Origin of the sequence: Streptomyces sp. S07_1.15 (assembly GCF_020739505.1) — a bacterium.
Classification (GTDB): Bacteria; Actinomycetota; Actinomycetes; order Streptomycetales; family Streptomycetaceae; genus Streptomyces; species Streptomyces xinghaiensis.
Window position 1 is genome coordinate 1897672 of record NZ_JAJBZK010000001.1, and the last position, 461373, is coordinate 2359044.

Consider the following 461373-nt stretch of genomic DNA (forward strand, 5'->3'; position numbering starts at 1 on the left):
GCGGCCGGGTCCGGATCCGGCACTCCTCCGGGGCGGTTCCGCAACTCCGTTCTCCGGCCTGCGGATTCGTGGCGCCGCCGCGTCCGGGGCCACGGAACGGATCTTTCTGCACACGGTTCGTGCAGCCGTATTCCTTCCCCTTGCGGTCACAACTAGCATCGGCCCCACCACGCGCCGCCCCCCACCTGCGGCGATACCTGTTGTGATTTCTGGCTGGGGTGACATGGCACTGCGCACGCGTACGCCTGAGGGACCGGGGCGGGGGGCGGACCGCGTACGCCGTCCGGGCTCACTGCGCATGGTTCTGCTCGTGCTGGCCCTCATACCCAGCCTGGCGCTGGCCGCCCTCTGGGGGGTCAGCACCACTCAACTCGCCCTGGACTGGCGGCTGCAGGCCCGTCACGCCGCCCTGGCCGAACGCGGCATCACCCTGACCGGGGAGCTGGCCGCCGCGCTCCGGGAGGAACGGCGGCTGACCGCCGAGATCCTGGCCGATCCCGAGACCTCCCCCACCGCCCTGAGGCAGCAGCGCGAGCGGACCGACAAGGCGGTGCGGGCCTTCCGCTCCGGAACCGGCAGCGGCACCACCGGCCTGCACGGGGAGCTCCGCGACGCCCTGGCCCGGGCCCGGGACGAGCTCCGGGTGCTCCCGGAGGTCCGGGAGGACGTGGACGACCGGGTCAGCACCCAGCCCGTGGTCTTCGGGTCCTTCACCCTGATGATCGACAGCGCTCTGAAGTTCACCGACGCCCTGGGCAACACCGACAACGGCGCGGTCAGCGTCAGGGCTCAGCCGCTGACCGACCTCATGTGGGCCGGTGAGACGCTCGCCCGCGAGGACGCGGTGCTCACCCGCGGCTGGGCCGCGGGCCACCTCGACAAGACGGAGCGTTCCGACCTCGTCGAGTGGATCGGCGCCCAGCAGTACCTCTTCGAGGACCGCATCGCGTCGCGGCTGCCCGAGGCCGAGGCCGCGTTCCACCACGACACGACGCTCATGGACGCCTGGCACACCAAGACCGTGGTGGAGCAGACCCTGCTGCAGGTTCCCCTCACCGAGCCCGAGGACCTGCCCCGCGAGGCCGGCCGCTGGCGGGAGGCCATGGAGGAGCTCCAGCCCCGGCTCCAGGAGCTGACCGGCAGACTGGCCGCCGACTTCAACCGGGCCAACGCCGATTCGGTGCGGGACCTGATGGTGCGCATGGTGGCCGCCAGCGCCATCGGGCTGGGCGCGGTCGTCGTCGTCATCGCGCTCACCCTCTGGCTCACCGGCTCCCTGCGGCAGCGGATCCTCGGGCTGCGCGACGAGGCGGCCCGGCTGGAGACGGAGCTGCCGGCCGTCGTGGAGCGGCTCCAGCGCGGCGAGGACATCGACGTCGACGCGGAGGTGCGGGAGGTCCCGCACGGCGACGACGAGCTGGGCCGGCTCGGCCAGGCCCTCAACCTCGCCCGCCGCAGCGCCGTCGAGACCGCCGTTCGGGAGACCGAGCAGCACCGCGGCTTCGAACGGCTGCTCCAGCGCATCGCCCGCCGCACCCAGCTGCTCATCGGCCTCCAGCTGAAGAAGCTCGACGAGATGGAGCGCCGCCACGAGGACCCGGAGGTGCTGGAAGGGCTGTTCGACCTCGACCACCTGGCGGCCCGGCTGCGCCGCTACGAGGAGAACCTCGTCATCCTCGGCGGCGGCCAGCCGCAGCGGCGCTGGCGCAGGCCCGTCCCGGTGCTGGACGTGCTGCGGTCCGCGCTGGGCGAGGTGCAGGACTACCGCCGCATCCAGATCGAGGTGCAGGGCAGGCCGTGGCTGTCCGAACGCGCGGTCGGCCCGGTGGCGCACATCCTGGCCGAGCTGATGGAGAACGCCACCGCCTTCTCCAAGCCGCCGAACCCCGTGGAGGCGCGGGCCGGCCTGGTGGGCCGGGGCCTGGTCGTGGAGATCGAGGACCGCGGGCTCGGCATGGAGCCGGAGGAGTACGACCGGCTCAACGCGATGATGGCCGAGCCGCCGCGGATGGACATGATGTCCCGGGCCGACGACGCCCGGCTGGGGCTGTACGTGGTGGCGCGGCTGGCGGCCGGGCTCGCGCTGACGCTGGAGTTCCGGCCGTCCGTGTTCGGCGGCACCCGGGTGATCGTCATGATCCCGGCCGAACTGGTCGCCGACGCGCCGGAACCCAACGCCGGCGCGGACGCGGGCGCGAGCGGGAGCGGTGACGCGGCTGCGGGCCCGGACGGCGGCGGGGCCCCCGCCGCCGCGGCCGGGAAGCCCCTGCCCGCGGCCCGCGGGACCGCGGAGCGCGGGGAGCCCGCCGGGCCGCCCGCCGCGCCGGCCGGGCCGTCCGCGGACCTGCCGCGCCGCTCCCGCGGACAGGCCGCGGCGGCCGTCGCCGGGGGCGGGAGCGGCACACAGGACGGCGGGAGCCGCACACCGGACGGCCGGACCGGCGCGGACGGCGCCGCCGTGAACGGTGCCGGCGGCGGCACAAGGCCGCTGCCCCGCCGGGTCCGCCAGGCCAGCCTCACCCCCGAACTCCGGAATCCGCCGCGGCGGCCCGGCACCGACGAGGACGCGTCCCCCCACGCGCATCCGGCACCCGAGCGCTCCGGCGCGACGGTGGGCGCGTTCCAGCGCCAGTCCCGTATCACCCGCGGGCCGGCCTCCGAGCAGGACATCCCCCCGGCCGACGTCAGCACGCCCCAACCCGGCGGAACAGCAAGGGAAGACCGAGAATGACACAGCGCACCACGGCAACCGACCGGGATCTCGACTGGCTGCTCGACGGTCTGGTGGAACAGGTGGCGGGGACCCTGCACGCCGTCATCCTGTCCGACGACGGCATGGTCGTCAGCCAGTCCGGGACCATCGAACGGACGGACGCCGAACGGCTGGCCGCCGTGGCCACCGGCCAGCAGAGCCTGGCCCGGGGCATCGACGAGCTCTTCAGCGGCGGGGCGGTGCGCCAGATCATCGTGGAGCTGGCGGACCTGTGGCTCTTCATCATCTCCGCGGGCAAGGGCACCCATCTCGCGGTGGTGGCCTCCCAGGAGGTCGACGCCGAGGTCATGTCGGTCGCGATGTACACCCTGGTCCAGCAGGTCGGCAGGAAACTCGGCACCGAGCCCCGCGGCGACTCCTCCTCCGCCGACGGAGGTAGGTCTGGTTGAGCCACTGGACGGACGGGCTGGAACCGGACGACGCCGACGGGGCCCTGGTCCGGCCGTACACGATCACCCGCGGCCGCACCGTTCCGGAGCGGGACGACCTCACGCTGATCACCATGGTCGTCACCAGGGACCCGGACCAGCCCCCCGCCCGCGGCCTGGAGCCCGAGCACCGCGCCATTCTGGAGCAGTGCCGGGTGCCGGCCGCGGTGGCGGAGATCGCGGCGGCGCTCGATCTGCCGGTCTCCGTGACCAAGATCCTCATCGGGGATCTGATCGCGCAGGACAGGGTGACGACACGGCCGCCGATGCCGGCCGCGCAAGCCGGACTGAACACGACTCTTCTGCAGGCGGTGAGGGATGGGCTCGAACAACTCTGACCACGGAGCCGGACCGGGGCGTGACCGGCCGGCTCCGGCGGCCGTCAAGTTCCTCGTCGCCGGCGGCTTCGGGGTGGGCAAGACGACACTGGTCGGAGCGGTCAGCGAGGTGGCCCCGGTGCGGACCGAGGAGTACCTGACGCAGGCCAGCGCCGGGGTCGACGTGATCGAGGGGCTGGCGGACAAGAACACCACCACGGTGGCGCTGGACTTCGGCCGGATCACCATCAGCGCCGAACTGGTGGTCTATCTGTTCGGCACGCCGGGCCAGGAGCGCTTCTGGTTCATGTGGAACGACCTCGTCAACGGCGCGCTGGGGGCGATCGTCCTGGTCGACACCCGGCGGCTGGAGGTGAGTTTCGCCTCGATCGACTTCTTCGAGAACCGGGGCGTCCCGTTCGTGGTGGGCGTCAACTGCTTCCACGGGCACTGCGACCGGACGGAGGAGGAGGTCCGGCACGCCCTCGACCTGGACCCGGCGGTCCCGCTGCTGCTGGGCGACGTGCGGCGGCCGGAGGTGGGACGGGACCTGATGCTCGCCCTGGTCGATCTGCTGATGTCGCTGGCCCCGCCGGACGGTGCTCCGGCGGGCCGGGGCGCCGGCGTGGGCTGACGCCCCGGCGGGGAACGGGTGTTCAGCGGATGGTGCGGTGGACGTTCTCCCGGCGTGAGGGGCCCGGATCCGCGCCGGCGATCCAGGGCCCGTCGCCGCTGGGATCGAGCACGCCCTCCTCCAGCCAGGTGTACACCCCGCCCAGGACACCCGCGGTGACCTTGCGGTCCGGGTCGTCGGTGTTGGTCCACAGCCGGCGGAAGAGTTCCTCGGTACGGAGGCGCGCCTGCCGGCAGAAGGCGTCGGCCAGCTGGTACGCCTCCCGGCCGTGGCCGTCCTCGCGGCGCAGCTGCTCCGCCCGGGCGCAGGCCGCGCTCACGGCGAACAGTTCCGCGCCGATGTCCACGATCCGGCCGAGGAAGCACTGCCGGCTCTCCAGCCGCCCCTGCCACCGGGACATGGCGTAGAAGGTGGCGCGGGCGAGCCGGCGGGAGGAACGTTCGGCCCAGCGCAGGTGGCGGGCGAGATCCGGGTGCCCCGCCGGGTGGAACTCCTGGTAGGAGCGGGGCAGCTGGCCCGGGCCGGTGAGAAGTCCGGGCAGCCAGCGGGCGTAGAAGCCGCCGGCCCGGGCACCGGCGCGGGCCTTGCCCGGCAGGGGGACGTCCGGGTCGATGAGGTCGCCGGCCACCGACAGATGCGCGTCCACGGCCTCGCGGGCGATCAGCAGATGCATGATCTCCGTCGAGCCCTCGAAGATCCGGTTGATGCGCAGATCGCGCAGCATCTGCTCGGCGGGGACGGCGCGTTCGCCGCGGGCGGCGAGGGAGGCGGCGGTCTCGTAGCCGCGGCCGCCGCGGATCTGGACGAGTTCGTCGGCGATGCGCCAGGCCATCTCGCTGCCGTAGAGCTTGGCGAGCGCGGCCTCGATCCGGATGTCCGTGCGGCCCTCGTCGGCCATCCGCCCGGCGAGTTCGACCATCGCCTCCAGGGCGAAGGTGGTGGCCGCGATGAAGGAGATCTTGGCTCCGACGGCCTCGTGCCGCCCGACCGGCCGGCCCCACTGCTCGCGGACGGCCGACCACTCGCGGGCGATCTTGAGGCTCCATTTCCCGGCACCGGCGCAGATGGCGGGGAGGGAGAGCCGGCCGGTGTTGAGGGTGGTGAGGGCGATCCGCAGGCCGGAGCCCTCCGCGCCGATGCGGTGGGCCGCGGGGACGCGGACCCGGTGGAAGCGGGTGACGCCGTTCTCCAGCCCGCGGAGTCCCATGAAGGCGTTGCGCTGTTCGACGGTGATGCCCTCCGAGGCGGCCTCCACGACGAAGGCGGTGATGCCGCCCCGGTGGCCGTCCCCGGCCGGTACGCGGGCCATGACGACGAGCAGATCGGCGATGACGCCGTTGGTGGTCCAGAGCTTCACCCCGTCGAGAAGGTAGTCGTCGCCGTCGGGCACGGCGGTGGTCGCCAGGCGGGCCGGGTCGGAGCCGACGTCGGGTTCGGTGAGCAGGAAGGCGGAGAGGTCGGTGCGGGCGCAGCGCGGCAGGAAGGCGTCCTTCTGTTCCTCGGTGCCGAAGATCTTCAGCGGCTGCGGTACGCCGATCGACTGGTGCGCGGAGAGCAGGGCGGCGATCGCGGGGCTGACGGAGCCGGTGAGGGCGAGGGCCCGGTGGTAGTACACGTGGCTGAGCCCGAGGCCGCCGTACCGGGTGTCGATCTTCATGCCGAGCGCGCCGAGCTCCTTGAGGCCGCGGATGACGTCGTCGGGGATGCGCGCCTCGCGTTCGATCAGGGCGCTGTCGACCCGGGTGGTGAGGAACGCGCGGAGCCGGGCGAGGAACGCCTCCCCGCGCCGTTCGTCTCCGGCGCCGGGGGCGGGGCCCGGGTGGAGCAGGTCCAGCCGGAACCGGCCGAGGAAGAGCTCCTTGGCGAAGCTCGGGCTGCGCCACTCCTGTTCGCGGGCGGCCTCGGCCACCTCGCGCGCTTCGCGTTCGGAGACGGAGGGACGGGCGGACGGTGCGGACATGGGGGCTCACCTCGCCGCGAGTAGGGGGTGCGGGGCCGGCGCCGGCCGGGGCGGGGACGGCGGTCCTCCGGCCGGGCGGTGGGGCTGATGACGGTGTACCCGGCCGGGGGCGGCGCGTACCGGGCGCGGACCGCGCCGATGGGCCGGACGGCGGCGGGCGGCACCACGGACGGCGGGCGGGCGGGGACGTCAGCGGGGCGGGAGGGGCGGGAGGGGCAGGAGGGAGCAGGAGGGAGCAGAAGAGAGGAGGGCAGGACGGCAGGGAGCGCACGCCGGGCCCGCGCTCCGTTGAAGCGCTTCGACACTCCTCTGGACAGCTTCCGGGCACCGGTCTACTGTCATTCCACGGCATCGGCCGGGGGGCGGGGCCGACCGCGCAGTCGAAGCGCTTCACCCGCTCGGGGCCGGCCGCCCGTCACCGTCGCGCCGCTGGGGGACTGCATGGTCACACTCGCCGAGGTCGCCCGGCATGCCGGGGTCTCCGCCAGCACGGTGAGTTACGTCCTCAGCGGCAAGCGCTCGATCTCCGCCACCACCCGCGACCGGGTCGAACGCAGCATCGAGGAGCTCGGCTACCACCCCAACGCGGGCGCCCGCGCGCTGGCGAGCAGCCGTTCGAACGTCATCGCCCTGATGATGCCGCTGCGGACCGACATGTACGTCCCCGTGATGATGGAGATCGCCCTCGCGGTCGCCACCACCGCCCGCGCCCACGGCTACGACGTGCTGCTGCTGACCGGCGAGGAGGGCCCGGCCGCCGTACGCCGGGTGGCGGGCAGCGGCCTGGCGGACGCCATGATCCTGATGGACGTCGAACTGCTCGACGCCCGCCTGCCGTTGGTGCGCGAGGCAGGCCGGCCGGCGGTGCTCATCGGGCTGCCCGCCGACGCCACCGGACTGACCTGTGTGGACCTGGACTTCGCCGCGACCGGCGCGCTCTGCGCCGAGCATCTGGCGGAGCTCGGGCACCGGGAGATCGCCGTGATCGGCGAGGCCGCGGCCGTCTACGAGCGGCACACCGGCTTCGCCGAGCGGACGGTGGAAGGGCTCTGCCGCCGCGCCCGCGAACTGGGGCTGCGCACCCTGCACCGCCCCTGCGAGGGCGGTTACGCCTCGCTGGCCGGCACCCTCGCCCGGATCTTCGGTGAACGCCCGGGCACCACCGGCCTCGTGGTGCAGAACGAGCACGCGATCGACCCGCTGCTCAGCCTGTTGCGGGAGCAGGGGCGGGCGGTGCCGGAGGACGTCTCGGTGGTGGCCGTCTGCCCGGAGCAGGTCGCCCTGCAGGCGTCCGTGCGGCTCACCTCGGTCGCCATCCCCGCCCAGGAGATGGGGCGCCGGGCCGTGGAGCTCGTCATGGAGAAGCTGGACGGACGCGGCCGCCCCCGGTCCACCCTGCTGCCCCCCGAACTCACCGTGCGTGCCAGCTCCGGACCGCCTCCCGCCCGGGGCTGATCACCGCCCCACCGCGCCACCGCGCCACCGGACCGTCCCGCTCCCGACCGTCTCCGCCGTCTCCGCCGTCCCCGCCCTCGCCCTCGCCCGCGCCCGCCGTCCCGCACCACCGCGCCCGCAGCCGCCCCGCGGGCACGGCCCGTCCGCGCCCGGCCGCACCGGCCGGCGCCCCGTCCGACCGCTCCCGACCGTCTCCGCCCGCACCTCCCGCCCGCCGCACGGCCGCCGGGCCCGCGCGCCTGTCCGCGGGTCCGCGGGTCTCCGTGCCGCCCGCGCCCGGCCCCGTACGCCGTCCCACCGGCCGCCGTCATCCCAGAGGAGTGCAGATGAACCCGGCACCGCAGTCAGTCTCGCTCGCCCAGTCCTCCCCCACGGCCGGCACCTTCCGCGAGAGCGGCAGCGCCCTGGAGTGGTCGGGACGGCAGGAGACCGTACGGCTCGAACCCTGGGGCCCGGACGCGATCCGGGTCCGCGCCCGGCTCGGCGGCCCGGTCCTCGCGGACCTCCCGGGCGCGCTGCGGGAGGCCCCGCCGGAGGCGCCCGCGGCGTCCGTCAAGCCCGGCGACGACCGCGGACTGCTCGTCAACGGCACGCTGACCGCCGAGGTCACCGCCGAGGGCATGGTCCGCTTCCTCCGCACTGACACCGGTGAGGAACTGCTGGCCGAGGAGCGGGCGCACTTCTGGTGGCCGGGGCCGCGCCTCTACACCGCCACCGGCAACGGCTACCACCGGCTCGAACAGCGCTTCCGCGCCTACAACGGCGAACGGATGTACGGGCTCGGGCAGCACCAGCACGGCCTGCTCGACCAGAAGGGCGCCGTCATCGACCTGGTGCAGCGCAACGCCGAGGTCATCATCCCGCTGCTCACCTCCGACCGCGGCTACACCCTGCTCTGGAACAACCCCGCCGTCGGCCGGGTGGAACTCGCCGCGAACGGCACCCGCTGGGTCGCCGACAGCGCCCGCCAGATCGACTACTGGATCACCGCCGGCGACCCGGCCGCCGCCCAGCGTCGCTACACGGCGGTGACCGGCCGGACGCCGATGCTGCCGGAGTGGGCGGCCGGCTTCTGGCAGTGCAAGCTGCGCTACCGCACCCAGGAGGAACTGCTGGAGGTCGCCCGCGCGTACAAGCGGCGCGGGCGGGCGGCTGAGCGGAACGGCAGCGCGGTGGTTCACCCCGCCGGTGCGGTGATCTCCCTCTTGAGGATCTTGCCGCTGGGGCCGGTCGGCAGCGTGTCCGTGATCCACACCTCGCGCGGGTACTTGTACGCGGCCACCCGGTCCCTGACGAACTCCCGCAGTTCATCGGGCGTGGCCGCCGCGCCCGGGCGCAGCACCACCGCGGCCCCGATCTCCTCGCCGAGACGGGCGTGCGCCACGGGCACCACGGCGGCCAGCGCGACGGCGGGGTGCTCGTGGAGCACCTCCTCGATCTCGCGCGGGTAGACGTTGTAACCGCCGCGGATGATCATGTCCTTCTTGCGGTCGACGATGAAGAAGTAGCCGTCCTCGTCCTGCCGCGCCAGGTCTCCGGTGCGCAGCCAGCCGTCGGGGACGGCGGCCGCTGTCTCCTCCGGGAGGTTCCAGTACCCCTTCATCACATTGGGTCCGCGGACGGCCATCTCACCGACCTCGCCCAGCGCCACGTCCCGGCCGCTGTCGTCCAGGAGCCGTACCTCCACGTCCTGGATCGGGGTGCCGATGGAGCCCGCCTTGCGCGGCCGGTCGGGGTGGTTGAAGGTGACGACCGGGCTGGTCTCGGACATGCCGAAGCCCTCCAGCACCGCGCAGCCGAAGCGCCGCTCGAAGCCGTGCAGAACCTCCACCGGCAGCGACGCCCCTCCCGAGATGCACATCCGCAGCGTGGAGACGTCCGCGTCCGAGGGGTGCTGGAGCAGCGCCGCGTACATGGTCGGGACGCCCTCGAAGACCGTGGCGCGGTCGCGGGCGATGGCGTCCAGGACGGCCTGCGGGTCGAAGCGGGGGATCAGGGTGAGCATGGCGCCGCTGAGGACGGCCACGCTCATGGTGCAGATCTGCCCGAAGATGTGGAACAGCGGCAGACAGCCGACCACCACGTCGTCCGGGGTCATCCGCTGCACGGAGTCCTTGTTGACCTGGGTGTTGTGGCGCAGTCCGCCGTGGGTGAGAGAGGCGCCCTTGGGGCGGCCGGTGGTCCCGGAGGTGTACAGCAGCACGGCCACGTCGGCGTCGTCCGTCTCCGCCACCCCGGGCGCCGGCTCGTGACCGGCCAGCCGGCCGGCGAAGTCCGCGGGTTCGACGGCCAGGTGCCGGACCCCGGCGGCGGCCGCGCCCTGAGCGCCCTCGCCCGGCGCCCGGTGCCATTCACACAGCAGCACCGCTCCGGAGTCGTTCAGGTGGAACTCGGTCTCGCGCGCCTTCAGCAGCGGGTTCAGCGGGACGACGACCGCCCCGGCACGCAGCGCGCCGTAGTACAGGACGACGAACTCCGGAACGTTGGGCAGCATCAGGGCGACCCGGTCCCCCGGCCGTACACCCTCGGCGCGCAGCAGCGCGGCGGCGCGGGCGCTGCGCTCGTCCAGCTCCGCGTAGCCGGTGACCTGCTCGCCCAGGCGCAGGGCGGGCCGCTCCGGCTGCCGCTGCGCCGTCTCCACCAGGAACTGTGCCAGGTTGGCCATGGCCTGCCTCCACGCATGTCGTTGTCGGAATCCGCCGTTCACGTGGACGTCATCGTGCTGCCGCACACGGGCCGGGTCCTATGGCCGGCGGGACAGCGTCTCACGCACCGGATTGTTCCCGGGAACAACAGCAGGGCGTTAAGCTGCGAAAATGGACCTGTCGGACGTGGCGGCCGTGCTTCAGGCACGGGTTCCGGAGCTCGGTGAGCGGATGGCGCTGCGCATCCGCTCGCAGATCGACGCCTACAAGGACGAGTCGCTGACCCCCTTCGACTCGCTGCGCGCCTCGTGCACGGCCAACGTCGACCTGGTCCTGAACCACCTCCGGGGTACGGACGCCCCGGACCCGGATCCGGGCCCGTCCCGTGAGACCGGCCGGATCCGCGCCGAACAGGGCATGCCGCTGGCGGACACCCTGCACGCGTACCGGATCGGCTTCGAGTTCCTGTGGTCGGAGATCCTCGCGGAGGCGCGGACCCGCCCCGATGTCCCGGACGCCGAGCTGGTGTCGCGGTCGGCGGAGATCTGGGCGCTGTTCGGCCTGTACGCCCAGACGGTCGCGGCGGCCCACCGGGAGGCCACCACCGAGCTGACCTCGCAGCGGCAGGCCCGGCGCTCGGCACTGGCGGAGGCGCTGTTCACCGGCGTCATCGCCGACCGCACCACCCTGCGGGACGCCGCCCGCGAGCTCGGTCTGCCCGAGCGCGGGCCCTACGCGGTCGCCGCGGCGGTGGCCGAAGCGCCCGGCGAGGAACCGCTGACGGGCATCGAGAGCGCGCTGCGCCAGGCCCGGCTCCCGTCGACCTGGCGGCTGCTGCCCGACCAGCAGATCGGGCTGGTCGCCCTGCCCGCACCGGCCGCGGAAGGCGCCTTCCTGCGCGTCCTGAACCGCGCCCGGGGCGCCCGTGTGGGCGTGAGCCCCTGCTTCGACTCGCTGCGGGACGCGCCACAGGCCCTGCGTTTCGCGCGGCTGGCCCTGGCCGGCCTGCGGCACACCGGCCCCGGCGTCGCGCGGTTCGACGACGACCCGCTGGCCATGGTCGTCGCCGCCGCACCGGCGGAGGCGGGCCACCTGGTGGAGGTGGTGCTGCGGCCCCTGCTCGACCTCCCGGCCGCGGAGCGCGCCCGCCTCCTGGAGACCCTGGAGCACTGGTTCGCCACCTCCGGCTCCGCCAGGGACGTGGCCGGGCGGCTCTTCGTCCACCCCAACACCGTCCGCTACCGGCTGCGCCGCATCGAGGAGCTGACGGGCCGCTCCCTCTCCGATCCGCGAGCGGCGGCGCACATCGGCGCGGCGCTCCTGGCGGTCCGCACCTCCGAGACCGGGAGCTCATCCCGGGTGTGAGCCACGGTCCGGGCCCGGTGACGGCGGCGCGGCGGTGCGGCGGTGCGGCGGTGCGGGAACGGCTCACGCCGCTGCCGGCGGGGAGCGGGGAGGCGACGCGCCCCGCCGCGGGGGTGAGGGGGCGCGCCGCCGGGCCGGCGCTCAGCTCGACGAGACGCCGAAGCTGTTGGTGCGGAAGTCCAGGCCGCCGGCCGAGGACGTGATCTCGTAGCCGAACTGGACGTCGCCGATGGTCTCGTCGCCGATCCAGCCCTTGGTGTTCTTCAGCCAGTCGAGGATCGGCTTGATGTTCACCGTGCCGGCGGTCGAGTCGGAGGAGCGGATGAACGTGTAGACGGCGTTGTGGCCGTTGTCGCCCCGGTACACGGACCAGCTGTGGCCGCCCAGCGAGACGTCGCCCTGGTGGGAGCCGAGGGGGCCGACCGGGCCCGTCCGGTTGACCCAGAGCATGATCTCGTGGTCGTAGTCGGTGTCCCAGATGTCATAGCTCGTGTTGTAGGCACCGGCGTTCGGGACCGTGACGTTGTAGTGGCTGGTCAGCGTGGCGATCTGGCTGATCGGCTTGTTCACGACCTTCTTGGCGTTGGGGTAGGACTTGATGCCGCCGGTGTTCGGGTGGTCCGCCCAGACGCCCCAGTCGCTGTAGGAGTTGGCCCAGATGGTCTGCGGGCCGGTGCCGGAGCCCCAGATGTTGTTGTAGAGGGTGTAGCCGCCGTTGGACCAGGTGCCCCACTGCTCGGAGGAGGACCAGACGGCGGCGTGGGCGGGCGCGGAGGCCAGCGTGGTCAGGCCGGCCAGCGCGGCCGCGGCGGGGAGGACGGTGCGGAGCAGCGTCCTGCGGGGGATGCGGGGGGAGGTGGGTCGCACGGGATGTCTCCTTCTACGGGGGTGGGGGCTCGGGAGCGTGCGGTGCGTGCGGTGCGTGCGGTGCTCCGTTCCGCCGTGCCCCGGTGCGCAGCACGGCGGCGCCGTGGCGGTCGAGGCGGATGGCGGTGGTGTGGTCCCGCCCGGTCAGCACGTCGGCGGCCGGGGCGGGGAGCGGGACCACGGCCGGGGCACCGCTGTGGTTGAGGAGGAAGAGCAGGTCGCCGCGGCGGACCGCCTCCACGCCGGCGGGGAGTCCGGGGAGCTCGGGCCGCAGCCCGGCCGTGTCGGCGGCGTGCGCCAGCAGGGCGCGCAGGGCCGGAGGTTCGGGCAGGGTGGAGACGTACCAGGCGGTGCCGGCGCCGTGGCGGTGGCGGGTGACGGCCGGGCCGCCGTCCAGCTCGCCACCCTTGAGGACGGCGACGGGCTCCGCCCCGGCGAGTTCGAGGTCCTCGGACCAGAGGGTGCCGGTGAAGGTGCCCGGCAGGCCGCCCGTGGCGGGCGTGGTGGCGGTGGATGACGTGGTGGTGAGCGTGACCGTCTCGTCCTCCGACAGCGGCCACCACTCGTGCACGGTGGCGATCCCCAGCAGCTCGCGCAGCCGGGCGTCGACGCCGCCGGGGCGGACCCGGTCGTCGCCGTCGGTGACGCCGGTGAAGAAGCCGCAGACGAGAGTGGCGCCGCCGCGCACATGAGCGGTCAGGTTCCGGAGAGCCTCGTCGGTGAGCAGATGGAGGTGGGGGACGGCGACGAGGCGGTAGCGGCCGAGGTCCGCGGTGGGGCGGGCGAAGTCGGTGGTGATCCCCGCCTCCCAGAGCGCCCGGTGCCAGGCGCGCAGCAGGCCGTCGTGGGTGACGAGGGCGGAGGGGCGCCCCTCGCCCTGGGCCGACCACCAGGCGTCCCAGTCGTGCAGGAGCGCCGCCCCGGACGGCACCGGCCGGCCCGCCACCTCGTTGCCCAGGGAGGCCAGTTCGGCGCCGAGTTCGCGCACCTGCCGGAAGGTCCGGCTGTGCTCGCCCGCGTGCGGCAGCATCGCCGAGTGGAACTTCTCGCTGCCCTGCCGGGACTGCCGCCACTGGAAGAAGCACACGGCGTCGGCCCCGCGCGCCACGGCCTGCAGGGACCACAGGCGCGTCAGCCCGTGCGGCTTCGGCCGGTTGACGGGCCGCCAGTTCACGGCGCCCGCGGCCTGCTCCATCAGCATCCAGGGGCCGCCGGCCTGCGAGCGGGTGAGGTCCTGGACGAGGGCGTTCTCCGCGCCGCCGTGCGGGTCGGCGGGGTCGGGGTAGATGTCGGCGGAGACGACGTCCTCCTCGGCGGCCCAGGCCCAGCCGTCCACACCCGCGAAGAAGGGCATGAAGTTGGTGGTGACGGGGGTGTCCGGGTCGTGTCCGCGCAGGATGTCGCGTTCGGCGGTGAAGCACTCCAGCAGCGCGTCGCTGGTGAAGCGGCGGAAGTCGAGCGCGTGCGCGGGGTTGACGAGGTACTGGGCGCGGCGCGGCGGGATCAGCTCGTCCCAGCTGCCGTAGGTCTGGCTCCAGAAGGCGGTGCCCCAGGCTTCGTTGAGCGCGCCGAGGGTGCCGTAGCGGTGGCGCAGCCAGCGGCGGAAGTGGTGTGCGGTGGCGTCGCACCAGCAGGGGGTGGCGTACTCGTTGCCGACGTGCCACAGCCGCAGCGCCGGGTGGCCGGTGTAGCGGGCGGCGAGGTCCTCGGTGAGGGCGGCGGCGTGGTCGCGGTAGACGGCGGAGGAGGCGCAGAAGTGGTTGCGCGAGCCGTACCAGACGACTGAGCCCGCGGGATCGCGCGGCAGGGTCCCGGGATGCCGGGCGCCGAGCCAAGGCGGGGGCGAGGCGGTGGGTGTGGCGAGGCAGACGCCGATGCCGGCGCCGTCCAGCAGGCCGAGGACGGTGTCCAGCCAGCCGAAGTCCCGTGCGCCGGGCTCGGGTTCGATGCGCGCCCAGGAGAAGACGCCGACGGTGACGAGGGTGACCCCGGCCTGGCGCATCAGCCGGATGTCCTCGGGCCAGGTCTCCTCGGGCCACTGCTCGGGGTTGTAGTCGCCGCCGTAGAGGACACGGCCGCGGACCGCGTCCGCCAGACCGGGGCGGCCGGGCGTCCCGGGTCCCGCTGAGTGCGGCATGGCCTGAGACCTTCCGTGCGGAGGACAGAGGAGAGAGGACAGAGGAGCGGCTCGTACGGCCGGCTCGTACGGCCGGCCGTGCGGTGGCGGGAGGACGGCGGGCGCGGGCCGCGACCCGGCCCCGGCGAGGGGGGGACCGGAGCCGGGTCAGCCCTTGATGGCGCCCGTGAGCATCCCCTTGGTGAAGTGCTTCTGCACGAAGGGGTAGACGGCCACCACCGGGATCAGCGCCAGGACCATGACCGCCATCTGCACGGCCAGTCCCGGGACCTGCTGGGTGGCGATCATCTGGGACATGCCCTGCGGCGCCTCCTGCTTGATGACGAGCTGCCGCAGGATCATCTGGAGCGGCCATTTCCCGGCGTCGTTGAGGTAGATCATCGCGTTGAACCACTGGCTCCAGTAGCCGACCGCGTAGAAGAGCGAGATGACGGCGATGACGGCCTTGGACAGCGGCATCACGATGCGCAGCAGGATGCGCCACTCCCCCGCGCCGTCGATCCGGGCGCTGTCGATGAGCTCCGGCGCGGTGTTCATGAAGAAGGCCCGCAGGACGAGGATGTTGAAGACCGAGACGGCGCTCGGCAGGATCATCGCCCAGTAGCTGTCCTGCAGGCCGATGCCGGTGACCAGCAGATACGTGGGGATGAGGCCGGCGCTGAAGAACATGGTGACCAGCAGGGTCATCAGGATCGGCCGGTGCAGCAGGGAGCCGGGCCGGGAGAGCCCGTAGGCGCAGAGGATGGAGACGGCCATGCTGATGGCGGTGCCCACGAGGGTGACCAGCAGGCTGACGACCGTGGCGCGGGTGACCGTCCCGCCGCTCAGCAGCTCCTGGTAGGCCCGGAAGGTGACCGTCTTCGGGACGATCACCAGCCCGCCGGCCTCGGTGATGGTCTTCTGGTCGGAGAGGCTGGTGACGACGACCACCCAGAGCGGGCCCAGGATCGCCGCGCAGACGGTCACGAGGGTGACGCCCTTCAGGCCCTGCCCGGCCGGTCCCGGCTCCTCCTCCCACACGGGCCGTCCGCCCCGCCGGTCCGGCTTCGGAGCCGCCGGGGCGGGCGGCGGGTCCGGTGGTGCGGTGGCCGTCCGCAGCGGTGCCGTCGCGCTCATTTCCGGTACACCCCCTGTTCGCCCAGCAGATGGGCGACCTTGTTGGCCAGCAGGACCAGGACCAGGCTGAAGACGCCCTTGACCAGGCCGCCCGCCGCGGCGACGCCGTAGTCGCCGTTGGCGATGCCGACCCACCACACATAGGTGTCGAACACCTCCGAGGCGCCCGGTCCGACCGCGTCGCGCTGGAGCAGGATCTGTTCGAAGCCGACGGTCAGGGCGTCGCCAACGCGCAGCACCAGCAGCAGTGCGATGACGGGCCGCAGCGCGGGCAGCGTGACGTGCCACATGCGGCGCCACCGCCCGGCGCCGTCGGCGGCCGCGGCCTCGTACAGGTCCTGGTTGACGGCGGAGAGCGCGGCGAGGAAGACGATGACGCCCCAGCCCGCGTCCTTCCACACCAGCTGCGCGGTGACCAGGAACTTGAAGACGCCCGGGTCGGTCATCAGATCGAAGCCCTCGTAGCCGCGGGCGCGCAGCAGCTGGGAGATCAGCCCGGCGCCGCCCAGCATCTGCTGGAAGACGGTGATGACCAGCACCCAGGAGAAGAAGTGCGGGAGGTAGAGCACGCTCTGCACGACGGCCCGGACGCGCTCGCTCATGAGGCTGTTGAGGAGCAGCGCCAGCGCGATGGGGACCGGGAAGAACAGGGTGAGCTGGAGGAAGGTGATGGCGAGCGTGTTGACGCCGGCGTCCCAGAACCGGCTGTCGGACAGCAGCAGGGAGAAGTTCTCCCAGCCGGTCCACGGGCTGTCCCACAGCCCGGAGAGATACGGGTCGTAGTCCTTGAAGGCGACCGTGGTCCAGATCAGCGGCACATAGACGAACAGCGCCAGCAGGCCGACCGCCGGGAGCGCCATCAGCAGCAGGGACCGGTCGCGGCGCAGCCGGTACCAGCGGCGGGAAGCGGGCGCGGGCCGGGACGCGCCGGGACGGCCGCCGCCGTCGCCGTCCGGGGCCGCGGTGCCGGGGGGCGCCCCCGTGGCCCGGGGGCGCACGGCGCTGCTCACACTCCGCTGCCGTTCTTCTCCAGCAGCTCCGCGTACCAGTCGCGCAGCTTGTCGCCCCCGCCCTTGCGCCAGTCGGTGACGGCCCGCTGCGCGTCGCGCAGCGACTTGCGGCCGCGGACCACGTCCTTGGCGAGATCCTCGAACGGCGTGTAGAGGGAGGCGTACCGGGTGGGCTCCTGGATCTGCATGCCGTAGAAGAGCGGCTTGCGCATATGGGCGCCCATCCGCTGCATCCAGCCGCAGTAGTCCTTCACCACCCGCGGATGGTCGGGGTAGGCGACGGAGGCCTCGGCGGAGACGATGAAGCGGTAGGTGTCCATGACCTCCTTGACACCCTTCTCCGTCTTCACCGGCACCCCGTCCTTCAGCGTGTAGTGCTCGCCCTCGGTGCCGTAGTCGATGAGCCGCTGCTCACGCGTGCCGTAGGGCGCCGCGATGAAGTCGGCGAGGGCGAGGCACTCCTCGATCCGCTCCTTCGAGAGCTTCTTGTTGAGGAAGGACCAGAGGCTGGCGGGGGCGCCCTGGTAGAGGACGGGGTCGCCGCCGCCGGGGCCGAAGAAGTCCATGCCCTGGATGCGGAAGTCCGGGTTGGCGGAGGCCTGTTCGAAGGTGAGGCCGTACCACTTGGCGTCGCCGTCGTTCATCATCAGCGACTGCCCGGAGGTGAAGCGGGTGGCCGCGTCGTTGGCCTTGCCGGCGACGGCGTCCGGGTGGACGACCCCGGCGGCGTAGAGCTTGCGGGTCCACTCCAGGGCTTCGAGCCAGGCGTCCGTCTCCACCTTGTGGACCAGCTTGCCGTCCCGCTCGGTCCAGTAGTACGGCTTCTCGGGCGGGCAGCCGAAGATGATCTGGGCGGACCACCACATGTCCTCGCAGGCCCACCGCTTGCTCGCGGGGCGGGTGATCTCCTTGGCGAGGGCGAGGAACGCGTCCGGGCTGTCCGGGACCTCCCAGCCCTCCTTCTCGAAGAGGTCCTGCCGGTAGAACGGGACGACGCCGCCGAGCGGGCGCGCGGGCATCGGCAGGCCGCGCAGCTTCCCGCCGAAGACGGACATCTGCCAGGCGGCGGTGGGGATGGCGGCGAGGTTGGGGTACTTCTTCACCTTGTCGCCGGAGAGATACGGGCCGAGGTCGGCGAACTTGGCGCTGATCGCGCCGTGGATGCGGCCCTGCATCTCCCACTGCGGTATGCAGACGATGTCGGCGATGCCGTCGGAGGCGAGGACGGCGCTCAGCTTCTCGCCGTAGGTGTTGCCGTCCTGGGTCTGCCAGCGGATCTCGGCGCCGAGCGCCTTGTTGACGGCCCGGTAGTAGGCGGCGTCCTTCGCGGGCGGAGTGCCCCAGAGCGGGGTGAAGGCGGTGTAGGTCCCGCCGCTGCCCGGTTTGCCGCGGACGGAGACGGCGAGGTCCCCGGGCTCGGGGGCCCGAGTGAAGCCGGGGCTGGAGCCGTTGCGGCTGGGGATGTCCGGGTCGCTCGCCCGGGAGGCCACATGGGCGGGCAGCAGCTTCTTGAGGTCCTTGCCGCTGGTCGTACCGCCCCGGTTGGTGCTCTCGCCCGAGGAGCAGCCGCTGAGCAGGGGCGCGCCGCCGGCGACGGCCGCGGTGACGGCGGCCGCTCCGGCGAGGAAGGTCCGTCTGCTGTGCGGGCTGGGGCGGCCGGAAGCGTGGTCCGGGCCCTGGAAGTTCGGCATTGCGTCAACCCTTCGTGGCGTAACCGCCGCACGACCGGTCCCTTGGCCGAGTGGTCGAAGCGCTTCGATGGCGCCGAGGTTAGGTGCGGGGGTGTGGTCACGCAAGAGCCGCCGCAAAAATGCTTGCACCACCGGGAGTTGACGGCCCGTCCGCCCCAAGAAGCCCAGAGCGCCGGTGTTTTACGTCTTGACACGGCCGGTCCCGCGGCGCAGCATCGAAGCGCTTCGAATGTGCCGTAAGCCGCAGACCCGCTCCGCCTGTGGTGCGCCCCCCGCTCCGCACTCCGCCGCCTCGGACGTCTTCGGGGCACACCGGCCGCGAGGAGACCGTCCGTGTCCACCGCTCCGCCGCCCCGCCGCGATGCCCGGCTGCCGCGCAGACAGCGCGTGGACGACCTGCTCGCCCAGCTCACCCTCGACGAGCGGATCGCGATGCTCCACCAGTTCGCGCCCGCCGTGGAACGCCTGCGGATCGCCGCCTTCCGCACCGGCCAGGAGGCCCTGCACGGGGTCGCCTGGATGGGCCCGGCCACCGTCTTCCCGCAGGCCGTGGGGCTCGGCGCCAGCTGGAACCCGGACCTGCTACGGCGGATCGGCGAGGCCGTGTCCACCGAGGTCCGGGGGATGCGCGCCCGGGATCCCCGCGTCGGGCTCAATGTCTGGGCGCCCGTGGTCAACCCGCTCCGCGACCCCCGCTGGGGCCGCAACGAGGAGGGCTACTCCGAGGACCCGGCGCTGACCGCCGCACTCGCCACCGCCTACACCCGCGGGCTCCGCGGCGGCCATCCCCGGTACTGGCGCACCGCCCCCGTCCTCAAGCACTGGCTGGCGCACAACAACGAGACCGGCCGCGACACCACCTCGGCCTCCGTACCGCCCCGGGTGCTCCACGAGTACGACCTCCCGGCCTTCCGCGGGCCGGTCGAGGCGGGCGCGGTGGCCGGTGTCATGCCCGCGTACAGCCTGGTCAACGGGCGGCCCAACCATCTCTCGCCGTATCTGGAGGAGGAGCTGCGCACCTGGACGGACCGGGAGCTGGTCGTCTGCTCCGACGCGGCAGCGCCCTCCAACATCGCCGGCTCACAGGGCTACCACGCCACCCACGAGGAGGCGGCCGCCGCCGCGCTCCGGGCCGGCGTGGACAGCTTCACCGATCACGACCAGGACCCCGCGCCGACCACTGCCCGGCTGCGCGGCGCCCTGGAGCGCGGCCTGATCGGCGAACACCACATCGACACGGCCGTCCGGCGGCTGCTCGCGATGCGCCGCGAACTGGGCGAGTTCGCCCCGGAGGACGACCCCTGCGCCGGTATCGGCCCGGAGCACGTCGACACCCCGGCCCACCGCGAACTGGCGCGCGAAGCGGCGGAACAGGCGGTCGTACTGCTGAAGAACGACGGACTGCTGCCGCTCTCCGCGCACGGGGACGGGGACGGGGACGGGGACGGGGGCCAGGACGCCGGCGCGGAAGCGGACGCGGCGGGCGGCGCGGGCACGGTCGCCGTGATCGGCCCGATGGCCGACGCCTGCAAACGCGACTGGTACAGCGGCGACCTGATCCGCCGGAGCACCCTCCGCGGCGCCCTGGCCGAACGGCTCGGCACGGGACGGGTCGTCCACGCGGACGGCTCCGACCGGGTGCGCCTGCGCTGCGCCTCGGGCGGCTGGCTGCACGTCCCCGCCGGCCCGGCCGGGGCCGGAGCGCCGGAGGCCGCGTCCGGACCCGCCGGCTCCCTGAACCCCGCGCACACGGAGGGCCGTACGGACCTCCCGCCCGTCACCCGCGGCGAGCACCCCACCGAACTGGCGCTCACCGACTGGGGCGGCGGCGTGCTCACCCTGCGCGCCCCTGACGGCCACTGCCTGAGCGCCGCCGCGGACGGTTTCGTCCGGGCCTCCGCCGAGGAGCCGGGCGGCTGGGTGGTCCAGGAGACGTTCGCCCTCGAACCCCACGGGGACGGCCATCTGCTCCGGCACCTCGGCTCCGGCCGCCCCTGCCGCCTCGCGCCGGACGGGCTGCGCACCACGGACGAGGGCGAAGGACCGGAATCGGCCGAGGTGTTCACCGTCGAGGTGACCGAGCGGGGCGAGGACGCGGCAGCCCGCGCCGCCGCCGCGGCCGGCACCGTGATCGTGGCGGCCGGGAACGACCCGCACATCAACGGCCGGGAGACCGAGGACCGCACCACCCTCGCGCTCCCCCCGGCACAGGAACGGCTGTGGCGCGCCGCCCGCGCCGTCAACCCGCGCACCGTGCTGGCCCTCGTGAGCAGCTACCCGTACGCCGTCCCCGAGGCCGACGCCGAGCTGCCCGCCCTGCTGTGGACGGCGCACGGCGGGCAGGCGGCCGGGACCGCGCTCACGCGCGCGCTGTTCGGGGACGTCTCACCGGCCGGGCGGCTGCCGCAGACCTGGTACGCCGGCGACGACGGTCTGCCCGGGCTGTTCGACTACGACATCATCGGCGCCCGCGCCACCTACCTCTACTTCGACGGCACGCCCCTCTACCCCTTCGGCCACGGCCTCTCCTACAGCCGCTTCTCCTACGACGGCCTCACCGTGACCCGCGACGGCGGCACCCTCACCGCCGCCCTCACCGTCACCAACACCGGGGACCGGGACGCCGACGAGGTCGTCCAGCTCTACGCCCGCGCCGTCGCTCCGCGCGTGCCCCGGCCCCACCGGCAGCTGGTGGCCCACGAACGCCGCCGGCTCGCCGCCGGGGAGACCGGGCGGTTCACCTTCACCGTGCCGGTGGCGGCGCTGGGCCACTGGGACGTGGCGCACGGCCGCTGGACCACCGACCCGGGCCGCTACGAGCTCCAGGCCGGCGCCTCCTCCGCCGACATCCGGCTGACGGCGCCCGTCACCGTCGGCGGACCGCCGCCCGCCCCGCGCCCGGTGCGGGAAGCCGGTCTGGAGGCCGCCCGCTACGACGCCTCCGAGAACGCCGTCCTGGTGGACCGGACGAAGACCCGCGGCGACGCGGTGGCCCCGGCGGACCCGGGCGCCGCGGCCCGGCTGCTCTTCCGCGCCTGCGACTTCGGCCCCTCCGCCCCGGACACCGCCGTCCTGCTGGCGGCCCGCGCGGAACCGGGCGAGGCGCGGATCGGACTCGCCCTGGCCGACGGCACCCCGCTCGGCGAAGCCGTTGTCCCGTGCACCGACGGCCCCTATGCGTACCGGGCCGTGGAACTTACGCTGGGCGGCGCCCCGCGCGGTGTGCGGGACCTGTGGATCACGCTGCGCGGAGCGGTCCGCCTCGCGCGGCTCGACTTCGGACTCCGGGACGCATCGAGGGAGCCGTCCCGGGCGGCCGGAGGGTACTGACCCGGTGCCTGCGGTGTCTCCCGGGCGGGTGAGACACCGGAAGCCGGGCCGGTCCCCGAGGGCCGCACAAGAGCGGCCGGGGCGCGTCGTGTGGGCTGCGCGCCCCGGCCGTTCGGCGCCCGCCGGCCCCCGGTTTCCGGACTCCCGGGCCTGCCGGCTTGCGGGCTTGCGGGCTTGCGGGCTTGCGGGCTTGCGGGCTTCTAGAGATCCAGGCCGGTCAGCACCATCACGCGCTCGTAGGTGTAGTCGTCCATCGCGAAGCGCACACCCTCCCGGCCCACACCGGACTGCTTGGTGCCGCCGTAGGGCATCTGGTCGGCCCGGTAGGACGGCACATCGCCGATGATCACGCCACCGACCTCCAGCTCCCGGTGCGCGCGGAAGGCGGTGCGCACGTCGTGCGTGAACACCCCCGCCTGGAGCCCGTACTGGGAGTCGTTGGCCGCCGCGAAGGCCGCCGCCTCGTCCTCGGCGCGGGTGACGGTCAGCACCGGCCCGAAGACCTCCTCGCAGGAGACCTGGACATCGGACGGCACATCGGTGAGGACGGTCGGCGCGTACGTGGCGCCGTCCCGCTCGCCGCCGGTGAGCAGCGTGGCGCCCGCGTCCACCGCCTCCCCGACCCAGGACTCGACGCGCTTGGCCGCGTCCTCGCTGACCAGCGGTCCGACATCGGTGGCCGGGTTCGACGGGTCGCCGGTCACCTGCTCCTTGACGGCCGCGACGATCCGGGGCACCAGCCGGTCGTACACCGAGGCGTCGGCGATGACCCGCTGCACCGAGATGCAGGACTGGCCGCCCTGGTAGTTGGAGAAGGTCGCGATCCGGGTCGCGGCCCAGTCGAGGTCGGCGTCCGAGGACCAGTCGGCGAGGACGATCGCCGCGCCGTTCCCGCCGAGTTCCAGCGTGGTGTGCTTGCGGGGCGCGGAGTCGAGGATCGACCAGCCGACCGGGCCGGAGCCGGTGAAGGAGATGACCGGCAGCCGCTCGTCGCGCACCAGGGCGGGCATCCGGTCGTTGGGCACGGGCAGGACGCTCCAGGAACCGGCGGGCAGGTCCGTCTCGGCCAGGAGTTCGCCCAGCAGCAGCCCGGAGAGCGGGGTGGCCGGGGCCGGCTTGAGGACGATCGGGGCGCCCACGGCGAGGGCCGGGGCGACCTTGTGCGCGCACAGGTTCAGCGGGAAGTTGAACGGGGCGATGCCCAGCACCGCGCCGCGCGGGAAGCGGCGGGTGAGCGCGAGCCGCCCGGCGCCGCCCGCGTCGGTGTCCAGGCGCTGCGCCTCGCCGCCGTTGAAGCGGCGGGCCTCCTCGGTGGCGAACCGGAAGACGGAGACGGCGCGGCCGACCTCGCCGCGCGCCCACTTGAGCGGCTTGCCGTTCTCGGCGGAGATCAGCCCGGCGATCTCCTCGGCCCGTTCGGCCAGCCGCCGCTGGACGTGCTCCAGGGCCGCGGCCCGGACGTGCGCCGGGGTGGCGGCGAACTCGGCCCGTACGGCGTGCGCCGCGGCCACGGCCTCCTCGACCTGGGCCTCGGTCGGGACGCTCGCCGTGCCGACGAGCCTGCCGTCCCAAGGGGAGGTGACATCGAGTGTGTCGTCGCCGGTCGCCTGTCGGCCGGCCAGCCAGAACGCGTGGGTGTGGGTCACAGCGGATCCCGGCCCTTCCGAGGTGGTGGGGATGGTGCGGTGGGTGCTGGTGCGCGGTGTTCGTGCGGGGAGCTCGTGCGCGGTGCCCGCGGGCCCGCGGTGTGCTGGTGCGGGGTGCGCGTGCGGGGTGCTGGGCACCACGTTAGGGGCGGCGGCGCCGAATGGCGTTTGTCCGCGGTGGAGCGGTGCGCCGGTCCGGCTAGGACGCTTCGGCGTGCCGCCCCGCGCTCCGGCCCGCGGAGCACCGGCGGGTCCCGCCGCCCGGCGGCGCTGCCCGTCCCGCCCGCGGGCCCGGCCGCCCGCCCCTCACTCCGCGCTGGTCGCCTTCAGGGCGAGCCAGAGCTCCATCCGGGCGTCCGGGTCGTCCAGGGAGCGGCCGAGGATCTCCTCCACCCGGCGCATCCGGTAACGCAGGGTGTGCCGGTGCACGCCCAGGTCGGCGGCGGCCGCGTCCCACTGGCCGTGCCGGGAGAGCCAGGCGCGGAGCGAGGAGACCAGGTCGCCGCGGCCGGTGGCGTCGTGTTCCCGGAGCGGGCGGAGGATGCCGTCGGCGAACGCCCGTACGGCGTCGTCCGCGAGCAGCGGCAGCACCGACCCGGCCGCGACCTCCTCGTGCTCGACGAGCACCCGGCCCCGGCGGCGGGCCACCGACAGCGCCTGCTCCGCCTGCCGGTAGGCGGACACGGCGGCGATCGGCCCGGTCGGGGCGGAGAGGCCGACGGCGAACGCGGCCGCCGGCGCGGTGCTCCGCCCGCCCCGGCGCCGGGGGGAGCGGCGCCCCGCGCTCTCGTGCTCCTCGGCCAGCCGTTCGCAGGCGGCGACCGCGGCGCCGCCGTCCGCGGCCAGCACCACCAGCCGGTCCCCGTCGGGCACGACGAGGAGGTGCTCCCCGCCCCGGGCCGCGGCCGCCTCCAGGGTGTCGGCGAGCCGGCCGAGCGGGTCCGGGGCCGGGCCTCCGTCGCCGGCGGCGGGCGCGGCGTCCGGGGTCTGCGGACCGGCGCGTTCCGCGACGAGCACCCGGAAGGGGGCGTCGAGCAGCGCGCCGTAGAGCGTGCCGGCGACCGTCCGGGCGTGGTCCGGCTCACCCGCCAGCAGCATCCGCAACAGGGCGGAACCGAGCCGCTGTTCGGCCGCGGCCAGGGTGCGCGAGCGCTCGGCGGTGAGGGTCAGCAGGGCGACGGCCGAGTTGACGGCGTAGCGCTCGGCGGTGCCCAGCGGGGCGCCGGTGCCGACGGCCAGGACGCCCTGGGCGCGCCGGCCGCTGCCCAGGGACTGCAGTTCGATCCGGTCGGCTCCGTCGTCGTCCTCGCCGGTACCGCCGGTCACGGCACTGGCCGGAGCGGGACGCTCGCGCAGCCGTTCGACGTCGGTCGTCAGCCGGGCGGCGCGCCGGGCGGCCCACTCGGGCGCCGCGGCGACCACCGCCCCGGACATGTCGTAGAGGGCGGCCCAGCCGCCGATGTGCGCGGCGAGCCGGGCCAGCAGCGCCTCCGGGCCCTCCGGGCCGAGCGCCGCGCGCGTCAGCTCGCGCTGGGCGGCGAAGCCGGCGGTGACGGCCTGGTACTGCTCGGCCGCGATGGCCGCCGAGACGGCCTTGCTGATCGCGATGAACGGGGTCCGGCGCGGCACCTCCAGCAGCGGCATCCCCTCCTCGGCCGCGGCCGACACCAGCGCCTCGGGGATGTCCTCGTAGTTGACGCCGACGGCGAAGCCGAGCCCGACGACCCCCGCCCCGGCGAGCCGGCGGACATAGGCCCGCATCTCCTCCCCGTTCTCGGCATCCAGCTTGAGCGCGGTGACGAGCAGCAGTTCACCGCCGTCGAGATACGGCACCGGGTCGGCCAGTTCGCTGGCGTGGGCCCAGCGGACGGGCGTCTCCAGCCGGTCCTCCCCCGCGCGGACGGCGAGCTTGAGCGCGGGGTGGGCCACGAGGGAGGCGAGCGTCGGGGGCATGGGTCCTTCACGGGAGGCGGGATGACGCGGGACCGAATAGGCCGTCCCGTATGAACGGCATGGGCCGATTCTGCCTCATTGGAGAGGTGCCGCGCAGCCCGCCGGTCAGCTCCGCAGATCCACCAGGAGCGGCGGGGCGTGCTCGCCGCGTGCCGTGGTCAGCGAGACCACCGCGTGCTCCGGCGGCAGGGAGTGCGCCAGCTCGGAGGCCGACCAGCGCTCCCGCTCCACCTGCCGGACGGTCACCGACTCGCTGGTGACGGCCCGTCCGGTGACCAGCCGCCGGATGACGTGCACGACCCGGGTGAGCGGTTCGTCGGTGATGATCTGCCGGTTGGTGACATCGCGCGCCTCCACCCACTCCTTGCCCCACACCTCGGCGAAGCGCGCGCCGTCCCAGGTGGTCACCCCGGCGAAGGCCATCCGGCAGCCGACGGTGCCCAGCAGGGTGCTGCGCAGCGCCTCGGGCACGTCGTCGAGGGTGCGCAGGGTGAGCAGGGCCCCGGCGTTGGCGGAGCGCAGCCGCTGGATGCCGCGGAGCGCCTCGGCGGTGATGGTGTCGGAGGCGTCGTGGAGGACCAGGCAGGCGAAGAGCGACCGGTCGGCGCGGCCCACGGCGCACTCGGTGAACTGGGCGAGCACCAGCCGCGCCAGGATGCGGGAGGCCTCGGCGTGGCCGCGTTCGGGGAGGTCGATGCGGACCCGCAGCGGATGGTCGAGGGAGCGCAGCGAGAAGGGGCGGCTCCCCTCGCCGGTGGCGAAGAAGTGCGCGAAGGCGGGCCGGTCGAGCAGCGCCAGCCGGTCGGCGAGCAGGGCGCAGGCGTCGTCGGCGCGCCCGGACTGCCGTTCGCGGGCGTCGAGTTCGCGGGCCTGCGCGAGCTGACCGGTGTCCCGCAGGACGGTGCGGAGCGCGTCGAGGGCGGTCGCCGATCCGTCCAGCAGTTCGCGGAGTTCGGGTACGGAGGGGAAACGGCCGTGGGCGGCCCGGAAGGGACCGAGCAGCTGGGCCAGCGCCGTGGGGGCCCGGCGGGCGCCACCGCCGGGGCGGGCGGCGGCGAGGTCGCCGATGAGGGCCTCGGCGAGGATGCCGGCGGCCTCGTCCGGGTCGGTCGTGCCGCCGTAGAGGTCGAGGTCGTGGGCCGAGTCGGGGCGCCCGATGCGGATGACGACGTCGAAGAAGCCGTCGGGGGCGAGCTGGGCGCCCGAGGCGCCGACGGCGACGACGGCGGTCCGGCCGGTCAGCGCCTGGAGGCAGAGCGACTCCAGCACGGGCCGCACCAGCCGTTCGGTCTTCCCGGCGCCGGGCGGGCCGACGGCGAGCAGCGAGGTGGCGAGCAGCTCCGGCGCCAGCGCGAAGCCCGCCCCGCGGTGCCGGTAGGGGTTCCGCCGGTCGTCGGCGGCGGTGCCGAGGCGGACCTGCCCGGCGGCCAGGTCGTGGCGGGCGGTGCGGACCGGCAGATCGCGGGCGCCGGACGGGTGGAGGCAGGCGGCGGCACCGTGCCGCAGCACGGTGTCGGTGAAGGCGGGCAGCCGCTCCGGCCGGCCGCGCACACCGGTCCAGGCGCGGCGGATGCGGGCGTAGTCCACGTCGGTGAGCCGGCCGGCGCGGGCCTCGGCGGCCAGCCGGCCGGCGGCGTCCGGGGCGCCGCCGGAGCGGAGTTCGGGCCACTCGGCGGGGTCGGCCTCCGGCGGGGGCGGCGGGGCCTGCCGGTCGCCGTCGTCCCACAGCCGGCGCAGCAGCGGGGCGGCCCAGCGGCGGTACAGCTCCGGCCAGCGGCCGAGCCGCCCGAACACCACGACGAGCCCGGCGGCGAACAGGCCGTAGTAGAGGTACGCGGCCCAGACGTACGCCAGGTGGTTGCCGCCCGCCTCGCGCCAGGAGTCGGGGGTGAACAGCAGCAGCGGCCAGAGCCAGTAGTCGCCGAGATAGCCGTTCCAGCACAGCGACCAGATGAGCCAGCCGCAGAGGAACGAGATCAGGGCGCCGCTGAGCAGGGAGCGGCCCGGGATCCGCTCGGGCTCCTCCGGCGGCCGGGGCCGGTGGCCGTGGCGCCAGATGCCGGGCGGGGCCTCCGGGCGGGGGGCGCGCACCCAGTCGAGGAACGGCGCGGCCGGACCGCCCGGTGCCGCTCCGGAGCCGCCCCCGGCACCATCACCGGCGTGGGGGATGAGGCCGGTGTGGCCGCTGTTCGGTCCGCCGCCCGGCGCGGCCGCCGGCATCCCCGCGGGCGCGGGCGGCACGGGCGGGCTCCCGGGATACGGGCCCGAGGCGGACGGGGCTCCGGCGCCGGACCCCTCCACCGGGCGCGGGGACGGCACGGGGGCCGGGAAACCGGACGGCGGCTGCGGGGGCGGCGGTGCGGGCGGGCCGGCGGGAGGCGGTACCGCTCCCGGGTGCCCGGTGCCCCGACGGCCGTCGTGTGCGCCTTCGGTGTCCATCTGCCGCCTCTCGCCCCCTGCCCCGCCAACCGGCCTGCTGTTCCTACCCGTTCAATCTAGTGCCCCACACCGCGCCCCGGCCCCGGGCGCGCCCCCGCCTGCCCGCGGCGGCGCCTCCCCCGTCCCGTGCCGCCCCGTCCCGCGGCGGCGCCCCGCCGCGAAGGTGCCGCCGCGGACAACGGGACACGCGCAGCGCTACCGATCGGAGCATGCCCCGGACCGCCGCCCGCCCCTAGCCTGCGGAGTACGTGCCCGATCCGGGCATTCCGCCGGACTTGCCGCACCCCCGCGGAGGGCGTCCCCCGCCGGCCGCACGCAGGGGCGCGGCGCCCGCACCGCGCCGCCACGGACCAGAGGAGATCACCATGACCGCGACCACCGGAGGCCCCTCGCTCCCGCAGGAGCGCCGCGTCGTCACCGCCATCCCCGGCCCCAAGTCCCAGGAGCTCCAGGCCCGCCGGAGCGCCGCCGTCGCCGCGGGCGTCGGCTCCGTGCTGCCCGTCTTCACCACCCGTGCCGGCGGCGGCGTCGTCGAGGACGTGGACGGCAACTCGCTGATCGACTTCGGCTCCGGCATCGCGGTGACCTCGGTCGGCAACAGCGCCGAGGCCGTGGTGCGCCGGGCCTCCGCCCAGCTCGCCGCGTTCACCCACTCCTGCTTCATGGTGACGCCGTACGAGGGCTATGTGGAGGTCTGCGAGAAGCTGGCCGAACTGACGCCCGGTGCCCACGCCAAGAAGTCGGCGCTCTTCAACTCCGGCGCGGAGGCGGTGGAGAACGCGGTGAAGATCGCCCGCGCGTACACCCGGCGCCAGGCCGTCGTCGTCTTCGACCACGGCTACCACGGCCGCACCAACCTCACGATGGCGCTGACCGCCAAGAACATGCCGTACAAGCACTCCTTCGGCCCGTTCGCCCCCGAGGTGTACCGGGTGCCGGTGGCCTACCCGTACCGCTGGCTCACCGGTCCCGAGCGCTGTGCCGAGGAGGCGTCCGCCCAGGCCATCGACATGATCAGCAAGCAGATCGGGGCCGAGAACGTCGCCGCGATCGTCATCGAGCCCCTGCTCGGCGAAGGCGGTTTCATCGAGCCGGCGAAGGGCTTCCTGCCGCGGATCGCCGAGTTCGCGAAGGCCAACGGCATCGTGTTCGTCGCGGACGAGATCCAGTCCGGCTTCTGCCGCACCGGCCAGTGGTTCGCCTGCGAGGACGAGGGCATCGTGCCGGACCTGATCACCACCGCCAAGGGCATCGCGGGCGGCCTGCCGCTGTCGGCCGTCACCGGCCGTGCCGAGATCATGGACGCGGCGCACAGCGGCGGCCTCGGCGGCACCTACGGCGGCAACCCGGTCGCCTGCGCGGCGGCGCTCGGCGCGATCGAGACCATGCGCGAGCTGGACCTCAACGCCAAGGCGCGGCGCATCGAGGAGGTCATGAAGCCGCGCCTCCTCGAACTGCGGGAGAAGTACGAGGTGATCGGCGACGTGCGCGGCCGGGGCGCGATGCTCGCCATCGAACTGGTGCGCCCCGGCTCCAAGGAGCCGGCCCCGGACACGACCGCCGCGCTCGCCAAGGCCTGCCACAGCGAGGGCCTGCTGGTGCTGACCACCGGCACCTACGGCAACGTCATGCGCTTCCTGCCGCCGCTGGTGATCGGCGAGGAGCTGCTGAACGAGGGCCTGGACATCCTCGAAGGGGCGCTCGCCGGCCTCTGAGCCGGCGCCGCGGCACCGGACCGGGCTCCACCAGGGGTGTTACCTGCGGCTACAGTCCGCTTCCGTGAAGAATGTGTGCGGAGCCCATGGCGGACGGGTGATCCGGCTGTCCGGCCGCCTCCCGGTGCCGTACGGTCGTCCGCAGATGAGAGAAACACCCCGTCCGCGGATCGTCGCGGACGGCGCCGGGTCGGCGCCTCCCCAGCACCGGACCGGCCGTGCCCTCGCGCACACCGGAGCCTCGGGCTCCGGGATTCTCCACCGGTCGGACGGCCGCCCGCCCCAAACCCCCCGGGGCGCGCGGCACACCGGTCGTCGCGGCCGCTCCGGAACAACCCCCCTGTTCCGGAGCGGCCGCCTCCGCCGTTCCGGCACCTTCCGGCGCTCCCGGCGCCCCGCGCCCTGCTCCCCCTCCTTCTGCCCGCGCTGCTCTTCGCCGCGGTCACCCGGCAGGTGGCGGCCGGCGGCCCGCTGCGGACGCTGGACGAGCGCGCCGGCGCGATCCTGGCCCGGCCGGGCGGCGGGGGTCCGGGGGACACCGCCGCGGAATTCGCGGCGGACCTCGGCCATCTGCCCGTCGCCGCCGCCGTCCTGGCGCCGGCCGCCGTCGCCACCGTCCTCCTCGGCCGGCGCCGGGCCCGGTCGGAGCGGCGGAAGCGCGCGGGGACGTCGGCGAGGGCGTGCGGAGGGGCGGACGGGAAGGCGCGGGGAGAGGCGTACGCGCCCGGCGCGCGGCGCCCGTGGCTGCCACCACTCGCGGCGGCGGCCGCGCTGGCCGCCGTTCCCGCGCTCGTCCTCCCGCTCAAGGCGTGGACGGCCCGGCCGGGCCCGGACGGACTGCCGCTCGCCGCGGGCGAGGGCTTCTACCCCTCGGGCCACACGGCGACGGCAGCCGTGGCCTACGGCGCCGCGACCCTGCTGCTCCTGCCGCATCTCCGCCGGACGGCGGCCCGCCGCGCCCTGACGGCCGGCGCGCTGCTGCTGAACCTGGCCGTCGGTGCGGGGCTGGTGGTACGCGGATACCACTGGCCGCTGGACGTCCTGGGCAGCTGGCTGCTGTCCGTCCCGCTGCTGTGGGCCCTCGCCGGCGCGCTCACCGGCCGTCCCCGCGGGCCAGTCCGGCGGCGGCCTCGTGCAGCGCCAGCTCCAGCAGCACCGGGTCGTTGAGCGTTCCGGCCCCGTCGGGCGGCACCACCCAGCGCACACCGCCCGTCGCCACCCCCGGATAGGGCACGACGATCCAGGTGCCGCGGCCCGCGGCGCGCATCCCCGTGCCGACCCAGCGCTCGGCGGTGCCCGGCGGGACGAAGAAGCCCGTCCGCTCGTCGCCGAAGTCGGCCAGCACCGGGCCGGGCCGGTCGATACGGCGGCGAAGCACCTCCAGCGCCGGGAAACCCAGCTGCCCCGGAAGGATCAGGACGTCCCAGCGGCCTCCCGCGGGCAGCAGCACCACTCCGAGCGGGTTCCGCTCCCACTCCAGGCGGCACGCCGCCGGGTCGGGGGCCGCCGAGACCAGCCACTCGACCGCGCCGTCGTCCGCCCCGGTGTCGCGCATGCAGAGCGCCTCCTCGTGTCCCCATGTGATGACGTGACGGTTGAGGAGAGAGCGGGAGCCGCCAATCGTCACACCCGCCGGTGCGCCGAATCACCGCAAAGAGGGGCGGATGGCCGCAAAGAATCCGGTACAAGCCCCGGAAGGCCGCCTTCCGGGCCGGACCGGACGAGTCGGGTGCCCGTGCGGTCCGCGGGCCGCGGGCGGGCGGCAGGGCCGCCGGGCGGCGCTGTCCCCGCCCGCGCCTACGATGATGCTGCTCCGGCCACCCCGGAGCGCCCGCCGCCCGGCCGTACCCAGGAGGACCGATGACCGATCTGCAGCCCTTCATCGCGGGACTGCCCAAGGCCGAGCTGCACGTCCACCACGTCGGCTCCGCCTCGCCGCGCATCGTGTCCGCCCTGGCCTCCCGGCACCCGGACTCCCCGGTGCCCACCGACCCCGAGGCGCTGGCCGACTACTTCGTCTTCCGCGACTTCGCCCACTTCATCGAGGTCTACCTCTCGGTCGTGGACCTCATCCGCGACGCCCAGGACGTCCGGCTGCTGACCTACGAGGTCGCCCGCGACATGTCCCGGCAGAACATCCGGTACGCCGAACTGACCGTCACCCCGTTCAGCTCGACCCGCCGGGGCATCCCCGACGCCGAGTTCGTCGAGGCCATAGAGGACGCCCGCAAGGCGGCCGAGGCCGAGCTCGGCGTGATGCTGCGCTGGTGCTTCGACATCCCCGGCGAGGCGGGCCTGGAAGCGGCCGAGGAGACCACCCGGATCGCGGTCGAGCAGCAGTGCGAGGGGCTGGTGTCGTTCGGGCTCGGCGGACCGGAGATCGGTGTGCCCCGGCCCCAGTTCAAGCCGTACTTCGACCGGGCCATCGCGGCCGGGCTGCGCAGCGTCCCGCACGCGGGCGAGACCACGGGCCCGCAGACCATCTGGGACGCCCTGAACGACCTGCGCGCCGAGCGCATCGGCCACGGCACGAGCGCGACGCAGGACCCCCGGCTGCTGGAACACCTGGCCGAACACCGCATCCCCCTGGAGGTCTGCCCGACCTCCAACATCGCCACCCGCGCGGTCACCGACCTCGACCAGCACCCCCTGAAGGACATGGTGGCGGCGGGAGTCCTGGTCACCGTCAACAGTGACGACCCGCCCATGTTCGGCACCGACCTCAACACCGAGTACGGCGTCGCCGCCCGCCTGCTCGACCTCGACGAACCGGGCCTCGCCGGCCTCGCCAGGAACGCGGTCGAGGCGTCCTTCCTCGACCCGGCGGGGAAGGCGAAGCTGGCCGCGGAGATCGACGCCTACACGGCGGAGTGGCTGCGCCGGTAGCGCCGCCCGCCGGCCCGCGCGCCGGGCTCCGGCAGCGCGCCGGGCCGCCCCGCCGCCACTCGCTCTCCCGTTTCTCTCAGTCCCGCGGGAACTGGTCGGTTTCCAGCGTCCAGTCCGTCCCGAGCGGGGAGAGGTCGAGCTTCTCGCCGAAGTCCACGGTGAGCTCGCTCTCGTACTCCTCGCCCTCGGGGCGGCCGTAGGCATGGCACTTGCCGGTGTACGGATCCGCGATGACGTACACCGGGACCCCTGCGCGGGCGTAGGTCCGCTTCTTCTTGCCGTAGTCGTTCTCCCGCGTGTCCCGGGAGATCACCTCGGCCACGAACTCGATGTCGCGGAAGCTCCAGCGCCGCTTCGCGTCCTGCCGTGCCTCGTCCGAGAGCTTGACGACGTCCGGCGCGAAGCCGTTGCGGCCGCCCGGAAAGTCGATCCGTACATCGGACTTGACCTTGACATGCATCCCGAACCGGTCCTCCAGCATGCGGACGATCCAGCGGATGATCTCCCAGTGCGCGTCCCGCTGTGGCGACATCTGGATGGCCCCCTCGACGATCTCTGCCTTGTAGCCCTCGGGGACGGGCATCCGCTCCAGCAGCTCGAACATCTCGTCGAGGCTGAGCTCGTCGCTGTCGGCCATCTCGATCCTGTCGGTCAGCTCGATGGTCACTGTGCCGCTCCTCCCCGCCACACTCCTCACGGCGTGGCCGGGAAGGACAACGATACGCACGGAGGACAGGACACGGACCCGAGTGCGCCGCGGAGGCTGCGAGGGCCTGATGAGTCCTCTCACGGTCCCCGGCCGTCGCGGCACCCCGGGGGGCCGCTCAGGACTGCGGCCGCCGGCGACGGGTACTCGCCGGGGCACACGGGCGGGCCGGCCGCCGACGGGCCGGAGCGCACCGCGGTGGCGCACAGGATGGGATGGGATCAGGCATGTTCGTCTTCTTCTCGAACCGGAGCGGATGCCTCGGCTCGCTGCTCATCAGCCTGGCCGGCACGGCCGTGCTGTTCCTGGTCCTGTACTCCTGCGGGCGCGTCTGACGCCCCCGCCGGGAGACGTCCGGGCCGGGCGGCACACCGTCAGCCGGTGGGCACCAGGGTGAGGTAGGCCATGCCGAGGACACCGCGGTAACCGGTCAGCCAGGAGGCGCGCTGCCGGTCCACGCGCTCGCGCGTCCCGGCGGCGAGCGGGTGGTCCGGGTGCGCGGCGAGCCAGGTCTCCGTGCCGGCCCGGTAGCCGGACTCGAACTCCTCCCATTCGTCCCCGTTCGCCGTCTCGATCCACTCGGGGCGGAACCCGGCACCGACCGCGGCCCCGACCAGCCCCGCGAGGTCGTGGTGGTCGTCGGCGGAGGCGCCGGGCCACATGGCGGCCAGCTCGCCGTCCGTGGGCGGGCGCTCCCAGTAGCCCTCCCCGAAGAGCACGCGCCCGCCGGGAGCGACCAGCCGGCGCAGCGCGCGGAGGGCGGCGGCGGTGGCGGCGGCTCCGGACGGCTCCGCGTCCCCGGTGAGGGCGTGGCCGGCGCCGGTGCACAGCACGAGATCGGCCGGCCCGCGGGCGGTCCCGGCCGCGGACTCCGCTAGGAACGCCACCCGGCCGGCCAGTCCCCGGGTACGGGCGTTCTCCCGGCCCCGGGCCAGATCCTCCGCGTTGATGTCCAGGCCGGTCCCGGTGGCTCCGGGCACGGCGCCGAGCACGCGCAGCATCAACTCGCCCCAGCCGCAGCCGATGTCGAGGACGGTCGCGGGGCGGTGCCGGCCGAGTCGCTCGACGAGCCGCGCGGCGCGCGCCTCGGAGAGCGGGCCGTGGAAGGTGAGGCGGGGCAGCCGGGGCGGCGGAGCGGTATCGGGCATGCGCCGGACCCTACGGACGGCGGCGCCGGGACAAAACCGATTATCGGCGGGCCCGGCGCGCCCCGGACAGACCGGCACCCCCGGGCCACGGTGGTGGCCCGGGGCCGCCCCGGTGCGTCCGGTGGCGCCGCCGGCGTGCCGCGGCTCAGCCGTCCAGCGACGTCATGACGTGCTTGATCCGGGTGTAGTCGTCGAAGCCGTAGGCCGACAGGTCCTTGCCGTAGCCGGACTTCTTGAAGCCGCCGTGCGGCATCTCGGCGACCAGCGGGATGTGCGTGTTGATCCACACGCAGCCGAAGTCCAGGGCCCTGGACATCCGCATGGCCCGGCCGTGGTCCTTCGTCCAGACCGAGGAGGCGAGGGCGTACTCGACACCGTTCGCGTACTCCAGCGCCTGCTGCTCGTCCGTGAAGGGCTGGACGGTGATGACCGGGCCGAAGACCTCGTTCTGGACGATCTCGTCGTCCTGCTTCAGGCCGGAGACGACGGTCGGGGCGTAGAAGTAGCCCCGCTCGCCGACCCGGCGGCCGCCGGTCTCGACCTTGGCGTGCGCGGGGAGGCGCTCGATGAAGCCGCTCACCTTCGCGAGCTGGTCGGCGTTGTTGAGCGCGCCGTAGAGGATGTCCTCGTCGTCCGGCTGCCCGGTCTTCGTGTCCGCGGCGGCCTTGGCAAGGGCGGCGACGAACTCGTCGTGCACGGACTCGTGGACGAGGACGCGGGTCGCGGCGGTGCAGTCCTGGCCGGCGTTGAAGAAGCCCGCCTCGGTGATGCCCTCGACGGCCTTGGCCAGGTCGGCGTCCTCGAAGACGACGACGGGGGCCTTGCCGCCCAGCTCCAGGTGGACCCGCTTGACGTCCTTGGCGGCGCTGGCGGCGACCTCCGTGCCGGCCCGGACCGAGCCGGTGATGGACGCCATCGCGGGCACCGGGTGCTCGACCATCAGCCGGCCGGTGTCGCGGTCGCCGCAGACGACGTTGAAGACGCCCTTCGGGAGGACGGAGCCGAGGATCTCGGCGAGCAGCACCGTCGACGCGGGGGTGGTGTCGGAAGGCTTGAGGACGACCGTGTTGCCCGCGGCGAGCGCCGGGGCGAACTTCCAGACCGCCATCATCATCGGGTAGTTCCACGGCGCGACCTGCGCGCAGACCCCGACCGGCTCCCGGCGGACGAAGGAGGTCAGCCCCTCCATGTACTCGCCGCCCGAGCGCCCCTCCAGCATCCGCGCCGCGCCCGCGAAGAAGCGGACCTGGTCGATCATCGGCGGGATCTCCTCGGAACGGGTGAGCCCGAGCGGCTTGCCGGTGTCCCGGCACTCGGCCTCGATCAGCTCCTCGGCGCGCTCCTCCATCGCGTCGGCGATCTTGAGCAGGGCCTTCTGCCGGTCCGCGGGTACGAGGTCCCGCCAGGCCGGGAAGGCGGCCTCGGCGGCGGCCATGGCGGCGTCGACGTCGGCGGCGCCGGACAGCGGAGCGGTGGCGTACACCTCGCCGGTGGCCGGGTTGACCACGTCGGTGGTCCGGCCGTCGGCGGCGTCCCGGAACTCCCCGCCGATGTAGTTGCGCAGACGACGCAGTTCGGTGGTCACGTGCCACCCCTCCCTGTCGGTGTCCAATGGGTGAGACACCCACCCTAAACGCTGCGGCGGACATCGCAGCAGGGGGCCGCCCCGTCCGGGGCCCGGTGACCTGCCTCCGCGGCACGCCCCGGTGCCGTGCCGGTGGCGGGACCATCCGCGCGGCCGTCCATCCGATCGGACGAAAAACGGGCGCATATCCCACCCCCGGTGAGGTGCCGCGGCCCTCGACTCCTTACCGTTCCAGGCACCGACCGGTCTCCCGCCCTCACGCCGGGACGGAGGCCGCACCGCTCACACAAGCCGAGGTGCTCGCCATGGTGGCCCCGCCGGACAACGACGTTCTCCGGGCACACGCCCTGCACTACGCGACCAGCGGCACACCCGTGCTCGCCGGGGTCTCCCTCGCGGTCCGGGAGGGCGAGGTCCTCGCCGTCACCGGGCCCCGGGGCAGCGGCAAGACGACCCTGCTGGAGTGCCTCTCCGGGCGTCTCGTGCCGGACAGCGGCCAGGTGTGGTTCCGCAGCTCCCCCGTGCACCCCCTAGGCGCGGTCGCGCGCGAGCGGCTGCGCCGCGAGAGCTTCGGCTGGATCGGCACCGAGCCGCAGCTCGTACCGGAGCTCACCGGCTGGGAGAACGCCGCGCTGCCGCTGCTGCTGCGCGGCACGGCCCCGCGCGCCGCCCGGACGGCGGCCCTCGGCTGGCTGGACCGGCTCGACGCCGGCGACTGCGCCCGCGGCCGCCCGGCGTCCCTGACGCAGGCACAGCGGCAGCGGGTGGCCGTCGCCCGCGCCCTGACCGCCCAGCCGTCGGTGCTGTTCGCCGACGACCCGACGGCCCGGCTGCACAGCGCGGACAGGGCCTCGGTGCTGCGCATCCTCACCACGGCGGCCCGCTCGCACGAGATCACGGTCGTCCTGGCCACCCACGACCCCGGGGTCGCCGCCCACGCGGACCGCCGGTTCGCGCTGCTCGACGGCCGGCCCGCCGACCCGCCCGCCGACCGCGACAGCGGCGCCGGGAACGGCCCGGCCGGCGGCAACGACGACACCGAGGGAAGAACGACGTGCTCGCTCTCCGTCTAGCCCGCGGCGCCCGCCCGGCCGTCCAGGCGCGCCGGCTGGCGGTCGCGGCGGCCTCCGCCGGTACGGGCTTCCTGCTGCTCAGCAGCCTGGGCCAGGCGGCCGCACTCCCGGCGGGTGCCGGCTCCTCCGCCGTCCGGCTGCTGTGGTGCGCGCTGCCGCTCGCGGCGTCCGTGCAGCTGGCCGTCGCCGCCGCCCGCGCCGATCACGGCACCGGGCCCCGGCAGAACCTGTACGCGGCCGGATACGGGCCCGCCCGTCTGGCACTGCTGGCCGCCGCCTCCACAGTCCTCTTCTGCCTCCTCGGCGGCGCCGCGGCCGCACTGGTGTTCCTGCTGCTCCGCGGAGACCTCGGCATCCCCGCCGTGCCCGGTGCGGAGCAGGCGCTGGGCGCCGGCGTGCCGCTGCCGTTCCCGGCCGTGCTGACCCTGCTGACCGTGGTGCCGGCGGTGGCGGGCGCCGCGACCGCGCTCGCGCTGCGCCCCCGCCCGGCGCCCGCGGAGCACCGGCGCCAGGACGCGGGTCACGGTCCGGCCGTGCCGTGGTCCGCGGGAGGGAATCCGTACACGCCGGGCACCGCGCTGCGCGAGCTGCCCTGGGGCGTCGCCCTGCTGACGGCCGGGCTGGCGCTGGGGTCGTACGCCGGCCCCGCCGGCCCCCCGGGCGGCGGTCCTCCGCTGCCGGGGCGCCCGGACGGCATCCCGCCGGGCGCGGTCGCCGGGTGGGCCCTGGTCGCGGTCGGCCTGGTGACGGCGCTCCCCGGGCTGACGCAGCTGGCCGGGCGGCTGCTGGCCGCGGGCCGGCCCGGCGCGCTGCGGCTGCTGGCGGGCCGGTTCCTGCAGGCGGAGGCGGAACGGATCGGCCGCCCGCTCGGTGTGCTGTGCGCGGTGGCCACCGGCGTCCTCGCGGCGGACCGGCTGTACGGCGGCCCCGGCCCGGCCGCCGTCGCCTCGTTCGGACCGCTTCTCGCCCTCGGAGCCGCGCTGGTGGTGGCGTGCGTGGCGCTGACCGTGGTGATCACGGCCCTGGAGTCGCGGGCCGAGCGGGCCGGCACCACCGAGGCGCTGCGGCACGCCGGGGCCCCGGCCGCCCTGCTGCGCCGCGCGGCCGTCCTCCGCGCCGTCGTGATGGCCGCCGTGGTGGCCCCGGTGAGCTGGACCGTCGCCACGCTGGCCACCCTGCCGCTGCTCGCCTGACACCCCGGCCGCGGGGCTACTCTCCCGCGGCCAGCACCACCACGTCCTCGGCGGCGAACGCCGCGCCCACCTCCGTACCGGTCTCCGGGGCGTCGCGCAGGGCGCAGGACGCCTCCAGGAGCGGCCCGGTCCCGGGGCGGAGCAGCAGGGAGACCCGGTCGCCGCGGAAGGTACGGGCCGCGACGGTGCAGCGCAGGCCGTCGGCGGCCGGCACCAGCCGGACCCCGGTGGGGCGGACGAGCAGCCGACGCGTGCCCCGGGCGGAGCCCGGCTCCACCGGCAGCCGGCCCCAGGGGGTGTCGGCGGTCCCGTCGCGCACCAGCCCTTCGATCACGTTGTCGAAGCCGAGGAAGCGGGCGACGAACTCCGAGGCTGGCCGGCGCCAGACCTCCAGGGGCGTGCCGGTCTGGGCGACACGGCCCTCCCGCATCACGACCACCCGGTCGGCGAGGGCGAAGGCCTCGCTCTGGTCGTGGGTGACCGCCAGCACGGTCGTCCCCAGCCGCCGGAACAGCTCGCGGAGTTCGACGACCAGCCGCTCGCGGAGCGTCCGGTCGAGCTGGCCCAGCGGTTCGTCCAGCATCAGGAGCTGCGGTTCCGGGGCGAGGGCGCGCGCCAGCGCCACCCGCTGCTGCTCGCCGCCGGACAGCGAGGACACCGCGCGCCGCCCGGCGTCGGGCAGCCCGACGAGGTCGAGGAGACCGGCGACGCGGCGTTCGGTCTCGGCGCGCGGCACCTTGCGCATGCGCAGGCCGAAGGCGACGTTGCCGCCGACATCCCGCTGCGGGAAGAGCTGGTGGTCCTGGAACATCAGTCCGACGCCGCGCCGGTGCGCGGGCACCCCCGTCCGGTCGCGGCCGGCGAGGGTCACCCGGCCCGCGTCCGGCCGCTGCAGCCCGGCCACCACGCGCAGCAGGGTGGACTTGCCGCTGCCGCTCGGCCCGAGCACGCAGACCGTCCGCTGCTCGGGGACCTCCAGGTCCACCGCGTCGAGCACCGCGCGGTCGCCGAAGCGGACGGTCACCCCGTCGAGCCGCAGCAGGGCGGGCCGGGCGGCGGAGGTATCGCCGGGGCCGGCGGGGGCCTCCCCGGTGCCGGGAGGAGAGCCGGGGGCGGTGCCGGGGGCCGTGCCCGGAGTGGTGTCGGAGGGCATGTCAGAACTCCCCGGAGCCGGAGCGGTCGGTGCGGACGCGTTCGAGCAGCAGCAGGGACACCGCGCAGACGAGCATCAGGATCGTGCTGAGCGCCATCGCCTGCCCGTACGGCAGTGCGCCGGCCCGGCCCAGCAGCCGGGCCACGGCGACCGGAAGGGTGAGGGTGTCGGCACGGGCGATGAAGACGGTGGCGCCGAACTCGCCGAGCGAGACGGCGAAGGCGAAGCCCGCGGCGACGAGCAGCGCCCGCCGCACCAGCGGCAGGTCCACCTCGCGCCAGGCGCGCAGCGGGGAGGCTCCCAGCACGGCGGCCGCCTCGCGCAGCCGCGGATCGACCGCGCGCAGGACGGGCAGCATGGTGCGGACGACGAACGGCACGCCGACCAGGGCCTGCGCCAGCGGCACCAGGATCCAGGCGGACCGCAGGTCCAGGGGCGGCTCGTCGAGCGCGAGGAGGAAGCCGAAGCCGACCGTCACGGCCGAGGTGCCCAGCGGCAGCATCAGCAGCGCGTCGAACCCCCGTACGAGTCTTCCGGCCCGCCGGGTCAGGGCCGCCGCGGCCAGACCGCCGACCACCAGGGCGATCAGGGTGGCCACGGCCGCGAACGCCAGGGAGTTGCCCACCGCCTCCAGCGGCGCCACGGTGAACGTCCCGCCCTCCTCGGACCCCAGCGCCCGGTAGAAGGCGAAGCCGTAGCCGTCCGGTGCGTCCAGCGAGCGCTCGACGAGCACCCCCAGCGGCAGCAGGAGCAGCAGCGCGACGACCGTGACCGTGGAGCCCAGCATGGCCCACTGGCCGGCGCCGCGGGGACGGCGGGAGGTGTGCGCGGGGTCGACCAGCCGCAGCGCGCTCTCGCGCCGCCGCACCGTCCGGGCGTGCAGCAGGAGCAGGCCGCCGACGGCGCAGAACTGCAGCAGCGTCAGCACGGCTGCCGTCGGCAGGTCGAGCAGTTGTGCGGTCTGCCGGTAGATCTCGACCTCCAGGGTCGAGTAGCGCGGACCGCCGAGGATCTGGACCACCCCGAAGGAGGTGAAGGTGAAGAGGAAGACCATCAGCGCCGCGGCGGCAACGGCGGGCGCCAGCGCCGGCAGGGTGATCCGGCGCCAGGCGGTGAGGCGGCTCGCGCCGAGCATCCGCGCGGCCTCCTCCTGGCGGGGGTCGAGCTGGGCCCACAAGCCGCCGACCGTCCGCACCACGACCGCGTAGTTGAAGAACACATGGGCGAGCAGGATCGCCCACACCGTGGTGTCCAGCCGGACGCCCCACAGCTCGTCCAGCAGTCCGCCGCGTCCCAGCAGCGCCAGGAAGGCCGAGCCGGCCACGACGGTGGGCAGGACGAACGGCACCACCACCAGCGCCCGCAGCAGCCGCTTGCCGGGGAAGTCGAGGCGGGCGAAGACATAGGCGCCCGGCAGCGCGACGGCCACGGTCAGCGCCGTGGACGCCGCCGCCTGCCACGCGGTGAACCAGAGCACGTCCAGGACGAGCGGGTCCGTCAGCACCGTGCCGGCCCGCCCGAACCGCCACCGCCCCCCGTCGCGCAGCCCCCGGGCCACGATCGCGGCCACCGGGTGGACGAAGAACAGGGCGAAGAAGGCCGCCGGAACGGCCATCAGCGCGAGCCGGACCACGGTGCCGGAGCCGCGGCCCGGCCGCCCGCCCGGCCGCCGCCCCGCCGGTGACGGCGGAGCGGGCGGAGGCGGTGCGGACGGCGACGGGGGCGCAGCCGGGGCCGGCTCCGCCCCGGCGGTCACCTCGGAACGAGCTGGGACCATGCCTTGACCCACCGCTCACGGTTCTCGGCGATCTTCTCCGGGGCCAGGGAAGCGGGCTTCTCGATCGTCGCCCCGTACCGGGTGAAGACCTCCGGCAGCTTGACGTCCGTCCGGGCGGGGTGGACGAACATCTGCAGCGGCACGTCCTCCTGGAAGGTCTCGCTCAGCAGGAAGTCCAGGAGTTCCTTGCCGCCCTCGGGGTTCTCGGCGCCGTCCAGCAGCCCGGCGAACTCGGTCTGCCGGAAGCAGGTGCCCTTCGCCACCCCCGTCGGCCCCTCCTCGGGCAGCGGGTCCTGCCCCAGCACCTCGGCGGGCGGGCTGGAGGCGTAGGAGACGACGAGGGGCTTGTCGCCCTTGCCCTTGCCGCCGCCGGAGCCGGAGAAGCGGTCGTTGTAGGCCTGCTCCCAGCCGTCGACCACCTCGACGCCGTTGGCCTTGAGCTTCTTCCAGTAGTCCTGCCAGCCGTCGTCGCCGTACTCGGCCGCGGTGGCGAGGAGGAAGCCCAGCCCCGGCGAGGAGGTGGCGGCGTTCTCGGTGACCAGCAGGTCCTTGTAGGCGGGTTCGACCAGGTCGGCGAAGGTCTCCGGCGGCGCCAGCCGCTTCTTCTCGAACCAGCCGCGGTCGTAGTTGACGCAGATGTCGCCGTAGTCGACGGGCGTGACCCGGTGCTTCGCCCGGTCGAGCCGGAGTTCCTCCGGTACCTTCTCCAGGCCCCTGGCCTCGTACGGCGTGAAGATCCCGTGGTCGAGGGCGCGCGAGAGCAGGGTGTTGTCGACGCCGAAGAGGACGTCGCCCTGCGGGTTGCCCTTGGACAGCACGGCCTGGTTGACGGTCGTGCCGGCGTCGCCGCCGCGCAGGATCTCGACCTTGCGGCCGGTCTGCTCGGTGAACTCCTTCAGCACGTCGTCGGAGACGGCGAACGAGTCATGGGTGACCAGGGTGACGGCCGCGGTCTCGCCGCCGTCCTTCCCGGCGGGATCACCGGAGCCGCCGCACGCGGCGAGCGAGGTGATGCCCAGCGCGGTGACGAGCAGCGCGGCGGCGGACCGTCCGCGGAGGTGCGTGGTCATGAGTGGTGCCTCCCCTGAAGCGGGCAGGGCACGACAGCTTGTCGAGTGGTGACCGAACTCCCTACGCCGGTATGACCCGGTTCAGGTTCGAGGGTCTGCGGCTGCTGCCGCACTCTCAGCGCTGTGCGCTCCCCTGTCGGAATAGACGTTCGAAAACGACGATATCAGCGCTCCGCGGCGGCCAGCTGACCGCATGCGCCGTCGATCTCCTGGCCCCGGGTGTCCCGGACGGTCACCGGCACCCGGTGGGCCTCCAGCGCGGCCACGAACGCCTTCTCGTCCTCGGGCCGCGAGGCGGTCCACTTCGAGCCGGGCGTGGGGTTGAGCGGGATGAGGTTGACGTGCACGCGGCGGCCCTTGAGCAGCCGGCCGAGCAGATCGCCGCGCCAGGCCTGGTCGTTGATGTCGCGGATCAGCGCGTACTCGATGGAGACCCGGCGGCCGGACTTCTCGGCGTACTCCCAGGCGGCGTCGAGCACTTCGCGCACCTTCCACCGGGTGTTGACCGGCACGAGGGTGTCGCGGAGCTCGTCGTCCGGGGCGTGCAGCGAGACCGCGAGCCGGCAGCTGAAGCCCTCGTCGGCGAAGCGCAGCATCGCCGGGACGAGACCGACGGTGGAGACGGTGATGCCGCGCTGCGAGAGCCCGAGGCCGTCCGGCTCGGGGTCGGTGAGCCGCCGGATGGCGCCGACGACGCGGTTGTAGTTGGCGAGCGGCTCGCCCATCCCCATGAAGACGATGTTCGACAGCCGGGCCGGCCCGCCGGGGATGTCGCCGTCCCGCAGCGCCCGCATGCCGTCCACGATCTGGTGCACGATCTCGGCGGTCGACAGATTGCGGTCGAGACCGGCCTGGCCGGTGGCGCAGAAGGGGCAGTTCATCCCGCAGCCGGCTTGCGAGGAGACGCACATGGTGACCCGGTCCGGGTAGCGCATCAGGACCGACTCGACGAGCGTGCCGTCGAAGAGCCGCCACAGCGTCTTGCGGGTGGTGTCGTCGTCGCAGCTGATGTGCCGCACGACGGTCATGAGTTCGGGCAGCAGTTCGGCCGCGAGCTTCTCACGGGCCGCCGCGGGGATGTCCGTCCAGGCCGCCGGGTCGTCGGCGTACCGGGCGAAGTAGTGACGCGAGACCTGGCCGGCCCGGAACGGCTTCTCGCCGATGGCCGCCACCGCGTCACGGCGCTCGGCGGGGGTGAGGTCGGCAAGATGCCGCGGCGGCTTCTTGGCCCCGCGCGGCACGGCAAAAGTGAGTTCTCCGGGCTTAGGCATGATTCCTCCAGTGTCGCAGACGCCGGACGGTCCCCCGGCGCCCCGCGGACGAGGCTCCCGTCACCCGGCCGCGGTCCGCTGCCGGAGACGCGCCCAGGCCCCTGCCGAACCGCTGCGGCAGGGGCCTGGCGTGCGCCGGAGGACTCAGCCCGCGCCGGTGAAGACCACCAGCAGCAGCCACGCCACCGGAGCGGTGGGCAGCAGCGAGTCCAGGCGGTCCATGATCCCGCCGTGGCCGGGGAGCAGCGTGCCCATGTCCTTGATCCCGAGGTCCCGCTTGATCATGGACTCGCCGAGGTCGCCCAGGGTGGCGCTGCCCGCGACCGCCAGGCCCAGCAGCAGGCCCTCCCACCAACTGCCCCCGTCGATGAGGAACTCCAGGCACAGCGCGCCGGCCACCATGGAGAAGCCGACCGCCCCGAGCAGTCCCTCGCGCGTCTTGCCGGGGCTGATGCGCGGCGCGAGCTTGTGCGTGCCGAAGCGCCAGCCGACGGCGTAGGCGCCGGTGTCGCTGACCACGGTGAGCACCAGGAAGACCAGCACCCACCAGGCGCCGTCGCCGGCGGCCAGCATCAGCGCCACGAAGGTGGCGAGGAACGGCACGTAGAAGGCGGCGAAGAGAGCGGCCGTGACGTCACGGAGGTAGTTCTCCGGGGCGTCCGTCATCCGCCAGGCCAGGACGGCGAGCGCGGTGAGCGCCATGGCGACCCAGGCGCCCTCCGGGCCCCGCAGGTATCCCGCGACGACCATGGCGACGCCGCCGAGGGCCAGCGGCACCAGTGGCGCGCGGATGCCCTTCTGCTCGCGCAGCCGGGAGGTCAGCTCCCAGAGGCCGACCACGACCGCGGCCGCGATCACCCCGACGAAGACGTCCTTGACGAAGAACAGCGAGGCGAGGATCACCGCGCCGAGGCCGACCCCCACGCCGATCGCGGCCCGCAGGTCGCGGCCCGCGCGCTTGCGGGGCGGCGTCGCGGGGGACGGATGGGCTCCGGCCGGGCGGTGCGCGTGGACCGGGGGGCCGCTCGGGTGAGCGGCCCCCCGGTCGTGTCCGTCGCGGTCGTCCTGGTCGCCGCCTGCGGGGGGCACGATGGGCATGGGCCGAGTCTGCGCCGCATCGTCCGCCCCGTGCGGGGGACCCGCCGCGGGAGGCCGCACGGGCCCCTGACCGGGCGGTCCCCCGTAGCCGGCGTGCGGCGGGGCGCCCCGGGAAGAGTCGTTCATCAGACCTCGAGCAGCTCGGCTTCCTTGTGCTTGAGCAGCTCGTCCACCTGCGCCACGTACTTCGCGGTGGTGTCGTCGAGCTCCTTCTCGGCGCGGCGGCCCTCGTCCTCGCCGACCTCACCGTCCTTGATGAACTTGTCGATGGTCTCCTTGGCCTTGCGCCGGACGCTGCGGATCGAGATCTTCGCGTCCTCGGCCTTGTGCTTGGCGACCTTGATGTACTCCTTGCGGCGCTCCTGCGTCAGCTCGGGGAACACCACGCGGATGATGCTGCCGTCGTTGCTCGGGTTGACCCCGAGGTCGGAGTCGCGGATCGCCTGCTCGATGTTGCGCAGCGCGCTCTTGTCGAACGGGGTCACCACGGCCATCCGCGGCTCCGGGACCGAGAACGACGCCAGCTGGTTGATCGGCGTCATCGCCCCGTAGTAGTCCGCCACGATCTTGTTGAACATCGCCGGGTGCGCACGGCCGGTGCGGATCGCGGCGAAGTCCTCCTTGGCGACCACGACGGCCTTCTCCATCTTCTCCTCGGCTTCGAGGAGGGTCTCTTCGATCACCACTTGCTCCTGGTGTTATCAGTAAGCAGAGCCTCGCCCCTGCGCGCGTCTACTCCTGCACGGTGTCCGACCGGCAGGCTGTTGTCCATCCCCGTATCGGGCCGGACCTCCCGGGTCAGGCCCTGGTCGCTTGGTCGCTCACCAGCGTGCCGATCTTCTCACCCTTCACCGCACGCGCGATATTGCCTTCGGCGAGAAGTTCGAAGACGAGAATCGGCAGCTTGTTGTCCATGCACAGGGTGATGGCGGTGGCGTCGGCGACCTTGAGGCCGCGGGTGATGACCTCGCTGTACTCGAGGGCGTCGAACTTCACCGCGTCGGGGTTCTTCCGCGGGTCCGAGTCGTACACCCCGTCGACGCCGTTCTTGCCCATCAGCAGGGCCTGCGCGTCGATTTCCAGCGCGCGCTGGGCGGCGGTGGTGTCGGTGGAGAAGTACGGCATCCCCATGCCGGCGCCGAAGATGACGACGCGTCCCTTCTCCAGGTGCCGCACCGCCCGGAGCGGGATGTACGGCTCCGCGACCTGGCCCATCGTGATGGCGGTCTGGACGCGGGAGTCTATTCCCTCCTTCTCCAGGAAGTCCTGGAGCGCGAGGCAGTTCATGACCGTGCCCAGCATGCCCATGTAGTCGGAGCGGGCCCGGTCCATACCGCGCTGCTGGAGCTCGGCGCCCCGGAAGAAGTTGCCGCCGCCGATGACGATCGCGATCTCGGCGCCGTCCCGGACGACGGCGGCGATCTCCCGTGCCATCTTGTGCACGACGTCCGGGTCGACGCCGAGGCCGCCCCCGCCGGCGAAGGCCTCGCCGGACAGCTTCAGCAGAAACCGGCCCCGCTGGGGACCGTGATCGGGTTTACCGGCCTTGTCGGCGTCCTGATTCATGGAGATCTCCTCGTGCACAGACGAAGAAGGCCACTGCCGTGCGGGGTCTGCTCGATCCCTCTGCGGCAATGGCCTCCTCGTCACCTCTGCGGCCGTCCGGCACGCCGTCGGCCGGCTGCCCCCGACCTTAGCGGCGGCGGGCGCTTTCCGCTGTCGCTGACCGGACTCAGGCGCCGACGCGGATGCGGGCGAAGCGCTTCAGCGTGACACCGGCCTCGTCCAGCACCTTCTGGACGGTCTTCTTGTTGTCCTTGGCGAACGCCTGGTCGAGGAGGCAGTTCTCCTTGAAGAAGCCGTTCACCCGGCCCTCGACGATCTTCGGCAGGGCGCCCTCGGGCTTGCCCTCCTCGCGCGCCGTGGCCTCGGCGACGCGACGCTCGTTCTCGACCGCCTCGGCCGGGATCTGGTCGCGGGAGAGGTACTTCGGACCGAACGCGGCGATGTGCTGCGCGATGTCCTTGGCCACCTCGGCGTTCTCCTGCTCGAGCTCGACGAGCACGCCGACCTGCGGCGGGAGGTCCGGGCTGGTGCGGTGCATGTACGTGGCGACATAGCCGCCCTCGAACTGCGCGTACCGGTCCAGGACGATCTTCTCGCCGAGGGTGGCGTTGGCTTCGTCCACATATGCCTGGACGGTCTTGCCCGACTCGATCTCCGAGGCCAGCAGGGCCTCCAGATCGGCCGGGGAGGTCTTGGCGACATGGGCGGCCAGCGCGTTGGCTGCGGCGAGGAACTTGTCACCCTTGGCGACGAAGTCGGTCTCGCACTTCAGCTCCAGCAGGACGCCGGACTTGCTGTCGTCCGCGATGAGGGAGACGACGGCGCCGTTCTCGGCGCTGCGGCCCTCACGCTTGGCCACGCCCTTCTGGCCCTTGACGCGCAGGATCTCGACGGCCTTGTCGACGTTGCCCTCGGCCTCGTCCAGCGCCTTCTTGCAGTCCATCATGCCGGCGCCGGTGAGCTCACGGAGCTTCTTGACGTCAGCGGCGGTGAAGTTCGCCATGGTCTGTCAATCTCTTCTCGAAAGTCGATCGATCGGATCTACGGGTGGACGGCGGGGGCACCGGGCCCCCGCCGTCGTCAGCCGTGACGCTGAGGTCAGGCCTTCTCGGCTTCCGCGGCCGGGGCCTCGGCGGGCGCCTCGGCGGCCGGCGCCTCAGCCGCGGGGGCCTCGGCCGGCTTCTCGGCCTCGGCGGCGGGGGCCTCGGCCGGCTTCTCGGCCTCGGCGGCGGCCGGCTGCTCGGCAGCCTTCTTGTCGCCGCCCTCGAGGAGGTCGCGCTCCCACTCGGCCAGCGGCTCGCCGGCCTTCTCGCCCGGCTTCTGGTCGCCGGTGGCCGCGCCGGAGCGGGCGATGAGGCCCTCGGCGGCGGCGTCGGCGATCACGCGGGTGAGCAGGGTGACGGAGCGGATCGCGTCGTCGTTGCCCGGGATCTTGTAGTCGACCTCGTCCGGGTCGCAGTTGGTGTCGAGGATCGCGACCACCGGGATGTTGAGCTTGCGCGCCTCGCCGACGGCGATGTGCTCCTTCTTGGTGTCCACGATCCAGACGGCGCTGGGCACCTTCTGCATCTCGCGGATACCGCCGAGGGTCTTCTCCAGCTTCGCCTTCTCGCGGGAGAGGACGAGCAGTTCCTTCTTGGTGAGGCCGGAGGCGGCCACGTCCTCGAAGTCGATCTGCTCGAGCTCCTTGAGGCGCTGCAGACGCTTGTAGACGGTCGAGAAGTTGGTCAGCATGCCGCCCAGCCAGCGCTGGTTGACATACGGCATGCCGACGCGGGTCGCCTGCTCCGCGATGGCTTCCTGCGCCTGCTTCTTGGTACCGACGAACATGATGGAACCGCCGTGCGCGACGGTCTCCTTGACGAACTCGTAGGCGCGGTCGATGTACGACAGCGACTGGAGCAGGTCGATGATGTAGATGCCGTTGCGCTCGGTGAAGATGAAACGCTTCATCTTCGGGTTCCAGCGACGGGTCTGGTGCCCGAAGTGGACGCCGCTCTCCAGCAGCTCCCGCATCGTGACGACGGCCATGGCCGTACTCCTTGACATTCTCGGTTCCACCGCGGCCGGGCGGCCGCCGTGCCTGACGCCCCGGCGCGCCGTGCCGCGGAAGAGGTTCTTCCGAGGACCGAGGGACGCGGCCACCGCGCTGCCTGAGAGGTCTGACGCGACGGTGGCGGGGCGTGCGAAGTCGATCCGGTCACCCGGATCGCCACCAGAAGTGTACGGGACGGCCGCACCCCCGGACGACACGGACAGGACCGGTCCGGAGGCGGAACGCGGGCCCCGGGGTGCGGCACCGAGTTGTCCACAACCGGCCGGTAATCCACAGGTTGCGGCCAAGATCCGCGCGGTGGCCGGCGGATGCGGGACCGTCGCCCCATGCGGAGGAACGAAGCGGCGGGACGCGGGCCGCACCGGGCACGGACCGGGCGGCGGCACCGAAGAGGAGAACGCTTCCGGGTGGTCGCCCGGAGCACGGAATGGCGCGCGGCCACGGCCCCCGGCCGCCGGGCGCGCTGCGGGCCGGCGGTGGCCTGTGCGCTGCTCGCGGTATGGCTGCTCGTGTCCCGGCCGCCCGGTCCCGGTCCCGGCACGGGCGCCGCCACCGCGCCGCCGTCCCTCGCCGCCGCGGAGGCGGGCCGGGAGGCGGCCGGGGAAGCGGGCGGGGAAGCGAGCGGGCCCGCCACGGGCCGCCCGGACGCCCGGCCCCGCCCGGACGACGGCGGGACGGGCCGGCGAGCCGGACCGCGGACGGCCCGGGGCCTCACCCGCGGCCCCCGTGCCTGGCCGGTCGGCGGAACGGACGGCGCCGCCCGCGCGGCCGGCCGGCGGCCGGAGGTCCTGAGGGCCTGGCAGCCACCGCCCTCGCGGTACGCGGCCGGGCACCGCGGGGTGGACGTGGCCTCCCGCCCGGGCCGGACGGTACGCGCCGCGGCGCCGGGCCGGGTCTCGTTCGCGGGTGTCGTCGCGGGCCGCGGCGTGGTGTCGGTGGAACTGGACGGTACGGGCGAGCCCCCGCTCCGTATCACCTACCAGCCGGTGACGGCGGAGGTGGAGAAGGGGGACCGGGTGGCGGCCGGACAGCGGGTCGGAGTGCTGGACCGGGGGCCGTTCCACTGCCCGACCGCCTGCCTCCACTGGGGCCTGCTGCGCGGAGAGGAGTATCTGGATCCGCTGTCGCTGCTGCCGGGCTGGATACTGCGCGGCGCCCCGTCCCGCCTGCTGCCGGTCTTCGGCGTACCCGAGCCCGGTGCCTGAACACCGGGCGGGCGGTGGCCGGTCGACGGCCGGGAGCCGGGGCGGGCGTCGCGGCGGTGCGGTGCGGTGCGGTGAGCCCGGTGCGGTGGGACGCGGGTCAGCCGCCCCGCACGCCCCGCAGCGCCATGGCCACCGCAGCCTCGGTGATCTCCTCCGGGCTCTCCGCCGCCCCGAGTTCGGTCCGGCGGACGGCCGCGTCCACGACTCCCTGCAGAAGCATGGCCGCGAGCCGTGGCTGCCGGTGTCCGAGGTGGCCGAGGGTCTCGACGACGAGCGCGATCAGGCCTCCGTGCGCGGCACGGATCTTCTCCCGCGCCCCGGCGTCCAGCTCACCGGCGGAGATGGCCACCACCGCCCGGTGGCGCCGGTCCCCGGCCAGGGCCAGTTGCCGCCGCACATAGGCCTCGATCTTCTCCTCGGGCGCGCCGGCCACGGCCATGGCCGCCTCGACCTCCGCGGCCCACACCGGGAAGTCGACAGCGCACAGCTCCTCGACGACGGCCGCCCTGGAGCGGAAGTACTCATAGACGGAGGAGCGCGCCAGTCCGGTGCGCTCGGCGAGGGCGGGGAAGGTCAGCGCCTCCGTTCCGCCCTCGGACAACAGGGATCGGGCGGCGTCGAGCAGGGCGCCGCGCTGCATGGTCCGGTGCTCGGCCACGGAGGCCGCTCGAATCCTTGGCACCCGTCCACTCTACGGAGGAGCGCCCGCCGACGGCGAGCGCCCGGGCAGGAGAGCCCTCCGCGGGCGGGGGTCAGCGCCCGACGTCGGCCAGTTTGGCCCGTAGTTGGAGAACGGACTTGGTGTGGATCTGGCTCACCCGGCTCTCCGTGACGCCGAGGACCTGGCCGATCTCGGCGAGGGTCAGCCCTTCGTAGTAGTAGAGGGTGACCACGGTCTTCTCCCGCTCCGGGAGGGTGTTGATGGCCCGGGCCAGCAGCCTCCGCAGCTCGCGGTCCTCGGCGACCTCCTCGGGGTCGTCCGCCGCGGTGTCCTCCAGTTTGTCCATCAGGCTGAGCCGGTCGCCGCCCTCACCGCCGGCGTGCAGCAGCTCCTCCAGGGCCACCACATTGGCCAGGGAGAGCTGGCTGAAGACCTGATGCAGCTCCTCCGGGGAGATCCCCATCTCCTCGGCGACCTCGGCCTCGGTGGGGGTACGCCGCAGGGCGGCCTCCAGCGTGGCGTAGGCCCGTTCGACGGCTCGGGCCTTCTGCCGCACCGAGCGGGGGATCCAGTCCAGCGCGCGCAGTTCGTCGATCATCGCTCCGCGGATACGGGTGATCGCATAGGTCTCGAACTTGATGGACCGCCCGGGGTCGAACTTCTCGATGGCGTCGATGAGCCCGAAGACGCCGGAGGACACGAAGTCGGCCTGGTCGACGTTGGGCGGCAGACCCACGCTCACCCGCCCGGCCACGTACTTCACCAGGGGCGAGTAGTGCAGGATCAGCTGTTCCCGCAGCCGGCTGTCAGCCGTGTCCTTGTACGACCGCCAGAGCTCGTCGAGCGACGAGGGGGCGGCGGGGCGCACGCTGCCGCGGGCGGCGGGTGGCACTGCCGCGCGGTCAGACCCGGAGGTGTGCTGGGGCATTCGTCGCCTTGAGCCGTTCTGCCGTCAGGGTGAAATCGTCGGTCGGAGCCAGGACTGCCGTAAGCGTAGCGTGACTGTCCCGTAGCAGCGTGCGAAGGACTGCGGGTATCTCATGCGCAGATACGTTCCGCTGACCGCACCGCGGAGTTACGCCCGTCGAGTGGCGCGTGGGACGCGTGCGATGGGCGTGGTGCTCCGGTGTGAAGACGGGCCCGGCGGCGGACCGCCGACCGTCACCCGGTCGCAGCAGGTCAGAGGCCGTCTTCCGGACGGAGCCCAGGACCGCCGGCCGGGTGGGTCAGGCGCCATCGATCGCCGTGCCGTTCGACGAATCCCAGCGAGAGCAATTCGTACAGCCGTGCTCTCGCCTCGTCGCCGTCCGTGCCCGCTTCCCGCGCGATCTCCCGCGTGTCCGCTTCGCGCCGGGCCGGCAGGGCGTCGAGCACCCGGGCCGTGAGCGGTGCCAGCAGATCCCGGGCGACCACCGGGCCGTTCCGGCCGGGGGCCAGCTCCCCGATGCCGCCGACGAGTTCGATCACCTCGTCCGCGTCCGTGACCAGGGTGGCCTCCCCGCGCAGGAGTTCGTGGACTCCCGCGGACAGACCGGAGGTCACGGGGCCGGGCACGCCGGCGGACAGCCGGCCCAGCCGCTGGGCCCGGCGGGCGGTGACGAGCGATCCGCTGCGGTACTCCGCCTCCACGACCACCGTGCCGCGGGTGAGCGCGGCGATGACCCGGTTGCGCTGGAGGAAGCGGCTTCGTGTCGGGTGCCCGCCCGGCGGGAGTTCCGCCACCAGCAGACCCTGGTCGGCGATGCGCCGCAGCAGCTCGGTGTGGCCGCGCGGGTAGGCGCGGTCCACTCCGCAGGCGAGAACCGCGACGGTGGCGCCGCCCGCGGCGAGCGCCCCGCGGTGCGCCGCGCCGTCGATCCCGTAGGCCGCGCCGGAGACCACCACCCAGCCCCGCTCCGCGAGACCGGCGCCGAGGGCGGTGGCCGCGTGCGCGCCGTAGTCCGTGCACGCCCGGGCCCCGACGACGGCCACCGACCGCAGCGCCCAGAGCCGCAGGGACGGTCTTCCGCGCACCCAGAGGCCGAGGGGGCGGGCATCGCCCAGATCGTCCAGCTGTCCGGGCCACTCCTGGTCTCCCGGGCAGACGAACCGGATACCGGCGGCCTCCGCGGCGCGGAGCGCCGCCACCGGATCGGCCCCCGCCGCCCGGGCCCGGTAGCCGGCCATCCGCTCCTCGCTGACCTCGGACGGCGCCCTGCCCCGCCCGAGGAAGAGCCGCAGCAGAGCGACCGGCCCCCGCTCCCGGAGCCACCGCCCGGCCAGTTCGTCGCCCGGTTCCACGATCCGGGTGAGGGCCGCCCGCGCCCGGCGCTCCCGCTCCGCGGCGTCCGCGGCCGGACCGCCCGTCACACCGGCTCCCCGACCGGTACCGCTCCCCGGCTGACGCCGGTGCGGAGCTGGAGAGCCAGGCCCACGTCGGCGGCCGCGGGCCGGTCGTGCCCCGCGAGATCGGCGACCGTCCACGCCACCCGGAGCACCCGGTCCAGACCCCGGGCGGTGAGCAGACCCCGCTCCATGTCCCGTTCCGCCTCTCGCAGCGCGCCGGGCTCCGGCCGCCACCGGGTGCGCAGCTCGTGCCCCGGCACCTCGCCGTTGAGCCGCCACGGGCTCTCGGCCAGCCGGACCGAGGCCCGTTCCCGGGCCTGGAGCACCCGCCCGGCCACCACCGCGGTGGGCTCGCCGCCCGCCGTCCCCTCCAGAAGGGCCCGCCTCCCCACCGGCTCGACGCCGACCCGGAGGTCCACCCGGTCCATCAGCGGGCCGGAAAGCCTCGCCCGGTACCGCCGGACGACGGCGGGCGGGCACTCACAGCCCGCCCCGGACAGCGAGTGCCTGCCACAGGGGCACGGGTTGGCGGCGAGGACGAGCAGGAAGCGGGCCGGCAGCCGTACGACGCCCGCGCTGCGGGCCACCACGACGTGCCCGGACTCCAGCGGCTGCCGCAGGGCGTCCAGCACCCGGCCGCTGAACTCGGCGGCCTCGTCCAGAAAGAGGACGCCCCGGTGAGCGAGGGTCACGGCCCCGGGCCTCGGCAGGCCGTTCCCCCCGCCGACCAGCGACGGCATGGTCGCGGAGTGGTGCGGCGCGCAGTAGGGGGGTGTGTCGATCAGCGGCTTGCCGGGCGGGAGGACGCCCGCCACCGAGTGCACGGCCGTCACCTCCAGGGACTCCCGCCGGGTCAGCGGCGGAAGCAGCGCGGGAAGCCGCTCGGCCAGCATCGTCTTGCCTGCTCCCGGAGGACCCTTCAGGTAGAGGTGGTGCCCGCCGGCGGCGGCCACCTCCAGCGCCGTCCGGGCGGCCCGCTGCCCGGCGACATCGGCGAGATCCGGGAGCGGCCCGCCGCCGTCCGCCGGGCGGGAGGCCAGCCCGGCGGCCGCGCCCGAGCCCGGGAGGGCGAGCCCGGCGAGCATCGGGTCCGGACGCCCGGCCTCCCGGGGCTCCTCCTCGGGAACGGCTTCACCGGCCAGCACGGCGATCAGCTGCCGCAGGCTGCGCACGCCGAGGACGGCGACCCCCGGCACCAGGGCCGCCTCGGCCGCCGTCTGCTCCGGGACCACCACCTGCTCGTAACCGGCCTCCGCCGCGGCCAGCACGGCCGGAAGCACACCCCGGACCGGGCGCACCCGCCCGTCGAGACCGAGTTCGCCGATCATCATCAGATCCGCGATCCGCCGCGGATCGATCCGCTCCGCCGCGCCCAGGACGGCGCAGGCCACGGCCAGGTCGAAGCCGCTGCCGCTCTTCGGGACGGAGGCCGGGCTGAGCCCGACCGTGAGCTTCTTCTGCGGCCACTCGGCGCCGGAGTTGACCACCGCGGCCCGGACCCGGTCCCGGCTCTCCACCAGGCTCTTGTCCGGCAGCCCGACGAGGGTGAAGGCGGCGATCCCGGGTTCGAGATCCGCCTGCACCTCGACCACCACGCCCTCGATCCCGGCCAGCGCCACCGAGCAGGTGCGCGCGAACCCCATCAGGCCACCCCCCGCGCATGCTCGACCACGGGGGCACCGCGCCCCGGCAGCAGGACCCCGACCAGGTCGATCCGGACGCCTCCGGGCGGCGGCTGCGGCGCCGGCCAGCGCTCCAGCAGCCATCGCGCCGCGAGCCGGCGCAGCCGCGCCGCCTTGCGGACCGGCACGCCCGCCATGGGGTGCTCGCGGCCACCGGCCCGTCGGGTCTTGACCTCGCAGATCACCAGGGCGTCGCCGACTGGTGAAGAGGCAGTGTTGTAACCCTGCGCTATTCCTCCTCTTGAGTCTCCTCGACTGCGGCAAGGTAGTCCGCCCAGCTGTCCTGGACGTACTTCGCCCAGGTCTCCGCTGTGGTGGCACCGACTCCGAAGAGGTCGCTGATCACGATTGGTGGAAGGTTGCTCGCGGCTTCGATCATGGCTGTGTTCCGGGCCTCGATGATCGGGAGGTCGTACTTCTTCATGAGCTGATGCACTGAGTTGGCACTTCGCGGGCGGCTGGGCGGTTGGCCTGGAAACAGGTATGCCGGCGTGTCCTCGACAGTGGGGGATCGAAAAGCTGAGGCGATGCGAGGCTCGGCGATCTGGTTCTCAATCAGTCGTGCCAGCTTCGGCGGGAGCAGGACTGGGTGGCGGCCGAAGGTGAAGTAGGCACCGTCGTCTTCGCGGTGGAAGAGGTCTGTGGTGAAGGCGACGATGCGGGTGGTGGGCAGGCCGTAAAGCCTGATCAGGGCGCCGATGATGCGGATTGCCAGGGGCAGCGTGTCGTCGTTGAGACAGCGTCGCAGTTGCTGAGCCTGTTCGTCTTCGGCCAGGAACCGGGAAGGCAGCTCAGATGGCTGGCGCGGTGCTGAAAGCGTCGTGGTGAGGCGTCGGGCAGCAGTCCAGCGAAGGAAGGGGTTGATCCCGTCGCGGCGGGATGGCTTGACCTGCTCAAGCCAGAGGTCGATGTCGGCCTGACCGACGTCCTTCAGTTCGAGGGCCTGTTCATCCAGCCAGTTCACGAAGTCGATGGCCGAGCGGATGTCGAGGCGGTCGGCTGATGCAGCGCCAGCTGTGTACTGGCCTCGGACTGAGCGGCGGCGGGCGTCTCGAAGGATCTGCCACTCGACGAAGGGCCGAAGGACGGGCAGCTGGTGGGGCGGACGTGCGGCAAGGATCTTCGCGGCCCAGAGTTCCAGCCTGGCGAAGGTCTCATGCCGTCGCGGCAGGATCTTTGCGGTGACCAGCAGCTCTCGGATGTAACGGAGATTGGGGTCCTGTGGCAGGGAGTCCAGGTGCTCGTGCGTGATTTCCGCGTGCTGGGAGACCAGGGCGGCCAGGAGCTTGGCGGCCGGGCTTCGGCTGAGCCAGCCCCGGATGGATCGGGGGTGTTCGGCCTCGGTGAGGCACTGCGCGAGAGGAAGTAGCTGCGGAGTGACCATTCCGTCGTCCTGGGCAAGGAGATCGTGGACGCGGTCCTTCACAACGCAGCGGGTGCAGCAGCCGGCGGCGTAGATGTCGCCGGGGAAGCCGCAGCGGACGCAGGAAAAGGTGATGTCGGAGCCGGAACAGGGGCCGCAGATGTCGCGTCCTTCGCCGTCCTGGCCGACCAGCACGTTGGTGACCCCGCAGTTCGCGCAAGGGGCTGGCTTCCTGGTCCTGCTCCAGTAGCAGGGGCCGCAGACGTGGCCCAGGGGCCACGTTGCCTGGCTGGGCCCATGGGAGTCGCAGTATCCGCACTGGCGGATAGGGCGGGGCCGGCAGCCGTGGCATCGCCAGCCTCCGTCGGGCAGCTTGCTGCCCGTGCGAAGGCGCCCGCAGACGCTGCACTCCTTCTGCGGGCCGCGATTGCAGCTCCTGCAGAGGTCAGGCTCGCCGTCCGAGACGCGTTTGCCAACCTCGCGGACTCGCCCGCATTGACCACAGAGTCGGCGAGGCGCGACGTAGCAGTGCCTGCAGAACACTCCGGAGTGCAAGGCACCCCAAGTCCCGCAGCCGGCGCATTCACGTTCGGGCTTGGGAGCACAGCTATTGCAGAGGCAACTACCGTCCTCGAGCCGTCGGGCAGGTGGCCTGAGCCGGCCGCAACCGGCGCAGGTCTTCATGTACTGCTCGTCCTTGCGGTAGCAGACCTGGCAGATCCCGCCCTCCTCACGGCGGGCGAAGATGATGCCGTCCTGCCCGCAGCGATCACAGCGGCGCAGAGTTTCTTTCATCACGCACCAGTCGCAGCACCGGCCCTCAGGAGTGACGCGGCGGATCTTGCGGTCGGTGCGGCCACAGATCGCGCAGGCCAGAAGGGTGACCGCGTTGCCGTGCCCTTTAGCCGTGAGGACCTGCAGCAACCGGACCAGAGACATCGGGCATTGAGGTGAGGGGTCAGTCAGTGCCTTCGGATGCTCGGCCATGTGGGTGTCGAGAGCTCTGGCAATCTTAGGGCTCCAGCAGCGGGCCTCCTCCAGAGCGGCCTGGGCCTCGTCCCGGGTGATCGCCGACCCGATTGCCTCCCTGACGTGTCCGACGAGCCGAGCCCGGGCATCGGCGAGCTCGCGAGCACGCAGCCGGCGCTCGGTCGTCGGCTGCCTCACGGCTGGCCGGGACGCCGGATGACGGTGCGGCGTGCCTCGGTCGGGGCTGAGGCCGGGGCCGCGTCACCGCCGGCGGTCTTGCGGATCTGAAGGTTGACGACTTCAGGCTTGATCAGGTCATTCGGGGTGCAGTCCAGGATGTCGCAGAGGGCGACCAGGGTGTCCATGCTCATCCGCTGCGGCGGCTGCGTCACCAGCCGGTAGACCTGCTCACGCGAAAGCTTCACTCCTCGCTCCGCGAGCAACGGCACCAGGTCCGAGGTCTGAAACATCTGCCGCTTGGCCATTAGCTGTCGCAGCTGCCACTGGTAGCCCATCTTCTTGATCACGGCGTCACGTCCCAGTCGTCGCCCAGCCTGTTCCTCATCGACTTCTCCAGCAGCTTGTTGCGGTACTCGTTCGACACACCCATGTAGATCGCCGTGGTTGACGCGTGGGAGTGGCCAGCCTGTTCCTGAACGAACCGGGCCGGATAGCCGAACTCTGTCAGGTGCGTGATGTTGGAGTGCCTCAGGCAGTGAAGATCCAGATCCTCGTCGAGGTCCGCGTCCCGGCGAGCGGCCACGAAGGCATCGTTGATCGACCGCGGTGACAGACGGCCAGCCCGTTCGGTGATCCAGAGCGCGGGATGCCTGCCCGGTGAGAACTGAGGCCGGATCTCATCCCGCCAGTCCTTGAGCACATCGACGACCCAGTCCATCTCCGGAACGGTCAGCACCGTCCGGCGCTTGGGCGGGGAGCCCTTGGTGGACTTTCCGAACCGGACCATGACGCTGCCGAAAGAGCCGAACCTGGCCGCCTTGTGGTTGCGCCGAAGGTCGACGAGGTCCAGCCGGGACGCCTCAGTGCGGCGTACTCCGTAGGCGTAGATGGTCTTCAGCACGGCCGCGTCTCGCAGAGCACACAGAGCACCCTTGCGGCCCTGCCCTCGGATCTTGCCCACCCGGGCATCGGCGGCGTCGAAGAGAGCCTGTACCTCGTCGTAGGTCAGCGGCCGCCGCCGCGGATCACCTTCGTACTCGACCGTGTGCAGGACCGAATTGCCCTCATGAAAGATCTCCTGCGGCGTGTCGCCGAACCGCTCCAAGCAAGCCTGCAGCCATCCATAGCGGGCATCCAGGAGGTATTCCATGAACAGGCTGATCGTGACCTCGTAGGTCCGCGCCGTCGACATCTGGATCGGCTTCCTGCCGCCCCGCAGATGGGCGATGAAGGCCTCGCCATCCGCAGGCGTCCACTGCCACGGGTACTGGCCCGTGAACTCCTCCAGCCGCTCAATCAGCCGAAGACGCGGATCGATCGTCTTCGGCTTCAGAAACCGCGCCGACTGCTGCCGTGCCCAGCCTTCGACCATCGCCTTGAAGACGGCCGGAGCCGGGTCCAGGTGCACCACGTTCCGCGCCAGCACAAGATGCGCCGATCCAGGCGCCACAGACCCCATAGAGCCTGTTGTATCAGACGCAACATTGTTGAGTTTAATTGCTAGGCTGCTGGTCGACGCACTGCCCGGTCCGACAGGGCACCGACCTTGTAAGTCGCTGAGCAGGGAGAACGGCAGTCACCGCGCTAGGCGGAGTGTTGCATTCAATGCAATTCCTCCTGTTTGTCCCGGGCGACGATGTCGATCTCGCCCTCGCGGCAGCGCCAGTTGCGCTCCAGCACCGTCATGCCGGCATCGGCCAGCCGTCGGGCCGCCAGGTCTTCTCCGTAGCGGCCGAGCGCTCCTCGCGCGTTCATCGGCACCACCTCCGGGACCGACTGTCCCGGAACCGGAGGCATGAAGTGGATCTTGGTCTGGAACGGTGGACTACTCGCCGGTTGTGGAAAACTCGCTCACTCGTACGGGTGAGCCGAGGGCCTCACCGGGCCGCCACCACACACCCCAACCCCGGACTCCGGCCCGGACCCCACAGCACCGGAGCCCCCGGCGCCGCGTCCCCGCGACACCGCGCCAAGCCCCGGCGCCCGCCGCCACCGGCCCACCCTCACCGGTTGAAGCCGGACTCGTCCGGCAGTTCGAGGTCGCTCTTGTTGAGCTCCTCGATGTTCACGTCCTTGAAGGTCAGCACCCGCACCTGCTTCACGAACCGGGCGGGCCGGTACATGTCCCACACCCAGGCGTCCGCCATGGAGATCTCGAAGAAGACCTCCCCCTGCACCGAGTGCACCTGCATCTCGTAGGCGTTCGTCAGATAGAAACGCCGCTCGGTCTCGATCACGTACTTGAACAGGCCGACGACGTCGCGGTACTCCCGGTAGAGCTTCAGCTCCATCTCGGTCTCGTACTTTTCGAGGTCTTCGGCGCTCATGACATGGTCCCCTTCAGCCGGGCGTCCCCCTATTGTGCGTCAGGCCCGTTCCGCCTCCAGGACCACGGGCGCACTCGGAGGACCCTCGGCGAGCAGCGTGCGCAGCAGCTCCGCGAGCTTGGTCGGATACACCGTCTCACGCAGCGTGGACAGTTCCCCGGAGGTCCACCACCGGAGGCCGGTGATACTGCGCCGTTCCAGCTCGGTGCGGCCGGTGTCGTCGGTGCCGGTCTGCCCGGTCCTGCCCAGGTAGTACCACTCGTCCTGGTTCCAGCGGCGTCCGTCGAACGGGAAGGAGCACGCGCGCCGCCAGAGCACGGGCCCCAGCTCCACCTCCGTGATGCCCGTCTCCTCGGCCAGCTCGCGCCGGGCCGCTTCCTCCCGGCTCTCCCCGGGCTCGACACCCCCGCCGGGGGTGAACCACCAGGAACGCCGGGGGTCGGCGGGTTCGTGCCCGTGCAGCAGCAGGATCCGGTCGGCGGGGTCGAGCAGGACGACGCGCGCGACCTTCCGCCACTCCTCAGCCACCGGTCCCCGCCGTGCGCCGCCGCTCGGCCCGGCGGGCCAGCGGCCCGTGCACGGCCCCCGCGAGGATCAGCACCACGCCCGCGGCGGCGGCCAGGGAGAGCGGCCGCAGCGGACCGGGCTCGGACACCCCGCCGGAAAGCTCCGCGAAGGGCGCGGGACGGGGAACCATGCCGAAGGAGCCGGCCGGCCAGACCGCGGCGTCCACCCGGGCACTCACCGCGCTCTCGGGCACCGCGCCCTGGTCGCCGTCGGTCAGATGCTCCCGCGAGTCCAGGGAAGTGTTCCGCCGGTCGCCCAGGAGGAACACGCTCCCCCGGGGCACCTCCGCGGTGAACTCCATCGGAGAGGCGGGCCCGGAGCTACGCAGATACGGTTCTTCGAGCGGTTCGCCGTTCACGGTCAGCCGGCCGTCCGCATCGCAGCAGACGACCTTGTCCCCGCCGACGCCCACCACTCGCTTGATCATGGGGAGGTCGCCCCAGGTCGAGTCGGTGAAGACCACCACATCGCCGCGGCGGACCTCCCCGCCGTCGATCCGCTGCGCCAGTACGCGGTCACCCGCGTTGACGGTCGGCTCCATGGAGTCCGTCGGGACGGTGTAGGGCTGGTAGAGCAGTGCCGCCCAGACGAATCCGCCCAGGAACAGCACACAGCCGACGGCCACCGCCAGTCCGGACAGGATTCCGCCCGCTGTGCGACGGCCGCCGGCCGTCCGTCCCGCTGTCGTCATTCCCGCTCCCCGCCTCGGTGCTCCGGGACGGCACCCTACCCGGCGGTACGGGACGCGGTCAGCCGTCCCGCTCCGGCTTTTCCGTCACCGTCACGGGCGCCGCCCCGGACGCCGTCACAGGCGACGTCCCGGCGGCCCCGCCCGCGTCCCGCGCGAGCAGTCGCCGGCGGCGCCACAGCACCAGCGGCACCGCACCGGCGAACCCGAGGGCCGCGGGGGCCGCTCCGGCGGCCACGGCGTTCAGCCCCCTCTGGTCGAAGGTGTCCGGGACGGGGAGGGTGGACCAGCGGTCGAGCGGCCAGGCCACGACCACCGCGCGTCCCACCACCTCGTCGACCGGAACGGTGCCGTTCCCGGGGAGATCCTGGTGGTAGCGGGAGTCGAGGGAGTTCTGACGGTGGTCGCCCATCACCCAGATCCGGTCCTCCGGAATCTTGATCGGGCCGAACTCCTTGTCGCCGCAGGGCGTGTCCCCGGGGTGGAGATACGTCTCGTCGAGGGCCTTGCCGTTGACCTCGACGGGACCGGTCTTCTTGCACTCGACGGTGTCGCCGCCCACCCCGATGACCCGCTTGATCAGGTCCTTGTCCTCCGCGGACGGCATCAGCCCGACGGCGCTGAGGACATTGCGCACCGCGGAGGCGACCGGACCGGACTCGGTCTCGGGCATCTCCCCGAGCCAGCGGCCGGGGTCGTGGAAGACGACGACCTCGCCCCGCTCCGGTTCGGAGCCGAACCAGGGGGTCAGCTTGTCCACCAGCACCCGGTCCCCGCGCTGCAGCGTGTTCTGCATCGAGTCGGACGGGATCGAGAAAGCCTGGAGCAGGAAGGTCTTGATGAGAAGGGCCAGAAGCAGCGCGATCCCGATGAGGATCGGCAACTCCTTCCAGAAGGACCGCTGCTTCTTCCCCTTCACAGCGCCGTCCTCACCGCCGTCCGCGTCTCCGTAACGCTCCCCGTCCTCCGGGCGCTCCTCGGGTTCGTCCTGACCGGTTCGTGCGCCGACGGCCACATCCCCCACATCCACTCCTCACTCCGCACTGCCGTTTGGCCCGCGCACGGCGCAGGCCCACCACTCCCATAACGAGCGGGAGTTCCGCAGGGATCGGGAGATGGATCATCGCTTGCCGTTCCCGGGCGGGCTCGGGCCCGGGACCCCCAGTATGGGCCCCTGGCCTGTCACTCCGCGGAACCAGGGCGGCCGCGGGTGTCGCCGCGCCGCTCCGGTCGGGCACCGAGGCGTAGGTCTCCTGCTCCTCCAGCCGGCTCCAGTGGTCGAACGGCCAGGCGATCCACAGGGCCCGGCCCACCACCAGGTCCTCCGGGACCGTGCCGTTCGCGGTCTCCTGGAGATGGAAGCGGGAGTCCGCCGAGTTCGACCGGTGGTCCCCCATGACGAAGAGCCGGCCCGGCGGGACCGCCACCTCGAACCGCTGCTCGGAGGGTGAGTTGCCGGGGTGGAGGTACGGTTCGTTGATCGCCGTGTCGTTGACGGTGACGCGGCCGTCGGGGTCACAGCACCGCACCGTGTCGCCGCCGACCGCGACGACCCGCTTGATCAGGTCCTGCTCGTCGTCCGAGGGCAGCAGGCCGATGAAGGTCAGCAACTGCTTCCCCTGCTTGATCCCCACCGGGTCCTCCTCGGTGCTGATCTGCTCCCCCTCCAGCCAGCCGCCCGGGTCCTTGAACACCACGACGTCGCCCCGCTGCGGCTTGGAGCCGAACCATGGCGTCAGCTTGTCCACCAGGACCCGGTCGCCGATCTGGATGGTCTGCTCCATCGAGCCCGACGGGATCACGAACGCCTGCACGAGGAAGGTCTTGAGCCCCAGCGCGATCAGGACGGCCACGGTGATGAGGATCGGCACCTCACGGATCGCCGAACGGCGGCGCCGGCGCTTGATGCGCTGCGCGGCACGGCGCCGTTCGGCCCGCCCGCCGGTCAGCCGCCCGCCGGTGGGACGCGACCCCGTCGGCAGGCGCATGTCACGGTCGGGGCCGCCCCGCGGCTTTCCGCGGTTACCCATGGCCGCCTCCCCGCCCGGCGGCCGGCGCATCGGGCACGCGTGCGAAATCCTCCGGCACGGTGAGGGACGTCCAGTGCCGGGCCGGCCATCCGATCCAGTCGGCTCTGCCGATCACCCGTCCGACGGGCACCGTGCCGCCACCGGGCTCACCGAGATGGTCGCGGGAGTCGCGGGAGTCGCTGCGGTGGTCACCCATGACCCAGAGTCTGCCCAACGGCACGACGATGTCGAAGGGCACCTGGGACGGGCTGTCGCCCGGAAGCAGATAGTCCTCGTCGAGGGCCACGCCGTTCACCTTGATCCTCCCCCGCTCGTCACAGCAGGTGACCCGGTCACCGCCGATCCCCACCACGCGCTTGACGTAGTCGGTCCCGTCCGGCTCCGCGAGTCCCACGGCGGCTGCCGCCTCGCGCAGCAGTCCGGTCAGCACGCCACCGGAGCGCCCGTCGTGGACGAACGAACCGGTGCCGTCGAACACCACTACGTCTCCGCGGCCCGGTTCGTTGCCGAATCCGTAGGCGAGCTTGTTCACGAGCACCCGGTCGCCGGTCCGGAGGGTGGGCTCCATCGAGCCGCTGGGGATGAGAAAGGGCTGCACCACACAGGCGCTGAGCAGCGAGACCCCGGCGACGGAGAGGGCCACCAGCACCCCGGCGCGCCGCCACGGGCCGCGGCCGGGGAACCGCGGCCGGCCCCCGGGGCCGGAACGCATCGAGCGCGACCGCGCCTGCCGCCCCTCAGGGGGTCCGGCAGAGCGGTCGCGCTCGGAAAGCTGTTCGTCGGTGTCCATCGCCCCAAAAGCCTAACCGGCCGGGCCGGATGGACCTCCGGCGATGGTTCAGCTGCGCTTCTCCTTGATCTTCGCGGCCTTGCCGCGGAGCTCGCGCAGGTAGTACAGCTTGGCGCGGCGGACGTCACCGCGGGTCACGACCTCGATCTTCTCGACGATCGGGGTGTGCACCGGGAAGGTGCGCTCCACGCCGACGCTGAAGCTGACCTTGCGGACCGTGAAGGTCTCGCGCACGCCGGAGCCCTGACGGCGGATGACGACGCCCTTGAACTGCTGGACACGGGAGCGGTTGCCCTCGATGACGCGAACGTGGACGTTCACGGTGTCGCCGGGGCGGAACGCGGGGACGTCGCTGCGCAGCGATGCGGAGTCGACACTGTCGAGAAGGTTCATGACCGTCTGCTTTCCTCGCTGATGCCACAGGTCATCAGCGGTACGTAAGGGTGCGAGATGCGGGGTTCCGCCGGTACCGGCGGCGAGTGCGGCGGGCGGGCGTCGTTCCCCCTGTGGCAGGGGCGCGCGCCGGACGCACAACAGCGGCTCATTCTTCCACGGCGGTGGGCACCCGCCCAAATCGGCCCTCCGCCGTCACCTCCCAGCCCAGTTCGGCGAGGATCCGGCGGTCGTCCCGGTCGAACGCGGCGGGATCGCGGCCGGCGATCAGATCGGGCCGGTTGCGGGCGGTGCGGCGCAGCGCCTCGTCGCGCCGCCAGCGCGCGATCCGGCCGTGGTGGCCGCTGAGCAGCACCTCGGGGATGGAGCGGCCGCGCCAGACGGGCGGCTTGGTGTAGACGGGGCCCTCCAGCAGCCCGGCCATCCCGCCGGGGGCGAAGGAGTCGTCGCGATGGGATTCGGCGTTGCCGAGCACACCGGGGAGGAGCCGGGCGATCGCCTCGGTCATCACCAGCACCGGGGCCTCGCCGCCGGCCAGGACGTAGTCGCCGATGGAGACCTCCAGGAGCTCGTACTCCCGCGCGTACTCCTCGACGACCCGCCGGTCGATGCCCTCGTAGCGGGCCGGCGTGAAGACGAGCCAGGGGCGCTCGGCGAGCCGGACGGCCATCTCCTGGGTGAACGGCTCGCCGCCGGGGGTGGGGACCACGACGACCGGCCGCTCCTCCCCGTCACCCGAGGCGATGACGGCGTCGAGCGCCTCGCCCCACGGCTCCGGCTTCATGACCATGCCGGGGCCGCCGCCGTACGGGGTGTCGTCCACGGTGTTGTGCCGGTCGTGGGTCCACTCCCGCAGGTCGTGCACGCGCACGTCGAGCTGCCCGCGGGCCCGTGCCTTGCCGACCAGGGAGAGGTTCAGCGGTTCCAGGTACTCCGGGAAGATGGTGACGACGTCGAGCCTCATGCGCCGGCCCTGCCGTCGGCGGCCTCCGGCCCGCTGTCCCCGGTGTCCCGGCTGCCCGCGATCTCGGCGCCGGCCTCGTCGAGCAGGCCGGGCGGCGGGTCGATCACCGCGCGCTGCTCCCCGAGGTCCACCTCCGGGACGATCTCGGAGACGAAGGGGATGAGGACCTCGCTGCCGTCGGGCCGCTCCACCACCAGGAGGTCCTGGTACGGAAGGTGGGAGATCTCGGTGATCCGGCCGACCGCGGTGCCGTCGGTGGTGACCACGTCGAGGTCCATGAGCTGGTGGTCGTAGTACTCGTCGGGGTCCTCCGGGACCTCCTCCGGGTCGACCTCGGCGATCAGCAGGGTGTTGCGGAGCGCCTCGGCACCGCTGCGGTCCCGTACGCCCGCGAAGCGGAGCAGCAGCCGGCCGCTGTGCACCCGGCCGGTCTCGATGGTGAGCGGTCCGGCGGAGGCCGGTTCCGTGTCCAGGACGGCGCCGGGGGCGAGCCGGAGTTCCGGTTCGTCCGTCCGCACCTCGACGGTGACCTCGCCCTTGATGCCGTGGGCGCGGCCGATCCGCGCGACTACCAGCTGCACTGCGCCTCTCTTTTGCGGCGGGGCCACCGCCTGTCGCGGTGGCCGCTCGCGCCGCCGTCATTCCCGGTGGATGGCCGCGGGGGCGGGCCGCCGTGCGTGCGGCGCGCTCCCCGTCGCCCTGTTTCTGGTCCGCGGACGGGCGCGGGCCGGGACGGGCCGTGGCCCGCCCCGGCCCGCGCCGGTGCTGTGCGTGTCAGCGAACCTGGTCCACGTCGACGAGGTCGACGCGGATACCGCGGCCGCCGAGGGCGCCCACGACGGTCCGCAGGGCGCGGGCGGTACGGCCGTTGCGGCCGATCACCTTGCCGAGGTCCTCGGGGTGGACCCGGACCTCCAGCACCCGGCCCCGGCGCAGGTTGCGCGAGGCGACCTGAACGTCGTCGGGGTTGTCGACGATCCCCTTCACGAGGTGCTCGAGGGCCTCCTCGAGCATCATCAGGCCTCGGTGGACTCGGCCGACTTGGCGTCCGCCGGAGCGGCAGCCTCGTCCGCCTTCTTCTCGGACTTCTTGGCCTTCGGGGTGATCGCCTCACCCTTGGGCTCGTCACCGGCGTCCTTGGCCGCGGCCTCGAAGAGGGCGCGCTTGTCGGCCTTGGGCTCGGGGACCTGCATCGGCTCGGGGGCCGGGAGGCCCTTGAACTTCTGCCAGTCACCGGTGACCCGGAGGATGGCCGCGACCGGCTCGGTCGGCTGCGCGCCGACGCTCAGCCAGTACTGGACGCGCTCGGAGTCGACCTCGATGCGGGACGGGTTCTGCACCGGGTGGTACAGACCGATCTCCTCGATGGCCCGGCCGTCACGGCGGGTACGGGAGTCGGCGACGATGATGCGGTAGTGAGGCGACCGGATCTTGCCCAGGCGCTTCAGCTTGATCTTGACTGCCACGGGAGTGGTGTCTCCTGCTCTATGACGTGTTTGAGCAGCACGGCGCCCCGCGTGGGGTTGCGGGGTTCCGGGTGCTCGATGGACGCGTCAGCCGAGGGAGAGAGGGGTCCGGTCCGGCTGCCGAGTACTCAACGGCCCATTCTGCCATATCGCGGGGGCGCCGCCGCACGCGCCCGGGGGCACCGCACGCACCCCCGGTGGCCGGTGGCCGGCGGGGGCGGGGACGCGGGGCGGTACGGCGGCGTCAGGCCGCCGCGGCGGCCTCGGGGATTCTGAACGGCTTGCCGCAGCCGCCGCAGACGATCGGGGCCTGGGCCAGCACGGACGGAACGACCCGGACGTTGCGCCCGCAGTCGCACACGGCCTTGACCCGGACTCCGCCGCCGGACGAGCCGTGCCGGGCCGCGGGGCCGCGGAAGCTGCGGCCGGCGTCACCGGCGGTCGCGGCGGAGTGCGCCTTCAGCGCGCGGTTCAGCCGCTCGATGGTGGGCCGGTACCGCCGTTTCGCCTCGGGGCTGAGGACGACCAGCGAGAACCCGCTGCTGGGATGCGGCTCCTCGGAGTGGTCGAGCCCGAGCTCCTCGGCCACCGCCAGGAATCTGCGGTTGTGGTAGCGGCCGGCCCGCGAGGTGTCGCGGATACCGCGGGCGGCGGCGATGCCGTGGACTGCTTCGTGGAGCAGTCGTTCGAAGGAGAGCTCCGCGCCGCAGGCGGACGAGGACTCTCCGATCAGGGATTCGGGCGCGGCGAGATCCGGCAGCTCGGGGTGGTGCCGTTGAATGTCGGCCCACGCCTGCGCCAGCTCCGCGGCGAGAACAGGTGGTGTCGTGCTCACGTCGTGAATAACGAGCCGGAGTGCCCTGGTGTTCCGATACCGGGCATCCCAAATAATTTGCACGTACCAGTCAGTACAGCGTTGTTGCGGGGCGACGGGGGCGGGGGAGCCGATCTGCGGAGAACCCGTACGGCTTACAACAAGCCGGTACGTACCTACCCGCGCGTAACCCCGGCGCGCGTTCCGGTCCGCGCGCCCCCGGGAAGCGGCGCTCCCGCGTCGCCGCCGTGGCGCCCCGATCCGCCCGGCGTTCTCCGGCGGCCCCGGTACCCGTACCGTTCCCGGTCCTGTCCGGTCCGGTCCACGGGATTCCGGCGTGCTTCCGCGGAACGCGGCGGCGCCCGCGAGCGTACCGGGCCCGCTCCCCGCGACGGCACCGGCCCCCTCCGGGCGGCCGGCCCGGACCCGGATCCCCGGTCCCGTCCCTGACCGGACGCGCCCCCTCCCGGGGCGGCGGCGGAAAAGCCGCGTCCGGGACGGAAGCCGCCGTCCGTGCCATGGCGGACTCTGTACGGCGGTGGCACTCTGAGAAGGGAATCGGTGGTCCCCGGGCACGCCGCGAACGGCCGGCAGCGGCGTGCGCCGAGGGAGCCAAGGCATCGCCGCGCATCCCCGCGGGCCCGCAGCGCAGCGGGCCCCCGGCGAGGGAACGGGGCGCGGCTCGACCAGGGGCGGGCAACCACAGGACCGAGCTCTCGGCGGATTGGGGCGCTTCGATGACACCCACGCTCGTACAGCGGCACCACTTCTCCTCCCCGACGCACGCGCCCGAGGGTGCGCGTGTCCGCGCGCGGGACTGGGCTGAGATCCAGGAACGGATGCTGGTGCCGCTCTACGAAGCGGTCCACCAACGGCTGGAGACGGGAGCCGGGGACCGGGTGCTCGGCCTGCGCTGCGGTTCGGGGCTGGCGCTGCTGATGGCGGCCGCCCGCGGCGCCGTCGTGACGGGCACGGACCCGGACCCGTACCGGCTCGCGCTGGCCCGGAAGCGGCTGCTGCCGGACCCCGCGGAGCACCCGCCGGGCGCCGAGCCACGCCTGTACGAGGGCGGGCCGGAGGCCATCTCGGAGGACGGGCGGCCGTTCACCCTGGTGACCGTCTTCGACCCGCAGTCCTGCGCCGACGAGGACCTGGGCCCGGCCCTGGACGCGGCGACCGCGCTGGCCGAGCGCGGCAGCCCGGTGGTGCTCACGGGCTGGGGGCCGCCCGAGCGGTGCGCGACCTCCTCGGTGCTGCGGGTGGCGACCCGGCTGGCCGGCCGGCCGCCGGCGCTCGGGCCCGGCTACGGGGACGCACCCGGCCGGCGGCGTGCGTACGGGCGCGACGCCCTGGAGGAGTCGGCGCACCGGGCCGGGCTGCGGCCGGACGGTTCGGGGCGCGTCTCCTGCCCGTTCGGTTACGCCGATCTGGACAGCGCGGTGCGCGGACTGCTCTCCACCGGCCTGTTCGACGAGGCGGTGGCGGCCACGGACGCCGGCCAGGTCGAGAAGGAGCTCACCGAGGCGCTGCACCAGCACCGCCGGCCGGACGGCACGATCTGGATGCCGAACGTCTTCCGGTATCTCGTCGCACGGGTCTGAGCCCGGTATCTCGCCACACTCGCTGCACTCGCTGCACTCGCCGCACTCGCCGCGGGGGGGTCTGAGCCCGGCGGTCCGGGGCACCGGCCGCCCGGTCAGCGCATGAACTTCTTGAACTCGTCCGGCAGTTCGAAGTCCTGCTGCTCCTGTCCGCCCTGCGGCAGTCCCAGCGGGTTGGCGGCCTGCTGCTCCCGGCGCGCGGCGGCGGCCTGCTCCTCCGCCTTCCGCTTCATCGGGTTGCCGCTGCGGCGCTTGCCCTTGGCCTGCTTCTGCTGCTTCTTCTTCCGGCCGGGGCCGCCACCCATGCCCGGCATCCCGGGCATCCCCGGCATACCGCCGCCCTGGGCCATCCGGGACATCATCTTGCGGGCCTCGAAGAACCGCTCCACGAGGTTCTTCACGGCGCTGACCTCGACACCGGAGCCCTTGGCGATCCGGGCCCGGCGGGAGCCGTTGATGATCGTCGGGTCCTGGCGCTCGCCCGGCGTCATCGACTTGATGATTGCGGCGGTGCGGTCGACGTCCCGCTCGTCCAGGTTGTTGATCTGCTCCCGCATCTCCCCCATGCCGGGCAGCATGCCGAGCAGTTTGGAGATGGACCCCATCTTCCGGACCTGCTCCATCTGGGCCAGGAAGTCGTCGAGCGTGAACTCCTTGGGGCCCTTGGCCAGTTTCCCGGCCATCTTCTCGGCCTCGGCCTGGCTGAAGGTCTGTTCGGCCTTCTCGATCAGGCTGAGCATGTCGCCCATGCCGAGGATGCGGGACGCCATGCGGTCCGGGTGGAACGCGTCGAAGTCGTCCAGCTTCTCGCCGTTGGAGGCGAACATGATCTGCCGGCCGGTGACATGGGCGATGGACAGGGCCGCACCGCCGCGCGCGTCACCGTCGAGCTTGGAGAGCACCACGCCGTCGAAGCCCACGCCGTCGCGGAACGCCTCGGCGGTGTTCACCGCGTCCTGGCCGATCATCGCGTCGACGACGAAGAGGATCTCGTCCGGGGAGACGGCGTCGCGGATGTCCGCGGCCTGCCGCATCAGCTCCTCGTCGATGCCGAGGCGGCCGGCGGTGTCGACGATGACCACGTCGTGCACCTTGGCCTTGGCGAACTCGATCGAGTCCCGGGCCACCTTCACCGGGTCGCCGACGCCGTTGCCCGGCTCCGGCGCGTAGACGGCGACCTCCGCGCGCTCGGCCACGACGGAGAGCTGGTTGACGGCGTTCGGGCGCTGGAGGTCGCAGGCCACCAGCAGCGGGGCGTGGCCCTGCCCCTTCAGCCAGCGGCCGAGCTTGCCCGCGAGCGTCGTCTTGCCCGCGCCCTGCAGACCGGCGAGCATGATCACGGTGGGCGGGGTCTTGGCGAAGCGCAGCCGGCGGGTCTCGCCGCCGAGGATGCCGACGAGCTCCTCGTTGACGATCTTGATGACCTGCTGGGCGGGGTTGAGGGCCTGCGAGACCTCCGCGCCCAGCGCCCGCTCCTTGACCTGCTTGATGAAGGCCCGGACCACGGGCAGCGCGACATCCGCCTCCAGCAGCGCGATGCGGATCTCGCGGGCGGTGGCATCGATGTCCGCCTCGGACAGGCGGCCCTTGCCCCGGAGGTTCTTGAACGTCGCTGCGAGGCGGTCGGAAAGAGTGTCGAACACGGCGGTCGCGAATCCTCGGATCGGTGGGGCGGGCAACTGACCCCCAGGGTATCCGCCCGTTCCCGGTGCGGTCTCCCCCGCGGTCAGCCCAGGGTGCTCTGTACGGCGCGGGCCACCTCCGCGGCCCGGCTCCCGGCCAGCGGCGCCCCGTCGGTGCCGGTGAGATAGAAGGCGTCGACCGCGTTGGCGCCGAGGGTGCTGATGTGCGCGCTGCGCAGCCGCACCCCCGACTCCTCCAGGGCCCGGCCGATGCGGTGCAGCAGGCCCGGGGCGTCCTGTGCCCGCACCTCCAGGACCGTCGCGTGCCGGGAGGCCGCCGGGGCGACCGTCACCCGGGGCGGCGGGGGCCGCACCCCGTGGCGGCGCGGGTACGCGGCCTCGCGCTCGGCGAGCCGGGCGGCGATGTCGAGCGATCCGTCCAGGGCGCGCAGCAGATCGGCGCGGAGCCGGGCCGCGTCCGGCAGGGAACCGTACTCGGCGGCCACCCGCCAGCTCAGCAGCAGGACGGGGCCGTCCGCCTCCCCTTCCTCGCCGGCCCGCCCGGGCGCGGGCTCCAGGAGCCGCAGGTCGGCGGAGCGCACCGCGAGCCGGTGCAGGGCGAGTACGCCCGCCGCCGCGGGCAGCAGACCGGCGCGCTCGGGTACGGCGATGTGCAGTTCGACGCCGACGGGTTCGGGCTCGCCGCCGACCGGGGCTCCCTCCGGCGTGCCGGGGCTCAGGCTGAGCACCGGGCCGCCGGTGCGCAGCGCCTCCGCGGCGAGCCGCCGCTGTCCGGGCTCGGTCCCCGCGGACGGGCCGCTGTCGTCCGGGTGCCGGGGCGGCTCGCCCGCGAGGACGGCGGCCACCCGGCGGACGAGGTCGGTGACGAGGGACGCGCGCCACGCGCTCCAGGCGGCGGGGCCGGTGGCGAGGGCGTCGGCCTCGGTGAGGGCGTGCAGCAGGCCGAGCGTCTCCGGGCTGCCGACCGCGTCCGCGACCTTCTGGACGGTGGCCGGATCGTCCAGATCGCGGCGGGTCGCCGTCTCGACGAGCAGCAGATGGTGGCGGACGAGCGCGGCGACGGTCCCGGTGTCCGCCGGGCCGAAGCCGATCCTGGCGGCCACGTCGCGGGCGATGACCTCGCCGGTGGCGGAGTGGTCGCCCGGCCAGCCCTTGCCGATGTCGTGCAGCAGGGCCGCCACGAGCAGCAGGTCGGGGCGGCCGACCCGGCGGCTGAGCGCGCCGGCCCGCACGGCGGTCTCGACGCAGTGCCGGTCGACGGTCCAGCGGTGCACCGCGTTGCGCTGCGGCCGGCAGCGGACCCGCTCCCAGTCGGGCAGCAGCCGGGTGATCAGGCCCTCGGCCTCCAGGGCCTCCCACACCCCCACGGTGGGCGGGCCGGCGCCGAGGAGGGTGACGAACTGCTCGCGGGCCTCGGCGGGCCACGGCACGGGCAGCGGACGGGCCGCGGTGGCCAGGCGCCGTACGGCGTGCGGCGAGAGGGGGAGCCCGGCCTGGGCCGCGGCGGCGGCCGCGCGCAGCGGCAGGACCGGGTCCTGCTGGGGCCGGGCGGCGCGGGCGAGTACGGCCTCGCCGTCCTGTTCGACGACGCCCTCGGCGAGCGGGGTGCGTTCGGCCGCGTCGCCGGACGCGCCGGGGGTCCGGCCGCGGCCCGGGCGCCCGCCGGTGAGCAGCCCGCGCAGTCCGCTGCGGGCCGAGCGGGCGCGCAGGACACGGCCGACCTCCCGCCAGGTCACGTCGTCGGCGTAGGCCACGGTGCGCGCGGCCTCGTAGACCCGGCGGAGCAGGGCGTCGGCGTCCGCCAGTCCCAGGTCGGCGGCGACCTGGTCCTGTTCCTGGAGGGCGAGCCGGTCGGTGGCGCGGCCTGTGGCCAGGTGGAGGGTGTCGCGGGTGTCGAGGAGCCGGGTCCGGGCCTCGGCCAGTCCCTCGCGCGGGGCGTCGGCCAGCCAGGAGGCGGCGACGGCGCGCAGGGCGGTCAGGTCGCGGAGGCCGCCGTGCGCCTCCTTGAGGTCGGGCTCCAGGAGGAACTGGAGTTCGCCGTGGCGCCGGGTGCGTTCATCGCCCAGGGCGCGCAGTTCGGGCAGGCGCTTCGGTGCCTGGTTGCGCCAGTCGGCGAAGACGGCCGTGCGCAGCGCGGTGGTGAGTGACGGGTCTCCGGCGATGTGCCGGGCGTCCAGCAGGCCGAGCTGGACCTTGAGGTCCTCGCGGGCGGTGGAGCGGGCCTGGGCGGTGGTGCGCACGGAGTGGTCGAGGGCGAGCCCGAGGTCCCAGACCGGGTACCAGATGCCGTCGGCGAGGGCCGCCACGGTCTTGGGGTCGGCCGTGTCGTCGTGCAGCAGCAGCAGGTCGAGGTCGCTGCGCGGGGAGAGTTCGCCCCGTCCGTAGCCGCCGACGGCCACCAGGGCGGCTCCGCGCCGGGGCGCGGGGCGTGGTGCGCGGGGCTCTCCGGGGGGCGGGTCCGCCGGTGTGCCGTTCCGGGTGACGGCGCCGGCGGCGCTCGCGGTGAAGAGCGCGGCCAGCCAGTCGTCGGTGAGGCGGGCCAGGGCCGCGCGGCGGCCGGGCCCGGGCGGGGTCTCCTGCCGGAGCAGCCGGGTGCGCGCCGCCGCGTAGCCGCCGGGCGGCGGGCCGGCCGCGTCCGCTGTGATGTCCACGCCGTCCGTCACCGGTTCCCCTTTTGTTGCTGTTCGGGCCCCGTGCGGGCCGGTCGTGCGGTGCCGGATGCCGGGCGGGTCCGCGTCCGTCTCGCGGACCCGCCCGGGGCCTGGCCTAGAGCGCGTCCGGGCCGCGCTCCCCGGTCCGTACCCGGACCGCTGTGTCGACGGGGACGCACCACACCTTGCCGTCGCCGATCTTGCCGGTCCGGGAGGCCTTGACGATGACGTCGATCAGCTGTTCGGCGTCGCCGTCCTCGACCAGCACCTCGATCCGGACCTTGGGCACGAGGTCGACGGTGTACTCGGCGCCGCGGTACACCTCGGTGTGGCCGCGCTGCCGGCCGTAGCCGCTGGCCTCGGTGACCGTCAGGCCCTGGACGCCGAAGGCCTGGAGGGCCTCCTTGATCTCGTCCAGCCGGTGCGGCTTCACGACCGCCGTGATGAGCTTCATGCGTCCACCTTCTTGTTCCGCGGCGCCGCCGCACCCGTCTCCGTGAGGTCCGGCACCGTACTACGGCCGGTGGGCGTGCCCCCCACGGTGCTGAAGTCGTAGCCCGTCTCGGCGTGGAACACCTGGTCGAGCCCGGAGGTCTCGTCGTCCTCGTCGGCCCGGAAGCCGATCGTCATGTCGACGATCTTCGCCAGCAGCCAGGAGACGACGAAGGAGAAGGCCATGACCGAGAAGGCTCCGATGGCCTGCTTGCCGAGCTGGCTCATGCCGCCCACGCCGTCGATGGCGAGGACGCCGACCAGCAGGGTGCCGATGACGCCGCCGACCAGGTGGACGCCGACGACGTCGAGGGAGTCGTCGTAGCCCAGCTTGTACTTGAGGCTGACGGCCCAGGAGCAGACGGCACCGGCCACGACACCGATGAGGACGGCGCCGAGGGCGTTGACGTGCGCACCGGAGGGCGTGATGGCGACCAGGCCCGCGACCGCGCCGGAGGCGGCGCCGAGGGTGGTGAAGGCGCCGTGCCGGATCCGCTCGTAGACCAGCCAGCCGAGCATCGCCGCGCCGGTGGCGACCTGGGTGTTGAGGGCCATGGTGGCCGCGGTGCCGTTGGCGGCCAGGGCCGAGCCGGCGTTGAAGCCGAACCAGCCGAACCACAGCAGGGCCGCGCCCAGCATCACCAGGGGCAGGTTGTGCGGCCGCATCGGTTCCTTCTTGAACCCGATGCGCTTGCCGACGACCAGGACGGCGGCCAGGGCGCCGATACCCGCGTTGATGTGGACGGCCGTGCCGCCGGCGAAGTCGATGACCTCCAGCTGGAACAGCCAGCCGTCGGCCTGCCACACCCAGTGCGCGACCGGGAAGTAGACCACGGTCACCCAGAGGGCGATGAAGAGCGACCAGGCGCTGAACTTCACCCGGTCCGCGAGCGCGCCGCTCATCAGGGCGGGCGTCAGCACGGCGAACATCAGCTGGAAGAGGGCGAAGGCGAAGACGGGGATGCCTTCCTTGCCTCCGGTGAGCGTCTCGGGGTCGATGCCGGCGAGGCCGACGTGGTCGAGGTTGCCCAGCAGGCCGCTGCCGATGTCGTCACCGAAGGTGAGCGAGTAGCCGTACAGGACCCAGAGGACGCTGACGATCCCCAGTGAGATGAAGGACATCATGAGCATGTTGAGGGCGCTCTTGACCCGCACCATGCCCCCGTAGAAGAAAGCCAGGCCCGGTGTCATCAGCATCACGAGCGCGGCACTGATCAATACGAATGCGGTATCTGCGCCATTCAATGTCGATCTCCTAGAAAGCGACGGCCCGTGCGGGATGGAACGTGGGATGGGCCGGTTTTCGCCTAGAGATTGGCGCAGCGCCGTTTCCTCCGATGCCGCACGGTGTTTCGGCGCCGTGACGAAGGCCGTGCCCGTGTTACGCGCGGATGAACTGCGGGACGCCGGCGGACGGTTCGGGGCAGGCTCCGCCCGGGTCCCGGGGATGGCCGGAACCCGGCGGTCCGGCGCGGCCGGGCGGGCCCGCCGCGGGGCTTCAGACCGCCCGCGGGGCCTCGGCGGAATCGGACAGTTCGCGGGCCAGCCGATCGGTGACACGGAGGACTTCGGCCACCGAGCCGAATTCACGGGCGGCGTGGTCCACGGTCTTCCGCAGCCTGGTGTTCACGCGCTCGGACCGCACCTGCCGGGCGACTCCGAGAGCCTGCTCCGCGAGTACCACTGATCGTTCCGGTTCCTTTTTCAGCAGATGAACGGTGGCCATACCGATCAGATTGAGCGCGTAGGAACGCTGGTGTTCCGCATCCTGCCGGAAGAGTTCCACGGCCCGCTCCATCAGGGGCTCGGCCAGTGAGGCGTAGGCCGGACTGCGGCCGGCCGCGTACGCGAGATCGCGGTACGAATGGGCGTTCTCGCCGTTCAGCTCGGCCTCGGAGAAGAAGCGGATCCAGTCCGGATCGCCGTCGCCCGGGGCCGCCTCCGCGAAAGTCTCCTCGGCCATCCGCACGGCGCGTTTGCACTTGCCGGGGGCGCCCATGTTGGCGTAGGCGCGGGCCTCCATCGCATACAGCATGGCCTGGGTCCGCGCGGTGGAGCAGTCCCGGCTGCCGTACTGGGCGAGATGGACCAGCTCCAGGGCGTCGTCCGGCCTGCCGAGATGGATCATCTGCCGGCTCATATTGGAGAGGATGTACGAACCGAGGGGCTTGTCCCCCGCCTCCTTGGCGGCGTGCAGCGCCAGCACGAAGTACTTCTGGGCGGTGGGCTGGAGCCCGATGTCGTAGCTCATCCACCCCGCCAGTTCGGCGAGTTCGGCCGCGACACCGAACAGCCTGCGGGCGACCGGCGCCGGATGCGGTTCGTGCAGCAGGTCGGTGACCTCGTGCAGCTGGCCGACGACCGCCTTGCGGCGCAGCCCTCCGCCGCACTGCGCGTCCCACTGCCGGAACATCCTGGTCGCGGTCTCCAGCAGGTCCAGTTCCGGCCCGGACAGCCGGGGCGCGGCCCGTCCGGAGGGGTCCCGCGCGGGCACCGCCGTCTCCTCCGGCCGCCCGCCCGGGGCCGGCACCAGCCAGCGCTGCAGCGGCTCGACGAGGGAGGGGCCCGCGGCCAGCGTCAGGGAGCTGCCGAGGAAGCCCCGCCGGGCCAGCATGAGATCGCTGCGGGAGAACTCGCTGAGCAGGGCGGTCGTGCGGGGGCCGCTCCAGGGCAGGTCCACCACCGAGTCCGACGGGGAGGGGTGCGCGGTGCGCAGCCCGAGGTCCTCGGTGGAGACCACGCAGCCGAAGCGCTCGGAGAACAGCTCGGAGAGGATCCGCGGGATGGGCTCGCGCGGCTGCTCCCCGTCCAGCCAGCGGCGCACGCGGGAGGTGTCGGTACTGATGTGGTGGGCGCCCAGCTGCCGGGCCCGGCGGTTCACCTGGCGGGCGAGTTCGCCCTTGGACCAGCCGCTGCGCAGGAACCACGACCCCAGGGGCTCATTGGGATGCTTGCCGGTCTGCGTGCCGCTGCCACCGGTGTCCAACTGCCATGCCCCCGTTCTGCCGCTTCCGTGCGAGCGCCGGTCCCGGGAAGCCGGCCCTCCCCCGCCGGGACGTGCCCTCGGCGGCCCGGAGTGCCGGTCGGCCGACCGGGCGGTCGGCCTGTCACCGGCATACCCCGGCGCCGGCGGATTCAGACGGCATCGGGCAGCTTCGGACGGCTCCCGATCCCTCCGGCGCCGGCGGAGCGGACAGAAGACTGCCCGAACCGACGAAAAGCGACGAAAGCCGACCATACGGACCACCTGCGCCCCACCGGTCCGGCACCACCCCCGGAAGACCGTGCGCACCGAAAGTAATCCTACGATCACCTGTGTGACGAGCTGACACCGGGAAACGCCACCATTCGCCACCCCTTCGGATGAACATCTGGCGTTCCCTTCGCGATTCACTTGACACTGGCAATTCGACTGGGAGGACGGTTGCCGACGGGGGCGCGCACCGGACCGGCCACCACCCGCCGCACCCCACCGAGCCGTATACAGCGCCGACCGCAGCGACAGACGGCGCGGGACGTCTCCTCCACGCGTAACCACTGATTCGAGCGACCCGTTGGAGAGGGCATGGGCTTCACGATCGGCGGCATCCGGGACCTGCGGCCGGGCACGCGGCGCCGCGGCCGCGCGTCGGAGTGCACGGTGGTGGCGGAGTACACCGGACTCCACGGCTGGGACGTGGTCCCCGGAGCCCGCGCCACGGCCCTCTCCGGCGAGCGCGGCGCCCGCTGTTCCTGCGGCGCACCGCAGTGTGCGGCCCCCGGGGCGCACCCCCTCCGCCACGCCCCGACGGTGCCGGCCGGCTCGACGCTCCGCGAGGTGGCCGCCGCCTGGGCCGAGCTGCCCGGTACCGCCGTCCTGCTGCCGGTGGGCCGCTCGTTCGACGTCATCGAGGTCGGCGCGACGGCCGGCCGGCAGGCGCTGGTCCGGATGGAGCGGATGGGGCTGCCGCTCGGCCCCGTCGCGGTCACGCCGCACGGCCGGGCCCACTTCCTCGTCGCGCCCGGAGCCTCCGCCGAACTGCCCGATCTGCTCTACCGCATGGGGTGGGACGGTGCCCGGCTGGACCTGCGCTGCCTGCCCCCCGGCAGCCACATCACCGCGCCGCCCTCCGACCTGGCGGGGCTCGGACCGGTCCGCTGGCTGAGACCGCCGGAGCTCGGCACGGCGGTCCGCCCGCCGCACGCCCGCCTGCTGCTGGGCACGCTCGCCTACGTCTGCCACCGCTCGGCCGCCCGCTGAGAACCGCCGGGCGCGGCCGCGGCCGCGGCGGTACGGCCCCGGACGGGGGTGCGGGTCCCGCCCGCGGGGAACGGGACCGGGCCGCCGTCCGGCCGGGTGCGGCGGTCGCGCCGTGTCCCCGGCCGGGCGGCGGCCCGGTGCCCGGCGGTCCGTCCCGCCCGGCTCAGTCCCCGATGAGCGCGTCGACGAAGGCCTCCGGCTCGAAGGGCGCCAGGTCGTCGGCGCCCTCCCCGAGGCCCACCAGCTTCACCGGCACGCCCAGTTCGCGCTGGACGGCCACGACGATGCCGCCCTTGGCCGTGCCGTCGAGCTTGGTCAGCACGATCCCCGTGATGTCCACGACCTCGGAGAAGACCCGGGCCTGCACCAGGCCGTTCTGGCCCGTCGTGGCGTCGAGGACCAGCAGCACCTCGTCCAGCGGTCCGTGCTTCTCCACGACCCGCTTGACCTTGCCCAGCTCGTCCATGAGACCGGCCTTGGTGTGCAGCCGGCCGGCGGTGTCGATGAGGACCACGTCCGCGCCCTCGGCGATGCCCTCCTTGACCGCGTCGAAGGCGACCGACGCCGGATCGCCGCTCTCGGGTCCGCGGACAGTTCTGGCGCCGACCCGCTCGCCCCAGGTCTGCAGCTGGTCGGCGGCGGCGGCCCGGAAGGTGTCGGCCGCGCCGAGCACCACGCTGCGCCCGTCCGCGACCAGGACCCGCGCGAGCTTGCCGGTGGTGGTGGTCTTGCCCGTGCCGTTGACGCCGACGACCATCACGACGGCCGGGGTCTCCAGGCCGCCGTCGGTCTTCACGGACCGGTCGGCCTCCGTGCCGATCAGGGTGAGCAGTTCCTCGCGCAGCAGGGTGCGCAGTTCCTCCGGAGTGCGGGTGCCGAGGACCTTCACCCGCTCCCGGAGCCGCTCCACGAGCTCCTGGGTGGGGGCCACGCCGACATCCGCGGTGAGCAGGGTGTCCTCGATCTCCTCCCAGGTGTCCTCGTCGAGATGTTCCCGGGAGAGCAGGGTGAGCAGGCCCTTGCCCAGGGAGTTCTGCGAGCGGGAGAGCCGGGCGCGCAGCCGGACGAGCCGGCCGGCGGTCGGGGCCGGCACCTCGACGGGCGGGGCCTCCGGCACCGGAGCGGGCGCCGGGGCCTCGGCGACGGTGGCACCGGCGCCCGGAAGTCCGACCTCTTCGATGGTGCGGCGTTCTTCGGCGGCGGGAGGCCCGGCCTCCTCACCGACATGCGGTTCGGCGGGCGGGGCCGTGATGGTCGGCGCGCTCGGCGGCGGGGGAGGCAGCCGCTTCTTCCGGCGGCTGGTCACCACCAGACCGGTGATCGCGCCGATCGCGACCAGGGCGATGACTACAGCAAGGATGACGAATTCCATAACTCCCTCAGTATCGGCCACCGTCCCGCGTCCCGTCCCCGCCCCCGCCGGTCACCGCGCGTCGGCCGTACCGTCTCCCGGCGCACCGGCGGCCCCCGGTCCGGCTCGTACTCCGAGCCGGACCGGGGGCCGCCGTCAGCGAGCGGGTCAGCCCATCTCCTCCAGGGACTTGCCCTTGGTCTCGGGCACCCACCTGAGGACGAACGGGATGGAGAGCACGGCGAAGACGGTGTAGAGCACGTACGCGCCGGAGAGGTTCCAGTCGGACAGGCTCGGGAAGCTCACCGTGATCAGCCAGTTGGCGACCCACTGGGCCGAGGCCGCGATACCGAGGGCGGCGGCCCGGATCCGGTTGGGGAACATCTCACCGAGCAGCACCCAGACCACCACACCCCAGGACAGGGCGAAGAAGAGCACGAAGGAGTGGGCGGCGACGAGCGCCACCGTGCCCTGCGCGTCCGGCATGGAGATGTCCGCGCCGGTCCCGGTCTTGTACGAGAACGCCCACGCGGCGAGGCCCAGGGAGAGCGCCATGCCGGTGGATCCGACGAGCAGCAGGGGCTTGCGGCCGAAGCGGTCGACGAAGATCATCGCGATCACGGTGCCGATGATGTTGATGATCGATGTGGTGAAGGAGTAGAGGAACGAGCTGGTCGGGTCGATGCCGACGGACTGCCAGAGCGAGGCCGAGTAGTAGAAGATCACGTTGATGCCGACGAGCTGCTGGAAGAGCGACAGCCCGATACCGACCCAGACGATCGGCAGCAGCTTGAAGCGGCCGCCCAGCAGGTCCCGGAACGTGGACTTGCGGTCGGTGCGCATCGCCTCGTTGATCTCGGAGATCCGCTGGTCCAGGTCGACGTTCTCGCCCTCCACCTCGCGCAGGACCTTTCTGGCCCGCTCCGTCCTGCCCACGGAGATGAGGAAGCGGGGGGACTCCGGGATCGCGAAGGCCAGCAGGCCGTAGAGGGCGGCCGGGACGACCTCGGCACCGAGCATCCACTGCCAGGCCTCCAGGCCGGCGAGGGCGCCGCGCTGCTCGCCGTCGGCGAAGGTGAGGATGCCGAAATTGACCAGCTGCGAGGCGGCGATGCCGATGACGATCGCGGCCTGCTGGAAGGAGCCCAGCCGGCCCCGGTACGCGGGCGGGGCGACCTCGGCGATATAGGCCGGGCCGATGACCGAGGCCATACCGATGGCCACACCTCCGAGCACCCGCCAGAAGGCGAGGTCCCAGATGGTGAAGGGCAGGGCCGAGCCGATCGCGCTGGCCGTGAAGAGCAGGGCGGCTATCTGCATCACCCGGATCCGGCCGACGCGGTCCGCGATCCGGCCGGCGGCCGCGGCGCCGAGGGCGCAGCCGATCAGCGCGGCGGCGATCACCTGGGCGAGGAGTTCCGAGCCGACACCGAAGCGGTCGCGGATCGCCACGACCGTGCCGTTGATGACGGAGCTGTCGTAACCGAAGAGGAAACCACCCATCGCGGCGGAGGCCGTGATGAAGATGACATGGCCGATGTGTTCCGGGTGGGCTCTGCGGCCCTCGGCAAGCGTGGTGGACACGTTCTCTCCTGAGCCCGGCGGCGTCCCGGGCGTGGGGGTCGGGCCTCCGGTGGTGTGACACCGCCAGGGGAACACCACTTGAAGGCAAGATGAACTCAGCCGAGACTATGTGTTCAATTCCTGAAGTCAAATGCAGTGCCGTTCAGCGGCTTCCCCGGGACCCCCGAGCTCATGCACGCCCGTCCGCACACCCCGAGGGCCGCCGTCCCCGGCACGGACCGGACGGCGTCAGCGCAGCCGCTGGCTGATGACCTTGGACACCCCGTCGCCCTGCATGGAGACGCCGTAGAGGGCGTCGGCGACCTCCATCGTCCGCTTCTGGTGGGTGATCACGATCAGCTGGGAGCTCTCCTGGAGCTCCTCCATGATCCGGATCAGCCGCTGCAGATTGGTGTCGTCGAGCGCGGCCTCCACCTCGTCCATCACATAGAACGGGCTGGGCCGGGCCTTGAAGATGGAGACCAGCATCGCCACCGCGGTCAGCGAGCGTTCACCTCCCGACAGCAGGGAGAGCCGCTTCACCTTCTTGCCGGGCGGCCGGGCCTCGACATCCACACCGGTCGACAGCATGTTCTCCGGGTCGGTGAGCAGCAGCCGGCCCTCGCCGCCCGGGAAGAGACGGGAGAAGACGCCCTCGAACTCGCGCGCGGTGTCCCGGAACGCCTCGGTGAAGACCTGCTCGACCCGCTCGTCCACTTCCTTCACGACTTGAAGGAGGTCGGCCCGGGTCTTCTTCAGGTCGTCGAGCTGCTCGGTCAGGAACTTGTGCCGCTCCTCCAGCGCCGCGAACTCCTCCAGGGCGAGCGGGTTCACCTTGCCCAGCTGCTGGTACGCCCGCTCGGCCGCCCTCAGCCTCTTCTCCTGGGCCGCCCGCACATAGGGCACCGGCCGGTTGCGCGGGTCCTCCGGGTCCTCCGGGAGCGTCTCGCCCTCCGCGGGCGGCGACGGCGGCACGAGCTGGTCCGGCCCGTACTCCGCGATCAGCACCTCCGGTTCGACGCCGAGCTCCTCCAGCGACCGGGTCTCCAACTGCTCGATCCGCAGCCGCTTCTCCGCGCCCAGCACTTCGCCCCGGTGCACCGAGTCGGTCAGCTTGTCCAGCTCGCTCTTGAGGTCCCGGCCCCGGTGGCGCTCCGCGGCCAGATCCGCCTCCCGGCCGGCCTTGGCCCGCTCGGCCGCGGCCCGTTCCTCCCCGGCCCGTACCAGCGACACCTCGATGTGCGCCAGCAGCTGCCGGGCGCCGTCCGCGACCGCGGCGGCGACCTCAGCCTCGTGCCGCAGCCGGGCCCGCAGCCGCTCCGCCCGCGCCCGGGCCTCCCGCTCGGCGCGCGCGCCGCGGTCCAGCGCGTCCGCCCGGCCCGCGAGCCCCTTGACGCGCTCCTCATGGGTACGGACCTGGAGCCGGGCCTCCATCTCCGTCTGCCGGGCGTTCGCGCCGTCGGCGGCCAGCCGGTCCCGGGCCGAGGTGTCGGGCTCCTCCTCGGCCCCGTCGGCCAGCGCCGCCTCCTCGGCGGTCAGCAGCCGTTCGGTGAGCTCCTCGGCCTCCTCGGTGGCCCGCCGCAACGCCTCCTCGGCGCGTTCGACCGCCGCGGAGGCCCGCTCCGCCTCGCCCGCCGCGGCCCGGGCCTGGCCCGCCAGCCGGCCCAGCGACTGGGCGACGGTGGACTTCTCCCGGTCGGCCGCGCTCCGCCGGGCCGCCAGTTCCTCGACAAGGGCGGCACACGCGGTGCGCCGCTCCCCCGCCCGCCGCTGCTCCCCGGCGAGCTCCTCGCACCGTACGGCCAGCTCGGCCAGCTCGGCCGCCGCCTCGTCGACGGACGCCTGCACCTCCAGCAGGCTCGGCGCGCCGGCGGAACCGCCCTGGGCGAGGTGGGTGCCGAGCAGATCGCCCTCGGCCGTGACCGCCGTCAGCTCCGGCTCCGCGGCGACCAGGTCCTCCGCGTCCTCCAGCGTCCCGACCACCACGACCCCGCGCAGCAGCCGGCGCACGGCGGGCAGCAGCCCCGGCGGCCCGCTCACGAGGCCGGCGGCATGGCGGTGGCCGCCGGGGAGCGTCCCGTCCGCCGGAGGGTCCGGCTCGGCCGCGCCGGCGGCCGGCAGCAGGGTTGCGCGGCCGGCGTCCGTCTTGCGGAGCAACCGCAGCGCGTCCGCCGCCGTCGAGGGGCCGTCGACGGCCACGGCGTCGGCCGCGGCCCCCAGCGCCGCGGCCACCGGCACCTCGTAGCCGGACTCGACGGTGAGGAGTTCGGCGGCCGGGCCGAGGAGGCCCGCCAGCCGCTCGCCCGCGGCGAGCAGGGCCCCGGTGCCGTCCTTGCGGCGCAGCCCGGTGGCGAGGGCGTCGTGCCGGGCGGCCGTCGCGGCCCGTTTGCGCTCGGCGGCGGTGACGGCCTCCCGGGCGCCGTTCAGCGCCGCTTCGGCGGCGGCCAGTTCGCGTTTGGCGGCCTCGTGGCGGCCGGCCAGCTCGGCGTCGTCCGCGTCGAGCCCGTCCACCTCCGCCCGGAGCTGTTCGTACTCCTCCTGCGCGGCGGTGGCGCGGCGCAGGGCGTCGTCCCGGGACTCGGCCAGCCGCCCGATCTCCGCCTGGGCGGAAGCCGCCCGGCTCCGCGCCGCGTTCACCTGCCCGTGCAGCCGTGCCAGGCCCTCGCGCCGGTCGGCGATGGCGCGGGCGGCGTCCTTCAGCCGGCGTTCCTCGCGCGCCAGTTCGCGCTCCAGATCGGCCCGGTGGGCGACGGTGTCCTCCAGCGCCCGCTCCGCGGCCTCCAGCGCGGCCTCCAGCTCCGCCTCCTGCTCGCGGATCCGGGCCGCCTCCCGCTCCATGTCCTCCGGGTCCCGGCCGCGCCGCTCCTCCGCGGGGACGGTGGTGGCGCTCTTGACCCGGGCGTCGGCCAGGCTGGCGGTGCCGCGCACCCGCTCGGCGAGCTGGGACAGTTCGTACCAGTTCTGCTGGGCGCGCTGCAGCCTGGGGGCCAGGCGCCGCACCTGGTCCTCCAGTTCGGCCTCGCGCCGCTGCGCCGCGCGCAGTTCGGCCTCGGCCGCGTCCTTGCGCTGCTTGAGGGCCGCCTCGTCCGCGACCTCGGCCCGGAGCGCCTCGCGCAGGGTGACCAGGTCGTCGGCGAGCAGGCGGAGCCGGGCGTCCCGCAGGTCGGCCTGGATGACGGCGGCGCGCCGGGCCACGGCCGCCTGCCGGCCGAGGGGCTTGAGCTGCCGCCGCAGTTCGTCGGTGAGGTCCTGGACCCGCGCGAGGTTGGCCTGCATCGCGTCCAGTTTCCGCAGCGCCTTCTCCTTGCGCTTGCGGTGCTTGAGAACTCCGGCCGCCTCCTCGATGAAGGCCCGGCGCCCCATGGGATCGGCATGCAGAACGGAGTCCAACTGCCCCTGGCCGACGATGACATGCATTTCGCGGCCGATACCGGAGTCGGACAGCAATTCCTGGATGTCGAGCAGCCGGCAGGTGTCCCCGTTGATCTGGTATTCGCTGCCGCCGTTGCGGAACATGATCCGCGTGATCGTCACTTCGGCGTAGTCAATGGGCAGGGCGCCATCGGCATTGTCGATCGTCAGCGACACCTCGGCCCGGCCCAGCGGCGGGCGGCCGGTGGTGCCGGCGAAGATCACGTCCTCCATCTTTCCGCCGCGCAGCGATTTCGCGCCCTGTTCTCCCATCACCCAGGACAGGGCGTCCACGACATTGGACTTCCCGGAGCCGTTCGGGCCCACCACACAGGTGATGCCCGGCTCGAAACGGAGTGTCGTGGCCGACGCGAAGGATTTGAACCCGCGCAGGGTCAGACTCTTGAGGTGCACGCCGCTGGACTCTACCTTCCGGCACGCGTCCGTCACCCGTCCCGTGCGCCTCACTTCCCCGTTCCGCCGCGTTCCTTTCGGTTTCACACGGGAGTGCGCCGGGCACACCAGGGTGGAGGAGAAAGAGACCGGACGGAAAAGAAGAAGGGACGCCGAAGCGTCCCTTGCAGATTCTCAGCGGTACCCGGCCGCCGGACCGGCCGGAAGCCCGGCCTCAGGTGAGTGCCGGCTCCGCCTTGGATACATCGAAGCTTTCGAGCAGCGAGTCACCGTGATGAGCGGCGGCCGACAGCGCGTCGTTCTCGGCCTGCATCCGTACGATCTCGGATTCCAGGTCCTGTACACGCTGCTGAAGCCGTCGCATCTCGGCGATGAGTCGCGGGTCGGAACCGCCGACGTAACCGAGAAGCGCCTTTGCCATGATGGATGGTCCTCCACACTGAGTGACCGACCGATGCGGTGTGGGTCGTGAGCTAGTCGCACCCGCGGTGCCTGCCACCACCGTCATTCCCGGTGCTGAACAGGTGGGGTGCGCGGGGATTCCAGCGTCTCACCAAATGGTTTGACGGTCAACACGATCACACCCCGTATCGCCGGGCGTCCCGGGGGCGCGCCGCTCTGACATGCGGCGCTGCTCTCTCCGGAAGGCCCGCGGGGGGCGGAGATCATCCTTATGGCCGCAGCCTTGCACGGCGGCGCGTTCTTGGCAACCACCAGGTCACCGCCGTTCTCTCACGGTGATCTCCGGACCATTCCGCCGGCGTCCGCCGTATCGCGGGCCGTCGGCTCAGCGGATATCGAAGTCCCGGTAACCGCCCCGGAATGTGTCCCATATCTCGGTGACACCTTCGACCCGGCCGGGCGTGTCACCGGTGCGCAGCCAGTCGAGCAGGCGTTCGCAATGATCTCTGGGCCCCTCGGCCACGATCTGCACCCGGCCGTCGCCGAGATTCGAGGCGAAACCGGTGAGGCGGCCGATCTCCAGGGCCCTGGCCCGGGTGAACCAGCGGAAACCCACACCCTGGACACGGCCGCGGACCCAGGCGGTGAGACGGACGTCCTGCTCCATGGAGGAACGCTATCCCGGCGGACGCGGGGAGGGCACATCCGTCCCCGCGCCATGGCGTACAGTCCCCGGTCAACGAAACCTCACTCCTACGGGTGAGATCGGTGACGCGTACAGCGGAGGGGTGGGTCATGGGCCGCCAGCGACGCAGCGAGCCCGCGGCCCCGGAGTCCGGATCCGGCCGCGATCCGCAGCCGGCGGAGCGGCCGGGGCGGCGGAACCGGGCGCCGGTCCGGACGGGGCTGCTGGGGGTGTCGACGGCCGTCGCGGTCGGGGTGGTCACGGTGACCTCCGGTCTGCTGCCGGGCGGGGGCGGCTACGTCTTCGGCGGCGCGCAGGAGCCCGCGGCCCCCGTGTGGACCGGGTCTCCGGCGGCCCCCGGCCCGCGGGAGGCGGCCACCACGGACGCGGCCGCGCCGGGCGGGGCCGCCGCCGGACCGGGCGCCGGGCCCACGCGGCCACCCGCGACCGGCCCCTCCCCCGGCGCCGGTGAGCCGTCGTCCGCCCCGTCCCCCCGGCGGACGGCCGCGGACCCCGCCGCCTCCGCCGCGGACGGGACCACCCCGTCCCGCAGGTCGCCCCGCGGCGCGCCGGCCGAGGCGGAGAGCCTGCGGACCGGCGCTCCGGGGGACGGGCCGGAACGGGCCGCCGAGGCGAGGGTGCTCGTCCTGGTGAACCGGGAGCGGCGGGAGGCCGGCTGCTCCCCCGTGACCCCGGATCCCGTACTGGCCGATCTGGCCCGCGCGTTCAGCCGGGACATGGCCGAGCGGGACTTCTTCGCGCACACCGACCCGGACGGCGCCACCCCCTGGGACCGCGCCGGGAGGCTGGGCATCGACGGGCTGGGCGGCGAGAACATCGCCCGCGGGCAGACGACCGCGGAGGCGGTGATGGAGGCCTGGCTGGACACCCCCCGCCACCGGGCCAACATCCTCAACTGCGGCTACCGCACCCTGGGGGTCGGCGCGCACTTCGGGGACGGCGGCCCCTGGTGGACCCAGGACTTCGGCTACTAGGGACGTCCGGCTCGGCGCCGGGCCGGCGGGCGCTGGCAGCGCGGGCAGTAGTAGCTGGACCGGTTCATCCAGGGGCGGCGGCGCATGGGGGTGCCGCAGCGGCGGCACGGCTCGTCCTCGCGGCCGTAGGCGTCCAGGGAGCGGTCGAAGTAGCCCGACTCGCCGTTCACATTGACATAGAGGCTGTCGAAACTGGTGCCGCCGGCCGCGAGCGCCGCGTGCATGACGTCCCGTACATGGCCGAGGAGTTCGGTGCTCCGGTAGCGGGTGAGGGTCTCCGTGGGGCGGTCGTAGTGCAGCCGTGCTCGCCACAGCGCCTCGTCGGCGTAGATGTTGCCGACTCCGCTGATCAGGGTCTGGTCGAGCAGGGCCCGTTTGACGGTCGTCCGGCGGCGGCGGAGCGCGGCGTGGAAGGCCGCCTCGTCGAAGGCCGGGTCGAGCGGATCGCGGGCGATGTGCGCGATGGCGTCCGGCAGGCCCTCCGGATCGCCGGGTACCCACGGGTGCAGGGAGAGGCCGCCGAAGGTGCGCTGGTCGACGAAGCGCAGTTCGGTGCCGAGATCGTCGGCGAAGCGGATCCGGACCCGAAGATGTGTCTCGTCCGGGGCGTCCGCGGGCTGGACCAGCAGCTGGCCGCTCATGCCGAGATGGCCCAGCAGCGAGGTACCGGCCGCAGGGGCGTCCGGGTCCTGCTCGGGCACGGTGCCCAGCGGCAGCCAGAGGTACTTGCCGCGGCGGTACGCCGGCCCGAACCGGGCACCCCGGAGCCGGGCCGCGAAGTCCTCGGAGCCGGGGGTGTGGCGGCGGACCGCCCGGGGGTGGCGCACCTCGGCACCGGCGACGGTGCGGCCGCTCACCCAGCGTTCCAGGCCCCGCCGGACCACCTCGACCTCGGGCAGCTCGGGCACGGCTTCTCCTCCTCCGGGCACCGGCCGGGACCCGGGCCGGGCGGTCTGGTTCCTGGGGCGGGATCGGGCGTCGGGGGCGGGGTCGGGGGCGGGGAACAGGGTGCCGCCGATGGCGCGGCGGCGGGACGGGCGGGTACGGCGCGGGCCCACCGGCGCCTGCCGGTGGGCCCGTACCGTCCGCTCCCCGCGGCGGTGCCGCGAGGGTGCGGGATGTTCAGCGGGTGGCGCGCTCCGCACCCTCCGCGGTGCCGTCCGCCGGGGTGCCGTCGCCGTCGGCGGTGACGGCTCCGCCGTCCGCTCCGGCGGCGGCACGGGCACCGGCGACCTCGGACGCCGTCGCCGCGGCCGCGGTCTCGGCCGCTTCCGCGGCCTCGCTGATGGCGCGCCAGGCGGCCTCGGCCGCCTGCTGCTCCGCTTCCTTCTTGCTGCGGCCGGTGCCGGTGCCGTACGCGACACCACCGACGCGGGCAGCAGCCGTGAAGGTCTTCTCGTGGTCCGGTCCGGTCTCGCTGACCAGATACTCCGGGACGCCCAGGCCCTCGGTCGCCGTCAGTTCCTGGAGGCTGGTCTTCCAGTCCAGGCCGGCGCCCAGGTTCGAGGACTTCTCGATCAGCGGGTCGAAGAGCCGGTGCACCAGCTCCGCGGCCGCTTCCAGGCCCTGGTCGAGATAGACCGCGCCGATCACCGCTTCCAGGGTGTCGGCGAGGATGGATGCCTTGTCGCGGCCCCCGGTGCCCTCCTCGCCCCGGCCGAGCCGGATGAAGGAGCCCAGGTCGAGGCCGCGGCTGACCTCCGCCAGGGCGCGCGAGTTGACCACCGCGGCCCGGAGCTTGGCCAGCTGGCCCTCCGGCAGGTCCGGGTGGATGCGGTACAGCGTGTCGGTGACCACCAGTCCGAGCACGGAGTCCCCGAGGAACTCCAGCCGCTCGTTGGTGGGCAGCCCGCCGTTCTCGTACGCGAACGAGCGGTGCGTCAGCGCACGCACCAGAAGGGCGGACTCGAGCCGGTAGCCGAGCCGCCCTTCCAGCAGCGTGTGCGACGAGGCCGTGTCCGCCTGAGCCGATTCGCCCCCGCGTTTGCGGGGGGATGCGCCGGCGTCCGACATAGAGCCTCTCACCCGCCGATCAGACGTCGAGGACCTGACGACGGTTGTAGGTCCCGCAGCTGGAGCACGCGATGTGCTGCAGCTTGGGCTCATGGCAGCGCTCGCACGACACCAGGGTGGGGACCGCAGCCTTCCACTGCGACCGGCGGTGGCGCGTGTTGCTGCGCGACATCTTCCGCTTCGGAACAGCCACGGCTACTTCTCCTGCTTCTCGTCGGCGCCCGCTTCGGCGCCGTTCACGTTGTCCTTCCCGCCGCCCTTGACGGTGTCGGCGAGTCCCTGCAGTGCCGCCCAACGGATGTCGACGGCGTCGTGGTGGTGGTCCGGGTCGTCCTCGAGCCGTGCTCCGCACTGGGGGCACAGACCGGGGCAGTCCTCCCGGCACACCGGCTGCAGCGGCAGTGCGAGCACCACCGCGTCCCGCAGCACGGGTTCGAGGTCGATCAGACCGTCCTCGACGAAGAACGTCTCCTCCTCGGCGTCGTCCTCCGGCTCCGCCTCGTGGCGGGTCCGGCTGTCGGCGTCGGGGTAGGAGAACATTTCCTGGAAGTCCGTTTCGAGCTCGCGCTCGACCGGCTCCAGACACCTTACGCACTCCCCCGAGAGCGGCGCACGGGCGGTACCGGTGACCAGTACCCCCTCCATCACCGACTCCAGACGGAGATCGAGCTCCACCGTCGCCCCGGCGGGCACCCCGATCACCTCGATGCCGAGGTCCGCGGGTGCGTCGACGGAGCGGGAGAGCCGCTGCATCGCACCGGGACGGCGGCCCAGCTCATGTGTGTCGAACACGAGCGGGTTGCGGTGGTCGGGGCGGGCGTTCAGGGCTTCCTGCTTTCCACGGTGGCGGTACGGGCGGCCCGCCGCGGGTGTGCGGGCAGCCGGGATCGCGGACGTACGCGACCGAACAGCCAGGATACTGGACGGCCCGCCGCAGACCCAATCGGCTCCGGGCGGGCCGGGGGCGGTGGGTCAGCGGCCCTGCTCGTACTGGCGCAGCTGGTCGAGGTCGATCATGCTGGTGTCGAAGAGGCTGGTCTCGTCCAGCGCGGTGGGGTCCTGCTGGGGGCGGCCCTGCTGATACTGCTGCCCGTAGGTCTCCGGGCCGCCGTAGCCCTGCTGGTGGCCGTAGGTCTGCTGGGCGTAGGGGTCCTGCTGCGGATAGCCGTAGGCGTCGCCCGGGGCCGGCTGCTGCGGCTGCTCCGGCTGGTAACCGCCCTGGTAGCCGTACGGGTCCTGCTGGTAGCCGGCGGCGGGGGCGTAGTAGTCGCTCTGCTCCGGGGCCGCGGGCTCCTGCGCGGGGACGGCGGGCTGCCCGTCCGCCTGCGGGGCGGCCAGGCCCGCCAGATAGTCGGCGTCGCTGGTCCGCTGGTGGTCGACACCGTCCTGGGCGGCCATGTGCGCCCCCAGGTCGTCGATCGCCTGCCGGCCCTGGAGCTTCTGCCGCCCCCGGCCGACCGCTTCGAGGGTCTTGGCGAGGACGGCCTCGAAGGCACCGAACTTGGCGTCGACATAGGCGTCCGCCCGGTCCCGCAGGGTGGCCGGGTCGGCGCTGCGCTCCGGGGCCTCCTCATCGGCGTAGCCCTGCTCGTCGAGGCCCGGGCCGCGGCCGAGGAGCTTCTCGCGGCCGCGGTCGACGGAACCGAGGGTCTTGGTCAGCACGACCTCGAAGTTGGCGAGCTTGCTGTCCACGTAGTCGTCGGCCTCGGCCCGGATCTCCTCGGCCTCGCGGCGGGCCTCGCCGAGGATGCGGTCGGCCTCGCTCCGCGCCTGCCGGGCGATCTCGGTGCCGGAGATCAGCGAAGCGCGTTCGGCGTGCGCGGACTCGATGACGCGCCCGGCCTCGCGCCGGGCCTCCTCGACCACCTGCTCACGGCCGCCCAGCACCTCCTGCGCCTGGGCCAGGGATCCGGGGAGCGCCTCGCGGATCTCCTCCAGCAGGGCGAGCAGTTCGGTGCGGTTGACCACACAGGACGCCGACATGGGCATGGACCGGGCGCCTCTGACGGTGTCGACGACCTCGTCGAGCTTCTTCTGCACGTCCATGGATGCTCGCAACTCTCTGGACCGGGACGGTTCGCGGACGGGACGACTGTACGTCCATCCGGGCGTCGGCCGACAGCGGCGCAGGCCGCCCGCCCGTCAGCGCCGGCCGAGCCGCTCGGTGAGGGCCGTCAGCACGATCGGCGGCACCAGGTGCGAGACGTCGCCGCCCCAGGCCGCGACCTCCTTGACCAGGCTGGAGGAGAGGAAGCTGTAGGTGGGGTTGGTGGGGACGAAGAGCGTCTCGACCCCGGAGAGGCCGTGGTTCATCTGGGCCATCTGGAGTTCGTAGTCGAAGTCGCTGACCGCGCGCAGACCCTTGACGATCGCGGGGATGTCACGCTGCTTGCAGAAGTCCACCAGCAGGCCGTGGAAGGACTCGACCTCGACGTTGCCGTACTCGGCGGTGGTCCGGCGGAGCAGGTCCAGCCGCTCGTCGATGGCGAAGATGCCCTGCTTGGACTTGTTGATCATCACGGCGACGTGCACGACGTCGTACAGCTTGGACGCCCGGCCGATGATGTCGAGATGCCCGTTGGTGACGGGGTCGAAGGACCCCGGACAGACGGCACGGCGCAACACAGGTCCCTCACTCTCCGGTCCGGTCATGACTCGCTCGCCGACGGCGCGTCCGTGGGTACGTCCGTGCGGGTCGGGGCGGCGCGACCGTACCAAAGGGTGGCCTCCCCGTAGCGGCGCGCCCGCACCGCCTCGAACCCCTCCGGCCAGTCGAACTGCCCGCCTCTGGTGCTGCGTTCCACAGTGACCAGGGCTTCTTCGCCCAGCCACCCCCGGGCGCGGAGTGTGAGCAGGATCTCCCGGAGATCGTCGTCGGTGACGGCGTAGGGCGGGTCCAGGAAGAGCACGTCGTACGGCTGCTCAGGCGGGGGCCCGGCCGCGATCTGCTCGGCCCGGGCGGCGCGGACCTCGGCCCCCGGCAGGCCGACGACGCGGGCGTTCTCCCGGATCGTGCGCGCGGCCCGCTGGTCGGACTCCGCCAGCAGGACATGGGCGGCGCCGCGGGAGAGCGCCTCCAGGCCGACGGCGCCGGAGCCGCCGTAGAGGTCGAGCACGCGGAGCCCGTCGAGACCGCCCAGCAGCGACTGCCAGGTGGAGAAGAGCCCTTCGCGCGCCCGGTCGGAGGTGGGGCGGGTGCCGGTGCCCGGCGGTACGGCCAGGCGGCGGCCGCCGGCTGCTCCGGCGATCACGCGGGTCATCGTGGGGCCCTTCGCGGGGGGCCGGGGCGGCGGCCACTGCCGGCCGCCGCCCCGGCGCGCTGGTTTCGTCCCACGATAAGGCGTCAGCCCCGTGGCGCCTCCTCCGCCTCCGGCGCGGCGGGCGCACCGGCTCCGACCAGGGCCGGGGAGGCGTACCGGGACCAGGACAGGCAGCCGTCGGGCGGGCAGTGGTCGGGGCGGCGGGGGTCGTGTCCCAGCTCACGGAGCTTGGTCCGCACCGAGTCGGGTGTGCGGCCGAAGCGGGCGGCTATCCGGGCGATGGTCTCGCCGGCGTGGAAGCGCTGGGTGAGGTCCTCCTCGTGCTGGGGCACCCAGGGGGCGCCGTGGCCGGGGAACAGCTCGCGCAGGACGTCGCGGTCGGGGATGGGCTCGGCCACGTCGGCGACGAGCGCGAGGGCGCGCAGCGCCCGGTTGAGCGCGATGCGCAGCGCGGGGACGTCGGTGAGCGGCAGGGTCAGCGCGCCGGAGGCGAGGAGCGTCTCCGGGGCGTCCTCCTGCCAGCCGGTGAGGGTGAGGGTGACGGTGGAGTCGTCGTCGCTGGCGAGCTCGATGCGGAAGATCCTGTCACCGAGCGGGAGTTCGTTGAGATGCCGGAATGCCATGAAATCAGCCCCCAGGGATCCAATCCGCCGATCCCCGTCGGGATCGGTCCGGACTGGGTCCATTCTCCCATCGGGCACTGACAACGGGGCCCGCGGCGGCGGGCGCCGACCGGGCCGCGGCCCTTTCCCCGCGCCTCCTGCGGATCCCGTTCAGCCCTTGTCCAGGAACTGCTCGCGCTCGGCGTCCAGCAGGGCGTCGAGGGCGGTCCTGAGTCCCGGGTGCCGCTCCAGCTCCGGGTCGGCGGCGACGAGCGCGGACGCCTCCTCCCGGGCCTGCGCGATGACGTCCTCGTCCTCGATGACGGCCAGCATCCGCAGGCTGGACCGGACGCCGGACTGGGCCTGGCCGAGCACGTCGCCCTCCCGGCGCTGTTCCAGGTCGATCCGGGAGAGCTCGAAGCCGTCCAGGGTGGCGGCGACCGCGCCCAGCCGGGCCCGGGCGGGGGCGGCCTCGGGCATCTCGGTGACGAGCAGACAGAGGCCGGGGGCGCTGCCGCGGCCCACCCGGCCGCGGAGCTGGTGCAGCTGGGAGACCCCGAACCGGTCCGCGTCCATGATCACCATCACCGTGGCGTTGGGGACGTTCACGCCGACCTCGACCACGGTGGTGGCCACCAGGACGTCCACCTCGCCCGCGGAGAAGCGGCGCATCACGTCGTCCTTGGCCTCGGGCTGCATCCGGCCGTGCAGGACCTCCACCCGCAGCCCGGCGAGGGGCCCGCGCCCGAGCTGTTCGGCGACGTCCAAAACGGCGAGCGGCGGGCGGCGCTCCGCGTCCTCGGCGTCCCCCTCGGCCGGGGCGGTCTTGCGCCGCGCGGGGGCGGGGGCGTCCTCCTCGTCCCCGATGCGGGGGCAGACCACGTACGCCTGGTGGCCCGCCTCCGCCTCCTCGCGCAGGCGTTCCCAGGCGCGGGCGAGGAAGTGCGGTTTCTCCCCGGCGGGGACGACATGGCTGGCGATCGGGGACCGGCCCGCGGGGAGCTGGTCGAGGACGGAGGTCTCCAGATCGCCGAAGACGGTCATGGCGACGGTGCGCGGGATGGGCGTGGCCGTCATGACGAGCAGGTGCGGGGGCTGCTTGCCCTTGGAGCGCAGGGCGTCGCGCTGTTCGACGCCGAAGCGGTGCTGTTCGTCCACCACGACGAGGCCCAGATCGTGAAACCGCACCTTGTCCTCGATCAGGGCGTGGGTGCCGATGACGATGCCCGCCTCGCCGGTGGCCAGGTCCAGCAGCGCGGCACGGCGGGCGGCCGCGCCCATGGAGCCGGTGAGCAGGACGACCTTGGTGCCGTGTTCGGCGCCCCCGAGCATCCCTCCCTCCGCCAGCTCGCCCATCAGCTCGGTGACGGACCGGTGGTGCTGCTGGGCCAGCACCTCGGTCGGCGCGAGCAGCGCGGCCTGTCCGCCGGTGTCGACGACGGCCAGCATGGCGCGGAGCGCGACCAGGGTCTTGCCGGAGCCCACCTCGCCCTGGAGCAGCCGGTGCATGGGGTGTTCGGCGGCCAGGTCGGCGACGATCTCGGCGGAGACCTGACGCTGGCCCTCGGTGAGGGTGAACGGCAGCCGGGCGTCGAAGGCGGCCAGGAGGCCGTCGGGGCGGGGGACCCGGGGGACGGCGGGCAGCTGGGACTCCGCGTGCCGGCGGCGGGCCAGGGCGGTCTGCAGCACGAACGCCTCGTCCCACTTGAGGCGTTCCCGGGCGCGGGCGATGTCGGCCTTGGTGGCGGGCCGGTGCACCCGGCGGAAGGCCTCGGGGAGCGGCGCGAGACCGCGCTCCCGGCGCAGGCTCTCCGGCAGCGGGTCGACGATGCGTTCCCAGCCGGTGGCCTCCAGGGAGTCGAGCAGGGTGCCGACGGACTGGGAGATCTTCCAGGACTCCATCTTGGCGCAGGCCGGGTAGAGCGGGATCAGCTCGTTGGCCCACGCCTCGGCGTCCCGCAGGTCGCTGTCGCGGTCCAGCAGCTGGTACGCCGGGTGGGCCAGCTGCCGGGTGCGGTTGAAGACGCCGACCTTGCCGGAGAACATGCCGCGCCGGCCGGGCACCAGCTCCCGCTGGTGGTGCCGGGCGGGCCGGCCGAAGAACACCAGCTGGAGCCGCCCGCTGCCGTCGGTGAGGGTGACCTCCAGACGCACGCCCTTGCCCTTGTTGAACGTCAGCAGCCGGGCGTCGGCGACCTCGGCGACGACGGTCACGTGTTCGTCGAGCGGGAGGTCGGCGAGGCGGGTGAGCTCTCCGCGCTCGGCGTACCGGCGCGGGTAGTGGTGCAGCAGATCGCCGACGGTGTGCAGGTTCAGCTGCTCGGCCAACACCTTCGCGGTGTTGCCGCCGACCGTCTTCTTCAGGGGTTCGTCCAGGGCGGGCACGCCGTCCATTGCACACCATGGGTGCGACAGAGAGGGTCAGCCGCAGCCGTCTCCCGCCCCGGAGCGTCCGGCCTCCGCCCGGCGGGGCGCGCCTACTCGACGCCGATGATCAGGGGTACGGAGGGCTGGCCGCCCCGGTGGACGACGGTGTCGACGGCCAGGTGCCCCTGCCGGACCCGGTCCTCCAGGTGGTCCGCCAGCGCGTCGGGCGCCTCCGCGCCGAGCACCAGGGTGACCATCTCGCCCCCCGCGGCCAGCATCCGCTCCAGGACGGCCTCGGCCGTCGCGGCGAGATCCTGCCCGATCACGGCGACGTCCCCGTCGATGAGTCCGAGGACGTCACCGGCCTGGCAGACACCGGCCATGGTCCAGGAGCGGTGTTCGGCCACCGCGAGCTCGGCGTGGCGGGTGGCGCCGGCGGCGGAGGTCATGGCGACGACGTCCTCGTCGAAGCGGCGCTCCGGTCCGTGCACGGCCAGGGCCGCGATGCCCTGGACCGGCGAGCGGGTCGGGACGACGGCGACCCGTATGCCCTCCGCCCGCGCCTGCTCGGCGGCAGCGGCGGCCGTGTGCCGCAGGGCGGTGTCATTGGGCAGCAGCACGACCTCGCGGGCGTGCGCCCGGCGGGCGGCCTCCACGAGTTCACCGGCGGCGGGCGGCTCCCCGGGGCGCACGGTGACCACCGTGGCGCCCGCCTCCCGGCACAGCTCCGCCAGCCCGTCGCCCGGGACCACCATGACGACCGCCCGCTGGGCGCGCGGCTGCTGCTCGGCGCGCTGGGTCTCCGACCCGAAGTGGGTGACGCGGATCCGGTACGGGCGTCCGGCCTCGATCCCGGCCTCGACGGCGGCTCCGGCGTCGTCGACGTGCACATGGACGTTCCACAGCCCGTCGCCGCCGACCACGACCAGGGAGTCGCCGAGCGGGTCCAGCCGTGCCCGCAGGGTCTCCACGGCCTCGTCGCCCGCCTCCAGAAGGTACATGACCTCGTAGGCCGGGCCCTCAGCGGTGCAGACGGCCGGCTCAGCTGCGGCCTCGGCGCCGGCAGCGGCGGCATCGGTGGCAGCGGCGGCCCCGGTCGCCCCGGTGGCACCGGAGTCGGCGGCCGCCGCCGGCTGTCCGGCCGGCGGGCCGGCAGCGCGGCCGGACCGGTCCCGGCCGCCTCCCACCGGGCGGGGGTGCTCCCCCGTGACGGCCTCCATCAGGGCGCCGAGGACGGTCACCAGCCCGCAGCCGCCCGCGTCGACCACACCGGCGCGGCCCAGCACGTCCAGTTGCCCCGGGGTCTCCTCCAGGGCAGCGCGTGCCCCTTCGTACGCCGCCCGCACCACCTCGGCGGCTCCTCCCCCGGCGCGCTCGGCGGCGTCCGCCGCGGCCGCGGCCACGGTCAGCATCGTCCCCTCGACCGGGTGGGCCACGGCACGGTACGCGGCCTCGCCGGCCCGCCGCAGCGCCCGCCGCAGCCGCTCGCCGCCGGCCCGGCCGCCCGGCTCCGGGGCGGCTTCCGCGGCCGCCTCCCGGGGCGCGGCCAGCACCTCGGCCAGGCCGCGCAGCATCTGCGACAGGATGGTGCCGGAGTTGCCGCGGGCGCCGATCAGGGCGCCGTGTGTCATGGCCCGCAGCGCGTCCGGCAGCGCCGGCAGCCCCGGCCCCGCGCCGCCCCCGCCGGCTCCCCCTCCGCCGCCCGCGGGCGCGGTCGGGACGGCGGCCATCTCCGCGTGGGCGGCGAAGACCGCCTCGACGGCCTGGGCCGCGGACTCGACGGTGAAGTACAGATTGGTGCCGGTGTCCCCGTCGGCGACCGGATAGACGTTGATCGCGTCGATGCTCTCGCGGGCCTTCCCCAGCGCCTCCAGGGCCAGTCCGCACCAGGTGCGCACCATGGCGGCGTCGAGGGTGTCGGGCACCGATGTCCTCCTCAGACCGGGGCGGGGAGCCGTCGGCAGCGTAGCCGCGGGACGGGCTCCGCCCGGGAGGGGGGCCGGGCGCCCATGGTAGTTTTCTTGTACGGGAGCGGTCGTTGTATGCTGCTCCGGTTGCCCGACCCGAGTCGGGACATTCTCCCCCGGCGGCACCGGTCATCGAATTCGATCCCCGGCAGGCCGGGGATTCACCGTACGTGCATCTGAAGTCTTTGGAGTGACCCGTGGCTGCCAACTGCGACGTCTGCGGCAAGGGGCCGGGCTTCGGCAACAACATTTCGCACTCGCACCGCCGCACTCGCCGTCGTTGGAACCCCAACATCCAGACGGTGCGCGCTGTGGTCGGTCGGACGCCGAAGCGGCTCAACGTCTGCACCTCGTGCATCAAGGCCGGCAAGGTCTCGCGCTGACGTTTCCGTCGTAGCGCAGCCCTTGGCCGGTTGCCGAAGCCGGTCCGCCTTCCGGGTGGACCGGCTTTCCGCATGTCCGGGGCCGGTTCAGCGGAACCGCCAGCCGTGGTCCACGGGGCCGATCCCCGATCCCAGGGGGAAGCCCGCGGCGATCGCCCCGGTGACGTACTTCTTGGCCGCCGTGACCGCGGCCGGGACCTCCGCCCCCTTCGCCAGCTCCGCCGCGATGGCGGCGGCAAGGGTGCATCCCGTGCCGTGGGTGTGCCGGTTGTCGTGCCGCGCGGCGCGCAGGCGGTGCTCCTCGCGGCCGTCGGTGAGCAGGTCCACCGCCTCGCCCGCCAGATGGCCGCCCTTGATCAGCGCCCAGCGCGGGCCGAGGGCGAGCACCGCGTCCGCGGCCCGGCGCAGATCGTCCTCGCGCTCCACGCGGACTCCGGTGAGCTGTTCGACCTCGGGCAGGTTCGGGGTGGCGACGGTCGCGGCCGGGAGCAGCCGGGTCCGTACGGATTCCAGCGCCGACGCGGCCAGCAGCGGGTCGCCGTGCTTGGAGACCCCGACCGGGTCCACGACCACGGGCGCCCCGATACCGCCGAGGAGTTCCGCCACCGCCTCCACGAGTCCGGCCGAGGAGAGCATCCCGGTCTTGACCGCGTGCACGCCGATGTCGTCCACCACGCTGCGGAACTGCGCCCGTACCGCATCCACGGGCAGGTCCCAGGCTCCCTGCACACCGCGGGAGTTCTGCGCCGTGACGGCCGTGACCACGCTCATGCCGTGGGTGCCGAGAGCCAGCATCGTCTTGAGATCCGCCTGGATGCCCGCGCCGCCGCCGGAGTCGGAGCCGGCGACGGTGAGCACGAGCGGAGGCGTCTGCGGGGCCGGAAGCGGCCGCGGTGATATGTCCACGGTCAGGGAATCTACCCGGCGTCCGCTTCCTCCCCGAAGTGGTCCCAGCCCGCTTTCTCCCACGGCGCCCCGTCCACGGTGACCTGGGGCAGCGCCGAGCGGCCCAGGACCTCGCCGATCACCCGCCAGCGGGCGGGCAGTTTGGTCTCCGGCGGGAAGACCGCCGCGATGGCGTGGTCCTCCCCGCCGCTCAGCACCCAGTGCAGCGGGTCGACGCCCACGGCCTGCCCGATGTCGGACATCTGCGAGGGGATGTCCACCGCGCCGGAGCGCACGTCGATCCGGACCCCGCTGGCCTCCGCGATGTGCCCGAGGTCGGCGATCAGGCCGTCGCTGACATCGGTCATGGCCGTGGCGCCGAGCGCCGCCGCCGCGGGACCGGCGTGGTACGGCGGTTCGGGCCGCCGGTGCGCCTCGACGAAGGCGCGCGGCGAACGGAAACCGCGGGAGAGCACGGCGTGCCCGGCGGCGGACCAGCCCAGCCAGCCGGTGACGGCCACGACGTCGCCGGGGCGGGCACCGGACCGCAGCACCGGCTCGGCGTTGCGGAGATCGCCCAGGGCGGTGATGGAGACCGTGATCGTCTCGCCGCGCACCACATCCCCGCCGACCACGGCGGCCCCGGCCACCTGGCACTCGTCGCGCAGCCCGTCCATCAGTTCGGCCGGCCAGGTCGCCGGCAGTTCCGCGGGGACGACGAGGCCGAGCAGCAGCGCCGTGGGGACCGCGCCCATGGCCGCGATGTCCGCCATGTTCTGCGCCGCGGCCTTGCGGCCGACGTCGTAGGCGGTGGACCAGTCGCGGCGGAAGTGCCGCCCTTCCAGCAGGATGTCCGTGCTGGCGACGACCCGCCGGTCCGGTGCCGCGACGACCGCCGCGTCGTCGCCGGGCCCCAGCCGCACGGCCGGGGTGGTGGTGAGCCGCGAGGTCAGCTCCCTGATGAGGCCGAACTCGCCCAACTCCCCCACGGTGCCCTTCATCCCTGTGCCCCTATCTCCGCCCGGCGGGCGCGACGGCCCCGGCCCGGTACTCGGTCTCCCGTGCCGACCGCGGCGTCGGCAGTGTCGGTCCTTGCTGTGTCCCGCCGGGCGGCGGGGGGCGCCACAGGCCGTGCGGGGTCTCCCCGCGCCGCCCGGCGGCGCGGTACCGTGGCGTCCCTTCTTCCCACATGATCCTCGTAGCCGCCCTGGAGGTTCCGTGGTACAGGCGTACATCCTGATCCAGACCGAGGTCGGCAAGGCCTCGTCGGTCGCCGAACTGGTCTCCAAGCTTCCCGGGGTCATCCAGGCCGAGGACGTCACCGGTCCGTACGACGTGATCGTGCGCGCCCAGTCCGACACCGTCGACGAGCTGGGCCGCCTCGTGGTGGCCAAAGTGCAGCAGATCGACGGCATCACGCGCACCCTGACCTGCCCCGTCGTCCACTTCTGAGACACCGGGGCGCCCGGCATGCGCCCGGCCCGGCTGGGTAGTCTCGACCGGGTGAACACCCTCTTCCGCCGTTTTCTCTGGCTGCCCGCCGTCATATCCCTGGCCGCGGCGGGCTGTTCCTCCGGTGACAGCGGCCGTCCGGTCCCCACCCCCTCGCCCGAGACCGCGAAGCTCTGCCGGGCGCTGTACCGGGAACTGCCGGCGAAGGTGGACGGACTGGGGCGGAGCGGAAGCGAGCCCCCCTCCGAGTTCGCCGCCGACTGGGGCGACCCCGCCGTGCAGCTGCGCTGCGGGGTGCCCCGCCCCGAGGTCCTCACCCCGGGGACCGCGCAGTACAACCCCACGGCCGAGGGGGTGGAGGTGAACGGCGTGCTCTGGCTCCCCGAGCAGCAGGAGAACGGGTACCGCTTCACCACCACACAGCGCAAGGCGTACGTCGAGGTGACCGTCCCCCGGGAGTACCGGCCCGAGGTCAATCCGCTGACGGACCTCGCCGACGCCGTCGAGAAGACCATTCCGGACGCGCTCTAGGGCCGTGACCGGGGAGGTCCGGACGGAAACCCGCGGTGTGCCCGGAGAGCTCGGGGAAGTCCGGGGCGTCGCGAGCCGGTGAACCCGCCCGGTCACAGCACTGGCGCTCCGCCGCGGCGCGCGGCTCAGCGCAGCCCGGTCGGACGCCGCAGGGCGGCCTGGATCAGGCGGTCCACCAGCTCGGGATAGCTCACGCCGCTCTCCTGCCACATCCGCGGGTACATGGAGATGGGCGTGAAGCCCGGCATGGTGTTGATCTCGTTGATCACGAACTCGCCGTTCTCCTGCAGGAAGAAGTCGGCGCGGACGAGCCCCTCGCAGGCCGCGGCGTCGAAGGCCTCCACGGCCAGCTCCCGCACCCGGGCGGTCTCCTCGGGGGTGAGCGGGGCGGGGACCACGCCGGCCGCCGAGTCGATGTACTTGGCCTCGAAGTCGTAGAAGTCGTGCGAGGTGACGGGCGGGATCTCGGCGGGCACGCTGGCGCGCGGGCCGTCCTCGAACTCCAGCACACCGCACTCGATCTCCCGGCCGCGGAGCAGCGACTCGACCAGGATCTTGGGGTCGTGCCGGCGGGCTTCGGCCACCGCCTCGTCCAGCTCCTCCGGACCGCTCACCCGGCTGATGCCCATCGAGGAGCCCGCCCGGGCGGGCTTGACGAAGACCGGCCAGCCGTGTTCGGCGGCGAAGTCGACGATCTTCTTACGGGCGGCCGCGCCGCGCTCGGCGCCGGTGCCCTGCTCCCACTCGCGCGGCCGGATCACCGTGTAGGGGCCGACCGGCAGGCCGAAGGAGGTGAAGACGCGCTTCATGTACTCCTTGTCCATGCCGACGGCGGACGCGAGCACCCCGGCGCCGACATAGGGCACCCCGGACAGCTCCAGCAGCCCCTGCAGGGTGCCGTCCTCGCCGTAGGGGCCGTGCAGCACGGGGAAGACGACGTCCACCTCGCCGAGCGACTTGGGCACCTGCCCGGGCTCGGTGTAGACGACCTCGCGTCCGGCCGGGTCGACCGGGAGCAGCACACCGCCCTCGCCGGATTCCGCCAGCTCGTCGACGCTGGGCAGGGCGCGGCCGCTGATCGCCATCCGCTCGGGGTCGTCCGCGGTGAGCGCCCAGCGGCCGTCCGTGGTGATGCCGATCGGCAGCACCTCGTACTGGCTCCGGTCGATGGCGCGCATCACGGCACCCGCGGTGACCACCGAGATGGCGTGCTCGGAGCTGCGGCCGCCGAACACGACGGCGACGCGCGGCTTCCGGCCGGTGGCACGGGCCGCGGCAGGGGTGGAGGCGGGCGCGGGGTTCTGGGTGGATGACTCGCTGCTCATATCGGCTTGAGACTACCCTGCGCACCCCGCACCGCGGCAGCCACCGGTGCCGCATCGGCGTGGACGAGTTCCGCCGCGTACCGCCCCGGGCGGAGGCGGTGCGGCGGGGCGCGGTGCCGGAGCGCGCGGGGCCCGGCCGGGCTGAGAGCCCGTCAGCGGCGTTCGGCCTTGGCGCTGCGCGCCATCAGGTCCTTGAGGGCCACCATCGGCGGCTTGCCGTCGTGGACGATCTCCACCACGGTCTCCGTCAGCGGCATGTCGACGCGGTGCCGCCGGGCCAGATCGAGCACGGACTCGCAGGACTTGACGCCCTCGGCGGTCTGCTTGGTGGCCGCGATGGTCTGCTCCAGCGTCATGCCGCGGCCCAGGTTGGTGCCGAAGGTGTGGTTGCGGGAGAGCGGCGAGGAGCAGGTGGCGATGAGATCGCCCATGCCGGCGAGCCCGGCGAAGGTGTGCGCGTCCGCGCCCATCGCGGCCCCGAGCCGGCTGGTCTCGGCCAGGCCGCGGGTCATCAGCGAGGCCTTGGTGTTGTCGCCCAGCCCCATGCCGTCCGCGATGCCCACGGCCAGCGCGATGACGTTCTTCACGGCGCCGCCCAGCTCGCAGCCGACGACGTCGGTGTTGGTGTACGGGCGGAAGTACGGGGTGTGGCAGGCGGCCTGGAGCCGCCGGGCGACGGACTCGTCGGAGCAGGCGACCACCGAGGCGGCGGGCTGCCGGGCGGCGATCTCCAGGGCGAGGTTGGGGCCGGTGAGCACGGCGACGCGCTCGGCCGGAACTCCGGCGACCTCCTCGATGACCTCACTCATCCGCTTGGCCGTGCCCAGTTCCACGCCCTTCATCAGGCTGACGAGCACGGTGCCGGACGGCAGCAGCGGCGCCCACCGGGCCAGATTGCCGCGCAGGGTCTGGGAGGGGACGGCGAGCACCGTGAACTCGGCGCCGCGGGCGGCCTCGGCGGGGTCGGTCGTGGCCCGCACGGTCGGCGGCAGTTCGACGCCGGGCAGATAGCCGGGGTTGGTCCGGCCGGAGTTGACGGCATCGACGACCTCCGCGCGGCGGCCCCAGAGGGTCACCTCGCAGCCGGCGTCGCCGAGCACCATCGCGAAAGCGGTCCCCCATGATCCCGTTCCGTAGACCGCGCAGCGCGTCACGCGCCATCCCCCTGTCCTTGCCGTTCCTGCCGCCTCCCGCGCCGCTCGGCGCGGGCCCTGCTGTGATCGTAGAGCTGTTCCGGCGCGGGTTCGTCCCGCATCTCGGCGAGGAGCGCGGTGATCGAGACCATGATGGTCTCGGTGGCGGCGCGCAGGACCTCGGCGGTCGGATCCTGGCCGTAGAACGCGGAGAGGTCCACCGGCGGACCGGCCTGGACCCGGAGCGTCTTGCGGGGGAAGAGCCGGATCTTCTTCGTCCCGGCGTACGGCGGCACGGCCTCGTTCGCGCCCCACTGGGCCACCGGGATCACCGGCGCCTTGGTGAGCAGCGCGACCCGGGCGGCGCCGGTCTTGCCCTGCATCGGCCAGTGGTCCGGGTCGCGGGTGAGGGTGCCCTCCGGGTAGAAGGCCACGCACTCCCCCCGGTTGACCGCGTCGACGGCGGCGCGGAAGGCGTTGGCGGCGTCGGTCGATTCGCGGTAGACGGGGATCTGGCCGGTGCCGCGCAGGATCATGCCGACGAACGGCACCCGGAAAAGCGGCGCCTTGGCGAGGAATCGCGGCACCCGTCCGGTGTTGTACTGGAAGTGCGCGTACGAAAGCGGGTCCAGGGCGGAATTGTGGTTGATCGCGGTGATATATCCGCCGTCCGCCGGAAGGTTCTCCATTCCGCTCCAGTCCCGCTTGAAGAAGAGGAGCAGCGGCGGTTTCGCGATGGCCGCGGCCAAGCGGTACCAGAAGCCGATTCTGCGGCGGGACACTCGGACACCCTCCTCGTGGGACCTGTCGGGCTGCGGGTGGGCAGCCGCACAAGTGTCGCCCCAGGGTCCCGCTCTGTCGAGCACACGGTATCCCCGGGCCCGGCCGCCGGTTCCGGCGGCGGGTGACAATACGGGGGGAACGGCGGGGCGGACGAGGGAGATGGCTCGGGCGTGGACTGGTCGCTGGTGATACCGCTGAAGCCGCTGGCCGTGGCCAAGAGCCGGCTGGCGGACGCGGCGGGCGAGGAACTGCGCCCGGGGCTCGCGCTGGCCTTCGCGCAGGACACGGTGGCGGCCGCGGCGGCCGCTCCGGGGGTCCGGGATGTGGTGGTCGTCACGGACGACCGGCTGGCCGGGGCGGAACTGGCCCGGCTGGGCGCACGGGTGCTGCCGGACCCTCCGGGCGCGGGCCTGAACCCCGCGCTGGCCCACGGGGCGCGGGCCGTGCGGGCCCGGCGGCCGGACGCCCCGGTGGCGGTGCTGAACGCCGATCTCCCCGCCCTGCGTCCCGCGGAACTGGCGCGGGTGCTGTCGGCCGCCGCGGCATTTCCCCGGTCCTTTCTGGCGGATGCCGTGGGAACGGGGACGACTTTCCTCTCGGCCTCCCCCGGGGTGGAACTCGCCCCGGCTTTCGGCGGCCCTTCCCGGAATCGGCACCGCCGGTCCGGGGCCGTGGAAATCACCGTGACCGGGGTGGATTCGGTGCGGCGCGACGTGGACACCGGAGAGGATCTGCGGGCCGCCCTCCGGCTCGGCGTCGGAATCCGTACGGCCGCGCTCACCGGCCGCCCGCGGATCGCCGAGTAGGGCCGCCGGCGGCTACGCTGCCGTTATGCAGGCCACCGCTTACACCTATGACGCCGGTACCCGCTGCGGGAGCGTATTGCTCGACGACGGCACGCCCGTGGAATTCGACGCGGCGGCCTTCGACGCCGGCGGGCTGCGGCTGCTGAGGCCGGGCCAGCGGGTGCGGATCGAACTGGCGGAGGACGGGCCCGCGGAGGGCGGGCCGGCGCGGCCGGGCGGCGCCGGCGGAGCACCGCGGATCTCCCTGGTGACCCTGCAGACGTTCTGACCGGCCCTTCCCCCGGCCGTTCCCACCCCGCCCTGGCCACCGGCCCTGGCCACCACCGGCCGTTCCGGCAGGCCCCGGACGTGCCGCGGGCCGGGCTCCCCGAGGAGCCCGGCCCAGCGTGGGGGTGTGACGGCTGCCGTGCGGCCCGTCTACTTCCTGCTCTACTTCCTGCGGCCGGCCGTCTTCTTCGCGGCGGTGTTGCGCGCGGTGGCCTTGCGGGCCGGCGCCTTCTTGGCGGTGGTCTTCTTGGCCGGTGCCGTCTTGGAGGTCTTGGCGGTGGCCGACTTCTTCGAGGGCGCCTTCTTGGCCGCGGTGGTCTTGCCGGTGGCCTTCTTGGCGGTGGCCGCCTTCTTCGCCGGTGCCGCCTTCTTCGCGGCGGTCTTGCGCGCAGTGGCGGCGGTCTTCTTCGCCGCCCCCTTCTTCGCGGCGGCCTTCTTCGCCGCGGCCTTGGTGGTGGCGCGGGCCGAAACCCCGCCCGTGAGGCTGCCCTTGGGCGCCTTCTTCACCGCCACCTCGCCTCCCTTGGGAAGCTTCTTGCTCCCGCTCACCAGGTCCTTGAAACCCTGGCCGGCGCGGAAGCGGGGCACGGAGGTCTTCTTGACCCGGACCCGCTCTCCGGTCTGCGGGTTGCGGGCGTACCGGGCCGGACGGTCGACCTTCTCGAACGAGCCGAATCCGGTGACCGAGACCCGGTCTCCGGCGACCACCGCGCGGACGATCGCGTCCAGCACCGCGTCCACGGCGTCGGCGGCGTTCTGCCGGCCACCGAGCTTGTCCGCGATCGCTTCTACGAGCTGCGCCTTGTTCACGTCTTCCCCTTCGGAGACATTGCCTGAACGAATCAGTTCGGGCGATTTCGCACGTTAGGCAGATATATACCGCAAATCAAAGACGAAACGGTCTAATCACCCTTGTGCCGCAATGGATCTCGACCGTTACGTACGGGTGCCGCGTCGTAATCGGCTGTCGTCGAGGTCCTGCATGAAGCGCTCCAGACGCCGTGTCGCGCGGGGGAGATCGTGTTTGGCGGCGGCCGTGATGGCAAGCAGCTTCCGGGAGAGCGCCGTCCGCTCATCCTCGGGGACTTGCAGGGAACGCACTCGCGCGTGCGCTTCCTTGAGGCGGCCCGCGACAAGCTCGTGAAGTGGCAGTTGAGGGTCGCGTTCCATGCACAGATTGTGCCATCTGCGGCGAGTTGTCGCCCCACCGGGCGTCAACCCATTTCGGAAAAGAGCCTCGCACACGGCCGCGCCCCCCGCCTGCGGGCGAGGGGCGCGGTGGTCCGTACGGCTCGCGGGCCGTACCGGGGAGAGGTGCGAACAGGCCTGTCAGACCACGGTGGTGGAGGGCTTGAAGGCGGGGCGGGATGTCTCGTAGGCGGCGATGTCGGCCTCGTTCTTCAGGGTGAGGCTGATGTCGTCCAGCCCTTCCAGGAGCCGCCAGCGGGCGTTCTCGTCGAGCTCGAACGCGGCGGTGAGGACGGTGCCGTCCGGGCGCGGGGCGCGGACTTCGCGGGCGACGAGGTCGACGGTGACCGGGGTGCGGGGGTCGGCCTCGGTCAGCTCCCACAGGGTGTCGACGGTCTCCTGCGGCAGGACCACCGTCAGCAGCCCGTTCTTCAGCGAGTTGCCGCGGAAGATGTCGGCGAAGCGGGAGGAGACCACGGCCTTGAAGCCGTAGTTCTGCAGCGCCCAGACCGCGTGCTCGCGGGAGGAGCCGGTGCCGAAGTCGGGGCCGGCCACCAGCACGCTCGCGCCCTGGTACTCCGCCTGGTTGAGGACGAACTGCGGGTCCTTGCGCCAGGCCTCGAAGAGCCCGTCCTCGAAACCGTCGCGGGTGACCTTCTTCAGCCAGTGCGCCGGGATGATCTGGTCGGTGTCGACGTTGCTGCGCCGCAGCGGTACGGCCCGGCCGGTGTGGGTGGTGAACGCTTCCATGATGTCTCAGGCCTCCACGAGAGCCGGGATGTCGGACAGGTCGGCCGGGGAGGCCAGATGCCCCAGGACCGCGGTGGCCGCGGCGACCTGCGGGGAGACCAGGTGGGTCCGCCCGCCCTTGCCCTGCCGCCCCTCGAAGTTGCGGTTGGAGGTGGACGCCGCCCGCTCACCGGGCTGGAGCTGGTCGGGGTTCATCCCCAGGCACATCGAGCAGCCCGCGTGGCGCCATTCGGCGCCGGCCGCGGTGAACACCCGGTCCAGGCCCTCCTCGACGGCCTGCAGGGCCACCCGTACCGATCCGGGGACGACCAGCATCCGCACCCCGTCGGCGACCTTGCGCCCCTCGAGGATCGCGGCGGCCGCGCGCAGGTCCTCGATCCGGCCGTTGGTGCACGAGCCGACGAAGACGGTGTCCACGCCCACCTCGCGCAGCGGCTGCCCGGCGGTCAGGCCCATGTACTCCAGGGCCTTCTGCGCGGCGTGCCGCTCACTGGCGTCCGCGAAGGAGGAGGGGTCCGGCACGGAGGCCGAGAGCGGCGCGCCCTGGCCGGGGTTGGTGCCCCACGTGACGAACGGCGCCAGGGCGGAGGCGTCGATGACGACCTCGTGGTCAAAGACCGCGTCCTCGTCCGTGCGCAGCGTCTTCCAGTAGGCGACGGCCGCGTCCCAGTCCTCCCCCTGCGGGGCGTGGGGGCGGCCCTCAAGGTAGGCGAACGTGGTGTCGTCCGGGGCGATCATGCCCGCGCGGGCGCCGGCCTCGATCGACATGTTGCAGATCGTCATCCGGGCCTCCATCGAGAGCTTCTCGATGGCCTCGCCGCGGTACTCGATGACGTAGCCCTGGCCGCCGCCGGTGCCGATCCTCGTGATGACCGCCAGGATCAGGTCCTTGGCCGTGACGTCCGCGGGCAGTTCGCCCTCGACGGTGATCGCCATGGTCTTGAACGGGGCCAGCGGCAGGGTCTGGGTGGCCAGGACGTGCTCGACCTGGCTGGTGCCGATACCGAACGCCAGCGCGCCGAAGGCGCCGTGGGTGGAGGTGTGGCTGTCACCGCAGACGACCGTCATGCCGGGCTGGGTGAGTCCCAGCTGCGGTCCCACCACGTGGACGACACCCTGTTCGACGTCGCCCAGGGGGTGCAGCCGTACCCCGAAGTCCGCGCAGTTCTTGCGCAGCGTCTCCAGCTGGACCCGGGAGACCGGGTCCGCGATCGGCTTGTCGATGTCGAGGGTGGGGGTGTTGTGGTCCTCGGTCGCGATGGTGAGGTCCAGGCGACGCACCTGACGGCCGTTCTTGCGCAGCCCGTCGAACGCCTGCGGGCTGGTGACCTCGTGCAGCAGGTGCAGATCGATGAAGAGAAGGTCGGGCTCGCCTTCCGCGCGCCGGACGACGTGGTCGTCCCAGACCTTCTCCGCGAGTGTCCGTCCCATCGCTTTCCCTCCGGCCGGCGGCTCTGCCGGCCCATCTCGGCTTGTCGTTCCGTCCCCCGGTGATCCGCGGGGCGAGTGCGCGTACCGGTGCCGCCGGGCGCTGGTCCTGCCCGGAGCCGGGTGTCCGCCGGATGTCCAACCGCCGTTCCACCACGGGCCGCTCTTACAGATTGGCGGCTTCCGGGGAAATATGAACTTGCGTTTCATACTCTGAGACGCGAATATCGACGCATGGACAACTCTAGCGGCTCCAGCGGGGTCGGCGTTCTCGACAAGGCAGCTCTGGTTCTGAGCGCTCTGGAGTCCGGTCCGGCCACCCTCGCCGGGCTGGTCGCCGCGACCGGTCTCGCCCGCCCCACGGCCCACCGGCTGGCGGTGGCTCTGGAGCATCACCGGATAGTGGCGAGGGACATGCAGGGCCGGTTCATCCTCGGCCCGCGGCTGGCCGAACTGGCCGCCGCGGCGGGAGAGGACCGGCTGCTGGCGACGGCCGGCCCGGTGCTCACGCACCTGCGGGACGTCACCGGGGAGAGCGCGCAGCTCTACCGGCGCCAGGGGGATATGCGCATCTGCGTGGCCGCGGCGGAACGGCTGTCCGGACTGCGGGACACGGTGCCGGTCGGCTCCACCCTGCCGATGAAGGCCGGCTCGGCGGCACAGATCCTCATGGCCTGGGAGGAGCCGGAGCGGCTCCATCGCGGCCTGCAGGGCGCCCGGTTCACGGCCACCGCCCTCTCCGGGGTACGGCGCCGGGGCTGGGCCCAGTCCATCGGCGAGCGGGAGCCGGGGGTGGCGTCCGTCTCCGCGCCGGTGCGCGGACCGTCGAACCGGGTCGTGGCCGCCGTCTCGGTCTCCGGACCGATCGAGCGGCTCACCCGGCACCCGGGGCGGATGCACGCCCAGGCGGTCATCGACGCCGCGGGCCGGCTCACCGAGGCCCTGCGCCGCAACGGCGGCTGACCTCTTCGCCGCTTCGCCCCCTCGCCTCCCTCGCGGGTCCGGAGCCGGTACGGCGGTGACGGCCGTACCGGCGGCGCCCCGGGCCCGCCGCGCCCTCCGGAGGAACCGGCGAGCGGCACACAAGGCATACGAAAAGGCCCCCCGCCGAAGCGGAGGGCCTTCTGCCGTGGGTACCCCCGACCGGATTCGAACCGGCGCTACCGCCTTGAGAGGGCGGCGTGCTAGGCCGCTACACAACGGGGGCCTGCGGACGCTGCGTCCATCGCCGAGGCAGTCGCCGAGACGGGAGACACATGCGCGTGACGCGCTGGGCTACCAGGACTCGAACCTAGACTAAATGAACCAGAATCACTCGTGCTGCCAATTACACCATAGCCCATGGTATAGACCAGTACCCCCGACCGGATTCGAACCGGCGCTACCGCCTTGAGAGGGCGGCGTGCTAGGCCGCTACACAACGGGGGCCCCAGCGATCCCGGGGCGCGGCCCCGCCGGGAGCTACCCGACGGCACCGGCTGCAAGGATCTGTACCCCCGACCGGATTCGAACCGGCGCTACCGCCTTGAGAGGGCGGCGTGCTAGGCCGCTACACAACGGGGGCTAGTCACTGCACACGCAGACAGAAGCCTGCGAACGTCACACACAAGAGAGTTCTACGGGGATCTCTTGCTGGGCTACCAGGACTCGAACCTAGACTAAGTGAACCAGAATCACTCGTGCTGCCAATTACACCATAGCCCACCAAAACGCAACCCCTGACCGGGGTTTTGTTCTGTGCGCTGCCTCTCCGGTCCATCGGCCCGGGCGGGCGGCGCAGGAAGAACATTACCCGATCGTGGACAGCGCTCCAAAACGGGTATCTCCCGCCGCGCCCACGGCCGCCGGCCCGGCACCGCCGCGGTCCCGGGGCGCCGCGCGGACGCCGGGAGCCCGCCCGCGCGGCGCGTGCCGTACGGGCGGAGTCCCGGGCCGCCGGGCCTCCGGGCGGGCGCCTCAGGAAGCGCTGACCCGCTCCAGCGCGGCGGTCAGCCGGCGCAGCGTCTCGTCGTGCCCCAGCAGCTCCATGGACTCGAAGAGCGGTGGCGACACCCGGCGGCCCGTGACGGCCACCCGCAGCGGGGTGAAGGCGTGCTTCGGCTTGATGCCGAGGCCGTCGACCAGGGCCGTGCGGAGGGCCGCCTGGATCGGCTCGGGCGTGAACTGCCCGAGGTCGCGCAGCACCTCGACGCTCGCCTCCAGCACCGGGCGCGCCTCCGGGGTGAGCACCTTGGCCGCGTCGGCCTCGTCCACCCGGAACTCGTCCGGGTCCACGAAGAGGAAGCCGAGCATCCCGGTGACCTCGCCGAGGACGACCATCCGCTCCTGGGTGAGCGGCGCGGCCCGGGCCAGCAGCTCCAGCTGCTCGGCGGTGGGCTCCTCCTCCGGGAAGAGGAAGGGCAGCAGCCGGTTCGCGAACTCGTCGGCGCGGAGCGCGCGCAGATGCGTGGCGTTGATCGCCTCGCACTTCTTGAGGTCGAAGCGGGCCGGGTTGGCGTTGACGTCCGCGATGTCGAAGGCGGCGACCATCTCCTCCATGGAGAAGACGTCCCGGTCCTCGGCGAGCGACCAGCCCAGCAGCGACAGGTAGTTGAGCAGGCCCTCCGGGAGGAACCCGCGCTCGCGGTAGAGGTTGAGCGAGGACTGCGGGTCGCGCTTGGACAGCTTCTTGTTGCCCTCGCCCATCACGTACGGCAGGTGGCCGAATTGCGGGACGGTGCCGTTGCCGACACCGATCTCGGCCAGCGCCCGGTAGAGGGCGATCTGCCGCGGGGTGGAGGAGAGGAGGTCCTCACCGCGCAGCACGTGGGTGATCTCCATCAGCGCGTCGTCGACGGGGTTGACGAGCGTGTAGAGCGGGGCGCCGTTGGCCCGGACGATGCCGAAGTCCGGGACGTTCTCCGGAGTGAAGGTCAGCTCGCCGCGCACCAGGTCGGTGAAGGTGATCGGCTCGTCCGGCATCCGGAAGCGGACGACGGGGGTGCGCTCCTCGGCCCGGTAGGCGGCGATCTCCTCCTGGGTGAGGGCGCGGCACTTGCCGTCGTACCCGGAGGGCCGGCCGGCGGCGCGGGCCTCGTTGCGGCGGGCGTCGAGCTCCTCGGTGGAGCAGTAGCACTTGTAGGCGTAGCCGGCCTCCTCCAGCCGGCGTGCGACATCGGCGTAGATGTCCATCCGCTGCGACTGCCGGTACGGGGCGTGCGGGCCGCCGGTCCCGGGGCCCTCGTCCCAGTCGAGGCCGAGCCAGCGCATCGCGTCCAGCAGCTGCTCGTAGGACTCCTCGGAGTCGCGGGCGGCGTCGGTGTCCTCGATGCGGAAGACCAGGGTGCCGCCGTGGTGCCGGGCGAAGGCCCAGTTGAAGAGGGCGGTGCGGACCAGGCCGACGTGCGGGTTGCCGGTCGGCGAGGGGCAGAAACGGACGCGTACGGGGTACGGGAGGGGTGCGCTAGCCACGCTTGATCACCTTATTGGTGAGAGTGCCGATGCCTTCGATGGTGACGGCGACCTCGTCGCCGACGCTGAGGGGGCCGACCCCGGCCGGGGTGCCGGTGAGCACGACGTCGCCCGGGAGCAGGGTCATCGCCTCGGTGATGTGCGTGATGAGGTCCGCGACGGACCGGACCATGTCACCCGTGCGGCCCAGCTGGCGCTGCTCGCCGTTGACGGTGCACATGATGCCCAGGTCGGCGGGGTCGAGCTCGGTCTCCACCCAGGGGCCGAGGGGGCAGGATCCGTCGAATCCCTTGGCGCGCGCCCACTGGCTCTCGGCGCGCTGGACGTCACGCGCGGTGACGTCGTTGGCGCAGGTGTAACCGAGGATGACGTCCTGGACCCGCTCCCGGGGGACCTCCCGGCACATCCGCCCGATGACCACGGCCAGCTCGGCCTCGTGGTGCACCTCCTGGGAGAAGGAGGGGTACGGGATCGGGTCGCCGGGACCGGTCACGGCGGTGGAGGGCTTGAAGAAGGCGACGGGCACCTGGGGGACCTCACCGCCCATTTCCGCGGCGTGCTCGGCGTAGTTGCGGCCGATCGCCACGACCTTGCTGGGAAGCACCGGGGGCAGCAGCCGCACCTGGGCCAGCGGCACCTTCTTCCCCGACCGCTCGAACTCGGCGAAGGGATGGCCCTTGATGATGTCGAGGACGGGGCCGTCCGGATCGGACGGCTCCCCCTCCACGACACCGAAGGCGACGTTTCCGTCGATGGAGAATCTGGCGATGCGCACGGGAAGCCGCTGCCCCTCACTCACTGGCCGGAGACTGACGCCTCAGGCTAACGCCCGCCCGGCGGGGCCGGGCTCACCGGAGGGAGCGGGTCACGCGCGCGTCCGCGCCGCGGGCGTCAGTCGTTCGGGGCGTCCACGAGGACGGTGCGGCGCGGGTTGGCGGTCCGGGCGGGAAGCTCGGAGGCGGTCTCCGGCTCCGGCTCCGGCCGCGGCTCGCCGACGACGGCGGGGCGCAGTTCGTCGGCGTCCTCGAGGTGCGCCAGCGTGGTGCGTCGCGGGTTCGCTATGTTGCGGAACATCATGGTCGTCTTCACCGGTCGCTCTGTCCCTCGTACTTGTCGTTCCGGGCCTGGTTGTCAACAGGCAGGCTAGACGCGCGGTTCCCCTCCGCCGGTGGAACAAAGCCGGGGAGGCTATGTGATTTTCCTCACTTACACTGGAACATAAGCGTCATAACGGACCACTTCCCCGGGTCGACGAAGTGGGACATCCACGGATGGAATGCCGCATTCCGCGCCTCATCGGGGCTACCGGGACAGCGGTCGTTCTCGGGTGGTTCATCAGCGATTGTCCGTTATCCATGGCATTGCTTTCCACGTGGGGTGACCCGGTCCGCACATAGCGTCACCCGCCCGACAGAGCCGTTCTCCGCCCTTGTTGGAGATCCCTCTCTGTGCTGGAATCTCACGGACCGCCGCACCATCCAGCCGGCGCGCACCACTGGCGCAGAGAAGCGCCGCGCGGCGGTGTCTCACCAGTTACGAACCAGAACCGGGGGAGACGCGCCGGTCACTCACGACCACCATGGGGGCTCCGGTTCCCACGACTCGACACCGTTCCACCGCTCACACGGGGGAACGCCTGGTCCAGAGGTTGCGACGCTAGTGCAGGGACGTTTCAAGAGGGATAGCAGCGCTGCGGCGGACCCGGAGCTGCATGGCGGGGCCGACCGCGGCCTCTCGCCCGAGCGCGCCCAGGGCCCCGGAGCCACGACCGGCGACCAGGGTTCCGACCGGGCCGCCCCGACACAGGCGCAGGGCGGAGGTGACGGTTCCGGCACGCCGGACGTCTCCCCTCCCAGCGCCGGCACACGACTCGCGCTGCGCAACTGGCGCATCAGCACCCGTCTGGTCTCCCTGCTGGCCCTGCCGGTCATCGCGGCGACCACCCTGGGCGCACTGCGGATCGACACCTCCATGGACGATCTCGAGCAGCTGGAGAACATGCAGCTGCTGACCGAGATGACCAAGCAGGCCACCGAGCTGGCGTCCGCCCTCCAGGAGGAGCGCGACCACTCGGCCGGCCCGCTGGCGGCCGGGGACAAGAAGAACGACGACGTCGTCTACCCCCGGCAGCAGACCGACCGGGCCAAGCAGGCGTTCCGCGAGGCGACCCAGGAGATCGAGTCCTCGGAGGACGACGCCCTCGTGGGCGTCAACTCCTCGCTCGTCAACATCCTCAAGCAGCTGGAGCAGATCAAGCAGATCCGCTCCAACGCGTACGCGGACAGCGAGTACATCGCGCTGACCGTCTACCAGTACAACCAGCTGATCACCTCGCTGCTCTCCCTCTCCCAGGACATGGCGCAGGCGACCAGCAACACCGAGATGATCCGTGCCACCCGCGCGCTGGCCGCGTTCTCCTCCGCCAAGGAGTACGCGTCCATCCAGCGCGCGATGATCACCGCGGCCCTCGCCAACGAGCCCAAGCCGAAGCTCGTCGCGAGCGACCGGCTCTACGGCGAGAGCGCGCTGCTGAGCGAGGAATCGACCCTCGCCCAGTTCAGCCAGATCTACGACGGCAAGCAGACCACCGAGGAACTCCTCCAGGCCCTGGAGGACGGCGGCTCCGCCAACATCATCCTGGCGGACAAGTACGCGGCCCGGATGCTCAAGCCGGACAGCCCGATCGCGAACGAGACGCGGTCGTACAAGGACTGGTACGACCAGGACACCGCCAAGATCGAAGAGATGTCCAAGATCGAGGCGACCCTGCTCTCCGAGATGGAGGACAAGGCGCGCCAGCTGCGGTCGGAGGCCCAGCGGGACGCCCTGCTCAACGGTCTGGTCATCCTGCTGGTCCTCGGCGTCTCGCTGGTCGGCGCGTTCGTCGTGGCCCGCTCCATGGTCCGCTCGCTCCGCCGGCTGCAGGACACCGCCCAGGAGGTCTCCGAGAAGCGGCTGCCCGAGCTGGTCAAGCAGCTCTCCGAGGCCGACCCGCAGGACGTGGACACCTCCGTCGCCTCCGTCGGTGTGCACAGCAAGGACGAGATCGGCCGGGTGGCCGCGGCCTTCGACGACGTGCACCGCGAGGCGGTCCGCCTCGCCGCCGAGCAGGCGCTGCTGCGGGGCAACGTCAACGCGATGTTTACCAACCTCTCGCGCCGCAGCCAGGGCCTCATCCAGCGCCAGCTCTCGCTCATCTCCGAGCTGGAGAGCCGCGAGGCCGACCCCGACCAGCTGTCCTCGCTGTTCAAGCTGGACCACCTCGCGACCCGTATGCGCCGTAACGGCGAGAACCTCCTGGTCCTCGCGGGCGAGGAGCCGGGCCGCCGGTGGACCCGCCCCGTCCCGCTGGTCGACGTGCTCCGCGCCGCGGCCTCCGAGGTGGAGCAGTACGAGCGCATCGAACTGAGCTCCGTGCCCTCGACCGAGGTCGCCGGCCGGGTCGTCAACGACCTTGTGCATCTCCTCGCCGAGCTGCTGGAGAACGCCACCTCGTTCTCCTCCCCGCAGACCAAGGTCAAGGTCACCGGTCACGCGCTGCCCGACGGCCGGGTGCTGGTCGAGATCCACGACACCGGTATCGGCCTCTCCCCCGAGGACCTCGCGGACATCAACGAGCGGCTGGCCAGCCCGCCGACCGTGGACGTCTCCGTCTCCCGCCGGATGGGCCTCTTCGTGGTCGGCCGCCTCTCCCAGCGGCACGGCATCCGCATCCAGCTCCGGCCCTCCGACTCGGGCGGCACCACCGCCCTTGTCATGCTGCCGGTCGACGTGGCCCAGAGCGGCCGCAAGGCCCCCGGCGGCAAGCCGAACGCCGGCCCCGCCTCGCAGGGCCCCGGCGGCGGCCCGGGCGGGCCGCAGGGCAACCGGCTCGCCGGCATGGCGCCCCGCGGCCAGGTTCCCGGCGGCGGCGGCCGTCCGGCCCTGCCGGGCCGCGACGGCGCTCCGGGCGGTGGCCCCGGCGGACGTCCGGACAGCGGTCCGCCGCAGCGCCCGCAGCAGGGCGGCGGCCCGGCCTACGGCGACCCCTCGCAGGGTCAGGGCCGCGGCGGACCGGGTGGTCCCGGCGGCCCCGGAACGAACGTCTTCGGTGCCCCCGCTCCCGGCTCCGGCGCGCCCGCGCGCCAGGCCGCTCCGGACGACCGGCCCCGCCGCTCCGCGTTCCCGCAGCAGGGTTCGGGCCCCGGCGCCGCCCAGCCGCCCGTGGCACCGCCCACGGGTGCGCCGCGGCAGGCACCGGGCCGCGGTCCCGCCCCCGCCGGGCAGGGTCCGCGGGCGCAGATCCCGCCGCGCGGTCCCGCCGGCGAGCTGCCGGGCGGCCCGTCCCGCCCGCAGGACGGGCCGCGGCCGGCCGAGCCGTCCGGTACGAGCTGGGGAGCCCGCAGGGCGGCCGGCGGTGACGACTGGCCCGGTTCCCGGCCCGAGGCGCCGCGCGGCCACGAGGACGCGGAGTCGACGGCGCAGTTCCCGCGCCCGGACTTCACCAACCCGCCCCCCGGCGCCCCGCAGCAGCGGCCCCCGGCGCCGCAGCAGTGGCAGGACGACACGGGCCAGTACCCGGCACCCCACGGCCAGGGCCGGCCCCCCGTCCGGGACGACCGGGACGCCCGGGACCAGGGCGACACCGCCCAGTTCCCGCGCGTCGGCCACACTGCTCCGCAGCCCGCGGCACAGCAGCAGCCGCCGGAGCGGCGGGCACCGCAGCAGCGGCGCTCCGAGCCGGAGGCGCTGCCCCCGGCCAGCGGCCCCGGTGACGGCCGTACGCCGCTGTTCGAAGCGCTGGAGTCCGACTGGTTCCGCGGCATCCGCGGCGGCCAGCCGGGGCAGAACGGCCAGGAGCCGCAGACACGCTCGGAGCCGCAGCCCCGTCCGGAGCCGCAGGCCCGTCCGGAGCAGTCCGCTCCGGCGTCCGCTCCGCCGCCCCCACAGCGGCGGGAGCCGGCCCGTGCCGAGAGCAACGGCACCAACGGCAACGGCGCGGTATGGCGTTCGTCCCCCAACGACGAGCTGGGCCGGCAGGCCGAGCGCGTACGCCAGCCCGCCGCCGGCGGCCTCACCACCTCCGGACTGCCGCGCCGGGTCCCCCGGGCGAACCTCGTGGCGGGCACGGCACAGCAGCCGGAGACCGTACAGCCCGGCCCGCAGGTTTCGCGGGCGCCCGCCGATGTGCGCGGGCGTCTCACCAATCTCCGCCGGGGTATCCAGCAGGGCCGCCAGGCCGGGCACAACCCGGGCCCCGGCGAGCACGGCATTGGTCCCACTTACCATCAGGAGCGTTAGTTGAGCCCGATGAGCCAGGCGGCGCAGAACCTGAACTGGTTGATCACCAACTTCGTGGACAACACCCCCGGGGTGTCCCACACCGTGGTGGTATCCGCCGACGGACTCCTCCTCGCGATGTCCGAAGGGTTCCCGCGCGACCGCGCCGACCAGCTGGCGGCCGTCGCCTCCGGCCTGACGTCGCTGACGGCCGGCGCCTCCCGCATCTTCGAGGGCGGCGCCGTCAACCAGACCGTGGTGGAGATGGAACGGGGGTTCCTCTTCATCATGTCCGTCTCCGACGGTTCCTCCCTGGCCGTCCTCGCCCACCCCGAGTGCGACATCGGCCTCGTGGGCTACGAGATGGCCCTCCTGGTCGACCGCGCCGGAACCGTCCTCACCCCGGACCTCCGAGCCGAACTCCAGGGAAGTCTTCTCAACTGATCGAACGACCTAGGTACGACCAACCGACCGTCGGGCCGATCCCCCCTCGCACCACCGGCCTCCCCCCATCGGTCCCCGCCAGACGACAACCGTTGTCCAGCCCGGAGGAACCATGACCCCGCCGCCCGCCTCGCCCGGCCCGTACGGCGCCGCACACCAAGCGCCGTACGGGGACGACGGCGACCAGCCACTGGTGCGGCCGTACGCCATGACCGGTGGCCGGACCCGTCCTCGCTACCAGCTCGCCATCGAGGCGCTGGTCAGCACCACGGCCGACCCCTCCCAGCTGGGGACGCTGCTCCCCGAGCACGCCCGGATCTGCCACCTGTGCCGTGAGGTCAAGTCGGTGGCCGAGATCTCCGCGCTGCTGGCGATACCCCTGGGGGTGGCCCGCATTCTGGTCGCCGACCTGGCCGAGGCCGGCATGGTGGCCATCCACCAGCCGGGCGGCAGCGGCGAGGCCGGCGGTACGCCGGATGTGACACTGCTCGAAAGGGTGCTCAGTGGACTTCGGAAGCTCTAACGCCGCGCCACGCGCCACCACATCGGCGAAGATCGTGGTGGCGGGTGGCTTCGGCGTGGGCAAGACCACGTTCGTCGGTGCGGTGTCGGAGATCAATCCGCTGCGCACCGAGGCCGTGATGACCTCTGCCTCGGCGGGGATCGACGACCTCAGCCACGTCCAGGACAAGACCACCACCACGGTGGCGATGGACTTCGGCCGCATCACGCTGGACCAGGACCTGATCCTGTACCTGTTCGGCACCCCCGGACAGGACCGCTTCTGGTTCATGTGGGACGACCTCGTCCGCGGCGCCATCGGCGCCGTCGTCCTCGTCGACACCCGCCGCCTCGCCGACTGCTTCCCCGCCGTCGACTACTTCGAGAACAGCGGCCTCCCCTTCGTCATCGCCCTCAACGGCTTCGACGGACACCAGCCCTACACCCCCGAAGAAGTCCGCGAAGCCCTCCAGATCGGCCCCGACGCCCCCATCATCACCACCGACGCACGCCACCGCGCCGACGCCAAGAGCGCCCTCATCACCCTCGTCGAACACGCCCTCATGGCACGCCTGAAGTAGCGCCCTCCCGCCAACTGCCGGGACAGATGGGAAAGTTGGCCATGAGGCGGGCTGTGTCGTTTGACACGGCCCGCCTCCGTGTTCATAACGATTCCACAGACAATTACCCCGGCCGGTAAACCCGATGCGTTCAAACAACTTCACAGCGCTCATAATTCGGGCAGGTTATGAAGGCTTTTGCGCCGAATGTCGCTTTCATCCACCCGTTCCGAGACCTCGGGGAGCCGCTTCCCGGTGTTTGGAATGCGCACGCCTGACGTGCTGCAATTCCCTGAAACTCCTGAACAGGAGCTTGTCCAGGACAGACGGCACATCGTGACGTGCCGGCGCCGAGAGGTTGTTGGTCGAGTGAGGCGAAGCAAGTCCGGCCCCGCGTCGCACGAGGCGTCGCGCGGCAACTTCACCCCGCCGTCGCGCACAGCGGCGCCACCCTCCGCGGAGGGGCACGAGCCGTCCCCGCCGCCGCCGCGCGGCAGCCGTTTCTCCGTGCAGAACTGGCGGGTGCCCGCCAAGCTGAACGCGATTCTGCTGATCCCCGTCCTGGTCGGCCTGGTCCTGGGTCTCTTCCAGGTCAACGGCTCGATCAACACGCTGCAGGAGGCGAACGAGGCCGAGCGCACCGCGCGTCTCGTCCGGGCCGCCGCCACCTATGGTCACCTGCTGCTGGACGAGCGTGACGTCACCGCCGCCCCGCTCCTCGCGGGCGACCGGGACAGCAAGGTCGTCACCAAGGCCCGCGCCGCGAGCGACGCGGCCCGCCAGGACTTCGAAGCCGCTGTCCAGGACATGCCCGACCGGCCGGGCCTCAACCGCCGGCTGGACGCCTACCGCGAGGTCGAGCCCCAGCTCGAGAGCCTCCGCGAGAACGCCTACACCAGCAAGCTCCCCGGGGTGCAGACCGAGGAGAACTACGTCCGGGTCCAGCACGTCCTGATGGAGTTCGCCAACGAACTCGGCCTCGGCACCGGCAACGTCACCAGCTACGGCCGCACGGTCTACGCGATCTCGCTGACCAAGGCCGCGCTCTCGCTGGAGCGCTCCATCGGTATGCACCTGCTGGTCAAGCCGGGTCCCGACGCGGCCAGCCGCGGCGCCCAGCTCACCGCCTTCAGCTCGTACGCCTACCTGGAGAACATCGCCCTCGGCGAGTACGTGGGCGGCGGCACGCCGCAGGACCAGCAGCTGCTGGAGAGCGCGCTGCGGGACGCCCAGGAGAAGGGCAAGGAGAAGGTCGAGGAGGCCAAGCGGCAGGCGGACGCCGCCGGGACCGTCTTCATCCCGCCGCCCTCCTTCGACAAGATGGTCACCTCGATCGCCACCAACCGGAACGGCGACGAGCTGAAGGAAGCCGGCATCACCCCGGAGACCTGGTTCGCCACCGCGACCGGCAAGTTCGACGCCTACCGCTCGGTGGAGAAGAAGCTCGTCGACGACGCGGTGGCCGAGACCCGGAACATCTCCAGCGACGCCCAGCGGGAAGCCATCATCACCGGTGTCCTGGTGGTCCTCGCCCTGCTGGCCGCCTTCATCCTGGCCGGTATGACCGCCCGCTCGATGAGCCGCTCCATGCAGCGCCTGCGCAACGCCGCCTTCGACGTGGCCGAGCAGCGCCTGCCGGGCCTCGTCGACCAGCTCTCGCGGACCGACCCGGGCCGGGTCGACACCCGCGTCGAGCCCATCCCGATCACCAGCCGCGACGAGATCGGCGAGGTGGCCCGCGCCTTCGACCAGGTCCACCGCGAGGCGGTCCGGCTCGCCTCCGAGCAGGCGCTCCTCCGAGGCAACGTCAACGCGATCTTCACCAACCTCTCCCGCCGCAACCAGGGCCTCATCGAACGCCAGCTCACCCTGATCACGGACCTCGAGAACAACGAGGCGGACCCGGACCAGCTGGAGAACCTGTTCAAGATGGACCACCTCGCGACGCGCATGCGCCGCAACGGTGAGAACCTCCTGGTCCTCGCGGGTGAGGAGCCCGGCCGCCGCTGGAACCAGCCGGTCCCGCTGATCGACGTGCTCCGCGCCGCCGCCTCCGAGGTGGAGCAGTACGAGCGCATCGAACTGAGCGGCGTCCCGGAGACGGAGATCCACGGCACCGCGGTCTCCGACCTCGTGCACCTCCTCGCCGAGCTGCTGGAGAACGCCACCTCGTTCTCCTCCCCGCAGACCAAGGTGCGGGTCACCGCGACCCGGCTCCCCGACGGCCGCATCATGGTCGAGATCCACGACAAGGGCATCGGCCTGACCGCCGAGGACTTCGCGGACATCAACCACAAGCTGGCCAACCCGCCCACCGTGGACGTGGCGGTCGCCCGGCGCATGGGCCTCTTCGTGGTCGGCCGCCTCGCGGACCGGCACGGCATCCGCGTCCAGCTCCGCCCCTCCGGCGAGCAGGCCGGCACCACCTCGCTGGTCATGCTGCCCGAGAACATCACCCACGGCGGTGGCGGCGAGCAGCCCTCCGAGGACGACTTCACGGTCTCCCGGATCGTCCCGGAGCAGCCGCAGGCCTACGGCGGCGTCCAGGAGCACCAGATCCCGGCCCGGACGGCGGCCGAACTCGGCTTCGACGAGTCCCGTTACGAGCGGGCACCCGACGACGCCCGGGAACTGGACTCCGTGGGCCGCTCCCGGCTCAGGGAGGAGCGCCGGGCCCAGCTGGAGGCCTCGGCCGAGCAGCAGCCGGTGTACCGGGACGAGAGGGAGCCGCAGGGGTACCACCAGGAGGTCCCGCAGGAGCCCCAGGGCTACGAAGCGGAATATCCCCGGGCCGCCTATCCGGAGCAGGACTACGCCGGGCAGGACTTCGCCGGACAGGACTTCCGGAACTCCGGTTACCAGGACGCGGGTTACCAGCAGAACGGCTATCCTGATGCGGCCTACGGCGAAGCCGCCCCTGCTGACCAGCAGTCGTACTCGCCCTTCGGCGCGCAGCCCGCGCAGCCCGCGCAGGACCAGTGGTCCGAGCCCTTCGGCCGGGACGACCGGTACGAACCGGATCACGGACCGGATCACGGACCGGAATCGGAACCCTCCGACGCTCCCGCTGACCGGCCGGAAAGCGTAGGCTTCGAACGTCCGGGCCCCTCCGCGAGCGGCGCCCAGTCCCTGACCGGCGCGGGTCTCCCCCGCCGGGACAAGGTCTGGCAGCCGTCCGGGGAACGGGAGCAGAAGCCGCAGGAGACCTCTCCGACGGACGACCCGGACTGGCGCTCGGCGAACGACGACCGCTGGCACCGGGCCGAGCGTCTCCGGGAGCCCAAGGCAGGCGGGGTGACCCCCTCCGGTCTCCCCCGTCGGGTACCCAAGGCCAACCTGGTCGAGGGCACCGCAGAACAAACCCCGCAGGGCGGCCCCTCGGTCTCCCGCGCCCCGGAGGACGTCCGCGGCAGGTTGAGCAACCTGCGCCGCGGCGTCCAGCGGGGACGTAACGCGGGAACGGACACAGGCCACCAGGGCTTCGGCCCCGGCGGCAGCAGCACCTACGATCAGGAGCGTTAGTGTGAGCCCGATGAGCCAGGCGGCGCAGAACCTGAACTGGTTGATCACCAACTTCGTGGACAACACCCCCGGGGTGTCCCACACCGTGGTGGTATCCGCCGACGGACTCCTCCTCGCGATGTCCGAAGGGTTCCCGCGCGACCGCGCCGACCAGCTGGCGGCCGTCGCCTCCGGCCTGACGTCGCTGACGGCCGGCGCCTCCCGCATCTTCGAGGGCGGCGCCGTCAACCAGACCGTGGTGGAGATGGAACGGGGGTTCCTCTTCATCATGTCCGTCTCCGACGGTTCCTCCCTGGCCGTCCTCGCCCACCCCGAGTGCGACATCGGCCTCGTGGGCTACGAGATGGCCCTCCTGGTCGACCGCGCCGGAACCGTCCTCACCCCGGACCTCCGAGCCGAACTCCAGGGAAGTCTTCTCAACTGACAGAGACACCGTGCGTTTCACGTCACCGCGCCATAAGGTGCGGTGACGCGGAACCGTCACAGCAACGGGGACCGGCAGAGCAGAGGCAGTTGGAGGAGGAAGACGTGGCAACGCCCCCGAGCGGGTACCCCTATGGCGGATACCAACACCAGCCACAGGGCGACCCCGGCCAGCGGTACGACTACCCCTCCGCTCCCGGTCACCACCAGGAGCCGCCTCCGCAACGCTCCCCGTACGAGCAGCCGCCGCCCCAGCAGCAACCCCAGCATCAGCAGCCGCAGCAGCAGCGCCGGCACGGCTCCCCCGCGGCCGGCAGCAGGAACCCCCTGGTGCGGCCGTACGCCATGACCGGCGGCCGGACCCGTCCGCGCTACCAGCTCGCCATCGAGGCGCTGGTGCACACCACGGCGGCCCCGGGCCAGCTGCAGGGCCAGCTGCCGGAGCACCAGCGGATCTGCCATCTGTGCCGGGAGATCAAGTCGGTTGCCGAGGTCTCCGCGCTCCTCACCATTCCTCTCGGCGTCGCCCGAATCCTCGTCGCCGACTTGGCCGAGGCCGGGCTTGTCGCCATCCATCAGCCCGGCGGCGACGAGTCCGCCGGCGGCCAGCCAGACGTGACACTGCTCGAAAGGGTGCTCAGTGGACTTCGGAAGCTCTAGCGGCGCGGCACGCTCCACCACTTCCGCGAAGATTGTGGTGGCGGGCGGCTTCGGCGTGGGCAAGACCACGTTCGTCGGCGCGGTCTCGGAGATCAATCCCCTGCGCACCGAGGCCGTGATGACCTCTGCCTCCGCGGGGATCGACGACCTGACGCACGCGCCGGACAAGACCACGACGACCGTGGCGATGGACTTCGGCCGCATCACGCTGGACCAGGACCTGATCCTGTACCTGTTCGGCACCCCCGGACAGGACCGCTTCTGGTTCATGTGGGACGACCTCGTCCGCGGCGCCATCGGCGCCGTCGTCCTCGTCGACACCCGCCGCCTCGCCGACTGCTTCCCCGCCGTCGACTACTTCGAGAACAGCGGCCTCCCCTTCGTCATCGCCCTCAACGGCTTCGACGGACACCAGCCCTACACCCCCGAAGAAGTCCGCGAAGCCCTCCAGATCGGCCCCGACGCCCCCATCATCACCACCGACGCACGCCACCGCGCCGACGCCAAGAGCGCCCTCATCACCCTCGTCGAACACGCCCTCATGGCACGCCTGCGCTGACCGCCCGCGGCGGCTCCCCGTACGCGACGAGAGGTCCCCGTACCCCGGAAAGGGGTGCGGGGACCTCTCGCGTGCGGTGAGGCCTGCGGACGGCCGTACAGCGGGCCTGGGGCGGCGGGCAGAACGCACGGCGGGCCCGGACCGGGGTGTTGTCCCGGTCCGGGCCCGCCGTGGGTGCCGCGGGCGCCCCGGCGCACTCGGTGCCGGCCGCCGGCGGCGGCGCGGTGCTCCGGCCGCCTCAGCCCTGCCAGCTGTGCGGAGCCCGGAAGCCGGGACCGCGCTCCGGGCGGTGCCAGCGGGGTGCGGTGCGGTGCGGACGGGCCGGGGTGTGGCGGCGCGGGCCGTGATGGCCCGGCGCGGTGGCCCGGGCGAGCAGGACGGCGGTGAGGGCGGCCAGCTCCTCGGGGCCGGCCTGGCCCTTCTCGACGCGCAGGAAGTTGGCTGCGTTCATGGGTGTTCTCTCCGTGACTGCCGTTACTGCGGCGGGTTGCCGTGCTTGCGGGAGGGCAGGTCGGCGTGCTTGGTCCGCAGCATGGCCAGGGACCGGATCAGCACCTCGCGGGTCTCGGCCGGGTCGATGACGTCGTCGACCAGGCCGCGCTCGGCGGCGTAGTAGGGGTGCATCAGCTCGGCCTTGTACTCCTTGACCATCGCGGCGCGCATGGCCTCGGGGTCCTCGGCGTCGGCGATCTGCTTGCGGAAGACGACGTTCGCGGCGCCCTCGGCGCCCATGACGGCGATCTCGTTGGTGGGCCAGGCGTAGGTGAGGTCGGCTCCGATGGACTGGCTGTCCATCACGATGTACGCGCCGCCGTACGCCTTCCGCAGGATCACCGAGATCCGCGGAACGGTGGCATTGCAGTACGCGTAGAGCAGCTTGGCGCCGTGCCGGATGATGCCGCCGTGCTCCTGGGCGACGCCCGGGAGGAAGCCGGGGACGTCCAGCAGGGTGACCAGGGGGATGTTGAAGGCGTCGCACATCTGGACGAAGCGCGCGGCCTTCTCGCTGGCCTCGATGTCCAGCACGCCCGCGAGGGACTGGGGCTGGTTGGCGATGACGCCGACGACCTGGCCGTCGAGGCGGGCCAGCGCGACGATGACGTTGGTGGCCCAGCGCTCGTGGACCTCCAGCAGTTCACCGTCGTCGACGAGCTCCTCGATGACCTTGCGCATGTCGTACGGGCGGTTGCCGTCGGCCGGCACCAGGTCGAGCAGGGCCTCGCCGCGCCGGCCGGCCGGGTCGTCGGAGGGCGCCGCAGGCGGGTTCTCCCGGTTGTTCTGCGGCAGCAGCGACAGCAGGTAGCGGACCTCGTGGAGGCAGGTCTCCTCGTCGTCGTACGCGAAGTGGCACACCCCGGAGGTCTCGGCGTGCACATCGGCGCCGCCGAGGCCGTTCTGGCTGATCTCCTCGCCGGTCACCGCGCGCACGACGTCCGGGCCGGTGATGAACATCTGCGAGGTCTCGCGGACCATGAAGACGAAGTCGGTGAGGGCGGGGCTGTAGGCCGCGCCGCCGGCGCAGGGGCCGAGCATCACCGAGATCTGCGGGATCACGCCGGAGGCCCGGGTGTTCCGCTGGAAGATGCCGCCGTAGCCGGCGAGGGCGCTGACGCCCTCCTGGATGCGGGCGCCGGCCCCGTCGTTGAGGGAGACCAGCGGCGCTCCGGCGGCGATGGCCATGTCCATGATCTTGTGGATCTTGGTGGCGTGGGCCTCGCCCAGCGCGCCGCCGAAGATGCGGAAGTCGTGGGCGTAGACGAAGACCGTCCGGCCCTCCACGGTGCCCCAGCCGGTGATGACACCGTCGGTGTACGGGCGCTTGGCCTCCAGGCCGAAGCCGGTGGCCCGGTGCCGGCGCAGCGGCTCCACCTCGTTGAAGGAGCCCTCGTCCAGGAGGAGGTCGATCCGCTCGCGGGCGGTCAGCTTGCCCTTGGCCTTCTGTGCCTCGGTGGCCCGGTCGCTCGGGCCGCGCCGGACCTGCTCGCGGATGGCGCGCAGTTCCGCCACCCGCCCACGGGCATCGCTCGCCTCGGGTGGCGTCTCGTCCAGAAGGGTCATGTACCGACCCTACGAAACCCGACCCCGGAAACCGTGCGTAGATTCCGCACAGTCTCCGCCGCCGATTCCTGGCCGGCTTGGACAGAACCGCCCTTGTCGCGCCGGCCTCCGACTACTGCCGCGCCTCAGAGGTGTGGGGTTCCCACAAAGAGACGCCACGGACGGCCCGCCATGGGCCACCCGGCGAGGCTTACTTGAACTTTGAACAACCATCCCCTACAGTCGAACTTGTTGAACGCTAAACAACCTTTGATCCAGCCGAGGAGGAGCCATGGCTCTGTTCACCCGCAAGAGCGCCCGCAGCACCGGACCCGCCACGACCACCGCTCCGGAAGCGGCCACCGCGACCGCTACCGCCGCCGGGCCGGCCGCCGCCCCCGGCCTCGCCGCCCTGACCGGCGACTACACCATCGACCCGGCCCACAGCGACATCGCCTTCACCGTGCGGCACGCCATGGTGACCAACGTGCGCGGCTCCTTCGGTGACCACGAGGGCCGGCTCCACCTCGACGGCTCCGACCCCGCCCGCTCCACCGCCTCGGTCGATGTGCGGATCGCCGGTGTGGACACCGGCATCAAGGACCGCGACCAGCACCTCGTCGGCGCGGACTTCTTCGACGCCGGGACGTACCCCCTGATGACGTTCCGCAGCACCGCCGTGGAGCCGCTGGGCGAGGACGTCTACCGCGTCACCGGGGACCTCACCATCAAGGACGTCACCCGCCCGCTCTCCATCGACCTGGAGTTCAACGGCGCCGCCACGGACGTCTACGGCAACGAGCGCGTCGGCTTCGAGGGCAGCACGCAGATCCTGCGCTCCGACTGGGGCCTGACCTGGAACGCGGCCCTGGAGACCGGGGGTGTCCTGGTCGGCGACAAGGTGAAGCTGACCTTCGACATCTCGGCGGTCAAGTCCGCGCCGGCCGCCTGATCCCGGCACCCGCCACCCCCGGGAGCCGCGGCCCCCGTTCGTCCCCCGCACCCGCCCCGGCCGGAGTCCCTCCGGCCGGGGCGCGGGCATGGAGCCGCGGCGCTACAGCTCCTCGGCGGGCTCCACGCCCGCCCGCAGCAGACCGTAGGTGTACGCGTCCTCCAGGGCCTGCCAGGAGGCCGCGATGACGTTGTCGGCGACGCCCACGGTCGACCACTCCCCCTCGCCGTCCTCGGTCGTGACCAGCACCCGGGTGGTGGACCCGGTGCCGTGCCGGCCCTCCAGGATCCGCACCTTGTAGTCGACGAGCTCCATCCCGGCCAGCTGCGGGTAGATCCGCTCCAGACCGACCCGGAGCGCCCGGTCCAGGGCGTTGACCGGGCCGTTGCCCTCGGCCGTCGCGACGATCCGCTCCCCCTTGGCCCACAGCTTGACGGTCGCCTCGTTGGCGTGGGTGCCGTCCGGCCGGTCCTCGACGATGGCCCGCCAGGACTCGGTGCGGAAGTGGCGGCGGGCCCGGCCGTCGACCTCGGCCCGGAGCAGCAGCTCGAAGGAGGCGTCGGCCGCCTCGTAGGTGTAGCCCGCGAGCTCGCGCTCCTTGACGCGGTCGACCACCCGGGCGATCAGGTCCCGGTCGCCGCCGAGGTCGATGCCGAGCTCCTTGCCCTTGAGCTCGATGGAGGCGCGGCCGGCCATGTCGGACACCAGCATCCGCATGGTGTTGCCGACGAGCTCGGGGTCGATGTGCTGGTAGAGGTCCGGGTCCACCTTGATCGCCGAGGCGTGCAGCCCGGCCTTGTGCGCGAAGGCGGAGACCCCCACATAGGGCTGGTGGGTGGAGGGCGTGAGGTTGACGACCTCCGCGATCGCGTGCGAGATCCGGGTCATCTCGGCCAGCGCCCCGGGCGGCAGCACCCGGCGCCCGTACTTGAGCTCCAGGGCGGCCGTGACCGGGAAGAGGTTGGCGTTGCCGACCCGCTCGCCGTAGCCGTTGGCGGTGCACTGGACGTGCGTGGCGCCCGCGTCCACGGCCGCCAGCGTGTTGGCCACCGCGCAGCCGGTGTCGTCCTGGGCGTGGATGCCCAGCCGCGCGCCGGTGTCGGCCAGAACGGTGGCCACCACGGCCTGGATCTGCGCGGGCAGCATCCCGCCGTTGGTGTCGCAGAGGACGACCACATCGGCCCCGGCCTCGTACGCCGTGCGGACGACCTGCTTGGCGTAGCCCGGGTTGGCGCGATAGCCGTCGAAGAAGTGCTCGCAGTCGAGGAAGACCCGCCGGTCCTCGGCCCGCAGATGGGCCACGGTGTCCCGGATCATCGCCAGGTTCTCGTCGAGGCTGGTGCGCAGGGCCAGCTCGACGTGGCGGTCGTGGGACTTGGCGACCAGCGTGACCACCGGGGCGCCGGAGTCCAGCAGGGCCTGGACCTGCGGGTCGTCCTCCGCCCGCACCCCCGCCTTGCGGGTGGCGCCGAACGCGACGAGCCGCGCGTGCCGGAAGTCGATCTCGGCGCGGGCGCGCTGGAAGAACTCCGTGTCCCGCGGGTTGGCGCCGGGCCAGCCGCCCTCGATGAACCCCACACCGAAGTCGTCCAGATACCGCGCGATCTTCAGCTTGTCGGCGACGGTGAGATTGATGCCCTCGCGCTGCGCTCCGTCGCGCAGCGTGGTGTCGAAGACGTGGAAACTGTCGTCCCCCTGAGCGGGGCCGCTTGCGTCCGTCATGACTCTTCCGAACTCCTGTCGGGATCTCGGTCTACCTGGGATCCCCCCTGCCGGGGACACGGGGGAACCGGTTCCACCGTCCTCCACTGATCCCCGCGCTCCGTTCACCGGCATGGGGTGGGCCGGAAAACGAAAAAACCTCTCGCGGGTGCGAGAGGTCTGCGCGCGGGTCCTGGGACACGGTGTCCGCTGCCGCGGTTCTGCTGCGGTTCAGCGGTCACTGCGGACCGGCGCGCCTGCTGCCAATAATCGTGGCGAACGAGAGCACGGGGGCAGTCTGGCACACCCGCGCCTCCGCGTTCCCACCTGTCTCAGGATGCGGTCAGTTGTCCGGAAACCGCCGGTGGCACGGCATCCGTGCCACCGGCGGGCGTGCCACCGGCGGGCGTGCGGGGGTCAGCAGACGCGGTGCATCCAGCCGTGCGGGTCGGGGGCGGCGCCGGTCTGGATGTCGAGGAGGGCCTTGCGGAGCTGGAGAGTGACCTCGCCGGGTTCGCCGTCGCCCACGGTCCAGTTGCCGCGGGCGGACTTCACCGAGCCGACGGGGGTGATCACGGCGGCGGTGCCGCAGGCGAAGACCTCGGTCAGCGAGCCGTCGGCGTTGCCGTTGCGCCAGTCCTCCACGGAGATGCGCTCCTCGGCGACCTCGTGGCCGAGGTCGGCGGCGATCTGCAGGAGGGAGGCGCGGGTGATGCCGGGGAGGAGGGACCCGGAGAGCTCCGGGGTGGTGATGCGCCGCTTGCCGTCCGGTCCGCCGTGGACGAAGTACAGGTTCATGCCGCCCATCTCCTCGATCCAGCGGCGCTCGATGGCGTCGAGCCAGACCACCTGGTCGCAGCCCTGCTCGGCGGCCTGGGCCTGGGCGACGAGGGAGGCGGCGTAGTTGCCGCCGGCCTTGGCGGCGCCGGTGCCGCCCGGGGCCGCCCGGACGTACTCCTCGGAGAGCCAGACGGAGACGGGCTTCACACCGCCGGGGAAGTAGGCACCGGCCGGCGAGGCGATGACGAGGAAGAGGTACTCGTTCGCGGGGCGGACGCCGAGGCCGACCTCGGTGGCGAACATGAAGGGCCGGATGTAGAGGGACTGCTCGCCGGTGCCGGGGACCCACGCCTTGTCCTGGGTGATGAGGGCGTCGACGGCGGCGAGGAAGAGCTCGGTGGGCAGCTCCGGCATGGCGAGGCGGCGGGCGGAGGAGCGGAACCGCTCGGCATTGGCCTCGGGGCGGAAGGTGGCGACGGAGCCGTCGGGCCGGCGGTAGGCCTTGAGCCCCTCGAAGATGGTCTGCGCGTAGTGCAGCGTCATGTTGGCCGGGTCGACGGACAGCGGCGCGTAGGGGACGAGTTCGGCGTCATGCCAGCCGCGGCCCTCCGTCCACTTGACCGTCACCATGTTGTCGGTGAAGTGGCGGCCGAAACCGGGGGCGGCCAGGATCGCTTCCCGCTCCGCGGTGGGCAGCGGGTGCGCGGAGGGCTTGAGCTCGATCGTGGGCGTCGTCATGTCTGCTGTCCTTCACCGTGAGTCGTGGCGGACCGCGCACTCGCCACCGGCGTTTGCAGGACGTCCGAGTATCTCGCGAAGCGGCCGCTTCACCCGATTATCGCCAATGGGGCCGGGGAGAGGAAACCGGTCGTCCGGGGCCGGCGGCGGCACGGACCCGGGTCGATGGTCGCACCCCCGCACCGGGCTTGTCAGGGGCCGTGCGGCCGCGGGCACGTCACGGGCCGCCCGGCGGACACCGCCGGGAGACCCCGCCGGGGGCGGCCCCGCGCGCCGCGGCCCCCGTCCCGGCGGGGAACGGGGGCCGCGGCGCGCGGAGTTGAGAGCTCCCGGGCGGAGAGGTCAGCCGGAGACCCGGCCGGCGAGGGCGTCGCCGATCTCGTCGGTGGTGCGGGGCTTCTCAGGACTGCGGGCCGCGAGGTCCTCGGCCACGGCCGCCTCGATCCGGGCCGCCTCGGCGCCGTATCCCAGGTGGTCCAGGAGCAGGGCGACGGAGAGGATCGTGGCCGTGGGGTCGGCCTTGCCCTGGCCGGCGATGTCGGGGGCCGAGCCGTGGACGGGCTCGAACATCGACGGGAAGGCGCCGGTCGGGTTGATGTTGCCGGACGCCGCCAGGCCGATGCCGCCGGTGACGGCCGCCGCGAGGTCGGTGAGGATGTCGCCGAAGAGGTTGTCGGTGACGATCACATCGAACCGCTCGGGCTGGGTGACGAAGAAGATGGTCGCCGCGTCGACGTGCAGATAGTCGGTCGTGACCTGCGGGTACTCGGCCCCGACCGCGTCGAAGATCCGCTTCCACAGATGGCCGGCGTGGACCAGCACATTGTTCTTGTGGACCAGGGTGAGCTTCTTCCGCGGCCGGGCGGCGGCCCGCTCGTAGGCGTCGCGGACGACCCGCTCCACCCCGTACGCGGTGTTCAGGCTGACCTCGGTGGCCACCTCCGCGGGCGTGCCGGTGCGCAGGCTGCCGCCGTTGCCGGTGTACGGGCCCTCGGTGCCCTCGCGGACCACGACGAAGTCGATGTCCGGGCGGCCCGCCAGCGGCGTGGCCGTGTTCGGGAAGAGCTTCGAGGGGCGGAGGTTGATGTAGTGCTCGAAGGCGAAGCGCAGCTTCAGCAGCAGGCCCCGCTCCAGGACACCGGAGGGCACGGACGGGTCGCCGATGGCGCCGAGCAGGATGGCGTCGTGGCCGCGGAGCGACTCCAGCTCGCCGTCCGGCAGGGTCTCGCCGGTGGCGTGCCAGCGCTTGGCGCCCAGGTCGTAACTACGGGACTCCAGCTTCACATCCTGGGGGAGCACCGCGGTCAGGACCTTCAGGCCCTGTGCCACGACCTCCCCGCCGATGCCGTCACCGGGGATCACTGCGAGATCGATGCTGCGAGACATGCCGGGCACCCTACTCCCCGTCCCAGCTGCTGACATGAGGCGTCCACGATGCGGTCATGGGAGGAGCCCCGGCCGCCGGGGCGGACCGTGCACGTCAGTGGTCGTGGCCGTCAGTGGTCCTGTGCGTCAGTGGTCGTGGCCGGTGGCGCCGCCGTTGTCCCGGCGGTCGAGGGCGCGCTGGAGGGCGGCGGCGGCTTCCTGCCGCGCGGTGCTGTCGGCGGTACGGGAAGCGGTACGGCGGCGGGTCCGGGCTGCGGTCGCGTTCATGGGGCACGTCTCCAATGCGGGAGGGGAACGGAAGGCACGAAGGGGTGCGGGGAGCGCGGGGATCACCGGAGAGGGGCGGGGGGCGACAGCGTGCGGCAGGGATCGCCTGCGAGGCACGGCCCGCGTCCGCCGGCCGCTGGATCAGCGACAAGCTCGGCTTCCTACAACGCTAGGACAGCCGGGCCGCGCTGTCTCCACAATTACTCGGACTTCCTACTATCTGAGACGGCGGATTCCGTACCGCTACGGACCGAGGACCGCCGGCTCCCTTCGGCCGGCGGCCCTCAGCCGTCCCTGCCCGCCCGTTCCGGTGCCGGGTTCAGCCCGTCCCGGTGGTGCCGGCCGGGGGCAGGGCCGGCGGCGGGGCGGCGATCCGCACGTCCCTCCGCTCGGTGACGCCGTTCACCGTCACCGCCAGGACCACGGTGGCCGGGCGCAGCGCCGTGAGGGTCCCGGTCACCGGGTCGTACGCGGCGGCGTGCCACGGCCGGGCACCGTCCGGGGAGCCGATGCGCAGATTCGGTGAGCCCGTCCAGTCGGCGCTCACCGGAAAGCCCACCGGGACCTGCCGCGCCGCGCTTCCCTCCCCCTGCGTCACCGCGGCGGTGACGCGGGCCGTCTCCCCGGCGGGCAGGGCGTCGGGACCGTCCATCCGCAACCCGTCGACGTGCGGGCGGGTGCGGACGGAGATCCAGTCCGGCCCGCCCTCCCAGGGCCGCTGCCGTGCCCTGGCCCGCTCGGCCCCGGTGATCCGGTCGACGCCCACCGTGGACCAGCCGGTGAACCCGCCCCGGCCGGGTGGCGCGGCGGGTGCCTTCCCGGCGTTGCCGTTGACGAGATAGGGGACCCCGCCGACCCGTGAGGCGTGGAAGACGCCCACGTGGGCGCCGATGACGGCGGCCCCCTTGCCGCTGGTGCGGCGGAAGTCCGCCAGCCAGCTCTCCAGCAGGGCCGCCTCCTTGCGGTCGGTGAGCTCCGAGGCGCGCTGCGGGGTGGGGTCGCGCGGCGGTACGTGCTGGACGACGATCACGGAGCCGGTGCCCGGGTCGGCGGCCGCCCGCTCCAGCTCTTCGCGGACCGCCCGGATCTGCGCGAGCCCGCCGCCGCGGACGGTCAGCCGGGAGGTGTCGAGGGTGATGAACCGGGTGCCCCGGTGGTCGAAGACCCGGTGACCGGGGCCGAACTCCTTCTCGAACAGCTCGATCGAGCCGCCCATCACCTCGTGGTTGCCGGGCACGTACACCCAGGGCACCGCGTCCCCGAGCTCCTCCTCCAGGACCCGGCGGGCGAGCGCCAGGTCCGCGGCCGAGCCCTCGTCGACCAGATCTCCGTTGACGAGGAGCAGTTCGGGGCGGGACGCCCTGATCTCGCGGAGGGTGAGCCGGGTCCGGCGGACCAGCGGGCCGTCCGGTTCCCGCGCGGTGAACTGGGCGTCGGAGAGCACGGCGAACCGCCAGTCGCGGCCTCCGGTCTCCGCGGCGCCGTCGATGAGCGGATCGGGCACCGGCTCGGCCGCGGGCAGGTCGATGTCCGGGGGCACCCGGGCCGTCAGGCCGTCGATGACGATCTCCCCGGTGTACTGCTTCAGCGGATCCGTCTCGGCGAGGTAGAAGCGGCGCACCCGCAGCGGGTGGACGGTGCCGGGCGGCACCTCGAACTCCACTTCCCGCCAGCCGGTCCAGGTGACGAACGGTCCGCGGAGCACCAGGCTCGTGTCCTGGTCGTCGACGAGATGGAGCGAGGGCCAGGCCCCGTTGCCGTCTCCCTTGATCCAGAGCCGGAAGGACTGCGGCTGCCCGGCGACGGGGATCCGGGAGGGCGGATTGGCGTAGGCGGCGCGGGTGGCCGTGGAGAGGGTGAAGTCGTAGCTCATCCGCAGGCCGGTGCCCTCGCGCCCGCCGGGGACGGCGGCGACCGAGCCGTCGGCCCGGGCCTGCGAGAACGTCCAGTCGCCGGCGTCGTCGAAGCCGGCGATCCCCCGCTCCTCCAGGCCGACGGTGACGCCGACGACGGCCGTGCGGCCCCGCACCGTCGCCTCGATCAGGCCGGAGCCGCCCTCCGTGCGGGCGGCGACGGTGAAGGAGCCGCGGCCGTCGGGGGTGACGGAGAACCGGGAACGGTCGTACTCCAGCCGGACGTCGGCCGGTTCGACGGGGGCCTCGGTGCCGTGGGCGTCCAGCCCCGTGATGCCGAAGGTGCCGGTGGCCGAGGCGTCCGCCAGGCCCACCCGGGGGGTGGTGGGGACGATCCGGTCGAGGGCGCCGATCACGGTCAGCCGCGCCGTGCCCCGGGCCGCCCCGCGCCGGGCCTCCACCTCGGCGGTACCGCCGCGCCGGGCGGTGAACACACCGTCATCGCCGATCCGGCCCGCACCGCCGGAGCGGACGCGCCACCGCGGGCGGCCGTCCGCGGGCCCGTAGGTCTCGTCGTGGCCGGTGGCGCGGAGGGCGCGGGTGAGTCCGGGGAAGACCCGGTCGGGCCGGCCGCCGAGGACGGGGCCGGTGGTCGGCGCGGTCTCCGGCGCGGTCACCGTCTCCACCCGGAAGCCGGTGAGCCGCCCGCTGCCCGCCGGGGCGGTGACCGCGAGGCCGTTGGAGACGGGGCGCGCCCTGCCGTCCGCCGGGCTGTTCTCCACCCGCGTGCCCGTGCCGCCCGCTTCCCGCGCGACCAGGGTGGAGGAGCCGCCGCCGTCCAGGTTGAGGGCGTTGTGCGCGCCCAGCTCCCGCATCAGCAGGCCGAGTTCGGTGAGGGTGGCGCCGCCGCTGTCGGCCTGCCGGCCGTCCACGGTCAGCAGGTGCATGGTGGTGCCGTCCCGGGAGAAGCCGACGGCCGTGCGCGGGGCGGGCTCGTTGTTGGGACGGCCCTCCCAGTCCTGGGGCTCCCCGTCGGCCACGAGCACTCCGCGGCCGCCGACGGCGGTGCGCGGTACGGGGCCGCCGTCGGTCCGCGGCCGGTACTCGGTGGTCACGGGGTCGCCCGGCCGCAGGGCGGCGAGGAGGTCCGCCCCGGCGTCCCGGCCGACGAGGACGGTGGTGCCCTCCGGCACCGGGCCCCGGCCGGGCCGTACGGCGGTCTCGCGGACCCGGCCGTCCGCGACGGTGACCTCGGCGGTGCGCCCGGCCCCGTCCACGGTGTGCGCCCGGTCGGCGTCGCCCCACTGCGGGGTGTACAGCCCGATGCCGCCGTCGGGGACCCGGGCGGCGTTGTAGGCGTGCAGGGTGTGGGTGCCGGACGGCAGGGTGACCGTGCCGTCGAAGTAGAGGGCGAGGATGCGGCCCGCGTCGTCCGGGCCGATGCCGGCCGCCGTCCGCGCCTCCCCGGACGGCATGCCGACGAGCCGGCCGTCCCGGATGCCGGGCCCGAGCGGCGCTCCGGTGCCGAGGTCGAAGAAGTCCGCGTTGACGGCGGCGACGGTGCGGCGGCCCGGGCCGGGGTCGTGCGCGGCGGCCATCTCCGGGACGGTGGCGCGTCCCGTCACCGTCCCGGAGGAGAGGTGGTCCACGCGGGCGCCGCCGCCGAGGTCGACGGTGAGGGCGTCGGCGCGCAGCCACGGCCCGGGCCGCAGCCGGTCGAAGGAGGTGAGGGCGACGCCGGGGGCGACGGGCCGGGTGCTGCGGGCCGTCTCAACCGCCCCCGCGTCCGGCCCGTCCGGGGCCGCGGCGCCGCCGCCGGACGGAGCGTCACCGGCCGGAGCGTGGGCCGGCGGCGGCGCGACGGGCCGTAAGGCGTCCGCCCGGGAGGCGGGCCGGGAATCGGTATCGGAAGCCGAGGCGGATGCGGAGGCAGAGGCGGTGGCGGGCGGTACGGCGCCGAGGACCAGCGCGGCGGCGGTGACGAGGACGGCGGCGGCACCGTGCCGCTCGCCCGGCCGGCGTCTGCGCCGGTGTCCGCGGTGGTGTCCGCGGTGGTGTCCGCGGTGGTGTCCTCCGGTACGGAATACGGCGAACGGCATGGATCCCCCTGCCCTGGACGGTCGTTCCCGGATGCGGTGCCACGGACGTGCGGTCGTACGGTCGCGCGGTTGGTGCCGCTCCCAGGCTGCCGCCGGACACCGCCGGTCCGCCAGACGCCATATCGGGCGGACCGGCGAACAGCGGGTTGACGGCCACCGCCGGCGCGGGGCCGGACGGAGCGCGGCGAACGGGCCGGCCCGGCCGGACAACTCCGTTCCGCCGTAACGGAGTTCGAACCGTGCGGGGCTGATCACCGGTGGACCCGCCGCGGGCCGGGACCGCGCCCCACGGCGGAGGCCCCGCACACCCCGGAGGAGGATGTGCGGGGCCTCCCGGCCCGCTGTCCGGCGCTCAGCCCATGTGCGGGTACCGGACCTCCACCGGCGGCACCAGGGTCTCCTTGATGGAGCGGGTCGAGGTCCAGCGCATCAGGTTCTGCTGGGAGCCGGCCTTGTCGTTGGTGCCGGACGCCCGCCCGCCGCCGAAGGGCTGCTGGCCGACGACGGCGCCGGTCGGCTTGTCGTTGATGTAGAAGTTGCCCGCCGCGAACCGCAGCTTCTCGCAGGCGTCGGCCGCCGCGGCCCGGTCCTGCGCGATGACGGCGCCGGTCAGACCGTACGGGGCGGCCGACTCCATCTGCTCCAGCATCGCCTCGTACTCCCCGTCCTCGTAGACGAAGACGCCGAGGATCGGGCCGAAGTACTCCTCACGGAAGATCTCGTTCGAGGGGTCGGTGGAGACCAGGACGGTCGGGCGGACGAAGTACCCCACGCTGTCGTCGTACGTGCCGCCGGCCACGACCTCTATGGCCGGGTCCGCCTTCGCCCGCTCGATGGCCGCCTTGTTCTTGGCGAAGGCGCGCTCGTCGATGACGGCGGAGAGGAAGTTCGACAGGTCCGCGGGGTGCCCCATGGGCAGGGCGTCGACCTCGGCCGTGAGCTCCTCGCGCAGCCCGTTCTCCCACAGGGAGCGCGGCACATAGGCGCGGGAGGCGGCCGAGCACTTCTGGCCCTGGTACTCGAAGGCACCGCGGATCATCGCGGTCCTGAGCACCGCCGGGTCGGCGGAGGGGTGGGCGACGATGAAGTCCTTGCCGCCGGTCTCGCCGACCAGCCGCGGGTAGGTCTTGTACGTCCCGATGTTCTCGCCGACCGTCTTCCACAGGTACTGGAAGGTCTTGGTGGAGCCGGTGAAGTGGATGCCCGCCAGCTCGGGGTGGGCCAGGGCCACCTCCGAGACGGCCAGGCCGTCACCGGTGACGAGGTTGATGACGCCCGGCGGCAGTCCGGCCTCCTCCAGCAGCCGCATCAGCAGCACGGCGGCGTGGGTCTGCGTCGGGGACGGCTTCCACACCACCACATTGCCCATGATCGCGGGTGCGGTGGGGAGGTTGCCCGCGATGGCGCTGAAGTTGAAGGGCGTGATCGCGTAGACGAAGCCCTCCAGCGGCCGGTGGTCGGTCCGGTTCCACACCCCGGGCGAGTTGGCCACCGGCTGCTCGGCCAGGATGCGGCGGGCGTAGTGCACGTTGAAGCGCCAGAAGTCGATCAGCTCGCAGGGGGCGTCGATCTCCGCCTGCTGGACGGTCTTGGACTGGCCCAGCATCGTCGAGGCGGCGATGGTCTCGCGCCACGGGCCGGCCAGCAGCTCGGCGGCCCGGAGGAAGACGGCGGCCCGGTCGTCGAAGGAGAGGGCGCGCCAGGCGGGCGCGGCGGCGAGGGCCGCGTCCACCGCGTCGCGCGCGTCCTGGACGGTGGCGTGGGCGGCGGTGCCGAGCCGCGCCGCGTGGTCGTGCGGCTGGACCACGTCGAAGCGTGCGCCGCCGCCCATCCGCCGGACGCCGCCGATGGTCATCGGCAGCTCGACCGGGTTGTCCGCCAGTTCTTTGAGTTTCGCCTCCAGCCGCGCGCGCTCGGGGCTGCCGGGTGCGTAGGTGTGCACCGGCTCGTTGACCGGCGCGGGGACCTGGGTCACAGCGTCCATGATGGCCGTTGTCTCCTTCGTTGCTGGGGTGTGCGGGGAGTGCGGGATACGGGATACGGAGGATGCCGAGGTTGCGGAGGTCCGCTCGCCGCGGCCGGCGCGGCCGTCAGCCGCGGGTGGCCAGGGAGCGCAGGAAGAAGGCCACGTTCGCCGGACGTTCGGCCAGCCGGCGCATGAAATAGCCGTACCAGTCGGTGCCGTACGGGACGTAGACGCGCATCCGGTGTCCCTCGGCCGCCAGCCGCGCCTGCTCCGCCTCCCGGATGCCGTACAGCATCTGGAACTCGTACTCACCGGGTTTGCGGCCGGCCCGGCGGGCCATCTCCTGGCCGATGGCGACCATGCGCGGGTCGTGCGAGCCGATCATGGGATATCCCTGCCCGGTCATGAGGATGCCCAGACAGCGGACGAACGCCCGGTCCACCTCGCGCCGCCGCTGGTGCGCCACGCTCGCGGGCTCCTTGTAGGCGCCCTTCACCAGCCGCACCCGGGAGCCCTCGCCGGCCAGCGCGCGGCAGTCGTCCTCGGTGCGAAAGAGGTACGACTGCAGCACGGCGCCGGTCTGCGGGAAGCGGCGGCGCAGTTCGCGGAGGATCGCCAGGGTGGAGTCCGTGGTGGTGTGGTCCTCCATGTCGAGGGTGACGGTCGTCCCGGCCTCGGCCGCCGCCTCGGCCACCGGGGTGATGTTCGCCAGGGCCAGGTCGTGGCCGCCGGGCAGCGCCTGGCCGAAGGCGGAGAGCTTCACGGACATCTCGGCCCGCTCCCCCAGGCCCAGGGCGGCCAGGGCCTCGCAGAGCGCCAGATAGGCGTCCCGGTTGCGGAGTGCCTCCGCGGGGTCGGTGATGTCCTCGCCCAGATGGTCGAGGGTCACCTCCAGGCCGCGCCCGGTGAGGGCCCGGACGGCCGCCACCGCGTCGTCCAGCCGCTCCCCCGCGATGTAGCGGTCCACGACGGGCCGGGTGACGGGGGTGGAGGAGACGAGACGGCGGACGCCGGCACTGCGCGCGGCGGCGAGGAGCACGGGTCCCAGCACGGGGCACCTCCAGGGGGCGGGACGGCCGCCGGCGGGGGTTCCGGCGGGCGGGGAGAACCTCCGTGAAACGTAAGGAATCCTCCGGCTGCCCGCCATCGACAGCTGTCACGCCGCCGTGGCCGCGATCTCAGACAGATGTATGAGAATGAAGGCCGGAACCGGGAAGGACGGTGGCATGCGCGGCGACTACCAGCAGCTCGTGGACGAGATCTCGGCGGTGCTGGCGGCCCCCGCGACCCTGGAGGACCGGGACTTCCGCCTGATCGCCTTCGGCGCCCACGACGACGGCACGGACGAGGGCACGGACGGCGGAGCGGGCGGGGAGGGCGGCGGAGCGGGCCCCGGAACGGGCGGCCCGGCGCTGGACCCGGTGCGCACCCGCTCGATCCTCCACCGCCGGTCCACCCCCGCCGTACGGGCCTGGTTCGAGGCGTTCGGCATCGGCCGGGCCACGGGTCCGGTCCGCATCCCCCCGGACCCCTCGGCCGGGGTGCTGATCGGCCGGATCTGCCTCCCGGTACGCCACCGGGGCGTGGTGCACGGCTACGTCTGGCTGCTGGACGACGGCCATCTGGCGGATCTGGAGACCGGCGCCGGCGGCGGCCCGCCGGACCCCAGGATCGACCGGGCCATGGAGACCGCCGCCCGGATCGGGGACCTGCTCGCCGCCGAGGCCCGGGCCGGGGCGGAACTCGGCGAGCTGCTGCGGGACCTGCTCACCGGACCGGCCGTCACCCGGGAGGCGGCGCGGACGGAGCTGCGGGCCCGGCTGGGCGGCGCGGCGGACGGCCCGCTGGCGCTGGCCGCGGTCGCGCCCTGGGCACTGGACGTGCCGGACGGGGAGGACGGCGGCCCGGTGCCGGGGCTGTCCGCGCTGCCGGGCGCGCTGGCCGTCTGCGCCGTACCGGACCAGGGGCTGGCCGTGCTCGTCCGGCCGCGGCCGGCGGACCCGGCCGACCCGGCCCGCGCGGCGGCGGACCGGCTGCTCCGCTCGCCCCGGGCGGCGGGCGCGGCCGCGGGGACCGGCGCGCCGCGGCACGGCCTGGCGGAACTGCCCCGTGCCTGGCGGGAGGCGCTGGCCACGGCCCGCGCGGCCCGGGCGGAACCCCGGCTGGGCCCGGTCGCGCGCTGGGAGGACATCGGCCCGTACCGGATGCTGACGGAGCTGCCCCCGGCCGCCGCGCCCGATCCGGCCGTCGCCGGGCTGCTCCGCCCCGAGCACGCCGAACTCGCCCGGACCGCCGAGGTGTTCCTCGACTGCGCCGGGCAGGCGGGCCGTGCGGCGGCGGCCCTGGCGATCCACCGGCAGACGCTCTACTACCGGCTGTCGCGGGTGGCCGGGCTCACCGGCCTCGACCTCGGCGAGGGCGAGGACCGGCTGCTGCTCCACATGGCCCTCAAACGCGCCCGGCTGTGAGCACCCGTGACGGGCCGGCGCCGGCCGCGTCCCCCTCTCCGCCCCCGGCACCGGCCCGGGACACGGCGCAGGGCCCGGCTCCCCCGTCATCGGGGAGCCGGGCCCTGTCACAGCCCCGGGGCGGAACCCGCCGGGTCAGTCCGCGAGGTTGACCGCGCGGGCCGAGGTGGCGCCGATCTCCTCGGCGATCTCGGTCAGCACGGACTGCGGGATGTCGTCGTCCACGGTGAGGACGGCGAGCGCCTCACCGCCCTGGGCGGCCCGCGAGACCTGCATACCGGCGATGTTCAAACCGGCCTCGCCCAGGATGCGGCCGAGGGTGCCGACGACACCGGGGCGGTCGGCGTACCGCAGGAACAGCATGTGGTCGGCGAGCGCCACCTCGACGTCGTGCTCCCCGACCGCGACGATCTTCTGGAGGTGCTTGGGGCCCGCCAGGGTGCCGGAGACCGAGATCTCCTCGCCGTCGGTGAGGGTGCCGCGCACCGTCACCACATTGCGGTGGTCCGGGGACTCCGAGCCGGTGGTGAGCCGGACCTCGACACCGCGCTCCTGCGCGAACAGCGGCGCGTTGACGTAGGAGACCGTCTCGTCGACGACGTCCTCGAAGACGCCCTTGACGGCGGAGAGTTCCAGCACCTTCACATCGTGCTGGGTGATCTCGCCGTACACCTCGACGTCGAGCCGGACGGCCACCTCGCCCGCCAGGGCGGTGAAGATCCGGCCCAGCCGCTCGGCCAGCGGCAGACCCGGGCGGACGTCCTCGGCGATCACGCCGCCCTGGACGTTGACCGCGTCCGGGACCAGCTCGCCCGCGAGGGCCAGCCGCACCGAACGGGCCACCGAGATGCCCGCCTTCTCCTGGGCCTCGCCGGTGGAGGCGCCCAGGTGCGGGGTGGCCACGACGTTGTCGAACTCGAAGAGCGGGGAGTCCGTGCAGGGCTCCTTGGCGAAGACGTCCAGGCCGGCGGCCGCGACCCGGCCCTCCTTGAGGGCGCTGGCCAGCGCGGTCTCGTCGACGATGCCGCCGCGGGCCGCGTTGACGATCCGCACCTCGGGCTTGACCTTGTGCAGCGCCTCGTCACCGATGAGCCCGAGGGTCTCCGGGGTCTTCGGCAGGTGGACGGTGATGAAGTCCGAGACCTCCAGCAGCTCGTCCAGCGTCAGCAGCTTGACGCCCATCTGCGCGGCGCGGGCCGGCTGGACGTAGGGGTCGTACGCGACGATCTTCATCCCGAAGGCCGACATCCGCTGGGCGACCAGCACCCCGATCCGGCCGAGGCCGACCACGCCGAGGGTCTTCTCGGAGAGCTCGACGCCGGTGTACTTGCTCCGCTTCCACTCGCCGTTCTTGAGGGCGGTGTTGGCCTGCGGGATGTTGCGCGCGGTGGCGACGATCAGACCGCAGGCGAGCTCGGCGGCGGTGACGATGTTGGAGGTGGGGGCGTTGACGACCATGACGCCGGCCTTGGTGGCGGCGGAGACGTCGACGTTGTCCAGGCCCACCCCGGCGCGGGCGACGACCTTCAGCTTCCGCGCGGCGGCGATGGCCTCGGCGTCCACCTTGGTGGCGCTGCGGACGAGGATGGCGTCCACCTCGGCGATGGCGGAGAGCAGCTCGCCGCGGTCGGCGCCGTTGCAGTGCCGGATCTCGAAATCGGGTCCGAGTGCGTCGACCGTGGCCGGCGACAGCTCCTCAGCGATCAGTACGACAGGTTTCGGGCTCACGTGGTCCTCAGTCCTCACTAGTCCTTGACGGACGGCCGTCCCGGCGGCCGAAGGCGGTGAAGGGCAGCCGCGTGGAAGACGCACGACGCTGTGAGCCTGACGCGCTTGTTCTTGCAGTGTATCCGCGTACGGGGACGCGCCCCGCGCCTCCACGAAAGATCCCGGGAAGGAGTCTGCCTTCTCCGGAACGGTCTTGTGGCGCGTTTGACGGCGCCCGTCCGGAGGACCCGGTTTCCCGGGGGACCGGACGGGTTCCGGAGGGGGCCGCGGTCCCGGGGCCCCGCCCGGAACCGGTGCCTCCGGCGGGCGGGGCCGCGGCTCGGGCCCGCACCCGCCGGCGCACCGCGCCGGGGCGGCGTCACGCCTTGTCGTCGACCCAGCTCATCAGCTTGCGGAGCTCCTTGCCGGTGGTCTCCAGCTTGTGGCCGGCGTCGGCCTTCTTGTACTCGTTGTACTTCGGGAGACCGGAGTGGTACTCGTCCATCCAGGTCTTGGCGAAGGTGCCGTCCTGGATCTCGGCCAGGACCTTCTTCATCTCGGCCTTGGTGTTGTCGTTGATGATGCGCGGGCCGGTGACGTAGTCGCCCCACTCGGCGGTCTCGGAGACCGACCAGCGCATCTTCTCCAGGCCGCCCTCGTACATGAGGTCCACGATGAGCTTCAGCTCGTGCAGGCACTCGAAGTAGGCGATCTCCGGCTGGTAGCCGGCCTCGACCAGGGTCTCGAAGCCCGCCTTGACGAGCGCGGAGGCGCCGCCGCAGAGCACGGCCTGCTCGCCGAAGAGGTCGGTCTCGGTCTCCTCGGTGAAGGTCGTCTTGATGACGCCGGCGCGGGTGCCGCCGATGCCCTTGGCGTAGGACAGGGCGAGCGCGAAGGCGTTGCCGGTGGCGTCCTGCTCGACGGCCGCGATGCACGGCACGCCGCGGCCCTCCTCGTACTGGCGGCGGACGAGGTGGCCCGGGCCCTTCGGGGCGACCATGCAGACGTCGACGCCGGCCGGGGGCTTGATGAAGCCGAAGCGGATGTTGAAGCCGTGCCCGAAGAACAGGGCGTCGCCGTCCTTGAGGTTCTCCTTGACCGACTCCTCGTAGACCTTGGACTGGATCGGGTCCGGGACCAGGATCATGATGACGTCGGCCTCGGCGGCGGCCTCCGCGGGGGTCACCACGCGCAGCCCCTGCTCCTCGGCCTTGGCGCGGGACTTGGAGCCCTCGGGCAGGCCGACGCGGACGTCGACGCCCGAGTCGCGCAGCGACAGCGCGTGGGCGTGGCCCTGGCTGCCGTACCCCAGGACCGCGACCTTGCGTCCCTGGATGATGGAGAGGTCGGCGTCGTCGTCGTAGAACAGCTCGGCCACTTCGGGTATCTCCTTGATCGTCTCGCGTTCCCTCACGGGGAAACCGCAGTGTGCGCCCCACCGTATGCCGGTGGGCGGCGGATGGTCGGGGGGTCTCGCTATGCGGATCGGTCGAGCGCGCGCAGCGACCGGTCGGTGATGGAGCGGGCGCCGCGGCCGATGGCGATGGTGCCGGACTGGACCAGTTCCTTGATGCCGTAGGGCTCCAGCATCTTGAGCATGGCCTCCAGCTTGTCGCTGCCGCCGGTGGCCTCGATGGTGACGGCCTCCGGGGAGACGTCGACGGTCTTGGCGCGGAAGAGCTGGACGATCTCGATGATCTGGGAGCGGGTCTCGTTGTCGGCGCGGACCTTCACCAGAACGAGTTCCCGCTGAACGGCGGAACCGGGCTCCAGTTCAACGATCTTCAGCACGTTGACGAGCTTGTTGAGCTGCTTGGTGACCTGCTCCAGCGGCAGCGACTCGACGTTCACCACGATGGTGATCCGGGAGATGTCGGGGTGCTCGGTGACACCGACGGCCAGCGAGTCGATGTTGAACCCGCGGCGGGAGAACAGCGCGGCGATCCGGGCCAGGATGCCGGGGGTGTTCTCCACCAGGACGGAGAGCGTGTGCTTGGTCATGGGACTGGGTCTCTCTTCTTCTTCGCGTCTCGCGTCCGGGGCTCAGTCGTCTTCGTTGTCGCCGAAGTCGGGGCGGACGCCGCGCGCCGCCATGACCTCGTCGTTCGAGGTGCCGGCCGCGACCATGGGCCAGACCATCGCGTCCTCGTGGACGATGAAGTCCACGACCACGGGGCGGTCGTTGATGGAGTTGGCCTTCTCGATGACCGCGTCCAGCTGCTCCGGGTCCTCGCAGCGCAGTCCGACGCAGCCCATGGCCTCGGAGAGCTTCACGAAGTCGGGGACCCGGGTGCCCTGGGAGGCGGCCGGGGTCTCGCCGGCCGGGACGGGGCCGGAGTGCAGCACGGTGTTGGAGTAGCGCTGGTTGTAGAAGAGGGTCTGCCACTGGCGGACCATGCCCAGGGCGCCGTTGTTGATGATCGCGACCTTGATCGGGATGTTGTTCAGCGCGCAGGTGGCCAGTTCCTGATTGGTCATCTGGAAGCAGCCGTCGCCGTCGATCGCCCACACGGTGGCCTCGGGCCGGCCCGCCTTGGCGCCCATGGCGGCCGGGACGGCGTAGCCCATGGTCCCGGCGCCGCCGGAGTTGAGCCAGGTGGCCGGCTTCTCGTACTTGATGAAGTGGGAGGCCCACATCTGGTGCTGGCCGACGCCCGCCGCGTAGACCGTATTGTCCGGGGCGAGCTCGCCGATGCGCTGGATGACCTGCTGCGGGGAGAGGGTGCCGTCCTCCGGCAGGTCGTAGCCGAGCGGGTAGGTCTCGCGCCAGCGGTTGAGGCTGTCCCACCAGTCGCGGTAGTCGCCCTTGCGGCCCTCGTCGTGCTCGGCCTGGACCGCGACGACCAGGTCGGCGATGACCTCGCGGGCGTCGCCGACGATCGGGACGTCGGCCGTCCGGTTCTTGCCGATCTCGGCCGGGTCGATGTCCGCGTGCACGATCTTGGCGAAGGGGGCGAAGGAGTCCAGCTTGCCGGTGACGCGGTCGTCGAAGCGGGCGCCGAGGGCGACGATCAGGTCGGCCTTCTGCAGCGCGGTGACGGCGGTGACCGAGCCGTGCATGCCGGGCATGCCGACGTGGAGCGGGTGGCTGTCGGGGAACGAGCCGAGCGCCATCAGGGTGGTGGTGACCGGGGCGCCGGTGAGCTCGGCGAGCACCCGCAGCTCGGCCGTGGCCCGCGCCTTCATCACACCGCCGCCGACGTACAGCACCGGGCGCCGCGCCTGGGTGATGAGCTTGGCCGCCTCCCGGATCTGCTTGGCGTGCGGCTTGGTGACGGGGCGGTAGCCGGGCAGGTCGACCGCCGGGGGCCAGGTGAAGGTGGTCTTCGCCTGCAGCGCGTCCTTGGCGATGTCGACCAGGACCGGCCCGGGCCGGCCGCTGGCCGCGATGTGGAACGCCTCGGCGATCGTGCGGGGGATCTCGGCGGCGTCGGTGACCAGGAAGTTGTGCTTGGTGATCGGCATGGTGATGCCGCAGATGTCCGCCTCCTGGAAGGCGTCCGTACCGATCGCCCGGGAGGCGACCTGGCCGGTGATCGCGACCATCGGGACGGAGTCCATGTGGGCGTCGGCGATCGGCGTGACCAGGTTCGTCGCCCCCGGACCGGAGGTCGCCATGCAGACGCCCACCTTGCCGGTGGCCTGCGCATAGCCGGTGGCCGCGTGACCGGCGCCCTGCTCGTGGCGGACCAGCACGTGACGGACCTTGGACGAATCCATCAGCGGGTCGTAGGCGGGGAGGATCGCACCACCCGGAATGCCGAAGACGGTGTCGGCGCCGACTTCCTCGAGAGAGCGGATGAGGGACTGCGCGCCCGTGACGTCCTTCTCGACGGTGGCGGACGTGTGTCCACCGCTACGGGCCCGTGGCTGCGGGTGCGGGGCCCCGGATGCCTGCTCGGTCATCGGCATTCTCTTTCAGAGATGGTTCTGTGTGGGTTTGTGGTCACCGGTGCAACAAAAAACCCCCCGTGCCGTGAGGCAAGCGAGGGGAGCGCGCCGGTGTGTTCAGCAGGGCGTGTGAGGACCTGCTTCAGCCGACGCGCTGTCCAAGTACGAAAATTCGGGTGCGCATGGCTCCGACTTTCTCCCCGGCCCGGTAGGGGTGTCAAGTGGGTGGGACCGACGTCTCACTATTCGAGCGCAGCGCCGGACCGGGCAGCGCCGGTCCGGGCAGCACCGCACCGGACACCGTGTCCCGGGCCGCCTCCCAGGTCTCACCGCCCAGGGCGTGCCGGGGCAGCGCCTCGCGGGCATCGGGGACCAGCAGCGGCGGTGCGCTCCCGGCCAGGACGGCCTCCCGCACCCCGCCCGCGTGCGGCACGGGATAACCGCCGCGGCTGAGGGCCCGGCGCAGCCGGTACTCGTCGAGCGGGCCGGAGAAGGCCATGCCCTGGCCGTGGGTGCAGCCCATGGAGCGGAGCGCCACCACCTGGTCGGGCCGGTCCACCCCGTCCGCCACGGTCTCCACCCCGAGGTCCGCGGCGATCCGCAGCAGCCCGGTGGTGATCTTGTGGACACGGGCGGACTCCACCACGCTCTCGACCAGCCCGCGGTCGAGCCGGAGGATGTCCACCGGCAGCCGGCGGAGGGCGTCGATGGCCGCGTAGCCGCCGCCGAAGGCGTCGAGGGCGACACGCACGCCGAGCCGGCGGAGTCCCGTGAGGCGGCGCTCCAGCTCGTCCAGCGGGATCTTGGGGTCGCTGCCGGAGAGCTCCAGGACCAGCCCGCCCGAGGGCAGGCCGTGCCGGTTGAGCAGGGCCTCGACGGTGCCGAGAGGCATCGTGCGGTCCATGAGCCGGCGGGCGGACAGCCGGACGCAGACCGGGACGGCGTATCCGGCGCGGTGCCGTGCGGCGGCCTGCTCCACCGCGTGCTCCAGCATCCAGCGCCCCAGTTCGGCACCGCGGTCGCCGCCCTTGGCGGCGCCCGCCTCCGAGACCCGGAGGAACTCCGCGGGGGTGAAGAGGATGCCCTGGGCGGAGCGCCAGCGGGCCTGGGCGGCGAGGGCGGTGAGCCGGCCGCCGCCCAGCTCCACCACGGGCTGGTGGAGGAGGGCGAACTCGCCGTCGTCGAGCGCGGCGCGCAGCCGGCCGGCGAGTTCGGCCCGGCGGACCACCTCGGCCTGCATCTCCGGGGCGTACAGCTCGACCCGGTCCTTGCCCGCGGCCTTGGCCCGGTACATCGCGAGGTCGGCGTTGCGCATCAGCGCGCCGGGCGTGATGCCGGGATCGGCGAAGGCGACGCCGATGCTGGCGGCGACCCGCACCTCGGTGCCCGCGACCCGGTAGGGCTCGGAGAGGGCGACGCGGAGCCGGTCGGCGATCTCGTGGATGCGGAACTCGCAGTCGGCGCGGTCCCGGCAGCCGTCGCCGAGGATCAGGGCGGCGAACTCGTCGCCGCCGAGCCGGGCGGCCGTGTCCCCGGCGCGCACGGACTCCCGGAGCCGGCGGGCGGCGTGGATGAGCAGCTCGTCGCCGGCCTGGTGGCCGATGGTGTCGTTGACGGCCTTGAAGCCGTCGAGGTCGATGAAGAGGACGGCGGTGCCGGGGTCCGTGCTGCGCCGGCCGCCGAGCGCGCGGCGGACCCGTTCGGTGAAGAGGGCCCGGTTGGGGAGGTCGGTGAGCGGGTCGTGCTCGGCGCTGTGCCGCAACTGCGCCTGGAGGCGGACCCGTTCGGTCACATCGCGGCTGTTGAAGATCAGACCGTCCTCGTGCCGGTTGACGGTGGACTCGACGTTGAGCCAGGGGCCGCCGGCGGCCCGCGGACCGCCGGCGCGGAAGCGGCACTCGATCCGGGTGGTGGGCTCGCTCTCCGGGGGCGCGGAGAGCAGGCGGCCGACCTCCCGCATGACGCCGTCGGCGTCCTCCGGGTGGATCAGCGAGGACAGCCGGGAGCCGACCAGCTCCTCCGGCTCGATGCCGTAGACGCCGGCGGCGGCCGGGCTGACGTAGCGCAGGGTGCCGCTCGGGGTGGCGATCATGATGACATCGCTGGAGCCCTGCACCAGGGAGCGGAAGTGGCTCTCCTGGTAGGCCAGTTCCTGAGTGAGGGTGATGTTGTCCATCAGCATGATGCCCTGCCGCACCACGAGGGCCAGGACCACCGTGCAGGCCGTGAAGATCACGACCCGGTCGACCCGGCCGCCGTCGATCACGGTGTGCAGGATGCCCAGGGTGCACACGGCGGCGGCGAGGTACGGCGTCAGGGCGGCCAGCGAACCGGCGATGGGCAGCCCGCCCGGGTACGGGACGGACCCGTCCCGTACGGCCGCGTGGGTCCGGCGCTCGCGCTCCTCCTCGGCCCGGTCCCGCCGGCCGACCCAGGGGGCGTACGCGAGCAGCGGGGAGCCGGCGAACCAGCCGGCGTCCAGCAGCTGCCCGGAGCGGTACTCCTCGCGGAAGAGCGGGGAGGTGAAGAGCGCGTCGCACAGCACGGTCAGCGCGAGGGCGGCGATGGCGGTGTTGATCGCGCTGCGGTTCGCGGACGACCGCCGGAAGTGCAGCACCAGCACCATGCTCACCAGCGCGATGTCGAGCAGCGGGTAGGCGAGGGAGAGCGCGGTCTGCGCCACGCCGTCGCCCCGCCCGTCCGCGGTGTGCGCCAGCGCGAGGCTCCAGGAGAGGGTGAGCAGCGAACCGCCGATGAGCCAGGCGTCCAGGCCCAGGCAGACCCAGCGGGCACGGGTCACGGGCCGTTTGGCCAGGACCAGCAGGCCGATGATGGCGGGCGGCGCGAAGAGCAGGAAGCAGAAGTCCGCGGCGGACGGCTCGGGCACCGGCGTGCGCAGCACCACCTCGTACCAGCCCCAGACGAAGTTCCCGGCGGCGGCCATCGACGAGGAGAGCGCGAACAGCAGCCAGGCCGGGCGCTGGCAGGGGCGGACGCGGGCGTAGGCGAAGCAGGACACGGCGGCGGCGAGGGCCGCGGCGCTGAGCCCGAAGTCCCCCATGATCAGGGCGACGGTCCGGGAGCCCCAGCCGAGGGCCGCGCCCGCGGTGTAGCCCGCGCAGGCGGCGGCCAGCAGGAGTTGGGGGAGGAGGCTTCGCCGGAAGCCGGTGGCCGCGCGCCGCGGGACCACCGCCCCCTGGGCGCTCACCGGACCGCCCGCGGCGGTGCGGTCCGCCGTTTCGGTCTGCGCACGGGGGCCTGCGGAACCGGTCGCCGCCGGCATCCGGTCCCCGTCGTCTCGCTCTTCCATCGGCCGCGCATCGCCGTCGCCCCCCTTGAGTCACGGTCCTTCGCCGTGCCGTGGTTCGGTCCGCGGCACGGTCCCCGGACGGGACGATACACCAGACCCGTCACGCAGCGACATAGGTTACCTACGCAGCGTGACAACTTGAATGCTGTCAAGTACACTCCGCGCTCGAACGGAAGCACATCGTGTTCGCACGCGCCTCCCCCCGGCCCGCCCCGGCCGGCGCGGCCCTCACGCCTCGGCCACCACGTTCTCCAGCGGCTCGGCCGCGGCGAACCTCTCCAACTGGGCCCGCAGCAGCCGCTCGGCGCGGGGCAGGAAGGCGGAGGTCGGCCCGCCGACATGCGGGGTGATGAGCACTCCGGGGGCGTGCCACAGCGGATGACCTGCGGGCAGCGGTTCGGGGTCGGTGACGTCCAGGGCGGCGGACAGCCGTCCGGAGGAGGTTTCGGCCAGCAGGGCGCCGGTGTCGACGACGGGGCCCCGGCCGACGTTCACGAGCAGCGCGCCGTCCTTCATCCGAGCCAGGAATCCCGCGTCCGCCAGACCGCGGGTCTCGTCGGTGAGGGGGGTGACCAGGATCACCACATCGGCCTCGGGGAGCAGTTCTGGCAGTCTCTCCATCGGATGCACGGGACCGCGCGTGGTGGTGCGGGCGGAGCGCGCGACGCGTGTCACCCGCGCACACTCGAAGGGCGTGAGCCGGTCCTCGACGGCGCTGCCGATGGACCCGTAACCGACGATCAGCACATGCTTGTCGGCGAGCGCCGGGCGGAATCCGGTGCGCCACTCCCCCGCGTCCTGGGCCCGGACGAAGGAGGGGATGCCGCGCAGCGAGGCCAGGGTGAGCGTGAGCGCCAGTTCGGCCGTACTCGCCTCGTGCACCCCGCGGGCGTTGCACAGCAGGGTGCCGGGCGGCAGTCCGGGCAGGGCCGGCAGGACGTGGTCGGTGCCCGCGGTCAGCGTCTGGACGACCCGGAGGGAGGTCATCTCCTTCAGCGGCCGGACGCAGGTCTCCGCGCTCTTCATGTACGGGACGCCGTAGAAGACGCAGCGGGCCGGGTCGCCGGGGAAGGCGGCCTCGCCCTCCCAGTGGAGATAGGTGAAGTCCCCGGGAAGTCCGTCGATCTCGGCGGGCGGTACGGGCAGCCACACGTCGGAAGTCATGGCCAGGAGCCTAGGCGACGGCGCCCTGACGCCAGAGGTTACTGTGCTGCGGGGGCGGTCGGCCCCTGGCCACGGCAGACGGACCACGGCCCCTCCCGGTCGGGGGCGGGCCTCGCGGGGCCCAGGAGGGGTGCGGAACCAGGTGGAGCGCAGGACGATCGGCGCGGGGGCGCTCTCGGTGGGGTCCGTGGGGCTCGGGTGCATGCCGATGAGCTGGGGTTACACCGCCTCCCAGCAGAACGGGGAGAGTTCGCTGCGCGCCGTGCACGCCGCCCTCGACCGCGGCTGCACCCTCCTCGACACCGCCGACATGTACGGGCCGTTCACCAACGAGCTGCTGGTGGGGCGGGTGCTGAAGGAGCGGCGTGCGGACGCCTTCGTGTCCACCAAGTGCGGGCTGCTGGTGGGCGAGCAGCACATCGTCGCCAACGGCCGCCCCTCGTACGTGAAGCGGGCGTGCGACGCCTCGCTGCGGCGGCTGCAGACCGAGGTGATCGACCTCTACCAGCTGCACCGGGCGGATCCCGAGGTTCCGGTGGAGGAGACCTGGGGCGCGATGGCCGAGCTGGTCTCCGCCGGGAAGGTCCGGGCGCTGGGGCTGTGCGCCGTGGGGGCGCGGGCCCCGCGCCGGCCGGAGTGGCGCGGGCAGCGGGCCCGCCGCCGGGAGCGCGGCGGCACCGGCGTCCAGGGGGCGCCGGCCGTCCCGGGGACCGCCGGGGCCGGGACCGGGGCCGGGGCCCGGGGGGCCGCGGAGGCGCCCGGGATGCACGACACGACGCTGCGGCAGCTGGAGCGGGTGCAGCAGGTGTTCCCGGTGAGCGCCGTGGAGGCCGAACTCTCGGTGTGGTCGCGGGAGGCGCTCGCCACACTGGTGCCCTGGTGCGAGGCGCGCGGCATCGGTTTCATCGCGGCGATGCCGCTGGGGAACGGTTACCTCACCGGCACCCTGACGCCCGGTGAGGGCTTCGAGCCGGACGACGTACGGGCCCGGCACCCGCGGTTCACGGCGGAGATGATGGCCGCCAACCAGCCGATCGTGGCGGGACTGCGCCGGGTGGCCGCCCGGCACGGGGCCACCCCGGCCCAGGTGGCGCTGGCCTGGACACTGACCCGGGGCCGCCATGTGGTGGCGCTGCCGGGCACCAAGAAGGAGCGCTGGGCGCTGGAGAACGCGTCCGCCGCCCAACTGGCGCTCACGGAACGGGACCTGGCGGAGATCGCGGAGCTGCCGGCCGCGCAGGGGTCCTGGGAGGACTGAACGGGCGGGGCAGGCTCCGGCGGCCGCCCGGTTCCGGTACGGACAGCGGCGGTACGGGCGGCGGCCCGGCGTTACGGTCCGCTCCGGCGGGGAACCTGAGGGGGCGCGAGGCGGTTGAGCAGGTGTGCGGTGGACCCGCCCCGCCGTACCGGACCCGAACGGAGAGGACCGCGAGCTGTGCGCCGACGTCCCGCTGTGACCGTATCCGCCGCGCTGGCCGCGGCCGCGCTGGTGTTCACCGCCGGCTGCTCCTCCGAGGACGGCGGCCCGGACGGCCGTACGGGCCCGCCCTCGGCCTCCCCCGGCGACCGGTCCACCGCTCCCTCCTCGTCCTCCTCCCCACCCCCGGCGAAAGGGTCCGTGAAGGTGGTGGAGACCGTGGCGGAGGACCTGGACACCCCGTGGGGGCTGGCACCGCTGCCCGGCGGCGACCTGCTGGTGTCCTCCCGCGACACCGGCAAGATCTTCCGGATCGCCGCGGACAGCGGGGAGAAGACCGAGATCGGCACGGTGCCCGGGGTGGCCGCGGCGGGCGAGGGCGGACTGCTCGGTATCGCCGTGCCGAAGGAGGGGGAGATGGTGTACGCGTATCTCACCACCGCCTCGGACAACCGGATCGTGCGGATGCTCTACTCCCCGGACAAGCCCGAGGGCCGCCAACTCGGTGCTCCGGACACGGTCTTCAAGGGCATCCCCAAGGGGGTGGTCCACAACGGCGGCCGGATCGCCTTCGGCCCGGACGGGATGCTCTGGGCCGGCACCGGGGAGAGCGGCGAGGAGGGTCTCTCGCAGGACAAGGACTCACCCGGCGGCAAGATCCTGCGGATGACCCCGGACGGGGAGCCGGCGCGCGGCAATCCGGATCCCGGCTCGGCCGTGTACTCCTGGGGCCACCGCAATGTGCAGGGGCTGGCGTGGGACGCGGAGAAGCGGCTCTGGGCCTCCGAGTTCGGCCAGAACACCTGGGACGAGCTCAATCTCATCGAGGCGGGGAAGAACTACGGCTGGCCCGAGGTGGAGGGCAAGGGGGGCGGGGAGCGCTTCACCCAGCCCGTCGAGCAGTGGAGGCCCGAGGAGGCCTCGCCGAGCGGTATCGCCGTGGCCAAGGGCTCGGTCTGGATGGCGGGCCTCCGGGGCGAGCGGCTCTGGCGGATTCCGCTGGACGGCACCCGCCCGGTGGCCGAGCCGCAGGATTTCCTGGCCGGTGAGTACGGCCGGCTGCGGACGGTCGTCGCCACGGACGACGGTGATCTGTGGCTGGTGACCAGCGAGACCGACGGCCGGGGCTCCCCGGGGGAGAACGACGACCGGATCCTCCGGCTGGAGGTCTCCTGACGGTCCCCGGCAGTACCGTGGGCTCCCGTGGCCACCGGGCCGCGTACCGCGCCGGGCCCTCCCCGGCCGCTCCCGGGCTCCTGGACGCCCAGCGGTTCACCGGGACTCCCGGCGGTGGTCCCCCGGGCGCCCGCCCGGGCGTGCCGGCGAGGGCCGTACGGGCGGTAGATCGCGGGGGGCGCGCGGCGGGGCTGGGTCGGTCACCGCGGGGCGGACTCCCGGGCGGGACACTCCGAGCGGGACCGACGATGGGGAGGCGCTGATGTTCAACGCCCTCGAAGAGCTGTTCACGCCCGGCCGGGCGCACACCGAGGAGGAGCGCAACCGCCTCGAACTGGTCGTCCAGGACGCCGGGGACTCCGATCCGGGCCGGGGGCCGGTGGACCTGGCCTCCGGACGCGTGCTGATCCGGCCGCCCCGGAGCGGTACTGCCTGAGCCGCGGCCGGTTCGGCAGGCCCGGCCGGCCCTGCCTCGTCCCCGCCCGCGTCCGCCCATCCTCCGGGCCCGCCGCGTCCGCCGGGCCGGGCTCACGGGCCCGGGGCCTCAGCGCGCGTGTTCCGGATCGGGCTCCGCGAACATCCGCGTCCGGTGGGCGAAGGCCGCCGCCTCCCCGCGCCCGGACACCCCGAGCTTGGCCAGGATGTTCGACACGTGGACGCTGACGGTCTTCGGGGAGATGAACAGCTCGCCGGCTATCGCACGGTTGCTGTGCCCCGCCGTCACCAGCCGCAGGACGTCCCGCTCCCGTGGGGTCAGCCCCAGCTCGCCGGCCGGGTCGCACGCTTCCCGGGGGGCGGGGACGGCGGCTTCCGCCGGGGCCTCCGGTCCGGCGCCGGGCAGGGTGAGCCGGGCCCGGCGGGCGAGCACGGCGACATCCTCGCGGAGCGGGCGGGCGCCGAGCCGCAGCGCGGTGGCGTGCGCCCGCGCCAGCAGGCCGGCGGCTGTCCTCCGGGCCTCCTCGCGGCGCTCCTCGCGCACCTGCCGGCCGGGGCCGTCCCCCCGCTGTCCCTTCCCGCCGGTGCCCTCGTGGGGACCGGTGGAGCCGAGGAGCGCCTCGGCCCAGCGGAACCCCAGACAGGCGGAGACATACGGATAGCCGTACGGCTCGAAGGCCCGCACCGCCTCCTCCCAGAGGGCGGGGGCGTGCCGCCCCCGGGCACGGGCCAGTTCGGCGTCGAACCTCCGGGACCAGGCGGCCCAGAGCGGTGAGCGGTGCGCGACGCCCCGGGCGGAGAGCCGCAGCCGCTCGACCAGCTCCCGGTGGACCGCCTCGTCGGTGCCGGGCAGCCCGCGGCTGTCGGCGGCCATCGCGGCACCGGCCACCAGGAGCTGCCAGACGTACGGCTCCTGGCCGAGCAGGGGCAGCAGGCTGAGCGCGCAGTCGAGCGCGGCGCGGGCCTCGCCGAACCGCCCGGCGGCCGCCGCCCGGCGTATCTCGGCCTCGGCGAGCGGCAGTTCGTACTGCGGCTCCATGTCGTTCCGGCCGAGGTGGGAGCGGCAGGCGGCGATGAGTCCGGGCACCCGGTCGTACGCGCCCCGGTCCAGGGCGAGACCGGCATCGTGCAGCGCGATCGAGGCGAGCGAACGGGAGCTGTGGACCCGGCCGCGGTACTCGTCGAGCACGGCGGCGGCCTCGTCCCACTCGCCCAGGGCCAGCAGCGCCTCGGCGAGGTTGCCCGCCGTGAAGGCGGCGGCGTTGTGCAGGCCGTGCCGGTGCAGTACGGCGATACCCTGCCGGGCCGCCTCCACGGCCTCCGCCGAACGACCCGCCTTGTGCAGCAGGTCGACGAGATTGCCGTGCACCCGCCCCAGTACCCGGGGGAAGGGGCGCCGGTCCACCTCCTCGCGGACGGCGTACATCTCGGCGATGCCCCGTTCCTCCTCGCCGGCGCCGGCCCGCAGCCAGGCGAGCGTCACCCGGCCGGAGAGCCGCACCTCCTCGGCGCCCACCAGCCCGGCCAGCTCCACGGCACGCTCGGCCAGCGGCAGGGTGTCGGTGCCGGAGACGTGCATGCTGTGCCAGGTGGCGGCGAGCGCCAGGACGTCGGCGTGCACGGCGGACGGCGGCAGGCCGCGGACCAGCTCCTGGGCCCGGGCGATCTCGGCCCAGCCGTCCCCGCGGCCCATGCCCGTCATCAGCTTGGAACGCTGCATCCAGAACCAGGCGGCCCGGACCGGGTCCTGCCGCTCGTCGACCAGCTTCAGCGCCTTCTTCGCGAGGGTCAGGGCGCGTTCCAGGGATTCGTCCCACCGGGCCGCCACCACGGCCTCGGCGAGCAGGTCGAGGAAGTGCGGGTGGCAGCCGGGCCGCTCCGGTTCGCAGCCGCAGGCGGGGTAGGACTCGGGGTACCCGAGCTCCGGCAGCTGTTCCCGCTGCTCGGGCGGGACCTCGTCCCACAGCTCCATGGCCCGTTCCAGCAGCTTCAGCTTCTCGGCGTACGCGTGCCGGCGGCGGGCCTCGCCGGCCGCGGCGAGCACCGCGGGCAGGGCCTTGGCCGGTTCGTGCGCCCGGTACCAGTAGCCGGCGAGCCGGGCGGCCCGCTCCTCGGCCCGCACCAGCGAGGGGTCGGCCTCCAGCGCCTCGGCGTACCGGCGGCTGAGGCGGGAGCGCTCGCCGGGCAGCAGATCGTCGAGGATCGCTTCGCGCAGCAGGGCGTGCCGGAAGCGGTAGCCGTCGCCCTCGTCCGTGGGGACCAGGACGTTGGCCCCCACGGCGACGCGCAGGGCCTCGATCAGCTCGTCGTCGTCCGCGCCCGTCACGGCGGCGAGCAGGGCGTACTCGACGGTGGTGTTGCGGGCCGCGGTGCGGACGATGCGCTGGGCTGGTTCGGGCAGCGCCTCGACCCGGACCAGCAGCAGGTCGCGCAGCGAGTCGCTGAGGCCGCAGGAGGCGTAGTCGCTGGTGGCCAGCTCCTCGACGAAGAACGGGTTGCCCTCGGAGCGCTCGAAGATCTCGTCGGCGAGGCGGCGGTCCGGTTCGCTGCCGCGGATGCCGGTGAGCTGGCGGCGCACCTCCTCACGGCTGAGCCGGGGGAGTTCGATGCGGCGGACGGTGCGCAGCCGGTCCTGCTCGGCGATGAAGGGGCGCAGCGGATGGCGGCGGTGGATGTCGTCGGCGCGGTAGCTGGCGAGCAGGACGAGCCGGGAGCTCTGGAGGGAGCGGAAGAGATAGCCGAGCAGTTCGCGGGTGGAGCGGTCGGCCCAGTGCAGGTCCTCGATGACGACGACCAGGGTGCGGTCGGCCGCGAGCCGCTCCAGGAGCTGGGCGGTGACCTCGAACAGCCGGGCGCGGCCCTCCTGGTCGTGGCTCTCCCGGGCTCCGGTGCCGTACCCGGCGGCGTGGGCGCCGTTCGGGTGGGGGCTGCCGCCGTGCGCACCGGGGGCGGGCGGGGGCTCGGGCGGCGCCATGTCGGGGAGGAGCCGCGCGAGGTCGGGCTCCCGGCCGGCGGCGGCCCGTTCGAGATCGGCGCCGAGCTGCCGGTGGAGGGCGCGCAGAGCCGTGGCGAAGGGCGCGAACGGCAGTCCGTCCGCGCCCAGTTCGAGACAGCCCCCCACGGCGGTGACGGCTCCCTCCCGCCGGGCGAGGGTGAGGAACTCCTCCAGCAGCCGCGTCTTGCCCACTCCGGCCTCACCGCCGACGAGGAGGGTCTGCGGTTCTCCCGCGGCGGCACGGGAGAGCGCGCCGGTGAGCGTGCCCAGTTCGCCGGCGCGGCCGACGAACACGGGGCTGATGGCGGTGACTTCCACGCCGTACAGCATCGCACCGGGGTCCGACATCGGGGCACCGCTTTTCTCGCCGGGGCACCGGTCAGGCGCGGTGGGCGGGGCCGGATCCGCCCGGCCGCCGGGTGCCGGACGCGGCCGGGCGCCCGCCGCCCGGGGAGGGGGCGTCCCGGTCGCCGCCGGGACGGCCGGAGCGGCGCGCGGCCCGGCGGGCGGAGCGGCGGGCGCTGAGGACCTGCCGGACGAGCCGGCGCTCGGCGGCCTCCCGGAGCAGTTCCGCCTGCTGGATCCGGTGGAGTTCGTAGTCGAACATGCGTGGCTCCCCGTTCGAGGGTTCGGTGGTGTGCCTCCACCCTCGTGCTCCGGGGAGCCCTCCCGCATCGGGACGCTGCCCGATCTTCGCCGGGACGGGGGCCTTAGGCCGCGTGGTCCCTCCGCCCCGGCGGACGCGGCCCCGGCCTCCGCCTAGGGCATCGTGCCGGGTGCGGCGGGCCGGGTGGCCACCGAGGTTCTCCCGGCCGGTACGGGAACGGCCGTGTCGGCGGGGCGCCGCGGGCCGGGGATGCCCGGTTCCGGCACCGGCGGGGTCTCCGGTGTGCCGGGGCCCCGCGGCTCGTCGGGCCGCCGGGGCCCGTCCTCGCCCGGACCGCCCGGGCCCTCCGGCCCTTCCGGCCCCTCCGGCTCGTGCGCCCCGTCCTCCACGTGTTCCTCGTCGTCCGGTGCCTCGATGCTGATCCGGGGCAGCAGCCGGTCCAGCCACCGCGGCAGCCACCAGTTGACGCCGCCGAGCAGGTGCATCAGCGCCGGCACCAGCAGGGTGCGCAGGATGAAGGCGTCGAGGGCGACGGCCGCGGCCAGACCGATGCCGAACATCGCGATGATCCGGTCGCCGGTGAGGACGAAGGCCCCGAAGACGGCGATCATGATGACGGCGGCGGAGTTGATCACCCGGCTGGTCTCGGCGAGCCCGACCCGGACCGAGCGGCGGTTGTCCCCGGTCCGGCGCCACTCCTCGTACATCCGGCTGACCAGGAAGACCTGGTAGTCCATGGAGAGCCCGAAGAGCACCGAGACCATGATCACCGGCAGGAAGGGCTCGATCGGCCCCCCGGCGCCGAGGCCCAGCAGCTCGCTCCCCCAGCCCCACTGGAAGACCGCGGTGACGATCCCCAGGGACGAGGTGACGGCCATGACGTTCATCAGCGCGGCCTTCAGCGGTATGCCGACGCTGCGGAAGGCGAGGAGCAGCAGCAGGCTGCCGGAGGCGATGACGGTGCCGATGAAGAGCGGCAGCTTGGCGGTGATGACGGAGGCGAAGTCGTCGTAGCCGGCGGTGGGGCCGCCGACGTGGGTGCGCAGGCCGGTGCCGTCCTGGGCCTCGGGCAGCACGTCGCCGCGGAGCCGCTCGACGAGTTCGGAGGTGGCGGTGTCCTGCGGGGAGGTCTCGGGGACGACGGTGATGACGCCCGTGCCGCCGTCGCGGTCGGTGGTCGCGCCGGTGACGGCGGCGACGCCGTCGGTGGCCCGCAGCTCGCCGGGCAGCTTGTCGAAGGCGGCCCGGTCGGCGGGGCCGCCGATCTCGGAGACCAGGGTCAGCGGGCCGTTGGTGCCGGGGCCGAAGCCGTCGGCGAGCAGGTCGTACGCCTGCCGGGTGGTGGAGCCGGCCGGGTGGTTGCCCTGGTCGGAGGTGCCGAGGTGGAGGCCGAGGGCGGGCAGCGCGAGGACCGCCATGACGGCGACCGCCACGGCGCCGAGGATCCGCGGGTGCCGCTCCACGAAGGCCGACCAGCGGACGGCGAACCCGGTGGCCTGCTCGGGCTCGGGGCCGTGCTCGGCGAGCCGGCGGCGCTCGCGGCGGCTCAGCGCCCGGTGGCCGATCAGCTTCAGCAGGGCCGGCAGCAGGGTGACGGAGGCGGCCACGGCGAGCAGGACGGTCAGCGAGGCGGCGACCGCGACGCCGTTGAGGAACTCCAGCCGCAGGACGAGCATGCCGAGCAGCGCGATGAAGACCGTGCCGCCCGCGAAGACGACGGCGCGCCCGGAGGTGGCGACCGCCCGGGTCGCGGACTCGGTGACGGACAGGCCCCGGCGCAGGCCGCGGCGGTGCCGGGTGACGATGAACAGCGCGTAGTCGATGCCCACGCCGAGGCCGACGAGCAGCCCCAGCATGGGGGCGAAGTCGGCGACCGGCATCAGATGGCCGAGGAGGCCGATGCCGAGATAGCCGGTGCCCACGCTGACCAGGGCGGTCGCCAGGGGCAGGGCCATCGCGGCGAGCGAGCCGAAGGCCAGGAGGAGGACGACGGCGGCCACGGCCAGTCCGACGAACTCGGCGGTGTGGCCGCCGGTCTCGCCGGGCTTGGCGATGGCGGAGCCGCCGGTCTCGACCCGCAGTCCGCTCTCCTCCACGGCCCCGGAGTCCCCGGCGGCTCCGCCGGATCCGGCGGCCTCGGCGGGCCGGGGGGCCTCGGCGGCCTCGGCGGTGGCCACGAGCCGCTCGGCCTGTGCCGCTCCGGTCTCGCCGGAGGCGGCGTCGAAGGCGACGGTGGCATAGGCGGTGCGGCCGTCGGCGCTGATCCGGCCGGTGTCGGCGGGACCGTAGGGACCGCTGACGGAGGTGACGCCGGGGAGGCCGGCGATCTCGTCGAGGGTCGCGGTCATCCGCTCCTCGACCGCCTCGGCCCGTACGGTCCCGCGGTCGGTGTGCCAGACCACGGTGGCGCGGTCACCGCCCTGTCCGGGGAAGTTCTTCTCCATCAGGGCCGCGGCCCGTCCGGATTCGGTGCCGGGGATCTCGTAGTCGTCCGTGAAGGCGGAGCCGGCCAGGGTGGAGGCGACGGCCGCCCCCCCGAGGGCGAGCAGCCAGAGCAGGATGACGACGAGACGGCGCCGGATGCACCAGCGGGCCAGAGCGGCCATGTGGAGGAACTCCCTGGGTGCGGGGACAGCGCCGATCGGAGCGGATAACACCCCAAAGAGCACTGGATGGGCGTTTTCCACTCTCACAGGAGAGGGAGATCAACAGGGCCTCTGTGCGGGAACTCACAGGGCTGCGGTGAACCGGGTCACACGGCTCCGACCAGGGAACACGCCACGGGGGGCGCACGACGGAGGGGCGGCCCCCCTCGGGAGAACCGCCCCTCACCGGACGCCGCCGGGCAGGACCCGGCCCGGGCCGGACCCGTCAGTCCTGCGGAGCCAGCCGTTCCAGGATCAGCTCGCGGACCCGCGCCGCGTCCGCCTGGCCCCGGGTGGCCTTCATGACCGCGCCGACCAGCGCGCCCGCCGCCGCGACCTTGCCGCCGCGGATCTTGTCGGCGATGGCCGCGTTGCCCGCGATGGCCTCGTCGACCGCCGCGCCGAGCGCGCCCTCGTCCGAGACGACCTTCAGGCCGCGCTTCTCGACGACCGTGTCCGGGTCGCCCTCACCGGCCAGCACGCCCTCGATGACCTGGCGGGCCAGCTTGTCGTTGAGCGAGCCCTCCGCGACGAGCGCCGAGACCCGGGCGACCTGCTCCGGGGTGATCGGCAGGGCCGTCAGCTCGACGCCGTCCTCGTTGGCCCGGCGCGCCAGCTCGCCCATCCACCACTTGCGGGCCTGGTCGGCCGGGGCGCCCGCCTCGATCGTGGCGAGGATCGGCCCGATCGCGCCGGCGTTGAGCACCGACCGCATCTCGTGGTCGTTCAGGCCCCACTCGGCCTTGAGCCGCTGCCGCCGCAGCCGCGGCAGCTCGGGCAGGCCGGCCCGCAGCTCCTCGATCCACTCCTTCGCCGGGGCGATCGGCACCAGGTCGGGCTCGGGGAAGTAGCGGTAGTCCTCCGCCTCCTCCTTGACCCGGCCGGGGGTCGTGGAGCCGTCGTCCTCGTGGAAGTGGCGGGTCTCCTGGACGATCGTGCCGCCGGTGGAGAGCACGGCGGCGTGCCGCTGGATCTCGAACCGGGCGGCCCGCTCGACGCTGCGCAGCGAGTTGACGTTCTTCGTCTCGGAGCGGGTGCCGAAGGTCCCGGTGCCGTGCGGGCGCAGCGACAGGTTGACGTCGCAGCGCATCTGGCCCATCTCCATCCGGGCCTCGGAGACGCCGAGGGCCCGGATGAGCTCGCGCAGCTCGGCGACGTAGGCCTTGGCGACCTCGGGGGCCCGCGCGCCGGCGCCCTCGATCGGCTTGGTGACGATCTCGATCAGCGGGATGCCGGCCCGGTTGTAGTCGAGGAGGGAGTGCACGGCGCCGTGGATGCGGCCGGTCGCGCCGCCGACGTGGAGGGACTTGCCGGTGTCCTCCTCCATGTGGGCGCGCTCGATCTCCACCTGGAAGACCTCGCCGTCCTCCAGTTCGACGTCCAGGTAGCCGTTGAAGGCGATCGGCTCGTCGTACTGGGAGGTCTGGAAGTTCTTCGGCATGTCCGGATAGAAGTAGTTCTTCCGGGCGAAGCGGCACCAGGGGGCGATCTCGCAGTGGAGCGCGAGGCCGATCCGGATGGCCGACTCGACGCCGGTCGCGTTGACGACGGGCAGCGAGCCGGGCAGGCCGAGGCAGGTCGGGCAGGTCTGCGTGTTGGGCTCGGCGCCCAGGGCGGTGGAGCACCCGCAGAACATCTTGGTGGCGGTGCCGAGCTCGACATGGACCTCCAGGCCCATGACGGGGTCGTAGGACGCGAGGGCGTCCTCGTACGACACCAGTTCAGTGACGGTCACGGACTCTTCCCTCTCAGCCCAGCAGGACGTCGTCGTCGCCGAGGCGGCGCAGCTCGCGGACGAGGACGGCCACACCGGTGACGATGGCGGCGGCGGAGACCACCGCGTCGGCGAGCATGAGTGTGTCGTTCTCGCTCCGGGCGGTCTTCACCTGCTTCAGCACGCTCACGGCGCCGAAGAGTGTGGTGCCGATGGACAGATAGGTACCGGCCCGGGACTTCTTGAAGCCCTTGGCCTTGGAGAAACTGCTCATAGTGCGGGTGCCTCCTCCAGCAGCGGGTGCCCCCAGCGGGCGGTGAGCGCGGCCTCGACCGCGGCACCGACCCGGTAGAGCCGGTCGTCGGCCATGGCGGGCGCGATGATCTGCAGGCCCACGGGGAGCCCGTCCTCCGGCGCCAGGCCGCAGGGCAGGGACATGGCGGCGTTGCCGGCCAGGTTCGTCGGGATGGTGCACAGGTCGGCGAGGTACATGGCCATCGGGTCGTCGGCCCGCTCGCCGATCGGGAAGGCGGTGGTCGGGGAGGTCGGCGAGACCAGCACGTCGACCTGCTCGAACGCCTTCTCGAAGTCCCGCGTGATGAGGGTGCGGACCTTCTGCGCGGAGCCGTAGTACGCGTCGTAGTAGCCGGAGCTGAGCGCGTAGGTGCCGAGCATGATGCGGCGCTTCACCTCGGCGCCGAAACCGGCCTCACGGGTGAGGGCGGTGACCTCCTCGGCGGAGCGGGTGCCGTCGTCGCCGACGCGCAGGCCGTAGCGCATGGCGTCGAAGCGGGCCAGGTTCGACGAGCACTCCGAGGGGGCGATCAGGTAGTACGCGGCGAGCGCCTTGTCGAAGGAGGGGCAGGAGATCTCGGTGACCTCGGCGCCCAGCTCGCGCAGCAGCTCCACGGACTCCGTGAAGCGCTGCATCACGCCGGCCTGGTAGCCCTCGCCCGCGAACTCCTTGACGACGCCGACCCGCAGGCCCTTCACATCGGCGCTGCGGGCGGCCTCGACCACCGGCGGGACCGGCCGGTCGATGGACGTCGAGTCGAGCGGGTCGTGCCCGGCGATCGCCTCGTGCAGCAGGGCCGCGTCCAGGACCGTGCGGGCGCAGGGGCCGCCCTGGTCGAGGGAGGAGGAGAAGGCCACCATGCCGTAGCGGGAGACGGCGCCGTAGGTCGGTTTGACGCCGACGGTGCCGGTCATCGCGGCGGGCTGGCGGATGGAGCCGCCGGTGTCCGTGCCGATGGCCAGCGGGGCCTCGTACGCGGCGAGCGCGGCCGCGGAGCCGCCGCCGGAGCCGCCGGGGATCCGGGTGAGGTCCCAGGGGTTGCCGGTGGGGCCGTAGGCGCTGTTCTCGGTGGAGGAGCCCATCGCGAACTCGTCCATGTTGGCCTTGCCGAGGACGACGATGTCCGCGTCCTGCAGGCGCTTCACCAGCGTCGCGTCGTACGGCGGCAGCCAGCCCTCCAGGATCCTGGAGCCGACGGTGGTGGGGACGCCCTCGGTGGTGAAGATGTCCTTGAGCGCCAGCGGGACGCCGGCCAGCGGGCCGAGTTCCTCGCCGCGCTCGCGCTTCTCGTCGACGGCGCGGGCCCGGGCCAGCGCGCCCTCGCGGTCGACGTGGAGGAAGGCGTTCACCTTCTCGTCGACGGCCTCGATCCGGGCCAGATGGGCCTCGGCCACCTCGACGGCGGTGAGGGTGCCGGAGGCGATGGCGGCCGCGGTCTCCGCCGCGGTCAGCCTGGTCGGGTCGGTCATGGTCAGTCCTCCCCCAGGATCTGCGGCACCTTGAAACGCTGCTGCTCCTGCGCGGGGGCTCCGGAGAGCGCCTGCTCGGGGGTGAGTGACGGGCGGACCTCGTCGGCGCGCATGACGTTCGTCAGCGGCAGGGGGTGCGAGGTCGGCGGTACATCCTCGTCGGCAACATCGGAAACGCGGGCGACCGCGCCGATGATCACGTCGAGCTGTCCGGCGAAGTGGTCGAGTTCTTCGTCCTTCAGCTCAAGACGTGACAGCCGGGCGAGGTGGGCGACCTCCTCGCGCGTGATGCCAGGCATTCAGCGATCCTCAGGGTTTGGTGTGTGGGTTATCCGCCCAATCCTATGGCGGTCGGCGGGTCCGGGGCGAAACCCCTTGGCGCGGGCCGCCGGACGGTGCCCGCGGTGCGGGTTCGGCAGGGCATCCCGGGTGGGCGGCCGGGCAGCCGGTGGCCGGTGCCGTCGGTGGCCCGCCGGCCGGTGCGTCAGGTGACCCGTTGTTCCGAGGGGCGGTCGGAGCCCTCCGGCGGCGCACTCCTGCCGGCCGGGCGGCCGAGGCCCTGCGCCGGGCGGGGGCACTCGGTCCGTTCCGGGGTGGGCGAGGGAGCCGAGGCCGCGGCGAGTTCGGGGCGGAGGGACTCCGGGCGGGCCGGTTCCGTACGGTGCGGCTCGGGGCGCGCCGGTTCGGGGCGTGAGGGGTCGTGGCGCGGCTCGGGGCGGGCGGGGTCGTGGCGCGGCTCCGGGCGGGCCGGTTCCCTGCGGGCGGGCGGCTCCGCGCGGAGGGAGGACTCGGGCCGTACCGGCAGCTCCGGGCGGACCGGCTCGGGGCGGACGGTGGGCTCGCCGCGCTGCCAGCCGCTCTCGCCCCGCAGCCGCAGCCAGGCCGTGGTCTCGTCCGGCGGCATCGCGGCGGCGACCAGCCAGCCCTGCACGGCGTCGCAGCCGAGGTCCCGCAGCCGCTCCCAGGTCTCGTCGTCCTCCACGCCCTCGGCGACGACGAGCAGGCCGAGGGAGTGGGCGAGGTCGACGGTGCAGCGCACGATCTCGGCGTCCTCGTTGTCGACGGCGAGCCGGGCCACGAAGGAGCGGTCGATCTTGAGCTCGCTGACCGGCAGCCGGCGCAGGTGCACCAGCGAGGAGTAGCCGGTGCCGAAGTCGTCGAGGGACATCTTGACGCCGTGCCCGGTGAGCCCGGCCAGGGTGTCCGCGGCGCGCTGCGGGTCCTCCAGCAGGACGTGCTCGGTGATCTCCAGCTGGAGCGCGGACGGGGGGACGCCGTGCCGGGCGAGCCGGGCGGCGACCGAGCCGGCGAAGCCGGGGGTGTGCACGTCGCGCGGCGAGACGTTCACGGCGACCGGCACCATGAGGCCCTTCCCGCGCCAGGCGGCGACCTGGCGGAGGGCGGTCTCCAGGACGTACTCGGTCAGATGGGGCATCAGGCCGGAGGACTCGGCGATGGCGATGAACTCGTCGGGGCTGACCCGGCCGCGCTCCGGGTGCACCCAGCGCACCAGCGCCTCCAGCCCCCGCACCCGGCCGTCGAAGCCCACCTTCGGCTGGTAGTGCAGTTCGACGTCGCCCGCGTCCAGGGCGCGGCGCAGATCGCCGAGGAGGCCCAGCCGGTCGGGGGTGTTGCCGTCACGTTTTGCCTCGTAGACCTCGCAGCCGCTGCGGTCCCGCTTGGCCTGGTACATCGCCACGTCGGCGCGGCGCAGCAGGTCCTCGGCGTCCAGGGCGTGGTCGGGGAAGACGGCGACGCCGGCGCTGGCCTCCAGGACGAGGGTCAGCCCGTCGAGGTCGAGCGGCGAGCCGAGTTCGCCGACGAGCCGGCGGGCCGTGCGCTGGGCGCTGGTGGTGGAGTCGGCGACGGGCAGCAGGACGGCGAACTCGTCGCCGCCGAGGCGGGCGGCCTCGGCGCCGGGCGGCAGGGCGAGCTTGAGCCGCTCGGCGATCTGCAGCAGCAGCCGGTCGCCCGCGAGGTGGCCGAGGGTGTCGTTGACGGAGCGGAAGCGGTCGAGGTCGATCAGGACCAGCGCGGCGCGGGCGCCGACGCGCTCGGCATCGTCCAGCGCGGACCAGGTGCGCTCCAGCAGCCACTGACGGTTGGGCAGGCCGGTGAGCGGGTCGCGCAGCTGTTCCTCGGCGCGGGCGCGGGCGATCCACAGGGTGGAGTCGAGGGCGATCAGCGGAACGGAGAAGAGCGGCAGGAGGACGGGCATCTCGACGGCGACCACGCAGATCAGCGGGGCGATGCCGAGCAGGGCAACGCCGACGAGCGCCTGCCGGACGAGGGCCGTCCGGGCGGCGCTGGGCAGGCCGTGGGTGCGGGGGGCCAGGCAGTACCAGAGGAGGACGCGGGTCACCAGGAGGTAGCTCAGGGCGGCCAGCACGAGTTCGGGCAGGACGAGGACGCCCCACTCGGAGGGCTCCCAGGGCCGTTCCACCGAGGGGGAGACGCCGAAGGCGGCGAGCACCAGGGCGGCGGCTCCGATGCCGAGGATGTCGACGGAGCCGTGGAGCAGCCCCTGTCTCCAGCGCTGGTGCCGGGCGGCGCTGACCAGGACGACCACGGCGAGGCTCACGAGGACGGCCGGTACCCAGCCGTAGAGCAGCAGCACGGCGAGGGTGAGGGCGGCGCCGGAACCGGTGCCGCCCCACCAGCGGTCGCGGCCGAGCGCCACGAGATGGCCCACGATGATGCCGGTGAGGACCGCGAGGGACCAGCCGGCGGCGCCGGTGGGGAACAGTGCCCTCCCGCCCAGCAGCACCCGGCAGACGCCGGCGGCCAGCGCGCACGCGGCCACGGCGACCGTGGCCGTCGGCAGCAGCGCGGGCGCGGTGGCCCGGCGTCCCCCTGACGCCGAGTCAGCGCTGTCGGTCGGTTTCATTCCCGTCCTCTCACAGCCGGCGGTGCCCGCCCCCGTCCGGGCCGGTCCGGGGTGGATCGTGGGCCGGACGCCCGGTGCCACCGGTCGCGGTACCGTCGCCCACGAGCTCCCACCACACGGCCGCGCACGGCGGGCGCACACCCTCAACAGTAGGCTGCCCGGCGCCTGGACGGGCAGCGATCCGCAGGGGTTGCCCGAATGCGGACCAGGCACACCGAAGCGTCTGGTATGCGCCGAACGGGTGTCATGTGACGGCTACTCGGCGGATGTCTGTGCGACTTCACGGGCCGCGTCGGGACCGTGTTCGAGCAGAACGGCGAACCCCTCCTCATCCAGCACGGGAACCTTGAGCTGGACCGCCTTGTCGTGTTTGGAGCCGGGGTTGTCACCTACCACGACGAAGGCCGTCTTCTTGGAAACGGAACCGGTGACTTTCGCTCCGCGGATCTGCAACGCCTCTTTCGCGCCATCTCTGGTGTGCGAGGAGAGCGTGCCCGTGACGACGACGGTGAGTCCCTCCAGCGGACGGGGGCCGTCGTCCCGGCCGGATTCCTCCGCCATCCGCACCCCGGCGGCCCGCCACTTCTCCACGATCTCGCGGTGCCAGTCCTCGGCGAACCACTGTTTGAGCGAGGCGGCTATGGTCGGCCCGACGCCCTCGGTGGCCGCCAGCTCCTCCTCGTCCGCCTCGGCGATCCGGTCCAGCGAGCGGAACTCGCGGGCCAGCGCCTCCGCCGCGACGGGGCCCACATGGCGGATGGACAGGCCCGTGATGATCCGGGCCAGCGGGCGCTCCTTGGCCGCGGCGATGTTCTCCAGCATGGCGAGGGTGTTCTTCTTCGGCTCGCCCTTCTGGTTGGCGAAGAAGGTGACGACCTTGGGCTCGCCCGTCTTCGGGTCGCTCTTGGGCAGCCCGGTGTCCGGATCGAGGACATGCGACTTGATCGGCAGCAGCTGCTCCACCGTCAGGTCGAAGAGGTCGCCCTCGTCGCACAGCGGCGGCTCGGCCGGCTCCAGCGGCTGGGTGAGCGCGGTGGCCACCACATAGCCGAAGTTCTCGATGTCCAGCGCCTTGCGGCCCGCCAGATAGAACACGCGCTCGCGGAGCTGCGCGGGGCAGGTGCGGGCGTTCGGGCAGCGGAGGTCGATGTCGCCCTCCTTCATGGGGCGCAGCGGAGTGCCGCAGTCGGGGCACTCGGCGGGCATCACGAACTCCCGCTCGCTGCCGTCCCGCAGGTCCGTCACCGGGCCGAGGATCTCCGGGATGACGTCCCCGGCCTTCCGCAGCACCACCGTGTCCCCGATGAGCACGCCCTTGGCCTTGACCACCTCCTGGTTGTGGAGGGTGGCGAACTCGACCTCCGAGCCGGCGACGGTGACCGGCTCGACCACCGCGTAGGGCGTGACCCGCCCCGTGCGGCCGACGCCGACCCGGATGTCCACCAGCTTGGTGTTCACCTCCTCGGGCGCGTACTTCCAGGCGATGGCCCAGCGCGGGGCGCGCGAGGTGGAGCCCAGCCGGCCCTGGAGGGGCACCTCGTCGACCTTGACGACGACGCCGTCGATCTCGTGCTCCACGGAGTGGCGGTTCTCGCCGTAGTGGGCGATGAACTCGCGGACCCCGGCGAGGGAGTCCACCACCCTGGCGTGCGGGGTGGTGGGCAGGCCCCAGGCGCTCAGCAGGTCGTAGGCCTGCGACAGCCGGTCGATGGAGAAACCCTCGCGAGCGCCGATGCCGTGCACCACCATGTGCAGCGGGCGCGTCGCGGTGATCTTGGGGTCCTTCTGGCGGAGCGAGCCGGCGGCGGCGTTCCGCGGGTTGGCGAACGGCGGCTTGCCGGCCTCCACCAGCCGGGCGTTGAGCTCGGTGAACCGCTCCATCGGGAAGAAGACCTCCCCGCGGATCTCCACCAGCTCCGGGATGTTCTCCCCACTCAGCCGCTCGGGGACGTCCGTGATGGTGCGGACGTTGGGCGTGATGTCCTCGCCCGTGCGGCCGTCGCCGCGGGTGGCCGCCCGGGTGAGCCGGCCGTGCTCGTACGTCAGATTGACCGCGAGGCCGTCGATCTTGAGCTCGCAGAGGAAGTGATAGCCGGTGCCGCCCAGCTCGCGCGCGATGCGGTCGCCCCAGGACTCCAGCTCCTCGTCGTCGAAGGCGTTGTCGAGGCTGAGCATCCGCTCGCGGTGCTCGACCTCGGTGAACTCCGTCTCGTACGCCCCGGACACCTTCTGGGTGGGCGACTCGGGGGTGCGCAGCTCCGGATGCTCCTCCTCCAGCGCCTCCAGGGAACGCAGCAGCCGGTCGAACTCGGCGTCGCTGACGACCGGGGCGTCCTTCACGTAGTAGCGGAAGCGGTGCTCCTCGACCTCCTCCGCCAGCCGCTGGTGCCGCTCCCGGGCCTCCGGGGGCACCGCCGATCCCGTCTCCGCGACTGCCTGCACCGCCTGCTCTTCACCGGCCACCGTGCCGTCCTCCCGTCGCCGCCGTACGCCGCCCGCCCTGTGCGGTCGCCGCCTCTTCCCGCCGTGCCGTCATACGCCGTGCCGTGGTGCCGCCCGGGCCGTCGCGCCGTCCTTCCCCGTACTGCTCGACCGTCCCCCGCACCGCGCCACGGTCGTCACTCTGGGTTGTCCGCGAGCGACCTCGCCGCCCGGGCGCAGTGCGCCAGCGCCGAGCGCGCGTAGGCCGGTGAGGCACCGGCGAGACCGCACGACGGGGTGACCGCCACGGACGTGGCGAGACTCCCCGGCGACAGCCCCAGCCTGCGCCACAGCGTTCTGACACCCATGACACTAAGGGCAGGGTCTGACAACGCGGTGTCGGTGCCCGGCACGACTCCGGCGAAGAGCGCCGTCCCTCCCTCCACTGCTTCCCCGATCGGCTCCTCGTCACGCTCGGTGAGCAGCGAGAAATCGAACGAAATACCCGCCGCCCCCGCCCGCCGCAGCAGCGCGAAGGGCACATCCGGCGCACAGGAGTGCACGATCACCGGCGCGCCACCGGCCGCCGCGACCACCTCGCGGAGCGCCCCCTCGACGACGGCCCGGTCCACGGCGTTGTAGGTGCGGTAGCCGCTGGCCGACCGCACCCGCCCGCTCAGCACCGGGGTCAGCGACGGCTCGTCCAGCTGGAGCACCACCTCGGCGCCGGGCACCCGCCGCCGCACCTCGGCGAGATGGCCGCGCAGCCCCTCGGCGAGCGAGGCGGCCAGGTCGCGGCAGGCCCCGGCGTCGCTCAGCACCGCCTCGCCGCCGCGCAGTTCCAGCCCCGTCGCGAGCGTCCACGGGCCGACGGCCTGCACCTTCAGCGGGCCCTCGAACCCCTGGGTGAACTCCTCCAGCGCGTCGAGGTCCTCCCCCATCCAGGAGCGCGCGCGCCGGGTGTCGCGGCCCGGGCGGTCGCTCAGCCGCCAGCCGCTGGGCTCGACGTGCGCGTACAGCTCGGCCAGCAGCCCGATGGTGCGGCCCAGCATGTCGGCGCCCGGGCCACGGGCGGGCAGCTCCGGCAGATGCGGGAACGCCTCCAGTGAACCGGTGACCGTCTTCGCCGCCTCGCGCGCGTCCCCGCCCGGCATGGACCCGACCCCGGTCGCGGCCGCCGTACCCCAAATGAACCTGCTCTTCTCGCTCACGCGGTGAAGCGTACGAGACGACCCCTCGCGCGACGGGGGAGCCCGGGGCGGGCGGCGGGGGCGCGCGGGCACCGGTTCGGGCCCGGCGGCGACGTCACCGGGGCGGGGCCGTGCGGACGGACGGCCCGGTGCGGGGCCCGGAGCGGACGGCCCCGCACGGCACGGCGTCCGGCGCTCAGTGGCCGGGGCGCACCGACAGGTCGGTGATCTCCGCGTCCCGGGGCAGGGTGAGCGCCGTGACGACGGTGGTGGCGACCGACTCCGCCGCGATCCAGCGCCCCTCCTCGTACGTCTTGCCCTCGTGCTGGTGGACCTTCGCCTGCATGGGCGTGGCGGTGCGGCCCGGGTAGACGGAGGTGACGCGTACGCCGTTGCCGTGCTCCTCGGCGCGCAGGGAGTCGGCGAGCGCCTTCAGCCCGTGCTTGCTGGCGGCGTACGCGGACCAGTCCGGGTTGGCACGCAGCCCGGAACCGGAGTTGACGAAGACGACATGGCCGCGGGACAGCCGGAGCTGCGGCAGCAGCAGCCGGGTCAGCTCTGCGGGCGCGACGAGGTTGACGGCGAGCTGCCGGTTCCACGCCTTGGGGGTCAGCTCGCCGACCGTGCCGAGCTCCACCACACCGGCGGAGTGGACGAGCGAGTCGAGCCGCTCCGGTACCTCCTGGTGGCTGAGCGCCCAGGACAGCTTCTCCGGGGCCGCGAGGTCACCGACGAGCATCCGCGCCCCGGGGAACGCCCGTTCCAGCTCCCGGGCCCGCCCGGCGTCCCGCGCCAGCAGCCACAGCTCGTCCCCGCGCTCGTCCAGCCGCCGCGCCACGGCGGCCCCGATGCCCGATCCGGCCCCTGTGATCAGATGTGCAGTCATGGGCCCAGCTTGCCGCACGGGCGGCGCACGGCCGCTCCCCGGCGCCGGGGCGCCATGCCGTGCCCGGGTCGCGGAGCCGCCCGGCCTGCGGGGAAGAAGGACGGCGGCCGGCTTGCTGTCGGAAGACGAGAAGCTGGACAGGACCGCAGCCCCCGCAGCCCCGCACGAAGGAGCCTCCCGTGACCGCAGGACACCGCATCACCGTCGAACAGGGCACCGAGCACGTACGGGTGACGCACGCCGGGCAGGTGCTGGCCGAGAGCCGCCGCCCGCTGCTGCTCCGCGAGACCGGCTGCCCGGTCCGCTACTACCTCCCGCCGGAGGACGTCCGGACGGACCTCCTCACCCCGTCGGACACCAGCACCCACTGCCCGTTCAAGGGCGACGCCGTGTACTGGTCCCGCCCAGAAGCCCCGGACCTGGTGTGGGCCTACCCGGACCCCAAAACCGAAGTGGCGCGGATCAGGGACTACTTCTGCTTCTACGAGACCGAGGTCGTCACCAGTGCCCCGGCCACCGGGGCCGCTGCTCAGCCCCGTTGAGCCCGGCGCTCTCCAGAGTCGGTGATCACGCTCCCGCCAGCAGGACGAACCCGGCGACGGCCCCAATGACGCCAAGCCCCCCGAGGATCTTCAGCGGCATGGTCATACGGATCTGCGGCTCGGCGGTGCCGCCACGGGATGGACCAGAACGTGGTCCCGCCATGGTGATGCCCAGACCGAGCAGGGCCAGGCCCACGGAAGCCATCAGCACGGAGAACCCTCTGGTCCAACTGTTCTCGCGGACCCAGCCGCTCGGCGAGTCCCGGACAGCGAGTGTGTCGCCCACGCGCAGGTCGTCATCTCGTCTGTTGGAGTAGGTGCCGAGCACACGGCCATCGTCCGCAGTTATGGGGCCCCTGCAGAGGTAGGGATCACTCCGCGTGCCCGAACCCCCGCAGTACTCGATGCCGGCCTTGCCCGAAGCGCCCACGTGCCCGATCACCACAACGGCCGTGCCGGCACTGAGCCACGTGAGGAGCAGCGCGAAAAGCGCTATGACCACACCGAACGGACGGCTGAGCCAGAGATGCGCAGCTCCGCCGGTCTGTGCAAGGTCCCCCATACGCGGGAGCCTAACAATCACCATGCTCTCCAAGAACTGCCTGAACTGCTTCTCACTCGGCCTCGGCAGCGAGGCTCCGACCGCTGGACCGGAGCGCCCGCAGGCCCCTCGGCCCAGGTCAGGCACCACCGCTGCACCGACCGGACGCCGACCCGCACGTCCTTGGATCGCACGTTCGTCTCGCTGAGGGTGAACCACTCGGCCGCTTGGAGCCGCGGTGGTGACCGTCACGTCGACGAAGTTCTTGTCCTCCGCTGTGACGATAGTGACAACCACGTCCCGGGTCGTGGTCTCGCCGGTTTCCGGATCGGTGACCACGACTCCGTGAAACGCGGTCCTTCGCTCCCGCCACCCCCGCCACCGCCGTTTCCACCGCCGCCCGTCGGTGCATTGGGAATCGTCTCGGGGGTGTAGGGCTCCTCCTCGGTGTATCCGTCGGGCGCCGGCCAGCCGTTGCCGCCGTTGCACCCGTCGCACCACAGGCCGGTGGGGTCGCTGAAGGCGATGGGGTTGTAGCGGGAGTAGATGTAGGCGCCTAGGCAGTGTCTTCAATTGATCTTGATTGGTGGATCATGGTCGGGTGATACGTCGCCATGAACTGTCTGATGCCGAGTGGGAGTTCGTCCGGCCGTTGTTGCCTGTGTCGTTGCGTGGGCGTAAGCGGGTGGATGACCGCAGGGTCCTGAGCGGGATCGTGTGGAAGTTCCGGACTGGAACAGCATGGCGGGACGTGCCTGAGCGTTATGGGCCGTGGGCCACGCTGCACACGCGTTTTCGCAGGTGGGCGGCGGACGGGACGTTCGAGCGGATGCTGCGTACCGCGCAAGCCAAGCGGACGAGGCGGGTGATGTCGAGTGGTTGGTATCGGTTGACGCCACCATCGTGCGGGCCCATCAGCATGCGGCGGGGGCTCGAAAAGGGGGCTCCGTGACGCGGCGCTCGGCAGGTCCAGAGGCGGCCTGACCAGCAAGTCCATCTGGCCTGTGACGGACGAGGGCGTCCACTTGCCTTCGTCATGACAGGCGGAAACACCAACGACTGCACCCAGTTCACCGCTGCCATGGAAGCGATCCGGGTACCCCGGATCGGCCCCGGACGGCCCCGAGTCCGGCCCGATCACCTCCTGGGTGACAAGGGCTACAGCTCGAAAGCGATCCGCACCTGGCTGCGAAGGTGAGGCATCGCCCACACCATCCCTGAGCGGGCAGATCAGGTCGCAAACCGCCTCCGACGGGGAAGCAGCGGCGGACGCCCGCCGACATTCGATCGGGACCTGCACAAGCGGCGCAACGTGGTGGAGCGGTGCTTCAGCCGGCTGAAGCAGTGGCGCGGCCTCGCCACCCGCTACGACAAGACTGCCGAGTCCTACCAAGCCGCCGTCACACTCGCCTCGCTCCTGATGTGGGCGTGAAGTCCCGACGAGCACTTGGTCCTCAAAGATGGAGTTCGGTCTCCCAGGCTTCGAACGGCGGCTCGACCCGATAGCTCGGGTCGCAGCACGCCCGAATCCACTGCGCGACCCGGTACTGCGCGTCCCCGTCATTCAGCACCATGCCGTCTGCATCGACTTGCAGCACGTTGCCGTAGATCGCGAAGACCTGCTCCAGCGATGAGCCGGAGTGAAAGACGCTTGATCGGTAGTCGACCCCCTCGAGCAACTCGACGTCGATGGTGCCGTTCGCCAAGTAGAAGGCGAACAGCCGGAGCGAAGCGCGCACGTCGATAGAGAGATGTTCCACTCACGCATCATCCACGACCTCAGCACCGTCTCGGCAAGATCTTTTGACGACAGGGCCTAGGTTCTGCGGGTCGTACGGGGCGACGAGTTCGTCGGTGCTGAGGAACAGCGAATCCCCGAAGGGGCATAACCCCCTTCGGGGATTCGTTATTCCGTCACGGGCTGCTCTCTACTCCCATGTGGCCACGAGATCGGCAGCGACAACGAGAATCGAACCGCACGTGAAGGAAACTTCGTGCGACATACCCGACGGATGCGGAAGTACTTCGTCCAACTGCAGGGAACCCAGGCGAGGAAACATACCGTCGGACTCCTCAGCGTCCACATGGAAAGACTGGACGTCCGAGTAGCGAATACGCAAACCGCTCTCATGTTTCCACTCGTTCGGAGCAAGGGCAAATTCGAGAGAAACTTGCCCTTGCTCATCAACGAGAGTTGCCTTGCTCAGCTCCAGATCCTTAACGCACCGAACCCCTCGGAAGTCGTAGTGATCCGGGTGAGCGGCAAACACCGCCGCGCCGGGGGGAAGGTCGTCGGAGAGCTGCGGGAGTACCTGCAAGTAGTTCTGCGGATCCAGGTGGTACCCGTACCGGTCCTGCAGCGGCTCCACACGCACGTACTTCATTAGCATCTACCGCCAGTGATGCGCGAACGCTTCCAGTTGTCGCCCTTCACGCTCTCCGTTCCTTTGGGGCCGATACGGCCATCTCGCCTCAACTCGCCCACGGCTAGCCCCTTCAAGTTATTGTAGACATCTCGCGGAACGTCGACGTCAGCACTCTTTCCGTGCTTCGAGAACCATCCATCACTGCCGAAGATCCCGACTTCCTTACCCTTGTGGTAGACGTGAACCTCGAATTCAGTCGTACCACCGATGTCAAATCTGTCGACGCGCCCGGTGTAATTGCTCCCGAAATTCAGGGGATCTTTCGGCCCGCGTACATACAGCCCTCCTGCATTGTGAACGAGGACCGGTGTCTCGCCCGCCAGCACATAGTACGTGTGGATGTCGTCGATGGTGAGGTCGTGGGTGCGCTGGCGCTGTGTGAAGTGGCGGCCGGCGATGACGGTGACGGTGTCGCCGTCGGGGGTCCGGAGGGTGGTGCCGGGCTTCAGATCACCCGCGTCGATCCACCGTGCCTCCGATTCCGACCAGAAGGGGTGGTTCACCGTGGAGATGAGGGAAGCCGGGCCGTCGTTGGTGGTGACCGTCACGTCGACGAAGTTCTTGTCGTCCGCTGTGACGATGGTGACGACCACGTCCCGAGTCGTGGTCTCGCCGGTTTCCGGATCGGTGACCACGACTTCGTCGCCGATCTCGACGTCTTCGATGTCCTTACGCGTACCGTCGGAGAGAAGGACTTGAGTGCCGGGGGACTTCGACCTGCGGCAGAGGTGCCCCGGTGACTTCGCGGGCCTGCGCGCGGAAGGCGTCCAAACCCGTGAGGTCAGCCGGCCCGCGGTGGCGGAGCCGAGAGCGGGAAGAGTGGGCGGCCGTGCCGTGCGCGGCCCGCGTCACGGCCCGCGTCACGGCCCCGCAAGATGCCTTGCGGGGCCGTCGACATTCGCCTGCGCTGCCGTCAAACACCGATATCTACTGCTCGGCAAAGACGGGCGTGCCGATCTCGCATTCATCGGCAACAGGTTCCGTATGAGTTTCTAATCTCCGTCTAGACGCAATTGCATGTCCCGTTTTTCGCGACATAGGCGAGCCAGCCTCAGCACGCTTTCCAGGAACTCCTTCACTACAGAATCTTCGACCCGAAAGAATTCGATCTCGATTTCCGATACGAACTGATCCATCTCACTCGAACTCAAGATCAAAGTCCCGTAGGGATCCACTCGACTGAGCATGGGGAGCACGCTCGATCCGCAAAGGCGAGCGAATTTGTCGTGAAGATCGAGAACAGCGTCCACCTGACTCGTGCGTCGCCGCCTCGGACTGTCCCCTCGTTGCTCCACGCGCACGAGGGCCACATCCACGCCCACAACACCTCCTGAGTGAGAGTCCGATGTCACAACCACGCATCACTCGGGCCCCTCAGACGGGAAGGCTGTGATGAGTTTTCGGTCACGAACCACAACCCGAATATGATACTGATCATCTCCAGCCCCATTCCGGCCGATCGGATTCGGGAACTCGTAGTAGTATGCCCCGTCACCGGTCTGGCCGTTGAGTGCGCGATTGATCATTTTCTGGATCTTCGCTTTGCTCGTCGTGAAGAACTTACTTTTGTTGGGGAACTCGCCGCCACGAACAACATGCCGGTCCCATATGTGGTCCCAACGACCCTTCGAAATTGGCACAGGGCAGCTGGAATTATGGACGAGAACCGGTGTCTCGCCCGCCAGTACATAGTACGTGTGGATGTCGTCGATGGTGAGGTCGTGGGTGCGCCGGCGCTGTGTGAAGTGGCGGGTGGCGGTGACGGTTGCGCTGTCGCCGTCGGGGGTCCGGAGGATGGTGCCGGCCTTCAGGTCGCCCGCGTCGGTCCACCGCGCCTCGGATTCCGACCAGAAGGGGTGGTTCACCGTGGAGATGAGGGAAGCCGGGCCCTCGTCGGTGGTGACCGTCACGTCGACGAAGTTCTTGTCGTCCGCTGTGACGATGGTGACGACCACGTCCCGGGTCGTGGTCTCGCCGGTTTCCGGATCGGTGACCACGACTTCGTCGCCGATCTTGACATCTTCGATGTCCTTGCGCGTTCCGTCGGAGAGAAGGACTTGAGTTTCGGAGAGGAAACTGTGGCCGCGGACGGGGCAGTTGCCCGCCTTCTTGGCGCCTTTCAGGATGACCTTTCCGCCCTTGACCGCCTTGAACCAGGGGAGATCCAGGGCGGCCCAGCCGCAGCCGGACAGTTGGTGGTCCGCCAGGCATGCTTCCCATGCCTCGACGTCGGGCAGGACGAGTTCCTTACCCAGCTGCCACAGTTCGTTCCAGTCGCCCCGGTAATCGGTGTATTGGATATCCCAGAAGACACTGTTGCAGACGTTCCCCGTATAGGCGCACCGCGATGAATCGAGATCATCGCTCTCGATGAAACGCGGTCCTTCGCTCCCACCACCACCGCCACCGCCGTTTCCACCGCCGCCCGTCGGTGCGTTGGGGATCGTCTCGGGGGTGTAGGGCTCCTCCTCGGTGTATCCGTCGGGCGTCGGCCAGCCGTTGCCGCCGTTGCATCCGTCGCACCACAGGCCGGTGGGGTCGCTGAAGGCAATGGGGTTGTTGCGGGAGTAGGTGTAGGCGCCGAGGTTCTGCGGGTCGTACGGGGTGGTGAGTTCGTCGGTGCTGAGGAAACGGCCGAGGACCGGGTCGTACATGCGGGCGCCGAGGATGGACAGGCCGGTGGTGTCGTCCTCGGGCCGGCCGAGGAATCCGCGGTCGGTTTCGCCCGGCAGGGCGGTGGTGCCGCGCTGGGCGCCGAAGGGGGTGTAGCGGCGGCGGCTGACCGTACCGGTGGCGGCGAGGATCATCAGCTGGGTGGAGGCCTGGCCGTCGCCCATCAGCCAGGTGAGGACGCCGTCGCTCTCGGTGGGGCTCGCCGCGCGCATCGCCACGGTGTTCTGCCCGGACACGTAGTAGCGGGTGGCCCGGGTACCGGTGGTTCCCGGTGTCGAGCGGACCTCGTGCCCGTCGAGGTACAGGACTCTCTCCTCGGCCGAGGTGCGCATCAGCGGGTTGCCGCCGGCGTCGTAGACGTAGGAAGTCTCCTCGTCGCCCGTGGCGTGCTGCTGGGTGACGGCCCGGACCCGGTTCTGCCCGTTCCACTCGAAGGTGGAGGTCAGGCCGTCGACGGTGCGCGTGGTGAGCTGCCCGGCCGCGTTGTACGCGTAGGTGTCGGCGCCCGCCTGGACGACCGCGTGCGGCTGGTCGGCGCCGGGGGTGTAGGCGGACTCGTCCCCGTTGTAGCCCGGGTAGCGGTAGTCCTCGGTGGTCGAACCGGACGCGGTGGTGTCGGTGACCGACTGGAGGTTGCCGATTGGGTCGTAGGCGTACTCCGTCCGGTACGGGTCGGGCCCAGCCGCGAAGTCGGCGTTGGGGGTTCCGGTGGCCGCGCACTGGGTGGCGGCGGCGGTCGTCCAGGCGGCGGTGAGGCGGTTGAGGGGGTCGTAGCGGAAGCACTCCCGCTGGGCCGCCACTCCGTCGGTCACCGCGGTGGGGACGCCGGCGTCGTTGCGGTCGAGGGTGTCGTCCTGCACCAGTCCGCCGGTGCTCGTGCTCGCCCGGACGGTCCGCAGGGCGCTCGTGCCGTTGGTGTCGTCGTAGGTGTAGGCACGAGAGGCGGTGGTGCCGGTGGTGGCCTCGGTGCCGTAGGTGCGGCCGGTGAGCCGCGCCAGGTTGTCGTAGTCGGTGCCGGCGACGTAGGTGGCCAGCGGGCTGCTCAGGGTGGAGACGAGGCCCTGGTCGGTGTACTGGGCGGTGACGGTCTCCGCGGGCAGGCCGCCGATCGCCGGGTAGTCGGTCGCCGTGACGTGGCCGGCCGCGTCGTAGTGCAGGCCGACGGTGTACGTGCCGGCCAGTTCTCCGGCCGCGGCCGGTACGGTGAGCTGCTTCTCGAGCGCGCGGCCCCGGGCGTCGTACGCGGTGACGGCGCTGGTGTAGGCGCCTCCCGCGTAGGAGGTGGAGGTGGCGGGCAGCCCCTTGCCCTTCGTCGCGGTGTCGTAGGTGTGGGAGGTGATCAGGGTCGTGCCCTCGCGGGTCTCGACCAGGCGGTTCAGCGCGTCGTAGGTGTGGGTGAGTGTGACACCGGCGGCGTTGGTGGCCGTCTGCACATTGCCGTTGGCGTCGTACGCCGTGGTCGAGGAGCCGGCGTCGGGGTCGTCGGTGGCCGTGCGCTCGCCGTGCCAGTTGTAGGTGTAGGTGGTGACGTTGCCCAGCGTGTCGGTGATCGTCGCCAGTTGGCCCCGGTCGGTGTAGCCGTAGGCGGTGGTGTAGGTGTCGCTGTCGTGGTGCTCCACCACCTTGGCCGTCTGGCCGTAGACGTCGGTGTGGGTGTCGGTGGCGCCGCCGGCCGGCGGGGTGACCCGGGTGTAGTCGCCGTGGTAGGCGGTCAGTGTCCGGCCCGCGCTCTGGTTGACGCCGTTGACCATGATCTTCGACTCGGTGGTGCGGCCCGCCCAGTCGGGGACGACATCGCCGTACGAGGGCAGGTCGGCCACGGCCGGGAGCACCATGCCGGAGCCCGCCGCGCCGGAGTTGTAGAAGGCCGCGGAGGTTCCGGTGACGTTGCCGGAGGAGTCGTAGCGGGTGGAGACGACGTTGCGGCCGGTGCCTCCGGGGGCCGCCGTCTGCGTCTCGCGGGCGCGCCCGAAACCGTCGGCGTAGGCGTGAGACACCAGATAGGCCGTGCCCGACTGCAGGGTCTTGGAGGTGACGCGGGACGGGCCGCTGACCGCGTCCGGCACTCCGCTGCTGCTGGTTGCGGTGGGCGTGGTGTAGGTGAAGACCAGCGATGCGCTGCCGCCGGGGTAGTCGCCGTACTCGGTGGGCTTCCACACCTTGGCGGTGCGGCCGGCTCCGTCCAGTTCGATCCGGGTGGTGTTGCCGTTGGCGTCCGTGGTCTTCCAGGGGGTTCCCCAGAAGCGCGAGTACCAGGTGGTGCTGGACAGCGATGTGCCGGGCCCGGTGCCGTCCGGGTCGGGTCCGGTCACCGTCACGCCGTTCAGCGGCCAGGAGTTGGCCGGGCTGTGACTGCTGGTCGTCTTGTTGCCCCTGGCGTCCCACGCCTCGGTGACCCGGCCGGCCGCGTCGTAGGAGGCCCGGGTGGCCCGGTGGGTGAGGTCGTCGGTGTACTCCCGGACCTCGGTGGCATTGCCGTCGACCGGCTTGTTACCCGCGACGGAACCGGCGCCGTCGTACAGCGTGGCGGTGTAGGAGGTGCGGTTGGACGCGGCACGGCTGGTGCAGCCGACGGAGTAGGTGCGGACCTCGTCCTCCAGCACGGTCCAGCGCTGGACGCCCGCCGCGTTGAGGTCGTCGGTGTTGTAGGCGCGGCCGAAGGTGGTGCAGCGGTTGTCGGAGACGCCGCTCTCGCCCCAGTCGTCGGTGCGCAGCGGCAGCCCGAAGGTGGCGCTGGCGCCCTCTGAGGTGTCGTACTCGTGCTGGACGACGTGTTCGCGCCAGGTGGACTGGTCCGAGGTGGAGGTGGAGACCCTTGTGAGGGTGGTGGTCCGGTCCTCCCTGACGAACCGGGCGTCGGGCAGGCCGGTGTACTGGGCGGTGTTGTGCGCCCAGTACCGGTGCCGCACCCGTTTCCGGGAGACCGGGGATCCGCTGCTGTCGTCGCGGTGGCTGGTCTCCAGCACCCGTCCGGCCAGCCACGCCGAGTCGGGCCACTGGGTGCCGGTGGAGTCGGTGACCGTCACGCTGCGGGTGGCCGACGGGTCGGTCTTGGAGGTGCGGTCGCCGTCCAGGCCCCGGTAGCGCCAGTAGTAGGTGGAGTGCGCGTGGCCGTTCGCGCCCGCGGTGACGCGGGGGTTGCGGTATCCGCGCCAGTCCGACCAGGTCTCGTCCTCGTCCGGGGTCAGCGGGTCGGCGGTGAAGCGCCAGCCGGCGCCGCCGTAGTAGTCGTAGGTGGTGATGTGTGCCGGGGCGCCGTCACCGTTCGTGCCCTGGCCGGCCCGCGGGTCCGCGGTGACCTTGGTGACCAGGAACTTCTTGAACCAGCCCGTGGTCTCCTCGCCCCCTTCGGGCGTCCATTTCTGCCAGTAGCAGTCCTTGGAGTTGTTCGACTGCGACGGCAGCGAGTCGGCATAACAGGGGTTCGCGAAGCCGTAGTCGACGCTGACGCGCGCACCCAGGTCGCCGTAGACATCGGTGATCCGCCGGAAGCCCAGGACACCCGAGCCGACCTCGTTGTCCAGGTCGGTGCCGTTGAAGTTGATGACCGGCAGCGTGATGTCCGGATCGTTGCCGTAGGCCTTGCGCTGGACGTAGTCCAGCCACAGCGTGCCGTCGACCGGCCCGGACGGGTTGGTCAGGGCGTACTTCATCTGGTACTGCATCACCAGCGACCACGGTGCGGCGTTGTCGTCGCGCACATAGGTCTTGATGTCCCACAGCATGTCCTCGACGAAGAACGTCGGGAAGTACGTCTTGCCGGCGCAGTGGTAGTCGGAGGCTGTTCCGTCGCAGCGCAGGTCCAGCGGGACATCGGGATACGAGGTGGGGGAGGAGTCGATCGACGGGCAGGCCGGCGGCGGGTTGTCCAGCGGGTTGTTCTCGCTCATCCGCTCCGCGCACCGGTTCACATGGCTGAACTCGACCTTCGCGGGCAGCTGCCCGTCGCCGGTCTGGGAGGACCAGCCGTACTGGATCTCGTCGATATAGCCACCCGAGACGTAACTGCGGGCCTGGTCGGTGTTGGCGACGGAGCGGTAGTGGTTGTACTCCTTGTCGTAGAAGTAGATCGACTCCACTTCGTTGCCGTCGACCACCCGGTCCACGTTCCAGCGCCAGGCCTGGGTACAGGGCTCCGGGAACTGGCCGTGGCACGGCTCCCCCACGTCGTTGCCGACCACCGGCACCGTCCACACCGACCCGGTGCCCGTGCCGGTGCGCTCACTGCGCCCCCAGCCGAAGTAGTAGCGGGTGCCGTCCTGGTGGGAGACCACCCAGTACTCGTCATCCGCGCCGTGACCGCCGAACATGCGCTGCACCCGCCAGCCCGGATCGTCCTGGACGTGGTAGGAGCCGGTGCCGTCGTTGTCCTGGATGAGCTGGGAGCTCACCCCGCCGAGGTTGATCACGTAGACCGCACCCGACGGCTCCAGCGTGCTGTTGGGTGAGTCCCAGCACAGATCACCGATCGTCGGCAGCCCGTCCTGGGTGCAGTTGCGGTATCGCCGCTCGATGAACCCCGTGTTGAGGTCCCAGCCCATCCCGGCCCAGGACGCTTGGTTGTTGGAGGCCGAGGTCCGCCCGTCCACCGACTGCGAGTTGTAGTTCAGCGCCACCTGGGGTGCCGAACCCATCGGCGGCTCGGGCACGGCGACCGGAACCTGGTAGGTGAAGGCTCCGGAGCCCACCGACACATCCCAGGAGCCGGACTGGCCCAGCGGGGACGCCCGGTAGTCGCCGGTGTCCGAGGACGAACCCGAGGTCAGCGCGTATACCGTGCCGCCGGACGTCACCGTCTCCGAGACCGGCCTCGCGGCACCCAGTTGCGGCGTCATCCCCCCGTCCGTGCCGGTGGCCGGATCCGCTTCGGCCTGCACCGTCGCCGTGATGAGCCCCTTCGCGGTGTCGTTGTCCGCCACCACGGATTCGCGGGTCGTGCAGCCCTCGGCCTCCGGGGTCGTCAGCGCGCACTCGGGCATGCGCACCAGCCGCAGCCGGGACGCGAAGTCACCGCCGTAGGCGTGACGGAACGCCGAGTAGTCCAGAGAGATCTCCACCTGTCCCGGCTGGGCGACACCATCGGTACGTATCAGGCGGACGCCGAGTCCGACACCGCCGCCGGGCGCCACGGCGGCGTGATCGAGCACCTCCACCCGTACCCGCTCCGGGGAGAGTTCCCCCGTACCGCCGTTGCCGGACTCCGTGCCGGACGGAGAGGCGGTCGCCGTGGGAGTCGGGGACGCGGAGGAGGACGGGAGCGGGGTGGCAGCTTCTGCCGTTGCGGACACTTCTGCCGATGCCGATGCCAATGGCGACGCCGATGCTGTGGGTGTCGTCTCGCCGGAAGGTGACGCAGCCGGTGATGCGGACTCCGGGGACGGTTCCGGTGCGGGCGTGGCAGAGGCGGTCTCCCCCGTCACGTCTTGCAGCGGGCCCAGCTGGACTGCTGTGCCCCCCGGCGCGCCCTCCGCCACGGGCGCCACCGACACCAGCTCGGTTCCCTCGGCAGCCGCGGTTCCCGTCGCGTCCGGCGAGGAGGAGAACGCCTCCACCACCGTGCCCGGCTCTCCGGGCGCAACGCCCGAAAGATCGACGAGCACTTCCCCGGCCACCGGCCAGACCGGTTCGGGCAACGGCTTCTGAGTCCGCTCCGCCGCCTGCCCGGGCACCTGCCCGTGCGGCTGCGCCGGCACGTCCGGGGAGTCCACGCCCTGCGTCAGGGCCACCGCTGACGGACTGAAGGAGACCGCCGACAGCAGCACCGCCAGCATCGCACCCGCCAGCGCCAGCGCCACGGAACGTGAACGACCGGATATCCGACCGGAGAACAAGAGCCCCACCCTCCCCGGGCCGCCCGATGCCGGTACCCCGGAGCGGGAAGACGACAGCGGCCCCGTCAGCCGCAGAAGAATCAGCCAGGTTGGCTCGATCTCGTCCGTGGCGGCGGCGACACTACGGTGATCACACCGGCGTGCACAGGCAGGCAAGACCGCACAGAAGTGGCCGAACAGGCTTCACCCGCTCATCACATTTGCGCAACACCAGTCACGTTCTCTTCACGACACCACCAAAGAGCAGCAGCACACCGCGCGCTCCCGGCGGCCCTGACATCCCAGCAGCGGCCCCACGCTGCTGACCGGCGCCGGCCTCCGAGCGAGGTCACAGCGGTGCTCCGCGGTCAAACAAGCCGCCGCACACGCCCAGGTGTCCACACAGCGGCCGGCCGCTACCGGGCCGTACGGGTTCGGCCACGGCGGCTGAACCCGTACGGCAATCCCTGCAGCCGGGGGAACGCGCGTCAGGCCGCGAGCGCGGGGGCCTCCGGGGACGGCGGTCCGGCGCCGAGGATCAGCTCGAACCAGATGCTCTTGCCAACGGAGCCCAGGGCCGGCTCCTCCGCGCAGCAGTCGCCCCAGGCGTCGGCGAGCAGATCGAGGATCAGCAGCCCTCTCCCCCGCTCGGCGTCCGCCGCCACCGGCCCGACGGGCACCCGGGGCGCGGGGAACTCCGGGCACGGATCGGAGACGCTGACCCGGAGGATCGGCGCCGCCCAGCGCAGCAGCACGGCGGCGGGGCCCTTGGAGTAGCGGACGGCGTTGGTCGTCAGCTCGGAGGTCAGCAGCTCGGCGCGGTCGGCGAGTTCACCGAGGTGGTGCGCGGTCAGCACGGCCCGCAGCGTCGCCCGCGCGACTCCGGGGCCGCGCGGGTCCCCGGGAAAGCGGAGGGCGTACTCCCATGGTCCGCCGAACGGAGTGGGCACGGGGTACGGGAGTGGGGGGACGTCCCCCGGGCTTCGCGGTGCTTGTACGGGACGGGCTGAAAGGGGGAGTTGAGATTCGGGGTTCACGGGCACCTCCTTGTGCGGTGGCATGAGTGACGGCCTGCGCTCGAACGCGGTGTGGCCGGACTGCGACGCGCGCGCCGCTCCATGGCGTCGAGGCGGCGCTGTACGGCCGTCGTCGGGTGTGGGTCTCTCCATGTCCCCCGGCGGCCTGGGTAGGGAGTCGCCGTGGCCGCCTGCGGTGGCTCGCCGCCTGGCCTGGGCCCGTGGCCGACGGTGCGCTTCCGGTGGGCGGGGATGGGGAGTTGGGTGGCGCGCCTCACACCGTAGAGCACTATCGACTCACTCATGAGTCAATGTCCCCGAACGAGTGAATATGAACTTCTTTCACTGGTATGCCGTTTCGATGGCCTGCCACACTGCATCGCACTCACGGGAGAGGACTCATGGCCGCACGAAACGCTCCAACCGGCCGCCAGCGCCGCTTGGCCACCGAACTCCGCCGCATGCGCGAGCAGGCAGGGATCTCCATCCAGGAAGCCGCCTCGATGCTGGGCGCGGACCGCACGATGATCTCCAACATCGAGGCCGGACGCACCACGGTCAGCGAGGACCGGGTCCGGCAGCTCGCAAGCCACTACAAGTGCCCGAACGAGGCGCTGGTGGACGCCCTGGCCGACATGGCGGCGAGCCGGCGCACCAAGCACTGGTGGACGGAATACCGGGGCAAGCTGCCCGACGGACACCTGGACGTGTCCGAACTGGAGCACTACGCGACGCGCATCCGGACCGCGCAGACCGTGCACCTGCCGGGCCTGCTCCAGACGGAAGACCACGCCAGGGCCATCTTCGAGCTCACCGTGCCAAAGCTTCCCCGCCTGGACGTCGAACTCCGGGTTGCGCATCGCATGGCTCGCCAGAATGTGCTCGTGGGGGACAACCCCATGCCGTACACGGGCATCGTTCACGAGGCTGCTCTGCGGCTGGAGTTCGGAGGCCGAGCCGTCGCCCGAGCCCAGCTCCGACGACTGGTAGAGGCGGCGGAACAGCCCAACCTCACCTTGTTGGTCATCCCGTTCAGCGCCGGTGGCTTCCACGGAGCCGGGCAGTCGGTCCTGTACGCGGAGGGCCCCGTGCCACAGTTGGACACGGTCCAGCTCGACACCGCCCTGGGAGCCAACTTCGTTGATGCGCCTACACCGTTGGCGAACTATCGTTCTCTACTGGACCTCATGGAGCAGTCCGCGCTCTCTCCCGGAGATTCCCGGGAACTCATCCGCTCTCTGGCACACACGTTCCGAGGGGACTGACAGTGGACGCACTCGACTGGAAACGCTCGTCCTTCTGCGGCGGCGGCGGCAACAACTGTGTGGAGATAGCCATCTGCGACCAGGACCGCATGGCCGTCCGGGACAGCGTTCACCCGGCCCGGACCATCAAAGTGAGCCGCGCAGCGCTGACCACCTTCATCGCGGGAGTGCGGAACGGAGAGGTGAACCGCCCGCCGGGCTCCTCTGTCTGACAGCCGCGCGTCCCGCACATCTGCGCGAGCGGACCCCACTGGTCAGCAGCGCAGTCGGAGTCTTCGAGAGGAGCACCTTGCCCGAGCCGGTATGGGTCAAATCCTCCTACTCCGAGGCGTCCGGCAACGCCTGCATTGAAGTCGCCGTTTCCGGCGGCGATACGGTCGCGATCCGAGACAGTGTCTTTCCGGCACGCTCGTTCACCACCAGCCGAGCGGCACTCGGCGCTCTCGTCGCCAGCATGCGAACTCGCACACTCGATGATCAACACCACTGATTACTGACGTCTTGATGCAAACGTCAGTGGGCTCACAACCTGCCCGCTACCCCCGGCGGCCTCGCTTCGGTGTTACGGAGCGGTCGCCTCTTCGTGGTCCTCGTCGGGCAGCGGGCGGGTGAGCTGAGCCGTCAGTTCCGGGTCGGCGAGGATGCGTGCGGTCGCCCGCCACTCGACGACGACCCGGTGGACGTTGGCGCGGGCGTCCGGATGCGCGGCGCCGTCCGCGGCCCGGGTCAGCTCCTGCACGAACTGCCGTACCTCGTCGGCCGACAGATGACGGGTCCACGGAAGGGCCGAGGGCGTCACCGGCAGGACTCCCCCTCAGCCTCGCGCGGCCGCCGGCTCGCGGCGGCGTTCCGTCGTGGCGATGGTCGCCGAGCCGACGACCCGGGTGCCGTCGTAGAGGACGATCGCCTGGCCCGGGGCCACGCCGCGGACCGGCTCGGTGAAGGTCACCCGGAGTTCCGGGGCCCCCTCGGCGTCCTCGGCCGGCTCCGCCGTCACCGGCGTCTCCTCGCCGTGGGCGCGGAGCTGGGCCGTGTACGTGCCCGGGCCCGCCGGGGGCTCGCCGCACCAGCGGGGCCGGATCGCCGTCAGCGCGGTGACGTCGAGCGCCTCCTGCGGGCCGACCGTGACCGTGTTGTTGACCGGCGAGATGTCCAGCACATAGCGCGGCTTGCCGTCCGGGGCGGGCACGCCCAGGCGCAGGCCCTTGCGCTGGCCGATGGTGTAGCCGTAGGCGCCCTGGTGGCCGCCGAGACGGTTGCCGTCCTCGTCGACGATGTCGCCCTCGGCGGTGCCCAGGTGCTTGGCCAGGAAGCCCTGGGTGTCGCCGTCGGCGATGAAGCAGATGTCGTGGCTGTCGGGCTTCTTCGCGACGGCCAGGCCCCGGCGCTCGGCCTCGGCCCGGATCTCGTCCTTGGTGGTGAGGGTGTCACCCAGCGGGAACATGGCGTGGGCGAGCTGGCGCTCGTCGAGGACGCCGAGGACGTAGCTCTGGTCCTTGGCCTCGTCGGAGGCGCGGTGCAGTTCGCGGCCGCCGTCCTCGCGGGTGACGACGGTGGCGTAGTGGCCGGTGCAGACGGCGTCGAAGCCCAGGGCGAGGGCCTTGTCCAGCAGCGCCGCGAACTTGATCTTCTCGTTGCAGCGCAGGCAGGGGTTCGGGGTGCGCCCGGCGGCGTACTCGGCGACGAAGTCGTCGACCACGTCCTCGCGGAAGCGCTCGGCCAGGTCCCAGACGTAGAACGGGATGCCGATGACGTCGGCGGCCCGGCGCGCGTCGTGACTGTCCTCGATGGTGCAGCAGCCCCTGGCCCCGGTGCGGAAGGACTTCGGGTTGGCCGACAGGGCGAGGTGGACGCCGGTGACGTCGTGGCCCGCCTCGGCGGCGCGGGCGGCGGCGACGGCGGAGTCGACACCGCCGGACATGGCGGCGAGGACCCGCAGCCGGGTGCCGTCGCGGGGGGCGGTGGGTGCGCCGGGGAAATCGTTCATAGCCCTATCAGCGTACGGGCCCGCGGCGGCCCGTCCCAACGCGATACGGGACCCCGGCCCGGCGCGGTACGGGAACGCGGGCCCGGCGCGGTACGGGTCCACGGCCGGACGCCGCACGTGAGCGCGGACCCAGCGCGGTACGGGAGCGGTGCCCGGCCCGGTACGAAGCGTCCCAACGCGATACGGGTTCCGGCCCACGCCATAGGTGAACGCGGTGCGCGGTGCGCGGCGCGGGCCCCGACCTGACGCGGCGGGGAAGCGCGGGTCCGGCACCGTTCGGCAGCGCTGGTCCGGGCCCGCTCCTCGTCGTCCGCCGGGAACCGGCCGGGAGCGTCGGCTGGTGAGAGGTGCGCGTACGGACACACCGAACCACCCGTGAACGGCACCGCCCGCCCGGTCGGCCAGGCGGCCGGCCGGCCGACAGCACCGGACGGCGTCGGACACTCCGGACACTGGCCGAACCGTCGGAAACGAACAGAGAGGGCCGGAAACGGATACTGCCGGAACAGGGGGCACCGCCCACCCGTTGAGCACAGAACAACCGAGCGCACGGAAAGGCCCTGCGAACAACCCCGAGGCCCCCGGGCGCCGTCCATGCCACCGAGGGGTACCCAGTGAGCACACAGAGGTCGCGGGTGACTCCACCCACGACTGAAGCTGAAGTCGTGGGCTTCCTGTGTCGGTGGCTAGGCACCGGCGCAGAGGACCAGCCCGGCCCTGTGTTTGACGTTGAGCGCGCCCACGTGGTCGGCGTTCGCCACCAGACCGCAGTTGACGCACGCGAACTTCGCCTGGGTGACGCGGTTCTCCTTCGCCACGTGCCCGCATCCGCCGATTGCGGGTGGGCAGGTGCGGGAAGTGTTGGAGGCGTCCACCGGGATCACGCGGCGACCGGCGCTTTCAGCCTTGTCCGCCAGGATCCGCAGGAACTGCCCCCAACCCGCGTCCAGGATGCTGCGGTTCAGCCCGGCCTTCGCCGCGGCACCGTTCGCCAGGAAGGCACCGTCGCGGTCGGGGTCGGGCCGGGGTACGGGCGCCTTGGTCATGCCCGCGGTGTTCAGCCGCTCGTGCCCGATCACATCGTGCTCGCGCACGAGAGCGAGGGCGGCTTTGTGGTGATGATCCAGACGCCGGCGCCGGATCTTCGCGTGCAGCCGGGCGACCTTGCGGGCCGCGGCACGATGCTGCTTCGTCCGACGCCGCGTGCGCTTCGGAAACGTCGCCAGGTGCCGCTGCGCTGCGGCCAGCTCCCCGGCCGATGCCTGAAGGAACCTGGGGTTCCCGACGTGGCGGCCGCTGGAGTCGGTGAGGAAGTGAACCGTGCCCAGGTCGATACCCACCCTGCTCCCGGTCGGGGGCAGCGGCTCGGCGTGCACCTCGTCACAGGCCAGGATACATACCAGCGACGCCCCTCCCGCTTCACGCTCACCGTCTTCACCCGGCCCTTCACGCTCCGGTGCCGGTGGACCCGGACATGCCCGACACCCTGCAGACGGACCCGGGTCTGCGCGTCGTGGGGGGTGGAGTCCCACCGGCAGCCGTCCCCGTCCTTCGGGAAGGTCACGGTGTCGAAGTGCCCGACCCCTTTGAAGCGCGGGTATCCGGGGGTGCCGCCGGCCTTCACCCGCCGGAAGAAGGCCTGGAAGGCCCGGTCCAGACGGCGCAGGGTCGCCTGCTGGCTCGAGAACGACCACCTGCCCTGACGCTCCGGATCAAACGCCCGGATCTCCCTCAACTGCGCCGACTGATCCCCATACCGCACCGACGTCCGCGAGCTGTGCCGGTAGGCGTCACGACGCTCCTGCAACGCACCGTTGTACAGGGAGCAGTGATCCCGCAGCATCTCCGCCAGCGCCCGCTCCTGCCGGACCGTGGGACGCAACAGAAACCGGTACGCCCGCCTCACACGACCCCACCCCCGTTTCCCCTCACCAAACACCGATGTGTTCACGCTAACGCTCCCCACTGACAACGCAGCGTGCTCCGCCGCTGCGCGGCTCCGGCCCAAGGATTCGATTCCCCCACCGGCTGAAGCCGGTGGTCCCCCCGAAAGAAGGTCTGATGGAAGCACAGCAGTCGCGCCGGTCCGATCCGCCGCAGCAGCGGGAGCCCCGGCAGGAGCAGCAGGTGCCGGAGCCCCGCCGGGAGGAGCGCACGGCGGAGCGACGCCGGGGCGTCAGCCGGCGCACCCTGCTCATCGGCGGCGCGACGGTGGGCCTCGGCGCGGCCGGCTATCTGGCCGTGGACGGCTCGAACTGGTGGTACCGCGTCCCCGGCGTCAACCGGCCCCGCAAGGAGGGCGAGGTCGACCACCCGGGTGCCGAGTGGATACCGGCCTCGTCCGCGAACTGGCGGATGGCCGACCGGCCGTACGACTACACCATCGACCGGGTGGTGATCCACACCATCGAGGGCGACTACGCCGTGGGCCTGAAGGTCTTCCAGGATCCCGGGCACGGCGCCGCCGCGCACTACGTGGTGCGCACGGAGGACGGGCACGTGGCGCAGATGGTGCGCGAACTGGACGTGGCCTACCACGCGGGCAACCGCTCCTTCAACGAGCGCAGCATCGGCATCGAACACGAGGGCTTCGCGGACCGCGCCGGTTCGATCACGGACGCCACCTACCGCGCCTCGGCGGAGCTGACGGCCGGGATATGCGACCGGTACGGGCTGCCGAGGGACCGCGAGCACATCGTCGGCCACGTCGAGGTGCCCGGCACGGACCACACCGACCCCGGTCCGCACTGGGACTGGGACCGCTACATGCGCTTCGTCAGCGCCGTCCCCGCCACCCGCGCGGAGAAGCGGGAGGACGGGGCCTAACGGACGCGGGCAGGGGGGAGAGCCTGCCCGGTGAAGGCCGCCGCGCGGACCGCAGCGGGGGGCAGCGGCGGGCGGCGGGCCCGCGGACTACGTGTGCGGCATCCCCGCGGCGCCGCGTGCCGGCTCGGCCGGGCGAGGTGCCGCGCCCCTTTCCGGCGCCGTCCCCGCTACGGACGCCCCGCCACGGCCGCAGTGCCACGGCAGCCTCCTTGACCGGCTTCCGGAATCGACCAGTATGAGGCGGTGAGTACCGAAACACGGGACGAACCCGGCTACCACTGGCTCTTCGGGGACCAGCTCGGCCCGCACTTCCTCCCGGGGGCCGGACCCGGCTCCGGCCCCGGCGGAAAGATCGTCATGATCGAGAGCCGGTCGGTCTTCCGCCGCCGCTTCCACCGGGCCAAGGCCCACCTCGTCCTCTCCGCCATGCGCCACCGCGCCGCCGAGCTCGGCGACCGCGTGCACTACATCCGGGCCGGGAGCTACCGCGAGGGCCTGGCCCGGGCCACCGGCGGCGCGCCCGTGACCGTGCACCACCCGACCTCGCACGCCGCCCTGCGGTTCGTCCGCTCCCTGGAGCAGGTCACCGTCCTCCCCCCGCGCGGCTTCCTGGTCTCCCCCGGGCAGTTCGCCGACTGGACGGGCGCCGACCCGGATGGGCCGGGGCCGGGCCGGATCCGGATGGAGGACTTCTACCGCCGGGTGCGGCGCGAGCTCCGGCTGCTGATGGACGGTGACGAACCCGCCGGAGGGCGCTGGAACCTCGACTCCGAGAACCGGGAGCCCCCGCCCCGCCGGGACGCCCTGCCCGCCCCCCGCCCCTACCTCCCCCGCGAGGACGCCGTGGACGAGGAGGTCCGCCGCGACCTCGACCGGTGGGAGGCCGACGGCGAGGTCTCCTTCACCGGCCGCGACGGCCCGCGGCTCTTCCCCGCCACCCGCGCGGAGGCCCTGCGCGCGCTGCGGCGTTTCACGGAGAAGCGGCTGGCGAGTTTCGGACCGTGGGAGGACGCCGTCCTGGCCGGTGACTGGGCCATGAGTCACAGCGTGCTCTCCCCCGCGCTCAACCTCGGACTGCTCGACCCGGCCGAGTGCGTGGCGGCCGCCGAGGACGCGTACCGGTCGGGGGCGGTCCCGCTCAGCTCCGCCGAGGGCTTCGTCCGCCAGATCGCCGGCTGGCGCGAGTACATGTGGCATCTGTACTGGACCCTCGGCGACGGCTACCGGCACAGCAACGCGCTGGGCCACCACCGGCCCCTGCCGGGCTGGTTCGCGGACCTCGACGCCGGTGCCGTCACCGCGCGCTGCCTGGCCACCGCCCTCACCGAGGTGCGGGACCGCGCCTGGACCCACCACATCCCCCGGCTGATGATCCTGGGCAACTGGGCCCTGCAGCGGGGATGGGATCCCCTGGCCGTCACCGACTGGTTCCACCGCTCGTTCGCCGACGGCTACGACTGGGTGATGCTGCCGAACGTCATCGGCATGTCCCAGTACGCCGACGGGGGCCGCATCACCACCAAGCCCTATCTGTGCGGCGGTGCGTACATCAACCGGATGAGCGACCTCTGCGGGGACTGCGCCTACCGGCCCGACCGGCGGACGGGTGAGCGGGCCTGCCCCGTCACGGCCGGTTACTGGTACTTCCTGGAGCGCCACCGGCCGCTGCTGGAGGGCAACCCCCGGATCGCCCGGTCGCTGCACGGCCTGGACCGCCTCACGGATCTGCCCGAGGTCGTACGGCAGGAGGAGGCGCGCGGGGACGCGGCCCCGTAGCACGGGGCCGGAGGCCGGGCCGGCCCGGGACCCGGCAGGGCTGGGCCCGAGGCGGACCGGGGCCGGAACCCTCCACCCGGCTCGGCCCCGGCCGTCCCAGAGGCCGCGCCTGTGTCCCTGGCCGGCCGAGGAGCACATGGTCCAGGCCGACGTCGGCGAGCCGGCCCAGTACGGTGCCGGCCTGGCCGGTGGGGAAGAAGACCCGGGATCCGTTCCGGGGCGATCCACGCCCTCCCGCACCCCGGGGAGAACCGGAACGGGCCGGACGGGGCACTCACGAACCCGGGCGGGGAACGAAGAGGCCAACGGGCGGGCCCCGCGCGGGAGTCCGGCCCCCGTGGGGGCGCCGACCCGCCGGAGCGCCCTACTCGGCTCGCGGGGTCTCCCGCACCCGGGCCTGGTGCCGGCGGGCCTTGAGCCGGTTCCCGCAGGTCTTCATCGAGCACCACCGTGCGGTGTTGGCACGGCTGCGATCCAGGAGGAAGAGGCGGCACTCAGGGTTCCCGCACGGCCGCAGGCGGCCGGGCATGCGCTCCTTGACGTCCGCCCACGCGAGCACGAGCTCCACGGCGAGCCCGCGCCCCGGCGGCACCTCCAGGTGCCACTCGACGCCCGACGCGCCGGCCCGCGGGACTTTGCGGACGCCCGCGAGGACCTGGCCCAGACGTGGCTCCGCCGGCGCGCCCGACTCGGCCGCCTGGAGCGCGTCCCGGGCGGTGCGCAGCCACCGGCGCTCCTCGTCACCGCCGAGGCCCCCGTGCTCCCGCGCCCACCTGTCCAGCTCGCGGTCGTCACGCCACAGGTCCCGACGTCGGCCATCCGCCACAGGCGTGCTGTTCAGCGCCTCCAGCAGGGCTTGGTCGTCCAGCACAGGCCTCACCTTCACAACTAACCCTCTCAAGCTATTTGACAGGTTACCCCACGAGCGGTCTACTGAACGCCGAGCGGTAACCACCAAGAGAACTTTAAGGGGTTAGTCATGGTTGAGATCCGCCATCAGTACGCGACCGTGCGGGGACATCGCGTCTTCTACCGCGAGGCAGGAGCCCGCGAGGCCCCCACACTCGTCCTCCTGCACGGATTCCCCACCAGCTCCCGCATGTTCCGCCACCTCATCCCGGCGCTGGCCGACCGGTTCCACGTCGTCGCCCCCGACCACCTCGGCTTCGGCAACTCCGATGCCCCGCCAGCGGACCCCTTCACCTACACCTTCGACTCCCTGACCGACATCACCGAAGCCCTGCTGGCCCGGCTCGGCGTCACCCGCTACGCCGTGTACGTCCAGGACTACGGCGCACCCATCGGCTGGCGGCTCGCCCTGCGTACCCCGGACGCGATCACCGCGGTGATCACACAGAGCGGAAACGCCTACGAGGACGGCTTCGTACCGGATTTCTGGGCGCCCCTCTGGGCGTACGGCGAGAATCCGGGCCCCCGGACCGAACCCGCCGTCCGTACCGCCCTCTCGCTCGACGCCATCCGCTGGCAGTACCTGCACGGAGTGGACCGGCCCGAGCTGGTCGACCCCGACACCTGGGCCGCCGACCACCACGAGGTCAGCCGGCCGGGCAACGATCTCGTGCAACTCGCCCTGTTCCGCGACTACGCCGGCAACCGGCCCCTCTACCCGCGGGTGCACGCCTACTTCCGGGAACGCCGGGTTCCGCTCCTCGCGGTCTGGGGCGCGGGCGACGAGATCTTCGGCCCGGACGGAGCGCGCGCCTTCGCCCGGGACCTGCCGGACGCGGAGATCCATCTGGTCCCCGGAGGCGGGCACTTCCTGCTCGAAAGCCACCTGGACACCGTGGCCGGGTATATCCGCGGGTTCCTGACCGTCGCCGCGTCACGGCATGAAGTCCGCGAAGAGTCCCAGGGCGGGTGAACTGGCCGTTCGGAACCGGGGTCCGGCCGGGACACGCGGCTCCGCCCGACGGCGCGGTGACCGGCCGGCCGCGAGGCCGGGCACACCGGCCCCGCGTTCAGCCCTCCGTGCCGCCACCGCCCCGGCCGGCGGACCGCCCGGCCGCCGCCCGCATCAGGCAGAGCCCGGGCTAGCTCAGCCCCGCCCGCCGGGCCCGTTCGACCGCCGGGCCGATGGCCTTGGCCACGGCTTCCACGTCGGCCGCCGTCGAGGTGTGCCCCAGCGAGAAGCGCAGCGTGCCGCGTGCCTGCTCGGGGCTCGCACCGGTGGCCAGGACGACATGGCTCGGCTGGGCGACCCCGGCCGTGCAGGCGGAGCCGGTCGAGCACTCGATGCCCTGGGCGTCGAGGAGCAGCAGAAGCGAGTCGCCCTCGCAGCCGGGGAAGGAGAAGTGCGCGTTGGCGGGGAGCCGCCCGGCCGGGTCGGGGTCGCCGCCGAGGATGGCGTCCGGCACCGCCTCGCGCACGGCCTTCACCAGCGCGTCGCGCCGCGCGCCGATCACCCGTGCGAACTCGGCGCGGTGTTCGGCGGCATGGCGGCCGGCCGCGGCGAAGGCGGCCACCGCCGGGACGTCGAGGGTGCCGGAGCGCACCTGGCGTTCCTGGCCGCCGCCGTGCAGCAGCGGTACGGGGGCCAGATCGCGGCGGAGCAGCAGCGCCCCGATGCCGTAGGGGCCGCCGATCTTGTGGCCGGAGACGGTGAGGGCGCTCAGCCCGGAGGCGGCGAAGTCGAGCTCGACCTGGCCGAACGCCTGCACGGCGTCGGAGTGCACGGGGATGCCGAACTCGGCCGCCACGGCGGCGAGTCCGGCGACCGGCATGACCGTGCCGATCTCGTTGTTGGCCCACATCACGGTCACCAGCGCGACGTCGTCCGGGTTCCGTTCGACCGCCTCGCGCAGGGCCTCCGGGTGCACGCGCCCGACGGAGTCCACCGGCAGGTACTCCACGCGGGCGCCCTCGTGCTCGGCGAGCCAGTCGACGGCGTCCAGCACGGCGTGGTGTTCGACGGGGCTGGCGAGGATACGGGTGCGCTGCGGTGCGGCGTCCCGCCGGGCCCAGTAGAGGCCCTTCACCGCGAGATTGTCCGATTCCGTACCCCCCGAGGTGAACACCACCTCGCTGGGCCGCGCCCCGAGGGCCGCCGCGAGCGACTCGCGGGACTCCTCGACGGTGCGCCGGGCCCGCCGCCCGGCCGCGTGGAGGGAGGAGGCGTTGCCGGTGACGGCGAACTGGGCGGTCATCGCCGCCACCGCCTCGGGAAGCATGGGCGTCGTGGCGGCGTGATCGAGGTAGGCCATGGTGCGCACGATTCTACGAGGGGCGGTACGGGCGGAAGGCCGCCCCCGGCCCGTACCGCGCGCTCCGGTCAGCCGGCGGTGCCCGGCGGGCGGTTCTCCGGCAGGCTCCCCGGCACGTGTTTCCCGGCGGGCGGCTCCCCGGCGGCCGGTTGCCCTGCGGGCGGCTCCCCGGCCGTCAGCCGAGCTGTGCCCTGGCGAGCTGGCGGGACTGGGCGACGAGGCGGTCCCGGCTGTCCCAGACCTCGGCGTCCTCCTCCAGGAAGCCGCCCGCGAGATTGCGGGTGGTGATGGCGACGCGCAGCGGGCCCGGCGCCGGGCGGCTGCGGATGTGGGCGGTGAGCTCGACGGTGGGGACCCAGCCGGAGATGCCCATCTCGAAGGCGGTGGGCGGCAGGGCGTCGACGGCCAGCAGCAGGGAGAGCGGGTCGGCGTCGCGGCCGTCGGCGAGCTGGAACCAGGCCCGCATCTCGCCGTTGCCGGAGGGCTTGCCGCGCGCCCAGCCGGCGGTCGCCGGGTCCAGCCGGACGTCGAGCCGGCCGGCGATCTCGGTGGCGCCGAGCAGGGCGCCGACCTCGTCGTCCGCGTGCCGGGCGCCGAGGCACTCCTCGAAGGGCGGCATGGCGGGCGGCTTGGCGGTGGTGCGGACGTCGTCGGGGAGGGCGCCCAGGTCGCCGTAGCCGGCGACCACGCGCAGCCGCTCCACCTCGGCGCCGTTCTCGTCGAGCTGGGTGAGGGACGCCTGGCCGGTGGAGAGGGTGCGGCCGGTGCGCACCACCTCGGTGCGGATCCGCGCCGGGCCGGGGCGGGAGGCGGTGAGGTAGTGGGCGGTGACGGTGAAGGGGTCGGAGTGCGGCAGGACCTCACCGAGGGCGCGGCCCGCCATGGCGAGGAGGTAGCCGCCGTTGACGGCGTGGATGATCGTCCAGGCGGACGACAGCTCCGCGTCATGCACGCCGGGCTCGCGCGGCGTCACCGCCGTGTCCCGGTCGAACTCGCTGTTCCCGATGGTTGCCTGTGCCATGGGCTGTACGGTACACCGAAAAAGTTACTGACCGGTAGACAGTAGTTGCCCACGACAACGGTGAGCCGGCGGACGCCGCCGGGGCCCGCCCGGCCGCGCGCCGGGCCTGTGCGGACGTGCCCGGTGCGGTGCGCGAGGTGCCGCGCCGGGCGCCCGGATCCCGGGGCACGGGCCGGGCGGGCCCGGGCCCTACGCCTCCTCCGCCGCCGACGACCTGCGGTGCCAGGCCCGGGGCGCCCGCCAGCCGAACCGGATCGCGCAGAGCCTCAGCAGGAAGGCGGCGAGCGCGGAGAGTGCGCTGGAGACCGGGTTGAGCGCCCCGAAGTGGATGAGCAGCGCGGCCAGTGACGCCCCCACGATGGCCGGGACGGCGTAGATCTCCCGGTCCCAGCGGAGCAGCGAGGGCACCTCGTTGGCCAGGACGTCCCGCACGACGCCGCCGCCCGCGGCCGTCACCACGCCCAGCACGGCCGCGAACGGCAGCCCCAGCCCGTACTCGTACGCCTTGGTGGTGCCGACGACGCAGAACAGCCCGAGCCCGGCCGCGTCGAAGACGGCCACCGCCCGGTTGATCCGCTCCACCTGCGGATGGAGGAAGACCACGAGCACGGTGGCGAGCAGCGGCGTGACCAGATAGCCGAGGTCGGTGAAGGCCGCGGGCGGCACGGCGCCGATGATCAGGTCACGGATCAGTCCGCCGCCCGTCGCCGTGGCCATGGCGAGCACCGCGATGCCGAAGACGTCGAAGTTCTTGCGCACGGCGAGCAGCGCGCCGGAGATCGCGAAGACGAAGATCCCGGCGATGTCCAGCGCCTGCAGCACGGAGGGGGTGAACAGATCGGTGAGCACCCGGCGATTCTGCCCTGTGCCGCCGCGGCCATCCCCGGTGTGACGTGCGGCGGCGCGGGCGGTCCGGGGTTCCGGGCCGCCCGCGCCGCGCTGTGTCCGGGTGCTGCCGGGGGCGTCAGACGCTCTCGGCGGCCTTCTCGGTCTCCTCGGACTCCCCGGCGGCGGACTCCCCGGCGTTCCCGGCGGTCACCGTCCCGGGCTCGACGACCTTGGCCGCGCTGTTCATCCGGACGGTGCCGGCCGCGATCTCCGCGGCGTAGTGGCAGGCCACCTTGTGGCCGCCGCCCAGGTCACGCAGCTCCGGGCGCTCGGTGTCGCACCGCGTCTCCTGCTTCCACGGGCACCGGGTGTGGAACCGGCAGCCGGCGGGCGGGGTGGCGGGCGACGGCAGGTCGCCGGTGAGCAGGATGCGCTCGCGGCTGTCCTCGACCACGGGGTCGGGGATCGGCACCGCCGACATCAGGGCCTTGGTGTACGGGTGGAGCGGTTCGGCGTACAGCCCGTCGCTGGGCGCCTCCTCCACCAGCGAGCCGAGGTACATCACCCCGATGACGTCGGAGATGTGCCGGACCACGGCGAGATCGTGGGCGATGACCATATAGGTCAGCCCCATCGACTGCTGCAGCTCCTCCAGCAGGTTGATCACCTGGGCCTGGATGGAGACGTCCAGCGCGGAGACCGGCTCGTCGCAGATGATCACGTCGGGCTCCAGCACCAGCGCCCGCGCGATGCCGATGCGCTGCCGCTGGCCGCCGGAGAACTCGTGCGGGTAGCGGGAGAGCGCGTTGGACGGCAGGCCGACCTTGGCCAGGATCTCCCGGATGCGGGCGCGGCGCTCCTCGCGGTCGGCACCGATGCCGTGCGCGGCCATGCCCTCGGAGAGGATCGACTCGATGTTCTGCCGCGGGTCGAGGCTGCCCAGCGGGTCCTGGAAGACCATCTGCACCCGGCGGCGGAACTTGCGCATCTCCTCCTCGGGGAGGTGCGCCAGGTCGGTGCCGTCGAGGACGACACTGCCGTCGGTGATGTCCACCAGCCGCAGGACGGCCCGGCCCAGGGTCGTCTTGCCGCAGCCCGACTCGCCCACCAGGCCGTACGTCTTGCCGGCCTCGACGGAGAGCGAGACGCCGTCGACCGCGTAGACGTGGCCCACGGTGCGGTCGAAGACGACGCCCTTCTTCAGGGGGAAGTGGACCTTCACCCCGTCCAGCTTCAGCAGGCTCATGAGGTGGCCTCCGTCTTCTCGGTCGCGGCAGCCTCGGTGGCGGTGGCGTTCTTCTCGTCCCCGGCGGCACCGGACTCGGCGCCGGACTCGCGGGACTCCGCGCCGGATTCGGTTCCCGGCGCCGGCCCGGCGGTCTCACCGTCCTCCGCCACCGCCTCGTCCGGCAGGATGTGCGGGGCCTCGATCACGTCCACATCACCCGAACCGTGCGGGGCCGGCACCGGGTTGACGCACCGCACCCGGTGCCCCGGCGTGCGCGGTTCGGTCAGCTCCGGGGTGCCCTGGAGGCACTCCAGGGTGTAGTGGTCGCAGCGCGGCGCGAAGGCGCAGCCGTCCGCCCAGGCGATGTTGTCGTTGATGGAGCCCCGGATGGGGTTCAGCGGCTCGCCGCGCGGCGCGTCGAGCCGGGGTATGGAGCCCAGCAGCCCGTTGGCGTACGGGTGGGTGGGCGCGGCGAACAGCTCGCGCCGTCCCGCCGACTCCACGACCTTGCCCGCGTACAGGACGTTGACCTCGTCGCAGAGCCCGGCGACCACCCCGAGGTCATGGGTGATCATCAGCAGGGCGGTGCCCTCCTCGTCCACCAGTTCCTTGAGCAGTTCCAGGATCTGCGCCTGGATGGTGACGTCCAGCGCGGTGGTCGGCTCGTCGGCGATCAGCAGCCGGGGCGCGCAGGCCACGGCCATGGCGATGAGGGCTCGCTGCCGCATCCCGCCGGAGAGCTGGTGCGGGTACTCCTTGAGCCGCCGGTACGGGTCGGGGATGCCGACCCGGTCGAGCAGCGAGGCGGCCTCCTTCCGCGCGGCCTGCCCCTTGAGCCCCCGGTGGCGGGCCAGGATCTCGGTGACCTGGATGCCGATGGGGACCACGGGGTTCAGCGAGGAGAGCGGGTCCTGGAAGATCATCGCGAGCTGTGAGCCGCGCATCTCGCGCATCTTGGCGTCGCTCAGCCCGAAGAGGTCGGTGCCGTCGAACTCGGCCCGCCCCCCGACCTTCACGCCGCGCCCGGGCAGCAGCCCCATCAGGGCGAGCGAGGTGACGCTCTTGCCGCAGCCGGACTCGCCGACGAGGCCCACGACCTCGCCCTCGCCGACGGAGAAGGACACACCCGACACGGCCCGCACATCGCGGCGTCCGCGTGCGGTGAAGGTGACGGTCAGTTCGTCCACGGAAAGCAACGACATGTCATCAGCTCCGCAGTTTCGGGTCGAGGGCTTCGCGCATGGCCTCGCCGAGGAGGGTGAAGCCGAGGGCCGTGATGATGATGCCCACCGAGGGGTAGACCGCGAGCATCGGCGCCGAGTCGAAGAAGCCCTGCGCCTGGGCCAGCATGACGCCCCACTCCGGGACGGCCGCGTCCGGGTTGCCCAGCCCCAGGTACGACAGGGCGGCGGCCTCGATGATGGCGGTGGCCAGGCTCAGCGTGGCCTGCACGATGACCGGGCTCAGCGAGTTGGGCACGATGTGGCCGAGCACGATACGGCGCTTGCGCACGCCCAGCGCCCGGGAGGCGAGGACGTAGTCGGAGCCGCCCTGGGCCAGCATCGAACCGCGCAGCAGCCGGGCGAAGATGGGGATCTGCACCACACCGACCGCGATCATCACGGTGGTGAGGCTCTGCCCGAGGACGGCCGCGACGGAGACCGCCAGCAGCAGCGAGGGCAGCGCCAGCAGCATGTCGATGAAGCGCATGATGACGGAGTCGATCCGGCGCCCGGCGCGCCCGCCGAGCGTGGACGCGGCCCCGGAGGCGATGCCGATCAGGCAGCCGATGGTGAAGCCGAGGAGGGTGGCCACCACACCGACGAGCAGGGTCTGCCGGGCGCCGACCAGCATCCGGGAGAACTCGTCGCGGGCGAGGTGGTCCAGGCCGAGCCAGTTCTCGGCGCGCGGTCCGACGAAGACGGAGCGGGCCGGAATGACCTCGCCGCGCCACAGCTGGGCGGTCGGCGAGTACGGGGCGATCCACGGGCCGATGATGGCGATCAGGATGAAGACGGCGATGATGCCGGCCCCGATGATCGCCATCTTGCTGGAGCGCAGCCGGCGGAACGCCTCGTACCAGAGGCTGTGGCCGGTGGCGGTCTCGGTCTGTGCGGTGAGCTCCGCGAGCCGGTCGATCTTGTCGGTCTTGGTGCTCATCAGTGCACCCGCACTCTCGGGTCAATGAGGTTGTAGGCCAGGTCGACCAGGAGGTTGAGGATCACGTAGGTCAGCGCGATGAAGAGGATGAAGCCGACGAGCACCGGGTAGTCGCGGCCGTCGATGGCGGTCCGCAGGAAGGAGCCGATGCCGCCGAAGGCGAAGACGGACTCGGTGAGCACCGCTCCCGACAGCAGGCTGCCGGTGAGCAGGCCGACGGCGGTGACCACCGGCAGCAGCGCGTTGCGCAGCACGTGCCGGCCGCGGATCACATGCTGCTGGAGGCCCTTGGACTCGGCGGTGCGGACGTAGTCCTCGCCGAGCACCTCCAGCACGCTGGCCCGGGTCATCCGGACGATGATCGCGAGCGGGATGGAGGCGAGGGCCAGGGCGGGCAGCACCAGGTGCGCCAGGGAGTCCCAGGCGGCGTCGAACTCCCCGGTGAGGATGCCGTCCAGGACGTAGAAGCCGGTCACCTCGGTGGCGTTGAGCCCGGTGGACTGCCGGCCGTAGCTGGGGAACCAGCCGAGGTTGACGGCGAAGACGGCCCGCAGGATGAAGGCCAGGAAGAAGACGGGGATGCAGATGCCGAGGAGCGACCCGGACACCGCGGACACGTCGAGCCAGCTGCCGCGGCGCTTGGCCGCGAAGTAGCCGAGGGGGATGCCGACCGCGACGGCGATGAGCATCGCGAAGATGCCGAGTTCCACCGTGGCGGGGAACCGCCGGGCGAACTCCTCCCACACGGGCTGGCCGGTCTGGGTGGAGGTGCCCAGATCCAGCTCTCCCAGCCGCTTGAGGAAGCGGCCGTACTGCACCCATACCGGCTGGTCGAGCCCGAGGGCGCGCTCGATCCGGGCCTTGTCCGCTTCGGTGGCCCGTTCCCCGAGCAGGGCCGCCGCCGGTCCTCCGGGAAGCTTGTTCAGCCAGAGGAAGAGAAGGACGGACAGGCCTAGCAGTGTGGGTATGAGCTGCAGCAGTCTGCGTACTACGAGACGCAACACCCCGCGCTACCCCTTTCTGGTCATGGATCGCAACCACGTCCGCCCGGCCACCTGTGTGCGTGGCCGGGCGGACCTGGACCTGCTCGGTTGTGTTACTTGAAGGAGACCTCGGCGAAGTTCTCCTGCGTCAGCGGGGAGACCTTCGGCGGGTTGACGTCCTTCGCGAAGGCGATGGACGGCGGGGACGAGGAGATCGGCAGGCCGGGCAGGAAGTCCATGATGACCTCATTGGCCTTCTTGTACAGCTCGGTCCGCTTCTCGGCGTCGGGCTCGGAGGAGGCGGCCTTCATGGCGTCGAAGACCTTGTCGTTCTTGAAGCCCCACTGCTTGTCGTAGCCGCCGAACCAGGTGCCGATGAAGTTGTAGCCGTCGTTGAAGTCACCGGTCCAGCCCATGAGGTACAGGCTGCACTTGCCGTTCTGGGTGGAGTCCAGGTAGTCCGGGTTCCACTTCATGGCGCGCGGCTTGACCTTGATGCCGGCCTTCTCCAGGTCCGTCTTCATCAGCTCGAACATGTCGGCCGGGGCCGGCATGTACGGGCGGGTGACCTCGGTCGGGTAGCAGAAGTCCAGGGTCGGGTTCTTCGCACCGGCGTCGGCGAGGAGCTCCTTGGACTTCTCGACGTCCTGCTCGTAGACCTTCACGTCGCCCGAGTAGCCGGCGACCGTGTCGGGCATGAACTGGCTGGCCTTGACGCCGCCTTCGGGGAGCTGCGTCTCGACGATGTTGTCCCGGTCGATCGCGTGCGCGATGGCCTGGCGGACTTCCTTCTTCTTCAGCAGCTTGTTGTTCTCCTGGTTGAAGCCCAGGTAGAAGATGTTGAAGACGTCGCGGGTCGGGACCTGGAAGCCGTCCTTCTCCAGGGTCTTCACATCGGCGGGCGCGACCAGGTCGTAGCCGTGGATGTCACCGGCCTGCAGCGCCTGGCGGCGGCCCTCCTCGGTGTCGAGGGTGCGGAACACCAGCTTCTCGACACCGGCCTTCTTGCCCCAGTAGTCGTCGAAGCGCTCAAGGGTGATCTCCTTGTTGCCCTTGTTCCACTTCGAGATCTTGAACGGGCCGGTGCCGGCGACCGTGCCGGCCTCCTGGCTGTACTTGGGGTAGGTGATCGCGTCACCCTCGCCCTTCGCCTCCTCCTTCTCGTAGGCGTCGATCGCCTTCGGGGAGTGGATGGCGAGCGCCTGGAGGGAGAAGCCGCCGGGGAGGTTGGCGGTGGCCTCCTTGACCTTGATGACCGGGGTCAGCTCGTCCTCGGCGGTGCAGGAGACGTAGTTCGCCTCGGGCGTCTCCTTGTCCTCGTTCTTCTTGAAGCCGCCCATGATGGTCTGCCAGTAGTAGGAGACCGCGCTGTTCTGGTACGTGCCCGACCAGTTGAACCAGTGGTCGTAGTTCTTGCAGACGGCCTCGGCGGTCAGCTTCTCGCCGTCGTGGAATTCCACGCCCTTGCGGAGCTTGAACTTCCACTCGGTGCCGTCCTCGCTGCCCTCCCAGGACTCGGCGAGGCCGCCGACGAGCTCGCTGCCGCCCGGCTCGTGCTCGATGAGGGCCTCGAAGGCCTGGCGGGTGACGCGGAAGGTCTCGCCGTCGCTGGCCAGGGCGGGGTCGAGGGAGGACGGGTCGCCCGCGGCACCGAAGATGAAGGTGTCGCCCGCCTCTCCCTTGCCGCCCTCGTCCCGGTCACTGGCGCAGCTGGTCACGGCCAGCCCCATCGCCAAGGTGACCACAACCGCCCGAGCGGCTCTGGATTTTCTTATTCGCATGCTCTACCCCAGGGATGAACGGTATTGAGAGGCGCTGACCGCTCGAACACTACAGACGACTCCGGCGGCGGTGAACAGTCCGCATAGCGGTGATACATACCTGAGACCCGGACAGCGCATATACCGGATATGCCCTGTTCAGGTCCGGTTGACGCGGTGCGCCCCGGCTGGTCTGGAGTGCTATCGCACTGGCGTGCGCCGTACGGCGCGGGGCCGTTGAGCCGCTTTCAGCGGGGCGCGGCGCCCGGCAGCATGCCGTGCGGCGGCGGATAGCCGTAGCCGGGGGCGGGACCGGCGCCGGGGACCGCCCCGGCCCCGGGGCCGGCTGCGTAGCCCTCGCGGTCGAAGAACGGCCGGGAGTTGGCGCGCATCCACAGCGCCACCGGGTCGTACTCGTCGGACAGGGCGACGGTCGACACCGGCAGCCCCTCGGGCACCACGCCGACGGACTGCCCCATCATCCGGCGCACGGACTCCACGGCCTGCGGCCCGTTGTCGTACAGCTCCAGGCCGATGGCCAGATACGGCACACCGACCGAGGGCTGCACCCAGGCGCGGCGCAGCGCCCGTACGGCGGGCGTGTGGTGGGCGTTCTGCGTCAGCAGGGCGTAGAACTGCGGGATCTCCACGGCCGGTTCGGTGATCCGCAGCGGGCCGGCGGGCAGCCGGTCCAGGCCGGAGGCCACCCGGCGCAGATCGGCCCAGGGGATGCCGACGCCGCCGCCGGGCGCGTGCGGGTTCAGCCACAGGCCCCAGCGGTCGGGGAAGAGGGAGGCGGCGATCTCCCGGCCGCCGACCACCTCGTGCGCCCGGTTCCAGCCGCTGGCGGCCAGCTCCTGGGCGGAGGTCACACAGGGGGCGTAGCCGTAGCCGTCGACCTCCATGTTCCCGTACTGCGCGTCGGGCGCGCCCGGATGGCCGTGCCACAGCAGCATCCACACCTGCCCGTCGGCGAGGGCCCGCAGCAGCGCCTCATAGGCGTCGTACCGGCCGGGCGTCACCTGTGGCAGCAGCTGCTCGATCTGCTCCCTGTCCCCGCCCGCGCTCACCTGGTTCCGCCCCTTCGTCTTGCCTCTCGGCACCGCCGCGGTGCGCGTCCTTCGCGCCCCGCCGGGTCATCCAACCAGCTTACGGACCGGATGCGGCGGCGCCCGCCGCCCTGTCCGCCGTCCGGGTGTCGCGCACCGGCCGTTCGCGGTGCCCGCCGCGCCCGTGTTCGAGCCGCGTCACCCGGCGGTGTGGAAGGGCCGGATCCGCGCGCGCATCCAGTCCCCGACCGGGTCGTGCGCGATGTCCAGCAGGACCATCTGTACGGGCCAGGGCACCGGCACCGCGCCGAGCGCCCGGCCGAGCGCGTCGTGCACCCGGGCCCGGTCCTCCGGTTCGCAGCGGGAGAGTTCGACACCGACGAAGAGCGCCGGCGGGTCGCCCTCGACACTCGCGAGAGTGCGGCGGGCGGTGAGCACGACCCCCGTTGTGGTGAACTCCCCGGCGGCGGCGGCCAGGAAGTCGACCGGCTCGTCCTGCCAGTCGGGCTCGAAGAGCCGCACCCGCCCGCCGGACGGCACGCCGGGCCCGGTCTCGCCGCGGCCGGTGCGGCACAGCTCGGCCACGGCGGGCGGCGGCAGCGGTACGCCGACGGAGGTGCCGCCCGGGTTGACGGCGATGCCCAGCTGAGGCGGCAGCCCGCGGGCGAACTCCCGCGCGGGCGCGACCGTGCAGGGCATGTGCGAGCCCGCGCCCCGGAGGAACTCCTCCTCCGAGCTGTATACGGGGACGCAGGCGATGCCGGCCACATCCAGGGTGGGCAGGTCCAGATCCGGGCTGGAGGGCCCGCCGCCGTTCGGCAGCGGCACCCAGATCCGGCTGCGGCCGAGCACCTCGATCAGCCGGGCGCCCGCCCCGGGGACCCCGAGGGAGGCTGCGAGCACCTCTTCCAGTTCGTTGCGGGGGAAGCCACCGGGCGCGCTGCCGGGCAGACCTCCGGACACGCCGGGCATCCCCGCCGGGGCCGGGGTGCGCTCGTGCTGCTCCGGGATGCTCATGCCGTCGATGCTCATGCCGTCCAACCACGTCTCGTCCGCGCCGCCCGGGCGCTGCGGGGCCTGTCGCCCGGAGCCCGGCACCTCCGCGCCGTCCGGCCCGCGCGGACGGCGCGGCCACCGCCCGCGGCGGCCGGGGTCGTCGGGATCCGGGAATCCGGGTAGCAGAACCCTAGCGCCAGCCCACCGGGGTACGGCCAGGGGCCCGACAGCGCGGATTCACGGTGATTCCGGGATTCTTCCCGCCGCCCGGCCGTGCGGGCCGTCCGGGCGGTGTGGGCCGTGCGGGCTGTGTGGGCTGTGCGGGTTGTGTGGGCCGTGCGGTGGCCGGGACACCGGGGCGGTCAGCCGAAGCCGATGGTGTGCAGCGCGCTCGCCGACGCCCGGTCGAGCAGCACCACGGAGACGCAGCCCTCCGGGGCCCGGCCGGCCTCCGCGCCGGCGACCAGCCGGGCCACCGCCCGGCGGTGGCGGGCGAAGGCGTAGCCGGAGACGCCCCGGCCCCGCGCGAGCTGCCCGGCGAGGGCCGTCTCCGGGGAGACATCCAGCAGCGCCAGGTGCAGACCGCGGCCCCGGCGGCGGGCGTCACGCGCCAGCCAGCGGCGCACCCAGGTCAGGGTTCCGCAGTCGTGGACGACGACGCTCGCACCCGAGCGCAGCGCCCGGCGCAGCCCGGCGTAGTGGGCGGCGCGCACCAGGGGGCGGTAGAGGGCGTAGGGCAGGGCGGCGGGCAGCCGGCGCTGCCAGCGGTCCCGGGCGTCCTGGGAGTCGATCCGGTGGACGGCGCCGCCGCGGGCGTCGAGGGCGGCGGTGGCCCGCTTGATCAGGGTGCTCTTGCCGCTGCCGGGGAGCCCGGAGACGACGAGGACGTCGCCGGCCGGGTAGCGCAGCGCGGACGGCCTGCGGCCGCGCAGGTCCGTCTCGGCGTCCGATCCGGCCGCGTCCGCTCCGGCGGCGGCCGGGCAGGCGGACGCCGTCCACTCCGCCGCGGTCTCCGGTCCGGCGGCGGGCTCCGCTTCCGCCGCGGTGCTCCGTCCCGCCGCGGTCTCCGGTCCGGCCGCGGCCCGCGGCGTGATCGCGTACATCCCCTGGACCCGAACCTGCACCCTGATCGTCCCCCCTCTGTGCGGTCACCCCCGGACTGCCCGGCCAGCCTGGCAAGAACGGTGCCGCGTTACAACGTCGATACCCGGTGCGCGGTTCCGCGATGTGCTGATGAGACGGACCCTCCGGGCCGGTTCTCCGGTTCCCTCCGGGTCGGTATTCCGCTTCCCGTGCGATGATGACCGCGCCAACTGCATACCGCCGTTCGAATCCGCGCGGGAGAGTCCCCGGTCCGGCCGCCGTGCCGCCGCCGGGGCGCCGAAGGAGCAAGTCCTCCCTTGAATCTCTCAGGCCCCGTACCGCGCGGACGAGGCAAATCTGGAAAGCGGGCCGTCCCTCCGGGGCGTCCCCACCCAAGGTGCAAGCCACGATCCCGGGTACGTACGGTTGTGGCGAAGCTCTCAGGTTCCATGACAGATGGGGAGACTGTGTTGCCGATGCCGCGCAGAGTTCCGCCACCTTCGTCAGGGAGCCACCGCCATGACCGATGCCCCCCGCCGCACCCCGCTTGACGCGCTGCACCGCTCGCTCGGTGCCTCGATGACCGACTTCGCCGGCTGGGACATGCCGCTGCGCTACGGCAGCGAGCGGGACGAGCACACCGCCGTCCGCACCCGGGCCGGCCTCTTCGACCTCTCCCACATGGGCGAGATCACCGTGACCGGCCCGCAGGCCGGGGAGCTGCTCGACCACGCCCTGGTGGGCAACCTCTCCGCGCTCGCGGTGGGCCGCGCCCGCTACACCATGATCTGTGAGCCGGGCGGCGGCATCCTCGACGACCTGATCGTCTACCGCCTCGCCGGGGAGCGGTACATGGTCGTCGCCAACGCCTCCAACGCCCAGGTGGTGCTGGACGCGCTGACCGAGCGCGCCGCCGGCTTCGACGCGGCCGTGGCCGACGACCGCGAGAACTACGCGCTGATCGCGGTCCAGGGCCCCGAGTCCCCCGGCATCCTCGGCTCGCTCACCGACGCGGACCTGGACGGCCTGAAGTACTACGCCGGGCTGCCCGGCACCGTCGGCGGCGTCCCCGCCCTGATCGCCCGGACGGGCTACACGGGCGAGGACGGCTTCGAGCTCTTCACCGCCCCCGACGACGCCGAGCCGCTGTGGCGGGCGCTCACCGCGGCGGGGAAGGACGCGGGCCTGGTCCCCTGCGGCCTGTCCTGCCGGGACACGCTGCGCCTGGAGGCCGGGATGCCGCTCTACGGGCACGAGCTGAGCACCGCGCTCACCCCGTTCGACGCCGGGCTCGGCCGGGTGGTCAAGTTCGACAAGACCACGAACGGCGGCCGCTTCGTCGGCCGTGAGGCGCTGGAGGCCGCCGCGGCCCGCGCCGCGGAGGCCCCGCCGCGGAAGCTCGTCGGCCTGGTGGCCGAGGGGCGGCGGGTGCCGCGCGCCGGGTACGCGGTGGTGGCCGCGGACGGCGGCGAGGTCATCGGCGAGGTCACGTCCGGCGCCCCGTCGCCGACCCTCGGCAAGCCGCTCGCCATGGCGTACGTCGACCCCGCCTACGCCGCCCCGGGCACCCCGGGGGTGGCCGTGGACATCCGCGGCCGCCACGAGCCGTACGAGGTCGTGGCCCTGCCGTTCTACAAGCGGCAGCGCTGAGACTCCCGCCCCTCCCCCGCGTTCCCCGTCTCCCCCGTCGTCCGTCCCACGTGTCAAGACCCGTACACGAGCACGTCACCGAATCCAGGAGAATCAGGTCATGAGCAACCCCCAGCAGCTGCGCTACAGCAAGGAGCACGAGTGGCTGTCCGCCGCCGAGGAGGGCGTGTCCACCGTGGGCATCACCTCCCACGCGGCCGACGCGCTCGGTGACGTGGTCTACGTCCAGCTCCCGGAGGTCGGCGACACGGTCACCGCGGGCGAACCCTGCGGTGAGCTGGAGTCGACCAAGTCGGTCAGCGACCTGTACGCGCCGGTCTCCGGCGAGATCACCGAGGTCAACCAGGACGTCGTGGACGATCCCGCGCTGGTGAACTCCGCCCCGTACGAGGGCGGCTGGCTGTTCAAGGTGAGGACCGACGAGAGCGCGGGCGAGCCCGAGCTGCTCTCCGCGGACGAGTACGCGGCCTTCACCGGCAACTGAAGCCCCTCCCTGCCACCGATCGGGAAGACCTGATGTCGCTTCTCAACGACTCCCTGCACGAAGCCGACCCGGACGTCGCCGCCGCCGTCGACGCCGAACTCGACCGCCAGCAGTCCACCCTGGAAATGATCGCCTCGGAGAACTTCGCGCCCGTCTCGGTGCTGGAGGCCCAGGGCTCGGTCCTGACCAACAAGTACGCCGAGGGCTACCCGGGCCGCCGCTACTACGGCGGCTGCGAGCACGTCGACGTCGTCGAGCGGCTGGCCATCGCCCGGATCAAGGAGCTGTTCGGGGCCGAGGCCGCCAACGTCCAGCCGCACTCCGGCGCCCAGGCGAACGCCGCCGCGATGGCCGCCGTCCTCAGCCCGGGCGACACCATCCTGGGCCTGAACCTGGCGCACGGCGGGCACCTCACCCACGGCATGAAGATCAACTTTTCCGGCAAGCTCTACAAGGTGGCCGCCTACCACGTCGACGCCGAGACCGGCCGGGTCGACATGGACGAGGTCGAGCGGCTCGCCAAGGAGGAGCGGCCCAAGCTGATCATCGCGGGCTGGTCCGCCTACCCGCGCCAGCTGGACTTCGCGGCCTTCCGGCGGATCGCGGACGAGGTCGGCGCCTATCTGATGGTGGACATGGCGCACTTCGCCGGCCTGGTGGCCGCGGGCCTGCACCCCTCCCCCGTGCCGCACGCCCACATCGTCACCACCACCACCCACAAGACGCTGGGCGGCCCGCGCGGCGGTGTGATCCTCTCCACGGCCGAACTGGCCAAGAAGATCAACTCGGCCGTCTTCCCCGGCCAGCAGGGCGGCCCGCTGATGCACGTCATCGCGGCCAAGGCCGTGGCCTTCAAGGTCGCGGCGAGCGAGGACTTCAAGGACCGCCAGCGGCGTACCCTGGCCGGCTCGCGGATCCTGGCGGAGCGGCTGCTGGCCGAGGACGTCACCGCGGCCGGCGTCTCCGTCCTCTCCGGCGGCACGGACGTCCACCTCGTCCTGGTGGACCTGCGCAACTCCGAGCTGGACGGGCAGCAGGCCGAGGACCGCCTCCACGAGGTCGGCATCACGGTCAACCGCAACGCCGTCCCGAACGACCCGCGCCCCCCGATGGTCACCTCGGGCCTGCGGATCGGCACCCCGGCGCTCGCCACCCGCGGCTTCGGCGAGGACGACTTCCGCGAGGTCGCGGACATCATCGCCGAGGCGCTCAAGCCGAGCTACGACGCGGAGGCGCTGCGCGGCCGGGTCTCCGCCCTGACGGTGAAGCACCCGCTGTACCCCGGGCTCAAGTAGCCCGCTCCCCGGCCCGTCCCACCGGCCGGCCGGCAGTGGTACGGGGCGGAGACGAACGGCCGAACATGCCCGGTTTCCGCCCCGTATATTGCCTCTCGCCGCTCCTTGCGGCCTCTCACAGTCTTTTGCCCCACTTCGCCCGCACCGCCGTCCGGCCCCCTACCCCGTGGACCGCCGGGCGGCCCGTTTCCCCGCCACCGCGGGGATGATCCGGGAGTACCACCGTGGCCATCTCCGTCTTCGATCTCTTCTCGATCGGCATCGGGCCGTCCAGTTCCCACACCGTGGGCCCGATGCGGGCCGCACGCATGTTCGTCCGGCGGCTGCAGCGGGAGGGCCTGCTGGACCGGACCGCCTCGGTCCGCGCCGAACTGTTCGGTTCCCTCGGCGCCACCGGCCACGGCCACGGCACCCCCAAGGCCGTCCTGCTCGGCCTGGAGGGCCACTCGCCGCGCACCGTGGACGTGGAGCGGGCCGACGGCGAGATCGCCCGCATCCGCTCCACGGGACGGCTGCGGCTCCTGGCCGCCGAGGCCGGCGACGCCCACGAGATCCCCTTCGACGAGCCCTCGCAGCTCGTCCTGCACCGGCGCCGCTCACTCCCGTACCACGCCAACGGCATGACCCTCACGGCGGCGGACGCCGGAGGAGCCCCCGTCCTGGAGAAGACGTACTACTCGGTCGGCGGCGGCTTCGTCGTCGACGAGGACGCGGTCGGCGAGGACCGGATCAAGCCGGACGACACCGTGCTGAAGTACCCCTTCCGCACCGGCGACGAACTGCTGCGCCTCTCGCGCGAGACCGGTCTGTCCATCGCCGCCCTCATGCTGGAGAACGAGAAGGCCTGGCGGACGGAGGAGGAGATCCGCGCGGGCCTGCTGGAGATCTGGCGGGTCATGCGCGCCTGCGTGGACCGCGGCCTCTCCCGGGAGGGCATCCTGCCCGGCGGCCTCAAGGTCCGCCGCCGCGCCGCCAACTCGGCCCGCCAGCTCCGCGCCGAGGGCGACGCGCCGGCCCGCGCCATGGAATGGATCACCCTCTACGCGATGGCGGTCAACGAGGAGAACGCCGCGGGCGGCCGCGTCGTCACCGCCCCGACCAACGGCGCGGCCGGCATCATCCCGGCCGTCCTCCACTACTACACGGAGTTCGTACCGGGCGCCGGCGACGAGGGCGTCGTCCGCTTCCTGCTGGCCGCCGGGGCCATCGGCATGCTCTTCAAGGAGAACGCCTCGATCTCCGGCGCGGAGGTCGGCTGCCAGGGCGAGGTCGGCTCGGCCTGCTCGATGGCGGCGGGCGGCCTCGCCGAGGTGCTGGGCGGCAGCCCGGAGCAGGTCGAGAACGCCGCCGAGATCGGCATGGAGCACAACCTGGGCCTGACCTGCGACCCAGTCGGCGGCCTGGTCCAGATCCCGTGCATCGAGCGGAACGGCATGGCGGCGGTGAAGGCGGTGACGGCCGCGCGCATGGCGCTGCGGGGCGACGGCCGCCACCACGTCTCCCTGGACAAGGTCATCAAGACGATGAAGGACACCGGCGCCGACATGAAGGTCAAGTACAAGGAGACGGCCCGCGGCGGGCTCGCGGTGAACGTCATCGAGTGCTGAGGGATCGGCCCGACCGGCGCGCCCGAAACCCGCCACCGGTAAGACCCCTCCCTCCGGCCACAGTCCGGCGCCGAGGGCCCAGTACACCCATGTACCAAATCGTCCCCCTGAGCAATGGACAGGGGGACGATTTGGTACATGAATCCCGCAGCAGGTCCGCGCGGTCATCACAGGTATCTGGAACAGCTCAGCCACCATGTGGGTGTCACGCTGTGACGAGCGCCGTGGACACTGCTCACAGGGCCCGCACCCGTTCCCCGGCCGGTCTGCGGGCCTGGGCGGCGGGCATTCTGGAGGGCCTGCGCACCCCGTGCGGCGAGCGGCGTCCGATGCGCTGGCGCACCGTCCGGCTGATGACCCGGCTGGGACGACCGCCGGTCCTCTGAGCCGGCCGCGCCCCGGCGGTCATGCCGCGGGGTCGAGGCGGTCCAACTGCGCATCGCATGGGCGCAGTTGTTACAGGCAGACCTATCCGAGCGCCCCCTTGCTCACCCACGCCGGGCCAACCCTGCGCTCGGTCCGCGACCGGCCGCCACCGGGGGCCGTGCACGTGCGCGATCGGGCTCAGGTGCCGTGAGCACGACCGGTCCGGGAGCTTGCCACCGAACCGCCCCGGGCCTAACCCTTTGCCATCGACGACCGGCCCGTCATAGCGTTCGAAGCTGCTCGAACGACGGTCCGACGGGGGATGGGCATGACCGAACACGTTCCGGCGACCGCGGGGGCGGAAGCGGACGCGCGCCGACGGCAGCGGCGCGAGGGGAACACGCTGCTCGCGGCCATGCTGACCAATGGCCCGAACGAGCTCATCGATTTCGTCCTGCCGTTGTGGGCGGGAGCGGCCATCGGGCTCAGCGCCACCGAGGTCGGCGTGCTGCTGGCCGTCGAGATGGTCTTATCGATGGTCTTCCGGCCGGTCTCCGGCGTGCTGGCCGACACGTTCGAACGCCGGTACGTGGCCGCGGCGGGAGCCGCCCTCTACGGCGTCTCGGCGGCCGGCTACGCCCTCGCGCAGAACGCCCCCGTCGCCTACGCGGCAGCCGCCGTCGGCGGCGTGGGAGGCGCGCTGCTGTGGGTGAGCGTCCGGGCGATCATCAGTGAACGGCTCTCGGAGGACTCCGCGGTCTTCCCCCGGCTGCTGTCCTCCCAGGAGACCGGCGCCTGGGTGGCGTTCATCGCCGGTCTGACGCTGATCGGCCTCATCGACTACACCGGGGTCTTCCTCGCCTGCGCGGCGGCGTGCGCGGCCGCCGCTGTGCTGCTGCTGGTCTCGCCCCGGCGGCCCGGGCCCCCGCGGACCGGCGCGGAAGGCGCGGAAGGCGCGGAAGGAGAGACGGCGGAGGGAACGGCCGCGGCGGGTCTCGGCGCCGTGGGGCGCAGGCTGCGGCCCATGCTGCTCGCCGTGGTGCTGACGATGACGGCCGAGTCCGCCGTCTCCCTGCTGCTGCTCCTGCACCTGCAGCGCGGGTTCGATCTGGAAGTTGGCGAGATCGCGTTCGTGTTCCTGCCCGGCGCCATCGCCATGAGCGTCGCCGCCGAACACCTGCACAGGTATGTGGTGCGGTTCGGCCGCTCCCGGGTGCTGATGGCCGCCTCGGTCTCCAGTGCCGGGTTCGCCGTGGGGCTGGCGTGGGCGCCGAACCCGTTCGTGATCGCGGGGCTGTGGATCCTCAGCGGGCTGGCCTGGGCGGCCGTCATCCCCATCGGGCAGGCGGTGATCGCCGAGGCGTCGGGCGAGCAGGCCGGACGCGGGATGGGGGTGTACGAATCGGCGCGCCTGCTGGGGGCCCTGACCGGGTCGCTCGCGGCGGGTGTGCTCTACGACAGCGCCGACTGGACGGCGGCCTGCCTCGTCGCGGCGGTGCCTCTGCTGGCCGGGGCGGTGGTCGTCCCCCGTGCCGTGCGGAGGCTCGGGGTCGCCGACGTCCCTCCCCCGGCACCGGAGCCTCCGGGGCGGCCGGAGAAGCAGCAGGTGTCCGCCGCGGCGGACGGTGCGTCCGGTGCGGAGAGCCGGGCGGAGACGGACACCAGGACGGCGGCGACGAAGCGGGAACCCCGGCGGAAGGAGAACCAGCGGGAGGAGAAGCGGAAGCAGAAGACGCCCCGGCAGATCCGGCGTGAACTCGGCCTGCACGGCGCGCTGTTCGCGGTGGCCCAGCTCGTCCTGCTCGTCGCCGGTCTGTCCTGGATGAAGGACCTGCTCACCGGGGACTTCGGCGAACTGCTGCTCAGCGGTGGCAGAGAACAGGACTCGTCCGTCACCGGCCTGCTCTACGGCGCGGGCCGGCTGTGGACGTTCATCCTGATCGCGGATGCCCTCTGGCAGGGCGGCAAACTTCTCGTCCTGGCGCTCCGCCGCCCCTCCCCGGAGAGCCCGTCCCGGCCCTCCGGGGACTGAGCCCCGGCCGGGGGGGCGGGACCGTGGTCACCTGTTGCCGCTGAAGGCCAGCTGGGCCCCGATGCCGACGAAGGCGGCGGCGAAGGTGCGGCGCATCCAGGCGAGCACCTTCGGACGGGTGATCACATGGTCCCGGACGGCCGCGGCGAAGAGCCCGTACAGGACGAACACCACGAACGTCATCGCCATGAACACCGCGCTCAGTTCCAGCATGTGCGGAAGGGTGTTCCCCGCGCCGGCCGGGACGAACTGCGGCAGGAACGCCAGGAAGAAGATCGACAGTTTGGGGTTGAGGACGTTGATGAGCACGGCCGTGCCCGTGGTGCGGAGCGCCGACCGTCCCTCCTCCCCCGGCTCGGACGGGGTGAGCGTGCCGCGTTCGCGCAGGGTCTTCCAGGCCATGTAGAGGAGGTAGGCCACCCCCAGGTACTTGAAGGTCTGGAAGACGACCGCGCTGGTGTGCAGGATCGCGGCCAGCCCGGCGACCGCCGCCGCCAGATGGGGCACGATCCCGAGCGTGCAGCCGAAGGCGGCCACCACGCTCTGCCGGAAGCCCCGGTACAGCCCGGTGGCGATCGTGTAGAGCGCCCCGGTGCCGGGTGACACCACGATGACGAACGATGTGATCAGGAATTCGGGACTCATCGGTACGCGCCTCACTCTCTGGAGGGCCGCGACGGACCACGGTGGTTCCACGCGGGGTTCCGCGCCCCCGGCCGGCCCGGCGCTGCGCAGGCTACCGGCCGCCGGCCCCGGACGGGCCGCCACCGCGCAACCGGGAGAGCGGGTTCCGGACGATCCCGGCCGGGCGGATCCCGCCGGGTTCCGGGCCCGAAGAAAGACGGCAGCACCCGCGCGGCCCCGCGCGCCCCCTCACCGGCTCGCGCCCCGGACCCCCCGCATCGGGCCGTGCTCCACCCCCGCGCTGTAGAGTCAACGCCTATGTCGAAGCCCGATGATCTGCTGGTTGACATCGCCACCACCGTGGAGTCCGAGCAGAGCAATCAGATGTCACTCACCGTCGTTGTCCCCGGGGCCGTCATCACCGGACGCCTCGCCCCCGAGGCCGTGTGGCGCCAGCGCGTGGCCGAGGTGCTGGGAGGCTCGGACCGGCTCTCGCCGTTCTCGGCCGTCTTCACCGCGGACAGCGACCGCAAGCGCAGCGAGCCGCCCACCCACCTGCATCTCCATGTCGCCCGGATCCTCCAGGGCAGTGTGGGCATCCCCGAGACCGGCGGGATGTACCGCATCGCCATCGAGGACGTGAACGCCTGGACGGTCGGGGACTTCAGCTACTTCGGGTAGCGGGCGCACCCCCGCCACCCGGCCGGGCCGGGCCGGTCCGGTGCACCCGCCCGGCGCGTCCGCCCCCGCGGACGGCGCCCGGCGGCCCCGGGCCGCGCGGCCCGCGCCCCGGCGGCGTCCGTGCGTCCCCGCGCCCGGCGGCACGACGGCCGGGCCCGGCACCCCCCGGCGAACCCCCGTATCCGCACAGGCGGAAGCCCCGGCAGCATCCTTCGCTGCCGGGGCTCGCCGTGTGCCCGGAGGCACCCGGCCGCCGCAAGGGCGCCGGTTCCTCCGGGCGTCACACGGAACGTCGTGCGGTGCCGGGTGTCAGGCGGCGCTGCGGCGGGCCGGACGCCGGCGGCCCGCGCCGCCGTCCGTCTGCTGGGCGGAGGAGGTCCGGCGCGACCGGGACGGCCCGCCGCGCCGTCCGCGGCCCGCGGAGGCGCCGCGCTCCTGGCGCTCCGACGCCGGCGTGGTGATGACCACGGGGATGCCCGAGGGTGCCTGCGCACCGGTGATCCGGGTGAGCTCGGCATCGCCCGAGCGGACCTGGGTGGTCCGCGGGGTGACACCGGCCAGGGTCATCAGACGGGTCATCTCCCGGCGCTGGTTCGGCAGGACGAGGGTGACGACGCTGCCGGACTCGCCGGCCCGCGCGGTGCGTCCGCCGCGGTGCAGGTAGTCCTTGTGGTCGGTCGGCGGGTCCACGTTGACGACCAGGTCGAGGTTGTCGACGTGGATGCCGCGCGCCGCGACGTTGGTGGCGACCAGCACGGTCACGTGCCCGGTCTTGAACCGGCCGAGGGTCCGGGTGCGCTGCGGCTGCGACTTGCCGCCGTGCAGCGCGGCCGCCCTGACCCCGCTCTTCAGCAGGTGGTCGGTGAGCTTGTCCACGGCGTGCTTGGTGTCCAGGAACATGATCACCCGGCCGTCGCGGGCCGCGATCTCCGTCGTCGTGGCGTACTTGTCGGCGCCGTGGACGTGCAGCAGGTGGTGCTCCATGGTGGTGACGGCGCCCTGGGAGGGGTCGACCGAGTGCACCACCGGGTCGTTCAGGTAGCGGCGCACCAGCAGGTCGACGTTGCGGTCGAGGGTGGCCGAGAAGAGCATCCGCTGGCCGCCGGGGCGCACCTGGTCGAGCAGCGCGGTGACCTGCGGCATGAAGCCCATGTCGGCCATCTGGTCGGCCTCGTCCAGCACGGTGATGCCGACCTGGTCCAGCCGGCACTCGCCGCGGTCGATGAGGTCCTTGAGCCGCCCCGGAGTCGCGACGACCACCTCGGTGCCACCGCGCAGCGCGGACGCCTGCCGCCCGATCGACATGCCGCCGACCACGGTGGTGAGCCGCAGCGAGAGCGCCCGGGCGTAGGGGGTGAGGGCGTCGGTCACCTGCTGGGCGAGTTCCCGGGTGGGGACGAGGACGAGCGCCAGCGGCTGCCTCGGCTCGGCGCGGCGGCCGACGGCGGCGGTCCGCGTCAGCAGGGCCAGGCCGAAGGCGAGGGTCTTGCCGGAGCCGGTGCGCCCGCGGCCCAGGACATCGCGTCCGGCCAGGGAGTTCGGCAGGGTCGCGGCCTGGATCGGGAACGGCTCGACCATCCCGAGGCCGGTGAGCGTCTTCAGCACCCCGTCCGGGAGGCCGAGGGCGGCGAAGTCCTCGACGGGCGGGAGCGCGGGGGTGATGGTGACCGGCAGGGCGAACTCACCCTGCGGGCCGGCGGGCCGGCGGCCGTAGCCACCGGAACCACCCGGACGGCCGCCGCCCGAACGGCGCGGACCCTGCCCGGCGGAGCGTCCGGCGCCGTACGGGGCGGAGCCGCCGCCGGTGCGCGGGCGGGAGTAGCGGTCCTGTGTGCGAGCTGTGCGGTTCATGGGAACCTCCTCGACGGGGCACGTATCGAGGAAATCCCGGCAGTGGCGGTGAGCCGCACAAGGAATCGCAAGAACGAGCCGTTGAAAAACGGAATACGGAATAACGGCCGTGCCGGGGAATATTTCCGGCCGGCACGCCGAATCAACCGGCGGTATCCGGAAAATGACGGCCGGATGGCCGGAGGGTGAAGAACGCGGGGTACGGCGCGGGGAACGCCGTACGGTGCGACGTGCGGGGCGGCATCCGGTCCACCGTGCTGGGGCCGTGCTGCGGCGGAAAATCCGCACCTCTGCGCGAATTCGCCCGGCGCGGACCGCCTCGGGGGCGGGCACGGCCGCCGCGCCGTACGGACGCCGTCGGCGCGCCGGCCGCAGGCGGGCGGTGGTGCGCGGACGGACACGGCGGCCGGTGCGGACGCCGGGCCCCGCACACCGGAACGAGCCGCGGCCCGCACCCGGGGGTGCGGGCCGCAGCTCGTCGCTGTGGAGCGCCGGTGTCAGCGTCAGGCGGGAACGATGTTCTCGGCCTGCGGGCCCTTCTGGCCCTGCGTGACGTCGAAGCTCACCTTCTGGCCTTCCTGAAGCTCACGGAAGCCCTGGGCGGCGATGTTCGAGTAGTGGGCGAAGACGTCGGCGCCGCCGCCGTCCTGCTCAATGAAGCCGAAGCCCTTTTCCGAGTTGAACCACTTCACGGTGCCAGTAGCCATAATTTTTTCTCCATTCGGGGCAGTGCCCGGAGGCCCACACTGCGTGAACCTCCGCGTCGCCGCAATGATTGCCCCGTCCGGAAAACCACTCCGGAAATACAAAAGTGCTCCCGGGCCGGAGCCGGCGGGGGCACTTGAAGTCTCTGGGAACCACAACTGCAACTGAGATCGACAGTAGCACGGATACGGCGGGTGTGAAGCCCGGAGCAACGGCCGTCACACCGTCCCGAATAAATCCCCGCCCGCAATGCCGAAAATTCTTCAGGCGCGGTGGGAGATTTCCTTCCCCGGTGGGGTGGCGTCCGGTACGGGAACCGGCCCGCGGAACGGCTCCCGCTCCGGCCCGGACCACCGCCGGGGTCCGTTGTCGGCCGGAGCGCTTAGGGTCGCGGCATGGGTTACGCAGACCTGCGCGAGCTCCGTACCGCGCTCAGCACCGCACAGGACATCGCCTTCGGCCTGGACCCGTCGGCACCCTCCGCCCAGCAGGCGGAGGAGCTCGTCGACGCGCTGCGCCGGGCCCTGTCCTCCGCCACCTCCCTCATCTCTGAGCACGGCGCCACCGGGTGCGCCCAGCACCCGCGCGGCGCCGTGGACCCGCTGTACGGCGACCCGGAGGACCCCCTCCCGCCCGGCTACGGCAAGTGCCTGCTGTGCAACGACCGCCGCCGCCGCGCCGGCACCCAGCACCGCGGCCGCCGCTGAGCCCCTGCCCCGGGAGCCGGCCGCCTCCGGCCCCGGCCTTCCTGCCGTCCGGGCCCGCTCCCGCCGTCGCCTCCCGCCCGCCCCGCGCGGCGTCCTCGTAGGCTGGACCGCCCGGGAGGACCCCGGTCGAGGAGGAGAGCCGTGACAGAGACAGGGACCGCGGGCGCCGCTCCGGCCCGCACGCGTTTCGCCGCCCTGCTGGACGAGGCGGCGCGGGGCGTGTTCCCGCCCGCGGACGGCTCGGTGACCGTCCTCCCGCAGCCGAACCCCCGGGACGCGGGCGTGCTGGCCCTCACCGCGCACGCCGTGGTCTTCACCGACGAGGACCCGGACTGGGTCCGGGAACGGCTGGCGGCCGTCGAGAGCGACCCGCTCGCCGCCCCGCTCTCCGCACCGTTCCTCGGCGATCTCATGGCGCGCACCGGGCGGCTGGTGAACAACGTCGACTTCCTCACCGTCGCGGCACCGCTGCCGGGGCCACCGGAGCTCGCGCTGACCGAGATCGCCGACCGGGACCATCCCCGCGTGGCCCGTGCCCTGGCCTACCGCGACGCGGTGCGGGTCTGGGCCGCCGACGGCGGGGTGCTCGTCCTCGGCCGGGGCGTCGCGGGCCGCTGGGAGGCGGCCGTCGAGGTGGACGGCACGGCCCGCCGCAGAGGTCTCGGCCGGGCCCTCGCCACCGCGGCCCGGCATCTCGTCCCGGACGGCGCGCCGCTCTGGGCTCAGCAGGCCCCCGGCAACGCCGCGAGCGTGCGGGCCTTCCAGGCGGCGGGCTTCCGTCCGGTGGGAGCGGAGGCCCTGCTGGTGGCCCGTCCCCCGGCCGCTCCGGCCGCCCCCGCCCGGGCCTCCGGTGCGGCCCGGGTCTCCCTTCCGTCCCCGGCGGGAGCCCCGGCCCGGCACCAGTGGCACACTTCACCCTGACTCCCGGGCCGTCCTGCGGACTTCACTCCGCTCCGCCGCGTTTGTCTCTTTGGACGCCGGTCACCCCGTCTGCCATAGTCGGGACAGCGATCCCTTGACCCGGGCCATCGCACCGAAGTGCCGTGGGGACACACCCCCCTTGGCTCCACGGCGGCTCCCATCCCGGCACAGCGCATCCGGACAGGCCCGGTGCCCGCCCCGTCGACCGCGGGACGGGCACAGGGCCTCTTCGCATCGATGGCACCGTCACCGGCACGGGCACCGGCGGCCCTCCCGCCGTCCAGCCGCCCCGTCCGTCAGCGCTCGGCGATCCGCATCTCGAACCAGGTCGTCTTGCCCAGCGGCCACAGATCCACCCCCCAGCGGTCGGAGAGGGTGTCCACCAGGAACAGCCCGCGCCCGCTGACGTCCATCTCCCGTACGGGCATCAGGCACGGTAACCCCCGGGAGGGATCGCGGAGTTCGACCCTGAGCCGGCCCCGCCGGCAGTGCATCCGCAGTCCGAACGTCCGGGCGCCGGTGTGCCGTACCGCGTTGCCGACCAGCTCCGAGACGAGCAGCACGACGTCCTCCGCGAGCTGCGGGGAGAGGCCCCACTGCCACACCACGACGGAGTGGGCCAGCCGGCGGGCCGCCCCGGCCGACTCGGGGCGGGAGGGGAGGACCACCTCGTCCACCGTCGGATCACCCAGCGTCCCGAGCGCTCCCAGCGCCCGTTCCTCCCCGGAGCCGGAGGACGGCGCCCGGCGTGCCGCGGCGGCCGTGCCCGCATGCCGCGGCTGCTCCCCGTTCTCCAGGCCCGCCATGACCCACATGATTGGGTAACGGAGCGCGGTTACGGACTGGTAGCGGCGGATTGCACCGCGTCTGCCCCCGGGCTCCCGGCCCGTCTACGCGAACCGGGTGACCGGGCGCGGCCCCGGTGTACCGAAACCGTCGTACGGCACCTCGCGGGACCCGCAGGCCGGCCCGCGCCGCGGGGTCAGGCGAACTTCGCCTTGCCCGGGCCCTCCTCCACGAAGCTGCGCATGCCGGTCTCGCGGTCCTCGGTGGCGAACAGACCCGCGAACCAGTTGCGTTCGATGGCCAGGCCGGTGTCCAGGTCCGTCTCCAGGCCGGCGTCCACGGACTCCTTGGCGGCGCGCAGCGCGATGGCCGGGCCCTTGGCGAGCTTCGCGGCCCAGGCGTGCGCGGCCTCGTAGACCTCGGCGGCCGGGACGACCCGGTCGACCAGGCCGATGGCGAGGGCCTCGTCGGCCCGCACCTGGCGGCCGGTGAAGATGAGGTCCTTCGCCCGGGACGGGCCGACGAGCCGGGCGAGTCGCTGGGTGCCGCCCGCACCCGGGATGAGCCCGAGCAGGATCTCGGGCTGGCCGAGCTTGGCGTTGTCGGCGGCGATCCGGATGTCGGCGCAGAGCGCCAGTTCGCAGCCGCCGCCCAGGGCGTATCCGGTGACGGCGGCGACGACGGGCTTGGGGATGCGGGCGATCGCGGTGAAGGAGTCCTGGAGCGCCTTGGAGCGCTTGACCATGGCCGCGTGGTCCATGACCCGCATCTCCTTGATGTCCGCGCCGGCCGCGAACACCTTCTCGCCGCCCCAGATCACGACGGCCCGTACGTCGTCGCGGTCGGTGAGCTCCCCGGCCAGCTCTCGCAGCCGGTCCTGGGTGGCGATGTCCAGGGCGTTCATCGGCGGGCGGTCCAGGCGGACGGTGGCGACGCCCTCGGCGACCTCAAGGTTCACAGTCATGCCCGCAGGTTAGCGGCCGTTCACGGGGGAGGGCCCGGTGCGCTTGGTCACAGCCGGCACGGATGCCGTCCTGTGGCCGTGCCCGCACCGGGCCCTCCGCCGTTCACCGCCTGCCGCGCCCGCCGGCTACTGCGGGGCCTTCCACTCGTCCCAGTCCATGTTCCAGCCGTTGAGGCCGTTGTCCGGCTGGATCTGCTTGTCCTTCGAGTTCTTCACGATCACGACGTCGCCGAGGAGCGAGTTGTCGAAGAACCAGGCCGCGGGTGTGGACTTGACGCCGCCGCCCCGGGCGTCGAAGAGGCCGACGCAGCCGTGGCTGACGTTGGCGGAGCCGAAGGTGGACTGCCCGGCCCAGTAGTTGCCGTGGATGAAGGTGCCCGAGGTGGAGAGCCGCATGGCGTGCGAGACGTCCTCGATGTCGTACTCGCCGCCGAAGCCGACCGTGGCGCCGTCCATCCGCGTCATCTTGTGCTTCTCGCTGATCACCATCTGCCCGTTGTACGTGGGCGTGGCGGGGGCGCCGGCCGTGACCGGCAGGGTCTTGACCACCTTGCCGTCCCGCTCGACCGTCATCTTCTTGGTCTTGACGTCGACGACGCTGACCTGGCTGCGGCCGACGGTGAACTTCACGGTCTTGGACTGCTCGCCGTAGACCCCGGGGCGGCCCTCGACACCGTCCAGGTTGAGCTTGAGCGTCACCTTCGTGCCCTTGGCCCAGTACTTCTCCGGCCGGAAGTCCAGCCGGTCGTTGCCGAACCAGTGGCCCTCGACGGGCACCGACGGGCTGGCCTCGACCTCGATGGCCCGCTCCACGGCGGCCGGGTCGGTGATGCCGCGGTTGAAGCGGATCGACACCGGCATCCCGACGCCGACCGTGGAGCCGTTCTCCGGTGTGAAGTAGCCGATGAAGGTGTTCTCCGGCACGAAGGTCGTGAAGCTCGCGTGCTCGGCGGCCTCCCGGCCCTCGGAGTCCTCGGCCACCGCGTCGACGCTGTACTCGGTGGCGGAGCCCAGGTGGCCGGTCGGCTTCCAGACGGTGCCGTTCCGGCTCACCTTGCCGGGGACCTTGTTCCCCTTGTCGTCCTTGACCGTGACGGAGGTCAGCTTCCCCTTGTCCGCCGTCACCTTGAGCACGCCGTTGGTCACCACGTCGTCGGTGCCGTCCTTGGGCGTGATCTTCACTACGGCCCGGGAGGGCTTGGTGTCCACCGAGCCGGCCTTGCCGTCCTGCCCGCTGTCCGCCTTCTTGTCCTCACCGCACGCACCGACCGCCAGGACCAGCAGGCCGGCCGCCAGAACCCCCGATATCCGCCGCGTCTTCACTGTTGTCTCCCCTCACGCGGCCGTCCACCCCATGGACCGGACCGCATCCCCCGCGCGCGACGAACAGCGCGCATGCCGATGAGCAAACCACAGGGAAGGTCACGGCGGACCGCCCCGCCGTGTCACGGATCCGTCCCAAAAGCCGAGATGGCGCGGGTACGTGAGGGCCGCCCGCCGAGCGGGCAGACATGCACGGAGGGGCCACGGTGCCCGGGCGCGGAGGGGGCGCCGCGCGCACCCGTTCACGCCGTGTCCCGCCAGGGCCCTCCCGGCCGCGCACGCCGCGGCGGGGAGGCATGCCGCGAGCCGCCGGAGGCCAGGACGTGTCGAGCGCAGCCGAGGAACAGGAGGAGCGCCGGCCGGAGCGGGACGAGGGCTCCGCGCCGCCGTCCGCCGTGAACGGGCACCGGCGCTCCGGCGCGCGGTCCTCCGCACCGGCACCGCCGGTGTGGCCGGGGAGCCCGGCGCCACTGGGCGCGCGCTTCCACACCGGGCCGGGGGGCGTGCCGGGCACCAACTTCGCCCTCTGGGCGGGCGGCGCGGAGGCCGTGGACGTCTGCCTGTTCGACGACGACGGGCGCGAGGTCCGGCATCCGCTGACCGAGCTGACCCATGAGATCTGGCACGGCTTCCTCCCCGGGGTGCGGCCGGGGCAGCGGTACGGCTTCCGGGTGCACGGCCGCTGGGACCCGTGGACGGGGGCCCGCTGGAATCCGGCCAAGCTACTGCTCGACCCCTACGCCCGCGCGGTGGACGGGGACTTCGGTCCTCCGCGCGGTGGAGCGCCGGACGGCAGCGGCAAGGGGGGCGGCGACGGCCGGATGCCGGCCGCCGTGTACGGACATGTGCGCGACTGGCCGGAGCAGCACGCGGCCGACACCGTCCGCGACGGCCGCGACTCCGCCCCGTACGTCCCCAAGGGGGTGGTGGTCGCCGACGAGGCGCCCGGTGACGAGTGGGCCGACGACCGGCGCCCCAAGACCCCCTGGGCCGACTCGGTGATCTACGAACTGCACGTCCGCGGCTTCACCATGCGCCACCCCGACGTGCCCGAACACCTGCGCGGCACCTACGCCGGGCTCGCCCACCCGGCGGCCATCGGGCATCTGACCGGGCTCGGGGTGACGGCCGTCGAGCTGCTGCCCGTCCACCAGTTCGCCCACGAGGACCATCTCCTCCGCCGCGGCCTGCGCAACCACTGGGGCTACAACTCCATCGGCTACTTCGCCCCGCACGCCGCGTACGCCGCCTCCGGCACCCGCGGCGAGCAGGTCGGCGAGTTCCGGCGGATGGTCCGGGCCCTGCACGCCGCCGGCATCGAGGTGATCCTCGACGTCGTCTACAACCACACCGCGGAGGGGGGCGAGCTCGGCCCGACCCTCTCCCTGCGCGGCATCGACAACCGCGGCTACTACCGTCTCCAGCACGACCCGCGCCGCTACGCCGACTACACCGGCTGCGGCAACACCCTCCACGTCGTCCAGCCCCAGGTGCTCCGGCTGATCACCGACTCCCTGCGCTACTGGGTGACCGAGATGGGCGTCGACGGCTTCCGCTTCGACCTCGCCGCCGCCCTCGCCCGCTCCATGCACGACGTCGACATGCTGTCGCCCTTCCTCGCCGTCATCGCCCAGGACCCGGTGCTGCGCCGCGTCAAGCTCATCGCCGAACCCTGGGACGTCGGCGCGGGCGGCTACCAGGTCGGCGCGTTCCCGCCGCTGTGGACGGAGTGGAACGACCGCTACCGCGACACCGTGCGCGACTACTGGCGCGGCGCGCTGCCCGCCCTCCGCGACCTCGGCTACCGCCTCTCCGGCTCCAGCGACCTCTACGCCTGGGGCGGGCGGCGCCCGTACGCCTCCGTCAACTTCGTCACCGCGCACGACGGCTTCACCCTGCGCGACCTCGTCAGCTACGAACGGAAGCACAACGAGGCCAACGGCGAGGACAACCGCGACGGCACCGACGACAACCGCTCCTGGAACTGCGGCGCCGAGGGGGAGACCGCCGAGCCCGCCGTCACCGCGCTCCGCCGCCGGCAACTGCGCAACCTGATGACCACGCTGCTGCTCTCCACCGGGGTGCCGATGCTGGTCGCCGGCGACGAGATGGGCCGCACCCAGGGCGGCAACAACAACGCCTACTGCCAGGACAACGAGACCGGCTGGGTCGACTGGTCGCTCCCCGGTCTCCCGGAGTGGCGCGAACTGCGCGCCCTCACCGCCCGGTTGACGGCACTGCGCCGGACCCACCCCGTGCTGCGCCGCCGGGCCTTCTTCTCCGGGCGCCCGCAGGCGCCGGACGGGCTGCGCGACCTCGCCTGGTTCACCCCGGAGGGCCGCGAGATGGCCGAGGCCGACTGGCACGCCCCCGCCGCCACCCTCGGGATGTACCTCTCCGGCCGCGACATCCCCGGCCGGGACGAGCGCGGCGGCCCGGTGACGGACGACAGCTTCCTGGCGGTCCTCCACGCCCACCACGAGCCGCTGCCCTTCACCCTGCCCGGCCCGCCCTGGGCGGAGCGGTACGAGCTGCTGGTGGACACCTCCCGCGAGGACCAGTCCGGGCCTCCGGGGACCCGCCACCCGGCGGGTTCCGTGCTGACGCTGCCCCCGCGCTCCGTCCAGCTGTTCCGGGTGCTGCACGGGCCCGGGGCCTGACGGGGCGGCACGGCCGTACGGTCGCACCCCTGCGGGCCGCCCGCGCGCCGCAGGTCCCCTCGGCAACGGCCGTTCCGCCGGCGACGGCAGCCCGGCGGCCCTCGCGGCTCCCGGACAGCTTTGGCCATGACCGAAAACCGGATGAGACCTGTCAGTGACCCCCCGTAGGCTCGCCCGTGATGCCTCCTCCCACCGATTCCGCCGCATCCACCGCCGCCACCGCGACCACCGCGGCCCCGGCCGTCCGGACGGAACCGCGGACTCCGGACAGCCGTCCGGGGCCCGCGGTGAGCGCCGGGAAACCGCCGGCGCCGCGGAAGTCCACCGTGCGCACCCTGCTGCGGCTGTGGCCATACGTCCGACCGGTGCGGGCGCGGCTGTTCACGGCCGCCGGGGTCGCCGTCACCGCCTCCTGCCTGGGCCTGCTCATCCCGCTCGTCCTCAAGTGGATGGTGGACGGGCCGGTCGCCGCCCGGGACCCGGGCGGCGTCTGGCTCGGCGGCGGGCTGCTGCTCCTCCTGGGCCTCACCGAGGCCGGGCTGTTCGGCCTGCGGCGCTGGCTGGTGGCCCGCCCGCTCGCCGGGGTCGAGGCCGCCATGCGCGCGAATCTCTACGGCCGCCTCCAGCGCCTGCCGGTCGCCTTCCACGACCGCTGGCCGTCGGGCCAGCTGCTGTCCCGCGCCACCACGGACCTGCAGCTGCTCCGGATGTTCCTGGCCTTCCCGCTGACCTTCCTGCTGGTCAACTCGGTGACCATCCTGGTCGGCTGCGCGATCCTGCTGAGCCAGCAGTGGACGCTCGGGCTGGTGCTGCTCGGGCCCGTCCTGCCGCTGGTGGTGCTGTGCTCGCTCTTCGAGGCCCGGTACTCCCTCGCCGCCCGTACCGCCCGCGACCAGGTGGGTGATCTGACGACGGTCGTCGAGGAGGGCGTTCTCGGCATCCGTGTCGTCAAGGGCTTCGGACGGCACCGCAGCCAGGCCCGCGCCTTCCGCGAGCTGAGCCACAAGCTGCGCGGCACCGAGCTGTACAAGGCACGGCTGCTCGCCGGGCTGCTCGCCGTCATCATGACGCTGCCCGAACTGGCGCTCGGGACGGCCCTGGTGCTGGGCACCCTGCAGGTGGCGGAGGGCACGCTGTCGGCGGGCACGCTGGTGGCGTTCCTGTCGACGGCCCTGGCGCTGCGCTGGCCGGTGGAGTCCATCGGCTTTCTGCTGGCGATGAGCCAGGACTCGGCCACGGCCACCGAACGCCACTTCGAGGTGGTGGACACCCCGCTCCCCCGGGACGCCGCCGCAGCGGACGGGACCGCGAGCACGGCCGGTCGCGCCGGACCGGCTCCCGCGCCCGCATCCCGCCCCCTCCCCGGCTCCGTCCCGGACGGGAACCGGCCGCCCGGGGAGACCACACCCGGCCGGTCCCGGGGCGGCGCCCCGTCCCCGTCCCTCTCCGGAGCACCCGAAGGCGGACTGCGGTTCGAGGGCGTCGAGTTCCGCTACCCCGACGCCCCGGCCGGCACCCCCGCCACCCTCCGCGGCGTCGATCTGCACATCCGCCCCGGCGAGACCATGGCCCTGGTCGGGGCCACCGGCAGCGGCAAGACGACGCTCACCGCCCTCGTCCCCCGGCTCTACGAGGTGACCGGCGGCCGGATCACCCTGGACGGCACCGACATCACCCGGCTGCCGAGGACCCGGCTCCGGGAGCTGATCGCCGTCGCCTTCGAGGACCCGACCCTCTTCTCCGCGACCGTCGGCGAGAACGTCCTGATGGGTGCGGACGGCGCCGGGGAGGAGGAGCTGGACCGCGCCCTGGAGGTCGCGCAGGCGGAGTTCGCGCACGCCCTGCCGCACGGGGTCCGCACCCAGGTCGGCGAGCAGGGCCTGAGCCTCTCCGGCGGTCAGCGGCAGCGGCTCGCGCTGGCCCGGGCCGTGGTCGGCCAACCGCGCTTCCTCGTGCTGGACGATCCGCTCTCCGCCCTCGACGTGCACACCGAGGCCCTGGTCGAGGCAGCGCTGCGGCGCATCCTCTCCGGCACCACGGCCCTGGTCGTCGCCCACCGCCCGTCTACGGTGCTGCTCGCCGACCGGGTCGCCCTGCTGTCCGGCGGGCGGATCACCGCCGTCGGCACCCACCAGGAACTGCTGCGGAGCGACCCGGAGTACCGCACGCTGATGTCCGGCGACCCGCAGGACCCCGCCTCCGGCGACGCCACTCCGGCCGGCGGCCCGCACGGCGGTGCGCACGGCACCGGCCCCGGCGGCGAGACCACGGGCGGCCCGCCCGGCACCGCTTCCCCGACCCGCCGCGGCCCCGCCGGGGCGGATGGAGGTACCCCCCGATGACCGCCCCGGCCTCCGAACGCACCGCCGGCGATCCCGAACGGTCCGGCGAGGGCCGGTCCGCGACCGCCGCTCCCCCGGCCCCGCCCGCCGGCACCACAGGCACCGGCGCGGAGGCCACCCCGCCGCCGGGCTCCGCGGGACCGGCCGAGCCCGGCCCGGCCGGCGCGCCGGACGCCCCCGAGGCCCCCGACTCCTTCGACCGTGACGCCCTGCCCGCCCCCGGGGGCGCCGCCCGGTCCCTGCTCCGCTCGCTGCTGCGTCCCAGCCGCGGCCGGGTGGCCGTCGCGGCCGTCCTGCTGCTGCTCAAGGAGGCGGCGGTCCAGGCGGGGCCGCTGCTCGTCGCGGTCGCCATCGACCGCGCCGTGCCCGCGCTCCGCTCCGGCGACCACGGCCCGCTGACGGCCGTGGCGGTGGCCTATCTGCTCTGCTCCCTGGTCTCCGGCGGTTTCCAGTACGCCTACGTCCTGCTCGCCGCCCGGATCAGCCAGGACGTGCTGCTCGACCTCCGCGGCCGGATCTTCCGGCACGCGCAGGCGCTGAGCCTGGACTTCCACGAGCGCTACACCTCCGGCCGCCTCATCTCCCGGGCCACCACGGATGTGGAGTCGCTGCGCGAGCTGCTGAACGAGGGGCTGGAGGAGCTGCTGAGCGTCGCCCTCTCGGTGGTCTACATCTCCGCGCTGCTGCTCTATCTGGACCTGGGCCTGGGCGCCGCCGCGGTGCTCTCCTTCGGTCCGCTGTATCTGCTGATCCGCCGCTTCCGGCGCCGTTCGGAGGTGGTGTACGCCAAGCGCTCGACGGCGATCGCCCGGGTGATCGTGAAGTTCGCGGAGACGATGAACGGCATCCGCCCGGTGCAGGCCTTCCGCCGCGAGACGGCCAACGACCGGGAGTTCCGCGAGCTCAACCACCGGCACGAGCGGGTCAACGGCGACGCGATCCTGGAGATGGCCCGCTATGTGGTCTCCTCCCGGCTGGTCGCCAACACGGTGGTGGCCGCGATCGTCCTCTGGGGCGCCCACCGGGTGGCGTCGGGTGGTCTGGCGCTCGGCGTGCTCGCCGCCGCGGTGCTCTATCTGCGGCGGCTCTACGACCCGATCGACCGGCTCGGGATGTTCCTCAACTCCTACCAGTCGGCGGCCGCTTCGCTGGAGAAGATCGCCGGTCTGCTGGCCCAGCGCCCCACCGTCCCGGAGCCGGCCGAGCCCCGACCGCTGCCCGCGCGTCCGTCCGGCCGGCCCGGCCGGGAGGTCGTCTTCGACGGGGTGTCCTTCGCGTACCGCACCGGCGGCGAGGTGCTGCCGCGCTTCGGCCTCACCCTGGCGGCGGGCAGTACGACGGCCGTGGTCGGCGCCACCGGCGCGGGCAAGTCCACGCTCGCCAAGCTGCTCGCCCGCTTCTACGACCCGACCACCGGGCGTGTCCTGCTCGACGGTGTCGATCTGCGGGATCTCGGCGGGACGGAGCTGCGGCGCGGCGTGGTGATGGTGACCCAGGAGGCGTTCCTGTTCTCCGGCACCGTGGCCGAGAACATCGCCCTCGGCCGCCCCGACGCGAGCCGCGCCGAGGTGGAGCGGGCCGCCCGGGCCATCGGCGCCCACGACTTCATCGCCGCGCTGCCGGAGGGCTACGACACGGACGTCCGCAAGCGCGGCGGCCGGATCTCGGCGGGCCAGCGGCAGTTGGTGGCCTTCGCCCGCGCGCTGCTGGCCGATCCGGCGGTGCTGATCCTGGACGAGGCGACGTCCTCGCTCGACATCCCCGGGGAGCGCGCCGTCCAGCGGGCCATGGACACGGTGCTCCGGGGCCGCACGGCGGTGGTGATCGCACACCGGCTGTCCACGGTGGAGATCGCGGACCGGGTGCTCGTCATGGCGGGCGGCCGGATCGTGGAGGACGGCACCCCGGAGGAACTCATCGGCGGCGAGGGGCGGTTCGCGGAGCTCCACCGGGCGTGGCTGGAAAGCCTCGCCTGAGGCGGGGCAGCGGCACATCGGGCGAAGCTTTTCGGCCACGGCGGCCGGCCCCGGCCGCCGTGCCGCCGGCCGCGAGCCGACCACTCCGCGTCTCGCGATCCGCCGCGCGGCGCCCGCCCGTTGCCTGTCGGTTTCTCGCCGATGTCCGGTCGGCTTGCCACACCTTCTGCATGTTTCCAGCCGACTTCCTTCCGTTTTCCGCCGGGACTCGCCCCCGCCCCACCGACTGTCCGTTATCCGGCAGTCAATTTTTCGCTCACCGGACAGATTCCGGCCAAGTTGTTGACGCGCTCCTGACATTTGGCCCCACCGGCTGAGACGCTGTGACCGGCCGATCGGCCCGCCCCCCCACACACCATCTCGGCAGTGCGCACTGCCGCGCACCGCCGTGCTCCACCGGCCGGCCCACCCAGCCCGCCGGATCTCCCGGCCGTACACCCACCCAGTGACGGCCGCAGTCGAAGGAGACCGTGTGAGACCCACCCCCCGTGCCGCACGCCGCAGATCCGCGGCCTGCGCCCTGATCACCACGGCCGCGATGCTCGCCGTCGGCGTCCAGGCGTCCCCCGCCTCCGCCGCGCCGCCCCGTCCCGACAAGGACGCCCTGCCCGTCTCCCTCTCCCCCGCCGAGCGGGCGGAGCTGCTCCAGGACGCCGAAGCCGACGCGCCGGAGACCGCCGGCACGCTGAAACTCGGCGCCAAGGAGAAGCTGCGCGTCCGGGATGTCGTCCAGGACCGGGACGGCACCACCCACACCCGCTACGAACGCACCTACGCCGGACTGCCCGTCCTCGGCGGCGACCTCGTCGTCCACGAGACCAAGGGCGGCAAGCACGAAGGCGTCACCAAGGCGACCAAGACCACCATCAAGGTCCCCAGCACCCGCGCCAAGGTCTCCGCCACCACCGCCAAGAAGAGCGCCCTCACCACCGCCAAGGACGAAGCCGGAGCCAAGGCCAAGGCGGCCGAGGCCCCCCGCAAGGTCATCTGGGCCGCCGACGGCAACCCCGTCCTCGCCTGGGAGACCGTCACCGGCGGGCTCCAGAAGGACGGCACCCCCAACGAACTCCACGTCATCACCGACGCCACCACCGGCAAGGAACTCCACAGCTGGCAGGGCGTCCACCAGGGCACCGGCAACAGCCAGTACGCCGGACGGGTCACCATCGGCACCGCCCCCTCGTACACGCTGACCGACACCGGGCGCGGCGACCACAAGACCTACGACATGAACAACGGCACCAGCGGCTCGGGGTCCCTCTTCACCGACGCCGACGACGTCTGGGGCGACGGCACACCGGGCAACCGCCAGACCGCCGCCGTGGACGCCCACTACGGCGCCGCGGTGACCTGGGACTACTACAAGGAAGTCCACGGCCGCAGCGGCATCAGGGGCGACGGCGTGGGTGCCCGCACCCGCGTCCACTACGGCAACGCCTACGTCAACGCCTTCTGGCAGGACTCCTGCTTCTGCATGACCTACGGCGACGGCGACGGCAACGCCAAGCCGCTCACCTCGCTCGACGTCGCCGCCCACGAGATGACCCACGGCGTCACCTCCGCCACCGCCAACCTCACCTACAGCGGTGAGTCCGGCGGCCTCAACGAGGCGACCTCCGACATCTTCGCCGCCGCCGTCGAATTCCACGCCGGCAACGCCCAGGACGCGGCCGACTACCTCGTCGGCGAGAAGATCGACATCCGGGGCAACGGCACACCCCTGCGCTACATGGACAAGCCCTCCCGGGACGGCAGTTCGAAGGACTACTGGTACTCCGGCATCGGCAACGTCGATGTCCACTACTCCTCCGGACCGGCCAACCACTTCTTCTACCTGCTCTCCGAGGGCAGCGGCGCCAAGGAGATCAACGGCGTCCAGTACGACAGCCCCACCTCGGACGGTCTCCCGGTCACCGGCATCGGCATCGCCAACGCCGAGAAGATCTGGTTCAAGGCGCTGACGGAGTACATGACCTCCAGCACCAACTACGCCCGCGCCCGCACCGCCACCCTGCAGGCCGCCGCCGACCTCTTCGGCGCCGACAGCGCGGCGTACGAAGCGGTGGGCCACGCCTGGGCCGGCGTCAACGTCGGCACCCGTCCCGGAGACGGGGGCGGCGGCACCGGCGAGACGTACGAGACCACGGACGACCTCGCCATCCCGGACGCCGGCTCGGCCGTCACCTCGCCCCTCGTCATCAGCGGCCGGAGCGGCAACGCCCCGTCGAACCTCCAGGTCGGCGTGGAGATCGTCCACACCTACCGCGGCGACCTCGTCATCGATCTGATCGCGCCGGACGGCACCTCCTACCGGCTGAAGGGAGCCGACTCCTGGGACTCCGCCGACGACGTCAGCGAGACCTACACCGTCAACGCCTCCTCGGAGAGCGCCAACGGCACCTGGAAGCTCAGCGTCCGGGACAGCTACGCCCGGGACACCGGCTACATCGACAGCTGGAAGCTGACCTTCTGACGCCGGGCCGGCAGGAACGCGAGCAGCGCGTCCGGCGGCGCGCGGCCGCTTCCTGACAGTCCCTCCCGTCCCTTCCGTTCCTTCCGTACGTTCCGTACGGCGGAGCACCGGTCTGCCGGTGCGGTGTCCCGGCACCGCACCGGCACATCCGTGCCGCGCGGTTCTCTACCGCAGCAGCACACCCGCCTCCTCGCCCGTGGCCTCCGCCGGTACGGCCATCAGCCCGAGTTCCGCACCGCTCGCCAGCAGCCGGTGCGAGGGCAGCACCCGCACGGTGAACCCGAAGGGGCCGGTCCGCTCCAGGGTGAGCTCCCCCTCGTACGGCCACCGCCCCTCGGCGTCCGCGGCACCGGCCGGTTTGAGCGGTACGGTCCGGCCCGCGGTGATCCGGTCCTCGCCGTCCACGCGCCCGGCGACGGCCTGTACCTCCACGTCCTCCGGGACGAGCCGGTCCAGCGCCACCCGCACCCGCAGCGACAGCACCGAGCCCAGCTCCGCGCTGCCGCCGTTCCCGCCGGCCGTGGCCGCCTCCACCCGGCCGACGGAGACCCGCGGCCAGGCCGCCCGCACCGTCGCCTTCCAGGCCGCCAGCTCGCGCGCGGCGTCCGGGCCGAGCCGCCGGTGCGCGCGGGCCGCCGGGGTGTAGAGCTCCCGGACGTATTCCTCGACCATGCGGCCGGCCAGCACCTTCGGCCCGAGATCGGCCAGGGTGCGCCGGACCATCCCGATCCAGCGGTCCGGCAGCCCGTCCGGGCCCCGGTCGTAGAAGAGCGGGGTGACCCGCTGCTCCAGCAGTTCGTAGAGGGCGTGCGCCTCCAGGTCGTCGCGCCGGTCCTCGCCGGTGGCCGGGTCGTCGGCGGTCGGGATGGCCCAGCCGAAGTCCGGCTCGAACCACTCGTCCCACCAGCCGTCCAGCACCGACAGATTGAGGCAGCCGTTGAGAGCCGCCTTCATCCCGGAGGTGCCGCAGGCCTCCAGCGGCCGGAGCGGGTTGTTCAGCCAGACGTCGCAGCCCGGGTAGAGCTGCTGCGCCATCGCCATGCCGTAGTCGGGCAGGAAGACGATCCGGTGCCGCACCCGCGGGTCGTCCGCGAACCGGACCAGCTCCTGCACCAGCCGCTTGCCGCTGTCGTCCGCGGGGTGCGCCTTGCCGGCGACGACGATCTGCACCGGCCGCTCGGGGTGGAGCAGCAGCTCCGTCAGCCGCTCCCGGTCGCGGAGCATGAGGGTGAGCCGCTTGTACGAGGGCACGCGGCGGGCGAAGCCGATGGTGAGGACGTCCGGGTCCAGCACCCCGTCGATCCAGCCGAGTTCGGCCGCCGCCGCGCCGCGCTGCCGCCAGGAGGCGTACAGCCGTTCCCGTACCTCCGCCACCAGCCGTTCGCGGAGCGTGCGCCGCAGCGCCCAGAGGGCGTCGCCGGGCAGGGTCTGCGCCCCGCCGTTCCCGGCGCCGGCCCGGAGCACCTCGGGTGCGGTCCAGGTCGGGCCGTGGACGCCGTTGGTGACGGAGGTGATGGGCACCTCGCCGGCGTCGAAGCCGGGCCACAGGCCGGCGAACATCTCCCGGCTGACGCCGCCGTGCAGCCGCGAGACACCGTTGGCGCGCTGCGCGAGCCGCAGGCCCATCACGGCCATGTTGAAGACGCCCGGCTCACCGCCCGGATAGGTCTCCCTGCCGAGTTCCAGGACGCGGGCGGCGTCCACGCCGGGCAGCTCGCCGTCGTCGCCGAAGTGGCGGGCGACGAGCTCCCGGTCGAAGCGGTCGATCCCGGCCGGCACGGGGGTGTGGGTGGTGAAGACCGTCCCGGCGCGCACGGCCTCCAGGGCGGCGTCGACGTCGAGTCCGCCGTGTTCCTCTTCGCCCAGCTCGCGTACGCGTTCGAGGCCGAGGAAGCCGGCGTGGCCCTCGTTGGTGTGGAAGACCTCGGGCTCCGGGTGTCCGGTGATGCGGCAGTAGGCGCGGACGGCGCGGACCCCGCCGATGCCGAGCAGCATCTCCTGCAGCAGCCGGTGCTCGCTGCCGCCGCCGTAGAGACGGTCGGTCACCTGGCGCTCGCGGGGCTCGTTCTCCTCGGTGTCGGAGTCGAGCAGCAGCAGCGGCACCCGGCCGACCCGGGCCTCCCGGACGACGGCGTGCAGCGTACGGCCGCCGGGCAGGGCGAGGGTCACCCGGCACGGCCGGCCGCCGGGCTCGCGGAGCAGGCCCAGCGGCAGCTCGTCCGGGTCGAGCAGCGGGTACTGCTCCTGCTGCCAGCCGTCGCGGGAGAGCGACTGCCGGAAGTAGCCGTGCCGGTAGAGCAGTCCCACCCCGATGAGCGGTACGCCCAGGTCGCTCGCGGTCTTGAGGTGGTCCCCGGCGAGGATGCCGAGCCCGCCGGAGTACTGGGGCAGGGCGCCGGTGATGCCGAACTCGGGGGAGAAGTAGGCGACGGCCGAGGGCAGCCCGTCACCGGCCGCCGCACCCGCGGCGGTCTGGTACCAGCGGGGGCCGGTGAGGTACTCCCGCAGCCCGTCGGCAGCGGTGGTGAGGCGCCGCAGAAAGGCGCCGTCGGAAGCCAGGCTCTCCAGCCGCGCGGCGGACACGCCGCCGAGCAGCCGGACGGGGTCGCCGCCCGCGGCCGGCCAGGCCTCGGGATCGACGGCCCGGAACAGCTCACGGGTCTCGGGATGCCAGGACCAGCGCAGGTTCCGCGCCAGTTCGCTGAGCGGTCGTAGGGGTTCCGGAAGGACGGGACGCACGCTGAATCGACGAATGGCCTTCACAGGTCGACCGTAGCGGCGACCACCGGCTCCCTTCGCGCACATTCACACGTTCCGTCCAGAACTCACCGGCCCGTGGTGAAAACGGTGACCGCACGCCCTCTGTTGCCGCTCGCCGATCCGAGGATGATAGAAAGCCCTTTCCCCCACAAGGAGGTCCGATGGGACCCGCAGACCCCCACCCGCCGGGACCCCGCCGCCCGGCCCCGTACCGCCGGTTATCCGCGCTGGCCGGCGCGGGTGTCGCGGCGGTTCTGGCGGCATCCGGCCTGACCGCCGAGGCGGCCCCGGCGCCCGCCGCGGCGGCCCGTCAGATGGAGCAACTGGACCGCGGCCTGGTAAGCGTGTACACCGCTTCGGGCAACCTGGTGAGCTGGCGCTGGCTGGCCACCGACCCGGACGACGTGGCGTTCAACGTCTACCGCGGGGACACCAAGGTGAACTCCTCGCCCGTCACGGACTCCACCAACTTCCTCGACGAGGGCGCGCCGGCCTCGGCCGACTACACGGTCCGCGCGGTGACCGGCGGCGTGGAGCAGCCGGCCTCCGGACACGCGGTCCAGTTCCGCGCCGGCTACCGCGACATCCCGCTCTCCCCGCCGTCCGGAGGCACCACGCCCGACGGCGTGTCGTACACCTACGAGGCCAATGACGCCTCCGTGGGCGACCTCGACGGCGACGGCACCCTGGACTTCGTCCTCAAGTGGCAGCCCACCAACGCCAAGGACAACTCCCAGTCCGGCCACACCGGCAACACGGTCATCGACGGCATCAGGCAAGACGGCACCCGGCTCTGGCGGATCGACCTGGGCCGCAACATCCGCTCCGGCGCGCACTACACCCAGTTCCAGGTGTACGACTACGACGGCGACGGCCGGGCCGAGGTCGCCATGAAGACCGCGGACGGCAGCCGGGACGGCACCGGGGCGGTGATCGGCAGTTCGTCCGCCGACCACCGCAACTCCTCCGGCTACGTCCTCGCCGGCCCGGAGTACCTGACCGTGTTCGACGGCCGGACCGGCGCCGCGCTGGACACCGCCGACTACGTGCCCGCGCGCGGGAACGTCGGCTCCTGGGGCGACACCTACGGCAACCGCGTCGACCGCTTCCTCGCCGGGACCGCGTACCTCGACGGCACCCGGCCCAGTCTGGTGATGGCGCGCGGCTACTACACCCGTACGGTGATCGCCGCCTGGGACTTCCGGAACGGCGCCCTCACCCGCCGCTGGACCTTCGACACCAACAGCTCCACCAACGCCGGCCGGGGCTACGACGGGCAGGGCAACCACGCGCTGACGGTCGGGGACGTCGACGGGGACGGCCGGGACGAGATCGTCTACGGCGCGATGACCGTGGACGACAACGGCGCCGGGCTGTGGACCACGCGGCTCGGCCACGGCGACGCGGCCCACCTCGGCGATCTGGTGCCGTCCCGCCCGGGCCTGGAGTACTACAAGGTCTCCGAGGACTCCGCCAAGCCCGGCTCCTGGATGGCCGACGCGCGGACCGGCCAGGTCCTGTGGCAGACGGCGCCCGCCGGCGACAACGGCCGCGGCGTCTCCGGCGACATCTGGGCCGGCAGCCCGGGGGCCGAGTCCTGGTCCTCCGCCGACGGCGCGCTGCTCTCCGCGTCGGGTTCCCCGCTCGGCCGCAAGCCGTCCAGTGCCAACTTCCTCTCCTGGTGGGACGGCGACCCCGTCCGGGAACTGCTCGACGGCACGCGGATCGACAAGTACGGCACCGGCGGGGAGAACCGGCTGCTGACCGGTTCGGGCGTCGCCTCGAACAACGGCACCAAGGCCACCCCGGTGCTCTCCGGCGACATCCTCGGCGACTGGCGCGAGGAGGTCGTCTGGCGCACCTCGGACAACCGGGCGCTGCGGGTGTACTCCACCCCGCACCGGACGGACCGCCGGATCACCACCCTGCTGCACGACGCGCAGTACCGCACCGCGCTCGCCTGGCAGAACACCGCCTACAACCAGCCGCCGCACCCGGGGTTCTTCATCGGTGACGGGATGGCGGTCCCGCCCCGGCCGGAGGTCACCGCACCGTAAACCGGTACGGACCCGTCACGGGAGGCGCCGAGCGGGGGCGGAGTGATCGATTCCGCCCCCGCGAACCTCTTGCCCGGAGCCCTGCCGCACGAGACGCTGCAGGTCACCACAGGAGAGGTTCATCTTCATGGCGCATATATCTGATCGACCGTCAGCCGACGGTTCACAGAACGACGTTCCCACCCCCCACACGCGGCGCCCCGTCAGAGGACGCCGTGTCACGACCGCGATCGCCGCCGTCACCTTCCTGCTGTCCCCCCTCGCGTTCTCCGCCCACGCCGCCGACGCGGCGGCACCGACGGGCCGCATCCTCGGTGCCGGCGCGCCGGACGCCGTGAGCGGCAGTTACATCGTCAGCCTCAAGCCGGGTCGGGGCCTCACCGCGCGGTCCGACGCCGGGCGGGAGCTGGCCCGGAAGTACGGCGCGACGATCCGCCACACCTACGGCAGCGCTCTCAACGGCTACTCCGTGCGGCTCTCCGAGGCACAGGCGAAGCGCCTCGCGGCCGATCCCGCCGTCGCCTCGGTGTCGCAGGACGCCAGGGTGCGGATCGCCGCGGCCCAGCCGGACCCGCCCTCCTGGGGCCTGGACCGCATCGACCAGAGCGACCTCCCGCTCGACGACTCCTACACCCCACCCGCCGGCGGCGGTTCGGGCGTGACGGCGTATGTGATCGACGCCGGTGTCAGCACCGGCCACCAGGACTTCGGCGGCCGGGCGAGCAGCGGCTGGGACTTCGTCGACGGCGACGCCGACGCCCAGGACGGCCACGGGCACGGCACCCATGTCGCGGGCACCATCGCCGGTACCTCGCACGGGGTCGCCAAGCAGGCCGATGTCGTCGGGGTCAGGGTCCTGGACGACGAGGGCTCCGGCACCATCGCCCAGGTGATCGCGGGCATCGACTGGGTCGCGAAGAACGCGGAGAAGCCGGCGGTGGCCAACATGAGCCTGGGCGGCATCCTCAACGCGCAGCTGGACGACGCCGTACGGGGCGCCATCGCCTCCGGGGTGACGTTCACCGTGGCGGCCGGCAACAACGGCCTGCCGACGCTGCTCTTCTCCCCGGCCCGGGTCACGGAGGCCATCACCGTCGGCGCGACCGACAGGACCGACGCCCGCGCGAGCTTCTCCAACTGGGGCCCGGGCGTGGACGTGTTCGCCCCCGGCGTGGACATCACCTCGGCCTGGCACACCTCCGGCAGCGCCACGAACACCATCTCCGGCACCTCGATGGCGGCTCCGCACGCCGCGGGCGCGGCCGCGCTCCACCTCGACGACCACCCGGCCGACGCGCCGGCGGCGGTCGAGAAGGCGCTGACGGACGGCGCGGCCCAGGGCAGGATCAGCGGCGCGGGCCTCGGCTCGCCGAACCGTCTGCTCCAGGTCGGCGACTGACGCACCGTCCGCCCCGCTCCGCCCGGCGCACCGCCGGAGGAGCCGCGGTACGGGGCCGGCTCTCCCTCCTCAGCCGTGCTTCACCGGCAGAGCCCTCCCGGCCGCACCACCGGCCCCTCGGGGCACACCCGCACCAGCACCGGACCGGCCCGTGACCCCGGCACACCGCCACCGTCACGGGCCGGTCCAGTTTTTACCTTTCGGGCCCCGATCGGAGGCCATCACCGTCATGTCCGGCGCCGGGCGGGGGCAGACTCCACCGATAAGCGGCGCCACGCTCCCCGCACCACCCGGCGCCGCCCACCGGCTCGCACAGTCACCCACGTGAGTGAACGCGGACAGGAGCGCCCATGCCCGCAACCGGCCAGTCGTCCATGGAGCATATAGAAAGAACAAAAGCCCGCAGAGTGGCTCGAACCGCTACGCCCCCAGGTGATCCCATGATCGGACGCATCCCCGTGCTCGACATCCGCCCGCTGGTCGACTGCGGGCGGCGGCCGGCCAAGGCGGTGGCCGGCGAGAGCTTCGAGGTCACCGCGACGGTCTTCCGGGAGGGCCACGACGCGGTCGCCGCCAATGTGGTCCTGCTGGACCCCTCCGGCCGTCCCGGCCCCTGGACCCCGATGCGCGAACTCGCGCCCGGCACCGACCGCTGGGGCGCCCGGGTCACCCCGGACTCCGAGGGCCCGTGGAGCTTCACCGTCGAGGCGTGGAGCGACCCGGTCACCACCTGGCGCCGCCACGCCGGGATCAAGATCCCGGCCGGCATCGACACCGAACTCGTCCTCGCCGAGGGCGCCGCCCTCCACGAGAGAGCCGCCGTCGACGTCCCCAAGCGGGCCGGCCGGGAAGCCGTCCTGCGCGCCGTGGACGCGCTGCGCGACCGGGACCTCTCCCCCGCCGACCGGCTCGCCGCGGCCCTCGCCGAGGACGTCTCCGCGGCCCTCGCCCGCCATCCGCTGCGCGAACTGCTCACCCAGTCCCGCCAGGTGCCGCTGCTCGTGGAGCGCCGCCGCGCGCTCTACGGCTCCTGGTACGAGTTCTTCCCGCGCTCCGAGGGCGCCGTCACCGCCCCCGGCGAACCGCCCGTCGGCGGCACCCTCCGGACCGCCGCCGAGCGGCTGCCCGCCATCGCCGCGATGGGTTTCGACGTCGTCTACCTGCCGCCCGTCCACCCGATCGGCACCTCGTACCGCAAGGGCCCGGACAACACCCTCACGGCCGGCCCGCACGACGTCGGCTCCCCCTGGGCGATCGGCTCCGCGGAGGGCGGCCACGACGCCCTCCACCCGGATCTCGGCACCTTCGAGGACTTCGACCACTTCGTGGCCCGGGCCCGGGCGCTGCGCATGGAGGTGGCGCTCGACTTCGCCCTGCAGTGCTCGCCGGACCACCCCTGGGTGCGCGAGCATCCGTCCTGGTTCCACCACCGGGCCGACGGCTCCATCGCCTTCGCCGAGAACCCGCCCAAGAAGTACCAGGACATCTATCCGGTGGCGTTCGACGCCGACATGACCGGCATCGTCCGCGAGACCCTGCGCATCCTGCGGCTGTGGATGGACCACGGGGTGCGGATCTTCCGGGTGGACAACCCGCACACCAAGCCCGTGATGTTCTGGGAGCGGGTCATCGCCGACATCAACCGCCGCGACCCGGACGTCATCTTCCTCGCCGAGGCGTTCACCCGCCCGGCGATGATGCGCACCCTGGCGGCCATCGGCTTCCAGCAGTCGTACACCTACTTCACCTGGCGCGAGACCAAGGAGGAACTGACCGCCTACCTCACCGAGCTCTCCGGCGACGCGGCCGCCTGCATGCGGCCCAACTTCTTCGCCAACACCCCCGACATCCTCCCCGGCCACCTCCAGGAGGGCGGCCGGCCCGCCTTCGAGGCGCGGGCCGTGCTCGCCGCCACCCTCTCCCCCACCTGGGGGATCTACTCCGGCTACGAGCTGTGCGAGAACACCCCGGCGCGCCCCGGCAGCGAGGAGTACCTGCACTCGGAGAAGTACGAACTGCGGCCCCGCGACTGGGAGGCGGCCGAGCGGGAGGGACGGACCATCGCCCCGCTGATCACCCGGCTCAACCGGATCCGCCGCCGCCACCCGGCTCTCCAGCAGCTCCGGGACCTGCGTTTCCACCATGCGGACAACGACGCGGTGATCGCCTACTCGAAACGTACTCACGGCGACAGCCCCGATGTCGTACTCACGGTCGTGAACCTCGACCCGCACCACACCCAGGAGGCGACGGTCTCGTTGCACATGCCGGAACTCGGCCTCGACTGGCACGAGTCCGTCCCGGTGCGCGACGAGCTCACCGGCGAGACCTACCACTGGGGCAGGGACAACTACGTGCGTCTGGAACCGGGGCTCCGGCCGGCGCACGTGTTCACCCTGCGACCGTCCTCACCGATCGGAGGGTCACCCACATCATGATCGTCAACGAGCCCGTCCAGGACACCTTCGAGGACACACCGGCGCAGGACCGCGATCCCGACTGGTTCAAGCGCGCCGTCTTCTACGAGGTGCTGGTCCGCTCCTTCCAGGACAGCAACGGCGACGGCATCGGCGACCTCAAGGGCCTCACGGCCAAACTCGACTATCTGCAGTGGCTCGGCGTGGACTGCCTCTGGCTGCCGCCGTTCTTCAAGTCTCCGCTGCGGGACGGGGGTTACGACGTCTCCGACTATCTCGCGGTGCTCCCCGACTTCGGGGACCTCGCCGACTTCGTCGAGTTCGTCGACGCCGCCCACCAGCGCGGTATGCGGGTCATCATCGACTTCGTCATGAACCACACCAGCGACCAGCACGAGTGGTTCCAGGAGTCGCGCCGCAACCCGGACGGCCCCTACGGCGACTACTACGTCTGGGCCGACGACGACAAGCAGTACCAGGACGCCCGGATCATCTTCGTCGACACCGAAGCCTCCAACTGGACCTTCGACCCCGTGCGCCAGCAGTACTACTGGCACCGCTTCTTCTCCCACCAGCCGGACCTCAACTTCGAGAACCCGGCCGTCCAGGAGGAGATCATCTCCGCCCTGCGCTTCTGGCTGGACCTCGGCATCGACGGCTTCCGGCTGGACGCCGTGCCCTATCTCTACGCCGAGGAGGGCACCAACTGCGAGAACCTGCCGCGGACCCACGACCTCCTCAAGCGGGTCCGCGCCGAGATCGACGCGCACTACCCCGACACCGTGCTGCTCGCCGAGGCCAACCAGTGGCCCGAGGACGTCGTCGACTACTTCGGCGACTTCGAGAAGGGCGGCGACGAGTGCCACATGGCGTTCCACTTCCCGGTCATGCCGCGCATCTTCATGGCGGTGCGCCGCGAGTCGCGCTACCCGGTCTCGGAAATCCTGGCCAAGACCCCGGCCATCCCCTCCGGCTGCCAGTGGGGCATCTTCCTCCGCAACCACGACGAGCTGACCCTCGAAATGGTCACGGACGAAGAGCGCGACTACATGTACTCCGAGTACGCCAAGGACCCGCGGATGCGCGCCAACATCGGCATCCGCCGCCGGCTGGCCCCGCTGCTCGACAACGACCGCAACCAGATCGAGCTGTTCACCGCCCTGCTGCTCTCCCTCCCCGGCTCGCCGATCCTCTACTACGGCGACGAGATCGGCATGGGCGACAACATCTGGCTCGGCGACCGGGACGCGGTCCGCACCCCGATGCAGTGGACCCCCGACCGCAACGCCGGCTTCTCCTCCTGCGACCCGGGCCGGCTCTTCCTGCCGACCATCATGGACCCGGTCTACGGCTACCAGGTGACCAACGTCGAGGCGGCCATGAGCAGCCCCTCCTCGCTGCTCCACTGGACCCGGCGGATGATCGAGATCCGCAAGCAGAACCCGGCCTTCGGGCTCGGCTCGTACAGCGAACTGCCGTCCAGCAACCCGGCGGTGCTCGCCTTCCTCCGGGAGACCCCGGGGCCGGGCCAGGAGGACGACGACCTGGTGCTGTGCGTCAACAACTTCTCCCGTTTCGCCCAGCCCACCGAGCTGGACCTGCGGGCGTTCGCCGGGCGCCATCCCGTGGAGCTGATCGGCGGGGTGCGCTTTCCCGCCATCGGGGAACTCCCCTATCTGCTCACGCTCGCCGGCCACGGCTTCTACTGGTTCCGGCTCCGCCGGTCCGCGGCCCCGGTGGCCGCGGACGCACCGGCGGGCGGTGACGTCCCGGGCGCGCCGCGCACCGGCGAGGTCCCGCGCCCGCTCAACGGCGGCTGACGGCACCGGTCACCGCTGTTACGGCCCCGCGGCGGGGCGGTTACGACCGGATTCACCGGTTTTCACCGCCCCGCCCCGGGCAGGCTCTCCTCTACGCACCCCAGTCCGCACAGTGCATAGGCCAATCGCCTTACCTGATCGGACGATCCTCACCCGACACGTCCCGCACCGCCGGACAGCAATTGCCGCAATCCGGGACACTCTGCGCATCTACGGTGTGCCCGGGGAAAGGACGCGACGCCATGTCGGAGGGCTCGATCCGCGCCAACCCGTACAGCACGCCCCGCACCACCGTCACCGCCCCGGACTCACCTGCGGACCGTGCGGCGGACGCACCGGACCGGCCGCCCGCGCCGGAGCAGAACGAGCCGACGGACACCCGGACCCCCGCCGGACCACCCGGCCGGGTCCGCACCACCACCCGTTCGCTGCTCCCCTCGCTCGTCCCCCTCCTCCGCTCATGGCTGCCCCGGCAGCGCTGGTTCGCCGGCAAGGGCAACCCGATCACGGGCTTCTCCCTGGTCTCCGCCACCGAGATCCTGCCGTGCACCGCGGGCGGCGCCGCCCCCGGACTGCTCCATCTCCTCGTCCGCGCCCAGCAGCGGCCCGGCACCGCCGACTGCTACCAGCTCCTCATCGGCATCCGCTCCACCCTCCCCCCGCACCTCGCGCACACCCTGATCGGCCGCCCCGCCGAGGGCCCGCTCCACGGCCACACCGTCTATGAGGCCCTGGCCGACCCGCGCCTGGCCGGGCTGCTCCTGGAGCGGCTGCGCGTCCCCGGCCGGCTCGGCGCGCTCCGCTTCACCCGCGCCCCCGGCACCGCCATCGCCTCCGGGCTCGCCCCCCGGCTGATCACCGCCGAGCAGTCCAACTCCTCGGTGGTCTACGGCGACGCGTACATCCTCAAGGTCTTCCGCCGCATCGGTACCGGCGTCAACCCCGACCTCGAACTCCCGCTGGCCCTCGCCCGGGCCGGCTGCGAACGCGTCCCGCACCCCACCGCCTGGTTCGAGGCCGACCCGGGGGTGGAGGCCGCGGCCGGCGCCGGGCTCGCCTCCATCCCCGCCGACGACCCGGCCGGCGGGCCGCTCACCCTCGGCATCCTCCAGCCCTTCCTGCCCGGCTCCGCCGACGGCTGGCAGCTCGCTCTCAACTCCCTCTCCGTACACGCCGACTTCACCGGCGCCGCGCACGCCCTCGGCCGCGCCACCGCCGAGGTGCACACCGCCCTCGCCGAGGCCCTGCCGACCGCCGTCCTGCGCCGGCCGCAGATCGAGCACATCGCGGGCGGCATGACCGAACGGCTGGAGGCCGCCGCGTCCGCCGTCCCCGCGCTGCGCCCGTACCGCGAACCGCTGCGCGCCGCCTACGACGAGCTCGCCGCCCTCGGCGACCGCGGCCGCACCTGGCACGCCCAGCGGATACACGGTGACCTCCACCTCGGCCAGGCCCTCCGCAGCGCGCACGACGGACGCTGGTCCCTCATCGACTTCGAGGGCGAGCCGGCCCGGCCGATCTCCGAACGCCGCCGGCTGCAGCCCGTGGCCCGGGACATCGCCGGCATGCTCCGCTCCTTCGACTACGCGGCCCGCACCCACCAGCCCGCGTCCGGCGGCGCCCCCGGCTGGTCCCGGCAGTGGTCCCGGCAGAACCGCGCGGCCTACTGCGGCGGCTACGCGGAGGCCGCCGGGACCGATCCGCGCGACGAACCCGAACTCCTGCGCGCCTACGAGACGGACAAGGCCGTCTACGAGGTGCTGTACGAGGCGCGCCACCGCCCCGACTGGCTCCCGGTGCCGATGGCGGCGATCCGCCGCCTCGCCGGGCAGCGGGAGGACGCGCCGCCTCCGGCCCGGGTTCCCGCGTACGAACGCCCGTTCCCCACTCCTCCGAGGAGGACTCAGTCGTGACCGCTCGTCCGCCGTCCCCGTCCGGCCCCTCCGGCGACTCCACCGAGCAGCAGCCCGGGACCACGGCCGCCGAACCGGCCGCCCGGCCGGGCCGCAGCCGTGCCAAGGCGTCCGGCACCGCGCCACGGCGAGCCGCCGCGCCCCGGACTCCGGCCGCGCCCCGGACGCCGGCCGCACCACGGCAGGCCGGGCCAGCGCCGGGCCCCGGTGCCACCGAGGGCGGGACGGGACGGCCGTCCGCCTCCTCCCCCCGTGCCGTCCGTCCCGCGCCGCTCGACCCCGCCGACCGGCAGCGTCTCCTCGACGGCACGCACCACGACCCGCACGCCCTGCTGGGGGCCCGTCCCCTGCCGGAGGGCGGTGTCCTCGTCCGCGCGCTGCGCCCGTACGCCCACGCCGTGACGGTCGTGGCCGGCAGTGGTCCGGAGGCCGGCCCCGGCACCGGTCTGCACTCCGAGGGCGACGGCCTCTTCGCGGGTGTCCTGCCGCTCGACGCGGTTCCGGAGGACTACCGGCTGCTGGTCTCCTACGGCGACCCGGGCGCCCCCGAGGTGCTGGAGCAGCACGACCCGTACCGCTTCCTGCCCGCTCTCGGCGAGTTCGACCTGCATCTGATCCACGAGGGGCGCCACGAACGGCTGTGGGAGGCGCTCGGCGCGCAGCCGATGACCCACGGGGGCGTCGCCGGCACCCGGTTCACCGTCTGGGCACCCAACGCCCGCGGTGTGCGCGTCACCGGTGACTTCACCTGCTGGAACGGCACCTGCTACCCGATGCGCTCGCTCGGCGGCAGCGGCGTCTGGGAGCTGTTCGTGCCCGGGGTCGGCGAGGGCGCCCTCTACAAGTTCGACATCGCCGGGCCCGACGGAGCGCACAGCCTGCGCGCCGACCCGATGGCCCGGCGCACCGAGTGCCCGCCCGCCACCGCCTCGATCGTCACCGCCTCCGCGTACCGGTGGGGGGACGAGGAGTGGATGCGCCGCCGCGCCGGGCGCCGCGTCCACCAGGCGCCGTTCTCGGTCTACGAGGTGCATCCGGCGTCCTGGCGGCCCGGGCTGGGCTACCGGCAGCTCGCGGAGCAACTGCCCGCGTACGTCAAGGAGCTGGGGTTCACGCACGTCGAGCTGATGCCGGTCGCCGAACACCCCTTCGGCGGCTCCTGGGGCTACCAGGTCACCTCCTACTACGCGCCGACCGCCCGGCTGGGCACCCCGGACGACTTCCGGTATCTGGTGGACGCCCTGCACCGGGAGGGCATCGGGGTCATCGTCGACTGGGTGCCCGCGCACTTCCCCAAGGACGCGTGGGCGCTCGCCCGGTTCGACGGCACACCGCTCTACGAGCCCGCCGACCCGCGGCGCGCCGAGCACCCCGACTGGGGCACGCTGACCTTCGACTACGGGCGCACGGAGGTCCGCAACTTCCTGGTCGCCAACGCCGTGTACTGGTGCGAGGAGTTCCACATCGACGGCCTGCGGGTCGACGCGGTGGCGTCCATGCTCTACCTGGACTACTCGCGGGAGGGCGGCGCGTGGGTGCCCAACCAGCACGGGGGCCGGGAGAACCTCGACGCCGTGGCCTTCCTGCAGGAGATGAACGCGACCGTCTACCGGCGCTGCCCCGGCGTCGTCACCATCGCGGAGGAGTCCACGGCCTGGGACGGCGTCACCCGGCCCACGCACGTCACCGGCCCGAACGGCCTGGGCGGTCTGGGCTTCGGCCTGAAGTGGAACATGGGCTGGATGCACGACTCGCTGGGGTACATGGCGCGCGAGCCCGTGCACCGCAAGTACCACCACCACGAGATGACCTTCTCGATGGTGTACGCGTACAGCGAGAACTATGTGCTGCCCATCTCCCACGACGAGGTGGTGCACGGCAAGGGCCCCCTGGTGAACAAGATGCCCGGCGACTGGTGGCAGCGGCGCGCCGGCCACCGCGCGTACCTGGGCTTCATGTGGGCCCACCCGGGCAAGCAACTCCTCTTCATGGGACAGGAGTTCGCGCAGGGCGCGGAGTGGTCGGAGGCGCACGGGCCGGAGTGGTGGCTGATGGACGACACCTACGCGGCGGCCGGTGACCACCGGGGCGTCCGCGACCTGGTCCGCGATCTCAACCACGTCTACACCGCCGAGCCGGCGCTCTGGGAGCGGGACACCGATCCGTCCGGCTTCAGCTGGATCGAGGGCGACGCGGCGGAGGACAACGTCTTCGCCTTCCTCCGGCTGGCCGCGGACGGGTCGCCGCTGCTGTGCGTCAGCAACTTCTCCCCGGTGGTGCGCCGGGACTACCGGCTCGGGGTGCCGAGCGAACCCACCGGCTGGCAGGAGGTCCTCAACACCGACGAGGCCCGCTACGGCGGCAGCGGCGTCGGCAACCCGGACCCCCTCAAGCCGGAGGCGTCCCCCTGGCACGGCCGGCGCGTCAGCGTCCAGGCCACGCTGCCGCCGCTGGCGACGGTCTGGCTGCGGCCGGTCTGACGGGATCTGGCGGGAGGCGCCGGAACCGGCGGGGTGCGGTCCGGCACCGCGAGGGCTCATGGGGCTCGTACGGGTTCGCCCGTGCGGGCCCTCGGCCGTGCCGGCCCTCGGCCGTGCGGGCGGACGCGGTCCGGCTCGCGGACCGCACGGGGTGACGCCCCTCCGGCAGCCAGGGGAAACAGCCGGAGGGGCGTCGGGGGAGATGGTTTGGGGCGGGTGCGCCCGGGTCCGTGGGAGGGAACCGCGGGCCGGTCGCGGTGGACCCGGGCGCCGGCCCGTCAGACGCCCACCGGCTCCTTCGTCCCGCCGGGGTGGTCAGGTCCCGGGTGGGAGGAGGATTCCGGAGCACTGCGGGCGTCATCCGTACGGTGGCCGGGGTCCCGGCCGGGGCCGGCCGCGGGGCCGGACTCGTGGTCCTGGTCGTGGGCGTGGTCCGGGTCGTGGGCGTGGTCGTCGACGAACGTCTGCTCGTCGAACGGGAGGTGTCCGGCGAGGACCTTGCCCGCCCGGTCCCGGTCGATCTCCTTCGTCCAGGTGCCGACCAGGACCGTCGCCACGGCGTTGCCCGCGAAGTTGGTCAGGGCGCGGGCCTCGCTCATGAAGCGGTCGATGCCGACGATGAGGCCGACGCCGTCGACCAGTTCCGGGCGGTGGGACTGGAGCCCGCCCGCCAGGGTGGCCAGGCCGGCGCCGGTCACGCCGGCCGCCCCCTTGGAAGCGATGATCATGAAGACGAGCAGGGAGATCTGCTGGCCGAGGGAGAGCGGGTCGCCCATCGCCTCGGCGACGAAGAGCGAGGCCATCGTGAGGTAGATCGCCGTGCCGTCGAGGTTGAAGGAGTAGCCGGTCGGCACCGTGATGCCGACGACCGGCTTGCTGACGCCCAGGTGTTCCATCTTGGCGATGAGACGCGGCAGGGCGGACTCCGAGGAGGAGGTCGAGACGATCAGCAGGAACTCGCGGCCGAGATACCGGAGCAGGGTGAGGATGTTGACGCCCGCGACGATCCTCAGCAGCGCGCCGAGGACGACGAAGACGAAGACCGCGCAGGTGGTGTAGAAGCCGATCATGACGACGGCGAGGGACTTCAGCGCGCCGACACCCGTCTCGCCGACCACCGCCGCGATGGCGCCGAAGGCCCCGACCGGCGCCACCCACATGATCATCGCCAGCACCCGGAAGACCAGCCGCTGGAGGTGGCCGATGCCGCGGAGCAGCGGCTCCCCGGCGGTGCCCATGGCCTGCAGGGCGAAGCCGGTGAGGAGCGCGATGAGCAGGGTCTGCAGCACCTCCCCCTCGGTGAAGGCCGAGACCATGGTGGTGGGGATGATGCCGAGCAGGAAGTCGGTGGTGGACTCACTGGCGCCCGCGGCCTGGGCCTCGCCGGCGCTGCGCGCGGACTCGGTCAGGTCCAGGGTGACGCCGGGGAGCATGTTGCCGACGACCAGGCCGATGGCGAGCGCCACGGTCGACATGATCATGAAGTAGCCGAGGGCGAGACCGCCGACGGCGCCGACCTTCGCGGCTTTGCGTACCGATCCGACGCCGAGCACGATCGTGCAGAAGATGATCGGGGAGATCATCATCTTGATCAGTCCGACGAAGCCGGTGCCGAGCGGCTTCAGCTCGGCGGCCACCCCCGGCGCCGCGAAGCCGAGGAGGATGCCGGCCAGCACGGCGGCGATGACGGCGAGGTACAGATAGTGGGTTCTGTCCCGTCGCACCCGGCGGCTCTCAGGTGGGGCTTGTTCGGCCACGGTGGTCCTCCTGCGTCGTGATTCCCGGTCGTTCGCGCCGCTTCCGGTGCCGTCCCACCCGTCCCGCGCTCCGGCCCGGCGTCCCGGCGACTATCCACCAGCGGGTGACCCGGGTCACGGTTGTGTTCATTGAGTTCGCGGACGGCGCCGGTCCGCTACGGAGCGCGCGGGCGCCGGGACGGAACGGAGGGGGGCCCGCACCCCTGCCGGTCCCCGGGACACACCGGGCAGACTGGGCGCATGCGTGTTCCCCGCCCCCGGAGCCTGGCCGGCCAGCTCTTCGCCATGCAGGTCGTGCTGGTCGCCGTCGTGGTGGCGGGATACGCGGTGTTCACCTACGTCACGGACCTGCGGCAGACCGAGGAGACGGCGCGGCTGCGGGCGATGACGGCGGCGCGGGCGATCGCCGCGTCACCGTCCGTCCCGGAGGCGATCCGCGGCGAGGACCCGACGGCGGTGCTGCAGCCGTACGCGGAGACCGTCCGCCGCGACACCGGGGTCGCCTTCGTCACGATCATGGACCCGGACGGCATCCGCTGGACGCATCCGGACCCGGAGCGGATCGGCGAGGAGTTCCTGGGCCACACCGGCCCGGCACTCGCGGGACGCACCTTCTCCGAGACGTACACCGGCACCCTCGGCCCGTCGGTGCGGGTGGTGACGCCGATCCGGGACGGCGGCCGGGTGGTGGGCCTGGTGAGCGCCGGGATCACGGTGGAGCGGATCAGCGCCGAGGTCCGCCGGCAGATGGCCGTGCCGGCGGGGGTGGCGCTGGGGGCGCTGGTGCTCGGCGGCCTCGGCACCTACGTCATCAACGCCCGGCTGCGCCGCCATACGCACGGGATGAACGCCGCGGAGCTGAGCCGGATGCACGATTACCACCAGGCGGCGCTGCACGCGGTCCGCGAGGGGCTGCTGATGCTGGACGGGCAGCGGCGGATCGCACTGGTCAACGACGGGGGACGGGAACTGCTGGGGCTGGGCCCGGACGCCGTGGGCCGCCGCGTCACCGAGCTCGGGCTGCCCCCGTCGCTGACCGGGGCGCTGCTGGCCTCGGAGCCCCGGGTGGACGAGGTCCATCCCACGGCCGAGCGGATCGTGGTGGTGAACACCTCGCCGGTCTCGGGCGGGGAGCGGCGCGGCACGGTCGTCACCCTGCGGGACCACACCGAGCTCCAGGCGCTCTCCGGGGAGCTGGACTCGGTGCGCGGCTTCGCGGAGGCGCTGCGGTCGCAGGCGCACGAGGCGGCGAACCGGCTGCACGCGGTGGTGTCGCTGATCGAGCTGGGCCGCGCGGACGAGGCCGTGCGGTTCGCGACGGAGGAGCTGGAGCTGGCGCAGGCGCTGACGGACCGGGTGGTGGCGGCCGTGGGCGAGCCGGTGCTGGCGGCCCTGCTGCTCGGCAAGGCGGCGCAGGCGAGCGAGCGGGGCGTGGAGCTGACCCTGGCCCCGGAGAGCCGGATCGACGACGGCGTGCTGCCGCCGGAGCTGCCGCCGCGCGACCTGGTGACAATCCTCGGCAATCTGATCGACAACGCGGTGGAGGCGGCCGGCGGGGAGAGCTCCGGCACGGGGGGCCGGGAGCGGCGCCCGCGGGTGACCGTGACCGCACGGGCCGCGGACGGCGAACTGCTGCTGCGGGTGCGGGACACCGGTCCCGGCATCACCCCGGAGGCCCTGGACGGCATGTTCGAACGCGGCTGGACGACGAAGGCGGCACGGCGCCTCGGCGCGGAGGGCGCCACGGGACGCGGGATCGGTCTGGCGCTCGTCCGGCAGGCGGTGCGCCGCAACGGCGGGACGATCGAAGCGGCGCCGGCGGACGGCAGGGGCGGCGGCGCGGCCGGTGGCGACGGCGGCGGCGCGGAGTTCACCGTACGGCTGCCGCTGGCGGCCGTGGCGGGGGCGGCCCGGTGAGCGGGGAGGGCTCGGGGAGCGGGGGCGGCCCGGTGAGCGGGCGCGCGCCGATCCGGGTGCTGGTGGTCGAGGACGATCCGGTGGCCGCGGACGCGCACGCGCTCTACGTCGGCCGGGTGCCCGGCTTCGAGGTGGCCGGCACGGTGCACTCCGGATCGGCGGCGCGGCGTCACCTGGAGCGGGACCCGGTGGACCTGCTGCTGCTCGATCTGTATCTGCCGGACGGCCACGGGCTGGGGCTGCTGCGCTCCCTGCGCGCCGCGGGCCGGACGGCGGACGTGATCGCGGTGACCTCCGCGCGCGACCTGGCGGTGGTGCGGGAGGGTGTGTCGCTCGGCGTCGTCCAGCATGTGCTGAAGCCCTTCGCCTTCGCGACCCTCCGCGAACGGCTCGTGCGCTACGCCGAGTTCCGTGCGGCGGCGGGGGAGGCGAGCGGGCAGGAGGAGGTGGACCGCGCGCTGTCCGCCCTGCGCGCACCGTCACCCCCGGCGCTGCCGAAGGGGCTCAGCGGCCCGACCCTGGAGTCGGTCACCCGGGCACTGCGCGGCGCGGACCGGAGCGGGATCACGGCGCAGGCGGCCGGTGAGGCGGTGGGGATCTCCCGGATCACGGCCCGCCGCTACCTGGAACACCTGGTGGACTCCGGACGGGCCGAACGGCGGCCGCAGTACGGCCAGGTCGGGCGGCCGGAGCTGTACTACCGCTGGCTGAGCCCTGCGTGAACGGCCGGGCCCTCACCGGCCGTTCGTCTCCGCGCCCGGTCTCCCGGCGGGCGCCCGCGCGGGAGCGGCCCGGCCGGCCCCGCCAACGCCGCCGGGCGGTACGGCCGGCCGTTGCCGGCGCCGTACCGCCCGGAGCGGGGACCGTGGCACGGGGTGGCGCGCTACTTCGTCACGGCGGCCTCGACCTCGGCGAACGTCTCGGAGTCCACCAGACCGGTGTCCTCCAGGACCTCCAGGTGGTCCAGCACGGTCTGGTTGGCCTGCCGCGCATGACGGCGGATCAGATCGTTCTGCGTCGAGGCGCGCACCTCGCCGATGACGGCGAAGATCTTGCCGTGCGAGGCCCGCAGCACGTTGGCGAAGAGCTTGTCGAACTCGGCGCCCTTGGCGGCCTTCAGCTGCCGGACCCACTCCTGCTGCTCGGCCGTGGCCTGGTCGGGGATCTGCACCCCGAGGAGCTTGGCATCCTCGCGGACGAGCTGGTCCAGCTTGGAATGGCCGTCGACGAGGTGCAGCCCGGCGCGCTTGACCGCCTCGCTGGAGGCGTTGGTCTGGGCCAGCCGCCCGGCGGGGATCTCCCACAGCCCGGCCTGGCGCACGGATGACAGGAACTTCTTGTCCACCTCGGTGACGGTCCCGATGTCACCCGCGGCGGCCCCGTTCTGCGCCTGCCCCTGCGCCTGTCCGTCGGCGCCGACGGCGGCGTCGGCCCCCGCCTGGGGCGCTCCCGCGACCGGGCTCGCCTCCTCGTTGGCCTGGCTGCTGGTGGTCTGCAGGTTGATCAGTACGGGTATGAGTGCCAGTACGGCGACGATCGCTAGGGCGATGGCCGCCGTGCGCATCGACACTCTGGGCTTCTCGGCCCGGCGGTTGCTGCGCACGGTGCCTCCTCCTGGGGACGGGTGTTCCATCCCATACGGAGGGGGCGGCGCGGGTGTTCACCGTCCCGGCGGGGCAATCGGATTGCCCTTCCCCACGCGGCGTCCGGACCCGGAAGGGCACCCGGGGGCGACCGCACGGCCCCGCCCCGACAGCCCGACAGCCAGTCCTAGTAGACGGACTCCGCCTCGCGCATCCGGTGCTCCGGAACCGTCTTCAGCTCCGACACGGCCTCGGCCAGGGACACCAGGCGGATGTCGTTGCCGCGCAGCGCGGTCATCATGCCGAACTCCCGCCGGTGCGCGGCCTCCACGGCGTGCCAGCCGAAGCGGGTGGCGAGGACGCGGTCGAACGCGGTCGGGGTGCCGCCGCGCTGGACGTGGCCGAGGATGACGGGGCGGGCCTCCTTGCCGATCCGGCGTTCCAGTTCGGCGGCGAGGCGGTTGCCGATCCCGGTGAAGCGCTCGTGCCCGTACTGGTCGATCTGGCCCTTCTCGTACGGCATGGAACCCTCGGCCGGGTGCGCGCCCTCGGCGACGCAGACGACGGCGAACTTCTTCCCGCGGGAGAAGCGTTCCTCGATCATCTCGCAGAGCTTGTCGAGCTGGAACGGCCGTTCGGGCAGGCAGATGCCGTGGGCACCGCCCGCCATGCCCGACTCCAGGGCGATCCAGCCCGCGTGCCGGCCCATCACCTCGACGACCATGATGCGCTGGTGCGACTCGGCGGTGGTCTTCAGCCGGTCCAGTGCCTCGGTGGCGACGCCGACGGCGGTGTCGAAGCCGAAGGTGCGGTCGGTGGCCGAGATGTCGTTGTCGATGGTCTTCGGCACGCCCACGACCGGCATCCCCGCGTCGGAGAGCATCCGGGCCGCGGTGAGCGTGCCCTCGCCGCCGATCGGGAGGAGCGCGTCCAGGCCCAGTTCACCGCAGAGCTCCTCGGCGTGGTCGCAGGCCTCGTCGAGCCGGCCGCGCTCCAGCCGGGCGGAGCCGAGGATGGTGCCGCCGCGGGAGAGGATGCCGCTGACCGCGTCCAGGTCCAGCTTCCGGTAGCGCCGTTCGAGCAGTCCCTTGAACCCGTCTTCAAAACCGATGACCTCGTCGCCGTGGCCGACCACGGCGCGGTGCACCACGGACCGGATCACAGCGTTCAGTCCGGGGCAGTCGCCGCCTGCGGTGAGGACTCCGATGCGCATGGTGCTGTGTCTCCTGTGGTGGGATTTCCGGTCCGGAAGTGGGGGGAGATACGGATGTGTCAATCCGATTGTTCCACGCCCGGCGGGCCGGTGACGCTTCCAGCCGTCCGGACGAGCGCCTTACCGATCGGTACGGATAGTGTCAAGACGAGCGCTCGCCACGCGGGGGTTATTCACCCTGCGGGCCGGTGAGGCTTCCCCGTGCCCGGTCTTCGTACGCACGGGGGCGGCGGCCCGGAAGCATGGGGCACCAGCGGGACGGGCAGCCGCGAGCGAGAACGAGGCGTGAACCCGGCGGGACCGGCCGGGACGAGCGAGGAACGGAGAGCACGCGTGACGCGCAGCGTGTACGTCACCGGGATCGACCGGGGCGACGGCCGCCAGGTCGTCGAGCTGGGGGTGATGGAGCTCCTGACCCGCCACGTGGACCGGGTGGGCGTCTTCCGCCCGCTGGTGCACGACGGACCGGACCGGCTCTTCGAACTGCTCCGCGCCCGCTACCGGCTGTTGCAGGACGCCGGGTCGGTCTACGGCATGAGCTACGAGGCGGCGGCCGCTCTCCAGGCGGAGCGCGGCACCGACGAACTGGTGTCCCATCTGGTGGACCAGTTCCACGCCATGGCGCGGGACTACGAGTTCGTCCTCGTCCTGGGCACCGACTACGCCGAGACGGGCGTCCCCGCGGAGCTCAACCTCAACGCCCGGCTCGCCAACGAGTTCGGCGCCGCGCTGATCGCCGTCGTCGGCGGGCAGAAGCAGCCGGCCGAGTCCGTACGGGCCGAGGTGCACAACGCGTACGCCGCCTTCGACTCCCTGGGCTGCGACGTCGTCGCCATGATCGCCAACCGGGTGAACCCCGCCGAGCAGCGGGAGATCGCGGCCGGGCTGTCCGCCAAGCTGCCCGTCCCCTGCTACGTCCTGCCGGAGGACAGCTCGCTCTCCGCGCCCACCGTGCAGCAGATCGTGCAGTCCCTGGGCGCGGAGGTGCTGCTCGGCGACGCGGCCGGACTCGCCCGGGACGCCCGGGACTTCGTCTTCGGCGGCGCCATGATGCCGACCTTCCTCGCCGCGCTCACCGAGGGCGCCCTCGTGGTCACCCCCGGGGACCGGGCGGATCTGATCATCGGCGCGCTCGCCGCCCACGCGGCCGGCTCGCCGCCCATCGCGGGGGTGCTGCTCACCCTCGACGAGCGGCCGGGGCCGGACATCATGGCGCTCGCCGAACGGCTCGCACCGGGCACGCCCGTGGTCTCCGTGCCGGGCAAGAGCTTCCCCACGGCGGGCGAACTCTTCGCATTGGAAGGCAAGTTGAACGCCTGGTCGCCGCGGAAGACGGAGACCGCGCTCGGGCTCTTCGACCGGCACGTCGACACGGCCGACCTGACCTCCCGGATCTCGCTGGCCCGCTCCAGCCGCGTCACGCCGATGATGTTCGAGCACGAGCTGATCGAACGGGCCCGGGCGCACCGCCGCCGCGTCGTCCTCCCCGAGGGCACCGAGGAGCGGGTGCTGCGCGCGGCGGACGTCCTGCTCCGCCGCGACATCTGCGACCTGACGCTGCTCGGCGACCCGGAGGCGATCCGCCGGCGCGCCTCCGAACTCACCGTGGACCTGGCGGACGCCCAGCTCATCGACCCCCGCACCTCGCCGCTGCGGGAGCGTTTCGCCGAGCTGTACGCCAAGCTCCGGGCACACAAGGGCGCCGACTACGAGCTGGCGTACGACGTGGTCGCCGACGTCTCGTACTTCGGCACCCTGATGGTCCAGGAGGGGCTGGCCGACGGCATGGTCTCCGGTGCCGCGCACTCCACGGCCGCGACGCTGCGCCCCGGCTTCGAGATCATCAAGACCGCTCCGGGCGCGCACATCGTCAGCTCGGTGTTCTTCATGTGCCTGGCCGACCGGGTGCTCGTCTACGGCGACTGCGCGGTCAACCCGGACCCGGACGCCGAGCAGCTCGCCGACATCGCCATCCAGTCGGCCGGTACGGCCGCCAAGTTCGGCGTGGAGCCGCGGATCGCGATGCTCTCGTACTCCACCGGCACCTCGGGCCACGGCGCCGACGTCGACAAGGTGCGCAAGGCCACCGAACTGGTGCGGGAGCGGCGGCCGGACCTCATGGTCGAGGGGCCGATCCAGTACGACGCCGCCGTGGACGCCACCGTGGCCGCCGCGAAGCTGCCCGGCTCGGAGGTCGCCGGACGGGCCACGGTGCTGGTCTTCCCCGACCTCAACACCGGCAACAACACCTACAAGGCGGTCCAGCGGTCGGCGGGCGCCGTCGCGGTCGGCCCCGTCCTGCAGGGGCTGCGCAAGCCGGTGAACGACCTGTCGCGCGGCGCCCTGGTGCCGGACATCATCACCACGGTGGCGATCACGGCCATCCAGGCCCAGGAGCGGAGCGTCCCGGCCGGGCAGACGGCGGCGGAGGCGCAGCCGGCACCGGCCGCACGGCCCGCGCCCCCGGCAGCGGCGGACCCGGCGCAGCCGGCCCTGGAGCCGCGGCGTTCGCCGCGGGCCCTGGGAACGGGCCCGGGCACTGCCCCGGCCCCCGGCGGCGCGGACGCCGGATCGGCGGAGATCACGCACCAGGCGGAGAGCGCCCACCGGAACGAGAATCCCCGGGAAACCCGGCCCCAGGAGCCCGGGCCCCACACACCCCGGGCCTCCCGGACGCGGAAGGCGCGGCCCGAGTGAGCACCGATTCCGCGGGCCCGGCCCGCTCCACCGCACCCGCGGCGGACCGTCCGGCGGGCACCCGCGTCCTCGTCATCAACTCCGGTTCCTCGTCGGTCAAGTACCAGCTCCTGGACATGGCCGGCCGGACCGGCACGGACGGCACAAAAACAGCCGGCACGGAAACAGCCGGGACGGGCCCGGACGGCACGGGTGCCGTCCGGCTCGCCTCCGGGCTGGTGGAGCGGATCGGCGAGGGCCCCGTCGCCGACCACGCGGCCGCCCTGCGGCAGGCGGCGGCCGAGCTGGACGAGCGCGGGCTGGGCCTGGACTCCCCCGGTCTCGCCGCCGTCGGCCACCGTGTGGTGCACGGCGGCACCCGGTTCACCGAGCCGACGCTGATCACCGACGAGGTGGTGGCGGGGATCGAGGAGCTGATCCCGCTCGCCCCGCTCCACAACCCGGCGAACATCCAGGGCATCAAGGTGGCCCGGGAGCTGCGCCCGGACCTGCCGCAGGTCGCCGTCTTCGACACCGCGTTCCACTCGACGATGCCCGAGTACGCGGCCCGCTACGCGATCGACACCGCCACCGCCGACGCCCACGGGGTGCGCCGCTACGGTTTCCACGGCACCTCGCACGCCTATGTCTCGCGGGCCGCCGCCGCGCTGCTGGGCCGGGAGCCCGCCGAGGTCAACGCCATCGTGCTGCACCTGGGCAACGGCGCCAGCGCCTCCGCCGTCGCGGGCGGGGTGTGCGTGGAGACGTCGATGGGCCTGACGCCGCTGGAGGGGCTCGTCATGGGCACCCGCTCGGGCGATCTGGACCCGGCCGTGATCTTCCATCTGTCCCGGGAGGCGGGGATGTCCACGGACGAGATCGACACCCTGCTCAACAAGCGGAGCGGTCTGCTCGGCCTGTGCGGGGACAACGACATGCGGGAGATCGGGCGCCGGATGGCCGAGGGCGACCGCGCGGCCGGGCTGGCGTTCGAGATCTACGTCCACCGGCTGCGGAAGTACGTGGGCGCGTACACCGCCGTGCTGGGCCGGGTGGACGTCATCGCGTTCACCGCGGGTGTCGGGGAGAATTCGGCTGCCGTACGGGAGGCCGCCATGCGCGGGCTGGAGGCTCTGGGCATCGCACTCGACCCGGTGCGCAACGCCCTGCGCGGGTCGTCCGCCCGGCTGATCTCGGCCGGCGGCAGCAGGACCGCCGTGGCCGTGATCCCCACCGACGAGGAACTGGAGATCGCGAGACAGGCATACGCGCTGGTCGGCGCGGTACGCGACTGAACACGGCCGCGCCCGCCCACCGGGGCTCCGGACGGCGGCCGGGCAGCGTCAGCACAGGATCAGGACAGGAATATTCCGCTCCGAAACAAACCCGATAGGATGGCCCCCATGCGCCGTTCCAAAATCGTCTGCACCCTGGGCCCAGCCGTCGACTCCTACGAGCAGCTGAAGTCGCTGATCGAGGCCGGTATGAACGTGGCCCGCTTCAACATGAGCCACGGGAGCCACCCGGAGCACGAGGAGCGGTATCACCGCGTCCGGAAGGCGTCGGAGGAGACCGGCCGGGCGGTCGGCGTGCTCGCCGACCTCCAGGGGCCGAAGATCCGGCTGGAGACCTTCGCCGAGGGCCCGGTCGAGCTGGTCCGCGGGGACGAGTTCACCATCACCACCGAGGACGTCGCGGGCGACAAGTCCATCTGCGGCACCACCTACAAGGGCCTGCCGGCGGACGTCTCCAAGGGCGAGTCCATCCTCATCAACGACGGCGCGGTGGCGCTGCAGGTGACGGAGGTGGACGGGCCGCGGGTCCGGACCATCGTCATCGAGGGCGGGGTCATCTCCGACCACAAGGGCATCAACCTGCCGGGCGTGGCGGTGAACGTGCCGGCGCTGTCGGAGAAGGACGTCGAGGACCTGAGGTTCGCGCTCCGGCTCGGCTGCGACATGGTGGCGCTGTCCTTCGTCCGGGACGCGTCGGACGTCCGCGACGTGCACCGGGTGATGGACGAGGTCGGCCGCCGGGTCCCCGTCATCGCCAAGGTGGAGAAGCCGCAGGCGGTCGCCAATATGGAGGAGGTCGTGATGGCCTTCGACGGCGTGATGGTCGCCCGTGGCGACCTGGCCGTCGAGTATCCGCTGGAGAAGGTCCCGATGGTGCAGAAGCGGCTGGTGGAGATGTGCCGCCGCAACGCCAAGCCGGTGATCGTCGCCACGCAGATGATGGAGTCGATGATCAACTCCTCGCGGCCGACCCGCGCCGAGGCCTCCGACGTGGCCAACGCGATCCTGGACGGCGCGGACGCGGTGATGCTGTCGGCCGAGTCCTCGGTCGGCAAGTACCCGATCGAGACGGTCAAGACGATGTCCCGCATCGTCGAGGAGGCCGAGCAGGAGTGGCTCAACCGCGGCCTCCAGCCGCTGGTGCCCGGCAAGAAGCCACGCACCCAGGGCGGTTCGGTGGCCCGCGCGGCCTGCGAGATCGCCGACTTCCTGGGCGCCAAGTCGCTGGTGGCGTTCACCAAGTCCGGTGACACCGCCCGCCGGCTGTCCCGCTACCGGGCGAGCCAGCCGATCCTCGCCTTCACCACCGACCCGGCGACCCGCTGCCAGCTCGCGCTGAGCTGGGGCGTCGAGACCCACGTCGTCCCGCATGTCGACAACACCGACGCGATGGTGGACCTGGTCGACGCGGAGCTGCTCAAGCTGCACCGCTACAACGAGGGCGACACCATGATCATCACGGCGGGCTCCCCGCCCGGCGTGCCCGGCACCACCAACATGGTCCGGGTCCACCACCTGGGCGCCCAGGGCTGAGACCCGCTCCCCCGGGCCGGGCAGCGGCTCCGCGCCGCCCCCGTCCCCCCGCACCACGCAGCGTGGGCCGCCCCGTCCGGGGCGGCCCACCTGTCGTCTCGCGCCTTCCGGGAGCGGGGTAACCGTGCCCGGGGAGCGGTGTGGCGTTCCGTCTCAGCCTCCGTCGTACATCTTCATGCCGGGGACCGTCAGGTCTCCGCCGAACTGGCCGGCCTGGGTGACCTTCACACCGGTGAAGAAGACCTCGGGGAGGTTCAGCGGCGGCGGGCTCTTGGGGCTGAAGGTGATCGGGATGATGCCCAGGAGGTTGCCCTTGAGCTCCTCCGTGTACATGGTCACCGTGCCGCCCCGGATCGTGGAGTTGCTGCCCTCCGCGGCCTTCACATGGGTGGTGCTGCCGCCGGGGGCCTGGACCATCTGGTGGAGGTCCCGGATGTCCACGCCGGTGGCGGTGAACTTCAGGACTTCCTTGACCTTGCCGCTCCAGGTCCTGACCTTGACGATGCCCTGGTAGTCGAGGCCGTGCAGCGAGAGCTTGCTGCTCTCCAGGATCCACGGCTCGTCGGGCAGCAGGGCCGGGGTCGGGTCGACCTCCGCGTCGGCCAGGGCCTGGGCGTCGTACTCGGGGCAGGGGAACGGCTGCAGGCCGTCCTCGGCGGTCGGCGAGGGGGACGGGGTGGCCGCGTCCTTGGCGTCCTCGGCCGCCTTCTCCGCGGCCTCCCTGGCCTCCGCGGCCTTCTCCTCCGCCGTCCCGGCGGCCGATCCGGCGGCGTCCGCGACCTCGTCCACGGCCTCGTCCACGGCCTCGTCCACGGCCTCGCCGGCGCTCTCGCGCGCCGAGTCCGCGGGCTCCTCCGCGTCCGCGGAGGGCTCCGCCGACGGGGTGACGCTCGGAGAGGCGGTGGCCGAGGCCTCGGCGGTCTCCTCCTCGCCGCCGCCGGTGAAGAAGTCGTTGATCTTCTCACCGATGCCCAGCGGGTCGAGCGGGTTCCTCGTCTCGGACTCCGACGGGGACGGCTCCGGCTCCGGCGACTCCTCGGCCGCGGACCCGGACGCCTCGGAGGACTCCGCGGACCCGCCGTCCTCCGCACTCGGGGCGGGCTCCGGCTCCGGCGCGCCGCCGGACGACGGCTCGGGGGCCGGCTCGGACGTCTCCGGCGCGGCGGCGCCGTCCTTCTCACCCGCGGCCCGGTCGTCCGTCTTCCCGTCCTCGGCGGCCTTGCCGTCCTCGTCCGGCTCGTCGGGCTGCGACACGCACTTGCCCGGCTTGAACTTGGGCTGCGGGTCGGCCTGGGCCAGCGGGGTGCTGAGTCCCATGCCCACGAGCACGGCGGTCGGCATGGCCGCCAGGGCTATCGCCCGGCCGGCGGGCATGTGCAAACGCGTGAGCATCGACTTTCTCGGGGCCGCGTGGCGCGGCCCTTCTGCTGCGCGACGGCGGCTCTCGCCGTCGAGCCGAGCCTCGTCAGCCCGCACGGTGCCTCCCCTTCTCGGATTCTTCGTCCGCCCAGACGCCGGCCGCGGCCGGTTCCGGCGCGGAGGCACCGTCCTCGCTCTCCGGCACCCTCCGGGGTGCGGGTTCCTCCTCGGGCTTCTTGCCGGGCGCCCAGGCGATGGCCAGGGCACCACCGATGAGAGCGGGCAGGAAGCCCAGCAGGAAGCCTCCGATGTTGGAGACCACCAGCGAGACCAGTGCGAGCATGATCGCCGCGACGCCGGCGAAGGTCTTGGCGACGGACTGGTACCACATCGTCAGGCCCAGGACGACCAGGAGAACTCCGATGACCAGCGAGCCCGCGCCCGCCGTGGTCGCCATACGGATCGTCAGCTGTCCGACGGTGAGATTCGCGTACGGGAAGTACGCGATCGGCAGTCCGCCCAGCAGTGTCAGCAGGCCCGCCCAGAAGGGCCGGTTGCCACGCCAGACGCGGAAACGAAGCCTCCAGTAGTGGAATCGGCCGCTCGGACCCGGTGACTCGGCGCTCATGGAAAACAGCTCCCTGGTGCGGGCATTGCTCAAAAAGTGAGGAAGTGGGCGGGCGGGGGGCGAAGCCCCCGCCCGCCCGGGCGAGTGCTTAGTAGCACTCCTTGACGCCCCTGTGCAGCTTCATCGAGAGGCCGCTCAGCTTGAAGGTTCCGGCGCTGGTCGCCCAGGCCGTCTGCTTCACGTTCTTCAGGATGGCCTTGTCGGCCTCCTGGGCGAATCCGAACGGGTTCGCCTGCTCCTTGCCGCCCTTCATGCCGGGGCCCTTGGTGCTGGACCCGGCGGCGACACCGATGTTGATGTTCTTGAACGTCGCGTCGGCGTTCAGGTCGGCGACATCGATGTAGAGGTTGTCGGCGGCGACGGCGGTGCCGTTGCCACCGGCCTTCAGCTGCAGCGACACCGAGCCGAGACCGGGGATGCCCGGCGTGACCACCGACTGGCACATGTTGGTGATCTCGGCGTGCTTGAACGCGGAGACCGCCACCGGGTGGGCGGTGTCCTTGCCCTCCAGGGTCTTGCCCGTCGCGATCGCGCCGTACTGGACGAAGCCTTCACCTTCGAGGTGGTCGGCCGTCACCTTGAAAGACTGCCCGGAAACACTGAAGGACGCCGCCAGCGCGCCCTGCGCCATCGCGATGCCCACCGCGGCGGTGGCCGCCACGCTGGGCACCATCACCACGGCGAACCGCTTCCATCTGGTCCCGCCACGCACCTGGGACTCCATGACTTTCCTCCTTCTCGGACGTACATCTCCGGCCGGGGGAGCCCCTGGCCTGGGATGGGAGAAGTGCTACGTCCTCGGAAAGGAGAACGCCGTCTCGGAGACGGAAACGTGTCCGAAACCCGGCGATCACCCCCGAGCGACAACCACTGGCCACGCTCTCGCGCAACCTCCTGGACAGGACCCGCTCCGCGGCGGGTACCCCCCTGTCCAAGGCCGGCATCACCCACGCCGGCCTGCCCGGTGGGGACCCGTCCCGTGGCACCGGCTGGATGCGGTACTGCGGGACGAGACCGAGCGTGGCCGATCGTGGTGCATATCCGTCTGTCACACAAGGGGTTCATTACTTGCGAGTAATGAGCAGATGACGAGCGCCGGTCCGGACCGCCCGGATCCGGCACTGTCGGTCGTCGCGGTTCGTCACGGCACTTCCGGAATGACCGGACAGAACCGGACGAAGGAACGACCCTCTCTTACTGGCAGTAACAGCGGAGGTCATCACCAAGTTTTGGCAAAGTGCCGTCTCCGAGGTGTGGAGATCCGGACATCCGGCAATGCGAGCCCGGCCGCCGGAGGGTGCGGTACCGGCCAGGCGCCGGCGCGGGGGCCGGACGGCACAGCGGGGCCGGACGGCACAGCGGGGCCGAACGGCGGCCACCCGCGGGGGTCTCCCCGCCGGTGGCCGCCGTCCGGCCCCGCGTTGTCACCTTTCGCCTTCGGCCCGGAAGGACGCGCTCCGGCGCCCGTCCTTCCGGGCCGTGCCCGGGCCCGCGCCTAGAACAGCACGCGCGCCAGCGCGGTCCGGGCCTTGGTCACCCGCGGGTCGTCCGCCCCGATGACCTCGAAGAGCTCCAGCAGACGCAGTCTCGCCCGCTCCCGCTCGTCACCGGCGGCGCGCCGGACCGTCTCGACCAGCCGCCCGAAGGCGTCCTCGACGTGCCCGCCGACCAGGTCGAGATCGGCGGCGGCGATCTGGGCGTCCACGTCCGCCGGGTTGTCGGCCGCGGCCTTCCGCGCGGCCTGCGGGTCCGCGCCCTGCACCCGCTGGAGCAGCTCCGCCTGGGCCAGGCCGAGCTTGGCCTCCGGGTTGGCCGGGTCGTCGCTGAGGACGTTCCGGTAGGCCTGGATCGCGCCGCCCAGGTCGCCGGCGTCCAGCGCCTCGTGGGCCGCCGCGAGCGCCGCGTCGTACGGGCCCGCGGGCGGCTCGGGAGCGGGCTGCTCGGCCGCGCCCTCCTCGCCCGCCCCGAGGGGTTCGCCGACGATGCCGAAGCGCTCCTCGGCCACCTGGATCAGCTGGTCCAGCACCTGCCGGATCTGCGCCTCGGGGGCCGCCCCCTGGAACAGCGGCAGCGCCTGCCCCCCGACGACGGCGAAGACGGCCGGGATGCCCTGGACTCCGAACTGCTGGAAGAGCATCTGGTTGGCCTCGACGTCGACCTTGGCCAGGACGAAGCGGCCGCCGTACTCCGCCGCCAGCCGCTCCAGCACCGGGCTGAGCTGCTTGCAGGGCTCGCACCACTCGGCCCAGAAGTCGATGACGACCGGCACCTGGGCCGACCGCTGGAGCACCTCCCGCTCGAAATCCGCCTCGTTGACATCGATCACGGCGGCCGGAGGCGCGGCAGCCGTCCGGCCCTCGCGGGCCGCCTCGGCGCGCGCCTGCTCCGCCTTCTGCCTGGCCTCCCCGGCGGCCTTCACGGCGGCGAGGTCGACCACTCCACTCATGGACATGTTCCGTGGCTGCATGGGTACATCCTCCCCTCTCCGGGCGCCGATCGGAAAAGCGCCGTGAGACCGCACGCGGATCCGGCCGTCCGTACGGCCCCCGGAGCCGCGGCGGGCGCGGGGACCGGCGGGGACGGACGGCCGGAGGACCGGGCTGTCAGAAGCCGGCCGGCTCCGTGTAGACGCCCCACTCCTCGCGCAGCACGCCGCAGATCTCGCCGAGCGTGGCCTCGGCCCGTACGGCCTCCAGCATGGGCTCGATCATGTTGCCGCCGTCCCGGGCCGCCGCGAGCATGGCGTCCAGGGCAGCCCGGACCGCGCCGTCGTCACGGGCCGCCTTGCGCTCCGCGAGCACCCGGACCTGCTCCCGCTCGACCTCGTGGCTGACCCGCAGGATCTCCAGGTCGCCGGTGACGGAGCCGGTGTGGCAGTTGACGCCGACGACCTTCTTGTCGCCCTTCTCCAGCGCCCGCTGGTACGCGAAGGCGGCCTCGGCGATCTCGCCGGTGAACCAGCCGTCCTCGATGCCGCGCAGGATGCCCGAGGTGACCGGCCCGATCGGGTGCTCGCCGTTCGGCACGGCCCGCCGGCCGCGCTCCTTGATCTGTTCGAAGATCTTCTCGGCGTCGGCCTCGATCCGGTCGGTCAGCGCCTCGATGTACCAGGAGCCGCCGAGCGGGTCGGCGACGTTGGCGACGCCGGTCTCCTCCATCAGCACCTGCTGGGTGCGGAGCGCGATCTCGGCGGCCTGCTCCGAGGGGAGCGCCAGGGTCTCGTCGAGGGCGTTGGTGTGCAGGGAGTTGGTACCGCCGAGGACGGCGGCGAGCGCCTCGACCGCGGTCCGTACGACGTTGTTGTACGGCTGCTGGGCGGTGAGCGAGACCCCGGCGGTCTGGGTGTGGAAGCGCAACCACTGCGCCTTCTCCGTCTTCGCCCCGTAGACGTCGCGCATCCAGCGGGCCCAGATGCGGCGCGCGGCGCGGAACTTGGCGATCTCCTCGAAGAAGTCGAGGTGCGCGTCGAAGAAGAAGGACAGGCCGGGCGCGAAGTCGTCCACGTCCAGGCCGCGGGAGAGGCCCAGTTCGACGTAGCCGAAGCCGTCGGCGAGGGTGTAGGCGAGCTCCTGCGCCGCCGTGGAGCCGGCCTCGCGGATGTGGTAGCCGGAGACGGAGAGGGGCTTGTACGCGGGGATGTTCCGCGCGCAGTGCTCCATCAGGTCGCCGATGAGGCGCAGATGCGGCTCGGGCTGGAAGAGCCACTCCTTCTGCGCGATGTACTCCTTGAAGATGTCGGTCTGCAACGTGCCGTTGAGGACGCCGGGGTCGACGCCCTGCCGCTCGGCGGCGACGAGGTACATGCAGAAGACCGGGACGGCGGGGCCGCTGATCGTCATGGAGGTGGTGACGTCGCCGAGCGGGATGTCCTGGAAGAGGACCTCCATGTCGGCGGCGGAGTCGATGGCGACGCCGCAGTGGCCGACCTCGCCGAGCGACTTGGGCTCGTCGGAGTCGCGGCCCATGAGGGTCGGCATGTCGAAGGCCACCGAGAGGCCGCCGCCGCCGGCCTCCAGGATCATCTTGTAGCGCTCGTTGGTCTGCCGGGCGTTGCCGAAGCCGGCGAACTGGCGGATGGTCCAGGTGCGGCCGCGGTAGCCGGTCGGGTGGAGACCGCGGGTGAAGGGGTACTCCCCGGGCCAGCCGATCCGCTCGAACCCGGGCACGGCGCTGCCCGGGGGCGGGCCGTACACGGGGTCGACCGGGTCGCCCGAGAGCGTGGTGAAGTCTGCGTCCCGCTTGCGGGCCGCGTCGTACCGGGCCTGCCAGCGGCGGCGGCCTTCTTCGAGAGCGTCGGAGTCCATGCCGCCAATTTACTTGGACGTCCTACTATCTGTCGATGGCAGCCCGCCGCGGACCACGGGCCCGCGGCGCCCGGCCGCTCTACGCCTCGGCCGCCACCGGGGTGCCGTCCGCGACGAGCGGTTCCACCTCGCGGGTGATCCTGCGCTCCACGAAGAAGGCGGCGAGCGGGATGGTGCCGGAGAGCAGCACCCAGAGCAGCTTGCCGAAGCTCCACTTGGCCTTGGAGCCCAGGTCGAAGGCGAAGATCAGATAGATGATGTACAGCAGGCCGTGCGTCTGGGACACCACGAAGGTGAGGTCCTCGCCGCGGCCGAAGCCGTACTTGAACACCATGCAGGTGCTGAGGACCAGCAGCATGACGGCGGTGACGTAGGCCATGACCCGGTACCGGGTCAGCACGCTCTTCTTCATGCCGTCGAGCCTAACCGGAGCCCGCGGCGAGCCCGCCGCTGCCCCGGCTCCGCCCGGACCCGGGCCGGCGGCCCGCGCTCACTCCTCCTCGAAGTCGCCGGCCGCGACGCGCAGCGGGCGGAGCAGCGCGAAGATCTCGGCGCACTCCTCGGCGTCGTACACGCCCAGCCCGAAGTCCATCGCCATCAGATCGCGGGTGGCGGCCTCCACGACCTCGCGCCCCTTGTCCGTGATGGTCGCCAGGGTGCCGCGGCCGTCGTTGGGGTTCGGCCGCTTGGCCACCAGGCCGGAGCGGACCAGCCGGTCGACGGTGTTGGTGACGGAGGTGGGGTGGACCATCAGCCGCTCACCGATCTTGGACATCGGGAGTTCGCCGGCCTTGCTGAAGGTGAGCAGCACCAGGGCCTCGTACCGGGCGAAGGTGAGGCCGTACGGCTTGACGACGGCGTCCACCTGCCCGAGCAGGATCTGCTGGGCCCGCATGATCGAGGTGATGGCGACCATGGACGGTACGGATCCCCATCGCTGCTTCCAGAGTTCGTCGGCTCGGGCGATCGGGTCGAACGACAGGCTGAGCGGCTTCGGCACGCCTCGACCTTACCGGCCGGTCATATGGTGGTCAGCCCCGTTCCGCATACCGGTCAACCCGGTGTGCGGGAAGACCGGCCGGGCATGTGCCCCCGGCCTCGGGGTAGATCATCCCCGACATGCTTTCGGACAGGAACGAAAACCTGGCGGAGAGGGCGGACCCTATGCCGTTCCATCTGCGATGCGGGCCCGACGACGCGCAGCACTGCCGGTTCGCGGTCTCCCCGCTGTGGGAGACGCGGAGCGCCGTGCGCGCCCTGGACCGCCCCGGTCCGCCCGGCGCCCGGCTTCCCTGGCTGCGCAGGATCCAGGTGGCGGCCTCCGGGCTGAACCTGGCGCCGCTGTCGCTGCTGACCCCGGCCCACGGCTGCGGCCCCCGCTTCCTCGCCCCGCGCCCCGCCGACCCGTACACCCGGATCGAGGACGAACTGGCCCGGGTCCGGGCGACGGACCCGGCCGTGGCCCGGGTGGAGCTGGAACGCGCGCTGGCCGCGACCCCGGGCGCGGCCGTCAGCCTGCGCGGACGGCGGATGCTGGAGGACCCCGGCCGGGCCGTCAAGGAGCTGGCGGACCTGCTGGAGCTGGCCTGGCGGGCGCTGATCGAGCCGGACTGGCCGCCGCTGCACGCCCTGCTGGAGGCCGACGCCGCCTTCCACGCGCGACGGCTGTCCGGCGGCGGGCCGGAGGGACTCTTCGCCGAACTCCACCCGGACGTGTCCTGGAGCGACGGCACGCTGACGGTCGCGCACGCCGAACCTGCGGAGCACGGGACGGACGGCGGGGAGAGGGCCGAGCGGGCCGAGCGGGCCGAGGGGACGCACGGCGCGGACGGGACCGGCCTCCTGCTCGTCCCCAGCGTCTTCTGCCGGCCGGGCCCGGCCGCCGGCGCCGGGGTGCCGTGGGACCGGGCGCTGGTCTACCCGGCCCGCGGCCTCGGCGGGCTGTGGGAATCCTCCTCCGGCGAGCAGCCGCCGGAGGTGCTCTCCCGGCTGCTCGGCCGGGGCCGCGCGGCCGTCCTCACCGCGCTGGAGGAGCCGGCGAGCACCACGGGCCTCGCCCGTCGGCTGGGCCTGGCGCCCTCCTCCGTCTCGGCGCACCTCTCGGCGCTGCGCGACGCGGGCCTGCTGACCTCGCACCGCTACGGCCACCAGGTGCTGTACGAGCGCACGCCGCTCGGGATCGCGCTGGCGGCGGGCTGACGACCGCTGGAGGGCGGATCGTCCCCCGCGACCGGCGGAATCGCCTCAGGCGTTGACGACACCCTCGCGGCGGGCCCGGGCGGCGATGACCCCGGCCTCCTCCTCGCGGCGCAGCATCCGCTCGGCCCAGAAGCCGCCGACCGGGATCAGCGAGAGCACGAAGTAGACCAGCGGCTGCTTCACCGGCCACTTGGTGCGGTTCCAGGCGTCGGCCAGGAAGAGCAGGAAGAGGATGACCAGCACACCGTGGATCGCGCCCATCACCGGCACCGCGTTGAAGTCGGTGGTGCGCTTGAGCACCGAGCAGACCAGGAGCAGCAGGTAGGAGACCGCCTCCACGGCGGAGACCAGGCGGAGTCGGCGGACGGCGGATGCGGTCTTGATGTCCACGGGCGGGAACCTCTTTCCGGACGGAACGGGGGGCTGGGGTCGGGGGTGGGACCGGGCCCCGGGGTGCGGGCCGGGTCCGGGGGTGCCCATGCGGCGAGCGGCTTGTGAACGCCCGCACAAGCGCGGTCCATTCTGACAGCCGCGCCGGGCGGACGGCCGCCCGGGTGGGCCGGTGTGACATTCCCTACGGCCCGCGGTCCGGCTCTCGTACGGGAGATCCCCTGTCGGTACTCCCCCGGGGCGGATACGGTCGGGGCTGTGGCGCAATTCCGACTGCAAGGCAGCAAAGTACTCGCCGTCGACCTGGCCGGAGAGGCCGTCAAGGCGAAGAACGGCGCGATGGTGGCCTACGACGGCCGTATGGACTTCAAGAAACTGAGCGGAGGCGGCGAGGGCCTGCGCGGCATGGTCACCCGCCGGCTCACCGGTGAGCAGATGGAGCTGATGGAGGTGCGGGGGCAGGGGACCTGCTGGTTCGCCGACCGGGCCACCGAGATCACCCTCGTCCCGCTGCACGGCGACACGCTCCATGTGGAGGCGAGCAATCTGCTCGCGGCCGACGCCGGGCTCCGCACCGGCACGACCTTCACCGGACTGCGCGGGGCGGCCCAGGGCAACGGCCTGTTCACCACGGTGGTCGAGGGCACGGGCCAGGCGGCGATCATGTCCGACGGGCCGGCGGTGGTGCTGCGGGTGTCGCCGGCGTATCCGCTGCGGGTGGACCCGGGGGCGTACGTCGCCCACTCCGGCAAGCTGCGGCAGGAGTTCCAGTCCGGGGTGAACTTCCGCACCGTGCTGGGCGAGGGTTCCGGGGAGTCGTTCCAGATCCGCTTCGAGGGCGAGGGGCTGGTCTATGTGCAGCCCAGCGAGCGCAACACGGTCGGGGGGCAGCTCTGATGCCGTTCCGGGAGATCAACTCCAAGATGGTCGAGGCGCGGATCACGCCCGGCCGGCGGCTGTTCAGCCAGCGCGGCGCGATGCTCGCCTACCGGGGGCAGGTCAGCTTCACGCCCAGCATCGCGGGCGGGCAGGGCGGGGTGATGTCGATGATCGGCCGCCGGGTGGCGGGCGAGGCGGCGCCGCTGATGACGGTCGAGGGCGACGGCACCGTGATGTTCGGGCACGGCGGCCACCACATCCAGGTGATCGAGCTCTCCGGCGACACCCTCCATGTGGAGGCGGACCGGCTGCTGGCGTTCGACGGAACGCTCCAGCAGAAGCCGGTGTTCCTGGGCTCGCAGGGCGGGGTGATGGGCATGGTGCGGGGCCAGGTCACCGGCCAGGGGCTGTTCACCACCACCCTGAGCGGCCACGGATCGGTGGCGGTGATGGCCCACGGCGGCGTCATCGAACTGCCGGTCTCCCCGGACCGTCCGGTGCACGTCGACCCGCAGGCGTACGTCGCCCACCACGGCGACCTGCGCAACAAGCTCTCCACGGCGCTGGGCTGGCGGGACATGGTCGGCCGCGGCTCGGGAGAGGCCTTCCAGCTCGAACTCTCGGGCACCGGCGCGGTGTTCGTCCAGGCATCGGAGGAGAAGCTTTGACCGGTCCGGCCGTCTTCGACCCGCAGTCCCTGCCGGCCGACGACAACGTCAACTCCTACACCTTCTGTGTGGACCTGAACGGCCAGTGGTTCCTGCAGAAGGGCAAGATGATCGCCTACTACGGCGAGATCGCGTTCGACGGTGTCGGCCACGGCCGCCTCGACCGGCTGGTCGCCGGCAGCTTCCACTCCCCGCTGCACGCGGCGGACTGGGTGGTGGCCGAGGGCCGGGGCAAGATGCTTCTCGCCGACCGGGCCTTCGATGTCAACTCCTACGACCTGGAGGACGGCAACCTCACCGTCCGGTCGGGCAATCTGCTGGCCTTCGAGCCGGGGCTGTCGCTGAAGCAGTCGATCATCCCGGGCTTTCTCACGCTGATCGGGACGGGGAAGTTCGTGGCCGCGTCGAACGGCCCGGTGGTCTTCGTGGAACCGCCCGTCCGGGTCGATCCGCAGGCGCTCGTCGGCTGGGCGGACTGCCCCTCCCCCTGCCACCACTACGACCACGGCTATCTGCGCGGGGTGCTGGGCGGCGTACGGGCCCTGACCGGGCTCGGCGGGGCCTCCGGTGAGGAGCACCAGTTCGAGTTCACCGGGGCCGGGCAGGTGCTGCTGCAGTCCACCGAGCAGCTGATGGACGAGCTCGCCACCGGCGCCGTCCCCGGGGAGCCGGGCGTTCCCGGGGGCGGCCCCTCCGGCGGCCCGGGTTCCGGCTCCCCGGCGCCCCAACTTCCCCAGCTGCCGGGCGGCCTGGGAGGACTCCAGCGCCGCTTCGGACTGTAAACGCGGGTCTCCGGAGTGTAACGTTTCGAACGCGTGCCCGCACCGAGCAGTTGCACGAGGGAACACCGGGGGCGGTGCGAAGCAAGCAGTCCGCCATTGGTCCGTATTTCAACTTTAATAGGTAGAATATTCATATGGAGACCGAGACGGCCACCCGCTGGCTCAGCGATGAGGAACAGCGTGCCTGGCGCACCCACCTGGACGTCAGCAAACTGCTGATGCACCAACTGGAGAAGGATCTGCAGCCGTTCGGCCTGACCATCAACGACTACGAGATCCTGGTGAACCTCTCCGAGTCCGAGGAATCGCGGATGCGAATGAGTGATCTCGCCGGCGCCACCCTCCAGTCGAAGAGCAGGCTCTCCCACCAGATCACCCGCATGGAGAACGCGGGCCTCGTCCGGCGGGAGAACTGCGAGTCCGACCGCCGGGGGCTCTACGCCGTTCTGACCGACCACGGAGCGCAGGTCATGCGCGAGGTCGCACCGCACCATGTCGCGTCCGTACGGCGGCACTTCATCGACCTGATGCCTCCCGCGGAGCTGACGGCCCTGCGCGAGACGCTCACCCCGGTCGCGGAGCACCTCCGCGAGCAGCGCGCCGGCTGACCGGCCGCCGGTCACCGCCCGGACCCGGCGTCCGGGCCGCTGCCGCTCACGGAGACCCCGGCGAGCGGCAGCCGCAGCCGGAACACCGCGCCGTCGGCCACCACCAGCGTGCCGCCGTGGCGCAGCGCGATGTCCCGCGCGATGGCGAGGCCCAGTCCGGCCCCGCCGTCGTCGCGGCTCCGCGCGTCGTCGAGGCGGACGAACCGTTCGAAGATCCGCTCGCGCTGGTCCGGGGGCACCCCGGGCCCGTCGTCCGACACCTCCAGCACCGCCCAGGCGCCGTCGCGCCGCAGCGAGACGCCCACCTCGCGGCGGGCATGACGCCGCGCGTTGTCCAGCAGATTGCCCAGCACCTGCGCCAGCCGGCCGCGCGACCCGGTGACCTCGCACCCCGGCTCCACCGCCACCCGCACCGGAAGGCGGTCCCGGCGCTGGGCGACCTCCTCCCGCACCAGCGTCCCGAGGTCCACCACCCGGTCCGGCGGGCGCTCCCCCGCGTCCAGCCGGGCCAGCAGCAGCAGATCCGCGGCCAGTGCCTGCAGCCGTACGGTGTCGGCGACGGCGCCCGGGACGTCCAGCAGCTCCGGGTGCGCCTCCCCCACCTCCAGCTGCGTGCGCAGACTGGCGATAGGGCTGCGCAGCTCGTGCGAGGCGTCGGCGACGAACTTCCGCTGCCGCTCCACGGAGGACTCCAGGGCCGTCAGGGTCTCGTTGGTGGTCCGCGCCAGCCGTTCGACCTCGTCACCGGAGCCGGCCACCGGCACCCGGCGGGAGAGATCGGCCGAGGCCGTGATCGCGGCCATCTCGCGGCGGATGCCCTCCACGGGGCGCAGGGCGCGCCGGGTCGTCTGCCAGGTCGCGGCCGCCACCACGGCGAGCAGCAGGGGCAGCCCGGCCAGCATCGCCGTGCGGACCGTGCCCACCGCCTCCTGCTCGGTGGCGAGCGGGGCGCCCGCGTGGACGGTCACGGTCTCGCCCCGCGGGGTGGTGGCCTCCACCGAGGCGAAGCGGTAGGCGGCTGTTTCACCGTCCACGGTGGCGGTGCCGGAACGGGTCCCGGTGTCCTCCGACACCTCGCCGCTTCCGGGGTCGTCGTCATCGTCGGCGCGGCCGCCGTGGTCGTCGTCGCGGTCGTCGTCATCGTCACCCGTGGGGGACGGGCCGGGCTCGGGGGTGACACGGGCGCTGCCGGTGCCGGTCACCGCCTCCAGCCCCTCACTGGCGGCGCGCAGCCGCCCGTCCTCGTCCACCACCTGCACCGGCTGCTCCCGGTCCGGCAGAGCCAGGCTTCCGTACGCCCGTCCCGCGGCCACCTGGGAGGCGATCTCCCGGGCCGCCAGCCGTGCCTCCAGATCGGCCCGGCCGAGCAGGTTGTCCCGCAGCACCCACAGCACGGCGGCCCCCGCGGCGACGAGGGCGACGGTGACGACGAGCGTGGCGCCCAGCGCGGCCTTCGCCCGTACGCTCCTCATCACCGGTCCACCAGCCGGTAGCCGGCCCCGCGCACCGTGGCGATGCGGGAGGAGCCGAGTTTGCGCCGCAGGGTGCTGATGTACACCTCGACGATGTTGGGGTCGCCCTCATAGGCGAAGTCCCAGACGTGCTCCAGGATCTCGCCCTTGGACACGACCTCGCCCGCCCGCACCGCGAGCTGCTCCAGCACGGCGAACTCCTTCGCGGTGAGGGTGATCTCCTCGTCCCCGTGCCGCACCCGGCGGGCCGCGGTGTCCACGGTCAGCGGCCCGGCGGTCAGCACCGGGGACGCGGTGCGCCCGCGCCGCCGCAGCAGCGCCCGGACCCGGGCCACGAGCACGACGTAGGAGAACGGCTTGGTCAGATAGTCGTCGGCGCCCGTGTCGAGGCCCTCCGCCTCGTCGTACTCGCCGTCCTTGGCGGTCAGCATCAGGATCGGGACCTCGGCGCCGGCGGCGCGCAGCGCGGCGCACACGCGGTAGCCGTTCATCCCGGGCAGCATGATGTCGAGCACCACCAGGTCGTGGACTCCCTCCAGCGCCCGGTGCAGCCCTTCCGGGCCGTCGTGGACGACATCCACGGCGAAGCCCTCCGCCGTGAGCCCTTTGGCCAGCGACAGAGCCAGCCGTTTCTCGTCCTCCACGATCAGCAGGCGCACGAGCCCAGTCTCGCGCACCCCGCCTGAAGGGAATTTCAGGTGGCTTCAGCGGGGCTTCAGCATCGTCCCGGCACGGTGGGCGCCACACCGACACGGGAGGCACCCATGAAGCGGAACATTCTCATCGCGGCCCTCGCCGCCACCGTCCTGGCCGGCGGCGGAACGGCGGCGGCCGTGGCGGCCGCCGGGGACGGCGGGGCGGCCGGGGACGCACCGTCACGGCCGGGCGCGGCGGCCGGCGAGGGCTCGGAGGACTCCGGACGGTCCGGCGACGACGACCGGGAACGGGCCGGGGCCACCCGGACCACCGTGGCCGAAGCCGTCCGCGCGGCGCTGGAGGCCCGCGCCGGCACCGCAGCCTCCGCCGAACTGGACGACGAGGACGACCGGCCGGTCTGGGAGATCGAGGTGCTGGACCGGAAGGGCACCTGGTACGAGGTCCGGGTGGACGCGGGCAGCGGCAAGGTGACGGGCGTCGCCGAGGACGACGAGGACGGAGACGGGGACGGGGCCGGCGGCGACCGCGGCGAGCGGGAGTCCCTCCAGCGGGCCGCCACGGACCTCGGCAGTGCCGCCGGCGCCGCGGTGAAGCAGACACCCGGCACGGTGACCTCGGTCGAGTTCGAGGGGCGGGACGACCACGGGGACACGGGCCGCGCCGGCGGATGGGAGGTCGAGATCCTCGGGAAGGACGGCACGGAACGCGAGGTCCGGGTGGACGCCGAAACCGGGAAGGTCACCGGCGCCGGAGCGGCCGCCCAGGACTCCGGCGACGACCGGGACGGCCGGGACGGCCGGGACGGCCGGGACGGCCGGGAGGACCGCGACGGGGATGACCGGGAGAGCGGGAAGGACGACGACCGCAACGGCCGGGACGACGACAAGCACCACGACCGGGAGGACGACGACCGGGACGACAGCCGCTCCGACGGCTGACCGGCCCGCGGCCCGGGTCACCGGACACGGCGCCCCGGTCCGGGCACACGGCAAGCGCCACGGCATCCGCATCCGCCACACGACAACGGCGGCGCCGGTCCCGCACGGACCGGCGCCGCCGTTCGTGGTGCTCCGCCACCCCGCGCCCGGAGCGCGGCGGCCGCCCCGTGGCACCGGCCGCCGGCCGCCGGCCGCCGCCTCCGGTGCGGGCCCTGCCCGGCCCGGGCCGGCCCCGCGCCCGGGCCCGGGCCCCCGGAGTCCGTCAGCTCTCGGTGACCCCGGCGACCAGCTCGTCCGCGGCCGTGTACGGATCGAGCGTCCCGTCCACGATCCGCTCGGCCAGCGCGCCGAGCCGCCGGTCGCCGCGGAGGTCGCCGATCCGCTCCCGCAGCGCGGTCACCGCGATCGTCTCCACCTCGTGGGCCGCACGGGCCCGGCGCCGCTCGGTGAGCGCGCCGCGCTCCTCCATCCAGGCCCGGTGCTTCTCCAGCGCCTCGACGACCTCGTCGACGCCCTCGCCCCGGGCCGCGACGGTCTTGACGATCGGGGGACGCCAGTCCCCCGGCGACCGCGCCTCGCCCAGGCCGAGCATGTGGTTGAGCTCCCGGGCGGTGGCGTCGGCCCCGTCCCGGTCGGCCTTGTTCACCACGTAGACGTCGCCGATCTCCAGGATCCCGGCCTTGGCCGCCTGGATGCCGTCCCCCATGCCGGGGGCCAGCAGCACCACGCTCGTGTCGGCCTGCGAGGCGATCTCGACCTCGGACTGGCCGACGCCGACGGTCTCCACCAGGACGACATCGCAGCCGGCCGCGTCGAGCACCCGGATCGCCTGCGGGGCGGCCCAGGCCAGCCCGCCGAGATGGCCGCGGGTGGCCATCGAGCGGATGTAGACGCCGGGGTCGGAGGCGTGGTCGCCCATCCGCACCCGGTCGCCCAGCAGCGCGCCGCCGGAGAACGGCGAGGAGGGGTCGACCGCGAGCACCCCGACCCGCTTCCCGGCCCTGCGGTACGCGCTGACGAGCGCCGAGGTGGAGGTGGACTTGCCCACCCCGGGCGAGCCCGTCAGCCCGACCACGTACGCGTTGCCGGTCAGCGGCGCGAGGGCGGCCATGACCTCACGGAGCTGCGGCGACGCCCCCTCCACCAGTGAGATCAGCCGGGCCACGGCACGCGGGCGGCCCTGCCGCGCCTGCTCGACCAGGGTGGGGACGTCGGCCATCGGTCACTGCTCCGTCTCTGTGGATCTCTTTCGGGCCCCCGCCGGGCGCGGCGGGGGCCGCGGGTCACTTGCCCGGGACGCGGACGATCAGGGCGTCGCCCTGGCCGCCGCCGCCGCACAGCGCCGCCGCGCCGGTGCCGCCGCCGCGCCGCTTGAGCTCCAGCGCCAGGTGGAGCACGACGCGGGCGCCGGACATGCCGATCGGGTGGCCGAGGGCGATGGCGCCGCCGTTGACGTTGACCTTCTCCGAGGTCACCCCGAGGTCCTTCATGGACTGCACGGCGACCGCGGCGAACGCCTCGTTGATCTCGATCAGGTCCAGATCGTCGACCGTCAGGCCGTCCTTGTCCAGCGCGTGCCTGATCGCGTTGGCGGGCTGGGACTGCAGGGAGTTGTCCGGGCCGGCGACATTGCCGTGGGCGCCGATCTCGGCGATCCACTCCAGGCCCAGCTCCTCGGCCTTCGCCTTGCTCATGACGACCACGGCGGCGGCGCCGTCGGAGATCTGCGAGGCGCTGCCGGCGGTGATGGTGCCGTCCTTGGCGAAGGCGGGCCGCAGCTTGCCCAGCGACTCGGCGGTGGTCTCGGCGCGGATGCCCTCGTCCTGGGAGAAGATCACCGGGTCGCCCTTGCGCTGCGGGATCTCGACCGGGGTGATCTCCGCCTCGAAGAGGCCGTTCTTCTGCGCGGCCGCGGCGCGCTGGTGGGAGGCGGCCGCGATCTCGTCCTGCTCGGGGCGGCCGATGCCCAGCCGGGTGTTGTGCTTCTCGGTGGACTCGCCCATGGCGACGTTCTCGAAGGAGTCGGTCAGCCCGTCGAGCGCCATCGAGTCGAGGACCTGCACCGCGCCGTACTTGTAGCCCTCGCGGGACTTCGGCAGCAGGTGCGGGGCGTTGGTCATGGACTCCTGGCCGCCGGCCACGATCACGTCGAACTCACCGGCGCGGATGAGCTGGTCGGCCAGGGCGATGGCGTCCAGGCCGGAGAGGCAGACCTTGTTGACGGTCAGCGCGGGGACGTTCATCGGGATGCCGGCCTTCACGGCCGCCTGCCGGGCGGGGATCTGGCCGGCGCCCGCCTGGAGCACCTGCCCCATGATCACGTACTGCACCTGGTCGCCGCCGATGCCGGCCCGGTCCAGGGCGGCCTTGATGGCCACCCCGCCGAGGTCGGCGCCGGTGAAGCTGCGCAGGGAGCCGAGCAGACGCCCCATGGGCGTGCGGGCCCCTGCGACGATCACAGAAGTGGTACCGGTCGTGGCAGTCATGGTGCGGTCCCTTCGGACGGGATCAAGCCTTCCGGGGGGATGCGGCAGGGCCCCGGAAGGGTTAACGAGGGTTTCCGTCAATGTACTGAGCGGTATGGCCCCGGGTCACCGGTCGGCGGGTGTGATCGCGCGCACGTTGCGTAGTCGCATGTGAGAGGGGTGCACTGGTCTCATGCTGACGCGTATCGACCACATCGGAATCGCCTGCTTCGACCTCGACAAGACCGTGGAGTTCTACCGCGCCACCTACGGCTTCGAGGTCTTCCACTCGGAGGTCAACGAGGAACAGGGGGTGCGCGAAGCCATGCTGAAGATCAACGAGACCTCGGACGGCGGCGCGTCCTACCTGCAGCTCCTGGAGCCCACCCGCGAGGACTCCACCGTCGCGAAATGGCTGGACAAGAACGGTGAGGGCGTGCACCACATCGCCTTCGGCACGGCCGACGTGGACGGCGACGCCGCCGCGATCCGGGACAAGGGCGTCCGCGTCCTCTACGACGAGCCCCGCACCGGCTCCATGGGCTCGCGGATCACCTTCCTCCACCCCAAGGACTGCGGCGGCGTGCTGACCGAACTCGTCACCGCCAAGGGGACGGAGGGAAGCGAGGACCCCCACAGCCACTGACCTCATATCGCCCCGGCCGGTAGAGTGGCCGTTCGGCCGGGGTTGTGAGGCCGGCGCAGGTTCCACGGCTGTGCCCCCTTCCCCGCCGATGATCTGACACCATTCCCCGGAAGGCGGCGTTCGGTTCAGGGAACCCTTCTCGGATTGAAGGCATCCTTGTTTCGGAACGTACCTTCCTACGGAAGGGCTGTTGCCGATCGAAGAACGGGCCGGCGCCTGGAACGGGCAGGGCAGCGCCGGTGTCGACGCGACCAGGGGACGGATGGACCGCGCAGTGCGGGGCTACGACCGCTACGAGGCTGACGACCACCTCTCGAAGTTCGAAGCCGAGATGGAGCGGCTGAAGACCGAGCGGGAGAAGGCCGTCCAGCACGCCGACGACCTCGGCTACCAGGTCGAGGTGTTGCGCGCCAAGCTGCACGAGGCGCGCCGCACCATCATGTCCCGGCCCGCCTACGACCACGGCGATCTCGGCTACCAGGCCGAGCAGTTGCTCCGCAACGCCCAGATCCAGGCCGACCAGCTCCGCACCGACGCCGAGCGCGAGCTGCGCGAGGCCCGCGCCCAGACCCAGCGGCTCCTGCAGGAGGTCGCCGAGCGGCAGGCCCGGCTGGAGGCCGAGCTGCACACCGAGGCGGTCGAACGCCGCCGCCGGCTCGACGAGGAGCTGGCCGAGCGGCGGCAGACCGTCGAGGCGCACGTCAACGAGAACGTCGCCTGGGCCGAGCAGCTCCGCGCCCGGACCGAGGCCCAGGCCCGCCGGCTGCTGGACGAGTCCCGCGCCGAGGCCGAGCAGTCCCTCGCCGCCGCCCGCGCCGAGGCGCACCGCCTCACCGAGCAGGCCCGGGAGCGGCTGGGCAGCCAGGCCGAGTCGGCCCGCTCCGAGGCCGAGCAGATCCTGCGCCGGGCCCGCACCGACGCCGAGCGCCTGCTGACCGCCGCCTCCAATCAGGCGCAGGAGGCCACCGACCACGCCGAGCAGCTCCGCACCTCCACGGTCGGCGAGTCCGAGCAGGCCCGCCGCCAGGCCTCGGAGCTGACCCGGGCCGCCGAACAGCGCATGAAGGAGGCCGAGGAGGCGCTGCGCACGGCGCGCGCCGAGGCCGACCGGCTGCGCGAGCAGGCGGAGGCCGAGGCGGGCAAGAAGCTCAGCAGTGCCGAGTCCGCCAACGAGCAGCGGATGCGCACCGCCAAGGCGGAGATCGCCCGGCTCGTCAACGAGGCCACCAAGGAAGCCGAGACGATCAAGGCGGAGGCCGAGCAGCTGCGGGCCGACGCCCGGGCCGAGGCCGACCGGATGCGCGCGGAGGCCGAGGAGGCCGCCCGCTCCAAGGTCGCCGAGGACTCCGCCGCCCAGCTGGCGAAGGCCGCCCGCAGCGCCGAGGAGCTGCTGACCAAGGCGGAGGAGGACGCCAAGGCCACCACCCGCGCCGCGGCCGAGGAGGCCGAGCGCATCCGCCGCGAGGCCGAGGCCGAGGCCTCCCGGCTGAGCAGCGAGGCCGCCGACGCCGCCGAGCAGGTCAAGGGCGCGGCCAAGGACGACACCAAGGAGTACCGCGCCAAGACCGTCGAACTCCAGGAGGAGGCACGGCGGTTGCGCGGCGAGGCCGAGCAGCTGCGGGCCGACGCCGTCGCGGAGGCCGAGCGGCTGCGGGGCGAGGCCCGCCGCGAGGCCGTCCAGCAGATCGAGGAGGCCGCGAACCAGGCCGAGGAGCTGCTGGCCAAGGCCAAGGCCGACGCCGAGGAGCTGCGCAACAACGCCGGCTCCGAGAGCGAGCGCGTCCGCACCGAGGCCATCGAGCGCGCCACCACGCTGCGCCGGCAGGCCGAGGACGCCCTGGAGCGCGCCCGGGGCGAGGCGGAGGAGCTGCGCAAGGAGGCTCTCACCCAGGCCCGGAAGACGGCCGACCAGGCCGTCGAGGAGGCCACCCAGCTCCGTGAGGAGGCCGAGCAGGCCGCCCGCGACCGCCGCGCCGAGGCCGCCGAGGAACTGACCCGGCTGCACACCGAGGCCGAGGAGCGGGTCACCACCGCCGAGGAGGCGCTGCGCGAGGCCCGTACGGAGGCCGAGCGGCTGCGCCGGGAGGCCGTCGAGGAGACGGACCGGCTGCGCACCGAGGCCGCCGAGCGGCTGCGCACCCTCCAGCAGCAGGCGGAGGAGGACGCCGAGCGGCTGCGCGCGGAGGCCGCGGCCGACGCCTCCTCGGCGCGTGCCGAGGGCGAGTCGGTGGCCGTGCGGCTGCGGACGGACGCCATGGCGGAGGCCGAGGAGCTGCGGGCGCAGGCCCAGGAGACGGCCGACCGCATCCGCGCGGAGGCGGCGGCCGCCGCCGAGCGCACCGGCGCCGAGGCCGCCGAGGCGCTGAACGCCGCCCAGGAGGAGGCCGCCCGCCGCCGCCGGGAGGCGGAGACGCTGCTCGGGGACGCCCGCGAGGAGGCGGACCAGGAGCGCCGCCGGGCCCGGGAGCAGTCCGAGGAGCTGCTGGCCTCCGCCCGCAAGCGGGTCGAGGAGGCGCAGTCGGAGGCCGCCCGGCTGCTGGAGGAGGCCGAGCGGCGGGCCGCCGAACTGGTCGGCGCCGCCGAGCAGACCGCCCAGCAGGTACGGGACTCGGTGGCCGGGCTGCACGAGCAGGCCGAGCAGGAGATCGCCGGGCTCCGGTCGGCCGCCGAGCACGCGGCGCAGCGCACCCGCGAGGAGGCGCAGGGCGAGGCGGACCGGGTCCGCGCGGACGCCTACGCCGAGCGGGAGCGGGCCTCGGAGGACGCCACCCGGCTCCGGCAGGAGGCGCGCGACGAGACGGACGCCGCCAAGTCGATGGCCGACCGCACGGTCTCGGAGGCGATCGAGGAGGCCGAGCGGCTCCGCGCCACCTCCCGCGAGGAGGCCAATAAGCGGCGCTCGGACGCCGCCGTGCAGGCGGACCGGCTGCTGGCGGAGGCCACCGAGGAGGCGGACCGGCTGCGCCGGGAGGCCGCCGAGGCCGTCACCTCGGCCCAGCAGCACGCGGCACGCACCCGCGCCGAGGCGGCCCGCACCAAGGCGGACGCGGAGGCGGCCGCCGAGCGGCTGCGCCGCGAGACGCAGACGGAGGCGGACCGGGTGCTCGACGAGGCGCGGAAGGCCGCGGCCCAGCGCCGGTCGGACGCGGCCGAGCAGGCGGACCAGCTGGTGGAACGGGCCCGCGAGGAGGCGCTGCGCGCGGCGACGGCGGCCGAGGAGCAGGCGGACACCATGGTCGGCGCCGCCCGCCGGGAGGCCGAGCGGATCGTCGGCGAGGCGACGAACGAGGGCAACGGCGTGGTGGAGCGGGCCCGTACCGACTCCGACACCATGCTGAGCGAGGCCCGCCGGGACGCCACCGCGATCCGGGAGCGGGCCGAGGAGCTGCGGACCCGGGTCGAGGCCGAGATGGAGGAGCTGCACGAGCGGGCGCGCCGGGAGGCCGCGGAGGCGGTGAAGTCGGCCGGCGAGCGGGTCGACAAGCTGGTCACGGCGGCGTCCGAACAGGTCGCGGAGGCCGAGAAGAAGGCGGAGAAGCTGCTCTCGGAGGCCAGCAGTGAGGCCAGCAAGGTCCGTATCGCGGCGGTGAAGAAGGCCGAGGCGCTCCTCAAGGAGGCGGCGCAGAAGAAGGCGGAGGTCGAACGCGAGGCCGAGGCGATGCGCGCGGAGGCGGCGGCCGAGGCGAAGCGGACGGTCGACGAGGGACAGCGCGAGCTGGATGTGCTGGTCCGCCGGCGCGAGGACATCAACGCCGAGATCTCACGGGTCCAGGACGTTCTGGAGGCCCTGGAGTCCTTCGAGACGCCCGGTGCGGCCGGGGGCGCGAACGGGGTCAAAACGGCCGCGGCAGCGGGGGCCGCTCGTTCGGGTGGCAAGGGTTCCGACAGCTAGCCACTCAAAAGAGGGGTCATTCTCCACATCAAACCGTCAATGACTCGATGACACGCCGTACGGCGGCCTAGGATTCGGTCTATCACCTCACCGGTCTCTTTCAGTCTCTTTCGACAGGAACCCCATGAGCGACACTTCCTCCCCCTTCGGCTTCGAGCTCGTGCGGCGTGGATACGACCGCGGCCAGGTGGACGACCGCATCACCAAGCTCGTCGCCGACCGCGACAGCGCACTGTCGCGCATCTCCGCTCTGGAGAAGCGGATCGAGGAACTGCACCTCGAGACGCAGAACGCCCAGGCCCAGGTCAACGACTCCGAGCCCTCGTACGCCGGTCTCGGCGCCCGGGTCGAGAAGATCCTCCGCCTCGCCGAGGAGGAGGCCAAGGACCTGCGGGACGAGGCCCGCCGCGCCGCCGACCAGCACCGCGAGCTGGCCGAGTCGGCCGCGCAGCAGGTCCGCAACGACGCCGAGAGCTACGCCAACGACCGCAAGCAGAAGGCCGAGGACGAGGGCGCCCGGATCGTCGAGCGCGCGAAGGGCGAGGCGTCCACGCTCCGCGCCGACGCGCAGAAGGACGCCCAGGCGAAGCGCGAGGAGGCCGACGCCCTCTTCGAGGAGACCCGGGCCAAGGCCGCCCAGGCCGCCGCGGACTTCGAGACGAACCTCGCCAAGCGCCGCGAGCAGTCCGAGCGCGACCTCGCCTCCCGCCAGGCCAAGGCCGAGAAGCGGCTCGCGGAGATCGAGCACCGTGCCGAGCAGCTCCGTCTGGAGGCGGAGAAGCTGCGCACCGACGCCGAGCGCCGCGCCCGCCAGACGGTGGAGACCGCGCAGCGCCAGGCCGAGGACATCGTGGCCGACGCCAACGCCAAGGCCGACCGGATCCGCAGCGAGTCCGAGCGCGAGCTGGCGGCGCTCACCAACCGCCGCGACAGCATCAACGCCCAGCTGACGAACGTCCGCGAGATGCTGGCCACGCTCACCGGCGCGGCCGTCGCCGCGGCCGGCAACCCGGACGACGAGACCGCCGGCGTCCCGGCCCAGCAGCGCGGCTGACCCCGCCCCGGCCCGTACGCGGCCGGACGGACGGGCCGTCCGTCCCGTCCCGCCCCCGAGCCCATGCCGTGCCCCCCGCCACCCCGGGTGTCGGGGGGCACCGTGGTGTCCGGGGGGCGGCGCGGGCCCGTGCCGTACCCCCGGGCCGGGTCAACACGCCCCGCCGCGCGGCCCGTTGCGGGGCCGGGGCAGGCTCCGCGGTGGTGCCCGGCCCGTTCGCCGGTAGTCTCGTGGGACCTCAGGGGGCACCACACCACTCGGACTGCGCGCCGGACCACCGGACCCGCGCGGCCCCCGACCCATCCGGCGAGGGGCGGAGCATGATCGAGGCAGTCGGCCTGACCAAGCGCTACGGCGCCAAAACGGCCGTGTACAACTTGTCGTTCCAGGTACGGCCGGGGGCCGTGACCGGTTTCCTGGGGCCCAACGGCTCCGGGAAGTCGACGACGATGCGCATGATCCTGGGCCTGGACGCGCCCACGGCCGGGCGGGTGACGATCGGCGGTCATCCGTTCCGCAGACTGCCCAACGCCCCGCGCCAGGTCGGCGCGCTGCTGGACGCGAAGGCCGTGCACGGCGGGCGCAGCGCCCGGAACCATCTGCTCTCCCTCGCCCAGCTGTCCGGCATCCCGGCCCGCCGGGTCGACGAGGTACTGGGCGTGGTGGGCCTGCAGGACGTGGCCCGGCGGCGGTCGAAGGGCTTCTCCCTCGGCATGGGGCAGCGGCTCGGCATCGCCGCGGCCCTGCTCGGCGATCCGCAGGTGCTGCTCTTCGACGAGCCGGTCAACGGCCTGGACCCGGAGGGCATCCTCTGGGTGCGGAATCTGATGAAGGGCCTCGCGGCGGAGGGCCGGACGGTCTTCGTCTCCAGCCATCTGATGAGCGAGATGGCGCTGACCGCCGATCACCTGATCGTGATCGGCCGCGGGCAGCTGCTCGCCGACATGAGCGTCCGGGACTTCATCGCGCACCACTCGGCCGGGTTCGCCCGGGTGCGGACCCCGGTGGACGCTCCGGAGCAGCGGGAGAAGCTGACCGCCGTGCTGAGCGGGGCGGGCGGCCACGTCCTTCCCGAACAGGACGGCGCGCTGCGGGTGTCGGGCCTGCCGCTGCCGCGGATCAGCGACCTGGCGCACGAGGCGGACGTCCGCCTCTGGGAGCTCTCGCCGCACCAGGCCTCGCTGGAAGAGGCGTATATGCAGATGACGCAGGGGGCGGTCGACTACCGCTCGACCCTCGACCCGCGGGCCGGCCTGCGGGCGGCCGTACCGGGCCCGGCGGGTCCGGGGTACGCCCCGCAGGGCGGTTACCTGCCGCAGCCCGGTTACGCACCGCAGGGCCACCCGGGCCAGGCGCCGGGCCAGGCGCCGCCGCCGGGCGGCTTCCCGCCGCCCGGGACGGCCGCACCCGGGCCGTTCCCGGGACCGCCGCAGCCGAATCCGTACGCCGCGCCGCAGCCGGTTCCCGCCGTGCCGCCGGCGTCCGCCGCGCCGAACGGCGCCGCCCCCGGCCCCGACCTGACGAAGCGTGACACCGAGGAAGCCCGATGACGACCCCCTCCCAGCCGCAGCCCGGAAGCCCGGCCACCCCGCCGCAGGACCAGCCGTCCGCGCCCCCGGCGAGCAGCACACCGGAGCAGCGGCCCCCGGCCGCACAGCCCGCCCCCGGACCGCGGGACACCGTGCGACTCGCCCCGGAACGGCGGGCAGGGGACCAGCCGTCGCAGGACCGGGGAGAGGACCCCCGCGGCCACCGGCCGGCCACGGAGACACCGGCACCGGCACAGCCGCGGGCGCAGCAGTCCCCCGGGCAGGCCCCGGCGGTCCCGCCCTCCGCCGCACCGGGACCGTACGGGCAGGCCCCCGCCCCCGTACCGCCGCAGCAGATGCAGCACCCGGACCAGCACCAGCCGCACGCGCAGCCGCACCAGCCGTACGGCGCCCACCCGCAGCAGGGGCACCAGCAGCCCGGCGGCCACGGGCCGCTGCCCGCTCAGGGCGGGTACGCCTCGCCGATCCCGGTGCGCGACGCCCATCTCGGGCACGCCATCGCCGCGGAGTGGACCAAGATCCGCTCGGTCCGCTCCACGGTCTGGACGCTGGCCGTCCTGGCGTTCCTCGTGCTCGGGATCGGCTTCCTGATCAACGTCTTCACCGACGACGGCGACTACGGGACCCAGGCACCCATCGCCAACGGCCTGTTCGGGCTGATCCTCGGCCAGATCTGCGTCGTCACGCTCGGCGTGCTGGTGATCACCTCGGAGTACGGCACCGGCCTGATCCGCACCACCCTCACCGCCGCACCCCGGCGTTCCCGGGTGCTGACCGCCAAGGTGCTGGTCTTCCTGGCGGTCTCGTGGACGGTCACCACGGCGGTCTGCACGCTCACCGCGCTGATGGGCGCGGGGATGCACAGCGGGCCGGGAGTGGCCTCGGCGGACGGCGGGCAGTGGGCCGGGGCGACGGTCCTCGCCGGGCTCTATGTCTCGCTGCTGGGCCTGCTCGCCCTCGCCGTCGGCACCCTGCTGCGGCACTCGGCGGGGGCCATCACGGCGATGCTGGGCGTGGTCCTGCTCCCCGCGATCCTGCCGGCGTTCCTCCTCTTCTCGGAGAGCATGCGGCCCGCGGCGGAGAAGATCCTGGAGTACAACGCCATCAACTCCCTCGCCGCGCTGCACCGGGTCAACGACGGCGGCGACGGGCTGAGCCAGCTCCTGCTGCTGGCCGTCGTCACGGCGGTCGCGCTCGCCGGCGCCTACGCCGCGCTGGAGAAGCGGGACGTCTGAGGCCGGCCCGGGAGGCCCCGCCGGGGATCAGTACCGGGGCGCGTTACGGGACCGCTGCACCCGCGTGGTGCGGCGGTCCCGGGCGTTCCAGCACGCCCGGTGCCAGTGCCGCCGGTCGTCGACCGGCCCCAGCTGCGCCCAGGCCACCACGTGCGGCTGCCCCTGCGGGATCTCCTGGTCGCAGCCGGGGCAGCGGTACCGCTTGGCCGCGGTGGAGCCGCCGACCGGCCGCACCACCCACTCCTCGCCGCGCCAGCTCTCCGTTCTGCCCCAGGCGCCGAACGGGGTCTCCTCTTCCTCCCCCTCGCGGCGGCCGCCGCCGTACGGTGTGGGCTTGCTGCCGCCGCCCCGGGGGCGGTTACGACGGGGGGACACGGGCTGCACCTCGCGGGGTATCCGAAGGGTGGACGGTCTGCCGCCCCCCAGCCTACGCGCCGGGCCCGCCCCGGTACCGGATCCGCAGAAAACCGTATCACCGCCTCCGATCGCCCGAAATCCTCGGAATCCCCAATAACCCAGATAATCAGCAGAACTTCACGGGAGACCGTGCCCTTGGCACGTGTCGGGCGTTGTTGCCGATAGGGGAGGCAGCACGCCGTCCGCGAGGAGGCAGAAGGCGATGCAGGTAGGAGTTTTTGTACTGGCCGCGCAGTTCCCCGGCCAGGGAGCGGACGAGGCGCTGCGCCGCGCCGTGTGCACGGCGGAGGAGGCGGAGCGGGCGGGGCTGGACGCGGTCTGGCTCGCCGAGCACCACTTCGTGCCGTACGGGGTGTGCCCGTCCGCGGTGACGCTCGCCGCGCTGCTGCTCGGCCGCACCCGCCGGATCGGGGTCGGCACCGCGGTCAGCGTGCTGCCGACCACGCACCCGGTGGCGCTCGGCGAGCAGACGGCGCTGCTCCACGTCCTCTCGGGCGGGCGGTTCACCCTCGGTGTCGGCCGCGGCGGCCCCTGGGTGGACCTGGAGGTGTTCAACGCGGGCCTCGCGGCCTACGAACGGGGCTTCCCCGAATCGCTGGACCTGCTGCTGCGCTGGCTGCGCGAACCCCGGGTGGCGGCCGACGGCGAGCGGTTCGGCTTCCGGGAGGTGCCGGTGGTGCCGCGCCCGAGGGAGCTGCTGGAGCCGGCCGAGGGCCCGCCGGTGGTCGTGGCCTGCACCTCGCGCGCGAGTGTGCGGCTCGCCGCCGAGCGCGGTCTGCCGATGCTCCTGGGCATGCACTGCGGGGACGAGGAGAAGGCCGGCATGGTCGCCTTCTGGCGCGACTGCGCCCGGGAGGCGGGCCGGCCCCCGGAGGAGATCGCGGCGGCCGGTCATGTCTCGGCCGGTGTGGCGCAGATCGGCGACTCCCGCGACCATGCCGCCGAGGCGCTGCTCAAGGCGATGCCCGGCTGGCTGCGCCAGGGACTGGAGGCCCATGTCACGGTGGACGGCCGGGAGCGCCGGATGCGCGATCCGCGCGCGTACACCGAACTCCTCTGCGCGCTCCACCCGGTGGGCCCGCCGCGGCTCTGCGCCGACCGGCTCGCGGCCACCGCCGAGCGCACCGGCATCAGCCGGTTCGCCCTGCTGGTGGAGGGGTCGGGAGATCTCGCGGCGACCGAGGAGAACGTCCGGCGGCTGGGCGCCGAGGTGCTCCCCCTGCTCACCTGAGCCGCGGCCTCCGTCCACCGCACCTCGGCACAGCACGGCACGGCACCGCGCCGCCCCGCGACCGGAAACGTTCCGGGTGCGGGGCGGCGCCGGGAGCTCTCAGCAGTCGCGCAGCCGGGGCGACTGGTTCAGGATCTGGCCCCGTACGGAGGTGAAGCGCGCGAGCCTCTCGTCGGAGGTACCGGCCGTCGGGAAGACGGCCACCCGGTGGCAGTTCTGGAACGCCAGCCGGACCCCGAAGTGCCGCTGCAGAGCCCCGCGTATCGCGTCGCTCGCCAGCGCTCGGAGCAGCTGGCCACGCGCCTGTTCGTCTGGCGGCGGCACCTGGTTGTCGGCGAACTCCCCGCCGTCGACCTTGAGCTGGGCCACCAGAGAGCTGATCATCTCCCATGCGTACGGCAGGGAGGTCCGGACGCAGTCGACGAACTCCGCTTCATCGACCTCCCCTCGCTCGGCCTGTTCGAGCAGGGCCGGTGAGACGTCCAGCGACATGGGGTTCTCCTCTCGCACCCCCGCAGGGGGTCCTCGGACGGCGAAGGGGAGCCGCGACGGAGCGTGCCCGGACGACGACTTCCCGCATCCACGGTATGCCGCTCCCTCCGGCCGCACCAGGAGAATGGTGACAACCAGCCAGCCGCCGAAGGGGCCCATCCAGGGCGAATCGCGTGGAGGCGGGACGGTCGAGTAGCGTGCGGGCCATGCGTCTCGTCATCGCTCGCTGCTCCGTCGACTACGCGGGCCGGCTCACCGCCCATCTGCCCTCCGCGCCCCGGCTGATCCTGGTCAAGGCCGACGGCAGTGTGTCCGTCCACGCCGACGACCGGGCCTACAAACCCCTCAACTGGATGTCTCCGCCGTGCACCCTCAAGGAGGGTGACGACGCCGTGTGGACGGTGGTGAACAAGGCGGGCGAGAAGCTCATCATCACCATGGAGGAAATACTCCACGACTCCTCCCACGAACTGGGAGTTGACCCGGGCCTGATCAAGGATGGCGTGGAAGCGCACCTCCAGGAACTCCTCGCCGACAGGATCGAGACACTGGGCGAAGGCTATGCGCTGATTCGGCGTGAATACCCCACTGCCATCGGGCCGGTGGACATCCTCTGCCGGGACGCCGACGGCGGGACCGTCGCGGTGGAGATCAAGCGGCGCGGCGAGATAGACGGTGTCGAGCAGCTCACCCGGTACCTCGAACTCCTCAACCGCGATCCGCATCTGGCGCCGGTACGGGGCATCTTCGCGGCCCAGGAGATCAAGCCGCAGGCCCGGGTGCTCGCCACCGACCGCGGCATCGGCTGCACCGTGCTCGACTACGACGCCCTGCGCGGCATCGAGGACGACAAGCTCAGGCTCTTCTGAGCCCGCGCGCCCAGCCCCCGGCGCCGCGCGGCACGCGGCCTCAGATGACCGGGGGCTCCTCGCCGGTACCCGTCGCCCCGCCCGCGTCGGCGGGCGTCGACGCGGACATCGGCGTTGTCCCGGAGGTCGAGGCCGACGCCGTGCCGCCGCCGACCGGGGAGACGGGCGCGGGCTCGCTCGCCGTGTTGGTGGTGCCGCCGCTCGCGGTGGGCGAGGGGCTGGTCGGCTCCTCGCCGGTCGGGTCGTCCGTCGGTTCCCCGGAAGGGGATTCCTCCGGGGGTTCGCTCGTGGGCGGCTTCTTGGTGGGGGTCGAGTTCCCCGAGCCGCCCGTCGATCCGCCCGAGCTTCCCGATCCCCCGGAACCGCCGGAGGAGCCGCCCGGCCCCGTCGTCCCGGACGCGCTGGGGCCGTCGCTCTCCGAGGGGCCGCCTTCCCCCGAAGCACTGGGGTCGGGGCTCTCCGACGCCGGCGCGTCCGTTCCGGCCCGGCCGCTCTCCACCGGCTCCGGGCCCCGGGTGGAGTCCTCGGTCGGCTCCTCGGCGGGGAGGCCGCCACCACCGTCGTCCTCGTTGGCGGACTGCTCGGAGATGACCCGGTCGGGGGGCCCGTCCTCGCCCCCGGAGGTGGCGCCGAGGGTCACCACGGTGCCCAGGACCGCGGTGAGCAGGGCCCCGGCGCTCACGGCGGCGATGTTGCGCCGGGCGCCCTTGAGCAGGGTGAGGGGGCGGCCGGGTCCCCGGCCGGAGCCCTTGGCGGTGCCGGGCCGGCCACCCGCTGCGGCACCCGCGCCGCCGGCCACCAGCGCCGGCGTCACGGCCGTGGCACCGGTGTCCGATGCCCGGCCGGCGGTGAGTGCGCCGAAGGCGCTGGTGACGGCACCGGGCGGGGTGGCGGACTCCTCGGCGTGCGCGGCGGGGATCTCGTCTCCCGGCACCGCGCCACCCGCCGCGTGGTCGAAGCCGCCCGCCTTGTCCTCGACGAGGGCGAGCGCCCGGCGGCCCGAGACGGCACCGCGCCGGTCCGCGAGGACGCCGCGGAGCGCGATGGACGCCTCCAGCTCGGCGCGGGCCCGGTCGAGCTTGCCGGTGCAGAGCGCGAGGACGCCCAACTCGTGATGGAAGTACGCCTCTTCGGCGACCTCCCCGGAGATCCTGGCGGCCTCCTGTCCGTGCCGCAGGGCGCGTTCCCAGGCGCTCCAGTTCAGCGCGGCGGCCAGCACGGGTGCGGCCGTGCGGGCCAGCAGGACGGCGGTGCTCGGGTGGCCGGGCTCCTCACCGGAGACGAGGACGGCCATCGCCGCGAGCATGGCCTCGGACTCGGCGGCGGCCCGCTCAGGGAGGACGGACGGGTGGCCCGCCCACCAGGCGTAGTGCCGGCCGGCGAGGTGTGCCCGGTCCGCGGTGCCCTCCCCGTAGCCGGCGGCCTCCAGCTGGGTGGCGACGCCGGACGCGAGGCGGTAGTGCCCGGCGACCGGGGTGACGAGGCCGCAGGCGAGGAGTTCGCCGAGCGCGGCGTCGGCGTGGCTGTCGCCGGCGAGCGCCGGGAGGTGGGCGTGGTGGGGGCAGTCGCCGCCGAGAGCGAGGGCCAGTCGCAGCGTCTCGCGGGCGGATTCGCTCAGCCGGGAGGCGAGCAGGGCGGCGGGCGCGGCGGCCTCGGCGAGGGTCGGCAGCGGTACGGCCACCGCCGCCGCGGCCTCGGTGCCCTCCGGGCCGCTGACGGAGTCCACGGCGGCCGGTCGGTCCTCGGCGCCCTCGGTGTGCGGCTCGTCCTCCGGGCCGGGGCCGCCGAAGGCGCCCGGGTCGGCGCGGAGGGCGTCCCGCTGCCTGAGCAGGGCGCCGGCCTGGACGAAGCGGAGCGGCAGGCCCTCGGACTCGAACCACAGGTCTCCGGCCCAGGCCTCCTCGTCCTCCTCCAGCGGCCGGTCCACGACGTGCCGGAGCAGTTCGGTGCAGGCGCCGCGGCTGAGGCCGGGGAGGAACACCTCCTCCACGTGCGCGTCGGCGGGCGGGGCGGCCACGTCGGGAGTGGCGGAGAAGAGGAAGGCGCACTCGGGGGTGGCGTCGAGGAGTTCGCCGAGCGCGGAGCCCCCGCACCCGAGGTCGTCGAGGACGACGACGGCGCCGATGCCGCGGACGTGGGCGAGCAGGTCCTCGCGGGCGGGCCGGTGGCCGGGGGCGTCGTACACCGCGTCGAAGAGGTCGTACAGCAGGTCCGAGGCGGTGCGGCCGTGGCCGGAGAGCCGGACGACCCCGTCCGGCGCGAGGTCGGTGCACTCCTCGGCCACGGCGTCCAGCAGGACGGTGCGGCCGGAGCCGGAGGGGCCGGTGACGCGGACGGACCGGCCGCGGGCGAGGAGGCCGCGGAGCCGTATCCGCTCCTCGGCGCGCTCCAGCAGCGGGGTGGCGGAGGCGGCGGGCACGGCCGGGCCGGCGGGCACCGGCGGCGGGGTGGCACGGCCGCGGCGGGCGCGCTCCGCCGGGGTGCGGCGGGCGGGGGCGGCGGGGCGCCGGTCCGGCGGGCAGGCCTCGACCTCGCTGCCGTCGAGCGGGTTGACCGTCAGCAGGTACTCGCCGGCGGTCAGCGTGGTGGTGCGGACGGGCGCGGGGGTGGGGGCACCGGCGACGAGCTCGGAACGGGCGGCCTTGGCCGGGACGGGCAGCGCGGCCTCGCGCCGGTGGAACTCCGGAGGGCCGGGCGTGCCCTCGGCGTCGTGCCGTGCGCCCGGACGGTCGTCGTGGTGGTGGCCGTGCTCGTCCGGCCCACGGTGGTTCGGGTCCATGGTGAAGCCCCCAGGTACGTCGCGTGCCGATGCTCTCCCGGCCGGTCACTCCCCCGGCGGGGGCCGGGGGGTGCCCCCAGCCGTCGCGTGGTCCGGGGGGCGTCGCGGAGTGTGGGATGCCGCGCGTCCCGCACTTTAGACGGTCGTACGGGCTCCGGGAAACAGCGGGAGGGCCTGCGAACGCGAACGTCATGTGTTTGTGAGGTAAAGCGGCAGTCGCACTGGTCACGGCAGTGCGCACGGGGCCCCTCACGGCACCGCCGGGCCCGCGGATTGCGGAGCGGGAATCCGGCGCGGAAGCGCGCCGTGGGGGAGAGGGTGCCGCCGTGCCGGGACGGAGGCGGCCGGGGAACCGCGTTCCTCCGGCGGGCGGGCGCTCAGACCCGGGGCAGGGCCTCGGCGGCGAGGCCGCCCTCGATGGCGAGGATGCGGTGCAGACGGGTGGCGACAAGGACCCGCTGCAGCTGCGGCGGCACACCGCGGAGCACGAGCCGCCGGCCGGCGCGGCCGGCCCGCCGGTGGACTCCCATGATCACGCCGAGTCCGGTGGCGTCCCAGGAGTCGAGTTCGCTGAGGTCCAGCAGCAGGTCGCCGCGGCCGGAGTCCACCGCCGTATGCAGGGCCGCGCGGGCGTCCGCCGCGCTGCGCACGTCGAGGCGGCCGCCGACGACCAGCTCGGCATGGTCGCCCCTGATATGCATATGCGCTCCCGGAAAGTGCTGCGGTGGCCTGGTCGGAACGGCCCGGTCAAGGTCTACAGAACTGACTACCTCTCAGGCAGCATAGTTGCCATCTGTAAGCGAACCGATACGGATTTCACCCGGGTGGGTGATCCGGAGGTGCGCTTCCGCCGCGGAAGGTGTAGTACTCCGCGGGCATTTCGGCGCCGGGATCACCGGCACCGGTCCCGCGGCGCGTCGCCGGCCGCCACGGCGGCGACGACGGTGTTGCGGAACTCCCGCACCGACTTCCCGCACCGGTCCTCGTCCATGCCCGGGTGCCGGTGTGACGCCGGGCGCTCGGCGCCGGCGGCGGGCACCGCGGCCGCGCTGACGGCGGGATGGTCTGCCACTGTCCCGCCTCCTCACACCTGCCTGTGCCGGTCCGTGCCGGCACGGTCGCCGGCGGGAGCCGCGACATCTCCCACTCGGGACCCTAGCGGCCGCCGGGGGCCGGTCGAAAGGCCAAGAGACGCGCATCACGTCTCACATGACGGACCTCACACCGCCGCGCGCACCGCGCCCCGGGGCGCTCGACGACCGCCGCCCGGGGCGGCCTTAGGCTCGGGCCATGGTCAACCTCACCCGTATCTACACCCGTACCGGCGACGACGGCACCACCGCGCTGGGCGACATGAGCCGCACCGCGAAGACCGATCTGCGGATCGCCGCGTACGCCGACGCCAACGAGGCCAATGCCGTGATCGGCACGGCCATCGCCCTGGGCTCGCTGCCGGAGGAGGTCGTCAAGGTCCTGGTCCGCGTCCAGAACGACCTCTTCGACGTGGGCGCGGACCTCGCGACCCCGGTGGCCGAGAACCCCCAGTACCCGCCGCTGCGGGTGGAGCAGAGCTACATCGACAAGCTGGAGGCGGACTGCGACCGCTTCCTGGAGCAGCTGGAGAAGCTGCGCAGCTTCATCCTGCCCGGCGGTACGCCCGGTGCCGCGCTGCTCCACCAGGCGACCACGGTGGTACGGCGGGCCGAGCGCTCGACGTGGGCGGCGCTGGAGGTGCACGGCGAGATCATGAACGCGCTGACGGCGACCTACCTCAACCGCCTCTCCGACCTGCTGTTCATCCTGGCCCGGGTGGCCAACAAGGAGGTCGGGGACGTGCTGTGGGTGCCGGGCGGCGAGCGCTGAGGCAGCCGGGCCGGCGCACGGCCGGCTGTACCGGCGGCGCAGGTACAGCCGGTACAGCCGCAACCGCGCCGGGCCGGCGCCCCCGCCGGCCCGTCCCCGCGACCGTCCCGCACCGTTCCGCGCCCGCCCCGTACCCCGGCCCGAACCGGCCCGTCGCGCAAGCCCGTTGCCGCCGTCCCGTGCATCGAAGGATGTAGCCGGACTCCTCCGGCGGGCGGACGACCTGCGCCTTCACCGCTCCTAGTCTGGAGACAGACGCCGGATGTCACAGACAGTCAAACCGGAGGAGAGCGGTCAACGATGGCTTCATCCATGAAGAACCTGATCGAGGGCGCCATCACGTTCGTGGTGGGTCTGGCCCTGTGGCTGTTCACCGGGGACGTGGAGATCCCGGTGTTCACCCTCACCAAGGTCGGGGTGGTGCTGATGTTCGTGGGCGGTGCGCTGCTCATCGTCGGCCTGTACCAGTCCGTCACCGGGTCCGGCACGGTCAAGGACACCTGAGCCCGGCCGCGGCCGGGCCGCCGCATCCGAGGATGACCGGGTCCGGGCCGGTCCCGGTCCCCGGGCGGGCCGGACGTCACGAAGGGCGGAACGTGATACGCGTCGTGGTGGTCGACGGCGAGGCGCTGGTCAGAACGGCGCTGCGGCAGATCCTGCAGTCCACCGACGGTATACGGGTGGTGGGCGAGGACGACGGCCGCGGAGCGGTCGCCACCGTGGCGGAGACCGCGCCCGATGTCCTGCTGCTGGGTGCCGGAGGGTCCGTGGGCGACGGGACGGCCGTGCTGCGGGGCGTGCGCGCCCTGCCCGCTCCGCCCGCCGTCGCCCTGCTCACACCGGCCGACACGGGCGAACGGATGGTCCACGCGCTGCGGGAGGGCGCGGCGGGCCTGCTGTTCCGGGACATCGCCCCGGCCACCCTCGTCGACGCGGTGCGCGTGGTGGCGGCGGGCGGGACCGTGCTGGCCCCGGCCGTCCGCGGCGCCGTCATCGACGAGTACCTCGGTGTCGGCGCCGCCGGTACCGGCGCGGCGCCGGGCATGCCGGCGGCGGCCGGGCGGCTGACGTGCCGTGAGCGCGAGGTGCTGGCGCTGGTGGCCACCGGGCTGTCCAACGCGGAGATCGCCGCCTGCCTCGACCTGGGCACCGGCACGGTCAAGGACCATGTGAGCGCGCTGCGGCGGAAGCTCGGCGCGCGCAACCGGGTGACCGCCGCGGTCGCCGCCCACCGGCTGGGCCTCGTCCCGGCCCCCCAGGACGCCGTGAGCGCACGAACCCCCGCGTGCGCTCACGGCTTCTCCCCCGCCCCGCGCCCCCGGGCCGCCCGGGAGGCCGGCTCGCGGTGACGCCCCGCAGGCCGGCCGGAACCTTTGACACACCATGACTCTGCACTCAAGATGGCGTGAAACAGTATGACTATCTTGGGCGAGCAAGGGGGACTTGATGGCGGCCCGGATACATCGAACGGGAGACATACCGGCACGGATAGCGCTGGCTTCCACCGACCAGGAAGTACTGGCCACCGTGTCGAGGGCGACGGGGGAATCCCTGCTCGCCGGGGTGCCCGTGCTGCGGCGGACCGCCGGTGAGGCGGTGTCGGCCGTGCTGGAGGCGGCCTTCTCCTTACTCCCGGAGCCGCTGCGCTCCACCGCGCCGCTGTACGTGCTCTGCGACGACTACAGCGTCTTCGCGGCCCGCCGGCTCGTCGAGCGCTGCCACGACCGGGAACGGCGGCTCCGCCCCTCGGACTCCGTGCGGCCGGAGACCTCGGAGCTGGTACGGCCGTATCTGACCGCCGCCGGGCACCGGGGCAACTGCTATCTGCTGGCCGGTGTGCCGGCGCAGTCCGTGCTGCGGCTGGCCGCCACCGCCGACCACCCGGCGGCCGTGATCTGCGAGCCGGCCGTGCTGGCCGGTGACGACCCGCTGGCCCCGGGCTCGCTCGCGGTCGCCGCCGTCTGGGGCGCCGGCTCCCCGCCCGCCCTGCCCCCGGACACCGTCGCCACCCCCTCCGCGCTGCTCACCGCTCTGTCCTCGACCGAAAGGCAGTGGGCCCATGCGTGACGACATCGTCATCAGCGGCATCGGACTGCTCACGGCGTTCGGCCGCGGCACCGGCGCCTACTGGCGCGGGCTCGTCGAGGGCCGCTCGGCCCTGGCCCCCGCGCGGCGCTTCGCGGCGGACTGCTACCGGGGCGAGGCCGTCGGGGAGATCTCCGGCTTCCCGGCCGGCGGCCCGGCGCGCAAGCAGGCGTACACGCTGGCCGCCGCCGAGGACGCCCTGCGGGCCGCGGGCCTGGGCGCGCTGCCCGACCGCTCCCTGGTGGTCCTGGTCGGGCAGTCGCCGCTGCGCGGGGACGGCGGACTTCGCGAGGAGCAGGACGAGTTCATGGGCCCGGTGCCGGCCGGGGTGCTGGAGGGCGGGCACTCCGTGCACATCACCCAGGCCTGCGCCTCGACGGTCTTCGCGATCAGCCTGGGCCGGGACGCGCTGCGCTCGGGGGCGGCCACCACCGTCGTGGTGGCGGGCGGGACGGCGCTCAACCGCTACGAATACGCCAGCATGGCCGTCGTCCGCGCCATCGACCGGACGGCGGCACGGCCGTTCGACACCGGGCGCGCGGGGATCTCCCTGGGCGAGGGCGGCGGCGCCATCGTCCTGGAGCACGGCAGCACGGCCCGCGCCCGGGGACTGGCCCCGGACACGGTGGTGGCCGGGGCCGCGTGCCGGGTCTCGGCGGGCAAGGCCGTCGCCTCGGACGCGGACGTGGTCGCCGGCTGCCTGCGCGACGCGCTGGACGACGCCGGGGTGGAGCACGCCGACTACGTGCACGCGCACGCCACCGGCACCCCGCAGGGCGATGCGGCGGAGCTGCGGGCGATCGAGGAGGTCAGCGGCCGGACGGGCACCAGATCTCTGCCGGTCAGCTCGCACAAGGGCGCGGTGGGGCATCTGCTGCACATCTCGGGGGTGCCCGCGGTGGCCGCCGCCGCGATGGCGCTGCGCACCGGGGTGGTGCCGCCGACCCCGGGCCTCTCCGCGCCGGAGGAGACGCGCCGGGTGGTGCTGCCGCGGAGCGCGCTGCCGGTGCCGGGGATGGCGGCGGCGGTCGTCAACAGCTTCGGCTTCGGCGGCAACAACGCCTCCCTGGTGCTGCGCCGTTCCTGACGCGCCCGGCGCCCCGGCCCCGGCCCCGGCCCCGGCGCGGGCCGCCGGGGCCGGGGCCGGCGCCGGGCGGTCCGCGCCGCTCAGCCGGCCCCGGTCAGCGCGTGCCGGTCGCCCGTGCCGATCAGTTCGCGCAGGGCCGCGGTGTCCACCTTGCCGTTGGGGTTCACCGGGAACCGCTCCACCACGTGGACGGCGTTGGGCTGTTCGAACTCGGCCAGGTGCGGGGCCATCCGCCGGCGCCAGTCCAGCGAGGCTCCCGCCTCCGGGTCGGCGACGAAGAAGTGCAGGGCGTGCCCGCGCCGGGGGTCGCGGACCGCGACCACCTTGACCTGCCGCCCGCAGCTCTCGGCCTTCCGCTCCAGGCTCTCCGGGAAGAGGGTGTGGCCGAGCCGGTGGACCGCGTGGTGGCGGCCCGTGACGTGCAGATTGCCGTCCTCGTCGAGGCGGCCGAGGTCGCCGGTGCGGTACCACGCCTCCCGGTCCACCGGGGTCAGCTCCCCCTCGCCGGTGAGGTATCCGGCCATCAGACCGGGCGAGAGCACCTCGATCTCGCCCGGCTCCCCGGGGGCCGCGAGCCGGCCGCCGGGCGCCCTGACGCGCACCCGGACGCCGGGCAGCGGACGGCCGCAGCCCACCGGGCGGCCCGGGGTGGCCAGGGCGACGTTGCCGAGTTCGGAGAGGCCGTAGCCGTCGAGGAGCGGCCGTCCGAGGGCGGCGCGGAACGCCTCGGCGAGCGGCTTGTCCAGCGGGGCGCCGCCGACTCCCCAGATCCGTACGCCGTCCAGGCCGGGGCGGACCGCCGGGCGGCGGCGCACCAGGCCGAGCAGGGCGTGGTACGTGGACGGGGCCGCGTCCACGGCGGTCACCCCGTGCGCGGCGGCCAGGGCGACGGCCCGGTCCAGCCGCTGGTACGGGGTGACGACGAGGGTGCTGCCGGAGAGCCACCACAGCAGGATCACCGAGAGGCCGTACTGGTGGGAGAAGGGCAGCAGCGGGGCGAGGACGTCGCCGGAGCGGTAGCCCATGCCGGCGAGGGTGCGTTCGGTGTTGTCGCGCACGGCCGCGCCGGACTTGACGATGCCCTTGGGTCTGCCGGTGGTGCCCGAGGACCACAGCACGACCGCGTCGGGCCGGGCGAACCAGCCGGCGGGGTCCGGCCGTCCGGGCAGGGGCGCCAGGCCCTCGCCGAGCCCCGGGTAGCTCAGGACGTGGGTGCCGGGGGGCGGGGCGGCGGGCGGTGTGCGGCAGAGGAGCCACCGGGCGCGGGCCTGTTCGGCGGCGGCGCGGGTGCCGGCCGCGGACTGCCCGTGGTCCACCGGCACGACGCAGGCGCCGAGGTGGGTCAGGGCGAGCAGCGCCACCACGTAGCCGGTGGAGTTGTCGCCCTGGATCAGCACCCGGTCGCCGGTGCGGACGCCGTGTTCGCGCAGCGCCCGCGCCGCGGCGAGTATCCGCCGGTCGAGCGCCGGTCCCTCCAGTACGCCCTCCGCGCCGGCGAGGCGGGGCCCCGGGGCTTCCGTTCCGGGCATGTGATCCTCCACGGGTCTCCACGAGTCAAGCAGAGTCAATGTCAGTTATACTAGAGTCACATATTGCCGATGTCCGGGGGATCGCCATGACTCAGCCGCGTACCGCTCTCGTCACCGGCGGCAACCGGGGCATCGGCCTGGCCGTCGCGGAGTCGCTGGCCGCGGCGGGCCACCGGGTCGCGGTCACCCACCGGGGCGGCGCCCCGGAGAAGCTGTACGGGGTGCGCTGCGACGTCACCTCCCCCGAGGAGGTGGAGGAGGCGTTCACCGCCGTCGAGCGCGACCTCGGACCGGTCGGGATCCTGGTGGCGAACGCCGGCATCACCTGGGACACCCCGTTCGCGCTGATGACCGAGGAGCGTTTCGGGCGCGTCATCGACACCAATCTGGTCGGCGCCTACCGCTGCGCGCGCCGCGCCGTGCCGGCGATGCTGCGGGCCCGCTGGGGCCGGATCGTCTTCATCGGTTCGGAGGTGGGTCTCTCCGGCAACGCGGGCCAGGCCAACTACGCGGCCTCGAAGGCCGGTCTGGTCGGTCTCGCGCGCTCGCTCGCCCGCGAGACGGGGCGCCGCGGCATCACCGTCAACACCGTCGCCCCCGGCTTCGTCGACACCGACATGACCCGCGGTCTGCGGGAGCAGCACCGGGAGGAGATCGTCGCCCGCAACCCCGTGCCGCGCATCGGCACCCCGGCCGATGTGGCGTCGGCCGTGGCCTGGCTGGCGGACGAGTCGGCGGGCTACGTCACCGGGGCGGTGATCCCCGTGGACGGCGGGATGGGGATGGGCGGCTGAGCGCCGGGCCGGGCACCGGCCGGGACGGGGCGGACGGCCGGAGACCGGGTGATCGGGGGCCGGGTGATCAGGGGCCGGACGATCGGAGCCCGGCCGGTCAGACGCCCAGCATGTGCGTACCGCCGTCCACATGGACGATCTCCCCGGTGGTCGCCGGGAACCAGTCGGACAGCAGCGCGAGGCAGGCCCGTGCCACCGGCTCCGGATCGCCCGCGTCCCAGCCCAGGGGAGCCCGCCGGCCCCACTCCTTCGCGAAGCCCTCGCCGTCGCCGCCGATGCCCCGCGCCGCCAGGGTGTTCAGCGGGCCCGCGGCGACCAGGTTCACCCGCACCCCCTCCGGGCCCAGATCCCGGGCGAGGTAGCGGGCGCAGGACTCCAGTCCGGCCTTGGCCACGCCCATCCAGTCGTAGCCGGGCCAGACGCGCGAGGCGTCGAAGTCCAGGCCGACGACGGACGAACCGGGGGCCAGCAGCGGACGGCAGGCCACGGTCAGCGCCTTGAGGGAGTAGGCGGAGGTGTGGACGGCCGAGGCCACATCGGGCCACGGAGCGTCCAGGAAGCCGCCGTCCAGGCAGCTCGCGGGCGCGTGGGCGACGGAGTGCAGGATGCCGTCGACACGGTCCAGACTGCCGCTCAACCGCTCGGCGAGCGTGGCCAGTTGGTCCTCGTCGGTGACGTCGAGCTCCACCACCGGCGGCGGGTCGGGCAGCCGCCGGGCGAGCCGGGCGACGAGGGTGGGCCGGCCGTAGGCGGTCAGCACGATCCGGGCCCCCTGCTCCTGCGCCAGCCGGGCGACGGCCCAGGCGATGGAACTCTCGGTGATGACCCCGGTGACGACCAGGTTCTTGCCGTGGAGCAGACCGCTCATCCCGGCTCCTTCCTCCCTGTCTCGGTGTGGAGGCCGGCGGCGCCGGCCGGGTGTTCCGGGTGCCGGACGAGCCGCCGGGTGCGGACCCGGAGGAGCGGGTCCGCACCCGGCGGAGCCGGCGTACCGGCCGGGGGCGGCGCCGCCCCCGGGAAGGGGCGGCCGCCACGGGCCGTGCGGCCGCGGGGGCGGGGGCGCGCCGCGGCGCGCCCTCCGGTCACCGGGGGGTGTGGGCACCCGGTGACCGGAGCCGTGGCGGGCCGGGGACACCGGTCCGGGACCGGTGCGTCCCCGTCCCCGCGGCCGGCGGACGCCGGTGGATCAGCAGCTGTTGCTGATGGTGCTGCTGGGCAGCGCGGCCTCTTCGGCGGGGACCTCGAGGGCCTGCAGGTCGAGAACGATCGACACGGTTCCTCCTCGGAACATGACACGGATACGGCACGGACGCGGCACGGGCACCGGCCGGCTCCGGGGTGCGGTGGGCCGGGGCATCGCCCCGGCACCGGGACCCCGGCGCCGGCCGGGCCTCAGGAGCCTCAGCAGTTGTTGCTGATGGTGCTGCCCGGAAGGGCAGCCTCCTCGGCGGGGACCTCAAGGCCCTGCAGGTCGAGAACGATCGACATGGTGATTCCTCCTCTCCGGAAAACTCGCGCGCGGACACGGGGACACCGGCGGTGGCCCGGGGACCCGGCGGTTCAGGGGCATCGACCCGTCACCGGGCGGGGCGGGCGGCGGCCGGAACCGCTGCCGGTTCAGCAGTTGTTGCTGATGGTGCTGCCCGGAACGGCAGCCTCCTCGGCGGGGACCTCAAGGCCCTGCAGGTCGAGAACGATCGACATGGTGATTCCTCCTCTCCACGGTCTGGGGGGCAGGGGCACCGGACGGCTCAGGGCCGTCCGGGGTCTGTGGGGCGCGGTGCGCGGGCTGCCGCCGGTCCCGCCAGGAAGGGCAGGAAGTCCGGACGGCCGTCCAGGGCCGCGCCGAGAGCGAGCAGGACACCGGCGTTCCCGGTGGCCAGGTCCATCGACAGCCGGCGCAACTGCTCGCCGGGGAAGGCGATCTGCCCGCGGTAGGACAGGGCGTGCCAGTGGAGGCGGGCCAGATGGCGCTCCACGGCGCGGCCGATCGCGTCGGTGCCGCCTTCGTCGGCGCCTGCGCCTCCGGCGTCACCACCGGTGCCGCCGCCCGCCTGCCGGGCGCGGAGCGCCGCGAGGGTGGCGAGGAGCCCGGCCCGGCCGCTGAAGAGGTGCGGCTCGATGGTGAACTCCGGCTCCGCCGCCCGGACGAGGGCCGGCAGGGTCTCCTCCAGCCGCGCGTCGGCGCGGTGCCGGAGGATCTCGGACGCGACCAGGGCGATGCCCGCGCTGCCCACGTCGAGGTACGGCAGCAGACGGAAGCCGCCGTCCACCTGGAGGGAGCCGTCCTCGGATCCGCGGCAGAGGGCGAGGTCCCGGTGCACGGCCCGCACCGCGAGGCCGAGCCATGCCGCGTCACCGGTGTCCTGGTGGAGCCGGAGGAAGAAGAGGGCGGGCCCGGACCAGCCGTGCAGCAGCCCCGCCCGGCTCCCCCGGCCCGGTCCGGCGGCGATACCGGGGGCGGTGCCGGCGTCGACGGCCTCCGCGAGCCGGCCGGCCACGGCCAGCGCCTCCGCGCGGTGGGCGGCCGTCCCCGTGCGGGCGGCGAAGTGGAGCAGGTTGAGGCCGATGCCCGCCAGGCCCCGGTAGAGGCTCACCTCGCGGACGGCGGACGGCGCCTCGCGGCTCCGGTCGAGCAGCCGCAGCGCGTCCTCGGTCCGGCCGAGGGTGTCGAGGACGTGGGCGATGCCGTGCGCGCCGTCGTAGAAACCGGGGCCGAGGGCCTCGTCCCGGCGGGCGGCCGCAGCGAGCCACTCCTCGTACTCGGACCAGCGGCCGGCGCCGGTGGTGTGCAGGGCCCAGAGGACGCCCGCCGCTCCGTAGGCGACGTTGAGGCCGTTGGTGTGGAACTGGCGTACGTCGCCGGGGAAGAGCCGGTCCCGGCGCTCGGGGGTGGCGCTGAGCAGGATCGCCTCGGCCATCGACTTGCGCACGGCGGGCCAGTCGGGCGCGTCCGCGTCCAGCCGTACCGGCGAGGGTTCGCGCAGCGCGTCCGGCACCCGGGCCAGGGCGTCCGCCGCCGGGGCGAGTTCCCGCCGTACCGCGTCGAGTTCGCCGGGCGCGAGGGGGAAGGAGCGCTCGGCCGCGTCGGCGTAGCGGGCGGCGCGGGCGGGGTCCAGCTCGGAGAGCGCGGTGAGCGGGAAGAGCAGCCAGAGCCGCAGCGCGGCGAGCGCGTGGCGGTCGAGGGCGTAGCCGGTGAGGCCGGAGCCGGAGAAGCCGGGGTTGGCCAGGCCGAGCCGCCGCGCCTCGGCGGCGGGGACGGTCAGTTCGAAGTCGACCAGGGACACGCGGAGTCCGTCGCCGCTCCCGTCGCTCCCGTCGTCGCTCTCGTCGACCAGGATGTTGCCGGGGTGCAGGTCCCCGAAGACCATGCCGCGTTCGTGGACGGCGGTGACCAGCGCCTCGATCCGGTCGGCGACGGCCCGGGCCCGCTCCACATGGGCCCGCAGGGCGGCGGCGTCCGGCGCGGCCTTGGTCAGCGGGTAGTGCCGGGCGAGCCAGCCGTGCAGGGTGTCGCCGGGTAAGTGCTCCACGGCGAGGAAGTGGTGCTCCCAGACCCGGTGGTGGCCGTAGAGCTCCGGGATGCCGGGGATGCCGGCCAGGTGTTCCAGGGCGGCGCGTTCGCGTTCCAGCCGCCGTACGGCGTCGCGGCCCCGGCCGTCGAGGCCGGCGTGCGGGCGGGCCTCCTTCAGCACGGTCCGCCGGCCGTCCCGGTGCCGGGCGAGGTAGACGCCACCGCCGTTGGAGAAGTGCAGGGCGCGCTCGACGGTGTACGGGAAGTCGTCCCCCGCGCCGGCCGTCCGCCGCGCCTCCAGGTGCGGGGCGAGGAACGCGGGCGGCTCGACCCAGTCCGGCACGGTGAACACCGGCCGCCGGTCGTCGGGGACCAGGACCCCGTCCGGCCGTTCGACCGCGGGCACCGGAGCGCCGTCCGGGCCGGTGCAGTAGCGGCTGACGAAGGCCCCGTACCGTACGTGCAGCGGCCCGTCGCCCCAGCGCAGATCGGTGAGGATGTAGGGCCCGGACACCCCGGCCAGCCGCTCGGACAGCTCCTCCAGCGCGTGCCGGAGCTCTTCCTCGCCGGCGGGGTAGAGGGTGACGAGCTTGCCGCTGGCGGAGCGCGGCGCGTACTTGACGCTGTGGGCGGTGACGACGTCGCGGCTGCGCAGGAATTTGAACGGGACGCCGCGGCCGGTGCAGTAGTCCCAGGCCGTCTCGATGATCCGCCGGGCGTTGTCGGGGCGCCCGGAGATGTGGATCTTCCAGCCCTGGGCGGGCATCCGGTGGCCCTCGGGGGTGTGGACCACCCAGACGTCCCGCTCCCCGCGCCGCCAGCCCGCCGGGGCGGGGGCCTCCGTCAGCGGGAAGACGGAGGTGTCGTGCGCGGTGTGGCGGCTGCCGGTGTCGTAGAAGACCGGATCGGCCTGGCAGTACGCCTCGGGCTGGGGACGCGTGGTGGTCATCGCGCGGCCTCCCCGTTGACGGCGGGCCCGGCGGACGCGGCGGGGGCCGGGACGGTGTGGGAGACCGCGTCGGAGACAGCACCGGTGAGCGCGGCGGCGGCCGCGGCGGCACCGGCCGTCCGGGCGGCCGTCCGGGACGCGGACTCCGCGTCGGCGTCCTCCAGCAGGATCTTGATGGAGGTCTCGGCCTCCGGCCGGCGGAGGTGGTCGCAGAGCACGGCGAGCGCCTCGGCCTTCGCGGACTCGGGGATCGCGTCGGGGCCGGTGAAGCCCGGGGTCCGGCGGGCCTGCTCCGCCAGGGAGTCGTAGTACTCGTGGCGCAGCAGCGACCAGACGGCGGCGTGGTGGTAGCGCCCGTCGAGGTAGTGGTACTCGCGCAGGATGCCCTCCAGGACGAAGCCGGCCCGGGTGACCATGCGCAGCACGGACTTGTTGTAGAGGGCGGTGGTGAACTGCATCCGGTGCGCGTTGCGGGCGTGGAAGAGGTGGTCGATCAGCAGGTCGAACGCCTCGGCGCCGAGCCCGCGCTGCCACATCGACGGATCGCCGATCGCGCCGCCGATGACGTAGCTGCCGACCGGGCCCTGGCGGCGGTAGTTGACGGTGCCGACGGTCGTGCCGTCGAGCGTGCGGACCGCGAACTGCCGTATCTCGCCGGAGTCGTTGTAGCGCTTGAGGTCCTCGGGGGTGACGAACTCGCCGGTGTCCGCGGTCAGCACGGCGGTCGGGGAGGCCGGGCCGAGCCATTCGGCGATCAGTTCGTAGTCGGCCTCGGTGGGCCTGACCAGGGTGACGCGCCTGCCCTTCATCGCTTCCCTCCCGCGGCCCGCGCGGCCTGCGCGGTCCGTTCGTCCGGTGTGGTCTGTGCGGGCTGTGCGTCCGGTGCGGGCTGCGCGTCCCGTCCGTCCTCCGGGTGGGCGCGGACCACCAGGACCGCGTTGTGCCCGCCGAATCCGAAGGAGTTGCTCACCGCCACGCGCGTCGGCTGCCTCCGCGCGGTGTGCGGCACGTAGTCGAGTTCCGGGTCCAGCGGGTCGTCGCAGTTGACGGTCGGCGGGAGGATCCCGGTGCGGACGGCCAGCAGCGAGGCGATCAGCTCGACCGCCCCGGCGGCCCCGATCATGTGCCCGGTCATGGACTTGACCGAGCTGATCGGGATGCGCGGGGCGTGGCCGCCGAAGACCCCGCGGATCGCCTCGCTCTCGATGCGGTCGTTGAGCGGGGTGCTGGTGCCGTGGGCGCAGATGTAGTCCACCTCACCGGGCGCCACCCCCGCGTCGTCCAGGGCGTCCGCCATCGCCCGCTTGACGGCGAGCCCCTCGGGGTGCGGGTGGGTGGAGTGGTACGCGTCCGTGGTGGCTCCGTAGCCGGCGAGTTCGGCCAGGACGGCCGCCCCGCGCCGTTCCGCGTGCTCGGCGGACTCCAGGACGACGATTCCCGCGCCGGCGCCCATCACGAAGCCGTCGCGCGCCTTGTCGAAGGGGCGGCTGGCCAGCTCCGGGTGGTCGCCGCGCCGGGACAGCGCCCCGACATTGGCGGAGACCGCCAGGTCGAGGGGGTTGACGGCGTCGTCGGAACCGCCGGCCAGCACCACGTCCGCGTAGCCGTCCCGGATCAGCCGCATGGCGTCGCCGATGCAGACGGCGCCGGTCGCACAGGCCGCGACCACGGCGCCGGACGGTCCGCGGGCGCCGAACCGGTTGGCCACCTCGACCGCGGCGCTGTCCGAGGAGCCGGCCGAGGCGAAGTAGGCGTTCATCCTGCGGCGGCCGCGGTCGCGCAGCTCCAGGACCGCGGTCCGGGTGAAGTGCCCGGCTCCGTACCCGCTGCCGACGAGGACGGCCGTCCGGGGCGCGAGCTCCTCGTCGATCTCCAGCTTCGCCTCGGCCATGGCCTCCTGGGCGGCGGCCAGGGCGAACTGGGCGAACCGGTCGAGGCGCCGGGCGACCCTGTTGGGCATGTGGTCGCGGGGCTCAAAGCCGGTGATCTCCCCGGCGAAGCGGGTCGGCAGCTCGTCCGCGTCGTACCGGGTGATGACCCGGATGCCGCTGCGCCCGGCGGTGAGGGACTCCCAGAACTCGCCGGTCGTCAGGCCGATCGGGGAGACGACCCCGGTGCCCGTCACGACGACGCGCCGTTTCGGCGCCTCGCGTCGGAGCGGTGTCACGGTCACGCCTGTCCCCTTCCTCGTTCGGCCGCCGGCTGCCCGGCACGGCTGAACATTGACACGCCCATCACGCCACTGTCAATAAATGTGACTCGTCATTGACGAAGCGAGACGGTTCCTGTTCACTGATGACCGCATCGCCAGTCATGCGCATGCGATTCACCATCGAGTCAAGGAGTCCGAGATGACCCGCTGGAGCACTCTGCTGCTCGACGAGGCATCACTCGCCGAGATGCCGGACCTCCCTGTCGACCAGGTGCTGCGGCACGCGGATCTCGTCACCGCCGGACGCCCCAAGCCCCAGGCGCTCTACGAACGCTGGGAGAAGCAGCAGTGGTCGGCCCGGGCCATCGGGCTGGAGCGGGACCGGGAGGCCTTCGAGAAGGAGATCTCCCCGGCCGCCCGGCAGGCGCTCACCGACCAGATCGCCACCTTCATCACCGGCGAGTACACCGGGCTGGACCTCCTCGGGCCCATCCTCACCGGCGCCCCCGAGGAGGTGGACCACCTCTACCTCGGCACCCAGATCGCCGACGAGACCCGCCACACCCAGCTGATGCTGCGCTTCGGCGAGGAGCTGCTCGGCCTGGACCCCGACCCCAAGCGGATGCTCGTCCAGGCGTGGAACATGGTCACGCCCTCGCACCGCGAGCTGAGCACCATCGAGGCCGACGTCGTACGGGAGCTCCAGCAGCACCCCTCGGACTACCGCCGCTGGCTGCGCGCCGTGACCCTGTTCCACCTCATCACCGAGGGGGTGCTCGCCCTCGTCGGGCAGCGCGCCATCCTCAACCAGCTGCACGGGACGAAGGCGCTCCCCGGGGTCAAGGCCGGCTTCACCGCCATGTGCCGGGACGAGTCACGGCATGTCAGCTTCGGGCTCCACGCGCTCCGCCAGGGAGTGAAGGAGGGCTATGGCGACGACATCCGCGAAATGCTGGAGCTGTCCGCCCCGATCGCCCTCGGCATCGACCACGGCGACCGCCCGGAGGAGCACACCGGCGATCCGACCATGACGGATCTCAGCGTCCACAGCCTGCGCCGCCAGATCCATCTCATCGGCCTGGAGCGGGAGTTCGCCGACCACCTGGTCACGATCTCCTTCCGGGAACCGGCCGCGGACGAGGCCGCTGGGGCCGCGGACGCCGCCGCGCGCGCCTGAGCCCCGGGGCCGCGCTATCCCGCCCCCTGCCCCCTGTCCCCCGATCCGCCGAGGCCCGCAACGGCCGAACTCACCGAAGAAAGGTCATCCCATGACGCGTGAAGAAATCGTCGCCGGTCTCGCCGAGATCCTCAACGAGGTCGCCGACGTCGAGCCCTCGGAGGTCTCCGAGGAGAAGTCCTTCGTGGAGGAGCTGGACGTCGACTCCCTCGCCATGGTGGAGATCATCGTGGCCACCGAGGAGCGGTTCGGCGTCAAGCTGCCCGAGGAGGAGCTGCGCGAACTGCGCCTGGTCTCCGATGTGGTGGGCCGCGTCGAGAAGCAGCTCGCCTGAGACGGCAGCCCCTCCGGGAGGTGGGGTCGCCGGTCCGGACACCGGACCGCCGCGGCCCCACCGGCCCCCAGCTCCGCCCCGCCGCTCCCCCGGCCTCTCCGGCCCTTCCCTTCCGCCCCCCGGGACGGTTCCGGACCGGCCGGCTCCCCGGCGGGCGCGGACATCAGCCGGCCGGCACCGCGCTTCCGCGGGCCGGCCGGCTCCGTCGTCTCCGCCGTGGTGCTCCTCCTGCAACGGCGGTGGACGGTACGAGACTTCGGGCGGGACAGGGCCTCCCGGCCCGCTCCGCGGCTCCCCGGCTTCCCGGCTTCCCGGCTTCCCGGCGTGGACGGCCCGGCTCCCCCCGACCGGGTCCCCGTACCCACGGACGCCGACGAGGGCCCGGGACCCTTCCGGTACCCCGGGCCCCCGGCCCCGCACCCCCTCGTCAGGAGCCGAGCGCGGTCCTCGGGGTGATCACCTTGGTCGGGAACTCCCGTGCGGTGATCCGGGCGTACATGTTCCGGGGCCCCGGGATCCACACCTCCCGGCCGCCCGCCGAGCGGATGCCGCGCAGCACCGTGCTCCAGTGCACGGGCGTGGTCCAGCCGTCGAGCAGGTCGCGCCGGATCTCCTCGCCGTCCCGCAGCGTCCGCCCGTCGACGTCCGAGATGACGGGGATCCGGGCGGTACGCCACTCCACGGTGCGGTAGACCTCCCGGTCCAGCCGTTCCCGCAGGCCGGCGACGGCGGAGCAGTGCTCGGCCCGGTTCACCGTGTAGAAGGGGAAGCCGCCCTCCTCCCGCACCCGCTGCTCGAACCGCTCCAGGGTCCGCAGGGAGGCGGACACCGCGTGCACCGAGGCGTCGAAGGCGACCGACAGTTCGATCCAGTCGCCCCCGGCGCGGAACTCCTCCACCAGCCGCTCGACCGTCCCGATCGGCAGCCGGTAGAAGAAGTGGCAGCCCAGGGGCTCGTCGAGGGAAGTGAAGTAGTCCTGCTCCACCACCACGCTGCGGGACATCAGGCGCAGCGCGTCCGGATAGCTGAGGGTGCCGGCCCAGACGGCCGCCATCACCTCGCCGTAGCTCTGGCCGCCGCACAGCTCCGGAGCGGCGCCGTACCGTTCCTCCGCCCAGTCGGCGAGGGCCAGCGCGAGGGCCATGAAGCCGCACTCGAAGACCTCCCACTCGTAGATGGAGGCGTCGCGGTAGGCGTCGAGCAGCGGGTAGCCGAGGACCTCATCGGCCTCGGCGAAGCGCCGTTTCGCGTGCTCCTGGGTGGTCACGAAGCGTTCGATGGCGTCGTACCGGGTCGGGGTGAGCCCGGGGAAGAACAGCACCACGGACATGCGTCATCTCTCTTCTCGTGGGTCGGGGCGGCCGTGGCACCACGGGCCGCCGCGCGGTACCCCCGGTCCCGTACGCCGGGTCAGGCGTCCCGGGCGGGGAAGTCGCCCGCGGGCCCCTCGTCCATCCCGGGCGGTACGTCGGTGAGCAGCACCCGTACCTCCAGGACCGCCGGGCGGCCGGAGGCGCAGTGCTCCCACGCCTTCCGCAGGGCGCCGGCGAGCTCTCCGGGCCGGTCGGCCCGCGCGTGGCCGAGGCCGAGGGCCGCGGCGAGTTCCCCGGTGCCGGTGGGGCGGTCCCGGGTGAAGGCGAACCGGGAGGAGCCGCCGGACACCCGGTCGAGATTGGTCTGGAGCCAGCCGTAGCCCCCGTTGTCCAGGACGACGTAGAGGACGGGCGCCCCGGTGTCGGCCAGGGTGGGCAGTTCGGGGCGGAAGATGTTGAAGGCCCCGTCGCCCGTGACGGCCACCACCGGCCGGTCCGGCAGCGCGAGGCGCACGCCGAGGGCGGCGGCGGCGCCGAAGCCCAGGGGGGTCTGCTCGCTGGGCACCACCGAACCGCCGTGCGCGCCGCAGGACCAGTGCGGATGGTGGTACGACCACATGTCCTGCAGGCCGTTCTCCTGCACCAGCACGCAGTCCCCGGGCACGGTCCGGCGGAGCGCGTCCAGCACCCCGGCGACCGACGGAGCTCCCGCGGCCGCGGCGGCCCGCTCCGCCGCGGCGGCCAGCCGGGCGGCTTCGCGGGCCTGGCCGGCGCGGGCCCGCTCCACCCGTGCGGTCCAGTCCGCGCCGGACGGCCGGAAGGCGAGCAGCCCGGCCCAGCCCTGGACCGCGCGGAGCACATCGCCCAGCACATGGAGCCCGGGGCGGCCGGTGACCACGTCCTCCTCACCGGCCACGACCTGGATCACCGGCAGGTCCCGGGCCTCCGGCCAGCCGAAGGTGGCGGTCTCCTCCAGCCGGCTGCCGAGGGCGATCACGAGATCCGTCTCGCGCCACAGCGCGGCGGCGGGCCCGGTGGTGTAGAGGCCGGACAGCCCGCAGAACAGCGGATGGTCCTCGGAGACGACACCGCGCCCGGAGGCGGTGGTGAAGATGCCCGCGCCCGCCAGTTCGGCCAGCCGTTCGATGGCGCGGCCGGCGTCGCGGTTCCGGGCGCCGCCGCCGACCAGGAACAGCGGGCGCTCCGCGGCGGCGATGCGCTCGGCGGCGGTGCGGAGCACGCCGCCGTCCGGGGCGAGCCGCTGCGGTCCGGTGGGGCGCCACGGCGCGTACCGCTCCACCGGGTCCCCGGCGATCTGCTCGGGGATCTCGACGTAGACGGGACCGGGTGTGCCGTTGACGGCGACCACCGCGGCCTTCTCCAGCGCGGCGGGCAGCCGGTCGGCCCGGTCCACGCGGACGGCCCACTTGGTGAACGGGCGGACGGCGGTGAGCTGGTCGAGTTCCTGGAAGGCGCCGGTGCCGAGCCGGTCCAGGCCGGTGCCCCCGGCGATGAGGATCAGCGGGGCGGCGGCGGAGCGGGCCTCCAGCAGTCCGGTGAGCGCGTGGGTGACGGCCGGGCCCTTGCCCACGGCGCACACCCCGGGGCGGCCGGAGGCGAGGGCGTAACCGGTGGCCATGTAGAGGGCGTTGCGCTGGTCGCGGCAGAGCACGGCGGCGGCCGGGCGGTCCTCCAGGGCGCCGAGCAGGTCCATGTCGTCGCCCGGCAGTCCGAACACCGCGTCGGCGCCGAGGTGTTCGAGGAAGTCGGCGACGGCGTCCCAGGCGGTGGGGTGGGTGTACGGGGCGGCGCTCACCGGGCGTCCGCCGGGAGGTGGTCGGCGACGGCCTTGGAGATGAGCACCGGCTCGGCGTGGACGTTCTCCCCGTCGCTGATGTAGTTGGCCTGCCGGCCGTAGCCGCCGAAGGGCGCGTTGCCGTCGTCGACGGAGAGGAGGGTGGTGTCGACGGTCACCGTGGTGCGCCGGCGCAGCGCCTCCACCAGGGCGGGCGCGGTGCCGTAGACACTGGCGCCGAGGGCCCGTTCGGTGAAGCTGCCGGTGGTGAGGGTGGCGGCGAGCGCGGACTCCTCGCGGTAGCCGGCCACGTTGAAGACGGGGGCGAAGAACTCGGGGACGTGGGTCCGCGGGGTCACGGCCTCGCCGTGCACCACCACCGGGTCGAAGCGGCGGCTGCGGAAGTCCACGACGCCGCCGTGCACGATGTCCTTGCGGTTGCGGGCGAGGAAGAGCGCGGCCTCCTCCAGGGCCCCTTCGTAGAAGATCGGGCCGTAGTCGGTGGCCGGGTCGTCGTACGGCCCGTAGCGCAGCCCCTTGAGCCGGGTGATCAGCTCGTCGAGGAAGCCGGGGAGCAGTTCCTCGTGGACGCAGAAGAGGTCCGGGCCGAGGCAGTCCTGCCCGGCGTTGAGCATCCGGACCTCGACGGCGTCGGCGGCGGCCCGTTCGACGTCCGCGCCGGGGGCCACCACGAAGGGGTTGACCCCGGCCCCGAGGTGCAGGAACAGCCGGCCGGTGGAGAGCTGTTCGCGGATGCGCTCGGCGTTGCGGTAGGCGCCGGTGAAGACGACCACGCTCGCCGGGCCCGCGTGGTCGCGGACGAAGGCGCGCTGGCTGGCGGTGACGAGTTCGACGGGCAGCCGGTGGTGCTCGGCCAGCATCCGGTGCAGCCGGACGACCTGGTCCCGCACCTGGCTCGACGGCCGGAAGACGACGCTGCCGGAGTAGAGCGAGGGCACCAGGAGGTAGAGCACGTACGAGTAGAGCAGCACATTGGACGGCATGAAGACCGCCACGCTCCGGACGCGGCCGGGCCGGTAGCGCTCCACCTCCGCCAGGGCGCCGTCGAGGGTGGCGACGGCGGCCTCCAGTTCGTATCCGGCGGCCCGGTGGGTGGAGATCTCGCAGAGCAGGTCCAGTACGCCGCCGGGCTCCCGCGCCAGGAAGTCCCGGACCCTGCGCAGGGCGTCCGCACGCCCGCCGTACGGGACACTCCAGGTCAAGGTGTCGCCGGCGGGCTGGACGGGAGCCGAGGTCATCTGTCCCCCTCACGGTACGAGCCAAAGCTGGTCACCACGAGTGTCAATGGAGAGTCATAATCTGTCAATAGAAGTCATTGACCGCCGCGCGGCCGGGATCCCCGCACCCGTGCCGTCTCACATCTCCCGCAGGCCCGGCGCCGCCCAGCATCCCGCCACCACTAACAGATAGGCACCGGAGATCACCAGGACGGTATGCGACAACCCGACGCCGCCCACCAGCGCGACGGCCGCGGTCGCCCCGAGCGGCACCGCGGACAGCGCCACGGTGTCGATCGCGGCCACCACCCGCCCGTACTGCCCCTCCGGTATCCCGCGTTGCAGCGCGCCGGTGCGCAGCGGCGCGACGGGAGCCGCGACCGCGCCCAGCACGGCCAGCAGGGCGGCGCCGAGCGGGAGCGGGGGCAGCGCGGCCAGCCCGGCGATGAGCAGGCCGGCCGCGAAGCCCGCGGCCAGGAACGTCCTGCGCCGGCCCAGGCGGTGCCCCACCACCGCGAAGGCCAGCGATCCGGCGGCCGTGCCGATCCCGAAGGCGGTCAGCAGCACGCCGAGACTGCCGGCGCTGCCCAGGTGCTGGTAGGCGTAGGTGACGAGGACGACCCCGGCCAGCCCGCTGTCCAGGCCGTTGAAGGCGGTGGAGGAGGCCGTCAGGGTGCGCAGCAGCCGGTGCTGCCGCAACGTCCGCAGCCCGGCCCGTAGTTCGGCCGTGTACCCGCCGGCCGACCGCTCCGGCACCGGGGCCGCGGAGCGGGCGGGGGCGGTTACCCCGGCGGTGACGACCAGCGCGGCGAGGGCGCACACCCCTGCGTTGATCAGCAGCACGCTCGCCGTGCCCAGCAGCGCCACCCCGAGACCGCCGAGGGCCGGCCCGCAGAGCTGGCTCACCTGGCGCACCGCCGTGAGCAGCCCGTTGGCCCGCTCCAGCGGCATCCGCGCCGCGCCGGCCAGCGCGGGCACCAGCCCGGTCACGGCCGTGACGCCGGGGATGTCCAGCAGGCTCGCGAACAGCACCAGCGCCACCAGCGTGGCGAAGTCGAGCCGCCCGAGCGTGTGGAGCAGCGGTATCCCGGCGGCGGCCGTGCCACCGAAGAGATAGGACACGACGGTGGTGGGCTTGAATCCCCACCGGTCGATGAGCGGGCCCGCCGCGAAACCGGCCGCACCGGCGCCGACCGAGGCCACGGCGACGACGATTCCGGTCCGCGCGACGCTCCCGGTGGTCTGCAGGACGAACCACGGGACCGCCACGATCATCATGGCCTCGCCCACGGAGGCGATGGCCACCGCGGTCAAGAGGGCGGTCAGCCCCGCCCGTCGTCGCGGCGCGCCGTCTCCGTGGGACACAAGCCGTGACTTTAGCATGACTGGCTATGACTGAGATGAAAAGGCCAGGTACGGAAGGGACCGGTACACTCCCCTGTCATAGTTCGTTACATTCCCCGCGTCCACACAACCTTTGGCGAGCGATTACCTTGACGGTCGAGCAACCGGAATTCGGGAGGCAGGTACGGGAGATCCGCCGTGCGCAGGGCCTGTCACAGACGGACCTCGCCGGTGACAACATGTCACCCAGCTATATCTCCCTCGTCGAGAGCGGCCGCCGCGCCCCCAGCGTCAAACTGGCCCGGGTCATCGCCGAGCGCCTGGGCGTCCCGCTCCAGCAGCTCGTCGCCCCCCAGCCCCGCGAGGAGCGGCGCACCCACCGGCTGGGCCTCGTCGGACGGCTCGTCGCCGCCCGCTCCTCGCAGCTCTCCGGCGACTGGGAGGCGGCGCACGACCAGCTCCGCGAGGTCATCGAACGCGCCGGCGACTCCGAGGCGGACGAGGTGCTGTGGGAGGCCCGCTGGGACCTGGCCACCACCCTCGGCCACCTCGGCCGGCAACGGGAGCGCGAGGAGACCCTCCGCGGGCTGCTGGACGATCCGCTCACCGAGGCCTCCCCGCTGCTGCTCACCCGGGTCTCCGTGGAGTTCGCCCAGGCACTGCGGCTCGCGGGGAAGCTCTCCGAGAGCGTGCGCGTCGCCGAGGAGGCCGTCCGCTCCGCGGAGTCCCTCGGCGCCGACCCCGCCGAGACCGTCCGCGCCCGGGTGGCCCTGCTGTCGGCCTGCGCCGAGAGCGGCGACTGGCAGCGGGCCGCGGGGCTCGCCGAGGAGCTGCGCGACGCCGTGTCCGCCCTCCCCGACGGCCGGGTGAAGGCCGTCGCCCTGTGGGCCTGCGCCGGTGCCCGGTACGCGGCCGGGGACACCCCGCAGGCGCTCAAACTCCTGGACCGGGCGGCGGAGCTGGCCACCCCCGCCACCGATCTGCAACTCAGCGCCCGGCTGTCCGTGGCCGGGGCGCTGATGCGCCTCTCCGCCGGGGAGACGGAGGCCGCGGAGAGCCTGCTGGAGCAGGCCCGCCGGACCACGTCCCTGCTCGGCTCCGACGGCCGGCGGACCCAGCTCGCCGCCGCCTCCGTCGCGCTGAGCCTCCACCGCGGCGACACCGGCGCGGCCCTGGACCAGGCGCGCGAGGCGGAGGCCGGCCTCGACGGAACGGCACCGCTGGACGAGGCCCGGTGCACCGTGGCTCTCGCCAGGGCGCACCGGGCCGCCGGCGCCGCCGGGGAGGCCGACGCCCGCTACCGCGACGCCGCCGCCCGCTACGAGCGGACCGGCGCCTACCGCTTCGCGGTGGAGGTCTGGCGGGAACTCAGCGAGCCCGTCCCGCCCGGCCGCACGGGCTTCGATCCGCACGCGCTCGTCATGCCATGACCGGCGGTCTGTCGCCCACCTGCCACACGAACACCCGCCGCATCTCGGAGGAGGTCGCCACGGAGGCCGCCAGCCCGGGTTCCGCGGGCACGTCGTAGACATAGGCGACGGGCGGGTCCGCGGACTCACCGCCGCCGGAAGCCGGCGGCAGCAGCACCCGGCCCTCCCGGTGCTGGATCAGTGCGTCCACCTCGCCCGCCAGGGCGAGCCGTCCGTGCCCCGACAGCCGCAGGGAGGCTTCCTTGCGCGTCCACAACTGGGCGAGCCGGCGGGAGCGTTCCTCCTCCGGGGCCTCGTCCACGAACAGCCGCTCGGAGCGGCTGAACGGCAGAAACGCTTCCTCATCGAGGAGGCTCGGCACACCGTGCCCGCTCACCGCCACCGCCGAACCACCCGCCAGCGCGACGAACTGCCGCCGCTCGTCCGGGCACACCGCGATGTCCACCGACGAGCCCTCCAGCTCCGGCCGCCCGTAGGCGTCGCGCCGCAGCGGTACCTCGCGCTCCGGCAGATCCATCAACTGGCCGAGAAAGGCCCGCAGTGCGGCCCACCGGCCCCTCGCCCCGGCGGCGCGGCGGTCCAGCCGCACCGAAAAGACGTGCAACTCGCGGTCCGCGAACGGACGGTGGCGGTCAACCACCGGAGCCGGACCCGCGTCTGTTCCATGCATCGCATCCCCCTAGATGGCACGGAGTACGGAGCGCCCGGGAACGGGTACCCGGGCGTCCCCACGGAATCCCGCGACCCCCACCGGTCATGTGGGGGCGCATCGGGATCAGGTAAAACTCAAGCCAATCCTGACAGCGGAGTCCGCTCGCTAATCTCATCCCTCAGAAGGATTCGACACCCCCCACTCGGCGGGGTCCGGAAGGGGGACCGTGATCCGCGTGGCACTCCTCGGCGCGGGCCGTGAGCGGTCCGCCCTGCGCACGGCCCTGGCCGCCCCGGGCATCACGGTCGTCGGGGCGGACCGGCTTTCCCGGCTTCCCCAGCCGCACCGGGAGCCCGCGGCCCCCGGCCCGGCGCGGGCGGATCTGGTGGATCTGGTGCTGCTGGCCGCCGCGCCGGACCGCCCGGCCCCGCTCACCGCCGTCCGGGCCCTGCGCTCCCGGCCGGCGGCGCCACCGGTGGTGGTCCTGGCCTCCGCCCCCGGCGCCGAGTACATCGCCGGCTGTCTCACCGCGGGGGCCGCGGGCGTGCTGGACCCGGGCGCCGACCGGGCCGTCCTGCTCTCCTGCTTACGCATCCTGGCCTCCGGGGGACGCGTCTTCCCCGCCCCCGCGGCCCGCGTCCGGACCCCTGCCCCGGACACCCGCCCGGCCGGCCACCGGGACGCCCGCCCGGACACCCGCCGGTCCCCCGGGCCGGCGGCCGGCGACCACCGGGCGCTCACCCTGCTGACGCACCGTCAGCGCGAGGTGCTCTGCCTGCTGGCGGCCGGGCTCACCAACCCGGCCATCTCCGCGCGGCTCGGTATCGCACCGGCCACCGTCAAGGAGCACGTCAGCGCCACCCTGCGGAAACTGGGCGTCAGCAACAGGACGAGCGCCGCCGTCCTCGCCCACCGGGCCGGCTGGACCGACGGCGGACGCCCGCCCCCGGCCGCGCCCGCGCCCTCCGCGCCCCCGGAACCGGCCGTGCCTCCCACCGCCCCGCGGCTGCCGTCACCGCCCTGAAGCGGCCCCGCGGACCGCTCCACGGACCGCTACATCCTTGGATGTACGTCCGGGAGCCGACGCCCCGCCCCGACTCCCGTGCTGTGATGGGCCCATGCCGTCCGCCGTCCCCCTCCCGCCCCGCGACGATGGCCTGATTGCCGCAGGTGGTCTTCTCGGCGGTCTGGTCCTGTGGTACTTCGAGATCTACACCACGGTCCCGCGCAGCGCCGACCTCGGCACCCTGCCGCTCGCCCCGCTGGCCGTGATGTGCGTCGCCGTGCTGCTGCGCCGCATCGGCCAGCCGTGGGCCCTGCTGATCGGGGTCGGCGCCCTCGTCGCGGACCAGGTGATCGGCTCCCTGCTGGCGACGGTCCTGATGTTCACCGACGTCGTCTACGCCAGTGTGCTGTACGGGCGCCCCGGCATGGCCCGCCATGTGCTCTCGCTGTCCACGGTGGCCACGGCGGGCGTCACCGTCTGGGCCCTGGCCGCCCACCCGGAGCCGGAGTCGCTGCTCGTCGGCGTGGTCTGCGCCCTCATCACCATCGCCCCCGCCTGGAGCGGCCTCACCATCCGCGAACACCGGGAGGCCGCCCGGGAGGAGCGGCTGCGCGCCGAACAGACGGCGCTGCTCTCCGAGATGGACCGCCGCGAGGCGGTGGCCACCGAACGGGGCAGGATGGCACGGGAGTTGCACGACCTGGTGGCCAACCACCTCTCCGCGATCGCGATCCACTCCACCGCCGCGCTCTCCCTGGGCGACCACAAGGCCGCCCAGGAGGCCCTGCGGGTCATACGGGAGAACAGTGTGCAGGGCCTGGCCGAGATGCGCGGGCTGATCGGCCTGCTGCGCGCCGGCGAGGGCGAGGAGACGGATCTGCTCGCCGCCCCCCGCCTCGACGGCCTCGACGCGCTGCTGGACCAGACCCGGGCCAACGGGGCGGGCAGCGGCCTGGAGTTCGTCCTGGAGGACACCCGCACGCCCGGCCTGCGGCTGCCGGCCCCGGTCGAGATGGCGGCGTACCGGATCGTCCAGGAGTCGCTGACGAACACGCTCAAGCACGCCTCGCCCGGCACCGTGACCGTACGGCTGGCGCACGAGGACGGCGGGCCGCTGACGGTGGAGGTCCGCAGCCCCTGCGACACCGGCGGCCGTCCCCGCGCGCCCGGCGCCGGGGCGGGCCTGGTGGGCATGGAGGAGCGGGTGGCCCTGCTGGGCGGCGCGTTCGGGGCCGGACCGGTCACCGCGCCCGCGGGCGCCGGGCAGCACCCCGGGCCGGCCCCCGCCCGGGCACAGACATGGCAGGTGCGGGCGGAACTGCCCGCCGATGTGAAGGGACCGTCATGACGGAGTCAGCCGGGCAGCCCGTCCGGGTGCTGGTGGCCGAGGACCAGTCCGCCGTCCGGGGTGGGCTGGTGCTCATCCTCCGCTCCTCCCCCGGCATCGAGGTGGCCGGCGAGGCCGCGGACGGCGAGGAGGCCGTGCGGCTGGCCCGGGAACTCCGCCCGGACGTCGTACTCATGGACGTCCAGATGCCGAGGCTCGACGGGGTCTCGGCGACCAGGACGATCACCGCGGAAGGGCTGGCGGACGTCCTCGTCCTGACCACCTTCGATCTGGACGAGTACGTCTTCGGCGCCCTGCGCGCGGGCGCGGCCGGCTTCCTGCTCAAGGACAGCGAGGCGGCGGAACTGGTGGCGGCGGTACGGACGGTGGCCCGCGGCGACGGGCTGATCGCCCCCGCCGTGACCCGCCGGCTGATCGCCGAGTTCGCCTGCCCGGGCCGCGAGAGCCGCACCGGCGCGGAGGACCCCGCGGTGCTGCGGACCCTGACACCGCGCGAACGGGAGGTGCTGGGCTGCCTGGGTGAGGGCCTGTCCAACGCCGAGATCGCCCGGCGGCTGCGGATGGCGGAGGCCACGGTGAAGACCCATGTGAGCAGGCTGCTGGGCAAGCTGGAACTGCGCAGCCGCGTCCAGGCGGCCGTGCTGGCACGGGAGTTGGGCGTCCGGGGGCCGTGACGCCCCGGGGCCGGCGGGCGGGCCGCGCGGCGCCGGAGCGACGGCGGGACGGGCGGCGGGGCGGGCGGCGGGGCGTCCGGCGCGGGACCACGGCACAACTGGTCCAGACCTCTTGACCAGAGGTACAGACCTTTCTACCCTCCTCAGCAATGCGAAGGCCACACCCTCCCGCCCCGCGCGGGCGGAGGGGCGTGCCGTCGGGCGGCCGCAGGATCCACCCCCAACGGATCAACTGAGGAGCAGCCTTGCGCTCAGGAACCTCCCCCCTCCCCCACCGCCGCCCCCGCGCACCCCGCCGGGCCGCCGCGGTCCTCATCACCCTCCTGCTCTCCCTCACCGCCCTCGCCCCCGCCGCCCAGGCCGCCCCGGAGGCGGCCCCCGCCGCCGCGGCCCCCGTCAAGCTGGGCTACTTCACCAACTGGGCGGGCTACGGCCGGAACCACCACCTCAAGGACCTGGTCACCTCCGGCACCGCCGCGAAACTGACCCACATCAACTACGCCTTCGGCAACGTCACCGGCGGCAGATGCGCCATCGGCGACGCCTACGCCGACCACGACCGGGCGTACACCGCCGAGCAGAGCGTCGACGGCCGCGCCGACACCTGGGACCAGCCGCTGCGCGGCAACTTCAACCAGCTCCGCAAGCTCAAGGAGCGGTACCCGCACCTCAAGGTGCTCTGGTCGTTCGGCGGCTGGACCTGGTCCGGTGGCTTCACCGAGGCGGCCGCCGACCCCGAGGGCTTCGCCCGCTCCTGCCGCGACCTCGTCGAGGACCCGCGCTGGGCGGACGTCTTCGACGGCATCGACCTGGACTGGGAGTACCCCAACGCCTGCGGGCTGCGGTGCGACTCCAGCGGCCCGCAGGCCTTCACGAGGATGATGCGGGCCATGCGCGGCGCGTTCGGGAACGACCTGGTGACCGCCGCCATCACCGCCGACGCCTCCGACGGCGGCAAGCTCGACGCCACCGACTACGGCGCCGCCGCGCAGTACACCGACTGGTACAACGTGATGACGTACGACTTCTTCGGCGCCTGGGACGCCGACGGCCCGACCGCCCCGCACTCCCCGCTCACCTCCTACCCGGGCATCCCCGCGGCGGGCTTCAACGCCGACGCGGCCGTCCGGAAACTCGCGGAGCAGGGCGTCCCCGCCGGAAAACTGCTGCTCGGCATCGGCTTCTACGGCCGCGGCTGGACGGGCGTCACACAGAGCGAGCCGGGTGGCGCCGCGACCGGCCCGGCGCCGGCCACCTATGAGTCCGGCATCGAGGACTACAAGGTGCTGAAGACGGCGTGCCCGGTCACCGGCACCGTCGCGGGCACCGCCTACGCCCACTGCGGCGACCGGTGGTGGAGCTACGACACCCCGGACACCATCGCCGGGAAGATGGCCTACGCCAAACAGCGGGGGCTCGGCGGGGCGTTCTTCTGGGAGACCAGTGGTGACACCGCCGACGGCGAGCTGATCGCCGCGATCGACCGCGGCCTGCGGTAGCAGGCGGACGCGGGGCCGTCACCGCCCCGCACCCGGCGACCGGGGAGACGGTGCCGCCCGCCGCCTCCCCGGTTCTCCCGTACACGCACAACGGAGCGGGGCCCCACCGGACCGCGTCCGGCGGGGCCCCGCTCTCTAGGCCACGTTCACCCTCCCCCAGACTCCGTCCGGGGGCACCCCCAACCAACGAGACGCCCTTCTTCAGGCCACATTGACTCGTTGCCCCGGTGGGGCGGCTTCGAGCCAGGCGAGGAAGCCGGTCAGGGCGTCCTCGCTCATCGCCAGTTCCAGGCGGGTGTCGCGGTGCGTGCAGCCGAGGACGACGGCGTCGGAGAGCAGGGCCAGCTCCTCCTCGCCCTGCGGGGTGCGGCGCGCCACCACCTCGATCGCGGAGCGCTCCAGGACCCGGCGGGGCCGGGGCGCGTAGGAGAACACCCGGAACCACTCGATCCGGTCGCCGCTGTAGCGGGCGACTCCGTAGATCCAGCCCTTGCCGCTGGGCTCGGGCTCCCCCTCGGGTACGTCCCAGCGCAGGCTGCAGTCGAAGGTGCCGCCGGAGCGCTGGATCAGTCTGCGCCGCAGACCGAAGACGAAGAGCCCCAACAGCACCAGCGCGACGACCGCGCCGCTCAGCACAAGAGCGAGGACCATCTCCACCGACCTCCTCGCCTCACGTACCCGACCAGTATGACGTCATGTATCGCAACAGCCGCGGACTGCCCCGGAGGTTCCCGGAGTGGTCCGCGGCTGTGCTCATCGTGCGTGTCGTGACCGTCTCAGCGCTTGCTCGCGGCCGCGACCAGCCGGATCTCCGCGCGCCGCTCGGCGGCGGCGTCGGATTCCGACTTGGCTCGTTCCAGGGCCCGCTCGGCCCGGGCGGTGTCGATCTCCTCGGCCAGCTCGGCGATCTCCGCGAGCAGCGACAGCTTGTTGTCGGCGAAGGAGATGAAACCGCCGTGGACGGCGGCGAGCACCGTACCGCCGTCGGTCGTACGGATGGTCACCGGGCCGGTCTCCAGCACACCGAGCAGCGGCTGGTGGCCGGGCATGACGCCGATGTCACCCGATGTGGTGCGTGCGACGACCAGGGTGGCCTCGCCGGACCAGACACTGCGGTCCGCGGCGACCAGCTCGACGTGCAGCTCAGCAGCCAACGTGGCTCCTCGGGTCTCCACCTGCCGTGACAGGTGTCCAGAAGGTCTGGGGGTAGGAATGTCCGGGCTTCACAGAATAACGGGCGTGGATCCGGGGGCGGGACGGGCCCGCCCCCGGACACCGGACGGGGGTCAGGAGACGCCCAGCTCCTTGGCCTTGGCCTTCAGGTCGTCCAGGCCACCGCACATGAAGAACGCCTGCTCGGGGAAGTGGTCGTACTCGCCGTCGGCGATCGCGTTGAACGCGGCGATCGACTCGTCCAGCGGAACGTCCGATCCGTCGAGACCGGTGAACTGCTTCGCCGCGTGGGTGTTCTGCGACAGGAAGCGCTCGATACGGCGGGCGCGGTGGACGACCAGCTTGTCCTCCTCGCCGAGCTCGTCGATACCGAGAATGGCGATGATGTCCTGGAGGTCCTTGTACTTCTGCAGGATCCCCTTGACGCGGGAGGCGCAGTCGTAGTGGTCCTGCGAGATGTAGCGCGGGTCCAGGATGCGGGACGTCGAGTCCAGCGGGTCCACCGCCGGGTAGATGCCCTTCTCCGAGATCGGCCGGGAGAGGACCGTCGTCGCGTCGAGGTGCGCGAAGGTCGTCGCCGGGGCCGGGTCGGTCAGGTCGTCCGCGGGCACGTAGATCGCCTGCATCGAGGTGATCGAGTGGCCGCGGGTCGAGGTGATGCGCTCCTGGAGGAGGCCCATCTCGTCCGCGAGGTTCGGCTGGTAGCCCACCGCGGAGGGCATCCGGCCGAGCAGCGTGGAGACCTCGGAACCGGCCTGGGTGAAGCGGAAGATGTTGTCGATGAAGAACAGCACGTCCTGCTTCTGCACATCGCGGAAGTACTCCGCCATGGTCAGACCGGCCAGGGCGACCCGGAGACGGGTGCCCGGGGGCTCGTCCATCTGGCCGAAGACGAGGGCGGTCTGCGGGAGAACGCCGGACTCGGCCATCTCCTCGATCAGGTCGTTGCCCTCACGGGTGCGCTCGCCGACACCGGCGAACACGGAAACGCCCTCGTGCAGCTTGGCCACACGCATGATCATTTCCTGGATGAGCACGGTCTTGCCGACGCCGGCGCCGCCGAACAGACCGATCTTGCCGCCCTTGACGTACGGGGTCAGCAGGTCGACGACCTTCAGGCCGGTCTCGAACATCTCGGTCTTGGACTCGAGCTGGTCGAAGGCGGGGGCCTGGCGGTGGATCGGCCAGCGCTCGGTGACCTCGGACTCGGCCTCCGGCTCGTTCAGGATCTCGCCGAGGGTGTTGAACACCCGGCCCTTGGTGACGTCGCCGACCGGGACGGTGATGCCCTTGCCGGTGTCGGTCACGGGGGCCCGGCGGACGAGGCCGTCGGTGGGCTGCATGGAGATGGCACGGATCACGCCCTCACCCAGGTGCTGGGCGACTTCCAGGGTCAGCGTCTTGAGGGCGCCGTCCTGGGCCGGGTCCGCGACCTGGACGGTCAGGGCGTTGTAGATCTCCGGCATCGCGTCGACGGGGAACTCCACGTCGACGACCGGGCCGATGACCCGTGCGACGCGGCCGGCGGCCACGCCGACCGGAGCGGTCGGCTCAACAGTGGTGGTCATAGTTGTCAGTCACTCCCCGCGTTCGCGTCGGCCAGGGCGCCAGCGCCACCGACGATCTCGCTGATTTCCTGGGTGATGTCGGCCTGGCGGGCCGCGTTGGCAAGCCGCGTCAGCGACTTGATGAGCTCTTCGGCGTTGTCGGTGGCCGACTTCATCGCGCGGCGGCGGGCGGCGTGCTCGGAGGCGGCCGACTGCAGCAGGGCGTTGAAGATGCGGCTCTCGACGTACCGCGGCAGCAGGGCGTCGAGGACTTCCTCGGCGGAGGGCTCGAAGTCGAACAGCGGAAGGATCTCCGCCTTCGCCCCCTGCTCCGCCGCGCCCGCCTCGGCGAGGCTGAGCGGCAGCAGCCGCTTCTCGACCGGCGACTGCGTCATCATCGACACGAACTCCGTGAAGACGATGTGCAGTTCGTCCACGCCGCCCTCGGCGGTGTCCTGGACGGCCGCCTCGATCAGCGGGGCCGCGACGGCCTTGGCGTCCGCGTACGACGGGCTGTCGGTGAAGCCGGTCCACGAGTCCGCGAGCTTCCGCTCCCGGAACGTGTAGTAGGCCACGCCCTTACGGCCGACGACGTACTGGACGACCTCCTTGCCCTCCGCGACGAGCTTCTCCCGGAGCGTCTCCGCCGCCTTGATGGCGTTGGAGGAGTAGCCGCCGGCCAGTCCGCGGTCGCTCGTGACGAGCAGGACCGCGGCCCGGACGGGCCGCTCCGTCTCGGTGGTCAGCGGGTGCTGGGTGTTCGAGCCGGTGGCCACCGCCGCCACCGCGCGGGTGAGCTCCCGCGCGTACGGCGAAGAGGACTCCACCTGGCGCTGGGCCTTGATGATGCGCGAGGCCGCGATCATCTCCATCGCCTTGGTGATCTTCTTCGTCGCGGTGACCGACTTGATACGGCGCTTGTAGACCCGGATCTGGGCACCCATGCTCAGCCCTCACCCAGCAGCTTGCCGTCCGAGGTCTCGAACTGCCGCTTGAAGGAGGCGATGGCGTCGGCGAGCGCCTGCAGGGTGTCGTCCGACATCTTGCCGCCCTCGCGGATGCTCGTCATCAGGCCCTTGTGCTCGCGGTGGAGGTAGTCCAGCAGCTCGCTCTCGAAGCGGCGGATGTCCTCGACCGGCACGTCGTCCATCTTGCCGGTGGTGCCGGCCCAGATGGAGACGACCTGGTTCTCCGTGGAGAACGGCGCGTACTGGCCCTGCTTCAGCAGTTCCACCATGCGCTTGCCGCGCTCCAGGGAGGCCTTGGAGGCCGCGTCCAGGTCGGAACCGAAGGCGGCGAACGCCTCCAGCTCACGGAACTGGGCGAGGTCCACGCGGAGCCGGCCGGAGACCTGCTTCATCGCCTTGTGCTGGGCGGAGCCACCGACACGGGAGACCGAGATACCGACGTTCAGCGCCGGCCGCTGGCCCGCGTTGAAGAGGTCGGACTCCAGGAAGCACTGGCCGTCGGTGATGGAGATGACGTTGGTCGGGATGAACGCCGAGACGTCGTTCGCCTTGGTCTCGACGATCGGGAGCCCCGTCATCGAGCCCTTGCCCAGCTCGTCGGAGAGCTTGGCGCAGCGCTCCAGCAGCCGGGAGTGCAGGTAGAAGACGTCACCCGGGTAGGCCTCACGGCCCGGCGGGCGGCGCAGCAGCAGGGAGACGGCGCGGTAGGCGTCGGCCTGCTTGGACAGGTCGTCGAAGACGATCAGGACGTGCTTGCCCTGGTACATCCAGTGCTGCCCGATGGCCGAGCCGGTGTACGGGGCGAGGTACTTGAAGCCGGCCGGGTCGGACGCCGGGGCCGCGACGATCGTCGTGTACTCCAGGGCACCGGCCTCCTCCAGCGCGCCGCGCACGGACGCGATGGTGGAGCCCTTCTGGCCGACGGCGACGTAGATGCAGCGGACCTGCTTGTCCGGGTCGCCCGAGCGCCAGTTGTCGCGCTGGTTGATGATCGTGTCGACGGCCAGCGCGGTCTTGCCGGTCTGGCGGTCGCCGATGATCAGCTGACGCTGGCCGCGGCCGATCGGGGTCATCGCGTCGACGGCCTTGAGGCCGGTCTCCATCGGCTCGTGCACCGACTTGCGCGCCATGACGCCGGGGGCCTGCAGCTCGAGGGCGCGGCGGCCCTCGGTCGCGATCTCGCCGAGGCCGTCGATCGGGTTGCCCAGCGGGTCGACGACGCGGCCGAGGTAGCCCTCGCCGACCGCGACGGAGAGCACCTCACCGGTGCGCTGCACCGGCTGGCCCTCCTCGATGCCGCTGAACTCGCCGAGCACGATCGCGCCGATCTCGCGCTCTTCCAGGTTGAGGGCGAGACCGAGGGTGCCGTCCTCGAACCTGAGCAGCTCGTTCGCCATGGCCGAGGGCAGCCCCTCGACCTTCGCGATGCCGTCGCCGGCAACGCTTACCGTACCGACCTCCTCGCGCGAGGCCGCGTCCGGCTTGTACGCCTGGACAAAGTTCTCCAGCGCGTCCCGGATCTCCTCCGGCCGGATCGTGAGCTCCGCCATCTGGGTTCCCTGCTCTCCTTGTTGGGCCCGAAGTCTTTGGGGGTCTGGGGTTGTGCCCCCAGAGGACTCTGCACGGCCCAACCCGGGCCGCTGTCATGCTTGTTGAGTTGGTGGCCTGCTCAGCCGGCCATCCGCCGCGACACCTCGTCGAGGCGGTCGGCGATGGTGCCGTTGATGACCTCGTCACCGATCCGCACCTGGATCCCGCCGAGGACCCCGGGGTCCACGTCGAGGTTGAGGTGCATCTGCCGGCCGTACAGCCGGGCCAGCCCGTCGCCGAGGCGCCGCTTCTGCTCGTCGCTGAGCGGCACCGCCGAGGTGACGACCGCGACCAGGCGGTCACGGCGGTCCGCGGCCAGCTTGGACAGCGCGTCCAGCCCACCGTCCAGGCTACGTCCCCGCGGCCGCGTCACGAGTCGCGTCACCAGCCGCTCGGTGACCGGGTTGGCCCGGCCTCCCAGCAGCCGGCGGAGCAGCTCGGCCTTGGCCGGTGCCTCGGTGCCGCGCTCGGCGAGTGCCGCGCGCAGCTCGGGGCTGGAGGCGACGATCCGGCCGAACCGGAACAGCTCGTCCTCCACGTCGTCCAGCGCGCCGGACCGCTGCGCGGCGATGAGCTCGGCGGTGCTCGCCAGCTCCTCGATCGCGTCCACCAGGTCGCGCGAGCGCGACCAGCGGGAGCGGACCATGCCGGTGACGAGGTCGGCGGTCTCGCCGCCGACCTGGCCCGCCAGCAGGCGCCCGGCCAGTTCGGCCTTGGCCTCGCCGGCCTGCGCCGGGTCGGTGAGGACCCGACGCAGCGACACCTCGCGGTCGAGCAGGCCCGTGACGGCGGCCAGCTCCTCGGCGAGCTTCGCCGCGTCCACGGACGTGTTGTCCGTGAGCGCGTCGAGACGCTCGCGTGCGGCAGCCAGTGCCTCGCGGCTCGCTCCGTTCATCGGCCGGCCTCGGCCTTCGTCGCCGCCTTGGTCTCCAGCTCGTCCAGGAAGCGGTCGATGACGCGGCTCTGCCGGGCGTGGTCCTCGAGGGACTCGCCGACGAGCTTGCCGGCCAGGGTCGTGGCGAGCGTGCCCACGTCCTGGCGCAGCGCCTGCGCGGCCTGCTTGCGGTCGGCCTCGATCTGGGTGTGACCGGCGGCGATGATCTCCTCGCGCTGCCGCTGGCCCTCCGCGCGCATCTCGGCGATGAGCGCGGCGCCCTGCTCCTGGGCCTCCTGGCGCAGCCGCGCCGCCTCGTGCCGGGCTTCGGCGAGCTGGGCCTTGTACTGCTCCAGCACGTCCTGCGCCTCGGTCTGGGCCGCCTCGGCCTTCTCGATGCCGCCTTCGATGGCCTCGCGGCGCTCTTCCAGAACCTTGTTGATGGTCGGGAGGAGCTTCTTGGCGAGCACGCCGAAGACGATGGCGAACGCGATCAGGCCGATGACGAGCTCTGGGATCGGCGGGATCAGAGGGCTCTGAGGCTCCTCCGCCGCCAGGTGAACCAGAACGTTCACATCAGTGCCTTTCGTCGAAAAGTGGTGTCGGTGAGCTCAGATCAGGTACCGAACACGAACGGCATGACGAGGCCGATCAGGGCCAGCGCCTCACAGAACGCGAAGCCGAGGATCTGGTTGGCACGGATGAGACCGGCCGCCTCGGGCTGGCGGGCGAGCGCCTGGGTGCCGTTACCGAAGATGATGCCGACGCCGACGCCGGGGCCGATGGCCGCGAGGCCGTAGCCGATGGAGCCGAGGGAGCCGGAGACGGCGGCGAGGTTCTCCACAGCGGACATGCTGTTTCTTCCTTCTCTTTCACAAGCCGGTGGGGGTTGGCCACCGGACATCTATGGGCGGGGAGGCTGGGCTGCTCAGTGGTGCTCGGCGAGCGCGCCCTGGACGTAGACGCACGCCAGCAGGACGAAGACGTACGCCTGGACGGCCTGGATGAAGAGCTCGAAGACGGTCATCACGAGGACCATGAGGAACGAGACACCGGCGTAGGCGATGCCGATCCCGTTCAGCAGGTACCAGCTGGCGATGGTGAAGAGCACCAGCAGGGTGTGACCGGCGAACATGTTCGCGAAGAGCCGGACCGCGTGGGTGAACGGGCGGACCAGCAGGTTCGAGAAGAACTCGATGGTCATGGCCAGCGGCAGCACGGCGCCCAGCGACTTGTCGTAGCCGGTGACGTTCTTGAAGAAGCCGACGAAGCCGTGCTTCTTGAAGGTCAGCGAGATCCAGAGGATATAGACGATCGCCGCCAGGACGGCCGGGTACGCGATGATCGAGGTCACCGGGAACTGGGCCAGCGGGATGATGGACCAGAGGTTCATGATCCATACGAAGAAGAACAGCGAGACCATGAGCGGGACGTACTTCTCGCCGTCCTTCTTGCCCATCGTCTGGTAGACGATGCCGTTCCGGACGAAGTCCAGGCCGGCTTCGCCGACCATCTGGAGCTTGCCGGGCACGACCTTCGGCTTCGCGAACGCCATCCAGAAGAAGCCGACGACCACAATGGTGCTGAGCAGCGCCAGCAGCATCGGCTTGTTGAAGTAGAAGTCGGAGTGCCTGTCGCCGACGATCGGCTCGAAGATGAACGACCACAGGCTGGGGGCCGGGAAGCCGCACCCGGAGAAGATGTGGCAATCGGTCTCGAACGCGAGCACCGTTGTCGGGTCAGCACTCACCGCGAGCTCCTTCAGCGTGGCGCATAGGTACGGCAACCTCGTTGTGTCGGCGCGGCACGGAGCCGCGGTTCGGCACTGGACTGGTGTTACGGGTTTGGGGGCGGCCGGCCGGCGCGGAGCCGTGTGGCCGACGGGGCGTCAGCCGCGGGGACCGCCGGTTCCGTCCCGTGGAATCGGGGAGCCCGGCCGGCCGCTCGCGCTGTGCCGCAGTTGGAACCGGACGATAGCAGGCCCGCTTACGCGTTCTTGACGCGCCCCCTGTCATCACGCGGCCGACCCCCGGGCGCCGGGCTCGCTCCGCCCGGCCTGCTCGGGATCGACGTACAGGATCTTCGCCTTCATGTGCGCGCGGGCCTGCGCCGCGACCCAGACGAGGGTGGCCGCCACCAGCGAGGCCGCGAAAGCCTTGTGGTCGAAGAGCGTGGTGTTCTTGAACGCGGCCACGAAGACGAAGAGCAGCAGCAGCTGGGTGGTGTAGAGCATCAGGCCCATGGCCTGGAACAGCTGCGGGTACTGGCGCCCCGTGTGCTGGAGCACGAAGATGCCGATCCCCATGAAGAGGATCACCACCGCCGTGCCGAAGACCGCGCCGAGGGCGCCCTTGCCACCGGCGAGCGCCGCGGCCGCGGCGACGGCGACCACACCGACGGCGGCGGTGGGCCCCGCCGTGTGCAGGAGCATTCGGGCGTCGTTCGACTGCATGGAGGGCAGCTCCGTGGAGTGGGGGTCGAGACATCGTCGAGGACGAGCGTAAGGCCCGGCTGAGGTGCCACCTCCGGGCCGGCGACCCGTCGCACTGCGGTCACCGACCCCGCTTCCGGGTCTTCGTGAACGGTATCACAAACTATTTGATGAGGTCTTTACTCACTTGGTGTGCCGACTGTCACACGGACGGGCTAATCCGCAGGTCATCGGGGTGCACCCGAACGAGTCCCCCGCGGGGGGAATTCTCACGAGCCGGCAAAGTCCGCACCGTCCGGTGCCGGCCGTGGGCGGACGGCCCGCGGAAGTCCGCGGAACCTCCGGTTCAGCCCCGGCTGCCGGCCTTGCTGCGCTGCGGGACGCGGTGGCCGCCGCGGGCGCCGACGGCTGTCGCACCGTTGGCCCGCGCCACCGTACCGGACCGCTCCGCGCCCGCCGCACCGGCCGCCGGGGAGGCCGGCGACGGCCCCGCCTCGTCCGCCTCGTCCGCCGGCTCGGCCGGGCGCCCCTTGTTGCGGTAGCGGGGCGGCACGAGCGCCTGCGCCCAGCGCGGCACCCGCGGGGTGAAGCGGGGCAGCAGCAGGATGAAGAGACCGACGGCACTGAACATGGCCAGCGCCAGCACCACCCACACACTGGCGGAGTTGACCGAGTAGGCGACCGCGGAGAAGCCGATCAGCGCCGACCAGAAGTACATGATCAGCACCGCCCGGCTGTGCGAGTGGCCGATCTCCAGCAGCCGGTGGTGCAGATGGCCGCGGTCGGCCGCGAACGGCGACTGCCCGTTCCAGGTGCGCCGGACGACGGCCAGCACCAGGTCGGCGACCGGCACCGCGATGATGCTCAGCGGCAGCAGCACGACGGGGATGTAGACGGGGACCGTCGACTTCACGGCCTCCTTCTCGGAGCCGGTGGCCGCCTGGAGCAGGTCGGGGTCCACCTGGCCGGTGATGGAGATGGCGCCCGCCGCCAGCACCAGGCCGATCAGCATCGATCCCGAGTCGCCCATGAAGATCCGGGCGGGGTGCATGTTGTGCGGCAGGAAGCCCAGGGCCATGCCCATGAGGATGACGGCGAAGAGCGTCGCGGGGGCCGCGGCCTCGACGCCGTAGCCGTACCACATGCGGTACGCGTACATGAAGAACGCCGCGGCGGCGATGCAGACCATGCCCGAGGCCAGCCCGTCGAGGCCGTCCACGAAGTTCACCGCGTTGATGGTGATGACGACGAGCGCCACGGTCAGCAGGGTGCCCTGCATGGGTGTGAGAGCCACCGAGCCGACGCCCGGCACCGGGATCCACAGGATCGTGAGGCCCTGCCAGACCATCACACCCGCCGCGATCATCTGGCCGCCCAGCTTGATCAGCGCGTCCACGCCCCACTTGTCGTCGAGCACGCCCAGCAGCCAGATCAGGGCGGCGCCGGCCAGCAGCGCCCGCGGCTCACTGGAGAGCTCGAACATCTCACCGATGTTCGACATCTGCGAGGCCACCAGCAGTCCCGCGCAGAGACCGCCGAACATGGCGATCCCGCCCAGCCGGGGCGTCGGCTCGCGGTGGACGTCACGCTCGCGGATCTCCGGCATCGCGCCGGCCGCGATCGCGAACTTCCGCACCGGCCCGGTCAGCAGGTAGGTGACCGCGGCGGTGACGCAGAGCGTCAGCAGGTATTCACGCACGAACTGCCCCAGGGGTCTCGCCGGCCATCTAGGCCCCACAGCCTATGCCGCCGCACACCGGTCGCGTGCACGAGCCTCCGGCAGGAGCCCCGTACTGCGGTGTTCCTCACGGCCTCTTCACAAGGTTCACCGGGGCGGCCACCGCGCCGGGCGTTCCGGGGCCTGGCGGCCACGGTCCGGGAGCGCCGGCCGGGAACCGCCGTTCCCGTAAGGACGTACGCGCGCCGCGGATGGTTCCCCGACCGACCCGCCTGCCCGGAAATGACCCGGGGATTCACGGATGTCCGCATGTCCGCAGCAGGACGGCAGGCCGGCCGGTGGGCGGTCTACGCGCGTCACCCGCGGGCCGGCCGGTGGGGCGCTGTTCCGGAGCGGGAGGAGGGGAGAAGGGGCCCGTCACCGGGCCGGGGAGCGGCGGCCGGTTACGGCCGGGGGGCGGGGACGCCCGTGAGCGCGGTGAGCATCGGGTCGAGGGCCTGCTGGATCTCCTCGCCGATGGAGCGGAAGAAGGTGATCGGCGCACCGTAGGGGTCGTGCACCTCGTCGGCCTCGGCGCTGGGCGCCAGCAGCCAGCCCCGCAGCGCCGCGGCGGCGCGCACCAGGGCGCGGGCGCGGTCGACGACGGCGCCGTCGGGCTCGGGGCCGGGCAGCGTCGCCGGGTCTATGGCCCGTACCAGCCGGGTGAACTCCTTGAGCGTGAAGGTGCGCAGGCCCGCCGAGTGCCCCATGGAGATCACCTGGGCCCGGTGGTCGCGGGTCGCGGTGAGGACGAGGTCGGCGCGGATGACGTGCTCGTCGAGGAGTTCCCGGCCGGTGAAGCCGCCGGGGTCCGCGCCGAGGTCGGTGAGGACGGTCGCCGCGTGCGCCTCCATGGGAGCGCCCTCGTGCCCCCAGGTGCCGGCGCTCTCCACGATGATGCCGCAGGGGCCGCCGAGCCGGTGGGCGAGGGCATGGCGGGTCAGCCGCTCGGTGATGGGCGAGCGGCAGACGTTGCCGGTGCTGACGTGGAGGATGCGGAAGACGCCGGGCTCCCCGCCTCCGTCCGGTACGGAGAAGACGCCCGGCCGTGGTCCCGGGAAACCGCCCACGCGGCCCGGGAGGCCGTCCGCTATGCCACGCCTCTGGGGCGCCGTCAATTCGCCACCTCGAGGCCGGGTACCACCTCGCGGAGCTGGTCCGCGGAGAGCGCTCCCTCGCGCAGCAGCACCGGCACCTTGCCGGTGACGTCCACGATGGAGGAGGCCACGGCGGCGGGGGTCGGCCCGCCGTCGAGGTAGACGGAGACGGAGTCGCCGAGCATCTCCTCCGCGGCGTCGCAGGTCTGCGGCGAGGGGTGGCCGGTGAGGTTGGCGCTGGAGACGGCCATCGGGCCGACCTCGGTCAGCAGCTCGATGGCGACCGGGTGCAGCGGCATGCGGACGGCGACGGTGCCGCGGGTGTCCCCCAGGTTCCACTGGAGCGAGGGCTGGTGCCGGGCGACGAGGGTGAGCGCGCCGGGCCAGAAGGCGTCGACGAGCTCCCAGGCCAGCTCCGAGAAGTCGGTGACCAGGCCGTGCAGGGTGTTCGGCGAGCCGACGAGCACGGGCGAGGGCATGTTGCGGCCGCGGCCCTTGGCCTCCAGGAGATCGCCGACGGCCTCGGAGCTGAACGCATCCGCGCCGATCCCGTAGACGGTGTCGGTGGGGAGGACGACGAGTTCGCCGCGGCGGACGGCGGACGCGGCCTCGCGCAGCCCGGTCTTGCGGTCGGTCGCGTCGGTGCAGTCGTATCGCCGTGCCATTAACGGGCCTCCCTCGGCCGGAGCGCTGTCTGCTCGCTGGGGTCAGTGTGACGGGTGCGGCCGGTGTCGCCGCCGCTTCCGCGGGAAGCGGTCGCCGTGTCGGTCATGGCATGGCCCGGCGGGCCGTGGCGAACCGCGGACGGTTGTTGAGGTCGGGGTGGTCGGCCGCGTCGGCCCAGCCCCGCTCCTCGGTGAAGATCCACGGCACCTGGCCGCCCTGGGTGTCGGCGTGTTCGACGACGACGACGCCGCCGGGGCGGAGCAGCCGGTGCGCGGTGCGTTCGATGCCGCGGATGGTGTCGAGGCCGTCCTCACCGGAGAAGAGCGCCAGTTCGGGATCGTGGTCGCGCGCCTCGGGGGCCACGTACTCCCACTCGGTGAGCGGGATGTACGGCGGGTTGGAGACGACGAGGTCCACCTGGCCGTCGAGTTCGGGGAGGGCGTCGAAGGCGTTGCCCTGGTGCAGGGTGACGCGGGAGCCCTCGACATTCCTGCGGGCCCAGCGCAGCGCGCCCTCGTCCAGCTCCACGGCGTGCACCCGGGAGCGCGGCACCTCCTGCGCGAGGGCCAGCGCGATGGCGCCGGAGCCGGAGCAGAGGTCCACGATCAGGGGTTCGGCCACGTCCATGGCGCGTACGGCGTCTATGGCCCAGCCGACGACCGACTCGGTCTCCGGGCGGGGCACGAACACCCCCGGCCCGACCTGGAGTTCCAGGTAGCGGAAGAAGGCGCGGCCGGTGATGTGCTGGAGCGGCTCGCGGGCCTCGCGGCGGGCGACGGCCTCCCAGTAGCGGGCGTCGAAGTCCGCGTCGGCGACGGTGTGCAGCTCGCTCCGCTTGACGTTGTGCACGAAGGCGGCGAGTTCCTCGGCGTCGAAGCGCGGTGAGGGCACGCCGGCGTCGGCCAGCCGCTGGGTGGCCTGGGCCACCTCGGCGAGCAGCAGCGACCGGGGGCGCGCGGGGCGCCCGCCGGCAGCGGGCGGGTACGGGGGTCGTCCCCCGGAAGAGGGCGGCACGCTGTTCCTCCAGCCGGTCCGGCGGTGCGGGCTTCGGTTCGTCCCTGGGTGGCGGACGTCCGGGTCTACTGGGCGGCGGCCAGCTTGGCCGCCGAGTCGGCGTCCACGCAGGCCTGGATGACCGGGTCCAGGTCTCCGTCGAGCACCTGGTCCAGGTTGTACGCCTTGAAGCCGACGCGGTGGTCGGAGATGCGGTTCTCCGGGTAGTTGTAGGTGCGGATGCGCTCGGAGCGGTCGACGGTGCGGACCTGGCTGCGCCGGGCGTCCGACGCCTCCCGCTCCGCCTCCTCCTGCGCGGCGGCCAGCAGCCGGGAGCGGAGGATGCGCAGCGCCTGCTCCTTGTTCTGGAGCTGGCTCTTCTCGTTCTGGCAGGAGACGACGATGCCGGTGGGCAGGTGGGTGATGCGCACCGCGGAGTCGGTGGTGTTGACGGACTGGCCGCCGGGGCCCGAGGAGCGGTAGACGTCGATCCGCAGGTCGTTGGGGCCGATCTCGACCTCGACCTCCTCGGCCTCGGGCGTGACGAGAACACCGGCGGCGGAGGTGTGGATGCGGCCCTGCGACTCGGTGGCCGGGACGCGCTGCACGCGGTGCACCCCGCCCTCGTACTTCAGCCGCGCCCAGACGCCCTGGCCGGGCTCGGTGGCGCCGTTCCCGCCCTTGGTCTTCACGGCGACCTGGACGTCCTTGTAGCCGCCGAGGTCGGACTCGTTGGCCTCCAGGATCTCGGTCTTCCAGCCGGCGCGCTCGGCGTAGCGCAGGTACATCCGCAGCAGGTCGCCGGCGAACAGGGCCGACTCCTCGCCGCCCTCCCCCGCCTTGACCTCCAGGATCACGTCCTTGTCGTCGCTGGGGTCGCGCGGGACGAGCAGCAGCCGCAGCCGCTCGGTGAGCTCCTCGCGCCGGATCTCCAGCTCCTTGACCTCGTCCGCGAAGTCGGGGTCGTCCAGCGCGAGTTCGCGCGCCGCCTCGATGTCGTCGCCGGTGCTCCTCCAGGAGCGGTACGCGGCGATGACCGGCGTCAGCTCGGCGTAGCGCTTGTTGAGCCGGGTCGCCTCGCGCTGGTCGGCGTGGACCGTGGGGTCGGCGAGCCGTTTCTCGAGATCGGCGTGCTCGCCGATCAGTTCTTCGACCGCCTCGAACATCGGGATTCGTTTCCTCGGAAGTGGGGTGGGACGGGCGGGGCTGCCCGTGGGGGGGTGCGGATGGCCGGGAGGGCCCGGTGGACGACAAAGCGCCGGTCCGGCCGCCCCTGGCTGGAGGGGCGGCCGGAGTCCGGCGCCGTGGGGTCGCTACTTCTTGGCGGACCCGGCGTTCTTGCCGAAGCGGGCCTCGAAGCGGGCCACGCGGCCACCCGTGTCGAGGATCTTCTGCTTGCCCGTGTAGAACGGGTGGCACTCGGAGCACACGTCGGCGCGGATGGCGCCTTCCTTGACGGTGCTGCGCGTGGTGAACGAGGCTCCGCAGGTGCAGCTCACCTGGGTCTCGACGTACTCGGGGTGGATGTCGCGCTTCAAGGGATGCTCCTAAGGTTCGGGAGGGCACCGGGTCGTCCGGGCCCCGCCTGCCCGATGGCGGACGAGGTGGGGTAACCGCCCGTACGTGAACCGGGGCCGACGCACCAGTCTGCCAGGACCGGGCGCATCTCCCAAAACCGGGGGCGGGGCCGTTCTATTCCCCGCCCCGCCCGCCCGGGGCCGCCCGGGGCGGGCCGCCCGGCCCCGGGCCCTCAGGAGCCGCCGAGGACCTCGTCGGAGTCCTCGCGGGCCTGGTCCCCGGCGGAGCCCTCGGTGGCGGAGGCCGGGACGGGCCGGTCCTGGCGGAGGGCGTCCCAGACGGTGCGGGTCTTGTCCTTCAGCGGCACCACGCGGTTGCCGTCCTCCGGGTCGTACTCCACCGGCAGGGTGATCATCTTCAGGTCCTCGGAGCCGATCTCCCGCATGCTCCGGGAGAAGTCCAGCAGCTTCTTCACCCCGGACAGCCCGGTGTCCGTGGTGAGGGCCTGGGTGGCGGTGTCGGCGACGCCGTAGAGCTTGCCCGGGTCGCTGAAGAGGCCGATCTCCCCCACCTGGTCGAGCAGGGCCTTGAGGAAGGCCTGCTGGAGGTGTATCCGGCCGAGGTCGCTGCCGTTGCCGATGGCGTGCCGGGTGCGGACCAGGCCGAGGGCCTGCTCGCCGTCGAGGACGTGGGTGCCGGGGGGCAGGTCGAGCCGGCTCTTCTTGTCCTCGATCCGCTCCTTGGTGGTGAGCTCCACGCCGCCGAGTTCGTCGACGAGCTTCTTGAAGCCGGTGAAGTCGATCTCCAGATAGTGGTCCATCCGGATGCCGGAGACGGCCTCGGCGGTCTTGACGGCGCAGGCCGGCCCGCCGATCTTGTACGCCTCGTTGAACATCGCGCGCCGGGCGGGCGGATGCGTCCCCTCGCCGTCCTTGCGGTCGCAGGCGGGGCGCCGCACCAGGGTGTCCCGGGGGATGCTGACGACGGTGGCCTCGCGGCGGCCCTCGTGGATGTGGACGATCATCGCCGTGTCGGAGCGGGAGCCGCTCTCGCCGGCGCTGCCGTACTTCTTGTTGGCGCCTTTGCGGGAGTCGGAGCCGAGCACCAGGATGTCCGTCGAGCCGTTGTCGAGGTCCTCGGGCCGGTCGGTGCCGAGGGCGGCGTCGATGTCGATGTCGCGGAGGTTGCCGTCGAGCTTCGCCCAGACGTAGCCGAGGCCGGCGCCGCCCAGCAGCACGACCGCGGAGAGCACCCAGGCGGTGATTTTCAGTGCTCGGCGGCGGGCGGTGCCCCGGTCGCCGGTACCGGATGCCCCGCTCTCCCCGTTCCTCGCTTCGTCCGCCATGTGCTCCCCACGTTGTCGCTGTCCGGTTACCCCCATTTGGAGCCCTCAGACCCCCGGCGCCGCTCCCCCGCGCGGCCGGGCCCCTCTCCGGTGCCCGGCCACCCCCCGGTACGCGGCGAGGGGGCTCCCCCGCCGTGGCGGTGGAGCCCCCTTCCGGCTGCCGTGGTCTCCCGCGGCGGCCGGGTCAGTCGTTGCCGTTGCCCGGTGCCGGGGTGGTCTTCTGGATCTGGAGCAGGAACTCCGCGTTGCTCTTGGTCTCCTTGAGCTTGTCCAGGAGCAGCTCGATGGCCTGCTGGGAGTCCAGGGCGTGCAGCACCCGGCGGAGCTTCCAGGTGATCGCGAGCTCGTCGCTGCCGAGCAGGATCTCCTCCTTGCGGGTACCGGACGCGTCGACGTCCACCGAGGGGAAGATCCGCTTGTCGGAGAGCCGGCGGTCGAGCTTGAGCTCCAGGTTGCCGGTGCCCTTGAACTCCTCGAAGATCACCTCGTCCATCCGCGAGCCGGTGTCGACCAGCGCGGTGGCCAGGATGGTCAGCGAGCCGCCGTCCTCGATGTTCCGCGCGGCGCCGAAGAAGCGCTTCGGCGGGTACAGCGCGGTGGAGTCGACACCACCGGAGAGGATCCGGCCGGAGGCCGGGGCCGCGAGGTTGTACGCGCGGCCGAGGCGGGTGATCGAGTCCAGCAGGACGACCACGTCGTGACCCAGCTCGACCAGGCGCTTGGCCCGCTCGATGGCCAGCTCGGCGACGGTGGTGTGGTCCTCGGCGGGGCGGTCGAAGGTCGAGGAGATGACCTCGCCCTTCACCGACCGCTGCATGTCGGTGACCTCTTCCGGACGCTCGTCGACGAGGACGACCATCAGGTGGCACTCGGGGTTGTTGCGGGTGATCGCGTTGGCGATCGCCTGCATGATCATGGTCTTGCCGGTCTTCGGCGGGGCCACGATCAGACCGCGCTGGCCCTTGCCGATCGGTGCGACCAAATCGATGATCCGGGTCGTCATCAGGTTCGGCTCGGTCTCCAGACGGAGCCGGTCCTGCGGGTAGAGCGGGGTGAGCTTGCCGAATTCCGGGCGGCCGCGGCCGGTCTCGGGCGCCATGCCGTTCACCGAGTCCAGCCGCACCAGGGCGTTGAACTTCTCGCGGCGCTCGCCCTCGCGGGGCTGGCGGACCGCGCCGGTGACGTGGTCGCCCTTGCGCAGGCCGTTCTTGCGGACCTGGGCGAGGGAGACGTAGACGTCGTTCGGGCCCGGCAGGTAGCCGGAGGTCCGGATGAACGCGTAGTTGTCGAGGATGTCGAGGATGCCCGCGACGGGGATCAGGACATCGTCCTCGGAGACCTGCGGCTCGCCGCCGAACTCCTCGCGCCCGCGGCGGCCCCGGCGGTCGCGGTAGCGCCCGCGGCGGCCGCGGCGGCCGCCCTCGAAGTCGTCGCCGTCGTCGTCGCGCTGCTGCTGGCCGCCGCGCTGGTCGCGCTGGCGGTTGCCGCCCTGGCCGCCGCCGTCGTCGTTCTTGTTGCGGCGGTTGTTGCCGCGGTCGCCCCGCTCGCCGCGGTTGTCCCCGCGGTCACGGCGGTCGCCCTTCTGGCCGCCCTGGCGGTCGCCGCCCTGGCCACCGCCCTGGCGGTCGCGGTCGCCGCCCTTGCCGCCGCGGCCCTCGGCTCCGGCGCCGTCCTGCCGCTCCCCGCCCTGCGGGGCGGTGCGGGTCTCGGCGCGGCTCCGGTCGCCCTCCTGGGCTCCGCCGGAGGTGTCGGCGGCGGTCTCCTCGGGGCTGCCGGCCTGCGCGGTCGCGCGGCGCCGGCGGCGCTCGCCGCCCTGCGGCGGCTCGTCACTGGCCGGCTGGCCGGGGATGTCGATCTGCTGCTGGGGGCCGGTCTTGCCCTCGGCGCGGTCCGCGGCCTCGGCTCCGGCGCCCTCCTCGCCCGTACGGGCCTTGGAGGTGGCGCGGCGGCGCGGCTTGGCGGGGGCGGCGTCGGCGGAGGACGCGGCCTGGTCCGCGGAGTCCTTGGCGGGGGCGGCGCCGCCCGCCTGCTTCTCCTTGATGACCTCGATGAGTTGGCTCTTGCGCATCCGCGCGGTGCCCTTGATGCCGAGCGCGGAGGCAACCTGCTGCAGCTCGGCCAGGACCATGCCCTCGAGGCCGGTGCCGGAGCGGCGTCGCCTCGGAGCACCAGTGGCAGCACCGGTGGCAGGCGCGGCAGGAGCGTCCGTGGCGGGCGCGGAGGCTGCGCCGACGTTCTCGTCGGCAGTCACGCCCATCAGATCGGTGGTGTCGCTCACGAAGGGTCCTTCCCTGGAGCGGGCGTCGGCCTGTCTGGCTCGGCGACCGGTTGTGCTGTCCGGCTGCGGTCCCGGGTGTCCCGGACCGGCCGGTGCGGTGGTCCCGCCCATAGGCGGAGAATCATGGATTGGCCCGGCGGGGAGACTGTCCGGATGTCCGCCACGCCGATTCCGGAGCGTGCTCACATCTGCTCAGGCAGGCTGCACAGGCAGTTGAGGAGGCTCCCGGAAGAATGGTGTCCCCGAGGGGGACACAAAGCACCGCACCGCTCAGGTGCCAGGTGCTGACTTGAGGTTAACACTACCGGACCCAACAAACATTCCCCCTCTCGAAGACCGGCAATCGTTGGATGTCACCCGGCGGTCCGCGGGCTGCCCCCGGGGATTCCGCCCTGCCCCGTCAGCGGCAGGACACAGGTGCCCGAGCCGTCCAGGGACAGCCTGTTGGCCGCCCATCCCTCCCCGGCGAGCTGCGCGACCTTGTCGGCCGTGCTCTCCTCGGCGAGGGCCAGCACCGTCGGGCCGGCGCCGGAGATGACGGCGGGGACGCCGTCCTGGCGGAGCCGGGCCACCAGGGCCGCGCTCTCCGGCATCGCCGGGGCCCGGTACTCCTGGTGGAGCCGGTCCTCGGTGGCGGCGAGCAGCAGTTCGGGACGCCGGGTGAGGGCCTCGACGAGCAGGGCGGCCCGGCCGGCGTTGGCGGCGGCGTCGACGTGCGGCACCGTGCGCGGCAGCAGGCCGCGGGCGGTCTCGGTGAGCACGGGGGTGGAGGGGACGAAGACCACGGGCACGACGCTCGGCGCGGGGTCCATCCGGATGGCGCGGGCGGATCCGCCGTCGGTCCAGGCGAGGGTGAAGCCGCCGAGCAGGCAGGCGGCGACGTTGTCGGGGTGGCCCTCGATCTCGGTGGCCAGCTCCAGCAGCGCGGTGTCGTCGAGCTTCTCGGCCCCGCCTATCGTCACCGCGCGGGCGGCGGTGATGCCGGCGCAGATGGCGGCGGAGGACGAGCCCAGGCCGCGGCCGTGCGGGATGCGGTTGGCGCAGACCACTTCGAGGCCGCGCGGCTGGCCGCCGAGCAGGTCGAAGGCGGTGCGCAGGGAGCGTACGAGGAGGTGGCTCTCGTCCCGCGGGAGCGTTTCGGCGCCCTCGCCGGCGATGTCGATGTGCAGCCCCGACTCGGCGACGCGGACCACGACGTCGTCGTAGAGCCCCAGGCCGAGGCCGAAGGCATCGAAGCCGGGGCCGAGATTGGCGCTGGTCGCGGGGGTGCGCACCCGGACGGCGGCGGCTCGGAAGGCGGGACCGGCCATCGCTCGATGACTCTCCTTGTTCTGGGGCAGCGGGGTTCCCTCGGTGGGACCCCGCCGGGGTCGGCGTGCAGATGCTTCTGCCAGGGACTCCGCCCGTGGCCGGTGGCGGCCCGGCAGTGCTGGCTCTGCCAGTACTCTGCGTGCCCTGCCGGAGCCATGCATATGCATCCGGCATGCGGGGGACGGGCGGGGTTCGTCCTCCAGCCTATCGAAGGAAGGTTCTGTCGCGACATAGGGCGCACAGGAGGCGCACGATGCGTGTCGTCCCCGTTCCGTGCTTCCGGATACGGTCTGCGGCGGTTGCGGCCGGAGCGGGCCGGACCAGGTGTTTCCGCCCGGTCCGGGGCTCCTGTCACCGTCTGCGGGGGCTTGGGTGCGGCCGGGCGGCCGGGGAGGATGCGTCCCGGCCCGTGGCGCCTGTTCCGGACCGGTGGCGCGGGGTCCGGTGGCCCGGTTCCGGCACGGATACTGCCGGCCCCCGGCGCGGGCGGTTCGCGCGCGTCCGCGCCGGGGGCCGCTTCCGGCGGGTCAGGCCAGGCCGAGCCGCTCGGCGGCCACGTCGGCGTCCACGGGGACGGTCACCGGCTGCGGGGCGCCGGCCACGGCCCAGTCCGGGTCCTTGAGGCCGTTGCCGGTGACGGTGCACACGATGCGCTGGCCGGGGTCGACCTTGCCCTGCTCGGCGGCCTTCAGCAGGCCGGCGACGCTCGCGGCCGAGGCGGGTTCGACGAACACGCCCTCCTGGGAGGCCAGCAGCCGGTAGGCGGCCAGGATCTGACGGTCCGTCACCTCGTCGATGAGGCCGCCCGACTCGTCCCGGGCCCGCTCGGCGAACTCCCACGAGGCCGGGTTGCCGATGCGGATGGCCGTGGCGATGGTGTGCGGGTCCTTGACCGGCTCGCCGCGCACGATCGGCGCGGAACCGGAGGCCTGGAAGCCCCACATCCGCGGGCGCCGGTCCGCCATGCCGTCGGCCGCGTACTCGCTGTAACCGCGCCAGTAGGCCGTGATGTTGCCCGCGTTGCCGACCGGGAGGACGTGGATGTCGGGGGCGTCGCCCAGCATGTCGGCGATCTCGAAGGCCGCGGTCTTCTGGCCCTCGATGCGGACCGGGTTGACCGAATTGACCAGCGACACCGGGTACTTGTCGGAGAGGCCGCGGGCCAGCGTCAGGCAGTCGTCGAAGTTCCCGTCCACCTGGAGGATCTTCGCGCCGTGCACCAGGGCCTGGCCCATCTTGCCCAGCGCGATCTTGCCCTGCGGCACCAGCACCGCGCAGACCATCCCGGCCCGCACCGCGTAGGCGGCGGCCGAGGCGGAGGTGTTGCCGGTGGAGGCGCAGATGACGGCCTGCGCGCCCTCCTCCTTGGCCCGGGTGATGGCCATCGTCATCCCGCGGTCCTTGAAGGAGCCGGTGGGGTTGGCGCCCTCGACCTTGAGATGGACCTCGCAGCCCGTGCGCTCGGAGAGCACCTGCGCGGGGACGAGCGGCGTGCCGCCCTCGCGGAGGGTGACGATCTGGGTGTCCGCGGTCACCGGCAGCCGGTCGCGGTACTCCTCGATCACCCCCCGCCACTGGTGGGTGGCGCCCCGGCGGGGACCTGTGCTGTGTGCGGCCATGGTTTCTTCCTTACTCCCCTTCGACCCGCATGATCCCGGCGACACCGCGCACGGTGTCCAGCGCCCGCAGGGCGCCGACCGTCGCCGAGAGCGCCGCGTCGCTCGCGCGGTGGGTGACCACCACGAGGGACGCCTCGCCGTCCTTGACCTGCTGGTGGACGGTCTCGATGGACACGCCGTGCTCGTTGAACTCCGCGGCGACCTGGGCCAGGACGCCCGGCTTGTCGGCGACGTCGAGGCTGATGTGGTAGCGCGTGACCACCTCGCCCATCGGGCTCACCGAGAGCCGCGAGTACGCGGACTCCCCCGGTCCCGTCGCGCCGTTGAGCTTGTTGCGGCAGACCGCCACGAGGTCGCCGAGAACCGCGGAGGCGGTGGGCGCGCCGCCGGCGCCCGGCCCGTAGAACATCAGCTGGCCGGCGGCCTCTGCCTCGACGAAGACGGCGTTGTACGCCTCGCGGACGGAGGCGAGGGGATGGCTCAGCGGGATCATCGCCGGGTGGACGCGGGCGGTGACGGAGCGGCCGTCCTCGGCGCGCTCGCAGATCGCCAGCAGCTTGACCGTGCGGCCCATGCGGCGGGCGGAGGCGATGTCGGCGGCGGTGACCTCCGTGATGCCCTCGCGGTGCACATCGTCCAGGCGGACCCGGGTGTGGAAGGCGATGCCGGCGAGGATCGCGGCCTTCGCGGCGGCGTCGAAGCCCTCGACGTCGGCGGTGGGATCGGCCTCGGCGTACCCGAGGGCCGTCGCCTCATCGAGCGCCTCGGAGTAGCCGGTGCCGCCGGTCTCCATCCGGTCGAGGATGAAGTTGGTCGTGCCGTTGACGATGCCCAGCACACGGTTGACCTTGTCGCCGACGAGGGACTCGCGCAGCGGGCGGACCAGGGGGATGGCACCGGCGACGGCGGCCTCGTAGTAGAGGTCGGCGCCGTGCCGCTGGGCGACGGCGTGCAGGGCGGCGCCGTCCTCGGCGAGCAGCGCCTTGTTGGCCGAGACGACGCTCGCGCCCTGCTCGAAGGCCGTGGTGATCAGCGTGCGGGCGGGCTCGATGCCGCCGATGACCTCCACCACGACGTCGATGTCGCCGCGTTTGACGAGGGCGGTGGCGTCGGTGGTGACCAGCTCGGCGGGTACGCCCTCGCGGACCCGGTCCGGGCGGCGCACGGCGATGCCGGCCAGCTCGACGGGGGCCCCGATGCGCGCCGTGAGATCGTCCGCGTGCGTCGTCATGATGCGTGCCACCTCGGAGCCGACCACTCCACAGCCCAGCAGCGCCACCTTCAGCGGACGCGTACGCATCATCCGACCTCGTCTCTCCGCGCATCTCCCGGAACCGTGCCGGGGGCTTCCCGGAAGTCTGCCCGGGGCGCTCCCGGGACCGTCACCGGGTCCCGATTGTCTTGGCTCCCCACCAGTCTCACTCACCGGGTGGGTCGCTCCGGGGTTTGTCCGGATTCCGAGACTGCCGGAAGCCGGGGGTGGGTGCGGGGGTGCGGCAGCGGTTGCCTGCCCCGCCGCGAGCGTGCGGTACGGGCGGCGCGGCCGTACCGCGGTGGCGCAGTGCCGCCGTACCGCGGTGCCGCCGTGGCGGATGCGCGCCCGTCCGGGCTCCCGTACCGGCTTCCACCGGCTTCGCGCGGGTGGGAGCCGGTACGACGCAGGACTACCGCACGGGGCGGGGCGGCGGAAGGGCGCGGGGGCGCGGGGTGGCGGATGTCACCCGGCGCCCGGGGTGCCCGCACTCCGTCACCCCCGCGCCCGGGCCCGGGTTGGGCCCGCGTCCGCCGCCCCGGGCCTCGCGGCCCTTGCCCGCCCCGGGTGCCGTCAGCCCACGTCCAGCCGGAGCAGGTCCTCCTCCGTCTCGCGCCGCATGATGACGCGGGCCTTGCCGTCCTTGACCGCGACCACGGGCGGGCGCAGCGCGTGGTTGTAGTTGCTCGCCATGGAGCGGCAGTAGGCGCCGGTGGCGGGCACGGCGAGCAGGTCGCCGGGGGCCAGGTCGGCGGGGAGGAAGGCGTCCTTCACGACGATGTCGCCGGACTCGCAGTGCTTGCCGACGACCCGGGAGAGCATGGGCCCGGCGGTGGAGACGCGGGAGGCCAGGGCGACGGAGTACTCGGCGTCGTAGAGCGCGGTGCGGATGTTGTCCGACATGCCGCCGTCCACGCTGACGTAGGTGCGCAGACCGGGGAGTTCCTTGAGGGTGCCGACCTCGTAGAGGGTGAAGGTCGTCGGGCCGACGATGGCGCGGCCGGGCTCCACGGAGATCCGGGGGACGGCCAGGCCGGCGGCGGCGCACTCGCGGGTCACGATGTCGCTCAACGACTTGGCGATCTCGTGCGGTTCGCGGGGGTCGTCCTCGGAGGTGTAGGCGATGCCGAGGCCGCCGCCGAGGTCGATCTCGGGCAGCTCGACGCCGTGCTCGTCCCGCACCTCGGCGAGGAGCTGGACGACGCGGCGGGCGGAGACCTCGAAGCCCGCCATGTCGAAGATCTGCGAGCCGATGTGGGAGTGGATCCCGGCCAGTTCGAGGCTGTCGAGCTTGAGGACGCGGCGCACGGCCTCGGCGGCCTGGCCGTCGGCGAGGGCGATGCCGAACTTCTGGTCCTCGTGCGCGGTGGCGATGAACTCGTGCGTGTGGGCCTCGACACCCACGGTGACGCGGATCTGCACCCGCTGGCGGCGGCCGAGGCGCTCGGCGATGTGCGCGACCCGGACGATCTCCTGGAAGGAGTCGAGGACGATCCGGCCGACGCCCGCGGTGACGGCGCGCTCGATCTCGTCGGTGGTCTTGTTGTTGCCGTGCATCGCGATGCGCTCGGCGGGCATACCGGCGGCGAGGGCGGTGGTCAGCTCGCCGGCGGAGCAGACGTCAAGGTTGAGGCCCTCCTCGTGCAGCCACCCGACGACGGCGCGGGAGAGGAACGCCTTGCCGGCGTAGAAGACGTCGGCCTCGCCGCCGAAGGCGTCGTGCCAGGCGCGGCAGCGGGCGCGGAAGTCGTCCTCGTCGAGGAAGTAGGCGGGGGTGCCGAACTCCTCGGCGAGACGAGTGACGGGGATGCCGCCGAGGGTGGCGACGCCGTCGGCGTCGCGGGTGACCGTGCGCGACCAGACGCGCGGGTCGAGGGCGTTGAGATCGGCGGGCGGGGCGGTGTAGTGACCCTCGGGCAGGACATCGGCGTGCCGGGGCCCGGCGGGGTGTGCGGAACGGCTCATGGCGCTCTGGGCTCTCCTCGGAGGTGGCGCTGGGGGTGAGGTGGTGTCTGCGGGTGGTCGGGGTGCGGGTGTGGTCTGGGGTGCGGTCCGGCGGTTCGGACCGGGGTGTGGTCTGGGTGTGGTCTGTGGGTGCGGTGTGCGGGTGTGGTCCGTTCAGGTCCGGGGCCGGGCACCGGCGCCATTGCCGGGGCGGGCCGGGCCGGGGCCCGGTGGCCGGTGCGGCCGTCGTCAGCGTCGGCCGTCCCGGTCGTCGCCGTGTCGGGCGGCGGCGGAGGCGTGGACGGATGTCCGCGCCCACCGGGCCACGGCCGGGCGGCCGGACGCGTCCGGTGCCGCCCGGATGGCCGGGACGGCGTCCGCGTGCGCCGAATCCGCCGCGTTTGCCGCATCGGCCACCGCCGCCCGCGTCTGCCGGGTGGCCCGGGGCCGTCCCGGGGTCCGTCAGAGGTGGGCGGGCGCGTCGATGCCGAGCAGGAGCAGGCCACCGGCGAGCACCGTCCCGGCCGCCTCGGCGAGGGCGGTCCGGGCCCGGTGGGCGGCCCCGGGTTTCTCGTCGCCGCGCGGGAGGACGGGGCAGGCGTCGTGGAAGCGGAAGAAGGCGTCCGCGAACTGTTCGAGGTGGCGCGCTATGCGGTCGGGGGCGCGGTGGCGCGCGGCGGCGTCCAGGACGGCGGGGTACTCGCGGAGGGCGACGAGCAGGTCACGCGCGGGGGGCGGGCCGGCCGGTGCCTCGGGGGCGGAGAGCTCGCCCGAATCTCCGGGAGCGCCCAGGTCACCGGGAACGGACTCGACCCCGAGCTCGGCGGCGTTCCGTACGAGGGCCCGGGCGCGCGCGTGGGCGTAACGGACCCGGAAGAGGGGGTTCGACTCGCGCTGCACGAGCAGGGGGTCGTGCTCGTCCCCGGTGAGGCGGGGGTGGTCGTGGGCGGCGGGCCGGAGAAGACCCCAGCGGGCGGCGTCGGCCCCAAGGGTGCGGAGCAGCTCGGCGGCGGAGGCCCCGACGGGCACGGGACGCACGGGAAGACGGACCGGGGCGGCCCCCGCGGGGCCGCCGGGGGTCGCGGGACGGGGGGCACCGGGACTGGCGCTGACGGTGTCCGAGATCACCCCGAGGCCGGCCCAGTCGGGATCGGCCGGGCCGGTGCAGCGGCCGGTGACCAGGGCGCCCTGGGAGCGAAGGAGACGGCGGAGAGCGTCGGCGGTGACGGCGGCGCGGGTCTCACCGGGGAAGGCCAGTTCGATGTGCTGGGCGGCCAGGGGGTCGCCGTGCCCGTAGGCGGTACCGCAGCGGAGGACGTCACGCACGAGGGCGGCGCCGGAGCCGTCGGCCAGGGTGATGTTGAGGAAACCGGGACCGGAGACCTCGACGAGCTCGATACCGGGCGCGACCGCGAGGCGGGACCGGAGGATGTCGGCCACACCGAGGGCCGGGAGCCCGGCGGGGCGGGCGAGCTGGAGGGCGACCCCGGTGGCGTAGTCGCCGTGACCGGGACGGGAGGCCGGCTTGACCACCACCCGCTCGGGTACGGGCACGCGCAGCTCGCCGTCCGCGACGGCATGGCGCACGGTGCGCAGCACGGTCTGGGAGAGCTGGGTGGGGGTCACGCATCCAGCGTAGGGGAGGTGCGGGGTGGTTCCGCGAACCGTTTCACAGGCCGGACGGGGAGGCGGGCGGGACGGGCGGGGCGCAGCTGCTGTGATCCGCAGCACCGTGCTGCGCCGCGCCCGCCCGTCAGCCCGCCGGACGGGCGGAGGGCGCGCTGTCCCCGCCGGAGAGCTCACCGGCCGGCGGCTCCCCGGGGGACCGCTTCCCTCCGCACGCCAGCCGCCGGACGAGCCGGACGAGATCGGCCGGTTCGAAGGGCTTGGCGAGAAACGCGTCGACCCCGGCGGCCTGTCCGTCGTCGACCTCCTGCTGAGTGCAGGCACTGATGATCGCAACGGGCAGATGCCGGGTCCGCGGGTCCTCGTACAGCCGGGTGGCCGTACGTAATCCGTCGAGGCGGGGCATCACTACATCCAGGGTGACGACATCCGGACGCACGTCGTGAATGACGTCCAGACACTCGGCACCATCGGCCGCGGTCACGACCTCGAACCCTTCTAGTTCGAGGTTGACCCTGATCAGCTGCCGGATCACCTTGTTGTCGTCGACCACAAGGACCCGGGCGAACGAGCCAGGCACAACTCGAGAGTAGGTCGCGACCTCCGCCCGCGTCCGGCTTTTCCCCACTTCCACCACCTGCGGGGGACCTTCGGCCGACCGCATGCGGCAAGCGCGACGGATGCGCTAGAGGAGCCCGGAGGGATTCGGTCCGGGTGCGCAGGCCGACAGGTGATGGCGCGAGCCGCACCCGGTACACCAGGCGGACCGGAGGCCCCCCGAACGGAGACGGTGACCGCCATCGCCAGAGGGGACCGCCACCGACCCGGCAGGCGCCCGGAGCCCACGACTGGCACGCCCAGCGGAGGCAGGACCGGTCAGGTCTCCGGCGCACCACGTGACCGGGCCACCGGATCACCGAGCCGAAGCCGAAGACTGGCTGCGAACCCTCCGTTACAGGCGGCGACGCGATTCCCGGGAGCGGGGAGCCTGCGGAGAGGGGGAACCGAGGACCGGCGGCCCCTCACACCACCGCCCCCACCCCACGAAATGCCGTTCATGGGCACCCGGCTGGAGCTGGTAGGGTTCTACCCGTCGCCGCGAACGCGATCGACACGCCCCCGTAGCTCAGGGGATAGAGCAACGGCCTCCGGAGCCGTGTGCGCAGGTTCGAATCCTGCCGGGGGCACTTCCCAGGAAGTGCCTAAAGACCCCGCCACCAGCCAAGACGCTGAGTGCGGGGTCTTCGCGTATGTGCAACCGGATGCCGCGAGAAGCAGCCCTATGGCAGTGATCACGTAATGACGGCGTAATGATCTTGGTGGACTACATCCAGCTCAGACGGGCCATGAAGCCTAGTCGCAGCGACGTGGCCACCGGTGGCCACCGCCTCAGAAGTGGACACCGTAGATGGCGAGCGGTTCGCGATCGATCATGGCTCTCTGCACTTTCTCCCGCAGCCACTCGCCCAGAGGCCGCTCTTGCTCCAACACCATCACGAGCTCACGGAGCTCTCCAAGAACGACGACGCGCTGAGCCAGGACTCGTTGGGCCTCGCTACGGCCGGCTGCGTGAAACCCGAGGCCGAGATCATCAAGGCGGCTCCACCAACCAGGCCGTGTGGAACCTGCTTCCCCTTAAGAGAGATTCCACGATCCGGCACATGAACCGCAACACATGTGCTGTGATCCTGTGCAAGGTTGCTGTCTCAGCTCAGGAGGACGTGCCGGTGGGCACCGGTAGCAACGCAGAGGAATCCCTGGCTGCATCAGACCTAATATTCGGCTGGATCGTCCCTATGGCATTCCTCCTGCAACCTGCATGGAGCTGGTACGTCCGGCGCTACATGGTTGAGCGAGTGGAAGGCAAAGCGCGAGATTTCGTCATCACAATTCGAGAAATAACCGAGAATGTCACAGGAAGTGCCAGCCCTGAACCGGATAGCCCTGCGGCCATCCTCGTGCAACGGTGGCAAATGGCTATCGTCATCGCCAGGCCTGGATATCTAGTAATGATGGCGGTAATGCTTTACTGGGGCGCATCGGTAATATCCGCTCCATTACCCCCGGAGCGCTCCTTCACTGACGCCACTAATGCCCTGGTGAGCGATCTTCCTTCCCTCTCTACGCTATCGAGAGGCGCTTTCGTGTTCACATGTGGAGCCTTCATATTTTGGGGCACAATGAGGATTGCAGACCGCGCTTTGTCCGCCTCTTCTGTTCCCGTCCACAAGGTTCCTACCAAACGCGTAGCGCAACGCGACGTTGCCACCTACTGGCCTGCCGTTGCCCTGCTGCTAGAAGCCGCCCGCTGCGGAAACCTGCAGCAGCAATGCGTAGACCACGGGCCCATGGACCTTCCCCACGTACAACTCCGCAGCACTGAGCGAATCGTTCGTCGCGCCTGGCGTAACCGCCGAGCCCCGTATCCGCCGCGCAGATGGCGACGGAAGGAGCTCCGCAACCACGCCGCCAGTGTAGTCGGAGCACTCCGCTATGAAGAGGCGCGACAGGAAAGCCATCCGGAAGACGCACTAAAGAATCTGACACGCATGCTCGCCACCATCGCCGAACGATACGCCCAAGGCCGCACCATCGAGCTTCTCGACAGCGAAGACCTCGAGAAGGGTAAGCCGGAGTATGAATACCCCTTGTTGCGCCTACTGGCATCCGTAATTACCTTGCTCGGGATGCTCGCCTTCGGTGTATGGGCGGGCGTCCCGGAGAGCGTAGTGCTGCCCTCGTTGATCCTGCTTGCGACCGTTCTTGCAGTACTTGTGAATCGCGCACCGGTGCCGGGCTGGAACTTCCTCATGAACTTGTTTACTCGCCCTTGAAATGGTTTGCGATGCAAGTATGCCCGCAGGCATGCGCACGGGCGCTGGGGAGTCTCCGGGTAAGATTGCGATCACGACAAGTCACTCACGCTCGGGCTGCTCCGCCGCGGTCAGCGGAAAGCCCCGTACACCGACCGCTGATGAGCACCCTTGGGTCAGCAGTGGGGTACGGGGCCGCCTTGTCCGGTCGCTGGCCATGAGCGTACACAGCGCAGGCGATGACCATGAAGTCGATGACGAATAGCGCCACGCTGACAGCGATCTGCTGGCCGGTTGATGGTTCATCTTCCCGCCCCATGCCCACTGCCGTCCCGTCTTCAGGCCGATCTGCTAAGTACATGGACTCAGCATGGTGTTAGAGCGGGCACTGCACATGAGCACAGGTACTCAGATGCGCCGCCTCCACGAGCACCGGGGCGAATCTGTCAAGGCTGTCGCTCTGCACTGACATCAGCCGCTGACACCAACAAGCGCGAACAGCGGGGACCTGAGCCGGACAGCAGCGCACGAGCAGGCAAGGTACGGAGCGCCTTGACCGATGTCGCCGAACCGCATGATCGACCTGATAAAGATGAGGCCACAGATTCAAATCCGTTTATAACGGCTAACATTGATGAATCCCTGCGTAAGTGAGGAAACCTGGCATAAATGTGCCTCACGTGTCCTGTTGGCCAGCAGGATCAGAGGAATCGGCTGATGTGGTTCTGCCACCACTCAGGGGCTGCGGCAGGCGGATTGCACCAAGCACCGAGTTGACTCAGCTCTGCTCCTGCGTCGCCGTCTGCTCCCAGACGCACGCGACGGATGACTCCGGTCAAAGCCCAAACCAGGGTGTCGTCTTCCGCAGCTCTGGCGAGTTCGCGCAGACTGCGCAGTCGCGCGACGGCAACTGAAGGAACCGCGTTCAGAGTGTGGGAGGCCTGGACTGCTGTCCACCAGCGCACATATGCGGTCGAGAGCCAGGGGACTCCGTCATAAATCCAATTCAGGTGGGCACGCAGGAAGGTTATCTGCTGTACATCGCTGTCAGCAGGTGATTTCGACAACTCACGCCAGGGAGCTACAGGCCCGGACAGTACGTGAGTAGCGTTACCGCGGTGTGCGGTGAAGACTAGCTCATTCACGCTCTCTGGCAGGTAGGGCTGGAGCATGATGACGACGATGGGCAGCGGGGTGTCGGATCCGCCGCGGGCTTCAATGTGCCAACGGATTCCATTAGCCGTAATGACGATGTCCTGGTATTGCATGGTCAACAGGATGGCGGCCGTCATCTGTTCATCTGTGATACCTAGCGTGCGCCAAAGGTCTTTGAGTCTAAAGCTATTATCCCCGAGTTCACCCAGCACCTGCAGCAAAGCGAGCTGACAGGCCAGGACGCTCTCGAAACCTTGGAATACACCGTCGATCACGTCCCCCCATGCCACCCTGCGAGTCTTGGACTTTCGCTCGATCACGACGGCGTCCTGCTCATAGTGGGCCAGCGCGTGGGCACGGCCCGTTCTCAGGTCACTGTCAAGACCGTCGAGGAGCCCCTGCAGCGCCGATTCCTCCTGGACAGTATTCACCAGCTTCGTGCCCATCTCATGGCGCAGGTTCGCGTACGAGGCGGACTTGCGACCGCAGGCCAACAGCAGAACGGCAGCGATGATCCGACCCGGACCCTCCACCAGCGACGCAGCGACACCGAGCAGAGCGCGGCCGGCCTGTCGGGTGTGGACGGCGTTGTCCACCGTATGTGCGGCTTCCATGGAGCCGTCGAACAGCTCCAGCACTGCTCGTTCGAGGTCTTCCTTGAACACCGGGGTCGCGGCCAGCCTCTCCAGCACGGCCGGGTTGGAACGCAGCACTGTGTAACACCGGTTCAGGACCTCGCAGAAACAGACGGGGTCGAAGAGGTGCTGAGCCAGTACATGAGTGGTAGCGAACAGCAAGCCCGAACCGAGCGCCCCCCGCGAGGACGTCACGACCTGCAGTTTGTCCCGCCCTGCGGCCTCCAGGGCCAGCAGATCGGATGCCTGGTAAACCTGCAATGCTCGGGCCAGCAGCAAGGACTGCATCTGAGCTGGATCCCGCTCCTTGGACAACTGCCCCACAGAGAATGCGATGGCCCCGGTCTGACCAATCAGTTCGGCGGCACGGTCCAGGTGCTGTTGTGCCAGAGTGGCCTGCCTTTCAGCCTGCAGGGGTGTGCTTGCCAGCAACGCTGCAAGGTACGCGCTGACCATGGACTGCAGCTCATCAACGAGTTCACGCAAGGCATTAACCAGCACCCCGAACGGCCGGCGTACATCCGCCGCATGGACTAGGTCGCGCAGCTCAATGAACTCCGCCAGCACGGCTTCAAGACCTTGCGGTCCTTCCCCCTTGGCTGCCGCTGCTACGGCCCGGAAGAAGGCATCCGTCCACCCGTCAAGTCGTGCGAACACCTCGGCGTGCAGGAACTCGGTGGCGCCCACGGGCCTTACTGGCGGTGGGGTGACTGTCTGCAACAGCAATGTCTGCGCCTGAGCTGCTGCCTGCCGCCGCGCGACACTGCTTGTGTCGATCTCCCACGGCTTCGGCCGCCTGCCGCAGTCGGCGCACTCGACACCTCGGATACGCGTGACACCACACCCTGAGCACGTGATCTGGGCGAAGGCCAACTGAAAAGCGTACTCGGTCATGGACTGGGCCGTCTCTGTCTCTGCTGAACGGGTGTGCGCGTGCTACGGGCTAGCAACATGGTCTCGCGTGTCCCAGCCTGAGGGCATCTGCATTGTTGTGCTCACCCCTCCGGGTGTCCGGTGTCCAGGGCTATGGTCCCGGCCGCAACAGAGAGGGCCCTGCTCGCAGCGGGCCCAGGACCCTGTGGCGGTTCCAGCCGACAGAAGTCGTGCCAGAACCGTGCCAGATCGTGCGGGGAACCACGAGGAATGGCAGAGATCATGCCGCCAGCCAGTCAGGCCCCATGGTCTCTGTGCAGCAGGTCAACTCAGCAACCATCCGTAGATAACCCAAGCTTCCCAAGCTAAGCTTCCAAGAAGCGTCGTACCGGGCGGCAAGGTGCTGATTCTGCCACAGAGGTAGCACTTGCATTCAGTCAAATTGCTCATACTCGCTTGCGTGAACTGCATTTCGACCCGCACGCCACTCCCCTAACGCAACAGCATGAGGAACCTTTACCTTGCCATCCCTAGATCATCGAATCACAATCACCTTAGTGGAAGGGTTTTTACTTGGTTGACTCAGGTCGGCAGCGAGGCCTGCTGGGTTGCGAAGAAGCATCCGTGGATCATAGATCACAGCGAGAATTCCGCGACAGTCTGAGCGACTGGAGTAGCGACCCCAATCAATCAACAGCTCTTCTCCAACCTTTCGGTCGGTCAATGAATCACGGGTCATCTTAGTTTCTACAATGATTCCCGCTTCAGGGAGGAAGAAGTCAACTCTCGAACGGCCACCCGCATACTCGGCGATGTAATCTTCCGGACGGACGTCGTCACACATCAGTCGCAGGCAGGCTCCGATTAGGACTTGCAGGTCCTTCTCATTCTCCACGCGCGGCGGTGGAATATTCGATACCGGCGAGTTCGCCAGATCGCGCAGGAAGCTAGGAAACCTTGCTAGAGAGTCGGCCAATGTATCGAGAGAGTTCGCTGGACCAATCGGCCCAGGGCCGACCATGCGGGACTCTGGATGATCAATCGCTTCGAGGATAAATGCTTGGACTCCTCGAACTAGATCCTCACACGTACGCTTAATGGGCCCCGAGCAAAATACCCATGATGTGTCACTCTTCCGCTTGCACAAGGTTACCGAAAGATACGTATCTGAGTCTTCATAGTCCTCACTTCGCCGAGCAATTTCTACCTCCACGACGTCACGATAGTCCTCACCTAATTCAATTCGAGCATCAATCAACGATTCGGAGCTCACGTAAAGATCACCCTTCCCTTTGAAAGTGAGCTCAGTTTCTGCCTCATGCCATTGGAACGTGACCCGCTCCACCTCTTTGATGATTCCTTCGATCAAGCCCCAGTTTTGATGGTGACCGTGCGGGACCAAGGCAGTAGCGGTGAAATCGCGTCGCGCCATTTTGCTCGCATTCCTAAAACGGCAGATAGTTTTGACTATAGTAATAGTAGTACCGTCGCAGCTGGCTGCGCATGCCATTCTCCTGAGTGCAGCCCACGCTGCGCTGTACAGCAGCTCTCGCGCTCCGGACCATAGCTGAGGGCGGCTCCAGAGCCCTGGGGAGGGGGACGCATGGTGGACAGGGAAGCGGCAATCCGCGCCGTGGTGCGCCGTGCTGACCACGTGTACTGGGTGCGGGAGTGGCCTGACAAACCGACCTGGCGGGACCGGTTTCGCCGATGGATGGACCCCACGTCGTACCACTGCGACCGGACCGCCGCCCCACCGGAACCCTGGATTGACCGGCCCGCCGGCTACTACGAGCGAACAGGCTGGCGGATCCGTGCGGCCTACGTCAGATCTGACCTGGCTTTCGAGGTCGAGTACGTGGTCTGCAATCCGTGCAAGATCGGCTGGGTGGAAGCGCCTCACTCCTACGAGGGCTATAAGCGCTACGGCCTCGCCTCAGCCGCTCTCCGGTCCCTGCGCCAGGTCTACCCAGGAGTGCAGTGGCACTCGGGTGGCGGCCATTTCCGCGAGGCCGAGCCTTTCTGGAGTTCCGTCAGCGTCGGCGTGCCCGGCGGCTACACCCAGCGGGCAAGATGCCGTCATGTGGAACCGTGGCGAACCCGGTGAGCGTGAAGACACTCCCAGGTCCGTGCCAGGGAACCCGTGATGGCCGCCCGTCTCAGTTTCCGTCTCATTCAGCCCCGTTCACGGCCATTCAGGCGAGACCGCGAGTCGAATACAGCCCACGGGCGGGCCGCCCATGAACGCGGGTGAACGCCCCCGTACCCAACCCAAGACCCCACCACCACAGTTGGTAAGCGTGTTGGCGGTGCAGATCCTCAGTGGGTGTCTGGTTGTGGCGCGCTTGGCTGCGTTTGCCGGACTCCTGTGCATGCCACCAGCGTGCTGCAGTCCTGGCCGAGGAACAGCATGAAGATCCGGGATCCGTCGGCAGCCCTGATCTGCCCCAGTCGAACCGGTCGGCCGTGTAGCTCAAGGGCTTGCACGGCCCGCGCCAAGCCGGAGGTCTCGATACCCCTCCGCAAGGTGTGACGGAGCCGGCGCCCATAGATCTTCGCGAGCGACTCGGCTGACGTTATTCCCTCCCAGACGACGTGAGAAGCGCCGGCGCGGAGAGCAGACAGAGCGGCCAACGACGTTTCGTCGCCGCCGACCAGCAGCCGTTCAAGCCGTTCCCGCTCCATGACTTCACCCCCCAGCCAGGATCCTGCTGTACGGCAACGAAGTACAGCGACCTCGGCAACCGGATGCGCCCGGTGCAGGGGCTGAACGCTTGCCGCGCCTGTGTGACGCAAGCGGGGTGAGCACACGGCCAAGGCAGCCCGCAAGTGCAGGAGGAAGTGACTCCGAAGCTGACATCTACAGCAGACCCCCTCTTTATGAACCCTCCGTGTCATGCGTCGGCGTAGACTGCCAATGTTGACTGAGTGTCAGCTACAGCGATCGGCCCGAGTGCTTGGCTCTGGGCCTCCCGCCGAGGACAGGAGCCTCTCTCCCTTGTCTATGAAGCCGACTGACATCGACGTAGATGACTTCTTTCAGTTCATAGGTAGCTACAACTGCCAGTGGACGAAGGACCGCCGGGGGATCGTTCTTGCCGAGCCCAAGAAGAAGCATTACCTCGTAGCTGCACACCTTGTGGACCGGAGTCGCCCCAGTTTGGTCATCACTTTCACGGAGTGGATGGCTGAAAACAAGCGCTCCCGGATCTTCAACCACATACGGGACTTCGAGTATGAGCTCGAAAACTCTCTCAACGCTCAGGTCCGAGTCAGCTGGGGTAGGCGCACGGTACGTGTCACGCGCTGGGAACCGGTCAAATGGCCATCTGGCACGGTGAGCCAGAGCAACCACATCCGGTCGTCCAATGCTGCGAAGGCGTGGTATGAGCAGGCCAGTCGAGCCGTCGAGGACCTGATCGGCCAAGCACCGAACCGATCTCTTGTACGCCAGAGTTCGCAAGGGTCTGTGACGCGTGGGATGATCAGTCGCCCGCCGGACCCCGTACCAGCCGCCAAGCCCTCCAGGACCTTGGCCACTCCTCCTTCCGCATGGCCCATTCCGCTTACCCATGCCACCCCCCACATCGAAGCAAAATCTTCGCCCGCGCAAGATCCCCCAGCATTGTTCAGGGAACCCGTATCTGCCGTCCCAACCCGCACCACGGTTCCTGCGCAGACTGCGAAGGGCCGGCCGACGCGGAAGCAGGGACGACTCTGTCCTGTGTGCAACAAGCCAGTAGACACCGGACGGATACGGCATCAGCGCTGCGAGAGACTAGCCGTTCCGGCACTGGAGCCCGAACCGCTGGTCATTCCGGTCAGCCGTAAGGCTACGGAACCGACCGCGGTCTCCGAGTACCAGCGCCTGGTTCGCATAGTCGAACAGCGCGAAGGAACCACCCACGGCAAGCGCCGCAACACCACTCGACGCGACCCCGTACGCCTAGAAGACGCCCGCAAGGCGGTCCTCTTGCGTTGCCGAGGTCGCTGCGAGAACCCGGCCTGCGGCGGCCAGCCTAATGATGTCACTGATCAAGGAAGCCCGATACTCGAGGTGGACCACGTCCAACGCATTGCCGAAGGAGGACGTGACCACCCAGTCCAGATGATTGCACTGTGCCCAAACTGCCATGCCATGAAAGAACGCGGGGCGAATCGAAGCGCCCTCCAGATCCTTCTCCGCGGCATCGCTACACGTTCCCACCAAGAGTGGAATACCCGGCGCTCCGAATAATCGGATGTGAATTGTGATAGCCGGAGTTGATCTCTCCAAGGACTTGACAGTGGTCGTACTCGTCCGGCACGGACGGGCTCTCCGTAGAGTCGGCGCCCACAGGCACTCATGGTTCGCGACGGTGTAGAAGTCAGCCAGGAGCTGCGACGCTGCCGTTTATACGCTGATCAGCGGGTTTCGCCCGTGTCGACCGCAAGGCTTATAGGGCCGAAATCTGAGCAGTGGAGTCGAGACGGGTACCGGCTCAAACAGCGTTGCAGAGGTCAGCTGAGTCTCGGTCTTCAGGCGGTGGACGTCCAAGAGCGCCGCTAGAGCCCAGAACACTCCGCCCGCCACGACGAGTGAGGCCAGGAAGACCAAGACCAGAACCCGTCCGACCGGCCACAACCGCGACCGCCGCTGCCACTGGTCCCCCAACCTGTCATGGCAGTGACTGTAACTGTAAAGGTCTTACCAGCCTGCTGCAGGCAACTCGTTGACAGTGGATGATGCAAGCACAACAGCACCATCTCAGGGGGGTCATGAGCACCAACGTCACGCCGCCGCCGATGCCGAATCAGCCGCCGGGGCCCAGCAAGAGGAACCACACCAACGCCTACATCATCGGCGGCGCGGGCATCATTGCCGCCGCCGTCATCCTTGCCACCGGGATGGCCATCTCCAGCGATGGCGACGACACCGCGAGGCCACAGCCCACCGTCACTGTGACGGAAACCGTTGAGCCCGAGGTCGCAGTCGAGGAGGACGCCACAGCGGAAACCGACCACAACACAGACACCAAGGTCGGCGAGGAGGCGCGGAACGGCGGAGCAGTCGTCAAGGTCACGAAGGTGGTGGAGACCGACGCCATAACCTTCGCCGGAGCCCACAAGTCCGCAGGCCCCGACGCCAAATACGTCATCATCAATACCGTCGTCAGTAACGACGGCGAGGCCAGCATGGATCTAACTTGCTCGCTTCCCATCGTCAATGCACTGATTGACGACCAGGACCGACACTTCGACACGATCGAAGATCTGTACGACGTCGCTGGCAACCCAGAATGCAACGTACAACTGCAGCCCGGCTTCGACGACAAGATGCAGTTCGTCTACCGCGTCCCGAAAGATGCGGTGGTCACAACATGGGAGTTCTCTGAGTACGACCTCGAGAACGAAGTGACACCCACCCTCGTCGACCTCACCTGACCAGCCGCCGCCACACGGCTCGTGCTCTGCAGCTGAAGTGCTGCAACCACCACAGCCGTCCGCCGGACCACCCAGTAGACCTCAGCGTTGCTCCGCCGCTCGGCCGGGCTGCGGCGCTGGGGCGCCGGTCCCGGCCGTGCGGCGGATTGCCCGCAGGCAGCGGAAAGCCCCGTACACCGACCGGTGATGAGCACACTTGGGTCAGCAGTGGTGTACGGGGCCGCTTTGTCCGGTCACCGGCCAGCAACCCATGATCGGGGCGCCGTTCAGGCCGCGGTGCTGTTCGCTCCCGGCGGTCCGGCGTCTTCCGCGGCGAGCTTCTGGGCGATCTCCACCGACAGCCCCGCCGTCAGCAGGCACGTGAGGAGCTGCACCGCTTCCGGGCGGACCATTCCGAGTTGCCACCGTCACCCGAGACGTTCACGTCGGCCCGCAGGCCCGGGAAGTCGGTCTCCAGGCTCAGCGCCCGCAGTTGCTCCGCCAGGGCATCGGCACCCCGACTCGCAGCCGCCCAGCCACGCACGTACGGCACCGCCGGGGACAGGGTCTCTGCCCGCCGCTGGCACACTCCTCGCGGGTCGGTCATTTCTTGCTCTCCTCTGTTTCTGGTCAGTCGGAAGAACGGTCCGGGGAGCCGCCCACGGACTTCACGTCCAGGGGGCAGGCCAAGGCGAGCCGCAGAAGGTAGGCCACACGCTCCGCCGTCTCCGGAGAGATCCGGCCGAGTTCGATGAAGCCCTGGCCGAAGGCGTTCAAGTCCGCCCGCAGGTACGGAAAGTCCCGTTCTCGGCGCGCGGCGGCCAGGACGTCGCGCAGTAACGCTGCGGCCTCTCGTGCCTCGTACCACTCGCGGCTGTCGATCGGGGACCAACTGGCAGCGTCGTGGGGGTCCGGGCCCTCATCGTGCATGGGTGACCTCCTCGCCGGCCCGCTGCTCCTCGGCCGCGGGCTGGTTCTCCTCGCTGTAGCGGTCGGCACAGGCGAGCAGGGCGGAAGCCGATACGAACATGGCCGCCAGCGCGGAGCCCCGCAGGTAGCCCTGCTTCGAGCGCTTGCCCGGAGCCCTCAGCCACTCGTATCGGTCCCCGCTCAGCATCATCAGGCCCGGGGCGACGACGTGGCCGCCATGCGACAGGTACCTGTACGCGGGCACGGGGCTGTTGTTCCTCGCGCTCTCGTGCACCACCAGCTTGGCGAACTTCTTCTCCGACCGGGTCGGCAGGAACAAGCCGATCTGACGGGAGGCCCAGTCGGCCATGACCGGGCCGAGCAGCAGCTTCCGCCGTCGGAGCTGGTCGAAGGTCTCCAGTCCCACCCGCTCCTCGACCACCACGTCGAAGATGCGGCCGGGCCAGCAAGTACGGCTGGCGGGGGCCATTGAGCGCTCACTGGCGGCCGCCCGAACAGCGAGAGGCGGTCGGAACCCTCGCCACCGGCCTCGAATCAGTCCACGCGAGCTTGCTTTTCGCCAGAGGGGGTTCGGCCGCCAAGGAGACAAGGCTCAACGGAGTCGCCCCTCGGGACTGCGGACGCGATACAGGCCGGCCTTTCTGTGTCCCGAATCACATGGGCATGGATTGCGAAGGTCATCCAGGCGGAATGGCGGCTTCATGGGCATCTCTCACGGGTAAACAGTTACTCGCCGTCCAATAATCGCCCCCTACTGCGGGGCCGAAAAACAGCTTCATGACAAGAACGCACACCACTAGAATCTCAGGCGAAGTGGAGAATGGGGGACTCTCCGTGAGGTCGTCCGCGCACATCCCCTGGCTCTCCGCCTGCAAAACCCTAATCGCCATAGGGGAGGCGCACACAAACGCTTCATGAACGGCGTGCGCAGCACGCATAACGCACGCCTCGATTCAGGGCCTGGACCGATAGCCAGCAAATCAGGGGGATAATCCATGAAGACTGCCGGCCGTACCGGCAAGGCTGCCGCAACCGGCATCTTTGCCGTCGCTCTCCTAGCGGCACCGAGCGCTGCATCCGCCGCAGCCGCGCAGGGTGGCCGCGACGCTTCGGGGCAGACCATCAGCGCGGCGAGCGCGGACAGCATCTCCGCGAAGTGCAGGAACAACGGCAGGAATTACATAGTGCGGGAGTACTATCGGGGAGTTAACCGATACACGCTCCGATGCGGGACCAGCACCTGGGGATGGAAGCACATCCAGCACCGCTGGAGTACCTCGTTCAACAATAAGATCAGAAACACCATTGCCAACGGCGAACGTAAGTACGTCCCCGTCAGTTTCTCGTTCTACACCTTACCGCCGTGCAGCCGGGAAACGTTCCGTGTGCTCATTGGAACCCCGGCGGCCGGAAATGACATACGCACGGCATACAAGGTGTCGTCCACCTCTGCCGCGCCGCGCTGCTAAGGTCACGGACAAAGCTGTTCGGGTCGGCGGCCTGAGGCGGACACCGGCCCGGACAGCGCCCTTCAATCACGTGCAAGGATGAAACGAAGGCGAGGCTCATGCTGGAGCGGACCCCAGCGGAACGAGAGCTCGCCTGCTCGTTCACCCAAGGAAGCACGAGATTCAACGTCCGCGCCCTGCAGATCGATCACCACCGTGACCGCAGCGTGACGATGACGTACCGGCTTGACATCGAGCAGCCGAATCGTCCAGAAGAACGATGGGAAGTCGCACTGCCGTGGGGCGACACGTCTTTCGTAGACGTCCTCACCTCGCCTGCGCCCGAGCCTGGTCGACTGGACATGCTGGTCTCCTTGGTCCGCAGCCTCCTGGGGGAATGGTGGGAGACCCAGGGGTATGAGCGGCAGGCGGCGAAGATGGGGCGCCGCTTGTGATGAGCTGACCCGATGGTCAAGCGCACGGTGGCGATCGCACCCGGGAGGCCGTTTCCGGTGGAAGCGCTCACCGAAGCGCTGGGCTGCCTGGCCCGCCCGGCCTCCCGGCTCCCCTCTCGAGCGCTCCGCCCGGTTCAGCCGCCCCGACGGAGCGAGAGTCCCGCGATTACGGACGTTCCGCGCGTGGGGCGGGGCCGGACGGTCCAGGCGGTGGCGAGGCTGTCGACGAGGAGCAGGCCCCGGCCGCTCTCGGAGTCTGCGTCCGGGTGGGCCAGTGTTGGCTTGCCTGTGCCCGGGTCGGAGACGGCGAGCCAGTAGTGGCCGTCGGCCGGCCACAGGACGAGTTCGATCAGTTCCTCTTCCTCCCGGCATGCGCCGTGGCGGATGGCGTTGGTGACCAGCTCGGAGGTCAACAGGCCGAGGTCGTCGCGGAGGTGGGGCCGGAGTGCCTGCGGCAGCGAGGCGGCGACGGCGTGGCGGGCATGCCCTACGGAGGTGGGGTGGGCGGGGAAGCGCCAGTGGGCGGGTACGAGGGGGATCTCGGGCATGGCGAACTCCAATGCTCTGCGATGGGTTTGGGGATCGCCGGTGGCCTACCGCCCTGGTCGCGGGCACACCCGTCCCACGGCAGGCGGGCATGCTCGCGCGGTGCGCTTCCGGCATTGCGGTGTGTAACTTGCGCGTGACCCAACGCTAGCGGCCCCCTAAGGCGCGGCGCCACTAGTTCAGTGGCAATTTGCCACGATCGGGTTTGGTCCACGGGTGAGAAGCGCGGCAGACTGACGGAGCCGTGCAGAGAGGACAGCATGTCGATGCGAAGCGCACCCACAGAACGCCAACAGCGACTTGGCGCTGAGCTGCGCAAACTCCGCGTCGCGGCAGGTGCGAGCACTCAGTACGCGGCCGGCCTGCTGGGCCTGGACCGCGCGAAGATCTCGAACATGGAGGCGGGCACTCGGGTCACAAGCCCGGAGCGAGTGCGGACGCTGGCCAGCAACTACGACTGCTCTGAGCAGAGTTATGTCGATGCCTTGGCGGCCATGGCCAGCGAAACGGAACCGGGCTGGTGGGAGCAGTATCGCGGCACCTTGCCGTCCGGACTGCTCGACATCGCCGAGCTCGAGTGGCACGCCAAGCGCCTCCTCACCGGGCAGATCGTCCATCTGCCCGGCCTCCTGCAGACCGAGGAGTACGCCCGTGCGGTGTTCAACTCCGGGCTGCCGCGCATGTCCCGTCTTGAGGTTGAGTTGCGCGTGAAGCATCGGATGGACCGGCAACAGGTTCTGGATGCGCCGATCTCGCTGCCGTACGTCGGATACATCCACGAGGCGGCGCTTCGCCTGCGGTTCGGTGGGCGCGAAGTCACCCGAACTCAGCTCGAGCACCTGCTGGCCGTGTCAGAGCGCGACAACATCGCTCTGCGGATCATCCCCGCCGACTGCGACGGTTTTCCCGGAGCAGGGCACGCCCTCCTGTATGCCGAAGGCCCCGTTCCACAACTCGACACGGTGCAGTTGGACTCCACGCACGGCCCCGAGTTCCTCCATGCCGACGCACAGCTCGCCAAGTTTCGCGCCCATCTCGACTGGATGGATGCGCACTCTCTGAGCCCCGAAGAATCCCGGGAGCTCATCCGCACTGTCGCCCGCGAACTCTAGGAGCCCTCATGCCTGCCATCACCTGGGAAGCCCCCTACTGCGCGGAAGGCAACAACTGCTTCCGCCTCGGCACCGATGCCGACGGGAACGGCTACATAGCCGTCAACGGCCAGGAGGACCGCTACCTCACCGACTCCCTCGAAGCGCTGCGCACCCTCATCATCGACATCAAGGCCGGCAAGGCCGATCATCTGCTGTAGGACTGCCGGGCGGCAGCACCGTGTACGGCTTCCCGTGTATCGGGTCCCCTGCCGGGGCCCCCGGCATGAGGTGCCCAAAGACCCCGTCGCCAGCGGAAGCGCTGAGGCCGGGGTCTTCGCGTGTGTGCGGGTGTGTGCTGCCCGGAGCGGGCGGTGCCGGGGCCGCGGGCTATTCGTGGGCCGGCGGCCGGGGGCGCACGCCCAGGGTGGTGGGCGTTTCTGCTGCCGCGGTCCGGGCCTCCGCGAGCGATCGCTGTACGTCGGCTACCAGGTTCCGGAGGCGTCCGGGCCGTACGCCCTCGTGTTCCATCCAGTCGTCGAGGCGGGGACGCAAGTGCCGTGCCATGGCCAGCCCGTGGCGGCGCAGCACGGAGCGATGGATCGAGATCTCCTCCTGCACCTCTCGCCGGAGATCATCGGTCCAGCCCTGCGCCCGGTCGTCCTCGCGCAGCGGGGACTTGAGAGCGGCCACCGCTGCGTCGAGGACCGCGAGCACGGTCGTGCCGGGTGTCGCGGTCACGGCTTCGCAGGGGCTGAGGCGCCCGCGTCCAGCTCGTTCTCCGCCGCCCGGATCGCCGCCTCCGGCCGCTGGCCCGGGATGTGGTCGTCCACCACCGGCTTGCCCATCGCCGCGGCGATGTGGTCCTGGAGGACCTTCCGCCGTTCCTCGAAGAAGGCGTCGAAGGCGTCGGCCCGCATCAGCCCGGGGTCCGCGAGGTGGGTCCTGACGCGCTGCTCGACGCCCTCCGGGCTGGTCTCGGCCGCCTTGGCGAGCCGCAGGAGGTACTCGGACGGCGCGTGGCCGCCGATGATCCGGTTGGTGCGTGCCGTCAGCGGTGTCTTGTTGACGACGGAGTTGTAGACGGAGCGCTCGTGACCGTTCTTCTGGCACCAGGCCTGCGGGAAGATGTGGTGGATGTCCATCGCCTCGTCGAAGTAGACGCTGACCTCCGCCTTCTCCCCCGTCCGCCAGTCCGCCGCGCCCGCCTTGAGCAGGAGCGCGTAGATGCCCTTGTACGCGGCGCTCTGCCGGGTCCGCAGGGTCAGCAGGCGGCTCGCCGCGAATTGTGCCTGGGTGACCGTGCGGGGTTCCTGCGCCGAACCGTGGATCCAGTCGACGACGTCGGGCAGGTCGAGGTTGAACCGGGTCTCGGTCGTGCCGCCGTACAGCTCGCCGAACACTCCGCACCAGTACCAGCGGGCCAGTTTCTCCTGCGCGCCCGCGGTCTCCGCGTCCGTACCGGCGAGCGCGAAGATCGCGGCCAGCGGGATGAGCTGCGTGCCGTACGGGAGGAAGCGCGTGTCGAAGACGAACTGCCGGCGCAGGAATCTGGCGGCGGCCTTGAAGCCGGCGACGACGTCGGGCGCGTAGCGCCGGTAGTCCTCCAGGCTCAGCGCGAGCATGTCCTTGCGCTTGCAGCCGATGCGCGGCAGGCGCTCCTCGTCCGTACCGGCCTCCACCTCCCGGCGGCGCCGCTCGGCGGTGGCGAGGAGCGTGACCGCCTGGAGGAAGTCGGTGTTGGAGACATCCCGCAGGATGGCGTACTCGGGCGCGTCCCAGGCGGAACGGCACTCAAGCCAGTGGTGCCGCAGATCGAACTCGTCGGCCGCGTACGTCGCCGTCAGCAACTCGAAGACGGTGAGCGTGACTCCGCCCGTGTTGACCTTCTCGAAGACCTGGCACACGGCCTGGCGCGGGGTGTCCTTGCCGAGTTCGATGACCGGGAAGTGGTAGAGGCCGAACGACATGATGAAGCCGTCCCGGAAGCCGTACCAGAGCTCCATCGCGTCCGGTGCGAAGCCCCAGTGGCGGGCGAAGCCGTCGCCCCAGGAGTTGTCGAAGAGGCAGCGCAGCGGGAAGACTCGGTGCTGGTACTCCAACTCCCGTGTGGAGTAGTCCTCCAGGACCTCGCCCCGGAAGTTCACCACCTTGCGTGAGGGCGGGATGAAGCGGATCGCGTCCTCACGGTCCTCGTTCTCGTCGAGTGCCTTGGCCATGTCGACGTAGAACCAGCCGCTCACCCGGCGTTTGCGCTCGTCCTGGGTCTCCACCGGGCTGTCCATCGCGAGCGACTGGAACAGCGAGGTGAGCCGCTGCTGCCCGTCGAGGACCAGCGACTCCGGCTGCACCCGCCCGTCCGGGACCGCCCCTTCGATCGGCCGGTACTTGAACCGGACGTCACCGCCGCCCTGGAGCAGCATCACCGTCCCGATCGGGTAGTTGAGGGACACCGAGGCCAGCAGACTCGCGATATTGGGCCAGGGCCAGACCCAGCCACGCTGGAACTCCGGCAACTGGATCTTCCCCGCCTCGACCTGCCGCAGCAGATCCCGCAGGGGCCGCTTGTCGATGCTGAACGTCTCGGTCGCCACATGTCCTCCTGGTACTGCACAACGCGTTCGTCGGTGCTCGGCCGCCGGACCCGGGCGGATGGGGAGCGTTCAGCTCCGCTCGGCTCGCGTCCCGTCCCCGTCGGCCCACCGGTCTATCACTTGTATCGCCCACACTGCCGGAGCTTCTGCGCCGCGGACTCTTCCTTGGTCATTTCGGTGATATCCGGGGAGGTGTCCTGCCTGGTGTGCAGGACCTGGCGGGCGGCGGACGGACCCCCGGGCGCCGTCGGCGGATCCGTAACGGGGGATGGGTCAGGCCGGTTTCAGGCGCTGGGTGAGGTGCTGGAGCACGCTCCAGGTGCGGGGGTCGGTTCCGTCGCCGAGGTGGTAGTGGAGGCCGGGGCGGGCTGCGGGGCCGAGGTGGGCGGGGGTGAGGGCGAGGGGTGGGTGGAGAGCGCGGGTGTCCTCCATGTGCTCGGTCTCGTCGGGGCCGAGGGTGAAGGAGACGGGGATGGGCGGGGGTTCGAAGTGCGGGGGGACGGACAGGTCGCGGCGGGCGGTGCGGAGTGAGGTGATGAGGGTGGTCAGGCCGTGTTCGGCGACCAGCGCTTCGGCCAGCGGTTCGATGGCGTCCAGCGGCGGGGGCTCGTCCTTGGCGTAGCCGAGGGTGAGGGTGATGGCCTCCTCGATTCCGCCGGGTGTGCGGGTGACGCGCAGGGTGGCCAGGGCCGGGCGGTCGGGGTGGCCGATGGCGATCAGCCAGGTGGGGTGGGGTGCCCGGCTGCGGGCGAAGTCGGTCAGACGGCGGGTGGACCAGGGGAGGTTAACGGGTTCGGCGGTGCTCCAGCCGGCCGGGGCGGCGCCGGTGAGGTGCTGCCACGCGGTTTCCAGGGCGGTACCCAGGACGAGGTTCTCGTCGGCGGGGCGGCGGGTGTGCAGGGAGAGGACGAGCTGGCGTTCGCCGGTGTCGGCGGGGGCGGTGAAGGCCTCGGCGAGGGAGGTGTTGCCGTCGGCGTCGGTGACGGGGGTGAAGATGCCGCCGTGCCAGTGGAGCCGGGCGCCGGAGAGGCCGTCGTAGTAGCCCTTGTCCCGGTCCTGGACGACCCAGCGGTTGGGGTGGCCGTGCAGGGCGGTGCGGGTGGGCAGGGTGAGGCGTGTGGTGCGCTGGGTGACGATCTGCAGGGCGCGGTCGTCGGCCGTCGCGCTGCGGAGGGCGTCGGAGAGCCAGCTGGTCATGGAGACCACGGGGCGGTCCTGGATGACCACGGCGGCCCGCGTGGTGAGGACGTCGACCGCCGGGACGGAGGTGGACGGTACGGGGATCGCGGTGATGTCGGAGCTGAGCGGGACGACCTCGGTGGAGGCCGCCTCCGGGGGCCACACCGCGCCGTCGAGGACGTGGGCGAGGCGGCCGGCGAACGAGCCCGCCAGCCGGCCGCCCTCGGCGACGGCGGTGGAGGCGCGGGCCTCCGTCCACCACACCGGGCCGTCCGGGAGGCCGGGGCCCGGGCCGGCACCGGCTCGGGCTCCGGCTCCGGCTCCGAGGAGGCGGTCCGTCTCGCCGGGGACCTGGACGAGAAGCGGTGCTTCGACGGAGACCAGGGGACGGCCGTCGGCGGCGCAGAGCTGGATGACGGCCCCGTCGGCCAGGGTGTTCACCCCGAGATCGGGACCGCCGGCGTGGAGGCCTGCCAGCAGGGTGCGCAGGTCCGGCATCTTCGGGGTGAGGGCGATGACGTCCTTGGTCACGGGCGCGCGGTGTCCTCGGCTTCGACAGGGGTGGCGGCGGTCCGGGCGATCCTGCGGGAGGCCGCAGCCGGCATGACCGTCGTCGGCCCGGCCTCCCTCCCGGCGGCCGCAGTGCCCGCGGCGGCCTCGCCCCGGGGTGCCGTGGGCACGTTGGCCCGGTGCGTCGTCACGTGGGGAACTCGCCCAGCCAGCTGTGCTGCAGCAGGTGCTTGGGCAGGTACTCCGACTCCACCTCGATGGGCAGTTCGCCGTCATAGGCGAGGGAGGCGATGGCGAGGGGCCCGAGGGCGATGCTGCCGTCGATGTCCGTGACCCGCTCCTCGGTCAGGGTCCAGTACGCCTGGTGCAGTTTCAGGGCCTCCACCAGAGCGGGGCTGAAGCCTGCCTCGTCCCGGCGCACGAAGTGGTAGAAGAGGTTGATCGGCGGATAGAGAAGGCCCTGCAGCAGATCCTTCGGCGCGATCCGCGCCACGGAGGGATCCGACGCCTCGAACGTGGCGGTGAGCTTCTCCACCAGCCCAGGCCGCCGCAGCCAGTACGTCTGCAGCGTGTCCACCCAGTGGTAGATGTACTCGTCGTACTGCCCCTCCGGCGAGCGCAGGCGCTCCAGGGGGACCTCGCACAACTCCGTCATCCGCTGCCGCTCACGGCAGATCACCGCCAGCCAGAACGCCGTCAGCCAGGTCCCCGCATCAGCCGTCGACATCGGACCGGTGGCCGGGAGGCTGCGCATCTTCCGGTTGATACGGCACTCGACCCTCCCCTCACTCACCCCCGTCACGGCGAACAGCGCCGAGCCGAGCTGCATCGCGTTGACCGCGGCCTCCCACGTCTCCACCGCCGCCGCCCGCGGATCGATGACGCAGCGAGCGCGCAGCGTCATCACCGCCGTGCCGAACAGCGAGTCGATCACGGCCGTCGACTCCTCAAGACGGTCGATGCCCCTGAGCAAGTGTTCATTCGCCCGCTCCGCGAACCGCTCGGCCTCTGGTCCTGCCGGCAGTTCATGCCGGGCGATGTGTACGGTCACGGAAGGGTCCCCTTGCTGATGTCGAACCGCCGGTACTGGTAGCCAGTGTAAGTCCCTGCGTTTTTCTCACCCTTGACGACGGCGTATTCCAGCTTGCCTTGCTCAAGCGCCATTTCCATGGACTCCACAAGCTCGAATTCACCGCGCCTCTTCATGGCCTCCATAATGTCGAGGAAATACTCCCTGCTGCCTTGCGAGACTTGCCGACCGCCTGGCAGCGTGCGCCTGCCGAGTTCGGTACCGGGGCTGCTCTTGGCCTCGATGACGACGATGCGGCCGTCCTCGTGCTTCCAGACCTGGTCGAACTGGTCGTTGCCGTTCTTCGGACCGAGAAGCGGCTGTTCCGTGAAGTCCGGGTAGCGCTCGGCGACGTAGTGGTGCCGGGCCGCTGCCTCGCCGAACTCCTCGGCCGCCTCCCCCATCGCGGTGTGGGACTCCTTGTACGTCCCCTTGGCCTCTCCCCACTGCGCGGCCGAGTCGGGGGTTCCCTGGGCGTCGTGGGCCCTGCCGGTCTCGGCCTTCCAGTCCGCGACAATGTTGTCCCACCGCACGGCGAAATGGCGATTCTGCGCGGCCTCGTCCAGAATCCTGAGCCGTGCCTTGCTGGTGACGGTGTCCGCCCCCACGCTGATATAGTCCTCGTCGAGGAAATGCGGCTTCGGCGGCTCCGGAACGTCCTTGGCTCGGATCCACGGGGCATTGTCCGACAGCCGGGTGAGCTGTGGCGGGGTGAAGCCGCTCTCGTCGTAGACCTCAAGGCTTTTGCGCGTGCCGTCTTTCCTGTAGTAGTGCTCGCGGTATCCCGGCTCGTGGTTGGCGCGGTAGACCTGGATCTCCTCGATCTGCTCCAGCGTGAGCGATCCGCGAGGCCCGTACGGGTTGGCCCCGTCGCGCATGTAGGCAGGCCGCTGGCCCTCCGGGGACCGGCCGGGCACGCCGCCGTCCGGCCCCGTCGCGCCGGCCGTTCCGCCGCCGGCCGTTCCGTCGCCGGTGGTGTCGTGGCCAGCCGTGTCGTCGGCGGCCCGGCCGAGATCGTCCGCGCCGCCTGCCCCGTGGCCGCCGGAGCCGACGCCGCCGTGTCCGTTGCCGGCCTGCCCGCTGCCACCCGTTCCCGTACTCCGCGCGGACGTCTCGGGGCCGGCAGCGTGTGCGGCTCCGGCTCCGCCGGGTGCCGCCCCGGCGCTGCCCCGGGACGCGGTCCCGTCCCCGCCGCCCGTGCCCGTGCCCGTGCCGGACGGAGGTTCGTGGCCGGCCCGGGGCGGGAGGTTCTGCCCCGTGTGGGCGGTGGCGTCCGGGGTGCGTGAGGTCGCGCCGACGGCGGTGAGTTCCCGGTCGCGGGCCGGTGTCTGCTCCGGCGCGGCCCGCTGCGCGTCGGCGGCCAGTTCCTGGTGCGGCGGCTGGGTGTGGACGTTGCCGTGCCTGTCGACGGGGATGAACCGGCCGTCCTCGATGATGAGTTTGGCGCCGTTGGGGAGTTCCATGACGCTGTTCACGCGGTGCGCGTCCGCCGTGGCCTCGACGCCCGCGCGGACTCCCGTCGTCACCTCGGAGAGCTTCGGCAGGCCGCCGGCCGCCTTGCCGCCCAGTGTCAGGACCGCCGAGACCGGGTCGAGGTACACGCCCACCTTGCCGGCGGCGCCCGCGACTTTGGCGGCGGCACCGGCGTCGGCCGCGCCCCTCGCGGCCAGTGATCCGGCGCCGATCGTCAGACCGTTGAAGACGACGGTCGACGCGGCGCGGGCGGGATTCTCGCCCCACATGTCCCAGGCGACCAGGCCCTTGGCGAAGTCCTTGGCGGCCTGCTTCTGCCGGACCTCGGTCTCGCTCTCCTCATCCGGGCCGATCGCCCAGTCCATGAGCGCGTCGAACGGCGCGATGGTGTACTGGCCGATGCCGCTGAGCACGTCCCCCAGGTGGCTCCAGGCGTCCCCGGCCGCGTCCAGGCCCTCGGTGCCGAACAGGGTGCCCAGGCCCTTGAGGCCGCCCCAGATGTTGTCGACGACCAGGCCGTCCCAGAAGAAGCTCTTGGTCCAGTAGCCGACCTCCCACGCGTGGTGGGACTCGCTGACCGGGCTCCCCCAGGGGGTCTCCTCCGCGTGCTTGAGGACCTCGGCGTCGTAGCCGTACATCACGGTCTTCTTGTTCGACGTGTGGCTGCCGTCGTCCTTCACGAACTTCGGGCCGCCGACCAGCGCCGAGATCTTGGTGGCGGCCCGGCGCTCGGCCTCACGGAACGCGCTCTCCGCGGCCGCCACACCGTCCATGAGCTCCTGGTGGCGCCGGATCTTGTCCTCGTCGTACGTCCACTCGTCGTCGCCCTCCACGCTCTCCACGAACGTGAACGCGTCCGCCTTCAGCCCTTCCAGGCGCTTGGCCAGCGGGCGGGCCTCGACGGAGAAGGTGTCCAGGGCGTCGGCGACCGTCTCCAGCTTCACGGCGAAGCCGTCGGCCTTGTCCATCACCGGCTGTGTGGTGGAGAACAGCGCGTCGGCCTCCGGCGCGGTGTAGAAGGCCCCCAGCATCTGGAAGCGGGAGTGCACGTCCGAGCCGCCGTCGCGGATCCCGATGGCGTCACCGCGCAGCCGGGAGACGTCCTTGTCGAGTTGTTCGAAGTCGCCGGTGAACTGCGGTATGCCCGACGGCTCGATCACTTCTGCCGCCCTTCCCGGCCGCCGCCGCCCTGGTCCCCTCCCGGCGGATCGGCCTTCGGAGCGGCCAGCGCCTTGCGCTGGGCTTCAGCGGCCATGTCGAGATCCGCCAGCGCATAGCAGGCGGTGGCCTCACGGGCCCCGTTCACCGACTTCGCCGCCCGCGCCCCGAGGAACAGCACCTCCTCCGCGGTCCCCTCCACGAAGAGCGCCAGAGCCGCACCGATCGCCCCGGTCGGAGCCGCCCCGCAGTACGGGCCGCTGATGGTGCCGGCCGAGGCCGCCGCGCTCTCCACATCACTCGCGTACGCCTTGACGTCCTTGGCCACGTCGTCCATCGCGTCCTCGACCAGCGAGGTCACGAACTGCACACCGGACGTCGAAATGTCCCACCCGCTCATACCCATCCCCCGCCGGATGCGTGCGCCTGCCGTCCCCGCACGGCACGAGTCACCGGGCGTCGCCGGTCCTGCACCGGAGGTCTGCCTCGGCACTCCCGTGCGTCACACATGATCACCGTACGTCGAACATCCTGTCGCACAAGTCGAGGCGGGCTCAACACAGTTGGGTTCGTGGTGGCGTGATTCAGCCCATACCGCACTGCACCGAACGCGCGGCAGCGGGACCTGACAGGCCCTCCGCCGCCCGGGCAGCGTCCGTCCGTGGGCGGCTTCCGGCTGACGTGGCGCAGCCCGTCCGGGCCGTTCGGTTGGAGCGTGCGGCCGGTGCGTACGCTGGGCGTGTGCAGTTGCTCCCCGAGCCCGTCCGCCGGCTTGCCGCCTGGTGCGTCGTCGTCCTGCTGGTCTCCGGCGTCGTGTACATCGGGATCCAGTTGAGCGTGGTGCTCCGGCCGGCCGTCATTCCCGTGCTGCTCGCTCTGCTCGGCACCGCGCTGCTTCTGCCCCTGCACCGGTGGCTCGTGCGGATGAAGGTCCACCGGTCCGTGGCCGCGGGGCTCACGTGCGCCGCCGTTCTCGGTGCGGTCGGCGGTGCCGTGTATGTCGTCACGATCGCGCTGGTCGACACCTGGGACCAGATCGTCGCCTCGCTGCGCAGGGCGGTGCGGGATCTGGCTGATCAGTTCGGGGCGTCCGGCACCTCGCTGGAGGATCTCGCCGGCAACGCCGTGGACATGCTGGGCAGGTTCGGGGGGACGGCCGCCTCCGGTGTCGTCAGCGGGGTCAGCTGGGCCGTCCAGGCACTCGGTATGGCGGTGCTCGCGCTGCTGCTGGTCTTCTTCTTCCTGCGCGACTCCGACCGGGCCGCCGGCACCCTGCGCTCGCTCGTCCCGCGCGACAACGCCGACGTCGTCGAGGCGATGGCCCGGCGGGCCTTCGAGGGTGTCGAGGGGTTCATGCGGGGCACCACCGTGGTGGCGCTCATCGACGCGGTCTGCATCACCGCGGGCCTGCTGGTCCTGCGCGTGCCCGGAGCTCTCGGACTCGGCGCGCTCGTCTTCATCGGTGCCTACGTCCCCTATCTCGGCGCCTTCGTCTCCGGCACCGTGGCCGTGCTGGTCGCGCTCGCCGACCGGGGGCTCGTCATCGCGCTGTGGGCGCTGGGGGTGGTGCTCGTGGTCCAGATGCTGGAGGGGAACATCTTCCAGCCGGTGGTCCAGAGCCGGACCGTGCGGATCCACCCCGCGGTGGTCCTGGTGGCGCTCACCGCGGGCGCGGCCGTGGCCGGGATCGTCGGCGTGCTGCTCGCGGTGCCGGTCACCGCGGCGGCGTTCGGAGTGGGCCGCGAGCTGCGCACACGGTATGCGGCGCCTTCGGGTCCACCCCCTGCGGGGCCCGCCACCGAGCCGTCGGCGGACTGAGCAGACCGGTGCTGTTCAGTGGCGCACGGCCATGACCGCCTCCACGTCCACGGCGGAGACCGCCATGGCTCCGACGCCGGGGCGGCCGGCGTTGCGGATCCGCGCGCCCATGCGCTGCCAGAGCGCGGGTGGCGAGGTGACGCTCTCCCCCCGCACCAGCGGGGCGAGCTTCGAGGTCACGAAGGAGGCGACGGACACGTCACCGTAGGTGTAGCCGAGGCCGGTCCGGCCGGCCGCGTGCACCCGGACCAGGATCATGGTGGTGGAGTCCCACTCCTGCGTGCCGTCCTGCTCCTTCCCGCCGGGGCCGTCGGTGGGCACCTCGAAGGCATGCACCTCGACCGCGTCGATGCGGCTGTCCTCCAGGCCGGCTCATCCGGCTCCTCCTGCGGCCGCGGGGCCCGTCATGAGGGCCGCCCCGGTCGGCGCTCGACGGCGCCGGCGGTCCTGCCGCCCGGGCCGGGTGGGCGGCGGGGCCGGCGCGGTCGCGGGGGCGGCGGCGGGCCTCGCGCTTCCCGCCGGCCGCGCCGCATACGGCGGGCTTCCGCCGCTCGTGGAGGGGCCGTCGGCCACCTGTGTCATCACGCATTCCCTCGGTGTGTCTCTGCTTCGGCTCTCCCCCGGACCCGCCCGCGGCATCTCGCCGTCTCCCGGGGGTGACCCGGCGGAGGGGCGGGTGAACGGCTGCTCGCCCGCGCCGCCCCCGTGTCTTGTGGACGGGGCCACTCACGTGTCTACCGGGGTGCCGGTACCAGCGCTGCGCTTCGCCGCCCCCGCACGGGGACGCCCCGGCGGGCGGGCCGTCCACGGGCGAGCCCGCGGCCGCGAACGTACGCTGGGCGCGTGCTGCCGCTCCCCGGTCCCGTCCGCCGTCTTGCCGCCTGGTGCGCCGTCATCCTGCTGGTCTCGGGGGTCGTCTACATCGGGATCCGGCTGTGCGTGATGTTCCGGGCGGCCCTCATTCCCGCGCTGCTCGCCCTGCTCGGCACGGCGCTGCTCCTTCCGCTGTTCCACTGGCTGGTGACGTTGGGGGTCAAGCGCTCCATCGCCGCGGGGCTCACCTGTGCCGCCGTCCTCGCCGCCGTCGGCGGCACCGTGTACGGCGTCACGCTCGCGCTGGTCGACACCTGGGACCAGATCGTCGCCTCGCTCCGCGAGGCCGTGCGGGATCTGGCCGACCGGTTCGGTGCGTCCGGCACCTCGCTCGAGGAACTCGGCGGTGAAGCCGTGGACATGCTCGGGCGCTTCGGCGGAACGGCTGCCTCCAGTGTCGCCACCGGGGTCAGTTGGGCCCTCCAGGTCCTCGGCATGGCGGTGCTCGCGCTGCTGCTGGCGTTCTTCTTCCTGCGCGACTCCGACCGGGCGGCCGGCACCCTGCGCTCACTCGTTCCCCACGGCAGCGCCGACACCGTCGAGGCGATGGCCCGGCGGGCCTTCGAGGGCGTCGAGGGCTTCATGCGGGGCACGACCGTGGTGGCGCTCATCGACGCGTTCTTCATCACCGCCGGCCTGCTGGTCCTGGGGGTGCCCGCGGCCCCCGGGCTCGGGGCGATCGTCTTCATCGGCGCCTACGTTCCCTTCATCGGCGCCTTCGTCTCCGGTACCGCCGCCGTGCTGGTCGCCCTCGCCGACCGGGGGCTCGTCATCGCGCTGTGGGTGCTGGGAGTGGTGCTCCTGGTCCAGGTGCTGGAGGGGAACATCCTCCAGCCGGTGGTCCAGAGCCGGACCGTGCGGATCCACCCCGCGGTGGTCCTGGTGGTCCTCACCGCGGGCGGGTCCGTGGCCGGGATCGTCGGCGTGCTCCTCGCGGTACCGGCCACCGCGGCCGGGTTCGGAATCGCCCGCGAGCTGCGCGAGCGGTACGCGTCGCCCCCGGACCGTCGGGCGGAGCCCTCCGCCGGGCCGTCCGCGGACACGTAGGGCGGGCTCCGACCGGCGGCGGGGTACGGGATACGGCGGAGTACGGCGGCGTACGGCCGCCCGCCGGTGGGCCGGACGGAAGACTTTCCGATCCACCGGTGTGAACCGGCGGGAACAGGGCACTGGAAAGCGCAGCATTCAGCACCACGGAAGGGGCAGACATCATGGGTGTGCGCACCTGGATCGACTCCTGGCCGGTGTACCGGCAGCTCAAGGGGACGGATCCCCTGGGCCGCGGGGCCGCCGTCAAGAGCGGGACCAGCGCGCGCCTCACCTCCCGGGTCGCCTCGGCCGACCGGGTGGTGAAGTCGATCTGCCCGTACTGCGCCGTGGGCTGCGGCCAGAACGTCTACGTCGAGGACGATCGCGTCACCCAGATCGAGGGTGACCCCGACTCCCCCATCTCGCGCGGCCGGCTGTGTCCCAAGGGCGCGGCCAGCCTGCAGCTGACCACCGGCGGTGCCCGCGAGCACCAGGTCCTCTACCGGCGCCCGCACGGAACCGAATGGGAGCGCCTGGACCTGGAAACGGCGATGGACATGATCGCCGACCGGGTGATCGAGGCGCGCCGGGCCGGGTGGCAGTGGGAGGCCGACGAGGTCCGCACCCGCCGCACGCTGGGTATCGCCAGCCTCGGCGGAGCCACACTCGACAACGAAGAGAACTACCTGATCAAGAAGCTGTTCACCGCCCTGGGTGCGGTGCAGATCGAGAACCAGGCGCGTGTTTGACACTCCTCCACCGTCCCCAGTCTGGGGACTTCGTTCGGCCGCGGCGGCGCGACCACCTTCCAGCAGGACCTGCAGAACTCGGACTGCATCGTCATCCAGGGCTCGAACATGGCCGAGTGCCATCCGGTCGGGTTCCAGTGGGTGATGGAGGCCAAGGCCCGCGGTGCGAAGGTGATCCACGTCGATCCGCGGTTCACCCGCACCAGCGCGCTGGCGGACGTGCACGTGCCGCTGCGCGCGGGTTCGGACATCGCCTTCCTCGGCGGGATCATCAACCACGTCCTGCGGACGGAGAGCTACTTCCGCGACTATGTCGTGGCCTACACCAACGGGCCGGTGATCCTGCGGGAGGACTTCCGTGACACCGAGGACCTCGACGGGGTCTTCTCCGGCCTCGACCCCGAAACCCGCACCTACGAGAACGAGAGCTGGCAGTACGAGGGGATGACGGTCCAGGCCGCCTCCGGCAAGCGTGACCAGATGTACCAGGAGCGCACCCAGGGCGGCAGTTCGGTGACCAGCGCGGCCCGCGGCGAGGCCCACGGGTCCGGCGGCGCGAACATCGGCGCGGGCGAACCCGAACGGGACGAGACGCTGACCGATCCGCGCTGCGTCTTCCAGGTGCTCAAGCGGCACTACGCCCGCTACACCCCCGAGATGGTCGAGCAGATCTGCGGCGTGTCGCAGGACGTCTTCCGCCAGGTGTGCGACGCGGTGACGGAGAACTCCGGGCGCGAGCGGACCACCGCCTTCGCCTACGCGGTCGGCTGGACCCAGCACACGGTGGGCGTGCAGTACATCCGCGCGGCCGCCGTCCTGCAGAGCCTGCTCGGCAACATCGGCCGGCCCGGCGGCGGCATCCTCGCCCTGCGCGGGCACGCCTCCATCCAGGGTTCGACCGACATCCCCACCCTGTTCAACCTGCTGCCCGGCTACATCCCGATGCCCCACGCCCACGCGCAGCAGAACCTGGACACCTTCGTGCAGGCCGACGCGGCACGCAAGGGCTACTGGGGCAACATGCGCTCCTACCTGGTCAGTCTGCTCAAGGCGTACTGGGGCGGGGCAGCCACCGAGGACAACGACTTCTGCTTCGACTACCTGCCGCGGCTGACGGGGTCGCACTCCACCTACGAGACGGTCATGGCCCAGCTGGAGGGGATCTGCAAGGGCTACTTCCTGATGGGCGAGAACCCGGCCGTGGGCTCCGCCAACGCCAAGATGCAGCGTCTGGGCATGGCCGAGCTGGACTGGCTCGTCGTCCGGGACTTCTCCCTCATCGAGTCGGCCACCTGGTGGAAGGACGGCCCCGAGATCGAGACGGGCGAGCTGCGCACCGAGGACATCGGCACCGAGGTGTTCTTCCTGCCGGCCGCCGCGCACACCGAGAAGGACGGCACCTTCACCAACACCCAGCGCCTGCTGCAGTGGCACCACCAGGCCGTCGAACCGCCGGGCGAGGCCCGCAGCGACCTGTGGTTCACCTACCACCTCGGGCGCCTCATCCGGCAGAAGCTCGCCGCCTCCACCGACCCGATGGACCGGCCGCTGCTGGACCTGACCTGGGACTACCCCACCAAGGGTCCGCTCGCGGAGCCCGAGGCGGAGGCCGTGCTCGCCGAGATCAACGGCCATGACGCCGAGGGCGGTCCGCTGACCTCCTACGAGCAGCTCAAGGACGACGGCTCCACCGCCTGCGGCTGCTGGATCTACTGCGGGGTGTACGCCGACGGCGTCAACCAGGCGGCCCGCCGCAAACCGGGCGGGGAGCAGAACTGGGTCGCGGGCGAATGGGGCTGGGCGTGGCCCGCCAACCGCCGCATCCTCTACAACCGCGCCTCGGCCGACCCGGAGGGCAGGCCGTGGAGCGAGCGCAAGACGCTGGTGTGGTGGGACGAGGAGCAGGGCAGGTGGAGCGGCCACGACGTCCCCGACTTCAAGCCGGACAAGGCGCCCGATCATGAGCCGCCGTCCGGGGCGACCGGCCCGGAGGCCCTCTCCGGCACCGACGCCTTCATCATGCAGGCCGACGGGAAGGCGTGGCTGTATGTGCCGTCCGGCCTCACCGACGGCCCGCTGCCCACGCACTACGAGCCGCAGGACTCGCCGTTCCCGAACCTGCTCCACCCGCGGCACCAGCGCAACCCCGTACGGCAGTTGCTGCGGCCGCACCCCGACAACCGCTACCAGCCCAGCGGTACGGAGCCCGGCTCGGAGGTGTTCCCCTGCGTCGCCACCACGTACCGGCTCACCGAGCACCACACCGCGGGCGGCATGTCCCGCCAACTGCCGTATCTGGCGGAGCTACAGCCGGAGTTCTTCTGCGAGGTGTCGCCCGAACTCGCCGCGGAACACGGTCTGGAACACACCGGGTGGGCGACGATCGTCAGCGCGCGCGGCGTGATCGAGGCGCGGGTCCTCGTCACCGACCGGATGGCTCCGCTGACCGTGCAGGGGCGGCGGCTGCACCAGGTCGGCCTGCCCTACCACTGGGGGCCGAACGGCTACTCCACGGGAGACGCGGCCAACGAGCTGCTCCACCTGTCGCTCGACCCCAACACCCACATCCAGGAGGCCAAGGCGTTCGCCGTGGACATCCGGGCGGGACGCCGCCCCCGGGGGCCGGCCGCCCTGGAACTGGTACGGGAATACCGGGCCCGGGCCGGCATCGACGAGCACACCGGCACCGGGCTGTGAGGGGCCGCCGCGCGGATCACCCCGGCGCGGCGGCCCAGCGCGACACGAACACGACGGATCGCGTCAGCGCGACGGATCACCTCAGGACGACCGATCACCTCAGGACGACGGAGTGCGCGCCCCTGGGCACCAGTTCGCCCACGACCGGCGCGCCGGGCACCTCGCCCGCCACCAGCAGCCCGCCCGAGGTCTGGGCGTCGGCCAGCAGCAGCCGGGTGGCGGTGCCGGTGGTCCCGAAGTCGGTGAACGGCGCGACCCACTCCAGGTTGCGCCGGGTGCCGCCGCTGACGTAGCCGTCCCGTACGGCCTCGCGCGCCCCGTCGAGGTAGGGGACGGCGGTGGTGTCGATCACGGCGGTGACGTCCGAGGCCCGTGCCAGTTTGTGCAGGTGGCCGAGGAGCCCGAAGCCGGTGACGTCGGTGGCGCAGACGGCCCCGGCCGCCAGGGCCGCGGCCGAGGCGTCCCGGTTGAGGGCCGTCATCGTGGCCACCGCGTGCTCGAACCGCTCGCCGGTGGCCTTGTGCCGGTTGTTGAGGACGCCCAGCCCGAGCGGTTTGGTGAGCGACAGCGGCAGGCCGGGCCGGCCGGCGTCGTTGCGCAGCAGCCGTTCCGGGTCCGCCAGGCCGGTGACGGCCATGCCGTACTTGGGTTCCGGGTCGTCCACGCTGTGTCCGCCGCCCACATGGCAGCCCGCCTCGGTGGCGATGTCCAGGCCGCCGCGGAGCACCTCGCGCGCGAGGTCGAACGGGAGCACGTCGCGCGGCCAGGCCAGGAGGTTGACGGCGACGAGGGGCCGGCCGCCCATCGCGTAGACGTCGGACAGGGCGTTGGCCGCGGCGATGCGGCCCCAGTCGTAGGGGTCGTCGACGACGGGGGTGAAGAAGTCGGCGGTGGAGACCACGGCCTGGGCCGGTGCCCCGTCCGGCGCGGGCAGGGACACGACGGCCGCGTCATCGCCGGTGGCCAGCCCGACGAGGAGCGGGGTGCCGGCCGCGGCCGGCGCCGGGACGGCCAGGCCGCCGAGGACGTCCTCCAGTTCGCCGGGCGGGATCTTGCAGGCGCAGCCTCCTCCGTGGGCGAGCTGCGTGAGCCGTACGGGGGTGTCGCTCGCGGTGGTCATGCTGGTCCTTCTGGTGGGGTGTCGGGTCCGGTGGGGTGTCGGGTCCAGTGGGTCTCGGGTCCAGTAGGTCTCGGGTCGGGTGGGCGGTCGAAGTGGACTGCCGGGCGGCCGGGCGGCCGGGCGGCGGGGCCGCGGGGTCGCGGGGTCGCGGGGTCACGGAAACCGGTCCCGCGGGCCCTCCGGTAGCCTGTACGGGCGGTGGAGGCGTGTGGGTGCCTGGTGGCCCTCCCGGTCTTCAAAACCGAGGTGTCCGAGGATCTCGGGCAGGCGGGTTCGATTCCCGTCCGCCTCCGCTCCCCGCACCGGTCCGGCAGCGCCGGCACCGGTCGTCCACCCGTTCGGTGTGGCCACGGGCATCCAGGTACTCCAGCAGCGGCACGGCCACGCGGCGTGTCGTGCCGAGGGCCTTGCGCGCCTCGCTCAGGGTGAACGGCTGCGGCAGGTCGCGCAGGACCGCGGCGGCCCGGGCGTCCGCGCCGGGCAGCAGCAGGATGCCGTCGCCGACCCTCAGCAGCGCGCCCGCCGAGACCGCGGCGGCCACCGCCTTGCGGTCCAGCCCCAGTTCGGCCAGCCGGCCGGCCTCCGGGGCCTGGAACGGTGACACCTCCAGTTCCCGGCGCACGGCGTCGACGGCCGCCCGGACGGCCGGCGGCAGGGCGGGCTTCTCACTCGCGGGCCCGTACAGCCGCCCCTGCGCGCTCCGCAGCCGCGGACGGCCCGGGGTCCCGGCCAGCGCGTCGACGAGGGCCCGGTCGGGCAGGCCGAGCAGGCGCCGGGCCGCCTCGGTGGGCAGGCCCGGATCGAGGGGGTGCCGTGCCGCGTACCGTTCCGTCTCGGCCGCCAGACGGTCCCGCAGGGCGGCCCAGTGAGCCGGTTCGGCCAGCCAGTCCCCGGCGACGGGCGGGGCGGTGGCGGGCACCCCCATGGCCTCCAGTTCGGAACGGCGGACGAGCCCGCGCCGCCGCAGTTCCGCCACGGCGTCCGGGCGGCCGCTCATGCCCGCCAGCTCGGCCGCCCGGGCCCGGGCGGCCCCGCGCCGTCTCAGCTGCGGCGGCCGCACGTCCAGGACCGTCACGCCGCAGGGCGCGCGCCGCCCGCCCGGGTCCCGGAGCACGGCCCGGTCACCGACGCGCAGGGGCAGGGCCCGGGCCGGGGTGAGCCGCGCGGTGTCCGTACCGAGCGGCCGGACGGTCACCGGGACCGCGGCGGTGCCGATGTGCAGGGTGACCGTCCGCGGCAGCTCCCCGGCCGGCGTGCCGGTGATCCGCACATCGGCCGCCGTGGCGGGCAGCCAGCGGTCCGGGGTCAGCAGCACCCGGCCGCGGCCGAGCAGGCCCTTGGGGACGCCATGGACGTTCACCGCCACGCGGGCCACGCCACCGGCCGAGGAGCGGTCCTCGCCCAGGCACTGCAACCCGCGCACCCGGACCGGGGCGGAGTCCTCACCCGTCACCAGCCGGTCGCCGACGCGCAGGGTCCCCTCGGCCAGCGTTCCGGTGACGACCGTGCCGTGCCCCCGCACGGTGAAGGCGCGGTCCAGCCACAGCCGTACGTCCGCGTCGGCGGGCGGGTCGGGCAGCACGGCGGCCAGGCGGGCCAGTTCGGCGCGGAGCCCGTCCAGTCCGGCGCCGGTGACCGCGCTCACCGCGACGGACGGCACGGCGCCGAGGGAGGTGGCCGCCAGGCGCTCGGCGGCGTCCGCCCGCACGGGCTCGGGATCGGCCAGGTCACTGCGCGTCACGGCGAGCACGGCATGCCGCACCCCGAGCGCGTCCAGGATCTCCAGGTGCTCCTGGGACTGCGGCTGCCAGCCCTGGTCGGCGGCCACCACGAACAGCACGGCGGGCACGGGGCCGGCGCCGGCCAGCATGGTGGCGACGAACCGCTCGTGACCCGGCACGTCCACGAAGGCGATGGTCTCCCCTCCGGAACCCGCGGAGCCGTTCTGGCCCCCGGAGCCGTCCGGGCCCCCGGAGCCGTCCTGGCCCAGCCGGGTCCACACGAATCCGAGATCCAGGGTCAGTCCCCGTCGCCGCTCCTCCTCGAAACGGTCGGGTTCCATTCCGGTCAGCGCCCGCACCAGGGCGGACTTGCCGTGGTCGACGTGCCCCGCGGTGGCCAGTACCCGCATATCCCCCTCACCTCTCCGCCGCCGCGACCGACCGGACGGCCCCGGCCAGCCGCTCGTCGTCCTCCACGGGCACCGCCCGCAGGTCGAGCAGGCACCGCCCCGCCTCCAGGCGCCCGACGACGGGGACCGCCCCGGTGCGCAGGGCGGCGGCGTACCGCTCGGGCAGGGAGAGCGCGGCGCCGGGCAGCGTCACGCCGGGGGCTCCGCCGCCGCCGACCGTCCCGGCGCTCTCGACGGCCCGTACGTCCACGCCCTCGGCGCTCAGCACGGCGGCCAGCCGCTCGGCGCGGCGCAGCAGGTCCGCCGGATCGGCGGTCAGCGCCGTCTCCGTCGGCGTACCGGGCCCGGTCAGCGTCGCCTCCAGAGCGGCCAGGGTCAGCTTGTCCACCCGCAGGGCGCGGGCGAGCGGGTGCCGGGAGACGGTGCGGACGAGTTCCTCCCGGCCGAGGAGCAGCCCGCACTGCGGCCCGCCCAGCAGCTTGTCGCCGCTCGCGGTGACGAGTGACGCGCCCGCGCGCAACTCCGTCGCTGCGTCCGGTTCTTCGGGCAGCAGCGGGTGCGGGGCCGGCAGCCCCGAACCGATGTCGACGACGACCGGGACCCCCAGCCCCGCGAGCTCGGCGGTGTCCGGGACCCGGGTGAAACCGGTGATCCGGAAGTTGGACGGGTGTACCTTCAGGACGAAGCCCGTCTCCGGGCCGACGGCGGCCGCGTAGTCGGCGGCGGTGGTGCGGTTGGTGGTCCCCACCTCGCGCAGCCGGGCGCCGGTGGAGACCAGGAGGTCCGGCAGGCGGAAGCCGTCCCCGATCTCGACCATCTCCCCCCGGCTGATGACGATGTCCCGTCCGGCGGCGAGGGCGGCGGCCACCAGGGCCAGCGCGGCGGCACCGTTGTTGACGACGTGCGCGGCGGCGGCTGACGGCACCCTGGCCAGGAGGGCCGCCAGGGCGGTGCGGCCCCGGCGGGCCCGCACCCCGGTCTCCAGATCCAACTCCACGTCCGTGGGCCCGGCGGCCTCCTGCACCGCCCGCCGGGCCGCCGGCGACAGCGACGCCCGCCCGAGATTGGTGTGCAGCACGACGCCGGTGGCGTTGATCACCGGCCGCAGGCCGCTCGCCGTGCGCGGGAGCAGGGCGACCGCCGTATCGGCCACCCCGTCCGGCGGTACCGCTCCGTCGCGCGCCCGCTCCTGCGCCCGGTGGACCGCCGCTTTCACCGGCGCCGTCCCGAGCCGGCCGGCCGCCTCCACCAGGCGGGGATCGCGCAGGACGGCGTCGGTGCGGGGAATCCGCCGCCGCGCGTCCGGCGCGGCCCCGCGCGGCACGTCGTCCTCCCGGCCGGCCCGGCTGCTCTGCCCGCTCCGACCACCGGGGCCGGCCGGGGCGGCCGGAACGGCCCGGGCGGTCCCGGGTGCGCCGTCCGGCGCCCGCGTCCCCCTTCGCGCGGATGTGACGCGCTGGTCCACGTGGTTCCTCTCCTCCGGCCCTGTTCGTCCCCTTCGTCCCCGCCCGGGGAACGTTCATCGTCTCCCAGTGCCCCCGGCCGGCCGCAGGACACGCCGTGGCCCTCCCGGGCGGGGCAGCGGCGGCGCAGTGGCGGCGCGGTGGCCCGGTGTTCCCACCGAACCGGTCGGCTACCCGGAGGACGCCGTGATAAGCCGCCCTGCGGTCGCGGAGTGGCGGGCCGGCGCGGCGGAGCGGGAGAGAGGCCGCACGGGAGTCCGAGCGAAGAGAACCCGGCGGTACACCTTCCCGGTTCACGGCCCCATCACGGCCCCGGTTCACGGTCAGCGTTCGCCCGGCTGCCGCGGCGGGGACCGCACATCGCCTCGGTCCTCTCCCGCGCGGCAGTCCCGGCCGGGGTCAGTGTCCGAGGACCACCGTCCGTGCCGTGGCAGCGGCGGATACGACGGTGCCCGGCCGGTTGCCGTTGCGGTACTCCTGCGGGCTGACGCCCCGCTCCCGTTTGAAGGCGGTGCTCAGGGCGAACGGGCTCGAGTAGCCCACCCGCCGGGCGATGCCGGCGAGGGAGAGGTCGGGGTCGCGCAGCAGGTCCGCGGCGAGGGTCAGCCGCCAGCCGGTCAGGTACGACATGGGCGGTTCGCCGACGAGTCCGGTGAAGCGGCGGGCCAGGACCGCCCGGGAGACCCCGGCCGCGGAAGCGAGCGACGCCACCGTCCATGCCTGCCCGGGCCGTTCGTGCAAGTGCCGCAGGGCCCGCCCCACCACCGGGTCGCTCCCGGCCCGGAACCAGAGCGGCGCGCCGCTGCCCGGTTCCGTGAGCCAGGAGCGCAGGACGTTGATGAGCAGCAGGTCCAGGAGCCGGTCGAGGACCACCTCCTGGCCGATGTCCTCCTGCTCCAGCTCGGCGGCCAGCATGCCGATGAGCGGGGACCGCGCCGCCGAGGCGGGCCGCACCAGCAGCGCCGGCAGGCCGGCGAGCAGCCTCCGCCCGACCTCGCCGGGTGCCTGGTAGGTGCCGCTGAGCATCACCGCCGATCCCGTGCGGTGGGGCTCGCCCCAGGTGCGCACCCCCAGGGCCATCGTCTCGGTGACGTCCTCCCCGTCGGTGGTGTTGCAGCGCTGGTCCGGGCCGACGGTGATGCCCGGCCGCGTCGCCGGGTCGTCGACGAGCGTGTACGGCTCGGGGCCGCGCAGCACCGCCACGTCCCCGGCCTCCAGCCGCACCGGGGCGGCGTCCTCGCGGAGCACCCAGGCCGAGCCGTGCAGCATGGTGGCCAGCGACAGGGGTGCGCGGTCCTCGATGCGCAGTCCCCACGGGGGGTTGAACACCGACTTCAGGAGGAAGGCGCCGCGGGCCTGGGGGCTCTCCAGCAGGCCGCTGAGCATGTCCACGTCTGTCACCCCTCCCTGTGCTGTCGCTGTTGCTGTCGCGGACATCGTCTCCCACCGACGCGGACGGTCTGCGCGTTCCCGGCGGTCTACACGTCCCAGACGCCGGTGGCCGCGGCCTCCTTGGCGTAGTCCGTGAAGTCCTTGGGCTCCCGTCCCAGCACCTCCCGGACACCGTGCACCGGGGCGGCGTTGCGGCCGTCCGTGATCAGGATGAACAGGTCCGCGAACTCCTCCGGTTCGCCCGCCTCCCGCAGCGCCGCGCGGTAGTCGTCGGCACCGACCGGAACATAGGTGATCGTCCGGCCGGTGACCGCCGACAGTTCGCGGGCCACGTCGTGGAAGCTCAGCGGCCGGGGACCGGACAGTTCGTAGGTCCTGCCGATGTGGCGGTCGTCGGTGAGGGCTTCGACCACCACATCGGCGATGTCGTCGGCGTCCACGAACGGCTCGACGGCGTCTCCGGCGGGCAGCACCAGCTCGCCCGAGCGGACCGGGTCGAGGAAGAAACTCTCGCTGAAGTTCTGGTTGAACCAGCCGGCCCGGACGACGGTCCAGTCGCAGCCGGATGCCTTGAGGGCGTCCTCGCCGGCGACGGCGCCCTCCTCGCCCCGGCCGGCCAGCAGCACCAGACGGCGGACGCCCCGCGCCACGGCGAAGGCGGCGAGCCGCCCGACGGCTTCGGTCGCCCCGGGGAAGGCCAGGTCCGGGTAGTACGTCACATAGGCGGCGGAGACCCCGTCCAGCGCGGCCCCCCAGGTGTTCTCGTCCTCCCAGACGAAGGGGATCTCGCTGCTGCGGGAGCCGGTCCGCACGGGCCGTCCGAGGGCCCGCAGGCGCTCGGCGACGCGCCGTCCGGTCTTGCCGGTGCCGCCGATGAGGAGGACGGGTGCGGTGTTGTGCGTGTGTGTGGTCATGACGCCATTGAAGTTTCCGCCGCGCGGACGGTACATGGCGCTCGAGCTCACCTGCATACGCGATCGTCTCGGTCGTCCCGGTCCTCCGGGTCGTCCCGGCCCCGGGTTGCCCGGCGCCCCGTCAGACCGCCGCACCATCGGACCGCCGCACCGTCCGCGGCCGTGATGCCCAGGACGTCGAGGAAGGCGGTCGCCGCGGGTGCGCGGCCGGCGGCCGGGAAGGCCTGGTTCCGAACGGCCCCGCCCCGCAGCCCGGACAAGGGGTCCGGCCGGCGGACCCGGCCCGGCTCCGCATCCGGGCTCAGGTGCGGGGACGGGGTCCCGGGGTGGTGGGCGGCCGGCCGGTGAGGCGGGTGATCAGCTCGGTACACAGGTCCCGGAGCTTGATGTTGCGCCGCTGGGAGGCGGAACGCAGGATGGCGAAGGCTTCCTCCGCGGTGCACCGGTTCCGGTCCATGGTCACGCCGATGGCCTGGTCGATGACGCTGCGGGACTGCATGGCGGTCCGCATCTGCTCCGCGAACTCCTGGGCTTCGCTGATGCGTTGCGCCAGGGCTATGCCGCCGGTGGCCTGCGAGGCCAGGGCGCGCAGGGCGGCGAGATCGGATCGCGCGAAGGCACCGGGCGGGCCGGCGTACAGGTTGAGAGCGCCGGCGGTGTGGGTGTGGGCGGCGATCGGTAGGGAGAGGGAGGAGCGGATTCCGCAGGACACGGCGTAGCCGGGGTATTCGCCCCAGCGGCTCTCGTCCAGCATGTCCGGGACGGCGACCTCCCGGCCGGTGCGCAGTGCCTGCAGGCAGGGGCCGTCATCCTGGCCGTACTGCTTCTCGTCCAGTTTCGGCGCCGAGGATCCCGCACTGACCACCGTGAGGGGCCGGCCGTTGCGCTCCAGGGTCACCCCGACGCCCTCGCTCCGGGACAGCTTCAGGGCCGCGTCGGCCAGCGCCTGCAGGAAGTCCTCCAGGGAGTCGGTCTCGAGCAGCCACTGGGTGATGTAGTCACTGTTGTACGCGTCGTCTTCGCTCGGCATCTGGTCCTTCGCGTGGCCCGCGGCCCGGTGGTCGGCATCTGTTCGTGCCACCGGGGCGACGGAAGTCCACGTCCGAAGGAACACCTCCAGTGCGGCCACCGCCTGACGCCGGTTCGGGGCCGGCGCGGTGCAGCCTCTGCCACCCACGCTACTCCGGTGTCACGGGGCCCTGCCGCCGTACGGTCATGCCGGGGTCCCGCCGGGGCCCCCGCCGGGACGGTGCGCGGGCAGCGTCGCGGCCGCCGCCCGCCGGGCCACCGTGGGGGGTCACCCCTCTGGGTCCGGGCCGAGCAGCGCGTTGAGTTCGGGGTAGGAGAGGGCGCCCGCGCCGAAGGTGAAGGTGCCGTGCTCCCGGATCTCCCCCGCGGCCCGGACCAGCGCTCCCAGCGCCGTCCGGGCCATCGACGATCCGACGCTGATCCGCCGCACGCCGAGCTTCCCGAGCTCGGTGACGGACAGCCGCAGCGCCCCGCCCATCAGGACGTTGACGGGCTTGCCGACGGCGGAGCACACCGCCCGCACCGCGCCGGCGTCGGGGAGGGCCGGGGCGTACAGGACGTCGGCGCCGGCCTCCTCGTACGCCCGCAGGCGGCGGATCGTGTCGTCGAGGTCGGGCCGGCCCTGGAAGAAGTTCTCGGCCCGTGCCGTCACGGTGAAGGGGAAGTCCAGCTCGCGGGCGGCGGAGACGGCGGCGGCCACGCGCTCCGCCGCCTCCCCGACCGGACGGACCGGGTCGTCCGCCCGCCCCGTCGAGTCCTCGACGGAGCCGCCCACCAGGCCGGCGGCCGCGGCCAGCCGGATGGTCTCGGCGACCTCCTCGGGTGTCCGGCCGAAGCCGCTCTCCAGGTCGGCGGTGACCGGCAGCGGGGTCGCGGCGGCGATGGAGCGGGCGTTGTCCAGGATCTCGTCCCGGCCGACGCGGTTCGCGCCGTCCGGCCGGCCGAGGGTGTAGGCGAAGCCGGCGCCCGTGGTGGCGAGGGCCGCGAAGCCCATCCCGGTCAGCAGGCGCGCGGTGCCCGCGTCCCACGGGTTCGGAACGACGAAGGGCCGCGGGCCGGTGTGCAGGGCGCGGAACTCGGCGCCTTTGCGGTACTGGTCGTCAGCGGTGCGGCGGCTCATGCGGGACTCTCCTGCGATACGCGGACGGGGGGACGGGGGACGGGGGGCGGCTCAGTTCACCTCACCTCAGCCCACCCCGAGCTGCTCGTCCGCACCGGGAGCCGTGCCGCGGGCCTCATCCGCCGCGGTGGGTCCGGCGACCGGCCCGGGCGGCTGCTCCGGGGCCGGCGGCGCCGTGGTCCGCCGGGCCGGGAGACGGGAGACGGCCACACCGGCCAGGCAGACGGCGCCGCCCAGCAGGGTGAGCCAGCCGGGCACCTCCTCCAGCGCGACCCAGGAGATCAGGACGACGACGGCGGGGACCGCGTAGGTGGTGGCGCCGAGCTTCCCCGCCGTCGTACGGGCCAGGGCGTAGGCCCAGGTGCTGAAGGCGAGAGCGGTGGGGAAGAGGCCGAGGTACACCAGGTTGAGCGTCGCCAGCAGCGGGGCCTCGGGCAGATCCGCGAACAGTTGCCCGCCGAACGGCAGGCAGGCCGCGGTGCCGACGAAGCATCCGAAGGTGGTCACCTGCATCGGGCTCGCGTAGCGCAGCGCCGGCTTCTGCGCGACCACCCCGGCGGCGTATGTGACGGCGGCGACCAGGCAGAGCACCACACCGGCCAGGGAGGACGAGCCGCCGCCGGACATCGACAGCCCGACCACCGCGGCCCCCGCGAACGACACGGCCATCCCGGCCAGCAGCAGCGGCGGGAAGCCCTCCTTGAGGAGCCAGCCGCTGAGCAGGGCGATCAGCACGGGTCCGATGTTGACCAGCATGGCGGCCGTCCCCGCGTCCACCAGCTGCTCGCCCCAGTTCAGCGCGACCATGTAGACGCCGAACCACATCACGCCGGCCCCCGCGATCCCCGGCCAGGCTCTGCGGTCGGGCAGCGTGCCGCGCTTGAGCAGGAAGACGCAGCCGAGTGCCAGCGAAGCGATCAGAAGCCGCCCCAGTGCGAGCGCGCCGGGAGCGTAGTGCTCGGCCGACACGCGGATGGAGACGAACGCCGACGCCCACAGCACCACGGTGACGACTACTGCGGCGAAGGCGCGCCGATCGATACGGGTACCGCCGGTCGCGTGATCCATGGGCGCACGGTACCGGGCCCCTCTGACACCTGCGCGAGGCATTTTTCCGGCCTTCCCGCACCGTTCAACGGACCCTCGGGCTCCGGTTCGCCGGACGTTCCCCCGGATCCCCCGGCCTCACCCCGGCAGCCCGCCGCTCGCCCCGGCCCCTCGCCCCGGCCCCTCGCCCCGGCCGGGCGGCGCATCCCGGCCGGCGCCGCTCCCGAGGCACCCACCGCTTCACTCTCCGTGTCCGCGAGCCGTGCCCCGGCGATCACGCCGAGCGAGATCCGGTCCCGCGGACCACGCCTCCGGACGCCCTCCGGACGCCCTCCGGACAGGGCTTCCCACCGGCGGATTTCGCTGATCGGCTTCGCGCCGTCACAATGGCCGTGGCGCCCCCGTCAGCCGCGGGGGTGAGACCCGTTTCTCTCCGCCTCAGCAGGCTCTTGACCTGCGGGATCGCGCAGCTTTTCATAAGGGTGCCGGGCGGACGCCCAGGACATGAATGCCGGAATTGATCGCCCTCCGCGTGGGATGTGGCGGAAGGAGGGCGAGCCGTGAACGCTTCTGCGCGTGCAGAGGTTGAGAAGTTCCTGCTGGGTGACAGGTTCTCCTGTCTGGCCGGGCGGTCCGCCTGGCGTCAGGGCGGCATCACACACCGTCACTACGAGCGGTTCGGCGGCGTCGAGTCCGCCCGGCTCCTGGCCCTCGACCTCGCGGAGTTCGTCGGGTCCGCCGACTGGGACAGCCGCTCCTTCACGAGCTTCATCGCCACCTTCGAGGACCCCCGCGGCCTGGACGAGGCCGGGTTCGAACAGCACCTCTGGCAGCAGCTCCAGGCGCTCCACGAATACGACGCGGAGACCCACCGCTGGGCCGAGGGCTACTCCTCCGACGCCCAGTCCGGGGAGTTCGCGTTCAGCGTCGCCGGCCACCCCTTCTTCGTGATCGGACTGCACCCGAACCACGTCCGGCTCGGCCGGCGCCCGCCCTTCCCGATGCTGGCCTTCAACTCCCATGTCCAGTTCCGGCGGATCAAGGCCGCGGGAATGTGGGACCGGCTGGCCGACAAGATACGCAAGCAGGACATCAAGCTGCAGGGCGACATCAACCCCAATCTCCAGGAGTACGAGCAGCTGTCCGAGGCCCGGCGCTACTCCGGCAGCCGGAAGCCCGCCGACTGGCAGTGCCCCTTCCGGGCGCGGAGCGGCGTGGAGACCGGGGCCGGCGCCGCGGCGGAGATCGGAACGGAGGCCGGGGCGGAGAACGGACACTACCGGGGGCCGGGCAGCGCGCCCGTGGAGCACGGCCAGGCGGTTCCCCGCATCCCGCACCAGGCGGCCCACGCCGACTCGCCGGCGGCCTCCGCGGCCATGGTCTGAGCCGCACCGCGCCTCGTACGGAACGGCGGACGCCGCGACCGGCCGGGGCCCGGGTTCGGCGGGTTCCGGTGCTGCGGGCCCCGGTGCACGAGGGGTGCCGGGTTCACAGCACCGGCACCCGGCCGAAATCGGCTCCGCGGCGGGTGAGTCTGTGGTGTCCTGCTCCGCGTGGACGCCACTCTTTCGACTCTGATCGCTGTTGTCGGAACCCTGCTCGGTTCCGCCGTGACGCATGTCTTCCAGCGCGCCGCCGACCGCCGCGCCCAGCACTTCGCCGCCGCGCAGCAGTTGCGGGCCGAACGCATGCAGGTCTACAGCGACTTCGCCGGGGCCGTGGCCGACTTCCGGCGCGGGCAGTACGACCGGTGGCACCGCAGGGACGAGGACCCCGACGGCCCGGCCCACTTCGAGGCCCGCCTGGAGGCCCACCGCCTGCGCGGAACGGCCCTGCACGGGCTGTTCCGCGTCCAGCTCATAGCCAGCGCGACCGCGGTGGTGGACGCGGCCCGCCACGCCTACGAGCTGACCTCCGAGATCCCCCGCGCCGGCTCCAAGGCGGAGCTGAGCGCCCAGGGCGGCCGGGCCAAGGAGGCGTTGGAGGCCTTCATCACCCTGGCGTCCTCGGACGTCCGGTGAGCGCAGCGAGCACGGAGAGCACGGAGCCCCGGACCGCCCCCGGGACTCCCCCGCCGCACCACCGGAACGCGGTCACCCGGCAGCGGCCCGCGCCACGGCCCCGCCTCCCGCGGCGGACTGCGAGCGGCGTCCCGGGCGGGCGGTGTCGAGGTGGGCGACGACGCCGGCGTAGAAGCGGTCCACCGCGTCGTCGACGCTGCGGATGAAGCCGGACTCGGCGCTGCCGCGCGTGCTGCCCATGCCCTTGAAGAGGGACAGCCGGAAGCCGGTGATCGCGGCGCCGTCCTTCGGCAGAATGTCGGCCGGCTCCGGACGCAGGCGCTCCAGGGTGCCGCGCGGCCCGGCGCCCCGGCCGTCGACCAGCGTCTCGATGTGGGTGTCGGCGGGCGCTTCGGCGAGTTGACGGATCAGGCGCTTGGCCCAGGTCAGCGGGTAGCCCTGGTCCGGCGCGGGCATCTCGACGGAGGTGCGCAGCTTGCCGGTGCGCAGGTCGGCCACGATGCCCAGGACGCCCTGGGCCCCGTCGACACGGAGCTCCGCGCTCAGCCGGCCGTCGCGGCAGAAGCTGTCGGCGAGCGCCGCCCGGCGGGTGTCGGGATCGGTGCCGCGCCTGGCGCGCTGCACGGGCAGGACCTTCTGCCCCAGCTCGCCGCCGAGCCGCAGGCAGACCTGCCGGACGAGCCGTTCCCAGCTCTCCACGACCTCGACGGCGCGCCGGTCGCCCTCGCAGAGCGTCTCCTCGTCGATGCCCCTGCGCACCGGCACCCAGGCCGGGCCCATGTTCTGGAAGCCGTGGCAGCCGGAGTTGTCGTGCTGGAGGTAGTGCAGAAGCTCTTGGAGGAGCCAGGCGTGGGCGGCGTTGCCGACGCCCTCGTGGCGGATCAGCATCTGCGCCTGGTGCGCGACCTCCGCCCAGGAGAGGTGCCACAGCGCGACCTTGTGCTTGCGGCGCTTGTCGATCTTGACGTCGACCAGCGGCCGGCCTTCCAGGGCCACGTCGTTCGAGAGCGTGATGACGGCCTCGTAGCCGCGCCGGGCGGCGATGTCCATGTAGGCCTGCACCTGGTCCGGCTTCAGCGGATTGCCGTTGGTCTTGGTCTCCACCAGGGCGGTCCACAGCTTGCCCGCACGCTCCACGCGGATGATGCCGTCCGGGCGCCTGGGCGTGTCCCCGTGCGGCAGGGAGACCTCGGCGAAGGTCTCCGTCCGGCCGGCCGGTGCCCCGAACGCGGCGGTGAGCCGGCGCCCGAACTCCGGTACCTGGGCCATCACCGAGAGCAGGACGGAGGTCGCCCTGGTCTCCCGCTCCCGGTCGCTCTTGAGTGCCGGGGCGGGGAAGAGCCGGGCCTGCCGCCAGGTGTCGTTCTCGGCGAGGGACTTCTTGGCCGTCCGGGGGATCGTCACCTTCCTCTTGGCGGTACGGGGGCGGCGGGCGGCCGGGGCGGGGGCCCCTGCCGCAGCCGGCGCCGGGGCGGGTGCCGGGGCCGGGGCTTCGGCTGCGGGCACGGGTGCGGCTTCGGGCACGGGTGCGGCTTCGGGCACGGGTGCGGCTTCGGGGGCCGGCCGCTGCGAGGGGACGGTGGTGGACGGACGCGGGGGCACCGCTGTGCCCGGCACGGGCGCGGAAGCCGTCGCAGCGGACGGGGCGGGAGCGGGCGCCGGGGCCGCCCCCTCGGCGGATGGCACCGCCGCCGTACCCGCCGTGACCGCCGAGCCCGGTACGGGTCCCCCCGCCTCCTCCGCCTCCTCCGCCGCCCCCGGATCGCCGGGTTCCTCCTCCGGGGCCTCGTCCACGTCGATGCCGAAGTCCGTCGCCAGGCCCGCCAGCCCGGTCTCGTAGCCCTGCCCGACGGCCCGGAACTTCCACTCCCCGGCACGGCGGTACAGCTCGCCGAAGAGGAAGGCGCTCTCCACGCTCGCGTCACCGATGGAGAAGCCGAGGACGGTCTCCCCCGTGCGGTCGGCGAGCGTCATCCGCAGGTCGTCCAGGTCGCCGAAGCGGGCACCGCCGTAGCGGCTGGCCGCCAGGACGACGCGTTCCACCTCCGACGGCATCCCGGCCAGATCAAGGCTGATCCGGTCCTCGCTGCCGTTGGCGGTCGGGGTCTTGCCGAGCAGTTGCACGCTGCCGTCCGCCGCCACCGGGTTGTTGTAGAAGAGGAAGTCCGCGTCGCCGCGCACCTTGCCGTTGGCGTCGAGGAGGAGAACGGAGACGTCCGCGTCCCCGTCACCGTCCGTACTGCACCAGGAAAGACTCAGGACCACGGCGCCGGTGTCCTCGCTCAGAGCCGCCAGTCCCACGTTGGCTCCCTTGACCATCTCCAGCATGTTCCGCCCCCAAGTGCCCGGGCCGGCCGGACCCTCCCCGGTCCGCACGGCCGCCGTGAAGCGTGATGCGTGCCACACCCGCTGTGTGCGGGAACTCTAGTGGTCGGTGGGCGCATACCGAGGGTTAATGCGTTGATTGAGTGCACATCTTTTCGCGGAGTGTTCACAGTTGGCGCCTCGCGGTGCGCTGGACGCAGCCCCCTCCGGGCGAGCCGGCCGGAGTGCCGCGGCTCCGGGTGCGGGCCGGGTTCACCGGGCCCGGGCGATGTAGATGGTGCAGGAGGCCGTGTTGCCCTGGAGGGGGTTGTCGAAAGTGACGATCCGCGCCTCGGTCTCCGGGAACACCTGCGCGAGCGCGGAGTTGAACTCCTCGCTCGGCGGATCGTTCGACCAGAGGGCGAAGATCCCGCCGGGCTGGAGGTGGCCCGCCAGGGCGCGCAGCCCCTCGGGCCGGTAGAAGCCTGCGTGGCTGGGGTGCAGCACGTGCTGCGGCGAGTGGTCGACGTCCAGGAGGACGGCGTGGAAGCGGCGGCCGGGCGCCTCGGGGTCGAACCCGCCGGAACCGGCCGCCTCGGCGAAGAAATCGCCCTGGACGAGACGGCAGCGGGGGTCCGCCGTCAGACGCGCGCCCAGCGGCACGAGCCCTCGCCGGTGCCACTCGACGACCTCACCCAGCGCCTCCACCACCAGCAGCGACCGGACGCGCTCGTCGTTGAGCGCCGCGTCGGCGGTGTAGCCGAGCCCGAGCCCGCCGACGACGACGTCCAGTTCGCCGCCCTCGCACTCCGCCAGGCCGAGGTCCGCGAGAGCGATCTCCCCCGCCGTGAACATGCTGGACATCAGCCACTCGTCGCCGAGCTTCACCTCGTACACGTCGGTGTCCGTGGGGAGATGGCGGCGGCGCCGCAGGCTGATCTCGCCCATGGGGGTGGGGCGCCAGTCGAGTTCCTGGAATCGCTTGCTCAAGGGGAATCGCTCTCTTGGTTCCGGGCCCGCGGCGGGGCCACTGGCGGTGTGCCGGTTCCGGCCCGGCTCCCGCTCCGGACGGGAATGGCTGCGGGTGGACGTGATCCTCCCCGATTCCCCCGGCCCGGCGCAGCCGACGGCCCCGGAATCGCCGAGGTCCGGGTCCGGGAACCTCACCCCTACCCCACTATCCCGGGGAGGGTGACGGGCCGTTGTCCTCATTCCGTACGGTCAGCGGCGTCGCAGCGGGCAGTCGCAGTGCCGGGCCCTGGTCCAGGGTCAGCACCACGGCGAGTCCGCCGGAGGCGTACGGCTCACCGCGGACAGCGCGGACGGTGCGCCAGCCGTCCCGCACCCGTACACACTGGCCGGCCCGGACGGTCACGGCCGCCACCTCGGCCCCGTCCCGGCGGGGCACGATGTCCGGCGCCTTGAGCTCGGCCCAGACCGTCTTGCCGATCCCCGCTTCGCGCTCCCGCACGCCCCAGCGGTGGGAGAGGGTCTCCACAAGCAGCAGGCCGCGCCCTCCGGGGTCGTCATCAGCCGGCTCCCGGACCTCGGGGATGCCCCTTCCGGCGTCGCTGACCTCCAGCCGCAGCAGCCCGTCCGCCTCCGCCCGCACGATCCGCACGCCGACCTGCCGGTCCCCGGGCACGGGCACGCGCAGCGCGTTGGTCACCAGCTCCGACAACACCAACTCGGCCGTCTCGGCCGCGTCCTGCCCGATCCCCCAGTCGGCCAGCACGGCGTGCAGCAGTGCGCGAGCCCTCGGGACGCTGCTGTCACGGCGGGAGAGCCGGAAGGCGAGTTCGTTCGGTACGGCCATGTCAGCTCCCTGGGGTCGGGCCTGCGGTCAAGAAATGGTGACCAAGCGAATGCGGATATTCACCGCGGGTAGAGAGTGGCGCGCCAATCCAAGTCGGCGCAACGTTGAAGGGCTAATCGATCCAAGATTCACTCGTCGGTGGGTTCTTCGTGCGGCCACACCGCCCTCCTGGTAGGGAGTGACCATGGCAAGCGTCAAACCGTCCACCGTGCTGGGTCGCCAACTCGGCGACGACCTGCGGCGTTTCCGCGAGCGCGCGGGCATGTCCACGGCCGATGCGGCCGAGGTCCTCGACTGCACCAAGGGAAAGATCAGCCGGATCGAGAACGGACATGTGCCCGTTCGACTGCCGGATCTGAACGCGCTCGTGCAGGCATACGGCGTCGAGGACCCTGCGGCGCGCGACCGCCTCGGAACTCTGGCCCGCAGGGCCAACCGCCGCCGCCGTGAGGGCTGGTGGCATCAGTACGGTTCCGTCCTCGGCGACGCCTACAGGGATCAGATCGAGATGGAGTCCATTTGCGACAGCATTCGGACCTACCAGGTGCAGCTGGTGCCCGGACTCCTGCAGACCGCCGAGTACGGCAGAGCGGTCACGGTGGCCTCACGGGCCTGGCAAACCCCCGAGGAGATCGACCAGTTCATTCAAGTCCGGCTCGCCAGACAGGAACGGCTCACTGGGGAGCAACCGTTGGAGTTCTGGGCGGTGCTCGCCGAAGGAGTCCTTCGCCAGCAGGTCGGCGGCACCGAGGTGATGCGTGCGCAACTGGAGCACATGATCGCCGTGGCGGAACGGCCCAACATCACCATCCAGGTGCTGCCGTTCTCACGCGGCGCGCACTCCGGTATGTTCGGCCCGTACCTGCTGATGAGCTTCCCCCAGGTGGCATCGCTCGACCTCGTTCTGACGGAGTCCCCCACCGGCAACATCTGGATGGAGGGAGAGTCCGAAGTCGCCTGCTGCCGCGCGCTCTTCGACGACGCACGCACAGCAGCGCTGCCGCCCACAGAATCGATCGCCTTCATCCAGCGCATCGCCGAGGAGCACACATCATGAACGAGGCTCACATATCCATCGTCGCGCCGGGACCCATGTGGCGCACGAGCAGCCACAGCGGCGGACAGGGCGACTGCGTGGAGGTCGCCGGCAACATCCCCGGCACCGTCCCCGTCCGCGACAGCAAGCGCCCCGGCGGCCCCGTGATCTGCTTCAGCCGCTCCGCCTGGAGCGCGTTCCTCGACCGGCTGCGCTGACAGCACCGGGCCGGCCGGCACCGGCGCCGCTTGCGCCGGTGCCGGCTTCCGGAAGAGCCTGTCAGTCCTCCTCGTCCTCCTCCCACAGGCCCTGTTCCTTGAGTTGCTGGACGTGGACCTTGATCGGTGGCTCCGGGTCCGGGTCGGAGGGGCGTGGGCTCTCGGGGCCGTCCGGGCCGACGCGGACCAGGCGTTCGACCCGGGCCACCCGGTAGCGCACGCCCGCCACCGTCACCTCGTTCAGGCGTTCGGAGGAGATGCGGTCGGCCGCGGCGGCGTACTCGGCGCGCAACTCCGGGGTCAGCTTGTGCAGTTGCGGGAAGAACGGGCCGCGCCAGTGGGTGGCCAGTCCGTCGCGGGCCGCCTGCGGGGTGGTCGACGTGCCGTCCGATTCGGGCCGCCAGTGGCCGTCGGAGTCCTCGGCGATCATGAAGGTCGGGGGGAGGAGCACGCCGCCGGGGTGCGTCCGCGCGGCGCGCAGGGAGTCGGCGCGGACGTCCGGCGGCACGGTGCCGGCCGCGCGGACCATGCCCAGCAGTTCGGTTTTGAGGATGCCCTCGGACATCCCGGTGGCGGTGGTCGTGTCGATCACGAAGCCGACGGACGGGTCCGGGATCTTGCCGGACTCGCCCGGCGCGGCCGGGTCCGGGTCGGAGGGCCGGGGCGGCTCGGGGCCGTCCGGGCCCATGCGGATGAACCGCTCCGCCCGGACGACGCGGTACCGGTGGCCGAGCACGGTCATGTCGTCGAGCGGTTCCCAGTCCAGGCGTTCCGCGGCCCGCAGGCACGCGTCGCGCGCTGCCGCGTCACCGGCTTCCTCCGCGTCCCGGGCCGTCAGCCGGAAGTGTGCTCCGAGGCCGTCGCGGGATCCCTGGGGTGCCGTGTCGCAGAAGTACGGGCGGAGTTCCCAGCCGCCCTCCTCGCGTTCCCGTGCGGTCCCGAACACCGGTGCGCCGGCCGAGCGGATCTCCGGGTACGTCTCTCGCGCCTCCCACGCCTCCAGGTCCGCCATGGCCGCGACGGGGCTCTCCAGTGCGGTCACGCGGACGGTTCGGTAGGCGGGGTTCTGCTCGTCATACTGAGTCACGGGCCCAGCATGGACGTGGCGCCGGGGGCCGGGTGCCGGATCGGGCGGCTATCCCCCGTACTGCTGGATTCTGTCGGATGCCTGTCCTAATCGGCGGCGCGGGCGGCTTGGTGCGTGCCTTCCTCGGAGGGGCCGTTCCGGCGCCGCCGGTACGCGGACGGCGCGGCGACCGTGGAGATCGCCGCGCCGTCGCGTCAGGCGCTCGCCGGTCCGGACGGCCGGGGCTGCCCGGTCCGTGCGGTCCGGCTGCCGGTCAGCCGGCGTTGAGTGCGTTGAGCACCGCGGTGTACGCCTGCTTCTTGTTGTAGTTGCGGTCGAACAGCAGCGGGGTGTCGTTGGAGCGCCAGGAGTAGTGGTCGGGGATGCCCCAGACGGTGATGCCGGTGCAGCGGGAGACGGCCAGGCAGGCCTGGGTCACGCCGCCGAACTGCTCGGCCTGGGAGCTGCCGGAGCCGGCGATGTCGAGTTCGGTGATCTGCACGTCCACACCCAGGTCCGCGAAGTTCTGCAGGGTGGTGTGGTAGTTGTTCGGCACCGGGTTGCCGCTGTTGAAGTGGGCCTGGAAGCCGACGCAGTCGATCGGTACGCCGCGGGACTTGAAGTCCTTGACCATGTTGTACACGGCCTGTGTCTTGGCGTGGCTCCAGTTGTCGGTGTTGTAGTCGTTGTAGCAGAGCTTGGCGTTGGGGTCGGCCTCGCGGGCCATGCGGAAGGCCTCTTCGATGTAGCCGTTGCCCAGCCGCTGCTGGAAGACGGAGTTGCGCCGGGCGCCGCTGTTGCCGTCCTGGAACGCCTCGTTCACCACGTCCCAGGAGTGGATCTGGCCCTTGTAGTGGCCCATCACCTGGTTGATGTGGTTCCGCATCGCGCTGCGCACCTGGTCCGCGCTGCCGAGGTTGCTCACCCAGCCGGGGAGCTGGGAGTGCCACACCAGCGTGTGACCGCGGACCGCCATGCCCTGCTGCCGGGCATGGTTGAAGATCCGGTCGGCGTTGCCGAAGTTGAAGTTGTTCTGGGACGGCTCCAGCGCGTCCCACTTCATCTCGTTCTCGGCGGTGACGCTGTTGAACTCCCGGTTCAGCGTCTGCACGTACTGGGATTCGCCGAGGTGGTTGGCGGCTACCGCGGCGCCGAAGTAGCGCCCCTTCTCGGCCGCCGCGGCGCCCAGGGTGTCGGCGGCGTGAGCGGTGCCGGACAGGCCGACGACGCCGGTCGAGGCCAGGACGGCGGCCAGGCCGAGGACGAGCGTCTTCCGGGTGCCCGGTTTGCGGCGCTGCCGCCGGGCTGACGTCATGCTGATCATTGCTGCCCCTTCTTCCGGGGACCGGACGGAGGTGGGGGACCCGTCCGGACTTGGTGGGTGTGAACGGTGTGATGCCGTGCCCCCACGTACCGCCGCGGCCGACGGTGGGGTGTCGGTGCCGCGGGCGGCGATCGTTCCGGAGTATGGCCGGATCGGTGAGGGGGTGTCAACGCTTCTTTCCGGAAGTTTTTCGGCCCCGAAACACGGCGGCAACGTCAATACCCCTCTCTGAACTGGAGTTACGCAGCCGCGTTCGACGGGTCGTTAGTTTTGGACCTTTGAGGGGGCAGAAAATTATCGGTGCCTTCCGTTAAACGGCAGTACCCGGTGGGCCGGTTGCGACCGCCTGCCGGATGGTGCCGGTCCCGCGCAGTCTTCACCCGGCGGCCCCCCGGCGCCCCGACAGCAAAAAGCTCCACCCGGCCCTCCGGGACGTTTCCGGAGAGCCGGGCGGAGCTGCCAACTGCGGGTGTGCCCGGACGGGGGAGCGACGGCGGCCCGCAGCGCGGCGGACCCGGCCGGCCGGACGGTCAGGTGACCGGCCGGCCGGGCCGTCGGTGCGGGCCGGTCAGCCGGCCGTACAGCCGCCGATCCGCGGTTGCGACCAGTTGCCGTTGGCCATCACCGTGAAGCCGAAACTCGTCGATGCTCCGGACGACAGCGTGCCGTTGCCGTTCGGTTTCATCGTCATGACGTTGCCGCCACCGCTCCAACTGGGGTTGCCATTCCAGGTGGTGGAGATCTTCTGCGGCGAGGTCACGGTCACGTTGACCGTCCAGTCGCTGATCGAGCCACCGTTGGCGGTGATCGTCACCTGGCCGTTGAAGCGGTCGCCCCAGCGGTTGGTCTCGGAGTACGTCGCGGTGCAGGTGGCCCCGGTGTTACCGCCACCGTCGTCGCCACCACCATCGTCACCACCGCCGTCGTCACCGCCGCCGTCGTCACCGCCACCATCGCCGGCGGCGTTGAGTGCGTCGAGGACCGCGGTGTACGCCTGCTTCTTGTTGTAGTTGCGGTCGAACAGCAGCGGGGTGTCACTGGAGCGCCAGGAGTAGTGGTCGGGGATGCCCCAGACGGTGATGCCGGTGCAGCGGGAGACGGCCAGGCAGGCCTGGGTCACGCCGCCGAACTGCTCGGCCTGGGAGCTGCCGGAGCCGGCGATGTCCAGCTCGGTGATCTGCACGTCCACACCCAGGTCCGCGAAGTTCTGCAGCGTGGTGTGGTAGTTGTTCGGCACCGGATTGCCGCTGTTGAAGTGCGCCTGGAAGCCCACGCAGTCGATCGGCACGCCGCGGGACTTGAAGTCCCTGACCATGTTGTACACGGCCTGCGTCTTGGCGTGGCTCCAGTTGTCGGTGTTGTAGTCGTTGTAGCAGAGCTTGGCGTTGGGGTCGGCCTCGCGGGCCATCCGGAACGCCTCTTCGATGAAGCCGTTGCCCAGCCGCTGCTGGAACACCGAGTTGCGCCGGGCGCCGCTGTTGCCGTCCTCAAACGCCTCGTTCACCACGTCCCAGGAGTGAATCTGGCCCTTGTAGTGGCCCATCACCTGGTTGATGTGGTTCCGCATCGCGCTGCGCACCTGGTCCGCGCTGCCGAGGTTCTTCACCCAGTCGGGGAGCTGGGAGTGCCACACCAGCGTGTGACCGCGGACCGCCATGCCCTGCTGCCGGGCATGGTTGAAGATCCGGTCGGCATTACCGAAGTTGAAGTTGTTCTGGGACGGCTCCAGCGCGTCCCACTTCATCTCGTTCTCCGCGGTGACGCTGTTGAACTCCCGGTTCAGCGTCTGCACGTACTGGGAGTCACCGAGGTGGTTGGCGGCCACCGCGGCACCGAAGTACCGGCCGCTCCCGGCCGCCGCGGCGCCCAGGGTGTCCGCGGCATGAGCCGTACCGGACATCGCGACGACACCGGTCGACGCCAGGACGGCGGCCGCACCGTAGACGAACACCTGGCGGACGTACCGCCGCGGGCTTCTTCGTCCGCTTAACGATTTGCTGATCATTACTGCCCCTTCTGCCGGGGACCGGACGGAGGTGGAGGAACCGTCCGGGCATGGTGGGTGCGATCGGCCCGCGAGCCGGGACGCCGGACAGTGGGGGGAGGTGAACGGCGGTTCCGTGCGTGCGGTAGTTCGATCGATCCGGAGTATGACGCCCGTCAGAACGCAGCGTCAACGCTTGTTTCCGGAAGTTTTTCAACGGCGAAACACCTTCGTCACGGCCGTCTGACCGGGATTCACCTGCGCCAACGTCTCGGCGGGAGGCGGCTGCCGGTCCGGAAATACGCACCGTTCAACAAAGTTTCCAGAGCCTTCCGATAACCGGAGCGCCGCATCCGGACGGGCCCAACGGCTCGCCGGGGCGCCGCCGGAATCTCCCGGCCCCCACCTGGGCATCCCTTGATCGACACCCCCTCACCCCCACGGCGGACACCGGGGACGGTTTCCGGAAACTCAGCCGGCCCCCTCCACGCCCGCGCCGGTGACGATCCCCGCCGCGGGCCCCCACGCCCCGACGGCGGCCCCCTTCGCGTGCTCGCCGGAGCGTGACCGGTTGCGAGCCCAGGGTGTCCGATTTAGCGTCATTCATGCCGGTTGATCACGGCCAATGCCGTCCGTGAAACCAGCCGGCCCCCGGAAATACCAACGCCCCGCTCCCACCGGGACAGGGCCCTCCCCTCCACAGGAGGCATCGCAGATGCTGCAGTCCAAGTTCCGCAAGATCGCGGTCGGCGTCGCCACCGGCGCCATCGCCACCCTCGCCGCCGCCGGCCCCGCCGCCGCGGCCACTGCCGCTCCGACCGGCGGTGGCTACCACCACCACTTCTACAAGGGCAAGGTCATCGCCCACTCCGGCCTGCTGCTCCGCACCGCACCCAACAAGGGCGGCCACGTCGTCGGCTCCAAGCCGTACGGCGCCATCGTGAAGATCAAGTGCAAGGTCCGCGGCCAGAACATCGACGGCAACAACCGCTGGTACGTGCTGAAGAACGGCCACTACGCGTTCGCGTCGGCCCGCTACATCAAGAACATCGGCCCGGCCCCGCGCTGGTGCTGACCGCGCGCCGGTCCTGACGGACCGGCCGCCCGGATGACGTCGCACCCCCCGCACGCCTCGCGCGCGGGGGGCGTGGCGCTGCGCACGGCAGCCGCGCACGCCGGGGTGCGCCGCACCCGGCCGGGTGTACCGGGACGGAGGGGCGGGTAGGACGGCGTACGGCGTCAACCCCCGCACCCCTCAGCACATCTGATGACATAACAGACATAACACCGGCGAGTTTGTTACGTTCTCTGTCATGGCCGCATCGACAGCGGGTCCCCCCTCGGACCGTCCGGGCTCGCACCCGGACGGCCCCCCCGAAGCGCTCCCGCCCCCGGTGCGGCTCCCCCGGCGCCGCGGTACGGAGCTGGTCCTGCTCGCCGGTGCCGTCCTGATCTCCGTCTACGGCTACATCGAGGTCGGCCTGGCCACCGACGGCACCGTGCCGGCCGGCGCCGCGGGCTACGGGGCGGGCCTCGGGCTCCTCGCTCTCCTCGCCCACGCCGCCGTACGCCTGCGCGCCCCGTACGCCGATCCCCTGCTGCTGCCCATCGCCGTCCTGCTCAACGGCCTGGGCCTGGTGATGATCTACCGGCTCGATCTCGCCACCCCCGCCGACGAGGCCGCCCCCACCCAGCTCATCTGGTCCGCGCTCGGTGTCGGCTTCTTCATCGCCGTCGTCCTGTTCCTCCGCGACCACCGGGTGCTGCAGCGCTACGCCTATCTGAGCGTCGCCGCCGCGCTGGTCCTGCTGATCGTCCCGATCTTCTTCCCCGCGATCAACGGCGCCAAGATCTGGATCCGGGTGGCCGGTCTCTCGTTCCAGCCCGGCGAGTTCGCCAAGATCCTGCTCGCCGTCTTCTTCGCCTCCTATCTGGCGGTCAACCGGCACGCCCTGGCGTACACCGGCCGCCGGATCTGGAAGTTCCAGTTCCCCACCGGGCGGGTGCTCGGCCCGATCCTCACCATCTGGCTGGCCAGCGTCGGCGTCCTCGTCCTGGAACGCGACCTCGGCACCTCGCTGCTCTTCTTCGGCCTCTTCGTGGTGCTGCTGTACGTGGCCACCGGCCGCACCGGCTGGATCGCCGTCGGGCTGCTGCTGGCCGCCGCGGGCGCCGTCACCGTCGGCTCCCTGGAACCCCACGTCCACAGCCGGGTCCAGGACTGGCTGCATCCCTTCGCCTCCATCGACGCGGGCGAGGGCGCGAGCCAACTGGCGCAGACCTACTTCGCCTTCGCCTCCGGCGGAGTCCTCGGCACCGGACTCGGCCAGGGGGACTCCGTCCTCATCGGCTTCGCCGCGAAATCGGACTTCATCCTGGCCACCGCGGGCGAGGAACTGGGGCTGACCGGGCTCTTCGCGATCTTCCTGCTGTACACCCTGCTGGTGGAACGGGGGCTGCGGGCGGGCCTCGCCCAGCGCAACCCCTTCGGGCGGCTGCTGGCCGTCGGCCTGGCCTCGATCGTCGCGCTCCAGGTCTTCGTCATCGCGGGCGGGGTGATGGGCCTGATCCCGCTCACCGGGATGGCGATGCCGTTCCTCGCGCAGGGCGGCTCCTCCGTCGTCACCAACTGGATCATCGTGGCCCTGCTGATCCGGATGAGCGACACGGCCCGCCGTCCGGCGCCGGTACCGGCCGCCCCGGAGGACCCCGGCGCAGCCGGGGGCCAGGCCGGTCCCGGCTCGCCCGGCGATCCCGGGGAGGCGAGGCCGTGATCCGCCAGATCCGCCATCTGTCCGCCTTCTTCCTGCTCCTCCTGGTGGCCCTGCTGCTCAACGCCTCCCGCATCCAGGTGATCGACGCCGAGGAGTACGAGGACAACCAGGCCAACCGCCGCAAGAACATCACCCGTTACAGCGCCCCGCGCGGCGACATCCTCGTCGACGGCGAGCCCGTCACCGGCTCCCGCGACACCGGCGAGCGGCTGCGCTACGAACGCACATACGTCAACGGGCCGCTGTACGCGCCGGTCACCGGTTACGCCTCGCAGATCTACGGCACCACGCTCCTGGAGGACGCCGAGGACGACATCCTCTCCGGCGCCGACCCCCGGCTCTCCCTCTTCCCGCTCTGGCACGCCCTGACCCGCGAGCGCGAACCCGCCGGCGACGTCCACACCACCATCGACCCGGCTGTCCAGCGCGCCGCCGCCGACGGCCTGGGCGGCGCACGCGGCGCGGTGGTCGCCCTGGAACCGGACACCGGCAAGATCCTCGCCCTCGTCAGCAGCCCGAGCTACGACCCCGAACAGATCTCCGGGAACGGGGACGCCGCCGTCGACGCCTGGCAGCGGCTGACCGGCGCCGAGAACCAGCCGATGCTCAACCGGGCACTCCGCCAGACCTATCCGCCCGGCTCCGTCTTCAAGGTGGTGACGGCGGCGGCCGCCCTGGAGCAGGGCGTGGTGACCGATGTGGACGAGCCGACGGACACCCCCGCGCCGTACACCCTGCCCGGCACCCGGACGGATCTGACCAACGAGGCGCGGGGCTGCGAGGACGCCGACCTGCGCCACGCCATGGAGGTCTCCTGCAACACCGTCTTCGCCAAACTCGGTGTGGAGGTCGGGCTCGACGGCATGGTGGACACGGCCGAGAAGTTCGGCTTCAACGACGACGGTCTGCGGGTGCCCTCCCGGGTCGCCGCGTCCGTCTTCGACACCGACATGAACGACGCCCAGCTCGCCCTGTCGTCGATCGGCCAGTACAACACCGCCGCCACACCGCTCCAGATGGCGATGGTCGCCTCGGCCGTCGCCGACGACGGCAGGCTGCGCAAGCCGTACCTGGTCGACAGGATCAGCGATTCCGAGGGCGACACCGTGGCCGTCACCCGCCCCCGCACCTACGAGCGCACGATGGACTCCGGCACGGCGGAGGTCCTGCGCGAACTGATGCGCGACGTGGTCGAGAACGGCACGGGCACCAACGCGGCCCTCCCCGGCGCGGAGGTCGGCGGCAAGACCGGCACCGCGCAGCACGGCGTGGGCAACGAGGGCATCCCGTATGCCTGGTTCATCTCCTGGGCACAGAAGGACGGGGCCGACGAGCCCGGTGTCGCGGTCGCGGTGGTCGTCGAGGACGCGGCGGCCGACCGCGCCGACATCAGCGGCGGCGGCAACGCGGCCCCGATCGCCCGCCAGGTGATGCGGGCGGCACTGGGGCTCTGAGGCGCGGGGGCCCTGTGGGGCACCGAGGCTCCGGGCTCCGGTGCGCCCTCAGCGCCGGCAGGCGTGGTCGTACTCGCCGGCCTTCACGGCCCGTGTGAAGGCCGACCATATGCCGGGGAGGACGGTCAGCACGGTGTCCGGCTCGTCGCTCTCCCGAAGGTGAACCAGGCGCCGGGGGGTACCGGCTACCTCGATGCATTCGTTACTGCTCGACGAGCTGTACGACGACTTGCTCCAGCGGAGGTGCGACATGCAATCTCCCTACAGCTCGTACATGAGGTGCTGGATTAACCCCAGGGAATCCCGGACCTCATGCGTTTCCGGGGCGGCCTCGGGGTCCACAGAGGGCAGGGCGAGCGCACTCAGCCTTTCGAACATCTTGCCGTACTCGGCGATACGCCCGCTATCCCCGTCAAAGGCTGATTCGACAGGCCGATCGAGATAGACGGTGTCCAACTCGGGCGCCGGGCCACTGAGGAGGATGAAGGGTCCGGCGAAGGCCGAATGAGCGCCTGCCGTGAACGGAAAGACCTGCACGGTGACGTGAGGAAGTCGCGCTACCTCGATGACACGCAGCAACTGTCTGCGCATCACCCTCGCTGATCCGATGCGGAGTCTGAGAGCGGACTCCGACAGGATGACGTGGTACGGGACGGGATTCTCTCTGGTCAGCACCCTTTGACGGTCGAGCCGGAACTGCACCGAACGCTCGACGGTCTCGTCTCCGGTGGGCAGCGTCTCGATGATCGCTTCCGCGTATTCCCTGGTCTGCAGCATTCCGGGCACGAGCGCCGGGTCGTGCACGCGGATACCTGCGGCCCGTTCCTCAGCTTCTGCCAAGTCCAGCAGAGAACGGCACATCTCACGGTCATACTCGTTCCACCAGCCCTTGCCGCGGTCGTGGGCCATGTCCATCAGCCCGTCGAACAATGGCCCTTCCGAACAGCCGTAGGAGCGCAGCAGCCGGTAGAGACCGTTGCGCGGGACGTCCATCCGGCCCGCCTCGATGTGGCTGATCCGGGTGCGGTCGGCGTCGAGCAGCGCTCCGGCAGCGTCGCCGGACAGCCCGGCGCGCTTCCTCAGCTTGCGGAGTTCGGCGCCGAGCCGGCGCTGCCGCTCGCTGGGGCTGGTCCTCGCTGCCATCTGGTCCTCCCTCGGCGATCCCGCGCAGTGTGACCGTCTGTGGCGAACAGCGTCCACTGATCACCGGAGGTTCCACCCATGCGAGTGGAATAGGGCGTTCACGGTTGTAACTAACTCATGCGTGACCATAGCTTCGGCCACCCAAGAGCCCACCAACGGGCGGAAGTGCACCGGAAACCAGACCAGTTGAACCGGCATCGCCACCGCCCCATCGGGCACCCCGCCAGGAGGCCGCCATGTTCGCCACCCGCTCCCCCGACTGTTCCCTCGTCTTCCCGCCCGATCCCGTGTGGGTCCGCGCCGCGCGGGAGGCCGTGCGAACGCTGCTGGCAGCCGCCGGTCGTCACGACCTGGTCGATGCCGCCCTGCTCTTCACCTCCGAGGTGGTGACGAATTCCGTCAACGCCTGCCGCAGCAAGGGGTGCACGTCCCCGGTGACCGTCTTCGCCGAGTGGCTCGGGCACTCCCCCGGCCGTCTGCGGGTGCTCGTACACGACGAGGCACCGGGGCTACCCGTCCGCCGCACCCCGCACCCCGACGAGGAGTCCGGCCGGGGCCTGGCGCTCATTTCCGCCGGAGCCGACGCATGGGGCGTGTGCCGGCACGGGCCCGGAGAGGGCAAGGCGACCTGGTTCGAGCTGGGTGTTGGCCGGTCCGGCGGCGGCCGGTGGTAACCCGGTGCGCGGCCAGGCCGTGGGCGCTACCGTGCGGCCATGACTGACGCAGCCGCACCGTTCGAGCTCGCCCAGATCAATATCGCCCGGCTTCTCGCCCCGCTCGATTCACCGCAGTTGCAGGACTTCGTTGACGGGCTCGACCCCGTCAACGCCACCGCGGACGCCTCCGAGGGCTTCCGCTGGCGGCTCCAGAGCGACAGCGGCAACGCCACCGACGTGCCGGTCCTCGGGGACGACTGGCTGATCGTGAACCTGACCGTGTGGCGCGACCTCGACTCCCTCACCCGCTTCATGTACGACGGCCTCCACCGCGACCTGATGCGCCGCCGCCGGGAGTGGTTCGAGCGGCTGGCGGAGGCGGTGACCGCCCTGTGGTGGGTCCCCGCCGGGCACCGGCCGTCCGTCGCCGAGGCCGAGGAGCGGCTGACGCATCTGCGCCGCCACGGGCCCACGCCCTACGCGTTCGGGCTGCGGAGCGCCTTCCCGCCCGGGCCCGCGAGCCCCGTGCCGGGTACCGCGGAGGCCACGGCGGCCGACCTGGCGCGCGCCCGCGAGGCGAACGCCGGTGACGTCTGCACCGTCGGCTGACGCGCGGGCGGCAGTCCGGCCAGCCCCGGTCCGGCGGGCGTCGGTCCGGCGGGCGTCGGTCCGGCGGGCGTCGGTCCGGCCGGTCCCGTTCCCGCGGGCGCCGGGCCCTCGCCGGATGCCGGCCCGGCCCCCCGGGAGCGGGGGGTCAGGCCGCGAAGGGTGTGGGCAGGGGTTCCGCGCGCTCCAGCCAGACGTCCGGGACGTCGGCGATGCCCGTCCGGCCGCCGACGACGCCGCCCGCGATGGCGCAGGTCGTGTCGATGTCGCCCAGGCCCGCCGCGGTGGTCCACAGCGCCTCGGTGAGGTCGTCCAGGTGTCCGGCCGCGCACCACAGGGCGTACGGCACGGTGTCGTCGGCGCGGATGCGGTAGCCGCTGCCCAGGGCGGCCGCCGCCGCTGCCGGTTCGGTGCCCGGGGGCAGTCCGGCCGCCAGCAGCACGCCGTCGCGTACCGCGCCCTCGGGGGTGTGGTCCGCCACCCCGGCCAACAGCTCGGCGGGGGCCGGGGGTTCCTCCGTCCGGTCGGCGGCGAGGGCGGCCGCGACGGCGACGGCCACCGCGCCCGCGATGCCCTCCGGGTGCGCGTGGGTGACCTGCGCCGACAGCACGGCCTGCGCGGCGGCGCGCTCCGGGTCGCCCGCGAACCAGGCGCCGAGGGGTGCGACGCGCATGGCGGCGCCGTTGCCGAGGCTCCCCTGGCCGCCGAAGAGGCCGTCCGCGTCCTCGCGCCAGCGGTCCGGCCGCCGGGCGAGCAGCGGCAGCAGTTCGTGCATGCCGCTGCCGTAGCCGCGGGCGGGCTCGGCGAGGAAGCGTTCGCCGAACTCCCGGGCCAGGTACTCCTGCCGCACCTCGCCGTGGCGGTCGAGGACGGCGAAGAGCGCCAGGGCCATGGCGGTGTCGTCCGTCCAGTGCCAGAGGGGCGCTTCGGGGGTCCGCCGCTCCCTGATGGCCTCGCCGACGGTTCCCCGCTCGGCGGCGAGCGGGAACCAGCGTTCGCCGAAGGCGTCGCCGAGGGCCAGGGCGCGGAGGCTGTCGTGGGCGGCGGCGCGGCTGCCGGGACGGATCGCTGTCATGGGTCCATGCTGTCAGCCGCGCGGCGCCGTGGCATGTGGTGTGCACGCACCGCCGCACCGCCATACGCGCCACCGTACGCACCGCGCTGTAGGCGGGCACCGCGCTGTGGGCACCGAGCCGTACGCACCGCGCACCCGGTGCCCGTTCCCGCCGGGCGGGCGCGCGGGACGGTCCGCCCGGACGCCGGCTGCGGGCTGCGGGCCCCCGGGCCGGGCCCCCGGCTCCGCCTCCGTCAGCTCTCGGCCGTCGCGCCCTCGGCGATCGCCTCGGTGACCTCCGCCGTGCGGGCGGCCTCCTCGGCCGCGAAGCGTTCGGCGTCCAGTTGCTCGGCCAGCTCCTCGTCCTGGGCCATCAGCAGATCGAGGTTGGAGTCGCCGAGCTCGAAGACGCCCAGGTCGAGGTAGGCGCGCTGGAGTCGTTCGCCCCACAGGCCGATGTCCTTGACGCACGGCACGATCCGGCTGAACAGCAGCTTCCGGAAGAGGTGCAGGAACTCCGACTGCTCGGTGTACTCCGCCGCCTCCGCCGCCGGGATGCCGAAGTTCTCCAGCACCTCGGTGCCGCGCAGCCGGTCGCGCATGAGGTAGCAGCCCTCGATGACGAACTCCTCGCGCTCGCGGAGTTCGGCGTCGGTGAGCTGCCGGTAGTAGTCGCGCAGCGCCATCCGCCCGAAGGCCACGTGCCGGGCCTCGTCCTGCATGACGTAGGCGAGGATCTGCTTCGGGAGCGGTTTGTCGGTGGTGTCGCGGATCATGCCGAACGCGGCCAGGGCCAGGCCCTCGATCAGGACCTGCATCCCGAGGTAGGGCATGTCCCAGCGGGAGTCGCGCAGGGTGTCGCCCAGCAGGGCCTGGAGGTTGTCGTTGATCGGGTAGAGCATCCCGATCTTCTCGTGGAGGAAGCGGCCGTAGATCTCGGCGTGCCGGGCCTCGTCCATGGTCTGGGTCGCGGAGTAGAACTTGGCGTCCAGGTCGGGGACGGACTCCACGATGCGGGCGGCGCAGATCATGGCGCCCTGCTCGCCGTGGAGGAACTGGCTGAACTGCCAGGAGCTGTAGTGCCGCCGCAGCTCGCCCTTGTCGCGCTCGGTCATCCGGCTCCAGTGCCGGGTGCCGTGCAGGGCGAGGGCCTCGTCGGGGGTGCCGAGCGGGTCGTAGGGGTCCACCTCCAGGTCCCAGTCGATGCGGCGGACCGAGTCCCACTGCTTGTCCTTGCCCTTCTGGTACAGGGCGAGCAGCCGGTCGCGCCCGTCGTCGTAGTCCCAGCTGAAGCGGGCGGCGCCGGAGGCCGGCACCTGCCAGTCGGGGGTTCCCGGGTCTTTCGCGTAGAGATCGTGCGTCGTCATCGACGCCTCCTCGGCCTCGGCCTCGCGGACTCCCGTGGAGAGCGGGATGGTTGGCAGGCTCACACGGCCTCCGCGGCGGGGTCAACCGGGCTTCAACAAGTCTTCGCCAGGGGATTGACGTTCTTGCTGACACGCAGTCTCATAAAGGGGTACCGCGGGTAACCCACAAGCGAGGTGGCCGACAGCATGACGATCACAACCGGGGCAGCGGCGCGGCGGGATGCTCTCGGCCTGCTCAAGGACCGGGAGAAAGTCGCCCTGCGCCTGCTCGACTCCTCCGCCAAGCACTCCTTCGACCCGGACGCCGAACTGGACTGGGACGCCCCCTTCGAGGAGGGCCGCTGGTTCTGGCCGCCGGAGCTGGTCTCCCTCTACGACACCCCGCTCTGGAAGACCATGTCCGAGGAGCAGCGCATCGAGCTCTCCAAGCACGAGTCCTCGGCCCTGGCCTCGCTCGGCATCTGGTTCGAGATCATCCTCATGCAGCTGCTCTGCCGGCACATCTACGACAAGTCGCCGACCAGCTCGCACGTGCGCTACGCGCTCACCGAGATCGAGGACGAGTGCCGGCACTCCAAGATGTTCGCCCGGCTGATCCAGCGGAACGACACCCCCGTGTACCCGGTGTCGCGGGTCCACCAGAACCTCGGCCGGCTGTTCAAGACGGTCTCCACCACGCCGGGGTCCTTCACCGCCACGCTGCTCGGCGAGGAGATCCTCGACTGGATGCAGCGGCTGACCTTCCCGGACGAGCGCATCCAGCCGCTGGTGCGCGGCGTCACGCGCATCCATGTGGTGGAGGAGGCCCGGCATGTGCGGTACGCCCGGGAGGAGCTGCGCCACCAGATGGTGAGCGCGCCGCGCTGGAGCCGTGAGTTCACCCGGCTGACCTCGGGCGAGTTCGCCCGCGTCTTCTCCAAGGCCTTCATCAACCCCGAGGTCTACACGAACGTGGGCCTCGACAAGCGGGAGGCGGTCGCCCAGGTCGCGGCCAGCGGACACCGGCGCGAGGTCATGCAGACCGGGGCCAAGAAGCTGACGGACTTCCTGGACGACATCGGCGTGCTGCGCGGGGCGGGACGCCGGATGTGGAAGAGCTCGGGGCTGCTGGCCTGAGACGGTCGCCCTGTCCGCCCCCGTCCGCCCCGTCCGCCCCGGTCGCCCCGGCCCGGCGGAGGGGCGGAGGGGCGGGGCCGCACGGACAACGGGCAGGTCCGGCACGGGACCGGACGGGGCCCGGACGAGGCCCGGACGAGGCCCGGACGGGGCCCGCCCCGAGCCGCCGCCCCGCCGGGCCGGTTACCCTGCGGGCATGAACGGCAGCGGCACCGCCCCGAGAGCAACGTCCGGCCGCCGGTCCGGCCCCGGCGCCGCGTACCGGCGGCTCACCGTCGAGCAGCGGCGCCGCCAGCTGCTGGACGCGGCGCTCGCGCTCTTCGCCGACCGGGCGCCGGAAGAGGTCTCGCTGGACGACGTGGCCCACGCCGCCGAGGTGTCGCGCCCGCTGGTCTACCGCTACTTCCCGGGCGGCAAGCCGCAGTTGTACGAGGCGGCGCTGCGCAGCGCCGCCGACCGCATGGAGCGGTGCTTCGCCGAACCCCAGACCGGTCCGATGACCCGGCGGCTGGGGCGCGCCCTCGACCGCTACCTTTCGTTCGTCGACGAGTACGACGCCGGCTTCAGCGCGCTGCTCCAGGGCGGCAGCGTCGCCGAGACCTCGCGCACCTCGGCCATCGTGGACGAGGTGCGGCGGGCCGCCGCCGAGCAGATCCTCGTCCATCTCGGCGTCTCCCGGCCCGGGCTGCGGCTGCGCACCGCCGTCCGCACCTGGATCGCGGCGGTCGAGGCCGCCTCACTGATCTGGCTGGACGAGGAGAAGCGGCCGCCCGCCGCCGAACTGCGCGACTGGCTCCTCGACCACTTCCTCGCCCTCCTCACCGCCACCGCGGCACACGACGCGCAGACGGCGGGCGTGCTCAGGGAGGCGCTGGCGGCGGAGCGGGCGGACGGGCCCGTGGGCGCTCTCGTCCGGCGGCTGCTGCCGCTGGCGGCGGAAGCGGGGCATCTGCTGGACGCCGCGGGTGCCGGGGAATCCGGGGACGCCGGGGCTCCCGGGGCTCCCAACGCTTCCTGGCCCGCCGAGGCCAACGGGTCTCCGCCGGAGGGCGGCCGCGGCGCGGGGGAGGACGCCTCGTGAGGAGCGAGGAGACCCCCTTCGTGGGCGGGCCGCTGGACGGCCGGGTCCTGCCGGTGCTGACGGGGGCGACCGGAAAGCCGCCGAAGGTCTACGAGGTCCCGGTGCCGGAACCGGACGGCGGCGCGCCCGTGGTCCACGTCTACCGGCGCGAGATCCGCGGCCACAGCAAGCGGCTCGGGCTGCCGCTGGGCTGGAAGTACGTCTACGACCCGGAGGGCCGGCGCACCACGGGCCCGAACTGGCCCTGGACCCGGCGGAGCCCCGGCGCCTGAACCGGCGGCACGCCCGGCGGCACCGGCCCCGACGGCCGGCCGGGTACCGACGGGGACCACGGACCGGCCACCCGGTCTCCCGCCACCGGTCGCGTGCGGTCCGACCGCCGGCCGGCGGGGCCGGGCACGGGCCCGAACCGGCGGCGGCCGGCCCGGGCCCGGGACGGGCCTAGCGCGCGCCCGCCGCCTCGGCGAGGTAGCCCTCCGTCTTCGCCGGCTCGTAGAAGAAGTTCTCCAGGTCGGCCGGGTTGTCGAAGGCGTTGGCGAAGCGGTCGGCGACCGGCTGGAGCTGCCCGCCCGCGCCGATCAGATTGAGGACGTGCTCCGGCGGCGGCGCCAGCATCGCGTTCGTCCACTTGACGACGTGCCGGGCGGTCTCCCAGTAGCGGTCGAAGGCGGACTGCATCCACGCGGCGTCGAACGGCTGGTCGCCCCGCTCCAGGATGCTCGCCAGATACGAGGCGGCGCACTTGGACGCCGAGTTGGAGCCCTGGCCGGTCAGCGGGTCGTTGGCGACGACGACGTCCGCGACGCCCAGCACCAGCCCGCCCGAGGGCAGCCGGCCGACGGGGTTGCGCACGGTCGGGGCGTAGCGGCCGGCGAGGGTGCCGCCCGCGTCGGTCAGCTCCACCTTGCCCGCGCGGTCGTACTCCCAGGGCAGGAACCGCTTCATCAGGTCCAGGGTGGTGTCCAGGTGCTCGCCCGGGTCCTTGATGGAGTCGAAGACGTCCAGCGGGCCGCCGGGGATGCCCTCCCAGAAGAGGATGTCGGCCCGGCCGGAGAGGGTGTAGGTCGGCATGACGAACATCTCGCCGACGCCCGGCACGAGGTTGCAGCGGACGGCGTCGTAGTCCGGGTGCTCGGGGCGCGGGCCGAGCCCGTGCACGTAGGCCACGGCCAGGGCGCGCTGCGGCTTGTCGTACGGGGAGCGGGAGGCGTCCCGGCCGAACATGGAGACGAGTTCGCCCTTGCCGGTCGAGACGAGCACCAGGTCGTAGGAGCGGGAGAAGTAGTCGAGGTCGGAGACGGCGGCGCCGTGGATGACGAGCTGCCCGCCGCGCTGCGCGAAGGTCTCCATCCAGCCGGCCATCTTCACCCGCTGGTCGACGGACTGGGCGTAGCCCTCCAGCTTGCCCACCCAGTCGATGGGGCGGCTGCCGTCGGGGCCGGCGACGGAGACGCCGAGTCCCTCGATGCGCGGGGCCTGGCTCTCCCAGAAGTTGATCCCGAGGTCCCGCTCGTGCTGCAGGGCGGTGTGGAACATGCACTGGGTGGACATGACCCGGCCGGAGCGGATCTCGTCCGCCGTGCGGTTCGACATCAGGGTGACCTCGTAGCCGTGCTGCTGCAGGCCGAGGGCGAGTTGGAGACCGGACTGGCCGGCTCCGACGACGAGGATCTTCCGCATGGCGGTGGGCTCTCTTTCACACGGTGAGGAACACGGGCGGAACCGCGGAACGGCAGGGGCGCCGGGACACCCGCCGGGGCGCTCGGAGCGGGGCGCCGGAGGCCCGGGGTACCGCGTCCCCCGGGTGCCGGAGCACTGCGGGATCCGCGGACACCGGGGCTCTGAGCAGCACAACTGCCCGTTCCGGGCTCGGAGGTGAGGCTATGTCACTCGGGTGTCACGTCAAGGGCGTGGGCCACGAGGGCGAGCAGGGACCGGATCACGGTCGTCCGCTCGCGCGCGTCCATGATCTCGACCGGGACGTGGTCCGGCACGGACAGCGCCTCGCGCACATCCTCCACCGCGTAGGACTCGGTGCCCTCGAAGTGGTTGACGGCCACGACGTGCGGCAGCCCGCAGCTCTCGAAGTAGTCGAGCGCCGGGAAGCAGTCCTCCAGCCGCCGGGTGTCGGCCATGACGACCGCGCCGATCGCGCCGCGCACCAGGTCGTCCCACATGAACCAGAAACGCTTCTGGCCGGGGGTGCCGAAGAGGTAGAGGACCAGCCCGGCGTCGAGGGTGATCCGGCCGAAGTCCATGGCGACGGTCGTCGTGGTCTTGTCCGGGGTCGCCGCGATGTCGTCGACGTCCTCGCTGGCCTGCGTCATCACCGCCTCGGTGGTGAGGGGGGTGATCTCGGAGACCGAGCCGACGAAGGTGGTCTTGCCGACGCCGAAACCGCCCGCCACCACGATCTTGGTGGAGAGGGGGGCGCGGCTGCGGTCGGTCTGCCAGCTCTGGACGTTCTCGTCCGCGACGGGCGGCGCCGCGGTCGTCGGTCCCGCGGGGGTCATGGTGTCAGAGCCTGCGAAGTCCACTCAGGACCCTTTCGAGCAGTGCGCGGTCGGGGCGGCCGGTCTCGGTGCCGGCGCCGTTCGCGTACACGCGGATCTTTCCCTGGTCGGCCAAGTCGCTGAGCAGTACACGCACCACGCCGAGCGGGATGCGGAGCAGTGCGGAGATCTCCGCGACGGAGCGCATCTTCCGGCAGAGCTCGACGATGGCCCGCATCTCGGGCATCACGCGGTCGGCCCAGTTGCCGGCCGTCAGCTCCGGGCGGTCCTCCGGAGCCTCGATGGCGGCGACGAAGGTCTCCACGAGCAGGACGTGCCCGAAGCGGGTCCGGCCGCCGGTCAGCGAGTACGGGCGTACCCGGGCGGGTTTGCGTTGCTGGCCGCGGTCCGCGGTGCGGACCGGGAGGCGGGGGGCTGTCACGTGCGGCTCTCCAGGGACTGGCGCAGTTCGTTGCGGAGTTCGGGGGTGAGGACGTGTCCGGCCCGGCCGACGAAGAGGGCCATGTGGTACGCCACCACGCTCATGTCGCAGTCGGGGGTCGCGTGCGCCCCGAGCAGCGAGCCATCGCTGATTGACATGACGAAGACGCTGCCCTCGTCCATCGCGATCATCGTCTGCTTCACCGGACCGGCGTCCATGAGCTTGGAGGCGCCGTGGGTCAGCGCCCCGACGCCGGAGACGATGGTGGCGAGGTCGGCGCTGGAGCCCTTGGGGCCGCTGCCGTCGTCGGCCGCGGCGGTCGTGCCGCCCCCGCCCCCGTTCCCGTTCCCGGCGGCGTCTCCCGGCAGCACGCCCATGCCCGGGTCGGAGCTGAGGAGCAGCAGGCCGTCGGAGGAGACCACGGCCACCGAGTGGACGCCGGGCACCTCCTCGACCAGGTTCGTCAGCAGCCAGTGCAGATTGCGGGCCTCACTGCTGAGGCCCTGCGAACCGTGCGGCTCCGAGCCCGCCTTCGTGTACGCGTTCAACCGCGTGCCTCCTCGACTGTGCCACCGTCGTCCGGGGCCCCCGTGCGGTGCTCACCGGTCTTCTCGGCGATCTCCGCGTCGGCGTCGCGCCGACCGTGCTGTGCCCCCTGCTGGAAGCCGCCGAGCTTGCGGCGCAGGGCCTCCGCGTCCACGCCTCTCGCCCGCGCCCGCACCGGGCCGGTCTGCGCCGCCACGGTCTTGGGCGTCCGCTTGGGGAGGCCCTTGTCCGTCAGCCGCTTGGCCGGGGCGGCCGGGCTCCCGGTGCCGGGGGCCGGGTCCGCCGCCGGGCTTCCGGGGGCGGCGGGGGCGGTGGCGCCGGGGGCGGCGGCGCCCGGGGCGTCCGTGTCCTGCCCGGTCGGGCCGGTTCCGGTCCCGGTGGTGTGCGTGCCGTCCGGGGTGTGCGCGCCGTCCGGGGTGTGCGGGGCCTCGGCCGGTCCGGTGCCCGGACGGGGCAGCGGCGGGGGCAGCCGGAAGGACTGGGTCGGCTCGTCGATGCCGGCGAACTCGGCGTCGTCCGAGGCCCGCGCGTGCTGCTCCTCGCCGGACCCGGTGCGCCGGATGCCGTACGGGTCGTCGTCGGCGGCCGGGGAGTCACCGGCGCCGGTGGCGGGCGTGGCGGTGGGCTCCGGGGCGGCCGGTGCGGTGCCCGGCGCGGCCGTCCCGCCGGGGGTGTCCGCAGCCGTCCCGTGGGGTGCCGTGAGGGAGCCGTCGGAGGTCCCCGCGAGGCTGCCCCCGGGGCTTCCGGCTTCCGCCTCCGCCGCCCGCAGGGCCTCCTCGGCGGCCGCGACCAGGGGGTCGTGCTCCGCGCTCCGGGCCAGTCCGGCGTGCGCGCCGAGGTCGTCCGGGGTTCCGGCGCCGGGGGCGTCCGCGCCCGCCGGTACGGAACCGGGGGCGGGCTCGGGGCCGGACTCCTCCGCGGGGGCACGGTCCGCGGCCGGCTCACCGGCCTGGGCGCGGTCCGCCTCTCCGGTGCCGGTGGCGGCCGGGACGGGAGCGGGGGCGGGGTCCGGAGCGGGGGCGGGGTCCGGGGCTCCGGCTCCGTCGGAGGCGAGGCCCGCGAGCGGTGTCGCGCCGGAGTCCGGGGCCCCAACGGGCTCACCCGGCGCGGGGCTTGACGCAGCGGGGGTCCCGGTGGGAGCGGCCGGGGCCGACCCGGCGGGCTCGGCCGGCCCCGCGGACTCGGCGGACTCGGCGGACTCGGCGGACTCGGCGGCGGCAACGGGGACGTCCGCCCGGGAGCTCCCGGCGGGTTCCGCGGCGCCGGGGTGCGTGCCCGGTCCGGCGGCAGCGCCGGCGGCACCCGCCGTTCCGTCCACCGCGCCACCGGCCGTCCCGGTGTCCACGGCGGCCGCTCCGGCCCCGGGCTCCGCCGCGTCCCCGCGCCGGGGCAGGGAACCGCCGCGGCGGGGCGGCAGGGCGTTCGAGTTGGCCTCGGCCACCGAGCCGGGCAGCGAGACGCCGGTGGCCCTGGTCCCACCGGACTGGACGTGGGACGGCTCGGGCCGGGTCGGCAGGAGGGAGGTCGGCAGCACGACGACGGCCGTCACCCCGCCCTGCGCCTGGTCGCGCAGTTCGACGCGGATGCCGTGGCGCGCCGCGAGCCGCGCGACCACGTACAGGCCGAGGCCGAGGGCGTCCTCGTCGGCGCCGGCGGCCTCGCCGTCGGGGTCGGCGAGCCGGGCGTTGACCTCGGCCAGCCGCTCCTCGGTCATGCCGATGCCCCGGTCCTCGACGGAGAGCATCACCTCGCCGTTCTCCAGCTGCCAGCCGGAGAGCTCGACGTCGTCCTCCGGCGGGGAGAACGCCGCGGCGTTCTCCAGGAGTTCGGCGACGAGGTGGCTGAGCGCGTCGGCGGCGAACCCGGCGACCCGGGCGTGCGGGGGGAGCGACTGGATGCGGACCCGCTCATAGCGCTCGATCTCGCTGACCGAGGCGCGCAGCACGTCGAGCAGGGGCACGGAGGCGCTGTGCGTGGTGGTGTGCTCGGCGCCGGAGAGGACCAGCAGGTTCTCGCTGTGCCGCCGCATCCGGGTGGCGAGGTGGTCGAGCTTGTAGAGGGCGTCGAGGTGCTCGGGCTCGTTCGCCCGCTCCTCCAGCCCCTCGATCAGGCCGAGCTGGCGTTCGACGAGACCCAGGGTGCGCAGCGACAGATTGACGAAGCTGCTGTGCACGCGGTCCTGGAGGCCGGTCAGCCGCTCGGCGAGATCGCTCTTCTGCCGGGCCAGCTCGTCGCGCTTGTCGGCGAGCTTCTGCCGCTCGCGGATCAGGCCACCGCGCTCGGCGCGGAGCTTCTCCAGCTCCCGGTGGAAGCCCTCCGCCTTGGCACGGAGCTCGTTGACGGCGCCCACGGCCTCGGCGTACTCGTCGTTGCGGCCGGTGAACTTGACCGGCTCCTCGCCGACCGGGTCGGCGGCGACGCGCCGGGCGCCGAGCCGCAGCACGGCCAGCGGCCGGGTCATGGAGCGGGCCGCGGACATGCCGGAGCCGACGGCGACCAGCACGCAGAGGGCGAGCAGCCCGACGGCCAGCTCCAGGGAGCGCACGTCGTCGTCGCGGAGGGCGGCGAGCCGGGCGGACTCCTCGGTGGTGAGAGCCGACTCGGCGGCGCGCATCAGGTCGATCCGGCCGGACAGGGCGGCGTCCACGCGCTTCTGGTTCAGGGCCAGTTCGGCCGGGGAGAGCTGCGGCTGGTCGGTGAGGACCTTGAGGTAGCGCTCGGCCCGGCCCGCCTCGTCGCCGTTGACGGTGCCGTCGTAACTGTCCTTGGCGGCGGCCGGGGCCGTCTGCCGGAAGTCCGCGACCGCCGCCAACTCCTGGACGCGGGTGCGCTGCGCGGTGGCGGTCAGCTCGCCCTCGCCGCCCGCGGCCAGGGCGCCGAGCAGCAGGGTGCGGGTGGCGGCGGCCTGCTCGACGGCCCGGCCCAGCCCGGAGAGCGCGTCGGCGGGGCCGTCGGCGGCGCGCGGCGGGATGCGCCGGGCGAGGTCGGCGGAGACGCCGTGCAGCGCCTGCACCAGCTGGGTGTAGCGGGCGAAGGTCTCGGAGGCCGGGCCGGAGCCGGTGAGCGCCGACTGCCGGATGTCGGGGAGTTCCGCGAGCCGGCGGTCCAGGGCGCCCGGGGCGTTCTCCCGGATCTCCTCCATCCGGCGGTCGACGCTCGCGCGCCGCTTCTCCGAGATCCCGGTGGCGCTGCCGGAACCGGCGGCGCGGCCCGCGGCGACGAAGCGCGTCATGGTGTCGCGCTCGTCGGCCAGCGAGTGGGCCAGCACGACGGCCTGCGCGTTCAGCTCGGAGAGCGTGACCAGGCGCTGGGAGTCGTTGAGGTCGGAGGAGGCGGCGATGACGGCGGGGGCGCCGGCACCGGCGACGGCCGCGGCGACCACGGCCACCGAGACCACGAGCCGGTTGCGGACCTTGGTGGTGCGCTTCCCGGGCGGTGCGGACGCCGACCCCGCGGTCTGTGCCGACTCACGTTCCTTGCCCCGAGGCCGCATTCTTCGCACCGGTGCTCGCAATCTTGTCTCGTCTCCGCAGGGCCGAGGCGCCGGCGACCGCTCGCATTCCTCGTGCCCCTGGAGCGCGGAGCGCCGACGGGCGTTCTCCCCGTACCGGCAACGGAATTCGACGATTCCACCGCCGGTGTGAATGGGGCCGCCCATCACCCGCCTGGCCACCCGAACGAGTGAACATCAATCCGGAGTTGGCGAACAACCCCGGCGCGGGCCTCCGGCGCCGCCGCGGGGGGCGCCGGTTGGAAATCGCCAGCCGGTGCTGGCAAGATGCGCGCCCGCACATTCCACCGGCCGGTGAATACGGGGGAATTCCGGCACCTCGGCCGTTTCCCGCCCGCCGCGCCGGCTGTCACCGCAGGTCACGGCGGCCGCGGGGGCCGGAGGCACGGTCCGGCAGACTGACCGCATGCGCATCGACCTCACCACGGAGCCGGGTGATCCCCGCATCCCCAACGAGGACTACGGATCGGTGGCCCTGCCGGCGTCCGGTGCGGGCGGTTCCCTGGTCCTGCTGGACGGCGTCACACCTCCCGAGGACGGCGGCGGATGCGTACACGGAGTGCCGTGGTTCACCGCGCGGCTCGGCGGGGCACTGCTCGAACTGTCCGTTTCGCGGCGGGATATGACCTTGCGGACGTGCCTCGCGGAGGCAATCGAACGCACCGCCGACGCCCACCGAACAGTCTGTGACCTTTCTCACGTTAAAACCCCGCAGGCGACGGTCGTGGCCGCCCGCTGGGACGAGCGGGACGTGGAGCATCTCGTGCTCTCCGACTCCGTCCTGCTCGTCGAGCGGCGGGACGGCCGGGTCACGGCGGAGCGGGACGACCGGCTGTCCCGGCTGCCGCCCCATGTGCCGGAGCTGCGCGCCGCCGTACGGGCCCTGCCGCCCGGCTCCGCCGAACGCGCCGCGCGGGCCGCCGAGTACGTCCGCGCGGTGGAGGCCCTGCGCAACGCGGAGGGCGGTTTCTACACGGCCGCCGCCGACCCGTCGGTCGCCTCCCGGGCCGTGACCGGCGCCGTACCGCGCGCGGACGTGCGCTCGCTGACGGCCCTGACGGACGGCGCGGGGCGCTGGGTCGAGGTCTTCCGCGAGGGCACCTGGGCCGACTGCCCCGCGCTGCTCCGCGCGGAGGGGACGGGCGGCCTGGTGCGGCGGGTACGGACGGCGGAGGCGGCGGACCCGGGGGGCAGCGCCTTCCCGCGCGGCAAGCGGCACGACGACGCGACGGCGGTCTACGCGGAGTTCTAGGGCGGGACGCGGGCGCCGGCGCGTGCGCCGGGGTGCGCGGGCGCGGGCGGTCCGGAGGAGTCTCCCCGGAGGCGGGCCCTCGGCCGCTGCCCTCAACCGGCCTGCCCTGCCCGGATGTTTGAGGAGACGGCGGACGCGGAAGAATGTCCGGCCCGCCGGAGCCGCGCCCCTCCGGGCCCGGCCCCGGAACCAGCCCCGGGTCCGGGCCGGGCCCGGCTGCCCCGGACCCCGGCCGCCCGGCCGCCGGTTCAGTCCTCCGCGCCGCCCAGCCCGTTCAACCGGTGCAGCAGGCGGGCGAGTTCGGCGATCTCCGCCCGGTCCCAGCTCCGCAGCTTGCGGGCGTAGCGCTCGCGCCGGGCGCGGCGCACCGCGGAGAAGCGGCCGGCGCCCTCCTCGGTCAGGGTCACCAGCGAGGCGCGTCCGTCGGCCGGGTCCGGCCGGCGGGAGACGATGCCGAGCTCCTCCAGGGCGCGGAGCTGGCGGCTCATGGTGGCCTTGCCGACCCCGAAGTACGCGGCGAGGGCGGTGGCCCGCTGCTCCCCCGCCTCCGCCAGCCGCACCAGCAGCCCGTACGCGGCGGGCTCCAGATCGGGGTGGACCTCGCGGGCCACCTCGCCGGAGGAGGCGCGGGCCCGGCGCAGGAAGACGGACAACTCCCTTTCCAGGGCCAGAAAAGCGCTGTCCCCGGGCTCGTCGGGGGTGGTGTCCGGCTCCGGGGGTTCTCCGGCCCTTCCGGTCCGGGGGACGTCTCCGGCTTCGGTCCGGCGCATGGTCTGGGTCCTCCCGGCTTTCCGGTCCCGTCGTTTCCGGGGCGGAATTCGCTTTCGGCGGTCGCGTGGCGTCCGCGGTGCCCCACCAGTATTTCGCAGGATCGGCCCGGGGACAGCAACCGGCCCGCGTCCCGGGCCTTCTTCCCGCGAAGACCGGCGAAACCGCGGGGGGCCTTTCCCGCACGGCCGGATCCGTACCCACCGCGCGCCCCACCCCTCCGTCGCGGCTCGCGCACGGTGGTGCCGCCGCGAGACCGCGCGCCCCTTTCCGTGCCCGAGCGCCCCCGGACGCGCGTCCGCCCCCGTGCCGCACGCACGACAGCGCGTGCGGCGCGTACGGCACGGGGGCGGACGGTGACGGGCGGAGCCGGGAGCGGACGCCCGCCCCTCCCGGAGCACGCGGACCGCCGGCCCGCCACCCGTCACCCCACCCGCCGGTCAGACGGCCAGCGGCAGTTCCGGCTCGCTTCCCGCCGGCCCGTCCCCGGCCCGCTCCGTGCCCGCCGGCTCCAGGGCCAGCCGCAGCACCTGCCGGACGTCGGAGACCGGGTGCACCTCCAGCTTCTGCAGCACCTCGGCGGGGACGTCGTCCAGATCGGCCTCGTTCCGCTTGGGGATGACGACCGTGGTGATCCCCGCCCGGTGCGCGGCGAGCAGCTTCTGCTTGACGCCGCCGACCGGCAGCACCCGTCCCGTGAGCGACACCTCGCCGGTCATCGCCACGTCGGGGCGCACCCGGCGGCCGGACAGCAGGGAGGCGAGTGCCGTCGTCATGGTGACACCGGCGCTGGGCCCGTCCTTCGGCACGGCGCCGGCCGGGACGTGCAGGTGCACGCCGCGGTCGTTGAAGTCGCCCACGGGCAGCTCCAGTCCGGCACCCCGGCTGCGCAGGAAGGAGAGCGCGATCTGCGCGGACTCCTTCATCACGTCGCCGAGCTGGCCGGTGATCTGGAGCCCAGTGGCCCCGGTCTCCCGGTCGGCGAGCGAGGCCTCGACGTAGAGGACGTCGCCGCCCGCGCCCGTGACGGCCAGTCCGGTCGCCACCCCGGGCACGGCGGTGCGCCGCTCTTCCGGGTCCTGCGCGGACTCGGGGACGTGGTGCGGCCGGCCGAGGTACCGGCGCAGGTCGTCCGGGCCGAGGGTGACGGGGAGTTCCAGCTCGCCGAGTTCGTGTTGCGCGGCGGCCTTGCGGAGCAGCCGGGCGACGGCGCGCTCCAGATTCCGCACCCCGGCCTCGCGGGTGTACTCGCCGGCCAGCCTGCGCAGCGCGCCCTCCTCCAGGACGACCTCGCCCTCGGCCAGGCCGGCTCGTTCGAGCTGCCGGGCGAGCAGGTGGTCGCGGGCGATGGTGACCTTCTCGTCCTCGGTGTAGCCGTCGAGCCGGACGAGTTCCATCCGGTCGAGCAGCGCCTCGGGGATGGCCTCCAGAACGTTGGCGGTGGCGAGGAAGACCACGTCGGAGAGGTCGAGTTCGACCTCCAGGTAGTGGTCGCGGAAGGTGTGGTTCTGCGCCGGGTCGAGCACTTCCAGCAGGGCCGCGGCCGGGTCGCCGCGGAAGTCGGAGCCGACCTTGTCGATCTCGTCGAGGAGGACGACGGGGTTCATGGAGCCGGCTTCCTTCACCGCCCGCACGATGCGTCCGGGCAGCGCGCCGACGTAGGTGCGCCGGTGGCCGCGGATCTCCGCCTCGTCGCGGACGCCGCCGAGCGCCACCCGGACGAACTTCCGCCCCATCGCGCGGGCGACGGACTCGCCCAGCGACGTCTTTCCGACGCCGGGAGGGCCGACCAGCGCCAGGACGGCGCCGCCGCGGCGCCCGCCGACCACCCCGAGGCCGCGCTCGGCACGGCGCTTGCGCACCGCGAGGTACTCGGTGATGCGCTCCTTGACGTCCGCCAGCCCGGCGTGGTCGGCGTCGAGGACGGCCTTGGCGCCCGGGATGTCGTAGGCGTCCTCGGTGTGCTCGTTCCAGGGCATCTCCAGGACGGTGTCGAGCCAGGTCCGGATCCAGCTTCCCTCCGGGCTCTGGTCGGAGGCGCGTTCGAGCTTGTCGACCTCCTTGAGCGCCGCCTCGCGCACCTTCTCCGGCAGGTCGGCGGCCTCGACCCGGGCGCGGTAGTCGCCGGACTCGTCCTCCGGCTCGCCGTTGAGCTCGCGGAGCTCCTTGCGGACGGCCTCCAGCTGGCGGCGGAGGAGGAACTCGCGCTGCTGCTTGTCGACGCCCTCCTGGACGTCCTTGGCGATGGACTCGGCGACATCCTGCTCGGCCAGATGTTCGCTCAGCCACTTCACGGCGAGCTTGAGCCGGGCCACCGGGTCGGTGGTCTCCAGCAGTTCGACGCGCTGCTCGGCGGTGAGGAACGGCGAGTAGCCGGAGTTGTCGGCGAGCTGGCCGGCGTCGTCGATCTGCTGGACGCGGTCCACGACCTGCCAGGCGCCGCGCTTGCGGAGCCAGCTGGCGGCGAGGGCCTTGTACTCCTTCATCAGCTCGGTGACGGCACCGGGCACCGGGTCGGGCCCGGGTTCGTCGGCCGGGCGGCCCTCGACCCAGAGCGCGGCCCCCGGGCCGGTGGTGCCGGCGCCGATCCGCACCCGGCTCACACCGCGGATGAGCGCGCCGGGGTCACCGCCGGAGAGCCGGCCGACCTGTTCGACGGTGCCGAGCGTGCCGACGGCGGCGTAGGTGCCGTCGATCCGCGGCACCAGCAGCACCTGCGGCTTGCCGCCGCTCTCCCCGTTTCCCCCGTTCCCCCCGCCGCTTCCCGCGGCGGCCTGCGCGGCTTCCACCGCGGCCCGGACCTCCGCGTCGGACAGGTCCAGCGGCACCACCATGCCGGGCAGAACCACCTCGTCGTCGAGAGGCAGCACCGGCAGGGTGAGTGACGTAGACGTCGAAGCCATGATCTCCCCTTCGGCAGGCAAGTTGAGCTGTAAAGACTCAATGTCTCTGCCGCCCCGGGTGTTCCCCCGCCCACGTTCGCTCCCAGCGAACACCCCTTGCCCGTCGCGCGGGAGCGGCCCGGCGAGAGCCCGGCGGACGGCCCTGTGCCCGTCCGCGAGGTTCCCGCCGGGCCGCGCTCCCCCGGTCAGGCGCCGACGTAGGCCGCGAGGTGCTCGCCGGTGAGGGTGGAGCGGGCGGCGACGAGGTCGGCGGGCGTGCCCTCGAAGACGACGCGCCCGCCGTCGTGGCCGGCGCCCGGGCCGAGGTCGATGATCCAGTCCGCGTGCGCCATGACCGCCTGGTGGTGCTCGATGACGACGACCGACTTGCCGGAGTCGACGAGCCGGTCGAGCAGGCCGAGCAGGTGCTCGACATCGGCGAGATGCAGGCCGGTGGTGGGCTCGTCGAGGACGTAGACGCCGCCCTTCTCGCCCATCTGGCTCGCCAGTTTGAGCCGCTGCCGCTCGCCGCCGGAGAGCGTCGTGAGCGGCTGGCCGAGGGTGAGGTAACCGAGCCCCACGTCGCCCAGCCGGCCGAGGACGCGCTGCGCCGCCGGCGTGCGCGCGTCCCCCGAGGCGAAGAACTCCCCGGCCTCGGCCACCGACATGGCGAGCACCTCGCTGATGTCGCGGCCGCCGAGGCGGTACTCCAGCACCGGGGCCTGGAACCGCTTCCCCTCGCACTCCTCGCAGACGGTGGCGACGCCCGCCATCATCGCCAGGTCGGTGTAGATGACGCCGGCACCGTTGCAGTTCGGGCAGGCCCCCTCGGAGTTGGGGCTGAACAGCGCCGGTTTCACACCGTTGGCCTTGGCGAACGCCTTGCGGACCGGGTCGAGCAGCCCCGTGTACGTCGCCGGGTTGCTCCGCCGCGAACCGCGGATCGGCGTCTGGTCCACCGAGACCACGCCGTGAGCGGCGCCCGCCGGGCCGGCCACCAGGGACCCGTGCACGAGCGAACTCTTGCCCGACCCGGCGACGCCGGTGACGACGCAGAGCACACCGAGCGGGATGTCGACGTCCACGTTCCGCAGGTTGTTCGCGTCGGCGCCGCGCACCTCCAGCGCTCCCGCCGGGGTCCGCACCGACGGCTTCAGGGAGGCCCGGTCGTCCAGATGCCGCCCGGTCAGCGTGCCGCCGGCCCGCAGCCCCTCGACGCCGCCCTCGTAGCAGACCGTGCCGCCCGCCGCGCCGGCGCCGGGGCCGAGGTCGACGACATGGTCGGCGATCGCGATCGTCTCCGGCTTGTGCTCCACGACGAGCACCGTGTTGCCCTTGTCCCGCAGCCGCAGCAGCAGGTCGTTCATCCGCTGGATGTCGTGGGGGTGCATGCCGATGGTGGGCTCGTCGAAGACGTAGGTGACGTCGGTCAGCGAGGACCCGAGATGGCGGACCATCTTGACGCGCTGCGCCTCGCCGCCCGACAGCGTGCCCGACGACCGGTCGAGCGAGAGATAGCCGAGGCCGATCTCCGTGAACGAGTCGAGCGTCCGCCCCAGCGCGGTGAGCAGCGGCGCCACCGACCGCTCGCGGAGGCCGCGGACCCACCCGGCCAAATCGCTGATCTGCATCGCGCACGCGTCGGCGATGCTCACCCCGCCGATCCGCGAGGACCGGGCCGCCTCGCTGAGCCGGGTGCCGCCGCACTCGGGGCAGGCGGTGAAGGTGACCGCCCGGTCCACGAACGCCCTGATGTGCGGCTGCATCGCCTCCCGGTCCTTGGACAGGAACGACTTCCGGATCTTCGGGAGCAGCCCCTCGTACGTGAGGCTGCCGCCCTCGACCTTCACCTTGACCGGCTCGTGGTGGAGGAAGTCGCGCATCTCCTTCTCGGTGTAGTCGCGGATCGGCTTGTCCGGGTCGAGGAAGCCCGACTCGGCGTAGAGGCGCACCGTCCACCAGCTGTCCGACTTCCAGCCCGGGATGGTGAACGCGCCCTCGGAGATCGACTTGGAGTCGTCGTAGAGCTGGGTCAGGTCGATATCGGTGACCGTGCCCCGGCCCTCGCAGCGCGGGCACATGCCGCCGGTGCGGGTGAAGGTCGCCTTCACCGCCTTCTTGTTGCCCCGCTCCACGGTGATCGCCCCGCTCGCCCGGACCGAGGGAACGTTGAAGGCATACGCGCCGGGCGGGCCGATGTGCGGCTCCCCCAGCCGGCTGAAGAGGATGCGGAGCATCGCGCCGGCGTCCGTGACGGTGCCGACCGTGGAGCGGGGGTCCGCCCCCAGGCGCTGCTGGTCGACGATGATCGCCGTCGTCAGCCCGTCGAGCACGTCGACCTCGGGGCGCGCCAGGTTCGGCATGAAGCCCTGCACGAACGCGCTGTAGGTCTCGTTGATCAGCCGCTGCGACTCCGCGGCGATCGTGCCGAACACCAGCGAACTCTTGCCCGAGCCGGAGACACCGGTGAACACCGTCAGCCGGCGCTTGGGGATCTCGATGCCGACGTCCTTGAGGTTGTTCTCGCGGGCGCCGTGGACCCGGATCACGTCGTGGCTGTCGGCGGCGTGCGCCGGCGGCCGCGGGTCCGTCCTCCCGGCCGTGCTCATCGTCGCTCCCTCTCGTCCGGGCGCAGGTGCGGGATCACGCGAACGGAACTCACGGCTTGCGGGGCTGGTTGAAGCGCAGCATGTTGCCGGAGGGGTCGCGGAAAGCACAGTCGCGGACCCCGTAGGGCTGGTCGATCGGCTCCTGGAGCACCTCGCCGCCCGCGGCGCGGATGTGCTCGAAGGTGGCGTCGCAGTCGTCGGTGCTGAAGATGACCCCGCGCAGCAGGCCCTTCGCCAGCAGCTCCGCCATGACCTGCTGGTCGGCGGGCGAGGCGTTCGGATGGGCGAGGGCCGGTTCGAGAACGATGTTCACATCCGGCTGGGACGGCGCGCCGACGCTCACCCAGCGCATGCCCTCGAAGCTGACGTCGTTCCGCACCTCCAGACCGAGCACGTCCCGGTAGAAGGCGAGCGCCTTGTCGTGGTCGTCGACGGCGATGAAGCACTGTGAAAGCTTGATGTCCATGCCCGTCACGCTACGGGCGGTGCGGCGCCTTTCGCTTCTCCATTCCTGACCGGTCGCGTATGGATTTTGGCGATGCAGGCCGGGATGGCGGCACCCTCGTCATGGGGGCGGGCCCGGTACGCGCTCGGGCTCTCGCCGACCAGCTCGGTGAACCGCGAGCTGAACGATCCCAGCGAGGTGCAGCCGACCGCGAAGCAGACCTCCGTCACGGACAGGTCCCCCCGGCGCAGCAGCGCCTTGGCCCGCTCGATCCGGCGCGTCATCAGATAGCTGTAGGGCGTCTCCCCGAAGGCGGCCCGGAAGCTGCGGGAGAAGTGGCCGGGCGACATGAGCGCGGTGCGCGCCAGCGCCGGCACGTCGAGCGGCTTCGCGTAGTCGCGGTCCATCCGGTCACGGGCCCGGCGCAGCCGGACGAGATCCTCCAACGTCACGGGACCACCCTCCCACGGAGCGGGCAGCGGTCAGTGGGCAGCGGTCAGCGGTCAGCGGTCAGCGGGCTCCTAGAGGGTGCCGGCTCTGAGCACCGGGCGGCACAGCGTGAACCAGACGACCTTGCCGCCGACCGCCGGGTGCCCCTTCTCCAGATCGAGGATGCCCCAGTCGTCCGCGATCAGGGAGAGCAGCAGCAGACCGCGGCCGCTCTCGCTCTGCGGTCCGGCGATGACGGGCGCCGGACGGCTCGGCGAGGTGTCCCAGACGCTGACGCGCAGCGTCCCCTCGCGCCACTTGAGCCGGACGGCGGTCTGGCCGTCGGAGTAGCGGAAGGCGTTGGTGGCCAGCTCGGAGGTGAGCAGCTCGGCCCGGTCCGCGAGATCCCCCAGCCCGTGTTCGGCGAGCACCGTACGGACGGTGGAGCGCGCTATGCGCGGGCCCCTGGGGTCGTGCGGCAGCTGCAGGGAGTACTCCCAGTCCTCGGGAGGCTCGTGCGGAACGCGGTGGACATGAGCGAGGGGGGCGACGGTTTTGGCACTCATGGATATCTCCTGTCCGTATTGCTCGCCGGGGAACCTTCGCCTGCCCGTGAACCGGGAGTGAACGCGGGCGCGATAGAGGAGTGTGAGACCGTTCCGCCCCGTGGGGGCCGACCCGAGCGACGCCGAACTGCTGCGCGCGGTCGCGGCCGGCGACGCCCAGGCGCTCGCCGAACTGTACGACCGCCATGCCGGCTGGCTGCACGCCCGGCTGGCGCGGCGCTGCGCCGATCCCGAGACCGTCCGCGAGGTGCTGCAGGACACCTTCGTCACCGTCTGGCGGTCCGCCGCCGGACACCGGGGTGGCGAGGCGGGGGGCTGGCTCTGGGTGATCGCCGCCCGCCGCCTGGTGGACGCCCGGCGCGCGCAGGCCCGTACCGCCGAGGTGCAGGAGGCGCACGCGCGGCGGGAGCACGGCGCCGCCCGCGCCGTCGCGCCGTCGGCGGAGGAACGCGTGCTGTCCGGCGTGGAGTTCGGGGACCTGGGCACCGCACTCGACGGGCTCTCCTCCGAACTGCGGGACGTCCTTCGCGCCACCGTGGTGGACGGTCTGTCCACCCGCCAGGCGGCCGGGCTGCTCGGCATACCGGAGGGCACCGTCAAGACCCGGGCCCTGCGCGCACGCCGCGAACTGCGGGAGGCCCTCTCCCGGCTGGGCGTCCGCTCCCCCGATTCCGTAGGAGGTGCCGTATGAGCCGCGACGCCGCAGGGCACGTGGAGCCGGGCCGGGCGTCCGCCTACACGGACGGAACGCTCCCCGAGCCCGAGGCATGGGCACTGGAGACGCATGTGGAGATCTGCTCCCCCTGCGCGCGGCTGGTCTCCGCGGCGGCCCGCTCCGGTCGCGCCGGGCCGGCCCTCCGCGAGGTGCGGGCAGGGGTGCTGGCGGCGGTCCTCGCCGGTGCGGCGGAGAACGTCCACGGACCGGCCCCTGCTGCCGCGGTTCCGGCGTCCGCGGACCGGAAAGCCACCCGGAGGGCCACGGAGACGACGGCGGCCGCCGGGGAAGGCCGTCCGGGGCGCCCCTCCGCCATGACCCGGTTCCTCTGGTCGGCCCGGTCCGCCGGCCCCGCGCTCGGACGCTCCTGGCTGCTGTCCCTGGTCCTCGTCACGGCCGCCGCGGTGCTGCTCGCACGGCTGTCCGGCACCGCAGCCGGCCGGCCGCTGCTGCTGGCGGTCGCGCCCCTGCTGCCGGTGGCCGGGGTCGCCGCCTCGTACGGCCGGCACGCCGATCCGCTGTACGAGGCCGTCGCCGCGACCCCCGCTGCCGGGCTGCGGCTGCTGCTGGTGCGCACCGGCTGGGTTCTCGCGGTGTGCGTTCCGCTGCTCACCGCGGCCGGGCTGCTGATGCCGGAACCGGACGGCGGCCCCGGCGCGTACGCCTGGCTGCTCCCGGGACTGACGCTGACCCTGCTGACCCTGCTGGTGGCCTCCTGTTGCGGCTGCCTGCACGCCGCCACCGGCACCGGCACCGCCTGGCTGCTGCTCCTGGTCTCCACGGGAGCGGCGGCCGCCCCCGGTACGGCGGGCCGGGCCGGCCCCGCTGATCCGGCCGCACTGCTGACCACGTCCCTCGGCGCACTCTCCGGCCCACCCGCACAGAGCGCCTGGGCAGCCGCCGGCGTCCTGTGCGGCGGGCTGCTGGTCCTGCGCCGCACCTCCTTCGACCGTCTGGAGCGACTGTGACCACCTCGTCCGACCCGGCGCCCGCCCCCACCGGGCGGGGCCCGGCCGACCGGGACCCCGCGGACCCCCGGCCCTCCGCCCGGGGCCTGGCCGTCCGGGGCCTGACCGTCCGCCACCGCCGCACGACCGCGCTGGACGGGGTGGACCTCGCCCTCGGCACCGGCGTGCACGGCCTGCTCGGCCCGAACGGAGCGGGGAAGACCTCGCTGCTGCGGGTGCTCGCCACCGTCGCCCGCCCGGCCGCCGGAGAGATCCGCCTGCTCGGTCTCACCCCGGGCACGCACCGCGAGCGGACGGAGATCCGGCGCCGGCTGGGCTACCTGCCACAGGAGTTCGGCCACTACCCGTCCTTCACGGTGCGCGACACGCTGGGCTATTTCGCCTGGCTGAAGGAGCTGCCCGGCGCGAAGGCACCCGCCGCCGTCGAACGGGCGGCCGAGCTCGTGGGGCTCGGGCCCTCCCTCGACCGGAAACTGGGCACCCTCTCCGGCGGCGCGGTCCGCCGGGTCGGCATCGCCCAGGCCGTCCTCGGCGGACCCGAGCTGCTGCTCCTCGACGAACCGACGGCCGGCCTGGACCCGGAGCGCCGGGTGGAGTTCCGGGCCCTCCTGCGCGAACTGGGCCGCGACACGACCGTGCTGGTCTCCACGCATCTCGTCGAGGACGTCGGCCCGGCCTGCGCGGAGGTGACGCTGCTGGAGTCCGGCCGCGTCGCGTTCCGGGGCACACCGGAGGAACTGGTCGCCTGCGCGGACACGGACACCGGCGCGCCCGGCGACAACCCCCTGGAACGCGGCTACACCAGCGCGCTGCGACGCCACCGGCGCGAGTGCGGGACGGACAACCGCGGCACGCGGAACACGCGGAAGGCGGCGCTCTGATGTCCCCCGCACCCCCCATGACGGACGGCGCCCCGGACACCGCGGCCCCCGCGAAGCAGACCCGAGCCACCCCGCGCACCTCCCCCGCGCTCGCCGTTCTCCGCACGGAGAGCCTGCGCGGCATCGCGCCGTGGACCTTCGCCGTCTGCCTCGCGGCCCTGCTGATCGCCGTGCTCGGCGGACACGACCGGTACCGGGCGGACTGGCCGGCCATGGCCCAGTACCTGCGCACCCTGCACATCCTGCTGGGCCCCCTGGTGGCGGCCGCCGCCTGCTGGGAGGCCGGGCGGGAGCGGCGCCGGAACACGGCCGAGTGGGCCGGATCGACGCCCCGGCCGACGCTGCACCGGCTGACCGCCGGTCTGCTCCCGGTGTGGCTGGCGGCCGTGGCCGCCTATCTCGTCACCTGGGCGGTCGTGACCGCGCTCACCTGGCCGAACGCCTCCGCGTACGGGCATCCGCAGCTCGGTCCCGTGATCGCGGACCTGGCCGCGGTGGCGGCCTTCGCCGCGGGCGGGCATCTCCTCGGCCGGTACATCCCGTGGTGGTCCTTGGCCCCCCTGGTCGCGGTGGCCGGCTACGCCGTACTGGGCCTGTGGAACGTACCGGCGAGCAGCGGCGTCGCGCAGCTGCTGCCGGCCTCGTTCGACCCCCGGGAGGGCCACGCGCTCGCCGGGTGGGCGAACGCGGCACAGACGGCCTGGTTCGCCGGGCTGGCCGCGGCCCTGCTGCTGGCCGCCGGGGCGCGCCGGAAGTGGCTGGTGGCGCTGCCGCTGGCGGTGGCGGTCGCCGGGGCGGTGCCCCTGCTCCAGCAGCCCGGCAAGGTGTGGGTGTACGACCGGGCCGCCGCCGCGCTCGTCTGCGAAGGGGAGCGCCCGCAGATCTGTATGCGCCGGGCGCACGAGGGCATGCGCGAGCGGGTGGCCGGCCCTGTCCGCTGGGCGTACGGCCTGACCGCGGGGGCGCCGGGCACGCCCGCACGGTTCGAGGAGAGCGCGCCGGGCGGCCGCTCCCCCGGCGGTCCGCCCGCCGTGGAGGTGCGCATCGTCCACCGCGGCGACCTCGGAAGCGACCGGCGGCTCGGCTACTTCCAGCGCGACGCCGTCCTCCAGTCCCTGCTCTCCTGGGACTGCCGGAGCGAGCACACCCGCCCCGAGTGGGCCCACGAGGTGCTGCGGTGGGCGCACGGCCAGTGGCCCGGCGCCATGGACGACCCCCTGCTCGACACCCCCGTGGTGAAGGCCCTGGACGCGATGAACCGCGCGCAGCGCGCGGCCTGGTTCGCCGACTGGTTCGCCGCCGCCCGGGCCTGCGACCCGGACCGCGTCACCCGGCCGTAGCGGCGGGGGAAAGTCCGGGCGGACCGGCCGGCGGGGTCACTACCCTGGGCGGCGCCTCCCGCCGGCCCGCCCCGCGCGCCGCGCGGGAAGCGCCGCCCGCCGCCCGCCCGCCGTCCCGGCTTCCCGCACCGGGGCGCTCCGAGAAGGACCCGGTCCGCCCCATGCAGCCCGCACCGCCCCCGTCGTCACCGTCCCCGTCGTCGCCCTCGCCGTCCCCGTCGTCGCCGTCCCCGTCGTCCACGCCGCCGGACGGGGAGCCCGTGGTCGTCGAGCGGCGGAGCGGCCCGTACGGCGAGGTGGTGCTGCGGCGGCGCGGCGGGCGGTACGAGATCATCGCCAACGGCTGCTTCCTCATGGACACCTCCGACGGCCGCTCCGAGCGGCTGCTCGTCGACGCGGCCCTGGCGGCGCTCCCCGCGGACCGGCCGCGCCCCTCCGTGCTGATCGGCGGTCTCGGTGTCGGTTTCTCGCTGGCCCGGGCCGCCGCCGAGCCGCGCTGGGGGCGGATCGCGGTCGTGGAGCGGGAGGAGGCGGTGATCGGCTGGCACCGCTCCGGGCCGCTGGCCGCGGTGTCCGGCCCGGCACTGGCCGACCCCCGGACGGAGATCGTCCACGCCGATCTCGTCCGGCACCTCCGCGCCGCGCCGCGCGGGGAGACCTTCGACGCGCTCTGCCTGGACATCGACAACGGGCCCGACTGGACCGTCACCGAGGGCAACGACAGCCTCTACACCCCGGACGGTCTGGCCGCCTGCCGGGCCCGGCTGACCCCGGGCGGCGTGCTCGCCGTCTGGTCCGCCCGGCCCTCCGCCGCTTTCGAACAGGCCTTGCGGAATGCCGGGTTCCTCAGGGTACGGACGGAAGAGATCCCGGTTGCCCGGGGCGTACCGGACGCCGTGCATCTCGCCGTCGGTCCTGCGTAGCCGCGCCCCTCGCCCTGCCTTTACGCTGCTAGCCAGCACGCGCCGCGGCAGACACGGGGCACCAGGCACGGGGACAGCAGGGGCAGACCGAAATGGACCAGATACAGAACGGCGTGGGCGGCACCGCGGGCGCCACCACCGGCAACCAGCGCCGGATCCTCGTCGTCGAGGACGACACGACCATCCTGGACGCGATCTCCGTGCGGCTGCGCGCCGAGGGCTTCCAGGTACAGACCGCGCACGACGGGCCCTCCGCCGTGGAGACCGCGCAGACGTGGCAGCCCGACCTGCTCGTCCTCGACGTCATGCTGCCGGGCTTCGACGGGCTGGAGGTCTGCCGCCGGGTCCAGGCACAGCGCCCGGTCCCGGTGCTGATGCTGACCGCGCGCGACGACGAGACCGACATGCTCGTGGGCCTCGGCGTCGGCGCCGACGACTACATGACCAAACCCTTCTCGATGCGCGAACTGGCGGCCCGCGTGCATGTCCTGCTGCGCCGCGTGGAGCGGGCCTCGCTCGCCGCGCACACCCCGCGCAGCGGCATCCTCCGCCTCGGCGAGCTGGAGATCGACAACGCGCAGCGGCGGGTGCGGGTGCACGGCGAGGACGTCCACCTCACCCCGACCGAGTTCGACCTGCTCGTCTGCCTGGCCGCCACCCCCCGCGCCGTGCTCTCCCGGGAGCAGCTGCTGGCCGAGGTCTGGGACTGGGCGGACGCCTCCGGCACCCGCACCGTCGACAGCCACATCAAGGCGCTGCGCCGGAAGATCGGCGCCGAGCGGATCCGCACGGTCCACGGCGTCGGCTACGCGCTCGAGACCCCGGCCGCCCCCGCGCCGTGATCAGCCGCCCGCCCGGGCCGGCGAAGCCCGGCCTCTGGGCGCGCTTCTGGGAGAGCCTGCGCCCGCTGGACCCGTACCGTTCGGTGAAGGCGGCGCTCGGCGCGCTGGTCATCAGCTCGGTGACGATCACCACGCTGCTGGTGGTGATGGCCCTCAACACGGCCACCGAGCTGCGCATCGTCACGATCTTCTCGATCATCGCCACCATGCTGATCACCCAGTTCGTGGCGCACGGGCTGACCGCCCCGCTGGACGAGATGAAGACCGTCGCCCGCGCCATGGCCAACGGCGACTACAGCCGCCGGGTCCGCGAGCACCGCCGCGACGAACTGGGTGAGCTGGCGCGGACGTTCAACCACATGGCGGCCGATCTGGAGGCCGTGGACCGGCACCGCAAGGAGCTGGTGGCCAATGTCTCGCACGAGCTGCGCACCCCCATCGCGGGGCTGCGGGCGGTGCTGGAGAACGTCGTCGACGGGGTCTCGGAGGCCGATCCGGAGACCATGCGGATGGCCCTCGGGCAGACCGAGCGGCTCGGCCGGCTGGTGGAGACGCTGCTCGATCTCTCGCGCATCGACAACGGCGTGGTCCCGCTGCACGCCCGGCGCTTCGAGGTCTGGCCGTATCTCTCCGGGATCATCAAGGAGGCCGGCATCGCCAACGCGGCGCGCGGCCGGGCCGCCACCACGGGCCTGCCGGGCCGGGCGGACGTCCATCTCCATCTGGACGTCTCACCGCCGGAGCTGACCGGGTACGCGGACGCCGAGCGGCTGCACCAGGTGGTGGCCAACCTCGTCGACAACGCGATCAAGCACAGCCCCCCGCAGGGCCGGGTCACGCTGCGCGCGCGCCACGGCGAGGAGCCGGGGAGCGTGGTGCTGGAGGTGCTGGACGAGGGGCCGGGCATCCCGGAGCCGGAGCGGGCCCGGATCTTCGAGCGCTTCAACCGCGGCCGCGTCTCGACCCCGCACGGCCCCGGCAGCGACGGCGGCACGGGGCTCGGGCTGGCCATCGCCCGCTGGGCGGTGGATCTTCACGGCGGCTCGATCGGCGTGGCCGAGTCACCCCGCGGCTGCCGCATAAAGGTCACTCTCCCGGGCAGCCGTCAAGGGCAGGGTTGACGTAGGGTGCGGAAGCGGAAGCGCCCGTTCGGATGGGATGCCCACGGCATCCCGGCCCGCGGCGCGCGGCCGGAGGTCGCGGCAGCGGGAGGCCGTCGCCGCCCGGCGGCGATCCCCGGGACCCCGCACCGACGCGAAACCTGGGGATTTTCCCGCCGCGCGCTGCCCCGAAACCAGTCGGTCAGTGTGACTTGCGCGACGACTGACCAGCCCGGCCTGCACCGGACGCGGTAAGAGGCGTAGCCTTTATTTCCGCTGTCCACCACCTTAGGAAGCGGAAGAGGGCGGTAGCCGCCGTGTCGCCACAGTCCCCCAACACTTCGAGCGTCTCGACCGACCGGGACGGACGGGGTCACAACCCCGCAGCCGCCTTCGGTCCCAACGAGTGGCTCGTCGACGAGATCTACCAGCAGTACCTCCAGGACCCGAACTCGGTCGACCGAGCCTGGTGGGACTTCTTCGCCGACTACAAGCCGGGAGCCGACACCGGGTCGGCAGCGGCCGCCCCGGCCAGGCCCGCCCCGGCAGCGAACGGCGAGGCGGCATCCGCGCCGCCGGCCGCACCCGCACCGGCCCGGGCCACCGCGCCCGCGGCGCAGCCGAAGCCGGCCGCCGAGCCCGCCGGGCGGAAGCCCGCCGAGCGGAAGGCGGCGCCCGCCCCCGCGGCGAAGGCCCCGGCCGAGCCGGCGGCCAAGCCCGCCGAGGCGCCCGCGAAGAAGGCACCGGCCAAGGCCGCGGCCGAACCCGCGGCGCCCGCCGAGGGGCCGGAGTACGTCACGCTGCGCGGCCCGTCGGCCGCCGTGGCGAAGAACATGAACGCCTCGCTGGAACTGCCGACGGCCACCTCCGTCCGCGCGGTCCCGGTGAAGCTGCTGTTCGACAACCGCATCGTCATCAACAACCACCTGAAGCGGGCCCGGGGCGGGAAGGTCTCCTTCACGCACCTCATCGGCTACGCCATGGTGCAGGCGCTCAAGGCCATGCCCTCGATGAACTACTCGTTCACCGAGAAGGACGGCAAGCCGACGCTGGTCAAGCCCGACCACGTCAACCTGGGCCTGGCCATCGACCTGGTGAAGCCGAACGGCGACCGCCAGCTCGTCGTCGCGGCGATCAAGAAGGCCGAGACGCTCAGCTTCTTCGAGTTCTGGCAGGCGTACGAGGACATCGTCCGCCGCGCCCGCGCGAACAAGCTGACGATGGAGGACTTCACCGGCGTCACCGCCTCCCTCACCAACCCCGGCGGCATCGGCACCGTGCACTCCGTGCCGCGGCTGATGCCCGGTCAGGGCCTGATCCTCGGTGTCGGCGCCATGGAGTACCCGGCGGAGTTCCAGGGCACCTCCCAGGACACGCTCAACAAGCTCGGCATCTCCAAGGTCATGACGCTCACGAGCACCTATGACCACCGCGTGATCCAGGGGGCCGCCTCCGGCGAGTTCCTGCGGATCATGAACCAGCTGCTGCTCGGCGAGAACGACTTCTACGACGAGGTCTTCAAGTCGCTGCGCATCCCCTACGAGCCGGTCCGCTGGCTCCGCGACATCGACGTCTCGCACGACGACGACGTCACCAAGGCGGCCCGGGTCTTCGACCTGATCCACGCCTACCGGGTGCGCGGCCACGTCATGGCCGACACCGACCCGCTGGAGTACATGCAGCGCAAGCACCCCGACCTGGACATCATCGAGCACGGCCTCACCCTGTGGGACCTGGAGCGCGAGTTCGCCGTCGGCGGCTTCGCGGGCCGCTCGATGATGAAGCTCCGGGACATCCTCGGCGTGCTCCGGGACTCGTACTGCCGCACCACCGGCATCGAGTTCATGCACATCCAGGATCCCAAGGAGCGCAAGTGGATCCAGGACCGCGTGGAGCGCGGCCACGACCACCCGGAGCGCGAGGAGCAGCTGCGCATCCTGCGCCGGCTCAACGCCGCCGAGGCGTTCGAGACGTTCCTGCAGACCAAGTACGTCGGCCAGAAGCGCTTCTCGCTGGAGGGCGGCGAGTCCGTCATCCCGCTGCTGGACGCGGTGCTCGACTCGGCCGCCGAGTCGCGGCTGGACGAGGTCGTCATCGGCATGGCCCACCGCGGCCGGCTGAACGTCCTGGCCAACATCGTCGGCAAGTCCTACGCGCAGATCTTCCGGGAGTTCGAGGGCAACCTCGACCCGAAGTCGATGCACGGTTCCGGCGACGTGAAGTACCACCTGGGCGCCGAGGGCACCTTCACCGGCCTGGACGGTGAGCAGATCAAGGTCTCGCTCGCCGCCAACCCCTCGCACCTGGAGGCCGTCGACCCGATCGTCGAGGGCATCGCCCGCGCCAAGCAGGACATCATCGGCAAGGGCGGCACGGACTTCACCGTCCTCCCCGTCCAGCTCCACGGCGACGCGGCCTTCGCCGGCCAGGGCGTCGTGGCGGAGACGCTCAACATGTCCCAGCTGCGGGGCTACCGCACCGGCGGCACCCTGCACATCGTCATCAACAACCAGGTCGGCTTCACCGCCGCGCCGGAGTCGGCCCGCTCCTCCATGTACGCCACCGACGTGGCCCGCATGATCGAGGCGCCGATCTTCCATGTGAACGGTGACGACCCGGAGGCCGTGGTCCGCGTCGCGCGGCTCGCCTTCGAGTTCCGCCAGGCGTTCAACAAGGACGTCGTGATCGACCTGATCTGCTACCGGCGCCGCGGCCACAACGAGTCCGACAACCCGGGCTTCACCCAGCCGCTGATGTACGACCTGATCGACAAGAAGCGCTCGGTGCGCAAGCTCTACACCGAGTCGCTGATCGGCCGGGGCGACATCACCGTCGAGGAGGCCGAGCAGGCGCTCCAGGATTACCAGGGCCAGCTGGAGAAGGTCTTCACCGAGGTCCGCGACGCCACCGCGGCACCGATGGCCCCCGAGGTCCCGGAGCCGCAGGCCGAGTTCCCGGTGAAGGTTGACACCGCGATCTCGAACGAGGTCGTCAAGCGCATCGCCGAGTCGCAGACCAACATCCCCGACCGGATCACCGTCCACCCGCGGCTGATGCCGCAGCTCCAGCGCCGCGCGGCGCAGGTCGAGGACGGCACGATCGACTGGGGCATGGGCGAGACCCTGGCCATCGGCTCGCTGCTGATGGAGGGCACCCCGGTCCGCCTCGCGGGCCAGGACTCCCGCCGCGGCACCTTCGGCCAGCGGCACGCGGTTCTCGTCGACCGGGAGACCGGCGACGACTACACCCCGCTGCTGTACCTGTCGGAGGACCAGGCCCGCTACAACGTCTACGACTCGCTGCTCAGCGAGTACGCGGCGATGGGCTTCGAGTACGGCTACTCGCTGGCCCGCCCGGACGCCCTGGTGATGTGGGAGGCGCAGTTCGGCGACTTCGTCAACGGCGCGCAGACCATCGTGGACGAGTTCATCTCCTCCGCCGAGCAGAAGTGGGGCCAGACCTCCGGCGTCACCCTGCTGCTGCCGCACGGCTACGAGGGCCAGGGCCCGGACCACTCCTCGGCCCGGATCGAGCGCTTCCTCCAGCTCTGCGCGCAGAACAGCATGACGGTCGCCATGCCCACCCTGCCGTCGAACTACTTCCACCTGCTGCGCTGGCAAGTGCACAACCCGCACCACAAGCCGCTGATCGTCTTCACCCCGAAGTCGATGCTCCGGCTGAAGGCGGCGGCGTCGAAGGCGGAGGAGTTCACCACCGGCGGCTTCCGCCCGGTGATCGGCGACGACACGGTGGACGCGGCGGCCGTCCGCAAGGTCGTCTTCTGCTCCGGCAAGGTCTACTACGACCTGCTCGCCGAGCGGGAGAAGCGCGGTGCCCACGACACCGCCCTGGTCCGGCTGGAGCGGCTCTACCCGCTGCCCGGCAAGGAGCTCCAGGCGGAGATCTCCCGCTACACCAGCACCGAGAAGTACATCTGGGCGCAGGAGGAGCCGGCGAACCAGGGCGCGTGGCCCTTCATCGCCCTCAACCTGATCGACCACCTCGACCTCTCGGTCGGCGCGGGCCTCCCGCCCGCCGAGCGGCTGCGCCGGATCTCCCGGCCGCACTCCTCCTCCCCGGCGGTCGGCTCGGCCAAGCGCCACCAGGCGGAGCAGCAGCAGCTCGTCAACGAGGTGTTCGACGCCTGATCCGGCACCTTCCCGCCGGACACGGCAGCACGGCCAACGGGCCGGGCCCCCACCCCCGCGGTGGGGGCCCGGCCCGTTCCGCGCCGGTGCCCCGTCCGCCCGTGCCACCCGGGTTTTCCGGGGCCGCGGAGGCCCCTCCTCCGAGCGGGAATATCCTGGCCCCGCCCCATCCACCGATCGTCCTGGCGGAGCGCACGTTGTATTTCACCGACCGCGGTATCGAGGAGCTGGAGAACCGGCGCGGCGAGGAGGAGGTCCCGCTGTCCTGGGTGGCCGAGCGGCTCCGGGAGTTCGTCGACCTCAACCCGGACTTCGAGGTGCCGGTGGACCGCCTGGCCACCTGGCTGGCCCGCCTCGACGACGAGGACGACGAGTAGCCGGTACGGAGACTGGCCGGCTCACCCCGCACTCCCTCCGCGCCGTGCCGCGCCATGCCGCACCGTGCCGCACCGGCCGGCCCCGCCTGTTGACTTCCCCCATCCGCGATATATCGTGTCTCCCGGCAGACGCGATATGTTGCGTGCTGCCGTCCGCCCGGAGGAAGGTCAGGTCAGGCCCATGCCAGCCCGGTCCCAGTGGTCCGTCACCGAGGCGCGCAAGTTCGTCCTCGACGCACCCGTCACCGCCGTCCACGTCCGCGTGGTGGGCGGCAACGTCAACATCGTGGGAACGGAGGGCCGCGGCCCGGCCCGGCTCCACATCGACGAACTGCACGGACCACCGCTCACCGTCGTCCACGAGGACTCCACCCTGACCATCGCCTACGACGACCTGCCCTGGCAGGGCTTCCTCCAGTGGCTCGACCGCAAGGGCCGGGACCGCGAGGTCACCGTCTCGGTGACCGTCCCGGCCGGCAGCCGGGTCAAGGTCGGCACGGTCGGCGCGGGCACCGTCGTCTCCGGGGTCTCCGGCGGTACGGATCTCCGGGGCGTCTCCGGGGACAGCACCCTCGCCGGGCTGAGCGGCCCGGTCCGCGCCGAGACCGTCTCCGGCCGCGTCGAGGCGCAGGCCGTCACCGGCGATCTGCGCTTCAACTCGGTCTCCGGCGACCTCACCGTCATCGAGGGCTCCGGCCGCTCCGTACGCGCCGACACAGTCAGCGGCAACATGGTCATCGACCTCGCCACCGCCGGCTGGGAGACGGACGTCCGGCTGAACACCGTCTCCGGCGAGGTCGCCGTCCGGCTCCCGCGGCGCGCCGACACCACGGTCGAGGCGCACACCGCCGGCGGAGCCGTCTCCTGCGCCTTCGACGATCTCGGCATCGACGGCCACTGGGGCGCCAAGAAGATCAGCGGCCGGCTCGGCGACGGCGGCGGCAGGCTGAGGGTCACCAGTGTCACCGGCGCCATAGCGCTGCTCCGCCGCCCTCCGGGAGCCGAGGAGGACCCGGTCCCGGCCCGGGTCCGGCCGCCCCGGCGCGGCCCGGGAACGGACCCGCGCGGCGGGCCGGGAAACGCGGCCGGCGCCGCGGAGGAGGCACCCGGCCCGGACGCGGCGGACACCACGGACTCCGCGGACACCACGGACCGCGTGGACTCCGCGCACACCGCGGACGACAAGAAGGTGCTCTGACATGCCCCCCGTCTTCGCCCACGGCCGGCTCCGCCTCTATCTGCTCAAGCTGCTGGACGAGGCACCGCGCCACGGCTACGAGGTGATCCGGCTCCTGGAGGAGCGTTTCCAGGGCCTCTACGCGCCGTCCGCCGGCACCGTCTACCCGCGCCTCGCCAAGCTGGAGAGCGAGGGCCTGGTCAGCCACGCCACCGAGGGCGGCCGCAAGGTCTACACCCTCACCGAGGCCGGACGGGACGAACTCATCGCACGCCAGGCCGAGCTGGCGGATCTGGAGCGCGAGATCCGGGAGTCCGTGGCGGTCCTGGCCGCCGAGATCCGCGAGGACGTCCGGGGCTCCGCCAGCGAGCTGCGCCGCGAGATGCGCGCGGCGGCCGAGCGGGCCCGCACGGCCCGCACCTCCGGCACCGCCCGCGCGCACCGCGGCGCGTACGGCAGCGGCGGTTCCGGTGACCCCGGCGACGGCGACGGGGGCGGGGGCGCCCGGCGGCAGGCCAAGGACGAAACCCGCCGCGCCAAGGAACGGCAGGCGCACCGCGCCGCGCAGGAGAGCCGCCGCGCCGAGCGGAAAGCCCGGCGGACCGGCGGGCAGGCCCGGGACGCCCAGGAGGCCGTCGTGGAGGAGATCCAACGGCTCGCCCGCCGCCTCCAGGACCAGACGCAGGAGCACATCCGCACCGGCGACTGGCAGCGCGCGGTACGGGAGGGCTTCGCGGAGATCACCCGGGAGGTCAACCGCTTCTCGGGCGGCCCCGGAGGCCGGACGGGCGCCGGCACGGGCCCGGAGACGAGCACGGAGACGAGCACGGACACCGGTACGGACACGGAGACCGGCACGGACACGGAGACCGGCGCCCGTACCGGGACCGCGCCCGGCACCGCCCCGCCGGAGCCCGAGTGGGCCCGTGAGACCCCGGAACCCTCCGGGGACCCCGTACGCGCCCTGGAACGGCTGCTGGACCGCTTCCGCGACGACATCCGCGACGCGGCGCGCGACCACGGCGTGACGGAGGAACAGCTCCGGGAGGCCCGCCGCCACCTCTCCACGGCGGCCGCCCACATCGGCGTCGTGCTGCGCGACCCGGACCGCCCCTGACCGGCGCGGCCGGACGGACGACACGGCGGCGGCCCCCTCCGGACTCCCGGAGAGGGCCGCCGCCGTACGCGCCCGGAAGCCGCACAGGGCCGGCCGGTCCGGGTCCCGGAGGACCGGGCCGGCGCGTCACACGGTGAGCACGATCTTGCCGAAGAGGTCGCCGCCCGCCATCTTCTCGAAGCCCTCCCGCGCCCGGTCCAGCGGCAGCACGGAGTCGATCACGGGCCGCACCCCGGCGCCGGCGCAGAAACTGAGCAGGTCCTCCAGCTCGTCCTTGCTCCCCATGGTGGAGCCGACGACCTTGAGCTCCAGGAAGAAGATCCGGTTCAGCTCGGCGCTCTTCGGGTTCGGCCCGCTGGTCGCGCCGGAGATCACCAGAGTGCCGCCCGGCTTCAGCGACTTGACGGAGTGCGACCAGGTGGCGGCGCCCACCGTCTCCATCACCGCGTCCACCCGCTCCGGCAGCCGCGCCCCGGGCTCGTACGCCTCGTAGGCGCCCAGCTCCACCGCCCGCCGCCGCTTGGCCTCGTCACGGCTGGTGGCGTACACCCGCAGCCCGGCCGCGCGGCCGAGGACGATCGCGGCCGTGGCCACACCGCCGCCGGCGCCCTGGACGAGGACCGCGTCACCGGGCCGGACACCGGCGTTGGTGAAGAGCATCCGGTACGCGGTCAGCCAGGCGGTCGGCAGACAGGCCGCCTCCTCGAAGCTGAGCTCCTTCGGCTTGGGCAGCACGTTCCAGGCGGGGACGGTGACCTGCTCGGCGAAGGTGCCCTGGTAGCGCTCGGTGAGGATGGAGCGCGGCTCCTTGGGGCCCACGCCGTGGCCGCTCTGGCCGATGACGGAGTGGATCACCACCTCGTTGCCGTCCTCGTCGGTCCCGGCCGCGTCACAGCCGAGGATCATGGGGAGCGCTTCCTCACCGAGACCGACACCGCGCAGGGACCACAGGTCGTGGTGGTTGAGCGAGGCGGCCTTGACGTTGACGGTCGTCCAGCCGGAACGGGCCGTGGGCGCGGGGCGCTCACCCAGTTCCAGTCCGTTGAGCGGCTGGTCACGGTCGATACGAGCTGCGTAGGCGGCGAACATGATCCGACCCTAGATCGCCGGGACGAGCCCGCGGAACCACGCACGGGTGTGACGCGCGCCGCGTGCCCCGGCCGGCGGCCCCGGCGCCTCCCCCGTTGCCCCCGCGCCCCCCGCCCGAGGAAACGGGTGGGCAGCCAGGGGCGGCCGGGAGGGCAGTATTCGCGGCCGCGCGCTGCACGGGAGACCGGGCCCGCGGGAGCCGTGCGCAGCACGGGAGCCGTCCGCGGACACACCGGCGCCGTGGCACCACCCCCGAGGCGGCACCACGGCACAGAGGTCCGGACCCGGCACGGCCAGCCCGGGCGGATCGGGGCAGCGGCCGGGCGGGCCCGGACGGGCTCAGCGCCGGGCGACGCCCTCGGCCCGGGCCGCCGCGGCCACCGCCGCCGTCACGGCGGGGGCGACCCGCTCATCGAACGGCGAGGGGATCACGCAGTCGGCGCTGAGCTCGTCCGCGACCACCGCGGCCAGCGCCTCGGCCGCCGCGAGCTTCATGCCCTCGGTGATCCGCGTGGCCCGCACCTGGAGGGCGCCGGAGAAGATCCCGGGGAAGGCCAGGACGTTGTTGATCTGGTTCGGGTAGTCGGAGCGCCCGGTGGCCACCACGGCCGCGTACTTGTGCGCGACGTCCGGGTGGATCTCCGGGTCCGGGTTGGCCATGGCGAAGATCATGGCGTTCGCGGCCATCTTGGAGACCGCCGCCTCCGCCACGGTGCCGCCGGAGACTCCGATGAAGACGTCCGCGCCGTCGAGCGCGGACTCCAGCGAACCGGTCAGCCCCGCCTTGTTGGTGAAGCCGGCCACGTCCCGCTTGACGTCGGTCAGGTCGTCGCGGTCCGCCGAGACGATGCCCTTGCGGTCGCAGACCGCCACATCGCCGATGCCCGCCTCGATGAGGATCTTCGCGATGGCGACGCCCGCGGCGCCGGCACCGGAGATGACCGCCCGCAGCTGCCCGAGCGACCGGCCGGTGAGCTTCGCGGCGTTGCGCAGGGCGGCGAGGGTGACGATGGCCGTGCCGTGCTGGTCGTCGTGGAAGACGGGGATGTCCAGGCGCTCCTGGAGCCTGCGCTCCACCTCGAAGCAGCGGGGTGCGGAGATGTCCTCCAGGTTGATCCCGCCGAAGGAGGGGGCCAGCCGGACGACGGTGTCGACGATCTCGTCCACGTCGCGGCAGTCCAGGGCGATGGGCACCGCGTCCACGCCGCCGAACTGCTTGAACAGGATGGCCTTGCCCTCCATCACGGGCAGCGAGGCCGCCGGGCCGATGTCGCCGAGCCCGAGCACCGCGCTGCCGTCGGTGACGACCGCCACGACCTGCGACTTCCAGGTGTAGTCGTACACCAGCTCCGGCTGCTCGGCGATGGCGCTGCACACCTTGGCGACGCCGGGCGTGTAGGCGAGGGACAGATCGTCCCGGTCGCGCACGGGCACGGTCGCCTGCACGGCCATCTTGCCGCCGCGGTGCAGGGCGAAGGCCGGATCGAAGGGCTCTTCACCGTCCGTGTCGCTGTCGCTGCGAGGATTCACGATCTCCGCTGCCACTGTTCTGACCCCTTAATTCTGAAAAGTGTTGAGGGTTGCCGCGCCGGGTTGAGGCGCGAGCGGGCACCGCGTCCGCGGTCCCGGACGGCGGTTGGCCGTCCCCGCGGCCTGAGCCGCGCTGGGGGAGTTACGGACGCCGGGCGCGCCGCACACGCGCCCTGAGCCCCGGGTGAGGGGTGTAAGGGTCTTTTCTACCGGACGAGCGGTTGCTCATACGAGTGACTTCCCTTGCATCTGGGCTCGGCACGATACGTCGTCAAGCCCAAATCAAGCCGTTCACCAGCGCTTTTACCGGCCGGGGAGGGAAACCGTGATGCCGGTCTCGTTCGGGGCGTACGGCGGTGGCGTGTTCGGCCGTGTTCGTTCCGTACGCAAAGGGGATTGCCCGTTATCCGATTTTGACACGACCGCGGACTGTCCTGCTCCGTCCGGATGGCAAGATGCCCTAATCAGCCAGGGTCGCGCCGCTCGCAGGAGTGCGTCCGGCCGCAGTTCCATCCCTCACTCGCAGGAGGATCCCACCATGACCGCTTCCCCCACCCGCCGCCCGGCCGCCCGCAGGTCACGGACAGCCGCCGTCGGCGCGATAGCGGTCGCCGGCGCCCTGCTGCTGACCGCCTGCGGCGACCAGACCGACGGTGCGGACGGCGGCGACACGGGCGACAAGAAGACCAAGGGATCCGAGGCCCCGCTCTTCGACCAGCTCCCCAAGGAGATCCAGGACAAGGGCGTCATCAAGGTCGGCTCGGACATCGCCTACGCCCCGGTCGAGTTCTACGACGACAAGGACCAGGTCGCGGGGATCGACCCGGACCTCGCCGAGGCGCTCGGCAAGCAGCTCGGCGTCGAGTTCGAGTTCGAGAACGGCACCTTCGACGGCCTGATCACCGGTCTCAACTCGGGCCGCCACGACATCATCATGTCGGCGATGACGGACACCAAGGAGCGGCAGGAGGGCAAGGACGGCGACAAGAAGGTCGGCGACGGCGCCGACTTCGTCGACTACTTCCGGGCCGGCTCCTCCATCCTCGTCAAGAAGGGCAACCCGGAGGACATCAAGTCCCTCGACGACCTCTGCGGCAAGACCGTGGCCCTCCAGCGCGGCACCGCCAACGAGGACCTCGCCAAGGCGCAGAGCGAGAAGTGCGACAAGCCGATCAAGGTGCTCGCCTTCGAGAAGGACACCGAGGCGCTGCTGCAGGTCAAGCAGGGCCGCGCCGTCGCGGACATCAACGACTTCCCGGTGGCCGCGTACAACGCCAAGACCTCCGGCGGCGGCAAGGACTTCGAGGTCGTCGGCGAGCAGATCGACGCCGCCCCGTACGGCATCGCCGTGAGCAAGAAGAACACCGAGCTCCGCGACGCGATCAAGGCCGCCGTCGACGCCGTCATCGAGAACGGCGAGTACGAGAAGGTCCTGGAGAAGTGGGAAGTCACCAACGGCGCGGTGGACGAGGCGACCGTCAACGGCGGCAAGTGATCCGCCGGAACCGCACAGCTCCCCAGCAAAGGTAACTCTCCGTGTCAGAACCCCATGACAAGGTGCCGGGCCGGGCGGTGTCGATATCCAAGGACGACACCGCCGGGCCCGGCTCCGGCGGACCGGCCACCACCGGTTCCCCGGTCCCGCCCGCGGCCGTCAAGGCCATCCCGGTACGCCACTACGGCCGCTGGATCAGCGCCGCGATCGTGCTGGGTCTGCTCGTGCTGGTGGGCCTCGCGTTCGCGAACGCCGAGATCCACTGGCCCACGGTCCCGGACTACCTCACCTACCGGACCATCATGTCCGGCGCCTGGAACACCCTGAAGATCACCGTCCTGGCGATGCTCCTGGGTGTCGTGCTCGGCACGCTCCTCGCGGTGATGCGCCTGTCGAAGAACCCCGTGATGTCCTCGGTCGCCTGGGGCTACATCTGGTTCTTCCGCGGCACGCCCGTCCTCGTCCAGCTCCTGCTCTGGTACAACCTCGCGCTGGTCTTCCCGCTGCTGGACCTCGGCTTCTACCGCGACGAGATGAACGACGTCATGACGCCGTTCCTCGCGGCGCTGCTGGGCCTGGGCCTGAACGAGGCCGCCTACATGGCGGAGATCAGCCGCGCGGGCATCCAGTCGGTGGACGAGGGCCAGACCGAGGCGGCCCACGCCCTCGGCATGACCGGCCCCCGCACCATGCGGCGGATCGTCCTGCCGCAGGCGATGCGGGTGATCATCCCGCCGACCGGCAACGAGTTCATCAACATGCTCAAGACCTCCTCACTGGCGTTCGCCATCCAGTTCCCGGAGCTGCTCAAGGAGGCCAGCACGATCTACTCCCGCAACCTCGCGGTGATGGAGCTGCTGATCGTCGCCACCCTGTGGTACCTGGCCCTGACCACGGTCTTCAGCATCGGCCAGTACTACCTGGAGCGGTACTTCCAGCGCGGTTCGACCCGCACCCTGCCGCCCACGCCGCTGCAGAAGATCAGGAAGAACCTCGGCTCGTTCCGCACACCGAGCCGGGTGGGGGGTACCACCGTATGAGCACCGCCGTGAACAAGCATCCGATGGTCAAGGCCGAGCAGGTGCACAAGTCCTTCGGGCACACCCATGTGCTCAAGGGCATCGACCTGGAGGTGGCGCCGCGCGAGGTCTTCTGCCTGGTCGGCCCGTCCGGCTCCGGCAAGTCCACCTTCCTGCGCTGCATCAACCACCTGGAGCAGATCAACGCGGGCCGGCTCTACGTCGACGGGCGGCTCGTCGGCTACCGCCAGAAGGGCGACAAGCTCTACGAGCTGAAGGAGCGCGAGGTCGCCGCCCAGCGCCGCGACATCGGCATGGTCTTCCAGCGCTTCAACCTCTTCCCGCACATGACGGCGCTGGAGAACGTCATGGAGGCGCCCGTCCAGGTCAAGCGGGAGTCCAAGGCGGTCGCCCGCGAACGGGCGCGCAAGCTCCTCGACCGGGTCGGGCTGGGCGACAAGACCGGCAACTACCCCTCCCAGCTCTCCGGCGGCCAGCAGCAGCGGGTGGCGATCGCCCGGGCCCTGGCCATGGAGCCCAAGCTGATGCTCTTCGACGAGCCCACCTCGGCGCTCGACCCGGAGCTGGTCGGCGAGGTCCTCGACGTCATGCGGGGACTGGCCGAGGAGGGCATGACGATGGTCGTCGTCACCCATGAGATGGGCTTCGCCCGCGAGGTGGGTGACTCGATCGTCTTCATGGACGACGGTGTGGTGGTCGAGTCGGGCAATCCGCGTGACGTCCTGACCAACCCGCAGCACGAGCGCACCAAGTCCTTCCTCTCGAAGGTGCTCTGAGCAAGGGCTCCCCGGGAGTGCGGACAGCGGACGGAGGCGGTACGGACCAGCGGTCCGTACCGCCTCCGCGTCTCCGCGGCCGGCATCCCGGACCGCGTCGGCGCCCGTGCCGGAGACCCGCCCGTGCCGGAGACCCGCGCGTGCCGGGGACGCGCCGGAACCGCCGGAGCGCGCGGTCCGTGATACTTCCGGTACCGCGGACCGCCCGGCCGCGCACCCCGCCCCGACCCCGACCCGTGAAGGAACCCCGTGGAACTGGCCTCCTACTCGGACTTCGCGGTGCGCCTGGTCAACACCGAGGAACCGGGCCGCGGCAGGGACGGGCTCACCTCCGTCGAGGCGGTGCGCGCCCTGTTCGGCCCCGGCCGGCAGACGGCGCGCCGCGCGAACGAGGCGGACGTCACCCGGCTCCGGTCGGTACGGGCCCGGTTCCGCGCCGTCTTCGAGGCGGCGGACGCCGGCGACGAGGCCCTGGCGGTGGGGCTCCTCAACGCCCTGCTGCTGGAGTACCCGGTCAGCCCGCAGATCTCCGGACACGCCCTGCGCGACGCGGACGGCCGCCCCGACTGGCATCTGCACATCGCCGACCACGCGGCCAACGCCACCGCCGACTACGCCGCCACGGCCTCCATGGGCCTGGCCTTCCACCTCACCGGGCACGGCGCGGACCGGCTGGGCATCTGCCGGGCCGCGCCCTGCCGCAACGCCTATCTGGACACCTCGACCAACCGCTCCCGGCGGTACTGCTCGGACCGCTGCGCGACCCGCGCGAACGTCGCCGCCTACCGGGCCCGCAAGCGCCTGGAGAGCGCACGCACCGGCCCGGCCGGCCGCCGCGAGGACGGCACCGGCCGCACCGCCGAGACCATCCACGACAGCAGCGCCGCCGGCGACCGCTGAGCCCGCACCATGCGCGGCGGACGCAGCCGCAACCGGGCCCGCGCCAGCACCAGTTCGGCGGGGACCACCCCGAACTCGCGGCTGTCGCTCTCGGCGGCCGGATTGTCGCCGAGCATCCACCAGCCGCCCTCACGCCGCTCCGCCGCCCGCTTCACGATCAGCAGGTCCTGCTGCATCGGATGGCGCAGCACCACCACGTCCCCCGGCCGCACCGGCGCCCCGTAGCGCACGACCAGCCGGTCGCCCGGCCGCAGGGCCGGCAGCATCGACGGGCCGACGACCTCGGCCAGCCCGTACGGCAGCAGCGGCCCGCGCCCCCCGGCGTCCACCGGTTCGGGCCCGGGCCCCGGCGCAGGCTCGCGCCCGTGTTCGTATCCCCGCCGCCGACCGGCATCAGGCATCCGGCACCTCCCGGTCCGTTCCTCCACGAGTACCGACCTCACTGGGACTTTTGTCCCAAGCCCGCTGGGGCACTCGCCACATGACAGCCTTCACGGAGTAATGTCCCACCTGAGAAGACGATCACGAGGAAGGACAGCTACATGCTTTCCCGCCTGTTCGCCCCGACGGTCAAGGTCAGCGCCCACTGCGACCTGCCCTGCGGCGTGTACGACCCGGCCCAGGCCCGCGTCGAGGCCGAGTCCGTCAAGGCCATCCAGGAGAAGTACCAGGCCAACGACGACCCCCACTACCGCACCCGCGCCACCGTCATCAAGGAGGAGCGCGCGGAGCTCGCCAAGCACCACATCTCCGTGCTGTGGAGCGACTACTTCAAGCCCCCGCACTTCGAGAAGTACCCGCAGCTCCACCAGCTGGTGAACGACGCCCTCAAGGCCGCGAGCGCCGCCAAGGCCTCGACGGACCCGGCGACCGGCCAGAAGCTGCTCGACCTCATCGCCGAGATCGACAAGATCTTCTGGGAGACCAAGAAGGCTTGATCTTTGATCACGCCATGTGACCTGCGATTTCCTTGGTCGCCAGGTCAACCGGTCCGCACCCGGCCCGCATGCCGCCGAGCACGGCGTCCATCACGGACCGGGTGCGGTCTTCTTCGCCCGGCCACAGGTGCGCGTAGATCCGCAGCGTGATGACGGCGGACGCGTGGCCGAGGACCAGCTGCACCTGCTTGACGCTCGCCCCGCCCGCGATGAGCGCGGAGGCGTAGAAGTGCCGCAGGTCATGAGTCACCAGGTGCGGCAGCCCGACGGGCTTGCGACCCTCCCGTCCGGCCGCCGCGTTCTCCTCCGCCTGGAGCGCCTTTCGGGCGCAGTTCCACTCGGTCTTCCAGCGGCGGTAGTTGAGCGGTTCTCCCTCCTCCATCGTGAATAGCCACTCCATGGAAGGGCGCGCGGCGAGGTGCCCGAGGAGCGCGTCGGTGACGACCTCACCGACTGGAACCGTCCGCCGGGACTTCGCGGTCTTCGGCGGACCGACCTTCCCCGACTGGAGCCGCTGCCGCTCCACGCGGATGCTGCCAGCCTTGAAGTCGATGTCGGACACCTTCAGGCCCAGCAACTCACCTATGCGCAAGCCTGACCCGGCAAGCACGACGACGGCCGCGCGGATGTACGGCGGCATCACTCGGGCCATCGCCTCGACCTGGGCGACGGTGGGCGGAGTGATTTCCTCGTCCGGCATGACCGGAAGGGTGATCCGGCGGCACGGACTGGAGGCGATGACCTTGTCGTCCACGGCCGCCGTCAGGAGACGCACGAGCACGTCGTGGATGTTCCGGACGCTGCCAGGGCCGAGCTGGTCGGACAGGTACTTGAAGAGCACCTGTATGTCGTTGCGGCGGATCGCCGCCAGTGAGCGGGCGCCCAACGCCGGTACGAGGTGGAGCCGGAGCGCGTTGTCGGTGATGCGCTCACCCGCCTCGCTCGCGATGAGCGAGCCCTGCCACCTCTCGGCGTACTTCGCGAAGGTGATACGACCGGCGCGCGGGTCGACGTACTGACCGGTGACCACGCTGGTCGTGACTTCGTCGAGCCAGCGCTGGGCGTCGAGCTTCCGGTCGAAGTGGCGGGCGTGTTCCTTGCCGTCGAGGTCGCGGTAGCGGGCTCGCCATTTGCCGTTGGGGCGCTTCTGGATGTTCGCCAAGTGGCCTCTCCTTGATGTGAGTTGTCAGTAGTGCCCCCCGTCCTCGATGTCGCCGCTGAGGACGCGAGCGTCCCGTTCGTCGCCCATGAGGCGGAGGCACTGCTCGTGGATCGCCCGCGAGCTGTCGGGATGGGCCTTGATGTGGCCGGCGACAGCGACCACGGCACGGTGCAGACGATCGCGGGCGTCGCGAGTCTCGTAGAACGCCTCGACGGCTTCCTGGACGAGCCGCCTGCTGTCGATGTCGAGCCCTTCGAGGGGCGGTGACATCAGCTCTTCGAGGGGAAGCTCGAAGACGCGGGAGAAGGCGAGCGCCTCATCGAGGTTGATCCGGCGGCGGGGTGAGCCGTTCTCGATGCGCCAGACGGCCGTCTGGTTCATCTTCACGCCGGCTCTGGTCACCCGCTCGGCCAGCTCGGTCGTGCTCCACCCTCTGACTTCACGCTCCAGGGCCACCCGGCCTGCCACGTTGCCTTCACTGTAGAGCAGCGGCACCTCGCCGCCGCCCGTCATGTCGTCGTCCATCGAACCTCCATCACGACCATCGCTATCCGAATTGAAACATGGGCTTCCCGGTTTGGCTAACCACCGATCATGAGGTACTCCTTATGCAGATCGAATTGCCACCTAGCCGAATGGGAACGCATGCGATACCTGACCACCGCCGAGGTCGCCGAGCGCTACCGCACCGCCGAGAGCACCGTCCGCTACTGGCGCCAGCTCAAGAAGGGACCGCGCGGCATCAAGGTCGGCAAGCGGGTCCTCTACCCCGAGGTCGAACTACTGCGCTACGAGAACGCGCTGATCGACGGCGGAGACGACTGGGACCTGGCCTCATGAACCGCCACCCCGCCCGGACACAGCAAAGGCCCTCGGCGCGCCTACGCCGAGGGCCGGAGATTCCGCTGCACGTCGCCCATCCCTGAACGAACTGGTCGGGGGCGAGACCTTGCCCGTCTCGCCCCCACCTGAGAGGAACATCTATGAAGGACCCTACGTCCCCCGCCACCTCGAAGTCATCCAGCGTTGCCTGGCCACCGATCGCGGTCCCGGGCCAGGGGCTGCCCCGCGAGCGGGAAGTACGCCCTGACGTTGGGGGCACGGCCACCGATACTCCGCACCGGAGCTCGCGCGATTCGCGACCTGCCGAGGCCAGTGCCCCGACAACCACGTCGGACAGCGCAGGCGATCCCGATCCAGGCGGACCGGAAGTCCATGAAGGTAGCGGGGCAGCAGGCGAAGGAACCACGCTGCTGGACGACCTCCGTACGGCGATCGGGCGGTACGTGGTGCTGCCGAGCGACGAGGCCCTGACCGCCGTCACCCTCTGGGTCGCGGCCTCCCACATCCAGCCCGGCCTCCAGCACGCGCCACGGCTGGCGGTGGTCGGGCCGACCAAGGGGTGCGGCAAGTCCCGTCTCCTGGACGTTCTCTACGAGACCGTCCACCAGCCGATGATGACGGTGAACACCTCCCCCGCCGTCGTCTTCCGCGTCATCGGCAAGAACCCGCCGACGCTGCTGGTGGACGAGGCCGACACCATCTTCGGCCCCAAGGCGGGCGACAAGGAGGACCTGCGCGGCCTGCTGAACGCCGGGCATCAGCGCAACCGGCCCGCCTGGCGGATCTCCGGGCCGGAGCACAAGCCGACCGCGTTCCCCACCTTCGCCATGGCCGCGCTGGCCGGTATCGGTGACCTGCCGGACACGATCATGGACAGGGCGATCGTCATCCGCATGCAGAAGCGCAAGCCGGGCGAGCGGATCACGCCGTTCCGTTCGCGGTACTCCGTGCCGGAACTGCACGCGCTGCGCGACCGGCTGGCCGACTGGCTGGTCCCCCAGCGCGGCACCGTCGCGGGCACGGTGCCGAAGATGCCCGTCGAGGACCGCGCCGCCGACACCTGGGAGCCGCTCCTCATCGTCGCCGACCTCGCCGGAGGGCACTGGCCCGCGCGAGCACGTGCCGCCTGTCTGGCGATGACGCGCAACGAGGTGGTCCAGGACGAGCAGACGACGCTGAAGACGCGGCTGCTGCGTGACATCCGCCGCGTCTTCGACCAGGAGGGCGGCAAGGAGGCACTGCGCAGCCAGGACCTGCTCGCGGTCCTCATCCAGGACGCCGAGGCCCCGTGGGCGGAGTACGGCACAAAGGGGCTCAACGCCTACCACCTGGCAAATCTGCTGCGTGATTTCGGTATCAGCCCGGCTAACTACCGGTTCGAGAACGGCAGGCAGGCCAAGGCGTACGCCCGCAACCAGTTCGTGGACGCCTGGGCCCGCTACTGCCCCGACCCCGCTGCATCGGTACCCACCGCCAAGGTCCCGGCCCGTCCGACCCCGGGCAGGCCGCCCGCCCCTCCGTCCGGGGCGCTGCCTCCCGGCCCGCCGGGAGGGCCCGCAGGACCCAGGCCCACTCGCTGACACCAGGTCCGCATCAATCCGTCGCATCCGTCCCCGCGCAGGTCAGCGCGGGGACGGATCTCCTCACCGTTACGGATCGATCCGTACCTGCGGCCCTCTCCGTACCAGTGCTGACCAGCCACGCGACGGATGCGACGGATGCGACGAAGCCCCACCCCACGACTGACGGAGCACCACCATGCCCGAATCGAACACCGCCGACACCACCTCCCGCCGCCGCAGGAAGCTCTTCAGGCTCACCCGACGACCAGCAGCAAGCTGGAGCGAACGAGCCTCTAACGAGGCTTCGTCCGCGCTTGCCCCCGCCCCAGGGGTGGCGGAGGACAAGGCCGTGCGCCAGGGGGCGCCCGAGCCGGAGGAGGGGGTGGCCGAGGACTCCGGCCGGCCCGCAGCCGACTGCGCTCCTCCCAGTAGGCCGACCGATGCCCAACCGCTCGTCGAGCAGCTCTCCTGGCGGGATCTCGACGCCCCCGCCCTGCCCGCGCAGCTGAACCGCAAGCGCACCGTGGAGAAGCGCGACCAGGAGAAGACCATCCGCTTCACGCGCACCGCGGTCCAGGTGATCAGCGCCGCCGCTCAGCAGCGCGGTCAGAGGTTCGCCGGATTCGTCGGGGACGCGGCCCTGGCCGTTGCGGTGGGCAAGGCGGGGATGGTCGGCAGCCCGGAGGACGATCCTCTGCGCCCGCTGATCGAGGCCGTCGAGGCGCACACGGTCGCGCTGAACCGCATCGGCGGCAACCTCAACCAGATCACCGCAGCCATCAACCGAGGAACTGTACCCGAGCGCGCCGAAACGGTTCTCGACCGCGTCGAGCAAGCAGCGCAGAACAGCTTCCACCTCATCGACCATCTCCTCGCGAACGGCACGACCCATGGTTCCTGACGTCTCCACCGGCTCCGACAGCCGCGGACTGATCGCCTACCTCTTCGGCCCCGGCCGCCGCGACGAGCACACCAACCCCCACATCGTCGCCGCCTGGGACATGGCCGGCGCTCCCGACCCCGGCCGCGACCCAGCAGCCACCTACTCCCAGCTCGCCAGGCGACTCGACCACCATGTCGACCTCCGCACCCGCGAACTGGGCGGCAAGAAGCCACCACAGCACGTCTGGCACTGCCCGGTACGCACCGCCCCCGGCGACCGCTACCTCACCGACACCGAGTGGGCCGAGGTTGCCCGCCGCGTCGTGCACGCCACGGGCATCGCCCCCGACGGCGACGAGAAGGCATGCCGATGGATCGCGGTCCGCCATGCCGACGACCACATCCACATCATGGCCACCACCGTCCGCGCCGACGGACGCCGCCCACGCACCCACCAGGACGGCCGACGGGCCCAGGCCGAGTGCCGCAGGATCGAGACCGAGTTCGGCCTGCGCCGCCTGAAGTCCGGCGGCCTCACCGCGCCCCGTACCCCCACCGGTGCCGAACGCGCCAAGGCCGAGCGCCACGGCCAGACGATCACGGCACGGCAGTGGTTGCGCGAGCGGGCCTACGCGGTCGCCGCCGCCGTACACACCGAGGCCGACTACTTCACTGTGCTCCAGTCCCTCGGCATCAAGGTCAAGACGCGCCTCGGCCCCGAGAGCGGCGACGTGATCGGCTACAGCCTCGCCGCACCCGGCGACACCAACAGTGTCGGCGAACCGGTCTGGTACGGCGGCTCTAAGCTCGCACCCGACCTCTCCATCAATCGCCTCCGCGAACGTCTCCACGACCAGGAGATAGCGGGCCGCCCCCGATTCCCGGCAGATCCCGCCGAGCCGTGGCAGCACACCATCACCGCGATACAGACGGCACACAACGCCCTCGACTCCGACGACGATGCCGCCGCCCAGGCCCACCTCGCTGCCTTCGGCGACGCCCTCTGCAACATCGCCAGCGCCACACCCGGCCCACACCGCACAGAGCTACGCGCAGCGGCCTCGGCATTCAACCGCGCCCGCCGATCCGCCACCCGGGCCGACCACCAAGCGGCCCACGCCCTGCGCCAAGCCGCCAAGGAACTCACCTACGCCTCCAACGAACCCGGCGGACTCGCCATCGCCCTGCTCTTCGCCACCGTGCACCTGGCGTGCGCCGCCGCGAAGTGGCACGAGCAGCGAGGCCACGAACAGCAGGCCGCAACAGCCGACGAAGCCTTCCGCTACCTTCAAGCGGGCTACCAGCAGGCCGCCACCCCCGTCCTGGCAGACCTGACCCACCGCGCACCACGAGCCGAGACCGCCCACCGCTTCGAGCAAGACGTTCGCGCGGCCCTCCCCAACCACGCCGACCGAATCCTCGCTGACCCCACCTGGACCGCCCTGACCACCACCCTCGCCTGCGGCGAAACCGCCGGCCACAACCCCCGACGTCTCCTGACCCAGGTGAGCACCCAACGAGAACTCGACAGCGCCGAGTGTCCCGCTGAGGTCCTCAACTGGCGCATCACCGCTCAACCGAACCGGCGGACACAAGCCGCTCGCAGCCGAAGCACGATCGGCGGAATGCCGCCCATGTCCGCCACGCCACACTCTCCGGCCACACCAAGGGCCACAAGGCCCGAAGAGCGCAGTCGGCACCGCTAACCCCCGTCAGATGCCCTCGCCACAAGGCGTGGCGAGGGCACGTTCCAGCGCTACAGGGGTACGGGCGCGATCAGAGATACCGCCTCAGCCAGTCGGGCATGCTCGGCTCGTCAAGTCCCCAGGACTCCTGGAACGATTCGTCCTCCTGCCAGGTGTTCTCATCGCCGTCGAAGAACTTCTGCCGGTGGCACTTGTACTTGACGACGGTGTCGCCTTCGAGCCTGTACTCGTTCCAGTAGTAGTTCTGCTTCCCGTGGCCTTTCCACTCCTGGGTCTTGTAGATCGTCGTCATGAAGTCGGAGTGTAGCCGTGGCCCTTTACGACGTCGTTCGGCTGGACGAGATCGAGAACGAACGCGGTCGACTCCAAGAAGCGCTGAAGAAGCTCCGCGAGGAACAGGCGACTGAACGACGCCCATGCAGGCAGAGCCCACCGCCACCCTGATGCCCTCGCTGCTCGTGGCAGCGAGGGCATCAGTCGTCAGGCGGCACGGGCTGCGGACAGCCGCGCGACCCACTTCGTGACCTCGGTCAGGTGGTCGGGCTGCAAGCCAAGGTGTGGGTTGGGCTGCACGAGGAGGGTCGCCGTTCCGCAGGCGGCGCGTTCCTCCGCCCAGGCGTGGTCGAGATCGGTGAAATCGTCATCGATCCAGACGGCGGGGGCGTCGCCCAGCCAGCCGTCGACGTGGTCGCGTTTCCAGAGGTAGCCGTTGGGATGGCTGGTGGTGATCTGTGGGCGTGGGAGATCGACGTGTGGCAGGTCTGGCAGACCCAGGAGGGGTCCGATGAGAGTGGTGGCGTCCTGCCGCCAGCTGGTGCACCAGACCGGAGCGAACTGTCCGGTGCGGATGACGTCCAGGAGCAGGCGGCCGTGCTCGGGGTTGAGCCAGACGGTGACCGGGTTGTCGGCGCTCCGGTCGGCCGGGACGACGTCGTGCCGGGTGTGGGTGGCCGGGGTCGAGCCGTCTGCGGCGGGGAAGGGTATGAGGACGCCGTCGACATCGAGGAGCAGGTAGGGCGAGCGCATCGGTTCCTCCAGCCGTCAGAGCTTGTGGGCGCGGATCAGCAGGGTGGCGGGCGAGCGGCCCATGCGAAGGTCGTGGAATTCCTGTGCGGAGGTGAGGTGGAGGCCGGTCCGGCTGAGGTGCCGCTCCCAGCGGTCGGCGTCGAACTCCCAGCGGGCGATGGGGAGACGGGTGCGGTCGGGCAGGGTGACGAAGTCGCGGCGAGGCCGGTCGTCGCCGGAAGCGCCGCGGCCACCGCGCTGCGGGTGCGGAACGGAGAAGGCGAGCACCCGACCGGGCTTGAGGCGTTGAGCGATGGCTGCCAGCAGGAGCTCGGGAGCGACGAGTCCCACCGCGCCGAAGACGGAGTAGATCGCGTCGAACTGCTCGTCGGAGGCGTGCAGATAGTGCAGAGCGTGCCCGGCGACGAAGCCAAGGTTGTTCAGCCGGCCGTAATGGGAGCGGGCGCGGCGGACCTGGAGGCCGACGAAGTCGACGCCGGTGACGTGAGCACCGTGGCGGGTGGCGAGGTGGGCGACGTTGCGGCCGGGGCCGCAGCCGAGTTCCAGGATTCGCGTGCCGCGCAGGTCGGGGCCGAGGATCTCGGCGGCGGGGCCTTGGCCGGGTCTCGTGGTCCATTCCATCCGGGCGGGCACGGCCAAGGGTTCGGCGAGCCCGGCGGCGGTGCGCTGGATGGCGTGGGCGTGCCACGGCGATGTCTGGGCGAGCACGTCAGATCTCCAGGAGGTGGAGCACGTCGGTGAGGTGGCGGCGGACGACCTTGATGTAGCCGGGGTCAGTGGCCGGGTCGTTGATCCAGCGAACCGCCTGCTCCATGAACCACTCGACGGCCCACATGCGGTGCCAGCCCAGCGCCCAGTTCTCGGCGGTCAGCCCGCCCCGCGAGGCGAGAGCGTCCGGAGTGCCGCCTGCAACGACGTACTGCTCCAGGAAGACGCGCAGCCGCAGGAGATGCGGGGGCTCGATGGTCCCGTGCCAGCTGGCGAGGTCGAGCAGGCCCGGGCCGGTGAAGGCGCGGGCGAAGTCGAGCAGCCGCCACCCGCGCTCGCCGACATGCAGGCTGGTGGGGTGGAACTCCGAGTGCACCCATCCGAAGGGCGCCAGCGTCGCTCCGGCCGAGCGAGCTTCCGCGGCCTGAGCGATCCGGTCGAGCGCCTTCTCGACATCGTCGGCGTCCTGCCACCGGTCGGCCTTGCGCAGCCGTTCGAGATGCTCCAGCGCTCGGACGGGCAGCGTACGTAGCCGCTCCTGGTCGAGGACCGGCAGACCGGGAGCCGTGCGAGTGCTGTGCAGGACCACAGCCGCGGCGACGCCGTCGAGGTCATCGGCCTCGCGGGCGGACGGCCCGAGGTCCTCCATGAGCATGCCGAGCCAGCCGTCGAGAACGGCGGAGGTGTGGAGCTGGGGCACGGGGACGCCGAGCGTGTGGGCGAGGCGGAGGGCCTGGTCCTCGCTGTCGAAGGGCTTCTTGGCGTACTTGAACATGGCCGTGGAGCCGTCGGAGAAGGTGACGCGCTCAACGCCGGACATGGACCACACCCGCACCTCCTCCCGTCGGACAGTGGGCTGGCCGATCGCGGTGAGCAGGCTGTCGAGGAGTTCGGCGCTGGGGGTCGTGGTCATGTGAGGGCTCCGGGGGATGGTGGCGTCCGGGGCGGGCGAGGGAGGCCGGCCCGCCCCGGAGCCTGGTTGGGTGGGTTACGCGGCGGGGTTCACGCGGTGGGCGTAGACCTGCTCGATCCAGCCCGCCTTGAACGAGGCGAGGTCGTCACGGAACCTGGCCATCGAAGCACCGTAGGGTGCGACCACGCCGCCGGACTGGTCCGGCACGGACTGGCAGCCGTGCACGAGCCGGCCGCCGAGGGCGGCGTGGGCCTTGATGGACTCGATACGCCGGTGCTCGTTGAACCAGCCGCCGTGGTAGACCTCGTCGAGCATCCCGCCCATCTCGTCGTCCAGGTCGAAGACGACGGAGGTGGCGGCCGGGAAGAACCAGCACGGGCCGACGTTGGAGATGTGCCCGTCCAGCTCGACCTTGTTGAGCGCCATCAGCGTGGCCGCCTCACGGAGCATCCGCAGGTGGTCGGCGGTGATCTGCGGGAGACCGAGGCCGGCGAGGTGCTCGTCGCGGAACAGGTACGCGTACACCTCGTACGCGGTGGCCAGCACGCGGGCCGCGTCGGAGGTGGAATCGCCGTGGTGCTGGGTGAAGTCGAGCGCGAGCTGCTCTACCGCGTTCTCGGTCGTCTCGTTCACGTCTAGGAGATGGGTCTTGACCAGCTCCCAGTCGGCGACGAGCCAGGTGTTCGACTCGAAGCGGAAGAAGTACTCGGCCGGGTCGATGGTGATGCGTCGGCCGTCGACCTGGATGCCGGGTAGGCGGCTCCAGCGCGGGTCGAACGCCTCGGGCAGCTCGACCGTGATGGCCGTGGTGTCGATGGTGGTCACCGTGTCTCCGTCTCTGATCGGCCGGTCCGGGCACAGGAGTGCCAGAACCCGGCATGGGCGTACGGAACTTCGGGGTGCCGCCCGGACCAAGAGGGGAGCCTGGATCACGGTCACGCCGTTCCGGGCGGCTGCTGATAAGTGAACCGTTGGTCACGCTCAGTGGGTACGGTGGTGGGCAGTTGAAGCGGTATACGCGGTTTACAGCTCCCGTGGGGAGGTGGTCGTGGCGGGGCAGAGAGATCCCAACTCCCTTCTGCGGGATGCCATCAGCGCGGCAGGATGCACCTACGAGGCGCTCGCAAGAGACGTGCGTCGCGTGGCTGCCGAGAACGGCGAGATGCTCCAGACCAACAAATCGGCCGTCTCGCACTGGGTGAACGGCACCCGCGCCCCTTCAGGGCAGGTGGGTCAGTACCTGGCCGAGGCGCTGTCCCGACGAGCAGGACGCCCGATCACCCGGACCGAGATCGGTCTGCATGCCGGTGACGCCGAAGAGCCGGCGGAGGCCGATCCCGTCCTCGCCGTCACCGACCTGGGCCGCGCCGACGTCGAACGCCGCCGCTTCCTCGCCATCGCAGCCTTCACCACCGCCGGCGTCGCCATGCCCCTCAGCCACGACCACGAAGCCACCGCCCGCATGCTCCGCGCCCGCACCGGCACGTCCCTCGTCGGCGCGGAGGACGTGGACGTCGTACGCCAGATCACCACCGCCTTCAGCGCCGCCGACGAACGCCTCGGCGGCGGGCACGGTCTGACCACCGTCTGCGCCTACCTCGCCGACACCGCCGCCCCCATGCTCCGCGGACGCTTCCCCAGCGAAGTCTTACGCCGAGCCGCCTTCGGAGCCGTCGCCGAACTCGCCTACCTGGCCGGGTGGAAGCACCACGACCTCGGGCAGGAAGGCGCCGCCCAGCGCTACTACCAGGTCGGCTACCAGCTCGCCTGCGAAGCCGACTCCCAAGGCCACGCCGCCTGGATGATGCGCGCCCTCGCGCACCAGGCGCTGAGCCTCAAGCAGCCCCACCACTGCGTCGACCTCGTCGAAGGCGCCCTACGCCTGGGCCTCGGCCACGTCGACGGCCAGACGGAAGCCCTCCTCCACATCACACATGCCCGCGCCTACGCGGCCACGGAGGAGAGCGCGTCAGCCGCACGCGCCCTGCTCGCCGCCGAGGATGCTCTCCTACGCGACGACGTCCCGCAGCCCAGTTACTCCCGTGTGAGCGGCCCCGCTGCCGGCACCGTGGCCAGTCACACCGCCCGCACCCTGACCGACCTCGCCGACCACATCGGCACCGAGCAGCAACACCGCGACGCCCTCACTCGCTGGGACCCCGTGAAGTTCAAGCGCGTCCACGCTCTCACCCACGCCGACCTCGGCGACAGCCTCGCCGTCCAGGCCCGCGCCGACGAAGCCGTCGCCGCCTGGACCCAGGCCCTGATCCTCATGGAGGGCATGACCTCCGACCGCACCCGAAAGGCCATCTCCTCGATCCGCTCCACCCTTGCGGTCTACCAGCACCGGCGAGTCCCCGGCGCGGCCGATCTCGCCCGCCGAGCCCGCGAAGCCCTCGCCTAACATGCCCAACAACCCGCCCGACGAAGGGAACCCAGTGGCCCAGCGAACCGACGACCAGCCGAAGGCCCTCAAGCCGGCACTCGAATCCATGACCCTGCTGGTCGCGGCAGTCATCGTCCACGACAAGGCCACCAACCGCGTCGTCCTCCTCCAGCGCAGCGAGAACGCCAAGTTCGCCCAAGGCATGTGGGACCTCCCCGTCGGCAAGAACGAGCCCGGGGAGCCCATCACGGAGACCGCGGTCCGCGAGCTCTACGAGGAAACCGGCCTCACGGTGAAGCCAGAGTCCCTCAAGGTCGCCCACATCATCCACGGCGCCCGGGGCATCGAAGCCCCCAACGGCTTCCTCACCGTCGTCTTCGCCGCCCACGAATGGACCGGCGAACCCGAAAACCGCGAACCCCGCAAGCACTCCCAGGTCCGCTGGGTCGGGACCGGCACCATCCCCGAGAACTTCGTAGACACCACCTCAAGCGCCCTCCAGCAATACCTCGCGGGCGACCCGGAAGTCTCGCTCGACGGCTGGCGATAGAGGCACTCCACTAGTCATCCTCGGGAATGACGTCGGAAAGACCACGCTCTCAAGGCCCCTCGCGCCAAGGTTGTCGGACCTGTGCGGCAGGATAGGCGAATGGATAGAGCAGCGTGGATGCGACTGAGCCGCGACCGTCGAGTGCTGGTGGTCGACGTTCAGACCGGCAGCTCCCTCGCCTCACGTCCTCGGCGACCCGTGGGCAACCGGTGATGGCGACGCAGGCGATTGTCGAGGAGCAAGATGTGAAATCGCGCGATCGCGTCAAGGCGCACGGAGAGGTGTTCACGCCGCGCTACATGGTCGACCAGATGCTCGACCTGGTGAGCGAGGACTTGGAGACCGGTCCCGACTTCGTCGACAAGACCTTCCTCGAGCCATCAGCGGGCGACGGCAACTTCCTTGTGGCGATCTTGCGCCGCAAGCTGGAGGCGATCGAGAAACGCTACCCCGCCGAGGCGTGGTCGCAGGAATCGCTGTTTGCGCTGGCGTCGATCTACGCGATCGAGTTGCTGGAGGACAACCATCAGGAAGCCATGGCCAACATGCGCGTCGAGTTCCTGGGCTTCCACCAAGCTCACGGCACACCCGCCGGCACGGATACCGACCTGCACAAGGCAGCGCAGTTCCTTATCGAAGCCAACATCGTGCGCGGCAACACCCTGACCAGCCTGACTCCCACCGGCAAAGACATCCAGTTCTCCTGGTGGCACCGGATCGAGGGGCAACCCGGGATGGTGCAGCGCGAGCCGTTCACGCTCGCCTCGCTGCGTGACGACGGTGGCTTCGACTTCACGGAGTACGACACCTATCAGCCATGCCGGATCGACCAGGTCCACGAGAATGCGGGGTCCCATGTCTAGTCCGAAGATCAACACCTTCCGTGAGATCACTCCGCTGATCTACTCGTGGCGCACTCCGGACGTCCCTCGGTACGAGGGATGGGAGAAGATCGGCTACACCGAACAGGCGAGTGCCGACCTGCGTATCTCGCAGCAGGCGTCCCAGATGTATGTCGAGAAGGAGAAGGTGTGGGCTCGGCGGGCCCTCTTCACCTCAGAGGCCGGCGGACGGTTCACCGACCACGACTTCCACGCTTACCTCAAGCAGCACAGCATCGAGCGTGAACTGAGCCCCCAACGGACAGAGTGGCACCGCTTCGACGGCGCTCCCAAGAAGTCCCTCGACTTCTTCAACGACTTCGCTGGCCAGGACTTCGCCGATCTCCAGAGCGACGGCCTTGACGACTACGTCCTGCGGACCGAGCAGAAGGCTGCCGTCGCCATGGCTGTGGAGGCCTTCGAGGCGGGCAAGGGTGAGGTCTTGTGGAACGCGAAGCCGCGGTTCGGAAAGACGCTGTCGACCTACGACTTGATGCGCACAATCGACGTCAAGCGCGTCTTGGTGGTAACCAACCGGCCAGCGATCGCGAACTCCTGGTACGACGACTTCACGAAGTTTATCGGCCACCAAACGACCTTTAAGTTCGTCTCGCAGTCATCGTCGCTGGCCGACCGGTCACCGATGTCTCGAGATCAGTGGCGTGCCTATTCAAATGCCCACCGAGACGAAGACCCCCGCATCGTGGAGTTTCTCTCGCTGCAAGACCTGAAGGGCTCGCAGTACTTCGGTGGCCAACACGACAAGCTCAAGCACATTGCGGACTTCGACTGGGATCTGCTCGTCATAGACGAGGCACACGAAGGCGTCGACACCGCCAAGACAGATGTCGCCTTCGACCACATCAAGCGCCGCTGGACCCTGCACCTGTCGGGGACCCCCTTCAAAGCGCTGGCTTCCGGCAGGTTCGACCAGGACCAGATCTTCAACTGGACGTATGAGGATGAGCAGACCGCTCGAGCCGAGTGGCCCGAGAACGGGGACGAGAACCCCTACGCGGCACTTCCGACGCTGAACCTGCTGACATACCAGATCTCTCGCATGATCACAGACCGACTAGCCGAAGGTGTAGCCGTCGACGAGGACTTGGCGAACATCGACTTCGCGTTCAACCTCAACGAGTTCTTTGCGACCAAGGACAACGGATTTTTCGAACACGAGGCGGACGTCGCCAGGTTCCTCGACTCCATGACGACCCACGAGAAGTACCCCTTCTCCACCCCCGAGCTGCGCGATGAGATCCGACACTCCTTCTGGCTACTCAACCGTGTCGCTTCCGCCAAGGCGCTCGAGCGGATGCTGAAGAAACACGACGTCTTCAAGGACTACACGATCATCCTGGCTGCCGGCGACCGCAAAAGTGAGGACGACGGCGACGCCGCCGCCGTCGGCAAGTCCCTCGACAAGGTGCGCGCTGCCATCAAGCAGGCAGAGGCATCCAACGGCAAGACGATCACCTTGTCGGTGGGGCAGCTGACCACGGGCGTGACAGTGCGGGAGTGGACCGCTGTCATCATGCTGTCCGACCTCGCCTCGCCGGCCCAATATATGCAGGCGGCCTTCCGAGCCCAGAACCCGTGCACCTTTGAGCGCGGCGGGCAGGTGTTTCAGAAGCAAAATGCGTACATCTTCGACTTCGCCCCCGAGCGCACACTGACGATCTTCGACACCTTCGCCAACAACCTGCACCCCAACCCCTCAGGAGACACAGCTGTCAGGCAGGCGAACATCCGTACGCTGCTCAACTTCTTCCCCGTCCTAGGCGAGGATGCGGAGGGTCGGATGATCGAGCTCGACGCCGCCCAGGTGCTGACCTTCCCCCAGGTCTTCAAGGCCCGCGAGGTCGTGCGCCGTGGCTTCCTCTCGAACCTGTTGTTTGCCAACGTCGCTGGCATCTTCAGGTACTCCGAGCACGTCAAGGAGATTCTCGACAAGCTGCCGACTGCGAAGGAGGGGAAGGTACGGAAGGGCGAGCCCATCGAGATCCCCCAGCCACCGCCGGTGACCGACTCCGAAGGCAGCGTGAAGGTCGACGTGGAGACGGTGATCAACCCCAAGATTGCTGAGCTCGGCAAGCCCGTCTATCGCGCCGAGAACCTTCCGAGCATCGAGCCAGACACCCCGCCGCAGGTCGCAGCAAAGCAGATTGCCGAGGCGGTGACCGAGCAGAGTCGTCAAAAGCGCGAGGAACTTAAGAACGCCTTCGGGCTCTCCGCCAAGCAGGTCGAACGCGACGAAAAGCGCACCGAGCAGGTCATCAAAAATGAGGTTGAGCGCGCATACGTCGACTTCAGCATCGCCACCAAGCACCTCGACGACGAGTTGAAGAATGCAGCCACCGAGGTCGACGGCGAGGCTCTGCAAGCCAAGAAGATTGAGCAGCACAAGGCGTTGCAGGACAACATTTTGTCTATCGTCGACAAGACGATGCAAGAGATTGTGCCCGAGGTGGTCACCCGCGAAGAAACTAAGACCGCGCAGAAACACGCCGACAAAGCGATGGACGACGTCCGCTCGCACCTGCGCGGCTTCGCTCGCACTATCCCGATGTTCTTGATGGCCTACGGCGACCGCGACCTGCGCTTGGCGAACTTCGATGACTACACGCCAGGCGACGTGTTCGAGGAGATCACCGGCATCACCGAAGCCGAGTTCAGGCTGCTGCGTGACGGCCAAGAGGTCGCCGAGGAAAACGGCACCGTCACCAGGATCCCGGGCATGTTCGACGAGGCGGTCTTCGACCGATCCGTGCAGGAGTTCCTCAACAAGAAGGAGGCCCTGGCCGACTACTTCGACGACGCACAGACCGAGAACATCTTCGCCTACATCCCTCAGCAGAAGACGTCGCTCGTCTTCACCCCGCAGCCGGTTGTCAAGCAGATGGTCGACACCCTCGAGGCAAAGAACCCTGGCATCTTCTCTGACCCGGACAAGACCTTCGCTGACCTTTTCTCCACTGCGGGACTGTTCCTCATGGAGCTGGTACGACGCCTCGACACCGGTCTGACGGAAGCTTTCCCGGACCAGGAAGATCGGCTCAAGCACATCCTGACCTCACAGGTATTCGAGATGAGCCACAACCAGATCCTGCACCGGATTACCATCGAAGCTGTCTCCGGCGGCGTGTCCGAGCGGAGGGCGTGGGTCCAGGACTCGGGCCACTTCAAGGTGGGGGACCTCGCGCGCATGAGCTCTGAAGAGCGGCAGAGCCTAGTCGACCAGATGCTGACGGAAGGCAACTGACATGAGCAAGAAGTTCGATGTCGTCATCGGCAACCCGCCGTACCAGGCAGAAGCCCAGGGCGGCGGCACACGAGACACCCCCGTCTATCACCTCTTCATGGACGCAGCGTACGAGGTCGGGGAGAAGGTTGTGCTCATTACGCCGGCGCGCTTCCTGTTCAACGCGGGTTTCACTCCCAAGGCCTGGAACGAGAAGATGCTGGCGGATGAGTACCTGAGCGTGGCCCATTTCGAGTCCGACTCGAACCTGCTGTTCCCGAGCCTTACGGACCCGATCAAGGGCGGCATCGCCGTGACCTACAGGGACTCGGGACGCAAGCTTGGCCCAGTCGGATTTTTCGCCCGGCACCCTGAGCTCAGTACGATCCTTCACAAGGTTGTCGAGACTACTGACACGTCGCTGATTGATATCGGGATCACAAGTTCGCGTTCCTACCGTTACACGGAGAAGTTGTACGAGGACCATCCTGATGCGCGTGCGTTGCGCCCGGAAGGCAACGCAGCTTTGGTGAGCACGAACGCGTTTGAGCAGTTTTCATTTCTTTACCACGGGGATAAGTCGGCGGACGCCGTTGAGTATGTGCGCGTACTTGGCCTCATCAAGAACAAGCGCTTGATCCGTTGGATCCGCACGGAATACGTCACCGGGCCTGAGAGTCTCCACCAGTACAAGATTGCGGTTCCGGCGGCGAACGGGTCGGGTTCGACAACTGATTTCTTTGGTGTCGTTTTGACCAACCCGACTGTGCTCGGTCCGGGGGCGGCGGTCACGCAGACGTTTATCACCATTGGAGCATTCGATTCTGAGGCCGAAGCGCAGGCGTGTTTGAAGTACATCAAGACTAAGTTCGCTCGAACGATGCTCGGCATCTTGAAGATCACCCAACACAATCCGGCAAAGGTCTGGAAGCACGTTCCTGCTCAGGACTTCACGTCGACATCGGACATTGACTGGTCCAAGCCGGTTCCGCAGATCGACCAGCAGCTGTACGCCAAATACGGGCTCGACGCCGAGGAAATCGCCTTCATCGAGGAGAAGGTCAAGCCGATGGAGTGATCCCTGTGGTTGGCCCGACTGACGCGTTAACAAGAAGACCGGGAAGGTCGCCACAAAACGGTCTACGCCGTCACCAGTCTGAGCGCCGAGCAGGCGAGCCCCGTCGAGCTCGCCCGGCTCGCCCAGGAGCACTGGACGGTCGAGGCTCTGCACCGCGTCCGCGACACCACCTTCACCGAGGACGCCTCTCCAGTCCGCACCGGCAACGCATCCCGGGCCATGGCGACCCTATAAAACCCCGCGATCGGCACCCTGCGAGCAGCGGGCCACCGCGGCATTGCCGCCGGCCTCCGCCGGGGCAAACCGGGACATGACCCGCCACCCGCCCTTCTCGACTCACCTGATAAACCGGACACCAAACGACAACGCCGAAACTCTGGACACACGCCCGCCTTGCGGTACAGCGGAACGGATGTGAAGGCGTCACGTGCCACGCCCTGGCACTGAGGATGCGGCAGTCCGCACACAGTCCGCAGGACACCCGATCATGACCGTCGCACCCCATCGCCAGCCATCAGCAAAAGGCCAGGTCAGCGCCCCATAGGGGAGATCCCCGCAGGTCACCGACCTGGCCTGTTACTTGGAGACCCCAAGAAGGCCTGACCCCCGGTCAGGGTTCCGGCCCGCGGTGTGCCCGACCGCCGGTCCTCCCGCCCGCACCCGGTCCACCGGCCGCCGACCCCGGCGGCCGCGGTGGACCGGGTGCGGTCTTCTTCCCCCCGGTTCCCCCCGGCCGGTGACGCCGGGCCGCGAGCCCTGCCCGTCCCCCGCTCTCAGCCGCGCGGCTCGCGCCACATGGACCACATCGGGGGGCCGTCCGGCAGGTCGACGGTCCGGCCGGTGAACACGAAGCCCTCGCGCTCGTACAGCGAGCGGCTGCGGGCGCTGCTGGCCTCCAGATAGGCGGGCAGTCCCGCGCTGTCGCAGTGCCGCAGCGCGGGCCCCAGGAGCGCGCTGCCGATGCCCTGTCCCTGCCGGCCGGGGTCGACCCCGATGAGCATCAGATACCGGTGCTCCCGGTGCCGGGGGTGCACCCGGGCGGTCAGCCGGCCGACCGCCTCCGTCCGCTCGTTGGCGGGGTCGCTCACCGCGCGCATGAGGGCGGCGGCCTTCTCGTCCTCCGCGATCGCGGCCGGGACGTCCGCCTCGGCCACGGCCGGGACGGACAGCCAGAGGGCGGCCGCCGAGCCGTCGTCGGTGACCTCCACCGAGCCCTCCTCCAGGGCGGCGTCGAGGAAGACGCCGAAGAAGGCCGGGTGGAGCGCGCGGCGCTGCTCCGCCTCCGGGAAGACCCAGCTGCTGACCGGGTCCTCCATGAACGCCTCGCCCAGGAGGGAGGCGACCCAGGTGCGGTCGTCCGCTCCGGCGCGCCGTATGCCCGGGGTCGGTGCGGCGGTGGGGATCGATGACATCTTCTGCTGCCTCCAGGGTCTCGTGGGTTTCACGGTAGGACGTCCGGCACCCGCCCTCCAGGGCGCCTCGGGCGACGCGGTCAGACCTTCGGGCCCTCGTCAATGCCAAGTAGGGAAAATCACCTACACGGATGTAATTTCCGGGCCGAAGACCGTTTCTGCGCTCCCGTCCTCCTGTGCTGTACCGCTACGGTGACGGTACGTCACCCCCTCCCCTGGGCCGCCCGCGGCCCGTCCGCCCGCCGGTCCCGTACGACCGGGGCGGGCCGGTCCGCCGGACCGGGGGCGCGGCGCCGGCCGCTCCGGGGATTCGCACAGCCACGCGCGGAGGACCGGACGGAAGGGTCCGGCGCGTGGCCCGAACAGGAGAGTTCTGCT

374 protein-coding genes, 7 tRNA genes, 11 pseudogenes and 2 riboswitches are annotated in these 461373 nt (G+C 72.5%); of the genes and pseudogenes, 148 read left to right on the forward strand and 244 right to left on the reverse strand.

Features of this window, described 5'->3' with window-relative positions; genetic code table 11:
* The first annotated feature begins 298 nt into the window (after positions 1–298).
* The 4 genes from LIX60_RS07980 to LIX60_RS07995 are packed head-to-tail and all read left to right on the forward strand — an operon-like array spanning position 299 to position 4152.
* The gene (locus tag LIX60_RS07980) at positions 299–2731 is read left to right on the forward strand and encodes a nitrate- and nitrite sensing domain-containing protein (RefSeq protein WP_227957841.1); all 2433 of its coding nucleotides are present in this window, start codon (positions 299–301) and stop codon (positions 2729–2731) included.
* Positions 2728–3162 carry a roadblock/LC7 domain-containing protein gene (locus tag LIX60_RS07985; protein ID WP_227957842.1) on the forward strand — a complete coding sequence of 145 codons (435 nt, stop codon included), beginning with the start codon at positions 2728–2730 and terminating at the stop codon, positions 3160–3162. Before LIX60_RS07980 ends, LIX60_RS07985 begins: the two co-directional genes overlap by 4 nt.
* A complete protein-coding gene (locus LIX60_RS07990; protein ID WP_374117826.1) occupies positions 3159–3539 on the forward strand; it encodes a DUF742 domain-containing protein in 381 nt (126 codons plus the stop codon). Before LIX60_RS07985 ends, LIX60_RS07990 begins: the two co-directional genes overlap by 4 nt.
* A complete protein-coding gene (locus LIX60_RS07995; RefSeq protein ID WP_227957843.1) occupies positions 3520–4152 on the forward strand; it encodes an ATP/GTP-binding protein in 633 nt (210 codons plus the stop codon). Before LIX60_RS07990 ends, LIX60_RS07995 begins: the two co-directional genes overlap by 20 nt.
* A gap of 22 nt (positions 4153–4174) precedes the next feature.
* On the opposite strand, the gene LIX60_RS08000 is transcribed toward LIX60_RS07995, so the two are convergent.
* A complete protein-coding gene (locus tag LIX60_RS08000) occupies positions 4175–6112 on the reverse strand; it encodes an acyl-CoA dehydrogenase family protein (RefSeq protein ID WP_227957844.1) in 1938 nt (645 codons plus the stop codon).
* A 441-nt stretch (positions 6113–6553) separates the two neighbouring features.
* Between LIX60_RS08000 and LIX60_RS08005 the strand changes: the two genes are divergently transcribed.
* Together LIX60_RS08005 and LIX60_RS08010 are read left to right on the forward strand one after the other, a co-directional pair.
* Positions 6554–7567, forward strand: coding sequence for a LacI family DNA-binding transcriptional regulator (locus tag LIX60_RS08005; protein WP_227957845.1), 1014 nt, complete (start codon positions 6554–6556; stop codon positions 7565–7567).
* A gap of 326 nt (positions 7568–7893) precedes the next feature.
* Positions 7894–8712, forward strand: a pseudogene (locus tag LIX60_RS08010) (TIM-barrel domain-containing protein); the annotation flags it as partial.
* Between the two features lie 32 nt (positions 8713–8744).
* On the opposite strand, the gene LIX60_RS08015 reads toward LIX60_RS08010, so the two are convergent.
* Entirely contained in the window at positions 8745–10232 is a 1488-nt protein-coding gene (locus LIX60_RS08015; RefSeq protein WP_227957846.1) for a long-chain fatty acid--CoA ligase, read from the reverse strand.
* A 151-nt stretch (positions 10233–10383) separates the two neighbouring features.
* Between LIX60_RS08015 and LIX60_RS08020 the strand changes: the two genes are divergently transcribed.
* Positions 10384–11577: a CdaR family transcriptional regulator gene (locus LIX60_RS08020; RefSeq protein WP_227957847.1), complete on the forward strand. Its 1194-nt coding sequence runs from the start codon at positions 10384–10386 to the stop codon at positions 11575–11577.
* Between the two features lie 141 nt (positions 11578–11718).
* Here LIX60_RS08020 and LIX60_RS08025 read toward each other — a convergent pair whose 3' ends face one another.
* From LIX60_RS08025 to LIX60_RS08045, 5 genes are all read right to left on the reverse strand, one after another.
* A complete protein-coding gene (locus LIX60_RS08025; protein WP_374117966.1) occupies positions 11719–12423 on the reverse strand; it encodes a hypothetical protein in 705 nt (234 codons plus the stop codon).
* A gap of 34 nt (positions 12424–12457) precedes the next feature.
* Complete coding sequence (locus tag LIX60_RS08030) at positions 12458–14581, reverse strand: beta-galactosidase (protein ID WP_227957848.1); 2124 nt, start codon at positions 14579–14581, stop codon at positions 12458–12460.
* A gap of 147 nt (positions 14582–14728) precedes the next feature.
* A complete protein-coding gene (locus tag LIX60_RS08035; RefSeq protein ID WP_227957849.1) occupies positions 14729–15697 on the reverse strand; it encodes a carbohydrate ABC transporter permease in 969 nt (322 codons plus the stop codon).
* Positions 15694–16707: a sugar ABC transporter permease gene (locus LIX60_RS08040; protein ID WP_227957850.1), complete on the reverse strand. Its 1014-nt coding sequence runs from the start codon at positions 16705–16707 to the stop codon at positions 15694–15696. The genes LIX60_RS08035 and LIX60_RS08040 overlap by 4 nt, the downstream gene beginning before the upstream one ends.
* Complete coding sequence (locus tag LIX60_RS08045; protein WP_227957851.1) at positions 16704–18398, reverse strand: extracellular solute-binding protein; 1695 nt, start codon at positions 18396–18398, stop codon at positions 16704–16706. The genes LIX60_RS08040 and LIX60_RS08045 overlap by 4 nt, the downstream gene beginning before the upstream one ends.
* 333 nt (positions 18399–18731) lie before the next feature.
* On the opposite strand from LIX60_RS08045, the gene LIX60_RS08050 reads away from it, so the two are divergent.
* Positions 18732–21728: a glycoside hydrolase family 3 protein gene (locus LIX60_RS08050; RefSeq protein ID WP_227957852.1), complete on the forward strand. Its 2997-nt coding sequence runs from the start codon at positions 18732–18734 to the stop codon at positions 21726–21728.
* Between the two features lie 200 nt (positions 21729–21928).
* Here the strand turns inward: LIX60_RS08050 and LIX60_RS08055 are convergent, their stop codons facing one another.
* From LIX60_RS08055 to LIX60_RS08065, 3 genes are all read right to left on the reverse strand, one after another.
* Positions 21929–23374 carry an aldehyde dehydrogenase family protein gene (locus tag LIX60_RS08055; protein WP_227957853.1) on the reverse strand — a complete coding sequence of 482 codons (1446 nt, stop codon included), beginning with the start codon at positions 23372–23374 and terminating at the stop codon, positions 21929–21931.
* Between the two features lie 306 nt (positions 23375–23680).
* On the reverse strand, positions 23681–25327 hold the full coding sequence (locus LIX60_RS08060) for a PucR family transcriptional regulator (protein WP_227957854.1): 1647 nt from the start codon (positions 25325–25327) through the stop codon (positions 23681–23683).
* Positions 25328–25432: 105 nt separating this feature from the next.
* A complete protein-coding gene (locus LIX60_RS08065) occupies positions 25433–27766 on the reverse strand; it encodes an ATP-binding protein (RefSeq protein WP_374117827.1) in 2334 nt (777 codons plus the stop codon).
* Between the two features lie 365 nt (positions 27767–28131).
* Here LIX60_RS08065 and gabT point away from each other — a divergent pair, with 365 nt between their 5' ends.
* On the forward strand, positions 28132–29481 hold the full coding sequence (gene gabT, locus LIX60_RS08070; protein ID WP_227957855.1) for a 4-aminobutyrate--2-oxoglutarate transaminase: 1350 nt from the start codon (positions 28132–28134) through the stop codon (positions 29479–29481).
* A 453-nt stretch (positions 29482–29934) separates the two neighbouring features.
* Complete coding sequence (locus LIX60_RS08075; RefSeq protein WP_308101115.1) at positions 29935–30648, forward strand: phosphatase PAP2 family protein; 714 nt, start codon at positions 29935–29937, stop codon at positions 30646–30648.
* Here LIX60_RS08075 and LIX60_RS08080 read toward each other — a convergent pair.
* Positions 30575–31036 (reverse strand): hypothetical protein, encoded by a 462-nt coding sequence (locus LIX60_RS08080; protein ID WP_227957856.1) that lies wholly within the window; start codon positions 31034–31036, stop codon positions 30575–30577. The genes LIX60_RS08075 and LIX60_RS08080 overlap by 74 nt on opposite strands.
* Positions 31037–31341: 305 nt before the next feature.
* Here LIX60_RS08080 and LIX60_RS08085 point away from each other — a divergent pair, with 305 nt between their 5' ends.
* Complete coding sequence (locus tag LIX60_RS08085; RefSeq protein ID WP_227957857.1) at positions 31342–32367, forward strand: adenosine deaminase; 1026 nt, start codon at positions 31342–31344, stop codon at positions 32365–32367.
* A 76-nt stretch (positions 32368–32443) separates the two neighbouring features.
* Here the strand turns inward: LIX60_RS08085 and LIX60_RS08090 are convergent, their stop codons facing one another.
* The 3 genes from LIX60_RS08090 to LIX60_RS08100 all read right to left on the reverse strand — a co-directional run bounded on the left by LIX60_RS08090 (position 32444) and on the right by LIX60_RS08100 (position 35806).
* Positions 32444–33034 carry a Uma2 family endonuclease gene (locus LIX60_RS08090; RefSeq protein ID WP_227957858.1) on the reverse strand — a complete coding sequence of 197 codons (591 nt, stop codon included), beginning with the start codon at positions 33032–33034 and terminating at the stop codon, positions 32444–32446.
* A 413-nt stretch (positions 33035–33447) separates the two neighbouring features.
* Complete coding sequence (locus LIX60_RS08095; RefSeq protein WP_227957859.1) at positions 33448–34221, reverse strand: cyclopropane-fatty-acyl-phospholipid synthase family protein; 774 nt, start codon at positions 34219–34221, stop codon at positions 33448–33450.
* A gap of 145 nt (positions 34222–34366) precedes the next feature.
* The gene (locus tag LIX60_RS08100; RefSeq protein WP_227957860.1) at positions 34367–35806 is read right to left on the reverse strand and encodes a gamma-aminobutyraldehyde dehydrogenase; all 1440 of its coding nucleotides are present in this window, start codon (positions 35804–35806) and stop codon (positions 34367–34369) included.
* A gap of 305 nt (positions 35807–36111) precedes the next feature.
* On the opposite strand from LIX60_RS08100, the gene LIX60_RS08105 reads away from it, so the two are divergent.
* Entirely contained in the window at positions 36112–36879 is a 768-nt protein-coding gene (locus tag LIX60_RS08105; protein WP_227957861.1) for an ABC transporter ATP-binding protein, read from the forward strand.
* Positions 36861–38072, forward strand: a complete 1212-nt coding sequence (locus LIX60_RS08110; protein ID WP_227957862.1) for a hypothetical protein — start codon at positions 36861–36863, stop codon at positions 38070–38072. The genes LIX60_RS08105 and LIX60_RS08110 overlap by 19 nt, the downstream gene beginning before the upstream one ends.
* 16 nt (positions 38073–38088) lie before the next feature.
* On the opposite strand, the gene LIX60_RS08115 is transcribed toward LIX60_RS08110, so the two are convergent.
* From LIX60_RS08115 to rpsB, 9 genes are all read right to left on the reverse strand, one after another.
* On the reverse strand, positions 38089–39225 hold the full coding sequence (locus LIX60_RS08115) for an ABC transporter ATP-binding protein (protein WP_227957863.1): 1137 nt from the start codon (positions 39223–39225) through the stop codon (positions 38089–38091).
* Between the two features lies 1 nt (position 39226).
* Positions 39227–40840, reverse strand: coding sequence for an iron ABC transporter permease (locus tag LIX60_RS08120; protein WP_227957864.1), 1614 nt, complete (start codon positions 40838–40840; stop codon positions 39227–39229).
* 137 nt (positions 40841–40977) lie between these two features.
* Positions 40978–42072: a thiamine ABC transporter substrate binding subunit gene (locus tag LIX60_RS08125; RefSeq protein WP_227957865.1), complete on the reverse strand. Its 1095-nt coding sequence runs from the start codon at positions 42070–42072 to the stop codon at positions 40978–40980.
* Between the two features lie 40 nt (positions 42073–42112).
* Positions 42113–42217, reverse strand: a riboswitch (TPP riboswitch).
* Positions 42218–42236: 19 nt separating this feature from the next.
* Positions 42237–43343 (reverse strand): 23S rRNA (adenine(2503)-C(2))-methyltransferase RlmN, encoded by a 1107-nt coding sequence (rlmN, locus tag LIX60_RS08130; protein WP_227957866.1) that lies wholly within the window; start codon positions 43341–43343, stop codon positions 42237–42239.
* A gap of 144 nt (positions 43344–43487) precedes the next feature.
* Positions 43488–44567 carry a phosphatidate cytidylyltransferase gene (locus LIX60_RS08135; protein WP_227957867.1) on the reverse strand — a complete coding sequence of 360 codons (1080 nt, stop codon included), beginning with the start codon at positions 44565–44567 and terminating at the stop codon, positions 43488–43490.
* Positions 44567–45124 (reverse strand): ribosome recycling factor, encoded by a 558-nt coding sequence (gene frr, locus LIX60_RS08140; RefSeq protein WP_019709818.1) that lies wholly within the window; start codon positions 45122–45124, stop codon positions 44567–44569. The genes LIX60_RS08135 and frr overlap by 1 nt, the downstream gene beginning before the upstream one ends.
* Positions 45125–45239: 115 nt before the next feature.
* Positions 45240–46007 (reverse strand): UMP kinase, encoded by a 768-nt coding sequence (pyrH, locus tag LIX60_RS08145; RefSeq protein WP_019709819.1) that lies wholly within the window; start codon positions 46005–46007, stop codon positions 45240–45242.
* 166 nt (positions 46008–46173) lie between these two features.
* On the reverse strand, positions 46174–47010 hold the full coding sequence (gene tsf, locus LIX60_RS08150) for a translation elongation factor Ts (protein ID WP_227957868.1): 837 nt from the start codon (positions 47008–47010) through the stop codon (positions 46174–46176).
* A gap of 95 nt (positions 47011–47105) precedes the next feature.
* Positions 47106–48038 carry a 30S ribosomal protein S2 gene (gene rpsB / locus LIX60_RS08155; protein ID WP_227957869.1) on the reverse strand — a complete coding sequence of 311 codons (933 nt, stop codon included), beginning with the start codon at positions 48036–48038 and terminating at the stop codon, positions 47106–47108.
* Positions 48039–48470: 432 nt separating this feature from the next.
* On the opposite strand from rpsB, the gene LIX60_RS08160 reads away from it, so the two are divergent.
* Complete coding sequence (locus tag LIX60_RS08160; protein WP_227957870.1) at positions 48471–49268, forward strand: M23 family metallopeptidase; 798 nt, start codon at positions 48471–48473, stop codon at positions 49266–49268.
* Between the two features lie 97 nt (positions 49269–49365).
* Here the strand turns inward: LIX60_RS08160 and LIX60_RS08165 are convergent, their stop codons facing one another.
* The 21 genes and pseudogenes from LIX60_RS08165 to LIX60_RS08265 all read right to left on the reverse strand — a co-directional run bounded on the left by LIX60_RS08165 (position 49366) and on the right by LIX60_RS08265 (position 66508).
* The gene (locus tag LIX60_RS08165) at positions 49366–49908 is read right to left on the reverse strand and encodes a TetR/AcrR family transcriptional regulator (protein ID WP_227962670.1); all 543 of its coding nucleotides are present in this window, start codon (positions 49906–49908) and stop codon (positions 49366–49368) included.
* Positions 49909–50020: 112 nt separating this feature from the next.
* Positions 50021–50857, reverse strand: coding sequence for an RNA polymerase sigma factor WhiG (gene whiG, locus LIX60_RS08170; protein WP_043469511.1), 837 nt, complete (start codon positions 50855–50857; stop codon positions 50021–50023).
* 251 nt (positions 50858–51108) lie between these two features.
* On the reverse strand, positions 51109–52278 hold the full coding sequence (dprA, locus tag LIX60_RS08175; RefSeq protein WP_227957871.1) for a DNA-processing protein DprA: 1170 nt from the start codon (positions 52276–52278) through the stop codon (positions 51109–51111).
* Positions 52275–53897, reverse strand: a complete 1623-nt coding sequence (locus LIX60_RS08180) for a YifB family Mg chelatase-like AAA ATPase (protein WP_227957872.1) — start codon at positions 53895–53897, stop codon at positions 52275–52277. Before LIX60_RS08180 ends, dprA begins: the two co-directional genes overlap by 4 nt.
* A pseudogene (locus tag LIX60_RS08185) lies at positions 53897–54133 on the reverse strand (YraN family protein); the annotation flags it as partial. The gene LIX60_RS08180 and the pseudogene LIX60_RS08185, both read right to left, overlap by 1 nt.
* A gap of 32 nt (positions 54134–54165) precedes the next feature.
* On the reverse strand, positions 54166–55494 hold the full coding sequence (locus LIX60_RS08190; protein ID WP_227957873.1) for a hypothetical protein: 1329 nt from the start codon (positions 55492–55494) through the stop codon (positions 54166–54168).
* 968 nt (positions 55495–56462) lie between these two features.
* Complete coding sequence (locus LIX60_RS08195; protein WP_227957874.1) at positions 56463–56795, reverse strand: helix-turn-helix transcriptional regulator; 333 nt, start codon at positions 56793–56795, stop codon at positions 56463–56465.
* Positions 56792–57907, reverse strand: coding sequence for a site-specific integrase (locus LIX60_RS08200; protein ID WP_227957875.1), 1116 nt, complete (start codon positions 57905–57907; stop codon positions 56792–56794). Before LIX60_RS08200 ends, LIX60_RS08195 begins: the two co-directional genes overlap by 4 nt.
* A gap of 164 nt (positions 57908–58071) precedes the next feature.
* Positions 58072–58203, reverse strand: a pseudogene (locus tag LIX60_RS08205) (YraN family protein); the annotation flags it as partial.
* Positions 58204–58451: 248 nt separating this feature from the next.
* A complete protein-coding gene (locus tag LIX60_RS08210) occupies positions 58452–58775 on the reverse strand; it encodes a DUF2469 domain-containing protein (RefSeq protein WP_019709827.1) in 324 nt (107 codons plus the stop codon).
* Positions 58776–58814: 39 nt separating this feature from the next.
* Complete coding sequence (locus LIX60_RS08215; RefSeq protein ID WP_019709828.1) at positions 58815–59303, reverse strand: NUDIX hydrolase; 489 nt, start codon at positions 59301–59303, stop codon at positions 58815–58817.
* Complete coding sequence (gene lepB / locus LIX60_RS08220) at positions 59296–60033, reverse strand: signal peptidase I (RefSeq protein ID WP_227957876.1); 738 nt, start codon at positions 60031–60033, stop codon at positions 59296–59298. Before lepB (LIX60_RS08220) ends, LIX60_RS08215 begins: the two co-directional genes overlap by 8 nt.
* Before the next feature lie 58 nt (positions 60034–60091).
* Complete coding sequence (lepB, locus tag LIX60_RS08225) at positions 60092–61045, reverse strand: signal peptidase I (protein WP_227962671.1); 954 nt, start codon at positions 61043–61045, stop codon at positions 60092–60094.
* A complete protein-coding gene (gene lepB / locus LIX60_RS08230; RefSeq protein ID WP_125622885.1) occupies positions 60960–62060 on the reverse strand; it encodes a signal peptidase I in 1101 nt (366 codons plus the stop codon). The genes lepB (LIX60_RS08225) and lepB (LIX60_RS08230) overlap by 86 nt, the downstream gene beginning before the upstream one ends.
* On the reverse strand, positions 62053–62850 hold the full coding sequence (gene lepB, locus LIX60_RS08235; RefSeq protein ID WP_227957877.1) for a signal peptidase I: 798 nt from the start codon (positions 62848–62850) through the stop codon (positions 62053–62055). Before lepB (LIX60_RS08235) ends, lepB (LIX60_RS08230) begins: the two co-directional genes overlap by 8 nt.
* A gap of 48 nt (positions 62851–62898) precedes the next feature.
* Positions 62899–63243, reverse strand: a complete 345-nt coding sequence (rplS, locus tag LIX60_RS08240; RefSeq protein ID WP_019709833.1) for a 50S ribosomal protein L19 — start codon at positions 63241–63243, stop codon at positions 62899–62901.
* Positions 63244–63391: 148 nt separating this feature from the next.
* A complete protein-coding gene (gene trmD / locus LIX60_RS08245) occupies positions 63392–64207 on the reverse strand; it encodes a tRNA (guanosine(37)-N1)-methyltransferase TrmD (RefSeq protein WP_227957878.1) in 816 nt (271 codons plus the stop codon).
* On the reverse strand, positions 64204–64788 hold the full coding sequence (gene rimM / locus LIX60_RS08250) for a ribosome maturation factor RimM (RefSeq protein ID WP_227957879.1): 585 nt from the start codon (positions 64786–64788) through the stop codon (positions 64204–64206). The genes trmD and rimM overlap by 4 nt, the downstream gene beginning before the upstream one ends.
* A 193-nt stretch (positions 64789–64981) precedes the next feature.
* Positions 64982–65221 (reverse strand): RNA-binding protein, encoded by a 240-nt coding sequence (locus tag LIX60_RS08255; RefSeq protein ID WP_030544502.1) that lies wholly within the window; start codon positions 65219–65221, stop codon positions 64982–64984.
* 2 nt (positions 65222–65223) lie between these two features.
* The gene (gene rpsP, locus LIX60_RS08260; protein ID WP_043469837.1) at positions 65224–65673 is read right to left on the reverse strand and encodes a 30S ribosomal protein S16; all 450 of its coding nucleotides are present in this window, start codon (positions 65671–65673) and stop codon (positions 65224–65226) included.
* Positions 65674–65917: 244 nt separating this feature from the next.
* Complete coding sequence (locus LIX60_RS08265) at positions 65918–66508, reverse strand: hypothetical protein (RefSeq protein WP_019709838.1); 591 nt, start codon at positions 66506–66508, stop codon at positions 65918–65920.
* A gap of 716 nt (positions 66509–67224) precedes the next feature.
* Here LIX60_RS08265 and LIX60_RS08270 point away from each other — a divergent pair.
* Positions 67225–68088, forward strand: coding sequence for an SAM-dependent methyltransferase (locus tag LIX60_RS08270; RefSeq protein WP_227957880.1), 864 nt, complete (start codon positions 67225–67227; stop codon positions 68086–68088).
* A gap of 95 nt (positions 68089–68183) precedes the next feature.
* On the opposite strand, the gene ffh is transcribed toward LIX60_RS08270, so the two are convergent.
* From ffh to LIX60_RS08295, 5 genes are all read right to left on the reverse strand, one after another.
* Positions 68184–69731, reverse strand: coding sequence for a signal recognition particle protein (ffh, locus tag LIX60_RS08275; RefSeq protein ID WP_227957881.1), 1548 nt, complete (start codon positions 69729–69731; stop codon positions 68184–68186).
* An 83-nt stretch (positions 69732–69814) separates the two neighbouring features.
* Complete coding sequence (locus LIX60_RS08280) at positions 69815–72394, reverse strand: [protein-PII] uridylyltransferase (protein ID WP_374117829.1); 2580 nt, start codon at positions 72392–72394, stop codon at positions 69815–69817.
* A 103-nt stretch (positions 72395–72497) separates the two neighbouring features.
* Positions 72498–72836, reverse strand: coding sequence for a P-II family nitrogen regulator (locus tag LIX60_RS08285; protein WP_043469845.1), 339 nt, complete (start codon positions 72834–72836; stop codon positions 72498–72500).
* A complete protein-coding gene (locus LIX60_RS08290) occupies positions 72833–74119 on the reverse strand; it encodes an ammonium transporter (protein WP_227957882.1) in 1287 nt (428 codons plus the stop codon). The genes LIX60_RS08285 and LIX60_RS08290 overlap by 4 nt, the downstream gene beginning before the upstream one ends.
* A gap of 253 nt (positions 74120–74372) precedes the next feature.
* Positions 74373–75860, reverse strand: a complete 1488-nt coding sequence (locus LIX60_RS08295) for a hypothetical protein (RefSeq protein WP_227957883.1) — start codon at positions 75858–75860, stop codon at positions 74373–74375.
* A gap of 579 nt (positions 75861–76439) precedes the next feature.
* On the opposite strand from LIX60_RS08295, the gene LIX60_RS08300 reads away from it, so the two are divergent.
* Positions 76440–77114, forward strand: a complete 675-nt coding sequence (locus tag LIX60_RS08300) for a bifunctional DNA primase/polymerase (protein WP_227957884.1) — start codon at positions 76440–76442, stop codon at positions 77112–77114.
* Between the two features lie 163 nt (positions 77115–77277).
* On the opposite strand, the gene ftsY is transcribed toward LIX60_RS08300, so the two are convergent.
* The 5 genes from ftsY to LIX60_RS08325 all read right to left on the reverse strand — a co-directional run bounded on the left by ftsY (position 77278) and on the right by LIX60_RS08325 (position 84922).
* A complete protein-coding gene (gene ftsY / locus LIX60_RS08305; RefSeq protein ID WP_125622894.1) occupies positions 77278–78486 on the reverse strand; it encodes a signal recognition particle-docking protein FtsY in 1209 nt (402 codons plus the stop codon).
* 147 nt (positions 78487–78633) lie between these two features.
* Positions 78634–80049: a sugar porter family MFS transporter gene (locus LIX60_RS08310; RefSeq protein WP_227957885.1), complete on the reverse strand. Its 1416-nt coding sequence runs from the start codon at positions 80047–80049 to the stop codon at positions 78634–78636.
* Positions 80050–80277: 228 nt separating this feature from the next.
* Entirely contained in the window at positions 80278–83853 is a 3576-nt protein-coding gene (smc, locus tag LIX60_RS08315) for a chromosome segregation protein SMC (protein WP_227957886.1), read from the reverse strand.
* 214 nt (positions 83854–84067) lie between these two features.
* Positions 84068–84274: a hypothetical protein gene (locus tag LIX60_RS08320; protein WP_019709848.1), complete on the reverse strand. Its 207-nt coding sequence runs from the start codon at positions 84272–84274 to the stop codon at positions 84068–84070.
* A gap of 366 nt (positions 84275–84640) precedes the next feature.
* Positions 84641–84922: an acylphosphatase gene (locus LIX60_RS08325; RefSeq protein ID WP_227957887.1), complete on the reverse strand. Its 282-nt coding sequence runs from the start codon at positions 84920–84922 to the stop codon at positions 84641–84643.
* Positions 84923–85050: 128 nt separating this feature from the next.
* Between LIX60_RS08325 and LIX60_RS08330 the strand changes: the two genes are divergently transcribed.
* Positions 85051–85935, forward strand: a complete 885-nt coding sequence (locus tag LIX60_RS08330) for a CAP domain-containing protein (protein ID WP_227957888.1) — start codon at positions 85051–85053, stop codon at positions 85933–85935.
* Here the strand turns inward: LIX60_RS08330 and mutM are convergent.
* The 10 genes from mutM to LIX60_RS08380 form a co-directional block, all read right to left on the reverse strand.
* Positions 85932–86843 (reverse strand): bifunctional DNA-formamidopyrimidine glycosylase/DNA-(apurinic or apyrimidinic site) lyase, encoded by a 912-nt coding sequence (gene mutM / locus LIX60_RS08335; protein WP_227957889.1) that lies wholly within the window; start codon positions 86841–86843, stop codon positions 85932–85934. The genes LIX60_RS08330 and mutM overlap by 4 nt on opposite strands.
* Before the next feature lie 214 nt (positions 86844–87057).
* Positions 87058–87948, reverse strand: a complete 891-nt coding sequence (rnc, locus tag LIX60_RS08340) for a ribonuclease III (RefSeq protein WP_227957890.1) — start codon at positions 87946–87948, stop codon at positions 87058–87060.
* A gap of 19 nt (positions 87949–87967) precedes the next feature.
* The gene (rpmF, locus tag LIX60_RS08345) at positions 87968–88141 is read right to left on the reverse strand and encodes a 50S ribosomal protein L32 (protein ID WP_227957891.1); all 174 of its coding nucleotides are present in this window, start codon (positions 88139–88141) and stop codon (positions 87968–87970) included.
* A 2-nt stretch (positions 88142–88143) separates the two neighbouring features.
* On the reverse strand, positions 88144–88773 hold the full coding sequence (locus tag LIX60_RS08350; RefSeq protein WP_265585232.1) for a DUF177 domain-containing protein: 630 nt from the start codon (positions 88771–88773) through the stop codon (positions 88144–88146).
* 147 nt (positions 88774–88920) lie between these two features.
* Complete coding sequence (locus LIX60_RS08355; protein ID WP_227957893.1) at positions 88921–89994, reverse strand: ATP synthase F0 subunit B; 1074 nt, start codon at positions 89992–89994, stop codon at positions 88921–88923.
* Between the two features lie 96 nt (positions 89995–90090).
* On the reverse strand, positions 90091–90600 hold the full coding sequence (coaD, locus tag LIX60_RS08360) for a pantetheine-phosphate adenylyltransferase (RefSeq protein ID WP_039822114.1): 510 nt from the start codon (positions 90598–90600) through the stop codon (positions 90091–90093).
* Entirely contained in the window at positions 90597–91397 is an 801-nt protein-coding gene (gene rsmD / locus LIX60_RS08365; RefSeq protein WP_308102029.1) for a 16S rRNA (guanine(966)-N(2))-methyltransferase RsmD, read from the reverse strand. The genes coaD and rsmD overlap by 4 nt, the downstream gene beginning before the upstream one ends.
* Complete coding sequence (locus LIX60_RS08370; RefSeq protein WP_019709856.1) at positions 91292–91831, reverse strand: hypothetical protein; 540 nt, start codon at positions 91829–91831, stop codon at positions 91292–91294. The genes rsmD and LIX60_RS08370 overlap by 106 nt, the downstream gene beginning before the upstream one ends.
* A gap of 150 nt (positions 91832–91981) precedes the next feature.
* A complete protein-coding gene (gene recG, locus LIX60_RS08375) occupies positions 91982–94204 on the reverse strand; it encodes an ATP-dependent DNA helicase RecG (protein WP_227957895.1) in 2223 nt (740 codons plus the stop codon).
* Positions 94205–94287: 83 nt separating this feature from the next.
* The gene (locus LIX60_RS08380; protein ID WP_227962673.1) at positions 94288–96078 is read right to left on the reverse strand and encodes a DAK2 domain-containing protein; all 1791 of its coding nucleotides are present in this window, start codon (positions 96076–96078) and stop codon (positions 94288–94290) included.
* 263 nt (positions 96079–96341) lie between these two features.
* On the opposite strand from LIX60_RS08380, the gene rpmB reads away from it, so the two are divergent.
* Positions 96342–96527: a 50S ribosomal protein L28 gene (rpmB, locus tag LIX60_RS08385; RefSeq protein WP_009714771.1), complete on the forward strand. Its 186-nt coding sequence runs from the start codon at positions 96342–96344 to the stop codon at positions 96525–96527.
* An 87-nt stretch (positions 96528–96614) separates the two neighbouring features.
* Here the strand turns inward: rpmB and thiD are convergent, their stop codons facing one another.
* Entirely contained in the window at positions 96615–97427 is an 813-nt protein-coding gene (gene thiD / locus LIX60_RS08390; RefSeq protein WP_227962674.1) for a bifunctional hydroxymethylpyrimidine kinase/phosphomethylpyrimidine kinase, read from the reverse strand.
* A 17-nt stretch (positions 97428–97444) separates the two neighbouring features.
* Positions 97445–98413, reverse strand: coding sequence for a thiamine-phosphate kinase (locus tag LIX60_RS08395; RefSeq protein WP_227957896.1), 969 nt, complete (start codon positions 98411–98413; stop codon positions 97445–97447).
* A 217-nt stretch (positions 98414–98630) separates the two neighbouring features.
* Here LIX60_RS08395 and LIX60_RS08400 point away from each other — a divergent pair, with 217 nt between their 5' ends.
* Both LIX60_RS08400 and LIX60_RS08405 read left to right on the forward strand, forming a co-directional pair.
* Positions 98631–98864: an Lrp/AsnC family transcriptional regulator gene (locus LIX60_RS08400; protein ID WP_019709861.1), complete on the forward strand. Its 234-nt coding sequence runs from the start codon at positions 98631–98633 to the stop codon at positions 98862–98864.
* 51 nt (positions 98865–98915) lie between these two features.
* A complete protein-coding gene (locus LIX60_RS08405; protein WP_227957897.1) occupies positions 98916–99395 on the forward strand; it encodes a DUF3515 domain-containing protein in 480 nt (159 codons plus the stop codon).
* Between the two features lie 125 nt (positions 99396–99520).
* Here the strand turns inward: LIX60_RS08405 and LIX60_RS08410 are convergent, their stop codons facing one another.
* The 3 genes from LIX60_RS08410 to LIX60_RS08420 form a co-directional block, all read right to left on the reverse strand.
* Complete coding sequence (locus tag LIX60_RS08410) at positions 99521–100720, reverse strand: D-alanine--D-alanine ligase family protein (protein WP_227957898.1); 1200 nt, start codon at positions 100718–100720, stop codon at positions 99521–99523.
* A 152-nt stretch (positions 100721–100872) separates the two neighbouring features.
* Positions 100873–101874 carry an NAD(P)H-dependent glycerol-3-phosphate dehydrogenase gene (locus LIX60_RS08415; RefSeq protein WP_227957899.1) on the reverse strand — a complete coding sequence of 334 codons (1002 nt, stop codon included), beginning with the start codon at positions 101872–101874 and terminating at the stop codon, positions 100873–100875.
* Complete coding sequence (locus LIX60_RS08420) at positions 101871–102635, reverse strand: 1-acyl-sn-glycerol-3-phosphate acyltransferase (protein ID WP_227957900.1); 765 nt, start codon at positions 102633–102635, stop codon at positions 101871–101873. The genes LIX60_RS08415 and LIX60_RS08420 overlap by 4 nt, the downstream gene beginning before the upstream one ends.
* Before the next feature lie 171 nt (positions 102636–102806).
* Here LIX60_RS08420 and cofC point away from each other — a divergent pair, with 171 nt between their 5' ends.
* Both cofC and LIX60_RS08430 read left to right on the forward strand, forming a co-directional pair.
* On the forward strand, positions 102807–103442 hold the full coding sequence (cofC, locus tag LIX60_RS08425) for a 2-phospho-L-lactate guanylyltransferase (RefSeq protein WP_227957901.1): 636 nt from the start codon (positions 102807–102809) through the stop codon (positions 103440–103442).
* 25 nt (positions 103443–103467) lie between these two features.
* Positions 103468–103710 (forward strand): hypothetical protein, encoded by a 243-nt coding sequence (locus LIX60_RS08430; protein ID WP_227957902.1) that lies wholly within the window; start codon positions 103468–103470, stop codon positions 103708–103710.
* Between the two features lie 161 nt (positions 103711–103871).
* On the opposite strand, the gene LIX60_RS08435 is transcribed toward LIX60_RS08430, so the two are convergent.
* The 4 genes from LIX60_RS08435 to leuC form a co-directional block, all read right to left on the reverse strand.
* Positions 103872–104519, reverse strand: coding sequence for an HU family DNA-binding protein (locus LIX60_RS08435; RefSeq protein ID WP_227957903.1), 648 nt, complete (start codon positions 104517–104519; stop codon positions 103872–103874).
* Positions 104520–104645: 126 nt separating this feature from the next.
* On the reverse strand, positions 104646–104879 hold the full coding sequence (locus tag LIX60_RS08440; RefSeq protein WP_227957904.1) for a hypothetical protein: 234 nt from the start codon (positions 104877–104879) through the stop codon (positions 104646–104648).
* 159 nt (positions 104880–105038) lie between these two features.
* Entirely contained in the window at positions 105039–105647 is a 609-nt protein-coding gene (gene leuD / locus LIX60_RS08445; RefSeq protein ID WP_227957905.1) for a 3-isopropylmalate dehydratase small subunit, read from the reverse strand.
* A 6-nt stretch (positions 105648–105653) separates the two neighbouring features.
* Positions 105654–107078: a 3-isopropylmalate dehydratase large subunit gene (gene leuC, locus LIX60_RS08450; protein WP_227957906.1), complete on the reverse strand. Its 1425-nt coding sequence runs from the start codon at positions 107076–107078 to the stop codon at positions 105654–105656.
* 231 nt (positions 107079–107309) lie between these two features.
* Between leuC and ndgR the strand changes: the two genes are divergently transcribed.
* The gene (ndgR, locus tag LIX60_RS08455) at positions 107310–108038 is read left to right on the forward strand and encodes an IclR family transcriptional regulator NdgR (RefSeq protein ID WP_019709872.1); all 729 of its coding nucleotides are present in this window, start codon (positions 107310–107312) and stop codon (positions 108036–108038) included.
* A gap of 171 nt (positions 108039–108209) precedes the next feature.
* On the opposite strand, the gene LIX60_RS08460 is transcribed toward ndgR, so the two are convergent.
* The 8 genes from LIX60_RS08460 to LIX60_RS08495 form a co-directional block, all read right to left on the reverse strand.
* Positions 108210–108282 (reverse strand) — tRNA-Glu (locus LIX60_RS08460).
* Positions 108283–108345: 63 nt separating this feature from the next.
* A tRNA-Gln gene (locus LIX60_RS08465) sits at positions 108346–108417 on the reverse strand.
* A gap of 13 nt (positions 108418–108430) precedes the next feature.
* Positions 108431–108503: transfer RNA gene (locus LIX60_RS08470), tRNA-Glu, on the reverse strand.
* A 63-nt stretch (positions 108504–108566) separates the two neighbouring features.
* A tRNA-Glu gene (locus tag LIX60_RS08475) sits at positions 108567–108639 on the reverse strand.
* 68 nt (positions 108640–108707) lie between these two features.
* Positions 108708–108779, reverse strand: a tRNA-Gln gene (locus LIX60_RS08480).
* Between the two features lie 252 nt (positions 108780–109031).
* On the reverse strand, positions 109032–110525 hold the full coding sequence (gene gltX, locus LIX60_RS08485; RefSeq protein ID WP_227957907.1) for a glutamate--tRNA ligase: 1494 nt from the start codon (positions 110523–110525) through the stop codon (positions 109032–109034).
* Entirely contained in the window at positions 110518–111300 is a 783-nt protein-coding gene (locus LIX60_RS08490) for a fumarylacetoacetate hydrolase family protein (RefSeq protein ID WP_227957908.1), read from the reverse strand. Before LIX60_RS08490 ends, gltX begins: the two co-directional genes overlap by 8 nt.
* 116 nt (positions 111301–111416) lie before the next feature.
* A complete protein-coding gene (locus LIX60_RS08495) occupies positions 111417–111614 on the reverse strand; it encodes a hypothetical protein (RefSeq protein ID WP_227957909.1) in 198 nt (65 codons plus the stop codon).
* 570 nt (positions 111615–112184) lie between these two features.
* Between LIX60_RS08495 and LIX60_RS08500 the strand changes: the two genes are divergently transcribed.
* From LIX60_RS08500 to LIX60_RS08535, 8 genes are all read left to right on the forward strand, one after another.
* Positions 112185–115805, forward strand: a complete 3621-nt coding sequence (locus LIX60_RS08500; RefSeq protein ID WP_227957910.1) for a nitrate- and nitrite sensing domain-containing protein — start codon at positions 112185–112187, stop codon at positions 115803–115805.
* A gap of 9 nt (positions 115806–115814) precedes the next feature.
* On the forward strand, positions 115815–116228 hold the full coding sequence (locus LIX60_RS08505; protein ID WP_019709877.1) for a roadblock/LC7 domain-containing protein: 414 nt from the start codon (positions 115815–115817) through the stop codon (positions 116226–116228).
* A gap of 112 nt (positions 116229–116340) precedes the next feature.
* Positions 116341–116751: a DUF742 domain-containing protein gene (locus tag LIX60_RS08510; RefSeq protein WP_019706270.1), complete on the forward strand. Its 411-nt coding sequence runs from the start codon at positions 116341–116343 to the stop codon at positions 116749–116751.
* The gene (locus LIX60_RS08515) at positions 116732–117310 is read left to right on the forward strand and encodes an ATP/GTP-binding protein (RefSeq protein ID WP_063831840.1); all 579 of its coding nucleotides are present in this window, start codon (positions 116732–116734) and stop codon (positions 117308–117310) included. Before LIX60_RS08510 ends, LIX60_RS08515 begins: the two co-directional genes overlap by 20 nt.
* A 348-nt stretch (positions 117311–117658) precedes the next feature.
* Entirely contained in the window at positions 117659–120811 is a 3153-nt protein-coding gene (locus LIX60_RS08520; RefSeq protein ID WP_227957911.1) for a nitrate- and nitrite sensing domain-containing protein, read from the forward strand.
* 10 nt (positions 120812–120821) lie between these two features.
* Positions 120822–121235, forward strand: a complete 414-nt coding sequence (locus tag LIX60_RS08525) for a roadblock/LC7 domain-containing protein (RefSeq protein ID WP_019709877.1) — start codon at positions 120822–120824, stop codon at positions 121233–121235.
* Between the two features lie 104 nt (positions 121236–121339).
* Positions 121340–121894, forward strand: a complete 555-nt coding sequence (locus LIX60_RS08530; RefSeq protein ID WP_227957912.1) for a DUF742 domain-containing protein — start codon at positions 121340–121342, stop codon at positions 121892–121894.
* Positions 121875–122453: an ATP/GTP-binding protein gene (locus LIX60_RS08535; RefSeq protein WP_078650299.1), complete on the forward strand. Its 579-nt coding sequence runs from the start codon at positions 121875–121877 to the stop codon at positions 122451–122453. The genes LIX60_RS08530 and LIX60_RS08535 overlap by 20 nt, the downstream gene beginning before the upstream one ends.
* Before the next feature lie 238 nt (positions 122454–122691).
* Here LIX60_RS08535 and LIX60_RS08540 read toward each other — a convergent pair whose 3' ends face one another.
* Positions 122692–122904: an acyl-CoA carboxylase epsilon subunit gene (locus LIX60_RS08540; protein ID WP_227957913.1), complete on the reverse strand. Its 213-nt coding sequence runs from the start codon at positions 122902–122904 to the stop codon at positions 122692–122694.
* A 23-nt stretch (positions 122905–122927) separates the two neighbouring features.
* A complete protein-coding gene (locus LIX60_RS08545) occupies positions 122928–124511 on the reverse strand; it encodes an acyl-CoA carboxylase subunit beta (protein WP_227957914.1) in 1584 nt (527 codons plus the stop codon).
* 271 nt (positions 124512–124782) lie between these two features.
* On the opposite strand from LIX60_RS08545, the gene LIX60_RS08550 reads away from it, so the two are divergent.
* Complete coding sequence (locus LIX60_RS08550; RefSeq protein WP_227957915.1) at positions 124783–125442, forward strand: YceI family protein; 660 nt, start codon at positions 124783–124785, stop codon at positions 125440–125442.
* A 102-nt stretch (positions 125443–125544) separates the two neighbouring features.
* On the opposite strand, the gene cimA is transcribed toward LIX60_RS08550, so the two are convergent.
* The 7 genes from cimA to LIX60_RS08585 form a co-directional block, all read right to left on the reverse strand.
* Positions 125545–127164 (reverse strand): citramalate synthase, encoded by a 1620-nt coding sequence (gene cimA, locus LIX60_RS08555; RefSeq protein ID WP_227957916.1) that lies wholly within the window; start codon positions 127162–127164, stop codon positions 125545–125547.
* 396 nt (positions 127165–127560) lie between these two features.
* A complete protein-coding gene (locus tag LIX60_RS08560) occupies positions 127561–128661 on the reverse strand; it encodes a branched-chain amino acid aminotransferase (protein ID WP_227957917.1) in 1101 nt (366 codons plus the stop codon).
* A 342-nt stretch (positions 128662–129003) separates the two neighbouring features.
* Positions 129004–130047, reverse strand: coding sequence for a 3-isopropylmalate dehydrogenase (locus LIX60_RS08565; protein ID WP_227957918.1), 1044 nt, complete (start codon positions 130045–130047; stop codon positions 129004–129006).
* A gap of 126 nt (positions 130048–130173) precedes the next feature.
* Complete coding sequence (locus LIX60_RS08570; protein ID WP_019709886.1) at positions 130174–130314, reverse strand: hypothetical protein; 141 nt, start codon at positions 130312–130314, stop codon at positions 130174–130176.
* Between the two features lie 319 nt (positions 130315–130633).
* A complete protein-coding gene (locus tag LIX60_RS08575; protein WP_227957919.1) occupies positions 130634–134266 on the reverse strand; it encodes a phosphodiester glycosidase family protein in 3633 nt (1210 codons plus the stop codon).
* 352 nt (positions 134267–134618) lie between these two features.
* Positions 134619–136250, reverse strand: coding sequence for an L-glutamate gamma-semialdehyde dehydrogenase (gene pruA, locus LIX60_RS08580; protein WP_227957920.1), 1632 nt, complete (start codon positions 136248–136250; stop codon positions 134619–134621).
* Positions 136251–136356: 106 nt separating this feature from the next.
* Entirely contained in the window at positions 136357–137283 is a 927-nt protein-coding gene (locus LIX60_RS08585; protein ID WP_227957921.1) for a proline dehydrogenase family protein, read from the reverse strand.
* Positions 137284–137458: 175 nt separating this feature from the next.
* Between LIX60_RS08585 and LIX60_RS08590 the strand changes: the two genes are divergently transcribed.
* Entirely contained in the window at positions 137459–138700 is a 1242-nt protein-coding gene (locus LIX60_RS08590; protein ID WP_227957922.1) for a CdaR family transcriptional regulator, read from the forward strand.
* A 135-nt stretch (positions 138701–138835) separates the two neighbouring features.
* On the opposite strand, the gene serA is transcribed toward LIX60_RS08590, so the two are convergent.
* The 6 genes from serA to LIX60_RS08620 form a co-directional block, all read right to left on the reverse strand.
* Positions 138836–140428: a phosphoglycerate dehydrogenase gene (gene serA / locus LIX60_RS08595; RefSeq protein ID WP_227957923.1), complete on the reverse strand. Its 1593-nt coding sequence runs from the start codon at positions 140426–140428 to the stop codon at positions 138836–138838.
* A gap of 358 nt (positions 140429–140786) precedes the next feature.
* Positions 140787–141785, reverse strand: coding sequence for a ketol-acid reductoisomerase (ilvC, locus tag LIX60_RS08600; protein WP_019709892.1), 999 nt, complete (start codon positions 141783–141785; stop codon positions 140787–140789).
* Positions 141786–141883: 98 nt separating this feature from the next.
* Positions 141884–142408 (reverse strand): acetolactate synthase small subunit, encoded by a 525-nt coding sequence (gene ilvN, locus LIX60_RS08605; RefSeq protein WP_019709893.1) that lies wholly within the window; start codon positions 142406–142408, stop codon positions 141884–141886.
* Positions 142409–142450: 42 nt separating this feature from the next.
* The gene (locus LIX60_RS08610) at positions 142451–144319 is read right to left on the reverse strand and encodes an acetolactate synthase large subunit (protein ID WP_227957924.1); all 1869 of its coding nucleotides are present in this window, start codon (positions 144317–144319) and stop codon (positions 142451–142453) included.
* 196 nt (positions 144320–144515) lie between these two features.
* Positions 144516–147506, reverse strand: coding sequence for a putative bifunctional diguanylate cyclase/phosphodiesterase (locus tag LIX60_RS08615; protein WP_374117967.1), 2991 nt, complete (start codon positions 147504–147506; stop codon positions 144516–144518).
* A 330-nt stretch (positions 147507–147836) separates the two neighbouring features.
* Complete coding sequence (locus tag LIX60_RS08620) at positions 147837–148772, reverse strand: 2-hydroxyacid dehydrogenase (RefSeq protein ID WP_227957926.1); 936 nt, start codon at positions 148770–148772, stop codon at positions 147837–147839.
* Between the two features lie 142 nt (positions 148773–148914).
* Here LIX60_RS08620 and LIX60_RS08625 point away from each other — a divergent pair, with 142 nt between their 5' ends.
* From LIX60_RS08625 to LIX60_RS08635, 3 genes are all read left to right on the forward strand, one after another.
* Positions 148915–150030 (forward strand): aldo/keto reductase, encoded by a 1116-nt coding sequence (locus LIX60_RS08625; RefSeq protein ID WP_227962675.1) that lies wholly within the window; start codon positions 148915–148917, stop codon positions 150028–150030.
* Positions 150031–150225: 195 nt separating this feature from the next.
* Entirely contained in the window at positions 150226–151365 is a 1140-nt protein-coding gene (locus tag LIX60_RS08630) for a sorbosone dehydrogenase family protein (protein WP_227957927.1), read from the forward strand.
* Positions 151366–151627: 262 nt separating this feature from the next.
* Complete coding sequence (locus tag LIX60_RS08635; protein ID WP_019706272.1) at positions 151628–151801, forward strand: DUF6191 domain-containing protein; 174 nt, start codon at positions 151628–151630, stop codon at positions 151799–151801.
* 108 nt (positions 151802–151909) lie between these two features.
* Here LIX60_RS08635 and LIX60_RS31730 read toward each other — a convergent pair whose 3' ends face one another.
* The 11 genes from LIX60_RS31730 to LIX60_RS08695 all read right to left on the reverse strand — a co-directional run bounded on the left by LIX60_RS31730 (position 151910) and on the right by LIX60_RS08695 (position 168909).
* Complete coding sequence (locus LIX60_RS31730) at positions 151910–155143, reverse strand: AAA family ATPase (RefSeq protein ID WP_308101123.1); 3234 nt, start codon at positions 155141–155143, stop codon at positions 151910–151912.
* A 31-nt stretch (positions 155144–155174) separates the two neighbouring features.
* A complete protein-coding gene (locus LIX60_RS08650; protein ID WP_227957928.1) occupies positions 155175–155402 on the reverse strand; it encodes a hypothetical protein in 228 nt (75 codons plus the stop codon).
* 152 nt (positions 155403–155554) lie between these two features.
* The gene (locus tag LIX60_RS08655) at positions 155555–158008 is read right to left on the reverse strand and encodes an MMPL family transporter (protein ID WP_227957929.1); all 2454 of its coding nucleotides are present in this window, start codon (positions 158006–158008) and stop codon (positions 155555–155557) included.
* A 265-nt stretch (positions 158009–158273) separates the two neighbouring features.
* Positions 158274–159782 (reverse strand): Asp-tRNA(Asn)/Glu-tRNA(Gln) amidotransferase subunit GatB, encoded by a 1509-nt coding sequence (gene gatB / locus LIX60_RS08660; protein ID WP_227957930.1) that lies wholly within the window; start codon positions 159780–159782, stop codon positions 158274–158276.
* A 13-nt stretch (positions 159783–159795) separates the two neighbouring features.
* Positions 159796–160035, reverse strand: a complete 240-nt coding sequence (locus LIX60_RS08665) for a hypothetical protein (protein WP_125626507.1) — start codon at positions 160033–160035, stop codon at positions 159796–159798.
* The gene (gene gatA / locus LIX60_RS08670; RefSeq protein ID WP_043459781.1) at positions 160032–161525 is read right to left on the reverse strand and encodes an Asp-tRNA(Asn)/Glu-tRNA(Gln) amidotransferase subunit GatA; all 1494 of its coding nucleotides are present in this window, start codon (positions 161523–161525) and stop codon (positions 160032–160034) included. Before gatA ends, LIX60_RS08665 begins: the two co-directional genes overlap by 4 nt.
* 2 nt (positions 161526–161527) lie before the next feature.
* Positions 161528–161824 (reverse strand): Asp-tRNA(Asn)/Glu-tRNA(Gln) amidotransferase subunit GatC, encoded by a 297-nt coding sequence (gene gatC / locus LIX60_RS08675; protein WP_019709903.1) that lies wholly within the window; start codon positions 161822–161824, stop codon positions 161528–161530.
* A gap of 185 nt (positions 161825–162009) precedes the next feature.
* Positions 162010–164412: a bifunctional diguanylate cyclase/phosphodiesterase gene (locus tag LIX60_RS08680; protein WP_227957931.1), complete on the reverse strand. Its 2403-nt coding sequence runs from the start codon at positions 164410–164412 to the stop codon at positions 162010–162012.
* A 255-nt stretch (positions 164413–164667) separates the two neighbouring features.
* On the reverse strand, positions 164668–166875 hold the full coding sequence (gene ligA / locus LIX60_RS08685; RefSeq protein ID WP_374117830.1) for an NAD-dependent DNA ligase LigA: 2208 nt from the start codon (positions 166873–166875) through the stop codon (positions 164668–164670).
* 155 nt (positions 166876–167030) lie between these two features.
* Positions 167031–168044, reverse strand: coding sequence for a methionine synthase (locus LIX60_RS08690; protein ID WP_227957932.1), 1014 nt, complete (start codon positions 168042–168044; stop codon positions 167031–167033).
* A 175-nt stretch (positions 168045–168219) separates the two neighbouring features.
* Positions 168220–168909 (reverse strand): SDR family oxidoreductase, encoded by a 690-nt coding sequence (locus LIX60_RS08695; RefSeq protein WP_125624622.1) that lies wholly within the window; start codon positions 168907–168909, stop codon positions 168220–168222.
* A gap of 179 nt (positions 168910–169088) precedes the next feature.
* Between LIX60_RS08695 and LIX60_RS08700 the strand changes: the two genes are divergently transcribed.
* Positions 169089–169451 carry a DUF427 domain-containing protein gene (locus LIX60_RS08700; RefSeq protein WP_227957933.1) on the forward strand — a complete coding sequence of 121 codons (363 nt, stop codon included), beginning with the start codon at positions 169089–169091 and terminating at the stop codon, positions 169449–169451.
* A 25-nt stretch (positions 169452–169476) separates the two neighbouring features.
* Here the strand turns inward: LIX60_RS08700 and LIX60_RS08705 are convergent, their stop codons facing one another.
* The gene (locus tag LIX60_RS08705; protein WP_227957934.1) at positions 169477–170013 is read right to left on the reverse strand and encodes a hypothetical protein; all 537 of its coding nucleotides are present in this window, start codon (positions 170011–170013) and stop codon (positions 169477–169479) included.
* Between the two features lie 580 nt (positions 170014–170593).
* Between LIX60_RS08705 and LIX60_RS31410 the strand changes: the two genes are divergently transcribed.
* From LIX60_RS31410 to LIX60_RS31925, 3 genes and pseudogenes are all read left to right on the forward strand, one after another.
* A complete protein-coding gene (locus LIX60_RS31410; protein ID WP_308101126.1) occupies positions 170594–170944 on the forward strand; it encodes a transposase in 351 nt (116 codons plus the stop codon).
* Positions 170945–170971: 27 nt separating this feature from the next.
* A pseudogene (locus LIX60_RS31415) lies at positions 170972–171190 on the forward strand (transposase); the annotation flags it as partial.
* A 15-nt stretch (positions 171191–171205) separates the two neighbouring features.
* Positions 171206–171424, forward strand: a complete 219-nt coding sequence (locus LIX60_RS31925; protein ID WP_374117968.1) for a transposase — start codon at positions 171206–171208, stop codon at positions 171422–171424.
* 22 nt (positions 171425–171446) lie between these two features.
* Here LIX60_RS31925 and LIX60_RS08715 read toward each other — a convergent pair whose 3' ends face one another.
* The 5 genes from LIX60_RS08715 to LIX60_RS08735 all read right to left on the reverse strand — a co-directional run bounded on the left by LIX60_RS08715 (position 171447) and on the right by LIX60_RS08735 (position 181851).
* Entirely contained in the window at positions 171447–171752 is a 306-nt protein-coding gene (locus LIX60_RS08715) for a hypothetical protein (protein WP_227957935.1), read from the reverse strand.
* A gap of 168 nt (positions 171753–171920) precedes the next feature.
* Complete coding sequence (locus tag LIX60_RS08720) at positions 171921–172361, reverse strand: hypothetical protein (protein WP_227957936.1); 441 nt, start codon at positions 172359–172361, stop codon at positions 171921–171923.
* A gap of 14 nt (positions 172362–172375) precedes the next feature.
* On the reverse strand, positions 172376–173203 hold the full coding sequence (locus LIX60_RS08725; RefSeq protein ID WP_227962678.1) for a polymorphic toxin-type HINT domain-containing protein: 828 nt from the start codon (positions 173201–173203) through the stop codon (positions 172376–172378).
* Between the two features lie 576 nt (positions 173204–173779).
* The gene (locus tag LIX60_RS08730; RefSeq protein WP_227957937.1) at positions 173780–180886 is read right to left on the reverse strand and encodes a polymorphic toxin-type HINT domain-containing protein; all 7107 of its coding nucleotides are present in this window, start codon (positions 180884–180886) and stop codon (positions 173780–173782) included.
* A gap of 503 nt (positions 180887–181389) precedes the next feature.
* The gene (locus LIX60_RS08735; protein ID WP_227957938.1) at positions 181390–181851 is read right to left on the reverse strand and encodes an ATP-binding protein; all 462 of its coding nucleotides are present in this window, start codon (positions 181849–181851) and stop codon (positions 181390–181392) included.
* Between the two features lie 467 nt (positions 181852–182318).
* Between LIX60_RS08735 and LIX60_RS08740 the strand changes: the two genes are divergently transcribed.
* The 3 genes from LIX60_RS08740 to LIX60_RS08750 all read left to right on the forward strand — a co-directional run bounded on the left by LIX60_RS08740 (position 182319) and on the right by LIX60_RS08750 (position 183672).
* Entirely contained in the window at positions 182319–183182 is an 864-nt protein-coding gene (locus tag LIX60_RS08740; protein ID WP_227957939.1) for a helix-turn-helix transcriptional regulator, read from the forward strand.
* Between the two features lie 2 nt (positions 183183–183184).
* Positions 183185–183394, forward strand: coding sequence for a DUF397 domain-containing protein (locus tag LIX60_RS08745; protein ID WP_227957940.1), 210 nt, complete (start codon positions 183185–183187; stop codon positions 183392–183394).
* A 77-nt stretch (positions 183395–183471) separates the two neighbouring features.
* Entirely contained in the window at positions 183472–183672 is a 201-nt protein-coding gene (locus LIX60_RS08750) for a DUF397 domain-containing protein (protein ID WP_227957941.1), read from the forward strand.
* A 72-nt stretch (positions 183673–183744) separates the two neighbouring features.
* Here LIX60_RS08750 and LIX60_RS08755 read toward each other — a convergent pair whose 3' ends face one another.
* The 3 genes and pseudogenes from LIX60_RS08755 to LIX60_RS08765 form a co-directional block, all read right to left on the reverse strand.
* On the reverse strand, positions 183745–183981 hold the full coding sequence (locus LIX60_RS08755) for a hypothetical protein (RefSeq protein ID WP_227957942.1): 237 nt from the start codon (positions 183979–183981) through the stop codon (positions 183745–183747).
* Between the two features lie 15 nt (positions 183982–183996).
* The gene (mnmA, locus tag LIX60_RS08760) at positions 183997–185169 is read right to left on the reverse strand and encodes a tRNA 2-thiouridine(34) synthase MnmA (RefSeq protein WP_227957943.1); all 1173 of its coding nucleotides are present in this window, start codon (positions 185167–185169) and stop codon (positions 183997–183999) included.
* A 686-nt stretch (positions 185170–185855) separates the two neighbouring features.
* A pseudogene (locus tag LIX60_RS08765) lies at positions 185856–187075 on the reverse strand (RNA-guided endonuclease InsQ/TnpB family protein).
* 155 nt (positions 187076–187230) lie between these two features.
* Between LIX60_RS08765 and LIX60_RS08770 the strand changes: the two are divergent.
* Together LIX60_RS08770 and LIX60_RS08775 are read left to right on the forward strand one after the other, a co-directional pair.
* Positions 187231–187995 carry an N-acetylmuramoyl-L-alanine amidase gene (locus LIX60_RS08770; RefSeq protein ID WP_227957944.1) on the forward strand — a complete coding sequence of 255 codons (765 nt, stop codon included), beginning with the start codon at positions 187231–187233 and terminating at the stop codon, positions 187993–187995.
* A gap of 243 nt (positions 187996–188238) precedes the next feature.
* Positions 188239–189771: a cryptochrome/photolyase family protein gene (locus tag LIX60_RS08775; protein WP_227957945.1), complete on the forward strand. Its 1533-nt coding sequence runs from the start codon at positions 188239–188241 to the stop codon at positions 189769–189771.
* Positions 189772–190135: 364 nt separating this feature from the next.
* Here the strand turns inward: LIX60_RS08775 and LIX60_RS08780 are convergent, their stop codons facing one another.
* Positions 190136–190642 (reverse strand): CGNR zinc finger domain-containing protein, encoded by a 507-nt coding sequence (locus LIX60_RS08780; RefSeq protein WP_227957946.1) that lies wholly within the window; start codon positions 190640–190642, stop codon positions 190136–190138.
* 108 nt (positions 190643–190750) lie between these two features.
* On the opposite strand from LIX60_RS08780, the gene LIX60_RS08785 reads away from it, so the two are divergent.
* On the forward strand, positions 190751–191653 hold the full coding sequence (locus LIX60_RS08785) for an alpha/beta fold hydrolase (RefSeq protein WP_227957947.1): 903 nt from the start codon (positions 190751–190753) through the stop codon (positions 191651–191653).
* 169 nt (positions 191654–191822) lie between these two features.
* On the opposite strand, the gene LIX60_RS08790 is transcribed toward LIX60_RS08785, so the two are convergent.
* From LIX60_RS08790 to LIX60_RS08840, 11 genes are all read right to left on the reverse strand, one after another.
* Complete coding sequence (locus LIX60_RS08790) at positions 191823–192992, reverse strand: cysteine desulfurase family protein (RefSeq protein ID WP_227957948.1); 1170 nt, start codon at positions 192990–192992, stop codon at positions 191823–191825.
* Between the two features lie 175 nt (positions 192993–193167).
* Positions 193168–194013 (reverse strand): thioesterase family protein, encoded by an 846-nt coding sequence (locus tag LIX60_RS08795; protein ID WP_019709922.1) that lies wholly within the window; start codon positions 194011–194013, stop codon positions 193168–193170.
* A 189-nt stretch (positions 194014–194202) separates the two neighbouring features.
* The gene (locus LIX60_RS08800) at positions 194203–194862 is read right to left on the reverse strand and encodes a trimeric intracellular cation channel family protein (RefSeq protein ID WP_019709923.1); all 660 of its coding nucleotides are present in this window, start codon (positions 194860–194862) and stop codon (positions 194203–194205) included.
* A gap of 115 nt (positions 194863–194977) precedes the next feature.
* Entirely contained in the window at positions 194978–196087 is a 1110-nt protein-coding gene (locus tag LIX60_RS08805; protein ID WP_227957949.1) for an ABC transporter ATP-binding protein, read from the reverse strand.
* Entirely contained in the window at positions 196084–197271 is a 1188-nt protein-coding gene (locus tag LIX60_RS08810; protein WP_227957950.1) for an ABC transporter ATP-binding protein, read from the reverse strand. Before LIX60_RS08810 ends, LIX60_RS08805 begins: the two co-directional genes overlap by 4 nt.
* Positions 197272–197275: 4 nt before the next feature.
* Positions 197276–198229 carry an ABC transporter permease gene (locus tag LIX60_RS08815; RefSeq protein ID WP_227957951.1) on the reverse strand — a complete coding sequence of 318 codons (954 nt, stop codon included), beginning with the start codon at positions 198227–198229 and terminating at the stop codon, positions 197276–197278.
* Complete coding sequence (locus LIX60_RS08820; RefSeq protein WP_227957952.1) at positions 198229–199233, reverse strand: ABC transporter permease; 1005 nt, start codon at positions 199231–199233, stop codon at positions 198229–198231. Before LIX60_RS08820 ends, LIX60_RS08815 begins: the two co-directional genes overlap by 1 nt.
* 92 nt (positions 199234–199325) lie before the next feature.
* Positions 199326–200993 (reverse strand): ABC transporter substrate-binding protein, encoded by a 1668-nt coding sequence (locus LIX60_RS08825; protein WP_227957953.1) that lies wholly within the window; start codon positions 200991–200993, stop codon positions 199326–199328.
* Positions 200994–201220: 227 nt separating this feature from the next.
* A complete protein-coding gene (locus tag LIX60_RS08830; protein ID WP_019709929.1) occupies positions 201221–202042 on the reverse strand; it encodes an enhanced serine sensitivity protein SseB C-terminal domain-containing protein in 822 nt (273 codons plus the stop codon).
* 177 nt (positions 202043–202219) lie between these two features.
* On the reverse strand, positions 202220–202993 hold the full coding sequence (locus tag LIX60_RS08835; RefSeq protein ID WP_227962679.1) for an enhanced serine sensitivity protein SseB: 774 nt from the start codon (positions 202991–202993) through the stop codon (positions 202220–202222).
* 386 nt (positions 202994–203379) lie between these two features.
* Complete coding sequence (locus tag LIX60_RS08840; RefSeq protein WP_227957954.1) at positions 203380–204120, reverse strand: ATP-binding protein; 741 nt, start codon at positions 204118–204120, stop codon at positions 203380–203382.
* 225 nt (positions 204121–204345) lie between these two features.
* Positions 204346–204451: riboswitch (glycine riboswitch) on the forward strand.
* A gap of 168 nt (positions 204452–204619) precedes the next feature.
* Between LIX60_RS08840 and gcvT the strand changes: the two genes are divergently transcribed.
* From gcvT to LIX60_RS08870, 6 genes and pseudogenes are all read left to right on the forward strand, one after another.
* On the forward strand, positions 204620–205750 hold the full coding sequence (gcvT, locus tag LIX60_RS08845; RefSeq protein WP_227957955.1) for a glycine cleavage system aminomethyltransferase GcvT: 1131 nt from the start codon (positions 204620–204622) through the stop codon (positions 205748–205750).
* A gap of 100 nt (positions 205751–205850) precedes the next feature.
* On the forward strand, positions 205851–206234 hold the full coding sequence (gene gcvH, locus LIX60_RS08850) for a glycine cleavage system protein GcvH (protein ID WP_019709932.1): 384 nt from the start codon (positions 205851–205853) through the stop codon (positions 206232–206234).
* Between the two features lie 32 nt (positions 206235–206266).
* Positions 206267–207529, forward strand: coding sequence for a serine hydroxymethyltransferase (glyA, locus tag LIX60_RS08855; protein WP_019709933.1), 1263 nt, complete (start codon positions 206267–206269; stop codon positions 207527–207529).
* A gap of 224 nt (positions 207530–207753) precedes the next feature.
* Positions 207754–209136, forward strand: a complete 1383-nt coding sequence (locus LIX60_RS08860; protein ID WP_227957956.1) for an L-serine ammonia-lyase — start codon at positions 207754–207756, stop codon at positions 209134–209136.
* A 225-nt stretch (positions 209137–209361) separates the two neighbouring features.
* Positions 209362–209522: pseudogene (locus tag LIX60_RS08865) on the forward strand (glycosyltransferase family 2 protein); the annotation flags it as partial.
* A gap of 308 nt (positions 209523–209830) precedes the next feature.
* A complete protein-coding gene (locus tag LIX60_RS08870; protein ID WP_227957957.1) occupies positions 209831–211534 on the forward strand; it encodes an MFS transporter in 1704 nt (567 codons plus the stop codon).
* Between the two features lie 27 nt (positions 211535–211561).
* On the opposite strand, the gene LIX60_RS08875 is transcribed toward LIX60_RS08870, so the two are convergent.
* Entirely contained in the window at positions 211562–212179 is a 618-nt protein-coding gene (locus LIX60_RS08875; protein ID WP_227957958.1) for a LysE family translocator, read from the reverse strand.
* Positions 212180–212476: 297 nt separating this feature from the next.
* Between LIX60_RS08875 and LIX60_RS08880 the strand changes: the two genes are divergently transcribed.
* A complete protein-coding gene (locus LIX60_RS08880; RefSeq protein ID WP_227957959.1) occupies positions 212477–212839 on the forward strand; it encodes a hypothetical protein in 363 nt (120 codons plus the stop codon).
* Positions 212840–213148: 309 nt separating this feature from the next.
* Here the strand turns inward: LIX60_RS08880 and LIX60_RS08885 are convergent, their stop codons facing one another.
* Together LIX60_RS08885 and LIX60_RS08890 are read right to left on the reverse strand one after the other, a co-directional pair.
* On the reverse strand, positions 213149–214690 hold the full coding sequence (locus tag LIX60_RS08885) for a DEAD/DEAH box helicase (protein WP_227957960.1): 1542 nt from the start codon (positions 214688–214690) through the stop codon (positions 213149–213151).
* Between the two features lie 503 nt (positions 214691–215193).
* Positions 215194–215397 (reverse strand): cold-shock protein, encoded by a 204-nt coding sequence (locus LIX60_RS08890; protein ID WP_006604579.1) that lies wholly within the window; start codon positions 215395–215397, stop codon positions 215194–215196.
* A 393-nt stretch (positions 215398–215790) separates the two neighbouring features.
* Here LIX60_RS08890 and LIX60_RS08895 point away from each other — a divergent pair, with 393 nt between their 5' ends.
* Together LIX60_RS08895 and LIX60_RS08900 are read left to right on the forward strand one after the other, a co-directional pair.
* Entirely contained in the window at positions 215791–216102 is a 312-nt protein-coding gene (locus tag LIX60_RS08895; protein WP_019709942.1) for a hypothetical protein, read from the forward strand.
* A 141-nt stretch (positions 216103–216243) separates the two neighbouring features.
* Positions 216244–216912 (forward strand): annotated as a pseudogene (locus LIX60_RS08900) (GNAT family N-acetyltransferase); the annotation flags it as partial.
* Positions 216913–217319: 407 nt separating this feature from the next.
* Here the strand turns inward: LIX60_RS08900 and LIX60_RS08905 are convergent.
* From LIX60_RS08905 to LIX60_RS08915, 3 genes are all read right to left on the reverse strand, one after another.
* On the reverse strand, positions 217320–217829 hold the full coding sequence (locus LIX60_RS08905; RefSeq protein ID WP_227957961.1) for an ATP-binding protein: 510 nt from the start codon (positions 217827–217829) through the stop codon (positions 217320–217322).
* Positions 217830–218005: 176 nt separating this feature from the next.
* On the reverse strand, positions 218006–218773 hold the full coding sequence (locus LIX60_RS08910) for an enoyl-CoA hydratase/isomerase family protein (RefSeq protein ID WP_227957962.1): 768 nt from the start codon (positions 218771–218773) through the stop codon (positions 218006–218008).
* A 126-nt stretch (positions 218774–218899) separates the two neighbouring features.
* On the reverse strand, positions 218900–220096 hold the full coding sequence (locus tag LIX60_RS08915) for an Ig-like domain-containing protein (RefSeq protein WP_227957963.1): 1197 nt from the start codon (positions 220094–220096) through the stop codon (positions 218900–218902).
* A gap of 296 nt (positions 220097–220392) precedes the next feature.
* Between LIX60_RS08915 and glgX the strand changes: the two genes are divergently transcribed.
* The 4 genes from glgX to LIX60_RS08935 all read left to right on the forward strand — a co-directional run bounded on the left by glgX (position 220393) and on the right by LIX60_RS08935 (position 229547).
* The gene (gene glgX / locus LIX60_RS08920; RefSeq protein WP_265584818.1) at positions 220393–222756 is read left to right on the forward strand and encodes a glycogen debranching protein GlgX; all 2364 of its coding nucleotides are present in this window, start codon (positions 220393–220395) and stop codon (positions 222754–222756) included.
* Between the two features lie 326 nt (positions 222757–223082).
* Entirely contained in the window at positions 223083–225098 is a 2016-nt protein-coding gene (locus LIX60_RS08925) for an ABC transporter ATP-binding protein (protein ID WP_227957965.1), read from the forward strand.
* Positions 225095–227074, forward strand: a complete 1980-nt coding sequence (locus LIX60_RS08930) for an ABC transporter ATP-binding protein (RefSeq protein WP_227957966.1) — start codon at positions 225095–225097, stop codon at positions 227072–227074. Before LIX60_RS08925 ends, LIX60_RS08930 begins: the two co-directional genes overlap by 4 nt.
* Before the next feature lie 472 nt (positions 227075–227546).
* The gene (locus LIX60_RS08935; RefSeq protein WP_227957967.1) at positions 227547–229547 is read left to right on the forward strand and encodes a M4 family metallopeptidase; all 2001 of its coding nucleotides are present in this window, start codon (positions 227547–227549) and stop codon (positions 229545–229547) included.
* 165 nt (positions 229548–229712) lie between these two features.
* Here the strand turns inward: LIX60_RS08935 and glgP are convergent, their stop codons facing one another.
* The gene (gene glgP, locus LIX60_RS08940; protein WP_227957968.1) at positions 229713–232310 is read right to left on the reverse strand and encodes an alpha-glucan family phosphorylase; all 2598 of its coding nucleotides are present in this window, start codon (positions 232308–232310) and stop codon (positions 229713–229715) included.
* Between the two features lie 158 nt (positions 232311–232468).
* On the opposite strand from glgP, the gene LIX60_RS08945 reads away from it, so the two are divergent.
* The 6 genes from LIX60_RS08945 to glgB all read left to right on the forward strand — a co-directional run bounded on the left by LIX60_RS08945 (position 232469) and on the right by glgB (position 244393).
* A complete protein-coding gene (locus tag LIX60_RS08945; RefSeq protein ID WP_308101132.1) occupies positions 232469–234364 on the forward strand; it encodes a rhamnogalacturonan lyase in 1896 nt (631 codons plus the stop codon).
* A 127-nt stretch (positions 234365–234491) separates the two neighbouring features.
* Entirely contained in the window at positions 234492–235763 is a 1272-nt protein-coding gene (locus LIX60_RS08950; protein ID WP_227957969.1) for a S8 family peptidase, read from the forward strand.
* Positions 235764–236203: 440 nt separating this feature from the next.
* Positions 236204–238201: an alpha-1,4-glucan--maltose-1-phosphate maltosyltransferase gene (locus LIX60_RS08955; RefSeq protein WP_227957970.1), complete on the forward strand. Its 1998-nt coding sequence runs from the start codon at positions 236204–236206 to the stop codon at positions 238199–238201.
* Positions 238198–240000 (forward strand): maltose alpha-D-glucosyltransferase, encoded by a 1803-nt coding sequence (gene treS, locus LIX60_RS08960; protein WP_227957971.1) that lies wholly within the window; start codon positions 238198–238200, stop codon positions 239998–240000. The genes LIX60_RS08955 and treS overlap by 4 nt, the downstream gene beginning before the upstream one ends.
* Positions 240001–240242: 242 nt before the next feature.
* Positions 240243–241913 (forward strand): maltokinase, encoded by a 1671-nt coding sequence (locus LIX60_RS08965; protein WP_227957972.1) that lies wholly within the window; start codon positions 240243–240245, stop codon positions 241911–241913.
* Positions 241910–244393, forward strand: a complete 2484-nt coding sequence (gene glgB, locus LIX60_RS08970; RefSeq protein ID WP_227957973.1) for a 1,4-alpha-glucan branching enzyme — start codon at positions 241910–241912, stop codon at positions 244391–244393. The genes LIX60_RS08965 and glgB overlap by 4 nt, the downstream gene beginning before the upstream one ends.
* A 278-nt stretch (positions 244394–244671) precedes the next feature.
* Here glgB and LIX60_RS08975 read toward each other — a convergent pair whose 3' ends face one another.
* Positions 244672–246150, reverse strand: coding sequence for a cation:dicarboxylate symporter family transporter (locus LIX60_RS08975; protein ID WP_374117831.1), 1479 nt, complete (start codon positions 246148–246150; stop codon positions 244672–244674).
* A gap of 240 nt (positions 246151–246390) precedes the next feature.
* Between LIX60_RS08975 and LIX60_RS08980 the strand changes: the two genes are divergently transcribed.
* Together LIX60_RS08980 and LIX60_RS08985 are read left to right on the forward strand one after the other, a co-directional pair.
* Complete coding sequence (locus tag LIX60_RS08980; RefSeq protein WP_227957974.1) at positions 246391–248067, forward strand: sensor histidine kinase; 1677 nt, start codon at positions 246391–246393, stop codon at positions 248065–248067.
* 32 nt (positions 248068–248099) lie between these two features.
* On the forward strand, positions 248100–248789 hold the full coding sequence (locus LIX60_RS08985) for a response regulator (protein WP_227957975.1): 690 nt from the start codon (positions 248100–248102) through the stop codon (positions 248787–248789).
* A gap of 161 nt (positions 248790–248950) precedes the next feature.
* Here LIX60_RS08985 and LIX60_RS08990 read toward each other — a convergent pair whose 3' ends face one another.
* On the reverse strand, positions 248951–249670 hold the full coding sequence (locus LIX60_RS08990) for a DUF4142 domain-containing protein (RefSeq protein ID WP_227957976.1): 720 nt from the start codon (positions 249668–249670) through the stop codon (positions 248951–248953).
* A gap of 167 nt (positions 249671–249837) precedes the next feature.
* Positions 249838–250863, reverse strand: coding sequence for an ATP-dependent 6-phosphofructokinase (locus LIX60_RS08995; RefSeq protein ID WP_227957977.1), 1026 nt, complete (start codon positions 250861–250863; stop codon positions 249838–249840).
* A gap of 333 nt (positions 250864–251196) precedes the next feature.
* Between LIX60_RS08995 and pta the strand changes: the two genes are divergently transcribed.
* The 3 genes from pta to pyk all read left to right on the forward strand — a co-directional run bounded on the left by pta (position 251197) and on the right by pyk (position 256367).
* Complete coding sequence (pta, locus tag LIX60_RS09000; protein ID WP_227957978.1) at positions 251197–253560, forward strand: phosphate acetyltransferase; 2364 nt, start codon at positions 251197–251199, stop codon at positions 253558–253560.
* Positions 253557–254834 (forward strand): acetate kinase, encoded by a 1278-nt coding sequence (locus LIX60_RS09005; protein WP_227957979.1) that lies wholly within the window; start codon positions 253557–253559, stop codon positions 254832–254834. The genes pta and LIX60_RS09005 overlap by 4 nt, the downstream gene beginning before the upstream one ends.
* 108 nt (positions 254835–254942) lie before the next feature.
* Positions 254943–256367 carry a pyruvate kinase gene (gene pyk, locus LIX60_RS09010; RefSeq protein ID WP_227957980.1) on the forward strand — a complete coding sequence of 475 codons (1425 nt, stop codon included), beginning with the start codon at positions 254943–254945 and terminating at the stop codon, positions 256365–256367.
* Positions 256368–256520: 153 nt separating this feature from the next.
* On the opposite strand, the gene LIX60_RS09015 is transcribed toward pyk, so the two are convergent.
* From LIX60_RS09015 to LIX60_RS09045, 7 genes are all read right to left on the reverse strand, one after another.
* Complete coding sequence (locus LIX60_RS09015) at positions 256521–257759, reverse strand: hydrogenase expression protein HypF (RefSeq protein ID WP_227957981.1); 1239 nt, start codon at positions 257757–257759, stop codon at positions 256521–256523.
* A 73-nt stretch (positions 257760–257832) separates the two neighbouring features.
* Positions 257833–258354, reverse strand: coding sequence for a DUF6114 domain-containing protein (locus LIX60_RS09020; RefSeq protein ID WP_019709967.1), 522 nt, complete (start codon positions 258352–258354; stop codon positions 257833–257835).
* A gap of 88 nt (positions 258355–258442) precedes the next feature.
* Positions 258443–259078, reverse strand: a complete 636-nt coding sequence (locus tag LIX60_RS09025) for a DUF6230 family protein (RefSeq protein ID WP_227957982.1) — start codon at positions 259076–259078, stop codon at positions 258443–258445.
* A 771-nt stretch (positions 259079–259849) separates the two neighbouring features.
* Positions 259850–260821 (reverse strand): tetratricopeptide repeat protein, encoded by a 972-nt coding sequence (locus LIX60_RS09030; protein ID WP_227957983.1) that lies wholly within the window; start codon positions 260819–260821, stop codon positions 259850–259852.
* A 136-nt stretch (positions 260822–260957) separates the two neighbouring features.
* The gene (locus LIX60_RS09035) at positions 260958–262658 is read right to left on the reverse strand and encodes a methylmalonyl-CoA mutase (RefSeq protein WP_227957984.1); all 1701 of its coding nucleotides are present in this window, start codon (positions 262656–262658) and stop codon (positions 260958–260960) included.
* Between the two features lie 79 nt (positions 262659–262737).
* Positions 262738–263070, reverse strand: coding sequence for a DUF3817 domain-containing protein (locus LIX60_RS09040; RefSeq protein WP_227957985.1), 333 nt, complete (start codon positions 263068–263070; stop codon positions 262738–262740).
* A 78-nt stretch (positions 263071–263148) separates the two neighbouring features.
* A complete protein-coding gene (locus LIX60_RS09045; protein ID WP_043459688.1) occupies positions 263149–263658 on the reverse strand; it encodes a MarR family winged helix-turn-helix transcriptional regulator in 510 nt (169 codons plus the stop codon).
* A gap of 164 nt (positions 263659–263822) precedes the next feature.
* On the opposite strand from LIX60_RS09045, the gene LIX60_RS09050 reads away from it, so the two are divergent.
* Positions 263823–264857 carry a DUF5937 family protein gene (locus tag LIX60_RS09050; RefSeq protein ID WP_227957986.1) on the forward strand — a complete coding sequence of 345 codons (1035 nt, stop codon included), beginning with the start codon at positions 263823–263825 and terminating at the stop codon, positions 264855–264857.
* 45 nt (positions 264858–264902) lie between these two features.
* On the opposite strand, the gene LIX60_RS09055 is transcribed toward LIX60_RS09050, so the two are convergent.
* Positions 264903–265247 carry a DUF3817 domain-containing protein gene (locus LIX60_RS09055; protein ID WP_019709973.1) on the reverse strand — a complete coding sequence of 115 codons (345 nt, stop codon included), beginning with the start codon at positions 265245–265247 and terminating at the stop codon, positions 264903–264905.
* Between the two features lie 258 nt (positions 265248–265505).
* Here LIX60_RS09055 and LIX60_RS09060 point away from each other — a divergent pair, with 258 nt between their 5' ends.
* The 4 genes from LIX60_RS09060 (at position 265506) to LIX60_RS09075 (ending at position 268184) form a co-directional block, all read left to right on the forward strand.
* Positions 265506–266144 carry an AIM24 family protein gene (locus LIX60_RS09060; RefSeq protein ID WP_227957987.1) on the forward strand — a complete coding sequence of 213 codons (639 nt, stop codon included), beginning with the start codon at positions 265506–265508 and terminating at the stop codon, positions 266142–266144.
* Complete coding sequence (locus LIX60_RS09065; RefSeq protein WP_227957988.1) at positions 266144–266794, forward strand: AIM24 family protein; 651 nt, start codon at positions 266144–266146, stop codon at positions 266792–266794. Before LIX60_RS09060 ends, LIX60_RS09065 begins: the two co-directional genes overlap by 1 nt.
* Positions 266791–267576: an AIM24 family protein gene (locus tag LIX60_RS09070; protein WP_227957989.1), complete on the forward strand. Its 786-nt coding sequence runs from the start codon at positions 266791–266793 to the stop codon at positions 267574–267576. Before LIX60_RS09065 ends, LIX60_RS09070 begins: the two co-directional genes overlap by 4 nt.
* A 134-nt stretch (positions 267577–267710) precedes the next feature.
* On the forward strand, positions 267711–268184 hold the full coding sequence (locus LIX60_RS09075; protein ID WP_043459671.1) for a MarR family winged helix-turn-helix transcriptional regulator: 474 nt from the start codon (positions 267711–267713) through the stop codon (positions 268182–268184).
* Between the two features lie 11 nt (positions 268185–268195).
* On the opposite strand, the gene LIX60_RS09080 is transcribed toward LIX60_RS09075, so the two are convergent.
* Complete coding sequence (locus LIX60_RS09080) at positions 268196–269656, reverse strand: cell wall metabolism sensor histidine kinase WalK (protein ID WP_227957990.1); 1461 nt, start codon at positions 269654–269656, stop codon at positions 268196–268198.
* Positions 269656–270315 (reverse strand): response regulator transcription factor, encoded by a 660-nt coding sequence (locus tag LIX60_RS09085; RefSeq protein ID WP_227957991.1) that lies wholly within the window; start codon positions 270313–270315, stop codon positions 269656–269658. Before LIX60_RS09085 ends, LIX60_RS09080 begins: the two co-directional genes overlap by 1 nt.
* Before the next feature lie 105 nt (positions 270316–270420).
* Between LIX60_RS09085 and LIX60_RS09090 the strand changes: the two genes are divergently transcribed.
* Positions 270421–271251 carry a PepSY domain-containing protein gene (locus LIX60_RS09090; protein WP_227957992.1) on the forward strand — a complete coding sequence of 277 codons (831 nt, stop codon included), beginning with the start codon at positions 270421–270423 and terminating at the stop codon, positions 271249–271251.
* Positions 271252–271513: 262 nt separating this feature from the next.
* Here the strand turns inward: LIX60_RS09090 and meaB are convergent, their stop codons facing one another.
* Both meaB and LIX60_RS09100 read right to left on the reverse strand, forming a co-directional pair.
* Positions 271514–272470, reverse strand: coding sequence for a methylmalonyl Co-A mutase-associated GTPase MeaB (meaB, locus tag LIX60_RS09095; protein WP_019706344.1), 957 nt, complete (start codon positions 272468–272470; stop codon positions 271514–271516).
* Between the two features lie 64 nt (positions 272471–272534).
* Positions 272535–273737, reverse strand: a complete 1203-nt coding sequence (locus LIX60_RS09100) for an acetyl-CoA C-acetyltransferase (RefSeq protein ID WP_227957993.1) — start codon at positions 273735–273737, stop codon at positions 272535–272537.
* A 172-nt stretch (positions 273738–273909) separates the two neighbouring features.
* Here LIX60_RS09100 and mce point away from each other — a divergent pair, with 172 nt between their 5' ends.
* The 5 genes from mce to LIX60_RS09125 all read left to right on the forward strand — a co-directional run bounded on the left by mce (position 273910) and on the right by LIX60_RS09125 (position 282093).
* The gene (mce, locus tag LIX60_RS09105; protein ID WP_227957994.1) at positions 273910–274362 is read left to right on the forward strand and encodes a methylmalonyl-CoA epimerase; all 453 of its coding nucleotides are present in this window, start codon (positions 273910–273912) and stop codon (positions 274360–274362) included.
* 274 nt (positions 274363–274636) lie between these two features.
* A complete protein-coding gene (gene scy / locus LIX60_RS09110; protein ID WP_308102036.1) occupies positions 274637–278254 on the forward strand; it encodes a polarized growth protein Scy in 3618 nt (1205 codons plus the stop codon).
* 124 nt (positions 278255–278378) lie between these two features.
* Positions 278379–279308 (forward strand): cellulose-binding protein, encoded by a 930-nt coding sequence (locus tag LIX60_RS09115; protein ID WP_227957995.1) that lies wholly within the window; start codon positions 278379–278381, stop codon positions 279306–279308.
* Between the two features lie 320 nt (positions 279309–279628).
* Positions 279629–280858, forward strand: a complete 1230-nt coding sequence (locus tag LIX60_RS09120; RefSeq protein ID WP_227957996.1) for an ABC transporter ATP-binding protein — start codon at positions 279629–279631, stop codon at positions 280856–280858.
* A complete protein-coding gene (locus LIX60_RS09125; protein ID WP_227957997.1) occupies positions 280855–282093 on the forward strand; it encodes an ABC transporter permease in 1239 nt (412 codons plus the stop codon). Before LIX60_RS09120 ends, LIX60_RS09125 begins: the two co-directional genes overlap by 4 nt.
* Positions 282094–282120: 27 nt before the next feature.
* Here LIX60_RS09125 and LIX60_RS09130 read toward each other — a convergent pair whose 3' ends face one another.
* A complete protein-coding gene (locus LIX60_RS09130) occupies positions 282121–282468 on the reverse strand; it encodes an ATP/GTP-binding protein (RefSeq protein ID WP_227957998.1) in 348 nt (115 codons plus the stop codon).
* A gap of 244 nt (positions 282469–282712) precedes the next feature.
* On the opposite strand from LIX60_RS09130, the gene LIX60_RS09135 reads away from it, so the two are divergent.
* Positions 282713–283741 carry an LLM class flavin-dependent oxidoreductase gene (locus LIX60_RS09135; RefSeq protein ID WP_227957999.1) on the forward strand — a complete coding sequence of 343 codons (1029 nt, stop codon included), beginning with the start codon at positions 282713–282715 and terminating at the stop codon, positions 283739–283741.
* A gap of 99 nt (positions 283742–283840) precedes the next feature.
* On the opposite strand, the gene LIX60_RS09140 is transcribed toward LIX60_RS09135, so the two are convergent.
* Positions 283841–284233: an SCO5389 family protein gene (locus LIX60_RS09140; protein ID WP_227958000.1), complete on the reverse strand. Its 393-nt coding sequence runs from the start codon at positions 284231–284233 to the stop codon at positions 283841–283843.
* A 206-nt stretch (positions 284234–284439) separates the two neighbouring features.
* On the opposite strand from LIX60_RS09140, the gene nucS reads away from it, so the two are divergent.
* Positions 284440–285102, forward strand: coding sequence for an endonuclease NucS (gene nucS, locus LIX60_RS09145; protein ID WP_019709987.1), 663 nt, complete (start codon positions 284440–284442; stop codon positions 285100–285102).
* A 40-nt stretch (positions 285103–285142) separates the two neighbouring features.
* Here the strand turns inward: nucS and LIX60_RS09150 are convergent, their stop codons facing one another.
* The 3 genes from LIX60_RS09150 to LIX60_RS09160 all read right to left on the reverse strand — a co-directional run bounded on the left by LIX60_RS09150 (position 285143) and on the right by LIX60_RS09160 (position 288953).
* Positions 285143–287881, reverse strand: coding sequence for an ATP-binding protein (locus LIX60_RS09150; protein ID WP_227958001.1), 2739 nt, complete (start codon positions 287879–287881; stop codon positions 285143–285145).
* Between the two features lie 377 nt (positions 287882–288258).
* Positions 288259–288582 carry an STAS domain-containing protein gene (locus LIX60_RS09155; protein ID WP_227958002.1) on the reverse strand — a complete coding sequence of 108 codons (324 nt, stop codon included), beginning with the start codon at positions 288580–288582 and terminating at the stop codon, positions 288259–288261.
* Between the two features lie 191 nt (positions 288583–288773).
* Complete coding sequence (locus LIX60_RS09160; RefSeq protein WP_227958003.1) at positions 288774–288953, reverse strand: hypothetical protein; 180 nt, start codon at positions 288951–288953, stop codon at positions 288774–288776.
* Between the two features lie 218 nt (positions 288954–289171).
* Between LIX60_RS09160 and LIX60_RS09165 the strand changes: the two genes are divergently transcribed.
* From LIX60_RS09165 to LIX60_RS09185, 5 genes are all read left to right on the forward strand, one after another.
* Entirely contained in the window at positions 289172–289744 is a 573-nt protein-coding gene (locus LIX60_RS09165; RefSeq protein ID WP_043459643.1) for a cob(I)yrinic acid a,c-diamide adenosyltransferase, read from the forward strand.
* A 300-nt stretch (positions 289745–290044) separates the two neighbouring features.
* The gene (locus LIX60_RS09170; protein WP_227958004.1) at positions 290045–290248 is read left to right on the forward strand and encodes a DUF5708 family protein; all 204 of its coding nucleotides are present in this window, start codon (positions 290045–290047) and stop codon (positions 290246–290248) included.
* 92 nt (positions 290249–290340) lie between these two features.
* Positions 290341–291093, forward strand: coding sequence for a response regulator transcription factor (locus LIX60_RS09175; RefSeq protein ID WP_227958005.1), 753 nt, complete (start codon positions 290341–290343; stop codon positions 291091–291093).
* Between the two features lie 97 nt (positions 291094–291190).
* Positions 291191–291811, forward strand: coding sequence for a hypothetical protein (locus LIX60_RS09180; RefSeq protein WP_227958006.1), 621 nt, complete (start codon positions 291191–291193; stop codon positions 291809–291811).
* Complete coding sequence (locus LIX60_RS09185) at positions 291804–292916, forward strand: beta-ketoacyl synthase N-terminal-like domain-containing protein (RefSeq protein WP_227958007.1); 1113 nt, start codon at positions 291804–291806, stop codon at positions 292914–292916. Before LIX60_RS09180 ends, LIX60_RS09185 begins: the two co-directional genes overlap by 8 nt.
* An 80-nt stretch (positions 292917–292996) precedes the next feature.
* Here the strand turns inward: LIX60_RS09185 and LIX60_RS09190 are convergent, their stop codons facing one another.
* Positions 292997–294445, reverse strand: a complete 1449-nt coding sequence (locus LIX60_RS09190; RefSeq protein ID WP_227958008.1) for a class I adenylate-forming enzyme family protein — start codon at positions 294443–294445, stop codon at positions 292997–292999.
* 86 nt (positions 294446–294531) lie between these two features.
* Here LIX60_RS09190 and fabG point away from each other — a divergent pair, with 86 nt between their 5' ends.
* Complete coding sequence (gene fabG / locus LIX60_RS09195) at positions 294532–295239, forward strand: 3-oxoacyl-ACP reductase FabG (RefSeq protein ID WP_227958009.1); 708 nt, start codon at positions 294532–294534, stop codon at positions 295237–295239.
* Positions 295240–295336: 97 nt separating this feature from the next.
* On the opposite strand, the gene fabI is transcribed toward fabG, so the two are convergent.
* From fabI to fabF, 7 genes are all read right to left on the reverse strand, one after another.
* Positions 295337–296107, reverse strand: coding sequence for an enoyl-ACP reductase FabI (fabI, locus tag LIX60_RS09200; protein WP_227958010.1), 771 nt, complete (start codon positions 296105–296107; stop codon positions 295337–295339).
* 318 nt (positions 296108–296425) lie between these two features.
* On the reverse strand, positions 296426–296530 hold the full coding sequence (locus LIX60_RS09205; RefSeq protein ID WP_192883569.1) for a class III lanthipeptide: 105 nt from the start codon (positions 296528–296530) through the stop codon (positions 296426–296428).
* 110 nt (positions 296531–296640) lie between these two features.
* A complete protein-coding gene (locus LIX60_RS31930; RefSeq protein WP_192883666.1) occupies positions 296641–296727 on the reverse strand; it encodes a class III lanthipeptide in 87 nt (28 codons plus the stop codon).
* A gap of 129 nt (positions 296728–296856) precedes the next feature.
* A complete protein-coding gene (locus tag LIX60_RS31935) occupies positions 296857–296943 on the reverse strand; it encodes a class III lanthipeptide (protein WP_227962682.1) in 87 nt (28 codons plus the stop codon).
* A gap of 47 nt (positions 296944–296990) precedes the next feature.
* Complete coding sequence (gene lanKC / locus LIX60_RS09220) at positions 296991–299702, reverse strand: class III lanthionine synthetase LanKC (protein WP_227958011.1); 2712 nt, start codon at positions 299700–299702, stop codon at positions 296991–296993.
* Positions 299699–300511 carry a GNAT family N-acetyltransferase gene (locus LIX60_RS09225; protein ID WP_227958012.1) on the reverse strand — a complete coding sequence of 271 codons (813 nt, stop codon included), beginning with the start codon at positions 300509–300511 and terminating at the stop codon, positions 299699–299701. The genes lanKC and LIX60_RS09225 overlap by 4 nt, the downstream gene beginning before the upstream one ends.
* The gene (fabF, locus tag LIX60_RS09230) at positions 300508–301875 is read right to left on the reverse strand and encodes a beta-ketoacyl-ACP synthase II (protein ID WP_227958013.1); all 1368 of its coding nucleotides are present in this window, start codon (positions 301873–301875) and stop codon (positions 300508–300510) included. The genes LIX60_RS09225 and fabF overlap by 4 nt, the downstream gene beginning before the upstream one ends.
* A 178-nt stretch (positions 301876–302053) precedes the next feature.
* Here fabF and LIX60_RS09235 point away from each other — a divergent pair, with 178 nt between their 5' ends.
* Both LIX60_RS09235 and LIX60_RS09240 read left to right on the forward strand, forming a co-directional pair.
* Positions 302054–303031, forward strand: coding sequence for a ribonucleotide-diphosphate reductase subunit beta (locus LIX60_RS09235; RefSeq protein ID WP_227958014.1), 978 nt, complete (start codon positions 302054–302056; stop codon positions 303029–303031).
* 91 nt (positions 303032–303122) lie between these two features.
* The gene (locus LIX60_RS09240; protein ID WP_227958015.1) at positions 303123–303365 is read left to right on the forward strand and encodes an acyl carrier protein; all 243 of its coding nucleotides are present in this window, start codon (positions 303123–303125) and stop codon (positions 303363–303365) included.
* 427 nt (positions 303366–303792) lie between these two features.
* Here LIX60_RS09240 and LIX60_RS09245 read toward each other — a convergent pair whose 3' ends face one another.
* From LIX60_RS09245 to LIX60_RS09260, 4 genes are all read right to left on the reverse strand, one after another.
* Positions 303793–304695: an ACP S-malonyltransferase gene (locus LIX60_RS09245; RefSeq protein WP_227958016.1), complete on the reverse strand. Its 903-nt coding sequence runs from the start codon at positions 304693–304695 to the stop codon at positions 303793–303795.
* An 80-nt stretch (positions 304696–304775) separates the two neighbouring features.
* Positions 304776–306494 carry a thiamine pyrophosphate-binding protein gene (locus LIX60_RS31735; protein ID WP_227958017.1) on the reverse strand — a complete coding sequence of 573 codons (1719 nt, stop codon included), beginning with the start codon at positions 306492–306494 and terminating at the stop codon, positions 304776–304778.
* A complete protein-coding gene (locus tag LIX60_RS09255) occupies positions 306491–307732 on the reverse strand; it encodes an aldehyde dehydrogenase family protein (protein WP_227958018.1) in 1242 nt (413 codons plus the stop codon). The genes LIX60_RS31735 and LIX60_RS09255 overlap by 4 nt, the downstream gene beginning before the upstream one ends.
* Positions 307733–307849: 117 nt before the next feature.
* Positions 307850–309076: an MFS transporter gene (locus tag LIX60_RS09260; RefSeq protein WP_227958019.1), complete on the reverse strand. Its 1227-nt coding sequence runs from the start codon at positions 309074–309076 to the stop codon at positions 307850–307852.
* Positions 309077–309111: 35 nt separating this feature from the next.
* Here LIX60_RS09260 and LIX60_RS09265 point away from each other — a divergent pair, with 35 nt between their 5' ends.
* Positions 309112–310485, forward strand: coding sequence for a helix-turn-helix transcriptional regulator (locus LIX60_RS09265; RefSeq protein ID WP_227962683.1), 1374 nt, complete (start codon positions 309112–309114; stop codon positions 310483–310485).
* On the opposite strand, the gene LIX60_RS09270 is transcribed toward LIX60_RS09265, so the two are convergent.
* Positions 310475–311089, reverse strand: coding sequence for a 4'-phosphopantetheinyl transferase superfamily protein (locus LIX60_RS09270; protein WP_227958020.1), 615 nt, complete (start codon positions 311087–311089; stop codon positions 310475–310477). The two genes, LIX60_RS09265 and LIX60_RS09270, sit on opposite strands and share 11 nt — an antisense overlap.
* 274 nt (positions 311090–311363) lie before the next feature.
* Here LIX60_RS09270 and LIX60_RS31740 point away from each other — a divergent pair, with 274 nt between their 5' ends.
* The 4 genes from LIX60_RS31740 to LIX60_RS09290 all read left to right on the forward strand — a co-directional run bounded on the left by LIX60_RS31740 (position 311364) and on the right by LIX60_RS09290 (position 315664).
* On the forward strand, positions 311364–312161 hold the full coding sequence (locus LIX60_RS31740) for a response regulator transcription factor (protein ID WP_227958021.1): 798 nt from the start codon (positions 311364–311366) through the stop codon (positions 312159–312161).
* Positions 312162–312255: 94 nt separating this feature from the next.
* Positions 312256–313491 carry a sensor histidine kinase gene (locus tag LIX60_RS09280; protein ID WP_227958022.1) on the forward strand — a complete coding sequence of 412 codons (1236 nt, stop codon included), beginning with the start codon at positions 312256–312258 and terminating at the stop codon, positions 313489–313491.
* Entirely contained in the window at positions 313488–314165 is a 678-nt protein-coding gene (locus tag LIX60_RS09285; RefSeq protein ID WP_227958023.1) for a response regulator transcription factor, read from the forward strand. The genes LIX60_RS09280 and LIX60_RS09285 overlap by 4 nt, the downstream gene beginning before the upstream one ends.
* A 245-nt stretch (positions 314166–314410) precedes the next feature.
* Positions 314411–315664, forward strand: a complete 1254-nt coding sequence (locus LIX60_RS09290; protein ID WP_374117832.1) for a glycoside hydrolase family 18 protein — start codon at positions 314411–314413, stop codon at positions 315662–315664.
* A 201-nt stretch (positions 315665–315865) separates the two neighbouring features.
* Here the strand turns inward: LIX60_RS09290 and LIX60_RS09295 are convergent, their stop codons facing one another.
* The 24 genes from LIX60_RS09295 to LIX60_RS09410 form a co-directional block, all read right to left on the reverse strand.
* Positions 315866–316315, reverse strand: coding sequence for a DUF2550 domain-containing protein (locus LIX60_RS09295; RefSeq protein WP_043459635.1), 450 nt, complete (start codon positions 316313–316315; stop codon positions 315866–315868).
* 125 nt (positions 316316–316440) lie between these two features.
* Positions 316441–316818: a F0F1 ATP synthase subunit epsilon gene (locus LIX60_RS09300; protein WP_019710004.1), complete on the reverse strand. Its 378-nt coding sequence runs from the start codon at positions 316816–316818 to the stop codon at positions 316441–316443.
* A gap of 132 nt (positions 316819–316950) precedes the next feature.
* Entirely contained in the window at positions 316951–318405 is a 1455-nt protein-coding gene (atpD, locus tag LIX60_RS09305; RefSeq protein ID WP_019710005.1) for a F0F1 ATP synthase subunit beta, read from the reverse strand.
* A gap of 5 nt (positions 318406–318410) precedes the next feature.
* A complete protein-coding gene (locus tag LIX60_RS09310; RefSeq protein ID WP_227958024.1) occupies positions 318411–319328 on the reverse strand; it encodes a F0F1 ATP synthase subunit gamma in 918 nt (305 codons plus the stop codon).
* Positions 319329–319330: 2 nt separating this feature from the next.
* Positions 319331–320902 (reverse strand): F0F1 ATP synthase subunit alpha, encoded by a 1572-nt coding sequence (gene atpA / locus LIX60_RS09315; RefSeq protein ID WP_030545776.1) that lies wholly within the window; start codon positions 320900–320902, stop codon positions 319331–319333.
* A gap of 119 nt (positions 320903–321021) precedes the next feature.
* On the reverse strand, positions 321022–321837 hold the full coding sequence (locus LIX60_RS09320) for a F0F1 ATP synthase subunit delta (RefSeq protein WP_227958025.1): 816 nt from the start codon (positions 321835–321837) through the stop codon (positions 321022–321024).
* Positions 321834–322391, reverse strand: coding sequence for a F0F1 ATP synthase subunit B (locus LIX60_RS09325; RefSeq protein WP_019710009.1), 558 nt, complete (start codon positions 322389–322391; stop codon positions 321834–321836). Before LIX60_RS09325 ends, LIX60_RS09320 begins: the two co-directional genes overlap by 4 nt.
* 41 nt (positions 322392–322432) lie before the next feature.
* Entirely contained in the window at positions 322433–322669 is a 237-nt protein-coding gene (locus tag LIX60_RS09330; protein WP_019710010.1) for an ATP synthase subunit C, read from the reverse strand.
* 75 nt (positions 322670–322744) lie between these two features.
* Positions 322745–323566 (reverse strand): F0F1 ATP synthase subunit A, encoded by an 822-nt coding sequence (gene atpB, locus LIX60_RS09335; protein ID WP_227958026.1) that lies wholly within the window; start codon positions 323564–323566, stop codon positions 322745–322747.
* A 264-nt stretch (positions 323567–323830) separates the two neighbouring features.
* Complete coding sequence (locus tag LIX60_RS09340) at positions 323831–324268, reverse strand: hypothetical protein (protein WP_227958027.1); 438 nt, start codon at positions 324266–324268, stop codon at positions 323831–323833.
* A gap of 325 nt (positions 324269–324593) precedes the next feature.
* Positions 324594–325946 (reverse strand): MraY family glycosyltransferase, encoded by a 1353-nt coding sequence (locus tag LIX60_RS09345; RefSeq protein WP_227958028.1) that lies wholly within the window; start codon positions 325944–325946, stop codon positions 324594–324596.
* Between the two features lie 422 nt (positions 325947–326368).
* Positions 326369–326959 carry a protein-tyrosine-phosphatase gene (locus tag LIX60_RS09350; RefSeq protein WP_227962685.1) on the reverse strand — a complete coding sequence of 197 codons (591 nt, stop codon included), beginning with the start codon at positions 326957–326959 and terminating at the stop codon, positions 326369–326371.
* A 119-nt stretch (positions 326960–327078) separates the two neighbouring features.
* Positions 327079–327726 (reverse strand): L-threonylcarbamoyladenylate synthase, encoded by a 648-nt coding sequence (locus LIX60_RS09355; protein ID WP_227958029.1) that lies wholly within the window; start codon positions 327724–327726, stop codon positions 327079–327081.
* A gap of 103 nt (positions 327727–327829) precedes the next feature.
* Positions 327830–328669, reverse strand: a complete 840-nt coding sequence (gene prmC / locus LIX60_RS09360) for a peptide chain release factor N(5)-glutamine methyltransferase (RefSeq protein WP_039822278.1) — start codon at positions 328667–328669, stop codon at positions 327830–327832.
* 137 nt (positions 328670–328806) lie between these two features.
* The gene (gene prfA, locus LIX60_RS09365; RefSeq protein ID WP_019710017.1) at positions 328807–329886 is read right to left on the reverse strand and encodes a peptide chain release factor 1; all 1080 of its coding nucleotides are present in this window, start codon (positions 329884–329886) and stop codon (positions 328807–328809) included.
* A gap of 147 nt (positions 329887–330033) precedes the next feature.
* Positions 330034–330258, reverse strand: coding sequence for a 50S ribosomal protein L31 (gene rpmE, locus LIX60_RS09370; RefSeq protein ID WP_030545799.1), 225 nt, complete (start codon positions 330256–330258; stop codon positions 330034–330036).
* A gap of 212 nt (positions 330259–330470) precedes the next feature.
* A complete protein-coding gene (locus LIX60_RS09375; RefSeq protein WP_227958030.1) occupies positions 330471–331583 on the reverse strand; it encodes an LCP family protein in 1113 nt (370 codons plus the stop codon).
* Between the two features lie 184 nt (positions 331584–331767).
* Positions 331768–333861 (reverse strand): transcription termination factor Rho, encoded by a 2094-nt coding sequence (rho, locus tag LIX60_RS09380; protein ID WP_095756850.1) that lies wholly within the window; start codon positions 333859–333861, stop codon positions 331768–331770.
* A 353-nt stretch (positions 333862–334214) separates the two neighbouring features.
* Positions 334215–335171, reverse strand: coding sequence for a homoserine kinase (thrB, locus tag LIX60_RS09385; RefSeq protein WP_227958031.1), 957 nt, complete (start codon positions 335169–335171; stop codon positions 334215–334217).
* Positions 335172–335699: 528 nt separating this feature from the next.
* Positions 335700–336791, reverse strand: coding sequence for a threonine synthase (thrC, locus tag LIX60_RS09390; RefSeq protein WP_227958032.1), 1092 nt, complete (start codon positions 336789–336791; stop codon positions 335700–335702).
* Between the two features lie 10 nt (positions 336792–336801).
* The gene (locus LIX60_RS09395) at positions 336802–338094 is read right to left on the reverse strand and encodes a homoserine dehydrogenase (protein WP_019710023.1); all 1293 of its coding nucleotides are present in this window, start codon (positions 338092–338094) and stop codon (positions 336802–336804) included.
* A gap of 522 nt (positions 338095–338616) precedes the next feature.
* Positions 338617–340008, reverse strand: a complete 1392-nt coding sequence (lysA, locus tag LIX60_RS09400) for a diaminopimelate decarboxylase (RefSeq protein ID WP_227958033.1) — start codon at positions 340006–340008, stop codon at positions 338617–338619.
* Positions 340009–340449: 441 nt separating this feature from the next.
* Entirely contained in the window at positions 340450–341613 is a 1164-nt protein-coding gene (gene nrtL, locus LIX60_RS09405; protein ID WP_227958034.1) for an ArgS-related anticodon-binding protein NrtL, read from the reverse strand.
* A gap of 127 nt (positions 341614–341740) precedes the next feature.
* Complete coding sequence (locus tag LIX60_RS09410; RefSeq protein WP_227958035.1) at positions 341741–342277, reverse strand: PleD family two-component system response regulator; 537 nt, start codon at positions 342275–342277, stop codon at positions 341741–341743.
* 451 nt (positions 342278–342728) lie between these two features.
* On the opposite strand from LIX60_RS09410, the gene LIX60_RS09415 reads away from it, so the two are divergent.
* Positions 342729–342800, forward strand: a tRNA-Arg gene (locus LIX60_RS09415).
* A 474-nt stretch (positions 342801–343274) separates the two neighbouring features.
* On the forward strand, positions 343275–344447 hold the full coding sequence (locus LIX60_RS09420) for a hypothetical protein (RefSeq protein WP_227958036.1): 1173 nt from the start codon (positions 343275–343277) through the stop codon (positions 344445–344447).
* Positions 344448–345127: 680 nt separating this feature from the next.
* Here the strand turns inward: LIX60_RS09420 and LIX60_RS09425 are convergent.
* Positions 345128–347110: a hypothetical protein gene (locus LIX60_RS09425; protein WP_227958037.1), complete on the reverse strand. Its 1983-nt coding sequence runs from the start codon at positions 347108–347110 to the stop codon at positions 345128–345130.
* 514 nt (positions 347111–347624) lie between these two features.
* Positions 347625–348458 carry a hypothetical protein gene (locus LIX60_RS09430; RefSeq protein WP_227958038.1) on the reverse strand — a complete coding sequence of 278 codons (834 nt, stop codon included), beginning with the start codon at positions 348456–348458 and terminating at the stop codon, positions 347625–347627.
* A 234-nt stretch (positions 348459–348692) separates the two neighbouring features.
* On the opposite strand from LIX60_RS09430, the gene LIX60_RS09435 reads away from it, so the two are divergent.
* From LIX60_RS09435 to LIX60_RS09445, 3 genes are all read left to right on the forward strand, one after another.
* Entirely contained in the window at positions 348693–349196 is a 504-nt protein-coding gene (locus LIX60_RS09435) for a hypothetical protein (RefSeq protein ID WP_227958039.1), read from the forward strand.
* 1374 nt (positions 349197–350570) lie between these two features.
* A complete protein-coding gene (locus LIX60_RS09440; RefSeq protein WP_227962687.1) occupies positions 350571–351326 on the forward strand; it encodes an HNH endonuclease in 756 nt (251 codons plus the stop codon).
* Positions 351327–351847: 521 nt separating this feature from the next.
* Positions 351848–352513 (forward strand): hypothetical protein, encoded by a 666-nt coding sequence (locus LIX60_RS09445; RefSeq protein ID WP_227958040.1) that lies wholly within the window; start codon positions 351848–351850, stop codon positions 352511–352513.
* Between the two features lie 609 nt (positions 352514–353122).
* Here the strand turns inward: LIX60_RS09445 and LIX60_RS09450 are convergent.
* Positions 353123–353422: a hypothetical protein gene (locus tag LIX60_RS09450; protein WP_227958041.1), complete on the reverse strand. Its 300-nt coding sequence runs from the start codon at positions 353420–353422 to the stop codon at positions 353123–353125.
* A complete protein-coding gene (locus LIX60_RS09455; RefSeq protein WP_227958042.1) occupies positions 353412–353891 on the reverse strand; it encodes a hypothetical protein in 480 nt (159 codons plus the stop codon). The genes LIX60_RS09450 and LIX60_RS09455 overlap by 11 nt, the downstream gene beginning before the upstream one ends.
* 526 nt (positions 353892–354417) lie before the next feature.
* Here LIX60_RS09455 and LIX60_RS09460 point away from each other — a divergent pair.
* Positions 354418–354891 (forward strand): hypothetical protein, encoded by a 474-nt coding sequence (locus LIX60_RS09460; protein WP_227958043.1) that lies wholly within the window; start codon positions 354418–354420, stop codon positions 354889–354891.
* A gap of 98 nt (positions 354892–354989) precedes the next feature.
* Positions 354990–355325, forward strand: a complete 336-nt coding sequence (locus LIX60_RS09465) for a hypothetical protein (protein ID WP_227958044.1) — start codon at positions 354990–354992, stop codon at positions 355323–355325.
* A 134-nt stretch (positions 355326–355459) separates the two neighbouring features.
* Here LIX60_RS09465 and LIX60_RS09470 read toward each other — a convergent pair whose 3' ends face one another.
* Positions 355460–355873: an ATP-binding protein gene (locus tag LIX60_RS09470; RefSeq protein ID WP_227958045.1), complete on the reverse strand. Its 414-nt coding sequence runs from the start codon at positions 355871–355873 to the stop codon at positions 355460–355462.
* A 258-nt stretch (positions 355874–356131) separates the two neighbouring features.
* Between LIX60_RS09470 and LIX60_RS09475 the strand changes: the two genes are divergently transcribed.
* Both LIX60_RS09475 and LIX60_RS09480 read left to right on the forward strand, forming a co-directional pair.
* Positions 356132–356983, forward strand: a complete 852-nt coding sequence (locus LIX60_RS09475; protein WP_227958046.1) for a helix-turn-helix transcriptional regulator — start codon at positions 356132–356134, stop codon at positions 356981–356983.
* Between the two features lie 8 nt (positions 356984–356991).
* Complete coding sequence (locus LIX60_RS09480; RefSeq protein WP_227958047.1) at positions 356992–357183, forward strand: hypothetical protein; 192 nt, start codon at positions 356992–356994, stop codon at positions 357181–357183.
* 169 nt (positions 357184–357352) lie between these two features.
* Here LIX60_RS09480 and LIX60_RS09485 read toward each other — a convergent pair whose 3' ends face one another.
* From LIX60_RS09485 to LIX60_RS09510, 6 genes are all read right to left on the reverse strand, one after another.
* The gene (locus tag LIX60_RS09485; protein ID WP_227958048.1) at positions 357353–357703 is read right to left on the reverse strand and encodes a hypothetical protein; all 351 of its coding nucleotides are present in this window, start codon (positions 357701–357703) and stop codon (positions 357353–357355) included.
* The gene (locus LIX60_RS09490; protein WP_227958049.1) at positions 357700–359556 is read right to left on the reverse strand and encodes a DUF262 domain-containing protein; all 1857 of its coding nucleotides are present in this window, start codon (positions 359554–359556) and stop codon (positions 357700–357702) included. The genes LIX60_RS09485 and LIX60_RS09490 overlap by 4 nt, the downstream gene beginning before the upstream one ends.
* Positions 359557–359829: 273 nt before the next feature.
* Entirely contained in the window at positions 359830–361266 is a 1437-nt protein-coding gene (locus LIX60_RS09495; protein WP_227958050.1) for a DUF6177 family protein, read from the reverse strand.
* Positions 361267–361432: 166 nt separating this feature from the next.
* On the reverse strand, positions 361433–362296 hold the full coding sequence (locus LIX60_RS09500; RefSeq protein ID WP_227958051.1) for an immunity 49 family protein: 864 nt from the start codon (positions 362294–362296) through the stop codon (positions 361433–361435).
* The gene (locus tag LIX60_RS09505) at positions 362293–364947 is read right to left on the reverse strand and encodes a hypothetical protein (RefSeq protein WP_227962985.1); all 2655 of its coding nucleotides are present in this window, start codon (positions 364945–364947) and stop codon (positions 362293–362295) included. The genes LIX60_RS09500 and LIX60_RS09505 overlap by 4 nt, the downstream gene beginning before the upstream one ends.
* The gene (locus LIX60_RS09510) at positions 364944–365345 is read right to left on the reverse strand and encodes a DUF6507 family protein (protein WP_227958052.1); all 402 of its coding nucleotides are present in this window, start codon (positions 365343–365345) and stop codon (positions 364944–364946) included. The genes LIX60_RS09505 and LIX60_RS09510 overlap by 4 nt, the downstream gene beginning before the upstream one ends.
* Positions 365346–365686: 341 nt before the next feature.
* Between LIX60_RS09510 and LIX60_RS09515 the strand changes: the two genes are divergently transcribed.
* On the forward strand, positions 365687–366763 hold the full coding sequence (locus tag LIX60_RS09515) for an AI-2E family transporter (RefSeq protein WP_227958053.1): 1077 nt from the start codon (positions 365687–365689) through the stop codon (positions 366761–366763).
* Positions 366764–366805: 42 nt separating this feature from the next.
* Here the strand turns inward: LIX60_RS09515 and LIX60_RS09520 are convergent.
* Positions 366806–367129: pseudogene (locus LIX60_RS09520) on the reverse strand (mandelate racemase); the annotation flags it as partial.
* A 477-nt stretch (positions 367130–367606) separates the two neighbouring features.
* Here LIX60_RS09520 and LIX60_RS09525 point away from each other — a divergent pair.
* Positions 367607–368683, forward strand: a complete 1077-nt coding sequence (locus LIX60_RS09525; protein WP_227958054.1) for an AI-2E family transporter — start codon at positions 367607–367609, stop codon at positions 368681–368683.
* A 164-nt stretch (positions 368684–368847) separates the two neighbouring features.
* Positions 368848–372111: a formate dehydrogenase gene (gene fdh, locus LIX60_RS09530; RefSeq protein ID WP_227958055.1), complete on the forward strand. Its 3264-nt coding sequence runs from the start codon at positions 368848–368850 to the stop codon at positions 372109–372111.
* Between the two features lie 94 nt (positions 372112–372205).
* Here fdh and selD read toward each other — a convergent pair whose 3' ends face one another.
* Positions 372206–373231, reverse strand: coding sequence for a selenide, water dikinase SelD (gene selD / locus LIX60_RS09535; protein ID WP_227958056.1), 1026 nt, complete (start codon positions 373229–373231; stop codon positions 372206–372208).
* Positions 373232–373431: 200 nt separating this feature from the next.
* On the opposite strand from selD, the gene LIX60_RS09540 reads away from it, so the two are divergent.
* A tRNA-Sec gene (locus LIX60_RS09540) sits at positions 373432–373524 on the forward strand.
* A 44-nt stretch (positions 373525–373568) separates the two neighbouring features.
* On the opposite strand, the pseudogene LIX60_RS09545 reads toward LIX60_RS09540, so the two are convergent.
* The 7 genes and pseudogenes from LIX60_RS09545 to LIX60_RS09575 all read right to left on the reverse strand — a co-directional run.
* Positions 373569–375362, reverse strand: a pseudogene (locus LIX60_RS09545) (SelB C-terminal domain-containing protein); the annotation flags it as partial.
* A gap of 7 nt (positions 375363–375369) precedes the next feature.
* On the reverse strand, positions 375370–376686 hold the full coding sequence (gene selA / locus LIX60_RS09550; protein ID WP_227958057.1) for an L-seryl-tRNA(Sec) selenium transferase: 1317 nt from the start codon (positions 376684–376686) through the stop codon (positions 375370–375372).
* A 538-nt stretch (positions 376687–377224) separates the two neighbouring features.
* The gene (locus tag LIX60_RS09555; RefSeq protein ID WP_227962688.1) at positions 377225–378217 is read right to left on the reverse strand and encodes an AraC family transcriptional regulator; all 993 of its coding nucleotides are present in this window, start codon (positions 378215–378217) and stop codon (positions 377225–377227) included.
* Between the two features lie 86 nt (positions 378218–378303).
* A complete protein-coding gene (locus tag LIX60_RS09560; protein WP_227958058.1) occupies positions 378304–379131 on the reverse strand; it encodes an NmrA family NAD(P)-binding protein in 828 nt (275 codons plus the stop codon).
* A 301-nt stretch (positions 379132–379432) separates the two neighbouring features.
* Positions 379433–380161 (reverse strand): GAF and ANTAR domain-containing protein, encoded by a 729-nt coding sequence (locus tag LIX60_RS09565; protein WP_227962689.1) that lies wholly within the window; start codon positions 380159–380161, stop codon positions 379433–379435.
* 267 nt (positions 380162–380428) lie between these two features.
* A complete protein-coding gene (locus tag LIX60_RS09570) occupies positions 380429–381280 on the reverse strand; it encodes an oxaloacetate decarboxylase (RefSeq protein ID WP_227958059.1) in 852 nt (283 codons plus the stop codon).
* A 66-nt stretch (positions 381281–381346) separates the two neighbouring features.
* Positions 381347–382348: a DMT family transporter gene (locus LIX60_RS09575; RefSeq protein WP_227958060.1), complete on the reverse strand. Its 1002-nt coding sequence runs from the start codon at positions 382346–382348 to the stop codon at positions 381347–381349.
* Between the two features lie 539 nt (positions 382349–382887).
* Between LIX60_RS09575 and gntA the strand changes: the two genes are divergently transcribed.
* Both gntA and LIX60_RS09585 read left to right on the forward strand, forming a co-directional pair.
* Positions 382888–383712, forward strand: coding sequence for a guanitoxin biosynthesis heme-dependent pre-guanitoxin N-hydroxylase GntA (gene gntA, locus LIX60_RS09580; RefSeq protein WP_308101152.1), 825 nt, complete (start codon positions 382888–382890; stop codon positions 383710–383712).
* A gap of 168 nt (positions 383713–383880) precedes the next feature.
* Complete coding sequence (locus tag LIX60_RS09585; RefSeq protein WP_227958061.1) at positions 383881–384348, forward strand: hypothetical protein; 468 nt, start codon at positions 383881–383883, stop codon at positions 384346–384348.
* A gap of 72 nt (positions 384349–384420) precedes the next feature.
* On the opposite strand, the gene LIX60_RS09590 is transcribed toward LIX60_RS09585, so the two are convergent.
* The 3 genes from LIX60_RS09590 to LIX60_RS09600 form a co-directional block, all read right to left on the reverse strand.
* Positions 384421–386667, reverse strand: a complete 2247-nt coding sequence (locus LIX60_RS09590; protein WP_227962690.1) for a TerD family protein — start codon at positions 386665–386667, stop codon at positions 384421–384423.
* Between the two features lie 258 nt (positions 386668–386925).
* A complete protein-coding gene (locus LIX60_RS09595) occupies positions 386926–387642 on the reverse strand; it encodes a spermidine synthase (RefSeq protein ID WP_227958062.1) in 717 nt (238 codons plus the stop codon).
* A 187-nt stretch (positions 387643–387829) separates the two neighbouring features.
* Positions 387830–388468, reverse strand: a complete 639-nt coding sequence (locus LIX60_RS09600) for an ATP-binding protein (protein ID WP_227958063.1) — start codon at positions 388466–388468, stop codon at positions 387830–387832.
* 184 nt (positions 388469–388652) lie between these two features.
* On the opposite strand from LIX60_RS09600, the gene LIX60_RS09605 reads away from it, so the two are divergent.
* Positions 388653–389525 carry a helix-turn-helix transcriptional regulator gene (locus LIX60_RS09605; RefSeq protein ID WP_227958064.1) on the forward strand — a complete coding sequence of 291 codons (873 nt, stop codon included), beginning with the start codon at positions 388653–388655 and terminating at the stop codon, positions 389523–389525.
* Complete coding sequence (locus LIX60_RS09610) at positions 389522–389722, forward strand: DUF397 domain-containing protein (protein WP_227958065.1); 201 nt, start codon at positions 389522–389524, stop codon at positions 389720–389722. Before LIX60_RS09605 ends, LIX60_RS09610 begins: the two co-directional genes overlap by 4 nt.
* Positions 389723–389783: 61 nt before the next feature.
* On the opposite strand, the gene LIX60_RS09615 is transcribed toward LIX60_RS09610, so the two are convergent.
* The 3 genes and pseudogenes from LIX60_RS09615 to LIX60_RS09625 form a co-directional block, all read right to left on the reverse strand.
* Complete coding sequence (locus LIX60_RS09615; protein ID WP_227958066.1) at positions 389784–390809, reverse strand: DUF5954 family protein; 1026 nt, start codon at positions 390807–390809, stop codon at positions 389784–389786.
* A 265-nt stretch (positions 390810–391074) separates the two neighbouring features.
* Positions 391075–392112: pseudogene (locus LIX60_RS09620) on the reverse strand (endo-1,4-beta-xylanase); the annotation flags it as partial.
* A 568-nt stretch (positions 392113–392680) separates the two neighbouring features.
* Complete coding sequence (locus LIX60_RS09625) at positions 392681–394117, reverse strand: endo-1,4-beta-xylanase (RefSeq protein WP_374117833.1); 1437 nt, start codon at positions 394115–394117, stop codon at positions 392681–392683.
* A gap of 694 nt (positions 394118–394811) precedes the next feature.
* Here LIX60_RS09625 and LIX60_RS09630 point away from each other — a divergent pair.
* From LIX60_RS09630 to LIX60_RS09640, 3 genes are all read left to right on the forward strand, one after another.
* Positions 394812–395171, forward strand: a complete 360-nt coding sequence (locus tag LIX60_RS09630) for an SH3 domain-containing protein (RefSeq protein WP_227958067.1) — start codon at positions 394812–394814, stop codon at positions 395169–395171.
* A 238-nt stretch (positions 395172–395409) separates the two neighbouring features.
* Complete coding sequence (locus LIX60_RS09635; RefSeq protein WP_227958068.1) at positions 395410–396870, forward strand: FtsW/RodA/SpoVE family cell cycle protein; 1461 nt, start codon at positions 395410–395412, stop codon at positions 396868–396870.
* Positions 396867–398324, forward strand: coding sequence for a penicillin-binding protein 2 (locus tag LIX60_RS09640; RefSeq protein WP_227958069.1), 1458 nt, complete (start codon positions 396867–396869; stop codon positions 398322–398324). Before LIX60_RS09635 ends, LIX60_RS09640 begins: the two co-directional genes overlap by 4 nt.
* A 48-nt stretch (positions 398325–398372) precedes the next feature.
* Here LIX60_RS09640 and LIX60_RS09645 read toward each other — a convergent pair whose 3' ends face one another.
* Together LIX60_RS09645 and LIX60_RS09650 are read right to left on the reverse strand one after the other, a co-directional pair.
* Entirely contained in the window at positions 398373–398576 is a 204-nt protein-coding gene (locus LIX60_RS09645) for a DUF397 domain-containing protein (protein ID WP_227958070.1), read from the reverse strand.
* Positions 398577–398585: 9 nt separating this feature from the next.
* Positions 398586–399467 (reverse strand): helix-turn-helix transcriptional regulator, encoded by an 882-nt coding sequence (locus LIX60_RS09650; RefSeq protein WP_227958071.1) that lies wholly within the window; start codon positions 399465–399467, stop codon positions 398586–398588.
* Between the two features lie 236 nt (positions 399468–399703).
* On the opposite strand from LIX60_RS09650, the gene LIX60_RS09655 reads away from it, so the two are divergent.
* Together LIX60_RS09655 and LIX60_RS09660 are read left to right on the forward strand one after the other, a co-directional pair.
* Entirely contained in the window at positions 399704–400141 is a 438-nt protein-coding gene (locus LIX60_RS09655; RefSeq protein WP_227958072.1) for an ATP-binding protein, read from the forward strand.
* A 39-nt stretch (positions 400142–400180) separates the two neighbouring features.
* Positions 400181–400732: a DUF3291 domain-containing protein gene (locus LIX60_RS09660; RefSeq protein ID WP_227958073.1), complete on the forward strand. Its 552-nt coding sequence runs from the start codon at positions 400181–400183 to the stop codon at positions 400730–400732.
* 145 nt (positions 400733–400877) lie between these two features.
* On the opposite strand, the gene LIX60_RS09665 is transcribed toward LIX60_RS09660, so the two are convergent.
* On the reverse strand, positions 400878–401804 hold the full coding sequence (locus LIX60_RS09665; protein WP_227958074.1) for an ADP-ribosylglycohydrolase family protein: 927 nt from the start codon (positions 401802–401804) through the stop codon (positions 400878–400880).
* A gap of 233 nt (positions 401805–402037) precedes the next feature.
* The gene (locus tag LIX60_RS09670; RefSeq protein ID WP_227962692.1) at positions 402038–403150 is read right to left on the reverse strand and encodes a ferritin-like domain-containing protein; all 1113 of its coding nucleotides are present in this window, start codon (positions 403148–403150) and stop codon (positions 402038–402040) included.
* Between the two features lie 186 nt (positions 403151–403336).
* Here LIX60_RS09670 and LIX60_RS09675 point away from each other — a divergent pair, with 186 nt between their 5' ends.
* From LIX60_RS09675 to LIX60_RS09685, 3 genes and pseudogenes are all read left to right on the forward strand, one after another.
* On the forward strand, positions 403337–404266 hold the full coding sequence (locus LIX60_RS09675; RefSeq protein WP_043459517.1) for a diiron oxygenase: 930 nt from the start codon (positions 403337–403339) through the stop codon (positions 404264–404266).
* A gap of 196 nt (positions 404267–404462) precedes the next feature.
* Positions 404463–405221, forward strand: a pseudogene (locus LIX60_RS09680) (TetR/AcrR family transcriptional regulator); the annotation flags it as partial.
* A gap of 122 nt (positions 405222–405343) precedes the next feature.
* Positions 405344–405619, forward strand: coding sequence for a hypothetical protein (locus LIX60_RS09685; protein ID WP_227958076.1), 276 nt, complete (start codon positions 405344–405346; stop codon positions 405617–405619).
* A 169-nt stretch (positions 405620–405788) separates the two neighbouring features.
* Here LIX60_RS09685 and LIX60_RS09690 read toward each other — a convergent pair whose 3' ends face one another.
* The 5 genes from LIX60_RS09690 to LIX60_RS31440 all read right to left on the reverse strand — a co-directional run bounded on the left by LIX60_RS09690 (position 405789) and on the right by LIX60_RS31440 (position 412320).
* Positions 405789–407027 (reverse strand): styrene monooxygenase/indole monooxygenase family protein, encoded by a 1239-nt coding sequence (locus tag LIX60_RS09690; protein WP_227958077.1) that lies wholly within the window; start codon positions 407025–407027, stop codon positions 405789–405791.
* Between the two features lie 206 nt (positions 407028–407233).
* Entirely contained in the window at positions 407234–407860 is a 627-nt protein-coding gene (locus tag LIX60_RS09695) for an ATP/GTP-binding protein (RefSeq protein ID WP_227958078.1), read from the reverse strand.
* Between the two features lie 4 nt (positions 407861–407864).
* Positions 407865–408281 (reverse strand): DUF742 domain-containing protein, encoded by a 417-nt coding sequence (locus LIX60_RS09700; RefSeq protein ID WP_019710082.1) that lies wholly within the window; start codon positions 408279–408281, stop codon positions 407865–407867.
* A complete protein-coding gene (locus tag LIX60_RS09705) occupies positions 408278–408829 on the reverse strand; it encodes a roadblock/LC7 domain-containing protein (protein WP_227958079.1) in 552 nt (183 codons plus the stop codon). The genes LIX60_RS09700 and LIX60_RS09705 overlap by 4 nt, the downstream gene beginning before the upstream one ends.
* Positions 408826–412320: a sensor histidine kinase gene (locus LIX60_RS31440; protein ID WP_265584824.1), complete on the reverse strand. Its 3495-nt coding sequence runs from the start codon at positions 412318–412320 to the stop codon at positions 408826–408828. Before LIX60_RS31440 ends, LIX60_RS09705 begins: the two co-directional genes overlap by 4 nt.
* Before the next feature lie 424 nt (positions 412321–412744).
* Between LIX60_RS31440 and LIX60_RS09715 the strand changes: the two genes are divergently transcribed.
* Complete coding sequence (locus LIX60_RS09715) at positions 412745–413590, forward strand: hypothetical protein (RefSeq protein WP_227958080.1); 846 nt, start codon at positions 412745–412747, stop codon at positions 413588–413590.
* Between the two features lie 248 nt (positions 413591–413838).
* Here LIX60_RS09715 and LIX60_RS09720 read toward each other — a convergent pair whose 3' ends face one another.
* From LIX60_RS09720 to LIX60_RS09745, 6 genes are all read right to left on the reverse strand, one after another.
* Positions 413839–414360, reverse strand: coding sequence for a MarR family winged helix-turn-helix transcriptional regulator (locus LIX60_RS09720; protein ID WP_227958081.1), 522 nt, complete (start codon positions 414358–414360; stop codon positions 413839–413841).
* Positions 414361–414798: 438 nt separating this feature from the next.
* Positions 414799–417261 carry an endopeptidase La gene (gene lon / locus LIX60_RS09725; protein ID WP_227958082.1) on the reverse strand — a complete coding sequence of 821 codons (2463 nt, stop codon included), beginning with the start codon at positions 417259–417261 and terminating at the stop codon, positions 414799–414801.
* Between the two features lie 185 nt (positions 417262–417446).
* Positions 417447–419849, reverse strand: coding sequence for an excinuclease ABC subunit UvrA (locus LIX60_RS09730; RefSeq protein ID WP_227958083.1), 2403 nt, complete (start codon positions 419847–419849; stop codon positions 417447–417449).
* Positions 419850–419898: 49 nt separating this feature from the next.
* A complete protein-coding gene (locus tag LIX60_RS09735; RefSeq protein ID WP_227958084.1) occupies positions 419899–420315 on the reverse strand; it encodes a VOC family protein in 417 nt (138 codons plus the stop codon).
* A gap of 5 nt (positions 420316–420320) precedes the next feature.
* The gene (locus LIX60_RS09740) at positions 420321–420746 is read right to left on the reverse strand and encodes a helix-turn-helix transcriptional regulator (RefSeq protein WP_043459504.1); all 426 of its coding nucleotides are present in this window, start codon (positions 420744–420746) and stop codon (positions 420321–420323) included.
* 69 nt (positions 420747–420815) lie between these two features.
* On the reverse strand, positions 420816–421289 hold the full coding sequence (locus LIX60_RS09745; protein WP_227958085.1) for an ATP-binding protein: 474 nt from the start codon (positions 421287–421289) through the stop codon (positions 420816–420818).
* Between the two features lie 82 nt (positions 421290–421371).
* Between LIX60_RS09745 and LIX60_RS09750 the strand changes: the two genes are divergently transcribed.
* The 11 genes from LIX60_RS09750 (at position 421372) to LIX60_RS09800 (ending at position 434877) form a co-directional block, all read left to right on the forward strand.
* Entirely contained in the window at positions 421372–421980 is a 609-nt protein-coding gene (locus tag LIX60_RS09750) for an RNA polymerase sigma factor (protein ID WP_227958086.1), read from the forward strand.
* A complete protein-coding gene (locus LIX60_RS09755; protein ID WP_227958087.1) occupies positions 421977–422972 on the forward strand; it encodes a zf-HC2 domain-containing protein in 996 nt (331 codons plus the stop codon). The genes LIX60_RS09750 and LIX60_RS09755 overlap by 4 nt, the downstream gene beginning before the upstream one ends.
* Positions 422973–423058: 86 nt before the next feature.
* Complete coding sequence (locus tag LIX60_RS09760; protein WP_227962693.1) at positions 423059–423853, forward strand: ATP-binding cassette domain-containing protein; 795 nt, start codon at positions 423059–423061, stop codon at positions 423851–423853.
* Positions 423853–425193: a hypothetical protein gene (locus tag LIX60_RS09765; protein WP_227958088.1), complete on the forward strand. Its 1341-nt coding sequence runs from the start codon at positions 423853–423855 to the stop codon at positions 425191–425193. Before LIX60_RS09760 ends, LIX60_RS09765 begins: the two co-directional genes overlap by 1 nt.
* 161 nt (positions 425194–425354) lie before the next feature.
* A complete protein-coding gene (locus LIX60_RS09770; RefSeq protein WP_227958089.1) occupies positions 425355–426116 on the forward strand; it encodes a spermidine synthase in 762 nt (253 codons plus the stop codon).
* Positions 426117–426208: 92 nt separating this feature from the next.
* Complete coding sequence (locus tag LIX60_RS09775) at positions 426209–426958, forward strand: response regulator transcription factor (protein ID WP_227958090.1); 750 nt, start codon at positions 426209–426211, stop codon at positions 426956–426958.
* The gene (locus LIX60_RS09780) at positions 426958–428079 is read left to right on the forward strand and encodes an ATP-binding protein (RefSeq protein ID WP_039822358.1); all 1122 of its coding nucleotides are present in this window, start codon (positions 426958–426960) and stop codon (positions 428077–428079) included. Before LIX60_RS09775 ends, LIX60_RS09780 begins: the two co-directional genes overlap by 1 nt.
* A 296-nt stretch (positions 428080–428375) precedes the next feature.
* Complete coding sequence (locus tag LIX60_RS09785) at positions 428376–432206, forward strand: multifunctional oxoglutarate decarboxylase/oxoglutarate dehydrogenase thiamine pyrophosphate-binding subunit/dihydrolipoyllysine-residue succinyltransferase subunit (RefSeq protein WP_227958091.1); 3831 nt, start codon at positions 428376–428378, stop codon at positions 432204–432206.
* Between the two features lie 197 nt (positions 432207–432403).
* Positions 432404–432583 carry a DUF6104 family protein gene (locus tag LIX60_RS09790; protein WP_019710098.1) on the forward strand — a complete coding sequence of 60 codons (180 nt, stop codon included), beginning with the start codon at positions 432404–432406 and terminating at the stop codon, positions 432581–432583.
* 181 nt (positions 432584–432764) lie between these two features.
* Positions 432765–433781, forward strand: a complete 1017-nt coding sequence (locus LIX60_RS09795) for a DUF4097 family beta strand repeat-containing protein (RefSeq protein WP_227958092.1) — start codon at positions 432765–432767, stop codon at positions 433779–433781.
* A gap of 1 nt (position 433782) precedes the next feature.
* Positions 433783–434877, forward strand: coding sequence for a PadR family transcriptional regulator (locus LIX60_RS09800; RefSeq protein ID WP_227958093.1), 1095 nt, complete (start codon positions 433783–433785; stop codon positions 434875–434877).
* Positions 434878–435003: 126 nt separating this feature from the next.
* Here LIX60_RS09800 and LIX60_RS09805 read toward each other — a convergent pair whose 3' ends face one another.
* Both LIX60_RS09805 and LIX60_RS09810 read right to left on the reverse strand, forming a co-directional pair.
* Positions 435004–435966, reverse strand: coding sequence for a zinc-binding dehydrogenase (locus LIX60_RS09805; protein ID WP_227958094.1), 963 nt, complete (start codon positions 435964–435966; stop codon positions 435004–435006).
* 339 nt (positions 435967–436305) lie between these two features.
* A complete protein-coding gene (locus LIX60_RS09810; protein ID WP_227958095.1) occupies positions 436306–437511 on the reverse strand; it encodes an NADP-dependent malic enzyme in 1206 nt (401 codons plus the stop codon).
* 523 nt (positions 437512–438034) lie between these two features.
* On the opposite strand from LIX60_RS09810, the gene LIX60_RS09815 reads away from it, so the two are divergent.
* The 4 genes from LIX60_RS09815 to LIX60_RS09830 all read left to right on the forward strand — a co-directional run bounded on the left by LIX60_RS09815 (position 438035) and on the right by LIX60_RS09830 (position 441707).
* Complete coding sequence (locus LIX60_RS09815; RefSeq protein ID WP_227958096.1) at positions 438035–438991, forward strand: ABC transporter substrate-binding protein; 957 nt, start codon at positions 438035–438037, stop codon at positions 438989–438991.
* A 41-nt stretch (positions 438992–439032) separates the two neighbouring features.
* Positions 439033–440031 carry an amino acid ABC transporter permease gene (locus LIX60_RS09820; protein WP_374117834.1) on the forward strand — a complete coding sequence of 333 codons (999 nt, stop codon included), beginning with the start codon at positions 439033–439035 and terminating at the stop codon, positions 440029–440031.
* On the forward strand, positions 440028–440807 hold the full coding sequence (locus LIX60_RS09825) for an amino acid ABC transporter ATP-binding protein (RefSeq protein ID WP_030545083.1): 780 nt from the start codon (positions 440028–440030) through the stop codon (positions 440805–440807). The genes LIX60_RS09820 and LIX60_RS09825 overlap by 4 nt, the downstream gene beginning before the upstream one ends.
* A gap of 249 nt (positions 440808–441056) precedes the next feature.
* The gene (locus LIX60_RS09830) at positions 441057–441707 is read left to right on the forward strand and encodes an ABATE domain-containing protein (protein ID WP_043459474.1); all 651 of its coding nucleotides are present in this window, start codon (positions 441057–441059) and stop codon (positions 441705–441707) included.
* Here the strand turns inward: LIX60_RS09830 and sodX are convergent.
* On the reverse strand, positions 441590–442108 hold the full coding sequence (sodX, locus tag LIX60_RS09835) for a nickel-type superoxide dismutase maturation protease (RefSeq protein ID WP_227958097.1): 519 nt from the start codon (positions 442106–442108) through the stop codon (positions 441590–441592). The two genes, LIX60_RS09830 and sodX, sit on opposite strands and share 118 nt — an antisense overlap.
* Positions 442109–442249: 141 nt before the next feature.
* Here sodX and sodN point away from each other — a divergent pair, with 141 nt between their 5' ends.
* Entirely contained in the window at positions 442250–442645 is a 396-nt protein-coding gene (gene sodN, locus LIX60_RS09840; protein WP_030545080.1) for a superoxide dismutase, Ni, read from the forward strand.
* A gap of 7 nt (positions 442646–442652) precedes the next feature.
* On the opposite strand, the gene LIX60_RS09845 is transcribed toward sodN, so the two are convergent.
* Positions 442653–443807: a site-specific integrase gene (locus LIX60_RS09845; protein ID WP_227958098.1), complete on the reverse strand. Its 1155-nt coding sequence runs from the start codon at positions 443805–443807 to the stop codon at positions 442653–442655.
* Positions 443808–443831: 24 nt separating this feature from the next.
* Positions 443832–444332, reverse strand: coding sequence for a helix-turn-helix transcriptional regulator (locus LIX60_RS09850; protein WP_227958099.1), 501 nt, complete (start codon positions 444330–444332; stop codon positions 443832–443834).
* Positions 444333–444452: 120 nt separating this feature from the next.
* Here LIX60_RS09850 and LIX60_RS09855 point away from each other — a divergent pair, with 120 nt between their 5' ends.
* The 4 genes from LIX60_RS09855 (at position 444453) to LIX60_RS09870 (ending at position 448800) form a co-directional block, all read left to right on the forward strand.
* Positions 444453–444647: an AlpA family transcriptional regulator gene (locus LIX60_RS09855; RefSeq protein ID WP_227958100.1), complete on the forward strand. Its 195-nt coding sequence runs from the start codon at positions 444453–444455 to the stop codon at positions 444645–444647.
* 143 nt (positions 444648–444790) lie between these two features.
* Positions 444791–446230, forward strand: coding sequence for a DUF3631 domain-containing protein (locus LIX60_RS09860; protein ID WP_227958101.1), 1440 nt, complete (start codon positions 444791–444793; stop codon positions 446228–446230).
* 313 nt (positions 446231–446543) lie between these two features.
* Complete coding sequence (locus tag LIX60_RS09865; RefSeq protein ID WP_227962695.1) at positions 446544–447113, forward strand: hypothetical protein; 570 nt, start codon at positions 446544–446546, stop codon at positions 447111–447113.
* On the forward strand, positions 447103–448800 hold the full coding sequence (locus LIX60_RS09870) for a relaxase/mobilization nuclease domain-containing protein (RefSeq protein WP_227958102.1): 1698 nt from the start codon (positions 447103–447105) through the stop codon (positions 448798–448800). Before LIX60_RS09865 ends, LIX60_RS09870 begins: the two co-directional genes overlap by 11 nt.
* 70 nt (positions 448801–448870) lie before the next feature.
* Here the strand turns inward: LIX60_RS09870 and LIX60_RS09875 are convergent, their stop codons facing one another.
* From LIX60_RS09875 to LIX60_RS09895, 5 genes are all read right to left on the reverse strand, one after another.
* Positions 448871–449092, reverse strand: coding sequence for a hypothetical protein (locus LIX60_RS09875; RefSeq protein ID WP_200692523.1), 222 nt, complete (start codon positions 449090–449092; stop codon positions 448871–448873).
* Between the two features lie 188 nt (positions 449093–449280).
* Positions 449281–449826: an HAD domain-containing protein gene (locus LIX60_RS09880; RefSeq protein WP_227958103.1), complete on the reverse strand. Its 546-nt coding sequence runs from the start codon at positions 449824–449826 to the stop codon at positions 449281–449283.
* 15 nt (positions 449827–449841) lie between these two features.
* Complete coding sequence (locus LIX60_RS09885) at positions 449842–450534, reverse strand: bifunctional 2-polyprenyl-6-hydroxyphenol methylase/3-demethylubiquinol 3-O-methyltransferase UbiG (RefSeq protein ID WP_227958104.1); 693 nt, start codon at positions 450532–450534, stop codon at positions 449842–449844.
* A 1-nt stretch (position 450535) separates the two neighbouring features.
* Positions 450536–451447 carry a phosphotransferase family protein gene (locus LIX60_RS09890; protein ID WP_227958105.1) on the reverse strand — a complete coding sequence of 304 codons (912 nt, stop codon included), beginning with the start codon at positions 451445–451447 and terminating at the stop codon, positions 450536–450538.
* Positions 451448–451522: 75 nt separating this feature from the next.
* On the reverse strand, positions 451523–452272 hold the full coding sequence (locus LIX60_RS09895) for a hypothetical protein (RefSeq protein ID WP_227958106.1): 750 nt from the start codon (positions 452270–452272) through the stop codon (positions 451523–451525).
* A gap of 223 nt (positions 452273–452495) precedes the next feature.
* Here LIX60_RS09895 and LIX60_RS09900 point away from each other — a divergent pair, with 223 nt between their 5' ends.
* The 6 genes from LIX60_RS09900 (at position 452496) to LIX60_RS09925 (ending at position 459817) form a co-directional block, all read left to right on the forward strand.
* The gene (locus LIX60_RS09900; protein ID WP_227958107.1) at positions 452496–453851 is read left to right on the forward strand and encodes a tetratricopeptide repeat protein; all 1356 of its coding nucleotides are present in this window, start codon (positions 452496–452498) and stop codon (positions 453849–453851) included.
* Position 453852: 1 nt separating this feature from the next.
* Positions 453853–454383, forward strand: coding sequence for an NUDIX domain-containing protein (locus LIX60_RS09905; protein ID WP_227958108.1), 531 nt, complete (start codon positions 453853–453855; stop codon positions 454381–454383).
* Positions 454384–454595: 212 nt separating this feature from the next.
* Positions 454596–455246: a hypothetical protein gene (locus tag LIX60_RS09910; protein WP_227958109.1), complete on the forward strand. Its 651-nt coding sequence runs from the start codon at positions 454596–454598 to the stop codon at positions 455244–455246.
* On the forward strand, positions 455239–458526 hold the full coding sequence (locus LIX60_RS09915; protein WP_227958110.1) for a DEAD/DEAH box helicase: 3288 nt from the start codon (positions 455239–455241) through the stop codon (positions 458524–458526). Before LIX60_RS09910 ends, LIX60_RS09915 begins: the two co-directional genes overlap by 8 nt.
* Before the next feature lies 1 nt (position 458527).
* The gene (locus LIX60_RS09920; protein ID WP_227958111.1) at positions 458528–459583 is read left to right on the forward strand and encodes an Eco57I restriction-modification methylase domain-containing protein; all 1056 of its coding nucleotides are present in this window, start codon (positions 458528–458530) and stop codon (positions 459581–459583) included.
* Between the two features lie 78 nt (positions 459584–459661).
* Positions 459662–459817 carry a hypothetical protein gene (locus LIX60_RS09925; protein ID WP_227962696.1) on the forward strand — a complete coding sequence of 52 codons (156 nt, stop codon included), beginning with the start codon at positions 459662–459664 and terminating at the stop codon, positions 459815–459817.
* Positions 459818–460356: 539 nt separating this feature from the next.
* Here LIX60_RS09925 and LIX60_RS09930 read toward each other — a convergent pair.
* Positions 460357–460995 carry an N-acetyltransferase gene (locus LIX60_RS09930; RefSeq protein WP_227958112.1) on the reverse strand — a complete coding sequence of 213 codons (639 nt, stop codon included), beginning with the start codon at positions 460993–460995 and terminating at the stop codon, positions 460357–460359.
* Between the last annotated feature and the right edge of the window lie 378 nt (positions 460996–461373).

Bases quoted from the DNA above. Each gene is read 5' to 3' on its own strand.
- LIX60_RS07980 (WP_227957841.1), top strand. From the start codon at position 299: ATGGTTCTGCTCGTGCTGGCCCTCATACCCAGCCTGGCGCTGGCCGCC.
- LIX60_RS07985 (WP_227957842.1), top strand. From the start codon at position 2,728: ATGACACAGCGCACCACGGCAACCGACCGGGATCTCGACTGGCTGCTC.
- LIX60_RS07995 (WP_227957843.1), top strand. From the start codon at position 3,520: ATGGGCTCGAACAACTCTGACCACGGAGCCGGACCGGGGCGTGACCGG.
- LIX60_RS08000 (WP_227957844.1), bottom strand. From the start codon at position 6,112: ATGTCCGCACCGTCCGCCCGTCCCTCCGTCTCCGAACGCGAAGCGCGC.
- LIX60_RS08005 (WP_227957845.1), top strand. From the start codon at position 6,554: ATGGTCACACTCGCCGAGGTCGCCCGGCATGCCGGGGTCTCCGCCAGC.
- LIX60_RS08015 (WP_227957846.1), bottom strand. From the start codon at position 10,232: ATGGCCAACCTGGCACAGTTCCTGGTGGAGACGGCGCAGCGGCAGCCG.
- LIX60_RS08020 (WP_227957847.1), top strand. From the start codon at position 10,384: ATGGACCTGTCGGACGTGGCGGCCGTGCTTCAGGCACGGGTTCCGGAG.
- LIX60_RS08030 (WP_227957848.1), bottom strand. From the start codon at position 14,581: ATGCCGCACTCAGCGGGACCCGGGACGCCCGGCCGCCCCGGTCTGGCG.
- LIX60_RS08035 (WP_227957849.1), bottom strand. From the start codon at position 15,697: ATGAGCGCGACGGCACCGCTGCGGACGGCCACCGCACCACCGGACCCG.
- LIX60_RS08045 (WP_227957851.1), bottom strand. From the start codon at position 18,398: ATGCCGAACTTCCAGGGCCCGGACCACGCTTCCGGCCGCCCCAGCCCG.
- LIX60_RS08060 (WP_227957854.1), bottom strand. From the start codon at position 25,327: ATGCCCCCGACGCTCGCCTCCCTCGTGGCCCACCCCGCGCTCAAGCTC.
- LIX60_RS08065 (WP_374117827.1), bottom strand. From the start codon at position 27,766: ATGGACACCGAAGGCGCACACGACGGCCGTCGGGGCACCGGGCACCCG.
- gabT (WP_227957855.1), top strand. From the start codon at position 28,132: ATGACCGCGACCACCGGAGGCCCCTCGCTCCCGCAGGAGCGCCGCGTC.
- LIX60_RS08080 (WP_227957856.1), bottom strand. From the start codon at position 31,036: ATGCGCGACACCGGGGCGGACGACGGCGCGGTCGAGTGGCTGGTCTCG.
- LIX60_RS08085 (WP_227957857.1), top strand. From the start codon at position 31,342: ATGACCGATCTGCAGCCCTTCATCGCGGGACTGCCCAAGGCCGAGCTG.
- LIX60_RS08095 (WP_227957859.1), bottom strand. From the start codon at position 34,221: ATGCCCGATACCGCTCCGCCGCCCCGGCTGCCCCGCCTCACCTTCCAC.
- LIX60_RS08105 (WP_227957861.1), top strand. From the start codon at position 36,112: ATGGTGGCCCCGCCGGACAACGACGTTCTCCGGGCACACGCCCTGCAC.
- LIX60_RS08115 (WP_227957863.1), bottom strand. From the start codon at position 39,225: ATGCCCTCCGACACCACTCCGGGCACGGCCCCCGGCACCGCCCCCGGC.
- LIX60_RS08120 (WP_227957864.1), bottom strand. From the start codon at position 40,840: ATGGCCGTTCCGGCGGCCTTCTTCGCCCTGTTCTTCGTCCACCCGGTG.
- LIX60_RS08125 (WP_227957865.1), bottom strand. From the start codon at position 42,072: ATGACCACGCACCTCCGCGGACGGTCCGCCGCCGCGCTGCTCGTCACC.
- rlmN (WP_227957866.1), bottom strand. From the start codon at position 43,343: ATGCCTAAGCCCGGAGAACTCACTTTTGCCGTGCCGCGCGGGGCCAAG.
- LIX60_RS08135 (WP_227957867.1), bottom strand. From the start codon at position 44,567: ATGAACGACTCTTCCCGGGGCGCCCCGCCGCACGCCGGCTACGGGGGA.
- pyrH (WP_019709819.1), bottom strand. From the start codon at position 46,007: ATGAATCAGGACGCCGACAAGGCCGGTAAACCCGATCACGGTCCCCAG.
- tsf (WP_227957868.1), bottom strand. From the start codon at position 47,010: ATGGCGAACTTCACCGCCGCTGACGTCAAGAAGCTCCGTGAGCTCACC.
- rpsB (WP_227957869.1), bottom strand. From the start codon at position 48,038: ATGGCCGTCGTCACGATGCGGGAGCTGCTGGAGAGCGGCGTCCACTTC.
- LIX60_RS08165 (WP_227962670.1), bottom strand. From the start codon at position 49,908: ATGCAGCGCGGCGCCCTGCTCGACGCCGCCCGATCCCTGTTGTCCGAG.
- whiG (WP_043469511.1), bottom strand. From the start codon at position 50,857: ATGCCCCAGCACACCTCCGGGTCTGACCGCGCGGCAGTGCCACCCGCC.
- LIX60_RS08180 (WP_227957872.1), bottom strand. From the start codon at position 53,897: ATGGGGTTCGCGCGCACCTGCTCGGTGGCGCTGGCCGGGATCGAGGGC.
- LIX60_RS08200 (WP_227957875.1), bottom strand. From the start codon at position 57,907: ATGGGGTCTGTGGCGCCTGGATCGGCGCATCTTGTGCTGGCGCGGAAC.
- LIX60_RS08210 (WP_019709827.1), bottom strand. From the start codon at position 58,775: ATGAGCGCCGAAGACCTCGAAAAGTACGAGACCGAGATGGAGCTGAAG.
- lepB (WP_227957876.1), bottom strand. From the start codon at position 60,033: ATGACGACAGCGGGACGGACGGCCGGCGGCCGTCGCACAGCGGGCGGA.
- lepB (WP_125622885.1), bottom strand. From the start codon at position 62,060: ATGGGTAACCGCGGAAAGCCGCGGGGCGGCCCCGACCGTGACATGCGC.
- lepB (WP_227957877.1), bottom strand. From the start codon at position 62,850: ATGGACACCGACGAACAGCTTTCCGAGCGCGACCGCTCTGCCGGACCC.
- rplS (WP_019709833.1), bottom strand. From the start codon at position 63,243: ATGAACCTTCTCGACAGTGTCGACTCCGCATCGCTGCGCAGCGACGTC.
- trmD (WP_227957878.1), bottom strand. From the start codon at position 64,207: ATGAGGCTCGACGTCGTCACCATCTTCCCGGAGTACCTGGAACCGCTG.
- LIX60_RS08255 (WP_030544502.1), bottom strand. From the start codon at position 65,221: ATGCTCGAGGAGGCCCTCGAGCACCTCGTGAAGGGGATCGTCGACAAC.
- LIX60_RS08270 (WP_227957880.1), top strand. From the start codon at position 67,225: ATGACACCCACGCTCGTACAGCGGCACCACTTCTCCTCCCCGACGCAC.
- LIX60_RS08285 (WP_043469845.1), bottom strand. From the start codon at position 72,836: ATGAAGCTCATCACGGCGGTCGTGAAGCCGCACCGGCTGGACGAGATC.
- LIX60_RS08300 (WP_227957884.1), top strand. From the start codon at position 76,440: ATGGGCTTCACGATCGGCGGCATCCGGGACCTGCGGCCGGGCACGCGG.
- ftsY (WP_125622894.1), bottom strand. From the start codon at position 78,486: ATGGAATTCGTCATCCTTGCTGTAGTCATCGCCCTGGTCGCGATCGGC.
- LIX60_RS08320 (WP_019709848.1), bottom strand. From the start codon at position 84,274: ATGGCAAAGGCGCTTCTCGGTTACGTCGGCGGTTCCGACCCGCGACTC.
- LIX60_RS08325 (WP_227957887.1), bottom strand. From the start codon at position 84,922: ATGGAGCAGGACGTCCGTCTCACCGCCTGGGTCCGCGGCCGTGTCCAG.
- LIX60_RS08330 (WP_227957888.1), top strand. From the start codon at position 85,051: ATGGGCCGCCAGCGACGCAGCGAGCCCGCGGCCCCGGAGTCCGGATCC.
- rnc (WP_227957890.1), bottom strand. From the start codon at position 87,948: ATGTCGGACGCCGGCGCATCCCCCCGCAAACGCGGGGGCGAATCGGCT.
- LIX60_RS08355 (WP_227957893.1), bottom strand. From the start codon at position 89,994: ATGGACGTGCAGAAGAAGCTCGACGAGGTCGTCGACACCGTCAGAGGC.
- coaD (WP_039822114.1), bottom strand. From the start codon at position 90,600: ATGACCGGACCGGAGAGTGAGGGACCTGTGTTGCGCCGTGCCGTCTGT.
- LIX60_RS08370 (WP_019709856.1), bottom strand. From the start codon at position 91,831: ATGGCATTCCGGCATCTCAACGAACTCCCGCTCGGTGACAGGATCTTC.
- recG (WP_227957895.1), bottom strand. From the start codon at position 94,204: ATGGACGGCGTGCCCGCCCTGGACGAACCCCTGAAGAAGACGGTCGGC.
- LIX60_RS08380 (WP_227962673.1), bottom strand. From the start codon at position 96,078: ATGGTGCGCACCTGGTGCGGACTGGCCCTGGAGGCGCTGGGGAAGGCC.
- LIX60_RS08395 (WP_227957896.1), bottom strand. From the start codon at position 98,413: ATGAAGGGCACCGTGGGGGAGTTGGGCGAGTTCGGCCTCATCAGGGAG.
- LIX60_RS08410 (WP_227957898.1), bottom strand. From the start codon at position 100,720: ATGAGCAGCGAGTCATCCACCCAGAACCCCGCGCCCGCCTCCACCCCT.
- LIX60_RS08430 (WP_227957902.1), top strand. From the start codon at position 103,468: ATGCAGGCCACCGCTTACACCTATGACGCCGGTACCCGCTGCGGGAGC.
- LIX60_RS08440 (WP_227957904.1), bottom strand. From the start codon at position 104,879: ATGGAACGCGACCCTCAACTGCCACTTCACGAGCTTGTCGCGGGCCGC.
- leuD (WP_227957905.1), bottom strand. From the start codon at position 105,647: ATGGAAGCGTTCACCACCCACACCGGCCGGGCCGTACCGCTGCGGCGC.
- leuC (WP_227957906.1), bottom strand. From the start codon at position 107,078: ATGGGACGGACACTCGCGGAGAAGGTCTGGGACGACCACGTCGTCCGG.
- ndgR (WP_019709872.1), top strand. From the start codon at position 107,310: ATGGACAACTCTAGCGGCTCCAGCGGGGTCGGCGTTCTCGACAAGGCA.
- LIX60_RS08505 (WP_019709877.1), top strand. From the start codon at position 115,815: ATGAGCCAGGCGGCGCAGAACCTGAACTGGTTGATCACCAACTTCGTG.
- LIX60_RS08510 (WP_019706270.1), top strand. From the start codon at position 116,341: ATGACCCCGCCGCCCGCCTCGCCCGGCCCGTACGGCGCCGCACACCAA.
- LIX60_RS08525 (WP_019709877.1), top strand. From the start codon at position 120,822: ATGAGCCAGGCGGCGCAGAACCTGAACTGGTTGATCACCAACTTCGTG.
- LIX60_RS08540 (WP_227957913.1), bottom strand. From the start codon at position 122,904: ATGAACGCAGCCAACTTCCTGCGCGTCGAGAAGGGCCAGGCCGGCCCC.
- LIX60_RS08545 (WP_227957914.1), bottom strand. From the start codon at position 124,511: ATGACCCTTCTGGACGAGACGCCACCCGAGGCGAGCGATGCCCGTGGG.
- LIX60_RS08550 (WP_227957915.1), top strand. From the start codon at position 124,783: ATGGCTCTGTTCACCCGCAAGAGCGCCCGCAGCACCGGACCCGCCACG.
- cimA (WP_227957916.1), bottom strand. From the start codon at position 127,164: ATGACGGACGCAAGCGGCCCCGCTCAGGGGGACGACAGTTTCCACGTC.
- LIX60_RS08560 (WP_227957917.1), bottom strand. From the start codon at position 128,661: ATGACGACGCCCACGATCGAGCTCAAGCCCTCCGCGCACCCGCTGCCC.
- LIX60_RS08565 (WP_227957918.1), bottom strand. From the start codon at position 130,047: ATGTCTCGCAGCATCGATCTCGCAGTGATCCCCGGTGACGGCATCGGC.
- LIX60_RS08570 (WP_019709886.1), bottom strand. From the start codon at position 130,314: ATGAACGCGACCGCAGCCCGGACCCGCCGCCGTACCGCTTCCCGTACC.
- LIX60_RS08575 (WP_227957919.1), bottom strand. From the start codon at position 134,266: ATGCCGTTCGCCGTATTCCGTACCGGAGGACACCACCGCGGACACCAC.
- pruA (WP_227957920.1), bottom strand. From the start codon at position 136,250: ATGGACGCTGTGACCCAGGTCCCCGCGCCGGTCAACGAGCCGGTGCAC.
- LIX60_RS08590 (WP_227957922.1), top strand. From the start codon at position 137,459: ATGCGCGGCGACTACCAGCAGCTCGTGGACGAGATCTCGGCGGTGCTG.
- ilvN (WP_019709893.1), bottom strand. From the start codon at position 142,408: ATGACCAAGCACACGCTCTCCGTCCTGGTGGAGAACACCCCCGGCATC.
- LIX60_RS08610 (WP_227957924.1), bottom strand. From the start codon at position 144,319: ATGCCGATGACCGAGCAGGCATCCGGGGCCCCGCACCCGCAGCCACGG.
- LIX60_RS08620 (WP_227957926.1), bottom strand. From the start codon at position 148,772: ATGACTTCCGACGTGTGGCTGCCCGTACCGCCCGCCGAGATCGACGGA.
- LIX60_RS08635 (WP_019706272.1), top strand. From the start codon at position 151,628: ATGTTCAACGCCCTCGAAGAGCTGTTCACGCCCGGCCGGGCGCACACC.
- LIX60_RS31730 (WP_308101123.1), bottom strand. From the start codon at position 155,143: ATGTCGGACCCCGGTGCGATGCTGTACGGCGTGGAAGTCACCGCCATC.
- LIX60_RS08650 (WP_227957928.1), bottom strand. From the start codon at position 155,402: ATGTTCGACTACGAACTCCACCGGATCCAGCAGGCGGAACTGCTCCGG.
- LIX60_RS08655 (WP_227957929.1), bottom strand. From the start codon at position 158,008: ATGGCCGCTCTGGCCCGCTGGTGCATCCGGCGCCGTCTCGTCGTCATC.
- LIX60_RS08665 (WP_125626507.1), bottom strand. From the start codon at position 160,035: ATGAGCAGTTTCTCCAAGGCCAAGGGCTTCAAGAAGTCCCGGGCCGGT.
- gatA (WP_043459781.1), bottom strand. From the start codon at position 161,525: ATGACCGACCCGACCAGGCTGACCGCGGCGGAGACCGCGGCCGCCATC.
- gatC (WP_019709903.1), bottom strand. From the start codon at position 161,824: ATGCCTGGCATCACGCGCGAGGAGGTCGCCCACCTCGCCCGGCTGTCA.
- LIX60_RS08680 (WP_227957931.1), bottom strand. From the start codon at position 164,412: ATGAAACCGACCGACAGCGCTGACTCGGCGTCAGGGGGACGCCGGGCC.
- LIX60_RS08695 (WP_125624622.1), bottom strand. From the start codon at position 168,909: ATGACTGCACATCTGATCACAGGGGCCGGATCGGGCATCGGGGCCGCC.
- LIX60_RS08705 (WP_227957934.1), bottom strand. From the start codon at position 170,013: ATGGGGGACCTTGCACAGACCGGCGGAGCTGCGCATCTCTGGCTCAGC.
- LIX60_RS08740 (WP_227957939.1), top strand. From the start codon at position 182,319: ATGGCCGCACGAAACGCTCCAACCGGCCGCCAGCGCCGCTTGGCCACC.
- mnmA (WP_227957943.1), bottom strand. From the start codon at position 185,169: ATGAACGATTTCCCCGGCGCACCCACCGCCCCCCGCGACGGCACCCGG.
- LIX60_RS08770 (WP_227957944.1), top strand. From the start codon at position 187,231: ATGGAAGCACAGCAGTCGCGCCGGTCCGATCCGCCGCAGCAGCGGGAG.
- LIX60_RS08785 (WP_227957947.1), top strand. From the start codon at position 190,751: ATGGTTGAGATCCGCCATCAGTACGCGACCGTGCGGGGACATCGCGTC.
- LIX60_RS08790 (WP_227957948.1), bottom strand. From the start codon at position 192,992: ATGGCCTACCTCGATCACGCCGCCACGACGCCCATGCTTCCCGAGGCG.
- LIX60_RS08795 (WP_019709922.1), bottom strand. From the start codon at position 194,013: ATGGCACAGGCAACCATCGGGAACAGCGAGTTCGACCGGGACACGGCG.
- LIX60_RS08805 (WP_227957949.1), bottom strand. From the start codon at position 196,087: ATGAGCCTGCTGAAGCTGGACGGGGTGAAGGTCCACTTCCCCCTGAAG.
- LIX60_RS08810 (WP_227957950.1), bottom strand. From the start codon at position 197,271: ATGTCGTTGCTTTCCGTGGACGAACTGACCGTCACCTTCACCGCACGC.
- LIX60_RS08815 (WP_227957951.1), bottom strand. From the start codon at position 198,229: ATGAGCACCAAGACCGACAAGATCGACCGGCTCGCGGAGCTCACCGCA.
- LIX60_RS08825 (WP_227957953.1), bottom strand. From the start codon at position 200,993: ATGCGAATAAGAAAATCCAGAGCCGCTCGGGCGGTTGTGGTCACCTTG.
- LIX60_RS08835 (WP_227962679.1), bottom strand. From the start codon at position 202,993: ATGCCCGGCGTGTCCGGAGGTCTGCCCGGCAGCGCGCCCGGTGGCTTC.
- LIX60_RS08840 (WP_227957954.1), bottom strand. From the start codon at position 204,120: ATGTACGCGATCACGCCGCGGGCCGCGGCCGGACCGGAGACCGCGGCG.
- gcvT (WP_227957955.1), top strand. From the start codon at position 204,620: ATGACCGATGCCCCCCGCCGCACCCCGCTTGACGCGCTGCACCGCTCG.
- gcvH (WP_019709932.1), top strand. From the start codon at position 205,851: ATGAGCAACCCCCAGCAGCTGCGCTACAGCAAGGAGCACGAGTGGCTG.
- glyA (WP_019709933.1), top strand. From the start codon at position 206,267: ATGTCGCTTCTCAACGACTCCCTGCACGAAGCCGACCCGGACGTCGCC.
- LIX60_RS08870 (WP_227957957.1), top strand. From the start codon at position 209,831: ATGACCGAACACGTTCCGGCGACCGCGGGGGCGGAAGCGGACGCGCGC.
- LIX60_RS08875 (WP_227957958.1), bottom strand. From the start codon at position 212,179: ATGAGTCCCGAATTCCTGATCACATCGTTCGTCATCGTGGTGTCACCC.
- LIX60_RS08880 (WP_227957959.1), top strand. From the start codon at position 212,477: ATGTCGAAGCCCGATGATCTGCTGGTTGACATCGCCACCACCGTGGAG.
- LIX60_RS08885 (WP_227957960.1), bottom strand. From the start codon at position 214,690: ATGAACCGCACAGCTCGCACACAGGACCGCTACTCCCGCCCGCGCACC.
- LIX60_RS08890 (WP_006604579.1), bottom strand. From the start codon at position 215,397: ATGGCTACTGGCACCGTGAAGTGGTTCAACTCGGAAAAGGGCTTCGGC.
- LIX60_RS08895 (WP_019709942.1), top strand. From the start codon at position 215,791: ATGGGTTACGCAGACCTGCGCGAGCTCCGTACCGCGCTCAGCACCGCA.
- LIX60_RS08905 (WP_227957961.1), bottom strand. From the start codon at position 217,829: ATGGCGGGCCTGGAGAACGGGGAGCAGCCGCGGCATGCGGGCACGGCC.
- LIX60_RS08910 (WP_227957962.1), bottom strand. From the start codon at position 218,773: ATGACTGTGAACCTTGAGGTCGCCGAGGGCGTCGCCACCGTCCGCCTG.
- glgX (WP_265584818.1), top strand. From the start codon at position 220,393: ATGCCGCGAGCCGCCGGAGGCCAGGACGTGTCGAGCGCAGCCGAGGAA.
- LIX60_RS08930 (WP_227957966.1), top strand. From the start codon at position 225,095: ATGACCGCCCCGGCCTCCGAACGCACCGCCGGCGATCCCGAACGGTCC.
- LIX60_RS08945 (WP_308101132.1), top strand. From the start codon at position 232,469: ATGGGACCCGCAGACCCCCACCCGCCGGGACCCCGCCGCCCGGCCCCG.
- LIX60_RS08950 (WP_227957969.1), top strand. From the start codon at position 234,492: ATGGCGCATATATCTGATCGACCGTCAGCCGACGGTTCACAGAACGAC.
- LIX60_RS08955 (WP_227957970.1), top strand. From the start codon at position 236,204: ATGATCGGACGCATCCCCGTGCTCGACATCCGCCCGCTGGTCGACTGC.
- treS (WP_227957971.1), top strand. From the start codon at position 238,198: ATGATCGTCAACGAGCCCGTCCAGGACACCTTCGAGGACACACCGGCG.
- LIX60_RS08965 (WP_227957972.1), top strand. From the start codon at position 240,243: ATGTCGGAGGGCTCGATCCGCGCCAACCCGTACAGCACGCCCCGCACC.
- LIX60_RS08980 (WP_227957974.1), top strand. From the start codon at position 246,391: ATGCGTGTTCCCCGCCCCCGGAGCCTGGCCGGCCAGCTCTTCGCCATG.
- LIX60_RS08995 (WP_227957977.1), bottom strand. From the start codon at position 250,863: ATGCGCATCGGAGTCCTCACCGCAGGCGGCGACTGCCCCGGACTGAAC.
- pyk (WP_227957980.1), top strand. From the start codon at position 254,943: ATGCGCCGTTCCAAAATCGTCTGCACCCTGGGCCCAGCCGTCGACTCC.
- LIX60_RS09015 (WP_227957981.1), bottom strand. From the start codon at position 257,759: ATGCTCACGCGTTTGCACATGCCCGCCGGCCGGGCGATAGCCCTGGCG.
- LIX60_RS09020 (WP_019709967.1), bottom strand. From the start codon at position 258,354: ATGAGCGCCGAGTCACCGGGTCCGAGCGGCCGATTCCACTACTGGAGG.
- LIX60_RS09025 (WP_227957982.1), bottom strand. From the start codon at position 259,078: ATGGAGTCCCAGGTGCGTGGCGGGACCAGATGGAAGCGGTTCGCCGTG.
- LIX60_RS09030 (WP_227957983.1), bottom strand. From the start codon at position 260,821: ATGCAGCCACGGAACATGTCCATGAGTGGAGTGGTCGACCTCGCCGCC.
- LIX60_RS09035 (WP_227957984.1), bottom strand. From the start codon at position 262,658: ATGGACTCCGACGCTCTCGAAGAAGGCCGCCGCCGCTGGCAGGCCCGG.
- LIX60_RS09040 (WP_227957985.1), bottom strand. From the start codon at position 263,070: ATGAAGAAGAGCGTGCTGACCCGGTACCGGGTCATGGCCTACGTCACC.
- LIX60_RS09050 (WP_227957986.1), top strand. From the start codon at position 263,823: ATGCCGTTCCATCTGCGATGCGGGCCCGACGACGCGCAGCACTGCCGG.
- LIX60_RS09065 (WP_227957988.1), top strand. From the start codon at position 266,144: ATGCCGTTCCGGGAGATCAACTCCAAGATGGTCGAGGCGCGGATCACG.
- LIX60_RS09075 (WP_043459671.1), top strand. From the start codon at position 267,711: ATGGAGACCGAGACGGCCACCCGCTGGCTCAGCGATGAGGAACAGCGT.
- LIX60_RS09080 (WP_227957990.1), bottom strand. From the start codon at position 269,656: ATGAGGAGCGTACGGGCGAAGGCCGCGCTGGGCGCCACGCTCGTCGTC.
- LIX60_RS09090 (WP_227957992.1), top strand. From the start codon at position 270,421: ATGAAGCGGAACATTCTCATCGCGGCCCTCGCCGCCACCGTCCTGGCC.
- meaB (WP_019706344.1), bottom strand. From the start codon at position 272,470: ATGGCCGACGTCCCCACCCTGGTCGAGCAGGCGCGGCAGGGCCGCCCG.
- LIX60_RS09100 (WP_227957993.1), bottom strand. From the start codon at position 273,737: ATGACTGCCACGACCGGTACCACTTCTGTGATCGTCGCAGGGGCCCGC.
- mce (WP_227957994.1), top strand. From the start codon at position 273,910: ATGCTGACGCGTATCGACCACATCGGAATCGCCTGCTTCGACCTCGAC.
- LIX60_RS09115 (WP_227957995.1), top strand. From the start codon at position 278,379: ATGAGCGACACTTCCTCCCCCTTCGGCTTCGAGCTCGTGCGGCGTGGA.
- LIX60_RS09120 (WP_227957996.1), top strand. From the start codon at position 279,629: ATGATCGAGGCAGTCGGCCTGACCAAGCGCTACGGCGCCAAAACGGCC.
- LIX60_RS09125 (WP_227957997.1), top strand. From the start codon at position 280,855: ATGACGACCCCCTCCCAGCCGCAGCCCGGAAGCCCGGCCACCCCGCCG.
- LIX60_RS09135 (WP_227957999.1), top strand. From the start codon at position 282,713: ATGCAGGTAGGAGTTTTTGTACTGGCCGCGCAGTTCCCCGGCCAGGGA.
- LIX60_RS09140 (WP_227958000.1), bottom strand. From the start codon at position 284,233: ATGTCGCTGGACGTCTCACCGGCCCTGCTCGAACAGGCCGAGCGAGGG.
- nucS (WP_019709987.1), top strand. From the start codon at position 284,440: ATGCGTCTCGTCATCGCTCGCTGCTCCGTCGACTACGCGGGCCGGCTC.
- LIX60_RS09150 (WP_227958001.1), bottom strand. From the start codon at position 287,881: ATGGACCCGAACCACCGTGGGCCGGACGAGCACGGCCACCACCACGAC.
- LIX60_RS09155 (WP_227958002.1), bottom strand. From the start codon at position 288,582: ATGCATATCAGGGGCGACCATGCCGAGCTGGTCGTCGGCGGCCGCCTC.
- LIX60_RS09165 (WP_043459643.1), top strand. From the start codon at position 289,172: ATGGTCAACCTCACCCGTATCTACACCCGTACCGGCGACGACGGCACC.
- LIX60_RS09170 (WP_227958004.1), top strand. From the start codon at position 290,045: ATGGCTTCATCCATGAAGAACCTGATCGAGGGCGCCATCACGTTCGTG.
- LIX60_RS09180 (WP_227958006.1), top strand. From the start codon at position 291,191: ATGGCGGCCCGGATACATCGAACGGGAGACATACCGGCACGGATAGCG.
- LIX60_RS09185 (WP_227958007.1), top strand. From the start codon at position 291,804: ATGCGTGACGACATCGTCATCAGCGGCATCGGACTGCTCACGGCGTTC.
- LIX60_RS09190 (WP_227958008.1), bottom strand. From the start codon at position 294,445: ATGCCCGGAACGGAAGCCCCGGGGCCCCGCCTCGCCGGCGCGGAGGGC.
- fabG (WP_227958009.1), top strand. From the start codon at position 294,532: ATGACTCAGCCGCGTACCGCTCTCGTCACCGGCGGCAACCGGGGCATC.
- fabI (WP_227958010.1), bottom strand. From the start codon at position 296,107: ATGAGCGGTCTGCTCCACGGCAAGAACCTGGTCGTCACCGGGGTCATC.
- LIX60_RS09205 (WP_192883569.1), bottom strand. From the start codon at position 296,530: ATGTTCCGAGGAGGAACCGTGTCGATCGTTCTCGACCTGCAGGCCCTC.
- LIX60_RS31930 (WP_192883666.1), bottom strand. From the start codon at position 296,727: ATGTCGATCGTTCTCGACCTGCAGGGCCTTGAGGTCCCCGCCGAGGAG.
- LIX60_RS31935 (WP_227962682.1), bottom strand. From the start codon at position 296,943: ATGTCGATCGTTCTCGACCTGCAGGGCCTTGAGGTCCCCGCCGAGGAG.
- lanKC (WP_227958011.1), bottom strand. From the start codon at position 299,702: ATGACCACCACGCGTCCCCAGCCCGAGGCGTACTGCCAGGCCGATCCG.
- LIX60_RS09225 (WP_227958012.1), bottom strand. From the start codon at position 300,511: ATGAAGGGCAGGCGCGTCACCCTGGTCAGGCCCACCGAGGCCGACTAC.
- LIX60_RS09235 (WP_227958014.1), top strand. From the start codon at position 302,054: ATGACCCGCTGGAGCACTCTGCTGCTCGACGAGGCATCACTCGCCGAG.
- LIX60_RS09240 (WP_227958015.1), top strand. From the start codon at position 303,123: ATGACGCGTGAAGAAATCGTCGCCGGTCTCGCCGAGATCCTCAACGAG.
- LIX60_RS09245 (WP_227958016.1), bottom strand. From the start codon at position 304,695: ATGTCCGTGGTGCTGTTCTTCCCCGGGCTCACCCCGACCCGGTACGAC.
- LIX60_RS09255 (WP_227958018.1), bottom strand. From the start codon at position 307,732: ATGACCTCGGCTCCCGTCCAGCCCGCCGGCGACACCTTGACCTGGAGT.
- LIX60_RS09265 (WP_227962683.1), top strand. From the start codon at position 309,112: ATGAAAAGGCCAGGTACGGAAGGGACCGGTACACTCCCCTGTCATAGT.
- LIX60_RS09280 (WP_227958022.1), top strand. From the start codon at position 312,256: ATGCCGTCCGCCGTCCCCCTCCCGCCCCGCGACGATGGCCTGATTGCC.
- LIX60_RS09285 (WP_227958023.1), top strand. From the start codon at position 313,488: ATGACGGAGTCAGCCGGGCAGCCCGTCCGGGTGCTGGTGGCCGAGGAC.
- LIX60_RS09295 (WP_043459635.1), bottom strand. From the start codon at position 316,315: ATGGTCCTCGCTCTTGTGCTGAGCGGCGCGGTCGTCGCGCTGGTGCTG.
- atpD (WP_019710005.1), bottom strand. From the start codon at position 318,405: ATGACCACCACTGTTGAGCCGACCGCTCCGGTCGGCGTGGCCGCCGGC.
- LIX60_RS09310 (WP_227958024.1), bottom strand. From the start codon at position 319,328: ATGGGTGCCCAGATCCGGGTCTACAAGCGCCGTATCAAGTCGGTCACC.
- atpA (WP_030545776.1), bottom strand. From the start codon at position 320,902: ATGGCGGAGCTCACGATCCGGCCGGAGGAGATCCGGGACGCGCTGGAG.
- LIX60_RS09320 (WP_227958025.1), bottom strand. From the start codon at position 321,837: ATGAACGGAGCGAGCCGCGAGGCACTGGCTGCCGCACGCGAGCGTCTC.
- LIX60_RS09330 (WP_019710010.1), bottom strand. From the start codon at position 322,669: ATGTCCGCTGTGGAGAACCTCGCCGCCGTCTCCGGCTCCCTCGGCTCC.
- LIX60_RS09340 (WP_227958027.1), bottom strand. From the start codon at position 324,268: ATGCAGTCGAACGACGCCCGAATGCTCCTGCACACGGCGGGGCCCACC.
- LIX60_RS09355 (WP_227958029.1), bottom strand. From the start codon at position 327,726: ATGGCACGGCGATACGACTGCACCGACGCGACCGACCGCAAGACCGGG.
- prfA (WP_019710017.1), bottom strand. From the start codon at position 329,886: ATGTTCGAGGCGGTCGAAGAACTGATCGGCGAGCACGCCGATCTCGAG.
- LIX60_RS09375 (WP_227958030.1), bottom strand. From the start codon at position 331,583: ATGGCGGACGAAGCGAGGAACGGGGAGAGCGGGGCATCCGGTACCGGC.
- thrB (WP_227958031.1), bottom strand. From the start codon at position 335,171: ATGGCCGGTCCCGCCTTCCGAGCCGCCGCCGTCCGGGTGCGCACCCCC.
- thrC (WP_227958032.1), bottom strand. From the start codon at position 336,791: ATGGCCGCACACAGCACAGGTCCCCGCCGGGGCGCCACCCACCAGTGG.
- LIX60_RS09395 (WP_019710023.1), bottom strand. From the start codon at position 338,094: ATGATGCGTACGCGTCCGCTGAAGGTGGCGCTGCTGGGCTGTGGAGTG.
- lysA (WP_227958033.1), bottom strand. From the start codon at position 340,008: ATGAGCCGTTCCGCACACCCCGCCGGGCCCCGGCACGCCGATGTCCTG.
- LIX60_RS09410 (WP_227958035.1), bottom strand. From the start codon at position 342,277: ATGCGGTCGGCCGAAGGTCCCCCGCAGGTGGTGGAAGTGGGGAAAAGC.
- LIX60_RS09420 (WP_227958036.1), top strand. From the start codon at position 343,275: ATGAACCGCAACACATGTGCTGTGATCCTGTGCAAGGTTGCTGTCTCA.
- LIX60_RS09425 (WP_227958037.1), bottom strand. From the start codon at position 347,110: ATGACCGAGTACGCTTTTCAGTTGGCCTTCGCCCAGATCACGTGCTCA.
- LIX60_RS09435 (WP_227958039.1), top strand. From the start codon at position 348,693: ATGGTGGACAGGGAAGCGGCAATCCGCGCCGTGGTGCGCCGTGCTGAC.
- LIX60_RS09440 (WP_227962687.1), top strand. From the start codon at position 350,571: ATGATCAGTCGCCCGCCGGACCCCGTACCAGCCGCCAAGCCCTCCAGG.
- LIX60_RS09445 (WP_227958040.1), top strand. From the start codon at position 351,848: ATGAGCACCAACGTCACGCCGCCGCCGATGCCGAATCAGCCGCCGGGG.
- LIX60_RS09450 (WP_227958041.1), bottom strand. From the start codon at position 353,422: ATGCACGATGAGGGCCCGGACCCCCACGACGCTGCCAGTTGGTCCCCG.
- LIX60_RS09455 (WP_227958042.1), bottom strand. From the start codon at position 353,891: ATGGCCCCCGCCAGCCGTACTTGCTGGCCCGGCCGCATCTTCGACGTG.
- LIX60_RS09460 (WP_227958043.1), top strand. From the start codon at position 354,418: ATGAAGACTGCCGGCCGTACCGGCAAGGCTGCCGCAACCGGCATCTTT.
- LIX60_RS09465 (WP_227958044.1), top strand. From the start codon at position 354,990: ATGCTGGAGCGGACCCCAGCGGAACGAGAGCTCGCCTGCTCGTTCACC.
- LIX60_RS09470 (WP_227958045.1), bottom strand. From the start codon at position 355,873: ATGCCCGAGATCCCCCTCGTACCCGCCCACTGGCGCTTCCCCGCCCAC.
- LIX60_RS09475 (WP_227958046.1), top strand. From the start codon at position 356,132: ATGTCGATGCGAAGCGCACCCACAGAACGCCAACAGCGACTTGGCGCT.
- LIX60_RS09480 (WP_227958047.1), top strand. From the start codon at position 356,992: ATGCCTGCCATCACCTGGGAAGCCCCCTACTGCGCGGAAGGCAACAAC.
- LIX60_RS09510 (WP_227958052.1), bottom strand. From the start codon at position 365,345: ATGAGCGGGTGGGACATTTCGACGTCCGGTGTGCAGTTCGTGACCTCG.
- selD (WP_227958056.1), bottom strand. From the start codon at position 373,231: ATGACCACCGCGAGCGACACCCCCGTACGGCTCACGCAGCTCGCCCAC.
- LIX60_RS09560 (WP_227958058.1), bottom strand. From the start codon at position 379,131: ATGACCACACACACGCACAACACCGCACCCGTCCTCCTCATCGGCGGC.
- LIX60_RS09565 (WP_227962689.1), bottom strand. From the start codon at position 380,161: ATGCCGAGCGAAGACGACGCGTACAACAGTGACTACATCACCCAGTGG.
- LIX60_RS09570 (WP_227958059.1), bottom strand. From the start codon at position 381,280: ATGAGCCGCCGCACCGCTGACGACCAGTACCGCAAAGGCGCCGAGTTC.
- LIX60_RS09575 (WP_227958060.1), bottom strand. From the start codon at position 382,348: ATGGATCACGCGACCGGCGGTACCCGTATCGATCGGCGCGCCTTCGCC.
- LIX60_RS09590 (WP_227962690.1), bottom strand. From the start codon at position 386,667: ATGGTCAAGGGAGCCAACGTGGGACTGGCGGCTCTGAGCGAGGACACC.
- LIX60_RS09600 (WP_227958063.1), bottom strand. From the start codon at position 388,468: ATGGCCGTACCGAACGAACTCGCCTTCCGGCTCTCCCGCCGTGACAGC.
- LIX60_RS09605 (WP_227958064.1), top strand. From the start codon at position 388,653: ATGGCAAGCGTCAAACCGTCCACCGTGCTGGGTCGCCAACTCGGCGAC.
- LIX60_RS09610 (WP_227958065.1), top strand. From the start codon at position 389,522: ATGAACGAGGCTCACATATCCATCGTCGCGCCGGGACCCATGTGGCGC.
- LIX60_RS09625 (WP_374117833.1), bottom strand. From the start codon at position 394,117: ATGATCAGCAAATCGTTAAGCGGACGAAGAAGCCCGCGGCGGTACGTC.
- LIX60_RS09630 (WP_227958067.1), top strand. From the start codon at position 394,812: ATGCTGCAGTCCAAGTTCCGCAAGATCGCGGTCGGCGTCGCCACCGGC.
- LIX60_RS09635 (WP_227958068.1), top strand. From the start codon at position 395,410: ATGGCCGCATCGACAGCGGGTCCCCCCTCGGACCGTCCGGGCTCGCAC.
- LIX60_RS09645 (WP_227958070.1), bottom strand. From the start codon at position 398,576: ATGTCGCACCTCCGCTGGAGCAAGTCGTCGTACAGCTCGTCGAGCAGT.
- LIX60_RS09650 (WP_227958071.1), bottom strand. From the start codon at position 399,467: ATGGCAGCGAGGACCAGCCCCAGCGAGCGGCAGCGCCGGCTCGGCGCC.
- LIX60_RS09655 (WP_227958072.1), top strand. From the start codon at position 399,704: ATGTTCGCCACCCGCTCCCCCGACTGTTCCCTCGTCTTCCCGCCCGAT.
- LIX60_RS09660 (WP_227958073.1), top strand. From the start codon at position 400,181: ATGACTGACGCAGCCGCACCGTTCGAGCTCGCCCAGATCAATATCGCC.
- LIX60_RS09665 (WP_227958074.1), bottom strand. From the start codon at position 401,804: ATGACAGCGATCCGTCCCGGCAGCCGCGCCGCCGCCCACGACAGCCTC.
- LIX60_RS09670 (WP_227962692.1), bottom strand. From the start codon at position 403,150: ATGACGACGCACGATCTCTACGCGAAAGACCCGGGAACCCCCGACTGG.
- LIX60_RS09675 (WP_043459517.1), top strand. From the start codon at position 403,337: ATGACGATCACAACCGGGGCAGCGGCGCGGCGGGATGCTCTCGGCCTG.
- LIX60_RS09690 (WP_227958077.1), bottom strand. From the start codon at position 407,027: ATGCGGAAGATCCTCGTCGTCGGAGCCGGCCAGTCCGGTCTCCAACTC.
- LIX60_RS09695 (WP_227958078.1), bottom strand. From the start codon at position 407,860: ATGACCCCCGCGGGACCGACGACCGCGGCGCCGCCCGTCGCGGACGAG.
- LIX60_RS31440 (WP_265584824.1), bottom strand. From the start codon at position 412,320: ATGCGGCCTCGGGGCAAGGAACGTGAGTCGGCACAGACCGCGGGGTCG.
- LIX60_RS09715 (WP_227958080.1), top strand. From the start codon at position 412,745: ATGCGCATCGACCTCACCACGGAGCCGGGTGATCCCCGCATCCCCAAC.
- LIX60_RS09720 (WP_227958081.1), bottom strand. From the start codon at position 414,360: ATGCGCCGGACCGAAGCCGGAGACGTCCCCCGGACCGGAAGGGCCGGA.
- lon (WP_227958082.1), bottom strand. From the start codon at position 417,261: ATGGCTTCGACGTCTACGTCACTCACCCTGCCGGTGCTGCCTCTCGAC.
- LIX60_RS09730 (WP_227958083.1), bottom strand. From the start codon at position 419,849: ATGAGCACGGCCGGGAGGACGGACCCGCGGCCGCCGGCGCACGCCGCC.
- LIX60_RS09735 (WP_227958084.1), bottom strand. From the start codon at position 420,315: ATGGACATCAAGCTTTCACAGTGCTTCATCGCCGTCGACGACCACGAC.
- LIX60_RS09745 (WP_227958085.1), bottom strand. From the start codon at position 421,289: ATGAGTGCCAAAACCGTCGCCCCCCTCGCTCATGTCCACCGCGTTCCG.
- LIX60_RS09755 (WP_227958087.1), top strand. From the start codon at position 421,977: ATGAGCCGCGACGCCGCAGGGCACGTGGAGCCGGGCCGGGCGTCCGCC.
- LIX60_RS09765 (WP_227958088.1), top strand. From the start codon at position 423,853: ATGTCCCCCGCACCCCCCATGACGGACGGCGCCCCGGACACCGCGGCC.
- LIX60_RS09770 (WP_227958089.1), top strand. From the start codon at position 425,355: ATGCAGCCCGCACCGCCCCCGTCGTCACCGTCCCCGTCGTCGCCCTCG.
- LIX60_RS09775 (WP_227958090.1), top strand. From the start codon at position 426,209: ATGGACCAGATACAGAACGGCGTGGGCGGCACCGCGGGCGCCACCACC.
- LIX60_RS09795 (WP_227958092.1), top strand. From the start codon at position 432,765: ATGCCAGCCCGGTCCCAGTGGTCCGTCACCGAGGCGCGCAAGTTCGTC.
- LIX60_RS09800 (WP_227958093.1), top strand. From the start codon at position 433,783: ATGCCCCCCGTCTTCGCCCACGGCCGGCTCCGCCTCTATCTGCTCAAG.
- LIX60_RS09805 (WP_227958094.1), bottom strand. From the start codon at position 435,966: ATGTTCGCCGCCTACGCAGCTCGTATCGACCGTGACCAGCCGCTCAAC.
- LIX60_RS09815 (WP_227958096.1), top strand. From the start codon at position 438,035: ATGACCGCTTCCCCCACCCGCCGCCCGGCCGCCCGCAGGTCACGGACA.
- LIX60_RS09825 (WP_030545083.1), top strand. From the start codon at position 440,028: ATGAGCACCGCCGTGAACAAGCATCCGATGGTCAAGGCCGAGCAGGTG.
- sodX (WP_227958097.1), bottom strand. From the start codon at position 442,108: ATGCCTGATGCCGGTCGGCGGCGGGGATACGAACACGGGCGCGAGCCT.
- sodN (WP_030545080.1), top strand. From the start codon at position 442,250: ATGCTTTCCCGCCTGTTCGCCCCGACGGTCAAGGTCAGCGCCCACTGC.
- LIX60_RS09850 (WP_227958099.1), bottom strand. From the start codon at position 444,332: ATGGACGACGACATGACGGGCGGCGGCGAGGTGCCGCTGCTCTACAGT.
- LIX60_RS09855 (WP_227958100.1), top strand. From the start codon at position 444,453: ATGCGATACCTGACCACCGCCGAGGTCGCCGAGCGCTACCGCACCGCC.
- LIX60_RS09860 (WP_227958101.1), top strand. From the start codon at position 444,791: ATGAAGGACCCTACGTCCCCCGCCACCTCGAAGTCATCCAGCGTTGCC.
- LIX60_RS09870 (WP_227958102.1), top strand. From the start codon at position 447,103: ATGGTTCCTGACGTCTCCACCGGCTCCGACAGCCGCGGACTGATCGCC.
- LIX60_RS09875 (WP_200692523.1), bottom strand. From the start codon at position 449,092: ATGACGACGATCTACAAGACCCAGGAGTGGAAAGGCCACGGGAAGCAG.
- LIX60_RS09880 (WP_227958103.1), bottom strand. From the start codon at position 449,826: ATGCGCTCGCCCTACCTGCTCCTCGATGTCGACGGCGTCCTCATACCC.
- LIX60_RS09890 (WP_227958105.1), bottom strand. From the start codon at position 451,447: ATGACCACGACCCCCAGCGCCGAACTCCTCGACAGCCTGCTCACCGCG.
- LIX60_RS09905 (WP_227958108.1), top strand. From the start codon at position 453,853: ATGCCCAACAACCCGCCCGACGAAGGGAACCCAGTGGCCCAGCGAACC.
- LIX60_RS09910 (WP_227958109.1), top strand. From the start codon at position 454,596: ATGGCGACGCAGGCGATTGTCGAGGAGCAAGATGTGAAATCGCGCGAT.
- LIX60_RS09915 (WP_227958110.1), top strand. From the start codon at position 455,239: ATGTCTAGTCCGAAGATCAACACCTTCCGTGAGATCACTCCGCTGATC.
- LIX60_RS09920 (WP_227958111.1), top strand. From the start codon at position 458,528: ATGAGCAAGAAGTTCGATGTCGTCATCGGCAACCCGCCGTACCAGGCA.
- LIX60_RS09930 (WP_227958112.1), bottom strand. From the start codon at position 460,995: ATGTCATCGATCCCCACCGCCGCACCGACCCCGGGCATACGGCGCGCC.